The organism is Mucilaginibacter sp. SMC90 (assembly GCF_022811725.1).
In the GTDB taxonomy this organism is placed as follows: domain Bacteria; phylum Bacteroidota; class Bacteroidia; order Sphingobacteriales; family Sphingobacteriaceae; genus Mucilaginibacter.
Map to the genome: position 1 here is coordinate 3,055,232 of NZ_CP094527.1, position 461,373 is coordinate 3,516,604.

371 protein-coding genes, 3 tRNA genes, 2 other RNA genes and 1 pseudogene (2 of these 377 only partly in view) are annotated in these 461,373 nt (G+C 42.3%); 206 read left to right on the forward strand and 171 right to left on the reverse strand.

Features of this window, described 5'->3' with window-relative positions; all coding sequences use genetic code 11:
- From MTO98_RS13015 to argB, 4 genes are all read right to left on the reverse strand, one after another.
- Positions 1-2,516: the 5' portion of a prolyl oligopeptidase family serine peptidase gene (locus MTO98_RS13015; protein WP_243487088.1), read on the reverse strand. The gene continues 295 nt to the left of window position 1, outside the view; the window shows 2,516 of its 2,811 coding nt (coding positions 1-2,516); it begins with the start codon at positions 2,514-2,516; the stop codon falls past the left edge of the window.
- A gap of 215 nt (positions 2,517-2,731) precedes the next feature.
- Complete coding sequence (locus tag MTO98_RS13020; RefSeq protein ID WP_243487089.1) at positions 2,732-4,108, reverse strand: aspartate kinase; 1,377 nt, start codon at positions 4,106-4,108, stop codon at positions 2,732-2,734.
- A 218-nt stretch (positions 4,109-4,326) separates the two neighbouring features.
- Positions 4,327-5,145, reverse strand: coding sequence for a pyrroline-5-carboxylate reductase (proC, locus tag MTO98_RS13025; RefSeq protein WP_243487090.1), 819 nt, complete (start codon positions 5,143-5,145; stop codon positions 4,327-4,329).
- Positions 5,142-5,987: an acetylglutamate kinase gene (gene argB / locus MTO98_RS13030; protein ID WP_243487091.1), complete on the reverse strand. Its 846-nt coding sequence runs from the start codon at positions 5,985-5,987 to the stop codon at positions 5,142-5,144. The genes proC and argB overlap by 4 nt, the downstream gene beginning before the upstream one ends.
- Positions 5,988-6,191: 204 nt before the next feature.
- On the opposite strand from argB, the gene MTO98_RS13035 reads away from it, so the two are divergent.
- Positions 6,192-7,490: an NAD(P)/FAD-dependent oxidoreductase gene (locus tag MTO98_RS13035; protein ID WP_243487092.1), complete on the forward strand. Its 1,299-nt coding sequence runs from the start codon at positions 6,192-6,194 to the stop codon at positions 7,488-7,490.
- Between the two features lie 41 nt (positions 7,491-7,531).
- Complete coding sequence (locus MTO98_RS13040; RefSeq protein WP_243487093.1) at positions 7,532-8,779, forward strand: sodium:proton antiporter; 1,248 nt, start codon at positions 7,532-7,534, stop codon at positions 8,777-8,779.
- Positions 8,780-8,921: 142 nt separating this feature from the next.
- Here MTO98_RS13040 and MTO98_RS13045 read toward each other — a convergent pair whose 3' ends face one another.
- The 8 genes from MTO98_RS13045 to MTO98_RS13080 all read right to left on the reverse strand — a co-directional run bounded on the left by MTO98_RS13045 (position 8,922) and on the right by MTO98_RS13080 (position 15,467).
- The gene (locus MTO98_RS13045; RefSeq protein WP_243487094.1) at positions 8,922-9,530 is read right to left on the reverse strand and encodes an FMN-binding negative transcriptional regulator; all 609 of its coding nucleotides are present in this window, start codon (positions 9,528-9,530) and stop codon (positions 8,922-8,924) included.
- 9 nt (positions 9,531-9,539) lie between these two features.
- Entirely contained in the window at positions 9,540-9,923 is a 384-nt protein-coding gene (locus MTO98_RS13050) for a hypothetical protein (protein ID WP_243487095.1), read from the reverse strand.
- 29 nt (positions 9,924-9,952) lie between these two features.
- The gene (locus tag MTO98_RS13055) at positions 9,953-10,900 is read right to left on the reverse strand and encodes an N-acetylornithine carbamoyltransferase (protein ID WP_243487096.1); all 948 of its coding nucleotides are present in this window, start codon (positions 10,898-10,900) and stop codon (positions 9,953-9,955) included.
- A 20-nt stretch (positions 10,901-10,920) separates the two neighbouring features.
- A complete protein-coding gene (locus tag MTO98_RS13060) occupies positions 10,921-12,048 on the reverse strand; it encodes an aspartate aminotransferase family protein (RefSeq protein WP_243487097.1) in 1,128 nt (375 codons plus the stop codon).
- Positions 12,049-12,110: 62 nt separating this feature from the next.
- On the reverse strand, positions 12,111-13,040 hold the full coding sequence (gene argC, locus MTO98_RS13065; RefSeq protein WP_243487929.1) for an N-acetyl-gamma-glutamyl-phosphate reductase: 930 nt from the start codon (positions 13,038-13,040) through the stop codon (positions 12,111-12,113).
- 138 nt (positions 13,041-13,178) lie between these two features.
- Complete coding sequence (locus MTO98_RS13070; RefSeq protein ID WP_243487098.1) at positions 13,179-13,535, reverse strand: cupin domain-containing protein; 357 nt, start codon at positions 13,533-13,535, stop codon at positions 13,179-13,181.
- Complete coding sequence (gene argG, locus MTO98_RS13075) at positions 13,528-14,727, reverse strand: argininosuccinate synthase (RefSeq protein ID WP_243487099.1); 1,200 nt, start codon at positions 14,725-14,727, stop codon at positions 13,528-13,530. The genes MTO98_RS13070 and argG overlap by 8 nt, the downstream gene beginning before the upstream one ends.
- Positions 14,728-14,822: 95 nt before the next feature.
- Positions 14,823-15,467 carry a GNAT family N-acetyltransferase gene (locus MTO98_RS13080; protein WP_243487100.1) on the reverse strand — a complete coding sequence of 215 codons (645 nt, stop codon included), beginning with the start codon at positions 15,465-15,467 and terminating at the stop codon, positions 14,823-14,825.
- Positions 15,468-15,559: 92 nt separating this feature from the next.
- Here MTO98_RS13080 and MTO98_RS13085 point away from each other — a divergent pair, with 92 nt between their 5' ends.
- Positions 15,560-15,805: a hypothetical protein gene (locus MTO98_RS13085; RefSeq protein ID WP_243487101.1), complete on the forward strand. Its 246-nt coding sequence runs from the start codon at positions 15,560-15,562 to the stop codon at positions 15,803-15,805.
- Positions 15,806-15,901: 96 nt separating this feature from the next.
- Here MTO98_RS13085 and MTO98_RS13090 read toward each other — a convergent pair whose 3' ends face one another.
- The 4 genes from MTO98_RS13090 to MTO98_RS13105 all read right to left on the reverse strand — a co-directional run bounded on the left by MTO98_RS13090 (position 15,902) and on the right by MTO98_RS13105 (position 18,351).
- On the reverse strand, positions 15,902-16,858 hold the full coding sequence (locus MTO98_RS13090; RefSeq protein ID WP_243487102.1) for a YpdA family putative bacillithiol disulfide reductase: 957 nt from the start codon (positions 16,856-16,858) through the stop codon (positions 15,902-15,904).
- An 87-nt stretch (positions 16,859-16,945) separates the two neighbouring features.
- Positions 16,946-17,044, reverse strand: an RNA gene (gene ffs / locus MTO98_RS13095) — signal recognition particle sRNA small type.
- Positions 17,045-17,088: 44 nt separating this feature from the next.
- Positions 17,089-17,718, reverse strand: coding sequence for a 2'-5' RNA ligase family protein (locus MTO98_RS13100; protein ID WP_243487103.1), 630 nt, complete (start codon positions 17,716-17,718; stop codon positions 17,089-17,091).
- 12 nt (positions 17,719-17,730) lie between these two features.
- Entirely contained in the window at positions 17,731-18,351 is a 621-nt protein-coding gene (locus MTO98_RS13105; RefSeq protein WP_243487104.1) for a 2'-5' RNA ligase family protein, read from the reverse strand.
- A 75-nt stretch (positions 18,352-18,426) separates the two neighbouring features.
- On the opposite strand from MTO98_RS13105, the gene dinB (MTO98_RS13110) reads away from it, so the two are divergent.
- The 8 genes from dinB (MTO98_RS13110) to MTO98_RS13145 all read left to right on the forward strand — a co-directional run bounded on the left by dinB (MTO98_RS13110) (position 18,427) and on the right by MTO98_RS13145 (position 29,147).
- Positions 18,427-19,611 carry a DNA polymerase IV gene (gene dinB / locus MTO98_RS13110; RefSeq protein WP_243487105.1) on the forward strand — a complete coding sequence of 395 codons (1,185 nt, stop codon included), beginning with the start codon at positions 18,427-18,429 and terminating at the stop codon, positions 19,609-19,611.
- A gap of 324 nt (positions 19,612-19,935) precedes the next feature.
- Positions 19,936-21,150, forward strand: coding sequence for an acyltransferase family protein (locus MTO98_RS13115; RefSeq protein WP_243487106.1), 1,215 nt, complete (start codon positions 19,936-19,938; stop codon positions 21,148-21,150).
- A gap of 18 nt (positions 21,151-21,168) precedes the next feature.
- Positions 21,169-22,212: a sensor histidine kinase gene (locus MTO98_RS13120; RefSeq protein ID WP_243487107.1), complete on the forward strand. Its 1,044-nt coding sequence runs from the start codon at positions 21,169-21,171 to the stop codon at positions 22,210-22,212.
- A 3-nt stretch (positions 22,213-22,215) separates the two neighbouring features.
- Positions 22,216-22,914: a LytTR family DNA-binding domain-containing protein gene (locus MTO98_RS13125; protein ID WP_243487108.1), complete on the forward strand. Its 699-nt coding sequence runs from the start codon at positions 22,216-22,218 to the stop codon at positions 22,912-22,914.
- Positions 22,915-23,380: 466 nt separating this feature from the next.
- Positions 23,381-25,969: a hypothetical protein gene (locus tag MTO98_RS13130; RefSeq protein WP_243487109.1), complete on the forward strand. Its 2,589-nt coding sequence runs from the start codon at positions 23,381-23,383 to the stop codon at positions 25,967-25,969.
- Positions 25,970-26,188: 219 nt separating this feature from the next.
- Entirely contained in the window at positions 26,189-26,839 is a 651-nt protein-coding gene (gene rpe / locus MTO98_RS13135; RefSeq protein ID WP_243487110.1) for a ribulose-phosphate 3-epimerase, read from the forward strand.
- Between the two features lie 203 nt (positions 26,840-27,042).
- Positions 27,043-28,110 carry a 3-phosphoserine/phosphohydroxythreonine transaminase gene (gene serC, locus MTO98_RS13140; protein WP_243487111.1) on the forward strand — a complete coding sequence of 356 codons (1,068 nt, stop codon included), beginning with the start codon at positions 27,043-27,045 and terminating at the stop codon, positions 28,108-28,110.
- An 83-nt stretch (positions 28,111-28,193) separates the two neighbouring features.
- Positions 28,194-29,147 (forward strand): D-2-hydroxyacid dehydrogenase, encoded by a 954-nt coding sequence (locus tag MTO98_RS13145; RefSeq protein WP_243487112.1) that lies wholly within the window; start codon positions 28,194-28,196, stop codon positions 29,145-29,147.
- A gap of 152 nt (positions 29,148-29,299) precedes the next feature.
- On the opposite strand, the gene MTO98_RS13150 is transcribed toward MTO98_RS13145, so the two are convergent.
- The 4 genes from MTO98_RS13150 to MTO98_RS13165 form a co-directional block, all read right to left on the reverse strand.
- Positions 29,300-30,700: an MBL fold metallo-hydrolase gene (locus MTO98_RS13150; protein ID WP_243487113.1), complete on the reverse strand. Its 1,401-nt coding sequence runs from the start codon at positions 30,698-30,700 to the stop codon at positions 29,300-29,302.
- A 166-nt stretch (positions 30,701-30,866) separates the two neighbouring features.
- Entirely contained in the window at positions 30,867-32,699 is a 1,833-nt protein-coding gene (locus tag MTO98_RS13155) for an ABC transporter ATP-binding protein (RefSeq protein ID WP_243487114.1), read from the reverse strand.
- Between the two features lie 29 nt (positions 32,700-32,728).
- The gene (locus tag MTO98_RS13160) at positions 32,729-33,253 is read right to left on the reverse strand and encodes a hypothetical protein (protein ID WP_243487115.1); all 525 of its coding nucleotides are present in this window, start codon (positions 33,251-33,253) and stop codon (positions 32,729-32,731) included.
- A gap of 13 nt (positions 33,254-33,266) precedes the next feature.
- Positions 33,267-34,043 (reverse strand): S-adenosyl-l-methionine hydroxide adenosyltransferase family protein, encoded by a 777-nt coding sequence (locus MTO98_RS13165; protein ID WP_121224678.1) that lies wholly within the window; start codon positions 34,041-34,043, stop codon positions 33,267-33,269.
- Between the two features lie 102 nt (positions 34,044-34,145).
- Between MTO98_RS13165 and MTO98_RS13170 the strand changes: the two genes are divergently transcribed.
- The 4 genes from MTO98_RS13170 to MTO98_RS13185 all read left to right on the forward strand — a co-directional run bounded on the left by MTO98_RS13170 (position 34,146) and on the right by MTO98_RS13185 (position 37,578).
- Positions 34,146-35,111 (forward strand): PhoH family protein, encoded by a 966-nt coding sequence (locus tag MTO98_RS13170; RefSeq protein ID WP_243487116.1) that lies wholly within the window; start codon positions 34,146-34,148, stop codon positions 35,109-35,111.
- 157 nt (positions 35,112-35,268) lie between these two features.
- The gene (locus tag MTO98_RS13175) at positions 35,269-36,213 is read left to right on the forward strand and encodes a phosphoribosylaminoimidazolesuccinocarboxamide synthase (protein WP_243487117.1); all 945 of its coding nucleotides are present in this window, start codon (positions 35,269-35,271) and stop codon (positions 36,211-36,213) included.
- 50 nt (positions 36,214-36,263) lie between these two features.
- Positions 36,264-36,641, forward strand: a complete 378-nt coding sequence (locus tag MTO98_RS13180) for an STAS domain-containing protein (RefSeq protein ID WP_110583425.1) — start codon at positions 36,264-36,266, stop codon at positions 36,639-36,641.
- A 22-nt stretch (positions 36,642-36,663) separates the two neighbouring features.
- On the forward strand, positions 36,664-37,578 hold the full coding sequence (locus tag MTO98_RS13185) for a ribonuclease Z (protein ID WP_243487118.1): 915 nt from the start codon (positions 36,664-36,666) through the stop codon (positions 37,576-37,578).
- 43 nt (positions 37,579-37,621) lie between these two features.
- Here MTO98_RS13185 and MTO98_RS13190 read toward each other — a convergent pair whose 3' ends face one another.
- Positions 37,622-38,566: an MlaD family protein gene (locus MTO98_RS13190; RefSeq protein ID WP_243487119.1), complete on the reverse strand. Its 945-nt coding sequence runs from the start codon at positions 38,564-38,566 to the stop codon at positions 37,622-37,624.
- Positions 38,567-38,676: 110 nt separating this feature from the next.
- Positions 38,677-39,615 (reverse strand): N-acetylmuramoyl-L-alanine amidase, encoded by a 939-nt coding sequence (locus tag MTO98_RS13195; protein ID WP_243487120.1) that lies wholly within the window; start codon positions 39,613-39,615, stop codon positions 38,677-38,679.
- Between the two features lie 52 nt (positions 39,616-39,667).
- Here MTO98_RS13195 and MTO98_RS13200 point away from each other — a divergent pair, with 52 nt between their 5' ends.
- The 4 genes from MTO98_RS13200 (at position 39,668) to MTO98_RS13215 (ending at position 46,113) form a co-directional block, all read left to right on the forward strand.
- Positions 39,668-42,409, forward strand: a complete 2,742-nt coding sequence (locus MTO98_RS13200) for a putative LPS assembly protein LptD (RefSeq protein WP_243487121.1) — start codon at positions 39,668-39,670, stop codon at positions 42,407-42,409.
- A gap of 7 nt (positions 42,410-42,416) precedes the next feature.
- Positions 42,417-43,664: a competence/damage-inducible protein A gene (locus MTO98_RS13205; RefSeq protein WP_243487122.1), complete on the forward strand. Its 1,248-nt coding sequence runs from the start codon at positions 42,417-42,419 to the stop codon at positions 43,662-43,664.
- Between the two features lie 43 nt (positions 43,665-43,707).
- Positions 43,708-45,273, forward strand: a complete 1,566-nt coding sequence (locus MTO98_RS13210) for a dihydrolipoamide acetyltransferase family protein (protein WP_243487123.1) — start codon at positions 43,708-43,710, stop codon at positions 45,271-45,273.
- A 180-nt stretch (positions 45,274-45,453) separates the two neighbouring features.
- Positions 45,454-46,113, forward strand: coding sequence for a protein-L-isoaspartate(D-aspartate) O-methyltransferase (locus MTO98_RS13215; RefSeq protein WP_243487124.1), 660 nt, complete (start codon positions 45,454-45,456; stop codon positions 46,111-46,113).
- A gap of 85 nt (positions 46,114-46,198) precedes the next feature.
- On the opposite strand, the gene smpB is transcribed toward MTO98_RS13215, so the two are convergent.
- The 3 genes from smpB to MTO98_RS13230 are packed head-to-tail and all read right to left on the reverse strand — an operon-like array spanning position 46,199 to position 49,226.
- Positions 46,199-46,651 (reverse strand): SsrA-binding protein SmpB, encoded by a 453-nt coding sequence (gene smpB, locus MTO98_RS13220; RefSeq protein WP_121224698.1) that lies wholly within the window; start codon positions 46,649-46,651, stop codon positions 46,199-46,201.
- A gap of 26 nt (positions 46,652-46,677) precedes the next feature.
- Entirely contained in the window at positions 46,678-48,579 is a 1,902-nt protein-coding gene (locus MTO98_RS13225) for an Nramp family divalent metal transporter (protein ID WP_243487125.1), read from the reverse strand.
- A complete protein-coding gene (locus MTO98_RS13230) occupies positions 48,576-49,226 on the reverse strand; it encodes a metal-dependent transcriptional regulator (RefSeq protein WP_243487126.1) in 651 nt (216 codons plus the stop codon). The genes MTO98_RS13225 and MTO98_RS13230 overlap by 4 nt, the downstream gene beginning before the upstream one ends.
- 130 nt (positions 49,227-49,356) lie before the next feature.
- Here MTO98_RS13230 and MTO98_RS13235 point away from each other — a divergent pair, with 130 nt between their 5' ends.
- On the forward strand, positions 49,357-49,827 hold the full coding sequence (locus MTO98_RS13235) for an Lrp/AsnC family transcriptional regulator (protein ID WP_022832833.1): 471 nt from the start codon (positions 49,357-49,359) through the stop codon (positions 49,825-49,827).
- Positions 49,828-50,016: 189 nt separating this feature from the next.
- Here MTO98_RS13235 and ung read toward each other — a convergent pair whose 3' ends face one another.
- On the reverse strand, positions 50,017-50,694 hold the full coding sequence (gene ung / locus MTO98_RS13240) for a uracil-DNA glycosylase (RefSeq protein WP_243487127.1): 678 nt from the start codon (positions 50,692-50,694) through the stop codon (positions 50,017-50,019).
- Positions 50,695-50,766: 72 nt separating this feature from the next.
- Between ung and MTO98_RS13245 the strand changes: the two genes are divergently transcribed.
- Entirely contained in the window at positions 50,767-51,315 is a 549-nt protein-coding gene (locus MTO98_RS13245; RefSeq protein WP_243487128.1) for a DUF2892 domain-containing protein, read from the forward strand.
- 57 nt (positions 51,316-51,372) lie between these two features.
- On the opposite strand, the gene MTO98_RS13250 is transcribed toward MTO98_RS13245, so the two are convergent.
- Both MTO98_RS13250 and lysS read right to left on the reverse strand, forming a co-directional pair.
- Positions 51,373-51,591: a hypothetical protein gene (locus tag MTO98_RS13250; RefSeq protein ID WP_090527160.1), complete on the reverse strand. Its 219-nt coding sequence runs from the start codon at positions 51,589-51,591 to the stop codon at positions 51,373-51,375.
- A 244-nt stretch (positions 51,592-51,835) separates the two neighbouring features.
- On the reverse strand, positions 51,836-53,557 hold the full coding sequence (lysS, locus tag MTO98_RS13255; protein ID WP_243487129.1) for a lysine--tRNA ligase: 1,722 nt from the start codon (positions 53,555-53,557) through the stop codon (positions 51,836-51,838).
- A 211-nt stretch (positions 53,558-53,768) separates the two neighbouring features.
- On the opposite strand from lysS, the gene MTO98_RS13260 reads away from it, so the two are divergent.
- On the forward strand, positions 53,769-54,662 hold the full coding sequence (locus MTO98_RS13260) for an SMP-30/gluconolactonase/LRE family protein (protein WP_243487130.1): 894 nt from the start codon (positions 53,769-53,771) through the stop codon (positions 54,660-54,662).
- 651 nt (positions 54,663-55,313) lie between these two features.
- On the opposite strand, the gene MTO98_RS13265 is transcribed toward MTO98_RS13260, so the two are convergent.
- From MTO98_RS13265 to MTO98_RS13310, 10 genes are all read right to left on the reverse strand, one after another.
- Positions 55,314-56,759: a DNA/RNA non-specific endonuclease gene (locus tag MTO98_RS13265; protein ID WP_243487131.1), complete on the reverse strand. Its 1,446-nt coding sequence runs from the start codon at positions 56,757-56,759 to the stop codon at positions 55,314-55,316.
- Between the two features lie 134 nt (positions 56,760-56,893).
- Entirely contained in the window at positions 56,894-58,039 is a 1,146-nt protein-coding gene (locus MTO98_RS13270; RefSeq protein WP_243487132.1) for a hypothetical protein, read from the reverse strand.
- A gap of 20 nt (positions 58,040-58,059) precedes the next feature.
- Positions 58,060-61,008: a TonB-dependent receptor gene (locus MTO98_RS13275; protein ID WP_243487133.1), complete on the reverse strand. Its 2,949-nt coding sequence runs from the start codon at positions 61,006-61,008 to the stop codon at positions 58,060-58,062.
- Between the two features lie 159 nt (positions 61,009-61,167).
- On the reverse strand, positions 61,168-62,367 hold the full coding sequence (locus MTO98_RS13280) for a FecR family protein (RefSeq protein WP_243487134.1): 1,200 nt from the start codon (positions 62,365-62,367) through the stop codon (positions 61,168-61,170).
- A gap of 392 nt (positions 62,368-62,759) precedes the next feature.
- Positions 62,760-63,353 carry an RNA polymerase sigma-70 factor gene (locus MTO98_RS13285; protein WP_243487135.1) on the reverse strand — a complete coding sequence of 198 codons (594 nt, stop codon included), beginning with the start codon at positions 63,351-63,353 and terminating at the stop codon, positions 62,760-62,762.
- A gap of 273 nt (positions 63,354-63,626) precedes the next feature.
- Complete coding sequence (locus MTO98_RS13290) at positions 63,627-66,485, reverse strand: pitrilysin family protein (RefSeq protein ID WP_243487136.1); 2,859 nt, start codon at positions 66,483-66,485, stop codon at positions 63,627-63,629.
- A gap of 543 nt (positions 66,486-67,028) precedes the next feature.
- The gene (locus MTO98_RS13295; protein WP_243487137.1) at positions 67,029-68,474 is read right to left on the reverse strand and encodes a TolC family protein; all 1,446 of its coding nucleotides are present in this window, start codon (positions 68,472-68,474) and stop codon (positions 67,029-67,031) included.
- 12 nt (positions 68,475-68,486) lie between these two features.
- Positions 68,487-71,651 carry an efflux RND transporter permease subunit gene (locus tag MTO98_RS13300; RefSeq protein ID WP_243487138.1) on the reverse strand — a complete coding sequence of 1,055 codons (3,165 nt, stop codon included), beginning with the start codon at positions 71,649-71,651 and terminating at the stop codon, positions 68,487-68,489.
- A gap of 76 nt (positions 71,652-71,727) precedes the next feature.
- Positions 71,728-72,870 (reverse strand): efflux RND transporter periplasmic adaptor subunit, encoded by a 1,143-nt coding sequence (locus tag MTO98_RS13305; RefSeq protein WP_243487139.1) that lies wholly within the window; start codon positions 72,868-72,870, stop codon positions 71,728-71,730.
- A gap of 115 nt (positions 72,871-72,985) precedes the next feature.
- Complete coding sequence (locus MTO98_RS13310) at positions 72,986-73,384, reverse strand: hypothetical protein (RefSeq protein WP_243487140.1); 399 nt, start codon at positions 73,382-73,384, stop codon at positions 72,986-72,988.
- Positions 73,385-73,635: 251 nt separating this feature from the next.
- On the opposite strand from MTO98_RS13310, the gene MTO98_RS13315 reads away from it, so the two are divergent.
- From MTO98_RS13315 to MTO98_RS13365, 12 genes are all read left to right on the forward strand, one after another.
- Entirely contained in the window at positions 73,636-75,249 is a 1,614-nt protein-coding gene (locus MTO98_RS13315; RefSeq protein WP_243487141.1) for a Na+/H+ antiporter, read from the forward strand.
- 91 nt (positions 75,250-75,340) lie between these two features.
- Positions 75,341-76,498, forward strand: a complete 1,158-nt coding sequence (locus MTO98_RS13320; protein WP_243487142.1) for a peroxiredoxin — start codon at positions 75,341-75,343, stop codon at positions 76,496-76,498.
- Between the two features lie 113 nt (positions 76,499-76,611).
- The gene (locus MTO98_RS34450; RefSeq protein WP_371825415.1) at positions 76,612-77,055 is read left to right on the forward strand and encodes an HD domain-containing protein; all 444 of its coding nucleotides are present in this window, start codon (positions 76,612-76,614) and stop codon (positions 77,053-77,055) included.
- Between the two features lie 9 nt (positions 77,056-77,064).
- Entirely contained in the window at positions 77,065-77,955 is an 891-nt protein-coding gene (dgt, locus tag MTO98_RS13325) for a dGTP triphosphohydrolase (protein WP_371825427.1), read from the forward strand.
- A gap of 126 nt (positions 77,956-78,081) precedes the next feature.
- Complete coding sequence (locus MTO98_RS13330) at positions 78,082-78,321, forward strand: hypothetical protein (protein WP_243487143.1); 240 nt, start codon at positions 78,082-78,084, stop codon at positions 78,319-78,321.
- 173 nt (positions 78,322-78,494) lie between these two features.
- Positions 78,495-78,983 (forward strand): AraC family transcriptional regulator, encoded by a 489-nt coding sequence (locus tag MTO98_RS13335; protein WP_243487144.1) that lies wholly within the window; start codon positions 78,495-78,497, stop codon positions 78,981-78,983.
- A gap of 257 nt (positions 78,984-79,240) precedes the next feature.
- Positions 79,241-79,828 carry a TetR/AcrR family transcriptional regulator gene (locus tag MTO98_RS13340; RefSeq protein ID WP_243487145.1) on the forward strand — a complete coding sequence of 196 codons (588 nt, stop codon included), beginning with the start codon at positions 79,241-79,243 and terminating at the stop codon, positions 79,826-79,828.
- A 104-nt stretch (positions 79,829-79,932) separates the two neighbouring features.
- Positions 79,933-81,099 (forward strand): efflux RND transporter periplasmic adaptor subunit, encoded by a 1,167-nt coding sequence (locus MTO98_RS13345; RefSeq protein WP_243487146.1) that lies wholly within the window; start codon positions 79,933-79,935, stop codon positions 81,097-81,099.
- 54 nt (positions 81,100-81,153) lie between these two features.
- Positions 81,154-84,312, forward strand: coding sequence for an efflux RND transporter permease subunit (locus MTO98_RS13350; RefSeq protein WP_243487147.1), 3,159 nt, complete (start codon positions 81,154-81,156; stop codon positions 84,310-84,312).
- A 35-nt stretch (positions 84,313-84,347) separates the two neighbouring features.
- A complete protein-coding gene (locus tag MTO98_RS13355; protein WP_243487148.1) occupies positions 84,348-85,757 on the forward strand; it encodes an efflux transporter outer membrane subunit in 1,410 nt (469 codons plus the stop codon).
- A 240-nt stretch (positions 85,758-85,997) separates the two neighbouring features.
- A complete protein-coding gene (locus tag MTO98_RS13360; protein WP_243487149.1) occupies positions 85,998-86,597 on the forward strand; it encodes a TetR/AcrR family transcriptional regulator in 600 nt (199 codons plus the stop codon).
- A 4-nt stretch (positions 86,598-86,601) separates the two neighbouring features.
- The gene (locus MTO98_RS13365; RefSeq protein ID WP_243487150.1) at positions 86,602-87,198 is read left to right on the forward strand and encodes a TetR/AcrR family transcriptional regulator; all 597 of its coding nucleotides are present in this window, start codon (positions 86,602-86,604) and stop codon (positions 87,196-87,198) included.
- A gap of 2 nt (positions 87,199-87,200) precedes the next feature.
- On the opposite strand, the gene rpiA is transcribed toward MTO98_RS13365, so the two are convergent.
- From rpiA to MTO98_RS13400, 7 genes are all read right to left on the reverse strand, one after another.
- Positions 87,201-87,890 carry a ribose 5-phosphate isomerase A gene (rpiA, locus tag MTO98_RS13370; RefSeq protein WP_243487151.1) on the reverse strand — a complete coding sequence of 230 codons (690 nt, stop codon included), beginning with the start codon at positions 87,888-87,890 and terminating at the stop codon, positions 87,201-87,203.
- 367 nt (positions 87,891-88,257) lie between these two features.
- Positions 88,258-91,479: an error-prone DNA polymerase gene (locus MTO98_RS13375; protein WP_243487152.1), complete on the reverse strand. Its 3,222-nt coding sequence runs from the start codon at positions 91,477-91,479 to the stop codon at positions 88,258-88,260.
- Between the two features lie 6 nt (positions 91,480-91,485).
- Entirely contained in the window at positions 91,486-92,994 is a 1,509-nt protein-coding gene (locus MTO98_RS13380) for a DNA polymerase Y family protein (protein ID WP_371825416.1), read from the reverse strand.
- A gap of 6 nt (positions 92,995-93,000) precedes the next feature.
- Entirely contained in the window at positions 93,001-93,735 is a 735-nt protein-coding gene (locus MTO98_RS13385; RefSeq protein ID WP_243487153.1) for an ImuA family protein, read from the reverse strand.
- Positions 93,736-94,349: 614 nt separating this feature from the next.
- Positions 94,350-96,095: a hypothetical protein gene (locus MTO98_RS13390; protein ID WP_243487154.1), complete on the reverse strand. Its 1,746-nt coding sequence runs from the start codon at positions 96,093-96,095 to the stop codon at positions 94,350-94,352.
- A 130-nt stretch (positions 96,096-96,225) separates the two neighbouring features.
- Entirely contained in the window at positions 96,226-98,493 is a 2,268-nt protein-coding gene (locus MTO98_RS13395) for a histidine kinase dimerization/phosphoacceptor domain -containing protein (RefSeq protein WP_243487155.1), read from the reverse strand.
- A 221-nt stretch (positions 98,494-98,714) separates the two neighbouring features.
- Complete coding sequence (locus tag MTO98_RS13400; protein ID WP_243487156.1) at positions 98,715-101,063, reverse strand: PAS domain S-box protein; 2,349 nt, start codon at positions 101,061-101,063, stop codon at positions 98,715-98,717.
- Between the two features lie 234 nt (positions 101,064-101,297).
- On the opposite strand from MTO98_RS13400, the gene MTO98_RS13405 reads away from it, so the two are divergent.
- The 5 genes from MTO98_RS13405 (at position 101,298) to MTO98_RS13425 (ending at position 106,340) form a co-directional block, all read left to right on the forward strand.
- A complete protein-coding gene (locus MTO98_RS13405) occupies positions 101,298-103,616 on the forward strand; it encodes a PAS domain S-box protein (protein WP_243487157.1) in 2,319 nt (772 codons plus the stop codon).
- A gap of 231 nt (positions 103,617-103,847) precedes the next feature.
- Positions 103,848-104,873 carry a YncE family protein gene (locus tag MTO98_RS13410; RefSeq protein ID WP_243487158.1) on the forward strand — a complete coding sequence of 342 codons (1,026 nt, stop codon included), beginning with the start codon at positions 103,848-103,850 and terminating at the stop codon, positions 104,871-104,873.
- Between the two features lie 134 nt (positions 104,874-105,007).
- Positions 105,008-105,391, forward strand: coding sequence for a TraR/DksA C4-type zinc finger protein (locus tag MTO98_RS13415; RefSeq protein ID WP_243487159.1), 384 nt, complete (start codon positions 105,008-105,010; stop codon positions 105,389-105,391).
- A complete protein-coding gene (locus MTO98_RS13420; RefSeq protein WP_243487160.1) occupies positions 105,388-105,615 on the forward strand; it encodes a hypothetical protein in 228 nt (75 codons plus the stop codon). The genes MTO98_RS13415 and MTO98_RS13420 overlap by 4 nt, the downstream gene beginning before the upstream one ends.
- Entirely contained in the window at positions 105,612-106,340 is a 729-nt protein-coding gene (locus tag MTO98_RS13425; protein ID WP_243487161.1) for a DUF72 domain-containing protein, read from the forward strand. Before MTO98_RS13420 ends, MTO98_RS13425 begins: the two co-directional genes overlap by 4 nt.
- A gap of 12 nt (positions 106,341-106,352) precedes the next feature.
- Here the strand turns inward: MTO98_RS13425 and treY are convergent, their stop codons facing one another.
- The 5 genes from treY to MTO98_RS13450 all read right to left on the reverse strand — a co-directional run bounded on the left by treY (position 106,353) and on the right by MTO98_RS13450 (position 116,748).
- Positions 106,353-110,504, reverse strand: coding sequence for a malto-oligosyltrehalose synthase (gene treY / locus MTO98_RS13430; RefSeq protein ID WP_243487162.1), 4,152 nt, complete (start codon positions 110,502-110,504; stop codon positions 106,353-106,355).
- Positions 110,497-112,332: a malto-oligosyltrehalose trehalohydrolase gene (gene treZ / locus MTO98_RS13435; RefSeq protein WP_243487163.1), complete on the reverse strand. Its 1,836-nt coding sequence runs from the start codon at positions 112,330-112,332 to the stop codon at positions 110,497-110,499. Before treZ ends, treY begins: the two co-directional genes overlap by 8 nt.
- On the reverse strand, positions 112,325-114,457 hold the full coding sequence (glgX, locus tag MTO98_RS13440) for a glycogen debranching protein GlgX (protein WP_243487164.1): 2,133 nt from the start codon (positions 114,455-114,457) through the stop codon (positions 112,325-112,327). The genes treZ and glgX overlap by 8 nt, the downstream gene beginning before the upstream one ends.
- A gap of 420 nt (positions 114,458-114,877) precedes the next feature.
- Entirely contained in the window at positions 114,878-115,648 is a 771-nt protein-coding gene (locus MTO98_RS13445) for a DNA-formamidopyrimidine glycosylase family protein (RefSeq protein ID WP_243487165.1), read from the reverse strand.
- Between the two features lie 35 nt (positions 115,649-115,683).
- Complete coding sequence (locus MTO98_RS13450; RefSeq protein WP_243487166.1) at positions 115,684-116,748, reverse strand: winged helix DNA-binding domain-containing protein; 1,065 nt, start codon at positions 116,746-116,748, stop codon at positions 115,684-115,686.
- Positions 116,749-116,852: 104 nt separating this feature from the next.
- On the opposite strand from MTO98_RS13450, the gene MTO98_RS13455 reads away from it, so the two are divergent.
- Positions 116,853-116,996, forward strand: coding sequence for a hypothetical protein (locus MTO98_RS13455; protein ID WP_243487167.1), 144 nt, complete (start codon positions 116,853-116,855; stop codon positions 116,994-116,996).
- 59 nt (positions 116,997-117,055) lie between these two features.
- On the opposite strand, the gene MTO98_RS13460 is transcribed toward MTO98_RS13455, so the two are convergent.
- Positions 117,056-118,684, reverse strand: a complete 1,629-nt coding sequence (locus tag MTO98_RS13460) for a gliding motility protein RemB (RefSeq protein ID WP_243487168.1) — start codon at positions 118,682-118,684, stop codon at positions 117,056-117,058.
- 353 nt (positions 118,685-119,037) lie between these two features.
- On the opposite strand from MTO98_RS13460, the gene MTO98_RS13465 reads away from it, so the two are divergent.
- From MTO98_RS13465 to MTO98_RS13495, 7 genes are all read left to right on the forward strand, one after another.
- Positions 119,038-122,061 (forward strand): DUF2723 domain-containing protein, encoded by a 3,024-nt coding sequence (locus tag MTO98_RS13465; protein WP_243487169.1) that lies wholly within the window; start codon positions 119,038-119,040, stop codon positions 122,059-122,061.
- A 187-nt stretch (positions 122,062-122,248) separates the two neighbouring features.
- Positions 122,249-124,810 (forward strand): DUF3857 domain-containing protein, encoded by a 2,562-nt coding sequence (locus tag MTO98_RS13470; protein WP_243487170.1) that lies wholly within the window; start codon positions 122,249-122,251, stop codon positions 124,808-124,810.
- A 283-nt stretch (positions 124,811-125,093) separates the two neighbouring features.
- The gene (locus tag MTO98_RS13475; RefSeq protein WP_243487171.1) at positions 125,094-126,341 is read left to right on the forward strand and encodes a Pycsar system effector family protein; all 1,248 of its coding nucleotides are present in this window, start codon (positions 125,094-125,096) and stop codon (positions 126,339-126,341) included.
- Between the two features lie 36 nt (positions 126,342-126,377).
- Positions 126,378-128,423, forward strand: a complete 2,046-nt coding sequence (gene ppk1 / locus MTO98_RS13480; RefSeq protein ID WP_243487172.1) for a polyphosphate kinase 1 — start codon at positions 126,378-126,380, stop codon at positions 128,421-128,423.
- Positions 128,410-129,306 carry an SdiA-regulated domain-containing protein gene (locus MTO98_RS13485; protein ID WP_243487173.1) on the forward strand — a complete coding sequence of 299 codons (897 nt, stop codon included), beginning with the start codon at positions 128,410-128,412 and terminating at the stop codon, positions 129,304-129,306. The genes ppk1 and MTO98_RS13485 overlap by 14 nt, the downstream gene beginning before the upstream one ends.
- 51 nt (positions 129,307-129,357) lie before the next feature.
- Positions 129,358-132,963, forward strand: a complete 3,606-nt coding sequence (locus MTO98_RS13490; protein WP_243487174.1) for a BamA/TamA family outer membrane protein — start codon at positions 129,358-129,360, stop codon at positions 132,961-132,963.
- A gap of 25 nt (positions 132,964-132,988) precedes the next feature.
- Complete coding sequence (locus tag MTO98_RS13495) at positions 132,989-135,346, forward strand: GAF domain-containing protein (protein WP_243487175.1); 2,358 nt, start codon at positions 132,989-132,991, stop codon at positions 135,344-135,346.
- Positions 135,347-135,451: 105 nt separating this feature from the next.
- Here MTO98_RS13495 and MTO98_RS13500 read toward each other — a convergent pair whose 3' ends face one another.
- The 4 genes from MTO98_RS13500 to MTO98_RS13515 are packed head-to-tail and all read right to left on the reverse strand — an operon-like array spanning position 135,452 to position 137,604.
- A complete protein-coding gene (locus tag MTO98_RS13500) occupies positions 135,452-135,958 on the reverse strand; it encodes a GNAT family N-acetyltransferase (protein WP_243487176.1) in 507 nt (168 codons plus the stop codon).
- A gap of 2 nt (positions 135,959-135,960) precedes the next feature.
- Positions 135,961-136,551 (reverse strand): hypothetical protein, encoded by a 591-nt coding sequence (locus MTO98_RS13505; RefSeq protein WP_243487177.1) that lies wholly within the window; start codon positions 136,549-136,551, stop codon positions 135,961-135,963.
- Positions 136,538-137,035, reverse strand: coding sequence for an RNA polymerase sigma factor (locus tag MTO98_RS13510; protein ID WP_090525007.1), 498 nt, complete (start codon positions 137,033-137,035; stop codon positions 136,538-136,540). Before MTO98_RS13510 ends, MTO98_RS13505 begins: the two co-directional genes overlap by 14 nt.
- Before the next feature lie 41 nt (positions 137,036-137,076).
- Positions 137,077-137,604, reverse strand: coding sequence for a hypothetical protein (locus MTO98_RS13515; protein WP_243487178.1), 528 nt, complete (start codon positions 137,602-137,604; stop codon positions 137,077-137,079).
- Positions 137,605-137,877: 273 nt separating this feature from the next.
- On the opposite strand from MTO98_RS13515, the gene MTO98_RS13520 reads away from it, so the two are divergent.
- The 4 genes from MTO98_RS13520 (at position 137,878) to rpmA (ending at position 141,052) form a co-directional block, all read left to right on the forward strand.
- Positions 137,878-139,269, forward strand: a complete 1,392-nt coding sequence (locus tag MTO98_RS13520) for a dicarboxylate/amino acid:cation symporter (protein WP_243487179.1) — start codon at positions 137,878-137,880, stop codon at positions 139,267-139,269.
- A gap of 457 nt (positions 139,270-139,726) precedes the next feature.
- Complete coding sequence (locus MTO98_RS13525; protein WP_243487180.1) at positions 139,727-140,200, forward strand: hypothetical protein; 474 nt, start codon at positions 139,727-139,729, stop codon at positions 140,198-140,200.
- 75 nt (positions 140,201-140,275) lie between these two features.
- Positions 140,276-140,584: a 50S ribosomal protein L21 gene (gene rplU / locus MTO98_RS13530; RefSeq protein ID WP_091211724.1), complete on the forward strand. Its 309-nt coding sequence runs from the start codon at positions 140,276-140,278 to the stop codon at positions 140,582-140,584.
- Positions 140,585-140,632: 48 nt separating this feature from the next.
- The gene (gene rpmA / locus MTO98_RS13535; protein WP_243487181.1) at positions 140,633-141,052 is read left to right on the forward strand and encodes a 50S ribosomal protein L27; all 420 of its coding nucleotides are present in this window, start codon (positions 140,633-140,635) and stop codon (positions 141,050-141,052) included.
- A 266-nt stretch (positions 141,053-141,318) separates the two neighbouring features.
- Here the strand turns inward: rpmA and MTO98_RS13540 are convergent, their stop codons facing one another.
- The 9 genes from MTO98_RS13540 to pbpC all read right to left on the reverse strand — a co-directional run bounded on the left by MTO98_RS13540 (position 141,319) and on the right by pbpC (position 154,158).
- Complete coding sequence (locus tag MTO98_RS13540; protein ID WP_243487182.1) at positions 141,319-142,911, reverse strand: M1 family metallopeptidase; 1,593 nt, start codon at positions 142,909-142,911, stop codon at positions 141,319-141,321.
- Between the two features lie 50 nt (positions 142,912-142,961).
- Positions 142,962-143,936 (reverse strand): polyprenyl synthetase family protein, encoded by a 975-nt coding sequence (locus MTO98_RS13545; protein WP_243487183.1) that lies wholly within the window; start codon positions 143,934-143,936, stop codon positions 142,962-142,964.
- Between the two features lie 92 nt (positions 143,937-144,028).
- Complete coding sequence (rnr, locus tag MTO98_RS13550) at positions 144,029-146,167, reverse strand: ribonuclease R (RefSeq protein WP_243487184.1); 2,139 nt, start codon at positions 146,165-146,167, stop codon at positions 144,029-144,031.
- A gap of 81 nt (positions 146,168-146,248) precedes the next feature.
- Complete coding sequence (locus tag MTO98_RS13555) at positions 146,249-147,946, reverse strand: ABC transporter ATP-binding protein (protein WP_243487185.1); 1,698 nt, start codon at positions 147,944-147,946, stop codon at positions 146,249-146,251.
- Positions 147,946-148,653 carry a 3'-5' exonuclease gene (locus MTO98_RS13560; protein ID WP_243487186.1) on the reverse strand — a complete coding sequence of 236 codons (708 nt, stop codon included), beginning with the start codon at positions 148,651-148,653 and terminating at the stop codon, positions 147,946-147,948. The genes MTO98_RS13555 and MTO98_RS13560 overlap by 1 nt, the downstream gene beginning before the upstream one ends.
- Positions 148,654-148,745: 92 nt before the next feature.
- Positions 148,746-150,374 (reverse strand): outer membrane beta-barrel protein, encoded by a 1,629-nt coding sequence (locus tag MTO98_RS13565; RefSeq protein WP_243487187.1) that lies wholly within the window; start codon positions 150,372-150,374, stop codon positions 148,746-148,748.
- Positions 150,371-150,949, reverse strand: coding sequence for an RNA polymerase sigma factor (locus MTO98_RS13570; protein ID WP_243487188.1), 579 nt, complete (start codon positions 150,947-150,949; stop codon positions 150,371-150,373). The genes MTO98_RS13565 and MTO98_RS13570 overlap by 4 nt, the downstream gene beginning before the upstream one ends.
- A 178-nt stretch (positions 150,950-151,127) precedes the next feature.
- Entirely contained in the window at positions 151,128-151,691 is a 564-nt protein-coding gene (locus tag MTO98_RS13575; RefSeq protein ID WP_243487189.1) for a hypothetical protein, read from the reverse strand.
- Positions 151,692-151,767: 76 nt separating this feature from the next.
- Positions 151,768-154,158, reverse strand: a complete 2,391-nt coding sequence (gene pbpC, locus MTO98_RS13580) for a penicillin-binding protein 1C (protein WP_243487190.1) — start codon at positions 154,156-154,158, stop codon at positions 151,768-151,770.
- Between the two features lie 82 nt (positions 154,159-154,240).
- Here pbpC and MTO98_RS13585 point away from each other — a divergent pair, with 82 nt between their 5' ends.
- Positions 154,241-154,966, forward strand: a complete 726-nt coding sequence (locus MTO98_RS13585) for a glycosyltransferase family 2 protein (protein ID WP_243487191.1) — start codon at positions 154,241-154,243, stop codon at positions 154,964-154,966.
- On the opposite strand, the gene MTO98_RS13590 is transcribed toward MTO98_RS13585, so the two are convergent.
- The 5 genes from MTO98_RS13590 to MTO98_RS13610 form a co-directional block, all read right to left on the reverse strand.
- Complete coding sequence (locus MTO98_RS13590) at positions 154,953-155,705, reverse strand: 4'-phosphopantetheinyl transferase superfamily protein (protein WP_243487192.1); 753 nt, start codon at positions 155,703-155,705, stop codon at positions 154,953-154,955. The two genes, MTO98_RS13585 and MTO98_RS13590, sit on opposite strands and share 14 nt — an antisense overlap.
- A 3-nt stretch (positions 155,706-155,708) precedes the next feature.
- Positions 155,709-159,728: an amino acid adenylation domain-containing protein gene (locus tag MTO98_RS13595; RefSeq protein ID WP_243487193.1), complete on the reverse strand. Its 4,020-nt coding sequence runs from the start codon at positions 159,726-159,728 to the stop codon at positions 155,709-155,711.
- Position 159,729: 1 nt separating this feature from the next.
- Positions 159,730-166,428 carry a polyketide synthase gene (locus MTO98_RS13600; RefSeq protein WP_243487194.1) on the reverse strand — a complete coding sequence of 2,233 codons (6,699 nt, stop codon included), beginning with the start codon at positions 166,426-166,428 and terminating at the stop codon, positions 159,730-159,732.
- Positions 166,429-166,625: 197 nt separating this feature from the next.
- On the reverse strand, positions 166,626-167,801 hold the full coding sequence (locus tag MTO98_RS13605) for a glycosyltransferase family 2 protein (RefSeq protein ID WP_243487195.1): 1,176 nt from the start codon (positions 167,799-167,801) through the stop codon (positions 166,626-166,628).
- The gene (locus MTO98_RS13610; RefSeq protein WP_243487196.1) at positions 167,798-168,721 is read right to left on the reverse strand and encodes a glycosyltransferase family 2 protein; all 924 of its coding nucleotides are present in this window, start codon (positions 168,719-168,721) and stop codon (positions 167,798-167,800) included. The genes MTO98_RS13605 and MTO98_RS13610 overlap by 4 nt, the downstream gene beginning before the upstream one ends.
- A 76-nt stretch (positions 168,722-168,797) precedes the next feature.
- Between MTO98_RS13610 and MTO98_RS13615 the strand changes: the two genes are divergently transcribed.
- Genes MTO98_RS13615 through MTO98_RS13630 form a run of 4 tightly spaced genes read left to right on the forward strand, consistent with a single transcriptional unit; the run spans position 168,798 to position 171,349 of the window.
- Positions 168,798-169,298: a hypothetical protein gene (locus MTO98_RS13615; RefSeq protein ID WP_243487197.1), complete on the forward strand. Its 501-nt coding sequence runs from the start codon at positions 168,798-168,800 to the stop codon at positions 169,296-169,298.
- A gap of 11 nt (positions 169,299-169,309) precedes the next feature.
- Positions 169,310-170,473, forward strand: a complete 1,164-nt coding sequence (locus tag MTO98_RS13620) for a PP2C family protein-serine/threonine phosphatase (RefSeq protein ID WP_243487198.1) — start codon at positions 169,310-169,312, stop codon at positions 170,471-170,473.
- The gene (locus MTO98_RS13625; protein ID WP_243487199.1) at positions 170,448-170,783 is read left to right on the forward strand and encodes an STAS domain-containing protein; all 336 of its coding nucleotides are present in this window, start codon (positions 170,448-170,450) and stop codon (positions 170,781-170,783) included. The genes MTO98_RS13620 and MTO98_RS13625 overlap by 26 nt, the downstream gene beginning before the upstream one ends.
- A gap of 14 nt (positions 170,784-170,797) precedes the next feature.
- Complete coding sequence (locus MTO98_RS13630) at positions 170,798-171,349, forward strand: hypothetical protein (RefSeq protein ID WP_243487200.1); 552 nt, start codon at positions 170,798-170,800, stop codon at positions 171,347-171,349.
- Between the two features lie 3 nt (positions 171,350-171,352).
- Here the strand turns inward: MTO98_RS13630 and MTO98_RS13635 are convergent, their stop codons facing one another.
- From MTO98_RS13635 to MTO98_RS13710, 16 genes are all read right to left on the reverse strand, one after another.
- Positions 171,353-172,498, reverse strand: coding sequence for an acyltransferase (locus MTO98_RS13635; protein ID WP_243487201.1), 1,146 nt, complete (start codon positions 172,496-172,498; stop codon positions 171,353-171,355).
- Positions 172,499-172,577: 79 nt separating this feature from the next.
- Entirely contained in the window at positions 172,578-175,229 is a 2,652-nt protein-coding gene (locus MTO98_RS13640; RefSeq protein WP_243487202.1) for an amino acid adenylation domain-containing protein, read from the reverse strand.
- Positions 175,230-175,262: 33 nt separating this feature from the next.
- Entirely contained in the window at positions 175,263-176,501 is a 1,239-nt protein-coding gene (locus MTO98_RS13645) for a glycosyltransferase family 2 protein (RefSeq protein WP_243487203.1), read from the reverse strand.
- A 64-nt stretch (positions 176,502-176,565) separates the two neighbouring features.
- Positions 176,566-177,783: a glycosyltransferase gene (locus MTO98_RS13650; protein ID WP_243487204.1), complete on the reverse strand. Its 1,218-nt coding sequence runs from the start codon at positions 177,781-177,783 to the stop codon at positions 176,566-176,568.
- Positions 177,784-177,795: 12 nt separating this feature from the next.
- Positions 177,796-179,139 carry a lipopolysaccharide biosynthesis protein gene (locus tag MTO98_RS13655; RefSeq protein WP_243487205.1) on the reverse strand — a complete coding sequence of 448 codons (1,344 nt, stop codon included), beginning with the start codon at positions 179,137-179,139 and terminating at the stop codon, positions 177,796-177,798.
- 10 nt (positions 179,140-179,149) lie between these two features.
- Positions 179,150-179,764, reverse strand: coding sequence for a DapH/DapD/GlmU-related protein (locus tag MTO98_RS34365; RefSeq protein WP_243487206.1), 615 nt, complete (start codon positions 179,762-179,764; stop codon positions 179,150-179,152).
- Positions 179,765-179,772: 8 nt separating this feature from the next.
- Positions 179,773-181,281, reverse strand: coding sequence for an O-antigen ligase (locus MTO98_RS13665; RefSeq protein WP_243487207.1), 1,509 nt, complete (start codon positions 181,279-181,281; stop codon positions 179,773-179,775).
- Positions 181,282-181,308: 27 nt separating this feature from the next.
- Complete coding sequence (locus MTO98_RS13670) at positions 181,309-181,446, reverse strand: hypothetical protein (RefSeq protein WP_167667979.1); 138 nt, start codon at positions 181,444-181,446, stop codon at positions 181,309-181,311.
- Positions 181,447-181,490: 44 nt separating this feature from the next.
- Positions 181,491-183,656 carry an AAA family ATPase gene (locus MTO98_RS13675; RefSeq protein ID WP_243487208.1) on the reverse strand — a complete coding sequence of 722 codons (2,166 nt, stop codon included), beginning with the start codon at positions 183,654-183,656 and terminating at the stop codon, positions 181,491-181,493.
- A 3-nt stretch (positions 183,657-183,659) separates the two neighbouring features.
- On the reverse strand, positions 183,660-184,343 hold the full coding sequence (locus MTO98_RS13680; protein ID WP_243487209.1) for a TolC family protein: 684 nt from the start codon (positions 184,341-184,343) through the stop codon (positions 183,660-183,662).
- A 4-nt stretch (positions 184,344-184,347) separates the two neighbouring features.
- Complete coding sequence (locus tag MTO98_RS13685; protein WP_243487210.1) at positions 184,348-185,436, reverse strand: sugar transferase; 1,089 nt, start codon at positions 185,434-185,436, stop codon at positions 184,348-184,350.
- A complete protein-coding gene (locus MTO98_RS13690) occupies positions 185,417-185,803 on the reverse strand; it encodes a PleD family two-component system response regulator (protein WP_243487211.1) in 387 nt (128 codons plus the stop codon). Before MTO98_RS13690 ends, MTO98_RS13685 begins: the two co-directional genes overlap by 20 nt.
- Before the next feature lie 425 nt (positions 185,804-186,228).
- Positions 186,229-186,612: a VOC family protein gene (locus MTO98_RS13695; RefSeq protein WP_243487212.1), complete on the reverse strand. Its 384-nt coding sequence runs from the start codon at positions 186,610-186,612 to the stop codon at positions 186,229-186,231.
- A 65-nt stretch (positions 186,613-186,677) separates the two neighbouring features.
- Complete coding sequence (locus MTO98_RS13700; protein WP_243487213.1) at positions 186,678-186,899, reverse strand: hypothetical protein; 222 nt, start codon at positions 186,897-186,899, stop codon at positions 186,678-186,680.
- A gap of 90 nt (positions 186,900-186,989) precedes the next feature.
- Positions 186,990-187,427: a VOC family protein gene (locus MTO98_RS13705; protein WP_243487214.1), complete on the reverse strand. Its 438-nt coding sequence runs from the start codon at positions 187,425-187,427 to the stop codon at positions 186,990-186,992.
- Between the two features lie 137 nt (positions 187,428-187,564).
- The gene (locus MTO98_RS13710) at positions 187,565-188,314 is read right to left on the reverse strand and encodes an NUDIX domain-containing protein (protein WP_243487215.1); all 750 of its coding nucleotides are present in this window, start codon (positions 188,312-188,314) and stop codon (positions 187,565-187,567) included.
- Positions 188,315-188,459: 145 nt separating this feature from the next.
- Here MTO98_RS13710 and MTO98_RS13715 point away from each other — a divergent pair, with 145 nt between their 5' ends.
- The 6 genes from MTO98_RS13715 to MTO98_RS13740 all read left to right on the forward strand — a co-directional run bounded on the left by MTO98_RS13715 (position 188,460) and on the right by MTO98_RS13740 (position 196,223).
- Positions 188,460-190,091, forward strand: a complete 1,632-nt coding sequence (locus tag MTO98_RS13715; protein WP_243487216.1) for a carboxylesterase/lipase family protein — start codon at positions 188,460-188,462, stop codon at positions 190,089-190,091.
- A gap of 579 nt (positions 190,092-190,670) precedes the next feature.
- A complete protein-coding gene (locus tag MTO98_RS13720) occupies positions 190,671-190,859 on the forward strand; it encodes a hypothetical protein (protein ID WP_243487217.1) in 189 nt (62 codons plus the stop codon).
- 68 nt (positions 190,860-190,927) lie between these two features.
- Positions 190,928-191,452, forward strand: coding sequence for a Fe-S protein assembly co-chaperone HscB (hscB, locus tag MTO98_RS13725; protein WP_243487218.1), 525 nt, complete (start codon positions 190,928-190,930; stop codon positions 191,450-191,452).
- Positions 191,453-191,471: 19 nt separating this feature from the next.
- Positions 191,472-191,551 (forward strand) — tRNA-Leu (locus MTO98_RS13730).
- 297 nt (positions 191,552-191,848) lie between these two features.
- Positions 191,849-192,871, forward strand: a complete 1,023-nt coding sequence (locus tag MTO98_RS13735) for an LLM class flavin-dependent oxidoreductase (RefSeq protein WP_243487219.1) — start codon at positions 191,849-191,851, stop codon at positions 192,869-192,871.
- A gap of 391 nt (positions 192,872-193,262) precedes the next feature.
- Positions 193,263-196,223, forward strand: coding sequence for a glycosyl hydrolase (locus MTO98_RS13740; RefSeq protein ID WP_243487220.1), 2,961 nt, complete (start codon positions 193,263-193,265; stop codon positions 196,221-196,223).
- A 108-nt stretch (positions 196,224-196,331) separates the two neighbouring features.
- Here the strand turns inward: MTO98_RS13740 and MTO98_RS13745 are convergent, their stop codons facing one another.
- Both MTO98_RS13745 and MTO98_RS13750 read right to left on the reverse strand, forming a co-directional pair.
- Positions 196,332-197,168 (reverse strand): phytoene/squalene synthase family protein, encoded by an 837-nt coding sequence (locus MTO98_RS13745; RefSeq protein WP_243487221.1) that lies wholly within the window; start codon positions 197,166-197,168, stop codon positions 196,332-196,334.
- On the reverse strand, positions 197,165-198,073 hold the full coding sequence (locus tag MTO98_RS13750) for a MerR family transcriptional regulator (RefSeq protein WP_243487222.1): 909 nt from the start codon (positions 198,071-198,073) through the stop codon (positions 197,165-197,167). The genes MTO98_RS13745 and MTO98_RS13750 overlap by 4 nt, the downstream gene beginning before the upstream one ends.
- Positions 198,074-198,256: 183 nt before the next feature.
- Here MTO98_RS13750 and MTO98_RS13755 point away from each other — a divergent pair, with 183 nt between their 5' ends.
- Entirely contained in the window at positions 198,257-200,623 is a 2,367-nt protein-coding gene (locus MTO98_RS13755) for an ABC transporter permease (RefSeq protein ID WP_243487223.1), read from the forward strand.
- 311 nt (positions 200,624-200,934) lie between these two features.
- On the opposite strand, the gene MTO98_RS13760 is transcribed toward MTO98_RS13755, so the two are convergent.
- The 4 genes from MTO98_RS13760 to MTO98_RS13775 all read right to left on the reverse strand — a co-directional run bounded on the left by MTO98_RS13760 (position 200,935) and on the right by MTO98_RS13775 (position 206,690).
- On the reverse strand, positions 200,935-203,436 hold the full coding sequence (locus MTO98_RS13760) for a YfhO family protein (RefSeq protein ID WP_243487224.1): 2,502 nt from the start codon (positions 203,434-203,436) through the stop codon (positions 200,935-200,937).
- 415 nt (positions 203,437-203,851) lie between these two features.
- Positions 203,852-205,264 carry an MFS transporter gene (locus tag MTO98_RS13765; protein WP_243487225.1) on the reverse strand — a complete coding sequence of 471 codons (1,413 nt, stop codon included), beginning with the start codon at positions 205,262-205,264 and terminating at the stop codon, positions 203,852-203,854.
- A 62-nt stretch (positions 205,265-205,326) separates the two neighbouring features.
- On the reverse strand, positions 205,327-205,926 hold the full coding sequence (locus MTO98_RS13770; protein WP_243487226.1) for a TetR/AcrR family transcriptional regulator: 600 nt from the start codon (positions 205,924-205,926) through the stop codon (positions 205,327-205,329).
- 29 nt (positions 205,927-205,955) lie between these two features.
- Entirely contained in the window at positions 205,956-206,690 is a 735-nt protein-coding gene (locus MTO98_RS13775; protein WP_243487227.1) for an SDR family NAD(P)-dependent oxidoreductase, read from the reverse strand.
- A 301-nt stretch (positions 206,691-206,991) separates the two neighbouring features.
- On the opposite strand from MTO98_RS13775, the gene MTO98_RS13780 reads away from it, so the two are divergent.
- Positions 206,992-207,615 carry a Crp/Fnr family transcriptional regulator gene (locus MTO98_RS13780; protein WP_243487228.1) on the forward strand — a complete coding sequence of 208 codons (624 nt, stop codon included), beginning with the start codon at positions 206,992-206,994 and terminating at the stop codon, positions 207,613-207,615.
- Positions 207,616-207,828: 213 nt separating this feature from the next.
- Here the strand turns inward: MTO98_RS13780 and MTO98_RS13785 are convergent, their stop codons facing one another.
- Complete coding sequence (locus MTO98_RS13785; RefSeq protein WP_243487229.1) at positions 207,829-209,253, reverse strand: amidase; 1,425 nt, start codon at positions 209,251-209,253, stop codon at positions 207,829-207,831.
- 662 nt (positions 209,254-209,915) lie between these two features.
- Here MTO98_RS13785 and MTO98_RS13790 point away from each other — a divergent pair.
- From MTO98_RS13790 to MTO98_RS13820, 7 genes are all read left to right on the forward strand, one after another.
- On the forward strand, positions 209,916-213,380 hold the full coding sequence (locus MTO98_RS13790; RefSeq protein WP_243487230.1) for an ABC transporter permease: 3,465 nt from the start codon (positions 209,916-209,918) through the stop codon (positions 213,378-213,380).
- 433 nt (positions 213,381-213,813) lie between these two features.
- Positions 213,814-214,425: a hypothetical protein gene (locus tag MTO98_RS13795; RefSeq protein ID WP_243487231.1), complete on the forward strand. Its 612-nt coding sequence runs from the start codon at positions 213,814-213,816 to the stop codon at positions 214,423-214,425.
- A gap of 334 nt (positions 214,426-214,759) precedes the next feature.
- Positions 214,760-215,860, forward strand: coding sequence for a sensor histidine kinase (locus tag MTO98_RS13800; RefSeq protein WP_243487232.1), 1,101 nt, complete (start codon positions 214,760-214,762; stop codon positions 215,858-215,860).
- Positions 215,861-215,862: 2 nt separating this feature from the next.
- Positions 215,863-216,582 (forward strand): LytTR family DNA-binding domain-containing protein, encoded by a 720-nt coding sequence (locus tag MTO98_RS13805; protein ID WP_243487233.1) that lies wholly within the window; start codon positions 215,863-215,865, stop codon positions 216,580-216,582.
- A gap of 29 nt (positions 216,583-216,611) precedes the next feature.
- Entirely contained in the window at positions 216,612-217,481 is an 870-nt protein-coding gene (locus MTO98_RS13810; RefSeq protein ID WP_243487234.1) for a hypothetical protein, read from the forward strand.
- 85 nt (positions 217,482-217,566) lie between these two features.
- Positions 217,567-220,455: a TonB-dependent receptor gene (locus MTO98_RS13815; RefSeq protein WP_243487235.1), complete on the forward strand. Its 2,889-nt coding sequence runs from the start codon at positions 217,567-217,569 to the stop codon at positions 220,453-220,455.
- A 143-nt stretch (positions 220,456-220,598) separates the two neighbouring features.
- The gene (locus MTO98_RS13820) at positions 220,599-223,064 is read left to right on the forward strand and encodes a mechanosensitive ion channel family protein (protein WP_243487236.1); all 2,466 of its coding nucleotides are present in this window, start codon (positions 220,599-220,601) and stop codon (positions 223,062-223,064) included.
- A gap of 121 nt (positions 223,065-223,185) precedes the next feature.
- Here the strand turns inward: MTO98_RS13820 and MTO98_RS13825 are convergent, their stop codons facing one another.
- Positions 223,186-224,271, reverse strand: coding sequence for a ComEC/Rec2 family competence protein (locus MTO98_RS13825; protein ID WP_243487237.1), 1,086 nt, complete (start codon positions 224,269-224,271; stop codon positions 223,186-223,188).
- 403 nt (positions 224,272-224,674) lie between these two features.
- Here MTO98_RS13825 and MTO98_RS13830 point away from each other — a divergent pair, with 403 nt between their 5' ends.
- From MTO98_RS13830 to MTO98_RS13865, 8 genes are all read left to right on the forward strand, one after another.
- On the forward strand, positions 224,675-225,790 hold the full coding sequence (locus MTO98_RS13830) for a FecR family protein (protein ID WP_243487238.1): 1,116 nt from the start codon (positions 224,675-224,677) through the stop codon (positions 225,788-225,790).
- A gap of 228 nt (positions 225,791-226,018) precedes the next feature.
- A complete protein-coding gene (locus tag MTO98_RS13835; RefSeq protein ID WP_243487239.1) occupies positions 226,019-229,294 on the forward strand; it encodes a SusC/RagA family TonB-linked outer membrane protein in 3,276 nt (1,091 codons plus the stop codon).
- Between the two features lie 12 nt (positions 229,295-229,306).
- The gene (locus tag MTO98_RS13840; RefSeq protein WP_243487240.1) at positions 229,307-230,749 is read left to right on the forward strand and encodes a RagB/SusD family nutrient uptake outer membrane protein; all 1,443 of its coding nucleotides are present in this window, start codon (positions 229,307-229,309) and stop codon (positions 230,747-230,749) included.
- Positions 230,750-230,831: 82 nt separating this feature from the next.
- Positions 230,832-232,010, forward strand: a complete 1,179-nt coding sequence (locus MTO98_RS13845) for a TlpA disulfide reductase family protein (RefSeq protein WP_243487241.1) — start codon at positions 230,832-230,834, stop codon at positions 232,008-232,010.
- Between the two features lie 20 nt (positions 232,011-232,030).
- A complete protein-coding gene (locus tag MTO98_RS13850; RefSeq protein ID WP_243487242.1) occupies positions 232,031-232,543 on the forward strand; it encodes a hypothetical protein in 513 nt (170 codons plus the stop codon).
- A 35-nt stretch (positions 232,544-232,578) separates the two neighbouring features.
- Positions 232,579-233,268, forward strand: coding sequence for a hypothetical protein (locus tag MTO98_RS13855; protein ID WP_243487243.1), 690 nt, complete (start codon positions 232,579-232,581; stop codon positions 233,266-233,268).
- A 59-nt stretch (positions 233,269-233,327) separates the two neighbouring features.
- Complete coding sequence (locus MTO98_RS13860; RefSeq protein ID WP_243487931.1) at positions 233,328-233,726, forward strand: peroxiredoxin; 399 nt, start codon at positions 233,328-233,330, stop codon at positions 233,724-233,726.
- Positions 233,727-233,740: 14 nt separating this feature from the next.
- The gene (locus MTO98_RS13865; protein WP_243487244.1) at positions 233,741-236,536 is read left to right on the forward strand and encodes a pitrilysin family protein; all 2,796 of its coding nucleotides are present in this window, start codon (positions 233,741-233,743) and stop codon (positions 236,534-236,536) included.
- Positions 236,537-236,631: 95 nt separating this feature from the next.
- Here MTO98_RS13865 and MTO98_RS13870 read toward each other — a convergent pair whose 3' ends face one another.
- The 3 genes from MTO98_RS13870 to MTO98_RS13880 all read right to left on the reverse strand — a co-directional run bounded on the left by MTO98_RS13870 (position 236,632) and on the right by MTO98_RS13880 (position 239,432).
- Complete coding sequence (locus MTO98_RS13870) at positions 236,632-237,216, reverse strand: RNA polymerase sigma factor (RefSeq protein ID WP_243487245.1); 585 nt, start codon at positions 237,214-237,216, stop codon at positions 236,632-236,634.
- Positions 237,217-237,738: 522 nt separating this feature from the next.
- Positions 237,739-238,434 (reverse strand): sulfite oxidase-like oxidoreductase, encoded by a 696-nt coding sequence (locus MTO98_RS13875; protein ID WP_243487246.1) that lies wholly within the window; start codon positions 238,432-238,434, stop codon positions 237,739-237,741.
- 8 nt (positions 238,435-238,442) lie between these two features.
- A complete protein-coding gene (locus tag MTO98_RS13880) occupies positions 238,443-239,432 on the reverse strand; it encodes an LLM class flavin-dependent oxidoreductase (RefSeq protein ID WP_243487247.1) in 990 nt (329 codons plus the stop codon).
- Between the two features lie 141 nt (positions 239,433-239,573).
- On the opposite strand from MTO98_RS13880, the gene MTO98_RS13885 reads away from it, so the two are divergent.
- Together MTO98_RS13885 and purL are read left to right on the forward strand one after the other, a co-directional pair.
- Positions 239,574-239,843, forward strand: a complete 270-nt coding sequence (locus tag MTO98_RS13885) for a hypothetical protein (RefSeq protein ID WP_243487248.1) — start codon at positions 239,574-239,576, stop codon at positions 239,841-239,843.
- Positions 239,844-239,933: 90 nt separating this feature from the next.
- The gene (gene purL / locus MTO98_RS13890; RefSeq protein ID WP_243487249.1) at positions 239,934-243,590 is read left to right on the forward strand and encodes a phosphoribosylformylglycinamidine synthase; all 3,657 of its coding nucleotides are present in this window, start codon (positions 239,934-239,936) and stop codon (positions 243,588-243,590) included.
- Between the two features lie 274 nt (positions 243,591-243,864).
- Here the strand turns inward: purL and MTO98_RS13895 are convergent, their stop codons facing one another.
- From MTO98_RS13895 to MTO98_RS13910, 4 genes are read right to left on the reverse strand one after another with little or no spacing between them, the layout of a single operon-like run.
- On the reverse strand, positions 243,865-245,241 hold the full coding sequence (locus tag MTO98_RS13895; RefSeq protein WP_243487250.1) for an NAD(P)/FAD-dependent oxidoreductase: 1,377 nt from the start codon (positions 245,239-245,241) through the stop codon (positions 243,865-243,867).
- A 50-nt stretch (positions 245,242-245,291) separates the two neighbouring features.
- A complete protein-coding gene (locus tag MTO98_RS13900) occupies positions 245,292-245,888 on the reverse strand; it encodes a sugar transferase (RefSeq protein WP_243487251.1) in 597 nt (198 codons plus the stop codon).
- A 5-nt stretch (positions 245,889-245,893) separates the two neighbouring features.
- Positions 245,894-246,724 (reverse strand): XrtA system polysaccharide deacetylase, encoded by an 831-nt coding sequence (locus tag MTO98_RS13905; RefSeq protein WP_243487252.1) that lies wholly within the window; start codon positions 246,722-246,724, stop codon positions 245,894-245,896.
- On the reverse strand, positions 246,721-247,701 hold the full coding sequence (locus MTO98_RS13910) for an NAD(P)-dependent oxidoreductase (protein WP_243487253.1): 981 nt from the start codon (positions 247,699-247,701) through the stop codon (positions 246,721-246,723). Before MTO98_RS13910 ends, MTO98_RS13905 begins: the two co-directional genes overlap by 4 nt.
- 929 nt (positions 247,702-248,630) lie before the next feature.
- On the opposite strand from MTO98_RS13910, the gene MTO98_RS13915 reads away from it, so the two are divergent.
- A complete protein-coding gene (locus tag MTO98_RS13915) occupies positions 248,631-249,584 on the forward strand; it encodes a hypothetical protein (protein WP_091207758.1) in 954 nt (317 codons plus the stop codon).
- 335 nt (positions 249,585-249,919) lie between these two features.
- On the opposite strand, the gene MTO98_RS13920 is transcribed toward MTO98_RS13915, so the two are convergent.
- From MTO98_RS13920 to MTO98_RS13990, 15 genes are all read right to left on the reverse strand, one after another.
- The gene (locus MTO98_RS13920) at positions 249,920-250,774 is read right to left on the reverse strand and encodes a bestrophin family protein (protein WP_243487254.1); all 855 of its coding nucleotides are present in this window, start codon (positions 250,772-250,774) and stop codon (positions 249,920-249,922) included.
- Between the two features lie 80 nt (positions 250,775-250,854).
- Positions 250,855-251,442 carry a D-sedoheptulose 7-phosphate isomerase gene (locus MTO98_RS13925; protein WP_208864631.1) on the reverse strand — a complete coding sequence of 196 codons (588 nt, stop codon included), beginning with the start codon at positions 251,440-251,442 and terminating at the stop codon, positions 250,855-250,857.
- Between the two features lie 20 nt (positions 251,443-251,462).
- Positions 251,463-252,152 carry a DUF1345 domain-containing protein gene (locus tag MTO98_RS13930; RefSeq protein ID WP_167667796.1) on the reverse strand — a complete coding sequence of 230 codons (690 nt, stop codon included), beginning with the start codon at positions 252,150-252,152 and terminating at the stop codon, positions 251,463-251,465.
- Positions 252,152-252,817: a hypothetical protein gene (locus MTO98_RS13935; protein WP_091207752.1), complete on the reverse strand. Its 666-nt coding sequence runs from the start codon at positions 252,815-252,817 to the stop codon at positions 252,152-252,154. The genes MTO98_RS13930 and MTO98_RS13935 overlap by 1 nt, the downstream gene beginning before the upstream one ends.
- Before the next feature lie 11 nt (positions 252,818-252,828).
- Positions 252,829-253,443 carry a hypothetical protein gene (locus MTO98_RS13940; protein WP_143065076.1) on the reverse strand — a complete coding sequence of 205 codons (615 nt, stop codon included), beginning with the start codon at positions 253,441-253,443 and terminating at the stop codon, positions 252,829-252,831.
- Positions 253,424-254,053 (reverse strand): hypothetical protein, encoded by a 630-nt coding sequence (locus MTO98_RS13945; protein WP_091207746.1) that lies wholly within the window; start codon positions 254,051-254,053, stop codon positions 253,424-253,426. Before MTO98_RS13945 ends, MTO98_RS13940 begins: the two co-directional genes overlap by 20 nt.
- The gene (rseP, locus tag MTO98_RS13950; RefSeq protein WP_091207743.1) at positions 254,050-255,396 is read right to left on the reverse strand and encodes an RIP metalloprotease RseP; all 1,347 of its coding nucleotides are present in this window, start codon (positions 255,394-255,396) and stop codon (positions 254,050-254,052) included. The genes MTO98_RS13945 and rseP overlap by 4 nt, the downstream gene beginning before the upstream one ends.
- Complete coding sequence (locus MTO98_RS13955; RefSeq protein WP_143065075.1) at positions 255,393-256,028, reverse strand: hypothetical protein; 636 nt, start codon at positions 256,026-256,028, stop codon at positions 255,393-255,395. Before MTO98_RS13955 ends, rseP begins: the two co-directional genes overlap by 4 nt.
- Positions 256,004-256,183 carry a hypothetical protein gene (locus MTO98_RS13960; RefSeq protein ID WP_091207738.1) on the reverse strand — a complete coding sequence of 60 codons (180 nt, stop codon included), beginning with the start codon at positions 256,181-256,183 and terminating at the stop codon, positions 256,004-256,006. The genes MTO98_RS13955 and MTO98_RS13960 overlap by 25 nt, the downstream gene beginning before the upstream one ends.
- A 6-nt stretch (positions 256,184-256,189) precedes the next feature.
- Positions 256,190-256,921, reverse strand: coding sequence for a ZIP family metal transporter (locus MTO98_RS13965; RefSeq protein WP_091207735.1), 732 nt, complete (start codon positions 256,919-256,921; stop codon positions 256,190-256,192).
- Positions 256,918-257,598, reverse strand: a complete 681-nt coding sequence (locus MTO98_RS13970; RefSeq protein ID WP_091207733.1) for a hypothetical protein — start codon at positions 257,596-257,598, stop codon at positions 256,918-256,920. The genes MTO98_RS13965 and MTO98_RS13970 overlap by 4 nt, the downstream gene beginning before the upstream one ends.
- Positions 257,595-258,914, reverse strand: coding sequence for an Nramp family divalent metal transporter (locus tag MTO98_RS13975; protein WP_091207728.1), 1,320 nt, complete (start codon positions 258,912-258,914; stop codon positions 257,595-257,597). The genes MTO98_RS13970 and MTO98_RS13975 overlap by 4 nt, the downstream gene beginning before the upstream one ends.
- A gap of 1 nt (position 258,915) precedes the next feature.
- Entirely contained in the window at positions 258,916-261,036 is a 2,121-nt protein-coding gene (locus tag MTO98_RS13980) for a heavy metal translocating P-type ATPase (RefSeq protein WP_243487255.1), read from the reverse strand.
- A 14-nt stretch (positions 261,037-261,050) separates the two neighbouring features.
- Positions 261,051-262,253, reverse strand: a complete 1,203-nt coding sequence (locus tag MTO98_RS13985) for an efflux RND transporter periplasmic adaptor subunit (protein ID WP_091207722.1) — start codon at positions 262,251-262,253, stop codon at positions 261,051-261,053.
- A gap of 8 nt (positions 262,254-262,261) precedes the next feature.
- The gene (locus tag MTO98_RS13990; protein WP_091207720.1) at positions 262,262-266,650 is read right to left on the reverse strand and encodes a CusA/CzcA family heavy metal efflux RND transporter; all 4,389 of its coding nucleotides are present in this window, start codon (positions 266,648-266,650) and stop codon (positions 262,262-262,264) included.
- 52 nt (positions 266,651-266,702) lie between these two features.
- Between MTO98_RS13990 and MTO98_RS13995 the strand changes: the two genes are divergently transcribed.
- Positions 266,703-266,921, forward strand: coding sequence for a hypothetical protein (locus MTO98_RS13995; RefSeq protein WP_143065073.1), 219 nt, complete (start codon positions 266,703-266,705; stop codon positions 266,919-266,921).
- Positions 266,922-266,931: 10 nt separating this feature from the next.
- Here MTO98_RS13995 and MTO98_RS34455 read toward each other — a convergent pair whose 3' ends face one another.
- Positions 266,932-267,246, reverse strand: a complete 315-nt coding sequence (locus MTO98_RS34455) for a DUF6660 family protein (RefSeq protein ID WP_091207717.1) — start codon at positions 267,244-267,246, stop codon at positions 266,932-266,934.
- 154 nt (positions 267,247-267,400) lie between these two features.
- Between MTO98_RS34455 and MTO98_RS14000 the strand changes: the two genes are divergently transcribed.
- From MTO98_RS14000 to MTO98_RS14155, 32 genes are all read left to right on the forward strand, one after another.
- Positions 267,401-267,856, forward strand: a complete 456-nt coding sequence (locus MTO98_RS14000; RefSeq protein ID WP_091207715.1) for an MgtC/SapB family protein — start codon at positions 267,401-267,403, stop codon at positions 267,854-267,856.
- Positions 267,857-267,888: 32 nt separating this feature from the next.
- Positions 267,889-268,272, forward strand: a complete 384-nt coding sequence (locus MTO98_RS14005) for a YidH family protein (protein WP_091207713.1) — start codon at positions 267,889-267,891, stop codon at positions 268,270-268,272.
- Between the two features lie 116 nt (positions 268,273-268,388).
- Positions 268,389-268,784 (forward strand): hypothetical protein, encoded by a 396-nt coding sequence (locus MTO98_RS14010; protein ID WP_091207710.1) that lies wholly within the window; start codon positions 268,389-268,391, stop codon positions 268,782-268,784.
- Positions 268,785-268,960: 176 nt separating this feature from the next.
- Positions 268,961-269,374, forward strand: coding sequence for a MarR family winged helix-turn-helix transcriptional regulator (locus MTO98_RS14015; RefSeq protein ID WP_091207708.1), 414 nt, complete (start codon positions 268,961-268,963; stop codon positions 269,372-269,374).
- Positions 269,375-270,268: 894 nt separating this feature from the next.
- Positions 270,269-271,093: a hypothetical protein gene (locus MTO98_RS14020; RefSeq protein WP_091207706.1), complete on the forward strand. Its 825-nt coding sequence runs from the start codon at positions 270,269-270,271 to the stop codon at positions 271,091-271,093.
- A 175-nt stretch (positions 271,094-271,268) separates the two neighbouring features.
- Complete coding sequence (mobC, locus tag MTO98_RS14025; protein ID WP_243487256.1) at positions 271,269-271,676, forward strand: plasmid mobilization relaxosome protein MobC; 408 nt, start codon at positions 271,269-271,271, stop codon at positions 271,674-271,676.
- 318 nt (positions 271,677-271,994) lie between these two features.
- The gene (locus tag MTO98_RS14030; RefSeq protein ID WP_091207700.1) at positions 271,995-273,278 is read left to right on the forward strand and encodes a relaxase/mobilization nuclease domain-containing protein; all 1,284 of its coding nucleotides are present in this window, start codon (positions 271,995-271,997) and stop codon (positions 273,276-273,278) included.
- Between the two features lie 21 nt (positions 273,279-273,299).
- Entirely contained in the window at positions 273,300-273,935 is a 636-nt protein-coding gene (locus MTO98_RS14035; RefSeq protein WP_091207698.1) for a ParA family protein, read from the forward strand.
- Positions 273,928-274,266 carry a hypothetical protein gene (locus MTO98_RS14040; RefSeq protein ID WP_091207695.1) on the forward strand — a complete coding sequence of 113 codons (339 nt, stop codon included), beginning with the start codon at positions 273,928-273,930 and terminating at the stop codon, positions 274,264-274,266. The genes MTO98_RS14035 and MTO98_RS14040 overlap by 8 nt, the downstream gene beginning before the upstream one ends.
- Complete coding sequence (locus MTO98_RS14045; RefSeq protein ID WP_091207693.1) at positions 274,263-274,583, forward strand: hypothetical protein; 321 nt, start codon at positions 274,263-274,265, stop codon at positions 274,581-274,583. Before MTO98_RS14040 ends, MTO98_RS14045 begins: the two co-directional genes overlap by 4 nt.
- 5 nt (positions 274,584-274,588) lie before the next feature.
- Positions 274,589-274,885 carry a DUF4134 domain-containing protein gene (locus MTO98_RS14050; RefSeq protein WP_091207690.1) on the forward strand — a complete coding sequence of 99 codons (297 nt, stop codon included), beginning with the start codon at positions 274,589-274,591 and terminating at the stop codon, positions 274,883-274,885.
- Positions 274,886-274,977: 92 nt separating this feature from the next.
- Positions 274,978-275,286 (forward strand): DUF4134 domain-containing protein, encoded by a 309-nt coding sequence (locus tag MTO98_RS14055; protein ID WP_091207688.1) that lies wholly within the window; start codon positions 274,978-274,980, stop codon positions 275,284-275,286.
- Complete coding sequence (locus MTO98_RS14060) at positions 275,286-275,594, forward strand: plasmid transfer protein (protein ID WP_091207685.1); 309 nt, start codon at positions 275,286-275,288, stop codon at positions 275,592-275,594. Before MTO98_RS14055 ends, MTO98_RS14060 begins: the two co-directional genes overlap by 1 nt.
- Positions 275,572-278,025, forward strand: coding sequence for a TraG family conjugative transposon ATPase (locus MTO98_RS14065; RefSeq protein ID WP_091207682.1), 2,454 nt, complete (start codon positions 275,572-275,574; stop codon positions 278,023-278,025). The genes MTO98_RS14060 and MTO98_RS14065 overlap by 23 nt, the downstream gene beginning before the upstream one ends.
- A gap of 27 nt (positions 278,026-278,052) precedes the next feature.
- On the forward strand, positions 278,053-278,721 hold the full coding sequence (locus MTO98_RS14070; protein WP_091207680.1) for a hypothetical protein: 669 nt from the start codon (positions 278,053-278,055) through the stop codon (positions 278,719-278,721).
- Positions 278,718-279,380 (forward strand): hypothetical protein, encoded by a 663-nt coding sequence (locus MTO98_RS14075; protein ID WP_091207678.1) that lies wholly within the window; start codon positions 278,718-278,720, stop codon positions 279,378-279,380. Before MTO98_RS14070 ends, MTO98_RS14075 begins: the two co-directional genes overlap by 4 nt.
- Entirely contained in the window at positions 279,380-280,042 is a 663-nt protein-coding gene (locus tag MTO98_RS14080) for a hypothetical protein (protein WP_091207675.1), read from the forward strand. The genes MTO98_RS14075 and MTO98_RS14080 overlap by 1 nt, the downstream gene beginning before the upstream one ends.
- Positions 280,039-280,821, forward strand: a complete 783-nt coding sequence (locus MTO98_RS14085; RefSeq protein WP_091207673.1) for a hypothetical protein — start codon at positions 280,039-280,041, stop codon at positions 280,819-280,821. The genes MTO98_RS14080 and MTO98_RS14085 overlap by 4 nt, the downstream gene beginning before the upstream one ends.
- A gap of 45 nt (positions 280,822-280,866) precedes the next feature.
- Positions 280,867-281,988, forward strand: coding sequence for a plasmid transfer protein (locus tag MTO98_RS14090; RefSeq protein WP_243487257.1), 1,122 nt, complete (start codon positions 280,867-280,869; stop codon positions 281,986-281,988).
- Positions 281,989-282,003: 15 nt separating this feature from the next.
- Positions 282,004-282,618 carry a conjugative transposon protein TraK gene (gene traK, locus MTO98_RS14095; protein WP_091207667.1) on the forward strand — a complete coding sequence of 205 codons (615 nt, stop codon included), beginning with the start codon at positions 282,004-282,006 and terminating at the stop codon, positions 282,616-282,618.
- On the forward strand, positions 282,596-283,024 hold the full coding sequence (locus tag MTO98_RS14100; protein WP_243487258.1) for a hypothetical protein: 429 nt from the start codon (positions 282,596-282,598) through the stop codon (positions 283,022-283,024). Before traK ends, MTO98_RS14100 begins: the two co-directional genes overlap by 23 nt.
- On the forward strand, positions 283,021-284,181 hold the full coding sequence (traM, locus tag MTO98_RS14105) for a conjugative transposon protein TraM (protein WP_091207662.1): 1,161 nt from the start codon (positions 283,021-283,023) through the stop codon (positions 284,179-284,181). Before MTO98_RS14100 ends, traM begins: the two co-directional genes overlap by 4 nt.
- Positions 284,181-285,029, forward strand: a complete 849-nt coding sequence (locus MTO98_RS14110) for a DUF4138 domain-containing protein (RefSeq protein ID WP_091207659.1) — start codon at positions 284,181-284,183, stop codon at positions 285,027-285,029. The genes traM and MTO98_RS14110 overlap by 1 nt, the downstream gene beginning before the upstream one ends.
- 55 nt (positions 285,030-285,084) lie before the next feature.
- Positions 285,085-285,879 carry a DUF4099 domain-containing protein gene (locus MTO98_RS14115; protein ID WP_091207654.1) on the forward strand — a complete coding sequence of 265 codons (795 nt, stop codon included), beginning with the start codon at positions 285,085-285,087 and terminating at the stop codon, positions 285,877-285,879.
- Between the two features lie 161 nt (positions 285,880-286,040).
- Positions 286,041-288,062 carry a type IV secretory system conjugative DNA transfer family protein gene (locus MTO98_RS14120; RefSeq protein ID WP_091207652.1) on the forward strand — a complete coding sequence of 674 codons (2,022 nt, stop codon included), beginning with the start codon at positions 286,041-286,043 and terminating at the stop codon, positions 288,060-288,062.
- Between the two features lie 2 nt (positions 288,063-288,064).
- Positions 288,065-288,538: a M23 family metallopeptidase gene (locus MTO98_RS14125; protein ID WP_091207649.1), complete on the forward strand. Its 474-nt coding sequence runs from the start codon at positions 288,065-288,067 to the stop codon at positions 288,536-288,538.
- 4 nt (positions 288,539-288,542) lie between these two features.
- Positions 288,543-289,814, forward strand: a complete 1,272-nt coding sequence (locus MTO98_RS14130; protein WP_091207646.1) for a zincin-like metallopeptidase domain-containing protein — start codon at positions 288,543-288,545, stop codon at positions 289,812-289,814.
- A 5-nt stretch (positions 289,815-289,819) separates the two neighbouring features.
- Entirely contained in the window at positions 289,820-290,620 is an 801-nt protein-coding gene (locus MTO98_RS14135) for a DUF4099 domain-containing protein (RefSeq protein WP_091207643.1), read from the forward strand.
- A complete protein-coding gene (locus MTO98_RS14140; RefSeq protein WP_091207639.1) occupies positions 290,620-291,243 on the forward strand; it encodes a hypothetical protein in 624 nt (207 codons plus the stop codon). Before MTO98_RS14135 ends, MTO98_RS14140 begins: the two co-directional genes overlap by 1 nt.
- A gap of 10 nt (positions 291,244-291,253) precedes the next feature.
- On the forward strand, positions 291,254-291,727 hold the full coding sequence (locus MTO98_RS14145) for a PH domain-containing protein (RefSeq protein ID WP_243487259.1): 474 nt from the start codon (positions 291,254-291,256) through the stop codon (positions 291,725-291,727).
- Between the two features lie 54 nt (positions 291,728-291,781).
- Positions 291,782-292,018: a hypothetical protein gene (locus MTO98_RS14150; RefSeq protein WP_091207635.1), complete on the forward strand. Its 237-nt coding sequence runs from the start codon at positions 291,782-291,784 to the stop codon at positions 292,016-292,018.
- A gap of 321 nt (positions 292,019-292,339) precedes the next feature.
- On the forward strand, positions 292,340-293,353 hold the full coding sequence (locus tag MTO98_RS14155) for a YiiX/YebB-like N1pC/P60 family cysteine hydrolase (RefSeq protein ID WP_091207633.1): 1,014 nt from the start codon (positions 292,340-292,342) through the stop codon (positions 293,351-293,353).
- 11 nt (positions 293,354-293,364) lie between these two features.
- On the opposite strand, the gene MTO98_RS14160 is transcribed toward MTO98_RS14155, so the two are convergent.
- The 3 genes from MTO98_RS14160 to dinB (MTO98_RS14170) are packed head-to-tail and all read right to left on the reverse strand — an operon-like array spanning position 293,365 to position 297,718.
- On the reverse strand, positions 293,365-293,598 hold the full coding sequence (locus tag MTO98_RS14160; RefSeq protein ID WP_091207631.1) for a hypothetical protein: 234 nt from the start codon (positions 293,596-293,598) through the stop codon (positions 293,365-293,367).
- A gap of 13 nt (positions 293,599-293,611) precedes the next feature.
- Complete coding sequence (gene dnaE / locus MTO98_RS14165; protein ID WP_091207628.1) at positions 293,612-296,554, reverse strand: DNA polymerase III subunit alpha; 2,943 nt, start codon at positions 296,552-296,554, stop codon at positions 293,612-293,614.
- A gap of 6 nt (positions 296,555-296,560) precedes the next feature.
- The gene (gene dinB, locus MTO98_RS14170) at positions 296,561-297,718 is read right to left on the reverse strand and encodes a DNA polymerase IV (RefSeq protein WP_243487260.1); all 1,158 of its coding nucleotides are present in this window, start codon (positions 297,716-297,718) and stop codon (positions 296,561-296,563) included.
- A 156-nt stretch (positions 297,719-297,874) separates the two neighbouring features.
- Between dinB (MTO98_RS14170) and MTO98_RS14175 the strand changes: the two genes are divergently transcribed.
- The 6 genes from MTO98_RS14175 to MTO98_RS14200 all read left to right on the forward strand — a co-directional run bounded on the left by MTO98_RS14175 (position 297,875) and on the right by MTO98_RS14200 (position 302,976).
- On the forward strand, positions 297,875-298,351 hold the full coding sequence (locus tag MTO98_RS14175) for a hypothetical protein (protein WP_243487261.1): 477 nt from the start codon (positions 297,875-297,877) through the stop codon (positions 298,349-298,351).
- 6 nt (positions 298,352-298,357) lie between these two features.
- Positions 298,358-299,161, forward strand: coding sequence for an SOS response-associated peptidase (locus MTO98_RS14180; protein WP_091207620.1), 804 nt, complete (start codon positions 298,358-298,360; stop codon positions 299,159-299,161).
- A 60-nt stretch (positions 299,162-299,221) separates the two neighbouring features.
- Positions 299,222-300,112, forward strand: coding sequence for a DUF72 domain-containing protein (locus MTO98_RS14185; protein WP_091207616.1), 891 nt, complete (start codon positions 299,222-299,224; stop codon positions 300,110-300,112).
- Between the two features lie 6 nt (positions 300,113-300,118).
- A complete protein-coding gene (locus MTO98_RS14190; protein WP_091207613.1) occupies positions 300,119-300,346 on the forward strand; it encodes a hypothetical protein in 228 nt (75 codons plus the stop codon).
- A 15-nt stretch (positions 300,347-300,361) separates the two neighbouring features.
- On the forward strand, positions 300,362-301,135 hold the full coding sequence (locus MTO98_RS14195; protein ID WP_091207611.1) for a DNA-formamidopyrimidine glycosylase family protein: 774 nt from the start codon (positions 300,362-300,364) through the stop codon (positions 301,133-301,135).
- Positions 301,136-301,347: 212 nt separating this feature from the next.
- The gene (locus tag MTO98_RS14200) at positions 301,348-302,976 is read left to right on the forward strand and encodes a DUF4209 domain-containing protein (protein ID WP_167667794.1); all 1,629 of its coding nucleotides are present in this window, start codon (positions 301,348-301,350) and stop codon (positions 302,974-302,976) included.
- 98 nt (positions 302,977-303,074) lie between these two features.
- Here the strand turns inward: MTO98_RS14200 and MTO98_RS14205 are convergent, their stop codons facing one another.
- The 3 genes from MTO98_RS14205 to MTO98_RS14215 all read right to left on the reverse strand — a co-directional run bounded on the left by MTO98_RS14205 (position 303,075) and on the right by MTO98_RS14215 (position 305,212).
- Entirely contained in the window at positions 303,075-304,244 is a 1,170-nt protein-coding gene (locus tag MTO98_RS14205; RefSeq protein ID WP_143065071.1) for a hypothetical protein, read from the reverse strand.
- A 212-nt stretch (positions 304,245-304,456) separates the two neighbouring features.
- Positions 304,457-304,681, reverse strand: coding sequence for a helix-turn-helix domain-containing protein (locus tag MTO98_RS14210; protein WP_091207602.1), 225 nt, complete (start codon positions 304,679-304,681; stop codon positions 304,457-304,459).
- Between the two features lie 300 nt (positions 304,682-304,981).
- On the reverse strand, positions 304,982-305,212 hold the full coding sequence (locus tag MTO98_RS14215) for a helix-turn-helix domain-containing protein (RefSeq protein ID WP_091207600.1): 231 nt from the start codon (positions 305,210-305,212) through the stop codon (positions 304,982-304,984).
- Positions 305,213-305,519: 307 nt separating this feature from the next.
- Between MTO98_RS14215 and MTO98_RS14220 the strand changes: the two genes are divergently transcribed.
- The 6 genes from MTO98_RS14220 (at position 305,520) to MTO98_RS14245 (ending at position 314,319) form a co-directional block, all read left to right on the forward strand.
- Positions 305,520-305,801, forward strand: coding sequence for a hypothetical protein (locus MTO98_RS14220; RefSeq protein ID WP_091207597.1), 282 nt, complete (start codon positions 305,520-305,522; stop codon positions 305,799-305,801).
- 54 nt (positions 305,802-305,855) lie between these two features.
- Positions 305,856-306,455, forward strand: coding sequence for an RNA polymerase sigma factor (locus tag MTO98_RS14225; protein ID WP_091207595.1), 600 nt, complete (start codon positions 305,856-305,858; stop codon positions 306,453-306,455).
- Between the two features lie 65 nt (positions 306,456-306,520).
- Complete coding sequence (locus MTO98_RS14230; protein ID WP_243487932.1) at positions 306,521-307,561, forward strand: FecR family protein; 1,041 nt, start codon at positions 306,521-306,523, stop codon at positions 307,559-307,561.
- Positions 307,562-307,636: 75 nt separating this feature from the next.
- The gene (locus MTO98_RS14235; protein WP_091207589.1) at positions 307,637-311,350 is read left to right on the forward strand and encodes a SusC/RagA family TonB-linked outer membrane protein; all 3,714 of its coding nucleotides are present in this window, start codon (positions 307,637-307,639) and stop codon (positions 311,348-311,350) included.
- A gap of 11 nt (positions 311,351-311,361) precedes the next feature.
- The gene (locus MTO98_RS14240; protein ID WP_091207586.1) at positions 311,362-312,768 is read left to right on the forward strand and encodes a RagB/SusD family nutrient uptake outer membrane protein; all 1,407 of its coding nucleotides are present in this window, start codon (positions 311,362-311,364) and stop codon (positions 312,766-312,768) included.
- On the forward strand, positions 312,769-314,319 hold the full coding sequence (locus MTO98_RS14245; protein ID WP_091207584.1) for a TlpA disulfide reductase family protein: 1,551 nt from the start codon (positions 312,769-312,771) through the stop codon (positions 314,317-314,319).
- A gap of 42 nt (positions 314,320-314,361) precedes the next feature.
- Here MTO98_RS14245 and MTO98_RS14250 read toward each other — a convergent pair whose 3' ends face one another.
- The 5 genes from MTO98_RS14250 to MTO98_RS14270 form a co-directional block, all read right to left on the reverse strand.
- The gene (locus MTO98_RS14250) at positions 314,362-314,664 is read right to left on the reverse strand and encodes a hypothetical protein (RefSeq protein ID WP_091207578.1); all 303 of its coding nucleotides are present in this window, start codon (positions 314,662-314,664) and stop codon (positions 314,362-314,364) included.
- An 83-nt stretch (positions 314,665-314,747) separates the two neighbouring features.
- A complete protein-coding gene (locus MTO98_RS14255; protein WP_091207577.1) occupies positions 314,748-315,200 on the reverse strand; it encodes a MauE/DoxX family redox-associated membrane protein in 453 nt (150 codons plus the stop codon).
- Entirely contained in the window at positions 315,175-316,557 is a 1,383-nt protein-coding gene (locus MTO98_RS14260) for a protein kinase (RefSeq protein ID WP_091207574.1), read from the reverse strand. Before MTO98_RS14260 ends, MTO98_RS14255 begins: the two co-directional genes overlap by 26 nt.
- Positions 316,558-316,610: 53 nt before the next feature.
- Complete coding sequence (locus tag MTO98_RS14265; RefSeq protein ID WP_091207572.1) at positions 316,611-316,817, reverse strand: DeoR family transcriptional regulator; 207 nt, start codon at positions 316,815-316,817, stop codon at positions 316,611-316,613.
- Positions 316,818-316,901: 84 nt separating this feature from the next.
- A complete protein-coding gene (locus MTO98_RS14270; protein WP_091207570.1) occupies positions 316,902-317,288 on the reverse strand; it encodes a helix-turn-helix domain-containing protein in 387 nt (128 codons plus the stop codon).
- 122 nt (positions 317,289-317,410) lie between these two features.
- Here MTO98_RS14270 and MTO98_RS14275 point away from each other — a divergent pair, with 122 nt between their 5' ends.
- Positions 317,411-317,587: a hypothetical protein gene (locus MTO98_RS14275; protein ID WP_167667793.1), complete on the forward strand. Its 177-nt coding sequence runs from the start codon at positions 317,411-317,413 to the stop codon at positions 317,585-317,587.
- A 107-nt stretch (positions 317,588-317,694) separates the two neighbouring features.
- Here the strand turns inward: MTO98_RS14275 and MTO98_RS14280 are convergent, their stop codons facing one another.
- The gene (locus MTO98_RS14280) at positions 317,695-318,288 is read right to left on the reverse strand and encodes a rhomboid family intramembrane serine protease (protein ID WP_091207567.1); all 594 of its coding nucleotides are present in this window, start codon (positions 318,286-318,288) and stop codon (positions 317,695-317,697) included.
- A gap of 195 nt (positions 318,289-318,483) precedes the next feature.
- On the opposite strand from MTO98_RS14280, the gene MTO98_RS14285 reads away from it, so the two are divergent.
- The 4 genes from MTO98_RS14285 to MTO98_RS14300 all read left to right on the forward strand — a co-directional run bounded on the left by MTO98_RS14285 (position 318,484) and on the right by MTO98_RS14300 (position 325,791).
- Positions 318,484-319,059, forward strand: coding sequence for a hypothetical protein (locus MTO98_RS14285; RefSeq protein WP_143065070.1), 576 nt, complete (start codon positions 318,484-318,486; stop codon positions 319,057-319,059).
- A 91-nt stretch (positions 319,060-319,150) separates the two neighbouring features.
- Positions 319,151-320,458 (forward strand): cysteine peptidase family C39 domain-containing protein, encoded by a 1,308-nt coding sequence (locus MTO98_RS14290; RefSeq protein ID WP_243487933.1) that lies wholly within the window; start codon positions 319,151-319,153, stop codon positions 320,456-320,458.
- A gap of 99 nt (positions 320,459-320,557) precedes the next feature.
- Positions 320,558-321,388, forward strand: coding sequence for an RteC domain-containing protein (locus MTO98_RS14295; RefSeq protein ID WP_167667792.1), 831 nt, complete (start codon positions 320,558-320,560; stop codon positions 321,386-321,388).
- 176 nt (positions 321,389-321,564) lie between these two features.
- A complete protein-coding gene (locus MTO98_RS14300) occupies positions 321,565-325,791 on the forward strand; it encodes an NACHT domain-containing NTPase (RefSeq protein WP_091207554.1) in 4,227 nt (1,408 codons plus the stop codon).
- A 9-nt stretch (positions 325,792-325,800) separates the two neighbouring features.
- Here MTO98_RS14300 and MTO98_RS14305 read toward each other — a convergent pair whose 3' ends face one another.
- Positions 325,801-326,274, reverse strand: a complete 474-nt coding sequence (locus MTO98_RS14305; RefSeq protein WP_091207551.1) for a hypothetical protein — start codon at positions 326,272-326,274, stop codon at positions 325,801-325,803.
- Positions 326,275-326,291: 17 nt separating this feature from the next.
- The gene (locus MTO98_RS14310) at positions 326,292-326,579 is read right to left on the reverse strand and encodes a hypothetical protein (protein ID WP_091207548.1); all 288 of its coding nucleotides are present in this window, start codon (positions 326,577-326,579) and stop codon (positions 326,292-326,294) included.
- Between the two features lie 411 nt (positions 326,580-326,990).
- On the opposite strand from MTO98_RS14310, the gene MTO98_RS14315 reads away from it, so the two are divergent.
- The 7 genes from MTO98_RS14315 (at position 326,991) to MTO98_RS14340 (ending at position 330,696) form a co-directional block, all read left to right on the forward strand.
- Positions 326,991-327,593 carry a hypothetical protein gene (locus tag MTO98_RS14315; RefSeq protein ID WP_243487262.1) on the forward strand — a complete coding sequence of 201 codons (603 nt, stop codon included), beginning with the start codon at positions 326,991-326,993 and terminating at the stop codon, positions 327,591-327,593.
- A 66-nt stretch (positions 327,594-327,659) separates the two neighbouring features.
- Entirely contained in the window at positions 327,660-327,788 is a 129-nt protein-coding gene (locus MTO98_RS34270) for a hypothetical protein (protein ID WP_256464371.1), read from the forward strand.
- Positions 327,785-327,958 (forward strand): hypothetical protein, encoded by a 174-nt coding sequence (locus MTO98_RS14320; RefSeq protein ID WP_167667791.1) that lies wholly within the window; start codon positions 327,785-327,787, stop codon positions 327,956-327,958. Before MTO98_RS34270 ends, MTO98_RS14320 begins: the two co-directional genes overlap by 4 nt.
- 11 nt (positions 327,959-327,969) lie before the next feature.
- Complete coding sequence (locus MTO98_RS14325) at positions 327,970-329,016, forward strand: DUF932 domain-containing protein (protein WP_091207542.1); 1,047 nt, start codon at positions 327,970-327,972, stop codon at positions 329,014-329,016.
- Positions 329,017-329,058: 42 nt separating this feature from the next.
- The gene (locus tag MTO98_RS14330; RefSeq protein ID WP_243487263.1) at positions 329,059-329,841 is read left to right on the forward strand and encodes a DUF3560 domain-containing protein; all 783 of its coding nucleotides are present in this window, start codon (positions 329,059-329,061) and stop codon (positions 329,839-329,841) included.
- A gap of 3 nt (positions 329,842-329,844) precedes the next feature.
- Positions 329,845-330,222, forward strand: coding sequence for a hypothetical protein (locus MTO98_RS14335; protein WP_091207537.1), 378 nt, complete (start codon positions 329,845-329,847; stop codon positions 330,220-330,222).
- A gap of 189 nt (positions 330,223-330,411) precedes the next feature.
- Positions 330,412-330,696: a hypothetical protein gene (locus MTO98_RS14340; protein ID WP_143065069.1), complete on the forward strand. Its 285-nt coding sequence runs from the start codon at positions 330,412-330,414 to the stop codon at positions 330,694-330,696.
- Between the two features lie 12 nt (positions 330,697-330,708).
- Here the strand turns inward: MTO98_RS14340 and MTO98_RS14345 are convergent, their stop codons facing one another.
- Positions 330,709-333,459 (reverse strand): DUF4365 domain-containing protein, encoded by a 2,751-nt coding sequence (locus tag MTO98_RS14345; protein ID WP_091207530.1) that lies wholly within the window; start codon positions 333,457-333,459, stop codon positions 330,709-330,711.
- Positions 333,460-333,619: 160 nt separating this feature from the next.
- Here MTO98_RS14345 and MTO98_RS14350 point away from each other — a divergent pair, with 160 nt between their 5' ends.
- The 5 genes and pseudogenes from MTO98_RS14350 to MTO98_RS34460 all read left to right on the forward strand — a co-directional run.
- A complete protein-coding gene (locus MTO98_RS14350; RefSeq protein WP_091207527.1) occupies positions 333,620-334,672 on the forward strand; it encodes a hypothetical protein in 1,053 nt (350 codons plus the stop codon).
- Positions 334,673-334,737: 65 nt separating this feature from the next.
- Positions 334,738-335,496: a hypothetical protein gene (locus tag MTO98_RS14355; protein WP_091207524.1), complete on the forward strand. Its 759-nt coding sequence runs from the start codon at positions 334,738-334,740 to the stop codon at positions 335,494-335,496.
- Positions 335,483-335,848 (forward strand): hypothetical protein, encoded by a 366-nt coding sequence (locus tag MTO98_RS14360; RefSeq protein WP_143065068.1) that lies wholly within the window; start codon positions 335,483-335,485, stop codon positions 335,846-335,848. Before MTO98_RS14355 ends, MTO98_RS14360 begins: the two co-directional genes overlap by 14 nt.
- Positions 335,849-336,045: 197 nt before the next feature.
- Positions 336,046-336,216 carry a hypothetical protein gene (locus MTO98_RS14365; RefSeq protein ID WP_167667790.1) on the forward strand — a complete coding sequence of 57 codons (171 nt, stop codon included), beginning with the start codon at positions 336,046-336,048 and terminating at the stop codon, positions 336,214-336,216.
- Positions 336,185-336,919: pseudogene (locus tag MTO98_RS34460) on the forward strand (recombinase family protein); the annotation flags it as partial. The gene MTO98_RS14365 and the pseudogene MTO98_RS34460, both read left to right, overlap by 32 nt.
- 776 nt (positions 336,920-337,695) lie before the next feature.
- Here the strand turns inward: MTO98_RS34460 and ssrA are convergent.
- The 3 genes from ssrA to MTO98_RS14380 form a co-directional block, all read right to left on the reverse strand.
- Positions 337,696-338,064, reverse strand: a transfer-messenger RNA (tmRNA) gene (ssrA, locus tag MTO98_RS14370).
- 127 nt (positions 338,065-338,191) lie between these two features.
- Positions 338,192-339,421, reverse strand: a complete 1,230-nt coding sequence (locus MTO98_RS14375) for a pyridoxal phosphate-dependent aminotransferase (RefSeq protein ID WP_243487264.1) — start codon at positions 339,419-339,421, stop codon at positions 338,192-338,194.
- Positions 339,422-339,554: 133 nt separating this feature from the next.
- A complete protein-coding gene (locus tag MTO98_RS14380; protein WP_090525844.1) occupies positions 339,555-339,953 on the reverse strand; it encodes a DUF1573 domain-containing protein in 399 nt (132 codons plus the stop codon).
- A 136-nt stretch (positions 339,954-340,089) separates the two neighbouring features.
- On the opposite strand from MTO98_RS14380, the gene MTO98_RS14385 reads away from it, so the two are divergent.
- The 3 genes from MTO98_RS14385 to MTO98_RS14395 all read left to right on the forward strand — a co-directional run bounded on the left by MTO98_RS14385 (position 340,090) and on the right by MTO98_RS14395 (position 344,197).
- Positions 340,090-342,525, forward strand: coding sequence for a thiamine pyrophosphate-dependent enzyme (locus MTO98_RS14385; RefSeq protein WP_243487265.1), 2,436 nt, complete (start codon positions 340,090-340,092; stop codon positions 342,523-342,525).
- A gap of 78 nt (positions 342,526-342,603) precedes the next feature.
- Complete coding sequence (locus MTO98_RS14390; protein WP_243487266.1) at positions 342,604-343,182, forward strand: nitroreductase; 579 nt, start codon at positions 342,604-342,606, stop codon at positions 343,180-343,182.
- Between the two features lie 313 nt (positions 343,183-343,495).
- Positions 343,496-344,197, forward strand: coding sequence for a murein L,D-transpeptidase catalytic domain family protein (locus MTO98_RS14395; protein WP_243487267.1), 702 nt, complete (start codon positions 343,496-343,498; stop codon positions 344,195-344,197).
- A 113-nt stretch (positions 344,198-344,310) separates the two neighbouring features.
- Here the strand turns inward: MTO98_RS14395 and MTO98_RS14400 are convergent, their stop codons facing one another.
- The gene (locus tag MTO98_RS14400; protein WP_243487268.1) at positions 344,311-345,753 is read right to left on the reverse strand and encodes a L,D-transpeptidase family protein; all 1,443 of its coding nucleotides are present in this window, start codon (positions 345,751-345,753) and stop codon (positions 344,311-344,313) included.
- Between the two features lie 226 nt (positions 345,754-345,979).
- On the opposite strand from MTO98_RS14400, the gene MTO98_RS14405 reads away from it, so the two are divergent.
- Both MTO98_RS14405 and MTO98_RS14410 read left to right on the forward strand, forming a co-directional pair.
- Positions 345,980-346,990, forward strand: coding sequence for a glycosyl hydrolase (locus MTO98_RS14405; protein WP_243487269.1), 1,011 nt, complete (start codon positions 345,980-345,982; stop codon positions 346,988-346,990).
- Entirely contained in the window at positions 346,990-347,508 is a 519-nt protein-coding gene (locus MTO98_RS14410; RefSeq protein WP_243487270.1) for a DinB family protein, read from the forward strand. Before MTO98_RS14405 ends, MTO98_RS14410 begins: the two co-directional genes overlap by 1 nt.
- A 167-nt stretch (positions 347,509-347,675) precedes the next feature.
- Here the strand turns inward: MTO98_RS14410 and MTO98_RS14415 are convergent, their stop codons facing one another.
- From MTO98_RS14415 to MTO98_RS14460, 10 genes are all read right to left on the reverse strand, one after another.
- Positions 347,676-348,308 (reverse strand): HAD family hydrolase, encoded by a 633-nt coding sequence (locus tag MTO98_RS14415; protein WP_243487272.1) that lies wholly within the window; start codon positions 348,306-348,308, stop codon positions 347,676-347,678.
- 9 nt (positions 348,309-348,317) lie between these two features.
- Positions 348,318-349,550, reverse strand: coding sequence for an MFS transporter (locus MTO98_RS14420; protein WP_243487273.1), 1,233 nt, complete (start codon positions 349,548-349,550; stop codon positions 348,318-348,320).
- A gap of 104 nt (positions 349,551-349,654) precedes the next feature.
- Positions 349,655-350,749 (reverse strand): chorismate synthase, encoded by a 1,095-nt coding sequence (gene aroC, locus MTO98_RS14425; protein WP_243487274.1) that lies wholly within the window; start codon positions 350,747-350,749, stop codon positions 349,655-349,657.
- A 242-nt stretch (positions 350,750-350,991) separates the two neighbouring features.
- Positions 350,992-352,305 carry a 3-phosphoshikimate 1-carboxyvinyltransferase gene (gene aroA, locus MTO98_RS14430; RefSeq protein ID WP_243487276.1) on the reverse strand — a complete coding sequence of 438 codons (1,314 nt, stop codon included), beginning with the start codon at positions 352,303-352,305 and terminating at the stop codon, positions 350,992-350,994.
- A 7-nt stretch (positions 352,306-352,312) separates the two neighbouring features.
- A complete protein-coding gene (locus MTO98_RS14435) occupies positions 352,313-353,443 on the reverse strand; it encodes a chorismate mutase (protein ID WP_243487278.1) in 1,131 nt (376 codons plus the stop codon).
- A 96-nt stretch (positions 353,444-353,539) separates the two neighbouring features.
- Positions 353,540-354,448: a prephenate dehydratase gene (locus MTO98_RS14440; RefSeq protein ID WP_243487280.1), complete on the reverse strand. Its 909-nt coding sequence runs from the start codon at positions 354,446-354,448 to the stop codon at positions 353,540-353,542.
- Positions 354,449-354,684: 236 nt separating this feature from the next.
- Positions 354,685-355,560, reverse strand: a complete 876-nt coding sequence (locus MTO98_RS14445; protein WP_243487281.1) for a hypothetical protein — start codon at positions 355,558-355,560, stop codon at positions 354,685-354,687.
- A 42-nt stretch (positions 355,561-355,602) separates the two neighbouring features.
- Entirely contained in the window at positions 355,603-356,529 is a 927-nt protein-coding gene (locus tag MTO98_RS14450; RefSeq protein WP_243487283.1) for a sterol desaturase family protein, read from the reverse strand.
- 1 nt (position 356,530) lies between these two features.
- The gene (gene aroB, locus MTO98_RS14455; RefSeq protein WP_243487285.1) at positions 356,531-357,589 is read right to left on the reverse strand and encodes a 3-dehydroquinate synthase; all 1,059 of its coding nucleotides are present in this window, start codon (positions 357,587-357,589) and stop codon (positions 356,531-356,533) included.
- Positions 357,590-357,591: 2 nt separating this feature from the next.
- A complete protein-coding gene (locus MTO98_RS14460) occupies positions 357,592-357,798 on the reverse strand; it encodes an RNA-binding S4 domain-containing protein (protein ID WP_243487286.1) in 207 nt (68 codons plus the stop codon).
- 58 nt (positions 357,799-357,856) lie between these two features.
- Here MTO98_RS14460 and MTO98_RS14465 point away from each other — a divergent pair, with 58 nt between their 5' ends.
- Positions 357,857-359,059: a proline dehydrogenase family protein gene (locus MTO98_RS14465; RefSeq protein ID WP_243487288.1), complete on the forward strand. Its 1,203-nt coding sequence runs from the start codon at positions 357,857-357,859 to the stop codon at positions 359,057-359,059.
- Between the two features lie 29 nt (positions 359,060-359,088).
- Here MTO98_RS14465 and MTO98_RS14470 read toward each other — a convergent pair whose 3' ends face one another.
- On the reverse strand, positions 359,089-359,721 hold the full coding sequence (locus MTO98_RS14470) for an HAD family phosphatase (protein ID WP_243487290.1): 633 nt from the start codon (positions 359,719-359,721) through the stop codon (positions 359,089-359,091).
- A 65-nt stretch (positions 359,722-359,786) separates the two neighbouring features.
- Between MTO98_RS14470 and MTO98_RS14475 the strand changes: the two genes are divergently transcribed.
- Positions 359,787-359,860, forward strand: a tRNA-Ile gene (locus MTO98_RS14475).
- Here MTO98_RS14475 and MTO98_RS14480 read toward each other — a convergent pair.
- Both MTO98_RS14480 and MTO98_RS14485 read right to left on the reverse strand, forming a co-directional pair.
- Positions 359,820-361,376 (reverse strand): recombinase family protein, encoded by a 1,557-nt coding sequence (locus MTO98_RS14480; RefSeq protein ID WP_243487934.1) that lies wholly within the window; start codon positions 361,374-361,376, stop codon positions 359,820-359,822. The two genes, MTO98_RS14475 and MTO98_RS14480, sit on opposite strands and share 41 nt — an antisense overlap.
- Positions 361,373-361,525, reverse strand: a complete 153-nt coding sequence (locus tag MTO98_RS14485) for a hypothetical protein (protein WP_243487292.1) — start codon at positions 361,523-361,525, stop codon at positions 361,373-361,375. The genes MTO98_RS14480 and MTO98_RS14485 overlap by 4 nt, the downstream gene beginning before the upstream one ends.
- A gap of 250 nt (positions 361,526-361,775) precedes the next feature.
- Here MTO98_RS14485 and MTO98_RS14490 point away from each other — a divergent pair, with 250 nt between their 5' ends.
- A complete protein-coding gene (locus MTO98_RS14490; protein WP_243487298.1) occupies positions 361,776-362,528 on the forward strand; it encodes a hypothetical protein in 753 nt (250 codons plus the stop codon).
- 328 nt (positions 362,529-362,856) lie between these two features.
- On the opposite strand, the gene istB is transcribed toward MTO98_RS14490, so the two are convergent.
- The 3 genes from istB to MTO98_RS14505 form a co-directional block, all read right to left on the reverse strand.
- Positions 362,857-363,618 carry an IS21-like element helper ATPase IstB gene (gene istB / locus MTO98_RS14495; RefSeq protein WP_119407387.1) on the reverse strand — a complete coding sequence of 254 codons (762 nt, stop codon included), beginning with the start codon at positions 363,616-363,618 and terminating at the stop codon, positions 362,857-362,859.
- A 20-nt stretch (positions 363,619-363,638) separates the two neighbouring features.
- Positions 363,639-365,168, reverse strand: coding sequence for an IS21 family transposase (gene istA / locus MTO98_RS14500; RefSeq protein WP_243481480.1), 1,530 nt, complete (start codon positions 365,166-365,168; stop codon positions 363,639-363,641).
- A 102-nt stretch (positions 365,169-365,270) separates the two neighbouring features.
- Positions 365,271-365,546 carry a hypothetical protein gene (locus tag MTO98_RS14505; protein ID WP_243487299.1) on the reverse strand — a complete coding sequence of 92 codons (276 nt, stop codon included), beginning with the start codon at positions 365,544-365,546 and terminating at the stop codon, positions 365,271-365,273.
- A 763-nt stretch (positions 365,547-366,309) separates the two neighbouring features.
- Here MTO98_RS14505 and MTO98_RS14510 point away from each other — a divergent pair.
- Positions 366,310-366,840, forward strand: coding sequence for a hypothetical protein (locus tag MTO98_RS14510; protein ID WP_243487300.1), 531 nt, complete (start codon positions 366,310-366,312; stop codon positions 366,838-366,840).
- A gap of 329 nt (positions 366,841-367,169) precedes the next feature.
- Here the strand turns inward: MTO98_RS14510 and MTO98_RS14515 are convergent, their stop codons facing one another.
- On the reverse strand, positions 367,170-367,823 hold the full coding sequence (locus MTO98_RS14515; RefSeq protein WP_243487305.1) for a DUF1080 domain-containing protein: 654 nt from the start codon (positions 367,821-367,823) through the stop codon (positions 367,170-367,172).
- Positions 367,824-368,023: 200 nt separating this feature from the next.
- Between MTO98_RS14515 and MTO98_RS14520 the strand changes: the two genes are divergently transcribed.
- Genes MTO98_RS14520 through MTO98_RS14535 form a run of 4 tightly spaced genes read left to right on the forward strand, consistent with a single transcriptional unit; the run spans position 368,024 to position 369,696 of the window.
- Positions 368,024-368,404 carry a DoxX family membrane protein gene (locus tag MTO98_RS14520; protein WP_243487306.1) on the forward strand — a complete coding sequence of 127 codons (381 nt, stop codon included), beginning with the start codon at positions 368,024-368,026 and terminating at the stop codon, positions 368,402-368,404.
- Positions 368,405-368,457: 53 nt separating this feature from the next.
- The gene (locus MTO98_RS14525; protein ID WP_243487308.1) at positions 368,458-368,778 is read left to right on the forward strand and encodes a helix-turn-helix transcriptional regulator; all 321 of its coding nucleotides are present in this window, start codon (positions 368,458-368,460) and stop codon (positions 368,776-368,778) included.
- On the forward strand, positions 368,775-369,278 hold the full coding sequence (locus MTO98_RS14530; protein WP_243487310.1) for an SRPBCC domain-containing protein: 504 nt from the start codon (positions 368,775-368,777) through the stop codon (positions 369,276-369,278). The genes MTO98_RS14525 and MTO98_RS14530 overlap by 4 nt, the downstream gene beginning before the upstream one ends.
- A gap of 4 nt (positions 369,279-369,282) precedes the next feature.
- Positions 369,283-369,696 carry an SRPBCC family protein gene (locus tag MTO98_RS14535; RefSeq protein ID WP_243487312.1) on the forward strand — a complete coding sequence of 138 codons (414 nt, stop codon included), beginning with the start codon at positions 369,283-369,285 and terminating at the stop codon, positions 369,694-369,696.
- A 123-nt stretch (positions 369,697-369,819) separates the two neighbouring features.
- Here the strand turns inward: MTO98_RS14535 and MTO98_RS14540 are convergent, their stop codons facing one another.
- On the reverse strand, positions 369,820-371,331 hold the full coding sequence (locus MTO98_RS14540) for a heme peroxidase family protein (protein WP_243487313.1): 1,512 nt from the start codon (positions 371,329-371,331) through the stop codon (positions 369,820-369,822).
- A gap of 541 nt (positions 371,332-371,872) precedes the next feature.
- On the opposite strand from MTO98_RS14540, the gene MTO98_RS14545 reads away from it, so the two are divergent.
- From MTO98_RS14545 to MTO98_RS14630, 18 genes are all read left to right on the forward strand, one after another.
- Positions 371,873-372,631 carry an acetylxylan esterase gene (locus MTO98_RS14545; protein ID WP_243487317.1) on the forward strand — a complete coding sequence of 253 codons (759 nt, stop codon included), beginning with the start codon at positions 371,873-371,875 and terminating at the stop codon, positions 372,629-372,631.
- Positions 372,632-372,729: 98 nt separating this feature from the next.
- Positions 372,730-372,927 (forward strand): hypothetical protein, encoded by a 198-nt coding sequence (locus tag MTO98_RS14550; RefSeq protein ID WP_243487318.1) that lies wholly within the window; start codon positions 372,730-372,732, stop codon positions 372,925-372,927.
- A gap of 247 nt (positions 372,928-373,174) precedes the next feature.
- On the forward strand, positions 373,175-375,514 hold the full coding sequence (locus MTO98_RS14555; RefSeq protein WP_243487319.1) for a GH92 family glycosyl hydrolase: 2,340 nt from the start codon (positions 373,175-373,177) through the stop codon (positions 375,512-375,514).
- 139 nt (positions 375,515-375,653) lie between these two features.
- Positions 375,654-377,039: an SGNH/GDSL hydrolase family protein gene (locus MTO98_RS14560; RefSeq protein WP_243487320.1), complete on the forward strand. Its 1,386-nt coding sequence runs from the start codon at positions 375,654-375,656 to the stop codon at positions 377,037-377,039.
- A 15-nt stretch (positions 377,040-377,054) separates the two neighbouring features.
- Positions 377,055-377,885, forward strand: coding sequence for an alpha/beta hydrolase family protein (locus MTO98_RS14565; protein WP_243487321.1), 831 nt, complete (start codon positions 377,055-377,057; stop codon positions 377,883-377,885).
- A gap of 284 nt (positions 377,886-378,169) precedes the next feature.
- The gene (locus MTO98_RS14570) at positions 378,170-379,921 is read left to right on the forward strand and encodes a RagB/SusD family nutrient uptake outer membrane protein (RefSeq protein ID WP_243487322.1); all 1,752 of its coding nucleotides are present in this window, start codon (positions 378,170-378,172) and stop codon (positions 379,919-379,921) included.
- Positions 379,922-379,948: 27 nt separating this feature from the next.
- Positions 379,949-380,392 carry a DUF5004 domain-containing protein gene (locus MTO98_RS14575; protein ID WP_243487324.1) on the forward strand — a complete coding sequence of 148 codons (444 nt, stop codon included), beginning with the start codon at positions 379,949-379,951 and terminating at the stop codon, positions 380,390-380,392.
- A 24-nt stretch (positions 380,393-380,416) separates the two neighbouring features.
- Entirely contained in the window at positions 380,417-381,424 is a 1,008-nt protein-coding gene (locus tag MTO98_RS14580; RefSeq protein WP_243487325.1) for a DUF4961 domain-containing protein, read from the forward strand.
- Positions 381,425-381,520: 96 nt separating this feature from the next.
- Positions 381,521-384,619 carry a SusC/RagA family TonB-linked outer membrane protein gene (locus MTO98_RS14585; RefSeq protein WP_243487326.1) on the forward strand — a complete coding sequence of 1,033 codons (3,099 nt, stop codon included), beginning with the start codon at positions 381,521-381,523 and terminating at the stop codon, positions 384,617-384,619.
- A 28-nt stretch (positions 384,620-384,647) separates the two neighbouring features.
- On the forward strand, positions 384,648-386,354 hold the full coding sequence (locus tag MTO98_RS14590; protein ID WP_243487327.1) for a RagB/SusD family nutrient uptake outer membrane protein: 1,707 nt from the start codon (positions 384,648-384,650) through the stop codon (positions 386,352-386,354).
- A gap of 40 nt (positions 386,355-386,394) precedes the next feature.
- Positions 386,395-389,487 (forward strand): TonB-dependent receptor, encoded by a 3,093-nt coding sequence (locus MTO98_RS14595; protein WP_243487328.1) that lies wholly within the window; start codon positions 386,395-386,397, stop codon positions 389,485-389,487.
- An 84-nt stretch (positions 389,488-389,571) separates the two neighbouring features.
- A complete protein-coding gene (locus MTO98_RS14600; RefSeq protein ID WP_243487329.1) occupies positions 389,572-390,747 on the forward strand; it encodes a prolipoprotein diacylglyceryl transferase in 1,176 nt (391 codons plus the stop codon).
- A gap of 8 nt (positions 390,748-390,755) precedes the next feature.
- A complete protein-coding gene (locus tag MTO98_RS14605; protein ID WP_243487330.1) occupies positions 390,756-391,946 on the forward strand; it encodes a DUF4185 domain-containing protein in 1,191 nt (396 codons plus the stop codon).
- A gap of 182 nt (positions 391,947-392,128) precedes the next feature.
- Positions 392,129-394,405, forward strand: a complete 2,277-nt coding sequence (locus MTO98_RS14610) for a GH92 family glycosyl hydrolase (protein WP_243487331.1) — start codon at positions 392,129-392,131, stop codon at positions 394,403-394,405.
- A 165-nt stretch (positions 394,406-394,570) separates the two neighbouring features.
- Positions 394,571-397,537 (forward strand): discoidin domain-containing protein, encoded by a 2,967-nt coding sequence (locus tag MTO98_RS14615; RefSeq protein WP_243487336.1) that lies wholly within the window; start codon positions 394,571-394,573, stop codon positions 397,535-397,537.
- A gap of 68 nt (positions 397,538-397,605) precedes the next feature.
- A complete protein-coding gene (fucP, locus tag MTO98_RS14620) occupies positions 397,606-398,841 on the forward strand; it encodes an L-fucose:H+ symporter permease (protein ID WP_243487337.1) in 1,236 nt (411 codons plus the stop codon).
- Positions 398,842-398,950: 109 nt separating this feature from the next.
- Entirely contained in the window at positions 398,951-399,976 is a 1,026-nt protein-coding gene (locus tag MTO98_RS14625) for a LacI family DNA-binding transcriptional regulator (protein ID WP_243487339.1), read from the forward strand.
- A gap of 107 nt (positions 399,977-400,083) precedes the next feature.
- A complete protein-coding gene (locus tag MTO98_RS14630) occupies positions 400,084-400,695 on the forward strand; it encodes an MCP four helix bundle domain-containing protein (RefSeq protein WP_243487341.1) in 612 nt (203 codons plus the stop codon).
- A 122-nt stretch (positions 400,696-400,817) separates the two neighbouring features.
- On the opposite strand, the gene MTO98_RS14635 is transcribed toward MTO98_RS14630, so the two are convergent.
- Complete coding sequence (locus MTO98_RS14635; protein ID WP_243487342.1) at positions 400,818-403,181, reverse strand: alpha-L-rhamnosidase C-terminal domain-containing protein; 2,364 nt, start codon at positions 403,179-403,181, stop codon at positions 400,818-400,820.
- Positions 403,182-403,461: 280 nt separating this feature from the next.
- Between MTO98_RS14635 and MTO98_RS14640 the strand changes: the two genes are divergently transcribed.
- Positions 403,462-404,904 (forward strand): TlpA disulfide reductase family protein, encoded by a 1,443-nt coding sequence (locus MTO98_RS14640; protein WP_243487343.1) that lies wholly within the window; start codon positions 403,462-403,464, stop codon positions 404,902-404,904.
- Between the two features lie 191 nt (positions 404,905-405,095).
- Here MTO98_RS14640 and MTO98_RS14645 read toward each other — a convergent pair whose 3' ends face one another.
- The 5 genes from MTO98_RS14645 to MTO98_RS14665 are packed head-to-tail and all read right to left on the reverse strand — an operon-like array spanning position 405,096 to position 409,361.
- Entirely contained in the window at positions 405,096-406,112 is a 1,017-nt protein-coding gene (locus MTO98_RS14645; RefSeq protein WP_243487345.1) for a hemin-degrading factor, read from the reverse strand.
- A 2-nt stretch (positions 406,113-406,114) separates the two neighbouring features.
- The gene (locus tag MTO98_RS14650; RefSeq protein WP_243487346.1) at positions 406,115-406,933 is read right to left on the reverse strand and encodes a heme ABC transporter ATP-binding protein; all 819 of its coding nucleotides are present in this window, start codon (positions 406,931-406,933) and stop codon (positions 406,115-406,117) included.
- A gap of 1 nt (position 406,934) precedes the next feature.
- On the reverse strand, positions 406,935-407,975 hold the full coding sequence (locus MTO98_RS14655) for an iron ABC transporter permease (protein WP_243487348.1): 1,041 nt from the start codon (positions 407,973-407,975) through the stop codon (positions 406,935-406,937).
- Positions 407,972-408,820 (reverse strand): hemin ABC transporter substrate-binding protein, encoded by an 849-nt coding sequence (locus tag MTO98_RS14660; protein WP_243487351.1) that lies wholly within the window; start codon positions 408,818-408,820, stop codon positions 407,972-407,974. The genes MTO98_RS14655 and MTO98_RS14660 overlap by 4 nt, the downstream gene beginning before the upstream one ends.
- Before the next feature lie 25 nt (positions 408,821-408,845).
- The gene (locus MTO98_RS14665) at positions 408,846-409,361 is read right to left on the reverse strand and encodes an HmuY family protein (protein ID WP_243487352.1); all 516 of its coding nucleotides are present in this window, start codon (positions 409,359-409,361) and stop codon (positions 408,846-408,848) included.
- A gap of 381 nt (positions 409,362-409,742) precedes the next feature.
- Between MTO98_RS14665 and MTO98_RS14670 the strand changes: the two genes are divergently transcribed.
- From MTO98_RS14670 to MTO98_RS14710, 9 genes are all read left to right on the forward strand, one after another.
- A complete protein-coding gene (locus MTO98_RS14670) occupies positions 409,743-412,085 on the forward strand; it encodes a TonB-dependent receptor (protein ID WP_243487353.1) in 2,343 nt (780 codons plus the stop codon).
- A 3-nt stretch (positions 412,086-412,088) separates the two neighbouring features.
- Positions 412,089-412,763: an HmuY family protein gene (locus MTO98_RS14675; protein WP_243487354.1), complete on the forward strand. Its 675-nt coding sequence runs from the start codon at positions 412,089-412,091 to the stop codon at positions 412,761-412,763.
- Positions 412,764-412,775: 12 nt separating this feature from the next.
- Positions 412,776-413,579: an HmuY family protein gene (locus MTO98_RS14680; protein WP_243487356.1), complete on the forward strand. Its 804-nt coding sequence runs from the start codon at positions 412,776-412,778 to the stop codon at positions 413,577-413,579.
- A gap of 16 nt (positions 413,580-413,595) precedes the next feature.
- Positions 413,596-414,564 carry a hypothetical protein gene (locus tag MTO98_RS14685; protein WP_243487357.1) on the forward strand — a complete coding sequence of 323 codons (969 nt, stop codon included), beginning with the start codon at positions 413,596-413,598 and terminating at the stop codon, positions 414,562-414,564.
- A 246-nt stretch (positions 414,565-414,810) separates the two neighbouring features.
- Positions 414,811-415,437 carry a hypothetical protein gene (locus MTO98_RS14690; RefSeq protein ID WP_243487358.1) on the forward strand — a complete coding sequence of 209 codons (627 nt, stop codon included), beginning with the start codon at positions 414,811-414,813 and terminating at the stop codon, positions 415,435-415,437.
- Positions 415,438-415,537: 100 nt separating this feature from the next.
- Positions 415,538-416,551, forward strand: a complete 1,014-nt coding sequence (locus tag MTO98_RS14695; protein WP_243487359.1) for a hypothetical protein — start codon at positions 415,538-415,540, stop codon at positions 416,549-416,551.
- A 65-nt stretch (positions 416,552-416,616) separates the two neighbouring features.
- The gene (locus MTO98_RS14700) at positions 416,617-417,873 is read left to right on the forward strand and encodes a S41 family peptidase (RefSeq protein ID WP_243487360.1); all 1,257 of its coding nucleotides are present in this window, start codon (positions 416,617-416,619) and stop codon (positions 417,871-417,873) included.
- Positions 417,874-417,910: 37 nt separating this feature from the next.
- Complete coding sequence (locus tag MTO98_RS14705) at positions 417,911-418,480, forward strand: biliverdin-producing heme oxygenase (protein ID WP_243487361.1); 570 nt, start codon at positions 417,911-417,913, stop codon at positions 418,478-418,480.
- A 58-nt stretch (positions 418,481-418,538) separates the two neighbouring features.
- The gene (locus tag MTO98_RS14710; protein ID WP_243487362.1) at positions 418,539-419,531 is read left to right on the forward strand and encodes a helix-turn-helix transcriptional regulator; all 993 of its coding nucleotides are present in this window, start codon (positions 418,539-418,541) and stop codon (positions 419,529-419,531) included.
- A 64-nt stretch (positions 419,532-419,595) separates the two neighbouring features.
- On the opposite strand, the gene MTO98_RS14715 is transcribed toward MTO98_RS14710, so the two are convergent.
- The 5 genes from MTO98_RS14715 to MTO98_RS14735 form a co-directional block, all read right to left on the reverse strand.
- On the reverse strand, positions 419,596-420,999 hold the full coding sequence (locus MTO98_RS14715) for an MFS transporter (RefSeq protein WP_243487363.1): 1,404 nt from the start codon (positions 420,997-420,999) through the stop codon (positions 419,596-419,598).
- A 189-nt stretch (positions 421,000-421,188) separates the two neighbouring features.
- Positions 421,189-421,689 (reverse strand): SRPBCC family protein, encoded by a 501-nt coding sequence (locus MTO98_RS14720; RefSeq protein WP_243487364.1) that lies wholly within the window; start codon positions 421,687-421,689, stop codon positions 421,189-421,191.
- 24 nt (positions 421,690-421,713) lie between these two features.
- The gene (locus MTO98_RS14725; protein ID WP_243487366.1) at positions 421,714-422,202 is read right to left on the reverse strand and encodes a VOC family protein; all 489 of its coding nucleotides are present in this window, start codon (positions 422,200-422,202) and stop codon (positions 421,714-421,716) included.
- 121 nt (positions 422,203-422,323) lie between these two features.
- The gene (locus MTO98_RS14730) at positions 422,324-422,743 is read right to left on the reverse strand and encodes a VOC family protein (RefSeq protein WP_243487368.1); all 420 of its coding nucleotides are present in this window, start codon (positions 422,741-422,743) and stop codon (positions 422,324-422,326) included.
- A gap of 6 nt (positions 422,744-422,749) precedes the next feature.
- A complete protein-coding gene (locus MTO98_RS14735) occupies positions 422,750-423,079 on the reverse strand; it encodes a helix-turn-helix transcriptional regulator (RefSeq protein ID WP_243487370.1) in 330 nt (109 codons plus the stop codon).
- Between the two features lie 180 nt (positions 423,080-423,259).
- On the opposite strand from MTO98_RS14735, the gene kdsA reads away from it, so the two are divergent.
- The 6 genes from kdsA (at position 423,260) to MTO98_RS14765 (ending at position 429,011) form a co-directional block, all read left to right on the forward strand.
- Positions 423,260-424,036 carry a 3-deoxy-8-phosphooctulonate synthase gene (gene kdsA / locus MTO98_RS14740; protein WP_243487371.1) on the forward strand — a complete coding sequence of 259 codons (777 nt, stop codon included), beginning with the start codon at positions 423,260-423,262 and terminating at the stop codon, positions 424,034-424,036.
- Positions 424,037-424,058: 22 nt separating this feature from the next.
- Positions 424,059-424,994 carry an SIS domain-containing protein gene (locus MTO98_RS14745; protein ID WP_243487373.1) on the forward strand — a complete coding sequence of 312 codons (936 nt, stop codon included), beginning with the start codon at positions 424,059-424,061 and terminating at the stop codon, positions 424,992-424,994.
- Positions 424,995-425,102: 108 nt separating this feature from the next.
- Positions 425,103-426,434, forward strand: coding sequence for a nucleotide sugar dehydrogenase (locus tag MTO98_RS14750; RefSeq protein WP_243487377.1), 1,332 nt, complete (start codon positions 425,103-425,105; stop codon positions 426,432-426,434).
- A 208-nt stretch (positions 426,435-426,642) separates the two neighbouring features.
- Positions 426,643-428,046, forward strand: a complete 1,404-nt coding sequence (locus tag MTO98_RS14755; protein WP_243487379.1) for an undecaprenyl-phosphate glucose phosphotransferase — start codon at positions 426,643-426,645, stop codon at positions 428,044-428,046.
- Position 428,047: 1 nt separating this feature from the next.
- Positions 428,048-428,836, forward strand: coding sequence for an ABC transporter substrate-binding protein (locus MTO98_RS14760; RefSeq protein WP_243487380.1), 789 nt, complete (start codon positions 428,048-428,050; stop codon positions 428,834-428,836).
- Positions 428,837-428,929: 93 nt separating this feature from the next.
- Positions 428,930-429,011, forward strand: a tRNA-Leu gene (locus MTO98_RS14765).
- A 519-nt stretch (positions 429,012-429,530) separates the two neighbouring features.
- On the opposite strand, the gene MTO98_RS14770 is transcribed toward MTO98_RS14765, so the two are convergent.
- Both MTO98_RS14770 and MTO98_RS14775 read right to left on the reverse strand, forming a co-directional pair.
- Complete coding sequence (locus MTO98_RS14770; RefSeq protein WP_091206294.1) at positions 429,531-430,925, reverse strand: arginine decarboxylase; 1,395 nt, start codon at positions 430,923-430,925, stop codon at positions 429,531-429,533.
- 245 nt (positions 430,926-431,170) lie between these two features.
- Positions 431,171-432,151, reverse strand: a complete 981-nt coding sequence (locus tag MTO98_RS14775; RefSeq protein WP_243487381.1) for a GlxA family transcriptional regulator — start codon at positions 432,149-432,151, stop codon at positions 431,171-431,173.
- Positions 432,152-432,311: 160 nt separating this feature from the next.
- On the opposite strand from MTO98_RS14775, the gene MTO98_RS14780 reads away from it, so the two are divergent.
- The 3 genes from MTO98_RS14780 to MTO98_RS14790 all read left to right on the forward strand — a co-directional run bounded on the left by MTO98_RS14780 (position 432,312) and on the right by MTO98_RS14790 (position 434,004).
- Positions 432,312-432,734: a DoxX family protein gene (locus MTO98_RS14780; protein WP_243487383.1), complete on the forward strand. Its 423-nt coding sequence runs from the start codon at positions 432,312-432,314 to the stop codon at positions 432,732-432,734.
- Positions 432,735-433,010: 276 nt separating this feature from the next.
- Complete coding sequence (locus tag MTO98_RS14785) at positions 433,011-433,589, forward strand: dihydrofolate reductase family protein (protein WP_243487384.1); 579 nt, start codon at positions 433,011-433,013, stop codon at positions 433,587-433,589.
- Between the two features lie 91 nt (positions 433,590-433,680).
- Complete coding sequence (locus MTO98_RS14790) at positions 433,681-434,004, forward strand: HTH domain-containing protein (protein WP_243487387.1); 324 nt, start codon at positions 433,681-433,683, stop codon at positions 434,002-434,004.
- Here MTO98_RS14790 and MTO98_RS14795 read toward each other — a convergent pair.
- Positions 433,986-435,266 carry a hypothetical protein gene (locus MTO98_RS14795; RefSeq protein ID WP_243487388.1) on the reverse strand — a complete coding sequence of 427 codons (1,281 nt, stop codon included), beginning with the start codon at positions 435,264-435,266 and terminating at the stop codon, positions 433,986-433,988. The two genes, MTO98_RS14790 and MTO98_RS14795, sit on opposite strands and share 19 nt — an antisense overlap.
- Before the next feature lie 145 nt (positions 435,267-435,411).
- Here MTO98_RS14795 and MTO98_RS14800 point away from each other — a divergent pair, with 145 nt between their 5' ends.
- From MTO98_RS14800 to MTO98_RS14815, 4 genes are all read left to right on the forward strand, one after another.
- Positions 435,412-435,630, forward strand: coding sequence for a hypothetical protein (locus MTO98_RS14800; RefSeq protein WP_243487389.1), 219 nt, complete (start codon positions 435,412-435,414; stop codon positions 435,628-435,630).
- Between the two features lie 5 nt (positions 435,631-435,635).
- On the forward strand, positions 435,636-435,782 hold the full coding sequence (locus tag MTO98_RS14805) for a hypothetical protein (protein WP_243487392.1): 147 nt from the start codon (positions 435,636-435,638) through the stop codon (positions 435,780-435,782).
- 69 nt (positions 435,783-435,851) lie between these two features.
- Complete coding sequence (locus MTO98_RS14810; protein WP_243487393.1) at positions 435,852-437,243, forward strand: serine hydrolase domain-containing protein; 1,392 nt, start codon at positions 435,852-435,854, stop codon at positions 437,241-437,243.
- A 410-nt stretch (positions 437,244-437,653) separates the two neighbouring features.
- A complete protein-coding gene (locus MTO98_RS14815; protein ID WP_243487394.1) occupies positions 437,654-439,390 on the forward strand; it encodes a phospho-sugar mutase in 1,737 nt (578 codons plus the stop codon).
- A 74-nt stretch (positions 439,391-439,464) separates the two neighbouring features.
- Here the strand turns inward: MTO98_RS14815 and MTO98_RS14820 are convergent, their stop codons facing one another.
- Both MTO98_RS14820 and MTO98_RS14825 read right to left on the reverse strand, forming a co-directional pair.
- Positions 439,465-439,887 (reverse strand): RNA-binding protein, encoded by a 423-nt coding sequence (locus tag MTO98_RS14820; protein WP_243487395.1) that lies wholly within the window; start codon positions 439,885-439,887, stop codon positions 439,465-439,467.
- A 175-nt stretch (positions 439,888-440,062) separates the two neighbouring features.
- The gene (locus MTO98_RS14825; protein ID WP_243487397.1) at positions 440,063-440,659 is read right to left on the reverse strand and encodes a hypothetical protein; all 597 of its coding nucleotides are present in this window, start codon (positions 440,657-440,659) and stop codon (positions 440,063-440,065) included.
- Between the two features lie 468 nt (positions 440,660-441,127).
- On the opposite strand from MTO98_RS14825, the gene MTO98_RS14830 reads away from it, so the two are divergent.
- From MTO98_RS14830 to MTO98_RS14850, 5 genes are all read left to right on the forward strand, one after another.
- Complete coding sequence (locus MTO98_RS14830) at positions 441,128-442,738, forward strand: DUF6377 domain-containing protein (protein ID WP_243487398.1); 1,611 nt, start codon at positions 441,128-441,130, stop codon at positions 442,736-442,738.
- Between the two features lie 505 nt (positions 442,739-443,243).
- Positions 443,244-446,285: a SusC/RagA family TonB-linked outer membrane protein gene (locus tag MTO98_RS14835; protein WP_243487403.1), complete on the forward strand. Its 3,042-nt coding sequence runs from the start codon at positions 443,244-443,246 to the stop codon at positions 446,283-446,285.
- 10 nt (positions 446,286-446,295) lie between these two features.
- Complete coding sequence (locus MTO98_RS14840; RefSeq protein ID WP_243487405.1) at positions 446,296-447,834, forward strand: RagB/SusD family nutrient uptake outer membrane protein; 1,539 nt, start codon at positions 446,296-446,298, stop codon at positions 447,832-447,834.
- Between the two features lie 70 nt (positions 447,835-447,904).
- A complete protein-coding gene (locus tag MTO98_RS14845; RefSeq protein ID WP_243487406.1) occupies positions 447,905-451,207 on the forward strand; it encodes a VCBS repeat-containing protein in 3,303 nt (1,100 codons plus the stop codon).
- A 10-nt stretch (positions 451,208-451,217) separates the two neighbouring features.
- The gene (locus MTO98_RS14850) at positions 451,218-454,538 is read left to right on the forward strand and encodes a VCBS repeat-containing protein (RefSeq protein WP_243487407.1); all 3,321 of its coding nucleotides are present in this window, start codon (positions 451,218-451,220) and stop codon (positions 454,536-454,538) included.
- Positions 454,539-454,546: 8 nt separating this feature from the next.
- Here the strand turns inward: MTO98_RS14850 and MTO98_RS14855 are convergent, their stop codons facing one another.
- The gene (locus MTO98_RS14855; RefSeq protein WP_243487408.1) at positions 454,547-455,479 is read right to left on the reverse strand and encodes a hypothetical protein; all 933 of its coding nucleotides are present in this window, start codon (positions 455,477-455,479) and stop codon (positions 454,547-454,549) included.
- A 231-nt stretch (positions 455,480-455,710) separates the two neighbouring features.
- On the opposite strand from MTO98_RS14855, the gene MTO98_RS14860 reads away from it, so the two are divergent.
- Together MTO98_RS14860 and MTO98_RS14865 are read left to right on the forward strand one after the other, a co-directional pair.
- A complete protein-coding gene (locus tag MTO98_RS14860) occupies positions 455,711-457,039 on the forward strand; it encodes a vanadium-dependent haloperoxidase (RefSeq protein WP_243487409.1) in 1,329 nt (442 codons plus the stop codon).
- A 31-nt stretch (positions 457,040-457,070) separates the two neighbouring features.
- On the forward strand, positions 457,071-459,110 hold the full coding sequence (locus tag MTO98_RS14865) for a glycoside hydrolase family 65 protein (protein WP_243487410.1): 2,040 nt from the start codon (positions 457,071-457,073) through the stop codon (positions 459,108-459,110).
- A 169-nt stretch (positions 459,111-459,279) separates the two neighbouring features.
- Here MTO98_RS14865 and treA read toward each other — a convergent pair whose 3' ends face one another.
- Positions 459,280-460,872 (reverse strand): alpha,alpha-trehalase TreA, encoded by a 1,593-nt coding sequence (gene treA / locus MTO98_RS14870; RefSeq protein WP_243487411.1) that lies wholly within the window; start codon positions 460,870-460,872, stop codon positions 459,280-459,282.
- 267 nt (positions 460,873-461,139) lie between these two features.
- Between treA and MTO98_RS14875 the strand changes: the two genes are divergently transcribed.
- Positions 461,140-461,373: the 5' portion of a hypothetical protein gene (locus MTO98_RS14875; protein WP_243487412.1), read on the forward strand. It continues 84 nt past the right edge of the window; the window shows 234 of its 318 coding nt (coding positions 1-234); its start codon is at positions 461,140-461,142; its stop codon lies off the right edge, out of view.

Sequence of the window (461,373 nt, forward strand, 5' to 3'; positions counted from 1 at the left end):
GGTAACTGGAACAGTGGCGAGTTTTCGATATACAGCTCTGGTTTTTCCCAAAGCGTAGCACCTATGCGACTTTGTGATTTTTCGTACTGAAACTGCCTGTTCAATCCCGATTCCCACCTGATGCCACCATAGGCCGAAGTCATGTTGGCAACAGGTGCACCTGCCCATGCGGCAGCATACATATTGGTTTGTGTAATGAGATAAGCTACCTGATAACCGCCCCAGCTTTGGCCCTGTATGCCAATATGGGCTCCGTCAACCCAACTATTCTTCTTCAGCGCCTCAACGCCTGAGTTGATAAAGTCGACAGCAGAAGCACCCGGATGCCCGGTTTGGTAGCTGATATCAGGGGCAAAAACAACATAACCGTTGCTTACAAAAAATGAAATGGGCAGCCTGGACGGTGTAGGCGCAGGCGCTATATAATTATAAAGACCGTCAGATAGTTTTTCATAAAAATAAACTATCATCGGATATTTTTTAGCCGGGTCAAAATCTTCAGGTTTATACAGTATCCCCTGCGACTGATTGCCTTTGGGTGTTGTCCACCTTACAAGATCGGCAGTGCCCCAGTTGTACTCACTTTGTTGCGGGTTGATAGCGCTTAATTTGATCTCCTTTTTTAAATCGGATGATACATATAAATCGGGCGATTGCTTGTAGTTTGCCTTGGTATAAATATAAACGTCTGCGTTTTTAGCTTTTAAGAGATTGTCATAGCTCACCGGGGCCATGACGATCTTTTCGGGCTGGTTGTTAGCCTCAGGATATTTCCGGAAATATCCCCATTGCTTAGTTATTTCGTTTTGCGTTAAAAGCCACATTGGCTCCTTGGCCGGGATAAATTTTTGCTCGGGATCAGTTTGGGCATACCTGATAATGAGCTTATTTTTACGACCAATGCCTTTGGTGAAATTAAATGCATCACCTGTTGCCGGGTCAAAGCGCCAGATATCATACCGGTCGTAAATAAACACAGCTTTATCGCCAGCCAGCCAGCCTGCCAGGCCATAAGCCGATGCATAGCCGGGCACGTCATTCAGCTCATCGCCCATTTTGGTGCCGGTTGCTTTGCTTACGTTTATTTTTTGTCCTGTTGCAATGGTGTAGCAATACCACGCCTGATCTTTAACATCAAACCAAAGTACATAATTACCATGCGGCGAAATATAATAACGCCCCATGGATGCACTTACGAGCCGGTGGTTGCCACTTTTGGTATCAACTAAAATAGCCTGTTGCCTGGTGCTGCCTTCCCATTGGGCAGGCACACGTGCGCCGGTATCTGTAACTCCTAAAACGTAACGTGCATCTTTGTTTTCGGCATTTAATATTTCGGGGATGGCTTTGCTGCCTAACTGTAGGGTTTTACTCCCTGTTTCTTCGGGTTTTATAACTGCAAGATAGCTCCGTTTTAATTCGGTTTGCAAGTTTTTAAGTTGTTGCGGCTGCAGGTAGTCGTCTTTATAATTCCAGATATCCAGTTTGGCTACTTCAAAATCAACAAGTGTTGTGTCTGCAGGTTTTGGGATAGGGGCAGTGCCAAAAAAAAGGTTGCCGCCACTTTTGCTAAAGCTCACTTTGCCGTCCCCGCTCACTGCCCAGTTATCAGGTATTCCGGCCAAACCTGCAGCAGCAATAACATCTGCACTATCCTTTGCTGTGTTGTAATAATAAAGCTTAAAGGGTTTTACCAATGCCTTTTCAGGGTTCTTTTCGGCGGTAAATGCTACCTGCCGCCCGGCATCATCCATGCTGATGTTATGATAGTTCCCCCGCCCTGTGCTTAAGCGTTTAAGGCTGTTTTTTTCAGAATCAAACAGGTATAAGCCCGAGGCCATTTCCTTTTGCCTAACCGGGGCTGTAACGGCAAAAACAATCCATTTGCCATTTTTGCTTACCTGGTATTCGGTAACGTATTTAAAGGTTCGGAGGGTGCCTGTTTTCAATTTTCTGATTGTTAAATCGGCGCCATCAAGCGTTGGAGGGGCTACGGTTGCTGTTACGGCTTTTTTTGAGGTATCGTTTGCCGCCGGCTTTTTAAGTGTATCGGCAGTTGCCAAATAGGCAATAACAGGCGCGTTCTCGGCTACTTTAAATGAGCGGATAGCGGGCACTTTAGTAATGAATGATGATCCTAATGCAACTATTCCTAATGTGTCTTTAGGGAAATCTGCCTGCTTTTTCTTTTTTATTTTGGCCTGCCTGGTATCCTGGTAAAACGGGCGGATAAGAAATATAGCATACTTTGAATCGCTGGTTAGCTTTATAGTATCGGCGCGTGGTACTTTTACTGAGGTTATGTTTTTGGAAGTCTTAATGACGAGTTCTGCGTCTCCCTGCTGCGGTTTTATCACATAACCTATCCATTTGCCATCGTTGCTGATGTGTTGACCTGCTATGCTTTGCCAGTCATCAAAAACGTTATGGTTTAACGGTTTTTTGCTTGTTTTTTGGGCCGATACCTGAAAACCAATGGCCAATAACATGCCGGTTGAAAGTAAAAGTTTACGCATAGCAGGAAAGATGTCAAATCTAAATATGCTGAAAACTTATGGTTAAAAGAAATTAACTACGGTAAAGTTACATTGGAATGAGGCGAAAGGCGAAAGGCGAAAGGCGAAAGGCGAAAGGCGAAAGGCGAAAGGCGAAAGGCGAAAGGCGAAAGGCATTATGTTAAATAGGAATATAAAATAACCTTTAACCTTTCGCCTTTCACCTTTTACCTCAATTAACACATTGCCTTATTCAGGGCGCGGATAGCTTCATTAAAATCTTCGCGGGCTACTAAAAACTGAATGTTGACCATTCTTAATGCAAAGCCGCAACTTTTAATATTGATCCCTTTTTGGGCCAATGCTGTGGCCGACTTGGCCAGCAGACCTGGCTGATCCATATTGGAACCTATCAGGCAAACCATGGCCATTTTTTCAACAGCCACCTTTTCGTAATTGTCTTCCAGTTCACCGATCAGTTTTTTGTTGTAGTCTTTTTCCCATATCACTATCGAAATGCTATTAGCGCTGGTAGCTTTGAAACTGTAGCTGACGCCAAACTTGTAAAACAGCTGCATGATATGAAAATCAGTCCCTACATTGCCAACCATCGATGGGTCGTAAATGTCAATCATGATAACTTTTTCGGTGCCGGTGATAACCTCAACGCGTTTTTTATCGCAAATATATTCGCGGGTTATCAATGTACCCGGGTGCTCCGGCTGGAAAGTGTTTTTGATCCTGAGGTCGATATCGTTTATTTCCAGCGGCTTTGAGGCTTTGGGGTGGATAGCTTCCATGCCCACATCGGCCAGCTGATCGGCAACATCATAATTGGTATTACCAACCGGCGAACAGTTTTCGATACCAACCAGCTCAGGATCAGCAGTACAAAGGTGGTACTCTTTGTGAATGATAGCTTCCTGTGGTTGCACAGCAACGGCAATTTTACTGAAGGTAACTTCTGAATAGCCGCGGTCAAACTCACGCATAATGCCTTCGGTGCCTTTGGCATAGCCGGTAACAATGGTAATGGTTTTTGAAAAATCAATATGGGCCAGGTCCTTTTTAATACGCTGGTCAATGGTTAATGCACGGTGGTCATGAAATCCGCTTAAATCAACCAAAGTTGCATTGATCCCCATATTTTGCAGGATATTGGTAAAATTGAAAGCCGAATGACTTTCACCAATCGAGGCCAGGATCTCGCGGGCAGCCTGCAAAATTCCCTCTTTCCCTACGTAGCCTGATGCCAGGATATTGGCCAAATTTTCAAGATAGGTTTGTGCGTCCTTTATCCTTGTTTCAATGTACCTATCAGCTTCGGCTATGTTTAAACCAAGGCCTTCATAAGTTTTGTTGATTTGCTTTAAGCGTGCAATCAGTTGTTTTAAAGGCGTATGGAAATCCTTGTAGTTGGCAAGCTTATGATATACACCGGGTGCGCCTGTCTTTTTGTTTTCAAGCAGGAGGTTAGTTACTCCCGAAAATGCGGATACTACAAATATGCGGTTATAGAGTTGGTCGCCGCTGCGTTCAAACAGGATAATGTTTTTGATCACATCACCCAAAGCGGTCATGGATGTACCGCCAATTTTTTCTACTGTTAACATTTTATATTGAAAAGATCAACAGCCAGATACCATAACTGTACCAATTGTAATAACTATTTATAATTGGTTGAATGCAAATAGCTTGTATCCGAACTGCTTTTAAAAAAATAACTCATTTTGATATATACTATCAAAACGATTGAAATATAATGATTATTTACTTTCTGCTTTGAGTTTAATTAACTGACTTTGAAACACAGCTATCAAAAGCTCTCTGCTTAACTGTCCTTCTTATACAGATCGCCTGCCTTTTCGGCCGAAAGGCGGATGCCCTTGATCATAGCCGAACTGAAACCATGGTGTTCCATTTCATTTAAGCCAGCAATGGTACAGCCGCTTGGCGAGGTTACCTTGTCAATTTCCTGCTCGGGGTGTGATGCCAGTTGCAAAAGGAGGTCGGCCGCACCTTTAGCGGTTTGGGCTGCCATTTTCAATGCGTCGTGGGCATGGAAGCCAATTTCGGTTCCACCTTGTGATGCAGCGCGAATCGATCTTAAAAAGAAAGCGATACCGCAAGCGCAAAGAGCTGTGGCCGAAGTCATCAGTTCCTCGTTGATCTGTATGGTTACACCAACTGTATCAAAAAGAGATTTTGCCATGTTGATGTTTTTGTTAGTGCCATTATCTGTGGCAATACAAGTCATGGAATGGCCTATAGCAATGGCGGTATTAGGCATAGCGCGAACTATCTGAACGTTAAGATCAAGATGCTGACGGATATCGGCACAGCTAACGCCCGAGATCACGGATATCAATAATTGTTTATCCGGTTTTAATGATGGCTTAATTTCATCCAACAGTTTGTTAAGCTGTTGAGGCAGCACGGCCAGTACAATAATATCGGCTTTGCGTACGGCACGCAGGTTGTTGTCAGATACAAGGTAACCCTGTTCGGCATATTGAGACAGCGCTGCTACGTTACGGCGGGTTAATGATATTTGCTGGGGCTTACAAATACCTGATTTAACTAAACCTTTGGCTAATGACAGGCCTATATTACCAGAGCCTAATATTGAAATGTGCTGTTGTGAGTTCATGCGTTTTGAGTTAAACGTGTTCCAAATGGTTTGTTATCTTTCAATTGACCAAGATCATCTGATTTGCCAATAATTACCGCCTTTACGCCACATGCAATGGCAGTGAAGGCGTTGTCAAGTTTAGGCAGCATTCCGCTATGTATTATCTTTTCCACTTTCAGTTCCTCGTAGCGCTGCGGGTTAATCTCCCTGATCAGAGATTCTTCGTCATCGATATCTTTCAACACACCTTTTTTCTCAAAACAGTATATGAGGGTGGTTTCATATAATCCCGATAACGATACCGCCAGCGCCGAAGCGATGGTATCTGCATTGGTATTTAGTAACTGACCCTCGCCGTCGTGCGTTATGGCACAGAAAACAGGGGTGAAGCCCGCTTCCATTAACCGGCTTATATTTTCAGGATTGATAGAGTCTTTAACAATATCACCAACAAAACCGTAATCAATAGTTTTTACAGGGCGCTTAACTGCTTTAATAAAATTACCGTCGGCACCGGTAAGGCCTATGGCGTTGTTGCCAAAACGCTGCAGCTGTGCTACTATATTTTTGTTAATGAGGCCGCCATAAACCATGGTAACCACTCTTAACGTTTCAATATCGGTGATGCGCCTGCCATCAACCATTTTCGACTCGATGCCTAAATCTTCGGCCATTTGTGTGGCCACCTTTCCGCCCCCGTGTACCAGGATCTTCAGGCCGTCAAGCGCTTCAAAGTCCTTTAAAAAATGATATAGGTTTTCAGAGTTATCAATAACGTTTCCACCTATTTTGATTATATAAAGGCTCTTATTTGATGGTAATTTACCCGTTTTGATATGATCTGTATCAATTTTGTTCATTCCAAGTATCAATATAACTAATTTGGTATCAAATTTCCACCTTTTTGAGAAGAAATCTGTTAAAAATACGAAAATATAGTCTGTTTTTTCAAAAATTGATTTAAAAATGATAGACTGAATTTGCAGTTTAACTTTACAATTTGATTATGAAAGAATTAGTATTATTGGAAAACTTTAAGGCATTATCCTTGCTTATATCTATCTATGGAGCAAAAAAAGAATACCAGGCCGCGTGTGGCAATTATTGGGGGAGGATTTGGCGGGATACAATTAGCTAAAAAATTAAAAGATGCACCTGTTGATGTGCTGATGATCGATAAACATAATTATCACACCTTTCAGCCCTTATTGTACCAGGTTGCAGCAGGCTCCATAGCCGCCGATTCAATTGGGTTTCCGTTACGGCGCATTTTTACCAGGCAAAAGAATTTCCGCTTTGCGCTTGCCGAGGTGCAGAAAATCAACCCGGAGAGTAATACGCTTGATACCGATATAGGTACTATTCATTACGATTACCTGGCCATTGCAACCGGCTCCAACACAAACTTTTTTGGCAACAAGGAGATTGAGCATTTTGCCATGCCGATGAAAAATATTCCGGAAGCATTAAACTTAAGGAGCCTGATCCTCCAAAATTTGGAGATGTCCCTTATATCTAAAGATCCCGAAGAAAAAGCCGCGTTAATGACATTTGTTGTTGTAGGCGGAGGCCCAACAGGTGTGGAATTATCCGGTGCGCTTGCCGAAATGCGCGAGCTGATATTAATGAAGGATTACCAAGGCCTGCGCAAACACAGCATGAAAGTTTACCTTGTTGAAGGTAAGGCCGACTTATTGGCCGCCTTTTCGCCAGGGGCACGGGCAAAGGCCAAGAAGTTTCTGGAAGATATGAATGTAACCATTTATAACAGTGTACACGTGGAAAGTTACAATGGCTATCTCCTGAAAATTGATAACGGCACAACGATACTTACACGCAACGTACTTTGGGCCGCGGGAGTGAAAGGGGAATTTCCTGAAGGTATCTCTACCGATAATATTGCCCGCGGTAACCGGATCCTGGTTGATGAATTTAACAAAGTAAAAGGTTACGAAAACATTTATGCCATAGGTGATGTGGCTGCCATGATCACCGACGAATATCCTAACGGGCATCCCGGAGTAGCACCTGTGGCTATCCAGCAGGGGCAAAACCTTGGCGAAAACGTTTATCGTATGTTTGAACGTAAGCCTCTGATGCCCTTTAAATACAGGGATAAAGGCTCGCTGGCAACAATAGGGCGTAATAAGGCTGTGGCGGATTTAGGAAAAATTCATTTTCAGGGATTTTTTGCCTGGCTGGTATGGGGATTTGTGCACATCATGTCGTTAGCGGGTTTTACTAATAAGGGTATCATATTTTTTAGCTGGGCCATAAACTATTTCACCAAAAACAGCGACAATCGCCTCATAGTACGCTATTTTGATACCGAAACCCGAATGACCGACCCCGAATCGAGATAAATCAAACAATAGGCTGTTTAAATCCTTACTTGTAAGTATTTATGGATCTGTTTGTTGTAATTGCTTTATTGGTTATAGTCAGCGCGGTTTTCTCATATCTTAATGCGCGTTTTATTAAGTTGCCGGGTACAATTGGTATTGTATTACTGGCGACAATCACATCTATAACCATACTCATCGTTGATAAAGTTGATTCGTCGATGGCCGATTACCTGGGCACACTGGCCAAAAACATCAACTTTTCAAAAGCTGTATTAAATATTTTGCTTGGATTTTTGCTTTTTTCGAGTTCGTTTAATTTGGATGGCCGGAAGCTCAAAAAGGAAATGCGCCCCGTATTTGTACTGAGCACATTGGGGGTTATTATTTCAACAACGGTGTTCGGCTTTTTGCTATTCTACGTTGCACCGGTTTTTCATATCCATATGCCGCTGATCTATTGCCTGTTGTTTGGTGCGTTAATCTCACCTACAGATCCGGTAGCGGTTTCGGCCATTATCCGCAATTCCAAACTACCGGCCAATCTCGAAACCATTATTTCGGGCGAATCGCTGTTTAATGACGGCATAGGACTGATCATGTTTGTGATCATTTTGGAAATTGCCCGGGTGGGGGAGGAAAAGATCGAATTGGCAAAAGTTGTTGTACTTATCATAAAGGAAATAATAGGGGGAATGTTAGCCGGGGCTGTGTTAGGCTATGTAGCCCATCGGCTAATGCGCTCCGTTAAAGATTTTCAGACCATTGTGTTGATCTCGCTGGCATTGGTAATGGGCTTGTCGGTATTGGCTGTGCTGCTCGGCTTCTCGCTTCCCTTAGCAGTAGTTATTGCCGGACTGTTTGCCGGCGGGCAATCCATTAACCAGGATAACAAAGAAAAATCGCACGAGGCACTGGAGAAATTCTGGAAACTGGTTGATGAGATACTGAACACTATTTTATTTGTGATGATAGGCCTTCAGTTGGTTAACCTGCCCTTTGTAAATAATTACTGGGTTACGGGAAGTATCTCCATCGTTACCGTTTTAATAGCCCGCTGGTTAAGTATCATGCTGCCGCTTACGTTTTTAAGGCAAACACTTAAGGTAAACTACAGTAACATCAATATCATGACCTGGGCTGGCCTGCGCGGGGGAATCTCTATTGCTTTGGCATTATCGCTACCAAATACGCCATACCGGCACCTGATCCTGTCGGGAAGTTATTTTATCGTGATATTTTCGGTAATAGTACAGGGGCTAACCTTAAACAGAATGATCAACAGTGCTTCTAAAAAGGTAGCAGAATAAAACATTCTATTTAATCTGCCGCGGGTTTAGCGGAGCGTAACCCGTGGTAAAAGATTTTTGAAGTTTTCAACTTCACCGGTTAAGTTAAAACTCAACCGATATGCGCCACGGGTTACGCTACGCTAAACCCGCGGTAGTTAATTTATTTAAGGCGCGACATGTATTTGCCAATTTCAGCCTCAACCGTATCTCCGCTCTTACTTAATGATTCAACAATGTTTTCCCGTTCCACTTCAGTACGGTTTTGACTCAATTTTTGTTTGCCCTGCAAATCATTAACGATGATCTCAAAAGCCACAATGCCTTTCATCATGCGTTGCTTATACTCATCAGGTAGGTTATTCCATTGCGTTAGATAATTAGCTTCATAGTTACTGATCATTTGTGCTAACAGATTGGCAGTTTGTTCTCCTTCGGATAAAATCGTGGCTTTACCATATGCATGTACGGCGATATAATTCCAGGTAGGTACGTTGGTTTCCTTTTCGTAATGTTTTGGTGAGATATAGGCGTGGGGCTCAGTAAAGATCACCAATATTTCCTTTCCAATAATTTCAGCAGCCTGCGGATTTGCCTTAGCGAAATGTGATGACAATACAATTTTATCATCACGTTTACTTACCAAAAAGGGGATGTGCGTAGCAAAAGGAACATTATTAGTAGCGGTAACGATAGTTGCAAAACTATAGCGTTGCATAAAATCAATTGCTTCCTGCTCGTTCGTTAACTGAAAATGCTTTGGCGTGTACATTGGAGGAATTTAGTTAGTGCCTGTTTTAAAGTATGCCTTGAAATGATGGGGAAATTCCTTTTCGTAAAATGGATAGGGAATCCCTTCAATAGAAATTAGAAACTCGTCATCGTCCGTACCGGATATAGTAGCAGCCAATCCTTTGATCTCGCCGCCACTTACATCAAAAACATGCAAGTCAGGAATTTCATTGGTGGCGATGAGTTTAAGTTCGCTATCTTCCTGGAAGCTGATACCGTTATTTACACAATAGTCTCTGAAAAAAGAATAATCAAAGGTATCAGCGATAAACGATATCTTACCGAGTATAACCCCCATTGGCGGATCTGCATTTTCAAATCCGGTTGTGCCAATTTTGGTATTGCCAAGTAAGATATCGTACACTTTGTCCATATTAGGAAGTTAAGGAACAAAGTTGAAAGCTACAAACTCTCCAGCATCTGTTTCAGTACTGCCTGGGCAGCCCAAACGCGATTTCCCGCTTCATGCACAACGATTGAGTTCGGGCCATCTAATATTTCATCAGAGAGCTCCAGGTTACGGCGTACAGGCAGGCAATGCATTACTTTGGCATTGTTGGTTAGTTCCAGTTTTTTATTGGTCAGCATCCATTCTTCGTGTTTACCCAATATATTACCATAGGGCTCATAAGCCGACCAGTTTTTTACGTAGATAAAATCAGCACCGGCCAAAGCTTCATCCTGATTGTAGGTAATGTTTGCACCCTGGGTAAAATCGGTACAAAGCTCATAACCTTTAGGCTGTACAATGGTAAAGTCAACATCGGCCTTGCACATCCACTCCGAAAATGAGTTTGGAACGGCCTGCGGTAATGGTTTAATATGCGGGGCCCAGGTTAATACTACTTTAGGGCGTGCCGTTGTTTTTAACTCTTCAATGGTAATTAAATCGGCTAGACTTTGCAGCGGGTGACGGGTTGCTGATTCTAAACTAACAACCGGTACTTTGCAAAACTCAACGAATTTGTTGAAAATCATTTCGCTATAATCTTCTTCACGGTTGCGCAAGCCCGGAAATGATCGCACGCCAATGATATCGGCATATTGACCCATAACACCGGCAGCTTCGCGGATGTGCTCAACTGTGGTGCCGTCCATGATCACGCCGTCGCGCAGTTCAAGCGCCCAGCCTTCTTTGTCAATATTAAGCACCATCACATTCATACCCAGGTTAAGGGCTGCTTTTTGTGTGCTCATACGGGTACGCAAACTTGGATTCAAAAACACCAATGCAAGTGTTTTATTTTTACCAAGCTGTTGATGGGCAAACGGATCCTGCTTAAGCGCCAATGCCTCTTTTACAAGAGCATTAACATCGGCAACATCATTAACAGAAGAGAATAGTTTCATTGGTTTGATATTATAGCGAGTTATTGATTCAATACATTTACAAAAGCTTCCAGGAACCTGTCGGCATGAGCCTTAGTTAAATTAAGTGCCGGTAGTAACCTGATCACATTAGGTTTAGCTTCGCCGGTAAATATGTGGTGCTTGTTTAGCAGCTCTTTACGTGCGTGGGCCAATTCTTCAGGCAGTTCAATACCGATCATTAACCCGCGACCGCGAACCTCTTTAACCTGCTCCAGCTTTTTCAATTCTTTGATCAGGTAACCGCCAATTTCGGCAGCGTTTTGCATCAGGTTGTCCTGCTCCATAGTTTCAAGTACGGCCAACCCAGCAGCACAAGCCAAATGGTTACCACCAAAAGTGGTGCCCAGCATACCGTAAGCAGGTTGTATTTTTGGCGAAATAATGATGCCGCCAACCGGGAAGCCATTACCCATGCCTTTAGCCATGCTGTAGATATCAGCATCAACACCGGCAAAATCATGCGAAAAGAATTTACCTGTACGGCCATAACCGCACTGTACTGAATCGGCAATGAAAACTGCATTGTACTCGTCGCATAATGAACGGATCTTTTGCAGGAAGCTTTCAGATGCAACTTGAATACCGCCAACACCCTGAATGCCTTCAATAATTACTGAAGAGATCTCGTTGTTTTTGAATGCCTGTTCTAACGCAGCCTCATCTGCCCATGGCAAAAAGATCACGTTATCAGTTTCGTTAATAGGGGCAACTATCTTGGGGTTATCAGTAACTGCAACAGCCAAAGAGGTACGACCATGGAATGATTTGCTGAATGCGATAACTTTCTTCTTTCCATTATAAAAAGAAGCCAGTTTTAAAGCATTTTCATTAGCCTCGGCACCTGAATTACACAGGAACAACTGGTAATCTTCCTTACCCGAAACTTTACCAAGCTTTTGAGCCAGTTCTTTTTGGATAGGGATCTCGATAGAGTTAGAATAAAAGCCCAATTTATGTAACTGGTCTTCTAAACGTTTTACGTAGTGCGGATGGGTATGACCAATAGAGATCACAGCGTGACCACCATACATGTCTAAATACTCGGTATCCTGTGCATCGTACACAAGACTGCCCTGACCACGTGTTATGTTTATATTATTTATCGGATAGACGTCGAACAATTTCATTTTTTGTAGAGATAAAAGGGTAAACTTAATTAATAACAGAACTTCCGGATGCGGCGAACGGTTTAGAATCCGATCGCCTTAAGTCGTAAGCCTGCGCGCTCGTCCAGTCCGAACAATAAGTTCATGTTCTGTACTGCCTGGCCGGATGCGCCTTTAAGTAAGTTATCCATTATGCTTATAATGAATATTTTGTTATCGTGTTTTTTTACCTGGATAAAGCATTTGTTGGTGTTCACAATCTGCTTCAGATCGATATTACGGTTGGTTACATGCGTAAACGGATGACCATCGTAATAGCTTTGGTAAAGTGCTAAAGCTTCTTCTTCGGTTAAATCACTTTCAGTATAGATTGAAGCGATAATACCGCGGGTAAAGTCGCCACGATATGGGATAAAGTTTATAGCCTTGTCAAAATTACCTTGTAGTTGCCTTAACGATTGACCGATCTCATTTAAATGCTGATGACTAAATGCTTTATAAACCGACAGGTTATCATTACGCCATGTAAAGTGAGACGTTGGCGACAAGCTTTGGCCTGCACCGGTTGAACCTGTGGTTGCTGTAACATGCACTTCGTTATTCAACAGGCCCTTTGATGCCAGCGGAAGTAAGCCTAATTGCAAACAGGTAGCAAAGCAACCCGGGTTGGCAATGTTAGCAGCCGTTTTGATAGCCTCGCGATTTAATTCAGGCAGGCCGTAAACAAAACTTTTGCTATTTAAAGTTGAATTTTGGCTCAGCCTGAAATCCTGGCTCAGGTCAATGATCTTAACAGAATCGGGGATAGCATTTGCTTCCAAAAACTTTTTCGCGTCACCATGACCTACACAAAGGAAAAGCACATCAATATCTGTAGATAATTCAGCTGCAAATTTCAGCTCGGTATCCCCAAAAAGGTCGGTATGTACTTCGTAAACATAGTTGCCTGCATTGCTGTTGCTATGCACAAAAGCAATATCAACAGCAGGATGATTGATCAGGATCCGGAGCATTTCGCCGCCGGTGTATCCCGCTCCGCCAACTATGCCTGCACGTATCGCCCCCCGGCCCCCTGAAGGGGGAGCAAGAGTAGCGTCATTATTATCTTTAAATTCAGTCATAATTTTAAAAATTATTCCCCCTTTAGGGGGTTAGGGGGCCAAATTTATCCGATCATTATTTGTAGATGGATATGAATATAAAATAAATTCAAGATCGCTCCGGTCGTTGTTGCTGATAAAATGCTTTTGACCGGGATGGATCTCGATGCCCTGTTCTGGCTTCAATACCGTAACTTCGCCGTCTATCGAAAAGGTAGCCCGTCCTTTTAAAATAAAAAATACCTGTGTGGCTTTTTCGTGGTAATGCAATTGCTCGGCAGTATCCGGTGGCATCAGCTCCTGTTTAACAGACAGGGCTTCGGTATCAATGAAGGTCCATCCGTGGCAGTCGTCGCCCCAGTTATAATGCTTTAAGCAATCACTTTTTGAAAAAGCAGTATTAATCATTGCTTTGACCGTTAACCTTATGATAGATCATTACCTGGTTGCCAAATATTTTGGAGAACCCTTTAACGTCTTCGCCGCTCCATGCGTTATTCATCTCGCCGTAGCTGCCAAATTTGTTCGACATCAGATCATGATCAGATTCGATACCTACAACCTGGAAACGGTAAGGATGTAATTGTACAAACACTTTACCACTTACATTTAATTGGGTATCGTTCAGGAATGCCTCGATGTTGCGCATGATAGGATCATGGAACTGACCTTCATGCAGCCAGTTGCCATAGAAAGATGATAACTGATCTTTCCATGAAAGCTGCCATTTGGTCAACACATGTTTCTCTAAAGTGTGGTGAGCTTTGATGATCACCAATGGAGCCGCAGCCTCAAAACCTACACGACCTTTAATACCTATAATAGTATCACCAACGTGAATATCCCTGCCAATGCCATAAGGCTGGGCAATAGCCTGCAATGCCTGGATAGCTTTGGTTGGGTGATCATATTTTTCATCACCAATGGCCACCAATTCGCCCTTTTCAAAAGTAAGCACCAAATCTTTCACTTCGGATTCAGTAACCTGAGTAGGCCAAGCTTCTTCAGGTAAGCCAAGGTTTGAAGTTAAAGTTTCTTTACCGCCAACTGATGTACCCCAGATCCCTTTGTTGATAGAGTATTTGGCTTTTTCGAAGTTCATATCAACACCATGTTTTTTCAGGTATTCGATCTCTTCTTCGCGGCTCAGTTTCAGGTCGCGGATAGGAGTAATGATCTTTACTTCCGGAACAAGGATGTTGAAGATCATATCAAAACGCACCTGGTCGTTACCAGCACCGGTACTACCGTGGGCAACAAATTCGGCACCAATTTCTTTAGCGTAGTTAGCAATAGCAGTGGCTTGGCTTACGCGCTCGGCACTTACAGATAGCGGGTAGGTGTTGTTTTTTAATACGTTGCCGTAAATTAAAAAGCGTACGCAGGTATTGTAAAAGTTTTCGGTTTCATCAACCACATGGTGCGACGTTACGCCCATTTTATAAGCACGTTCCTCAACGCCTTTTAACTCTTCCTCGCTGAAACCGCCGGTATTTACAATAACCGAATGCACCTCGTAACCAAGGTCCTGTGTTAAATAAATACAGCAAAATGAGGTATCTAAACCTCCGCTATAAGCTAATACTACTTTTTTCTTCATTGTTTTTGGTGAGCTTAAAGCTAAAAGCATAAGGCTTAAAGCTTTACTTATCAATTATGGTGATCTGTTTCGTTTAATTAAGTAACGACCTCAAATTATGCGTCGTGTTTAATACGCTTCTTAATGGCGTTTTCTATACGTTCGAGCAAGGTTGCCTTATGCGTAATGCGTTGCATTTTTTCTTCGTATTCTTTCTGCTTTTCAGCCGGATCAAACAACATCGCTGTGCACATGCAGTTTTTGCGGCCCTTGCTGGTTAAAATGTCAAAGTTTACACAGCTTTTGCAGCCTGCCCAAAAGTTTTCATCCTGGGTAAGTTCGGAGTAGGTAACCGGTTCATAGCCAAGCTCCGAATTGATCTTCATTACAGCTAAGCCAGTTGTTAATCCGAATATTTTGGCATCGGGGTATTTGGTACGCGATAGCTGAAAAATACGGTGTTTAATAGCTTTTGCCAATCCGGCCTTACGGAACTGTGGATTAACAATGAGGCCCGAGTTGGCAACAAAGTCGCCATGGCTCCAGGTTTCTATATAGCAGAAACCGGCCCAGGTACCGTCTTTATGGAGGGCTATAACCGCTTTGCCTTCCAGCATTTTATTAGCAACATATTCGGGCGAGCGTGTAGCTATACCGGTTCCACGCGCTTTGGCCGATTCGGCCATTTCATCGCATATCATGGCAGCATAATCTACGTGCTGTGCAGTAGCAACCTGAATATCAAAATCTTGTATTGTCATTTAAATAGATAATTACCGTGAAATTAATCGGCCTTTTAAAGCCTTAAATAATTAGATGGTTTTTTTTAAAAGAAGTTTAAAAAACTCTTTTTGTGTGGGCAGGAGAGAAATTAATTCAAGCCCGTGGCATGAAGGTCCTTCGTCGGAGAGGGCAGTTTAAAAAAACAGTTGAACCCAAGGCAGCAGCAACTGGAGCAAAACTTGCTCTTGTAGCGGGCTTATTTAAGCTTGGTGTATTCATTTTTTTATTGAATTACTGTGTTTTTAATTTCGCTGCAAAGAAGACTATAAAATTTTATTTATACAAGAAAAAAATGTCATTATTTGAGGGTTGGTGAATAGTTGGTTAGGTTGATTGGGTGAATGGTTCTGTTTTTATCGTAACCTGCTGGTTTGCAAGTGTAACTGCTCGCCCAATCAACTTACTCAACCACTCACTTTTTTCTTAAAATATCATCGATGATCATATCAGCATGAACACGCGAGTTTTCAATGAACCATAAGTGGGTATCCAGCCCGCCGCAAACTACACCGGCAAGGTATAAACCGGGCATGTTTGTTTCCATGGTTTCGGGGTTATATTGAGGGATGAATTTATCTTCAGAAAGGATAATACCAAGCTTTTTCAGGAACTCAAAATTCGGTTTATAGCCCGTCATCGCCATTACAAAATCATTTGGGATAGTAATTAACCCTTCCGGTGTTTTAATATCGACCTCGTTTTCACGGATAGCTTCGAGATTTGAATTGAAATAAGCCTTGATGCTGCCTTCTTTGATGCGGTTGATGATATCCGGCCTTACCCAATATTTAACCCTGTTGCTTACCTCGCTACCGCGGATTACCAGTGTAACTTCGGCACCTTTGCGGTAAGTTTCAAGCGCTACATCAATAGCCGAGTTGCTTGAACCAACCACCACTACTTTTTGCAGGGTGTAAAAATGCGGGTCCTGGTAGTAGTGTTTTACTTTGGGCAGGTTTTCGCCGGGGATATCAAGGTTAACTGCGATATCATAAAACCCGGTTGAAAGGATCACTTTTTTTGCCTGATACGTCGCCTTTTTTGTGGTGATGGTATAATAGCCATCTTCGGGCTTCACTTCGGTAACTTCCTCAAAAAGATGAATAGGCAGGTTGTTTGACAGTGCTACCCGGCGGTAATACTCCAAAGCATCATTACGGGTAGGCTTGTTGTGTACGGTAACAAAGGGAACGCCGCCAATCTCCAGTTTCTCGGAAGTAGAGAAAAATGTCATGGTAGCGGGGTAGTTGTATAAAGAGTTTACAAGGGTGCCTTTTTCGACAATTACAAAACTTAAACCGGCTTTTTGAGCGGCAAGTCCGCAAGTTAAACCTATCGGGCCTCCACCAATAATGAATATATCGAGCATTTATATACAGTTATGAAGTTAAAGAAATCATGAACCTGTGCAGGTTCGGGGCATGTTTGCCGGTGCGGCAAAAATAAGAAAATAAAAAAAGGGTAAGCTACTTTTATCGCGCCGCTCAACTCTCTACCCTTGCTGTGTTCCCACCCTGGGGGAGTTCAAGAGGAGCTGGCCGTAAAAGACTTACCCCGGCGCAAATATAGAAAAAGGTAGCGTTTATGGTTAAGAAAATGTTAAAAAAGGCTTATCTGTTGATTTATAGAGGGATAATTTTTAATTTGCCTTGATATAGCCAGATTATCGTACTTCGTTAACACGTTTTCATCTCCTCGAAACTCAAATTCGCGGTAAGTTTTGGCATGCTGATCAATATCCAACAACAGATTTTTCAAAATAGTAAGCCGGTTAACAACGAATTTTACCTTCATTTCCCTCTTTTGAAAATGGGGCCAAAGCAAGTTAAATTGTTCGGGGGTTATAGCTCTTGCTACGGTAATATGGGGTATTGCACTGCTATCGCCAACGATATCCTTCAATAACTTTAGCCAATATCGGTTTTGCCCGGTAAGTTTAAGCTTTGCAAAAATGGTTTTGTTATAGTTGTTATCTTCGTTGAAGCAATCAAACCCATCTATTTCAAAAACGGCCGGGGGCAACAAATTTAGTTTTCTGCTCAAAAACGAAAAACCCTGAACATCTAGATCCAGTGGTTTGCGCGGGTAATTATTTATGGTGATATGCGCCCGGGCATGCATACTTGGGTAATTGCCGATAATGCGTTTTGCTTCGGTTTTTAATTTACGGACCATGACATCAACATGATCGGGTATCGGGAGGATAAAATGATAAAATGCGTAGTCCATGATTACTGAATTTTAAATGAACAAATTGATTTGATCCGGGCCGCCGGCTTTAAGCAGTTCCAGCTCATCGCGGGTATAGCCCGGGCCGGTCATGTTTTTAAATTCAAAAATTTTAAACTTATTCCATTTGGCAAAGGCATCAAGCGTATCACGTTTTAAAATGGTAAGTTCTTTAACCCAAAATGGCTCCATCAACTTTTTATGCTTAAAATGAGGCCACAGTGTGTCGAAATCTTTTTCCGGGATATCGCGCACAACGGTTATATGAGGTATGATATGCTTTTTGATGCGCAGCTTCTTTTTTAAAGTGTTGAACCAATCGTCGGTAGCGGGAGTTGCACGGATATTGGCATAAATGGTCATGCGGTTATGCAGATGGGTGAAATGATAAAACCCATCCATATGCAGTAACACGGGAGGCATAGTATTCAGCCCCTGTTCCATCAATTCCAGGTTTTTATCGGCCATAAAAGGCTTTTGCCTTTCAAGATGCTGTACAGAGATATGAGCCGGCGAATCCATACTTTTATAATTACCAATGAGTTTTGCCGATGCTTTTTTGTAACGGGCAATCTCATGCTTCACCGTTTCGGGAGGCGATAATAACATTAGATAATCTTCATATATACTCATTGGCTGTATCATTTTTGTTATTCAAATTTGCTAAAAAAATTAGCAAAATACCAAATTAATTTTCATATTTGTTGTGTGGAAGCTAAGCGGCATATTGTACATATCGACCTCGACTCGTTTTTCGTTTCGGTGGAACGAAAGTTTCATCCCGAGCTGATCGGTAAGCCGGTGATCATCGGTGGTTCGCCCGAAAGGGGAGTGGTGGCTTCTTGCAGTTATGAGGCCAGGGCGTTTGGGGTACATTCGGCTATGCCTACAAAAAAAGCTCTGCAACTTTGCCCTCATGCTATCCTTATCCGCGGTTCGCATGGGCGGTATGGGGAGGCCTCGCGTGAGGTTACACAGATCATCCACGATACGGTGCCTTTGTACCAAAAAACGTCGGTTGATGAGTTTTATATTGATTATACCGGCATGGATCGTTTTTATGATTGCTATCACGAAGCAAGCAAGCTAAGGCAGAAGATCATAAAGGAAACAGGTCTGCCTATTTCATTTGGCATGGCATCCGGCAAAACGATAGCCAAAATGGCTACCAATCAGGCCAAGCCCAACGGGCAAATGTTTGTAAAACATGGCGATGAAATGAAGTTTCTGGCTCCGCTTAACATTGGTAAAATTCCAGGCTTAGGAGAGAGCACCTGCAATAAGTTATATCAATATGGTATTGAAAAGATAGGCGACTTGCAGCGTACCAATATCCGCTTCCTCGAAACAGTTTTCGGGAAATACGGGCATTCACTTTGGGAAAAAGCCAACGGGATAGATCATAGCGAAATTGTTCCTCACTCCGACAGGAAATCCATCAGCACAGAGCATACGTTTAGTACCAATGTTGCCGATCACCGTACGCTCGAAACTATCCTGGTATCGATGACAGAGGAACTGTCTTCAAAACTCAGGAGAGAAAACAAACTTTCATCATGCCTGGCTATCAAGCTGCGCTACGGCAACTTTGAAACACATACCCAGCAGCAAAAAATAGCGCTTACCGCGGCAGAACATATCCTGATCCCCGGTGTAAAAAACTTACTTAAAATGGCCTGGGACCAGCACCGGCCGATCAGGTTGATAGGTGTTAGGTTAAGTGATCTTTGTACCGGCAGCTACCAGATCAACCTGTTTGAGGATAATGAAGAACGCATCAAACTTTACCAGGCCATGGATCAGATCAATTTTAAATTTGGCGACAAAACCGTTTGCAGGGCTGCCGGCATGGAGATCGGGACAAGGAATTTTAATCCGTTTATGCGGGGCTGACCGTTGATTTTTTTGATTACGTTGATTTCGCTGATTGCAGGAATTATCAATGTAAAGTACGTGTCATTTCGATAGAGCATGGGCTGATTGAGGGCTGGTGCGAAAGAGAAATCTTATAAGCCATGCAAGTCGCCGTGCATGGCGTATAAGATTTCTCCTCACACTGCCGCACTGCCTCCGCGGATTCGTCGAAATGACAGGGAGAATTATACATGTCAGTCGCGCCACTAATTTTCTACCAATGGTCAAAGGTTTTTTACCGTTGGTCAAAGTAATTTTATGGAGCGATGAGTTGTGACTTCTTTTGAACAAAAAGAAGAAATTATGGAAACCACACAACGTCAAACTTACCTCGATTGGTTGAGGATATTATCCATATTGGGTGTATTGTTTTTTCACTCGGCAATGCCTTATGTTGCCGAGGATGGCTGGCATATCAAAAACCATGAAACCAGCAACCTAATGATGGAATCAAATCATTTTTTGCACCTTTTTCGCATGCCGCTGCTCTTTTTTATTTCAGGTACCGTGAGTTACTACATGATGCAGCGGCGTTCTACACTCAGTTTCATAGGTTTGCGTTTCCGCCGTCTTTTTATTCCGCTTTTGGTGGGCATGTTCATCATTGTGCCGCCGCAGATCTACATGGAGCGTTTGGCCAATGGCTACAAAGGGTCATTCCTGGATTTTTATCCAAGTACATTTAGCTTTCAACCTTATCCTAAAGGCAATTTCAGCTGGCATCACCTTTGGTTTATATCCTACCTGTTTATTTACGACCTGATCTTCGCGCCTATATTCGCCTGGATGATCTCGCCCAAAAGCAATGCGTTTAAGCAAAAACTGGCGGTTTTGGCAGAAGGGAAATGGGTTTACTTGTTGATGCTGCCCGGAATCCTGTGGTTTACTTTCACCAGCTGGGATTTGCCCGAGACCAACGATCTGATCCACGACGGGAGTTACTTTATTTACTGGTTATTTTTCCTGCTGGCTGGTTTTATCTGTATTCTTCAGCCTAAACTGATGGACAGCCTGGAGCGCAATCGCCGGTTTGCTTTAACCATCGGTTTTTTAAGCCTGATGACCTGGGAAGCAATGCGATGGAACGGCGTTGAACCCTTGCATCCGCACTGGCCTTTTCAAAATATCGCGTTTTCATATGCCTTTACAGCTTTGCGACCAATCATCGCCTGGGGATGGGTGCTGGCGCTGGTTGGCTATGGCAAACATTATTTTAACCGCAGTCACAAAGTGCTGAATTACTTAAACCAGGCGGTATATCCGTTTTATATATTGCATCAAACGGTTATTGTTTTATTGGCTTATTATATTGTGCAAGCGCAAAATGAAAGCATTCTATCGAAATACATTTATACTGTTGGGATTACTCTTTTTGTAACCGTGCTTACCTATCATTTACTGATACGGCCTTATGCGCTAACCCGGTTTTTATTCGGTATGAAGCCAAAAGAGAAAACCAGTGCCGTAACAAAGCCGGAGACATTGGAGATAAATCATGAACCTGTCCTTTCTGCCTGAAATTTGTAATTTGCTGATATGAATTTTTTTCGGAAATATATTTTCCCGGCAGTATATGGCCTATTGGTATATTTTACCATCAGGTTGTTACATGATACCGACGTTGGCCAGCATTTTTGGAAAAGGGATTTTTACGTCAATGGCATTGAAATGGCCTGTTCCATATTGGTTGGTTATTTGGCCATCTATCTTTTTGAATGGCTTTTCAGGTACTATGACAAACACGGAACAGCACAGCTATCCTATCGGGACGTAGCACGGGAGTTGGCTATATTGGTAGGGGTAAACCTGGTATTGGTAAACGTAGTATTTGTTCCGATGGATATGGCCCTGCATGTAAGCCAGGGCATAGATGAACTGATGCCCTGGGCTGATGTGGCCGATATTAACATGATCCCCACGTTGTACGCTATTGTTTATTATGGCATTGCGCGTAGCAGTACCTGGCTAAAGGCCTACGTAAACAATAAGATGCAATTGGAAAAATTAACTAATGATCAACTGGAAACCGAACTGAAGTTTTTAAAAGCTCAATACCATCCGCATTTTTTGTTTAATGCGCTGAATACTATTTATTTTCAGATGGATGAAGATGTTCCCGGTGCAAAAAAGAGTACCGAGTTATTGTCGAACTTGTTGCGTTATCAGCTTTATGATCAGCAACAGCAGGTGCCTATAAAACAGGAGTTAGAGTATCTCGAAAATTATATCCGGTTGCAGCAGATCAGGGTAAGCAGCAAAATGAAGCTCAGTGTTAATTTTAACGGATGCTTAGCTGATCAGCAGATCTATCCGTTACTTTTGCTGCCCTTGGTTGAAAACGCTTTTAAATATATAGGTGGAGATTATAAAATAGTTATAGAAGGATGCATTACCGACGGTAAATTTGTTTTTAAAGTTTATAATGATGTGCCGGCAAATATGAAAGCCCCAGATAATTGCAGCGGTATTGGTTTAGAAAATTTAAGCCGCAGACTGCAATTACTTTACCCGGATAAACATCAATTAACTGCGGGTCGCGAAGGCGATCATTATACAGCAATACTTCAATTAGAAATTTAAATAATGGCCTCAATCAGTTGCATTATTACCGACGATGAACCCTTTGCCCGTAAAGGCCTGGAAGGCTACGTTACAAAAGCCGGCTTTTTTGACCTGAAAGCCCAATGTGAGGACGCTATGGAACTGGGGGCCTTGCTGGCCCAAGAGCCGGTTGATCTGCTGTTTTTGGATATCCAGATGCCGCACTTAACCGGCGTTGAATTTATCCGGTCGCTGCCCAATCCACCCAAAGTGATTTTTACTACTGCTTTTAAGGAATATGCCACCGATGGCTTTGATCTGGATGTGCTTGACTATCTGCTTAAACCTATTCCGTTTGAGCGTTTTATGAAAGCCGCTTTTAAAGCCAAAGACTATTTTGATTTAAGAAGTAACGCGGGTAGTGTCGATTACCTTTTTGTTAAGAGTAATGGCAAACTCGAAAAGATAGTTTTTGATGAGGTACTGTTTATCAAAGGCATGGAAAACTATGTAGAGATCTACATCTCGACGCGTAAGATCATAACGCATAGTACCCTGCGGGCTTTTGCCGAAAAATTGCCATCGCGCAAATTTATGCAAACACATAAATCATACATTGTTGCCAATAATAAAATTACGTCGATAGAAGGGAATATGCTGAATATTGGCACGTTTGAGGTACCGATCAGCAGGCAGCTTAAAGACCAAGTAATGCATGCGCTTATTAATCAATCAAGGTAGCAATCACTTTAAATAACTAAGATCAGAAATTTTTACACGAATTACCTTTCACACTCGACACAATTAATCGAATTACACGAATTTTTTAATGAGGTAAACTTGAAATTCGTGTAATTAGATTAATTCGGGAAAATTAGTGTGGAAATTTCTTGTTTGTTCGCTTCCTCTTACAAGCTGTTTAAGTTTGATGAATATCGCTTACAGGTAGATAAAACGTCATTGCCGTTGGTTTCAACCAACGGAATAATGAGTAGCAACAAGTGGGCTTCAGCCCAAATTCGCTTGTATAATTAGGCTAAAGCCAGGACTTTTTAGCTTTTTATTCCTTTGGTTGAAACCAACGGCAATGAAGATTCTGTATTTTTTAACGGCTTCTTATCATGCATTTTTAAAGTGATTTCCCTGTGTATAATTAAAACTATTTTGTAATATGCGGTTATACTACTATTGTATAACTAAAAAACCTATGGGGCACGGTAAAAACCTGTTCAAAGCTTTATCCACTTTTTTAACGGCAGGCTTGTGCTTAACCGTCAATATTTCATATGCCCAAACCCATAGCGACAGCGTTAAACTGGCTATCGAGCCATCCTATAATAATGTAAGCGGAACCCACCAGTTTTTTTTAGGCGATAACTATCGTAAGCTTTGGGCAGCGCCTGTTACACTGCCTGTATTTCATCTCACTACCGAAAAAGGCGGACTTAAAATATTGCAGAGGGGCGGGGGGAAGCAAACAAAATCATTACGTCTTCAGGACCCTACCGGGCAGCAATGGGTGCTGCGTACTATTCAAAAATATCCTGAAAAAGGTTTACCCGTTGATTTGCGGCCTACGGTGGCTAAAGATATCCTGCAAGACCAGGTATCGGCAGCGCATCCTTTTTCAGCACTTACTGTACCGCCTTTGGCCGAAGCGCTTGGGGTGCCTCATTCAAACCCCAAAATTGTTTATGTGCCGGATGATCCTGCTTTTGGGGAGTATCAGAAGGATTTTGCAAACCAGGTGTTTTTGTTTGAAGAGCGCGAGCCACTTGATGCCGAAAAAACTGATAACACCGAAAAGGTACAGCGCAAACTACAGGATGATAATGATAACCGGGTTGATCAAAAGACCGTACTTCGCGCCCGCCTGCTGGATATGCTTTTGGGCGATTGGGACAGGCATGAAGACCAATGGCGCTGGGAAAAGATCGACGGCAAACATGAAACCGTTTATGAACCCGTTCCCCGCGACCGTGACCAGGTGTATTACAAAACATCGGGCATATTGCCCTGGATAGTAGCTCATCAATGGCTCAAATCAAAATTTCAGGGTTACAGTGATGAGATCAGGGATATCAATGGCTGGAATTTTAACGCCCGTTATTTTGACCGGTATTTCCTCAACCAGTTGAGCGAAGATGACTGGAAAGAGCAGATAGCCTACGTACAAAGCAAATTGACCGATGATCTGATCAAAAAAGCGGTGCATTTAATGCCGGATACCATTTACCGGCTTTCGGGCCCGGAGATCATCAGCAAAATGATTGCAAGGCGTAATATCCTTCAAAAACAGGCGCTTGAGTATTATAAATTTATCTCGATATACGTAGATGTCCCTACGAGTGATAAAACGGACAAGTTCACCATAGCCCACGAAAGTAATGGCGATATCAGCCTTACGGTAAATAAGATAAAGAAAGACGGTAGCGTTGATAAAGTTACTTACCAACGTACTTTTAAGCCGGATGTTACCAAAGAGATAAGGATGTATGGTTTTGATGGTGATGATTTTTTTACGGTAAAAGGCACAACGCCGTCACCCATAATAGTTAGGATGATAGGCGGCGATGGCATGGATACTTTTGCCGTTGACAGTAGCTTGCATAATAAAGGCAAAACTTATATTTATGACCGCTCGGATCAGAAAAATGTACTTCCTTCATCGTCACTTGCCAAAAATCGTACGTCGACAGATACTGCGGTAAATAGTTATGATAAAACCAGCTTTAAGTTCGACAGGTTTGAGCCCATCATCCTGGCCAATTACAGCAATGATATTGGTATTTTACTGATAGGTGGTTTCTCGTATGAGCGGCATGGTTTCCGCAAGGAACCTTATGCTTTCAGAGAAGAGTTTCTGACTAATTATTCGCTGGAACGCAAATCATTTTTGTTTACCTACATGGCCGACTGGAAAAAAGCCATCGGCGAAAATGACCTGAAGATCAACCTGCTTTCGAGAGGGCCAAGCAACCTGAGCAATTTTTTCGGGATAGGGAATAACACCGTTTTTGAAAATGAAGGCGACAGGAAAATCTCCTACTATCGTAACCGCTATGACTATGTTACAGGTGATGTTTCCCTGCACCGCGATTTTGGGAAACTGCATGTAAGCGCCGGCATTGCAGGTCAGTTTTATAACAGCAAGGCAACCAACAATACCGAAAGGTTTTTGAATGGCTATAATGCCGCTTTTCCTAATGAGGAAGTTTTTGGCACCAAAGTTTATGGAGGTTTAACGGCCAACGCAACGGTGGATACCCGGAATAAACTGATCATCCCCACGCAAGGCATTTTATGGACAACCACGGTAAGTGGTTTTAGCGGTGGCGGTTCGGGAAGTCACAATACCTACGGGCAGGTATTATCTGAGTTTAGTTTTTATTTAAATCCCGATAGAGACTCAATATTGGTAATTGCTAACCGTACAGGTTTAGGCACTACGGTAGGTAATGCCGCGTATTTTCAGCAGATGAAGCTTGGCGGAGCGCAAAACTTTCGTGGCTTTCATACCAACAGGTTTACCGGTAAAACAATTGCTTATAATAACCTCGAGTTACGATTAAAGGTTATGGATTTTACATCGTACCTGCTGCCCGGTTCATTTGGCCTGATCGGCTTTAATGATGTAGGCAGGGTATGGGTTCCCGGCGAATCATCAGACAGGTGGCATGATGGTTATGGTGGTGGTTTATACATCATTCCTGCTCAATTGGTGCTGATAGAGGCTGTAATGGGTTTTTCAAAAGAAGGGTCGTTACCTTATATCTCTATCGGGTTTAGGTTTTAGATATAAAAATGCCCGTTCAAGCGTCCACGCGTGCGGTTAAATGTTAAGCATGGGCACTTAACATTGTTTGGATTCGAGCGGAAGACGCTTGAACCTGCGGAGTCCACAGATCTGCAGAATTGCATAACCTTATGCAACTTGAACTTCATTTTTACATTAATATCAGAAATTAATTGCCCTTTCCGGGCATGCAGGTTATCGGGATTTATATATTTGCATATGAATCACCTCATAGCACCATCTATCTTAGCGGCCGATTTTGCCAACCTGCAACGCGATATCGAAATGATCAATAACAGCGAAGCCGACTGGATCCACGTTGATATTATGGATGGTATGTTTGTTCCAAATATCTCTTTTGGCTTCCCGGTTGTAAGTGCTGTAAAAAAACACGCCACCAAGCCGCTCGACGTTCACCTAATGATTGTTGACCCCGATCGTTACCTGAAAGCGTTTAAAGATGCCGGAGCCGATAGTATTACCGTGCATCAGGAAGCATGCCCGCATTTACACCGTACTGTGCAGGTAATTAAACAATTAGGTTGTAAAGCTGCTGTTGCTATAAACCCGGCAACGCCTGTTTTTTTATTGGAGGATATTATTGCCGAACTGGATATGGTTTTGATCATGTCGGTTAATCCCGGCTTCGGCGGACAGCATTTTATTGACAACACTTATAAAAAGATCAAAGAACTCAGAACACTAAGTGCCGAGAAAAATCCCGGCCTGTTAATTGAGATTGATGGTGGGGTGGATGCTAACAATGTAGCAAAACTTATAGAAGCCGGTGCAAATGTGTTTGTTGCCGGTACTTCGGTATTCTCGTCGGCCAACCAGGTGGCCGCAATTTCAAAACTCAAACATCCCTAAAAGTTATTATTATCGCAATAATCACTACCAACCCTGTAGGGTTAGTTTAATTATTTGCAATCAAAGGCCCGTTTGTTGATTAATTGTATATTTTTTCAAAAAATGTAAATAATGTCTATATATTTTGTCAAATTAATTAACTTCGGCCCAACAAAATACAAACTTCCTAATAGTGTATTTAGAACCTACAATTCGTTAATTATATGAAACATAATTTTGGTGCCGGACCCGGCATTCTACCACACGAAGTTTTAAAGCAAGCTTCAGAAGCAGTTATTGATTTTAATGGTACTGGACTCTCTTTGCTTGAAATTTCGCACCGATCAAAAGAGTTTGAAGCCGTTTTAGACGAAGCTGTAAGCCTGGTAAAAGAATTATTCAATGTTCCGGAAGGTTATTCGGTATTGTTTCTGCAAGGCGGTGCCAGCACCCAGTTTGCTTTAGCCCCTTACAACCTGTTACCTGAAGGTGGTAAAGCAGCGTATGTTGAAACCGGCGTTTGGGCCAACAAGGCTTTAAAAGAAGCTAAATACTTTGGCGAAGTACAAGTTGTAGCTACTTCAAAAGAAGCTAACTTTACGTACATCCCTAAGGATTTTGAAATCCCGGCTGATGCTGCTTATATCCACATTACTTCTAACAATACCATTTACGGTACGCAGTTACAGGAGTTCTTTAAATCGCCAATTCCGGTGGTTTGTGATATGTCGTCAGATATTTTCAGCCGCGTTGTTAACGTTGCCGATTTCGGTTTGATCTACGCCGGTGCTCAGAAAAACATGGGCCCTGCCGGTGTTACTTTGGTTATTGTTAAGGACGATCTGCTGGGTAAAACCGGTCGTAAAATCCCTGCAATGTTCAACTACCAAACTCAAATTGAAGGTGGTTCAATGTACAACACCCCACCGGTGTTTGCTATCTACGTATCTATGCTTACCCTTAAATGGTTAAAAGCAAAAGGCGGCGTACCGGCAATTGAGCAGGAAAATATTACTAAAGCACGTGTACTTTATGAAGAAATTGACCGCAACCCATTGTTCAAAGCAGTGGCTGCCGTTGAAGACCGCTCAAAAATGAACGTTTGCTTCGTAATGGAAAACGCGGAGTTGGAGAAACCATTCCTGAAACTTGCCGAAGAACGCGGTATAGTTGGTATTAAAGGCCACAGGAGTGTAGGCGGTTTCCGCGCTTCAATTTACAATGCATTGCCAATAAGCAGCATCTATGCGCTGATTGACGTAATGCAGGAATTTGCTGAAAAGAATAAATAATTTATATCATTAAGTCATCGAGTCATTATGTCATTTTTATGGCAATGACTCAATGACCTGATGACCCAATGACGTATAAAGAGATGATCAAAATATTAGCTAACGACGGTATCGACCCGATAGGAAAAAAAATGCTGGAAGATGCCGGCTTTTTTGTTGATACCAACAATATCCCACAGGACGAGCTTCCTGAAAAATTGAAAAACTATGATGCTATTACCGTACGTAGTGCTACTAAAGTACGTAAAGCATTGATCGACGCTACGCCTAACCTGAAACTGATCGGTCGCGGTGGTGTAGGTGTTGATAATATTGATGTTGATTACGCCAAAGAAAAAGGCATTGGTGTATATAACACCCCGGCGTCTTCTTCTTTATCAGTTGCCGAACTGGTATTTGCCAGCTTATTCGGTTCTGTACGCTTTTTACCAGATAGCAACCGCAAAATGCCTGTTGATGGTGGTACTAAATTTAACGACCTGAAAAAAGCTTACGCTAAAGGTGTTGAGCTTCGTGGTAAAACTTTAGGTATTGTAGGTTTTGGCCGTATCGGCAGGGAAGTAGCTAAAATAGCTATCGGTGTTGGTATGGATGTTTTAGCTTATGACCTTTTTGATTTCAATCCCGAGCTGGATCTTGTTTTAGGCGGCGGTACCAAAGTTAAAGTATCTGTTAAAAAATCTACGCTTGATGAGATTATCACCACTGCCGATTTCATTACATTGCATACTCCATTTATCGACAAAGCTCTTTTTGGTGCCGAAGAATTGGCTAAAACTAAAAAAGGTGTTGGTCTGGTAAATATCTCACGTGGTGGTTTGATCGACGAGCTTGCTTTGGTTGATGCATTAAATAGCGGCCAGGTTTCATTTGCAGCGCTTGACGTGTTCGACAATGAACCAACCCCTCGTGCAGAGATCTTAACCCATCCAAAAATCTCCCTGACCCCGCACATTGGCGCTGCCACTAACGAGGCCCAGGAAAGGATTGGCGTTGAGCTTGCAAGCTTGATCATTGAGCATTTTAAAAAAGCATAACGCTAATTCACTCTAATTAGAGCGAATTACACGAATGCAATCTATAAAGCAAACGGCACGAATTGATAAAATTTGTGCCGTTTGCTTTATGAAAAAATATGTTACCACACTGCCGCGGGTTTAGCGTAGCGTAACCCGCGGCAGTATAGCTTTTAGATGATATAAGAAACACCCTTCTCCGGCATCGTAACTCCATAGCCTTCTTTTTCGAGGTCATTGGCTAATAGCTGCATGCTTTCACCCTCGCCGTGTACAAGGAATACGTGCTTTAATTTATCAGGCCCAATAGCCTTAATATTCCCCATCAGGTCGTTATGATCACCGTGGGCGCTTAGTACGTCGGTTTGTTTAATGGTAGCGTAAACGGCCAGCTCGCGGTCTTTAATGTGAACGATAGAATCTCCCCGCAATAAACGGTGCCCCAAAGTTCCTTTAGCGCAATAGCCAATGAAAAGGATCGTAGCGTAGTAATTTTGAATGTTGTAAAAAAGGTGGTCCTGAATACGGCCTCCTTCAAGCATTCCTGCCGATGATATAATGATGCAAGGTTCCCAGTAATTGGAGATCTGCCTGCTATCCTTCAGCGTTTCCACGTAGGTGAGGTTGTCAAACTCAAACTCGTCGCCGCGTTTCTGGTAAAATTCCTGGGCTTCCTGGTTTACATGGTTATGGTATTTTCTGAACACCTCCGTAGCCTGGGTAGCCATGGGGCTATCGACAAAAACCTTAACAGGCGGCAATAAACCGGTGCTGAAGATCTTGTTTAAAGTGTAAACCAATGATTGTGTACGCCCGATGCTGAACGCAGGGATGATCAAACGGCCCTGTTCTTTAATGCAGGCTTTTTCAATGACTTCTATCAGGGTTTGCTCTACGGTTTTGTCCTTGCTGTGATAGCGACCGCCGTATGTGGCTTCCGAAACCAGGAAATCAACAGGGGGCAGGGGCTGAGGATCATTTAAAACCGGGTAATTTTTCCTGCCGATATCACCGGTAAAGGCTATGGATTTTTCTTCGCCTTTATCATTTATTTTAAATACAGCTGCCGCCGCGCCTAACAAGTGACCGACCGGCACAAAAGTAAGCTCTATATCGCCCGTAATGCGAAACGGTTTGTTAAAACCAATGGTAACAAAGCGTTCTACCGTATCCATTACGTGTTTTTGCATGTACAGCGGCTGGGCGTGAGTATTGAATTTGCCCCGGCCCCGTTTATGGTGACCACCTTTGCTTGCGGCTTTACGCATAAAAATGTTTACAGAATCGAGCAGCAGTAATTCGGTCAGATCGGCCGTAGGAGGGGTGCACAAGATCTGTCCTTCAAATCCCAGGCGGATCAATGTAGGCAGGTTACCGGAATGGTCGATATGGGCGTGGGTAAGCACTACAACATCAATATCTTCCGGGCGAAAAGGAAAGTTTTCGTTAGATATTATACTGCGGTCTTTTTCATAATCCAGCCCGCAATCCACTAAAATTTTATATTGTCCAACCTCAAGCAAATGCATGCTCCCGGTTACCTGCCGGGCTGCCCCGTGTATAGTTAGTTTCATTTTTTATACATGACACCTGTGCTAAAGCCGGTATCGATAGTTATATTACGTTATAAGTAATCTTTAATTTGTGAATATAACGGTTTACACTCGCTTTATTGCGAGTGTAAACGTATTAATGCTTTATAAGTTTAGTTATAAACCAATAAGTTTTAAGGAGTATTTGCTAAGCCTGGCTGCTTTCAAACTGAAGCTGGCTCAGGTAGCGATAAAGGCCCTGTTCGTTGTTGATGAGCTCAAGATGGCTGCCGCTTTCAACAATATTACCTTTTTCAATCACCACAATCTTATCTGCTTCGCGAATAGTTGACAGGCGGTGTGCGATGATTATAGAGGTACGGTCTTTCATCAGTTCTTCCAATGCTTCCTGTACCAGGCGTTCCGACTCCGAATCTAATGAAGATGTGGCTTCATCAAGGATGAGGATAGCAGGGTTTTTAAGCAGGGCCCTCGCAATAGCGATCCGCTGACGTTGCCCGCCCGATAATTTAACGCCACGTTCACCCACAACGGTTTCATAACCTTCGGGGAAGGATGTTATGAACTGATGCGCGTTGGCGCGTTTAGCGGCCTGTATAATATCTTCGGAAGAAGCGTTAAGCCTGCCATAAGCGATGTTCTCCATTATCGTACCGCCAAACAGCAATACATCCTGCGGAACGATGGCTACCTGGTTGCGGATATCTGTAAGTGAGTAACTATCTGCTGGTTTGCCATCAAATAAAATACTGCCGCTTTGCGGATGATAGAACTGCAATATCAACGAAGCCATGGTCGATTTGCCGGAACCGCTTGGTCCAACAATAGCAACCCGCTGCCCGGCATCGGCATTAAACGAGATGCCTTTTAATACGGTTATTTCCTGGCGTGACGGGTAAGCGAACACTACATCGTTAAAAGCAAGATCACCCTTGATTAGTTGTTTAACTTCGTTGTCGTTTTCAACCATCGAAATGTCCTCGCCTTGTTCGGCAAGGATTTCCAGTACACGCTCACTTGCGCCTACGGCTTTCTGCAAATTGGCGTAAAGGTCAGGGAAACTACCCATAGCGGCACCTACAAATATCGAATACATGATAAAAGTGGTAAGGTCGCCAACATATATTTCATGGTTAGCTACCAATACGGAGCCATACCAGATAACGCCTACAAATGTTCCGAATAAGCAAAATACAATGAACGAAGCAAAGGTGCCTCTGAATTTCGCGCCGCGAACAGCAATGTTCACCACCTTACGCAAGATTTTGTCATAGCGGTTAGCTTCATAAGCCTCGTTAACAAACGCTTTTACGTTGGCAATGCCTTGCAGCGTTTCCTCAACTATGGTATTTGACTCGGCCAATTTATCCTGTGCCTCGCGTGATAGCTTGCGGATGAATCGCCCAAAAAATACAGCAAATGCAACAAGAAAAGGCAATATAGCCAACAGGGCAAGCGTAAGTTTTATAGATACGATAGCCAGCAGGGTAGTACTGCCCACCATGATCACCAACTGGCGGATCATTTCGGCAAAAGTGGTGGTCAATGTATCCTGGATCTGTGAAAGATCGGCAGAAATGCGGCTGTTGAGCTCACCAACACGGCGGTTGGCAAAAAAGTTCATGGGCAGGGTGATCAGCTTAAAATAAGTATCGCGCCTGATATCAGCCAGTGATTTTTCGGCTACCTGTACAAACCAAACTACCCTGAAAAACGAAACAAAGGCCTGTGCAAATAGTATAATGAAACCCATTATAGCTATGGCATTTAAGCCATGCGGCAGGTATTTGTATTTATAAATACCCTGCGCTGCATCAATCAACGCACCCAATATAGCGGGGAATGCAAGCCCAACAAGGCTCGATAAAAACAGGAAAACTAATCCGGCTATGAATTTAACCCTGTAGGGTTTAAGGTAAGTTAGCAGTTTGGCTACGTTACGCAGGCTGCTTCGGTTTATTTTTGCTTTAGGTAATTCTGCTTCGGCCTTGCTGCCACTGTTCAGTCGTCCTCTTGCCATGTATGGGTTTGAATGTTAAAGTCGCGAATTTACGCTTTAACCCGGTTGTTTTTACGCAACAGAAATAAAATTGACGCAGCCATGAAAAGTATAACTACTATAAATATGGTTTGCCTGGTGCTAAAATGCTGTTCTGAATTGTTTAACTGCTGTTTAAGGTGTGCATTTTGCTGCCTTAACCGGTTAATCACTTCCATGTAACCGGCGGCAGTAGTTTCGGCTTCTTTGCTGTGGTTTTGGATTTGCCTTTGTTGAAAATCACGGTATTGGAGCAGGATCTTGAGCTCTTTAAAAATAGCATCGTCTGTTTTCGCAATATCCATCAGGATTCCGGCCGACCGGCGGATATCGTCTTTGGTTTGAAAACCGAAAATACCTGTATGCTGGCCCAAACTTGTTTCATATTGCCCAAATTTTTGCTTGCGGGCAGCAAGCATATTGTTAATTTTCTGACGCTGCAACTGATAGGCAACCGAGTCTGAATTAACAGCACTTTGGGCAAAAGCTGATATCGTTATCGAACAAAATAAAACAAACAGAATAATTTTTTTCATCTATAAAAGCAACTTATTGAAATTCAATGATCACCTTGTCATTCAGGTTCAGCCCCAGCAGGCCGCTTGCATTGCCCTTGTTTATGGCTATTTCCAAATGGTCGCTGATGCCGAATAAACAAAGTTTTTCGCCAACGGGCACTTCATTATAATGCCAGCTTAAATGGTTGATGGTTTCGTTGCGTTTAAAATTGAGCACAAAACGCCTGCCTTGCTGTACATTGTTAAAAAACTCCTTGGTAATATTGGTGATCACATTCTGAAACGAATCGATATAGATCACCACACCTTTGATCAGGTTTTTTTCAATAACGGGCTGCAAATTCATTTTGTTTTCGATCTCGCTTACCGGCAGGCCTATCTCATCCAATTTACCGCCCTTAGCCAGATGACAAGCCGTTTTTACAAAAATATCAGCCAGCGGAAAGTGCAGGAATTTAAGGTCCTGCATGATGTTGATCTCAACGATATCTTCAGGTGCCTGGTCAAACATCAACGAAAAAATGCCGTTGTCTGCACCTACAAAGTAGTGTTTTTTGTAGCGCACTGCCAGGTATTTGGTATGATCGTTATAAACAGTATCAATACCAATAAGGTGTACGGTATCTTCCGGAAAATAGTGATAGCTGTTTTTAAGTATAAATGCAGCCTGCTGCACGTTAAAGGCCGCTACGCTGTTGGTAATATCAACAATATTTACTGTGGGCAACAATTTGTAGATACTGCCTTTTAACGCAGCCTGGTAAATATCTTTATCGCCTAAATCAGTAGTTAATGTTATAATTGCCATTAATTTTATAAATATTTATTGCTAATCTTGTAGTAGCATTTGAAGCTACAAATATTCAATTTTTAATTCATAAAAATCTGTAACTAAAAAATCAAATTAGTATTGAACGAGCTTAAGCTATCAATTGAAAACGTAAACCCTGCAGTATTGTGGGGTCCGAATAATGATCATTTTGAGATCATTAAGAAACAATACCCCAAGCTTAAAATAGTTGCCCGCGGCAGTGAAGTAAAAGTTTTGGGCGATGATAATGAATTGAATATTTTCCAGGAAAAATTTACCCACCTGATAAATCATGTTGAAAAATTTGAAAATCTCAACATAACTGATCTTGAGCGGATCCTGGGATCGAAAGCCAGCAGCAACGCAGCAAATGCAGAGCCGGCGGCGGCCGATAAATTTGCAAGCGGCGAGGTGATTGTATTTGGGCCTAACGGTGTAATGGTTAAGGCACGTACTACCAATCAGCGCCGTATGGTTGATAGTATTAACAAAAGCGATATTTTATTTGCTATTGGGCCTGCAGGCACCGGTAAAACATATACGGCTGTCGCTTTAGCTGTTAGGGCGCTAAAAAACAAGGAGATTAAACGTATTATACTAACCCGGCCGGCTGTTGAAGCAGGGGAGAACCTTGGTTTTTTACCAGGCGACCTTAAAGAAAAGATCGACCCGTACCTGAGGCCTTTGTATGATGCGCTTGACGATATGATCCCGGCCGAAAAGCTGAAGGTTTATCTCGAAAACCGCACCATTGAGATTGCACCACTGGCCTTTATGCGTGGCCGTACCCTTGATAACTGTTTTGTTATTTTGGATGAGGCGCAGAATGCTACCGATATGCAGTTGAAAATGTTCCTGACCCGTATGGGGCCATCGGCAAAATTTATAGTTACCGGCGACGTAACACAGATAGATTTGCCAAAAAAACAGCAATCCGGTTTGCATACAGCATTGAGGATCCTGACCGATATTAAAGGAATCGAAATAGTGTACCTAAGCGGCGAAGACGTAGTAAGGCACAAATTAGTACGTAAGATCTTAGAAGCTTACGGGGATATACAATAATCAGTTGATCAGAGGTTGGTGGTTAGAGATTAGTTGCAAAGCTGAATCCCAACCAGCAACCTTTGATCTTCAATATAAAGTGATTTGAGATTATTGAATGGGAATAAAAATGCAAATTCCTAACCTCTAATCTCCAATCTCCAATCACTAAAAAAGAATGAACTCAATAAAAGAAACGCATTTTAACTTTCCCGGTCAAACGGCCTTTTACAAGGGGAAAGTACGCGATGTTTATACGATAGATAATAAATTCCTGGCCATGGTTGTTACCGACCGTATTTCGGCCTTTGATGTTGTACTGCCAGAGGCTATTCCTTTTAAAGGGCAGGTGCTTAATCAGATTGCTGCACGCTTTTTAGAAGCTACTGCAGATATTGTTCCGAACTGGGTTATTTCCGTTCCGGACCCGAGCGTTACCATTGGCCGTATCTGCGAACCATTTAAGGTAGAGATGGTGATCCGTGGTTATTTGGCGGGCCATGCTGCCCGTGAATACAGCGCAGGCAGGCGGCACGTGTGCGGTGTTGCTTTACCCGAAGGTTTAAAAGAGAATGACATACTGCCGTCACCTATCATCACGCCAACCACTAAAGCATCGGTAGGCCATGATGAAGATATTTCACGCGAAGAGATCCTGGCAAGAGGCATAGTATCAGAAGATGATTATGTTAAGCTTGAAGCTTATACCCAGGCATTATTTAAACGCGGTACTGAAATTGCGGCTAAACAAGGTTTGATACTGGTAGATACCAAATACGAATTTGGTAAAGTTGATGGTCAGATCTACCTGATCGATGAGATCCACACACCTGATTCATCAAGGTATTTTTATAAGGAAGGTTACGAAGAACGCCAGCAAAAAGGCGAGGCCCAAAAACAACTTTCGAAGGAGTTTGTGCGTAAATGGCTTATCGAAAATGGTTTCCAGGGTAAAGAGGGACAGGTAGTGCCGGTTATGACCGAAGAGATCGTTAACTCGATATCTGAACGTTATATTGAGCTTTATGAGCAGATCATTGGTGAGGCATTTGTTAAACCTGCCGAAGGCAGCGTGTTAACCCGTGTTGAAACAGCAATTAATAGCGCCTTGAGTGTTATGTAATTTTTAAATATCCATAAAATATTTATCTTAGCTTATTAAATTTAATAAGAATGAAATTTACTGTAGATAAACATGAGAAGTATATATTATTGAAGCTTAATGAATCAAAATTAAATTCAATAGTAACACCTCAGCTAAAGTCAGAGTTGATATTGATCAACACCGAGGGCCAGCGCAACATTATTCTCGACTTGTCGCAGGTTAAATATGCCGATTCATCGGGCTTGAGTAGCTTATTGGTTGGTCACCGCTTGTGTAAAAATGCTACAGGTTCCTTCATTTTGGCAGGTTTAAATGATGCAGTTGCCCGTTTGGTAACCATATCACAATTGGATAATGTATTAACCATTGTTCCAACTGCCGAAGAAGGTGTCGATCTTATTTTTATGGAAGAGATTGAAAAAGAATTAAAAAAGGAAGCACGATAAACCATTTGATTGTTTACCTATTATGAAATTTGAGGTAACAATACTTGGCAGCAGCTCTGCAACCCCCATCTTTAACAGAAATCCCACTTCACAGGTGCTCAATATTAATGAGCGCCTGTATTTAATAGACTGCGGCGAAGGTACGCAGCAGCAAATGCTCCGCTTTGATATTAAAGCCAGCCGCATTGATCATATTGTCATAAGCCATCTTCACGGCGATCATTATTTAGGTTTAGTAGGTTTACTATCATCCATGCATCTCAACGGGCGTAAAAAACCGCTGAAACTGGTATGTCCCGAACCGTTAAAAGAGATAATTGAACTGCAATTAAAATACTCAGACACTGAGCTGCAATTTCCGGTAGAATATGTGTTTACCAATGCCCGGCAAAGCGAAATTGTGATCAGTAATAATGATGTCGTGGTCGAAACCATTCCCCTCGATCATCGTATTGCCTGTACCGGTTTTTTGTTTAAGGAAAAGAAACGTTTGCGTAAACTGCTCAAGGAAAAAATAGAAAGCCTTGATATCTCTGTAGCATATTATTCGATATTAAAAAAAGGTGGAGATTATACAGATGAAAAAGGCAAGGTTTATAAAAATGAAGACCTGACCATTGATTCGGCCGAACCTAAAACCTATGCGTATTGTTCAGATACGATGTATAACGAAAGTTATTTCGCCCAGATAGCTAATGCTACCTTGCTTTATCATGAGGCTACTTTTTTAAATGACATGCTTGACAGGGCTGTTATTACCCACCATACCACTGCGCTACAGGCAGGGGAGATAGCCCTTAAAACTAATGCCAAAAAATTACTCATAGGCCATTTTTCGGCCCGTTATAAAACCCTGAATGAATTATTGGATGAGGCTAAAATAAATTTCCCCTCAACTGAACTTGCAATTGAGGGGAAAACATTCTTTATAGAGTAAAGCTGAAAGCTTAAGGCAGAAAGCCCAAAGCAAGCACGATCCCTTAATCTTTTTTACCGCCGAATACCGAGAAACTTACGTAGCGTTTTGGATGCGCCTTTAGGTCAATAAACAAGTTATTGAGGTTATTTGATGCATCTGTAAGGTTTTTGTACATCTTATCATCATTAAGCAATAAACCTAAAGATCCCTGGCTGTTGTTGATCTTGGCCATTGTTGCCTGCAAATCGGCCATGGCTTTGTTTGCATTATCAAGTGTTTGTTTCAGGTTGGCGGCAGCAACGTCGTTACTAACTTTTTCAAAGTTGGCAGTCATGCCGTTGAGATGCGCGGTACTTGTTTTTAAGTTGCCTGATACAACCTCGGCATTACCGAGTATAGCATCGATATGGCCGCTTTGTGAACCTACCAGATGATCAATTTTTTTAGTAGTTCCTTCAAGTGTTTGCAATGAGTTTGCTATGCTCATAAAGCTGCGGTCGATATTTTTTTGAAAGTTGGGGTTCAAAATTTTATTAACAGCGCTTAATGAGGAGTCGAGCTTTGACATCAGCATTTCGGCCTTTTTTTGTATCGGCTGAAGGGTTTCGGCAAGGCTGCCCTGGATATCTGCCCTAAGGGTATCCTTATCTTCGGCAGGCACATTGCTGTTTCCTAATTCAAAAACAATGGCCTTGCTGCCCAAAAGGTCGGTACTTTCCAGCTTGGCAAGCGTGTTTTTAGGAATAACTACATCCGGGTCAATTTTAAATTCAACAACCGAGCGACCGTCTTGCTGAAGCTGCATTTTGGAGATGCGGCCTATTTGAAAGCCATTTACCAATACAGGCTTGGAAACAGTTAAGCCTTCAACACTATTGTAAATAGCGTAATATTTATTTGAACCCGAAAAAACATCATTACCGCGCAAATAACTGTAACCTAATATGAGTATTGTGATAGCTATTGCTGTAAGTGCACCAATTTTGGTTTCGTTGGAAATTTTCATTAAGTAGAGTTTATGCGTTAATTGTGTTTAAGGTTATAAACCTGCAATCAGGCTTATAGTTTTATTATGTACGTTTTATTTACGTATAAGGTAACAGTTTAGCTTTTATATTATTGCGAAACCTGCTCCATTTCCTTTTTATAGCTTGTTATTGCGCGTACAATGGAAGCTACGATCTCGTTTTGCCCGTCTTCTGAGTTAAGGTATTTCTCGTCATCGGGGTTATTGATGTAGCCTGTTTCAACCAATACCGATGGCATGGAGCTGTGGCAAAGCACATAAACACCTTGCTCTCTGATGCCTTCACTTCGTCTTCCGTCAGTATCTATAAATTCGCCGTTGATGAGGGTTGCAATTTTAATACTTTGCTGCCTGAATTTTCTTTTGTATTCGTTTGTTAAAATAATGGTCATTGGATCATTAGGGTCCAACGCACCACCGTCAAGTTCATTATCCTCTCCAACCTGGTTCTTTTGGATCGCATTTTCTTCTTCGTGAGTGCGGTGCAAACCGTAAACTAAAATGAGCACACCCTTGCCTGATCGGTCCGCTACTCTTACTGTACGGTATACAGCTTTATGTCGTTTGGTGCCAATTTTTTCGCGAACTGTTCTGTCTGATAGTGAATTGCAATGCAGTGAGATAAAAAGCTGTCCTTTGTTTTCGTTGGCTATTTCGGCCCTGCGTTCAAGCGAAACATCATCTTCAGTTGTACGCGTCATAACCGCTTTTACACCAGTTAATTCTTTTTCTACTGCGGCCTGCAATTTAAGGCCGATAGCCAGCGTTACATTCCTTTCTAATGAATATGAGCCGGATGCACCAGGTGAATAATGATTTCCGCTACTTGATGGTTGGGTTGCATGGCCATGCCCGGGATCGATTATGATTGTCTTGATCTTAAAACCGGTGCTGTTTATTACAGTATCTTTTTGAAGATTAACATTATCACTTACAACAGAACTGTATGATTTAAAAGGAAAAAATGAAAGGAGAACCAGCAATACCCACAAACTATAAATCAATCTTTTCAATGCCTTATTTTTCATTATTTTTGAACGCTGTTAACTATATCTGCAAAAATACTATTCATAATCAATTTTGAAATTCATAACCTTTTTTTTTCTGCTTGCAATTATATTAATAGTAAACGGACTTGCTGCTAATGCCGGCACTGTTTTAAATAACAGCCATGACAGGAGGCCTTTAACTGATACTATTATCAAACTTGATTCGCTTCGTGATAAGAAACTTCTTAAAGGTAAAAAATCCGGCTCAATTACGCCACTAAGAAATGGTAAACCGGTAAGTTCTTTACCCGCAAATGATACCACAAAAAAAAATAAAGGCGGGATACAATCAGAAATAAAGGCAACGGCCGAAGACTCCACCCACTCAGACCGGGAACACCAGATCAACTATTTTTATGGTAAGGCGCGTGTAACTTATGAGGATTTTGAACTTGATGCGGATTATATCAGGGTTGACGAAAAAAATCACGTAGTTTTTGCACGCGGAAGTATTGATCCGCGTACACATCAGTATACCCGAAGGCCTATCATGAAACAAAAAAATGATAAGCCGGTAGCTTCCGATTCGCTTTTTTTTAACTATCAAACAAAAAAGGTAAAGATCTATAACCCCGCATCCGAACAGGAAGGTAACTTTATTTCGGGCGGACAGGCTAAAAAACTTAATGATGACGAGGTAGCATACCGTAACGTAATTTTCAGTACCTGCGATCTGCCTTATCCCGATACGCACTTTGGTATAGTAATAACCCGCGGAATAGGTGAAAAGAAACGCATCATATCAGGGCCTGCTTATCTTGAAATTGAGGGCGTTCCATTACCATTGGGTATACCTTTTGGCTTTTTCCCTAAGCCGGATACCAGGACATCGGGCGTTATTTTGCCAACCTTTGGTGAGGATAATACCCTCGGTTTTTATCTGAAGGGACTGGGCTACTATATTGGCTTAAGCGATTATGTTGATTTAACTACCACTGGTTCCATCTATTCAAAAGGATCGTACGAGTTAAGCAGTACGGCACGGTATCTTAAACGATACAAATATACAGGTAACGTTACGCTTAGCTTTGGTTCACATAATTACGGTTTGGAGGGTGATCCTGCCACTAAGGATGCCCATATCTACTGGTCGCACGTGCAGGATGCCAATGCCAACCCTGGTTCAACATTCAGCGCTTCGGTTGACGCGGGTACTTCGGGCTTCTTCAGAAATACACCATCGGCAAGTAATTATAACGTTAATTCTATTGCGCAAAGTAGTTTACGTTCAAGTATCGCCTATGGCAAAACCTGGGCGGGTACACCTTTTAACTTAAGTATAGGCATTTCGCATAGCCAGGATATAGCCCGTAAAACAGTAAATATCGAATTACCTACCATCGCTTTCGGTATGTCGTCAATAAATCCCTTCGATTCTAAAAATAGGGTAGGCGAACAAAAATGGTATCAGAAAATTACTGTTAGTTACAATTTAGTAGGTACCAATAAGTTGAGCGATATTCCCGAAGATCAATTATTTAAGAGCGAAACCCTATCAAAGCGTTTGCAAAACGGGTTTCAACATACCATCCCGGTTAGTTTAGGCTTAAATGTGTTCAAATACTTTCAGTTTAATAACAGTATTAATTATACCGAACGCTGGTATTTTCAAAGCATTAATGAACGATTTGAAAGGGGGAGTATAGCCGGTTCAAACCAATTGATAGTAGATACAATACCGGGCTTTAAGCGTGCGGGGGAATACAGTATAAGTACAGGTTTATCAACCAAATTATATGCTACTATAAATTTCAAACATGGTAACCTGAAAGCCATCAGGCACGTGGCCACACCTTCAATTAGTTTTAGTTATCGTCCTGATTTTAGTGATCCGAGTTTCGGATACTATCGAACAGCAGTAAGCTCAGCTACTGTGCCTTATCCGTATACCTATCAAAAGTATTCCATCTTTCAAAACGGGGTGTACGGCGGGCCATCGGCCGGTAAGCAGGCAGGTTTAAACTTTTCGGTAGATAACACGATAGAGGCGAAGGTAAAAGCCAAAAGTACAGATACATCCGGCACAGATCGCAAAATCACCATTTTGCAGGGCCTGTCATTCTCTACCTTTTATAATTTCGCGGCCGATTCAATGAAGCTGTCGGATATCTCGTTTTCGGGGCACACAGCTATCTTTAATCAAAAACTGAGTATTAGTTTTTCGGGGGTGTTTAGCCCGTATGTAACTAAGGTGAGCGATTCTATTTCCAATAATCAGATAGTAAAAACAAGTCGTTATATTAACAGGTATGCCTGGCAGGATGGTAAGTTTCCAACTTTAACAGGCGTGAATATCTCCATGGGGGGTAGCTTAAACTCAACCAAAGCAACGCCGGGCAATGCCGCGCTGAACACCATCGCAACCATGAACCCAACCCAAACCCAAAGGCTGGCCCTGGTAAACAGCGATCCGAATGCATATGTAGACTTTAACGTTCCATGGAACATCTCACTTAATTACAGCTTTAGCTATCAAAACTATTTAAATACCAAAACAACCAGCAACACCCTCCAGGTATCTGGTGATGTGAACCTTACGCAGAAGTGGAAGATCCAGTATACTACAACATATGATATTAAAGCGGCTAAGTTTGCCAGTGCAACTTCGTTTTCAATATATCGGGATCTGCATTGCTGGGACCTGGCGTTTCAATGGATCCCGTTTGGTGTATATAAAATGTATAACGTAACTTTAAAGGTGAAGGCGTCTATTTTGCAGGATCTGAAACTGAGCAAGAAAAGCGATTACAACCCACAATCATCTTTTTATTAATATAAAAATGCTGGCAGAAATAATAACCATTGGCGACGAGATACTTATCGGACAGATTGTTGATACCAACTCGGCCTGGATGGCAATCGAACTTAATAAAATAGGTGTAAGGGTAAAACAAATCTCATCAGTAAGCGATGATAAAGAACATATCCTGAAAGCATTGGCCGAGGCTGCTAACCGGGCCAATGTTATTTTTATTACAGGTGGCCTTGGCCCCACTAAAGATGATATTACTAAAAAAACTTTGGCCGAATATTTTGGTGTAGAGCTTGTTGAAAACCAGGAAGCCCTTGCCAATGTAGAGCGTATTTTTGCCAAATATAACCGCCCTTTATTAGAGGTTAATAAACAGCAGGCCCTTGTACCGGCAAATTGTGAGGTTGTACTTAATGAAAATGGCACCGCTCCAGGGATGTGGTTTGACCATAATGGTGTTATCTATATGTCTATGCCGGGCGTTCCGTTTGAGATGATGTATATGATGGAAGAGCAGGTGCTGCCAAAATTGAAGGCTACTTTGAAGCTTCCTGTTATCATCCATAAAACATTACTAACCGTTGGTGAAGGCGAATCATTCCTGGCCGAACGAATAGCTGATATAGAAAATGACCTGCCACCGTACATTAAGCTGGCCTATCTGCCTAAATTGGGCCAGGTACGTTTACGCCTAAGCGCTTTTGGCGAAAACCAGGCCGCTTTGCAAAAAGAAGTTGACGCATTTGCCGCCCGGTTTATTGAGCGGATAGGATCGCCGTTTGTTATTGATCAGGATATCCCGCTCGAAAAAGCAATTCTTGATTTGATGGAAAATAACGGTCTTACTTTATCGGTGGCCGAAAGCTGCACCGGTGGCTATCTTTCGCATTTATTTACCCTGCATCCGGGTTCATCGCATGTGTTTTTAGGCGGTGCTGTATCTTACTCATATGAGTTAAAGGAGAGTATTTTGGGGGTAAAGAACGAAACTTTGTGGCAGCACGGTGCAGTTAGCGAAGAAACTGTAAAAGAAATGGTTGAAGGTGCACTGTTAAATTTTAAGTCGGATTTTGCCGTTGCTATTACAGGCGTAGCCGGCCCGGGCGGCGGCACAGAAGACAAACCCGTTGGTACTGTGTGGATTGCAGCTGCAGGGAAAGGGATGTCATTGATAAAGAAATACACATTTGGCAGCAAACGCCGCCAAAACATTGAACGAAGTGCAGTGATGGCCCTGTCAATGTTGAATACTTTGCTTACTGAAATTAAAAAGTAAAGATTTAAATACATAATTTTGGGGTTAAACTATATTCTACTGTATGGCCAAATACCAACTGTTATTGCCAAAAATGGGAGAGAGTGTTGCTGAGGCAACCGTTATCAAATGGGTGAAAAATCCGGGTGATAAGGTAAATGCCGATGATGCGGTGATGGAAATTGCTACCGATAAAGTCGACTCTGATGTGCCCTCGCCTGTAGCAGGTAAGTTAGTTGAACAACTGTATCAGGAAAACGATATTGTACAGGTTGGCGCGGTTATAGCTATCATTGAAACTGATGAGCCTGAAACTGCACCCGTAGCTGTTGAGCCGGAAGAAGCTCCTCAGCAACCTGTTGACGAACCGAAAGCGGCAAACACAACTTATCACGAAACGGTTGATTTTAAAGAGGTTGAAAAAACTCCTGAACCTGAACTAAATGGAGTTGTATCTGAAAACCTTGCGGGTATCCCGGGTATTGATCAGCTTGAACAAAAAAGTTCACCGGCAGTTCCTTCGTTTAAATCTGAAGGGCGCTTTTATTCACCGCTTGTAAGAAACATTGCTACTCAGGAAGGCATCAGCATTGATGAGCTTGACAGCATTCCCGGAACCGGTTCTGAAGGCCGTTTAACTAAAGATGACCTGCTGAACTATCTGCAGGCAAAAACATCATCTGTTGCTAAAAGTGCGCAACCGTCAGTTACTCCTGTCAGCACTCAATATACTGAGCCGGCAAAAACTGTTGAGCCGGTTAAACAAGCGCAGCCAGTTGCCGAGCCTGCAAAAGCGCCCGTGCAGAATCCTGAACCTGTATCTAAACCAGTGATTCCCGCTGCTGCAGAACCTGCAAAAGCAGAGGTGCCGAAAGCTGCGGCTATAGAGCAACAGCCTGTTGCGGCGGCCTCTGTATCCGGTACCGATGAAATTATAGAGATGGACAGGATGCGCCGCTTAATTGCCGACCACATGGTGATGAGCAAGCAGACATCGCCCCACGTTACCTCATTTGTTGAAGCCGATGTTACCAACCTGGTATTATGGCGCGAAAAAGTAAAGAACAGCTTCGAAAAACGCGAAGGCGAAAAAATAACCTTCACGCCTATATTTATTGAAGCCGTAGTGAAAGCCATTAAAGACTTCCCGATGATCAACGTATCAGTAAATGGTACCCAGATCATCAAGAAAGCGGCTATCAATATCAGTATGGCAACGGCATTGCCAAGCGGCAACCTCATAGTGCCGGTAATTAAAAAGGCCGATGAACTTAATCTTGTTGGGTTAACCAAGGCGGTTAATGACCTGGCAAACCGCGCACGTAATGGTAAGCTCCAACCCGATGATGTAAAAGAAGGTACGTTTACTATCACCAATGTTGGGTCGTTTGGCAACGTAATGGGCACACCTATTATTAACCAGCCACAGGTGGCTATTTTGGCTGTTGGTGCCATTAAGAAAAAACCAGCCGTTATTGAAACAAAAGAAGGCGATATGATTGCCATACGCCATATGATGTTCCTTTCATTATCATATGATCACCGCGTAGTTGATGGTGCCTTGGGTGGTTCCTTTGTAAGGCGTGTGGCCGATTATTTAGAGAAATGGGATAGCAGCAGGGAAGTATAACGCTTCGCTATATAAAACAAAGAACGCCGGGTAAATTGCCCGGCGTTCTTTGTTTTAGGGATTACCATATGAAATTTGAATTTTAATTTTTTACTAATGAAGCATATAAATATAACCATACCTTAAATCATGCCTGTAGCGAAAATTGTGTGAAAATTCGTGTTAACTTTGCTATCGAAAATGGCTTATAAGTATATTGATAATTACCGCGAACAGGGCGCCCGTAAAAGATTGGTTGATGTTTTAAGAAAAAAGGGAATTGGTGACGAACACGTTTTAGAGGCTATTAATAAGGTAAAACGCCATTACTTTTTTGATGAAACTTTTTGGAACCAGGCTTACAGGGATATTGCGTTCCCGATAGGCGAGGGGCAAACCATATCGCAGCCATATACTGTGGCCTACCAAACCGAACTACTGCACATTCGCAAAGGCGATAAAGTACTTGAAATAGGAACAGGCTCGGGCTATCAAACCTGTATCCTGCTTGAACTTGGCGCTACTGTTTATACTATTGAGCGGCAGGAAAAGCTGTATCACCGCACCAAATTTGTATTGCCTAACGAAATGGGATATAATGCTCATTTTCTGTTGGGCGATGGCTCTATTGGTAAAGCCGAATATGCACCTTATGATAAGATCATTGTGACTGCCGGAGCACCAACAGTACCGGAGGTTTTGTTAAAGCAACTCAATATAGGCGGCATCCTGGTTATCCCGGTTGGAGATGAAGAAACCCAAAAAATGGTGACTATATTAAAGGTTGGCGATAACGATTATGAAAAGATTGTGCTCGACACTTTTAGGTTTGTGCCGTTGGTAGGGGATAAAGCCTGGTAAGGAATTTGGGATTTCGAATTTTCGATTTTGGAATTAAGAATTTAAAAGCAAATCCGAAATCGAAAATCTCAATTCCCAAATCAATCTACCTTTTCATCACCCTGTCCAGTTCTATCTTGGTATCGCGTTCTTTTAATGTTTCGCGTTTATCAAATGTCTTTTTACCCTGGGCAAGGCCAATTTCTAATTTGGCAAAGCCCCGCTCGCTGATAAATAATGCCAGCGGCACAATAGTTAACCCGCGTTCTTCGCCTCTGGTTTGAAGTTTTTTGAGTTCTTTTTTATTCAACAGCAAAATACGGTCGCGTTTGGCTTCATGGTTATAGAATGAGCCAAATGAGTATTCAGAAATATGCAGGTTACGTACGTATAACTGGTTGTTAATGAAAGTACAAAAGGCGTCATTAATATTTGCCTTCCCTTGTCTTATCGACTTGATCTCGGTACCCAGCAGTTGTATGCCCGCCACGTATTTATCAAGTATATGGTACTCAAAGTAGGCTTTTTTGTTTTTTATGTAGATCTTATCCTCGCTCATAATTATCAGACCGTAAACTTACAAAATTAGTTTGACTGTGGCTTTACCACCAGCACCGGCACGTTAACCTTGTGCCTTACGGAATTTACGGTTGTTCCAAATATAAGGTCTTTCAACGCTTTGTGTCCGTGCGAACCCATTACTATAAAATCAACTTTTTGGTCTTTCACAATTTCGGCAATGGCACCGGCCGGGTTGCCGTAGCCAATTTGTCCCTGAGCATTATAACCGAGTTTTTTTAAGGTACACACGTACTTGTCGAGATTATCAAAGTCAACCTGGGTTTCATTATCCATCACCTGGCCGCCGTAATAACGGGCGCCTGCTGTTTCAACAACATGTATCAATGTATAATCAGCCTTTTTACCGCCCTGCATAATGGCATGGCGCAGGCATTCGGTGTCGTTTTTTGAAAAATCTATTGTTATGGCAATGTGACTATAAGTAATTGCGTCAAGCTCGGTTATGGCATTGGCTATGCCATGTGGTACAATAGCAGGCCGGTCATAATGTTTAAACAACAGCGGACGTATAAATACATAGATCAGTAATATCGCTATCCCAATAACAATCGGAACCACAATAGCATAGATCCATACTGGTGATGAGGTTCCTTTTACCCAATCGCCAATTTGCTCATATACCAGTTTGGCATTTAAGGCAACAATTAATAATGCGCTTGCCCAGGCCAATGCCCTTGTCTGGAAGTTGATAGCAAACTTGCCCATTCTTTTCCTGTCGGACGTAAAATGGATCAGCGGGATTACCGCAAAACCCAATTGCAGACTTAGTACAACCTGGCTTAAAATAAGCAGTTTCCCCAGGCCCTCCTCGCCGTAATATAATATGGTAAACACGGCAGGGACAATAGCCAGTATGCGGGTAAGCAAACGGCGTAACCAGGGTTCTATCCGCAGGTTAATGTGCCCTTCCATAATGATCTGCCCGGCAAGCGTACCTGTAATGGTTGAGCTTTGGCCCGATGCGATGAGCGCTATGGCAAACAAAGTAGGCGCTATGGCACCGAAAATATGCTCGAGCAGTTTAAACGCATCCTGAATTTCTGCTACTTCAAAATAGCCGTTCCTGAAAAAGGCACTTGCCGCTAATATTAAAATAGCTGCATTTACAAAAAATGCCAGGTTGAGGGCTATAACAGTATCAAAAAGGTTGAATTTAATAGCAGCCCTGAAACCTTCTTCCGTACGGGTTATTTTGCGGGTTTGTACCAGCGAGGAATGCAGGTATAAGTTATGGGGCATCACTGTTGCCCCAATGATACCAATAGCTATATAAAGCATCTGCTGGCTGATCTTGTCACCTTTAAACAGGTTGCCGGGAATGAAGCCTTTTGCTACCTCTATTACATCAGGTTTAACAATAAACATTTCAACCAAAAAGGAGAGCCCTACTATAAAAATCATTGAAATAATGAAGCCTTCAAGCTTGCGCATGCCCTTATTCATAAGATAGAGCATCAGTACTGTATCTGTAATGGTAAGCGATACCCCCCAGATCAACGGCAGGTGAAACAGCAGCTTTAAGCCAATGGCCATACCGATGATTTCGGCAAGGTCACATGCTACGATTGCTATCTGAGCCAATATATACAACCAAAAGTTTGCGAAACGTGGATAAGCATTTTTGGAGGCCTGCGCGAGGTCGAGCCCGCGCACTATCCCTAACCTGGCGGCCAGCGATTGCAGGAGCAACGCTATCATGTTAGATACGAACAACACCCAGATCAGTTTGTATCCAAAAGCACTGCCACCGGCAATATCCGTTGCCCAGTTTCCGGGATCCATATAGCCAACACTTACCAGGTAAGCCGGGCCCAGAAAAGCCATCAACTTACGCCAGCCCGTTTTGTTTTCGGTGGTTACAGATCCGTGTACGTTGCCTAAAGATTCGTTGTGTGTATTATTCATAGGGCTATAAGCAGATTATTGGCTACCTCACGGCTGATGTGTACTTCTTTATTGCCTGTTTGCACCACTACCGAATGGTCATATTCAATAATATCGGTGATCACTATTTTGCAGCCGATGGTAAGCTGTTTTTTATCGAGGTATTGTAAAAAGGATGAACTATGGTCACGTACGCCGGATATAACGCCGCCCTGATTAGCTGTCATTGTCGACACCGGTTTTAATTCGTGCGTATCAAACCGGCCATTACAATCCGGTATGGGGTCGCCATGCGGGTCATGTTTGGGATAGCCCATAAACTCGTCAAGGCGGTCAATAAGTTCCTGAGATGAGATATGTTCCATCTCTTCGGCAAGGTCGTGTACCTGGTCCCATTTAAAATTAAGTTTCTCCACTAAAAAATATTCCCATAGCCGGTGTTTACGGATAATGCCTATTGCTATTTTTTCACCGGAAGGAGTGAGGTTTACGCCCTGATACGGAATGTAGTTAATAAGCGCTTTATCGGCAAGCTTTTTCAGCATGTCGGTAACCGAAGATGCTTTGGTATTTAGCGAGGAAGCTATTTGATTTGTACTTGCATTTCCATCATTTACAGCAAGATGATAGATGGCTTTTAAGTAATTTTCCTCGGCTAAAGTATTCATTTAAACAAATCTAATAAAAAATTTAGACTAATCTAAAAAAATAAACGTTAGGAAATATGTTTTCGTTGAAGTACTTTAAAGAAAAATTAAATTTTGCGAAGCGAGGAAAATACTATATTTGCATACAACTATGGCCGCCGAATTAGATAAAATAGACCTACAGATACTCAAGATTTTACAGGAAAACGGAAGGATAACCAACCTTCAGCTGTCTAACGAGATAGGGCTTTCGCCAGCACCTACTCTTGAACGCGTGCGTAAACTTGAGAACGCCGAATACATTAAAAGCTACCACGCCCTGGTAGATGAAGAAAAGTTAGGATTAGGTATCAAAACCTTTATCCAGATCTCGCTTGATTTTCATCAGAAAAACACTATTCAAACTTTTTTGGATGAGATCAAGAATATCAAAGAAGTTACCGAGTGTCATCACGTAACTGGTCAGTGTGATTTTCTGCTGAAGGTATACGTACGCGACATTAAATCATATGAACAATTGATCATGGAAAAGATCAGCCGCATTACCGTGGTAAAAACCTTCCAGACAATGATGATCATGTCAACCAGTAAAAAAGAGCCGATAGTGCCGCTGGAATATTAGATAAGAGTCAAGACTCAGGAAGAGATTCAAGACTATAAAAAACAAGAGTCAAGAACAAGGATTAGTTATCTTTCATTTCTTGACTCTTTTTATTTTCAGACTTTTTAAATCTTGATTCTTGACTCTTGCCGTCTTGGTTCTTTCTCCTGGTTCTTGACTCTTGTTTCTTACAGTCTTGACTCTAACCGCCTAATGTATTTGCCAGTCAATCTCTATTTTACCTTCTTTTTTTAATATCTCGTTGGTTTTTGAAAAAGGTTTGCTGCCGAAAAAGCCGCGATCGGCCGAGAAAGGCGAGGGGTGGGGAGAGCGGATAATAAAATGTTTCTTTTCGTCAATCAAAACAGCTTTTGATTGAGCAAATGCACCCCATAGTATAAATACAATGCCTTCTTTTTTATCCGAGATGGTTTTGATCACCTCATCGGTAAATTCCTCCCAGCCTCTTTTTTGATGCGATCCTGCATTAGCAGCCCTTACCGTTAGGGTGGCGTTCAGTAATAATACACCCTGTTTGGCCCATTCTTCGAGGTTGCCGTGCGCAGGTGTTTTAAATCCGGGTATATCAGATTGAAGTTCTTTATATATATTACTTAATGAGCGCGGAATGGCAATTCCTTTTTGCACTGAGAATGAGAGCCCATGTGCCTGATGAGCGCCATGATAAGGGTCCTGCCCTAATATTACTACTTTTACATCATCAAATGGTGTAGTATTAAAAGCATTAAAGATCTCGCTGTTTTTAGGGTAGACAATCTGCCCTGATTGTTGCTCTTCTTTTAAAAATTGCCTGAGTTTTATCATGTAAGGTTTATCAAATTCCTGTTGTAAAACCCCGAGCCATGATGGTGGTAATGCAATCGCCATAAATATTTATATAGAAGTTGGTTAAGCGTACAAATAAACAGATATTTGCGCTAATATTAGTATCACAAAATTATGTCAAATATTGTTCGGTTAGTTATTGCTTGTGTAGTGATGGGTGCTGCGGTTGCGCTATGTGCATTCGGTTTTTGGGGATGGGGGATTTTGGTTTTGTTAATGGGCGGCATTATTCTGCTTAGCTTCTTCTTTAACGAAAACATGATCATTGCCCAGTATTTTTTACGTAAGGAAAATTCTGAAAAATCAGAAGAATGGTTATTGAAAATTACCGATTACGAAAAACAACTGCACAAAAACCAGCATGGTTATTACAATTTGTTAATCGGCTTGATTGAATCACGTAAGGCCCCGATGAAATCAGAGAAATATTTCAAGAAAGCTTTGTCGCTGGGTATGAAAATGTCGCACAATACGGCTTTGGCTAAGTTAAGCCTGGCTGGTATTTCAATGGCAAAACGCAATAAGCGCGAAGCGCAAATGTATTTATCAGAAGCATCAAAGGATGATAAGAACAAATTACTTACCGAACAAATCAAGATGATGAAAGGCCAGTTGGCACAGATGGATAAGCAGGTAGTAAGGGGCGGATATCGCCAGTTCTAAAAGAGAATAAAGAGAAAAGGAATAAAAAATAAAAGGGACGCGAAAATCGCGTCCCTTTTATTTTTCTTCAATGGCGCTGAAATAATCAGGCGTAGCCGAATGGTTTTGATAAGGCTGAACGTAGCTGTCTGTGTATGATGAATATTCAGATTCTTCAGACGGGTTGGCCACTTCAACAAGTTTCAATAAACTCCTGATGAACGACAGGTTGAAGTTGCTCCTGTTAAGTTTGATCAGGTATTCGTTTTCGGTGATCTCCAATATTGAGTTGGTCATGATATTTGTAATATGTGTTTATTACAATGATAGCTAACTCTTTTTAAATGAAAGTATTATTTTTTTTAAGCTTTTGTTAAGAAATTATAACCGCTGATTAGAGAGATTACGCTGATTGCGTTGATCTTTTTATGGAAACCCTGATTCGCTTGATTGAAGGATTTCTTGATAAGATGCAAAACTATAATGGCCTGCTTTGTGCAGGCCATTTTTAAAATATCATGGTAATCCTAAAAGTCAAGGTTTAATTAAACCAAGCCATTACCTCGTCTTTAGTTGGCATAGTAATATCCAGTTTTAATTTTTTACGCATGCCGCCAAGATCATTGAACACCTTGTTAGGGTTGCCTGCTTTTAGTTCTTCAACGGTGTTAAAGCCCATTTTATTTAATACGGGTACCCATTCGGCAGGTACGCCTATGTTTATAAAATCATCGGCAGTAGCAACTTTAGCTTTTTTCTCAGGGCGCATTTGCGGGAAGAACAATACTTCCTGGATGGTGCTCTGATTTGTCATCAGCATTACTAACCTGTCGATACCGATACCTAAACCCGATGTTGGCGGCATACCGTATTCAAGGGCGCGTAAAAAGTCGTCATCCATGGCCATAGCTTCATCATCACCGCGACCGGCTAATATCAGCTGCTCCTCCAAACGCTCGCGCTGATCGATAGGGTCGTTTAGCTCAGAGTAGGCGTTTGCAATTTCTTTACCATTTACAAATAGCTCAAAACGCTCAACCAGTCCGTCTTTAGTGCGGTGCTTTTTGGCAAGCGGCGTCATTTCGATAGGGTAGTCGGTAATATAAGTAGGCTGGATCAGGTGATGTTCAACTTTAGCGCTGAAGATCTCATCGATCAGCTTGCCTTTACCCATGCTTGGGTTGATCTCTATTTTTAATTCGTTGCAAACTTCGCGCAGACCGGCTTCGTCCATGGCAGATACGTCAATGCCTGTATATTTCAGGATCGAATCATACATCGACAGTTTTTCGTACGGGCCAGCAAAATTAATTTCATTGTTACCAACCTGCACAACCGGGATGCCGTGAACTGCCCTTGCAACGGTTTCCAGACATTCCTCAACCATGGCCATCATCCATATATAGTCTTTATAGGCTACATAGATTTCCATGGCGGTAAACTCAGGGTTGTGGGTACGGTCCATGCCCTCGTTACGGAACATTTTACCAAACTCATAAACACCATCAAAGCCGGCAACGATAAGCCTTTTCAGGTAAAGCTCATTAGCTATACGTAAAAACAGCGGCATATCAAGCGTGTTATGGTGGGTAGCAAACGGACGGGCCGCTGCACCACCATGTACAGGCTGCAGGATTGGGGTTTCAACCTCCATCCATCCCTGGCCATTAAAGTAATTGCGCATGGCGCTGATCACTTTTGAGCGGTTGATGAAAATCTGTTTGTAATCGGGATTAACAGTTAAATCCACATAACGCTGGCGATAACGCAGTTCAGGATCGGTAAAACCATCGTGAATGGTGCCATCGTCCTCACGTTTAACAACCGGTAGCGGTTTCAATGATTTTGAAAGCACTACGAGTTCGCGCACATGAACCGAAATTTCACCTGTTTGAGTGATGAACACGTAGCCTTTTACGCCAACGTAGTCGCCAATATCAAGTAGCTTTTTAAATACGGTATTATATAAAGTTTTGTCCTCATCAGGGCAAATATCATCGCGTTTAAGATAGATCTGCACACGACCCGTTGAATCCTGTAACTCGGCAAACGAAGCGCTGCCCATGATACGGCGGGTCATGATACGGCCTGCAATTACAACATCCTGGTAGGCCTCGGGTTTATCCTTAAAATTATCGGCTATATCCTGTGCCCAGGCGTTAACATTAAAAGCTTCGGCAGGGTAAGGGTTAATACCCAGTGCACGTAACTGTTGTAAGGATTCGCGGCGAATAATCTCCTGTTCGGATAATGCAATACTCATGTGATGTACGGTATTTTAATAAAGGTGCAAAAGTAGCGTTTTTATCGATCTTTTTAATCAAATATTTGATTGGTTTTGAAGGGGTAGATGGGATAGAGAAAAGTTGGACACCATACAAATCCACTACTTGTATCAAATATTTTACCCCTGTAAAATAATCAGTCTTAAAAACATATTACTTTAGCAAAACCATTATAGCACTTCATAAACCATGAAAAAACTACCTGCTCTCATCTTATTGATATCGGCATTATCGACCAGGGTATTAGCCCAAACGGAAACTAATTTGTACGATCCTAATACCAAAGCACAATTGATTGCCAAACAATTCTCTTTTACCGAGGGGCCGGCCGTAGATAAGAAAGGCAATGTGTTTTTCACCGATCAGCCTAATAACAAGATCTGGAAATATGATACCGATGGCAAGCTGTCCGTTTTCCTTGATAGTGCAGGCCGCTCAAACGGGATGTATTTTGATAAAAAAGGCAATCTCATCAGCTGTGCCGATGCTGATGATCAGCTTTGGTCTATCAGCCCGAAAGGCAAAGTAACAGTTTTATTGAAAGACTACCAGGGACATAAATTTAATGGCCCTAATGACGTTTGGGTACGCCCTGACGGAGGTATCTACATAACAGATCCCTATTATCAGCGCGATTACTGGACACGCAAAAAGACCGACCTCGACGGAGAAAAACTATACTTCCTGGCAAAAGGAAAAGCGCCGGCAGTAATAGTTGATGATAAATTTGTACGCCCTAATGGTATTGTAGGCACGCCGGATGGAAAAACTTTGTATGTTGCCGATATCGGCGATAATAAAACTTATCGTTATGATATCAATAAAGATGGCACCCTATCTAACCGTACCCTGTTCATAGCTATGGGCTGCGATGGCATGACCATAGATGAGCATGGCAATGTTTATATGTGCGGCAAAGGCGTAACCATTGTTAACCCTAAAGGCGAAAAGATAGGACACATAGATATTAACGAACCCTGGACAGCCAACATCTGCTTCGGCGGTAAAAATAAAGACATACTGTTTATGACGGCCTCGAAAGCGGTTTACATTTTAAAAATGAATGTAAAAGGAGTGGATTGATCCCATCCTCTTATACTACCAGTATCAGCAATACAAACGCAAAACAACAGGTGTTCAGCTTTTAAAAGTGTGAACACTTGTTGTTTTTGCAGGAATTTTATTTCTTGATTATCAAGTTGTTATAAAATTTAGAAAACACCTGACAGGCTAACTTGAACAATTTGTTATTGATAGTCAACAAGTTGCGATATTTGGTTTTCGAAAGCTGAACACCCGTTTTTAAAAAACTGAACACCCTCTAAGAAGGTAAAAACCAGATGTTACAAAATTTAAAACCATATGTAGTAAAATTCAAAGTATATATTCTTGAAGAAAGTTGATTTAAATTACTTGAAAGCGGGTTTTAGACCTATTACAACAATAGTATTGACCCTCCAACTGACCAGCCTAAAGTCGAAATGTGCTTTCCCGAAAAACTAAACAAAAATCACAAGTTCATAATTAACAAGAACTTATAGCTTTAAATGCTTTTAAAAAAATCAAGTAATTATTGCGATTTTCTCCATTGAAATACAAGTCGTTTTTCCAAATTTTAAATTTCAGCTATAAATAGGAGAAAAATTATTACAAGTGGATTTAACGATATTATTCCCAAAAAATGCCAACAGAAAAGCCGGGGAGTACCCCCGGCTTTTCTGTTCAAATTAGCTTTTAAGATCCTGAAGCGCCGTTATCCACTTTAACTTCAAGCGCTGTCCTAACCGAAGCTGGCAGGCTTGATAGCAAGGTATAACCTGTTGCCGTTTCAATGTCTTTAACAGTGGTAATATACTTGGTCCAATCAGAATTGATGGTGTTGATATTAGGTGTGTTTACCGCAATAACCCTTGTTGAAGCAGTGACCCTTGCCACATCACCATCACCTTTTGGTATGATCAGGGCAACTTTCCAAACGTTGCTTGGCACGTTTACATGACCATCATTAATGGTGCTGGCAGCACCGCTTGAACCTGTACCTCCTGTGCCATAGCTACCCATAATGATATAAACCTCATTGCCGGCAACTACTTGTTCGCGCAGGTAATTTTCAAGGTTAGCCCAGGTTTGCTGATTGTTTTGCGGTGCCTGCGGTATCATATTGGTCATCAGGAAGGTTGAAGCGTTAGCGCCGGTTGAACTTGTACGATCGGCCGACGGGCAATTGTGCCCCCTGTCAAATCCACTGCCCGAATAACTGTTGCTCTCCACCTGGTACCAACCGGCAGGTAGCCCGCTCCAGCCGGCAAAATCATCTAAACGGGCGGTAGCATTGGTTGTATTTGTAGCATCAAGGTGCCAGCTAACCCAGTTAGGCTCGCCTTTTGTTGAGTTGTATGATTCTACATAATACTTCTGATCTATTAAATAATTATCCTTAGAGGCCAGTGTTGAAAGTGCGTTTGATGGATTACCGAAAAGCAGGTTGCTGTTATCGCCGCTTGCAGGAGGGGCATCGGTACCGGCGGTAACGTCACGCGGGGTTGATGCACTTGAACCGCCGGCGGTATCGCCTGCACCGGTATCAGGTGTACCAACAGTTATGCCCGGATCTCCTGTTCCCTTAAAGGTGATATCATCAATATCAACGCGGTTGGTTGTGGTACTTTTAATTTGGAAACGCACTTTTGCAGTTGCTGTAACCTTAAATGAATCGGTTACAAGGGTGGTGTTATTTTCTATGATATCACTGCCCATTTGCGTAAAGGTAGCACCGCCATCGGTAGACATCAGTACCTGTATTGTTGATTGAGCATCTTTACCGTATTTGCCATGTTTAAATGAAAAAGTTGTCACACCCTTAATATCAAAATTCATGGTCACAACGCCTGTTTTCATGCGGATAGCGTGCGTGCCATCTTTTAAATCAGCATCAAGATCGCCAACAAGGGCATTGTTAAAATTCCAGCTGCCGGTGCTTGTGTTAACATCGGCTGCAGCATATTGTGTTTTAGTTGAAGCTTCCAGATCCTCAGTAATGGTATAAGGAACAGGGGCGGGAGGGGTTACAACTGTGGTATCGCCGTTTTTAGGCGGCGCAGGCGACATTTTGGTGTCTTTTGAACATCCGGCAAAGGTTAAAGCTAAACCCAGGCCAATAAGCAGGTTGTTAATTTTCATAATTGTTTTTTACGATAGATAAATACAAAGCACAGCCAATGCGTTTACACTGCGCCAATTTTTTTTAACCGGAAAGATTTAGGGGGATAGAAAACAGGCCCGGCTAATGTACCGGGGCCTGTTTCTGTAAGGTATTAAGATTGAGGAACTACGAAGTTTGTTCCGTCGAATACAAAAGTTTTGCTTGTGTTTGAGGTTTTGCCAAAGCTGTAAACAACATAGGTAACCACAAATTTTTGATTTGGAAGCGCAGTAGCTTTAAATTTCTCCGTTAATACCGCTATCATAGCAGCATTTAAGTCGGCATCACTCCAGAATGTAGCGTCGGTAGCGGCACTAATGTTAAAGTCAGGGAACTTGGCAACGTTATCCCTTGCGGCCTGTGTGCCTGCTGTGGTTTGGGTGCCAATATAAGTGTAATCGTCTTTAACCAGCGTGTAGCTAACGGTGCTGCTTACAACCCATTTACCTGTTGCGCGTTCAAATGACAGGGTTCTTGGGGTAGAACCGGCAACCCAATTGTTGCCATCAAATGCAAATGCAGTGACTTTTTGATAATCGGTGCCATCATAGTAATTATAGCTCACATATAAAATGTCGCCAACTTTGGCAGTTGTTGATGCAGTTAGGTCGGCTTTTAATAGTGCATTAATATAAGTGTTGACGCTGCCTGCATCTGTAGCTACAAATTCATTATGACTTGAACGGCCGATTGAAGCGTATTGAGCAGGCGACAATAAGTAGATTTGCTGCCATGCATTGTTCAAATACAGGTAACCATAAGTTTGTACCGATACACTGCCGGCATAATAATTAAATGTAAGTACAGCCAGTTGGTTTGCTTTAGGATTAGCCGTTTTGGGCCAGTAAGTTAGCCATGAAAGTATTTGCGCAGCGCTGAAATCGGTGAATTTATTGCCTGGCAACAGCAGGTAATCTGCATTTGTAAGTGTGTAAGCCACATTACTGTAAACGCTGTCGGCAACTTTAACCTGTGGAGTACCCACATTGAAAGTTATATCGGCAGTTGAGCCGTCATCAACACGTGGGTATTCGGTGGCAAGCAACGCCGGAATGGTTTGTTTAGCATCATCCTCTGATTGAAAAACGCCGTTTTTATAACCATATGATGAAGTATCAAGCTTTTTATAATCGGCCGCAACCATTGTTTGTGTTAGCTTGGCCTTATGCAAAGGCATTGTATTAGGAATAACCGGTTGTTTTTGGCAGGCCGATAAAGCAAGGGCTGCCAGCACCAGTATATTAGATATCTTTTTCATTTGGGATAAATAAAATCTTATTAAAATTTAATTTTTAAACTGGTTACAAACGTTCTGCCTAAGCCATAGTAAACCAATACATTGTTTACATTTCCGGTCAGATTGCCGTCATATGAATCGGCTATGTATTTGGTATTAAGCAGGTTGTTTACATTGCCTATCAACGAAGCATTTAAACCGGCAATTTTAAACCTGAATACACCATTAAGGTTCCAGATAGAGTAGTTTGGTAACTTGTAAGGGTGCATGTCTGGCTGACCAGCATTTGCAAAGTTGAACTGTGAATAATAGTTGCCGTAAAAGAAGTAGTTACTACCAATGGTAAGGTCGGGCAGTACATCAATATCTGCACCTAATGCAGCTGTAGTTTGGGCTGCATCACCAACTTTAATATCTTTCAGGTAAACTTTATTAACCGTTTTTACAGCCTGCTGTTGTGAGTTGTAAACTGTTGAAGGGCCCGCATCATTGGTGTAGTGCCAGTCGCCGTATGACAGCATTCCGTTAATGGTGATCTGTTTAATTGGTTTCAATTTCATTTCAAGTTCAAGGCCCTGGTGAAGCTCATCAACACCGGCTACGTTTACAGTATAAAGCTGGTTAGTTGCCTGGTCAAATACAGCCGTTGCAAATGATTCATCATTATAAGAGGTTCTGTACGCATTTAATTTAGCGCTGAAGCTCTTTAGTTTCAGGCCATAACCTAACTCATAACTCAGTAGTTTTTCTGATACTGAACTTGGATTAACGTTGTTGGTGAATTTTTGGAATATGTTATCAAAGTAAGGCGGTTTGGTCATGTAACCAACATTAGCAAACACGTTCATGGCATCATTGATGTTGTAGTTTGCGCCTGCTTTAGCCTGGTAGTTCAAGAAATTTACGTATTTGCTGGTTTGGTTAGGATCGGTATTGAGGTAGTTGTAATAGTCGGTCCTTCTGTTGGCTGTACCTGAGCCTGTTAAGGTAGCAAATACCGAGAAGTTATCTTTTGAATACTCGGCCTGTGCAAATGCTGCGCCCGAAAGGATCTTGTCTTTATTGTAATAGTCAATTTTATCGCCTACTACTGCGCGGTGTTCAGGGTTGTTGATATCGCCCGCTCTGCTGCCAAGGCTGTTGCTGCCGGTAAAGGCATCATAAACATAATCAGCACCTAAAAGGTCGGTAACTGTTTCGTAATGCGTACCATCGTATGACCTTAAGTCGATACCGGTTGACAGGTTTATTGATTTGCCTATTTCGGTATGGTAAGTGCTCCTGATACCATACCAGGTATGGTTGTTATGCGATGAATAAAAGTAAGTGCTTGCAGAACCGTCAGGATTGGCAAAGTTTGCTTTTTCTGCAGCTGTATAATCAAACGGCGAATACATATTGCTTACACGTGGTGCATCACCCTGAATACCGCCGCCGCCGCCGGTGCCGTAAGTAGCATATAACACGGTTGATAAGCTTGAAGTTCCATTAATATTCCATTCGTGGTTTAATGAGAATAATGGTTTGCTGAAATTGTTGTTATATGGGTTGATCTGCTTACCGTCTTTTACACCCAATTCGTAATTCCAGCGAATACCTTGTGGCGCATTTTGCCAGTCGGATATCAATTCATCCGGCCTTTGACCATGGTTTTGAGTTGCGCCCATCAGGGTTAGCGACAATGTTTGATCTGCGCCAAGACGTTTCGAAACGTTAAAGAAATAGTTATAACCTAAAAAGTTTAAACCATCTGCATTACCGTCACCTTTGGTCCTGCTGCCCTGAAACGTAGCTGCCCAGCCATTTTTATCTAAACCGGTTGAAAGTAATACCGATGTTTTTTGATAGCCATCACTACCAATGCCTTGTGAAATAAAGCCACCTGGTTCCATATCGGTGCTGCGGGTGGTGATGTTGATGGTACCGCCAAATGAAGGGACAATGATTTTATTGGCGCCTAAGCCGCGTTGTACCTGTATAGAAGTAGCAATGTCAGTCAAGCCCGAAAAATCCGACCAGAAAATTGATCCGTTTTCCATATCGTTCACCGGGATCCCGTTGATGGTTTGCGCTACGTTACCATTTTTTGAACGGCTGCTAAAACCGCGGATGTTCACGCGCGAATCGCCATAACCGCCGTCGCCCTGGGTTGCCATTACACCCGGTACCACACTTAATAATTGCGGAATATCCTGGTTACCCAGTTTTTCTTCAATAAAGCGTTGGTTTATGGTTGTTACAGCTACCGGGGTTTTACGGTCAATAGCAACGTCGCCGGTTACTACAACCTCTTTCATTGAACTTGCACTTGATTTTAGTTCGATATTGCCAAGTGCGTTAGTGCCCGAAAGTGTGATCTCTTTAGTAATGTAGCCTATGTATGAAATAACCAGTACTGTGCCGTCTCCATTATCTAAATTAAGCTTAAATGTACCGTTAAGGCCTGTTGAAGTAGCTTTGCCGCCGCCTTTAACACCAACCGATGCACCTACCAGGGGTTCTTTTGTATCGGCGTCAACAATTTTACCGGTATACAATGAAGCCGGTGCATTTGCCGCATTTGCATTTGCCTGGGTAGTTTTTTCTTTAACAACTATGGTATGCCCTACAATAGCATAAGTAACCGGCTGGCCTTTAAATACCCTGTCAAGTACTTTTGTTAAAGTTTCATTTTTTACATTTAGTGATACCTTGTTGCTGCCTGTAAGCAGCTCGGTTTGCATAAAAATGTCATAGCCGCTTTGCTGCTCAATTTTGTTCAGCACTGTTTGGAGGCTGCTGTTCTTTTCGGCTAAAGTGATGTTTTGGCTGAAACTTTTGGCGCTGAGGTGCATGCAAACTGCAAATAACAGCACGGCGATAAGTTTTATCCGCATAATAAATTTTCTTTTTGTATCCGGACCTATCCGGAAAAAACCTTTGGTAGCGTTTTTGAATTTATTTACCCGGCCATCGTTATGTACAGGCACAGGAAATGTAGAAAAATCCATATTTTTGTTTTGGGTTGATTAGTTTAAAAAGTATTTAGTCGATATGATTTGGATATGTTCGCCCGAAAAAATAGCCGGAGGTGGTTGCAACACTTTCGGTTTTTTTATGGGCCAACTTTTAGTAAACCGGCCTTGCCGTTTACTGCATATTGGATTTTGTTATGATTTTACTATAATCTTCCTCCCGTTAATTGTGAAGTTTAAGCCGCTTGTTTTAAGGATCTCAAATATTTGTGACACGGGTACATTGCGCGATATGCGCCCCATGTAATGTTTTTGTGCTGCTTTTCCATGGTATTCTACATCTACCTCATACCAGCGCGATAATTGACGCATAATAGTTTGCAGATCGGTATTGTTAAACATGAATTTTCCGTTTTTCCAGGCTATTGCCTCGTCTACATTTGCGTTCGCATTTACGTTGATGTAGCTTAAAGTATTGATTGCCTGCTCGCCCGGTATTATTTTAACCGACTGCCCCGCATTGTTGGTAACGCGTACACTACCTTCAAGCAGCGTAGTTTTAGTGGTACCCTCATCGGTATAGCTGTTGATATTAAAATGAGTTCCCAAAACCGTAACTGTTTGGCTGGCCGTTTTTACATTAAAAGGTTTTGAAGGATCTTTAGCTACTTCAAAATAAGCTTCGCCTGTGAGTTCAACGCGGCGTTCGCTGCCGGTAAATGTGGCCGGATATTTTAGTGACGACGCCGCATTTAACCAAACCTTAGTGCCATCAGGTAAAACAACCTGGTACTGGCCGCCGCGGGGGGTAGCCAGTATGTTCATGGCAATGGTTTCGGCAGGAGCGGGAGTGGCGGGGCTTTCAGAAGCTTCGGAAGCGTTTGCCGGCTCATACACCACCTTGCCATTTTCATCCTCTTTAATCACAATATTTTGCTGCCTGGCAATTTGCCCGTGTTTGGTGCTATCCAAAACAATGATTGAGCCGTCGGCAAGTGTAAGTGTGGCTTTATTTGTTCCGGGCGGGATGTCGTTATGCAGGTTGGCCATGTTTTTCGGTTGCTCTGCTGTGCGGCGTTTATTTAAAGTGATAGTTAATGCGGCCAGCAAAATGATAGCAGCAGCGTAAACAATCCAGCGTGGTTTGCCGCTTTTGCTTTTAAACCCTGTGCTTTTGCGTACTTTGTTCCAGGCTTGCGCTTTATTAGTTGCCGAAAAGGTTTCCAATTCATTGTTCAGCAATGTTTCATCGGTAAGTTTTTTGAATAATTCTTGGTTGCGTATATCAGCCTGTATCCATTCATCAAGCTGAAGTTTTTCCTGGTCGGTCAACTCGTTTCGCATATATTTTGCGATCAGCTGGCCCAGGTTAAAGTGTGAGTCGTAATTATTCATTTTTCCTTTTCGTACATAAAGACACCTTCGTTTTGAAAGTGGATAAAGCGAAGTGAATATTTTTTTAATTTTTTTGCGAGAGATGAAATAGCAAAGATTATCAGTGAGAAATTACGTTTAAAATAAAGCGCGAACAGGAGGCACCTATGGAGCCAATACATATGTCCTGTGTAGCTACAAACATGTTACTCCTACGGAGTTTTATGGCATGCTGTAAATACATAATGGGATTATCGTAAAACTGTAAACTTTTTTTATAACAAGACAGAAAAAAGCATGATTATAACTCCGTAGGAGTAACATGTTTGTAGGCGTCAAATTGAAAGGTATTGGCTCCGTAGGTGCCTCCTTTATATTTAGAGTAAGATAAACAAAGCGATATGATATAGAACTTAACGCTTAAAAAAGCTTAAACCAAGCATAATAAATGCAGTAAACATTTCGGGCGATAGTTTTACACGCATCAGCTCAAGGGCGCGTTGTTTTTGTTTTTTAACGGTATTTACAGACATGTCCAGTTCATCGGCAATTTCCTGGTTCTTTTTGCCATCAAAATAGCCCATGATGGATATAGTGCGATGACTTTCGGGTAAAGAATGTAGTGCGGCGTTGATTTCGGCCACGGCTTCTGCCGCAATTATGGCCTCAATTACCGGCGGTTCTTCGGGCTCGGTATTGCCCAGGTGGCCTATATAGGCTTCAACAACCTTATTGTGCCTGATGATGTTTAAGCTGGCATTGCGAACCGTACTGTACAGGAAATTTTTGATAGCTGTCTTATCCGGCATCACGCTTTCCCGCTGGTTCCAGTATTTGATGAAAGCATCCTGTACTATGTCTTCGGCCTGGTCTTTATCTTTAATAAGCTGGAGTGAAAAGTATACCAGCCTGTCGTAATATTCTTTGAAGAGAACATCCAGATCAACATTATCTGCTGAAGTGGTAGCGTTATTCTTTTGCCCAAAAATTCCCTTTACAATACTCATTTGTTTTTCTGGCAGAAATAAAACCTGAACCCGACGAAACAGCACCTTTTGTGCCGATAAAAACTTAATTCAAAATTGAACTTTATGTGTTCAATTTAGGTTAAATCAGTGTTAATAAATGGGTTTTTGATGGTAACTTTTCAGTTGCAGAGTATGGTCATAAATTGAATTTTCAGTGTGTGGATTTAGATTTAAAATATTGATTATCAAAATAAAAAAGTCCTTACACCGGTTAGGGTATAAGGACTTTTGTTTATCCGTTATTGTGTTAACTTATTGCTTTGGCTTACCATCGGCATCAAGTTCAACAATAGGATAACCAAGTTTTTGTAAGCCCGGATAGATCCTGGCCTTATCGCCGACAACCAAAATGATCATGTTATCGGGATTAAGATATTTTGAGGCAAGGCTGTTGATCTCGGCAGGGGTAATGGTCGATAAGATCTTGTTTTGCTCATCAACAAAAGTTGGCTTAAGGCTATATTCCTGGATCCGTGATAAAAATGCCGCCTTTTGCGCATTGGTTTCATAACGGCGGGCATCACTTTGGCCGATAGAGGTTTGTGTGAATTTCAATTCATCAGGCGTGATCCCCGTTTTTTGATAATTGGTAATCTCCTTCATAAACTCAACCACAGAGCTATCGGTTGCTGTGGCTAACACTCCGGCAGATGCTGTGAAGTCGCCGCCATATTTGCCCGAACTGAATGTAGAACGGGCCCCGTAAGTCCAGCCTCTTTTTTCGCGCAGGTTAAGGTTGATATGGCTGTTGAATGCCCCGCCTAAAATGTAGTTGGCAATACTTAGCTTGTAATAAGTACCTGTTGCATCGTAATTCAGCTTATCTAAATAACCAATACGGATCTCAGATTGGGCTGCACCCGGAATATCAACAAGGTACAATGTGGTTTTATCAAATGATTTGCCTTCAACAGGGGCCGGGATATTTACTTTTTTATCTTTCCAGGTATTGAGGAAAGCAAGCGCGCTTTTAGCTGAAGCTTCATTAAGATCGCCCACCACCACAATTTTAGTTACCGATGGTGCAAAATTACTGTCATAGTAATCCTGAACATCCTGTAAAGTGATGCCGGCCACGGTTTCTTCATTGCCGCCCGCCGCATAGGTACGAACGTTGTCTGTTCCGTAAAGTATTTTGTTATAAACAGCTGATGCTACACCGGCAGGCTGGGTTTTAGCCTGTTTAAAACCTTCAAGCGTTTGTTTCTTGATCCTGTCGAGCGCATCCTGGGTAAATTTAGGGTGATATAACCTTTCTTCAAGCAGCGACATGGTTTTGCTCAGATTTTTTGTAAGTGATGATACCTCAACCGAAATTTCATCAAAACTTGCAAAAGTGCTTATACTGCTGCCAAGCTTATCCAATTCGGAGCTAAATTGCTCGCCGGTATAGTTTTGGGTATCTTCGTTAAGCATGCGGCCTACTATACCTGCCAGGCCGGCTTTTGCAGGGTTATTAAGTGCAAATAAACCGCCGCCTTTTATCGACATGGAAATAGATACGGCAGGGATCTCACTGTTTTGAGTGCCGATGATATTGATGCCATTAGGCGTACTGGTTGACCAGATAGCAGGAACTTTGATAGCCGGGTTAGGGCCTACGCCCGGTTTTACGGCACGGTCAAAATTATCTTTAGGTTTGTGATAAGTTAAGCCATCGTAGCCGTAATCAGGTGCTTTGTACCCTGTTGTATCAACCGTGAAGTTATCTGGCGCAACAGGCTGCAGGTTGCCGCCTTTAGGTAATACACTTAATATCACAGCAGGTTTACCTTTGATATATTGGTTGTAAACCCGCATCACATCTTCTTTGGTAACTGCACGGATGGCGTCCAGTTCGCGGCCAATCTGGTTGGGGTTGCCCGTAAAGGTTTGTGCTTGTGCCAGCTCGGATACTTTACCGCTTACGCTTGATAAACTGTTGATGTAATCAGCTTCGGCAGTTGCCTTGAAACGGGCCAGGTCATCGTCACTTACGCCCTTCTTTTCAAATTCGGCTAATGACTCATCTACCAATTTTTTAGCATCGGCTAAGGTCTGTCCGGGGAAAGGCACAACCCTCATGCTGATCTCACCTGCCAGTTCAGTGTTAGATGAACTCATATTGGCCTGCGCTGCCTTGCGGGTTTTTACAAAGTTTTTATAAAATATTGAATTACGACCTTGTCCTATAATTGCCGATAAGGCATCAAGCGGCGACATGTCCTTGTCATACACCTTAACACCCGGATAGCTTATAGACAGCAGCGGAAACTTAGCATAATTGTCTGTGTATGATACATATCTATCTGCCTTAAGCACAGGGGCCGGTAACGACATGTTTTTTACTTCCGGCCCTTTGGGGATGCCGCCAAAATATTTGCTTACCCAGGCTAACGTTTGTTTTGGGTTAAGATCTCCGCCAATGGTAAGCGTGGCGTTATTAGGGCCATACCATCTCAGGAAAAAGTTTTTAAGATCATTTACACCTACTTTATTCAGCTCTTCAATGTAGCCGATGGTAAGCCATGAGTAGGGGTGTCCGTACGGGTAAAGTGCTTTTGAAGCATACTGGCCTACTAAACCATAAGGGCGGTTATCATAGTTTTGTCCGCGTTCGTTTTTTACTGTGGCGCGTTGTACTTCAAACTTTTGCTGGGTAACTGCGTCAAGCAGGAAGCCCATGCGGTCTGATTCCAGCCACAACATTTTTTCCAGCTGATTAGCGGGTACTGTTTCATAGTAATTGGTGCGGTCGCGGTTGGTTGATCCGTTCAGGGTACCGCCGGCTTCGGTGATGATCTTAAAATGATCACCGTTGGCTACGTGGTCAGATCCCTGGAACATCATGTGCTCAAAGAAGTGTGCGAAGCCCGATTTACCGATCTCCTCACGGGCCGAACCTACGTGATAAGTGATGTCAACGTGAACCAGCGGGTCGGAATGGTCTTCGGCCAAAATAACAGTAAGGCCGTTGGGTAATACATATTTTTCGTAGGGGATCACCAGCTCAGTTCCCTTTCGGGTAACTTTTTCAATAAGCTTTGGTTGCGCACCGGTTTGGGCAGCAGCATTAAGCGCCAGTACAGCAATTGATGGGGTGATCAATGCATGCTTTAAAAGTTTGATCATTTGCGTTAATTTAGTAATAAGTCAGTCAAGAGTTACTCGCCGTGCGGGAGTAGAGGATACTATATTAAGCAATTTGCACTACTGGTTAGTGTTATTGCTATATAATTTGATTTATGTAACGGATTTGTGACTGAGCGAGGTGCGTTTTTAATTCCCTCCCAGTGGTTTAAGTTTACCCACAAGCTCACCAACCTGAATTTCAACACGAGGCACCTACGGAGCCAGGAAACATTCCCACTTTAGCCCTATAAACACGTGGCCTCTCTGAGGCCGGTAATATTTATAACATAATGAATATTTGCTGACGTGCCAAGCGGCCTCAGAGAGGCCACGTGTTTATAGACAAAAATAAAGAGATATTGGACTCCAGCGGAGTCTCGTGACCGTAAAAGTGCTTTCCAATAAACGTTTAGCACACATTTAGATTTTGTGGGTAAACTTAAACCCAGGGGAGGGAATCGCACATTGCCCTTGCTTTTACAGAAAATCTAACAAAAATGGGTACCTAAACAAGTACCCATTTTTGTTAGATGAAATGATAGCTTACCTCCAGCCACCGCCTACGGCCTGGTATAAATTAACCGAGCTCAAAAATATATCGCGTTTGATGCCGGCCAGTTCAAGTTCGGCATCAAGTACGCTGCGCTGGGCAGTGATTATCTCGAGGTAATTAGCGCGCCCAACAAGGTACAGATCGTTGGCAACAGAGAGTGCGTTGTTTAGTGATTGTAATTCCTGCTGCTTAAATTCAAAGGCACGGTTAAAATTCTCTATCCCGCTCAAATTGTTCTTTACTTCCTGGAAGCCGGAAAGGATACTTTTTTGATAGTTGTAAACCGCAATCTTTTGTTCGGCAATGGTCCGCTCGTATTCGGCTTTGATTGCTTTGCGGTTGAAAATAGGAGCGGTGATCCCACCTAAAATACCATAAGTAAAGGAAGCGGGGTCAAAAAGCAGGTTTGCCCTGAAGCTGTTATAGCCAACATAAGGAGTTAAAGTTAAAGTAGGGAAAAAATTAGCTCTTGCTGCTTTAATGTCGGCGTTCATTGCCGTAAGCTCGAGTTCGGCACCGCGGATATCAGGGCGGTTCAACAACATTTGAGATGGAACACCGGTACCCACAACAACGGGAAGTTTTATTTTCATGATAGATGTATCCCGCGTAACTGCGCCCGAATAACTTCCGGTTAAAAAGCGAAGCTGGTTTTCAGTTTCGGTGATTTGCTGACGGGTAGTATACGCTAATCCTTTGGTCCGCGCTAATTGGGCCTCAAATTGCTGTACGGCCAGTTCGGTAGCCCTACCGCCAAGTTTTTGAATTTTAACGATCTCTAAGGCGTGTTCCTGAAGTTTGATGTTCTTTTTAATGATGCCCTGTTCTGTATCATAAGCCAGCAACTGGTAGTAAAGCCCCGCAATTTGAGCGGTAAGCGCTGTTGTAACCAAACGATAACCGCTTTGGCTCGCCAGGAACCGGGCAAACGCTGCCTTTTTCTGGTTGCTTAACTTACCCCACAGGTCAACCTCCCATGAGCTTTGAAAGCCCAGGAAATAATTAGGCACCGGGTTAGGAATATGCTGATCGCTGTTGATGTTATTTGAAAAATTGGTATCGTAATTACCCACACCGTTTTGCGTGTAATCGCCATATTTTTCAACCCCGGCATTTGCCGCAAGATTTATGGTAGGTAATAGCTTTGAAGCATTGAACCTTAGGTTAGCCCGTGCAGCCTCAACCCTTTGCAGGGCGCTTAACAGATCAGGGTTTGCTTTAAGGGCTGTATCAATCAGGTTAACGAGCCTTTGATCGGCAAAAAACTGGCTTACGGGTAAAGCGGCAATAGTTGCCGTATCTGTACTGTTGTTAAATGTTGACGGCAGATTAGCGGCTACTTCCTGGCCCGTGACCGGTTTATAGCTTTTACAGCCGGCCATGATCACCAGCAAAAGTGCCGTGTTAAGTATATAGAAATTTGCTTTTTTTAGCATTGCAGATCTTGATTAATTATTAACGATATCGAGCTCATGATGAGTTACTTCTGTGGTCGACTTGTTCTTTTTATTTCGCTCGGCTAAACCGGCGAAGATGACATATAAGCCGGGGATAAGGATCAAGCCGAAAATGGTGCCCATCAGCATCCCGCCGGCAGCTGCCGTACCGATAGAACGGTTACCCATGGCGCCCGCGCCGCTGGCCACACACAGCGGGATCAAACCTGCAATAAATGCCAGCGAAGTCATGAGGATTGGCCGTAAGCGGGATACAGCGCCTTCAATAGCGGCTTTCAGAACGCTTAATCCTTCTTTTTGCCTTTGGATGGCGAACTCAACTATCAAAATGGCGTTTTTACCCAACAAGCCGATAAGCATAACCAGGGCAACCTGCGCGTAGATGTTATTTTCGAGCCCGGTTATCTTCAAAAAGAAGAAAGCGCCGAAAATACCGGTAGGTAATGATAGGATAACCGGAAGCGGCAGTAAAAAGCTCTCGTACTGAGCAGCCAGTAACAGGTAAACGAATATCAAACAGATCACAAAAATGTAAATAGCCTGGTTGCCTGACAGGATCTGCTCGCGCGTCATACCCGACCATTCAAATGCATAACCTTTCGGTAGTTTTTCGGCAGCGACGCGTTCAATGGCTTTGATAGCGTCACCACTACTGAAACCTTTATCGGCATCACCGGTTACCATGGCCGATGTATACATATTATAACGGGTAAGCTGCTCAGGGCCAAATACCTTTTCCATTTTAATGAAGGTAGAGAACGGTACCATTTCGCCTTTATCATTCTTAACCTGCAGGTTTAAGACATCTTCCGGGCGCGACCTGTACTCGGGCGAGGCTTGCACCATAACCTTATACATCTGCCCGAACCGGATAAAATTGGAAGCATAAAAGCTACCCATCAGCGTTTGCAGGGTCGACATGGCTTTATCCACTGTAATCCCTTTTTGCGCGGCCGTTTGCTGATCAACAGAGATCATGTATTGCGGAAAGTTAGGGTCAAAGCTGGTAAATGCCCCGGCAATTTCCGGCGAAGCGTTAAGTGCGTTAACAAAGTTTTTAGTAACCTCTGCCGCTTTTTGCAGATCGCCCTGGCCGCTGCGGTCAAGCACGCGGATCTCGAAACCACTGGCATTACCAAAGCCCGGCACAGTGGGCGGAGGGAAAAACTGGATTGAGGCATCGCCTATGTTTTTCGTTTTTGCAGTTAGTTCGGCAATAATATCATCTAATGATTCGCTGCGCTCGTCCCATGGTTTAAGGTTGATCATGGCCATACCGTATGATGCACCGGCAATTTCGTTCACTAAACTATATCCCGACAGGGTTGAAACCGATTCGATAGATTTCATCGATTTGGTTTTGGCTTCAATCTCCTTCAGTACCTGTTCTGTACGTTCAACCGTAGCTCCTGCCGGAGTGGTTACGTTTACGTAGAGCATGCCCTGATCTTCAGTAGGGATAAAGCCTGTCGGCAAAATGGCGCTGGTACCCCAGGTAAGTAAAAAGAACCCTGCCAGTAATATTAAAGTAATCCCCTTGCGTGGCGACAGGTAGGTCATGAAGGTTGAATACTTGTTCTGTAACCCATCGTACCTTTTATTAAAACCACCAAAGAAACGCTGCATCAGGTTTTTCTTTTTAGGTGCGGGATCATGCTTAAGCATAATAGCACAAAGGGCGGGCGTGAGAGTTAAGGCGTTAACGCCTGATATTACAATGGAGATAGCCAGCGTAAGCGAAAACTGCCGGTAAAATACACCAACCGGGCCCGACATAAAGGCCACCGGCACAAACACTGCAGACATTACCAAGGTAATGGCCACAATTGCCCCGCTGATTTCGCGCATGGCGCTTACAGTGGCATCCATGGCGTTCATATGGTTTTCGGTCATTTTTACGTGTACGGCTTCCACTACCACAATCGCGTTATCCACCACAATACCTATCGCCAATACCAATGCAAAGAGCGTGAGCAAGTTGATGGAGAAGCCCAGCATCTGCATAAAAAACAGGGAGCCGATGAGGGCTACCGGTACGGCCAAAGCCGGGATCAACGTCGACCGGAAATCTTGCAGAAAAATAAATACTACTATGAAAACCAGGATGAAAGCCTCAACCAGTGTACGTAATACTTCATGTATGGATGCATCCAAAAAGCGCGATACGTCATAGTTTACGTTAAACGTCATCCCGGCAGGGAAAGAGCTTTGTTTAAGCTCGGTCATACGGGTTTTGATGTTATTGATCACCTCGCGGGCATTTGACCCGGGGCGCTGTTTTATCATGATTGATGCCGAAGGTTTGCCATCAGTATTGGATACCATACTGTAGGTTAATGAACCAAATTCAACATCAGCAATTTGTTTCAATCTTAATACCGAACCGTCTTCTTCGGCGCGGATCACAATGTTTTCATATTGTTTAGGCTCAAAAAACTTGCCGGGGTAGCGCAATACATATTGGAGCATCTGCGGGGTTTTATCTGAGCTTTGACCGGTTTTACCCGGTGCGGCTTCAACGTTTTGAGCGCGAATGGCATCTATAACCTCATCGGTTGATACTTTGTAGGCCATCATCCTGTCTGGTTTAAGCCATACACGCATAGAGTATTCTTTAGCGCCCATGATTTCGGCCCTGCCTACGCCATCAATTCGCTTAAGTTCCTGTAAAACGTTGATATCTGTGAAGTTATAAATAAACTTTTCGTCCATGCTGGTGTCCTGGCTCATGATGTTCAGGTACATCAGCATGCTGTTTACTTCTTTTTCGGTGGTAACGCCGGCCTTGATAACCTCTTCCGGCATTTCGTCAATAATGGTAGCTACGCGGTTTTGAACGTTCACCGCAGCCTGGTCGGGGTCAATACCCACGTTAAAATAGATCTGGATCACCGTCAACCCGTCATTACTGCAAACGGTAGACATGTAGGTCATGCCCGGAACGCCGTTGATAGCGCGCTCCAGCGGGGTGGCCACAGCTTTGGCGCACACCTCGGCATTGGCACCCGTGTAATTTGCGGTTACGGTTACCGATGGCGGCACGATATCAGGGAACTGGGTAACAGGCAGCGTAATAAGTGCCAGCACACCCAGCATGGTAATTATCAAGGAGATAACAAGCGACAGCACAGGTCGCTTTATAAAAGTTTCGAACATAGTTTGTTAGGGTAAGTGTACAATAAACCTGCGCCGCGTATTTACGCGGCCGGAAATGGGAAACATGGGCAATTGATTATTTCATTGCCAGCAATGAGTCTTTGGCCAGTTTCCTTGGTTTAATGATCATGCCATCGCGCACGTTCTGTGCCCCCTGAAACAAGATCCTGTCGCCTGCTTTTAAGCCGTCCTTTACAATGTAGTAGGTTGAAAAACGGGTTTGCGGCAAAAATGCCTGCATGTGCAGTTTATTGTTCTTGTCAACTATGTATACGTAACTTTTATCCTGGATATCAAATACCGACTGCTGTGGTACCATGATCACGCTATCCGCTTTAGTAGAAATGTAAAGCTTACCGGTAGCCCCATGTCTTAACAGTTTTTTAGGATTAGGAAACTTTGCCCTGAAGTTAATAGAGCCCGTTTTTTGTTCAATTTCGGCTTCTACAGTTTCTATTTCGCCCTGGTAGGGGAAGTCCAGCCCATCAGCTAATACCAGTTTAACTTTATCGCTTGTTTGTCCTGGTGCTGATTCTTTTTTGCGGATGTATTGCAGGTATTCATTTTCGGGGAAGCTGAAATAAGCATACATCGAGCTGATGTCGGACAGACTGGTAAGCAATGTGCCCTCGTCAATCAAACTACCCGATTTAAGCGGGATCCTGTCGATAATGCCATCAAACGGTGCGTGGATGTAAGTGTAAGCCAACTGGTCTTGGGCGCTTTGTACCATAGATTGCGCTTCTTCGATAGTAGCCTTATCCGCATTCATTTTTGATTCGGCAACTTCCAGTTCTGATTTGGAGATTACTTTCTTGTCAACCAGTAGTTTAACGCGTGCTACTTCAAGTTCGGTTGCCTTGGCATCGGCCACAGCGTTGCTTAGGGCGGCTTTAGCTTTTGACAGGTTTACTTTAAATTCCTGGTCGTTAAGTTTAAATAAAAGCTGGCCTTTTTTAACTTGCTTGCCCTCGTCAATGTATATTTTTTCAAGAAATCCGCGAACGCGTGAGCGGATCTCGATGTTTTTCTGAGCCTGGATATCGGCAACATATGATTTTTGCAGTACAGTGTCCTGTGTGTTTAAAGTAAGTACAGGTAACTGAAGGGTGTCAGAAGCTGCAGCTTCATTATTGGTTTTAGCTTTTGTTGAGCAGCCCGTGACAAGTATGCCGGCAGCAATGGCCAGCAGAGGGATATAAATGATGATCCTTTTCATTTTTCCGGATAGATTAATAGGCATAGCAGTGCATATCACGTACTGTTAGCCAATGTTAAAATTTGATTTTAAAAACAAGGGAGTGCCGCAAAGGGCATCTGAAACGGAAAAGAGATCAGAATGGGCTGAGCCTGAAAAGGAAATTGTAATACGCAGGCAAAAAGCCTTTGATGGATTTATTCTGGTTTTGTCGCTTTTCGACTATTGATATAACATCTGCAAGCAAAGCCTGCTGACCGGGCAATAATGCCGACGAATAGTTTACCCGGCTGGGTAAAAAGCGTATAATGTTGCGGGTATGGGTGGCTTCGTTGCCATCAGAGTCAGGTGAATCGTCTTGTACTTCCTGCTGAACCTGACCGATGATCCTTTGATGATTAAGGGAAATTAAGTCGGCAGCAGGGCCTGATTTCTTATAGTGCGTTAAAATTGATTCGGCGTTAGCAGGCGCTACAGCTATTAAAAGCTGGAAAAAAAATAATGCGAAGAATATTTTTTTTATCGACGAACACATGATTGCGAAATTACCAAAATTTTTGAAGCTATAGAAATGAGTTTGTATTTTTTTTGATATAATATGACTTTATTTTTATTTTTTGTCCCTGTTTTTTAGGATTTTATCTTTTTAACAACTTGTATTTTTATTTAGCAGTGCCTTTTGATTTTTTATAAACAGCTAAAACGATTATTTGTTCACGTTTTCTTCATATAGTTTAACTATTGCTGCCACTTGTCCTTACTCAACGAATAATTGTATTTTAGCATATGCTGCATCATGTTATTCTTCAATGTACCTGCCTGTTAGCGGTTATCCTGTTTGTGGTAATGCTGGCTCAAAAAATTAAGATAGCTTATCCCATTTTATTGGTTTTAGTTGGCCTGCCGCTTGGCTTCGTTCCTTTTTTAAAAGGTATCGAAATTCAACCCGACCTGATCTTCGTGATCTTCCTGCCGCCTTTATTATATGAATCGGCCTGGAATACGTCATGGAAAGACTTTTGGCGGTGGCGCAGGGTAATATCCAGCTTTGCATTTTTGATAGTTATATTAACATCGTGCTTAATAGCTTTTGTATCTGACAGCCTCATAGCCGGCTTCACTTTACCGCTCGGGTTTCTGCTCGGAGGGATCATTTCGCCGCCAGATGCCGTATCTGCAAGCAGTGTCCTGAAGAATATTAAGGTGCCTAAAAGGTTTATAGCAATTGTGGAGGGCGAAAGCCTCATGAATGATGCATCGAGCTTGGTGATATTCAGGTTTGCACTTGCGGCAGTTATAACCGGTAAATTTGCTTTCGGCCAGGCTGCCCTAAGCTTTGTATTGGTTATTGTGATGGGCATTGTTATCGGGCTGGCCGTTGCGCTGATATTTTACACTATACACCGGTGGCTGCCAACCACGGCCAATATTGATATTATCCTTACATTTATTACACCATATGCTATGTATATGGCAGCCGAAGAGTTTCACTTTTCGGGAGTATTAGCTGTAGTGAGCGGAGGGCTGTTCCTGTCGTCGCAAAGACAAGTGATATTAAATTACCGGAGCAGGCTGCAGGGAATTAATGTTTGGGAAACTGTTGCTTTTGTTTTAAACGGGTTTGTATTTATACTGATAGGGTTAGAGTTTCCGGTAGTTATAAAAGCACTTGGTCCGGATGGCCTTAAACCGGCAATAAATTATAGCCTGATCATAACAGGCGTATTAATAATAGCCCGTTTAGCCAGTACGTATGGAGCATCCGTATTTACGGTGTTTATCAGCCGTTACATCACCACTGCCGACCCAAGCCCAGGTTGGAAAGGCCCCCTGTTGCTGGGCTGGGCGGGCATGCGTGGCGTAGTTTCGCTTGCTGCCGCCCTGAGTATCCCTGAACTTTTACCTTCCGGTGCTGCCTTTCCTCAACGAAACCTTATCTTGTTTATCACATTTGTAGTGATCATGTTTACCCTGGTTGTGCAAGGGCTTACTTTGCCAATATTGGTTAAACTCGTAAATCTGCCCGATCGCGATTATATAGGTTCGCATGAACAGCAAAAGCAACTGGTTAGGAAGAAGTTATCGAAACTGGCTTTGCAAATACTTGAAGATAAATATGCGGATAATTTGGCCGGTAACGATATGGTAAAAGCCTTTAAGCTAAGGCTGAGCGCCGATATGGAATTGCTGAAGGATTGGGAACAGGACAATAGCGAACAGCGTGCCGATACTTTTTATCATGATTACCGCATGATCTTAAATGATGTAATGGATCAGCAGCGCGCCCTGCTGTTAACCCTTAATAAAAAGGAAAACATCAGCGATGATATTGTAAAGCAACAATTAGATCTGCTTGACCTGGAAGAGGAAAAGTTTCGGCAGCATTTTGAGGTGGTATAGCTAAAAAGATATAATAGATAAACAATTTAAACTATTAATAGAATAAGGCGGATCTGTTTACGTTACAGTAATAACTTAAAACCTGTTACAAATGATGATTCCGTCTATTAAAACATTTAAGGCATCCGTTTGCATCGCATTTGCTACTTACAGCATAAATGCAAGTGCCCAGGCTACTTTAGTTCAAAAAACTATCGATAAAATTGATCATTACAAGAACTTCAGTTATCGGCACACAAATAAAATAAAGGATTTTTTTACAACCGATACTTCAAGCGAACAAACCCGAAATTTTATTTTAAAAGCACCTGAAAACAATGCTTTGGGTTATTTATACAAAACGGAGACCCTCAGCAAAGCAGGCGACTTGATCAGAACAGAATTATACAATGGGAAAAACAGAATAGGCTTAAATCCCAGCGATAGCACTTATCGAATAGGGGAGTTTAAGACTTTCGCGGTACTTAATTTGCTTGTCGATTTAAATTGGATTAATGATTTTGTAAAGAAAAAGCCGCACGCTATAACAAGTGCTGCCGATACTACAATTGATGGTGCCATCTGTTCGCACTTAATTATTAATAGCCGCGATACCATCGTTAATAAAGAACATCTGTATACCCGTTTACATTTGTTTATTGATAAGGTTTCTGACATGCCTGTATGTATCACACGCAACGCCAAAAGCGCGGAAATAGGGAATACCATAACCAACTATTATTCAGAAGACCATTATTTTGATTATAAGTTTGATCAAGATTTCGGTGTAGCCGATCTGATCATTCCTAAAGGGTTTCATGAGGAAAATGAGCCTCAACTTGAGTTGTTGACACAGGGAACGATTGCTCCAGATTTTGTATTAGATGGGGTGGATGGAAAAAAGATCACATTATCTAAACTCAGGGGTAAGGTGGTATTGCTGGACTACTTTTTTATCGGTTGTTATTCTTGTATGCTTTCTGTTAAGCCGCTCAATAACATTCATGAGAAATATAAAAATCAAAATGTTGCTATAGCGAGCATGACAGAGCGGGATAGCAAAAGTGCTATTGTGAAATTCAGAAAAATTAACAATCTGAAATATCCGATCTATGTAAATCGGGGCGATGCTGTAAAATCATATCATGTAAGCGAATTTCCTACTTTTTATATTATTGATAAAGAGGGGAAGATAGCTAATGTATTCTCTGGTTATGATGATAATTTTGGAGAGAAGGTAACTTCAATGATTGACAAATTATTGAAATAAACCTGATATCAGCTAATTTTGTCATAATATGGTTTCCCTTAGTACAGATTAATATCCCGTATTTCTTTCGGCTATAATGGCTACTTTTGCCGCTCTATACACATCATACTAAAATGAACTGGGATCAACTATTATCGGCAAAACGCTGGGGTTACGAGGATAAATATATTGCAAACCATATCGATGCACGGTCGGAATTTCAGAAAGATTATGACCGGATAATTTTCTCGTCGCCATTCAGAAGGTTACAGAATAAAACCCAGGTTTTCCCTTTGCCGGGGAGCGTTTTTGTACACAACCGCCTTACGCATAGTTTGGAGGTGGCCAGTGTGGGTCGCTCATTGGGCCGTATGCATTTTAACAGGATGCTTAAGGAAGATTCCGAAGTAGAAAAGAAGTATCCTCTTATCAGTGAGATCGGTAATATGATAGCGGCTGCCTGCCTGGCTCATGACTTAGGTAACCCCGCTTTCGGCCATTCGGGCGAATCGGCTATTTCACACTATTTTGCTGAAGGAGACGGTAAGGGTTACAAAGATACTGTTAGCCCTCAGTAATGGGAAGATCTGACGCATTTTGAAGGTAATGCCAACGCTTTAAGATTATTAACGCATCCGTTTGCCGGTAAAGGCCGGGGGAGTTTGGCATTAACCTATTCAACCATAGCTTCAATTGCAAAATATCCATGTTCATCTGTAGCCGGACATAAAAAAGGGGTCATCTATCGTAAGAAGTACGGTTTCTTCGCTTCCGAACAACAGGATTTTGAAAAGATAGCCCAGGATTTGGGTTTGATCAGGGTAGAAGGTGATGAGCTTATTTATAAAAGGCACCCGTTGGTGTACCTGGTTGAAGCGGCAGATGACATTTGCTATAATGTTGTTGATCTGGAAGATGCTCATCGTCTTAAAATACTCTCATATGAGGAAGTGAAGGCATTGCTGATGCCTTTGTGTACTATTCCAAGAATGGAAGAGCGATTGGAGGAGTTTGATGATACCGATGCCAAAGTTGGGTATTTAAGGGCAATAGCAATAAATACCTTGGTAAATAAATGCTCGAACCTGTTTTATGACAAACAGGAAGAGATCATGAATGGCGATTTTAACTCTTCGCTGATGGACGCTATTGAAGAACCGCTCCGGTCTGCCATGAAAGCAATCGAAAGTGTATCTGTAAAAAAGATCTACAATTATAGCTCGGTTGTACAAAAAGAAGTTGCGGGTTACAAAGTAATGGGCGGTTTATTAGAAGAATTTGTTCCCGCTTATTTAAAAAACAATTCAAAATATCACAGCAAGCTGATTGAGCTGATCCCTAAACAGTTTTTAACCAAAGCTGATGACGATTATTCAAAGATTCAAACCATCCTTGATTTTGTTTCGGGCATGACCGATTTGTATGCCGTTGAACTGTTCAGGAAAATCAAAGGGATCTCGTTCCCGTCGATGAGCTGATATACACCATTACTCTTGCAAGGTGTTTACAATTGAATCGAATTACACGAATTACCTATCTGGCAGAATTCGTGTAATTCGATTCAATTCGTAATAATTAGTGTAAATATTAGTTATTATTGCTTTATGCCGAAAGAGATCCTGCCTGTACAGATGCATACCATGGAGCAATTGCTTGCTCCTCTCGGCATTACAAGTCAGCATAAGGGTTTGTATGTAACTTCATTTAACCCAAGTGATGTAGAAGTGCCAATTCTGTATCCTTTCCGGTCGGATCATTTTTCTTTTACGCTGGTTCATGAAGGGGATTTCTCCATTAATGTAGGCCTTTTGGAATACAATGTAAAAAAAATAACATACTGCTGATAGCGCCTAATACAATTCGGCAGTTTCTTAATGTTTCGCCAAACTGCAGGCTTACCTCGGTCATATTCACTTCAGCATACTTATCAGCCACCAGCATTCACACTAAAAATGTTGAAGCATTTGATTTTTTATCATCACAGGTTAGTCCGTTATTAATTACCAACGAGAGGTCAATGGCCCCGCTTACATCCATCCTTGATATCATTGAAGGTAAAATAGACATGCTTGATGAAATGGCTTTTCAGGATGAAGTTTTACTGAACCTTTTTACCGGTTTTATTTATGAAGTAAGCGCCTTATACCAAAAGCAGGAAAAAATAGGAGAGGTAAGAGGGACGCGTAAAGAGGAACTAACCTTTCGTTTTCTGAAGGTTCTCCCTCAATATTTTAAGGAAGAAAGAAGCGTGCAAGCCTACGCTGCAATGCTGAATATCACGCCTAAATATCTTTCGCAAACAGTAAAAGAGGTAACCGGTAAAACCGCAGGCGAGTTTATTGATGAAATAGTGATAATGGAAGCCAAGGTAGCACTTAACGACCCTGCGTTCACCATAGCCCAGGTAGCAGCTTATTTGAACTTTGCCGATCAGTTTATTTTTAGCAAGTTTTTCAAAAAGCAATGCGGTATCAGTCCCAGCAAATACCGGCAAATTCCCCTGTAATTTCTACCTGCACAACAGCATGTATCGGGTGGGATATCTTTCATTGTGATTTTTATTGATATATAGCCGCATCATTGCAATGGTGTAATTATTATTGCTATTCTATTACAATCTTTTTATTAAAAACGACTTTTTGACATATTGCTCCGCCCTTTAAACATTCTGGAAAAACGATAATTGAACCAATTTTGCCCCGTTATCAAATTTTTGATGCCACCGGGCGTAATACTGTGCCCGGTTAAACACCAGGTTTTTTTATGCCGATAAGGGACACAGGTGCCGAGCAATTAATTAAGGACACCGCCAAGCACATTTTTTTTGCCGAGGGCCGGCTGCATGCAAATACCCAGGATATTGCGGATGCCGCAGGAGTAAGCCGCACATTGTTAAATTACTATTTCCGCACTAAGGATGTATTAATTGAACAGGTTTTTAAGGAGGCTATGCTTGCTTTAACTACACGTCTGGATGCTGTTATGGCATCAGAACTGCCGTTTAAAAAGAAGATCGAAAACTTTATCGACCTGTTTTTAACCGAGGCCAACACTTACCCATACCAGGAAACATTCCTGATCACCGAGATCAACTCAAATGCCTGTAAGTACACAGACGAAATTAAGCCGCATCATATCAGCATGTTCCTTGAGCAAATTGGCTCAGAGATGGAAGCCGGAAATATCGCGGCCATGAACCCCGTACATTTTGTGCTGAACCTTTTTTCGCTGATGTCATACCCGCTTATCATGAGCCCCATATACCGGAAGGCTTTTAACCTGAGCAATGAAAGCTATGCCTGCCTCATCAACGAGCGAAAGAAGATGATCTGTGAAATGATTTTTCAATAAAAAATTTACCCTGTTATTAACGCTTTTGTCAAACAAAATAATTAACACACATACCTGTAATGCCTTTTATATCAGTTCAATCCAATAGCTACAAGTTTATATTTATGAAAAATACAGTTCAACTGCTAACCGGCTTTGGGGCCGCTTTAATTTTATTATCGTCATGCGGCGGTGGTCAAAACCAGGGTGGTGCAATGGCCGCGGGCGCGCCACAGCCGCCCCAGAGTTACCCGGTTTTTAAAATCAGTTTACACAATGCCACGCTGAACAGCGAGTATCCTGCTACACTTCAGGGGCAGCAAAATATCGAGATCCGCCCGAAAGTTGATGGCTATGTCGACCAGATTTATATTGATGAGGGTAGCGTGGTAAAGAAAGGCCAGCTGCTTTTTAAACTCAGTGCGCCGCAATATGCCCAGGAAGTAAATACCGCCAATGCAGCAATAGCCAGCGCCGAAGCAGATGTAAGCGCAGCCGAACTACAGGTTAACAAAACCAAACCGCTGGTAGAAAAAGACATCATCAGCCATTATGACCTCGAATCGGCCGAGTATACGCTAAAAGCCCGTAAAGCTGCGCTTGCCCAGGCAAAAGCCAGTTTAGCCAATGCCAAAACCAATTTGGGCTATACCGTAATAACCAGCCCTGTTAATGGTGTAGTAGGAGCTATTCCGTATAAATTGGGAAGCCTTATCACCGGGTCAACCGCGCAGCCTTTAACAACAGTGTCAAATATTGGCAAGGTGTATGCCTACTTCGCCCTGAACGAAAAACAACTGCTTGATTTTTCAAGAACGGTAAAAGGCAGTACTATGAACGAAAAGCTGGCCAATACGCCGCCGGTTTCATTGGTATTGCCGGATGGCAGCACTTACACCGAAAAGGGTAAGGTTGAAACCATCAGCGGGTTAATCAACACCGAAACGGGATCTGCAAGTTACCGGGCTACATTTCCTAATCCGCTTGGTCTGATCAGGAGCGGCGGCAGTGCTACTATCCGTATTCCGCAAACCGTAAAAAACGCAGTGCTTATACCACAAAAAGCCTCTTACGAATTGCAGGGCAAGCATTTTGTTTACACAGTTGACAGTAAAGGCGCAGTTAAAAATACCGAGATCCAGGTTATGAACCTGGCTGCCGGGCAGTTCTATGTGGTTACAGAAGGACTTAAAGCCGGCGATACCATTGTTACTGATGGCGCGGCAACTTTAAAAGATGGCGCGGTAATCAAACCCGAAACGCAAAACATCGCAGCTACTTACGGAGAGTAAAATAAATATTACAGTAACCGCTGTGGTGTATTGCCCGGCATCAACATAAATAATATGTTACGTACATTCATTGAAAGACCAGTACTATCTACCGTAATATCGGTGATCATAGTAATACTGGGTATTTTGGGCCTTACTACATTGCCCATTTCCCAATATCCGGATATAGCGCCGCCAACGGTGCAGGTATCAACATCATACCAGGGTGCTAACGCCGAGGTAGTTATGAAAAGCGTTATCGTTCCGCTTGAAGAGCAGATAAACGGCGTGGAAAACATGACCTATATGACCTCAACTGCCAGCAATGATGGCAGCGCCGTTATCACCGTTTATTTTAAACAAGGTACCGACCCTGATCTGGCGGCAGTTAACGTTCAAAACAGGGTGTCAAAAGCTACCAGTTTGCTTCCTGCCGAGGTTACCAAATCTGGTGTTACTACCAGTAAACGCCAAAGCAGCATGGTAATGGTATTTACACTGGCAAGCGATAACAAAAGCTACGACCAAACCTTTTTGCAGAACTATGCCAACATTAACCTGCTGCCGCAGATCAAACGTATTAACGGTGTAGGGGATGCATCAGCCTTCGGTACGCAGGATTACTCTATGCGCATTTGGCTGAAACCAGATGTAATGGCAACCTACGGCCTTGTTCCGGATGATGTGAACAACGCCCTTGCCGAGCAAAACATTGAAGCTGCGCCGGGTAAGGTGGGAGAGAACGATAATCAATCGTTTCAGTATGTATTGAAATACAAAGGCAGGCTTACCAGCGTCCCCGAGTTTGAAAACATTGTAGTTCGGTCATCAACCAAAGGCCAGTTGTTGCGGCTGAAGGATATTGCAAAGGTTGAGCTTGGTGCGCAAAGCTACTCAAGTACTTCAACCATGAATGGCAAGCCTGCAATTGGCATCGCCATTTATCAAACAGCCGGTTCAAATGCGCACGAGTTAATTAAAAACTGTGAGCAAACTATTGAGGCTGCATCCAAAACATTCCCCGCAGGCATCAGCTACAACAATATTTTTAGTGCCAACGACTTTTTGGATGCCTCGATAGAAAAAGTGGTGCATACACTTATTGAAGCTTTTGTGCTGGTTTTCATCGTAGTGTTTGTTTTTCTGCAGGATTTTCGTTCAACGCTTATCCCGGCTATTGCGGTGCCGGTGGCAATTGTGGGTACCTTTTTCTTTTTACAGTTGTTTGGGTTTACCATCAACCTGCTTACGCTGTTTGCCATGGTATTGGCCATCGGTATTGTGGTGGATGACGCCATTGTGGTTGTTGAAGCCGTACACGCCAAGCTTGATCATGGTGCCAAATCGGCAAAGGCCGCTACTATCAGTGCCATGAATGACATTAGCGGAGCTATTGTATCAATTACTTTGGTAATGGCTGCGGTGTTTATTCCGGTTTCGTTTATTACCGGCTCAACCGGTGTGTTTTATAAACAGTTTGGTTTAACGCTTGCCATCGCCATATTAATATCGGCAGTAAATGCCTTAACCTTAAGCCCGGCATTGTGCGCGCTGCTATTGAAGCCGCATCCCGAAGGCGAACATCATAAAACCGGTCTTTTGCAACGCTTTTATACGGCCTTTAACACCAGCTTTGATTCGATAACCCTTAAATATAAAAAGTCTGTAGGTTTTCTTGCGGCCAAAAAGTGGTTGTCCATTGCGGGTATTTTGGTTTTTGCAGCAATATTTTGGTTTCTGCTTAAAACAACGCCATCGGGCTTCGTGCCTAATGAAGATCAGGGTTTTATCATCGGCGATGTATCCCTGCCGCCTGCTTCATCGTTAGAGCGTACTACCGAAGTTATCGATAAGGTATCTGGCATGGTACGGTCATTACCTGAGGTTGAATCAGTGATCAGGGTTGCCGGACAAGGCATATTAAGCGGTGCGGGCGGTTCATACGGTTTGATCATGATCAAGCTGAAACCATGGGATAAACGCACCGCCAAAGGATCGGATGTGAATAGCGTTACCGGTAAACTTTTTGGTATGACGGCCGGGGTTAAGGGGGCAACTATTCTGTTTTTTGCTCCGCCAACTTTACAGGGTTTCGGTAACAGCAGCGGTTTTGAGTTTCAGGTGCAGGATAAAACAGGTGGCGATATTGTAAAATTCTCCGAAATAAATGGCAAGTTTTTGGCAGCATTAAACCAGCGCCCGGAAATTCAATACGCATCTACCTTCTTCAATACCAACTTTCCTCAATTTTTGGTGGATGTTAATGTGGCTAAATGTAAGGATGCGGGTATCACAGTAAATGCTGTATTGAGCGTGCTGCAAGGTTATTTCGGTGGGGTTTATGCTTCTAACTTTAACGAGTTTGGTAAACAATACCGTGTAATGATTCAGGCGGATGCTGCCTACAGGGGTACCACAGGTAGTCTCAACAATATGTATGTGCGTAATGCCAATAACACCATGGCACCTATTTCGGAGTTTGTTACGCTGAAAAGGGTTTATGGTCCGGAGTCTATCAATCGCTTTAACTTGTTTACTTCCATTTCGGTAACAGGTGCGCCAAAACCGGGTTTCAGTACGGGGGATGCCATCAAAGCCATACAAGAGGTGGGCGCTAAGACATTGCCTGCCGGTTATGGATTTGAGTTTTCGGGCTTAACACGCGAGGAGATTGCCAGTGGCAGCCAAACTATTTTCATTTTTATGTTGTGCCTGGTATTCGTTTACTTCTTGTTAAGCGCCCAGTACGAAAGCTATATTCTGCCGTTTGCAGTGTTATTATCGTTACCGATAGGTTTGGCCGGCGCGTTTATCTTTGCCCGCATCTTCGGGATTGAGAACAACATCTATCTACAGATCACGCTTATCATGCTCATCGGGCTGTTAGCTAAAAATGCTATCCTGATTGTTGAGTTTGCAGTAGCGCGCAGGCGTAGCGGCGAAAGTATTGTGCAAGCCGCTATTGATGGTTCGGTTGCCCGTTTAAGGCCTATTCTGATGACTTCCTTCGCGTTCATTCTTGGTTTAGTTCCGTTGATGCTTGCTGCAGGCGCAGGTGCAGAAGGTAACCGATCAATAGGTACAGGTGCCGTTGGAGGGATGCTGATCGGTACCGTATTCGGTGTGTTTGTGATACCGGTGCTATTTATCATCTTTCAATCTATCCAGGAGCGCATCAGCGGTAAGCCTTCGGTTGAAGAACAAATAGAGGTTGAAGCAGAAACGGTAGCCTAAGCGCAAATTTTTAAGAAATAATAAATAAGCAAAAAATGATCTATTCATATAAACGGCAAATACTGGCCACGTTGGCAGCAACAGCGGTATTTGCCTCATGTGTTACAAAAAAGTACCAGCAGCCGGTGGTAAATACTGATAAGCTGTATCGCGATACCACCATCAGCGATACAACATCAATGGCTAATATGCCGGTAAACCAATTGTTTTCGGATACAGTACTGGTAAACCTGATACAGGAAGGATTGCGTGAAAACCTTGACCTGAAGACTGCTGTGCAGCGCATTAACGAGGCCCAGGCAACATTTAATCAGAGCAAGGCAGCATACCTGCCAAGCCTGGATGGAAGCCTGAATGCTACAAGGGCAAAAACATCGGCAGCGAGCCTGAACTTTCCGCCTGAGTTTGCCAACTCGTTCAACCTTAAAACTACCACTTACCAGGCTGCATTAAGCACCAGCTGGGAAGCTGATATCTGGGGTAAATTAAGCAGTGCCAAGAGAGCCGCATTAGCATCCCTTTTGCAAAGTGATGCCGCTAAAAGAGCAGTTCAGACCCAGTTAGTGGCAGATATCGCGAACGCTTATTATAACCTGCTGGCCCTTGATCAGCAATTGGCTATCACCGAGCAAACACTCGTTATCCGGGTAAAAGATGTAGAAACGGTAAAGTCGCTGAAAGAAGGGGCTGTAGTAAATGGCGCAGCAGTTGTGCAAAGTGAAGCTAACCGCTACGCTGCCGAAGTTACCATTCCCGATCTTAAACAAAGTATCCGCGAAGCGGAGAACGCGTTGAGTATATTGCTCGCAAGGGCCCCGGGTACTATTAAACGTACAACACTGAACGATCAGAAACCGGTTGCCGATCTGAAAACCGGGATCCCATCACAATTGCTGAAAAATCGTCCGGATGTGCAACAGGCCGAGTTTGCATTCAGGAGTGCGTTTGAGAATACCAATCTGGCGCGTACTTACTTTTATCCGCAGCTTACTATCACCGGGCAAGGCGGTTTATCAACCCTGCAGTTGAAGAACTTTTTTGATAACTCCATCTTTTACAATTTTGTAGGTGGAATTACCCAGCCTATTTTTAACAAAGGCCAAAACAAGGCTCGTTTAAGAACTGCGCAGGCTCAGCAACAGGAGGCCTATTATGCTTACCAGAAATCACTGCTTACAGCCGGGCAGGAAGTAACCAACGCGTTGTTCTCATACCAAAATGCAATTGCAAAGCAAAGCTCAAGGGTTAAGCAGTTACAGGCACTTGAAAAATCGGTTGATTATACCAAGGAATTGCTTCGCTATAGTTCTGCTACCAATTATACCGATGTTTTAACTTCTGAACAAAGCTTGCTTGCTGCTCAGTTAAGCAGCGTTAACGACCGTTTGCAGGAGCTGCAATCAATAGTTAACCTGTACCGTGCTTTGGGCGGCGGCTGGAAATAAAGTTTTAATTCCCCTGTTAATAACGGAGCCTGGTTGCATGTGAGCAACCGGGCCTTTTTGCAGTAGTGATTTTGACATATTTTGAAGTTGTTTAAACATTTATTATCTATGCTAACTAATTGATATTTATATAAACCTGTTACAATGCAAAATTTATGGCCATAATTGTATTTATTGTGGTTAATTATTTATTAATGAGTAAATTAAATCAAATTAAGCTTGTAGCTAAGAGGTTAAACCATGGGAAGTAAAGAACGGATATTAAGGCAAAAAGACGATACCCGGCGACGAATACTGGATGCAGCGTTGGATATGATCAAGTGCGAGGGGTGCGATTCATTAAGTATGAGAAAACTTGCTGATAATATCGAATACACAGCCCCCGCTATCTATGAGTATTTTGAAAGTAAAGATGCTTTGTATGTAGAACTTGCACGTATGGGCCATTTGAAATTGGCTGCCATGGTTAAGATAGCTAAAGATGCACATACCGGAGCGGTTGAGCAAATGGAGGCTATGTGGTTGGCTTACTGGAGTTTTGCAATTACTTATAAAGAACTTTACCAGTTAATGTTTGCTGTTGGAACCGGTTGCTGCCCTGTTGAAAACCAAATTAGCGAAGCGAAGGCTTTTCCGCAAATGGTTTCGGACGTTATACGCATGCTTTATTTACCACATGAAGCAAATGACGAGGAGGTTCAAAAAAAATACTATACCTACTGGGCTATAATTCATGGATTGATAGCTATTAACATGATCCAGCTTACCCACGATGAAAAAATGAACCAGGAGATCCTGATCGATGCCATCAAAGGGATCAATGCGCTGATAACGGGATAAAGTGATGATTGATAAGGAGCGGATTTTAACTGGGAGCGAGGAGCTTTTTCTTGAGGCGGGCATAAAAAGCATTACCATGGATGACATTGCCCGGCATCTGGGCATTTCTAAAAAAACAATTTACCAGCATTTTAAGGATAAAAACGATCTTGTTACCGCCCTGGTAAGTAAGCGGCTTGCCGATGATGAGGCAAATCTTTGCTCGATCATTAGTAATGAAGGGAATATGATAGATGAAATGGTTGAGCTAACCAAATGTACGGGCGATATCTTTTCGAGGATAAACCCTGCAGTGTTGTTCGATCTGCAAAAGTATCATCATGAAGGCTGGTTATTATACCTCAGGTTTAAAACGGGCTTCCTGGTAAATATCATCGAGAAGCTTTTGAAGAAGGGGATTGAACAAGGCTACATTCGCCCGGAAATTGACGCAAGGGTAATTGCTATTATGCGTGTAAACCAAATTGAACTGGGTTTTAACGCCGCCATATACCCCCATGCCGAGTTTAATTTATGGGATGTACAACTGCAACTCTTAAACCATTTTAATTACGGTGTTTGCTCTATAAAAGGCATAACCGTTTTAAATAATGCTAATTAAGTTTATCGCTGAGGAAAAATTGCCTGGTTGCCCTTTTCACCCGCAATGATGGCCTTGCTTGCTATCTGGTAAAATAAAGAGTGCTCCACAACTCCCGGTATCATTTTTACAAGTGTATTTAAATGCGCGGGCTCTGGTAATTCAGTAAATAGCACATCTACAAGCATATTGCCGTTGTCTGATATCAGCGCACCATCTTTTTGAGTACTCATGCGTTGTGTAAGCGCAGCGGCAGGGAAAAGAGCACTTAGCTTTGCCAATACAATTTGTAGTGCCTGCGGCAGGATCTCGATAACCAGCGGATAGGTAGCATTAAGTTTAGGCGAAAATTTGCCTTCATCGCCAAGCAAGATAAATTCCTGCGCCATTGAGGCCAGTATTTTTTCGGTAGTATGGATGCCGCCGCCGCTTTTCAGTGCATTCAGTTCTCTGTCAAACTGGTCGCAGCCGTCAAAGTAGATATCCAATTTATTAAGCAAAGCCGGCGACTGGATGCGCAACCCATGCTTGCTTAACAATTGTGTTGTTTTAAATGATGATGATGTAAATGTTAATGAAGCTGCAAGCTCAGGGTTTTGAGCTAACATATTAACCAAATGAGCTATTGTGCTTCCTGCTCCCAAACCGATAGTTTGTTTGGGGCTTATTAAGGTTAAAGCGGCTTTTGCTGCTTCCAGTTTGTAATCAATCATGGCGCTAAGATACAGCACCAGCCGCTAATAACCCTGGTTAAATTATTCTTTTAGTCGTCTATGCCCTCCCATAAGTGCTGGGTATGATGGGCTGATATTGTTGATGTTTTCATGTTATATTAATCGTTATTATTTTATACTTCTGTTATTTAAACTGCCCAAATTTGATTGTTTTCTTAATTGTAGAGACGCATCACATGCGTCTCCCACATGCAATTACGGTAGCAAAATGATATGCAAGGCCGCTTGTCCTAACGGAGACGCATGTGATGCGTCTCTACGAAAAATCTTCATTCATTTTTAGACAGATTCTTAATTCATCTTATACTAATGCAGACGAATCAGGAGTAAAAACATTTTAAATTTTTTATTTAAAATTTCGTCCCTTGTGAAATACCTCTTTTTGTTTGTTTTGCTGAACCTGCCCTTTGTTTGAACCAGCCGGATAGGGGGCTGTTGTTTCATCGCTTCGGGATAATGTCATTACCGGCTGGTTATCATTACCAACGGTTGTTAATGTGCTTAACAACTTTGATAAGTTAAAACAACGCCGAATAATAACGTGGATCACCTTGCCTTCAATTTGTAAAACACCCTCAACCATTAATAGGCGTGCCTGTACAATATCCTTGCGGTACTTATCAAAGATCTTTTCCCAGGCTACCAAATTGGCAAAGCCTGTTTCATCCTCAATGGTGATAAACAAAATGCCTTTAGCAGTGCCGGGCCTTTGCCGCACAGTTACCAAACCGGCAACTTTTATTTTATCTCCATTTTTAAGATTAGGTAATTCGGCAGTTGGGGTTACCTGCAGCATATTGAGCTGCTGCCGTAAAAAACTCACGGGATGTGCCTTAACAGATAAACCGGTGGCCGCATAATCCTGTACCACATGCTCGGCCGGGGTCATAAACGGCAAGCTGATCTGGGTTTCTTTGGTGCTTTCTGATGGTTGCCCGGTGAATAAGCCTATAGGTTTATCATTAAGCGCCGGTACTTCCCACAATGCGGCACGGCGGTCAAGATTCAATGATCTGAAAGCATCGGCATCGGTAAGTTTTTCAATCTGGGTTTGGGGTACGCCCGAATCGCTTAAATGACTGATGCTGGTATATCCCGTACCCCGACCGGCTATCAGCGCCTGCATATCATTTTCGTTAAGGCCCTTTACCTGTCTGAAACCCAAGCGCAATGCCCGGTACGCACCATTCTGCTCTTCGAGGGTATTATCCCAATAGGAGTGGTTAACATCTACCGGGCGTACTACTACGCCATGCCTTTCCGCATCAATAACAATTTGAGCAGGCTGATAAAAGCCCATCGGCTGGCTGTTTAATAAGGTGGCGGCAAATACATCGGGGTAATAATATTTAAGCCAGGAGGAGATATAAACCAGGTGGGCGAAGGATGCTGCATGGCTTTCGGGGAAGCCATAACTCCCAAAACCTTCCAGTTGTTTAAAAATGCGATGGGCAAAATCTACTTCGTAACCTCTTGCAACCATACCATCCACCAGTTTTTGGCGAAACTGGCTTACCAAGCCTTTAGCTTTAAAAGTGGCCATGCTCCGGCGCAATTGATCTGCCTCGGCAGCGGTAAATTCTGCTGCTACCATGGCTATTTCCATTGCCTGTTCCTGAAACAGCGGCACACCTTTGGTACGGCCTAATATCCTGCGTAGTTCTTCTTTTGGATAGCTTTCTTCTTCCAACCCGTCACGACGCCTCAGATAGGGGTGAACCATGTCGCCCTGGATAGGACCGGGGCGCACAATAGCTACTTCTATTACCAAATCATAAAACTTTCGTGGTTTAAGCCTTGGCAGCATTGACATTTGAGCCCGGCTTTCTATCTGGAAAACTCCCAAGGTATCGGCATCACAAATCATGTCATAAACCTTTGGGTCCTCACGCGGTACGTTCTTTAAATCGTATGCTCTGCCATAATGCTGCTTAATGAGATCAAAACTTTTGCGGATACAGGTAAGCATTCCGAGGCCAAGTACATCAACCTTCAGAATGCCGAGGGCTTCAAGATCGTCCTTGTTCCATTCCAGTTGGGTGCGTTCTTCCATGCGTGCATTCATCACCGGGCATATATCAGATAGTTTGCCCTGTGTAATAACAAAGCCCCCGGTATGCTGGCCCAACTGGCGCGGAAAGCCCATTAACTGCTCGGTAAGTACTAATACTTTATGCAGGGCCGGATCATCAGGGTTAAGTCCCTGGTCAATGATTCGCTGCCTGTCAAAAGCCTCTTCCGAAAAATCCCAGATAGCGCCCGACAGGCGGTTAATGGTATCTACAGATAATCCCATAGCCTTGCCAACATCACGGATAGCACCTTTATGCCGCTCCTGCGTAACGGTAGCTACAATGGCCGATCGGTCGCGACCGTATTCACTGTAGATCCATTGGATGATCTCTTCCCGGCGCTCATGTTCAAAGTCTACATCAATATCGGGCCATTCGTCCCGCGCATCCGACATGAAACGAGAGAAAAGCAATTGCGTTTCCGTAGGATCGACAGCGGTGATAGCTAAACAATAACACACCGTAGAGTTAGCGGCCGAACCACGCCCCTGGTAAAGTATGCCCAGTTCGGCCGCTTTACGGGTATACCGGTAAACGCGTAAAAAGTAGGGGGCCAACCGTTTTCGCTCAATAAAGGCGAGCTCAAACTCAATTTGTGCCTTAATACTATCGGGTACATTATTGTTGTACCGTTGCCGGGCACCCTGCCAGGTAAATTTGGTTAGTCGCTGTTGAGGGGTAAGGCCATCGGTATTGGGTTCTTCGGGCTCAATATATTTAAGCGTGTCTAATGAAAACTGGCAGGCTTCGGCTATTTCGGCGTTACGGGCTATGGCATCAGGATATTTCCGAAAAAGACGCTCCATCTCATCTGTACTTTTTAAATACCGTTCGGCGTTGGCATTGAGTTTAAAGCCGGCATTATGAATGGTGCATTTTTCACGTACGCAGGTTACAACATCCTGCAGTTGCCTGCGTGCTGCTTCATGGTAATGTACATCGTTGGTAGCTACAATAGGTATGCCCGACTGTGCCAGCCGGTGAAGCCGTTTGGCATCATCAATATTATAAGCACGCGAGGCGGCCAGATAAAGTTCATGGCCAAAAGCCTCCCGGTATTCTTTTAAATCTGCTTTAAAAGTTTCATCAAAATCAAAGCGGCTATTGAGCGATTCGGGAGGCACGGCTATAAACTTGATACCTTTGGCATATTCATATACATCCTGTTTGTACAAATGGCACTGGCCTTTTTCGGCCCGGAGGTTTCCCCTGGTAAGCAAGCCCGAAAGGCGCGACCATGCATCCATATCTGTTGGATAAGCAAGCAGGCTTGCACCATCGAGCAGATCAAGACGGCATGCCGGGATAATTTTGATGTTAACTTCTTTCGGCCGGGTAGCTAAGTGCGCACGTACAACTCCAGCCACGCTGTTGCGGTCGGTAATGGCAATTTTGGTATGCCCGAGCGCGGCTGCCTGCATTACCAGTTCTTCGGGGTGCGATCCTCCCCGTAAAAAGCTGAAATTAGTGGTTACCTGTAATTCCGAATAGCTCATAACCTGTTATGCAAAAAATCCGTGAATAAACCATTGCCCTGCCTGGCTGCCTGCATAATGCCCCGACCTGAACAGCCAATAACGCCTGCCGTCCTGGTCTTCAACCTGATAATAGTCACGGTGTTCACCCTCATCAAGCCACCACTCGCGTTCTATCCGTTCGGGGCCATCGGCCTTTTTAATATGATGCGTTTCATTTTTGTAGATGAACAGCATTGGCGGATAATCAGGAATAGGAGAGGTCACCTCTATTTGCTGAGGATAAGGAAGCAGGATAGAGGGGCGGGGGCGGTCTTTTCGCCAGCTGGTTTGAGGTTTTTCATTAATAGAGATGGCCGGTTTAATGCTTCGCTCGGGCCAATAACGCTCCTGTGGAAGATAGCGATGAATGCTGCCCGCACCAATTTTATTGGCTAACCTGTCCAAAAGTTCTGCCAGATCGGTATCATCAAGGCCGCAGCTATCTGACTGCCACAGCACTTCCTGTTCAGGCTCTGTATCATCAACCTTGGGGGCTTCGAGCGTGAAAAGTTCAATACCCAATGCAGGTTCCAGTGTAGAGATTTTAAGTTCAAAGAGCTTAAACAAATGACCAATATGGTGTGATGCACGGTTGGTGCCGATATCCGCGCCGATCACCTGTCCATCTACCCGGTAACATTTTAAAATGGCAGTCCGTAAGCCCTTACCTTCGCCCTGTAAACGGAGGCAAAGTTTTTCGAGCAGGGTTTTAATGGCTATTTCAATTCCGGTGGCGGTACGGATAGGTTCCAGGCAAGGCAATCTTTCTGAATAGGGTTCAACAGGGTGTAATAATTGCAAAGGTTCGTCAACATTCCCCAGGGCCTGGTCAAGCCTTAATAATAATTCCTGTCCGAAACGGCGGCGCAATACTGAGCGCCCCATATCCACGAAGGTTTTAATGGTATAAAACCCAAGTTTTTGCAGCCTCTCAATAATTAATGGCTCAAGCCGGAGGGCAACAGGAGGCAAGGGAAGCAAAGCATCTACCTGCTCGCCGGGAGGGATAATTGGTTTTATTTTCCCAAAACGGGCTACTGCCCATGCTGCACCTGGCGTATCTGCTATAGCGCCCCGAACATCATATCCCTTACTTCTCAGGCGGGTAACAATCTCCTTTAAATAGGCCCGTTCTCCTCCCCATAAATGGGCACAGCCTGAAATATCAACAAGTAAACCATCGGGCAAATCAACGGCTATCAACGGTGAATAGCGAATACACCATTCGCCCAAGGCCCGGAGCAGTTTATCTGCCTGTCCCGGAATGTCATCAACAACTTCAAGGTTAACTATAATGGCCTTTGCATCGGCTGCCGTCATGCCGGTGGTTACACCCTGCGTTTCGGCCAATGCATTGGCCGCCGTAATCATAACACGGCCACGAACAGGCGAAGCAAAAACAAAAGGCACAGCTTTAAGTTCGGGCCGGCGAAGGGTGAGCCAGTCTGTCAGTAAATGACGAAACCATAAAGAAATAAAGCGCTTGTTCATCATACCTCACTATCCGGCTATCCTTTCCTGTAAATTTATTTGTACGGCTTTTTCTTCTTCCACGGGGATAAAATGCCCGTCGGCCCATTCCAGTTTCCAGCTGCCGGGATTGCCGTTACGTACCCGCAGCAGGTCAATTTGCCAGCGCGGAAAACCAAGGCCCGGCAAATCATCATGGGGCTGGCTTGGCAGGGGTGTTACTTGCCAGCGGGCCACACAGGTTGTAGCACCGGCTTTACGCGGATCATTACGCAGCAAAAAGCCGGTTACTTTGCTGTTTTCAACTGCCAGTTGCAAACGCCGCGATTGTGCAAAGCTGATCTCCTTAACTTCGGCTATTACAGCGGCGAGGCCTTCGCATTTTAAGGCTTCTTCCATGGCCCAAAGCAGGTCTTTTTCGCGTTGTACATCAATAAATATTACGCGGTGGGGTTCTACATCATAGTTGGCTAAAGCTGCCGGAAATAGTTGCCTGTGCATACTTACCCATAAGCATGCGCCTCCCTGTTTCATGAGGCGGGTAAGCAGGCCTGCTATAAGCCCGCCCGTGGCTGCTGCATGTTCAGCAGTAGGGCATAGCATTTCATGTATTGTACCGGTAGGAAAAACACCATTAGGAAAAGCAGATTCCAGCGGGCCTAAGCCAATGCCTTTAGCTTTACCCGCCAAAGGCGGTGTAAAGCCCTGCCAAAGCAAAATATCTTTTTGCAAACGGCTGATGATATCTTTTTTAGCTACCGGCATTACTTGTCTTTTTAACTATAAATCCTATTCAAAATGCTGCTGATGAAATGGAATGACAAATATAATGCTAAAAATATTAGTATTTGTTAATTGGTGAATAAATTTGTAATTAGTTGATTTTTAATAAAATGATTTGTGTTTGATTTGGTTGATATGTGTGCTGCTGGCTAAAAAACCATAGCTGTCACTTATGGATAAAAAGCGTGGGAATGTGCGGTTCCCCTCTTGAGAGCAAGGCCGTTGCATTCTATATATTGAGTTCTTAAAAACTCGCACGATTAAGCGTCTACGCTTGATCGTTAGCCTTAATTGAGCGTCCACGCTCCCGTAATACGTTATAAACGTAAGCGTGGACGCTTACGTTGGTTATAATTCAAGCGAAAGACGCTTGAACTTGCGTTATATATTATAGAATGCAACAGCCCTGCTCTTGAGAGGGGGTGGAGGGGTGTGTTATTCTATGTGCGGCTTATATAACACACCCCTGCTACCACTCGTTCCATCGCTCCCCCTCTCGAGAGGGGATTTTAAAAGGCGTACATTTTAGGACGAAGTTACGCTATCGCTAAACTTCGACCAGTAGCTGTGTTTGACTTGGTTGATACCTGCGCTATTTAAAATACTGGCTTATCAATTTCCACATCCTTTATTTTCCAGGCAGTTTTTAATTGTTGCTTTACTTTATTTAAGGCTGTGGTATTACTTGTGTTTTGATAGGCCAGCTGAAGACCGGTTAATGCCCAGCCATTGTTGGGGTTAATTACCAGGTCTTTATTTAATACAGCTATGGCCTCGTTGTACCTGCCTGCTTTTAACAAGGCATTGCCGAGGTATTGCCTTGTAGGTAGGGGCCAGTCGCGGGGTTCATTATAGATCAGGTGATCCTCAGCAGTAACGGCTTTTTGTAAGATATTAATGGCTTCGGTATGTTTTTTTTCGGCGGAGGCAATACTTCCTTGCAAAATAAGGCTGGCAACACTTGCAGATTCATAGGCACTGCTGAAGTTATCAATCGGTGCCTTTAAAGATGGGTCCTGCATTTTAATTTCCAGCAATTTGAGCTCATGCCTGGCATTGGTAACATTGCCCTTGCCGCACCATGCCATCCCTTTTGAAAAATGCAGCAATGCCGATGCATAAACAAGCGAATCAACAGGTTTTATATCTAAAATATTCGCCCATTTACCAAACCTCACTGCCGTTAACACCGGCTGCATATAAACGTACTGAAAAAAGTTACCATCAGCTCCTTTTGCGGCTAAGTAATAGGACGGCAGCGCTGCTTTTGCATCATTGGCGGCAGCAAGGGCTGTTTGATAGTTACCTGCCATTTGTGCGCAGTTTACTTTTAAATGGATGTTATGGATTTTATATAATATATCCCCGTTTGCTACAGGGCTGTACTGTTTCAGATAAGTATCATAGCCTGCCACAGCCGCTGTGTTATTTGTAATGCCCTGCTCATAATTGCCGGTACGGATATAAATATGCGAAGGCATATGTGTTATGTGCGATACCCGGGGCATCAGGGTATCCAGTATATGAGCGCTCTTTAAGGCCATTTGCGGGGTTGCGGAAGCCTCCATGGTATGGATATAAAAGTGATTAGCCCCGGGATGTTTCGGGCAAATGGCTATGGCCTGTTCTAACAGGGAGCGGATCTGGGGTGTCCATGGTTTGGGTTGAAAATCATGGGTATACAGGTCCCAGGGATGAAGTAACAATAAGGCATCGGCATAAAGGGTTAATACTTCGGCATTTTTAGGGTACTTTGAATATACCGTTTGCATAGCATCGGCATAATTGGTTCTTAACTGTTTTACTGTAAGGGTAGTGTCCTTGCTATAGCGATGCAGCATAGCGGCAATAAGTTCTTTTTCGAGCGGAGTGCAATTGGTACTAAGCTGTTTACTTTTTTCTGAAGCTTCATAGGCATCGGTTGGCGGGGCATAGCCGTTGGGATAATTAATAGTTGGCCCCAGAGCCAGCGATTTGCCATACCAGGCCATTGCACATTTGGGATCAAAACGGGTGGCTTTGATAAACGAAGCAATTGCTTCGATAGAATGAAAGCCATAGTACATACTTATGCCCTGGTTAAAATAAAATTGCGCACTATCTGATGAGGTGGTAATTTTCCATTGATAATTACCCCAGCCCTTTAATGCCGGGATTTCAAAAATGCTATCTGCTCCGTTATACACAAAACCGCATACTACAGCCTTTTTAACGGTGCCTTTATACATGAATGCCGCTGATGTTTCGGCGTTTTTTTGATAGTTGTAATAAAAGGACTGCGCGGAAAAAAAAACAACCATCAATCCCAAAAAACTTTTGATTAAAAGAAGTTGATTTTTCATTGTAGTACATTGATTAGGTATATGCAATTTAAGCTTTTTGCCAAACTAATGCACTCAATATTAGTGGTATCCGCCAAATTACTTAGGATAAAGTACTCTGGTCGATAATAGGTAAACTGATCTGGTCGGGTTATTCTAAAAAATAGTCTTTTTCTTCGTAAACCTCTACCCGGTGATGTTCAATAGGGAATGCTATCATTAAGGTAACGCCTTGTACATTTTCAACTGTAAATTTTCCTTTTAACTGTTTGCCAAGCGCTTTCATCATTTCCATGCCTAAGGAATTAGCCTCGCAAAAGTCAAAGTTAGGGGGGAGGCCACGGCCATCATCCGATACTTTCAAAACAGCACTATCATTGTTGCATGTAAACAGGCTTATCACAATTTCACCGCCATTATGATCAAAAGCATATTTTATAGCGTTTGTGATTGCTTCGTTTAATATCAAACCAATGGGTACTGCCAGGGCCGGGTCAAGGCTCAGTGGATTTAGTACCTGCCTTATTTTGATATGCCTGAAGCTTGTATCAAATGAGTCGCTCAGATAATCGACCAATTCGTTGATATAAGCGGGCATCGATACCTGGGCCGAAGTTGTACTGCTGTATAGTTTCTGATGTAAAAGTGCAATTGCGTTTACCCTATGCTGGCTGCCGCGGATTGCTTCAAGTGCAATGTCGTTTTGTAAATAAGCCGATTGCGTATTTAAAATGCTCATCACAATTTGCAGGTTGTTTTTTACGCGGTGATGTACTTCTTTCAATAGCCATTCCTTTTGTTGCAGCAGATCTTCCAGCAGCACATTTTTGGAACTAATAACCTCGTTGTTTTTTTGTTTGTGTACGTTTTGCCTGAATAATAAACCTGCTATAACAAGTAATAAAAATATGCCGCCGATGGTAAGGTTTTTAACAAGGTTTGCCTGTCGTAAATTAGCTTGTTCGAGCCTGCTTTTTTGATTTAGAAGCGTTATTTCTGCCTCCTTTTGGCGGGTTTCATAATCAATCTGTAATTGCTCTATTTGTTTACTTTTTGTACTGTTGAAGATAGAATCCTTAATGGTATTTGCTGATATGAGGTGATAAATAGCCGATTGATACTGGCGCTGGGTGGTATCCAGATGAAACCAAAGAATTTCATTAGTGCCGAGGTCATTATCATTGCCGATTTTCTTTAATAAAGTTTGGTTTAGTTTGAGATATTTTAATGCTTCATTAAAACTTGCGGTGGCAGTGTAAAACTTAATGATCAACTCATAGTAGCTGCTTCGGGCATATAAATTAAGATTAGGATTGTTGGTTTGCAGTATTAACTGATCGCAATAGCGTTTAGCTATATCATATTGTTTTAACGCCAAGTAAATTTTAAGATAGGTTTGACTTACCTCATCGCCTCCTTCATACAATTTTCCGGATGGATGTACAAATTTTTGAGTTACCTGCGTTAAAAAGGCTTTAGCTTTTTGAGGCTGTTGCATCCTTAAATAAACATCAACTATATTACCGGCAAGCAGGTATACAGTTGCATTATCTTTTTCGGATTTGGCAATTTCCAATGCGCGCGAAAAATAAGTGATGGCCTTTTGATTATCGCCAAGCTTTATAAAATCATACCCCAGATTGTTGTTGATCTGGCATATTAACCGCACATTATCAGCATTGCTTTCAGTTGCAATTTTAAGGGCCTTTAATTCATAATTGATAGCTGATTTATAATCGCCCTGGGTGTAATAGAGCCGGCCTAATAATGCGTAAAGTCCCTGTGTTTCTGTATAATTTGCCTGATTATAATATTTTAATGCCCTTTTAGCCTCTTCAAAAGCCAAAGTATAGTTATTCATCATTTGATGCAGGTCGGCGAGCAGCCGGTAGCACCGTGCAAGTTCAACCAGGTGGTTTGTGCGCTCAAAAGCCCCGATTGCCAGGTTCAAAAAATGTATCCTGGAAACCATTGTTTGCTGCAGAAAATCCTGGCTGTAATATTCGGATAATTCAAAATAGGCTTTGCCAAGCAAGGGCCAGTTATGTACCTGTTTAATTTCTTGTATTGTTTGTTCAAGTAATGCCCGCCCGCTTTTTAACTCACCTTTTGATTTGTAAAATGCAGATCGGATCAATGCAATGTGAAAGTTGTTTTCGGCCTGCGGGGAGCGGCGATTAAGTTGCTCGGCCTTATTGATAAAGTAAAGGGCACTATCCAGCTGCTCTGGCGAGGGATGCCTTAAATGAGTGAAAAACTCCGCGAGTTGCAGTACGGGGTTGATAGAACCTGAAAAGCTATTTTGAAGAAGCAAAGAATCGGCATGGCGCCTGGTAATTTCCTGGGCGTTTGCTGAAACAACGAAAAGTAAACACAGCGCAATCAGTTTGCATTTTCGTATCCTATCAGCTCGTTTCATCTTCGGTTGAGGGCAGGTACGCATCAATATTTTTTTAAATTTAAGTATATTCAAGCTCATCTGCTAATTTAAAACTATACTTATTTTTTTGTAATTTATTAGTAGTCAGTTGTTTTGATGCGGGTGTTTTACTGCGGGGTACAGGAAACCCGCAAAAAGTTCAAAGTATACGTTAATAAGGGCTATTTTGCTTTATGAGCTGATGCAAAACGTGCAGTAATTTATGCCAGTGGTAAACTGAAGTAAAAAACAGATCCTACACCGCTTTCGCTTTCTGCCCAGATCTGGCCCTCGTGCCTGCGGATGATCTCGGCACTTAAATAAAGCCCGATGCCGAAGCCCGAAATATGGCGGGTATGATTGCTTTCAACCCGGTAATAGCGGTCAAAGATCCTTGGCAGGTCCTGGGCATCGACACCCATTCCCTCATCCTTCACGCTAATTTGGGCGAAGCCATTGACCATTGCGCATTTTACTTCAATTTCCTTGCGTTTAGGCGAGTATTTAACGGCATTGCTGATCAGGTTGGAGATTACCGAACCGATTTTTTCCCTATCTGCATTAACCTGCACATGATCGCAAATGTTGATGTTGATGATGTGACTGGAAACAGTAAGCCCGTATTCTTCTACAACCTCTTTTATCAGCAGGTCAAGATCAAATAGTTCTTTATCAATGGCAATCTTGCCCGATTCCAAGCGCGAAATATTCAGGAAGCCGTTAATCATGCTGCTCATTCTTCTCGCCTGTATATCCGCTTTTTCCATAGCACCCGCCAGGAAACTGTCGGTGTTGGTTTTTAGCTTGAGGTTAGCTACCTGAATGAGCGCCATCAACGAGGTTAACGGGGTTTTAAGCTCATGGCTTACCATTCCAATAAAATCATTTTTTCGCAGCTCGTCCTGTTTTTGTTCGGAAATATCCCTGGCGATCTTAGAAATCCCTATGATATTTCCCTGGTTGTCACGTATAGGTGAAATGGTTAGTGACACATCAAGAATGCGGCCATCATTTGCAAGTCTTTTTGTTTCAAAATGCTCTATCCGTTCCCCGTTTTTCAGGCGTGTGATAATTTGTGATTCTTCATCCTGCCGGTCCTGCGGGTGCAACTTAAGAATTGATTGCCCTATCATTTCAGAAGCGGGGTACCCAAATATTCTTTCTGCCGATTTGTTCCAGCTGGTGATTGTACCATCCAGTGATTTACTAATGATGGCATCATCTGAAGATTCAACAATGGCAGCCAGTTTGGCGCTGCGTTCTTCTGCCCTTTTTTGTTCAGATATATCAAGTGCAATAACCAGGCCTGCATAAACCGCCCCCCGGTCATCTGTCAGTGGCACATAATCTACCTGCAGGTCGTCACCAGTGGTACTTTTAAGTTCAATCCTGATCTGCTCGCCTTTCAACATCCGGTCGTAGTACTGCTTAGTTGCCGTATACCGGCCGGGCGAGGTAATTTCGGCCAGGTGTAAACCTGCATAATTTTCGGCATGATAGCCTAATTTTTGCATAAGTTCACCCTCCATCGTTAGCAGGTTATGGTTCTTATCCATTACAAGGATCAGAGATCGGGGAATGTTGACAGCTATAGAACGGAATAGGTGCTCCTTTTTTTGTATTTCCCCCCTGCTTCTTTGCAATTCCTCATTGCTTGCCAGCATTTCTTCGTTTGATGCTGCAAGTTCTTCATTAATCGCTGTAAGTTCCTCATTAAGTGCTTGTGTTTCCTCCTCGCTTTCTGCCAGTGACCTGGTACGCACAGCTACCAGTTCCTCCAGTGATCCGTTCATGAGTGACAGCGCCTGCTGGGCTTCAAACAATTCCTCGTTAATTGAGGTAAGCTCCTCATTGGCTGTCGTAATTTCCTCGTTGGCCGCAGTAAGTTCCTCATTAAAAGCGGCAGTTTCTTGTTCTTTGAGCTGTAGTTCCCGCTGCAGGCGATCTTTCAGCTGCACATCGCGTATTACATTGAAGTAGGATAACAATGCAATTAAAATGGCAAGCACAACAGCGGTGAGTATCACTGCCGGAGCAATATGGGTATAACGTTCTAAAGTTGCTGCACGCTGGTCCAGTAGTTTATGTTCAATATTTTCTGCACGGTCAACAGCAAGTCGTAACGCATCCATTGCCGATTTTCCTTCTTCCAGATCAATTGCCGAAATAGCCTGCATTTGTTGTTTTTTGGCAACCAATTCTTTAATGATCGCCATTCGCCGGGTTAGTATTACACTTATGTTTTTAAGGTTTGCCTGTTGCTGGCGATTATCGGAAGTTAAGACGCTTACTTCATCAATAAGGCCTTGTGCTTTAAGGTAAGCACCGTTATAAGGGCCTAAAAAACTGGCCTTGCCTGTAAGCAAATAGCCGCGCTGCCCCGTTTCAGCATCTTTCATCAATGAAATAGCCTGCTCAAGTTTTTGAATTACCTGTGTGCTATGACCTACTGCCTTATTACTGTTTAATAAGTTATCAATTGTATTATAGGAAACAATTCCAACAATCAGCAGGATCAATATTGAAAATCCATAGCCGAGCTGTAAATTGCGGGTAAAGTTTAGTCGCATAAAGATACCGGGTATCACTGGTTTAAGTACTAATGCGCTAAAGTTATGCTTTTGTTAAAAAAATATACAGGGATAACAGGGCATGGCGGCTAATAAGTGTTTAGGGTAACATAGATGTTACAATGGTGGATATGGATTTATATATGGATTTGATTTAACTCAGGGGCTTTAATTTATTTAATTGGTAACTTACTAATTAATAAAAACGTTTAAAAAGCCTGATTGGATTTAACTATGAGGAAAAGAGGGGTATTTGTAATTGCCTTAGTTTATTTGGTAATCAGCCTGCTGTGGATCATGTTCAGCGACCGGCTGTTATTTTATTTTGAAGGGGTGCTTAGCCCCGGCCAGTACTTGTGGTTAAGTTTAGGAAAAGGATGTTTGTTTGTAACTATTACTGCTATTGCTCTTTACTTTTTGATAAGATCTGAGGACCGAAAGCTGAAACAAAGCGAGCAGCAATACCGAAGTATGTATGAATCCAACCCAAACCCGATGTGGATTTACGAGCCTGTTACGCTCAGGTTTGTTTCGGTAAACGATGCAGCCACGGCTGTGTATGGTTATAGCGCTGACGAGTTCAGGCAACGTACCATTCTTGACATCAGACCGGCAGAAGACCGGGAGCGCGCAATTTCTTCGGCCCAAAAACTGGAAAGTAAGCACAACGATAGCGGCACATGGCGGCATCTGAAAAAAGATGGGCAATTAATTTATGTAAATATTACCTCGCATAAGATCCGGTTCAATAACCAGCCCCACATTATGGTGATGGTACGGGATATGACCGACAGGGTAGAGTTTGAACAGGTACTTGAAAAAGTAAACCGGGAACTTTTAGAAGAAAAACATAAGCTAAGTGACACACAATTGTTATCGCGGGTGGCCGGATGGGAATTCTATCCCAGGGATAATAAATTGATATGGTCAGATGAAGTGTATCGTATTGTGGGCCTTAACCGGGATGACAGCCGCGAAGCGTTTGATATTTATGTTCAGCATATTTTTCCTGAAGACCGACCGGCAATGATTAACGCGTTGCAGGAGCTGATCAACAATGGTAAACAACTTGATGTAACGCACCGGATCACTGCTTTAGATGGTACGATACGTTATATCCGTCAGCTTGCGCGGATAGAAAACAACGGAGGCCAGGAATTGAAGATAGCAGGTTCCCTGCAGGATATTACAGAATTGAAGCAATTGGAACTGGAACGTAACCGGTACATGTATAGTTTTGAACATACGCTGAACAGTATCACCGATTGCTTTTTTGAGCTCGATAACCAGATGAATATCATACGGGTAAATGATACTTTCAGGGAGCTGATCAAAACCGACAGAAGCCAGATCATAGGTACCAATGTTTTTGAGCTGTTTCCCAAAAGTGAAAGCAAGTTTTACCAGGTTTATCAGAAAGCGCTTGAAGAAAGGGTAATTGTGAGGCATGAAGATTACTCGGCAATTTTGCAGCGCTGGTTAAGAATGGCCGCTTATCCTACAGACGAGGGCGTTGCAGTATATTTTTCAGACATAACAGAAGACAGGCTTAAAGACGAACGCCTGAAAGAAGCGGTTGAGCGTTACGAACTTGTTGCCCAGGCAACAAGAGACGTTGTTTATGACCTTAACATTGTTGAAAATAAGCTCATTTACAACACCAGTCTTACTCACCTGGTGCAAATTCCGCACGAAGAAATTAGCTATGAGCTGGAATGGTGGCGCTCACTGATCCATCCCGATGATATGGAAGAGGTAATAAGCAGCCAGGAAAGGATCAGCCGGGCAGGTTTGACTAACTGGGAATGCGAATACCGGCTTAATTGCGGCAAAGGCGAGTATAAGTACGTGATGGATCAGGGATATTTTGTTTATAACAGCCAGAAACAACCCATAAGATTAATTGGTGCTGTAAGGGATATCGATGCACTTAAGCGCAGTACGCAGGAAAATAAGCGATTGGCGCGTATCATCAAACAAGTGAACAATATGGTACTCATTACTGATGATCGGCGCAGGGTGCAATGGGTTAACAATGCCTTTGTGGAGCTTACCGGTTATACTATGGAGGAGGTGAGGAATAAAATGCCTGCTGATTTCTTAACAGATCCTCATGATCCTATGATCTCAACGTTTATCCGAAGGCAGCAGGCAAGGGAAGCATTTGGCATAGATACGGTTATTTATACCAAAAACGGGATACCTGTTTGGGTTTCGGCCCAGCTAACGCCTGCCTATAATGAAGAAAACGCATTTCAGGGCTATATCATAGTTTGCCAGGATATAACTTACCGAAAGGAAAAAGAAGAAGAGATTAACAGGCAGAACAGGTTATTGCGTGAGGTGGCCTGGATGAGTTCGCATGAGATCAGGCGTCCTGTAGCAACCATGCTTGGGTTGGTAAACCTGTTGGATATGACCGAAGATGAGCATGAGCAAAGAGAAATATTTTCAAAACTCCGTGAATGTGCCAGGGAGATGGATAGTATGGTACATGAAATCCACCATCGTATCGAAACAGAAAAAGCCCTGCAAATTGAGCGCGGTTTGTAGCCTTTTATATAAGAGTGCATGGTAATTAAACACATGTATCATCTGCTTAGCTAAACGCAAAACACACCTTTGCTGGTTGCTTATATTTATCGCGGTCGGCTACTTTTCCCGGATGCTTTAAAAATTGACCTCGTTTGGGTTTTAAAGTAACATGTTTATTAAAATAGCAGGGTAAAAACGAAAATAATACCGGAAACTGTTTATTTGCGAATACCATCAAACAGTTTTTGTATGAATTTACGATTAGTGCTATTAGGCTTTTGTTTATTTTCTGCTCAATTATGCCTGGGGCAAAACAATAAATACGTTTTACTTTTATCAAAAGCCGAAAAGAAAATGTGGGTGCTTGATTACAAAACACTGGGTATCGTTACCAAAATTCCGGTTGGGGAAGACCCGCATGAAATTGAACTATCTGCAGATAAAAGTACGGCTTATGTATCTAACGCGGTTATTGCCGGCACAGGGCATATCATAAACGTTATTGATCTGAAACAGCTGAAGCCGGTAAAGGATATCGATACAAAGCCCTTCTATGTTCCGCATGGCATGGCTTTTCATCAGGATACATTGTGGTTTACAGCACAGGGATCAAAATGTGTGGTAGCTTATGATCTCAAAGCCGATAAACCTGTTGAAGTTTTAGGTACAGGCCAGGGTTTTACGCATTTACTGTATCTTACGCCAAATGGTAATACTTTTTACACAACCAATGTAGAGTCGGGTACGATCAGTATTTTCGAGCGTAAAGAAATTCCTCCCTATATGCCTCCTACGGGTGTATTGCCGGCAAATGCAAAAAATCGCTTAGAATGGCGTCAAACATTGGTTGATGTTGGTGCTGGTGCCGAGGGATTTGATGTTTCGGCAGATGGAAAGGAGCTTTGGACAGCACGCCCGGACGGTTACATTGTGTTGGTTGATCTGGTAAAAAAACAAGTAAAAGCCAGGATCAATTTACATGTTTTAGGGTTACACCGTATTAAACTGACTCCCGATGGTAAAACACTTTGCATAGTAAGTGTAAAAACCGGCGATCTTTTATTTTATAACATTGCATCACGCAAACTGGAAAAACAGATAAAAATCGGTAAGGGGGCCGGTATTTTTATAGATAAGGAGATGAACCGGATGTTTGTATCCTGCACGCCTGATAATTACGTTTCGGTAGTTGACCTCGCAGCCAGGAAGGAAATTAAAAGGATCAGCACAGGCAGACCGGACGGTATAACAAGCGTTACCGTCATAAACAATTAATCCTGTAGCAAAATGTAATATAATATTATAACTACTAACCCAATAATAGGTTTAATTTAGGGTTTGGGTTCAGGATGTTATATTTCATATTACATTTATGCCAACCATTTACATAAATATTTGTTAAGCCAATCATGCAACAAGAAACTACTAAAACCCGGTACAATGATACCGAACTAAACGAATTCAGAACTTTGATCAAAGAAAAAATTGGCATGGCCCGTGAAGAACTGCAGGAACTGGTAGGAACGCTGAGTGCCTCAAACTCTAACGGAGACGATGCCGCAATTGCAGGCAAGACACTGGAAGATGGTTCGGCCACATTTGAAAAAGAGCAGATCAACCAACTGGCCGCCCGCCAAAAAAAATTCATCGAACAGCTTGAAGCTGCGCTAATGCGTATCGAAAACAGAACCTATGGTATTTGCCGCTCTACAGGCAAGCTAATACCTAAGGAACGCCTGTTTGCTGTTCCGCACACTACCCAAAGTATGGAGGCAAAGCTTAAGCAGGCATGAGTTCGGCATTTGTGAAAGAAGGGGAGGCCAGGCACCTAAAAGATGTTGCGCCGAATCTCGGCGCACTCCTTTTCTTTTTGCGAGTAGAAAATAACGGAACAATTATCAGGGAAGAAAGAATTTATTTTAGTCAAAAACATGGCCGCGATGTTTATGAGATGAGTGACGGCCTGGCTTACGCACTGGATAACGAAAATCATTGGTATATCATTCTTGATATATGAAAGGCGAAGTTTTTGGTGGCACCAGTGGTTTACAGATAGACAGGCCCAAGCGGGATTTTCCACCTGAATACAGCCATTTGTCGCGGCTGGGTTATTACGCTTTGCAGGAAAATAGCATTGAGATCAACAGCTCGTTTTATAAAATCCCGCAGGCAAAAACCATAGCCCGCTGGGCAGCAGAAGTAACCGGAGAGTTCCGTTTCACTTTCAAGCTATGGAAGGGGATCACTCATCAAAAAGGCTTATTTTTTAATAGTGAAGATGTTGGGAGTTTTATGCAGGCTATCCATTTGCCGCACAACCGGAAAGGCTGCCTGCTTGTTCAGTTTCCGCCAGGTTTGCAGGTCACCGCTCTGCCCCAATTAACACAATTACTGGCTATACTCAAATCCCATACATGGCCTGTTGCTGTCGAATTTCGTCATTCGTCATGGTACCGGGACGATGTTTTTGAACTTTTAAACCGCTATCAGGCAGCAATGGTATTGCAGGATATGCCCAAATCGGCTACACCAATGGAGCTTACCGCCGCCCATCTGGTATATCTGCGCTTTCATGGCCCTTCCGGTAATTATAAGGGAAGTTACAGCGAAAGTTTCCTTTCTGAATATGCGTTGTACATTAATGAATGGCAGCAAGAGGGTAAAACAGTTTATATATACTTTAATAATACTGCCGGGGCAGCGTTAGAAAACCTTCGGTTACTGAAACGTTTTTTGGTTTGAATGCAGCTGCACTTACCTGTTGAATTTTTTTACCAAAAGCCGTAATGACGCTGCTAATTTTTCAGTAAGTTTTTCCTTATCCACGCGCCATCCCCAGTTACCGGTTTTTGCGCCGGGCTTGTTCATCCTGAAACGTTCGTCTAACTTTAAAATGTCCTGTAGTGGGATAATAGCAATTTCTGCGGCAGAAGCATAGCAGGCCTCATTCATAAGCTGATTGATATTGCTGCGGTTCGCTTTTATCCTGAAGTAAGAAAACAGATTTTGCTTTTCAACAGGGGTAATATCTTTATTGAACCAGCCAAGTGTTGTATTATTATCGTGGGTGCCGGTGTATGTTACACTGTTGGGGATATGGTTATGAGGTGCATGCACAGAAACAGGCATATCGTTACCAAAGGCGTACTGTAACACATTCATGCCCGGTAGTTTAAACCTGTCGCGCAGGCGATAAACGCCATCGTTGATATCACCAAGATCTTCGGCAATGAAGGGCATACCGCCCAGTTCTTTTTTTAGCGAGTGGAGCATTTCTGCCCCCGGGCCAGATTGCCATAAACCCCTTATGGCATTTTTTTCTGAAGCGGGCACCTCCCAAAAATCATAAAAGCCCCTAAAGTGGTCTAACCGCACCAAATCATACATCTCTTCGTTTTTCTTCATCCGGTTAATCCACCAGGCATAGTCAGTAGCCTTGTGTTCGGGCCAGTTATAAACCGGCATATTCCATAGCTGGCCGCCTGCATTAAAATAATCGGGCGGTACACCTGCAACACGTTCAATATTTTTATCGGCATCAAGGCCAAAAAGTACGGGGTGGGCCCACACATCGGCAGAGTCATAACTGATATAAAATGGTATGTCGCCCAGCAATAGCAGCCCGTTTTGATGTACAAATGCTTTTAAAGCCTTCCACTGCCGTAAAAAGATAAATTGCAGCCACATGGATCTGTCTAACTCATGCCGGTGACTTTTTTTTAAAGCGTTGAGGGTTGTTAGCTCCCGGCATTTAAAAGGTTCGGGCCAATTGTACCAGGGTGTTCCTTTATGAAGGGCCTTTATTACTTCATAAAGTGAAAAGTCTTCGAGCCAGGACCGTTCATCAGCCTTAAAAGTTTCATAAGCATGCAGCAAATCCTTTGGCTTTTTTTGTATGAACCGATTATAAGCTATCTCGAATAATTTACTTTTTGACGATGCAACTTTAGCATAATTAACGGAGCTGTTTTGTAACCGCTTGTATTTTGAGGTTTCATCGGCAGTTAAAAGCTCATCGGTAACCAGATCATCAGGACTGATCAGCATAGTATTGCCAGCCATGCTGGAGAATGAACTGTATGGTGAGTAGTGTTCGGCAGCGTTTGTAGGGTTAACGGGGAGCAGTTGCCAATACCGTTGGTGCGAGGAGCTAAGAAAGCTGGCAAAATTACGGGCTTCAGGCCCGATGTCGCCAATACCATAAGCCGAAGGGAGTGAAGTGATATGCAGAATAATACCTGCACTCCGGCTGCTTTTTGAAGGAACTGATCGTAATACGGTTAGCGGCATACTGTTAAGTACTGAGCTTAATTCAATTTCTTTATCCAGGATAATATCCTTACCGGTTAATATATTGTGCCATTGCAGTGGGGCATCGGCAGGTAAAACGATCCGGGTATCTGCCCAATCCTGCATATGGTTTTCTGTGGCTGCAACGTGCAAGGCGGAAATAGTTATGAACCACTGCCTTTGGTGCATGCGTGCAAAGGCCGCTATCTGATCTTTGTACCTGCCTGCTACTTGCAAGGGGATATAATTGCCAGAGTTAAATAGCTCGGGGTAGTTTTTACGTTCGAGCAGAAGTTTATGGGTTAACCATAATTTTAACGAGCCATTGTGCCGCTGCTGCCAAACCTGGTCTGCCTTAAGCTCTTTAATAGTCTTCAACAGGTTTGATCTTAACCGGTAATCAACAGGGCGCCTGTTATCGGGATCTACCAGGCTAAAATCCCATAACTCACAGCCCTGATAAAGATCAGGAATACCGGGGCAGGTAAATTTAAAAAGCACCTGGTTAAGCGAATTGCAAATAAAGCCATCAGTAATATCCTGCTGCAGCTTGTTCATGCTTTTTAAAAAGCCTGCGTCATTAAGCAATTGGTTTGCAAACTGCAGTGTGGCATGTTCGTAGCTATCATCTGGTTCGGCCCATTCGGTATGTGTTTTGGCTTCGCGAAGCGCTTTGGTAAGGTATGCTGTCAATCGTTCTGCAGTTTCATCCTCAGGCTGACCGGGTAAGGTTATAAAACCTGCCAACGTTTGATAGATCAGATATTCATCATTGGCATCAGGCGCATCAGCTTTTTTGAACTTTTTGTAGCTGTTTCGCCAGGTATTAACCTGGTTGAACCATTTTTCAGGAATATCGCTCAGCACGTTTAATCTTGCCCTCACATCCTCACCGCGTTTGGTATCATGGCTGGAGGTTCCGTTCATTGACATTGGCCAATGTTCCTGCCTCGCTTTCATCCAATTGTGGAACTGATCAATATCTATCCCAAATTCGGCCGGTGAGTCGCCTACTTCGTTGTGTACAATAAACCGCTCGTAAGTATACATCAACGTGTCTTCAACGCCCTTGGCCATCAAGGGGCCTGTAAATTGCATACAGCGCTGGTAAAAATTAAGAATCTTCACCTGATCCTTTTCGTTAAAGTTGTTCCCGGTGAACAATATCTCCATGTATTTTGTGCTTTTTGCGAGATGCAGGTTAGCGGCGGCAACCTGCTGTAAAATTGCGCTTACAGCCTCGGCTTCCTGCGGCCCGAGGGGCATCTGGTTTCCGTAATAACGATACACCGGGCACAGAATAAGGAAGCCGGCAATGGTCAGCTTCCACATATCCAGTGTGATGTCCTGTAATTCGTGCCGATCTGCAGGTTTCAGCTGCAAAAGCAAGTGATAAAGATTATCCAGCTCGCCCGCCATGTGCCCATAAAGAATGTCAGCTTTTTTTTCGGTAGTTGCTTTGTTTATCGGTTTATGGCTGTTTGATAGTTGCCGGTAAAATTCAGTAAAAGCCTTTTTACTTTGTGTTTCGCTAAAAACGTTATTAACTACGCCAAGAAAATCATAGCCGGTATTTCCCTGCACCGGCCAGTGCGCCGGAAAGGCTTCGCCCTGTTCCAGTATTTTTTCAACAACAATGTAGCATTCCGGCCCCGCCAGTGCCCGTAACCTTTCAAGATAAGCTGTTGGATCAAAAAGGCCGTCAATATGGTCAACGCGTAAGCCCTGGATCAATCCTTTATCTAAAAGTGTTTTCAAAAACCGGTGATACTCCGCAAAAACAGCCTCATCCTGTATATTAAGGCAAATGAGGCCGTTCACCGTAAAAAACCTGCGATAATTAATAGCACTGTTGCTGTCTTTCCAACAGGTTAGCTGGTAATATTGCTGCTCCGCAATTAGGGTGAGCAGGTGTTTGTGGTTGTTAACATGATCTACCGCCAGACCTATATACTTGTCAATATTGCCCTTTGCCGATCCCGCCGTATCTAAAAACTCATTGAATGAGTGTATTGAAGTTTCTTTTTTTAACGCTGACAGATATTTCCTGAGCTCACCAGGCTGCGCAGCGGTATCAAAGCTGAGGATCTGTAAAATTGAGGCTGAATTTAAGGGATATCGCTGCCCGGCGTATTGAAGCGTAAATTGCCCATCCCGATACAACACGCTCAACTCATTGCCGGCTATCACTTCCGAAAGCGGCGCCCCTAAAAAAGGTACCATCAATTTGCCGTTAAAGGCGGGCGCATCCCAAATGATGTCAAAAAAATGTGCGTATGCCGATCCTTTTCCTTTTTCCAAAACATCCATCAGCCAGCTGTTACGCGGATCAAAAGCCATATGGTTTGGTACAATGTCCTGCAACCAATGCATTCCAAGATCCTTTAACCGGGTACCGATGGCTTCCAGTTCTTCCAGCGTGCCTATCTCGGGGTTAATACGGTGAGGGTTTGTAACATCGTACCCATGATTACTGCCCGGAACTGCTTCAAAAATTGGTGAGGCATAAATGGTATTTACACCCAATTGGTGAAGGTAGGGCAGGATATGCATAAAGTTTTTAAAAGTAAAACCTTTATGAAACTGTATGCGATAGGTAGAAACAGGGTTAAACATGTTGCTCAAATATTAAAATACTTTCGGGCGGAAGTGTTATAATGGAACCTGCCGGTAGGGGTTCAAAATGATTTGAAGGGCCATTCCAATCGCTTGCTGCCGAGTTAAATATGAGTTGTGCGCCAGGGTTAGAACCGGGTAGTGAAAAAGATTGTTTTTGGCCGGAGAAATTAAGGATACAATGCAATTGTAAACCACCGCCAGATCTTATGATGATAAGCGTTCCTTTATCGGTGTGGGCAACTGTCTGTATGTTTTTCCTGTCAGAAATGCGCAGGGCGGGGTGAGTTTTGCGCAGCCTGATCAATGCCTGGTAATATTTATACATCGTTTGGTGGGGAGTATGATCCAGCTTATCCCACTGTAGTTTTGAATTTAAAAATGTGGTTTCGGCCTGCGGGTCCGGCACATCGCCTTCATGATGAAAAGCAGCGAATTCGGCTTTGCGGCCTTTGCTTACGGCGGAGATCAGTTCGGGATCGGAATGGCTTACAAAGTAAAGGAAAGGGTTAGGTTCGCTATATTCTTCGCCCATGAAAAGCATGGGAATAAACGGGCTTATCATCACCGCAGCTGCCAACAGCTTTTGCATTTCAAAACTGTAAAGGGCACCCGACCGCTCGCCCAGCATCCGGTTGCCTACCTGGTCATGGTTTTGTGAAAATACAATAAATTGTTTCCCCGGGTTTTCAGACGGATCGGTACCAAAGGATTTACGGCGTTGAGCAGAATATTGACCGTGGTAAACGTAGGCATGATCATAAGTTGCTTTAAGCGAATCCAGTCCATCGAAATCACTATAATAACCCTGCTTTTTTTCTCCCGCACATACCCGCAAGGCATGATGAAACTCATCTGTCCATTGGGCATTCATCCCATATCCATTATCAGGTAATGGATCAATAAACCGGTGATCGTTAAGGTCACATTCTATTATAAGGTGATTTGTACCACCGGTTAACTGTTCCAATTCATCAACCAGCTCTTTCAGTTCTTTTAAAAAATGTTTTGGGCTAAAGTCTTTTATGGCATGTACGGCATCAAGGCGTAAAGCATCGATATGAAAATCCCGGAACCACATCAGTGCATTTTCAAGAAAATAGCGCCTCACTTCGTCACAACCGGCGTCATCAAAATTGATGGCATCACCCCAGGGTGTTTTGTATTTATCGGTAAAATAAGGGCCATATTGCCCTAAATAATTTCCTTCGGGGCCAATATGGTTAAAAACTACATCCAATATTACAGCTAACCCTTTTGCGTGACAAGCATCAACTAACTGTTGTAGCCCGCCTGCCGCACCATAACTTTGCTGAACGGAAAAAGGAAATACCCCGTCATATCCCCAGTTGCGTTCGCCTGGAAACTGGGCTACAGGCATAAGCTCAATGGCCGTAATGCCTAATGTTTTGAGATGATCAAGCTTCTGTATAATGCCGTTAAAGGTTCCTTCAGGCGTAAAAGTACCTGTATGGATTTCATATATCAGGTAATCATCAAGCGGAGGATTTGACCAGCTATTGTCTGTCCATTGATAGTCACTTAGTTTTATAGCGAGCGATATGCCATGAACACCATTTGGCTGGCACAACGAATAAATATCAGGGAATGCCTTGCCATCAATAATTACCTCATAGTTGGTTCCTGGCTGCAGCACATTTGTAGTTAGGTTCCAGTATCCTCGTTCGGCCCTCAACAAAGGGAACTCATGCTGGTTAAAGCGGACAGCAACTGTATTTGCTTCCGGTATCCAAAACAAAAGTGTTGCCGTCCCTTCTGTATTGAAGTTAACGCCCAGGGTCCGCCTGTCTGTAACCTGTTTATTCATGATTGCCTGAACCCTCATCCTGCAATAAAACTACCGACCGGCCTTCTACATGTACAGTTTCTTCTGGTTTGTAAACCTGCTCCTGCAATTCGCCGGATTTGCTGGTATCGATAATAACTTTCCATTGCCGCCCGTAAGTTTCGTGGGGGAGTTTGTAATCCAATCCCTGGTCATGCGCGTTGAACACCAGGTAAAAATTATCGTCGATAACTTCCTTACCGTTGGAGTCAACTCCGTGTATACCATGGCCATTCAGGTACATCGCCACTGATTTTGCGAAATTTTGCTGCCAATGACTTTCTTCCATTTGTGTGCCATCGGGCAGGAACCATGCAATATCTTCGATATGGGAATCTTTAACAGCAACGCCTTTAAACCATTCCTTACGTGAAAATACCGAATGGCTGTTTCGCAGCCTGATCAGTTGCCGGGTAAAAGCAAGCAACTCCTGATCGGCTTCGGCCCAGTTAAGCCATGAAATTTCATTGTCCTGGCAATAGGCGTTATTATTGCCCTGTTGTGTCCGGCTTATTTCATCGCCAGAAACCAGCATAGGAACCCCTTGCGACAGAAACAGCGTTGCCATGAAGTTTCTTTTCTGGCGTTGCCTCAAATTCAGTATCTCCTGATTATCGGTAGGACCCTCTGCTCCGCAGTTCCATGAGCGGTTGTGGCTTTCACCATCGTTGTTATTTTCGCCATTGGCCTCATTGTGCTTTTCATTGTATGAAACAAGGTCATTAAGCGTAAAGCCGTCATGTGCCGTTATAAAATTGATGCTGGCTGTTGGCCGCCTGTAATCTTTATACAAATCGGCACTTCCTGTTATCCGGTCTGCAAATTCAGGCAGCGTATTTTCCGATCCGCTCCAGTAATCACGGATACAATCGCGGTATTTACCATTCCATTCGGCCCAGCCCTGCGGAAACTTTCCTACCTGGTAACCGCCTTCACCCACATCCCAGGGTTCGGCAATAAGTTTTACCTGCGAGATAACAGGATCCTGGTGAATAATATCAAAAAATGCCCCAAGCCGGTTTACTTCGTGAAGTTCCCTGGCCAGCGTAGCCGCCAGATCAAACCTGAAACCGTCTACGTGCATTTCGGTGATCCAGTACCGTAAGCTATCCATCATCAGGCGCAGCACATTAGGAAGATAGGCATTGAGGGTATTACCTGTGCCGGTATAATCATTATAGTACCGTTTATCGTCGGTAAGACGGTAATAGGAGGCATTATCAATACCTTTAAAGGAGAGCGTTGGCCCCAGGTGGTTTCCCTCGGCTGTGTGATTGTAAACCACATCCAAAATTACCTGTATGCCGGCCTTGTGCAACTCCTTTACCATCGTTTTAAACTCGCTTACCTGCTGACCTGTTGAACCTGACGCTGAATAACGTGAATCGGGTGCAAAAAAACCTATGGTATTATATCCCCAATAGTTGCATAACCCTTTTTCTTTAAGGTACCTGTCTGAAACAAAATGATGTACGGGCATGAGCTCGATGGCGGTGATACCAAGGTCCTGCAGGTATTTTATTGTAACAGGATGGGCTATGCCGGCATAGGTGCCCCGCAATTCTTCGGGGATATCCGGATGCTGTTTGGTAAAGCCTTTAACATGAGCTTCGTAAATGATGGTATTGTAATATTGTATAGCTGGAGAACTATCATCGCCCCAATCAAAGTGCTGGTCGATAACCACCGATTTAGGTATATATGGGGCGCTGTCTGCCTCGTTAAAACTAAGGTCTTCTTCTGGCGAGCCTGGCTGGTAGCTAAACAAGGCATCGTTCCACTCTATAGCGCCGCAAATTGATTTGGCATATGGGTCGATCAATAATTTGTTGGGGTTAAAACGGTGGCCGTTTTCGGGTTCATAAGGTCCATGCACCCTAAAACCATACAACTGACCAGGTTTAAGGTCTTTCACGTAGATGTGCCAGATAAAGTTTGACCTTTCTGTAATCTTTATTCTGGCGGTTTCATGCCCGTGGTTTTCTGAGTCAAAAAGACAAAGCTCTACACCTTCGGCATTTTCTGAGTATAAAGTAAAGTTAACCCCTTTTCCGTCCCAGGTGGGGCCAAGCGGGAATGGTTTTCCAGGTAAAATATTTTCGTTCATGTAGTATAGATAAAGTTTAAACCGGCATTTTTATAAAATGCCGGTTCGATGCGTATATAATTGATTTTTGAGTAAAAGGTTTTGATTTCTGTTACCTTTTTATGTTCAAATTAAAATAATTGCATAACAGGGAATTGTTGAGGCGTACGCCCTGGTTCGGCAACATTAACGCGGATGTTTTCAGTTGCAAAAACTGAATTTAATGGAGTAGGAAATGGGGAGAAAGTAATTTTGCGGATGAGCAGGGATAGGGGGAAACAATCCCCCGATAGTAAAGTTGTGATTTTCGGAGAGCAATCTCTCTGATTGCGCCTGCAAAATAGGGAATGATTTACAGGCGGTCTGCTGGCCGATTGGACCTTAGCCGGAACCAGGATTGTAGCTGGAACGGATAGCAGCCGCCTTTAATATTGTTATATTTTACTCAAACAGTTCCTGCTCATCTGTATAGTAGGTTTTTCTTGAAGCATCATTAATTATGATTGCTGCGCCGGCAGGGCTTTGCTTTTTCTTTGAATTGTGAATCAGCATAAAATCCCGTACTTCTCCATTAATAATATCGGGGTTTGATTTAAGAATGCTTTTTTCAGCATCCTCAAGTACTGTTTTTATTGCTTCAACCAAGTCGTTCAGTTTTGCCTCAGGTATTTTATTGCTCACAGAAAAAGGTGATATGCGCGCGTGCCATAAAATCTCGTCGGCATAAGCATTGCCGATGCCCCTTAATATCTTTTGATCAAGCAAAACAGTTTTTATATTGGTTTTTGTTTTTGCCAGTCGCTTTTTCAAATACCCGGCGTCTGCTTCAAGAGCATCGGGTACGTCCTTTTTTTCGGGATTAAGGGTTGGCGTAGCTATACCCTGAAAATCGGTGAGAGCCAGCCCGCTGTTGTCATCAAAATGTAGTTCAATAATTGCGTATTTGTTTTCGTTTTTTATATCGAACAAAAACAATTTTCCATGCAGCATAAGGTGTAAGCCGAGCACATCGCCTTTACTAAATCTGATGTGAAGTTCCTTGCCTTCGCGGTAAACTTTTTCAAGCGTTTGGCCGCTTAAAATTTCGTTCAGTTCATTTGTACTGACATTCAGCTTTTTAGCATTATGTACGTCTATCTTTTTGATGGTTTTACCGGCAAGCTTTTTTTGCAGGTTATGGCTAAAAGCCTGCAGATCGGGTAGTTCGGGCATGATGTATTGCTTTTATATGTAACTTGTTGTTATAGTTAATGTTTGATATAGGGGCCGTTAAACTTTTTAAAGCGAAGTGCTGCCATTTCAACAGCCTGGTTTTGCGCCTGGCTAAGTGTATCGAATGGTTTAAGCTCAATATCAACGCTTTTTTTGCCTATGTTCCGGCTCCAGTTACCAACAACCTGGTTATTGACCATTATGGTTGGAAAAAAGGTAATAGCGCCCATTTTGTCACGAAACCTGGCCGGTACCATGGCATCACGGTTTTTGTAGGCAATGAGTATTTCATCGTAAACAGGCAGGAGATAGGCTCCGGATTTTTTTGCCGCTCCGAAATCTGCATCAGCATTCATCCAATAGGTTATTCCGTTGCTGGTTATATTATTCAACCTGTCTTTATTTATATCAATCCCAATTTTAGCATCGGCAACGGTAAGGCCACTCCAATGTACAAAATCATTTACAGTGGCAGGCCCATGACTTACAAAATATCGCAAAACCAGACTGGCTATAGCATCATCACGATCTTTGGCGGGTGTGGCCGGTGCGCGCTCATCAAGCAAAGCATAAGTAAGCTGCTTGCCCTGCCTCGGGCCGCTGCAAATCAGTTGTTCCAGCTCCGCTTTCATCAATAGTATTGTAAGTCTTAAGTCGTTGGTGGCTATACCTGCCTCATGCAGGGCTGTAACAATTTCGGCACGGATTAATTGTTTGCCGCCTTGCATTGCTTTTATAAATACATCAAAGCTTTTGTTAAAAATTGCATCGGTAACCTCTTGTTTTTTATACATGGCGGCATTGCCTGCATTAATTCTTGGAGCGGTTAAACTAAGCATCCAGCGGATATCCTGGGGTAAAACAAAATGCCAGGTTGGCCTTAGTACATGGGTTCGTAGTATGGTACCGGCTGTCATTGCTTTTTCTATAATGTCATCCGCAGGCGATAGCATTCGTAAACCGATTGCCCATTTAGCATGGGCGTATTCCTGAGCCTGCATAGCGCACATGTACCCAACAACATCTTCCGGCTTTTTAAATTTATCATGGTTAAGGCGTTGGTTGTAAACCCGCAGTTTGGCTATATCAGGCTCGGTCATGTTTTTTTGTTTTGAATACTATTCAAAATAAATATAGAGTTATGACAACAGTTTGTCAGCAGGAAAAAATGATTTAATTTGAAAGGTTTATTTTTGACGGACAAATGAACAGGATAGATCCGAATTATTTTGCAGGTGGGTTCGTAATCGGTATTGCTATCGGTTTAGCCTTGCACAGTCTTGGTGTAGGTATTGCCATAGGTGTAGCCGTAGGCTTATCGGTGGGATCAAGAAAGAAGAGAGGGTAGGAAAAGCTTTCAGGAAAATAGCCTTACAAAGTTTTAAGCTTTGTAAGGCTTAACAGTTATTAAAAATCGTGATATAAATTTCTGAACGAGCTTCTTAATCCGAAAGTGATCAGCGTGTTTTTTGAATCTTTCTGGTCATTTTTTTCCTGGCGATATAGTGCGCCAAGCTCAAGGCGTAAATTGTATTTTGGGTTCAGGATATACGCTACTGTACCCTCTCCATAATAAAGCTGTGTACTTATGCCCTGGCCAACGGTAGTGGTATTATTAGCCGATGGTATAAATGGTTTGGTAATTATTTTGCCGTTATTATCTGCCTTGTTTGCATCGAGGCCATATTTGGCATAATTAACCTGGCCCTGAAAATCAAACCGGCCAACTGAATAATTTAAAATTCCTAATAGCTCCCTGAAGTTAGCTCCGTAAGGATGGGCCAGCGGATCACCATAGAATGAGTAACTGCTTATTGGTTGCTGGTTACTATAAGTATATGGTTTAACGGTATTATATTCAAACAAGTAGTTTAATCTTTTAACCTTGAAAATATCTGCACCGCGGATACCTAATTGCCAGCCGTTAGTGTTGTCAGTACTGTTGCCCGCAAAGAAATCGCTGCCTTTGAACCTGTCAAACATGATTTGCCCATATAATGCAGCCTTATCAAAAATCTTGTATTTGGCGTTAAAGCCTAAAAATACATTATCTTTTTGATACCCACCCGGGCCTAATGAGCTTGCAAATAAAATTGGGTTTACAAAATTTGCATCAAAGCCCGATCTGTTTCCCTGGTTATCAGCTTCGGGCGTTATCAGGGCGTTAAACATTCCAAATGATGCCCGTTTGGTTATATTCCAGTCAATGTAATGGAACAACGCCCATTTGCGGCGGTTGCCTCCGAAATAATCAAATTTGCGGGCTACAGGAGCAAGGTCTTCTATATAAGCCCAGGCCGCCATATAACGTACGGGGCCAAGATCGGCTGTAAGCCTTAATAACGGCATGTTGGCTGCAAAATCAGACAAGAGTATCGAACGATAGCCATCGCCGATAAACATTTTGTCCTCACCTAAAGTAATATTTAGCTTTTTTGTTATCGAGTAAGAAAGGATCGCAGTTACATATGACCAATCCTGAGAGTTGCGTGGCTGCCCGGTATATTTCCTGGCATATGCCTGGCCCGGTATAAAGCCATTGGTATTTACGTAATCGTTATAATATGATACAAACTTGGCCGAATTTTCAAAGCCGCTGGTGTAAAATGAAAATTTATCGCCTACGGTACCGCCAATCTGGTAGCCACGTACGTTTAAATTAGTTGAGGTGCTGTTGTTGAAATCTCGTCCGGCCTGCACATCAGTAATGTAGTCGGCGTAAAAGGTGTACTCTTTGGCTTTTACATCAAAAAGGTGCTCATTAAATAATTTACGCCCTCCCCAGGTTTTACGATCTTTTACGCCAACATTCATTACCGAATCGTAGGTGTGCAGAATGGTACTGTCAATTAAAAAGGGGCGTAAAGAAGTATGAACATCGTTTTTTACAGAATAAATATCCGAATTGAATTTTTGGTACAACTGGTATGAATTGGGCAAATAAACAGATTGTGCTTTGGTTAACTGCGATGTGAATAAGACAATTACAGCTATTATAAATGTTTTTCGAAAAGCTAAGGAGTAGAGTTTTTGCATTACAACAAAATAAGTATTAATTGTTCTAAGATAAAAATTTCATTCATAAATAAGGGTATATACATAAATGGCGGGCAGGTTGTTTCTGTTGTTTGTAACTTAATATGAGTTAATTGGCAACGGCAGCAATTTAAAATTAGGTAAATTAGTTGTCAGATAAATAAGATTGCTATAATCAGGTAATTGCATTGAAGGATACTTGTTTGTAGAATTTGGTATATAAAATTTCTTTAATCCCGGTATTTCAAAAAGTTAATTAATGTTAAATTTTGTCGCGCGGAGGTGTTTTTTTTTAATAAGTTATAAAAATCATGATATTTGCCGCGCTATTAAATCAATTGATATATCATTAAATGCAGTACAAAAAAATCAATAACCTATTAGGCTGGCTTTGTTTTGTTATAGCCTCAATAACCTATATTTTAACATTAGAGCCATCTGTAAGTTTTTGGGATTGCGGCGAATTTATTTCATGCGCTTACCGTTTGCAGGTAGCTCACCAACCCGGTTATCCCGTTTTTGCTATGATAGGCAAGGTTTTGTCGCTGCTGTCATTTGGTGATAACACGAAGGTGCCTTTCTTCACCAATATGGGTTCGGCCCTGGCCAGCGGTGCAACCATTATGTTTTTATTTTGGACAATTACCGCTTTTGCCAAAAAGCTGATGGTTGAAAAACGCAATGAAGCTATTGACGGCTATAAATTGTACGTGATTATGGGGGCTGGCCTTGTTGGTGCGCTTGCTTTCACTTACACCGATACCTTTTGGTTTTCTGCCGTTGAGACCATCGTGTTTGCCTTATCGTCATTGTGTACTGCTATTGTATTTTGGGCAATTCTTAAATGGGACGAGCACGCCGACGAGCCGGGAGCCGATAAATGGATCGTTTTTATAGCTTATGTTATAGGTTTATCAATCGGTATCCACCTGTTAAACTTGTTGACAATCCCTGCTATTGCAATGGTTTACTATTTCCGCCGTACTAAAAACATTACCGTTGGTAATAGCATCCTTACTTTTTTAGCCGGTATAGTGATCCTTGGGCTGGTACAATACGGCATCAGGGGGTATACCATCAAGTTTGCTGCCTATTTTGATCTTTTCTTTGTTAATTCATTAGGAATGGGCTTTGGCAGCGGAGCTTTCTTTTTCATTTTACTGATAGTTGTTGCCCTGGTATTGGGTATCCTTTACAGTATCCGCAAAAAGAAACCGGTATTAAACCTTGCCTTACTTTGCGTTGCATTTATCTATTTTGGATATGGCTCATTTGCTTACATTCCTATCCGCGCAACAGCTAATACTAATTTAAACAACTCACACCCTGATAACGCTTTTACGCTTTACGGTTATCTTAACCGGATCCAGTACGGTGAGGTGCCTTTATTAACCGGGCCTATGTATGATTCGCAGGTTACGGATCAAAAACAAGGTAGCATTATTTACCGTAAAGGTAAAACCCAATACGAAAATGCAGGTCGTAAAACCGACTATGTATATGACCATACCACTGCCTTACCGCGTATGTACAGCACAGATGCTAATGATGTGCAGTTTTACAAACAATGGTTGCGCATTCCTGAGGGGCAATCGCCAACCATGGGCGATAATATGAAATGGATGTTTAGCTGGCAAATGTACCAGATGTACTGGCGCTACTTTTTCTGGAACTTTGTTGGCCGCTATAACGATGCCGACGGACAAACCAGCACCGAGGGTATTGATGGCAACTGGACTACCGGACTATTTGACGGAGGTAAGCACTTACCAAAATCAGTAACCGAGGCTACTACTTATACCCCGCTTTATGCCTTGCCTTTAATAATTGGCTTAATAGGTTTATTTTTCCATGTTAACCGCCGCAGTAAAGATGCTTTGATCGTAGGCTTGCTGTTTTTCTTTACAGGTTTGGCAATTGTATTATATGTAAACCAGGCATCGGTGCAGCCACGTGAGCGTGATTACTCATATGTGGGCTCATTTTATGCCTTTGCTATATGGATTGGGCTCGGCGTAATTGCCATTGCCGAGTTTGGCCGCAAATATATCGACGCAAAACTGGCAGCAATCGGCTCAACCGTGATCGGTTTGCTGGTGTGCCCGGTACTTTTAGCAGCTAAAGAATGGAAAGATCATGACCGCTCAACTAAAATGACACCGCATGATATGGCTTACAACTACCTTATTTCATGTCCGCCAAATGCCATTTTGTTTACTTATGGCGATAACGATACTTATTCGTTGTGGTATGACCAGGAGGTTGAAGGTATTCGTCCGGATGTGCGCATTGTAAACCTGAGCCTGTTTACCGGCGACTGGTATATCCGCCAGATGCAGAAAAAAATGAACAGCTCTGAGCCTCTGCCTATAACTATGCCTTTTGATAAGTATAAAGAAGGAGTAAGGGATGTTATTTATTTTAACGATCAGAAGCTGCCGGGTTATCAGGATATAAAGGAGGTATTTGATTTCATTACCTCTGATGATAAAGCTACACAAGTGCAGTATCAAAGCGGCGATTATGGTAATTACCTGCCAACAAAAAACCTGAAAGTTAATGTTAACCCCGATGAGGTAATAGCTAACGGTGTTGTAAAAGCCGACCAGAAAGATAAGCTGGCAACTGCCATGGAGTGGAAATATACTTCAAACTACGTAACCAAAGAGAACCTGGCTATGTTTGACATCCTGGCACACAATCATTGGAAACGTCCTATCTGTTTTACCACAACCATTGGTAACGAAAACCTGATAGGCTTACAGCCTTACTTATACAAAGAAGGATTTACTTATCACCTGATACCATTTAAACCTGATACGGCACTACATGATCAGCTGAGTAAAACCAATACCGATGTGATGTATGATAACGTAATGAACAAGTTTAAATTCGGCAAGTTCAAAACAGCCAAATATCTTGATCATGAATCAACCTCCATGTTTTACCCGGTAATGGTAACAACTTTCCTTGATTTGGCTCAAAACCTTGTTCAGGAGGGTAAAAATGATAAAGCACTAAAGGTTGTTCAGAAGTACGATGCAGAATTGCCTGATATTTACCCTTATGTAGATGTTGCCGGTCGTAAGTTGTATTTAACACAACTGGCATATCAGCTGCACGATGTAGTATTAGGTAACAAGCTGGCATCAAACATAGATAACTATCTTACCGATCAGCTTGATTATAATGCTTACCTGCTTAGCCAGGACGTAAACAGCATTAGCGGCCGCGACGTACAGATAGGTATGCAGGTATTGAATGGATTGGTTCAGTTTACTAAAGATAACCACCAAACAGCACTTGCAACTAAGTTTGAAAACCAGTTAAAAGGTTATGAAACAAAATTCCGCGCTGTATTAGGCGGAGGACAATAATAAGTTTTGATAATAATTATAGGCAAAGCCATCCCGGTTTCGGGGTGGCTTTGTTGGTTTAAGAGCACATATCCTTCTTCAAATGCATTATTATTACATATACACTACCACGTTAAATATTAAAATAGTTACATCAAATTAACCCGGTTTTCTTTATTTTCAAAGCCTGTATACAAAAGCTTTTAAAATGCGTTTTACGTTTTTCCTTTGTTTGGTGATGTTGTTTTGGTGCAGCGGGGCTGCTTTTGGCGATGCTCCGTCGGTACACATTTCGGCAAAACCATCCTGGCCGGGCATTTTAAAACCTTACAACCAGAAGCCATCTTCGCGCACTATCGAACGTGGATTTTATTACGAGCTTATTGAAGAGCAGGTACAGGTTGAAAAACAAGCCGATTACAATCATATCATCCGCGATATCGTTTCTGAAACAGGTATCCAGAATGCTTCGCAGATCTCCGTCAGTTTTGACCCGGCCTATGAAAGGCTTGATTTTCATGATATTACTGTTTGGCGGGATGGTAAGCCCTTAAACCGTTTAACAGCTTCGGCTTTTAAAGTGATTGCCGACGAGCAGGACCTTTCAAACTTTATATACCAGGGTAGCTTTTCTGCCTTGTGCATACTGGATGATATCCGTAAAGGTGATCGTATTGAGTATTCATATACTATTACAGGGCGTAATCCTATATTGAATGGTATGTTTTGTTCTAATATGTATGTTCAGTGGTATACGCCTATTGCCCATCATTATACAGCCATTATTGCATCGTCCGGGCGGAAACTGAATTTCAAAACTTTTAATAATGTTCCTAAACAAACCATCAGCGAAGCTAATGGCCTGAAATATTATGTTTACGAGGGGTTTCAGGTACCTCCGGCACATGATAATGATAGCCAGCCATCATGGTACAACGAGCGCGGTTTGATACAGGTAAGCGAGTTTGCCAATTGGGGCGAAGTTGCCAGCTGGGCATTGAGCATCAATCCTCCCTCGGTTAATGTTAAGGGCGAACTTGGAGAAAGGGTTGTCAAACTAAAAAAAGATGCGGGTAACGATAAGGAAAAATATTTCAGGGGAGCGGTGCGTACTGTGCAGGAGGAAGTACGGTATATGGGCATTGAAATTGGCGAATATTCGCACCGTGCCAATAATCCTGAAAAAGTATTTAAGCAACGTTATGGCGATTGCAAGGACAAATCATTGCTGTTAGTATCTATGCTGAAAGCCGGTGGCATTGATGCTTCGATGGTTTTGGTAAATGCCGATATGAACGAACATGTAGAGCAGTATATCCCTACTGCTTATGCCTTTAACCATGCCGTGGTAACGGCCAATGTAAACGGAAAGCAGGTTTGGGTTGACGCCACAATGGATAACCAGGGCGGTGAGGGAACAGATATCTACTTTCCGAATTACGGCAAGGGGTTAGTGTTGAAGGCCGGTAGCGACGCGCTTACCACTATTTCGCCATCAAAAGGCGGCCGGGTCATCGGCGAAGATATTTATGCGGTGAAGGATGCTAAATCGCCTGTAATATTCACAGTGAAAACTACTTATACCGGCGATGAGGCCGATTATATGCGGGGTAAACTGGAATCATCGGGCATGGCCGAAACAGAAAAAAATTACCTTGATTATTATGCTAAGATCTACAATAAAATTGAGGCTAAAGACTCGATCATTGTAACAGACGATTTGAAAGCAAACAAACTGATTACTACAGAAACATATAAGATAGGCGATTTCTTTAAAAAAGATTCGACCAGCAATAAGTTAACTGCCGATCTCTTTGCTAATTTTATTTATAACCAGTTCCCGTCAATAACCGGCCGTATCAAAACACCGGTAGCCCTAACATATCCTTATGATGCCAGCTATGCCATTAAAGTAGTTTTGCCGGGCGGATGGAATATTAGCGAAGATCATGATGCTATTGACAGGGACTACTATCGCTATAAATCGGATTTTACAACTGCAGGCGATACCTTGTTACTCAAGTATAGTTTGTCGTTTTTGAAGGATAACGTACCAGCAAGCAAACTCGACGAATTTAAAGCGGATATCAAAAAGCTCAACAATACCAGCTTAGGTTATAGTTTTTCTTACACACCCAGGGGAACCGAGAAGCCGGCAACAATAAACAGTGCATTGGTTTTAGTGGTATTTTTGATAACGGTTGGGCTTATAGTGATGGGCGTATGGCTTTATCAAAGGGAAACACCGGGTATAGTGTTTGCCTACGGATCAACGTTTGTGCCGATAGGGGGATGGTTGATATTAATTGCTATAGGCCTGGCTGCAACGGCATTGGTTACCGGTTCAAATATGGTAACGGGCGATTATTTTAGCCTTCACACCTGGAATATATATCATGGTAGTACTCATGAGCTTAATTTCAGGTTTTTGCTGGTGATAGAGGCAATTGGAAATATTATACTCATGTTGTACGCCGTTTTTTGCCTGGTACTGCTGTTAAATAAGCGCGACATATTGCCTAACTGTATTACCGGATATTTTGCTTTTGGTTTCATTTTTTTCCTGGCCGATTATATTTTGGCTGCAAACATTAGCAGTAAGCTTGCGGAAACGGCGCTTAGCCCGCTTTTAAGGTCAATAGTAACAGCGGCCATATGGATCCCTTATTTTAAACGGTCGTCACGCGTGCAGGAAACGTTTATTGTTCCGCATCCACCCTACAACTATAGCTATGAAGCACCCGGAGTGGCAGAAGAACCAGTATCGTAAATCACTTTAGTAATTACAGGTATTTACAACCGGCTTTTGCTTTTAACCGGCATAATTTTCGGTATTTCACGATATATCGCCAGCTGGCTCTTTTGTGTTAATATTCAAAGCGTTGATATTCAATTGTATGTTTGTGTGGTATAGGGTTTGCAGATGCAAAGCAACTATTTTTCTTATCTTTTGCATAAACAATGACCGGTAAATTGATGTTTCTCCCCGGTGTAAAGCTGCAAATAGGTATTTTTAAAATAAATTTGATTTACTTTTAACAACAAAAACTACGATGAAATTTCAACCGCTGTTAGAACAGGTAAAACAGTACGCTATATCCTATTTTGACGTACATCATGATTCCGACTTAATTTATCATAACCTGAGGCATACCAAAGATGTTGTTGCAGCGGCCACTCAGATAGCTAACCATTACCAGTTGAGTGATGAAGATTTTTTTGTAGTAATCTCGGCCGCCTGGTTTCATGACACGGGATATTTTACCGATAAAAAAGATCACGAATCAAAAAGTGTGGGTATTGCTGCTCATTTTCTTAAACAGCATAAAGTTGAGCAGCCTGTTATTGATAAGGTTTCGGGTTGTATTTTAGCAACAAAAATGCCTCAAAGCCCTGCCGACCTGCTTCAGCAGATTCTTTGTGACGCCGATCTGTTTCACTTAGGCACGGATGATTTTCGCGATAAGAACAAGCTGTTGCGTAAGGAGATGGAAGCAATTAAAAAGCATGACATTGATAAAGATGAATGGCGTGGTTACAATATCGAGTTTTTGCAGGGGCATGAGTATTATACCGACTATTGCCGGCTGCTGCTTAATGATCAAAAACAAAAAAACCTGCAAAAGCTTATCGAAAAGCAAGCCGACTTTGAAGTAAAAGAAACTCCCGCTGTCCTTACTACCAATGCCGATAGCAATACCGTTATTGCTGTTGCAAAAGAGAAGGAGAAAGATAAAGACAATGATGATGAGCACGGTTCAAAAAAACATAAGAACGACAGGCCGGACCGTGGTATTGAAACCATGTTCAGGATCAGTTCAAGTAACCATCAGCGTTTGAGCGATATGGCCGATAACAAGGCCCACATCATGATCACGGTTAATTCCATTATCCTTTCGGCTATCATTAGTTTGGTGCTACGTAAGCTCGATGAGCACTCTAACTTACTGATACCGACTTTTATGCTGCTGTCAGTTAGTTTGGCTACAATGATCTTTTCCATACTTTCAACCCGTCCGTCTATACCTCCGGGATTATTTACACCTGAGGATATCAACAATAAAAAGGTTAACCTGCTGTTTTTCGGTAATTTCTACCGCATGTCATACCAGGATTATAGTGATGGTATGGAAAAAATGATGGAAGACAGGGAGTTTCTGTATGGAAGCCTGATCCGTGATAACTACTCACAGGGCGTAGTGCTTGGAAAAAAATACAGGCTGCTCCGGGCATCGTACAACATATTTATGTTCGGTCTTATCGTATCGGTAATTGCGTTCATCATATCATCATTATTGTAAGCGGTAGGGATACTGCTAAAAACAAAATCTGCTACTATGGAATACTCATTTTTCGACAGGGACCTGAGCTGGTTACTTTTCAATGAACGCATATTGATGGAGGCCGAAAGCGAAGAACTCCCCGTAATGGAAAGAGTAAATTTTCTTGCTATATTCTCATCCAACCTCGACGAATTTTACCGCGTGCGAATGCCGGTTGTAATGGCCCTTCATAAGCTTAATATACTCAGCACAACTGAGCAAAGCGAAGATGTTTTATATAAAGCTCAGCAATTGGTTGAAAGTCAGCAAAATCGTTTTGGTAAGGTTTTCACTAAAAAGCTTATCCCTTTACTAAAGGAAAATAACGTCGATCTGCTGTTCAATGAGCCTATCCCGGTTTCAATAGCTGATAAGGTTAGCGATTACTTTTACAGCCAGGTACTTGCTTTTTTGCAGCCCATTGATCTTGTGGGCGGCAAAAAACAATTCTTTCCTGAAAATAACCGGCTTTATTTTTTGGTGAACCTTGAACTAACCGATGGAAAAGAACGCTCGGTTATTGTTAACATTCCGTCAAACCAATTACCACGTTTTTTTAGTGTTAATGGGGATGGTAAACAGTATATCATATTTCTTGATGATATTGTACGGTATAACCTCGATAAGATATTCAAAACGGAAAAAATAAAAGGCTGTTACAGCTTCAAAATAACCCGCGATGCAGAGCTTGAACTAAGTGATGATTATGACGGTGACGTTCAGGAACAGATAGAAAAACAGCTTCAAAAACGGGACCAGGGATTGGCAACACGTTTTCTGCATCAGCCAGGTATTCCGTTGAGGATATTACATTTAATAGAAGATAAACTGGGTGTACAGGGATCAAGTATTGTGGAGGGTGGCTTTTATCATAACCTTAAGGATTTGATGGGTTTACCTGTCGGTATTCCTGGTTTGAGGTATACAAAATGGCCGCCACTGGTAAACAGGCAGATCAGTGCCGATGAATCCATATTTGATTATATAGATAAGGGTGATTGTATTTTTCATGCGCCTTATCAGTCGTACAACGCTATCCTCCGTTTTTTTAACGAGGCAGCCATTGATGAAAGTGTTGAAGAAATTTCAGTAACGCTTTATCGTGTAGCCAGCGATTCGCGTATTGTGAACGCGCTTATCAACGCTGCACAAAGCGGCAAAAAGGTACGGGTACTTGTTGAGCTGAAAGCCCGTTTTGATGAGGCCAATAATATTAAATGGGCTAAAAAATTAAAAGCAGCCGGTGCCAATATCATTTACAGCGATAAAGCTATAAAGGTGCATGCCAAGGTGGGTTTAGTAAAGCGCCTTGTTGATGGCCGGGTAAAATATGCCGGGCTTTTGGCAACAGGTAACTTTAATGAAAGTACAGCTGCTTTTTATACCGATCATATCATGATGACAGCCAACCCGCAATTACTGCGTGAAATGGACTTGCTGTTTATCTATCTCGGAAAAAAAGCAAAATCGGCAGAGGGGTATGATATCGATTTTAAACACCTGCTGGTTGCCCAGTTTAATTTACAATCACGGTTTATTGAGTTGATTGACAGGGAGATTGAGCAGGCACGTAACGGAAACCCGGCAGGCATCACCATAAAGCTGAACAATCTTGAAGAGCGGGTACTTATAGGTAAACTTTATGAAGCATCGCAGGCGGGCGTAAAGATCAGGATGATAGTGCGTAGTATTTGTTGTTTAATACCAGGGGTACCAGGTATGAGCGAAAATATCACAGTAAGGCGTATTGTTGACCGCTACCTGGAGCATGGCCGCATTTTTATATTCCACAACAGCGGTAACCAGGAAGTATTCATGGGCTCGGCCGACTGGATGAACCGGAATATTTATCGTCGCATCGAGGTATGTTTCCCTGTTTATGACGAACGGATCAGGAATGAGGTAATAAACATGATTGATGTTCAGCTGGCAGATAATGTGCAGGCCGTAAAATTAAATGAACAATTGCAAAATATAAGGGTTGATAAAACTGAGCCGCAAGTACAATCGCAGCGGGCCATTTATGAACTTTTACAGCAAAAAGAATATGAAAGGGTTTAAAAAACAAGGTGTTAAACGAAAATTGGCTGTTTTTGCAATGGCTATGTTTGCCGTTGCTGCTGGTTTTTTAATTATCTCATGTAAAAATAAAGAGAAAGCTATCCCCTTAAGTCCGCCGGGGTATGATCTTAATAAACCTGTTAAATACAAGATGCCCGATGATTTGACGGAGATTTCCGGCTTTGCATTTCACAACGGCAAAAATGATTCGGTGTATGCCGAGCAGGACGAAGAAGGTTTTTTATTTAACCTGAAACTGGGCGATAAAAAAGCCAGCTACACCAAATTTGCCAAAAGCGGCGATTATGAAGATGTGGCAATTTGCCGCGAGCAGGTGATCATGCTTAAAAGCGATGGTATATTATTCACTTTTCCTTTTAGCCAGGTTAGAACCAAGGAAGTGGCTAATGTAAAGAAAACTAAAGGTGAACTTCCGGAGGGCGAATTTGAAGCCATGTGTGCCGACGATAAAACCGGTTTGGTTTACGTGCTTTGCAAGCATTGTGCCGACGAAAAAACATCAAAAAGCAGCAGCGGTTACATTTTGAAATTACAGCCGGACGGGATGCTGAAACAAGCGGGCAGTTTTGCAATTGATGTTAAGGAAATTGAACGCCTGGCCAATAAAAAACGTGTGCCCTTCCGTCCATCGGCCATGGCGAAAAATACCTTCACAAACGAGTGGTATATCCTTTCGTCAGTAAATAAAATGCTGGTAGTGACTGATGTTAACTGGAAAGTAAAAAACGTGTACCCTTTAAGTGTCACTATATTTAATCAGCCCGAAGGCATGGCATTTGATAACCAGCGCAACCTATACATTTCAAACGAGGGCGACCAATTGAGTGCCGGTAATATTTTGAAATTCAGCTTTATAAAATAGCATTTGTAAATTATTGCTATTTTAAACAACATACACCTTAACCAAACCATCATGATTAAAAAATTACTCTTACTGTTTGTTTTGTTACTGGGTTTTTGCGGTGCACAAGCTCAGGATTCGATACAATACCGCATGATCCTGATTGGTGACGCCGGCGAGATGGACATGCAGCAAAGTGCGGTTCTAAAGCATGCTGCTGCTAATGTGCTAAAAAATAAAACCTCGGTATTTTATCTTGGCGATAATATTTATCCGCGTGGTATGGGCTTACCCGGCAGCCCTGAAGAGGCCGAAACCCAAAAAATCCTGAAATCACAATATCAGCCAATGCGTGCAGCCGGAGCGCCGGTTTATTTTATTCCCGGCAATCATGACTGGGATAAGATGGGGCCGCTTGGTTTGGCTAAAATAAAAAGACAATGGGAGTTTTTAGATCAGCAGGGTGATAAGCTGCTGAAAATGGTGCCCGAAAATGGTTGTCCTGATCCGGTTGAGATCAATCTTACCAATGACCTTACGGTAATAGCCTTCGATAGTGAATGGTGGTTATACCCTTTTAGCAAAAGCAACCCCGGTGCCGAATGCGATTGCAAAAACAAAGATGATATTGCCGATAAGATCAAACTGATTTTTGAACACAATAAAAATAAAGTGATCATATTGGCATCGCATCATCCGTTTCAGAGTTATGGTACGCATGGGGGCTACTTTTCATTAAAGGATCATATCTTTCCGCTTACTGTAGTTAATAAAGATCTTTGGGTACCGCTGCCCGTTATCGGTTCTCTATATCCGTTTTTGCGCTCCACATTTTCAAACCCCGAAGATCTGGGACACCCGCTGTATAAAGATATGATCAAAAAGGTTGACGCCGTTTTTGCCGGTTTTCCCAATCTTATCCATGTAGCCGGGCATGAGCACGGCCTGCAATTTATCAAAAGCAAACAGGTGCAGGTGGTAAGTGGGGCGGGTGCCAAACAAACCTATGCCATAAAAGGTAAATATTCGCTTTTTGCCGATGCTACGCAGGGGTTTGTAACAGCCGATATGTTGATAGACAAACGGATGCGCTTTACTTACTATATAGACAGTGATCAGGGTGTTAAGCAGGTGTTTACCTATACACAGCCATACACACCGGTAAAGAACGTTCCGGATACCTTGCATACACCCATTAAGGCTGATAGCATGATAGTCAGGGTTCATCCCAAATATGATAGTGTAAGTAATTTTCACCGCCGCTGGTTTGGTGAAAACTATCGTAAGGAATGGGCCGCCGAAACAAAATTGCCGGTGATCAGGCTGTCGCAAATTCATGGTGGTTTAAAAGCCGAAAGTATTGGCGGCGGTTTCCAAACACACTCGCTTCGTTTAATTGACAAGGATGGCAAGGAGTGGGTGCTACGGAGTGTAGAAAAGCAGCCGGAAAAAATACTGCCTGATGAATTTCAGGAAACCTTTGCTAAAGATTGGGTTAATGATGCCATGAGCGCCCAGCACCCTTTTTCGGCATTGATAGTGCCGCCGCTGGCTACCGCCGCCCGTGTGCCTCATGCAAACCCCATAATCGGCGTTGTTTCGCCCGATCCGGTTTTGGGACAATATGCCAATATTTTTGCCAATAGGGTTTGTTTACTTGAAGAGCGCGAACCGGGCGGCAAATCGGATAATACGGTGAAAATGATAGGTAAAATGTTAGAGGATAACGATAATACTGTAGACGGCGAAGAATTTTTACGCGCCCGTTTGCTCGATTTACTTATTGGCGATTGGGACAGGCACGGAGATCAATGGCGCTGGCGCGATGAGGATAAAGGGAAAGGTAAATTTTACACCGCCGTTCCCCGCGACCGCGATCAGGTGTTTTATACCAACCAGGGGGTGTTGCCTACCATAGCCGCACAGCCCTGGATAGCACCAAACCTGCAGGGTTTTAGCGGAGAAATATACAATATCAAATACTCGTTATGGAAAACCATGTTTATGCAAAGGTGGCCATCTATCCAGTACAGTCATCAACAGTGGACAAAAATTGTGAACGATTTTGTTGCTGCCGAAACTGATGAGGTATTAGAGGCTGGTTTAAGACGCTTGCCGGAGTCATCGTATAAATTGAGACATGATGTATTACTGAAACAACTGAAAGAACGCCGGGCCAATATACCTGCCGAAATGGAGTACTATTATAAGTTTATCAACAAAATAGTTGATATCCATACTTCCAACAAAAATGAGCTGGTAACCGTAAAGGATGAACCAAATGGCAGTCTTAACGTTATTATTAATAAGATAAATAAGAGTGGTGAAGTTAAGGATACGCTCATGAACCAGAATTATCATCCCGATATTACCAAAGAGCTTCGCATTTATGTAAGTGGCGGCGATGATAAAGTGGTGCTTGATAATGCCACTTCGCCAATAAAACTGAGGTTTATTGATAGTACCGGCACTAAAACTTACAATATTGTAAAATCGGTTAATACGGTGCAATTGTATGACAGGGGCAAAAAGCTCAGCATTACCGGCGATGAGTCAAAAGTTAACAAGCATATAGATAAGGATAGCGCAAATACATCTTACCTGCGTGTCAATCTTATGAACGTAATAGCGCCGCTGGCCAATATTTCTTACAATCCGGATGAAGGGGTATTGCTTGGTGCCGGTTTTAAATATACACATCAGGAAGGTTTTCAAAAGCTGCCGTATAATGATGTTCAAACCGTGTTTGCCAGTCACTCGTTCAGTACCAAGGCATTCAAGGTCAGATATAGCGGCGAGTGGATCCATGCCTTTGGAAAAGCCGACTTTTTAATGGATGGCCAGCTCGATTATCCTGATAATATCAACTTTTTTGGCAGGGGGAATGAAACCCAGTTTATAAAGGTTGGCGACTATCGTAAATACCACCGTACCCGCTTCACTAATTTTACGTTCAGCCCGGCTTTCAGATGGCGTAATGAATCTGGTACTTCTGTAACGGTAGGCCCTGCCTTTCAGTACTATAAATTAGATGTTGATGACAATGAGGGCCGATTTATTACATATCCGTTACTGACAAACGCGCCAGACAGTTATACCTTTGATAAAACAAAAATGCACGCCGGTATAGTTGTTAACTTTACCAGTGATAAACGCAATGATAAGGTGCTGCCGGCCTGGGGAAGTTTTATAAATATTAAGCTTCAGGAGTTTAAAGGCTTAAATAATAACTCCACAAGTTTTGCTCAATTAATACCCCAGGTTGCATTATATAAAAGCCTAACCGCTAAAAACAGTATAGTTTTAGCTGATAGGGTAGGCGGTGGTATCACCATTGGCAAAACTGCCTTTTACCAATCATTGTTTTTAGGCGGGCAGGATAATTTGTTAGGCTACAGGTTGTACAGATTTGCCGGTCAGCATAGTTTTTATAATAACCTGGAACTGCGTATTAAGCTGAGTGATTTTGCTAGTTACATAGTTCCCGGCCAGATAGGTGTTATAGGCTTTTATGATATAGGCCGTGTTTGGGAAAACGGACAAAGCTCAGATAAATGGCATAATGGCACCGGAGCCGGTTTTTATGTTGCACCGGCAAGACTGGCAGTTATTAAAATAATTGCCGGTTACTCTGAAGAAGGATGGTACCCTTATCTTTCAACCAGTTTCAGATTTTAATGAAGGGTAAAATTGTAATTAAAAAATGCACACAGAAGTACTCAATATAAGCAAAAACGAATGTACTATTTGCCAGGTTGAAACATGCCTGACATTTAATCCGTTCGTGGCGCATTTAAAAGAACGGATTGCTACCGAAAAAACACTCAAAAGCGAGTTTTACCGCTACGTTTTAGAACGTTTTGAGCATGATATATGTATTGACCTGGATATGCGGCCAACAGACGCAGAGAAATACAGGGAAATGCTTGAGCTTATTTATTCGATACTTACGCCGCCAATTGCCAACGAAAAGGAATTTCACTGGGCGCTGAGCACACCGGTACCTGATAAGATATTTTTCAGCACCGAGGCCTTTTATGAGTTTCATTCAAGCCATCATTCAAATTTATACGCGCTGAATGTACCTAAAAATGAAATGTTTAGCGACAGGCAAAAACGTTTCATTTACAACCTCATTCTTGAGCGGATGTATGGTTTTTCATCAGCAATGAAGAATGAGTTACTTTTTTCATACGAAGATCCTGAAACAGGCCTTTCAAGATATTTTAATATCCACACTGATGCCCGTTTTGTTGAAATAGAACTTAATGGGGAGTTACCTAAACTTAGCTTTGATACTATTGAACCATATTTACATTCACATACCAGTCTTGAGGCAATTGAAAAGGTAATCCCACTTAATATTTTTAAGTTCAAAGGGTTTTCTATAATTACCTTAACGGATGTAACCCTGACGCACGCGCTTGAAAATATCCGTACCGAACTGGTTAATCATTCGGCAAATGAAGAGGAGCAGTATGCACACATCATCAGCTCGCTTAAAACCCTTGCCGAAAGTACCGGTATCGAGTTTGGGCTTATGCCTTTTTTAACCATTAACAACGAGCCTATATTTGATAATGACGAATGCTCAAGAAGTATTTTGCTTAAGGCTGCAAAAGATTTTAATCTGGCCGAAGAAACTTTTGATGCCATTATTGATGACTATAATCAAAACCCGAGGCCAATTTTCTTTAACTCCATTACGGATGAGAAAATAGGTAAGTTTCCATTTTTGCAGGTGTTAAAACAGGCAGGCATTAAATCATATGGAATTTTCCCGGTATACTACAACAAAAAAAACGTTGGTATAATGGAAGTATACTCATATAAGGAAATTGTTTTTTATGAAAAGCTGCTTTCAAAGTTACAGTCAACAATACCACTTATTGCCCAGTTACTGCAAAACAGTATCGACCAGTTTGAGGCCCGTATTGCAGGCGTTATCAAAAATAAATTTACATCGTTACAACCATCTGTTCAGTGGAAGTTTAATGAAGTAGCCTGGAAATATGTTAAAGAAAAAAGGAAGAAGAAAAAGAACCAGGAAATAGAAACGGTAGCTTTTCAAAATGTTTACCCTTTATTTGGGGCAATTGATATCCGTAACTCCACCGTTGAGCGCAACAGCGCCCTGCAGGAGGATTTGAAAAGCCTGCTCACCATCCTCATCGAAACTCTGCGGGCGTTAAATGAACATATCCATTTAAGTTTAACCGGTAAACTGGTATCTAAATGCGAGGAGTGGCTTGAACGTATAAGCGGGTATATTACTACCAATGATGAGTTGATGCTTGATACTTTCCTGCATAATGAGGTTGACCCGTTTCTGGAGCATTTCAGAAATAATTATCCGGCCGAAAAGGAAACCATTGATAGGTATTTTAATGCCATGAACGAGGAAACCGGCGCGTCATTTGAGCACAGGCGTAACCTGGAAACATCAATGCAACTGATTAATACTTCTATCAACCAGTATCTGGAGCAGGCCCAGACAGAAGTACAGGAATCATTTCCCTGTTATTTTGAAAAATTCCGCACTGATGGCGTGGAGTATGATATTTATATAGGGCAGTCAATTGCGCCGCACAGGGTATTTGATATGCTGTATCTTAAAAATATCCGTTTATGGCAGTTACGGTCGATGGCTGAGATAGCTCGGATGACAAATGAGCTTGGTGACCAGTTATCACGACCGCTGCAAACCACACATTTGATATTTATCCATTCAAATGCTATAGACATCAGTTTCAGAAACGATGAAAGGCGTTTTGATGTAGAGGGGGCCTATAATATCCGTTACGAGGTGATCAAAAAACGTATCGATAAGGTTTTGGTGGCAGGGACTTTTGAACGCCTTACTCAGCCCGGAAAAATAGCAATGGTGTATTTTAATCCGGCAGAAGCCGCAGAATACGACGAATATATCCGGTACCTGCAGGTTCAGGGATATCTGCTTGATGACCTGGAATATCTTGACCTGGAAGAGTTGCAGGGCGTTACCGGCTTAAAAGCTTTAAGGGTTAGTGTTAACTACCAGTTGCCATTATTGAATAGCTAAGAGCAAATAATCAAGCATAAAGTTTAAGGCTCAAAGCGAAAAGAAACTTTATCAGGCTCGAACCCTTTGAGCTTGATAAGATTTTACTTTACAACACTTTTTTCATCAACAAACAGTTTGCTTGTCGCTGCCTAATATAAACTCATGGCTGCTGAATACTTCGAAGCCATGTTTTTTGTAAAAGGCAAGGGCTTTTTGATTATGTTCCCAAACGCCAAGCCAAATGTATTGCAGCTTTTTTATAGCGGCCTCTTTTATAGTAAAATCAATAAACTGATGGCCGGCCTTTTTACTATGATGCTCAGCTAAAACGTAAATGCGTTCTATCTCAACGGCGTTTATATCCTGAAATTCTGTTTGGGCAGGGCCGTAGTTAAGTTTGAGATAACCGATCACTTCATCATTAAGTATTGCAAAGAAAAAGTGGGAGTTAGGATTGTTAAGTTCTGACTGTATTTTTTGCAGCGTAAAGGCGATAGTTGAATACGCCTCCATATCGTCGGCCTTATTTAAATGCGCAAAAAAATAAAAAAACGTTTTTTTACTTAAGGCCAATAATTCTTCAGCATCGGCCAATGTTAGTTTTTTAATTGTAACAGTTTCAGCAACCATCGTTAATCAAACTGTTCCTGCAGGCGCACCAGCCTGTCTATCATCAGGTTTAGTTTTTCTTCCTCGTTTTTAAACATACGTGGCTTAAGATAAAAGGTAGTGAATAAAAACCATACAGCAATTGAGCTGTAGGTCACTATCTTGAATGCTAATGAAGAGTGTTCAAGTACCTCAACAAAATACATGGCCAACCCGGCGCTTATCATAAGTATATAGATGTAATAAAACCAGCCTATTACCTTCGACCGGCTTTTTTGATACTCTTTAAGACTATGCAGGTATTCGGTTGGGTTCAGCGTTGCGTCCTGTTTGCTCAGGATATGATAATGTCTTAAAATTAAAGAAAGGTACATGAGCATGGTAACCAATACTATCAAAATACCTATTGTGGTTACAGTTGATTTGAATGCCAGGAAAAATGTAACGATAAACGCAAATGCCGCGATGGCCACCATGGCTACTATAGTCCAGTACAACTTGTTAGTTATGCTGCGGATCCCCTTCTTTACTTGCTTCAGCACCTCATCCACCGAAAGCTGATCTGGTTTTGGCTGTCCCTGCCAAACCGACATCAAATGATCAAAGTCTTTCATACTGGTTATATAACTCCGTTAATTTTTGTTTGATACGATAAATTTTCACCCTCAGGTTTCCTTCTGATATACCCGAAATTTCGGCAATTTCGGGGTACGGTACTTCATCAAGCACCATGGTTATAATAATCCTTTCTGATTCTTCCAGTTTTGAAATACATTTGTACAGCAAAGCCACCTGCTCGTTTTTATCCGATAGCTCTTCCCGTTTTGTTTCAGCTAATTGTGGAGTAAGTTCGTCTTTGGCCTGGCGTTTTTCCGAGCGCAAATAGGTTAAACAGGTATTTACAGCAATACGGTAAATCCAGGTTGATATCATGGCCTGGTTACGGAATTTCTCTAAATTTTGCCAAACCTTTAAAAAGGTTTCCTGTAACAGGTCGTTGGCGGCATCGTCATCGCCGGTATAACCATAGCACAGATGGAATATCTTTTTAGAATTAGCTTCATATATCTGCTTGAATGCTGCTTCTTTGTTGGCCACTTCAGTTAATTTTATATTTAGACGATGTTAAGCTTTATATGTTACAACAAGTGATCATTCTTTTTAAACCAGCCAAGTTTGGTTTCGGCATCGCTTATTAAATTGTTGTAACTGTCCTGGTAATCAAATTGTAAGTCTTCATGGAGCTTGTTGATCAACCCGCGGATCTTTTCAACCTGTCTTGTTAATATCAGCCTTAAAGGTTTGTATGATGTACGCCTGTCGGCATATTCAACATAATTTTCGCAAAAATTGATCAATAATTCGATCTCGGCACCTTTTGAGGCCATGAATTTAGTGTACTTGCTTAACAGTCTCAGTATTTTGCGCATGCCCTTTGCAGCGTTGTAGCTCAATGACGATAGCTGACTGAACATGAACCCTGCTTCGGCCTTTACCTTTTCAACAAAGGCGGCTTCATCATGGGCCTCAAAAAGGAGATAGGCAAGGAGCTCCTTATTTTCCTTTTTGTAGCGCGCCAAGCGGAGCATCAATTCGGCAAGCTGCTCAGTAGGCAGGTGCTGAATTTCCTTTTTTATATGTTGTAATCCGTAGGCTGTGGTGCTCATGATATAAATACGTTGCCAAAATACTAATTGTTTAAATATTCTTTCACGAATGACTTTGCAGTTCAATAAAATTAAAATGAATTACACGAATGCAGACGGGACTACCATTCGTGCAATTCGTTTTAATTCGAAATAATTAGTGGAGAAATTACAACACGACTTCTTTGAGGCGATAATTTTGTTTCTTCATTTAACTTAATCATAAAATAGAATATTCCGTTGCCTGTTTAAACCGCCCGTAAATTTTGTAGTTTTGCAGGCTTATTAAATTAAATGAAAAAAAGCAGACTGACGCTCTTCATTTTTATTGCACTGGTATTGGGTGTGGTAGCCGGTTATATTTACAATACCTACGTTTTTGCCGATTTGAATAAGCAGCTAAGTACCGCCGGTGCAGCTATTAAAACAATCGACAAAACCATTGAAGGGTTACCCGATACAACGGTGTCTGCCTATAAAGACCTTAAATTGCAAAGAATAGCCCAGGTAAAACTCCAAAGCCAGGCTACGGATGCAAGGGAAGATAAACTTGAACTTTACAATATCCTGAGCAAAATTTTCCTTAACCTCATTAAAATGATTGTTGCCCCATTGGTGTTCACCACACTGGTGGTAGGCGTAGCCAAGGTAGGGGATATCAAGGCCGTTGGCCGGATTGGCGGTAAAACAATGCTGTGGTTCATCAGCGCAACGCTGGTATCCTTATTATTAGGAATGCTGCTGGTTAACCTGTTTGAGCCGGGTAAAACAATGCACCTGCCGCTTCCGGATAGTCATTTAAGTACAGGCATCAAAAAAACGGCATTGTCATTAACCGAGTTTGTTGGTCATGTTTTTCCGAAAAGCTTTATTGAGGCGATGGCTAATAACGAGATCTTACAGATTGTTGTATTCTCTTTGTTTTTTGGGGTGGCTACTGCGGCAATAGGCGAGCAGGGTAAAATAGTGATCAAAGCAATGGATGCCTTTGCTCATGTAATCATGAAAATTACAGGCTATGTAATGAAAATGGCACCATTAGCCGTGTTTGGAGCAATTACCGCTGTTGTAGCTAAACAAGGAATAGGCGTACTTTCAACCTATGGCATTTTTATCAGCGAGTTTTATTTTTCGCTGATCGTACTTTGGTCGGTAATTATATTGGCGGGGTATATTGTATTAAGAAAGCCGGTATTCAGGCTTCTTAATAGCATTAAAGATGCCATGCTGATAGCATTCAGTACTTCAACAAGTGAAGCGGCTTATCCAAAAGTATTAGAAGAATTGGAGAAATTTGGCTGCAGTAATAAAATAGTGAGCTTTGTATTGCCATTGGGCTATTCATTTAATTTGGATGGTTCCATGATGTACATGACCTTTGCATCATTATTTCTGGCGCAGTCATATGATATTCATCTTTCGTTCGGGCACCAGTTATCCATGTTATTGGTGCTGATGCTAACCAGTAAAGGAGTGGCCGGCGTGCCAAGGGCTTCGCTGGTGGTAATTGCTGGTACGTTGGCTATGTTCAATATCCCGGAGGCAGGTTTGTTTTTGCTGATCGGTATCGATCCGTTGTTAGACATGGGGCGTTCGGCCACCAATGTGCTTGGTAATGCTATGGCGACAGCAGTAGTGAGCAAATGGGAAAGGGAAGAGGTAGGAACTCAAATAATAAGAGAATAAAACAATCGTCATTGCGGAAAGCCATGGGGGAAACCCTGAAAAAGCAGTGATGCCGTGCAAAATACATTTTAAGGATGGTGCAGGGGCCGCGTTAGGGATTGCAGTGTAAAGCCCACAGCGCGGGTTGGGTATGCGGGTAAGAAAGGCGAGGACTTGTAACGAAAAGCCCGGCCCGTTAGCTAACGGGAACGCCCATGTTTATAAATAGAATTAATAATCAATAACTTACAATTACGTTATTATAAAGAATGACGACAACCGACCAAAGAGGAGTTATAATATCTATAAATCAATTATAGCTATTAATAATCTCCGATAAGCAGAGCCGCTCTGCATAGTTCGCGATTGCTTCGTACCTCGCAATGACATAAGAAAAAATAATTTCACTAATTCACTAACGCACTAATTCACTAATTAATTAAATATGTCTCCCCGTTTAAAAAAAGTATTTCTGATTATGACTGTTGTGGTACCGTTTATACTGTACTGCGTTTATTATTATGGCATGATGATCAAAAATGCGCCATACCGTTTCGTTGATTTTGAATCAATGAGTTTTCAGTACGGTCATAAAGATAGCCTTGTAAATAAATATGATTCACATACAGGCACGTTTCAATATCTCGACAAGCGCGATTCGTTGGTTAAAGAGCATTTGCGCTTAACTAAAGACGACTTGTTATATTTGCACCGTAAGGCTGCCGATTTAGGCTTTTGGGACTTCCCGTCAAAGGAAACCGGTGATACATCGGCTGCTGCCGCAGGCAAAACCGTTAGGTACATCATTGAGTTTAAATACAAGGAAAAAACCAAGCGTGTAATTTTTGATACCGACTATTTGGGCAACCCTAAACTCATTGACGCTAACCAACGGCTGATACGAGAGATACAGGATAAACTTACCGACGTTGAAAATCGCGGTAAAAAATAAAATACGGGTGTGTTGTTTATTAAATAATCAATCCCTATATTTGCACCTCGAAATTTAAAACAATATTTAACAAACATGTACGCAATAGTAAGTATAGCAGGACAGCAATTTAAAGTTGCTAAAGACCAGCAGATCTTTGTACACAGGCTACAAGGCGATGAAGGCGCTAATATTGAATTTGACAGTGTATTGTTAGCAGAAAACGAAGGTAAATTCAAATTAGGTTCTGATTTGAAAGGCGCTAAGGTATCGGCTAAGATCGTGTCACATTTAAAAGGTGATAAAGTAATTATCTTCAAAAAGAAAAGAAGAAAAGGTTACAAAAAGAAAAACGGTCACCGTCAGCAATTTACCAAAATTGAGATCACCGGTATTACATTATAATTAAAGGTTAAACCGGAGTTGTTCTGCAATTCCATAAAAATATAAGAAATGGCACATAAAAAAGGGGCCGGTAGTTCCAGAAACGGTCGTGAGTCACATAGCAAACGTTTAGGTATCAAGATTTTCGGTGGTCAGCCAGCAATTGCAGGTAACATCATTGTACGTCAGCGTGGTACTAAACACAACCCAGGTTTAAACGTTGGTCTTGGTAAAGATCATACTTTATTTGCCCTGGCTGAAGGTATCGTAGTTTTCAAAAAGAAAGCTGATAACCGTTCATACGTTTCAGTAGTTCCATTTGAGGCTGAAGTTGAAGAAGTAGCTGCACCTGCACCAAAAGCAAAAAAAGCCGCTGTAGCTGTTGAAGCTCCTGCTGCTGAAGAAGCTCCAAAAGCAAAGAAAGCTGCTGCGCCAAAAGCTAAAAAAGAAGAAGCTGCTGATGCTGCTGAAGAAACTGTAGCTGAGTAATCAGTTAACAAATATTAGGATATAAAAAATCCCGGTCAGTTTTGATCGGGATTTTTTGTTTTGAGGTTATGTGAAAAATCTTTGGATTATTCAGGACGGCGATCTCTCATTAGAGATAAAAGAGAAGAGCGTCATTGCGAGGCACGAAGCAATCCCCGATTAGCAGAGTCCCTCTGTATAGTTTGGGATTGCTTCGTGCCTCGCAATGACGCTTTTTTATGTTATGATATCTTTGAAAATAGGACACATTCGAAATTTGCTTGTCCTTATTCGATGATCAGCTTCTTCAGATAATAAGTATCCGGATCAATAACCGGCATACTTTTGCTTGTTATAGTGATGCCCTTTTTGTCAAGTGTATAACGCTTTGTAACGCCGTCAATATTAATATCAACAGGCAAAGCCATATCTATATTTAGCAATTGAACCTGGTACCTGTCGCCGCGCTGGGCTTTTACATGTACTTCCAGTTTATTGACAGAGTAGATGTACAGATCAAACAGCGGTTTCAGATCTCTACCCGCAGCTTTGCTAAAATACTGGATTACATCATCTGTATTGACCAAATTGCTGTAAGTATAACGCGGATCGGTAACGAAGCCTTTAAGGGTAGGGAAGAAGGTGCTGTCGCCCATAATATACCTGAGGGTGTGCATAAAGAATGCACCCTTGCCATAGATATCTCCATTGTAAGCCGATTCTTCGTCGATGTCTTTTCCCATTACAATAGGAACCTTATTGCCGAATGATAATGCCGAATTTTGGAAGAATTTGATATAAGCTTTTTCACCTTCAAATTCCCGCACATACAGTGCATCGCCGTAAGTACAGATCCCTTCATGGATCCAGTAATCGGCCCAATCTTTAGCCGTTACTTTATTGCCCCACCATTCGTGACCAAACTCGTGATGCATTAAGCCGTCATAATCTTCACCGCCAACTTTGGTATATTTAAATTTAGCACCATAAGCATTCATGGTTTGGTGTTCCATACCCAGGTGAGGGGTTTCAACAATCCCGATCTTTTCTTTTACCCATGGATATTCACCAAAGTATTTTTCTTGTTCTTTAATAGTTTTTACAAAAATATCCAGGTGGTGTTCGGCTTTGGCGGCATGTTCTTTTAATACATAAAACTGGATAGGAACCTGGTGCCCATCAACGGTGGTGTACGGACGGGTTACAACAGTATAGTCACCGGCATTAAACAAGATGCTGTAATTGTTAATGCTGTATTTGGTTTGCCAATGGAATGTTGCTGTTCCCTTTTGCCTGGTAATACCTTTCAATAATCCCGGCCCGGCAACCACCAAATCTTTAGGGACTGTGATGAACATATCTACACCCTCGTTTGGTTCGTCGGATGGATGATCTTTACAAGGGAAATATAATTTGCCGCCTGTACCTTCGGCGGTAATAGCCATCCATTGGTGCCCTGTTGAATCACGGGTCCAGATAAAGCCGTCATCCCATGGCGGACGACGGGCAACATGGGGCTTGCCGCCATAAATCACTTTTATGCTTGCTTTACCGGCAGGAAGCTCTTTGCCAGTATTAATAGTAATGAGGTTGTTTTTGTAATCAAATGGCTCCTGCTTACCGTTTACCAAAACCTTGCTGATGCTCAACGAATCTAACAGATCAAATAATAAAACTTTGGTAGGTTTTGCCATGATCACATCGATGGTGGTAAAGCCATCGATAGTTTTCTGTACAGGATCCACAGCCAGCGAAATGGTATAATGGCGCACATCCATTATGGCCTGCTCTGGTTTGAGCTTACCGCCTGATGTTAGGGTTTGCGCATGGAGAGCGACTGATGCTAACAGGAGTGCTAATGCACAAAAGATCTTTTTCATTTAACTATTTGAGCTAACCGTTCGATTTTAATTTAATGTTTTAATATAAATCAATTCTCTCTCACCAGCAAGCCATCTGCAAAATCGCGGAGGTATTGTTTATGCTCTTCAGGTAAATTAATGGCATCAAGAGCTGCAAAGGCTTTATCTGCATAAGTTTGCATAGCCTCTTCGGCGTGTAGCCTGATATCAAGTTCGTTATATATACTGGTTATGGCTTTAACCTTCTCTGCACTATCAAATTCGGCAGCGTTTAGCCAGTGGTTCAATGTTTGAGCCTGGCTGCCTTTAGCCAGCTCAAGGGCGCGAATAAGCAAAAAGGTTTTTTTATTGGAGATGATATCCCCGCCAACCTGTTTGCCAAATTTTTCGGGATCGCCGTAAACATCCAGGATATCATCCTGAAGCTGGAATGCGATGCCAAGATTTACCCCAAACGAATCGATCAGATCAGCATCAGCTAATGCAGCACCACCTATGATAGAGCCTATCTTTAACGTACCACCAAGCAATACCGCTGTTTTAAGGCGAATCATATTGATGTACTCGTCAATACTTACGTCGTTTCGCTGTTCAAAGCTCATGTCAATCTGCTGGCCTTCGCATACGCCCGTTGCGGTATCATTGAAAACATCAAGCACTTTCCGTAAAATGCTGTCGTCAACTTTCATCATCATGCGGTTGGCCTCCACCATCATCGCATCACCCGAGAGGATGGCTACATTGGCGTTCCACTTTTCGTGTACAGTTACTTTACCACGGCGTAAAGGTGCCTTGTCCATGATATCATCATGCATTAGGGTAAAGTTGTGAAATACCTCAATGGCAAGTGCAGGCTCAATTGCCTTTTCAACGTCACCGCCAAAAAGGTCGCAAGCCAGCAGGAGCAGGGCTGGGCGCATGCGCTTGCCGCCAATAGATAAAATATAGCTTATAGGTTCGTACAAATCGGCTGGATAGGCAGGATAACTTAGCTTGCCGACTGCATCGTTTATTAGTAACTGTAAATCTGTAAGTTGTTTCATTTATTTAGTGAGTGGTTCATTAGGTTGATTAAGTGAGTGGTTTCAGCGTTTAACTCAATCAACTACTCACCCAATCAACCATTCACCAATTATCAATCTTGTACCAGTGAAAAATCTATCTGTTTTTTGGTTAGGTCAACGTGTTTTACTTTGATCTTTACTTCATCGCCAAGCTGGTAAATTTTCTTTTTACGCTGGCCTATGATGGCATAGTTTTTCTCATCCAAAGTATAAAAATCGTCCGAAATATCGCGCAGGCGGATCATGCCTTCACATTTGTTTTCGATTATCTCCACATACATACCCCATTCGGTAACTCCAGAAATGATGCCCATGAAGGTGTTGCCAACCTGGTCGCGAAGATACTCAGCCTGCTTGTATTTTACAGAAGAACGTTCTGCATCTGCCGCCTTTTTTTCCATTAAAGAGCTGTGCGAACATAGCTTTTCATAAAACTCGGCATTGGCCGATTGACCGCCGTTTAAATAATGGAACAATAACCTGTGTACCATCACATCTGGGTAACGGCGAATTGGCGAAGTAAAGTGGGTATAGTGGTCAAAAGCCAAACCGTAATGGCTGCTGCTTTTGGTGGTGTAAATAGCTTTAGCCATTGAACGGATAGCCAGGTGGGTTAACACGTTCTGCTCTTTTTTGCCCTCCACATCTTCCATCAGGTAATTGAGCGATTTGGCTGTTTCCTTGTCAGATTTGGTGTTGATCTTATAACCAAACCTTGCTGCAAACTGGGCAAAGTTGGCCAGCGCATCAGGCTTGGGCGAATCATGTACACGGTAAACAAAAGTGTATTTGTGTTTGCCTTTACCCATTTTGCTAACGCGCTCGGCTACCTTGCGGTTGGCCAGCAGCATGAAATCTTCAATTAGCTTATGAGCGTCTTTACGTTCTTTTACATAAACGCCAATTGGCTTGCCTGTTTCATCAAGCTTGAACTTAACCTCGGTAGTTTCAAAGCTGATGGCCCCGTTCTTAAACTTGCGGTCGCGCAGTTTATAGGCCAGTGCGTTAAGCTTAAATATTTCTTCCTTAAAATCACCTTCGCCGGTTTCTATAACGTCCTGAACTTCCTCGTAGGTAAAACGCCTGTCGGAGTAGATGATGGTTTTTCCGTACCACTCGTTAATAATATTGGCGTTCTCATCCAATTCAAATACGGCCGAGAAGCAAAGCTTTTCTTCTTTTGGCCTGAGCGAACATAAGCCGTTGGATAGCCTTTCAGGCAGCATCGGTATTACCCGGTCTACCAGGTATACAGAAGTAGCCCTGTCCAGGGCTTCCTTATCTAAAGCCGAATCGGGGATGATGTAATGCGAAACATCGGCGATGTGAACACCAACCTCGTAATTGCCATTTTCGAGTACGCGATAGGATAGGGCATCATCAAAGTCTTTTGCATCGAACGGGTCGATGGTAAAAGTGGTGATATTGCGAAAATCGCGCCGTTTGGCAATTTCATCGGCAGTAATTACGTCCGAAATTTCTTCGGCATCGTGCTCAACCTCTGCCGGAAATGATAATGGGAAACCATACTCGGCCAGGATGGCATTCATCTCTGTATCGTTCTCGCCCTGTGCCCCCAAGATATGTTTGATCCGGCCGATAGGGTTTTTTGCTTCCGTTGGCCAGTCGGTAATTTCGGCTACTGCTTTGATGCCGTTTTTAGCCCCGTTAAGCTCAGTGATAGGGATAAAAATATCATGCATCATTTTGCGGTCGTCGGGGATGAAGAAGGCGTAACGTTCAGATAGTTTAACCACACCGGTAAACTCCATTTTGGCACGGTGGATGATTTCGATTACTTCACCTTCCTTATGCTTACCTTTGCTTTTGGCGTACACGTAAACCTTAACCCGGTCGCCATTAAGGGCGGTACGCAGTTTACGCGGGGCAATGAAGATATCACTTTCAAACTCATCATCGGTAACGATAAAGGCCGAACCATCGTTGGTAAGATCAACCACGCCTTCAATAAACGTTTTCAGTTCAAGAAGCTGGAATTTGCCGGGGGCGATCTCTTTTAGTACAGATTTTTTGACCTCGTCCTTTAATATTTCATAAATGATTTCGCGCGCTTCGGAATCACGAACGTTTAGTTTAGCAGAAACCTGTTTATAGTTGAGTGGCGTATTGCCGTTTTGTTCAAATATATCAAGTACCATTTGAGTAAGTACCTGGTGTATAGAAGAGTTGTTTTTCTTGCGTTTAGACATAGAATAGAATTTGTATCAAAGATACTGAATTTTGAATACCCGATATTGCCTGGCAGGCAAGCGATATAACCAAGTTTTTAATCAACCCGGTATCGAGGCTATCAGCCGCTTAGTATACTCCTCTTTAGGCCGGTAATAAATATCGTCAGGATATCCTGTTTCCACTATTTCGCCCTTGTTCATCACCATCATCCGGTCGGAGATATGCTTGATCACAGCTAAATCATGAGATATGAAAATGTAAGTAAGCTTAAGTTCTTCCTGAAGCTCGCGTATCAGGTTTAATACCTGGGCTTGTACGGATACGTCAAGTGCAGAAACTGATTCATCGCAAATGATAAATTTAGGCTGAAGCGCCAGGGCCCGGGCTATCACTATCCGCTGCCTTTGCCCGCCCGAAAACTCGTGGGGATAACGGTTAAAGTGTGCAGGCTGCAGGTTAACCCGTTCAAGCAGTTCAATTACTTTACGTTTGCGGATAGTATCATTGCTATAAAACTGATGTACCTGCAAGGGTTCCATAAGCGATTGCCCAACCGTAAGTTTAGGGTTTAGTGACGAATAAGGATCCTGGAAAATGATCTGGATATCTTTCCGGATCTGCCTCAGCTCATTTTTATTTAGTTCGCGCAGATCAGTGCCTCCAAAAGTGATTTTGCCGGATGTAGGTTCTATCAGCCTTAAAATGCTGCGCCCCAAAGTTGTTTTGCCGCATCCTGATTCACCGACAAGCCCTAAAGTTTCGCCCGGATATACATCAAAGCTCACATTGTTCACCGCTTTTACAACGTGGTCTTTCCGCTTGAAAAAGCCTGCATCTGTGGGGAACCAGGTACTTAACTTCTCCGCTTTTAATAGCGGTTGCTGCTCATATAGTTTGCGCTTTCTTTCAGCAATCTCAACATCAGGATAGTGGTATAATTTCCTGATGCTTTCGATAGTTACGGCGGGTTTGTCCGCATCCAGAAAATCGGCAACAACAGGCAGTTTTTTTAAATGCTGCTGTGGCGAAGGCCGGCAGGCCAGTAACCCTTTAGTGTACGGATGCCGTGGGTTTGCGAAGAGATCTTTTACAGCAGCTTCTTCTACAATTTCGCCTTTATACATTACCAAAACCCGGTCTGCAATTTCTTTGATCACCCCCAGATCATGTGAGATAAAGATCAGGCTCATATGCCTTTCGGCTTTTAACTTATGCAGTAGCTCAATAATCGTTTTTTGCACGGTAACATCAAGCGCAGTGGTTGGCTCATCGGCAATGAGGATCTCCGGGTTGCAGGCTAAAGCCATGGCTATCATTACCCGCTGCTTTTGCCCGCCCGAGATTTGGTGAGGATAGCTGTTAAATATTGCTTCGGGCCGTGGCAATTGTACTTCTTTGAAAAGATCGATAGTTTTTTGTTTAGCTTCAGCGCTGTTCAAACCTAAGTGTAGCCGTATCGCCTCTGTTAGCTGAAAACCACAGGTAAGTACAGGGTTAAGTGATGTCATTGGCTCCTGAAATATCATAGCTACCTGGTTGCCCCGTACATGCTGCATTTCATCTTCGGTTAATTTGCACAGGCAAACATCATTTAAAAGTACGGATCCGTTTATTACAGCCTGGGTTTCGTTAAGCAAACGCATCAACGCGAGGGAGGTTACCGACTTGCCGGAACCTGATTCGCCTACAATACCAATTGTTTCGCCTTTATCAAGAGTAAATGAAATTCCTTTTACAGCCTTGAACTGGCTTTTACCATTCTTGAAACTAACCGACAGATCGTTTACTTTAAGCATTAGCCTACTACGGTTATAAACTCGTCCGCAATCAGTTCTTCCCCGCGGTAACGCCTCAATAATTGTGCTGTTGCAACCACATCTTTTTGACAATAGGTGCAAATACGCTCCAACTGGTTTTCATGCCAGTAAACGCGGCCTACATCGCTGCCATCAATATCATCTTTTGGGGTTGGGATATTAAAAATGCTGGTGAGCAGATTTAATGAAGTGTAGTGTTTATGGTCGCCAAATTTCCATAGCTCCATAGTATCCAAATGGGCAATTTCCCAAGGTTTTTTACCTGCTATTTGCAATTGCTGCGGAAAGGGCATCCCGTTTACCAGTAACCTTCGGCAGATATACGGAAAGTCAAATTCCTTACCGTTGTGAGCACATAAAACAAGGCTGGCGGGCTGGCTGAACAACAAGGAGGAAAACTTAGTAAGCAACTCCTTTTCATCATGCGAAGCAAACGATTTTACCCGCAAACCAATATTCTTTCCCGCCGTAAAAATTCCGGCCGAAATACATACAATTTTACCAAACTCGGCCCAGATGCCGGCACGCTCATAATGGATATCGGCAGGTTCATCCTTGCGTTGGTGCCGGGTTTTTAGTTCCCATAAAACCTGCAGTTTTTCAGGCAATAGCTCATGACTGCTGTATTGGGGTACAGTTTCAATATCAATTACCAGTATATTATGCAGGTCGTATTGTTCAAGCATCCAATTAATAATTATGGAGGCAAGATAATGATAGTTTTTATTTTAAATCCGCCGCAACTTTGTGCGCTATGTCAATTTTTAAATATGGTATTTTAATGATGCTTTGAGTTGTTTAATTTGAAACCCACGCTAATCTGTAACGAACCGGGATTACTTTTATAACTACCAAAATCAGAAATAACCCGATAGCCGCTAAGGCTTTTTTGATACCATGCTTCAAATATCAGCCGGTTGAATTGAACGCTAAGACCGCCTGATAGCCCGAAATTTATCCTTTGATCATAACGGGTAGTTTTTATTTTGTTTTGGGTGTTAGCGAAGTAAGCAGTATCAAGATTGATATCTAACCGTTGCAAACTTGTGTTCGCATTGATCTGTTTAACGGGAAGGTTAATAACAGGCCCGCCTTTTACACTGATGTTATTGTTGATCTTGTACATCAAATGGATAGGGATATTCACAAAATAAGCTTTACGTGAATCGGTTACTTTAACAAATTGTGCAGAATCAACATTGCTGAAATTTTTATTGTCATATGATCCGCTTAAGTTGAGCGGTGTTAGAAGGCGCATCTGGGCATTTATAGCCCATTTTTCGTTTAAATGATAGGTGCCAAATACTCCCGGATAGATATCAAGAGGGAAGCTGCCATATATATTATGATTTTGAGCCCCTGGCGTAAAGCTTCCTGATGAGTTTGCACCCAGTAAAATGCCCCAGTCTACATTGGCGAATATGGCTGATAATGGCCGTGCTGCTGCTGTTTTAAACTTTTTTACTTTAGCATTTTTTGCTGATGGATTTTTAGCCGCATTGTTTTTGCTGACCGAATTTTTGATTTGATTGACGCTGCCCCTTTCAGCCTGATGATACTGATCAGCTATTATAAAGTTTGATAATGGTTGATCAGCGAATATTTGAGGTTGCTTCAACGAGTTATTGTTGGTTCCTGATAATTGGGCAATATTTGCTGCGTTGACCGAAAGGTATAAGCTGGCATTACTTGCACGGCTGGTATTTTGCGTTTCATCTTCAGGTAAATTGCTTGATGGGACAGCGTTCGTGCCTGAAGTTAAGCCCTGTTGCATGGTTGGGTTGGCTGAGGGGATTTGCCTGTTACCACTTTGCTGATTTATATAATTTCTGGTGTTGTGGCCTATGTGAACGGTGGATGGTGCCAGGGCACTGTTATTGTTACCACCTTGCCTGTTGATTAATGATTTACTTTTTTTTGATGCAGTACCTGTTGCTTTAGGATTGCTGTTATCAATTGCACTGAAGCCAGGTGCTTTATTGGTGCTATCTGTTTTGTTTACAGATGCTATCAACTCTTTTGATGCCTGTTGTAAGTTATCAGCGCCCGTATCCGGCTCAGTAAAACTTCTATTGGCGCTATCCCGCTCAATGGTCTGCTTGTTTTTGTGAGGCTGGTGATGAACTACATGCTTATGCTGCCTGGTTTTAACAACATAAATGGCTGTGCCGGTAACAGTAGCTATTGTTAATGACGTTACCAATACCGATGTGGCTTTCATCGCCTTGATAGCTTTGATAACTTTTGCAACTTTTGAAACATGCGGAGCGGGTGCTAAAGGCAAAAGCGGCAAATGTTTGTCAAGTATAGATTGCATTTCCTGCCATCCGCTTTGCGGTTCGCTATCAACGGGTAGCTCGTTGCGTTTTTGCCGCCAAAGATCGGGGTCTTTAAATAAATCTTTCATCGTTTTATTTCACTCCTTTCTTTCGACCGGATGCTGCCTGGTTCAAGTAGCTCCCTTAATTTTCTTTTTGCCTCGGCCAAATGCCAGCGGGATGTGCCTTCGCTGATATCAAGTTGTTCGCCTATTTCTTTATGTGTAAACCCATCAAGTACTGATAGGTTGAAAACGGTTTGTGTAGCAAGGGGCAGCGTACGGATGCTTTGGAGGATGTCTTCGAAATAAAGTTTTTCCAGTGCAGACGGAGAAATGAAGTAATCGTCATGCTCCTGAACGTCAAAACTTACCGTGTTAAATTTTAGTTCCTTTCTGCACAGATCTATCGAGGTGTAGATCATAATTTTCCTGACCCATCCACCTAATTCGCCTCTATCGGTATCGAAGTTATTTATAGATTGAAAAACTTTCAGAAACCCGTTGTTAAAGGCCTCCTTAGCCAGCTCTTTATCAGGGACATAACTATAACAAACGCGAAGCATTTCGGCATGAAATAATTTATACAGGGCTTCCTGCGCCGTTCGGTCGTTGTTTATGCATCCTTTTACCAGCCTCTCGGTTTGCTTCTTGCTTAGGTTCATTCAAAAAAATCACGTTTAAATGATTGTAATTACATCTTCGGATACAAAGCATCAAACGTTGGGTGAAATGTAGATTTTTTTTCAAATTGTTTTTCGGTTAAATGATATTGCATGATAAACCGATCATGATAAGCCTGCTGCTGCAAACTCATCATGATCAGTTTTTTGATCAATCTGCTTATCGTGATAAGGTTTTGGGTGATATTACTACACCTGACGAGTAATTCCAGTCGAAGTTGATGGCATTTGCTGATATGATGATGTTGCCGGTATAGGTTGTACCGTTAAGCGTTACTTTTAACGGGTGACTGCCGTTTACCAGATTGCTTCTTTGAAAGCTTATAGCCGCAACCATTGGGATATCGCCGGTTCCGTGGCAAACCAATGGTTCCTGTACATTGAGGAAATCAATAAGGAAATTGTAGTTGGCATCCAGTATATTATGAAATTTTAATAAGCCGTTTGAGCAATAGCGGTTAGTTGTCACCGCATTAAATGAAATGCCCACGCTATCACCTGCTGCATTTTGATAATACCCCGGCGCTAACGTGATTTTATCGCCTGTTAGTGCAACAAGCTGTGCCGTATCGGGAGGTGTTTTAACAATAGTGTCGCCGGATGTTTTTAAGTTATTGTTGGCCGTGATTTTAGGATCACTGATAGCATCATTTTTTTTAGTACATCCGGTTACAATAAAAAAAGCCAGTAAGAAAGTTACGATAGAATAGGTTAGTTTTTTCATTTTGATTGATTTATGATTTTATTACATCATCGAATCAATCAGCGTAAACGTTGGGTGAGGCCGGGGTTTTATTAAGTTATTTTTTTAATACCTCAAAACTTATGCTTGTGGTGTTGCCATTGCCGTCAACCAAGGTGAGGAGATGCTTGCCCGGTGGCGGGTTCAAGGCCATCTGATGAAAATCTTTGGTTTCGCCAACGTACTGATCATCCAGGTGCCAGAAAATCTTCATCCCGGGCTGGCGGTGAGCTGCATTACAGATCATGCGGCCACGGGTACCATCGGCTTCAAGGGGTACATATATTTTAGCACCATTTTTAGGATAGATCACTTCCATCGCATTGCCGTTTTCGGCCTGTGTGCAATCTGTACGGAAGGGAGGGAGCACATGGTACTGGTAACTCCTGGCTTTGTAATAGTACTCCATAGATGGGGGCAGCACAAACCAGCTTTTATTAAGGATGTTACCAGGAGGCTCGCAATTTCCATTTACCTGCCATTTGGCATCGGCCGATAGATGGACTAACTGGTGGTATGGGCAAACAGGTGCTTTTAACCCGCTTTTGGGTACATATTGTTCATCAATATCCTGGCAGTATTGCCCGGCACGGTAACCGCTTTGCCTGCATACATTTATTTTTACCATTTCACCAACAGGCATCTCAAACCAGTCGCGGGATACGGGTAACAGCCTGAAGATCTCAAACAGGGCAGGGGCAGCGGTATTGATCCCGGTTAATCCCGGCCTGCCTTCACCATCGGTATTGCCAACCCAAACGCCAACTACATATTTGGGCGTAACCCCAATAGCCCAACCGTCACGAAAGCCGAAACTTGTGCCTGTTTTCCACGCCACCCGCTGGCTTGAGCTAAATTGCTGCCAAAGCATTTCCTCGCCAGGGCGCATCACTTCTTCCATAGCCTGAAAGGTGTAGTAAACAGACGCCGCATCCAACAATCCCGACTTTTGAAATGCAGGCCTGGTACTTGCTTTTTTTTCATAAACAGGATTATGAAAATCCGTCGGTGTGTACTTACCGTTATTTTGGTTGTAATGATTAAGCACACGGGCCATATCAGCGTAAGCACCACTTAGCTCCCATAGGGTATTTTCCCCGCCGCCTAAAATTAATGATAGGCCATAATGATCAGCAGGTTTGGTTAAGGTTGTGATACCTGCTTTATGCAAAAAGTCATAAAAGCGTTCATACTTATATTGCTGCAGCATTTTAACTGCGGGTACGTTCAGCGAACGGGATAATGCACGCGAAGCCGGTACTGCACCATCATAGCCCAAATCAAAGTTTTCAGGGTGGTAGCCCGCAATCATTGTTGGTACATCGGGGATCAGGCTGTTGGGCAGTATCAAACCATCGTGCAGCATAGCGGCGTAAAGTAACGGCTTTAAAGTACTTCCGGGGCTTCGCGGCGCATCTATTACATCAACATCACTTTCCATCTGCGGGTCTTCGCGGTGAGCTATATTCCCGGCATAGGCAAGGGTAGCCCCAGTTTCCACATCAAGTACAATGGCGGCAATGTTATTAATGTCATTGGCTTTCAACAAACTGTGGTGCTGTTCAAGGATATCGTTAACCTGTTGTTGAAGTGATGATTTAATACTACTCGTAATTCGGGTATCACCTTCGGGCTCAGCCTGATGATCGGCTTTAAAGCGTTGCAGCAGGTGAGGTGCAAGTTGCGGTAAAGGCATGGGGCGGTCGGGAACTGGTTCAAGCCGGGCGAGGGCCGCAGTTGTACTATCGATAATTTTAGCTTTATAAAGCCTATCCAATAGTGAATTTCGTTTGCGAAGCAATGTAGCCCTGTTCTTACCGGGGTGTACAAGTGAGGGAGAATTAGGCAGCACTGCCATAGCCGCCATTTCGCCCCAGGAAAGTTTATCAGGGCTACGGCCAAAATACCGCCAGGAGGCAGCATCCAAACCAATAACATTGGTGCCAAAAGGGGCATTGCTGGCGTATAAAGCTAATACCTCGCTTTTACTGTAAGTTACCTCAAGGCGCAGGGCCATGAAAATCTCTTTGAGTTTGTTCCAGATATTGCGTTTATGTTTAGTTGTAAGCCTGATCACCTGCATAGTGATGGTACTGCCGCCGCTGCTTACTTTTTTTGAACTCAGGTTTTGTTTGATTGCCCGGCTAAAAGCAACAATGTCAAAGCCGGGGTGATGTTCAAAACGTTTATCCTCAAAAGTGATGATACACTGTTTAAATTTTTCGGGTACATCGGCATTATAAGGAAAGCGCCATTGCCCGTCGTTTGCTATCGATGCGCCGAGCAACTGGCCCTGATCGTCATCAATTACATAAGAAGTTGGACTATTAAATAGGGGTTTGGGCAAACAAAACCAGAATATCAGGGTTAAAACAAACAAAAAGAAAAGCGAGATGATTACTTTAGGCTTTTTTAAATAACTTTTAGCTCGTTTTAGCACAAATTGCATTACTAAATATTAAAATATTACGCCAGTTCAGGTTTATACAACTATAATTGCGGCAAAAATCTATCAGGCAATAATACAATAAATGACGATACAAAAATTATCAATTATCATCCCGGCTTATAACGAAGGTAACACCATACATTTAATTTTAGATAAAATTAAGGAGGTAAACCTTATTAATGATATTAAAAAAGAAGTGATCATTGTAAATGATTGCTCAAAGGATGATACTGAAGCAGCCATTTATAAATACAAACTTGGTAATCCCGAAGTTAATATCCAATACTTTAAGCATGAGGTAAACAAAGGCAAGGGAGCAGCCTTGCATACGGGCATTTCTAAAGCTACCGGCGATTACCTGATTATTCAGGATGCCGACCTTGAATACGATCCTGCAGAATATAATGACTTGTTGAAACCTGTTGTAGCAGGTTTTGCCGATGTGGTTTATGGTTCGCGGTTTATGGGGAGTAACCCGCACCGGATCCTGTTTTTTTGGCACACCATAGGTAACAGGTGGCTTACATTTGCTTCAAACTGGTTTTCAAATCTTAATCTTACCGATATGGAAACTTGCTACAAATTGTTTAATACCAAAGTGATCCAATCAATAAAACTTACCGAAAAACGTTTCGGCTTTGAACCGGAGATCACTCAGAAAATAGCACGGATACCCCGCATCAGGATCTATGAGGTAGGTATTTCCTATTATGGCCGTACCTATGAAGAAGGAAAAAAGATAGGATGGAAGGATGGGGTGAGGGCTATTTACTGTATCCTTAAATACGGTTTGTTTAAATCAAAGTAAGATCAATATCAAGAAACAGAATAGGGATCAAATCTTCATGCTCATAAGCCAGCGTAGCTAAATTGCTGTTGTCAAGCTTGAAACTTACAAGCTTTATCGCTTGAGATGAATGGATTATTTCGTCGCTTATTTTATGATCACCGTTTAAAGATGGAATGTGCTTAATACGTTCATCCAGCCCCTGGCTTGTTAGTTTTGTTATTGATTCTTTACGTGTCCAAAGCAAAATGAATTTTTCTGCCGGGTTATTTTGGTTGATGAAACTGATTTCATCTTCACTGAAATTGTCGGTAAGGATCTCCCTATAGTCAAAAGAAGGGTCGATTTTTTCTGTGTCGATACCAACGGCGGTTTCAGAAACGGCAATGGTTACCCATTCGTCAGAGTGGGATACATTGTAATTAACAGCAATGCCGGCAGTTTCTACAAACGGTTTTTTATTAGTCCCCGTTTGGAAACGGATATCTTCAGGTTTTTGATTTAAGTACCAGCCCAAAATAACTCTTAGCGAAGCACGGCTTACTATAAAACGGTGCCTGTCTTTTTCCTGGTAATATCTGCCTGCCCGGGCTATTTCATCAGGCAGCAACAATTTTTTAAGCTTGCCGATAAGTGAAAGATGATCGTTAATTTTAACTCTCCATACATCTGCATGATCACCTATGGTAAGGTTAAGGTTGGTACTATGCCGCCATTCAACAGTATCAAGATCCAGTACTTCAACCCTTACTATTCCCATAGCCTATTTTTTAGCCGCTTCATCGAGGCAATTTTGCAAAATTTTTGCAAAGATCTTGTCGTTGGGTGCTTTAAATATAGAATTATGTTCGCCTGGGATAGGATGTACGTTAATCCCTTTTAAAGCGTAAGGACGCCAGCCGAGATATTCAAAATCATCCATGTAAAAAGTATGGGTATTGGCTCTGAACAATTCAATTGAGATGTTGTAAGGCTTCAGTTGATAGTTGCGTTCGGCTTGCTGGTTCGTCTCATCTATTTTATTTGAATAGCCGAAGAAACCTTCCTGCTGTTCATTTTTCTTAAAACGCCATAAAAGCCTTGTTGCATGGCGCTTAATGTTTTTTGTTTTGCCGGCTATGTTTTGTGATAGTCCTTCGGGGGTAAGGAGGTTGTACCTCAGTTTTCGTAAAAAGAATTTGGCACGCTTGGTTTGCATAGTGAGCCATGGATCAAAAAACGGCGACCGGTATGCGTAAGTATCAAACATGGCAAGCATTTTTACTTTTTTACCCAGGGCTTCTAATTGGACAGCCATTTCATAAGCTATTATACCGCCAAATGAATAGCCCGCAAGTGCATATGGACCATTAGGGTTTTGAGCCTGTATAGCCGATATATAATGCGCGGCTATATCTTTAATATCTGTTAGCGGTTCGTCTATGCCGTTAAGCCCTTTGGCCTGTAACCCATAAACGGGCTGGTCCGGATGCATATTTATAGCAAGGGCATTAAAGAGCAGCACGTTAAGGCCGGCACCGTGTACAATGTATAAAGGCATTTTATTGCCGGTTGGCTTTATAGGCACAAGCGAATCCCAAACGATGGATTTGCCATCCATTTCAAGCATGAGGGACAGCTTCTCTACCGTAGAGTTTTCAAAAAGCGCAGCTAAAGGCAATCGTTTTTCCGTGAGCTTTTCAATGCGGGTCATTACCTGTACCGCTATGAGTGAATGGCCCCCCAATTGGAAAAAGTTATCGTAAACGCCTATTTTCTCTATACCTAAAAATTCGCTCCAAATGTCGGCGATCATCTTCTCTACGTCTGTACGTGGCGCTACGTATAAATTGTCACTCTCGACAGGCTGTATTACATTGTTTTGAATAAGTGCCTTTTTATCAACCTTGCCATTTGGTGTAAGCGGGATGGAAGTTATAATGATAAAATCATCAGGTACCATATAATCCGGCAGGGAATTTTTTAACGAAGCCCGCCAGTTTTTTATGAGGATAAACTCATCTTCGGTAATGTAGTTGTGGTTTATAACGATATAAGCAACAAGCTTGTTAATACCATTTCTATCGGGTTGGGCAACAACTACGGCCTGTTTTACATCAGGTTTGTTGATCAAATGGTATTCTATTTCGCCGGTTTCGATACGATAACCCCGGATCTTGATCTGGGCATCCGCACGGCCGAGACATTCGATCTCTCCATTCTCCATAAACCTGCCCAAATCGCCGGTGCGGTATATTTTTGCACCTGCCTGATCAGAAAATGGATCGGCGATGAATTTTTCGGCTGTAAGTTCAGGCTGGTTTAAATAACCTGCTGACAGGCCATCACCTCCAATGAAAATTTCGCCTATAGTGCCGGTACCCAGTGGATTAAGATTTTTATCTAAAATATAGATTGAAGTATTATCAATGGGACGCCCAATGGTTATCGCTGCATCTTCTGCCCTGATTTCTTTAATGGTTGACCAAATGGTGGTTTCAGTAGGGCCGTAAACATTCCATAATGAGGTTGCTTTTCCAAGTATCCTTTCTGCCAGTTCTTTTGGCAATGCTTCGCCACCGCAAATCACCTTTACAGGTGTGGAGGCATCCCAACCCGCTTCAAGCATAATGCGCCACGTGTATGGAGTAGCCTGTATGGTTGTTATAGCTTCCGAACGGATAATATCAAGCAGTGCGCGACCATCCTTTGCGGTGGCTGTATCGGCAATAACGACCTGTGCCCCGCTCAGTAACGGTAAAAACAATTCCAAACCGGCTATATCAAAACTGATAGTGGTAACAGCTAATAGCTTATCATCAGCCGTTATACCCGGTTCCTTTTGCATGCTGTAAAGGAAGTTGACAAGGCTATACTGATTGATCTGTACGCCTTTAGGCATGCCTGTTGAACCCGATGTGTACAGGATATACGCAAGATCATTGCCCGTAACGTTAACCGCCGGTGTGTCAATGCTATAACCCGACAGGTTGGCCCATTCACGCTCTAAGATGAGTTCAGCAGCATTTGACTGGTAATTACCTTTATAGTTTTCAGAAATTAAAAGCACAACCGCTTTGGAGTCGCTGAGCATGTAATTAATACGCTCCAGCGGGAACTGCGGATCGAGCGGGACGTAAATACCGCCGGCCTTCATGATGCTTATTATAACCGTAAGCATCTCTATCGAGCGATCAACAGCAAACGCAACTTTATCTCCTTTTTTAACGCCTCTGTCAATCAATAAGGCCGCTAACTGGTTGCTGGTTTCGTTTAACTGTTTGTATGTAAACGACTGATCCTTAGATTTTACCGCTATTGAATCACTTTGCCAGTTTATGAGCTGATACAAGGCTTTATCTTTCGGATAAGCAACCTCGGTATTGTTCCAAAGCTTTAGCTTTTTGATTAAATCAGCCCGGTTTGAGGCAGGAATCGCGCCAATGAGAGAATCGGGGGCATTTACCAGTTCGTTAAGCAAAAAGCTGAATTCATCCATCATATGGCGGATAGCTTTTTCGCTAAACAACTGTGTGTTGTATGACCATTCCAATACAAATGCTTCATCGCGTCCCGAGATATTAACAAAGATCTCAAAGCTTTCGTACTCCCTTGGGTTACTGGTTAAATGATGTTTTAATCCGTAAAAATCAACATCATCATCCATACCCATGTCAATGTTAAACATCACCGGTACCAAAGGGACCCGTGATGCATCGCGTGGAATACTTAATTTTTTAAGCAACTCGCCAAATGTGTATAATTGATGATCATATGCATCAAGTATAGTTGAATTGCGTTGCTTAAGATAGCTGCGGAATGATTGGTTGCTTGCAGGATAACTCCTTAATGGAAGCAGGTTAACACAATGACCTACCAGGCGGTAATTACCCGTAGCCGACTGGCCTGCAGCAGGTAGACCTAATATGATCTCATCCTGCCCGGTTACTCTTTGTAAAAAAACTTCAAATGCGGCCAGTAATGTGGTTACAAAGCTGCTGCCATTTGCTTTACCCAATTGTTTTAAGGCCGAAGCAAGGTTTTTATCAAGATCAAAATCAAGGCGGTTGCTTTTATAGGTGCGTACTGCCTGCCGCGGTAAATCGGCAGGTAAATCAAACTGGTAATTACTGCCTTTAAACTCGTTTAACCAATATTGTTCGTTATCTTTATATTGCTGGCTATCAGCAAATAATTCCTGCTCATTTGAATAATCACTGAATAGGGCAGCTTCAGGCAATTGGATGTATTCTCCTTTTGTGTAAGCAGAATAGAGCTTACTTAAATCCTGCATCATTATCCCTATAGACCAACCATCGCAAATGATGTGATGCGCTATAAAGGTAAGCCTATGTTTTGTTTCGCCTAATTTGATCAGCTGTACTTTAAATAATGGACCTGTAACCAAATCAAAGGGCGTAAAAGCGTTTTGGTTATTTTGTTCGGTAATGAATGATTGCTGTTCTGCAACGCTTCGTTCCGACATGTCGGCAAATTTAAAATCGAGTGGTAATTCTCTGTAAATACAAATAGACTTACCATCAGCACTAAATGCCGAACGCAGGGATTCATGCCTATTAGTGATCTCCTGCAATGCTTCAAGCATGGCTTCCTGGTCAAGCTGTCCCGAAAGCTGCAGTGAAAAAGACTCGTTATATGCGCAATTAGCTTCATCGCCGCCAATAATGCAGGATGCCCAGATCTCTAATTGAGACTCGGTTGAAGGACTAATAGCCCAAAGTTCGGGCCCTTCAAAAGGATCAAATTCAACCGGGATTGTATCGTATAGGTTAGTAGTAGTCAAGTTAGTTGTTGCTGATCTTTACCTGTAAGTATTTTCCTGGATTATTTGCATCGGTTATAAACCAACCCGGATTTCCATCTTTATCGCGGCCCAGTTTTGCTCCTGGTACCGGCGGTTCGGCGGGCAGGCCATTTTTTGCCGGCTCAACCTTTGCCGGTTCGGGTTTGTGGGTTGGCATAATACCAATTTCAATCAATTCATAAACGCTTTCACTAAAAGCATTAATGATTTTATCAACCTCTTCATGTGTATGAGCGGCTGTTATAAAACAAGGGAAAAGATCCCAGATATGGATGCCTTTAAAGCGCATGAGCGTAAACAACAGCTCGCCATAAGCCAGTTCGTAATCAAACTTGATTTTCCATAACGAACCAAATGATGGGATGTGTAGTGGCAATCCTTCTTTTTCGCAAATTTCATTTAAGGAATCGGCAAGGCGTTTGGTCATGGCGTTAAGGCTTTCCTGCAGGGCAGGGCCTTTTTTCTTCATATAGGTTAATGATGCTTTTGCTGTAGCTAAAGCCAGAGGGTGGCGCACAAAGGTGCCTGCAAAATAGGTTACACCGGCCTCGGGCGATGAGTCATCACCAAATTGCCAGTTACCGCCATCAAGGGCATCCATATATTTGCTGATGCCGGCAATAGCACCAATTGGCATACCACCGCCAATTACTTTACCATAAGTGCCCAGATCGGCCTTAATGCCAAACATGGCCTGGGCACCACCCGGGTGCATCCTGAAGCCGGTGATCACCTCGTCAAAAATCAAAACAGTTTCCGACTGGCGGGTAATTTCTCTAACCCTTTTCAAAAACTCGATAGGGCGAAAATCCGGCCGGCGGCTTTGGGCCGGTTCAACCAAAACAGCTGCAAGCTCATGAGCGCGCTCGGCAATTATCTTTAATGATTCTTCGGTGCCGTAATCAAGGATCAGCATATTTTGTACTACCTCGGGCATAATGCCGGGGGCCGCAGGTACAGTTTTTAGCTTCTTGGTTCCACGAACAATAACTTCATCATTAATACCATGGTATGAACCATTAAAGGCTACGATAAGCGACCGTCCGGTTACAGTACGGGCAATACGCATTGCTCCCAAAACAGCTTCAGAACCTGTATTACATAAAGCAGCACGATCAAAATTGGTAAATTCACATATCAATTTAGCAACCTCGCCGGCAAGTTCGTGCTGGGGGCCTATCTCATATCCTTTTTCAACCTGGTCTAAAACAGCCTGTTTCAAAATGTCGGTTTGATAGCCAAGGAAATTTGATCCGAAACCATTCAGTGCATCTATGTATTCGTTGCCATCAATATCCCAAACCCTGCTACCTTTTGAGCGGTTAACTATCAACGGATAAACGATCTCCTTGGTTAGCGGGCGGAAACCGCTAACCACGCGCGGGTCGGCCATGTAAGGCCTGTCTTTTTGCGTTTGGGCCTTACTGCCTTTTGTTTTGGTGTTGTATTTCTCTGTAAAGTCTTTTAAAAATGCCTGTTGTTTATCAGTTAAGCCCTGTACCTGTTTTTCGATACGGGCGGTTGCCCCGAAAGGTTTTTTAAGTTCAACCTGCTCTTCGGGCGTAAAATCTGCGGCCAGTGATAACAAAGATTTTGCGGGGGTAACCGCCGGAGCGGGAGCACTATACGTTTGTTGAGCCGGGGCCTGCGCCGCAGGTGGATTACCTTGTATAAATGATAATTGATTGGCCAGCAACTGCAATTGCTGAGATATTAAGCTAATAGCAATATCGTTATTTCCATGGCCGGGGGCAGTGTAGGCAGGAATACCGTTATTGCCTGATGCCGAGGGAATAACCTGCGCGTGATGCTGAATAGCAGGTTGTGCAGCGGTATTGGTTTCTCCATGCTGAAATGCAGGGTTTACAGCAGGGGCAACCTGCGGTTGAAATGCATCGGCAGGCAAATTGTTATCCAGGTAAACCGCAAGCAATTCAAGGCTATTATATTCTTCAAATAGTTTTCTGAATGTAATAGGTACGTTGAAGATCTTTTTCAGATTGGTTGCTATTTGCGTAAGTGAAAGCGAGTCGAAGCCTATTTCAATGAAGCTCATGCCAGCAGCAGCCATATCTATTTCAATACCGGCGGCATCTTCAAAGATCTCTTTAAGTTTATCAATTAAAATATCCTTCCTCATCAGTACAGGTTGCGTAGTTGTCGAATTAATTTGTTGTTGTGTTAAGGTTTCCGGAACTATATTTATTGTTACGGCAGGTTCAAGCCAATACCGTTTATGATCAAAAGCATAGGTTGGGATATCAATCTTTTTACGGTTTTGGCCCCAATAGGTTGCCTCCCAATTTGGTTCGATGCCATTTAGCCATAACTGGCCTAAAGCTTTTAACGAGCTTTGATATTCTGTTAATGTATCATTTTGTTCAAAGCCCGATACTATAGCAATGTTTTTACCTGCACAATGCTGGCGTGCAAGGGTAGCCAGTATATTTCCGGGGCCGCATTCAAGCAGCAACCGGCTATCGTTGTCTGTTACAATATCTAATGCATCTGCAAAACGAACTGTGCTGCGTAAGTGCTGTGCCCAGTAACCAGGGTCAGTTGCCTGGGCCTCGCTTAGCCAATTACCTGTAACGGTTGATACAACAGGCTTGGTTGGCTTATTTAAGGTAACAGATTTTACTACTTGTTTAAAAGGCTCAACAATATCATCCATCATCAATGAATGGAACGCATGGCTGGTTAAAAGTAACCTTGCCGGAATTCCTTTTTGAGATAGTTCCGCAGTAAAATCAGTAATTGCATCTTCCGGTCCGGCTACTACGCATAGTTTTTTACTGTTTACAGCTGCGATAGAAAGCCCTGCAGGTAATATGCTTTTTAACTGATCTTCTTCAATACGTATTGAGAGCATTTGACCATTTGCCGCGCTACTTACCAAACGTGCCCGTTCGGATATCAACGTTAAGGCATCCTTTAGGCTAAATACACCAGCCAGATGTGCTGCTACAAATTCACCTATGCTATGGCCCATCAGTATAGCGGGTTGGATACCTTTGCTCATCCATAAGCGGGCCATTGCATATTCTAAAATAAACAGTGCAGGCTGGGTATACAGTGTGTTTTTTATTCGCTGTGCCGATTGCTGATCTGCGGGATCACCGAAAATTACTTCAAGCAGCCCCTCATGGATTGTGCCTTGTAACAGGCTGATACATTCATCTACCGAATCTTTAAAGGCAGGCTCGTTTTGATACAGGTCATGCCCCATATTTATAAATTGCGAGCCCTGACCGGGAAACATGAATACTACCTCTGCTGGAACGGTACTGAGTTTTTTGGTTGAGGACGGATCTGAATTTGTAGCGTTCAGTTTAACTATAAGGTCATCGGCATCAGAAGCTATTACAAAACGACGGTAGTTGAAATCGGCGCGTGTAGTTTGCAAGGTGTATGCCGCATCATTAATATCAATATTTTTATTAGTGTTTACAAATGCAGCAAGTTTAACTGCATATCTGGCTAAGCTTTCTTCGTTTTTGGCCGACCAACTAATCAATTTTGAAGGCTTATTGGTTCCGGCATCTGCTGGTTTAGCGTTTTTATATTCTTCTAAAACAACATGCACATTAGTGCCGCCTACGCCAAACGAACTGATGCCCGCGCGTTTAAGCTCAGCGTTCCATGGTTTAAGTTCGGCATTAACAAAAAATGGCGTGTTCTCAATATCGATATTAGGATTGATCTTTTTAAAGAAAAGTGACGGCGGAATTTGTGCATACTGCATTGCCAGCACTGTTTTGATCAGCCCGGCAACTCCCGAAGCAGCAGTTAAGTGGCCGAAATTACTCTTTACGGAGCCTATTGCACAAAACTGTTTTTGCTCCTGCTGCCCAAATGCAAGGGCAAGCCCTTCAATTTCTATTGGGTCGCCAAGTGGGGTGGCAGTACCATGAGCTTCCACGTAGCTTATGGTTGAAGCATCTACTCCGGCATCTGCAATGGCCATAGCTATAGCTCCGGCCTGGCCATAAGCATTTGGCCCGCCAAAACTGCCTTTTTCGGCCCCGTCGTTGTTTACGCCAACACCTTTTATAACAGCGTAAATGGTATCACCGTCGCGCTGCGCATCTTCAAGGTTCTTTAACAGCACTACACCTGCGCCATCGCTAAAAACAGTGCCGGAGGCTTCTGCATCAAAGGGGCGGCAATGTCCATCAATGCTCATGATGGAACCTTCTTCGTAAATATGACCGCTTTTTACAGGCGATGTAACAGAAGCTGCACCTGCAATTGCAACCTGGCATTGTCCGCTGCGGATACTGTTTACTGCCTGGGTTACGGCCAGTAACGAAGTTGAACATGCAGAATAAACGGCCACAGCTGGGCCTTTAAGGTTTAATTGATAAGCAGTACGGGTTGCTATGTAATCTTTTTCGTTCAAGGTACGAACCTGGAAATGCCCAACGGTTTCAACAATTTCCGGGTTGGTTAATACATTGTTATTATAGTAGGTGTTGTATCCGCAACCAGCAAATACGCCGGTAAGGCCATTGTATTTTTGAGGCAGATGGCTTGTTTTCTCCAATACTTCCCAAGCAAGCTCTAAAAAGATCCGTTGTTGCGGATCCATTAATTCTGCTGCTCGAGGGGTAAAGCCAAAAAAGCCGGCATCAAACTCGTCGGCACCGTTGATGATGCCCCTTGCTTTTACATAGGCTGCATTGTTTTTTTCGTAAAGCGGAACGTACTTATCCAACTCATCTTCGCTAAAAAAGCTTGTACCTTCACGGCCCTCTGCCAGCATTTTCCAAAATTCATCGATAGTATCAGCACCGGGGAAACGACCTGCCATACCAACGATGGCAACATCTGTGCTATCTGCTGATCTCGCTTTTTGTACCGAAAGAGGAGAAATTTGTTTATTTACTCCACCAATTAACCGGGTGATACCGCCAATAGTAGGATATTGATATAGTTTGGTGATAGGTACCTCGTAGTTAAAACGCTGTTTTAACAGGGCAACTGTTTTTAAAGCAAGTAGTGAGTTACCACCGAGTTGAAAAAAGTTGTCATCAACACCTACTTTGTCAAATTGCAGCAGTTCGATCAAGATGGCCGCTACGTTTTTTTCAATTTGATTTGATGGGGCTTTATAAAGCACATCAAGTTCAGGACGTTTAATGTCTGGCTTGGGGAGCGCTTTTCTGTCAACCTTGCCGCTGGTGGTTTTAGGCAGTTCCTTCAGCCATACATAGGCAGATGGGAGCATAAAATCAGGAAGTTGTTCTTCGAGAGCTTTGCGAACCAACTCCGTATCTTCTTTATCTCCTGATGATACAAGATAGGCTACAAGCCGTTTTTGTCCTGCTGCATCGGCAGGTGCTGTTACCACCGCCTGTTTTATATTATCAAGCTGATTGATCAGTACTTCAATTTCGCCTATTTCTACACGGTTGCCGCGTATTTTAACCTGGGTATCCCTGCGGCCAAGGTATTCGATGTTTCCATCGTCCATAAAACGGGCCAGGTCGCCGGTACGATAAATCCGGATAGTTTTGTCGCCTTCTTTCCAGTCGATGAATTTCTCGGCAGTTAGTTCGGGTTTGTTCAGGTAGCCGTTAGCCAGGCTTATACCCGAAACGCATAGTTCGCCGGTTTCATCACCGGTAACCCTTTTCAGGTTTTCATCAAGTAATATGATCTCGGTATTACTGATAGCAATGCCGATGGATGGGAGGGCAGGCCATAACGATGCATCGCCGCTTAGCTTAAGCTCAGTAACAACGTGCGTTTCGGTGGGGCCGTATTGATTAAAAAGTACGCACGCAGGCAGGGCGTTAAAAAAGCTTACTATTTGCGGAGTGATCTTTAACTGCTCGCCGGCGGTCATTACCTCTTTTAATGAACCAGGGATGTAATTGTTTGCTATGGCCGCCTCTGTAAGATACTGCAGCACTACAAACGGCAAAAAGATGCGGTTTATAGCATGCCTGTCAATAAACTGAAGCAGCTTAACCGGATCTATACGTAATTCTTCATCAACCAAAACTAAGGTACCACCGGTACCTAAAGTAGCAAAGATTTCCTGAAAGGAAACGTCGAAGGTTAACGGCGCAAATTGCAGGGTATTAATACCCGCTGCAGATATAGAATTTTCCTGCTGCCACAGCAACAGATTCACCAGCGCGGCATTACCCATAGAAACACCTTTAGGGGTACCTGTTGAGCCCGAAGTATATAATACATAAGCAATATCAGGCAAACCAGGTTGCCCGGATAATTCAGCGTCTTGGGCATGGTTGCTATCTGCAAGCAGGATCTTGACAGGCAGGCCCTCAAACAGCGGTTTGTTGTCTGAAGCGGTAATACATGTCTGGATACCTGAATCATTAATGATCGTTTCGAGCCGTTCTTTTGGGTATTCCGGGTCAAGGGGCAGGTAACCTTTGCCGGCTTTCAATATAGCCAGCACACTAATTATAGTGTAAATGTTTCGGCTTGCGCTTACACCAATAATCTCCGAACCGGGATCGATGGTAATGATAGCGTGCGCCAGTTCATCAGCTTTTTGGTAAAGTTGATGATAAGTAAGCGAATCGTTATTATGCACAACGGCGATAGCATCGGGTAATTTTATCCGCTGTTGTTCAAATAGGTCGTATACCGTAGGGGCAATAGTTTCCCCACTTTTTAAAATAATCCCCGGCTCAGTATTCATCAGGCTCAATAAGGTTTGACCGTGGTTAAGCGGTCTAAATATACTTTCAAATTAGTTGACAGGTAATTCAAAAAGCAGCTGAAGATAAATTTTTTTAATGTTATCTCCTTTATGATAAATTATTTTAATGGTGCCTTTTTATTCATTCAATGTTTTAAACTGTAGAGCAATTATCCTGTTAACTTATAATCAATGGGTTACTGTTTTCGTTGTACTTTTTCCCAAACCGCGCTTTGCTTAGTACTGAAATAACGGATTATACCCGCCAGTACAGCGTAATTCATGACACAAAAATAGTAGGGAATAAAAAGAACTTTTATGCGCAACTGACGCTTTTCCATAAGCAGACCAAGTAAAGCAAGTATGTAAAACAATACCTGTGCCAATAATAAGGCTTGCATTTCGGTTTCACTATGTTTAAGCGCCAAAACAACTGTTAAAATAAATGACAATATAAGCAGGAAGGGGGTAATTGTCCACCTCAAAACCCGGTGACTGATATACTGGAATGATAAAACAGGGTAGGGGAACGGATTGAATAATTTTTTAAGTCTTAAGATCGATTGGATCCCTCCGGCAGCTATCCTCACTTTTCTTTTCAGTTCTTCCGAAACGTTTTCAGACGCGGTTTCTGTAGCATATGCTTCAGGTTCATAAATAATCCGGTATCCTTCAGCAGCTATCAGCATCGAGATCATAAAATCATCAAGCACGGTATCCGGTTCAACCGGTTGATATAACGAACGGCGTACACTAAATAGTTCACCCGCTGCACCGACAACCGAATACAGCTCAGAGTCCCATTTTTTCAGGGCCGACTCATATTTCCAGTAAAAACCTTCGCCTGCTGCACTGGCATCTGCATTTTCATCAATGTGCACCCGCTTTTCGCCGGCAACAGCGCCCACTGTTACATCGCTGTAATGCCTGCAAATCTTTATCAGGGCATCTTTGTTTAAAAACGTATTGGCATCGGTAAACACAACGGCATCGGTATCAACATACTCCATAGCGCGGTGTACTGCTGCAATTTTGCCCGCCCGCTCAGGTTTGTGCAATAATTGGATCTGAGGATACTTCGCAATAATATCAGGTGTTTTGTCTGATGATCCGTCGGTAACGAAAAGCAGCTTTAATTTCCCTTCAGGATAATTGAGCTGGATACTGTTATGTATCTTTTGTTCAATGAAATATTCTTCGTTGTAAGCAGCAATGATCAGGGTACACGAAGGCAGTGTATCCTGATTTTCTGCGGGCAGTGCTTTTTTGCCTTTAAAAATCCTTTTGATCCTGATAATGAGGTAAAGGAAAATTCCGTAACCGGCAAATGTGTAAAAAACAATAAAAAGACTTATAACTAAAATTATTTTCATCCTATGGTATTAATGGGGTATCCTAAATTGCTGCTGTTTTTTGAATGGGTAAAGTTCCACCACACGGCTTTAAAAAGCATGGGGATAAATCCGTATTGTTTTTCTTTGATATAACTAACCACGTTGCGGGGTACAACAAGCAGTAAAAAATAAAAGTAGAAGAAGATTTTTTTGAACAACGGGGCATTCCTGCGGATAAACAGGATCCTGTTGCGGTTCATGAAATATTCTTTAAGCTTACTTTTTTTACCTACTGAAACCGATTCCTTATGGTAAATGAGTGCATCGGTACAAACCCAGGCGTTAAAGCCGGCCCTTATGATGTGTTCGCACCAGTCAACTTCTTCATAGTATAAAAAAAAGTTTTCGCACATCATCCCTGCCTTTTCAATAGCCTCTTTCCTGATCATCATAGCTGCGCCGTGGCAATAGGCCGTAGGAGCGGTTATATGATCAAACTGCCCTTCGTCTTTTTGCTTTAAACCTATGACACTGTTACGGCATGTATAATAGTTCATTGGCGTGTAGCCAGCGTATTGTATCAGATTTTTATCGCTGAAATATTTGATTTTTGGCGACAACATGCCAACATCGCTGTTATTATCCATTACCTCAACCAGTTTTTCAACCAGATTAGGGGTAAACTCGGTATCATTGTTGGCCATAAAGATATAATCGCCGGTTACAGCTGTAAGTCCGAGATTGTTTCCGCCTGCAAAACCAAGATTGATATCCGACCTCATAAATATTATTTCAGGATATTTTATTTTCCAATCGGGCACCGGATTTATTTTACTTGCGTTATCAACAACAATTATTTCCATATTGCTGTAAGTACTCGTATTTTTAATCGATAATAACATTTCTTCGGTTACCGAAGGCTGATTGAAATTTACGGTTACAACAGAAACTTTTTTCATTAAACAGGGGTTATTATCAATATTGCTTTTTACGGCGAATATCAGTAAAAGTTAACCAATATATCACTATATTCCTTTGAAGAATAACCAATCTAACAATGATCTGTCGCTGCTTAATACAAAGGCTGATGAACTCATACAATTACTCAAAAAGGGAGATATTGATAAAGAGCATATTAAAGCAATACAGCAAAAAATAAATAATGCTGTTGAAAATACTTCCGGCCTTCAAAAGTTTGATGCTTTTAGCGGTTTAAACCAGGATCAAAGCCGCCTGGATATGGTAACTAACCTTGAGCTTTTACTTACCCAACATCAGGTTGATAGCAGGGAGTCAAAAAAATACCTGTTTCACGAAAGGTTAAAACGGATTGTTTTGATAGGAATTGCGGTTACCATGATCATACTTGGTTTAGCCATGATCATTATGCCGGCACCCCCTTATTTTGAAATGTTTACCATTTTTTATTTTTCAAAGGATGACGGCATAACTTTAATGGATGTTATATCTGTATTAATAGTGCTAACAGGCGTATATTTGTTTATAAATGCCATACTCCGTAAAATCAATTCCTGATTGTACAAACTATGCCGAAACATCCGAAAATACTACTGGTTGACGATAGCCCGCTTATTTTGATGGTTATTGGTCAGGCTTTGGAAAAAGAAGGTTTTGAAAGCAGCCGGGCCGGTAATGCAGAGGAGGCTATGGCTTTGCTTAAAAATGAGATCCCTGATCTGATCCTGTCTGATTATCAAATGCCCGGTACCGATGGTTTTGCCTTCAGGCAGCGTTTAATTGCCATACCTGAATATAAAAATATCCCTTTTATGTTTTTAACATCAGTTACTGACCATGCACATATGATTGCGGGGATCAGTATGGATGCTATTGATTACATTGATAAGGATACTCCTATTGCGTTTATCATTTCAAAGATCAATAATTTTTTGAACAGCATCCGCGAAAGGCACGAGCATACCATAAGAGAGCTTAGCAGCGCTGCAATGGCTTTAAATTTGTATTCCGTTCCGCAGGAAACACCGCGTGTTAATGGTTTCGAAATAGATTTCTGGCATAAATCATTTGAGAATTATCCGGGTGGCGATTTTATCGACGCTATAACTATTAATAGCAGGTATACTTTTATAATCCTGGGCGATGTTATGGGGAAAAAATGGGGTGCATGGTTTTTTTCATTCGGTTACCTAAGTTATATAAGAGCGGCCGTAAGGTTATGCGTTTCGGAAGGAGATGTATCTACCAAAAGCATTATGCAAAAAATCAATTCGGTTATTTATCACGATCCGGTTGTGAGCGAGGTTTTATCAACGCTGTCACTTATCATGATTGATGCGGAGAATGATACATTAAGTTATACTGGCGCGGGTGATCTGCCTCTGCTGCATTTTAGCTGCGCCGAAAATAAGCTTAACAGGATTGCCTCATCCGGCTTATTACTGGGAATTAGCAAAGAGGGGCATTTTGATGAACATTTGTTTACCATGCTGCCTGGTGACCAATTAATATTGATAACCGATGGCTTAATAGATAAAGAAACCCCGGCGGGGAAAAAGACTGATCTGGATGGTTTTACTGATGAAATTGTAAAATTTCTTGGTAAATTTAATTCATTCGCAACTTTAAAATATGATGGCTTTTTAAACAAAAAAGCAAAAGAGCAAATTGACGATTGCAGTTTAATATTTATTCAAAAAACAAAAAATGATATTACAAACACATTTGCTTGATAATGCATTAATTGCGGATATACAGCTTAAAGAAGCAAATTTGGCAAACTCCGAACAGTTTAAATCAGAGCTTATTAGCCTGGTTAATAATGGAAATAAGTTTATTATAGTAAATTTTGAACAGGTTATTTATGTTGACAGTTCTTTTTTAGGCGCACTGGTATCAGCACTTAAACTGGCTATGAATAATGGCGCTGATATTGCCGTAGTGGGTTTAAATAGCGATATCAAATCCTTGTTTCAATTAGTACGGCTTGACAAAGTGTTTAAGATCTATACAAATACACAAGAGGCTTTAACCGGGGCATAAACTAATTTACTACCGTGAAAAAGTTTGTTTTTAACAATGAAACCGAAGGAATTTATCCTTTAACAGTTCAGATTATTAGCTATATACAAAATATTGCGAAAGATATAGTTGATGACCATGCAGGTTTCAGGATAAAAACCATCCTGATTGAACTGCTTACAAACTCGCTTAAGCACATGGGAGATGACGTTACCCGGATTGGGGTCGATCTGAAAAATAATAAGCTATATATCAGTAAACAAGATAGAGGAAAGCCCCTGCAAATTAACACCAGGCAGGCGTTGTTAACCTGGCCATTAACAAATAGCAAGCTTTCCCAAAATGAAATTGCCATTTATGGCGATGATTTCGGCACGTTAAAGGGGCGGGTGAAAAATAGTAACCAGCTTGAGTTTTTTACGGAAGATTTTGATATACAATACGTCAACAAAGAAACCATTATGGGATTAAATGAACATTATGGCCTGATGATCATTGCACGTGCCAGCGATGCTTTTAATTATAAACACAAACCCGGTACGGGTATAAATACCTTTACGTCGGTAATTGAACTTAAGCAGCAATAACCTTCATTGCGTAATTTTCTGAAAACGTTTCTTAATGGTAAGAAAAGGCTTTTCATATCCAAAGTAGGATAATGAGGCCAGCCCGATGGCGCATGTAATAGTAGTAACATATATGATGACATTCTGCGTCACCATATTCATGGTTGGAATGTATTTATGTACGAGGAAAAGGGTTAAAAATAACGGGTACTTATGCAGCAGGTAAATGCCATAGGAGATTTGCCCGATGAAATTAAGTATCTTGCTGTTTATGGTGTAGATACTGGTTTCGGCCTGGCAAAGGTTTACGATAAGCAACGAAGAAATAATAGCCAGCGGAACATCGCCATGACCAATATCGTGTGTGAGGTACAGGTATACGTAGCCCAAAAACACAATAGAGAGTATAACCTGCATATAAGGTTTAAAAATCAAATCAAACAGTGATTGTAGCCTGAACTTAAATGTTGGGTAATTGGTATTATGAAATACTATGGCTACCACAGCCCCGATCATCATATTATCAAAGCGCGCGTAATAAAAAAACTGACTGAATAGTTTCCAGATAAGATTGGTGTGTTTCAGGTGGTTGATGGTTAGCTGCAGCGTCCACATGAACAGAATAAAAATTATAAATGCATAAAGTATTTTCTTATAACTCTTTATCCTGAAAAAATGCGGGTGAAAAATATAAAATTGCTCCTCGGTGCCAATTGACCAGATAGGGTTGAAAATATCCGGCAGCAACCTAAGGCAAAATGCCAGGTTGGGCATAAAAAAAACAGAGAGCCACAAGGCATTTATTGAGCCCTGCCGGGGATAAACAAAAAAACCAATAATTACGAGCAGGAAATACAGAGGCCAGATCCTGAGCATCCGCCGAATATAAAATGCTTTGAAATTAACAGCCGAAAAATTCCGTTTCTCTTCAAGTAACAAATAAGTGATCAGGAAACCGCTTAACGCAAAGAAAATGGTGACCCCTGTTTTGCCAAAATTAAATATCGTAATATAAGGGATCCGGGCTACATGAAAATCAACTTTATGCAGCTCGATATGGGATATAACCACCATAAGCGCGGCAAGAGCCCTTACCCCGTTTAAGTTGGAGAAGTAAACCCTTGCTTTGCCTGTCGGTTTTAAATTTTTTTCGGTAGTAGTAGTATTCATAAGTAACACCGCCGGTTAAGCTCATTGCAATTAAGGTTTTAACACGGTTGGTTTTTATTAAATGAGTGTTAGGGGCAGCTTAATTTTTTGCCGCCCTGTCCAAACACTTCTGCAGTACTTCAGCAAACTCCTTATCGTTTGGCGGAGCAAATATGGTATTGTGCTCGCCTGGAATTTCATGTACATTCACACCTTTTTGTGCAAACGGCTTCCAGCCTAAAAACTCAAAGTCTTCCATATAAAAAGTCCGTTTTTTTGCCCTGAACAGGTCGAGGGTTATGTTTAGCGGCTTCAATATATAGTTGCGTAAAGCTTTTTCGCTTGCCTCATCAATCTCGTTGTCGTAGGCAAAAAAACCTTCGCGTTTTTGGTTAGGTTTAAATACCTTCCAGTAAAGTTTTATCATCTGACGCTTAAGCATCAGGCCTTTATATTCAATCGTGCGTTTGGGATCTTCGGCCAGTAACACAAAGCTATGTGCAAATTGCTTTGCGCGAAGCGCAGTTTTATCAACTATTTTTCTGGCTTTGCTATCATTTACGTTTGAGCGTTCTGCATAGGTATCAAACATTGCTACCATTTTTACCTCTTTGCCTGCTGCTATAAGTTGATTTGCCATTTCGTAGGCAATAATGCCACCTAATGAATAGCCTGCCAAAGCATAAGGGCCTTCAGGGTTCTTAGCTACGATTTCGGCTATGTAATTAGCCGCAATCTCTTCCATTACATCAAGCGGTTCATCTATGCCGTTTAAGCCGCGGGCCTGTAAACCATAAACCGGTTGCTCTGCATCCATGTTCATGGCAAGTGCATTGAACAGTAATACGTTTAAACCTGCGCCATGTACAATGTATAAAGGCATTTTGCTGCCATCGGGTTTAATAGGCACAAGCGATTCCCAACTGATAACTTCATCACCTTCAAGCCTTGCTGCAAGTTTCTCGATAGTAGCATGCTCAAATAAAGTAGCCAGCGGTAAACGCCTGCCGGTTTCCTGTTCAATAGCAGCCATGATTTTTACAGCAACTAATGAACGACCGCCAAGCTCAAAGAAATTATCAAGGATACTGATTTGTTCAATACCCATGTTTTGCTGCCATATCCTGGCTACTAATTTTTCGTTATCAGTACGCGGAGAAACAAATTCGCCTTCGCGATAGATGATATTATAATCAGGCTTAGGCAGTGCTTTGCGGTCTATTTTGCCGTTTGGCGTAATAGGGATCATATCCATCACCACAAAATCATCCGGCACCATGTATTCTGGCAAAACGGCAAGCAGCCCTTTTTGCCATGCATCAAACTGGTTTTTAAGGTCGATGCCTTCTTTTGACTCAGGTGAAATTACATAGGCTACCAGGCGTGGCATGCCGGGAGTGTCTTCGCGGGCTATAACTACAGCCTGTTTAATATTTTCCTGCTTTAAAAGGTTTTGCTCAATTTCTTCCAGCTCAATACGGTATCCACGTACTTTAACCTGGTGGTCAATACGACCCAGACAAACAATTTCGCCATCCTGCCTGATTTTGCCCAAATCGCCGGTACGGTACATGCGGGCACCCTCAACCGGCGAAAAAATATCCTTCACAAACCGCTCGGCAGATAATTCTGCACGGTTCAGGTAACCAACTGCCACACCATCGCCACCTATATAAATCTCACCGATGGAACCATCAGTAAGGTTATTAAGAGCTTCGTCTAAAATGTAGATCTGGGTATTGGCAACAGGTTTACCAATGGTAATATCTTCATCGCTGGTAATCTGTTTTATGGTTGAGTAAATGGTTGTTTCTGTTGGCCCATACAGGTTCCAGATCTCCTCGCATTTGGGCAATAACTGCGTAACCAGGTCTTTAGGAAATGCCTCGCCACCGCAATAAACTTTTAAAGGTAATTTGCTGTCCCAGCCAGATACCAGCATCATGCGCCAGGTAAAAGGGGTGGCCTGCATTACGGTTACGTCTTCTGCCTTAACCAGATCAACCAATGCTCGGCCATCTTTTGCAGTGGTCGAATCAGCTAATAAAAGTTCAGCACCCGTTATCAATGGTAAATACAGGTCGAGCCCGGCAATATCAAATGATATGGTGGTTACAGCTAATACTTTATCATCGGGTGTTAAGCCGGGAACCGTTTGGCAGCTCACCAAAAAGTTGATCAGGCTAAAATGACGGATCTGGACACCTTTGGGTTTTCCTGTTGATCCGGATGTATAAAGGATATAAGCAAGGTCTTCACCGCTTACAACTGTTTCAGGCTCGGTAGCTGGGTATGACGGAAATTTGTCTAACGCAGCCTCAATCAAAACTTCGGTTGAGTTTGCCGCAAAATGGTTATGATATTTTTCGGAGGTGATCAGGATCCTGGCTGATGAATCCTCCAGCATAAACTCAATACGGTCTTTTGGATATTCCGGATCAAGTGGTACATAAGCTGCACCGGTTTTCATTACGGCTAACAGCGATATCACCATTTCGGGCGAGCGGTCAAGTGCAACGCCGGCAACATCGCCTCTTTTAAGCCCCTGATCAATCAGGTAGCCAGCCAGTTTATTAGCAGCTTCATTAAGCGCTTTATAGGTTAAAGTGCGTTCATGAAACTTCAGTGCAACCTTATCCGGGTATTGATGCGCCGCCGCTGCCGTTAAATGGATAAGTGCCTTTTCTTTGGGATAATCTGCAGCAGTATTGTTTAACATGCTTATAACGTCGGTATTAAGAGGGGCATCCATAATTATTTATATGCTATATTATTCCTGTTTCAATTAATTATTAGTCTTGTTTCCGTTATTTAACAACAGTGCCTGTTCGTTTACGGGTTCGGTCGGAGCATGATCATGCGGCGTATGAATAAACTTTTTATTTGCTCCCTTTAGTTTAAACAACAGCAGGAACATGGTGAAAAATATAAGGGGCAGTTTAAGCATAGCTTCTAATAGTTTTCCGTTGTAGAACGATGTTGGTATTGCAACTATAATACCAAGGTAACAAGCCACGGTTGCGCCAAGCCATAAATGCCAGTGCGGGCCGATACCCGGAGTAAAAAAAGACACCAATAACATGAGCGGCATAAGGCCAAGCATTAGTACGCGCGGCAGTATAGCCATTTGGTAAATCTCATTAACGTAATCAAAATTGCCGCGGAAAAACTGAGCAGGAGCAGTAGCGCCATACTTTTTAAGCAAATTAAACTGGGCCGACAGCCAACGTTTGCGCTGCTTTTCAAACACCGCCGGGTTGCTTACTTTTTCATCATAGATGTATGCTTTTTCTGCATAAGCAACGTGGACCTTATCACGGGTAAGCAGCAGGCCCATCTCCTTATCAAAGCCACCTACAGCATCAATACGCGACATCACATTTACAAAAAGGTTATACTCCAAAGCCATCCCTGAACCTATTATGGCTGCCGAAAACTTAAATAATTGCTGTGATTTTCTGAAAATATGATTGTTAACTTCTTCACTTACAGCATCAAGTATCGCCACTTGTGTGTTTGAGTTTTTTGCTACCCGATGGCCCTGAACCACACGGTGGCCTGCTTGTAAATAATTATTGATCTGGTATAAGTAATCGGGGGCAGCAATATTGTCAATATCAAAAACAACAGCTGCGTCATACCCTGCGGCTGTATTTTCAATTGCTTTATTTAATGCTTTTGATTTGGTGCTGGTTTCAAAAACTACTTCAACTACCTGCAAAGGCATCTGCCTTAATTTGGCGATAGTTTCGGGTTTCATAGAGTCGGCTATCACACAAACCGTAAACTTATCCTGGGGATAATCGATGGTTAGCGCTGCTGCTGCCGAATTTAAAATAATTTCATCTTCTTTATAAGCACAGATATAAACTATGAATTTGCTGAGCTTAGTTGCTGTAGCAGGCTGCTTAATGGGAATTAATTTCCCCAACACCGAGAACACAAACAGGTACAGGCTATATACCCCAAGATATATAAACAGCAAAATGGCGATAACTGATGCAATGAATTTGATGATTTCCATGTGTTTTTGACGATAAAGCCTGTTTTGTATTAATTATAAGTAAACAGGCGTGTTGCTTTAAAAATTAACCTTTCTGCTTATTATTCAAATTTGTTGCCAGCAAGCTCTTGATCTCTGTTATACGGTGCTCCCATGTATTTTGTGCTGCTACTTTTAATCTTTTTTGCTGTAAAAAAGGAGTATCGTTTAACGATAGGTTAATAGCGGCAGTAAACTCATCAGCATTTTTGCAGATGTACACGGTATCACCGGTAAATTCTTCCAGGTCTTCGTTGAAATCAGTGATCACAACAGGGCGGCCGGAGCCCAGGTATTCGAATAATTTAAGTGGGAAAATTGAGCTGCTGACATCATCTTTTTTAAAAGGGATAATGGCAACGTCAAAGCCTTTGAGCACGGCAGGTAATAGCTCATAAGGTACTGCACCTTTTTTGGAAATATTAGGCGCGTTAAAAGCAGGATTATTTTCGTAGTCTATATCAACCGGTCCGACAAATACAAAGCTTTTATCGGGGTTTTGTACCGTTAATTGTGTTAGCAGGTCATAATCAATTCGGCGTTCAATATTACCGAAATAGCCAATGATGGGCTTTTTGGTATCCGCAAGGATCTCCGCAACAGGTAAAGCCGGGTCAAGCGCTTTTTGACTGTGGCTGATGTTGGCTGCGTTAGGTACAAAATAGGAGTTAGGGTTAAGCTTTGCTTTAATATTACTTAACTCCTTGCTGGTGCTAATCACCATATCCATATCTTTCACTAAAATATCTTCAGATATAAGGCCGTGACGGGTTTGGTACTCTTCGATTAGCGGATCAACGCAATGATAAACTTTGAGCAGCGGTTTTAACTTCAGCAACCGGTGCATGGTTGGATAGTAAAACGCGTATGAATTAATGAATATATATTCTTTAATCCCCAGGTTTTTAATTACTTTATTAAGCCTCCTTGCCACAATATTTTCGTTAACTTTCAGTGCCAGCCGGTATACGGCACCTTCGGGCAGCGAGTTGATAGACGGTACGGGAGCTGTAATAATGATCTTTAAATTGGGGATCTCTGTTTGGATAAAGCTATCTTTTGGTGAAAAGAAATGCGGTTTGCGGGCATTATAACCAGGCGTATCCTTAAACTGGATATAATCTTTCCAGGTATACGGTCTGTCAACATAGTATACGTAGTTATCTTTAGCCAAGTGTTTGGCCATAGTGTAGTTTGTTGACTCAAGACGGCTATCAAACTGCATTTGCGAGAATATAACGATATGCCGGTTTTTTAGCTCCATAAATATAGCTTGCTATTCAGTTAGTTGTTTTCCTTTGATTTTGTTGAACACTACACCGATCAATTCTTTTAGCTCGATGTAACCTAAAACAAAAATGTCGGATATTTTAAATTGCAGGTTCTTCTTCAATGCCCAATAACCAAATATGGCTCCTGTAAAAAATGTAAATATTGATGCAATTGCAACGGCATAAAGACTGTGAAATACAAGAATACCTGTAAAATCGCCAATTACGTTAACCGTTAGCATCAGGAACACCTTGATCATGTTAAGGTGCGGTTTGTTGATGATATCAAGCGTGATCCCGAAAAACCTGTCGATAGGCAAGAGCATCACGTAACACATAAAAATCCTAAAGATATTGCCGGCATCAGAGTGCTGATATTTTGCACCGAATATCAACCCAATAATAAGATCGGCAGCTGCAAAACAAACAATGGCAATAGGGGTGAGTGCCATGGTAAGCATACCCGCATATTTCTTCATAATATAAGTAACATGCTTTTTATCTCCGCGCTGTACCGCAGCCGACATAGCAGGTAATGCAGTAGAGATAAATGCCCTTAACGGAATTTCAAAAATCTCCATAAGCCTCTGCGGGATATAGTAAACAGCCAGCAAATCAGGGCTGAACATGGGCTTTACAATCAGCGTATCCGAGCTTCTGAGCAGGTATGAACTTATGGATGTACCTACGCTGAATTTACCAAAATGAGCCATTTGTTTTATAGTATCCCAGCTTTTGTAAGCTATGGTTTTTACCTTGGCCCAACCAATAATAATACAAATAATGCTACTTAGCAGGTTTGCTGCAAAGTAAGAATAGATGGTTGTTTCAAAATCTGATTTGCCCGCAATAGCTAAGCCCACTACCAGTACCAGGAAGCCTCCCTGGTTCATCAATTGCAAAATGAACATTTTATCAAAACGTTCTTCGGCCTGGAGTATCCAAAGGCTCACAGCTGATGGCAGGGTACAGAAATAAATAAGACTAAACCATTTAAGGGTAATGGCTATATCGGCATCCGGGTTTCTGTAAATCAAATAGATCAACAGGTTTACAACAGCAAATACCAGGGTGATCATAAAGCCCAGGTACCAAGTTGACCCGGAAATATTTCTCTTCCTTTCGGTGCTGGAGCCTGAATAGAATTTTATAAGTGAGGTTTGAAGAAAACCGGTGCGAAAAGTATCTGCCAGTGTAAATACAATCAGGAAAAATACATAATTACCAAAGTCGGGCTTGCTTAACCTGCGGGCCAGCAACGATAATATCACCATCCCCAAAACTGGTAATACCGCATTGGTTGCCAGCGAAAGCGTGTGTTTGTTTATTAACTTTTTAAATAAACTCATGTAGATTGTTTTACGCTTTCTCCCACGTTTGTGTTGTGAAATTATACTGTTTTATTACTTTGGCAGGGTTGCCAACCGCTACAGAATAAGGCGGGATATCCCGTGTAACTACACTGCCAGCCCCAATAACCGAATGTTTGCCAATGGTTACGCCGGCAGTTACCACACAGTTAGCGCCGATCCATACATTATCATCGATAGTGATTTGTTTAGTAGTAACTTTTTGATGGCGGGGAGGGATACTTACATCCTGATAACCATGGTTAAGGCCCGAGATAACAACATGTTGCGCCGTCATACTAAATTTGCCTATTTTAACCGGCCCTATTATGACGGTACTAATACCAATGCCCGACCCTTCACCGATAAAAACATCACCAACCCCGTTGTTGATCACCGCAAAATCCTCCACAATACTTTTTATACCGAGGGAAAATTTATTGAAAGGGAAAAGGTCCATTCGTGCATTTCGTCTTACTACGCTTCCCTTGCCGCGCTCATGAAAAAAACGGTTAAGTATCAGTCTAACCCAAAGCCTTGGCCTTGATTGACCAGGTGGGATCAGCATCCAGTGGACTAACTTTTTTAATTTCGGATTTGATTTTATGGATGATACAATTGACATCTGCTTAATTAAATTAGTACTGGCTCTGCACTGGTATTCTTTTTCAAATGCTCCTGCTCCTGATCGTCAATACGTTTGCATACCACCAGAATGGATATGGCCAGGTAAAACAGGATATTTGACGGATATTGAACGATTGCCTGCTGCGGAAAGTTACCTATGTTAAATGCAAACAGGATCAGTAACATAGCCAGGCAATAGTTTTTAAGCTCAGGATTTTTGATGCTAAAATAAAAGTTGATACCTGTTTTAAGTACCACAAAAAATAAAGTACAAAATAACAGCAGACCAACCCAGCCCATTTCTACAGATACACGTACATAACCGCTATCGGGCGGAAACTTAGCCAGCATGGAGTTTGGCGAAAACTTACGGCCCCAAACCCCTACAGAGCCCAAACCACCACCAATGGGGTGGGAAAGGATAAAAGGTTTGATCTTTTTCTGATTTTCAGCACGAACGTTATAAGACGGATCATCTGAAGGATTAAAAGCCGTTTGGAAACGCTTAATTAGCGGGTTTGAAGTGGGCATCACGATCAGGATACCAAGCAGTGCAGCTGCAACAAGTGTAAAAGTTAAAACGCGGCGGTTAAAATTTAATACAGCCAGCATTGACAGCGCTCCCGGCACCAACACATAGGCTGCCCTTGTACCTGAATAAAGCATTACATATAAAAAGAAGCCCGCAATGCAACCCAGCAGCACTTTACGTTTAACAGGGATATCACCCATAAGGAGTACTACGCAAAGCAAAGCCCCGATAACCATGTTATATGAAAATGTAACCGGGTCTGAAAATATCCCGAATTTACGCATGTGACCGTTAATGAATAACAGGCTTACCCGCAGCGGGTCGGCGTATAGATATTTATGCTCGAATGGAAAGAAGCCTATATTTTCTTGTTGAAAGGCAGAAATCCCTGCAAGTATATCCAGGAAGATCCAAAGTTTTAACAAAGTTTTAATAAACTTTACCGTGCGGATCTGGTACACAAAAACAAAGTACATGAGCATAATAAAGCCCACAGTACGTACAGTGTAAATCCAGGCTAACCTTGATTCGGCAGATGGATTTACAAACTCAAGCATATTATACCCCAGCCATACCAATATCATGTAACTGATGGGGTTTTTAAAATAAGTCCAGTTTTGTTCGGTACGTTGCTTAATGAAAAAACCAAGGATGAGCAGGTAAGTTGTCATGTCCATCAACGTGCCTATTGGTACTTCATCCGGCAAAAATTCAGAAACGTAGCTGATAAAAAAAGCGGCTATAATTAATGCACAGATCCCGAACTCGGGATAAACGGTAATGGCGAATACGATGGGCAGGCCAATGGTTAATGCCAAAACAGCCCCCACACCAATAAACTCAAGTTTATAAGTTAAAAAGCTTATAACAAGCGATGTGATCAGCAGGAAAAACAGCGCAAACGGATGCGAAAACTTTTGAACCACAAGGCTTTTCCAAAAGTTTTGCTTAATTCCATTATTGCCTGTTTGTTCATTACGCATGAGGGTAGAATAGAAATGCTTTTTAAGTTACAGGAACAGGATTTTCACGGCCCAAACAAACACACCAATAAATGCAAATACTATAGCCGCTTTACGTGTTTTTTTTTGAAGCGGACTTAAATCTTCAAACGGATCCTTTTCGGGTTTGGGAGGGTCTATTCTCATTTTAAGTAGTATTGATATTTAACGATGCTTTGCGGGCAGGCTAACTATGAGTTTTTCTCTTTTTTCTGATTGTAATCAGTTTTATTAAGCACCCAACCGGCAAACTTATTTTCCAGTCCTTTTAAATAGGTGATGTATTGCTTCTGAGGGTTAGTTATCTTTTTATTGGCTTCAAAAACCGCTATGGTTTTATTGGCAAATAATAACCACTCTTTTGATTTGTTAAGCGCCGTAAGCGGTGCTGTATCAATGATCACTACATCGTATTTTGACCTAAGCTCATCAAATTTGCTTTTCACAAATGCCTCGCTGCCAATTTCAAGTAAGGTTACATCGCCGCCGCGGTTGCCTAAAACAGTAGTGTTTGAACTGGTAAGCTCCGGCTGGCCAAATTGGCTGTTTTTAAAATAGTCTTCCAGGTAAACCTGCGGCTGGGCAGTATTACTAATAGTAGCATTGTTAAAGTTACCATCAATTAAAAGTACCCTTTTGTTAATCATGGAATAAGAATAGGCCAGGCTTATAGCAAGCAGGGTTTTACCCTCGGTGGGTTCAATGCTTGTTATGGCTAAAACTTTTTCTCCTCTTAATTCCTGATCAATTTCAAACCTTATAGAGCGTAGCAGCTCTTTAAAGGTTTTCATTTTATCCCGGTGTTCAACATCCCAAAGCTTACGCAAGTCCAGGTTTTCACCGCTTATCTTGTTTAAATAGCCCAACAATGGCAGCTGGGTTTTGTTAACCAGTTCTGTTGGGTTTTTAATGGTATCATCAATATAGAACAAAACAAACAGCCAAAAAATGCAGGCGAACAAGCTACCTATGCCGCTTAATATAATGAGCAGCATCTTTTTAGACGGCTGGGCCACATCCGGCTGGGCCATTTCAACCTGGATAAGTTTTATCGAAAAGTTTGAGCGCAGGTTGGTTTCGTTGTATTTGTTTAATACGTCAAGATATTCTTTACCTGCAATATCAATATCAAAATCGTAGGTTTTTACTTTAGCATCAAACGGAACAAGGCGCGAGAATTTGGCATTAAGATTGGCAAGCTCTCCATTGATTGATTTAACGCTGTACTTAGCCAGATCACGTGAAACTTCTAACGTAAGCTTTTGTTTGATCTGATCGTCTTTTGCAACAAGCGGATTAGTAATGTACTTGTCAGATGTTAAGTTGATTTGATTGGCAAGTTGTGTTTGTAACGAATCCAGCGATTCTTTATACTTGTTATTGAACCCGCTGCGCACATACTGATCTTCAAGGGTGTGCAGTTGTTCCTGGGTTGAAATAATAGCCTGGTTATATTTGTTGGTTACTGCTTCAACGTATTTTCTTTCATCGGGCGAAAACTTTTGATTAATGGCATCAATAGCTCCTTGGTATGATATTACGTCCTTATCGGCCTGCAACTTTTTATCATTGTAAACCATGATCTGCCCAAAAATGGCTTTTGACTGCTCGTCAAGGTTCAATACACCATTTTCAATTTTGTACTGTTGTAGCTCGCCCGTTTTTTCGCTAAGTGCTTTGCGCTTGGCATCTAACAGGTTTGATAAAAATGTTACTGCGTTTGATTCGTTTTGCTTTACGCTCTGAGTATAATAATCAATAAACTGTTTAGATAGCGTATTTACCACGAAAGCCGATAGCTGCGGGTTTTCTGAGTCAAAGCTAACAGCAATAAAGTCACTGCCCTCATCACGGGTAATTACCAGCTCCTTCATCAGGTTACGCTCATCGTATTTCATCGATCTGAGCAGTTCAATCAGGGTGTTTTCGGTTTTATCGTAAACAGACAGAGGCTGAAGAGTGGCAAATTTCTTTTTAAGAATTGCCAACGCATTGTCCTTTTCGTAAGGGTGCATTTCAAGCAATTCTTTACTTGCCTTACGAAAGGGGGCAGGGTCGCTCAGGTCATGGATCATAAGCGAATAAGAAACCTGGTCAACAAGTTTCTTTAACTTCATGATAGCAATCAGGTTGCTGAACTCGCGGTCAACCTGTTGCTCTTGTACGTTGGCAGTGGCATCCTTATCAAGCAAGTGCCTGGAGGCATCAATAATACCCGTAGCTATTTCCGCGTGCGACTGGTAATCATCGGGTAAGTTTTTTACCAGGAAAAACGAAGCTATTACCGCTACAAGCGGTATAATTATCAGCGTATTTCGGTGTTTTTTTAGTAGATTAAAAAAATTGCCTATCTCCATTTGTTACTTAACGTCTTCTAATTTGGTGCCCAATAATTCTTCAAGATTGGTCTTGGCTGTAAATGTCGCTAATTCAGCTTGTACTTTAAAGGAGTTCTGGTTGTATAAACTGTTAAGTTGTTCGTTATAAATCTGAAAAGTTGTTTCACCTTTTTGGAATGCGTATTTTAATTGCTTTACGGCGCTTTCTGCATCTATAACAGCATTCGAGCGCATCCTCAAATCGGCCTGGGCCTCAAGATAAGTAAAATAGAATCGTTTAATCTGAGCTTCAAGGCTTAACATATATTCGGCTTGTTGATACTCAGCTACCTTATAGGTTTCTTTTGCCTGGCGGATGGCCCCGGGCCTTGAAAATAACTGCCCTATGTTTAACGAAAGGGCTAACTGGTAACCTTTAAATATTGTAGGCTGCGAAATATTGATGGATGTTTGCGGGCTATAGATGTATGACGCCGTTAAACCATCAAGCCACGAAAACACAGTTGAGTTATAAAGCCCTTTAGCTGCATTTACCTGACTTTGACGTGCTTTAACTTCCGGGTAATTCCTTTTAGCAGTAGCTATCAGTTTTTCGAGATACGGGTAGTTAATATCACTTATAAATGAATTTTGCTGTGCTTGCGCACGGCTTGTAAATAAAAGAACGATTATAAAAAGATAAGTGAGCTTTAATTTCACAGGCATGATGTTATACTTTTTCTTTTTGGAACAGGGCGGGAACTGTACCCACAATAATTTTTAAATCTAACCAAACAGAATATTTCTGCGCATAAAAGTTATCTAATTTTTTCCTTTCACGTTCAGACATGTCTTCTTTACCGCGTTTACTGATCTGCCATAAGCCCGTTAAACCAGCAGGGCCAAGAAAACGCATCGACCATTCATTAGAGGTAAGCATCTCGGCCTCGTACAGCGGTAATGGCCTGTTGCCTACTACCGACATATCACCACGTAAGATGTTGAACAATTGGGGCAGCTCGTCCAAACTTGAGTTACGGAGGAAATTGCCCAATTTAGTAATACGCGGGTCGTTCTTGATCTTAACGAAGGCCACTTTGTTGTCGCCGGCTTCTGATGCGTACTGATTATTTTCTGCAGATAATTTAGCAAGTAACTGATCGGCATCTGTACGCATCGATCTGAACTTATAAAAATCAAATACCTTATAACCTGTACCTACACGTTTGCTTTTGTAAAACACCGGTCCTTTAGAATCCAGTTTGATCAAAATAGCAACAACCAACATAACAGGCGATAATGCCAGCATCATACCACCAGAAATCACCAGGTCGATAAGGCGTTTACCGGCTGGCATTTTATACGCGGTATCAACTACTTTTGATAGCTCGAGCAATTTGGGTTTTATCAGTTTAAAGCGTACCAAAAAGTTAAGCCTTTCACGTAGGTCGCTTATCGAAAAGGGCTCACCGTAAAAATCATGAACTTTAAGTTTGATAGCCTGCTGCCTTAATGATTTATCATTTTGTGATGAAAGCAACACAATGATCAAACCGTTTAACAGGAAGCTTTTTTTAACTTCATCAACAAGCTTAATCCATTTACCGGCGGCGTCTACTTCAACCAGGATAATATCCGGAACGGATAAAATAGATTGATCTCCTAAATACTCGGTAAGTTGGTCAATAGAGGTGCTGTACGCAATTTTAAACCCTTCATTTAAGCCATTAGAGATCTTTTCCTTAAATTCAGTACCGGCATAAGCTATCCTGATGTTAGAACCTGAGCTTTCGTTCCAATCAGATGTTTGATGATTCATAAACTTGTAAAACTTGGTTAATGGCTGTTTTTAATGCGGTTGGGTTAAAAGGTTTATGTATGTAAGCATCAACCTTAAAAGGCATGGCGCTTACCTGGGCGTCAAGATCATGGGCTGCAGAAAGCAGTATAACCGGGATCTCGCGATAAAAGCCGCTGATTTTTACATTTTTAACAAACGACTGTCCGTCAAAATAAGGCATTTGAAGGTCGGATATTATTAATTCTGGCATATTGCCGTCTTCAAGCCAGCTAAAGGCTTCAATGCCGTTATTTTTAACTACAATATCATATTCTTTTGAAAGAATAAAGTTTAGAAGTTTTAATATGCTCAGGTCGTCGTCTACGATAAGTAACGTTCTTTTCATGCTTAATTAATTGGGGTTAAATTATGGGAGATAAGCAGTTGTTATTATTAATATATTGGGATTTTATTATTGTTGTTATAGCGATACTTGATATCAAAAAAAATAAATTAATAAACATGTTAATAAGAAAGAAATACAACCGTAAGCTATTTTAACTGAAAGCTAAGTATGAAATAAACTATCGGATAATTTTTTTCCTTTTGTTTCTCACTGTAATTATAGGCAAAAAACATTCCTGAAATAAAAAACAACCGTAATTATAAGCTTTACGGCTGTTTATACGATATTATACGGAGAATAGTTGTGAAAAAAGCGAGAAATTAACGCAAAGTTAATAGATGTACCGAGGAATTTATTCCCACAGAAGGTAAGGGTAATTCCCCAAAATGGGATAAATTTATACCTGTTTACAGGTATACGCAGATTTACTTTTCTATAACTGATAAGAAATTTCCTGCGGGGTCTTTAAACCATGCTATTTTGGGGCCGCCACTGAGAAATACTCCTTTTTCGTTTGTCTTAAAATTTTCCTGATTGTAAATTTCAAATTTAACTCCGCGGGAGCTGAGTTCGTCAACAGTTGTTTCTACATCATCAACCGGAAAGTTTAAAATAGTGAAGGTGGCAGGCGTATGGTTATCTTTGGTGTATATCAAAATGGGGGTACTGCCTGCAATATTAAGGTTAAGCAACCCTTCCATTTCAGGAACGTCAGTTACATTCAGGCCGAGCACACCGGCGTAAAATGCCCTTGCTTTAGCTGTATCATCTACAGAAAATCCGCTGAACGCTTTGCTTTCTTCTAACATAACAATAGGTTTTGTGTTAATGATATTACCCTGCTTTTAAATGATTTGTTTTCCGAAATATGAAATTAATCGGCCAAAACTTCGGCACGGCAGCCTAATTCGTTCAAAAAAATAATCAGCGATTTTGCACATAAGGTGCCGTTATCACATTGCACCCGCAATATTCTGTCGCAATCATCCAAATCAAAATTGGCTTTATGGTTTCCGAATGCTTTGTGAATGGCATCCAAAAGCATGCTGGCCTGATGGCGTTTATTTACATTGGTTTTAAAAACTTCTACCATCATCAGTTTTAGTTAGTGGGTACTTTTAATGGAGATAAGAAAAATAATTACCCGGGATGCCATCTGATTGACACGCCGGGTAAGGTTTAATTATTATGGGCGGTTAGGATTGTAAGAGATCATCCAGCTAATACCAAATTTATCTTTAACCCAGCCAAAATAATCACCCCAAAATTCTTCACGCATAGGGCCGCCGCCTTGTTGACCGGCTGATAAGCCGGCATGAAACTTATCCGCTTCTTCTTTTGATTCGCAGCTTATCGTAAGCGAAAAGTTGGTGCCCATGGTTACCAGGCCCATGCCGCCTTCTTCAACACCTAATGCGTCTGTTCCCATAAGCATGTTGCCGGGGCCAAGCGGCAAAGCAATGTGCATAAGCTTGTCGAGGTCTTTTTCGGCAAGTTTTGATGCCTCTGGCCCGTCTTTAAAACGCATAACTACGGCAAACTCGCCGCCAAAAATTGATTTATAAAAGTTAAAAGCTTCTTCGGTATTACCGTTAAAGTTTAAATAAGGATTTACGACTAACATGTTTGATTGTTTTTGATTTATAAATTGAGTGATTTTATGAAGTAAAGTTAAGTTTTGCGCTTTTGCAAAGGAGGGGGCTATTAAGACATGTTAAGGGGTGAATTGCGACATGCAGTTTAAGTGGCGCGATAGCCGTATTACGGTGTGCCTGCTGTAGCCTTGTTTGAAATAAACCGGTACAGATATGGTGCCTTGTGTGCTCCGCCTGTCCATTTCTTGGCTATGCGTTCTAAAATACCAAGGCTCAATATCTTACGCTGAAAAGCGGCCCTAAGCAGTTTTTTATTCAGGATAGTTTCATAGAGCGATTGTAAATCGCCCATTGTAAACTCATCTGTAAGCAGGTTGAAGCCGATCAGTTTTTGGTCGAGGTTGTTTTGTAGCGTTTGCAGGGCTTTATTGATGATTTCACGATGGTCTTGCATCAAAGCAGGCAACTCGTCAAGACTGTACCAGTTACAGCTATCAGATATTTCATCGGGAGCGGGTATAGCTTTCGTAAAATCAACCAATGCATAATAGCCAATAGACACGAAACGCTTAAGGAGCCAATGATTATCAGGTGCGGTATAACCGCGAGCCTTCATTATTGCCTTAAGCGGACTGGGATCATAGCGACTGTAGTCGCCAAATACATAAAACTGCTCAAGATAAATATCGGTTAGCGCCGTACGGCTTTGTAAAACCCGGCGGGCTGCCTGGTTTACATCTTCATTATCATGAATAAAGCCGCCGGGTAAGGCATATAGAGATGAGTTTTTATAGGCCAGCAGCAATACTTTTAACTGGTTATCATGAAACCCGAATATCACGGTATCAATAGCCAGACCGGGTAGAAAACCTTCGCCGCTGATATTACTTTCCTGTCGTTCAAACTCTTTGTTCATGTATGTTAGAAAAAAAATATTGTACAAGTAACAAAAAAATTTGAAATGTGATAGTAAATAATTTATTATTGTATCATTATGTTACAATAATGATTTGTAATGTTGCTTTCTTTTTGTCCAAACGCTATAAACCAAATAACCAATAATGAAGAAACCAATTTTAGTAATGCTGTTACTCGCGCAAGTTGCCTCGGTAAGGGTGATGGCGCAGCTATCTGCAAACAAAACAACTGTTGAAAATGGCGCGGTCGAAGGAACCCGCGAAACTTCGGGTGTTGAGAGTTTTAAAGGTATCCCGTTTGCCCAGCCCCCTGTGGGTGATCTGCGTTGGAAAGAGCCTCAACCAGCCAAAAACTGGGATGGCACTTTAAAGGCCGATCATTTTGGCCATAACCCCATGCAAAAGCCAATTTTTGGTGATATGGGTTTTCGGTCGTCAGGAATGAGCGAAGACTGTTTGTATCTCAATGTGTGGACACCCGCAAAGTCATCTAAAGAAAAACTGCCTGTGCTGGTTTATTTTTATGGGGGCGGTTTAATGGCCGGCGATGGTTCTGAGTCGCGTTATGATGGTGAAAGCATGGCAAAAAAAGGTATTGTAGCCCTAACTGTTAATTACAGGCTTGGCGTATTCGGCTTCTTTTCACATCCCGAATTAACTAAGGAATCGCCTAACCATTCGTCGGGCAATTATGGATATCTTGATCAGCACCTGGCTTTGCTATGGGTACAGAAAAATATAGCTGCCTTTGGCGGCGACCCTAAACGGGTTACTATTGCAGGTGAATCGGCCGGGTCTATTTCTGTATCGGTACAAATGGCTTCTCCTTTATCGAAAGATCTGATAGCTGGCGCAATAGGCGAAAGCGGGGCAGGTATCAAACCAACGCTTTTCCCAATACCGCTGGCCGATGCGGAACAAAACGGTGTTAAGTTTGCAGCTAACGAAAAAGCAAACACGCTGGCCGATTTAAGAGCTATACCTGCCGAGCAGTTGTTAAACGATGCCTTTAAGCCGGGAACTCCGCTAATGTCGGCCACTATTGATAATTACCTGCTGCCAAAATCGCTGCCTGAGATATTTATGGCAGGTGAACAGGCTAAAGTGCCTTTGCTTGTAGGTTGGAACTCGGCCGAAGTGCCTTTTCAGTTTATGATGCATGGTGATGGCCCAACACTTGACAATTATAATAAAACCCTGAAGCAATTATATGGCGACAGGGCAGAAGAAGCACTAAAGCTATATCCGGCTGCTAACGACGACGAGGTAATTAAAGCAGCAACTGATTTATCAAGTGATCGGTTTATTGTGTACAGTACCTGGAAGTGGGCCGATTTGCAGGTGCAAACGGGAGGTAAGCCTGTTTATCGTTACCTGTTTTCGCGTGTGCGCCCGGCAATGGTTGCTTCAATGGGAAATGCCACACCAGGGCTTGCAGGTGGCGTAGTTAAAGGAGATGCTGCGAAACCTGCCCCCAAAATGCCGCCACCGGTAGGCGCAGCACATGCTTCAGAAATTGAATACGCCATGGGGAACCTTGCTGGTAACAAAACCTACGCCTGGACACCCGATGATTTCAAGGTATCCGAAACCATGGAAAACTACTTTGCCAATTTTATAAAGAAAGCCAATCCCAATGGTGCTGGTTTACCTAAATGGTCGGCAATTACAGATAACAATAGCGTAAAGTTTATGAATATTGATGTTAAGAGCGAAGAAAAGCCGGAGGTTAACCGTGCGCGTTATTTGTTTTTAGATAAAGACTATATGAAATAAGATCTTTTTTATTCAGATGTATGGGCTGGCTCCTGCGATTTTTCGCAGGGGCCTTTTTTATGGCCAGTATTATTATCTTTATTTAATGAAATTTTACCCGGTAAAAAATGTGTTATTCAAATGGTTGGCATCAGTCATTGTTTTACTTGGTGTTTTTACGTTTTCAGGGCTTAGCATTCAAATTGCTGTTCGGGCTGATAAGCCGGATACAACATTAGTTACCAGTTGTGTAAGTAAGGCTTTCAGATCAATTTCATACAAGAGGGCTTTAAAGTCGACCGGCCAGCCAATCTTTTCCAATTTAATTTACGGGTGCTGCAATGTGAATGCTTTGACTTTTTTGCATAGCCAGAAATCTGATATTGAAATTAAACAGACATCTAACCTTTTCATGCCAAATAATTCAATCCGGCATCCGTATTTCATCAGGACTTACTGTTTTGTTTCTGACGACGATCATCTTGTTATAGCATAATCCTTTCTTATTTGATTACTAAAAGGTAATCATTCTTCATTTAAATTATTCAGGGTATTAACCTTTATAAGGGTTGTGCCTGCTATTTATTTTATACTATCAAGATGAAAAAAATTAAAAAGCTCATAAGGCTTTGCGGGCTCATATTGTTTATGATCTTGGCTGTTGCCGGGATAGGTATATTAGGAGTGGCCCCCACTTTAACTAAAGACAGAAAACTATTTGTTGATAAACACCCCAGAACAGAAATTGCAGAGAAAAGTGAAACTGACCAAGAAAAGCCCCGTGAATAGCAGATAACTTACGTTAACGTGAAGTTCATAGCTGCAAGGATAACGTGCTAATAGCTATCTTTGCCGCTATGAACTATTTTGAATTTTATGGCATTCCTGAATCTTTTAAAATTGACCAGGCTTTGCTAAAGAAAAAGTTTTACGAGCTAAGCAAGCTTTATCATCCCGATTTTTATGCAAACGAAGATGAAGCCAGGCAGCAGGAGATATTGGAATTATCTACCATAAATAACAAGGCTTATCACGCACTTGGCGATCCGGCCAAGCGTTTAGAATACATTTTAAAGTTGCATGACCTGGTATCTGAAGGTGCAAAACCGCAATTGCCTGCAGATTTTTTAATGGAAATGATGGACATCAACGAACGCCTTATGGAGGTTGATGACGCAACACAACTGGCTGCTATAACTTCAGAAGCGCTTGCTATTGAAGGAGATATAAATGAAGAACTAAATAAGCTTACCGGCGACTATGAGCAACTGGATGATACAGCTAAAGAAAGCCGCCGGATAGAAATTGCAAATATTTACTATAAACAAAAATATTTGTTGCGAATTAAGGAGAGTTTATCTACATTTGCAGCCCGCTTGTAAGGGAAAGCACTTACAAAATGCCCAGATGGCGGAATTGGTAGACGCGCTGGTCTCAAACACCTGTGGGAAACCGTGCCGGTTCGACTCCGGCTCTGGGTACATCTGACGGATGTAGAAGGCTGTAAGTTAAATACTTACAGCCTTTCTTTTTTTCTTGCATATTGTTTTATATGCACCTTTTTGGATCAATCAGAATTTTTGTGGGAGAATAAAAAAGTATTTGCTTTGTGTTTACCAACACGAATCCGCTTGTTAACTGCATACGAAATCCTTGTCCTTTTAATTTTGCCGTAAAGCCATCTGATCTCTCGTCTTTCGGACGGGGCCGGGCCTTTAAACGAGCAGATTCGACATATTGGTGACTAAGGGGCATCGTGGTTTGTTTATTTTTGAAGCATGAAGAAAATAGGATTTCTATCATTCGGGCACTGGTCCAATCATCCATCTTATGCAACCCGCAGCGCAGGCGATACACTGCTTCAATCTATTGATCTTGCTGTGGCTGCTGAAGAACTGGGTTTAGATGGTGTTTATTTCCGTGTTCATCATTTTGCGCGGCAACTGGCCTCGCCATTTCCATTGCTTTCGGCAATTGGAGCAAAGACCAGCAAAATTGAGATCGGTACCGGGGTGATCGATATGCGGTATGAAAACCCGCTGTATATGGTGGAAGATGCCGGTGCTGCGGACCTGATCTCGGCCGGACGTTTACAACTGGGTATCAGTCGGGGTTCACCGGAACAGGTGACCGAAGGCTGGCGTTATTTTGGTTATGAACCGGCGGCAGGCGAAACGGATGCCGACATGGGGCGGAGCCATGCCTTGCAGTTTTTGCAGCGTTTGGATGGCATCGGCTTTGCCGAACCTAACCCCAATCCTATGTTCCCTAATCCGCCTGGCTTATTACGCCTGGAGCCACATTCAAAAGGCTTGAGGGAGCGGATCTGGTGGGGAGCTGGTTCTAATGCCACAGCAGTTTGGGCGGCTGAGAATGGGATGAACCTTCAAAGCTCCACTTTAAAATTTGACGAAAGCGGCAAACCTTTTCATATCCAGCAGGCAGAACAGATCAGGTTATATAAAGAAGCCTGGAAAAAAGCCGGCCACAAACGGGAGCCAGGGGTTTCGGTGAGCCGTTCTATCTTTGCACTGGTAAACGATCAGGATAAATATTACTTTGGCGGGCAAGGTAAATCAGCTGATAGTTTTGGTTATATCGAACCCGAAAAAAGGGCAGTCTTCGGCAAGAGCTATGCCGCCGAACCAGATCAATTGATTGAAGAGTTAGTGAGGGACGAAGCTATTCAGGAAGCAGATACGGTGCTTTTAACTATTCCCAATACACTGGGTGTGGATTATAATGTACATGTGCTATCCGCTATTTTAGAACATGTGGCACCCGCTTTGGGCTGGCGGTAATCACATTGATTTCCGGATAAAATCTGGTTAATGCCTGTATTTTCGCTAACAAGATACAGTATCATCGCTTGCTCTTTTTATATGTTTTTTTGTCGGCTTTTGCTTTGTCCGGTTAAATTTTGAGATTAAAGCTACCATGCCCCGTTTTACAACCCTTCCCGCCTGCTTATGGCCAAGGGGCTTTTAATTCAGCAGAACAGAATGCTCGCACCTACACAGCTTTGGCCTGTTTAAACCCGAAGTAAACATGGGTGATCCTGTGCGGAAATACAACCTGCATCAGGCCTAATCCTTACATGAGCAAGACAGTGTAGGATGGTTAAGATATTTTTAAATGCAATATTGGTTGTTCTTTAGCATTTTGCCAATTACCATAGCTAAGCCAATCAGTATGTTTAACTTACATTATCCGTTAACTTTTGAATGTAACGGGATAAAAGCTATTAAGATTCTTTTTATAACGCTTGCACTATTCGGAGCAAACGTAAGTTTTGGACAAACCAGGCGAAATGATCATTCGTTGGCTACCGATAAATTCTTACAGTCCTTCGTTGCTCCGCCTGATTCGGCTAAATCACGGGTTTATTGGTTTTGGATATACAACAGGGTTACAAAAGAGGGGATAGCCCGTGACTTGAAGGAGTTTAAAGCAAAAGGTATTAGTGGGGTAAACTTAATTTGTAATGGCGGCTACGCAGGGAAAGAACCGCTTTTAGGCGTAGATTTTTTAGGTGAAGAATGGCGGGCCTTATTTCGGTACGCCGTTAAGGAAGCAAACCGCTTACATATAGAGTTAGGGTTTAACCTGGCCGGAGGGTGGACATTTATGGGGCCATCCGTAACAAAAGACGACGCCATGAAAAAGGTAGTATGGGCAGAGGTAAAAGTTGACGGCGGATCGAAATTTATTGGAAAGCTTCCCTTACCTGAACAAGTTCAAGGTTACTATCACGATATCATGGTTCAGGCGTTCAGGGTACTGGACGATGGAAAAACATTTGACCAGGCATCGGTAACAGACATTACCAATAAACTGTTACCTGATGGGTCGATAGAATGGAATGTTCCCGCAGGAAAATGGGTGATATTGAGAAGCGGATACACTCTTACCGGACATCCCTGGAGCAAATGGAAAGCTTACCCCGAGGGTGACACCTTTAAGGGCGGTGAAGGCTACGAAATTGACTATCTGAGTAAAAGGGCGTTAGATAATTATTTTAATTATTTAGGAAAAACGGTTATTGCTGAAGCCAAAAAAGCTGGCGGGCACATCGATTATTTGTGGAGCGACAGCTGGGAATGTGGGAAATTAACCTGGACTCAGGATTTCCTTACGCAGTTTAAAAAATTTCGGGGATATGACCTGAAGCCCTTCATGCCTGTTTTGGCCGGCTATGTTGCTGATAGCCCGGAAATTTCCGAACGGTTTAAAGAAGATTTTGACAGGACCATCCAGGATTGTATTGCAGAAAACTGCTATGGGCACTTCGCAGAGTTATGTCATAAAAATGGTATGAAAGTTGGCAGCGAAGCAGGCGGGCCCAATGATATACCTCCAATAGACGTTTTAAAGAATTTCAGTACACAGGATATAGTTGCCGGCGAGTTTTGGGTGAACGGGCACAGAAATGCTCCGGGAGGATATAATCAAAACAGGATGTCGCGGCTAAATTTGAAACAAACAGCTTCTGCAGCGCATGTTTATGGGAAAAAACAGGCCGAGGCCGAAGCTTTTACCGAACAGGAGCACAACGCCACTCATTGGACATTAGGGCCGTCGGACCTTAAGCCATATGCTAATGATGCATTTTGCGAAGGCATTAACCGGTTGATGCTCCATTCGGCTACTTCTCAGCCGCCTTCAGACGGTAAACCTGGATACGAATATTGCGCTGGAACGCATTTTACGCCCAATGTAACCTGGTGGGAGGAATCTAAACCGTTTTTTAACTACCTGAACAGGTGCCAGTTTATGCTGCAACAGGGCCGGTTTGCTGCCGACGTATGTTATTATTTAGGCGAAAGGCCGCCGTTACTTGCGCCCCCTAAGTATAATATTCCCACACTGGGCCCGGGCTTTGACTGCGATTATGCCAATTCCGACGTATTGCTGAACAGGATGAGCGTTAAAAACGGGCTGGTCACTTTGCCCGATGGAATGAATTATAAGATGCTGGTGCTTCAAAACTGCGTGTCTCCTGTACCTGAGATAGCTAAGCAGGTCGGTTCCTATCAAAGTCTTCGGATACCGGAGCAAGCTTCAAAATCTATGTCGCTGCCGGTTATTGAGAAGATCAGGAAATTGGTTTACGATGGCGCGACGATAGTTGGCCCGCCACCCGAAAATGCAGGAGAGCTTAAAAACTATAGTGAAACAGATATTAAAGTAAAGAAAATCGCGGCGGAATTATGGGGGGATTTGGACGGCCGTACCGTAACCGAACGAAAGGTAGGGAAGGGACGCATTATTTGGGGAAAAACCGAAAGGGAGGTTTTGACAGAAGATGGCGTGACCCCTGATTTTGAATTTGCAGGTCAGCCTGACAAACCGAATGATTTTGATTATATTCACAGGTCTGCCAAAGATGCAGAGATCTTTTTTGTTATAAACCGCACCAATCAAAAGCAATCGCGTGAGTTCACATTCCGGGTAAAGGGAAAGATCCCCGAGATCTGGGACGCCGTAACCGGTAAGGCCTTTGATGCAACGGAATATGCCCTAAACAACGGAGTGGTAACAATACCTCTTGAGTTTGATAGTTTTGGCTCGCTGTTTATCGTATTCAGAAAGGCCGTAACAGCCCATAATAATACTTTAAGCCACAAAAACTTTCCGGTTATTAAACAACAACAAGAACTGGTTGGCTCGTGGAATGTGTCTTTTGATCCCAAATGGGGAGGGCCAGCAAATGGTGAGTTTGCTGAGTTAAAAAGCTGGACAGACAATACCGACGAAGGTATTAAGTATTATTCGGGCACTGCCACCTACCGGAAAACTTTTGATTTGAGCACGATAACGAAAGAGAATGCCATCAGCATCAATAAGAAGATAATCCTGGACCTTGGGGATGTGAAAAATGTTGCCAAAGTTAAACTTAACGGAAAGAATTTAGGTGTGCTGTGGTGTACGCCCTGGCAGGTTGATATCACCGGAGCTGTCAAAGACAGGGGAAATATTTTAGAAATTGAAGTGACCAACCTTTGGGCAAATCGTGTTGTCCATGATTTAAGCCTTCCGGTTGATAAGCGGCTTACTAAAACTCATGAGTCGTTTCGTTTTGATATGCTAAACGCTAAAACCCCCTTGTTGGAATCTGGTTTACTTGGCCCGGTTTGGGTTAAAACAAAGTGATGGTATTTACATCCAAGACGCCTGGTATCAAATTCATGTATGCCGTGCATTGTTAATCAAAAAATGCTTGCCTTGTGTTTAACAACATCAAGGCCGGCAATGTCTTGTTTAGATCCAGTTTAGGCGATGTTTAAGCAGGGTGCCAAATAGCAGCAATAGTTTGCGGCCATTGGAAATCCTGAAGCGTTTTGAAAAAACCGTACCGGCACCGGCCTGCCTGATCTTACCAAATAAATTCAGGTAATACCGGTAAGCCAGGAATACTCCACGCCTTGACGACTTGGGCAGGTCCCTGATCCCCTTGAGCGCTTCTTCAAAGTCTGCTTCAATGTCCTGTTCAATCCTTTTTTTATCCTGCTCCGTAAAATTAGCCAGGTCAACTCCCGGAAAGTACGACCTGTTCAACTGCTGGTAATCTGCGCCAATATCCCGCAAGAAATTAATTTTCTGAAAGGCCGCCCCCAGTTTCATAGCCCGTGGCTTTAGCTGTTCAAAAGCCTGCCGGTCGCCCCCTGTAAATACATGCAGGCACATCAGTCCTACCACTTCTGCCGAACCCAGGATATAGGCTTCATATTTGTCCTGGTCGTAAGTTTGCCTTTCAAGGTCCATTTCCATACTGTCAAGGAACTGGCAGATGAGCTGGTGATCGATTTGATAATCGCTCACCGTTTGCTGAAAAGCATTGAGGATAGGGTTCAGGCTGATCTTATTATTGATGGCCAGGAAGCAATCCTTACGAAACTCTTCCAGCAATTGCTGTTTGTTGTAATCATGAAAGCTATCCACAATCTCATCAGCCAGTCGTACAAAGCCATAAATAGCGTAGATAGGATCGTGAAGTTCCTTATCCAGGAACCGGATCCCCAGGGCAAAACTGGTGCTGTACCTGCGGGTGGTGAGTTTGCTGCACTCTACTGAAAGCAAGTCAAATTTCTTTTTCATAGCGCAGGTGCTTTAGGTGTTTTGGCGATGAGCTGTTCGAAATCCTGCAATGTGCGCATCCATGTAACGCCCTGAGGATAATCCAGGCCGCCCAGCACTTTTGCATTACCCGACAGCAGGATCTTCGCGTCTGGAAATTGTGCGGATAAGAGATCAATGTAAACCTGGGCATCGGCTGCCGGCCGGACGCGGGTCATAAAAAAAAGCAGGTTTTCAGGATTCGTAGCATTTGCAGTGTTCGCCAGGGCGAACAACGGCAATTTTGGACCCATGTAAATCACTTTTTGCCCCGCCGAGCGCAGCAGGTAACTGGCCAGCAGCAGGCCAATATCATGGTCTTCATCCTCGGGAAGAAAAAGGAGCCAGCTTGAGCCGTATGTACCGTCAGCCGGATTTAAACCGTCGATGGCGGCAAGCAGCTTTTGCCGGATGATAGCTGAGAGGAAATGTTCCTGGGAAGGACAAAGCGATTCGTTCAGCCACATCAGCCCCATGCGCACCAGGATGGGGTAAATTACCTTTTTGTAAGTCCCGGTCACTCCGTTTATTTGAAAAGAGGCCGAGATCAGTTCATTGACCCGGGCCTCATTATAGGCCATACCATGATTGACGATCTGCACGATAAAATATTCGAAGCGATGTTCTTCAGATACGGTAAGTTCAATCTGATCCTGTAAAAGAGCGGACATGTTATCCTTATCCAGCGCGCAGGCCCTTGATATTTTATGGCCGGCATGATAAAGACCCGCGATACACAACAAGCGTTTTAGCTGCTCATCGTCGTAATAGCGCGTATTGCCAACAGTACGGGAAGGCTTCAATGCTCCGTAGCGCCGCTCCCATATCCTGATATTGTGGGCGGAGATTCCGGATAGCTGTGCCAGATCGGATATGGAGTATTTCATTTTGTCTAAATAATTGATATTTAAATTTAGACAAATAATTCATTTTATGACAAATTTGTTTTATTCCGGGAAAAAATAATAAACTATGAAAGCGCACCGCTTTCTGTTGCAGCAAAAAAAAGGAGAAAGCGCTGCAACCTATTGCATCATATGGGCGTCTTATCGTTATCAAAGCCTGACCATATGCTGAAAAATTATTTAAAGATCACCTGGCGTAACCTTCTGCGTCAAAAAACATTTTCCCTGATCAATATCCTTGGACTGACCATAGGCATGGCAAGCGCCGCGCTGATTTTGCTTTGGATCAATAACGAGCTCAGCTTTGATCAATTCCATGAAAAGCGGGACCGGCTTTATTCGGTTTATAACCGCTCGAAATTCGACGGGAAACTATGGAGCTGGGAAACCACGCCTAAAATCATGGGCAGGGTGATGAAAGAAGAATTGCCGCAAATGGAAAAAGTAGCCAGGGTTACTGATGCCAATTTTTTATTTACCATCGGCGACAAACACCTGACGGCATCGGGCGATTTTACTGACCCTGACTTTCTTTCCATGTTCAGTTTTCCATTGATTAGCGGCGACCAGAAAACCGCGTTGAATGAAGTAAATAACATCGTGGTCACTGAAAAATTCGCAAAGAAGCTTTTCGGTGAGGAAAACGCGATAGGCAAAACGGTTAAAGTAGATAGCAATTCTTATTTCAAGGTAACCGGGGTGATGAAGGACCTGCCGAATAATACCCGTTTTGATTTTGAATACCTTATGCCGTGGTCATATCTGAAAAAGATCGGTCAGGATGATGGATACTGGGGTAATAACTCCATTCAAACCTTTGTACTTTTAAAGCCTGGCGTAACTGAGGCCCATGCCGATGCTGTAGTGCTGAATTTTACCAAAAATCATTCTGATACCAAAGACATTCAGCAATTTTTGCACCCTGCAGGTAAATGGCATTTATACTCGCATTTTGAGGACGGAAAAATAGTTGGAGGGAAAATCGAGCGGGTAAGGGTATTTTCCCTCATCGCCGTGTTGATCCTCGTCATCGCCTGCATCAATTTTATGAATTTAAGTACCGCCAGGAGCGAGAAACGTGCACGTGAGGTAGGGATCCGTAAAACTGTTGGCGCATTAAGGGGATCGTTGATCTGGCAATTCCTGGGTGAATCTGTCCTGATCGCTTTTATCGCAGGCGTTTTCGCTATTGTGATCGTGCAGATCAGCATGTCCGGTTTCAACCAGCTTACCCAAAAGCAGTTATTTGTACCTTACGGCAACCCATACTTTTGGCTCATAGCGCTGGGCTTTATCATCATTACAGGTGTTATTTCGGGAAGCTACCCGGCTTTGTACCTGTCATCTTTCAAACCCGTAGCTGTATTGAAAGGCACCTTTAAAGCGGCAAATGCGTTGGTTACGCCGCGTAAGCTATTGGTGGTGATCCAATTTACGTTTGCGGTAGTGCTGATCATTTGTACCATCATTATCCGCCAGCAATTACAGTACGCCCAGGATAGGGATACCGGCTACAAGAAAGACAACCTGGTTTACAGCTTTATGTCCGGCGAAATCGCGAAGCATTATCCATCCATCAGGAACGAATTACTTTCCAGCGGTGCGGCAACATCTGTGTCTAAAACAAACTCACCCATAACCCAGCGGTACAGCGATAGCTGGGGCTTCAACTGGCCAGGCTCATTGCCTAACAATAAGGTTGATTTTATTATTTACAGTTCGGACGGCAGCCTGGTTAAAACCATGGGCCTTAAGCTCGTAGCCGGCAGGGATATTGACCCTGTGAATTATCCTACGGATTCAACCGCCTTACTGGTCAACGAGGCCTCGGTTAAGATCATGAACCTGAAAGATCCTGTTGGTAAGTCGATCAGTCAGGGAGAGGGTAAAGACATGAGGACCTGGCATATTGTTGGTGTGATCAAAGACTTTATTATCAGCTCGCCTTACGAACCGGTTCAACACATGCTTATTGAGGGACCCAGTTCCTGGTTCAATATCATCCATTATAAGCTCAATAATGCCAACTCTACTAAAGAGAACCTTCGCCGCGCCGAAGCAATATTTAAGAAATACAACCCGGATTATCCGTTTGAGTATAGTTTTGTTGACCAGGAGTATGCCAAGAAGTTTGGTGACGAACAACGGATCGGTACGCTGGCCAGCCTGTTTGCGGGGCTGACGATCATTATATCCTGCCTCGGGCTTTTTGGTCTTGCCGCCTACATGGCACAAAACCGCATCAAAGAAATTGGTATCAGAAAAGTGCTGGGCGCTTCTGTGGCCAGCGTAACCACACTGCTTTCCATAGATTTTCTGAGACTGGTTGTGATCTCTTTTTGCATCGCTTCGCCCATCGCCTGGTATTTAATGTATCAATGGCTGAAGGGGTACAGCTACCGGATCTCGATCAATTTGTGGGTGTTTGTAATTGCTGCAGCGCTTACCTTGCTGATATCTGTTTTGACCGTAAGTTACCAGGCCATCAAAGCAGCATTAACTAACCCCGTGAAAAGTTTGAAAGGGGAGTAGCGCACTTGCAACCGAGGCATTGCTTGGCTTGTGCCCGTTGAGAAATACAATTTATTCGATAACGGGGCAACACAGTAAGTTGGCTTCAGACAGCCAGGTTTGCCAGTGTTGTATGATTTTGTGAGTCGGCTCTTTGTTAAAAAAGCGGTTGCGTGAGGTGTCTGCTTTACATTATGCACCTCGCTACGGATGAAAACAGTCAGGGGCCGGCAATCTCCGGCCCCCGACTGTTTTTACGCTAACAGCGTCTGCTGTTTAAGTTGTGATATGGCTTGGTGCATACTGTGCAATAGCGTAACGTTTTGGGTAAATTACTTGCTGCTATGATTTCGCTTTGTTAAAGCATATAGTTTGCTGCCGAAAGCGCTACCTGCTAACAATAAAATTAAGCAAACAGAACTGGCTAAAGATATTTTCTCACCAGTGTAATAGGAGCTTGGGTGAAATACAAATTCTACCGTATGTTTACCAGCCGGAAGTTGTGCCGCTCTCAAAAGATAATTTACTCTGAAATAAGGCTTTTCAATGCCATCGACGAGCATTGTCCATCCATTTTTATAATAGATCTCCGAAAAAACCGCGATTTGAGCGCTATTTGAGTTTGAGCTGTAAGTCAAATGGTCTGGGTTATATTTAACCAATTCTATTCTGGCCGCTGAATCACGATTTAGATTAGAACTGTTTAAGCTATTTTTAAACTCCTGATTGATTATGGCCTCGTGATTTGGCTCAAAATTCTTTAACGCGGCCATTTCTTCATCTGCATTGTTTACAAAGCGGATGTTATTGATGAACCAGGCATTTCCGCAGGTATTGGGATTTTGCTGAACCCGCAGCGCCTTATTCGATGAGTCTGGCATGATAAAATATTTTGTATTTAACATGTCCAGAACGCTCATATTAACAGACTGACCACTTAATTGGTTGTCGATCAGTTCATCAAATCGTTTCAATCTTGCTGCAGAATAACCACCGATGGATTTATGAAAAAATGGGTTAAGTACATCCATTTTTATTCCTGCGGTTGCATCGTAAACCCTAAAGTTGGGGTCGGTGTCTTTTGCAATGGTTAAATCCACCTCGCGTGGATTTACAACGGTTTGCTCTTTTTCCGTGAAATTACTTTCCTTTAGATAGCGCTTGTCTATCTGCCAAAGATCAACCAGCGTCAAGGTTAACAAAATGATTGAAGCAATTTTAAAGCTGATCTTTTGTTTCAGCAACACCCATATGGTAATAAAGGTCAATACTACAAATACAAGCGACCGGATCGCGTCAGTACGTTCAAGGCTTACCCTGTCTTTAACAATAGCGTTTGTAACATCTCTCGCAACTGCGTTATCTCCTTTAAGTGCCTGAACCAGATAATTAGTGCTGGCGCTTTGATCACTTGGGCGGAAATTCAACAACAACTCAGGTATAGCGATCAATATCAACAGCAGTCCTCCGGTTATGTAAAACCCTAATTTTAACTTTTTTAAAATGATGGCTTTGTCTTTAGTATCTATTATTTCCTGAACGGCTAAGATTGCCAGGATCGGGAAACATATGCTCGTAACGGCCAGAATTGATTCTACAGCGCGAAACTTGTTGTACAACGGGAAATATTTGAAAAATAGGTCGGAAACAAGAGGCCAATTTCCACCAAATGATAATAACATGGTTAGGATAACGGTGGCCAGCATCCACCATTTGATACGATGCTGAACGATGATCAACCCCAGAATAAACAGGAAAAATATGGTTGCACCAAAGTAATATGGGCCGGCTGTTGAAGGGCGTTTTTCACCCCAGTACAATGTCAGGCCCGGGAAATCGCCACCGGAAATTTGCTGCGCATAATTGACAGCCTGCGCTTCGGGAACGCCCTTGTTTATAAATACTTTGGCCGTTTCCGAATTCTGATCTAAAATTTCCGTTCCAGACCCACCGCCATAAGCGTTCGGAACTAAGAATGTAAGACATTCTGCAACGCCCTGGCTGTATTGATAGGCATAATTTCGATCAAGGCCATTTGTTGGCTCTTTTGCATTTTGGGTAAGATTTGATTTTCCCCGATAGCTGTCTTTACTATATTCAAAAGTGCTCCAAATCAAAGATGCGTTTACCGCCACCGCAAGTAAACAGGCCCCAGTAAAGAATAAAACAGATTTAAAATACGGAATCGTGTTTTTTGTCTTAATGGAATGATACAGTTCAATGATCAAAAAAACGGCAATAGCCAGTGACAAATAATAGGTCATTTGGATATGGTTTGCTTTTAATTCAATTGACATGAAAAGCGATGTTACCGAAACTCCGAGCAAGTGCTTACCCCGGAATGTCAATATCATTCCAGCGATGACCGGGGCAAAAAAGGCGATAGCAAAAACTTGATTTGCATGGCCCGCCACAAATAAAATTATATTGTAAGACGAAAATGCAAATGCGATAGCTCCTGCTCCTGCAAGCCAGGGTGTTACTTTCAAAACATTAAACAAAAAGTATGTGCCCAAAAGCAATATCAAAACAGTGCCAACCGGATTGGGAAAAGTACGGTTTACCGTATTTACTATAACTGTTGCAATGCTGGAGGAATAGGGAGCCCAGATCTGGTAAGCGGGCATGCCGCCAAAAATTTGATTAGTCCATAAGATAGTTGTATCCCTGCTCCGATAATCCATGATCTCTTTTTGAGTGGATTGTGCACCGATAACATCACTTTGTCCCAACGCTTTTCCCTGGAAGGCTGGTGTGAAATAAATAAAACAGATCAATGCGAATATTCCAATAATGAGCAAGTGGGCACTGTTTCGTTTGAACCATTCGTTCATAAATGTGACTTTAATTTAGGGAGTAATAGGAAAGATTAAGTATAAAGGAGACATCTTCAATAGTTCAGCCACCTGATTCAATATATTATTTTCGATGGCTTCTTTTATTCAAGCAATGATATCCTTTTTTGATGCTGTTCCACGCAGGGTATAAAGCTAAAGCCTCTTGTCGGGGGCCCGGCATTCACGGAAATGTTTCACGTTGCGGCCCTGTTGGATATTCTTTGGTATTGATAGTATTCATAAGTCAGTATGTAGAGTTTGCCTAAATTAAACAAAATAATAAAAAGACGCGCTTTAACTGATATAGATGCTGAGATGTACTATCAAGCGCTAAAGGTATACTTTTATAACGTTGATGTTAACGATAAGAAAAAGCGGAATTGACGGAAAAGTTTATTATTGAGAAACTACTTTATTCTGCAACATGTGATACGCTTGCGCCTTTTACTTTTTTAGGTAATAGCATCAATAAGATGCTCAATATAACCAAACAAGCAATTTGCATGGCTAGGCCATAATGAAAGGCTTGCTGCACATTTTTTGTATGATCAATTAAGTAATAAAAGAAGCCGCCTATAAGGCAAATACCCAATGCCGAAGATGTTTGTTGAACGGTTGAGTAAATGCCGGCTGCGGCCCCCGCAAACTGGGGCGGGAGGCTTCGGAGTGTGATATTTAACAACGAGGGTAAAACCAATCCGTTTCCTAAGCCATATAATGCCTGAAGCGTGAACAATATGGCTATACTGGCCCCTGTTTTAAAATACATGATTTGCAAGCAAAAGGTGATCACTATAATGGCAATCCCTATCTGTAACACCGGCGTACCATATTTGGGTATCCAACGGGAAGCTGCTACAGACGACATGGTGAACAGGATACCTGGAGCAACAAAATATAACCCTGATGCGAGCGGACTAACGCCAAGCCCATTCTGAAGAAAAACGGCGCTTAATAACAGGTAGGAGGTATGCATCATGAAATGAAACAAAACTGCGGCAAGGCCTATATTAAGGTCACGAAACTTAAACAAATCGGTATCAATTAACGGAGCTTTACCCGCCGTTTTCTTTCTTCGCTGATCGTAAACAAAATACCAAAGGATGATACCCGAAAAAATCAGTAAAGCGAAGCTCCACCATGGCCAGCCAGATTCACGGCCCTGGATGAGTGGATAAATGAGGCAAAATAATGCAATAGTAAGGATCATTACACCAGACATATCCATTTTGGTGCTATTGTGCCGCTCCGTCTCCGGAAGGTATAACCAGGCTGCAAGCAAGGAAATAGCACCTATAGGGAGGTTAACCAGGAAAATAAGCCGCCAGCCCGGAACAAAAAAGTGCCCGCCCGAAAAATAGCCGCCGAGCACCTGCCCGATAACGGAGGCTAAACCGAGTGTAATCCCAAACCAGCCGATTGCCTTAGAGCGCTCTTTGGAATCTGAAAACAGCACTTGTATAAAAGCAATAGACTGAGGAACCATAAAAGCTGCGCTTACACCTTGAAAAAAACGCATCAGGTTTAATTGATCCGGTGTTTGTGAAAGCCCGCATAAGCACGAAAAAATCGTAAAGCCGATCATGCCCCAAAAGAATGTGCGCTTACGTCCATAGTGGTCGCCGGAGCGCCCGCCAGTGATCAAAAAGGCGGCATAGCCTAACAGGTAAGCAGCGATCACAAGCTGAACCTGTGCGTCATTGGCGTGCACCCCGGCTTTAATTGAAGGGATAGCGACATTGATAATAAATACATCAATAACCGATAAAAGTGGCGCAGTCAGCACAATAGCCAATGCCAGCCATGGAGAAATGGTTTTACTCATAATAGGGATTTTACAGGATGGGTAACTTTAAAACAGTTACTCTTGAAAATTATCTGCTTTTCTCAAACACAAATGTTATCTACAATTCTTTTTGCAGCTTCTACTAAACTGTTTACATATTTCATATCCTGCGTTGATCGGAAAAATAAGGAGGCACCCTCTATAATGGAAATAATTTGGAGTGCTGTTGCGAGGCAGTCTGTATTTGCTTTAAACTCGTTTGCTTCTATGCCTTTTTCGACTATTTCGGTAAGATTTTTTGTCCAGGAAATTAAAGCCGCTGCCGCTTTGCTTCTTAAGTGATCATTGGTATCGTCTGCTTCAGACACCGTGTTTAAAAGAGGGCAGCCGCCGGGGGTAAACGGCGTTCTTGCCGATGGGTGATGCAATAAGACCTGAGAAAGCAACTTACTTTTATAGGATGAATGGCTGTCGGCGCCGTCAAAAAGCAACTTTCGTTTTCGCTCCCAGTTGTAATCAAAAACAGCCAGTGCTACGGCGTCCTTATTCGGGAAATTGCCATAGATACTTCCACGGGTCATGCCCGTTGCCTTTTCCAAATCACTTACCGATGTGCCTAACAGGCCTTTTTTATTAATGAGTTCGGCAGTTAATTCAACGATGCGTTGCCGGGTACTTTCTGATCTTGGTATAAATTTCATATCACAATTGTAAGTTGGGTTTGCCTGAGTTACCACGCAACGGTTTCACCATCTTTAAAAAACATTCCTGTAGGGCCATCTTTAGGGAGCGTTGCAGCAAAAACGATGCTTTTTGCGCCTTCGCTTACCGGTCGCCCGCCAAAATCAGCCAAAATATCATGGGTTGCTGTTAAACCGGGGGTGGCAGCATTCACCAGTATGCCATCCGGTTTCAGATCAAAAGCTGCTTTCAAAGTAAAAGCGTTCAACGCCGCTTTTGAAATGCTGTAAGCAGAAATGATATCTCTCCATGGGTTAACAAGACTATATCCTTCGCCACCAAAAGAACCCGAGCCCGATGAAACATTTACGATCCTTGGATGTTCGCTTTTTTTCAGTAGCGGCGCGAAGTATTTGACCGTGCACCATGAACCTATTAAGTTGCTCTCCAGCACATTCCTGATATCGGCAAGATCCGCTGTCGTGGTATGGAATTGATCCGGAAATAAGGTAGCATTATTGATCAGGACATCCAGTTTTCCGTATTGTTCCATGATTTGATCAGCAACCCCTTTAACCATTAACTCATCAGTTACATCTAAAGCCAGCGGTACAATATCAAGGCCTTCGTGATGAAGTATTCCTGCAAGCAGGTTTGCCGTTTCTTGCTTTCGCGAGGTAATGATCACCTGGTAGTTCTTTTGGGCAAGTTGCCGTGCAACTTCAAAACCGATGCCCGTCTCTTTACCGACTCCGGTGATAAGTGCTAACTGTTTTATTTCCATAGATGTATGTTTTTTTTGATTGCGTATTTTGCTGCATCTGCGAAAATCTTCATTTGTTAAGTTTTAGCTGCATGAGTTTAATAGGATTATCCATGATTATATTTATATAACGATCAGTATATTAATGTTTGCTTATGTTAATATGAAAGCAAATTTAAGCCAAAAATATCTTATATATAACGTTCGTTATATTATTTTGATAATCCGATTGTAAATTTTGAGGTTATCGATCGCTTTCGCCCGGAAACTTGTGAGGGAACCTGATAAACCACGACCGAAGCTTATTAAATTTGCAGTAACCATGTTTGAAGCTTTTGAAAAACATCTCCGGGATCATGTAGATATTTCAGATGAAAATCTGGAGCTCATTCGTGCGGGCAGTGTTAAACGGACCGTACGCAAATGGCAGCCCATTTTACAGGATGGCGAAGTTTGGAGGATAAACTGTTTCATCGCCAGCGGATGCTTTCGCTTGTACCGGTATAGTGATGATGGCGCGGACCACACGCTCAGGTTTGGTGTTGATGGTTGGTGGATCAGTGACCAGGAAAGTTATAACAATGAAAAACCTTCCGATTATAATATTGAAGCATTAGCGGCCAGTACTGTGTTTATCTGGACGAAAGAAAAGTGGCTCGAATTGATGGAGGCGATCCCCGCCTTGAAAAAGTTCAATGAGGTTTTACTTGCTAAAAGCTATGAAGCCAGCCAGCGCAGGATCTACTCCCTCATCAGCTGCTCTGCCGAAGAAAAGTATAAAGAATTTCAAAAAACATATCCCAGTGTTTTCAATCGCGTTCCATTATATATGGTTGCCTCTTATTTAGGAATATCGAGGGAAACGCTAAGCAGGATACGAAAGGAATATACCAAACATTTTAAAAAGCTCTCCGGCTTGCACGAGGGTACTGATAAGTCCTCTTAATATTGCGGGCTGAAAAAAGGGCAGTGAAAATTCAATTTGATGCCTTGAGCGTTGTTTATACGAATTGGAGTTGAGGCTTACCATTCTACAAGGAAAGGAAAAAGGGGTTGTATCATAAATCATGATACAACCCCTTTCTTTTAACCGAATTTTCGGGACTTTTCGGTACGCTGGCTTGCGCCAAAGGACTTTTAACAAAAAGAATATCAGAAATTATCCTATAGGATGGGTTCCGTATGCCGGACTTGCCAACTGTATTTTTTCACCCAACTCAAGCAATGTAGCCTCGTCAAACCATCTTGCGGCCAGTTGAACATTTATCGGCAGTTTTTCCGAACTATTTGTAACAGGTACCGAAATAGCCGGCAAGCCTGCTATATTAAATGGAGCCGTTGCGGTATTAACGTGCAAAGCAGGAACGGTTTGACCATTAACAACAACTTCATTAAGCATGTGTGGTGTTGCTGTCATCGGGTTAACTGGCAATAACAGGATGTCATACTTTGTGAAATAATTTGCGAAATGACTTCTTAACTCTTCCAGTTTGTTTTCTGCCCGGGCGTATTCTTTTTGGCTAAGCAAATCAACACCCATGGTAAATTTACCAACAAAGTGCAAGTCATTTTCCCGGCCTTTGGTAAATTGCCCCATATAAGGCACCAATTCTCCGTAAATTACAGCGAAGTACAGTTTCACCCAATCCATACCCTGACCATCCATAAAAGGAAGACTTACTTCTTCAACCTGATGTCCCATATCTTTCAATAAGGCCGCTGTTGATTTAACGGCCGCTGTTATTTCAGGATCAACGGGGGCAAATGCCGGCTCTGATGCCCAGCCTACGCGTAACGGTGAGCCGGGTAAACGGAAATTGGCCGGTTTGGCCTCATTTCCATAAATGGCATATCCATCTTTACCATCTGCACCGTTAATGATCGAATAAGCCAGGGCAACATCTTTCATAGTACGGGCCATAGGGCCAATATGCCACCACCTGCTCAATACACGCGGAAAGTGCCCTGTGTAAGGAACACGGCCGTGTGTGGCTTTTATTGAAGATATGCCGGTAAAGGCAGCGGGGCCTCTTACAGAAATGGAAATATCACTTCCCAGGCCGACCGGAGAAAGTCCGGCTGCGATAACTGCTGATTCACCGCCACTGGAACCACCAGGAGTGCGGTCGGGGTTCCATGGATTTAAACTTCTTCCGGTGATCAGGTTTTCTGATTCCCAATACACTGCAAATTCGGGGATATTTGTTTTTATTAAAGGTATAGCGCCTGCCTGTTTCATACGAGCTACAACTGTAGCGTCCTGGTCAGGAATATTACCTTCAAATATTTTTGAACCGTATTGTGTTGGCACACCGGCTGTATCAATGCTATCCTTGATTGAAAAAGGGACGCCGTGAAGCGGGCCAAGTTTTTTACCGTTCGCCACAGCTTTATCAGCATTAGCGGCATCTTTCAGTGCTTGCTCACCCATAAGGGTAACAATACCATTTATTTGGGGGTTAACGGTCTCGATACGGTCAAGGTGTGCCTGAACAACTTCAACTGAAGTTATTTCTTTGTTACGGATCATTTCGGCAAGCGTTGATGCCTCCTGATAGTAGATAGGATCATTTTGATTTTTCATTGTTCGGATTAATTATTGCTTTATTTTGTTCAGGCAATCGAACTTCCGACTGCCTGAACAAAATTGCTGATGGTTAATCACCTGCAACGAAGTCATTTGACACAATTTGAAATTGATAAATGTCACAGTTTTTGGAGATATGTTCGGTAAGGTGTCGATCTATAAATTCATGATCGATCAAATCAGATCGGGCTTTTGTATTAATCAGCATAATATGCTTATCATGATCAACATTGGCATTTGTGTAAATCAATGAGATTACTGATTAGTTTAGCCTAAGCTACGCCTTAACCAAAACGGGGCAAGCAGGCCGCAAGCAAACGTCAAAGGCTAAACTTGGATAGCCCCATGCGCAGGTTCAATTGAATAAGTTTCGGTTGAAAAGGATCAGCAGGCAGTTTAAGTGATCATTCTATGATGTTAATGCAGCTTTTTTTAAATTGACGTAGTATTCCATATGAAAATAACGTTTAGATTTGGAATAATTGAAATAGGAAATTTACTTGAGCCCTTATACATTTCAAATCAATCTTTATGATCTCGCCTCTATCGGAGCGATATTTATCGGGTTGAATTTTTCTTTGCTATTATGGTTCAGCAAAGGGAATAACCGCTCTGCTAACCGGTTTCTTGCCTTGGCTTTGGCAACCATAATTATGTGGATGGCCAGGATGTTATGTTTCGATATCCATCTTGATACTTATTTTCCGCACTTTACCTGGTTGCCGCTGCAATTTTCCCTTGCTCTTGGTCCCTTTATATATTTTTATGTGTTAAAGGTAACCAGGCCGGAACATGATTTCGGCTGGAGGGATATATTACATTTCGCTCCCGTATTGCCTGAACAACTTATATTATTATTGGAGATTAAGGAAAGCATAATTACGGGTAAAGCCACTTATGATACCTTAAGCTTTCAACAAATGATCCCGGTATTGCAATTGGCTGCATTTATTTCGGTCATCATTTATTTGTACTTATCTTTCAGGCTGATTGAAAATTACTATGCGAGGTTAAAATTCAATGATCTGGGCGATAGGAACAGGTTGGGGCTGCGCTGGCTACACCGATCATTAAGCGTTTTAGGATCTTTATGGTTATTATGGATACCTTTTACAGCAATCAATTACTTTTATTACCATAATGCATGGGGTATATATGCCTATTATCCTTTATACCTGCTCGTCACAGTGGCGATGATCCGGATTGCGGCTACCGCTTTCTTAAAACCGGAGGGCCAGGCCACTGTTGAAGAAACCGCAGCGTCAAGGCCAACAGCTTCTGCAGCCTTAAAGGAAAAAGGAAGGTGGCTGAGAAAAGCTATGGAGAATGATCGGTTTTACCTTGAACCGGATTTGAGCCTCAGTACACTGGCCGAAAAGCTGAACATCCATCCCCACGAGTTGTCCCGAATTATCAATGGTACCTTCGGGAAAAACTTCAACGATTTTATTAATGAATACCGTATCCTGGAAGTGACACAGAAAATGCAGGACACTAATTATGACCGGTTGACGGTATTGGGTATTGCTTTCGATTCGGGTTTTAATTCAAAATCTACCTTCAACCGCACTTTTCGTGAAATTACCGGGAAAAGCCCCGCAGCCTATAAAACTGACCTGAAAAAAGGCGGCCCAACTTATCATTTGAGACCATATTCCCGTTCTGCCGCGATAATTTCGTACCAGAAAGCCACTCCAAGTTGGCCTGCTGAGAAATTAAACCGGAATTTTATGTTTAAGAATTATTTGAAAATTGCGTGGAGAAACCTGGTACGTCAAAGACTTTATAGCCTGATCAATATTTCGGGCCTTGCGGTCGGATTGGCTGTATGTATGCTTATCATGCTTTATGTTGCGCACGAACATAGCTATGATCGCTTTCATAAAAATGCAGATCGTATATTCAGGCCCTTTGCCGAAACGAAAATAAACGGCAATACGATGTATTTGGATCATATGAGTTATGCATCCGGACAGATCATTAAGCAATCGCAGCCTACTGTAGAGGATTATATGCGTACACTGAATTATTTCAGGCCAGCAGTAATCACCAATCCTTCAAATCTGGGGCAAAAGTTTTCCGAAAACAAGTTAGTGTTTGCAGATGCCGGGTTCTTTAGTTTCTTTTCCTTTAAATTATTGTCAGGGCAGGCATCCCAGGTTTTATCCGCTCCTTTCTCTGTAGTTATATCTCAGGCTATGGCCAGGAAATATTTTGGCAATGAAAACCCAGTTGGGAGGCAGTTAACCATCAGGACGGACAGCGCCTATACTTACCAGGTAACCGGAGTGGCCGAAAATTGCCCTTCCAATTCTTCTATTGAGTATAATTTTGTTGCTTCCAACAGCGGTCTCATAAAGACTAAAATCCCCCAGGGGTTTATAGGCGAGCAAAGAGTAGGCAGTGGGGCTTTCAATATTTATCTTCTGCTGAAACACCGCGCTGATACAGCTGCACTGAGACGGAGCCTTCAATCTTTTGATGCAGGCAAAGAAAAGGATCCCAACATTAAATTTTCACTGTTCCCTTTTTTAGATCAGCATCTGAAAAGATCTTACGATAATTCAAATTTTAAATACCTTACCATATTTCCATTGGTAGCTTTGTTGATTCTTTTACTGGCCTTATTCAATTACATGAGCCTGTCTACCGCCAGGGCTACATTGCGGGCAAAGGAAATTGGTGTGCGTAAAGTATCCGGTGCAAGCCGTAAAGGTATTGCAATGCAGTTTTATGTTGAATCAGCTGTTTTTTCAGTAATCTCTTTCGTTTTAGGTTGTTTATTGTGCTTTTTGTTTAAGCCGGTATTCCTTAATATTCTTCAGCTGGAAATAGACACAACTTTCCTTTTTAGCCCGCTGATACTGTTTCTCCTGCTTGGGTTATTGATTTTAACAATATTATTAGCGGGCAGCTATCCGTCGTTGGTTTTGTCGGGCTTTAAACCGGCTGTTACCCTTAAAGGAAAAATGGGCAAACAAACGGGAGGCGTCATCATTAGAAAGGTATTTACTACACTGCAATTTTCAATATCTGTAGGGCTCATCATCTGCGGCATTGTGATAGACCGGCAGCTTTATTTTTTCCGCCACACAGAAACCGGTGTCGACCGGGATAATATTATTATGATACCTGCCGGCAATGCACTTAAAAGTTATCATGCATTTAAGCAAGATGTGATGCTGTTGCCCGGTATAACTAATGTGGCCACTTCCCGTTACGGAATGTTTGTTAGCTATGATATGATTGGCATAAGCGGCACTACCAAAGAGGGGAGCATGATGCTTCGGGGCCTGTCTGTCGACAAAAACTTTTTCTCTATATTAGGATTGAAATGGAAATATCCGCCAATACAAGATAGCCGGTTAGATGCAGGTTCGAAGGTGTTTATCAACGAACTGGCAATAGAAAAATTACACTTACCCACTAACCCTTTAGGAAGCTTCATAAATCCGGGCCCGGAGAAAATTGAAATAGCCGGCGTTGTTAAGAATTTTAATTTTGGCTCGCTGGAAAATGAAGTTCAGCCCCTGGGCCTCTTCGTAACCGCTGATACGTCAAAATCCTGGGAACGAGGCTTTGGCGGACGTTATTTGCTGGCGAAGGTAAAACCTCATACTAATTTGCCTACACTGATCAGTTCAATACAAGGTATTTTTAAAAAGTACGATAGCGATACCCCGTTTGATTACAGTTTTATGGACGATGCTTTTAATGCGCAATACAAAGCAGAAGATAAACTGGCTGCTATTTTTAGTGTTTTCACCGTAATAACTATTGTTTTAGCAGCAATGGGTTTGTTCGGATTAGCCGCATTTACTATAGAACAACGTACGAAGGAGATTGGGATACGTAAGGTTTTGGGTGCAAGTACATCATCAATCAACAGCCTTTTATCTATAGACTTTTTAAAACTTGTATTGTTATCAATCGTTGTGGCTTCGCCCATAGCATGGTGGGCTATGGATAACTGGCTCCAGGGATTTGCGTATCGTATTCCTATAAAATGGTGGATGTTCGGAGCGGCTGGGTTCCTGGCTATCATTGTTGCCTTGCTCACTGTTAGTTATCATGCGGTAAAAGCATCGATTGCCAACCCGGTGCAGAGCTTAAGAAGCGAATGAGCTGTTAGCAACAGGAAATTTCCTGTTACCCGGGTGTGCCGCAATAAATGAAATTTATCTCATCAATTCAATTCCTGTGATTAAAAAATCAGAACGGATTTTATATCTCTCGCTTTGCCTTATTTGTTTGATAGGCTGTAAGCAACGGAACATAGTAAAACATGACGGCGAAAAGGACCGGATATCCTTTAAACCAATATTTGGCATCAGTTACATTGAAGTGGCGCGAAGGTTGGATAACGGCCTTTCGTTTACCAAAGATGGTTATCAATTGGAACCCGACTGGCAAATAAAATTCATTTCAAACGATTCCACATGTATATATAGCCCTACAAAGAAACAATACATCAATTTTCCGCTCACCAGAGGGTATGATTCTATTTTTAACACTGCCCGAACCTGGTTTAAGGTTAGGAAAATTACACGGGACAGCATGCTATTGCAACTCATCGAAGCCTATGCGGATTCGATAGATACAAGAGGAGCAAAAGTGTTTATGACATTTTATTCCGATAGTTTTATAAAGAATGTCATCCATAAAGATATTATGGCTGTTAAAGCGCCAGGTAAACGCGACACCTTGTTTGTTAAATCCCTTATTGACTCTGCAGAAAAAGATCTTCATAAAGCTTTTTCTGCCCGTCAACCTGTAATTGTTAAGAGTAAAAGTAGCCTGGTTAAAGTAACATCGCGCCACGCGGTGGGGGATATGTTGAACAATTTTGATACTTCCGATGATTACATGTATCCAACATTCGATATTACTATTGACCGGGCATTTGACAATTTCTATTGTTCTTTTTCCGTTTTTGTTGATAGCCATGGAAATCTTTATTACGATAAACCATTGATCCCGTTTAGTGGAAAAGGGTATGAAGAAAAATACAACTCACTTTCAATAACAGTTATGGATAGATATTTAAAACATTATTTAAATATCAGGCCTGGATCTACTTTGGGAATGATACACCCAAGTAGTATAGCTATTCATGTTGAAGGAAAAAAAGACTCCCAAACGCCGGGATTGCCCAATAGATCAAGATAACGTTGGTTAAAACGCTGGTGGAAGAATACCTGTTATCGGCACTGTTTTTTGAAAATTTGTGCGCGGTATAAGGCACGTCTGAACCCCATATTTGAAGCCGGATTTATAAGTTTATTCAAATTAAAAATCGCCAGCCCCATCTGCTCGGTTTGATACAGGTTTTTATAAAGCTGGTAATTTTGCCCGAATGCCGAATAATGCGTAAATAAGACACATTCCGTAGTTTTTATAACACAATTTAATTTAATCGCAAAAAAGCGGCCCCCTGTCTATTATTACCGCGTCTTTATCTCTTATATGAAATCCGTTTATCCATTATATGTATGTTTATACTATGGCGATAAAGAGAATATATTCAAGCAAGTACCTGAAGCCGGTAATCCACATATTATTCTGGACACTGGTTATCATTTCGCCATATCTTTTTCGTAATCCTAATACCTGGAGCGGGTTCAGTAACTGGCATTACAAGCTGATGATCAATAATGCCCTCTTAGCCGGCGTTTTTTATCTTAATGCCTACTATCTGTACCCGGTAATTTACAACGAAAAAAAAGATTTGCTGCGCTACGTATTATCGCTCATAGTTACGATAGCACTGGTTATGTGGTTTTCGCGCTATATTGATAGTCAGCTTTCGTTGTTTAAACAGGCTGACCTTGCCCGTTTACGGGCCCACCGGCGAGGTTTTAGCAACGGGTTGCATGGCGGTGGCAGACCTGAAAGGAATTGGTTTGGCTGGTATTTTACCAATATGCTTACCTATCTATCCATTACAGGTATCAGTATCAGCTATCGCATCATCATTGATAACGCACAGAAAGAAAAGATCAGAAAGGAAAAGGAAAATGAGAACCTGAAAACTGAACTTAGTTTTTTACGATCGCAGGTTAGCCCGCATTTTATATTCAATATCCTGAATAATATGGCATCTATGGCGCGCAAAAAATCAGACATGCTTGAACCGTCAATCTTAGAGCTTTCAAATTTAATGCGGTACATGCTTTATGAAAGTGACGGGGCCAGGGTGCTGTTAACCCGGGAGGTAGATTATCTGAATAGTTACATGGCACTGCAGCTATTGCGCTTTGGCGATAATGTAACAATTGTGTTCAATGTTCCTGATAACATAAACCCTTACTACATTGAACCCATGATATTGGTTCCCTTTGTAGAGAATGCATTTAAACACGGCATAGGCATGCTGGCAGATCCGGTGATAACGATTGAGCTATATGTTGACAGCAATGGCTGGCTGGATTTTATGGTGACCAATAAAATTGCCCCTGTGAACGACTCAAAGGATAAAAGCTCGGGCATAGGGTTGGTAAATGTAAAAAGGAGGCTTGATTTGCTCTATGGAAATAACCATAACCTGGAAATTATGAACGATGGTGTAACGTTTACCTGCAATCTTAAAGTTAAACTTAATTGATCATGAGGTGTATTGTTGTTGATGACGAAAAACTGGCGTTGGAGCTGATGGAAGACAACGTGAAAAAGCTACCCGGTCTGCAGTTAGTAGGGATGTGTAAAAACGCAATGGAAGCAATGGCTATTTTACAGCAGGGGCAGGTTGATCTCATTTTCCTGGATATCCAAATGCCCGGTATTTCCGGCGTTCAGTTTTTGAAAAGTTTGGTTAAGCCGCCCATGGTTATCATGACAACGGCTTATGAAAATTATGCCCTTGAGGGTTTTAATCTCGATGTTGTAGATTACCTGGTGAAGCCGTTTTCCTTCGAACGTTTTTTTAAGGCGGTAAACAAAGCAACCGAACTGGGCAATGCACGCCTGCAAAAAGACTTTCCGGCAAAAGTCCAGGCTAATGAGGGATATATTTTTGTTAATGCCGATTATTCTATTATCCGCATTAACCTCCCTGATATTATTTATGTGGAAGGTTTGAAGGATTATATCAAGATTTATCTCAAAAGTGCAGACAGGCCGGTGATAACCCGGCTTAGTATGCATTTTATGGAAAGCAAATTACCAACTGAAAGGTTTGCAAGGGTACACCGGTCGTTTATTGTATCGCTGGATAAGATAACCGTTTTTAAACGTACCAGGGTCATGCTCAATGATGTTGAAATACCGGTAAGCGATAACTACCGGGAAAGAATACTGGCCTATGTTGGGTATCAGGAAAATCAATAACCAATGTTTTGTTAAATAAATTCATCAAGATGAAATATAGCGTACGGGTTTTAAATGAATGTTTTTTAGGTTTTGCGCTGATCACTGCATTCGGCTATTCGGCAAATGCGCAAAAGCTGAATAATATACAGGAGGGTTCAGTTTCGGCCCCGGCCGATGTTAAAGCAGACGGGAAATTAAAGGAGTGGGCCAATCCTTTGCAGGCTTACAATAAAACCACGCAGCTTTATTATACACTGGCAAATGACGGTCAAAATCTTTATCTCGCTGTACAATCAACAGACCAAACTAATAACAGGAAGATCATTGCCGGCGGGATCAGTTTTACTATAAATACCGAAGGAAAGAAAAAAGACAAAGGGGCTTTCCTGGTAACTTTTCCAGTAGTGAGCCAATCGGCAATGCGTGGCCAGTTCAGGCGAAGGGGCGGTGCTGGTGGCCAGCAAGACGGGTTGGATTCGGCAGCAATAGTAGCAATGCGCAAACAGATAGCAGCTTCGGCTAAAGAAATTACAATAAGCGGGTTTGAGGCTATTCCGGATAGTGTGATCTCTATTTACAATGAATATGGCATTAAGGCAGCAATTGATTATGACGCCAAAGGTAACCTGGTATATGAGTTGGCCTTGCCGCTTAAGCTGCTCAAAATTAGTGCCGACGCCCCTAAAGAGTTTGCATACAATATCAAAGTTAATGGCTTGCAGTTTGGTAACCGGGGCGGAGATGGCGGCGGGAACGATGGTGGAGGTGGTTTTGGCGGAGGGAGGCGCGGCGGTGGCGGAAACGGCGGCGGTTTTGGCGGCGGCGGAGGTAGCCGCGGCGGTCAGGGCGGAGTTGATATGCAAAGTTTGATGAGCCCAACTGATTTTTGGGGTAAATACCTTTTGATAAAAAAATAATTAAAAAATACTCCCGATGTACTTTACCGGCTAAGTGGGCCGGTAAAGCATTTTATTGCCTTAACTAAGCGTTTTAAACCTATCCATGAAACAACGATTACTTTTGATAATGCCTTTTTTATTATTGTCGGCAGGGCTGTTTGCACAACAGTTACCCGCACGCAAGCCGGCTGCGTTGCCTCCTCCGCTTTTATTGAGGCAGGTTAGCGGGATAGTAAAAGATTCAACAGATCAATCAGTTGTAGGGGCAGTAGTTAAGCTTGTATCAAAAAAAGATACGGTAAGTACAGCCACTAATGCCGATGGCATCTTTATTTTCAAAAATGTAAAACAGGCTACTTTTACACTCACCATCAGCAGCATCGGTTACCGTACCCTGGTGAAAAAAATGCTTAACAATGATGCTGTACCAAGACTTACGTTAGACCCTATTATTTTGAAGCCCGAAACCAACGCCCTAAAAGAAGTTGTAGTTAATGGCACGCCAAGCATTGTATACAAAACAGATACAGTAGAATACCGCGCCAGCGACTATAAAGTACGCGAGAATGCCACGGTTGATGAGCTGCTGAAAAAGATGGAGGGCATGGAAGTAGGAACAGACGGCACGTTAACGCACCAGGGACAGCAAATTACAAGGGCAAAGTTAAACGGTAAGGAATATGCCGGCGGCGATGTTGCCCAGGCCATCCAAAACCTGCCTGCTGATATTGTGGATAAAATACAGGTAGTTGATGACTACGGCGATTTGGCGGCGCGTTCGGGTGTTAAAGATGGCGACCCTCAAAAGGTATTGAACATTACTACCAGGGCCGACAGATCAGTAGGCAACACCGGCAGGATAACTGCCCAGGGCGGTAATAATGACCGATATAACGGGCAGATCTTTGCCCAGCGCATTAATGCCAATGAGCAATTGGGTGTTATTGGCCGTATAGCCAATACGGTTACCGGCGTGGCTTCAACAGGGATAGCCGGTGGGGCAACCAACGGCGGGGGGGGAGGCTCTGGCGTTGGCGCAGGCGCAGCAAAAGGCGGTAGCCCGGGAACTACTTTCTCAGCCTCTCCTTCATTTAATTACCGCGATCAGTGGACCAAAAAGATACAGATAGTATCCAGTTATGCCTACCGTTACAGCGATAATAACTCGGTAAATAACAGCTATGGGCAAACCAACTCAACCTTGGGTTCAACTGATTTTACATCGCAAAGCACACGGGAAAACAAAACTAAAAGTCATAACCTGAGTTTTGAGATGGATTATAGTATTGATAGCGCTAATTATTTGCAAATAACACCCACGTTCAGTTACTCCAACTCTTCAAATTTCAGCACCTCGGTTACCGATAATATTAATAATTTTACCACAGGTTTTGAACACCCGGTGGTAAACGGTGCAAACGGCAGCCTGAATAGCGCCCCCAACTATGGTGCTACTGTATTATATCAGCACATATTTAAAAAGCCGCATCGTAACGTTTCTTTCCAATTCAGCATTAACAGGTCTAACAGCCAGGCCAATGGTGATAGGGATAATGATTATCATTACTATTTTGATAACACCCGCGATTCCTTACTACGTGACTCGGCCTCGCATTTATTAACCAACCGCACAAGTAAAAATACTACTTACCGCACCAGCGTTACCTATGTTGAACCTATCAACCTGGTATCACAGTTTGAATTTAACGGCCAGGTACGCACTGCAGTTTATGATAATAAGGCTATATCCGATACGGTTCTCGCAAACGGACAAATAGTTGAACTTACCCGGCTCGACAATATCTATAACTACTCCTTTACCGAAACCCGGGCTACGTTAAACTACCGGTACAATGGTGAAAAAGTAAACCTTTCACTGGGTACTACCATAGTGCCTACGTTATTAACCGGTACCAAAATAAATAACGGCACCAGCGAGAACGTGGCCACATCACGGTCTGATTTTAAGATCATACCGGTGTTCAGGTTCTCCTATTCGTGGTCGCGTACCGAACGGATCTCTATAGCGTATTCGGGTACCAATACCGAACCTAATTTCCAACAGATCCAGCCGTTCACAGATCGGTCCGACCCAAATAACATTGTTGTGGGTAACCCTAATCTGAAGCCAACGTTCACGAACTCCCTTAATGTTATTTATAACAATTACCTGCCAAACTCCCGGTTTAATCTATCCTTCAATATCAATGGTACCACTATTGATAATCAAACAACAACCAATGTTTTACAGATCAGGCAATTCCTCTCTGCCGACCCGATGGATCCTACTAACGAAACTAAGTTCAAGTACAAAACCATTAACGAGATCCATTATATCAATATTAACGGATCGTACGCTATCGTGGGCCGTTATAATATTGCAAAACAGTTTGATGATCGCCGCTATAACTTATCACTTAACGGCAATGTAACCTATGCTTTTAACAATGCAATGAGTAATAACGTGCTTTATCATAATACTAACTGGCGTTTTGATGAACGTTTTGGACCGCGCATAAATCCAACCGATTGGTTTGAGGTAAACCCGTATGTTGGTTATGATATTTCGCGTTCCTTCACCACTTTGCACAATGCCGATCCTACCTCGCTCAGAACAACTTCATTGGGCATAGATGGTAAAGTTTATTTTCTGAAAACTTTCCAGGTAAATTATAGCGCGGCTAAAAGTTACGTTACCGGTTTAACCGGGATTAACAGTAATCCTTTTGTGATCAATGCCGGCTTTGAAAAAGAGTTTCTGGCAAAAAAGAATCTGGTACTTACCTTTAACGTGTATGATATCCTGCACCAGAATAATTTTATACAGCAAACCCTTTCGCCGCAGGGAGGGTATACCAATACCTTGTCAAGCACGCTGAGCAGGTATTTTTTAGTTGGATTGCGTTTGAACCTGCAGAAATGGAGCGGGGTGCCAAAACGTAATGGTAAAACGATGAAAAGGAGAGGAGATGGTAGTTTTATTTATGAGTAATTACAGACCGGGTAATTTTATCAAGCTTGTGCTGTGCGGGATAGCAAAATTTCCTATTGTACCATTTATGCCGGTTATTAAACAAAGCAATTATTGCTTTCGGTTCCTGATTAATTATATCTTTATAACAGGAGACCTTTTTTATGACTACACTAAGGCTTACAACTGCTGTTATAATCTTCATCTTTTGCTTTTCCGGATTTCGGGTTACTGCGCAAAACCCCGACACTATTAAGCAAAAAACGGATAGCATAAAACTTGACTATGTTACCCGTATGCAGGCTTTTGCCAAGCATGCCGCCCGGGAAAGCCAGGACGATTTTAATACCGACAAAGCAACTATCGAACAAAAAAAAGGCCTTGAAGAAATAAAAAAGAGCAATCAAAGAGCCAAAATATTTCTTAAGCATACCCTGGACACCGCCGAAGTAACCGCAGAACTAAAAATGATCGAGCTGGATTTTAAGGCGGCAGGCGATGGGGTTTTTACGCGCAAAGGCACAGCCCAAACTTTCAGGAACCTAACTGCAACAGGTAACATCATAAACGAATTGCTGAATAAAGCACTTGCGCATAAAGTAAGGCTTGACCTGTACCAATATCAATTAAATACAATTCGTTATGAGTTAGACTCCTTATTATCAGCTCCTGCACTTTTCAAATTTCCAAAAGACTCAGCCACCTTAACGAAATACATGCGGCAGCTGGTAGTTGTGGCTTATGAAGCACACCCGGTAGATAGCGTACTAAAGCAGGCTAACGGCAACGTTACCTCATTGCTTAATGATGTTAACCTTACCATTTTTAAGTTACAATCAAGTTTAGACGAAATTGTGAACGATCAGACCGAACTGGCTAACAACGCATTTAAACGTGAATTCGCCAATATTTGGGTAACGGATAGGTATTCCCGTCCTTTTAACGAAATTTTAAGGCAATCGGGCGATAAGGCAAACCTTACCTCTTCCTTTTTTTTAGCGAATAATAAAGGGAAACTGGCCGTGATGATCCTGCTCATCATTGTAGCATTTGTCTATCTCCAGTCACTCAAAAGCATTTATATAGAAAGGGATCTGATAACAGCGAGCCTTGAAGGGCAGCTGGTAATACGCTACCCGCTGCTTTCTGCTATCCTCATTGTGATTAATCTTTATCAATTTTTATTCTACTCACCACCTTTTATCGTGAATGTTGCACTCTGGCTTATTTCCGGAGTTTCATTGAGTTTGATTTTTAGAAAATTTATTACGCCCTTTTGGATGAAAGTATGGCTGGGGATGCTTTTGTTATTTATCCTGTCCTCATTTGATAACCTGATCCTTCAGGCTTCCCGTTTAGAACGATGGCTAATGCTTTTAACATCCGCAGTGGGTGTAATAGGCAGTGTGGCTGTTTTATGGAAAGGTCGCCTCCAGGAACTCCGGGAAAAATGGATCATTTATTCTATTGGCCTTGTAGCTATATTAGAGTTGGGCTCGCTCATCGCCAATGTGTTTGGCCGGTATAATCTGGGTAAATCACTGATGATAGGCGGCTATATGAACGTGGTGATCGCTATCGTATTTCTCTGGATTGTAAGGTTGATCAATGAAGGGCTTTTCCTGGCTTATAATGTGTATACCAAACAGGATAAGAAGCTTTTTTATTTAAACTTCGATAAAATTGGTAAGCGTGCCCCTGTATTATTGCATATGGTGATGGTTTTGGGCTGGCTGATTCTTTTTGGACGTAATTTTCCGGCATTTGAGTCTTTTGCCAGCCCCCTTCGTGACTTTTTCACTACCGAACGGACATTAGGCGATTACACCTTTACGATCAGTAACCTTGTATTGTTTATCGCCATTATGGGTACATCGGTATTGATATCCCGCATTGTGTCATTTTTTGCCGGAGACCATGGCCTCAGATCCGATAAACAGGGTAGCCAGGGCTCTCAGGGCATTGGCAGCTGGTTATTATTGATCCGTATATCAATTTTAAGTATAGGTCTTTTCCTTGCATTGGCGGCTTCGGGTATCCCTATCGATAAATTAACCATTGTATTAGGTGCATTAGGCGTTGGTATTGGCTTTGGCCTACAAACCCTGGTTAATAACCTGGTAAGCGGGCTGATCATTGCATTTGAAAAGCCTGTAAATGTGGGTGATGTTGTTGATATAGGCGGACAGGGAGGTACAATGAAATCTATCGGGTTCCGAAGCAGCGTTATCTCTACCTGGGATGGTGCAGATCTGATCATGCCTAATGGCGACCTGTTGAGTACCCACTTAACTAACTGGACCCTGGCCGGCGGCCGCAAACGAAGCGTAATTGTTGTAGGTGTTGCTTATGACTCTGATTTGCAGAAAGTGCGGCAGGTGGTTACCGGTATATTGGAAGCCGAAGAACGACTTGCCAAACATCCGGCTTATGTTATCCAGTTTGACCAGTTTGCTGCAAGTTCGATAGATCTGCGCGTTTATTTCTGGGTTAAAAACCTCGGGGAGGCCAATGACGTAAAAAGTGACCTGATCATGGCCTTAACTGAAGCTTTTCGTACCAGTGATATTCATATTCCGTTCCATCAACATGATATTTATATTCATGAAAAGAAGCTGCCAGGCAGCTAAGTGCAAAAGATGATTACTGCCCCGGTTTCGATATGATAATAAGCGCCGATTATTTTATTGAATGCCTTTGGTTTGATAATTTACGTTTCAAAGTCTTTTAGGTTCAGTAAATCATATTGGGCTATTGGTGTGTGTTAAATGTGTACTGGCCCTGGGCCGTTGCCGAAATTACAATAGTTCCGTCCCATGCGGTACTGTAAACCTTTTTGATCAGATACTCGGTGAATTCAGAAGGGCTGCCCTGATATGAGCCTTTTGTTCCTACGCAAGCGGTAAAATTTGTGGGGCGGGTTATTGTCAAGCTGTCTTCCAGTAATTTAACAGACTCGAGATGCGGGTGCGCATAAGTGTAGGCTGTGTAGGGCTTTGGCTTTCCGTCAGACGGCCAGCCGTCATCCCATTGTCCGCAGGATATAAAAGCATATTTAGGCTTGATGGCCGACAGCCATTCGGAAGTGATGGCGCTCCTGGAGCCGTGATGACCTACCTGCATAACATCGGCTTTCAAAGCGTCGGTTCCACTATATAACTTAAGTACCTGTTTGATCCCGCTTTCCTCAAGGTCACCCGAAAATAAAAAAGAAGCATTTCCGAAAGTAACCTTGATCACCATACTATGATTATCCGGATCTTCATACTGGTCTTTTGACCAGCCCGCAGGGCGAGCTACAAAAGACCCGCTGTAAATTACGATCTTAGGGTCGATGGTTCCGCTTACCGGGTCAATAATAATGTTCGTCAATCCGGTATGATTGGGCACACCCATGGCGTTATCAAATGTAATTGCCTCATAGCGGCAACCAAATTGGTGAAAGTGGTGCTGCATCCAAATTTGGTTCACTTCGGTGTTCGTCACCTGTCGCCGTCCATTATCAACATAGTTTAGGATCTTAAAATTTCGCGTCAAATCATCAAGCGCAATATTATGATCAATATGCTGGTGAGTGATCATGATGCCATTAAGCGTATTGTGAAGATCGGTACGGCGTTGAAAAAATGCCCTCAGGTAATTAATCAGCATAATTTCATGATCTGGGGCTGCACCTGCATCAATGAGTACGGCTCCCTGTGGAAATTCCAGGAGAACAGAAAGCCCTTGTCCTACGTCAATGACATGGGCATACATTTTATCAGCCGGTGATTGGCCGAACGTGTGGGAGCCATAAAAAAGCAGCAGCCAAAGGACAGTGGGTTTAAAGCGGTTCATGGGGGATGATTTAAACAAGTTGAATTTAATTAAATTATTTGATAATCAATGTTTTGGTTGTTTAAATGCTTTGCGGGAATTGAGCCAATGCGCTTACTTACAGCATCCCGGTTCTTAGTCTGATAAACGCCTGGTACCTTTGATCGCAAATGTTTAAATCAATAATTGTAATCACGCTTTAAAACCGGATGGATACCGAGGCAAAAGTATCTGAAGGCTAAGTTGTTAATAATAATTTGTAAGCTATTTTTCCTATATCTCGATTATAGTTTCCCGCTGGGGATTCTTCTGTTTTTTTCTTATATCACGTTAATGTTAAAAAATGTTTAATTTTTTTTATGTTGATATACCCCCGGGCGCGCACTTAACCGTAATACCTTATATAAGCATTTGATAGGCTATTATGACTAACCAGGAAAGTAAGGAACTGCTCAAAAAATATATCGACGGAAACTGTAATCAGGAGGAAATTGCTTGGATAGAAAGCTGGTATAACGACGCAGCTGATAACGGAACCGCGCCCTCGCACCAGGAAATTGAGAAAGCGTATGCTGCTGTCAGCGCGAATTTACCCAAGCCAACCCGCATTGCCGGCAGAAGGTTTCGCCTTTCAATAGCGGCTTCCATACTTTTATGTATGTCTGTTGCAGTATATTTTCTTTTGCGCCAGGCACCGCCTACCCCCAAAAACAACATTACCGTAGTTAAACAAAATGATTGGAAACCGGGCAGTAATAAAGCAATACTTACTTTAGGGAACGGTCAGCATATTACTTTAACCGGCACCTCTAATGGCAAAATAGCACAGCAAGGAAATATTGTTATCAATAAAACTGCCGAGGGGCAACTTGTTTATAGTGGGGCAGACCAGGGATCAGCTGATGTCCTGTACAACACGACTGCTACACCGCGTGGGGGCGAATATCATTTAACGCTGACTGATGGTACTAATGTTTGGTTAAACGCTGCATCTTCCATAACCTATCCAACAGCATTTACAGGCAACGACAGAACCGTGCAGATTACCGGCGAAGTTTATTTTGAGGTTGCCCATAACCAACAAAAGCCATTTAAAGTTATAACCCGGGGCCAAACCGTTGAGGTGTTAGGTACGCACTTCAATATCAACGCTTATGAAGATGAATCAGCTATAAAAACAACGCTGTATGAAGGCGCGGTAAAAGTTAGCAAGGATGCACAAACCGCTTTGTTAAAACCGGGAGAACAAGCCATTGATAACACCAGGGGATCTGCCATCAGGGTAACCAATGATTTTAACAGCGAAGAAGTTATTGCCTGGAAAAATGGAAGATTTTATTTCGACTATACGGATGTAAATATGGTTTTACGCCAAATTGGGCGCTGGTATGATGTAGACATCATATACGAAGGGAAAATACCCGATAAACGGCTTTCGGGCTCATTTTCGAGATATATCAACGCATCAAAGGCATTATCAATATTAGAGTATGCAGGTATTAACTTCAAAATTGAAGGGAGGAAAATTATCGTAAAATAATTACTATTTCCCGTATCAAAACGGCAGCCAGGCTCCCGTTTCCCGTCATGAGCTCAAAAAAAACCGGAGAGTGGTGACACACTTCCCGGCCAAAAGTTTGGGTTAACCATGAATTTAATTTGAACTAAACAAGGTACTTACAAACCCAAACCATACAAAAGTATGCAAAATTTTACTTTAAGTCCTTTCTTAAATTATAAGAAAGGACTTCACAAATTTTTCCTGGTTATGAGATTGACCACTTTAGGAATCCTGTTCTGTATCATGCAGGTAAGCGCTGCCACTTTTGCACAGCGCATTAACCTCAAAGCAAAGAACATCTCTTACGAGAGGCTCTTCAAAAATATTGAACAGCAAAGCGGCTACACTTTTGTGTATGACCCTGATGTATTGCGTGCACTCCCCAATTTTAACATTGAGATCAATGATGCCAGTCTTGCCCAGGTTATGGACAAAGCATTGGCCGATAAGCCATTGACCTACAAGGTTATTGATAATACTGTAGTTGTGCGCGTAAAAGAAACTGTACCGGCGGCAACACGCAATGAGCTTATTTTAATATCAGGCCTGGTTACGGGGCATGATAATAATCCACTCCCCGGGGCAACCGTTAAAGTGAAAGGATCAACTATTATTGGCGGCTGGGTGACCGATGCGCAAGGCCGGTTCAATGCCCTGGTTAATTCAAAAGATGTGGTGCTGGTATTTTCTTATATAGGTTATCAAACACAAGAGGTACGGATTGAAGACATTAAATCACCATTTACTATACATCTTAAAGAAGATGTTGGCAGGCTGGATGAGATTCAGGTAATTGCTTACGGGCAAACTACAAAAAGATTAAACGTGGGCGACCAGACCACCATTAGCGCTAAAGAAATTGAAAAATACCCTGTTGGTAACGTTTTAACCGCATTACAGGGTACTGTACCAGGCATGGTGATCACGCAATCTACCGGGCAGGTCGGCAGCAGTTTCAATGTAGTCATCAGAGGGCAAAATGGGTTATCCGCTGCATCGCCGCTTTACATTGTAGATGGCATTCCGTATACCGGCGGCTCATTCGCCTCTTATAAATCCAGTTATTTAGGCTCGGCAAATTCTGCTTACGACGCGCTGAGTTTAATTAATCCATTGGATATCGAAAGTATCAACGTACTGAAAGATGCTGATGCCACTTCAATCTATGGTTCAAGGGGAGCTAATGGTGTTATCCTAATAACAACCAAAAAAGGCAAAACAGGCGATACTAAAATTGATGTAAACATTTTTAGCGGCATAAGCAACGCCACCAGGGTACCGCAATTATTAAATACGCAGCAATATCTGCAAATGCGCCGGGAGGCAAAAAAGAATGATAATGCAGCTATACTGCCCACTGATTATGACATCAACGGTACCTGGGATACTACCCGTTATACTGATTGGACAAAGGAATTTTTAAAGGGCACCAGCTACACCACCAATGCCCAGGCCAGTATATCCGGAGGTGGCAACAATGTTTCTTACCTTGTAAGCGGTAACTACAGGCGGGCTACCAATGTGCAGCAGCTGGTTGGCGGAGCAGATCAGACATCCTCATTGCACTTTAACCTGAATTCAACAAGCAACAACCGGAAATTTAATCTTCAGTTTACAGGTGGCTATACTTACAACTTTAATAATATGCCGTCGGCCGATTTAACAAATAGTGCCAATCTTGCTCCTGACGCGCCTGCTCTTCGTAATGCTGACGGTTCTTTAAACTTTGAGAACAATACACTTTTTAATCCGCTGGCAGTTGCCAACTCAATTGGCAGAACGACCTTGTCAAATTTAACCAGCAGCATGGTCGCCAGTTACCAGCTTACCCGCGACCTGAAAGCACTGGCAACCATTGGTTATAACAAACAATCATTGAATGAATTTCTGGCAATCCCGCTTGCCGCAATACAGCCAAGCAATATTGCGTTAGGTTCAAAAGGATCAGCAAATTATACCTGGAACAACAATAGTTATTGGAGTATAGAGCCGCAGATTGAGTATAATCATGCCATAAGTAAAGGCACACTGGGAGTTTTAATTGGTGCAAGTTTGCAAAAGCAACTTACTGATGCTACACAGCTGCAAGCCAACGGCTACAGCAATGACCTTTTAATTAACAATATAACAGCGGCATCCAGCATTACGCCGTTTGGGTTGGGATATAACGCCTACAATTATAAATACAGCGCTCTTTATGGTCGATTAAATTATAACTGGCAAAATAAATATATCCTGGATCTCTCTGGCCGGTATGACGGGTCAAGCAAGTTTGGCCAGGACCGTCAGTATCATTTTTTTTATGCAACCGGCGCAGGATGGGTGTTTAGCTCGGAAAAATTTTTAAAAAGCAATCTTCCTTTCCTGAGCTTTGGTAAAATAAGAGTAAGCTACGGAACCAGCGGTAATGACCAGATCGGTGTTTACCAATACCTTGAAAACTTTAATACGATAGCTTCTACAAACCCTTATCAGGGCGTACCCGGCATTACTCCCACTAACCTGCCTAATCCTTATTTGAGCTGGGAAACAGTAGCTAAGGCTAATATTGGATTGGAGCTTCAATTTCTGAAAGGCAGAATTAGTTTTCAAGGAAACCTATTCAGAAACCGCACAACTAACGTGTTGTCAGGCGTACCACTTTCATCAACCACGGGCTTTACTTCTATAACCCAAAACTATGATGCCAAAGTTCAAAATAAAGGATTTGACGCTACTTTAAGCACCATCAATATTCAATCCAAAAGCTTTACGTGGTCAACAACATTTATCATTAGCAAACAACGCAATTCATTGTTGTCCTTTCCAAATGCCAGTGCACTTATTTTGCGGCAGTTGAGCCAATCGGTCAACACGATATTTGTTAACCGTTATGCGGGCGTTGATCCGCAAACTGGTCTGTACCAGTTCTATGATAAAGACGGCAAAATTGTTTCAACCTATTCAAGCTCTGGCTCTGATCAAATCAAAACGATTAACACAGATCCTGGTTATTTCGGGTCCATTTCAAATAGCGTCAGCTTTAAAAACTTTACGCTTAGTTTCCTCTTCCGCGGTATAAAGCAAACCGGTGCCAGCCCATTCGGGCAAGTGCTGAACACTGGCTTTGCGCCTGGGTTGGTGAATACCAATTACCCAACACTCATCTTAAATCACTGGCAAAAACCGGGTGATGTAGCGATGTTTGGCAAGTTTACAAGCAGCTTTACGCCAACGCTTATTAACGCGATAAACGCCAGAAACCGCTACATAGACGCCTACTACGGCGATGCTTCCTACATCAGGTTACAAAATGCATCATTCAGCTATCAATTTGATGACGAAGTAGCTAAAAAATGTCATTTACGTAATCTGAGGATTTATGTTTTGGGCGAAAATCTGGCCACAATTACCGGATACAACTTTTCAGATCCCGAGACGCAAAACTTCCAGAAAATGGCACCGCTGCGCACAATCACTTTTGGTATCCAAGCATCACTTTAAAAAAGAGGAATCATGAAACTTAGAAAAATATATTCAGTAGCAGTATATGCAAGCATGCTGGCCTTGGTGGGCGCATCCCTGGGCGGATGTAAAAAAGCGATAGAAGTTGGCCCATCGCTAACTTCTGCTAATAGCAGTAATGCGTTCTTAACAAATAACTCTGCACAATCAGTTGTAGCAGGCATTTACACCAGGATGTCGAACGGCTCATTTTACCAGGGAGCTTCAGATATCAGCTTAAATATGGGCTTAGCGGCCGACGAATTACAGAACATTTCAGGCACAAACTCATCATTTGGAATATTTTACCAAAATAGCTATGCTGCAATTACTGCTCCTGCATTTTGGTCGGATTTTTATAAACAAATATTTTATTGCAACACCGCTATTAACGGCATCTCTGCATCGTCAGGCATTACCGATGGGGTTAAAAGGCAACTGGTTGGCGAGGTGAAATTTTTGCGTGCGTACATTTACTTTTATGCAGTGAACTTATATGGCACGCCGCCGTTAACAACCACCGATGATTACACCGTTAACAATGTTTTGGCCAACAGCACCCCTGATGCCGTTTACAAACAAATTTTACAGGATTTAACTGAAGCACAAGCTGCGCTGCCGGATGGTAAATATGTAGATGCCTCGGGCGGTACTGTTACTGACAGGGTAAGGCCAAACAAACAAGTGGCGAGCGCCACGCTGGCAAGGGTTTATTTGTATCTTAAAGATTGGAAAAATGCCGAAGCCCAGGCTTCTTCTGTCATCGGTAATGCTAACTACATATTGGAGCCTAATCTCAACCAGGTTTTTTTAAAAGCCAGCAAGGAAACTTTATGGGCGTTGCAGCCGGTTTCTACATTATACCTGAATACTATCGACGCTACCTTCTTAATTGTAAATTCTAATAATATCAACACTACGCCACTGCCGCTTAATAACAACCTTGTAAAGGCATTTGAGCCTGGCGATGCGCGTTTAACCAATTGGGTTGGCAGTTATACAACAACTACTGCTCCTGTTACCACTTATTATTATGCCAATAAATATAAGGTATCGTCATTCAGCCCAAATATTGCTGTTACAGAATATCCTATTGTCATGCGCTATGCGGAGCAGTTCTTGATCCGCGCCGAAGCACGCGCACAACAAAATAACCTTTCTGGTGCTGCCGATGACATCAATGCAATCCGGGCAAGGGCAGGCCTGCCCAAAACTATTGCTGCTACGCCATCTGATATGCTGACTGCGGTTGCTCATGAGCGTCAGGTTGAGCTGTTTACTGAATGGGGCCATCGTTGGTTTGATTTAAAACGTACTAATCAGCTTGATGCGGTAATGAGCGTGGTAACCCCACAAAAAGGCGGTACCTGGGCCAGTTATAAACAGCTGATGCCAATACCATCAACTGATATTCAGGCTAATCCAAATCTGAAACAAACTCCTGGCTATAATTAATCCCCTATAATAACCCTCAGCGGGACCACTACTGGTCCTGCTGTTTTTACCGGTCTCCCATTTTTTAATAACATAACACACTATGAAAACAAAGATCATCGCGCTGTTTGCCGCGGCCTTGTGTGCTGTCAGCATGGACAGTATGGCACAAAACCAACCATTTGTAATTAATGGTAAGCTACATAATCTATCGCCCTTGCCTTCTAAAATATATTTAACAGAGCTCCTTCCCGGCACACTGGAAAAACATATCGACAGCACTTTGGTAACAAATGGTACCTACCAGTTTAAAGGCGGGCTGACTGTTGACGAAGCTGTTGCTGTTACGCTCAGTACGGCTGTTAAAGCTAATCCTGTTAAGGATCTCACACTTTACCTCGATAAAGGCGAACTGAACATTGCTTCGGAGGGAGAACTCAAGAATTTCAAACTGTCAGGATCTGCTGCTGCGGCTCAAAACCAGGTTATTGAAATAAGCAATGGTCTTGTCAAAGAGAAAGAAGAGCTCAAAAGGATTACTGCTACTGCCGAATATCAAACTAATGAAAAAATGCAGGCCGACGTATTGAAAAGGGCAAATGCCCTTCCTGCTAAGGGAATATATGATATGTACACCTTTATTAAAAACAATCCCAGTAATCGCATAAGCCCATTTACTACTTATGCGCTGGTTTCATCTGGTTTTATAGGCAGTACCTTTCAGGATACATTGGTGAACCAACTACCCAATCATGTCAAAACAGACAAATTAGGTCAGGCCATTTCACGCATCCCGGCAATGCGCGACTCGATGTTAAAAGCCGCCTTAGCTAAGCGAAAAGTTGATGCAGGGAAAATTCCAATTGGCAGCAAGGCTCCAGACTTTACCGAAAACGACCCTCATAATAAGCCAATAAGCCTGTCATCTTTTAAAGGCAAATATGTACTGGTTGATTTTTGGGCCAGCTGGTGTTTACCATGCCGCCAGGAAAATCCCAACGTTTTAAAAGCTTACAATAAATATAAGGACAAAGGCTTTACGGTGTTAGGCGTTTCTCTTGATTCGGAATCGGCCAAAGCCAATTGGCTCAAGGCTATTGCAAGCGATGCGTTGCCATGGACTCAAATATCCGATCTTAAAGGCTGGCAGAACCAGGCAGCACAACTGTACGGCGTAGCTTCCATACCGCAAAATTTCCTGATCGACCCGGATGGCGTTGTGATCGCGACAAACCTGCGCGGTGAAGATTTGCACACCAAATTAGCATCTATCCTTAAATAACAGCCTTAATGAAAATAATCATGAAATATATAAGCTCAACAGTTATAATAATGGCGGCTTTCGTTTTTTTTATCAATTATAACCTCTATGCCCAAAGCAAACCAGTAAATTTTTCAGGGCAATGGCATTTAAATGAAAGCAAAAGTGATTTTGGGCGTCTGACTGCCGCCAGTGCAAAAAACGTACAAATACTTACTATCAGTCAAACGGCCGATGAGATTGATATTAAAAGTGGCGATTCAACTGCAGCTACTATAGCCATGCTTCGTCTTAATGGTAAATCTTCGCAGTTAGTAAGTCACGCGGTGGTGAATGAAATTGCTACCGTATCCAAAAGCGAGTTGACCACTCAGTGGATTAACGACCATGCCGTAATAGTAACACTCGACCATCCTAAAGGAACTATGCCCCCGGCTATTAAAACTTATACGATTTCGCAGGATCTCCAAACTTTTATTATTGACTATAAACTAAAATATGGAGAATCAGAACTGACCGGAAAGCTGATTTACGACAAACAACCGGGTAACTAACTATATACCTGGTTTACACGAATTAAAAAACGATCATGAAAAAATTACTCTGGGTATTATTTATGGCCGCTCCCTTTATGGCGTTCGCCCAAAAACAAACCAACTTCGAGATAAGGGGCAAACTGGATAGTATAGATGTGCCAATGGTTTACATTGTACATGGACAGGGTTATACCCGTATAATAGATAGCGCGAGGGTAAACAATCATGCCTATAATTTGAAAGGCTATGTACAAGTAGGGCAGCAGACCATGCTGATGACTTACAATATGAGTACCAGCAAAGAATTTCATGCAGATGGTTTGGCGCTAATATTCTTGTCTCCTGGTAAAAGCATTGTCAGGCATGGTAAAGAATTTCGTAATGTCACTGTAACCGGCTCTGCTGGTTACAGTGACTATAAGGCTTTAATTACAATTGCAAAACCTTACGAACAAAAAAACGAGGCACTTAAAACCAGGACGTATCAGTTACTGAAACAAAACGATACACTTGAAGCCAATAATACCAGTGCGGAACAAATTGTTTTTGAGCAGCGTTTTATGGATAACGTATACGGATCGTTCATTAAACAACATCCGCAATCGCCAGCCGCGTTTTTCGCCTTGCAGAAGTTAGCCGGAACCGGTCATAATGTAGACGGCCCAAAACTAAAACCTTACTTTGATCTGCTTCCGGAGAGTGTAAAAGAAGCGAAGATGGAAAGCTGTTTGAAAAGAAGTTAAAAGATGCCATCACCTTTAGCACTAAGGGGGCAATAGGTACCTTAGCTACAGATTTTAACCTGCCGGATACTGCCGGACACACTGTAAAGCTTTCGGATTATAAAGGGAAATACCTACTGGTTGACCTTTGGGCCAGCTGGTGTACACCCTGCCGGGCAGATAACCCTCATTTGGTAGCGGCATATAAAGCCTATCATCAAAAAGGCTTTGAGATTTTGAGCGTATCCCTGGATACCAGGACACGTGAAAAAGCGTGGCGCAAAGCCATCACCCATGATCATTTAGAATCGTGGGCACATGTAGCTGATCTTGATCACGAAATTAACAGCGTAGTAACGCTATACGGCGTAAGCGGGATACCGCAAAATTTCCTTATCGGCCCTGATGGTAAGATCATTGCCCGCAGCCTGCGCGATGGCGAACTTGAAAAACAACTCAGCAAGATATTTAACAATTAAATTCCTCTATTTTCATGGATATTAAAAAACTGATATTAACCGTCGCCGCAGGCCTTGCCGGTAATGTGGCTATGGCGCAATCCATTCCACCTGATCCGGCTGTAGGTACCGGCAAGTTGGCCAATGGTTTTACCTACTATATCCGCCATAACGAAGAGCCTAAAAAGCGTGTAGAGTTATACCTGATTAACAAAGTAGGCTCCGTTCTGGAAGACGATGACCAGCAGGGGCTGGCACACTTTATGGAGCATATGAACTTTAACGGGACGAAGAACTTTCCCAAAAACGACCTGGTAGATTACCTGCAAAAAGCAGGTGTTCGATTCGGGGCCGACCTGAACGCTTATACCAGCTTTGACGAAACTGTTTACCAACTGCCCATCCCTACAGATAATCCGGCCATGTTTGGCAATGGTATTCGCATCATGCGCGACTGGGCGCAGGACGCCACTTTAGACCCTACAGAAATTGAAAAGGAGCGGGGTGTGGTATTAGAGGAGGAACGGTTAGGTAAAGGAGCGAGGGACCGCATGTCAAGACAATATTTACCTATGATGCTGAACCATGCCCGCTATGCCGACAGGCTGCCGATTGGTACAGATGCGGTATTGACAAAATTTAAACCCGAAGTGATCAAACGGTTTCATCATGACTGGTACCGCCCGGATCTGCAGGCATTGATCATCGTGGGTGATGTTGATGTGAATGAAGCTGAAAAATTGGTGAGGGAAAAATTTACTGATCTGAAGAATCCGCAAAATGAACGGGTGCGTACGCAGTATACTGTCCCGCTTACCGGCAAAAGCCAGTTCCTGATCGTAACAGATAAGGAAGAAACATCAACCGATCTGCAGATCATGATGAAGCACCAGGCTCCGGAATTGAAGACAGAGCAGGATTATATCACTTCTATTAAACAAAACCTGTTTAACCAGTTACTTGATAATCGCAGGTTGGCCGAGTTAACCAGGGAAAGCAATCCGGCTTTTACCGGTATGAGTGCGGGTATTGGCGGATTGTTAAAAAATATAGATATGCTGAGCTTTAGTGTATCGGCTAAAGAAGGCCGCCTTGAGCAAAGCTTTGCGCAAACCTGGCGGGTTATAGAACGGGTTAAACGATATGGCTTTACCCAGGCTGAGCTTGACCGGGTGAAGCAAAGCTACCTGCGCGGCATGCAAACCAGTTTAAACGAACAGGGTAAAACCCCCTCAACCAGTTACGTAAAAGAATATCAGCGTTTATTTTTGGCTGGCGAAGCATCCCCAGGCATTGCCTGGGAGTACCAATTTACCAAAGATCATATTGGTGCAATCACACTTGCAGATATCACCAACCTTATGGCCGGGTATTTATCATCAAAAGATGTGGATATACTCGTATCAGCTCCCGAAAAGGACAGGAATTCCCTGCCCAACGCTGCAACTGTTCAAAATTGGATAGCCAGGGTAAGCCAGGAAGATATCCAGCCGTTTAAGGATGATGCCGTTATTAAACCCCTGCTTGCTGTGAAGCCTCCGCCAGGTAAAGTGGTGAGCAAAGAGGTTATAGCCCAGCTTAACATCACCAAACTTACGCTTAGCAATGGTGTGAAAGTGATCCTGAAACCAACTGATTTTAAAAATGACCAGGTAATTTACGGTGCCTTTGCACCCGGTGGAACATCACTTTACGAGCATACAGACTACGATGTAGCCTCAAACGCGGGCGGTATCATGAACAGGATGGGTTTGGGCGACTTCAGCATGGTACAGCTTAATAATTTGTTTACCGGCAAAGTAGCTTCATCGGCAGCTACGATAATCGGGCGCTCGTCAACCATAAGAGGGGGGGCTGCACCCATGGACCTGGAAGCGGCTTTACAGCTTACTTATCTCCAATTTACCGCTCCCCGCAAGGACACGCTGATGTTTAAAAACACTATTAATAACGCCATTGCTGGCCTTGCCAATCGATATGCCAGTCCGGCTAACGTGTTTGCTGACACAATAAGCTACGTGATGGGTGACTATAACTATCGTTCTGCCGGGCCAACCGCAGAGCGCATCGGTAAAATTACTTTAGACCGTTCTTATGATATTTATAAAGAGCGTTTTGCGGATGCTTCCGGGTTCACTTTTGTGTTTGTCGGTAATTTTAAGCCCGAAACGATAACCCCTTTATTGGAGCAATACCTGGGCTCCCTGCCAGCTACCCATCAAGTTGTAAAACCGCGCGACCTTGGGATCCATATCCCGGCCGGGCATATTGTAAAAAAAGTATACAAAGGAACAGAGAACAAAGCCACAGTGCAACTGGTATTTAGCGGCGATTACACTTACAGTCCGGAGGCCAACCTTGAGCTGAAAGCTTTGGGGGAGGTATTACAAATCAAGGTATTGCAACAACTTCGTGAAGCCGAAGGCGAGGTATATAGTCCGCAAGTACAAACCAGTTACAATAAGTACCCGCATAATCGCTTCGCACTTACTGTAGCTTTTGGTTGTGCCCCGCAAAATGCAGATCACCTGGTTTCTATGGTAGAGCAAGAGATGAAGGCATTGAAAGAGAAGGGCCCGGATGCCGACGATGTACAAAAATTTAAAGCACAATATCAAAAAAATGTCGAGCTGGCTTTAAAGGATAACGGTTTCTGGATGAATTATTTGCTTAATCAGTACGAGAATAATGAAGATCCGCTGCAGGTGCTTGACACCGATAAACTACTGCAAAAAATTGGTCCGACTTCGTTAAAACAGGCAGCACAAGTATTTCTGTCTGGCCGTAACATGATCACGTTTCAACTATTGCCTGAAAAAGGCGCTGAATAAAGTTAGTTTTATACCCCTGTTTTATCTTTTGATAGCGCTGTGCAAACAGCGCTATCTTTTTACAGTACTATCAGATTAAAGAGATCGATCTGCTGTTATTTGCTGCCAATTAGCATGGCGATAAACAATACCAAACCTAAACGGCCGCGCAAAATTTTAAGCGCATGCTTAACCTGGGTTTTAACTGTAAGCTCAGACAGGTCAAGCTGCTGAGCTATTTGCTTATGGCTCAGGTTTGCTCTCCGGCTTAATATAAAGATCTCTCTCATGCGTGGAGGTAATGCATCAATTTCACGTTCAATGATGGAAGCTAATTGCTTTTCTCTGATAGCATGATCTGTAACGCAGCTGCCTGCTTCATAAAACGCTTTAAAGGAGTTGACATATTTGGAGTTAACTTCCTGGCGGGTAAACCAATCTATAACTTTGTTTCTCATTGCTGCATACAGGTAGCCGGCAATATTTTTGTCGGGATCAAGATATTCCCTCCGGTTCCAAAGGCTGATAAATGTTTCCTGAACTATATCCTGTGCATCCTCCCTGCTTGCCACACGTTTACACGCGTCGACAAACATTAAGCCGAAATAACGTTTATAAATTTCATTATAAGCTTCATGGTTCCCCGATTTTAATAATTCGGACAAAGAATGATCAGAAAAAACACTTATATCATCCATCATATAATCAACAAAGCTAAAAATAGCTAAATATTTCGTTAATCCTGTGTTAAATACCCATCAATGATAGTTCATCCCGCATTTTTGCACGCAGAACGGTTTAGAATGAGGGCATTCGCTTTTCAGAAGATTGAAATTCTTTGATTTTATCGCTAAGTGATAACCTGATAAGGAAGGTATAGGTTTTTAAGTTGTGTAGTTGGATCAATACTTACCCTTTCCTCTTTTGCTATCATCAGAACAAATCAGAGACTTACTTTTTTAAAGAACGCAGCTTGGAAGTAAAACTTGACACCGTTATCCTGTCGGATACTTATGCTTTCATCAGCAGATTGAGTTTCTGGGTCCGGATGCCAGGACAGAGCTGGCGGGAGGGACTTTGCAACGGGTTCGCCGGGCTCAAAGCATGTAAAAATAGGGTGTGGTGTCATTGCCCCGAGCATTAAAATGCCGGAAACAAATTTTCTCCCGCGTAGCAAATATTAGCAAAGGGCTTGATTATATTAGATTTGGAACAAATCCGGCTTAATCGCTGTAGCGGTCGTTACGCCAGGGGTAGGCCGTGTTGGAGTAGCCGCGCTCTTCCCAAAAGCCAAGCTGGTTTTCGGCCATGAACCGGATGCGCTTGATCCATTTGGTACCTTTCCAGGCATACAGTTGAGGTGTGATCATGCGGCAGGGGCCGCCGTGCTCTACTGTCAATGGCTGCCCGTCAAAAGTATGGACTAAAAGCACATCCGGCTTTAATGCTTCTTCCAGCGCTATGTTGGTGGTATAAGTATCATAACCATAACATAGTAAATGGGTGGCTTCCGGCTTGGGTTGTACCAATGCAGCCAGGTCAAGCAGGCTCACACCTTTCCAGTGCATGTTCAGCTTTGACCAGGTAGTGACGCAATGAAAGTCGGAAGTATCTTTGGTTTGCGGCAGGGCGATGAAATCCTTCCAGGTCAATACTAAGGGATGTTCCACAGCACCGTCGATGGTAAGCCGCCAACGCGCCTGTGAGATATTGGGATGATAACCGAGATCAAGTACCGGCCATTTTACAGTAGGCGTTTGTCCGATAGGAATGGTCGGTATGCCGTGCCGGTTTGGTTTACCCGAGCCTTTCGGGAGGTCATCAGCCATCGAAGGAGTAGACTTCATTTGCTGCTCAAAGCGCATTTTAAGCTTCATGCGTGCTTCCACAATGCGCTCCAATTTTTCCGGATCTTCCATATGCTAATTTAAGCATTTAAAGCTTCTGCAAGCAAGCGGTATGATTTTAGCCGGGCCTCCTGGCTGTAGATATGCGAAGTTACCATTAGTTCGTTAATCCCGGTGCGGATGATGAAGTCCGTTAATTGAGTTTGAACCGTAGCCTTACTGCCGAAAAAGGAATAAGCCAGCATCTGCATGGCTGCCTCGCGTTCAGCGGCGCTCCAAATATTATTGATATTTTCAACCGGCGGTGGGAGCAGTTGGCGCTTACCGGTAATGATGCCCCTGAACAGCTGTTGTAATGAAGTGGCCAGGTACTGTGCTTCATCATCAGTATCGGCGACTACCACATTTACACAAGCTATAACATAAGGTTCCTGTAGGTGTTTGGATGGCTTAAATGATTTTCTATACAGATCAATAGCCTGCAGGAAATAAGCCGGAGCAAAATGACTGGCAAAAGCATAGGGGAGCCCTTTAGCAGCGGCCAGGCGGGCACTGTCCAGGCTGGAGCCCAGTATCCAGATAGGTATATCCAATCCTTCCCCCGGAATGGCGCTTACCCCGTTTGGATGATCTCCGGTCAAATAATGCTGCAATGATTCCACATCTTGCGGAAAATGAAACGCAGCGTTCATATTCTCTCCGCGAATAGCGAATGCGGTGGTTTGATCGCTGCCTGGCGCTCTTCCCAACCCAAGATCGATGCGGCCGGGATACAGTGTTTCAAGGGTGCCGAACTGCTCTGCCACCACCAAAGGCGAATGGTTAGGCAGCATAATACCGCCGGAGCCAACACGGATGCTTGTGGTATGCGCAGCAACATGCCCTATGAGCAAACTGGTAGCCGAACTGGCCACATTGATCATATTATGATGCTCGGCGAACCAGTAACGTGTATAACCTAAAGCTTCTGCCTGCCGGGCATTAACAACGCTGTTTTGAAAACTGTCGGCAATGGTATGTCCTTCAATCACGGTTGCCAGGTCAAGTACGGAATAGTTGATAGATGCCATGACACAAAAGTAATACCTTAGCATTGGGCAAATGTCAGATGCGTCCCATATTCGCAACTGCATTTTAAGTGCGTTACACCTAATTATACGAAAACTATCGAAACACAGCGGTGATAGTTCATCCTGACGATTATTTATTATTTGTCCATAGAAAATTATCCGGTTTGCTTTGTAAACGCGCACGGGGGTGGCATCAGGGCTACCGTATGGACAACTGTGGTCATCGGCACATTGGATGAGGAATTGTGGGCAGATACTGCCAAGATCAATAAGTTTGGTTGCCAGCACTATGCTTTCTCTTATTCCGGAGCATCCGGCGGAACGATCGGGTTAATGTTGCTGGCAGCCTCGCGCCATGCCCACCTTCTGGACCTTGCCAGTGACCAGCTTTATCATGCAGGTTTTTTTTGAGTAATTAGTATTGTCGTAACCCGAAACGGTTCTTTTTTAATGTTGACTGTTTTTTTTAAAAAAGCTACCTTTGCACCTTGAAACAAGGATATGATTTACTTTTTCTTTAATAAAGCAAATACGGTGTTTGCCGTACAACATAATCAAACGCTCCATCCGACAGATATTTCAAAACTAAGCTGGCTTTTTGCAGGCGCGGAATTAAACCGGGATACAATTGTGACCGGTTTTTTTGTTGGTCCCCGGGCGGCGATGGTGACTCCATGGAGTACCAACGCGGTTGAAATTACACAGAACATGGGGATTGAAGGCATTATCCGCATCGAGGAATTTGCAACGGTTGATCCTGATTTTTCGGCTTTCGACCCGATGCTGTTTCAAAAATATGCAGCGCTTAACCAGGAGATCTTTACGATTAATATTAAACCGGAAGCAATCCTGGAAATTGAAGACATCGCCCAATATAACAAGCAGGAGGGGCTCTCTTTAAGTGACGAAGAGGTTCAATATTTAAACGGCCTTTCTGAAAAATTAGATCGTAAGCTGACCGACTCCGAAGTGTTTGGCTTTTCTCAGGTGAATTCGGAGCACTGCCGCCACAAAATTTTTAACGGTACTTTTGTGATTGACGGACAAGAGCAGCCTGTTTCGTTGTTCAAGCTCATCCGCAAAACGTCTGAGGCTCACCCGAACGGGATTGTTTCGGCTTATAAAGATAACGTAGCATTTGTAAAAGGTCCCGTGGTTCAGCAATTCGCTCCAAAACGTCCCGATGTGCCTGAATTCTACGAGATCAAAGATTTTGAATCGGTAATTTCCCTGAAAGCCGAAACCCATAACTTCCCGACTACGGTTGAGCCTTTTAACGGCGCAGCTACAGGGTCAGGAGGTGAGATCAGGGACAGGATGGCCGGTGGCCAGGGTTCTATTCCGTTGGCGGGTACAGCGGTATACATGACAGCGTTATCGCGCTTAGCAGCAGACCGTCCCTGGGAAAAAGGTGTCACCGAGCGTAAATGGCTTTATCAATCACCAGTTGATATTTTGATTAAGGCTTCAAACGGCGCATCTGATTTTGGTAACAAGTTCGGTCAGCCGCTGATCACAGGTTCGCTGCTTACTTTCGAGCATGAGGAAGAGTCCCGCACGCTGGGTTATGATAAGGTAATTATGCAGGCAGGCGGTATAGGCTACGGCAAGCTGTCGCAAGCTAAAAAACACAGCCCGCAGGTAAGCGATAAGGTGGTGATTTTGGGTGGCGATAATTACCGTATCGGGATGGGAGGTGCAGCCGTTTCGTCAGCAGACACCGGCGCTTTAGGTTCGGGTATCGAGCTGAATGCTATCCAGCGCTCAAACCCGGAAATGCAGAAACGTGTATCAAATGCGGTGCGCGGGATGGTGGAAAGTGATATCAACCCGATTGTTTCTATCCACGATCATGGTGCAGGTGGTCATTTAAACTGCCTTTCGGAACTGGTAGAGGAAACCGGTGGTAAGATCAACCTGGATAAACTGCCTGTTGGCGACCCAACCCTTTCAGCGAAAGAAATTATCGGAAACGAATCCCAGGAACGTATGGGCCTGGTAATTGGTCAGGAAAATATAGAGATCCTGCAAAAGATCGCCGACCGCGAACGCTCGCCAATGTATACGGTAGGCGAAGTAACCGGCGACCATCGTTTCACTTTTGAGTCAGCCACTACGGGTGCCAGGCCAATGGACCTTGATATGGGTGATATGTTTGGCAGTTCGCCAAAAGTGGTGATGCAGGATAAAACAATCCAACGGAATTATAGCCCGGTAACCTATGACGCATCTCAATTGCAGGTTTACCTCACGCAGGTACTGCAATTGGAAGCAGTAGCGTCTAAAGACTGGCTGGTCAACAAAGTGGACCGTTGTGTAGGTGGACGCGTGGCAAAGCAGCAATGTGCCGGTCCCCTGCAATTGCCGCTGAACAATTGCGGTGTTATGGCGCTGGATTATCAGGGCAAGGATGGTATTGCTACTTCAATCGGTCATGCGCCGCTTTCGGCATTGATCGACCCGGCATCGGGGAGTCGTAATGCCATTGCCGAATCGCTTTCAAATATTGTTTGGGCTCCGTTAAAGGATGGTTTGGAGAGCGTATCGCTTTCGGCCAACTGGATGTGGGCTTGTAAAAATGCGGGAGAGGATGCTCGTCTATATGCCGCTGTAAAGGCCTGCTCTGAATTTGCAATTGAACTGGGTATCAATATTCCGACTGGGAAGGATTCGCTTTCTATGAAGCAAAAGTATAAGGATGGCGAGGTGATTGCCCCTGGTACTGTGATCATTTCGGCAGCCGGGCATTGTGACGATATTACCGGGGTTATAGAGCCTGTGCTGCAAAAAGACGGAGGCGCGATCTATTATATCAACTTATCGGGCGATACTTATAAACTGGGCGGCTCATCATTTGCTCAAATCTTAAATAAAATAGGCTCCGAAACACCGGACGTAGTAGACGCCGGGGCTTTCAAAAATACCTTTAACACCCTGCAGCAACTGATCAAAGCAGGCCAAATTCATGCCGGACACGATATCGGCAGCGGTGGATTGATAACTACCCTGTTAGAACTTTGCTTCGCTGACCGCGATTTAGGGGCAACTATCGATCTTTCCGCATTAGGCGGCCAGGATATCATCGAAAAGCTCTTTGCTGAAAACATCGGAATCGTTTTCCAGGCTGATGCAGCGGCAGAAGCTATGCTGGAACGCAATGGTGTCGCTTTCCACAAGATTGGTACTGTTGAGGCAGCAGCTACGCTGACCGTGAAAAACGCTGATGGTAGCTGGTCGTTTGATATTGATCACCTGAGGGATGTGTGGACTAAGACCTCTTACCTGCTGGATCAGAAACAAAGTGGCCCGGAGAAAGCAAGGGAGCGTTTTGATAATTACAAGAACCATGTTTTAAAATATAACTTCCCGGCAGGCTTTACCGGAAAGAAGCCGGTTATAGACGCAGGCAAGCCACGACCAAAAGCAGCCATAATCCGCGAGAAAGGGAGTAACTCCGAGCGCGAATTAGCTAATGCTATGTACCTCGCCGGTTTCGACGTGAAGGATGTCCACATGACAGACCTGATCTCGGGCAGGGAAACGCTGGAAGACATCCAGTTTATTGGAGCCGTAGGCGGCTTCTCTAACTCGGACGTATTGGGATCAGCCAAAGGCTGGGCTGGTGCTTTCCTGTACAACGAAAAGGCCCGTGTAGCCCTTCAAAACTTTTTTGAACGCGAGGATACGCTGTCAGTAGGTATCTGTAACGGTTGCCAGCTGTTTATTGAGTTGGGCATGATCAACCCTGACCATACCGAAAAGCCGAAGATGCTGCACAACCAAAGTCATAAACACGAAAGCGGCTTTACTTCGCTGACCATACAACCAAATAACTCGGTGATGCTGTCTACGCTGGCCGGTTCAACGCTTGGCGTCTGGATCTCGCATGGCGAAGGGCGGTTCCAGTTACCATATGCCGAAGATCAATACAGCATCGTAGCCAAATACGGTTATGAAAGCTATCCCGCCAATCCCAATGGCTCAGACTACAACACTGCCATGATGTGCGACAAGACCGGCCGTCACCTCGTGATGATGCCCCACATTGAGCGCTCTCTCTTCCAATGGCACTGGGCCAACTATCCAACCGGCCGTAAAGATGAAGTATCGCCATGGATGGAAGCATTTGTGAACGCAAGGGTTTGGTTGGAGAAATAGGAAAAGTAACTTGTTTTTAGAGAGCCCCGACTTTTGTTGGGGCTTTTTTGTGTGATGCAAGTAGCCCGAACAGGACTAACTGAGCCCTTAACAGGTTGCCTGTTGATAACTCAGGTCGGTGATTGTCGTTGCCGGGCGCAGTAATACTTTTCTCCAAGAATATACAATAATGCCGGTTGGCGAGTAGGTGACCGGGGCGGGATATATCGGTGATAGATAGGAGCAAGGAATCCTGGCAATCTCCTACAAATAGTTGACAGAATGTCGAAGCCGTTTACAACAACTCAGGCCGATACTGTTTGGTGATCTCATCCGCCAGGATAATGCCGTCTTCGATGGCGTTTTCCATCCCATAATTAAAATGCAAAGATGCTATCCTGCCTGTAATGTAAAGGTTTCTAAACCCGACCATCTGATCAAACAGCTTGGTACGGCTATCCTCCAGATTTAAATCGGGAATTTGGAACGCGTCTGCAATTTTTCTTATGGAATGATCGATTATGTTTAAATTGATGTACAAATTGGTTTTTTTAATTTCCTGCTCTAAAAATCGAATTAAATCACCATCGCTATAATTCCATATCAAGTCAGTTTTATCGCACCATATTTCAACCAAAAGTATGCTGAAGGTATCTGGCTCATCAGGTTTAAATTCGTTAAAATTTGTTATCCTTGTAATCTTTATCAGGTCTGAATAGATATAAATACATTGGCCTTTAACGGCATTGTCAAACTGTACTTTTAAATATACCAGGATGTCACTTCTGAAGTTCATTGTTGCACTTGGCGTTATAGGAAGGCCTTCCTGCGTTTTCAACAGGTTAATTAGCGATAGGACCGGGATAGTGCAAATAATAAGGTCATATTCCTTAATAGTCCCGTTGGTTAAAACCAATTGAGTTATGCTGTCGCGAGACGCCGTGCATATCAATTTATTTATGGAAACCCCTAAATAAAATTTTCCGCATTGTAACTCAGTTTGGCATTTTAATGCATTCCACAGATTGGAAAAGCCATTGGTGGGATAAATGTAATTTGCCGGCTCTTTTTTAAGTTGAAACCGCTGAGATAACTTGCGTACAATTAAACGTACCGGCGAAGAGAAATCATTAAATCCTAAAAGCGCTTTGGCAAAAACATCTGATATCTGATCGCCGTTTAGCGACCATAACTTTATACAAAAACTTTCAAAAAAGTTTTTGTATAAAAAATCGCCAAGATATTTTTTAACAAATATGCCCGCAGTACCATTGTTAGGCGTTGAGGCAGAGAAAACTTGCTTTAACATACCGGCTGTTGCCGCTAATAATTGTTTAGTGCTAAGTTTTTTGATAAGATCTGCCGGGCCCGGAGGGTATATAAAAAGCTTATTTAGGCTAAGAATAAATGTTTGGCGCTGATACGGCTTGTATTTGCCCTCGAGTGCTGTTAATACCAATTCCTTAACAGCGGGCTTGTTACCGATATCTAAAAAATGAGGTCCTATTTCGATGTCCTTATCCCATAATCTGATTGATTTGGCAAAACCGCCAACTTCTTTAGCCGTATCGTAAACATCAACAGCAAAGCCGTTTTTTGTAAGTTGATGGGCAGTTGTCAGCCCGGCGGGTCCTGCACCCAAAACTGCAATTTTGATTGGGTTTTTACTCATTATGATTGTTAAACAATAGGATTGATTTTTGATCCAAATCGCAGATGTAATTAAGGTTTATTGACAGCATTTACTGATTGAAGTAATATAGCCAAATCTAATTTAAGTGAGATGGAGCGGATGTAAAACAGATCGTATTTTAGTTTCCTACTTTCCTCATCTAATGTGGTTGTATATCCCTGCCTAACCTGGGCAAGTCCCGTAATGCCGGGCCGTATCTGGTGCCGCTTATCATAAAGGGGGATGTTTTGCAAATAATAATCGTAAAAATTAACCGGTACAGGGCGTGGACCAATTAAACTCATATCACCCATCAATACATTATACAATTGCGGTAATTCATCTAAGCGGTACTTGCGTATAAATTTTCCGCTACGGGTAACCCGGTCATCTGATGCTAAGGTAAGGAAGGAAGAGTCGGCATCAATATACATGCTTCTGAATTTATATATCCTAAAAAGTTTGCCGTTTTTACCGGGGCGTAATTGCTTGAAAAGCACAGATCCTGCAGAATCGAATTTGATCCAGACAGATAAAAGCAAGAACAAAACAATTAAAAAGGGGGAGAATAAAAAGATCAAAAGCAACTCTGCAATTCTGCGAAAAGCAAGATATGTAGCGTTTACTTTATACAGTGAATCGTTCATCGTCCTTAACCAATTTGCTCTGCAGTAAGTATATTCTGTAGCGAAGTAAACTCAAAGTCCTGCAAAAGTCGTTCAATTTTACCAAAGGTTGAAGCAAGATTTGTATAATGTCTGATCGCCTTTAAGGCGGGCAATTTTACACGTGGCATCTCCGGGTCTATCTCCCAGGGATGGATATAAAAAATGTAGGCCCTTCCTGATTTTATTACATTGTTAACTAATTGTTTATATAAAAAATAGGGTAAAAAACGCAGGTATGCGCCACCGCTGCAAGGTATATTTTTGTTAAATAGCACAGCACAGGACAAGGGGATTTCCGTTAACCCGCTTTGCGGCGAATAAATAGTTAGGGGTGCATCGCCAATGCCATAATCCGGGTGCATGTTAGTTGGGTATACCGACGAATCGTACGCAAAACCAAGTTTTTTAAGTATGCCAAAGGCCCATTTTGTTGAATTTACAATCGTAAATGCAGGAGCACGGTAGCCTGCTGGTTTAATGCCGCAGGCTCGTTCTATTGCAAAAACCGACTTTATCAAATCCTCTTCAAAAAAACTGGGGGCTATGCCAGTTAATAGTTTATGTGAATACCCGTGTGATGCTATCTCATGCCCATCAATAGCAATTTTCTGTATCAGTTCCGGGTAACGATCTGCCACCCATCCTAAAACAAAGAACGTAGCTTTGCAATCGTACTTTTTTAATAACTCCAGCAGGCGTAGGGTAGGTGCTGTAACACGCCCTTCCAGATTATCCCAGTCTTCATATTTAATTTCGCTTATCAGGTTATGAGAGCAAAACCAATCCTCTAAATCAACAGTGAAAGCATTCTTCATATTGAATCAACAGGATGGCTTTTTGCATGCAATTCGGTTAGTATCTCGTTTACAGATGTTTGCCATGAGATGATGGGTGACCAGCCTGTTAATGCGCGGATCTTTTCTATATTGGGCTGCCGGCTGTAAATTTCAATCTTGCCGATTCTCTCCGGCGGTAACTTTGTATATAATAACTCCGATTTACTATTGCTGACTTTAATAATATAGCCGGCAAGCTCTTCAATAGTTGTAGTTATATTTTGACCAATGTTATACACATCGCCCCATGCTTTGGGCTCCTGAATTAATGCTATTACCGCGGTTAAAAAATCTTTAACGTTACAAAACCCGCGTGTTTGTAAACCATCGCCATACAATGTTAATGGATTGCCAGATAGGGCTGCATCTATAAAAGTAGGTACCACCATGCCAAATTCTTTACGCTGCCCCCGGCCAATTACGTTAAAGAGCCTGGCTATAATTACCGGGACGCCTTTTAAATTATGATAATTAAGGCAACTTACCTCATTGGCCATTTTTGATATCACGTAGGCGCTGCGCCCTTCGTTAGTGGTATAAGCACTCAAAGGATCCGTTTCAGCAAACGGGACTCCCTTAGACTGCCCATAAACTTCAGATGTGCTTGCAAAAAAAACTTTACATTTTTTTTTGTGTGCAACTTCTAACACGGCTGTCATACCATCCAGGTTGTTTGTGAAGGTATCATGCGAATTGGAAAAAACTTTTTTTACTCCTACAGTAGCTGCTAAGTGAAATATGATATCACCTTCTGCTGCTTTATCACCCCATGAGGCATGATCTTGTACGTTACAGGTTATCGTGGTTAACTTGGGGTGATCTTTAACGGGGCTTAAATTATCAGCCGAGCCAGTAGAAAAATTATCAATAGCAACTATTTCGTAATCAAGTTTTAATAATTCTTTTGTAAGGTTTGAACCGATAAATCCGGCCGCGCCCGTAATAATCATTTTCATAAATGATGGATATATAAGTCATCCAATATACACCAATTAACCCAAGTTGCGGGTTATAAAGAAAAAAGAAGAGTGAGCAAGTAAGAATAATTTTGAAGTTACCATACTTAAAACATCGCCTTTGGTTATGTGTCGGATTACCTACGTCGGATGAATTAAATGAGAAACTGAAACGAATCGGGAAACTTACCGGAAAAAATTATGTCAGGATAACTGCTTGACGGTTTCTGTTTCTTTGCCATTTAAATCAAATTTCATACATTTTTTGAAATTACTTTACTTGGACGTTATTAGAAGGGATCAAAAAAATAATTTGAATCATTTGTGTATAGTTCAATCAGGCAGTTAACTGCAAAAGACGATTGTACGGGCCGAAAAGGAGATCACTAAAAGTCTGAATATGCTTCATGATATACATTTGAAATTGGGCTTAAACGTTGAAGTAGATACGATGGTATATATGGCTTTTTTGAGTTCTCCGGTATAATCGGTGCCGCTGCATTCTGGTGAGCACTTGTTGTCAAATTAGGAGCTCACCAAAATGGCCGTTCAACGGTGAGTAATGACACCCAAATGCAACAAGAAAACCTTCAAACGTAGTGTTTGAAGGTTTTTATTGGTGTTTGATACCGTTTTCGTGGAGCCGGAGGGATTCAGGTCGAACACCTTTTACCAATTCTGTTTTTTATTAATGCATTGAAAAACAGATTGTTAAATAAAATAGCTGTATAATTTCTAATTAAATTTTAAAGGATAAAATCTGTTGATAATACGGTTTTATCCTTTTCATTTTTAAATTCCCACCTATAAAAAGTTCGACTATCGAACACATAATATATAATGATGATAATGGCCATAATACGAAATCAAGAATTAATTTTCTTGAAGGATAAGGAAGTGTTTGCATTCAAATTGGGATCTACCGTTATATGATTATCTTCGATGAACCAACCGAATTTCAAATGACGTTATTGATACAAACGCCACCACATTCCGAACCATTAATAAGTGATAATGTGCTCAAGTACCTAATACCCGCATGCGTATCCTTGTTTGTTTTTGGGCTGGGAATATTTGCGACCTGGTTCAAGCTAAACTTAGAAAGGAGGCGTCAATATCGACAATTGAAAGCCTTGTTCTATACTTGGGTACCGAACCTCTCAGCACCTGTCGAAGCCTTTGCTTTATCTTGTTCGGACTTGTCTGCAAGACTAATTGCATCCGAACGTCTTGCTGCGGAAGCCTTTGGATTTTTGTCGTTGAACACTGATAAGTTAGCAGCAATTGATATTCATCAACTTGTGAAAGCTTTTATTTATAATAGTACCGGCGAAGAGGCCAGTAATAATGAACAATTGTTTTATCTAACAAGTAATCTGGATTATCTACACAGGCTTGGCCCCGAGATTGAAGCAAAATATCAAGAGCACTATGCGAAGGCAAATAACCTTATGAATGATTGGAATACCGCATTCATGACGCTCACAAAAAATACAACTGCATTATTCAGTGAACTAACAATTAAGAGTCAACAACGTCAAACCCTGGAAAATCAACTACGTGATAATGCTGCAGCTTGGCTATTGATTTCGGCTCAAAATCCTCAAAATACTACATTAATATATAACAATCTGATCACACCGAACACGACAGCTTTGAACCAATATTTTCAAACTGCTCCCTCACAAGACACTCAGGTTAATGACCTCATGGCTGCTATCAGCGTAATTTCGGTAATCTATATGCAATGGCGAACGAGCCATGAAGGATATGCTACCGTCTTTAATAATTATGCAGGGAAACTCCGGGATACATACAAGCGGTTGCAAGCAGCTGTAGATCACTTTCAAACAAATACCGCTATCAAACCTATTTGCGATTGATATTCAGTGATTTTAACTATTATTTATTTTGTAAGTTATCCAACTTTCTAAGTTGGTCCCGAAATCTTAAAGATGCTTTTAAACTCCCATATATTTTTAAAATTAAAATAGCAGAAGGATAGTTACCAAAAAACAAACTGTTATCCTTTGCCATAATGGATCTTGGGACTTTTTCTTTTTGATCCTTCTTATGGTCAGGCCATGTTGCTCACCTAATTTTTTTGACTCATTATAAGTTTTTATTCTTTTCCTTTTCTTTTTTCTCATTAACGATAAGCCAAGGTTCTTCCAGTAGAATTCAATGGTTTCTAATTAAATTTCAGGAAATATTTATATTACATGATGTAATAAATTTCCGGCTGTGACGGTTGAACAGGAGCAGCAGGTTTTCCAATCATTTCCCGCAAATTGCCCTCAATAGTTCTGCTCAACGTTGTCATTGGGGTATCGGTCGGTTTATTTTCAAAAGGGTCCTGCATAAGGATCGCAGTACGTTCGATGGCAATGAATAATACTGGAATGGCAAAAGTGAGACAGATCTCTATAAATTTTGATTTATCCTCAAGTCCGAATGGAAGCAAAGTCATGAGCACATAAATTAGAAAATGGATCATTACGCTATAGGATCTCGGGAAAACAGTATTTTTAAGTCTTTCACATTTACCCATTCCATCACATAGTCGTGCTATGGTCGAATCAATTTGAACTTGCTTATTGGCATTAATGTTGAACTTTTCAGATGCATTAGCCAACAAATCAGCATGTTTATCCAGCAAATGATTTGGCAGGTTATTCGTTTTAACCTGGTTAACCGTTACATATTCAGCCACTGGTCCGGTAAAGGGGACTTTCCGAAGATTTTCAGTCAGTGCAAAACACCATAATATTTGTTGCTCTGCAAGTTTTGCCACCAATTCTTCACCATCTTTGGTTTTAGGAAAAAATTGTTTTGCCTGCCTGATCAGTGTGCGGCTATCATTTACTATACCTCCCCATATTATTCTCGCTTCCCACCATAACTGATATGATTGAGACGTACGGAATGCAAGTAGCAATGATAATAAGGTTCCCACAAAGGCAGAGACGGCCAGTGGAATAGAAACTTCTTTCAATAACCAGTAATGATCGAAGGTGCCAGCCAAAATCGCATAAGCGGCAACAGCAATGATGTCATATTTGATCAGGTTCAAAAAATAGGTGATCGAGATTCTTTTTTTTAATAGCATGGTAGATTAAAGTTTTAATTAAATTGAAAGTAATTTAACAATAATTATTTTTCACCCGAAGCAAATATCCGGTCAACAGCGCTGCATAAAAGATGACCGATCAATATATGCATCTCCTGTACCCTGGCAGTAATATCGCTATTTACATTTAAGGTAATATCACAAACAACGGATATCATGCCACCGTTGGCACCCGAAAGACCTATCAAGCGGCATCCCCGGTTCTTGGCTTCTAATAAACCAGAAACAACATTCTCGCTATTCCCGCTTGTTGAAATTCCTATCACTAAATCACCGGGCTGCGCCAGTGCTTCAACTTGCCTGGAGAAAACTGCCGGGAAACCATAATCATTACCTATCGCGGTTAGAGCTGATGTATCGGTAGTCAAAGCGATTGCAGGTAAACCCCGCCGCTCTTTTACATAGCGTCCCGTGAATTCAGCCGCGATATGTTGTGCATCGCTTGCGCTACCTCCATTACCAAAGAGCAGTAATTTTTTTCCGTTCTTAATGGTTTCAATAATCAATTCCGCAGCTTTTTCAAGCTTATTTAAAAACTCAGGATCTTTTAGCGTTGCAGCCGCCTCCAGGTGTTCCTGAATTTCGGCCTTCATGTGTTGGTGATTTTCCATAAGTAAGCTTTATTTGGTGGTTATTTTTGAACAATGCCTGCGATAACATTAATACTCAGCGCTACAATAATTGTGTTAAAGGAAAATGCCAGTAACCCGTGCAAAAGGGCAAGCCGGCGAATACGCCGGGAAGTTACTTGTACATCAGATACCTGGAAAGTCATACCGATCACAAAAGAGAAATAGGCAAAATCCAGATAATCAGGTTTTGGCTCATTCGGAAACTCTAAACCTCCTGGCTTAAATGCTTTGTTGTCCGAACCATCTTCTACATCACAGTAGTAAAAGTGGGCATAACGAAAAGTAAAAATGGTGTGAACTAATATCCACGAAGTAACAACGCAGGCTAATGACAAAAGCACATGAAAGGTTAGTTGTCGCAGATCGTTCTCTGTACCATTTTTTAATAATAATACAATGGCAAATAAACTCGCTACAGATGCAAATATGGCAAATAGGAAAACGAGGGTTTTACTCGAATCCTGGGCATGTGCATCATGGTGCATGGTAGACGGGTGAACTTTAAAGATCGTCAACGCAGAAAGTGTCAGTGATACCAGCGAATATGTCAGCCAGGTTAATAAGTACTGGTTCGAGATGGATACTGCCCCACGAACAGCAATCCAGCATATTGCTGCCAAAGTCAGCGCTACATATAATTTATGGTGGGCATCGAGCCGGGTAATATTTAATTTTATTGGTTTGGTCATTATTTTAATTGATGTGGTAATAATTTAATCGTCATCCCGATGGCCGCTGAAAGATTGGTAGGGTATAATAATTGGTCTCCTCGCAATTTAAGATCACTAAGGCCGGTAGAAGCATAAAGGGATAAGCGGTTGCTTAATGACAGGTTATAATTCAAACCGCCAATCAGGTAATTAGAGCTTCCTTTTAATGCTTTAGCAGGCTGATGGAATCTGAAGAAATTGACACCCAGGTATGGTGTTAAAATCAATGCATCAGGCGCTCGCTTGTTATGAATATCATAGGCTAAATGCAGACCGTACTGCCTATAATAGGTATTATTCGTCCCAAAATTCTTTGCAGCTTCTGCTTGCAAAAAACATTCCCGGTGTAACCGCACAGAAACGCCGAACTGCAAGCCGTAATTAATCCACGATAGGCGGCCGTCAGACTTCATTGTTGTTCTAACCGGAAATGCATTTAAAGCATAGGAAATACGGAAACGTTCTTCCCGTAAAGTATCTACTGATTGATGTTTTGCGGGATATTTTGTATGATCATTGGCTTGCGCCTGGGCATTTAAAGAAAAGCCAAGGAACACGAGCAAAATAAATGGGCTTACCCCGCCCCATAGCCTGGCTATGGGGTTCCGGGGATCTGCCTGAGCTCTAAACGTATGTGTTACCATTGACGGTGGTATTATCTTTCATATTTTGATTTCAACTGTACGATCATTTGCTGCTGCATCTTTAGACGCTGCCATACCTGGTCTTTTTCTTTAGTTGAGAGACCTACCTGCAAAAAACCGGCATTGATCTGATTCAAGTTTTCAAATACCTGAATCATCACCCACAGGTACAATCTTTCCCGATCCAAACCTTTGGGTTGCTGATACCTACTAAAATTTCGCATTGCAGCATCAACGGTCCGCTGAAACAAATCGGGTATTGGGGTGGCAGTTTGTTTGCAGGACGAAGGAAAAAGATCCGCCCGAAGCTGGTATTGTAATTGAACCATAGCTCGCGTAAATCCTGAATTTCCTGTACCGCTCTGTATTGCCGATTCCGTCATCGTAATCTTTAAAGCCCGGTCATAAATGGATCGGGTGATTTTAATGTAGTAGCTACGTGCGTTGTTGGGTGAAAATTTCAGCACCGAATCTGCTGTTCGCTGAATTTGTGTCAGGTAGTCCGGCAATGCTTTTTTGGACGTTAGGGGTTGCGCCAGCAAAGGATGGACTCCTAAAAACACAATGAGGAGGAACATTAATACAGTTTGGCAAACGTTGCTTGATTTAATTTGATTGATCTCCATCGGAAAAGTCGTTTTGTACCTGGTCTGTAAGCCATGATTTTAATTGACTGATATTCCTTTGTTTTACAGGTTCCCAATGCTTCTTCGCGTGAGCGGTAAAATAGGTATGATCGCTCAAGAATTGCAGATTTTGACGAACCCAATCCGAATTGCTATATTCTTTATCTAATACATTCGCCCATTCCATTCGGAGGCGTTCAGAATGAATCGCAAAATCAGGGAGTGCCAGATGACGCATGTCTGCATCACACATAATCGCCTGGAAATGGGTTTTAGGCTCTTGTGGCATCTGTGTGGCCCGTATACATTCATTAACCGGGTTAATGAACAAATCTTTTTTGCCCATACTCCGCAGAAAATCACCGGCAATTGTCATGCTAATTGCTTCATGCCCCTGATAGGTATAACAATATCCGCTATCATGAAACCAGGCCGAAACCATTAATATTTCCTGTTCCCATTCATTGAGGTGCATTTCGGTGCATAGGTCATTTACTGCAGCTACCATCAGCTGGGTATGATCGAGATTATGATAGACCATGCCGACAGCCAGCTTTTGTCCTAAAAGATTGATTATATATTCTTCAGTTTTTTTGATGAGTTCATTCATGGATGCATTGTGTTTAGTGTGCGGATGTCATTAAAAAGTACATAGCCGGATAATAAAAGGATTATCACTAATCCGCTGAGGGAGAAAAAGGCCCAAAATGTCCGGCTGACAGGTTTACGGGTAAATCCCTCGTAAATGAGTAATAACAAGATCCCGCCGTCCATCGGTGGTAGCGGAATTACATTGAACAGTGCAAGCGCAGTGGAAAGAAGTGCTACAAGCTCCCAAAACCTTTTGGGTTCAAAATTTCCGCTGAAAAGTGTGGCGATACGTACGGGTCCTACAAGTCCTTCGTTGGCTTTTACCTCACCTGATACCAGTTGGCTTAATCCGCTGGAGTTTTCAGATATGGTGTTCCAAACTTTATTAGTCCCTGCGGAGAGGGATTGACTTAATGTAATCCTTTGGGGTTTAACCAGAGGCAGTTTGTTATCCACGCTAAAGCCGATATGGCCGTCTTTCTCCTGATGGGCCAGCATAGTACTGGTTTTGCCGTCATGAATAACCGTCAGATAAAGCTGTCGCTGTTTATTCTCCTTTAATCGAATGATAAAATCATTATATGATTGTACGTAATCCCCATTAAGAGCGACGATATGCGATTTTTTAAAAGTCTGATTGTGGCGCAGATCGATGTTCGTGTAAATAGAATCTACCTGAAATCCTGCTTTTATCGAAAAAAATTGAGTTAACCCTTTATCTGCGACAAGCTGCATGATCTTTGGCGAGACGGCAACGTGCATGTGTATTTTTTCCTTGCCCTGATGACGGACAATGGATAAAACAGTATTACCCCGCATCAGGTGAGTACTCAGCAACTCGTCTTCATATAGAGAAGAGTCGGCATTGATCGATGTAACTTCATCGCCTGGCTGTAAACCGGCCTGTAACCCTAACTCACCAGGAAGTATGATTAAATCCCGGCCAATAGCAGTGACCTGGTTCCGGCCATAATAAAGAAAAATCCCGCAGTAAATAATCAGCGCCAGACAGAGGTTCATTGCGATACCGGCAGACATAACGATCAGGCGCTGCCAAACTGGTTTATCTCCATACCGCTGACCTTGTGGAACCTCCGCATCTTCATCGGCCTCATCCTCATCCACGGCTGTAAGACTTCCGGCCATCCGAACGTAGCCGCCAACAGGCAGCCAGCCTATACCAAACTCCGTTCCCTTATAATTGTATCGATACAATCGCTTATCGAAAGCATCGAAGAAAAGGTAAAACTTTTTGATCCTGATACCGAAAGCTCTGGCCGCAAGAAAATGCCCCAGCTCGTGGATGAAGACGAGCAGGCTCAGCCCAGCCAGAAATTGCGTGATCATGATCAGGATGTTCATAGGAGATCGCCAGTTTGTGTTAATTGAATTGCTCCATTAATTTGCTGGCTCACATCGGTTAACGACCGGATCAAAATTCCATCGTAATATCCTTGTGCCTTACCGCAGGTTAAATGGATGAATAATTCATTATTTTGAAGGAATCGCGGCATGAAAGGTGCCACCTCTGCCCGTAACAGGTTAGTAAGCGCTAATAAGCGTCCCGGGTGTAACAGGAAGATGGATACCTCGGAGGCATACTCACCCAAGCTATCTTCCGAAATACTACGGAGGGTCTTCAGATCTTTGAGGGCAACAAGGGCCATTTCAGGTGTGTTATTATTAACCGGTTGAAACCCTCGGTCGATACCCATTCCATTGAAATCATCTACCAATAACCGGTACCGGTAACTCACCTTGACAGATTGGGGCCATAACTCAACAATGATTGGTGAATAAGGAACCAGGGCATAGCAGTTCAGCCCCAGTGAAAGTCTGCGCGCCAGCGTCAGGTAAACCTGCAATTGCAGGTTACTATCCGTTATAGCCCGGTTATCCGGGTTGACTTTAATATGCAGGAATTGGTATGTACCCGCATCCTGGGTTACTTTAAACGGAAAATCCATATTTACCCCTCCAAATCTAAAAACCATTGTTGGGCCTGTTTAACGGCCTCCTTCTCCCTGGTACTTCCTTCCGGGATGTCGCTTTCTTTCAAATTCGCCTCAATCTCCAGTGCTTTAGATTTTACTTCAGGCTCCAGGTCTTTCAGTGGCGTTTGCATGTTTTTCGATTGATCTTGTTCCATTAGTTTTTATAATATTATGCCCAGAATTAGAAATATCAGGAAGCCTCCAAAGAACAATGCCGTATAAAAAGGCGAATCCTTTTCCTCATGTGCCTCGACTAAAAGTTCCTCGGTCACCAGGTACATCAGTGCCGCCGCTCCGAACGAAAGGATAAATTCCATTACCTTATCGGGAGCATTGTGCAACAGGAATAAGCCAGCTACCGCGCCAATCAAAAACACAATTCCAAGGCCTATCAATACCTGGTACATTTTACCCCTGCTTACTGCGGATGATTGAATGGTGGTAATGACTGCAATACCCAATGAAAAACATTCCAGCGCCAGCGCGAATGCCAGCAAAGTACCTTCCTTTTGGCCGGCAGCAAAGCCGATACCCAGTAAGATCCCATCGATGAGCAAGTCGATACCGATAGCGCTAAGTGCCGCCCATGGCAATTTGCCCGTCTTATCTTTGTTAGCCGCTTTTTCTTCCATTTTTTCAGTTACCTGCTTGACGATCAGCATTGATGCAATACCAAATACGAAACCAACCACGATCAGCAACGGGTCATGGATCTTGATCATATCCGGCAGCAACTCTACAGCTACGACCGAGAAAACTACACCTGCCGCGAAATGTAACGTCATACTTTTAAAGGCACTGCTGGCTGTGCGGAAGATGCCCAGGATTCCCCCAGCGATTAGCAGAACAACTGGGATTAAGGTAAACAGGATCTCTTTTTCTAATTGGCTCATAATTTTATATACTTATATAGTTCCGGAAACTGTTCTTCACTGGCCAGGCTGATCCGCACATAGGTAATACCCGCTGCTCCAGCGGCAATTGCTAAAGCAATTAATAATTGTAATGGGAAAAATTTCCTTTCCATTAACGCGGCCAGGTTAAGTCCGAGGCTGCATAGGGTCAGCATCACTTTTACCATCCAATGCCGTTTGCGCAAACAGAAATAGGCCAACAGGCACATACCTGTTACGACCGACCCGGTAACAAAGAGAATTTGACAACTTTCATAGGGTTTGGGATGGGCAAAGTTCAGTGACCTGCCGCATAATTCTGGCCAGAACCAACGCATAGCCTGGTTAAACAAAAGCAAAACAGCCGTAAGCAACAATCCAAACATGGAAAACCTGTTCAGCCAAAACATAAATCGCACGCGTTCTTTGTAGAGGAACATGAGAATAATTGCGCACCAATACGGAATCCAGTAGGGGACATTAATTAAATGAGGTGCCATGCTCCGAACCTGCTGCCATCTGACATACTGTACTGTTGTTTCCAACCAGCCATTTACTGCGCCAAGGTTTACATGAAAAACCGTAAAAATTACAGCGATCAGAAAACAGCTCATTGCTGCGATAGTAGCCCAGCAAACGATCTGAAATGTTTTTGAATCATATTTACTGAACTTCATTTGCTAAAAAATTCGAGGTAAATCAAAAAAAATGCTCCTGCTGTCATCACCAGCAAACAGAGTGTTCCCAAGACATTGGATAATGTTTTATTCGTGTACTCGCCCATGATTGTTTTGTTATTGGCGATGTGCAGCACAATTCCAATAATTACGGGACAAGTAACCCCATAAAGTATGGCTGTATATAGCAATGCATCTACCGGGTTGATACCGAAATAATTAATACCCAGACCCAGTAACACGGAAATAATCAGAATTACATAAAAGGCTTTTGCCTGATGAAATTTCTTATCAAGGCTGCCTTTTAAACCAAAAGTTTCCGTGACGATATAGGAAAGCGAACCACTTAACACAGGAATAGCAAGAAAACCTGTACCGATGATACCTACTGCAAACAACAGATACGACAGCCTTCCGGCAACAGGGGCTAATGCTTTTGCAGCTTGCTCGACTGTATCGATATTTCTTACACCATGCGAATAAAGCGCCGTGCCTGTTGCCAGGATGGTGAAGAACATGATCAGGTTGGACAAAAACATGCCGAGGTTAACATCAACGCTCATCTTTTGGATAAGCAAACCAAGTAATTTTCGCTCCCGTTTCTCACCATTATCTGGATGAGCCTCGCTCAGCGTTAACCTTCGTTTGTTAACGATCAATTGCCGTTTTACAGTTTTTACGTCCTCGGCTTCCATTGCCGTCTGCCAGAAAAAGAGATATGGTGAAATGGTGGTTCCCAATATCGCAACCAGCACGCCGATAAAATCTTTATCCCAACGAAAAGTCGGTATGACGGTTTGTTTAAGCACCTGCCACCAGTCCGGTTTTGTAAAAAACGGTACCGCTATGTAAAGCAGTAGGGTAAGACATAGGTATTTTAATACCGCAACGAACTTTTGGTATGGCAGATAAACAATAAAAAAAAGCAACAGACCTGTAAAAGCAATGCTGAAGTAAATGGGTGGCACTGATGGAATAAGCAAATTAGCGACAGCACCCATTGCAGCAATATCCGCTCCGATGTTCAGAATGATGGCAGGTACACTAAAAATCAACATCAGGTACAAAACAGGTTTGCCATAATGAGCCTTCAGCGTAGTCGTTAAACCCGCTGAGGTGATCAGGCCAATCCTGGCGCACATTTCCTGAATTGCCGCCATTAACGGGAAGGTGATGATAACAGTCCATAAGGTTGTTAAACCATATTTAGCTCCGGCCTGCGAATAAGTCGCTATACCCGAAGGGTCATCATCACTGGCCCCGGTCACGATACCTGGCCCCAGCGCCCCCAAAAACTTCCTGATCTTTTTGAGCATCTTATTTCTTTTTTCCTTTCGCCGAATTATTATGACCACTATCGTAAGCCAGCAAGCGAAGTGCGTTAAAAACCACCAGGAGTGTTGAGCCTTCGTGAGCGACAACCGCCGGGCCAATAGATGCAATTCCTAATATGGTCAGCGGGATCAGTACAGCGACCATTCCAAGGCTGATACACAAGTTCTGTTTAATAATGCCCCGCGATTTACGGCTAAGGCCTATGGCGAATGGCAGGCTTTCGAGTTTATCCCCCATTAATGCGATATCTGCTGTTTCCAACGCTACATCGGAACCGGCTGCACCCATAGCTATCCCCACAGTACTTTTGGCCATAGCCGGAGCGTCATTAACGCCATCACCAACCATCGCCACTTTTTTCTCTGATTTATCGAGTTTTTGAACAGCTGCAACCTTATCTTCCGGCATCAGGTTACCCCAGGCATCGGTTACGCCAACTTCTTTGGCGACGGCTTCAGCAACCTGCTGGTTATCGCCGGTTAGCATGACCATTTTTTTAATGCCCAGCTCTTTTAACTGGCTGATCACGTTTTTGGCCTCTTTTCTCGGGGTATCCATCAGGGCGATAATGCCCAGGAAGTTTTTTCCGGATTTCACTGTCATAGAGGTGTTGCCACCTTTCTCCAGTTCCTCAACCTGTTTCTTCAATTCCTCGGGCAGCGTTTTGCCAAAAAGTGCCAAATTGCCGATCAATATTTCGTGACTGCCGATCTTAGCCTCTACACCTTTGCCAACAATACCTTTTACACTGCTGGCTTCCGGGATTTTGTGGTTTTTCTTCAACCGCTCCATACCGCCCTTAACAATTGCCTCGGCAAGGGGGTGATCACTCAGGCGTTCCACAACGATAGCAGTTTCCAGGAGTTCTTCTTCTGTAATGCCTTCAAATGGAATAACCTGTGTAAGTTTGGGTTTGCCTTCGGTTAGCGTTCCTGTTTTATCGAACGCGATGGCTTGCAGTTCACCCAAATCTTCCAGCGGACGTCCGCCTTTGATCAACACCCCTCCGCGCGCGGCACGGGCTACTCCGCTTAACACGGCACTGGGCGTACTAATAGCCAAAGCGCAGGGACTTGCTGCAACAAGCACAGACATAGCCCGGTAAAAGCTTTTGCTGAAAGGTTCGTCGATGACAAGGAAAGCAAAACACAGCGCTGTTACCAGTACCAGTACAGCAGGTACAAAATATTTCTCGAACTTATCCGTGAACAACTGCGTAGGGGATTTCTGCTTTTCTGCCTCATTCACCATTTTTACCAGGCGACTGATGGTTGAATCTTTAGCCTCACGAATCACTCTAACCTCTAATGCTGAACCACCGTTGATGGTGCCGGCAAATACGCGGTGCTCAGGTTTGATTGATTTCTCTGCACTGTAATCCTTATCTGGATCAGTCACGGGCCGTTTGTCTACCGGTACACTTTCCCCGGTTATCGGGGCTTGATTCACGCTGCCTTCTCCTTTGATCACGACACCGTCCGCAGGAATTTTGCTGTTTGGTTTGATCAAAATGATCTCGCCCAATTGCAGGTCTTCTATCAGGATTTCGGTTTGTTTCCCGTCTTTGATAACAAGCGCGGTTGGCGGTGCCAAACTGGTGAGCGCTTCTATGGATTTCCGGGCTTTGCCCATGGCATAATGTTCCAATGAATGGCCCAGGCTGAATAAAAATAACAGCAATGCACCTTCCAGCCAGGAACCGAGAATTGCGGCACCAACTGCTGCCACCAGCATCAGGAAATCGATCTCAAAGCCACCTTTCAATACGGTTTCTACAGCTTCTTTGGCTGTAAAGTACCCGCCGAAGAAGTAAGCGACGATGTAACAGGAAAGACTTACCCAATCCGGCAGGCTCTTAATGAAATGCAATCCCCAGCCTGTCCCCAGCGCCACACCGCAAAGGATCGCGAAAATGAGTTCGGTATTTTTTCCAAAAACACCACCATGTTCATGATCATGGCCTTCTTCATGTTCATGGTCTTTCTCGTTATGCTTATGACCCTTTTTTTCCTCTTTATCCTCTGGCCGACTGATATCTACCCTCGGAGTTTCGTGCTTGTGGCCATTTCGCTGGGCCGCATTTTTGCTTTCCTGTTTTTTCATCGTTTTTTAGGATTTTATTCTTCTTCGCTATTTTTAAGCTTACTCAAAAGGTCATAAGCACCTTTTGTAACTATTTGGCTATTAGCAGGTACTTCGGCCGGCAATTGCACCGCGATATAACCTCCTTCATTTACGCCGGTCGTAACCGGCGTCATTTTAAATCGGTATACTTTGGTATCACCATCTTTACGTTTTTCATTGGCGGTCCCTGTACTCAAAAACACATATTGCTTCCCTTCAAAATTCACAACGGCAGTTTCCGGAAGTGCAGGGGTCGCGTTTTTCCCGGTTTCAATAAATGCCTTTACGTAAGTTCCCGGCAAGAAATTAAAGCTGCCTTTGGCAATACTGTGAATGCGTATCGTCTTGTCCGCATTGATTTCTTTACCTACAAGGGAAACGATTGCCTGGCGCTCTGTTGAGTCGTTGGTTAAAGTAAAGCGTACGGTTTGGCCGGTTTTTACTTTTTCGGCATCCCGCTCGAATACATTTAATTCCACGTGGAGGTTATTGCTGTTTACTATTTCCAGCATGATATCATTTGGATTAACAAATTTACCTACGTTGGTATTCACCTTGGTCACGTAGCCGCCTATAGGTGCATAGATATTTACCGTACTACGTATGCCTGCCGGTGTCAGCTTTTCAGGGTCGATATTGATCAGGCGCAAACGTTGGCGCAAGGCCGCTTCGCGCGCCATTGAACTCTCATAACTGGCCTTGGCCTGTTGTAAAACCTTTGTAGCCGTTACATTTTGCGAGGCCAGGGTTTGCTGACGCTTGTACTCGGCTGAATTAAGATCATGCTGGCTTTTGCTATCGAGGTAGTCTTGTTGTAATTGTACATAATCCTGGTTTTCCAGTATGGCGATCACTTGCCCTTTCTTAACTACAGAACCTTGAAGCACCGGTATCGATTTTACAATACCACCCATTTGGGTGCTGATGCTCACTAAATCCTGTGGTGGTACGTCTATAAATCCGTTAACTTTCAGAACACCACTTAGCGCTTTCTGGCTTACTGTTTCCAGTTTAACACCCAAAGTATTATACTGCGCGTCGCTGATCTCAGCGACATTACTTTCTTCTTTCTTTTTCGTGGTATCTGCCGTAGCAGCAGTTTCTTTATTGCCACCACCACTGCAGCTGCTCATCGATAAGGCCAGTGAAACGATGATCATCAGGCCCGAAAATTTTATTATTAATTGCTTTTTCATTTCTTTTATTATAAACCGGTCAGGTATTGCAAGTCGTAAACAGATTGATTGTATTGATTAAGGGCTTGTAAGTAAGCCAAACGAATGTCCGATGCCGTTTTCAGCGCCTGCACAAATTCTACATAACTGATCTCCCCGTTTCGGAAGGCGATCTGCGCCTGTTTCAGGATCAGCTCTGCATTGGGCAGGGCGCTGCTTTCATAGTAGGATACCGAACGGTCACTTTTCAGTAACTGGTGGTAAGACTGCTCATATTGGCTGGAGAGGTTTTTCTCATACAGTTGCAATTGCGTCTGCGATACCTCCTTTTGAATGCGGGCCGCTTTTACGCGTGCTGCGAAAGGTTTAAAGAACAAAGGAATTGAAATTCCCGCCTGAAAGCCCTGGAAGCGGTTGGCACCGGTGAAATTTTGATCAGTTCCGTTAACATTTTGAATACCCATGATCGACTGGTTGAAATAGCCTACGGTAAAATCCGGCCCGGATTTCGCTTTCTCCAGGCTGATCGTACGGTCTGCTAAAATTACCTGCTGGCGCTGATACGCCAGTTGGGGATTTTGGTTAATGGCACTGTCCAAATGTTTAAACTCAGCGCTCGCCCTTTTCAGCGAACCGCTTACCAGCGATACGGAATCGCTTGTATTCATTAACCGTTGCAGTTCTGCACTTGCTGCGGCAATATCTCCGCTGTTCTTGCTGCGTTGGTTACGTACCTCATTTAACTGAGTTTCCGCGGTGGTCTTTTCCAGTAAATTGCTTTCACCTGCTTTAAAACGTACCGAGGCGGCGCGGAAGAACTCGTTATAAATCGAATCCTGGCGCAAATAAAGGTCGCTCAGTGCAGTAAAATAAGCGAGTTGCCCGAAGGCCTGCCGCACCTGGTAACGCAATTGCGATTGGGTAACATTCAGTCCGATCCTGGCGTTCTGCTCCTGCGCCTCATAAACCTGGCGCTGGCTTTTAAATAAACCGGGGAAAGGGATACTTTGCGTGATATTGATCTGATTATCCCGCTTGATACTGTTGAACTGACCGTATTGGAAGTTGAAATTAGTTTTGCCCAGGTCAACGGAACTACCTTTTAGTGCCGTTTGCTGGCTGATCTCCAGTTGTGAGGCCTTAACACCAAAGTTATTGGCAGATGCAGTTGAAATAGCCTGCTCCAGCGTAAGCGGTTGTCCGGGGGCAGGACGGTTTTGTGCTTTGGCTGAAGGCAGGCAAAATCCTAATAGCAATAATAGTGAGGCTACAACCTTTGCGGCTTTGCCACCTTTACGGTTTTTTCCGAAATTCTCGAAATACGTATATAACACGGGTAATACAATTAAAGTCAATATCGTCGAAGTGATCAAACCACCGATAACTACGGTTGCCAGCGGTTTTTGCACCTCAGCCCCGGCAGCAGATGAAATTGCCATCGGCATAAAGCCTAACGAGGCAACCGTTGCTGTCATCAGTACCGGACGGAGCCGTTCAGCAGTACCTTCGAGCACGATCTTTTTAAGATCGGTAAGGCCACTTTTCTTTAACCTGTTAAACTCAGTGATCAATACGATACCGTTCAATACCGCTACACCGAATAGCGCGATGAAGCCCACGCCAGCTGATATACTGAATGGCATACCGCGTAACAGTAAGGCAAATACGCCGCCAATAGCTGCCATTGGTATTGCGGAAAAGATCAGGACGGATTGCTTGATCGAGCCAAAAGAGAAGTACAATAATAGCAAGATGAGCAACAAGGCCACCGGTACCGCAACGCTTAATCTTGCAGTCGCTTCTTTCAGGTTTTCAAACTGTCCACCATAGGTGACATAATAACCGGCAGGCATTTTTATCTGTTGATTAACCTTGGCCTGTATTTCAGTTACTACAGATTGAATATCACGGCCACGTACATTCAGGCCTACCACGATACGACGTTTGGTATCCTCGCGCTGGATCTGGTTAGGGCCAACCTGGAACTGCACACTGGCCAGTTGTTCCAGTGGTACCTGGTTACCGTTTGGCGCTGTTACATAAAGGTTCTTCACGTCATCAATATTCTGACGGTTCTGATCCGAGAGGCGCACGACCATATCATAACGGCGCTCACCCTCGTAAACAAGCCCTGCGGATTGACCGGCAAAGGCGGCATTAATGGCCTGGTTAACGGTTGACACACTCAAGCCGTATTGGGCCACTTTATCCCGGTCAATTTTCACAACGATCTGTGGAAGACCTGTTGCCTGCTCAATATATAAATCTTTGGCACCTGAAACGCTGCTCACAATTTTGCCAACCTTTTGTGATAGCTCGGCTAATGTTTGCAGGTCGTCACCAAATATTTTGATACCAATATCCTGTCTAACGCCGGAGATCAGCTCATTGGAACGAAGCTGGATGGGCTGGGAAAATCCGAAGGTTACACCTGGTACGCTCTCCAGTTCCTTGGCCATCAGATTGGCCAGTTCTTCGCGATCCTGGGTGGTTGTCCATTCTTTTTTATCTTTCAGGATCACCGTTAAATCGCATGCGTCCATTGGCATAGGGTCTGTGGGAATCTCCGCTGCACCGATCTTACCGATCACTTCTTTTACTTCAGGGAATTTTTTTACCAGTATTTGTGAGGCCTGGTTTACCTTATCAATAGTTTGGGAAAGGGAACTGCCGGTCAGCAATCTCGTTTCAACGGCGAAATCGCCTTCTTCCAGCGTTGGGATGAACTCACCGCCCATGCGGGTAAACGTGAACACTGCTGCGACCAATAGTACAACAGAAACGATGATGATCGGCATGCGGTGATTTAAGGCACCTTTGATCATCGGCTCGTAGCGTTTATGCACCGCGTCCATCATTTTGTCTGAGAAGTTCTTGCCTTTTTTTGGTTTTTTACTCAGGAACATCGATGAAATCATTGGCACATAGGTCAAAGACAAAAGGAATGCACCAATAATGGCAAACGCAACGGTTTCAGCCATCGGCCGGAACATTTTACCTTCTATACCTACCAAGGCCAATATTGGAAAATATACAATCAGGATAATTATCTGCCCAAATGCTGCAGCACTCATCATACGCACAGCCGACGTTTCTACCTGGTCATTCATCTCCTGTTGCGTATAAGCTTTTGCGCGTTCTTTTGCATAAAGCAAATGCATCGTAGCTTCCACGATAATCACAGCGCCATCCACGATCAAACCAAAATCTATCGCTCCAAGGGACATCAGGTTACCGGATACCCCAAAAAGGTTCATCATACAGATGGCGAAAAGCATCGCTAACGGGATTACCGAGGCAACTACCAAACCGGCCCGAAGATTACCCAGGAAGATAACCAACACGAAGATTACAATAAGCGCACCCTCGATCAGGTTCTTTTCTACTGTACCTATAGCTCTTCCCACCAGGGCACTACGGTCAAGGAATGATTCTACAACTACGCCCTGCGGTAATGAGGTATTGATGCGGGCGATCTTTTCTTTCACCGCTTTTACAACGTTATTAGCATTAGCGCCCTTTAACATCATCACGATACCGCCAACCGCCTCACCACTGTTCTCTTTAGAAGCGCGGGTAAGCGCACCATAACGGATAGAATTGCCAATTTTAACAACCGAGATATCTCGGATCAGAACCGGTGTACCGTCCGTATTGTTCTTCACGACGATTTTGCCGATATCATCGGTAGATCCTACCAAACCTTCGCTCCTGATAAAGTAGGCATTGGGCTTTTTATCTATATAAGCGCCACCGGTATTTTGGTTATTCTGCTCCAGGGCATCAAATACATTGGTAATGCTGAGGTTGAAGCTGCGCAGTTTATCGGGATCAAGCGCGATTTCATATTGTTTTAATAGGCCGCCAAAGCTATTTACCTCGGCAATACCAGGTGTGCCTAATAGCTGCCGACGAACGATCCAATCCTGGATGCTCCGCAGCTCACGGGCGTTAAATTTAGTTTCATATCCCGGTTTGGCGTGAATCACATATTGATAGATCTCGCCAAGACCAGTTGAAATAGGGGAAATTTCAGGGTTGCCTAAACCGGCCGGAATATTGTTTTTGGCCTCTGCAAGTTTTTCGTTAACCTGCTGGCGTGCCCAATAGATATCCACATCATCGTGGAATACAATAGTCACCACCGAGAGACCGAAACGAGAGATAGAACGCACCTGTTCAATCTCAGGAATGGTGGCCATCGTTTGTTCGACCGGATAGGAAATAAGCCTTTCAACCTCCTGGGTCGCCAGGGAGGGGCTCAATGTAATAACCTGAACCTGATTATTAGTAATATCAGGAACGGCATCTATGGGTAATTTTTTGAGTGACCAGATACCCCAGGCAATCAGCCCGAGCGTAAATAACCCAATTACCAATTTATTGTTGATGGAAAAATGAATGATCTTATTCAGCATAAAATTAATCTAATGCTTGGATAAGATATGACAGTACCTCTGTATCATCCCTATGATCGCCAGTAACAAAACAATAGTAACGATGATTAGCGATATGGTGCGGATAATGCGCATCCATAGTGGCTTACGGGATTTTTTCTTCTTTTTATTTTTGTTGGTTACAGAGGTACGCTTAGCAGGTGTTAACCTGTTTGTTGCCATACCGGTACAAGTAAAACATAAAAAAATAAACTTGCCGCAGGAATACGTCAGTTATGACGCAAGCGGCTAACTCGAAATGTTTATGCGTTTAGCTTGGGCGGTTGCCAAATATTAGCTGGTCGGGTAACCGGCTTTTCCGGGATCATGTAAACAGTAATAGGTGTATACTTGCCTGCAACTGGCCTGAAGACCATTTTACCTTGTATAACTACCTGCATATTGCAGCAGCTACAATGGCACATCGGCGGGCATTGATCCTGAGTAGTATTAGATTGATGGTGTTTTGTGAAAATAGTTGAAACGAAAGAATCAGGCGCAGCACCGACCTTATCCTTGCATGGCTCTAAGTCCAGGGCAAGAAAAAAGATCGCAAATATGAAGCACATCCATTTCATTTCGATGCAAAGATATTAAAACAGTTTTTAAAAATATAATTAATAAGTTTGACTATTGTCATAACCAGATACGTAACAACTATTTATACGGTTTGTTTATAAGACTTTACCCTATAGATCTTGTTACATTTTTAACATCTTTTAACACTTCTCCATGACCTACCAGGCGGAACTGATAATTTTAGGCAAGATTTTACTGGCGGCGATCCTTGGTGCGGTCATCGGGTACGACCGTGAAAAACATGGCCGCGATGCTGGTATCCGCACTTACGCTGCCGTTTGTGTCGGTGCCGCTATATTTACGTCGATTGCTGCCCATCTTGGCGATACTGCCGCAGCCTCCCGTATTGTTGCCAATATCGTTGTTGGAGTTGGTTTTCTTGGTGCGGGTATTATTTCCCGAGATGCGTCCGGCAAAGGTTCACAGGGATTAACAACTGCGGCGACAACCTGGTGTACCGCCGCAGTTGGTGTTACGCTTGGCCTGAATGAATTTTTGATTGCGATAGGTACGGCTGCCTTATTATACTTTCTGCTGGCTCTTCATCATCATAAATGGTACGTTAATTGGAAGAGATCATTACATGAAAATGAACGCAAGGAAGAATAATAACAGTTGTTCATTCGATCTAATTATGATGTATGACAACAGATAATCAACAAAAGATCAATGCCAGTGACCATTTGGCCAATGAGCGTACCTTTTTAGCCTGGATACGTACAAGCATTGCCCTTATGGGTTTCGGGTTTGTGGTGGTCAAATTTTCGCTTTTTTTAAAGCAACTCACCATTGTTGTAAATGACAAGATGCCAGCTCCTTCCAGAGGTTTTTCGGTAATTATCGGAATTTCTATGGTTGCAATTGGGGCGATAACCGCGTTGATCGGTTACCTGCGTTATCAAAGGATTGAACAGCAATTGTTGAATGGCAAATTTAATCCCACCTCCAGGCTTTTATTTCTGCTGACCACGCTTCTTATTGCCGCCTCCATAGTTTTGTTATATTACCTCTTGTCAAACTTGTAATGTTCGCAATTGCATTCATTTTATGAGCCTAAACCGAGTTTGCTTAATTTAACCTCCAATAAAAATTTGCTACGAATCGCAAATTTTTATGATGTTTGTTCTGCTACCGGAAGACAATGAAATATAAAAATACAATTCGTGGCAAATTCTTCTCTGTGCTTGCGCTGACATTAATCTATTCGTTAGTCGCAATCACGCATATTTTCCTGCTTCCTTTACAGCATCAGCCAGTATTCCATACCAAAACTGTAAAAGGCAATTCCATATTTAAGAGAAAGCAAGAACAGGTCAGCGGTATTTTACCATCTAATAGCCTGGTCAAGCGCCTCGATAAATCCGTATTAGAAGATCGCAAGCTGGCTCATGGCCTCCCTTTTGTCTTACTTCATAAGTTTAAGGCCTTTCTGATCGTTGCGCAATTAAAACAGTTCCTAACACAATCACCAGATTGTTTTTTTTCTGCTTTAAGGACTCGTCAATTATTTCTCTCGCTCTGTACGATCCGTATCTGATCAACCTATAAGGTTGCCAATGCATCCTTCCAAAAATCTTACCTAAAACAATCTGATGATGGGAAAAAGCACCTATTGCTTGCTATCGTTTGTTAACTGTTACTCGCATTTTTGAGTCATCTAAGTCTATAGGTAGTCAATCAATCAGGGGAAAAATTAATCAACCAATTCAAGGTATGCAATTGATGATTTCTAAACAACTGCGTAAATTAAAGAACCGCTACGCACAATCCGTTCTAAAAGAAATTCCCGGTAAACCTGGGGAGTATTTGATCGACATCATTACTATACTATCATCAGCCACTCAACCGCAAACACAAAAAATGATTGCGGAACTTCTTGAGCTGGACAAGTCTCGTATAGCCGTTATTATCGATGCACTCAACACAAAGGGTTATACCTACACGTCTTTAAACCCGGCAGACCGTCGGGAGCATTTCGTTTTCCTTACCAAAAAAGGTCAGGCAATGCAGCCATTAGTTCAGGCAGCCATAGATAAAGTAAATGAAACGCTTTATAAAGGGATGACAACTGACCAGATCCTTCAATTTGAAGGTTTGCTGGTCAGGTTAAATAATAATTTAGTATAAATGAATCAAAGGGCTGGATAAAAATTCAGCCCTTTTTGTTTTATTCAATTTAGGAAACTCAGAGATAGTTTACCGTATCATAAATCCTCTTTGCGATTTAGTCTGTCCCCTGGCGATAAAATCTTTAACCGCACATTAACTACTGATTTAGTCAGTGGAATAATCCGGTAATTACAATTCCCGTTGTATCCGGATTTTATTTAAATAAGGCTCCCGAAACTTTATATCCAGATAAAAATATTTATAGGTAGTACCTGAAAGCTCCTGATATGCACCTTCCCGTTAACCTCACTTTTGGCTCCATGGAGCTGGAAGTGAGGTTTCGTTGTTTTGGAAAGTGTTCGTTATCTGTGGTGTAGTTCATCCACTTTAACCAGTTAACCTTTCTCAAGCAACTTCCCTAAACAGTAGCCTGCAATGGCGACGGTCGAATTAATATTCGGCATCATAACCTTGTAGGGTAGCTGAAATCTCCATCGAAAATTGATTGGGCTTCGCTGAATGCCATTGTCGCATCCAGCAAACGAAGCTCCTATCTGCCAACCGCAGATAGCACTGACGGCACTGTCCGCAGTTCTTTGACGTATGGGGATGAAGCATTATCCGGCCACTAACCGGAAATCAGGCGAAGGTGCGCGTAAAGCCGCAATAATCCGAAAACGCCTGGGCAGTTTAAAGACCGTGTTGTAGAACACGACGTGAGTAATCCCGAAAAAATACCGGTAGAAATGAATTTTCGGGTTCGTTACCCGCTGCCGGTACAAATAAGGTCGTTCGACATATATCATTTAGGATCGAACCAACTTTATCGTTCGCTGTGGCTTGAGTTACTCAACAATTATTCCGATCCACAGCCTTTCTGAAATAACAATTACGCAATTAATAATCATTACCATGAATGAACTGCATGAACTCTCATCAGCAGGGCCAGGTATTTCTATATCCCAAATCCTCAAATATGCCGGATTTAGGCAGGTTGAAACCTGTGGCCGAATTGTAATCTATGAAAATTGGTCACCATTGGCTGGCGCAAGTATAAAAATAGCTTGTGATGATCAATTGGAAGTATGGTACGATCAACATTATAAAAAAGGCGGTACGCTGGTTGATCTGGTCAAGCACTGGTGGCATGTAGACGAACAGGCCGCAAATCATAAAATTGCCCTGCTACAGCAAGATGCTACAAAGGTCAAACGTCCCCGTATTCAAGTTCCCGTAAAAATCCCCAATTATGTTATTGAAGATGTTAAGGATTTAGGTACGAACGACCTGATAACCAATTTCCTTAACCAAAATGGCCTGTTTGACACAGCCAGGCAATATTTTAAGGAGCTGTATTACTATACTGTCGATTTTTATGGCAATAAAAAAGATTTTTGCGCAGCCGCATGTCAGAACTCAAAATATGGCTGGCAGGTCATCAGCAAACACTTTAACGGTTGCATCGGAAAAGTAGGAATCACCATTCTTAAAAATGACCTTCGAAGGCTTGTCGTTTTTGAAAATCAATTCCGCTACCTGATTTGGAAGAAAGAAAATAGCTCAGTAAATCACTCGGCAGTGATCCTAAACACAAATGAAGGCCTTAACGAGGCCATCAGGATGGCAGCCTCATTCCCCGAGATCGGGCTATACTTTTCAACAACTGCCGCCGGTGTTGAAGCAGCAAATAACTTCGCCAGGGCATTGCCTTATGCGAACAATCATCTTGTTTACTAATATATTGTATCTGGATACAATTTGGTTTTTATCCTTGCAAGATGTCTTCGTGTCCGACAAAAACCTCCGGTATTTTGCCAGACACTCAGAATCTTGCCCCGGCCATTCACTTCGTTCGTTCCTCTCTGCGTGAAAGACCGGGGAGTATCGGAATTTCGCAACCTCAATTCCTCTTATGAAGGCAAAGCTGAAACTCGGGGGACGGCCACCAATGACCGATGGTAAAAGATCAAAAAAAATCGATGTCCGCTTTACAGAAGAAGAATACCGTATGATTCTTCAATGGGAAGAAACCATGGGCATCACTAAAACCGATTTGATACGCGGTCGCGTTTTACAGAAAACAAAGGAAGCCATTGTGAATGCAAAAGCATTGATTGAAGAAATTGATGCTATCGGAACTGAGTTAGGCCGTTGTGGTAATAATATCAATCAACTGGCGCGTCATGCCAATACTCTCAATAAAGCCGGTCGGTTAAATCCTTCGGTTATCAATGAGTTCAACCGGCTTTTTACGGATTATCTAAAACGGATAGAAACATTGGAAACCACCTTTCGGAAACTGATCCGCATCGCGCGATAATATATCCGGGGATAAAATACTCAGGTGGATTTTACCTGGAGACAATCGCCAATGTATCCCGATACACCGGCACAATGTATCTGGCTATCCAGAGACAAAGTTTAAAGGTATCAGGCTACAATATACCGGGGTATCTTGTACCCGGCTTGAATTTACCTGGAGATAAAAACAGAGATATGATGTAGCTGGAGATCATTCACTTTGTAACCGGATATGATCAATCCCGTATCTGGAAATTTTGTATCCGGATCTTTTATCTCTGGTTCTTAATGATCCCGGTACGATATAGCCAGCTCTCCAGGGGTAAACAAGCTAACTATGATCGTTAAGATATTGTCTTCAGCCGCCTCTTTTCCCGGTGTTGATTATAACACCAGTAAAATGGATAGGAATAAAGGTGAATTGATGGCCGTTCGGAATTTCGGGGCATTGCAAGGCCTGACGAACCTGCGCCCCGAAGATTATATCAATTACCTGAAAATGGTTTCTGCTACCAATAAGGCGGTATCTAAACCACAATTTCATGTGACGATTTCAACCGAGGGGCGACTTCATAATAAACATGAATTAACCGGCATTGCCGAACAATGGTTGGATAAAATGGGGTATGCTGCCCAGCCTTATTTGATCGTCTTTCATAAAGATACCGACAATAACCATATCCATTTGGTATCGACAAGGATTGATAAAAATGGTAAAAAAATCAATAGCGGCTTTGAGAAAAATCGCGCCATTCAACAACTCAATGAGGTTGTGGGTATTGCCCCCGTGCTTAACGCGAAATCAGATATTGAAAACGCTTTAAATTATAGTTATTCGACCAAAGCACAATTTATGATGATCCTGGAAGCACAGGGTTACAAATTCAGCGAGAATGAGGGGCTTCTTAATATCATCAAATATGGGAAAGTTCAGGCGCAGGTTAACACGCAGCAGGTATTGGCCCATATGGGTACAGAGCCGGATAAAAAACGTACAGCTCAGCTTAAGGCGATATTATATAAATACACACCACAACATGATCTGTCATCACTAACCCAATACCTGAAAAGCAAACATGGCCTCATATTGCTCCTTCACGCTAAAGGGGATCAGCCGCCTTATGGATATTCAGTTATCGATCATGCGGGTAAAAATGTATTCAAGGGCAGCGAAATATTAGCCTTAAAGAACTTGTTATCAATGATCAGCAATCCTCCGGTTGATCAGCGTGTTCTGGCCGAACCCGTCAAGTACCAGTTGGCGGACGACGACCCGGGACGCCGCACCTATTATAAGGCCATGCTCAAAGTGGCTACCAATAATTACCCTGACATCAGGCAGGGGCTCCATCAGGTAGGTATCGATATCTACGAACGCGACAATCGCTATTTTCTCATAAATCATAAAGACGGGGCTTTTATCCCCCTCGATCAGCTGCTTGAACCTGCTGATTATCACCGTACCCTTGAGGCGTTTGATGCCTCCGGTGAACTTGAATCGGAACTATCTCCCGAACATCTCTTTATTCCTCCGCCAATCATCGCGGAGTCCATCGACGACGAGGCCATTAACGGCCGTAACAGACGTCGCAAAAAACACCCGCGCACCAACAGCAGGTAGGACAAAAAAATCCCACACATCATGATTATAATTATCGGCAACCAAAAAGGTGGTGCCGGCAAAAGTACGCTTACTCTTTTGCTGGCCAATTACCTCACCATGGTCAAAAAAAGAAAAGTGACCGTCATTGATATGGACTATCAGCAGTCCATCGCACAGAAGTACGAAAAAGCCAAAGTGCTTGAAAATGAAGAGCCTTATGAGGTGGTAGCGGCCTCACTCGAAGACTACCCGGATTTACTGGAACTGATAAAATCCGACCCCGAAACCCTTGTATTGATCGACCTCCCTGGAAAACTGGATGATGATGGCTTGTTGCCGGTTTTCAAATCCGCAGATCTCGTGATTTGCCCATTTGCCTATGATGAGTTCAGCTTTGAATCGACCATACTGTTTTCCGTCGTTTTCAAAAAATTGTGCCCGGACTGCGAAATGATGTTCGTTCCAAACCGCATCAAAGCCAACGTCCGCTATGACACCCAATCCGACGTGGACGAGCAATTGAAAAAATTCGGTATGGTCACCGCTGCTATACCTGATCGGATCGATTTTCAGCGGACGAGTACATTTCAAACACCTATATCTGTGTTCCCCGCCGTCCGGCCGGTTTTCGATGGCTTGTATAAACAACACCTCAAAATGGAGCCAAATGCATGAAATTAAATCACTGGCTGATCAGCTCCGCAATCGCATTAACAAACCGGATGCGCCAGCGGTGGAAAAATCACCACCTCAAAAAAAGAAGGGGAAAAAGCAGCAGGTAGCAGCGCCGGTTCTTGAGCTGCTACGGGCTTATGATCTTGCCGACCACAAAAGCATGATCCATGTGCGGTTTGAAACACCTACAGCACAACTACTGCATCATCTCAAAATGGCCTCGGGTATCGAGGTCAATAAAGTGGTCGGCTATGCGGTGAAGCAGTTTTTAGAACAGCATCCCGAATTGAAAATTATCGTCAAGCAATACCTCCAAACTATTGAATTATGAACTGGACAACTTTTTTACTCTGGTTGGGGGCGATTTATGCCCTCTATTACACCGCAATCATTCTTTTTGAATCATTAAACCATAAAGATCCGGCTGCCACAAAGACTGCCGTGCACGAGCTCACCTTTTCTGAGCCGGTTGTACCGCTAAATGCGGTCGAACTGTTTGGAGGCAATACCGCCCCGTCAAGCCCGATATCGCAAGGGCCGAAATTAAGTGCCCCGGAAATGATTGCCTCGGGTGGGGTACTGCTGAAAGACGTCTTCAGCCTGGCAAGAAAGGAGGCCATCGTTTATCTCAAAGAAGTAAGTTTTTAACCAGCATGAACAAGCGCATCATACTGGTATCAGTATTGGTCGCGTCAGCTCTATCAACCTCCGCACAGCCCGGTATCGACGAAATCAACCAGGCCAAACAGCAACTAAGCTCAACTTTTTTTTCCGCTCTCGACTGTAGTCTTGTCCTTGCCGGAATCTTCGGCATCTTAGGCGCGGTGCGTATTTACCACAACTGGCAAATGGGACATCCTCGCATAGATCAGGCTGTGGCCGGTTGGTTCTTCGCGGCCATTTTTATGATACTGGCAGGCGGCTTTTTGCAGGCCCTGTTCGGTATCTGAATCTATCATTTTTCTAATCTAAACAACCCTGAAAGCGGCTCCGGTTCACCGGGCCGCTTTCTTTTTTTCCAACCCTTAATAACCTCATTTTCATGAATAAAATGAAACGTCTATGGGCCACCTTAACAGTGCTGGCCCTTGGCTCAGCTTCCGCTTTTGCCCAAAGTGGTGTAACTGGTATAAATACAGCAACCTCAACACTTAAAACCTATGTAGATCCTGCCAGCAATATCGCGCTCGTCATCGGCGGTATTATCGGTATCGTGGGCGCTATTCGCGTTTACTCGAAATGGAATTCAGGAGATCAAGATATCAATAAAGAGATTATGGGATGGGGAGGGTCATGTGTCTTTCTCGTGGTTTCTGCGCTGATTGTCAAGGCCTTCTTCGGCCTTAACTAATGGCTAAGCGATTCGCCGTTTACAAGGGGCTTCAAAAGCCCCTTGTATTTAAAGGCTTCCAGGGCAAATTTATTTACTGGGGTATTGCCATCCTGTTAATCGGCCTCGTACTCGGTGCCTTGACCATTGCCCTGATCAATATGTGGCTCGGTACAGCCGTGCTTGCCGGAAGCGTAACCGGTGGATTATTCTACATCGCTGGCAAGCAGAAGAAAGGATTACACTCCAAAACGCAATCCAGGCAAATCCTCATTCATCCCTCAAATCTTAAAAAACTCAAAATTTATGGCAGCAAAAACAGAGTTTAAGCTACCCTATATTGGTGTGGCCCGCGAGTCCGGCATCGACCTGCTTTATGGCGCGGATGGTGATTTTTCAGCAATCCTTACCGTTTCAAATCCTGTCCTGCAATACGGTGCGCAGTCCGAGGCCTACGATGATTATCACAACCTCTTACTGAACATCGTCAAAATATTAGGTGATGGCTACCTATTGCAAAAATTAGATGTCTTTTCAAAAGCCATTTATCCAAACAAACCTGCAAAGGAGTTTTTACAGCAAAAATTTAACGAACACTTCGCCGGCCGAAGGTATATCAAACTTGAAACACACCTCGTCATTACCCGGCAGATTAAACGCGGTGCCTTTTATGTTTTCGATCAGCGTGCGCTCATCGACTTCAGCCAATCGGTAATTAAAGTGTACGATCTTTTACTCGGCGCGGGTATGCAGCCCAAGATCCTCGAAGAAAGCCAGATCAATAAACTGGTTATGCAAATCCTTAGCATGAGTTTCAGTGAGCCAACTACAGTGCTTAACAATATTGCACCGAATGATACCGAATTGCTGATGGGTGACCGTGCTGTCAGGAGTATCAGCCTAATCAATATCGACAGTATGGATTTACCATCTGAGGTTGCCACCCATGTGGAATGGAATGAAAAAGATACCATTAAAGGGTTTCCGGTGGATGCGCTCCAATTCCTTTTTAAAGCTCCCGGCTGTGATTGCCTCGTTTATAACCAGGTGATCGAAATTCCGGGGCAAACGGCTACACTCCGTAAACTGGAGCTGAAAAAGAAAAGGCATTCCGGCATCCCAGACCCGGCCAATCAAACCTGCGTGGAGGATATTGACCACCTTTTGACGGACGTCGCCCGTGAAAACCAGCTCTTGGTAAACTGCCATTTTAATATCCTGATCGCGGCCGATAAAAGCGAAATACAAAAGGCGGCAAATTATATTGAAAGCAGCCTGTTTGGGTTGGGAATTATTGCCAGCAAAAACGCCTATAACCAGCTGGAGCTTTTCAGAACGGTATTACCCGGTAATGCAGTTGAACTGAAAAACTATGACTGGTTCCTGACCACCTGCGACGCTGCTTTATGTTTCTTTTTTAAAGAATCACTGCCAAAAGATGAGCCGTCAGATTATACCGTCCGCTTCACTGACCGGCAAGGCATCCCAATCGCTATCGATCCTTCTGATCTTCCCATGCGAACAGGGCGTATCAATAACAGAAACTCCTTTACATTGGGCCCATCAGGTTCGGGTAAATCTTTTTATCAAAATTCGCTGATAGAACAAAAAATGCTCTATAACACCGATATGGTGATCGTTGATACCGGTCACTCATATTCCGGGCTATGTTCATATTATAACGGCAAATACATTACCTATACCGATAAGAAGCCGATCACGATGAACCCTTTTGCGATTTCGCCGGAGGAATATAATATCGAAAAGAAGGAGTTTCTGGTTACACTGATCTGCCTGCTTTGGAAAGGTGCTGAGGGCATTATCAGCCAGGTTGAACGTGATGTCATCGCGCATACCATTAGCGCTTATTTTAACTATTGGTTCGACGACCACGAAGATGACCGTCTTTTGAACTTCAACACTTTCTATGAATTTGCCCTTAAAAAAATACCGGAAATCAAAGCCGAGGAGCAGATCGCGTTCGATCATGACGAGTTTAAATATGTACTTAAAAAGTTTTATCGGGGTGGTGAGTTTGAAACCATACTGAACGAGCAAACGGACAAATCGCTATTTAATGAGCGGTTTATTGTTTATGAAATTGATTCCATAAAGGAGAACAAGATTTTATTTCCGATAGTCACGCTCTCCATCATGGATTTGTTCATCCAGAAAATGCGCTATCGTTCCGACCGGCGCAAATGCCTGATTGTGGAAGAGGCCTGGAAAGCCATCGCCAGTCCGCTGATGGCGGGGTATCTTTTATATCTCTATAAAACGGTAAGAAAGTTTTGGGGTGAAGTCATCGTAGTCACCCAGGAACTGGCTGACATCATTGGCAATGCGGTAGTTAAAGATAGTATCATCAGTAATTCTGATACCATTACGCTGCTTGATCAGAATAAGTTTAAGGATAACTATAATGAAATTGCCGCTTTGCTTTCCATCAACGAGGTGGAACGCAAAAAAATCTTTAGCATACATCAACTGAACAATCAGGAAGGACGCGGCCGGTTTAAGGAAGTGTACATCCGGCGTGGTTCGACCGGCGAAGTTTATGGCGTTGAAGTTTCCTTATACCAGTATCTCGCCTATACCACTGAAAAGCCGGAAAAATCTGCGGTTGAAATCTATGTCAACCATTTTGGTACTTATCCGAAAGCACTTGAAGCGTTCGTGGAAGCCCTTAAAAGCAGCGGGCTTCAGCTTCAGCAATTTGTTAGCCGGGTCAACAATACCGGTGTGCCCTTAGCTGCTTAACCATTCCATTAAATTAAAACGACGACCATGAAACTGATGATTGTACTTTTTCCGCTGCTTTTTATGCTTTTGCATAAAGTTTGGGCCCAGGAATTGGTGGTTGATCCCACAACTTCTGCCGCCGTCGCGGTAAATGCCGGGGTGATCAACGGCCAGCTCAATACCACCAACAACAACCTCAGCCTTATCTCAAAGGGTCAATTGGCACTCACCGGCCAGTTGACCGTTGCCAATGACCTGCAAAACAATATTTATAAAGGGCTTAGCCAGGTAGCTTCCGTAATCTCCAATCTCTATACCATTAAGGACATCGCCGATTGCGGTAGTGACATTGTAACCGACGTGCAACAGGCTTTAACCTACGCAAAATCAAACCCCGTATTGCTGCTTTTTGCGGAGCAGGGTGCCCGCGACTTTGAATCAAGGGCCGTTGCCTTAGCAGCAGATGTAAGCGCGTATGTCATGAAAGGAGGCAATGCCAACCTCATGGACTCCGGTGAACGCGGGCGGCTGCTTAATCACATTGCTACCAACATGCAGGTTTTGCGTGGTATTGCTTATGGTATGTCCCGCGCCATGTACTGGGCCAGAATGAACGGGATATTTAGATCACTCAACCCATGGGCGACATGGCAGAATCAGGATGTCCGCATCGCTACAGACGTAATCAATAACGCTAAATACCTGAAGCAATGAAAAATCTCATCATGATCATCTGCCTCTTTTCCCTTAGCCTGCCGGTAATGGCGCAAAAGAATGCACTCGACTTGCCAGGTATGTACCAGCTGATTAACGAATCTCAGGATGAGCATAGCAGGCAGGTGGCCGCAAAAAATCAACAGGCTTTAAATACCGCTAATGAACAAGCCAACGAAACCCTACTGGACAAACTGAAGGGGGTTTACAGAACCATCCAGAACCGCTACAATGCCTTGGGTACGCTTATCAGCGCTGCTGATGTAGGCATATATGCTGTACCCGTCATCAATCGAATAGTCAATAATCAGCAGCAGATTATTGTGCTCGCACAAAAGAACCCGGCTATCATTCCATTGAGCTATCATACGGAAGTTGAATTTGCTGAAAAAGCGGAAGCCCTGTCGGGATATGTCGCTGGCCTGATCTTGTCCTATGGTGATGTAAACCAGATGAAACAATCCGACCGCAAATTGCTGTTCGACTACATCATTCAACAGCTCAGCCGAATACAGGAATTGTCCGGCAACCTTCTCAACCTGTTGCAATATTCTAACCTGGCATCAGTACTTAAATCACTTAACCCGTTTCAAACCTGGGTAGATCAGGATAAAAACATGGTTAACAACATTCTCCAAAACGCCAAATACCTCAAATAATGAAAAGTTTCTTAGTGTTTGCCCTATGCCTTGGCCTGTTACAGGCCAGGGCGCAGGAAATCGTTTTCGATCCGCAGCATTTTGCGGCGGTCATCGAAAATGGGCTGGTGCGCAGCTCGGCAGAATCCACCCACAATCAGTATTTAGGAAAAATCAACGGCAACCTGAATACGATGAATACAAACGTCAGTTCCGTCGTTCTGGCACAGAACATTATTTACAATGGATTGGCGAATGTAAACTCCGCATTGAAGGACGGGCTTGCATTCAAAAATCTCAGTGTCATCGTTGCCGACATGGTTGGTAACCTAAATCAATGCCTGGAAATGGCAAAAGCACAGCCAGAGCTTTTGCTCTTTACCCAAAATATCCAGCAGCAGATGCAGGCCCGGGCAATTGCGCTCGTCACTGATGTGTCCGGCTATGTTTTGAAGGAAGGCAATAATGTACTTGCGGACTACAACAGCCGGGATCAGTTATTACGCAAGGTTACGCAACAATTACAAATCATCGATGCGCTTGCCTATGGTGCTTATCGCGCGATGTTCTGGGCGAAAACCCGTGGATTGATCGCTTCTGTTAATCCCTATCAGGCCTGGGTCAACAAGGATCTGAACCTCGCCAGCCAAATTATTACCAAATCCAAATACCTGCAACAATGAAACAAATATTTATACTGTCAATCCTCTGTTGCTTATTCATTTTTAAAGCAAACGCACAGGAAGAGATCAACGATAAAGCGATCATTCATCAGGAACAGCGGATGGTGTACCTGCAATGGGATCAGAACAAATTCGATCCGAAAGCTGGCTTTCTAAGTCTCAACCCTTATTACTGGCTGATATGGGGGTTCTTTTATCCCAATTATCACAAAACTGATCTCAGGCCCCTGTCAGCCACCGGGCCGCAAACACAACGCCTCGCCCTGGTAGGTACGCAAAACAGCATCGATAACAAATACAAACTGCAATCCGACACCGTACGCAACACGGCACTTTCACAAATCGCCAGTCAATCCGGCCTGCTATCAGATACTGATCCGCTTTGGTTGCTCTACTATAACCAGCAGTTTAAGCCATTACTGAACTATTCAGCAGCATCGCTGCTCGGTGCGCTTCCCACGGAAGTCAGCGCCAAGCTGGTCACCGAGGGTACTTATAACTGGTATACCAACGAGCTGTCCATGCTCCAGCAAAGGTTAAACGGTGCCAGAGCGACCGACATGGATCGCGGGTCCCGTATTATGGCTTATTACCGGATGCTGAAAGATTATGAGCGCCTTGCAGGGGTTTGGAACATTCGCATCTCGGCCGCACAGAAGGATATCCAAATGGCAAGCCAGCAGCACCGTATCAAAACAGCAGCCGTAAACCCCGGCCCATGGTCGCCGCAAACGGATGTACAGATTGCCAATAAAGTATTACAGCACGCAAAATACTAACTCATGAAAAAGAAAATCATTCTACTATCCATGCTCTTCCTGGTCATGGCCACCGGAAGTTTTGCGCAGAATACCATCGACACAGCCAATTATAAACAATCAATTCAATTCCTTCAGGGTGACGGTATCTATGAAAACGGTATGATGACCTTTTTAGGTGGCCTTAAAGATTCCATTTGGTCGCACTTCGGTTTGTTCATCGGCGACGCGCAGGCGCTTGCAGCCATATTTATGATCATCTTCTTTTCTGTAAAATCTTACGAAATGATGGTCGGCGATAAAAAAATGGAGATCATGCCGCTGTTACGACCCTTCGCATTGGCCATGGTCATCATCTGGTGGGGCGCTTTCGTAAAAATGATCGCTTTTCCTACAGACCTCGTGCAGGCGCAAACAGATCAGATGTTCGAGAGTGAACAGCAAAATGTGGAAGGTTTACGGTTTCAACGTGCCAACCTCATCTTAGCGGTAGCCAATTCGCTCATCACTTACCAGGCACAAACCGAGGTTGCTGAAAAAGAAAGTGATACATGGTACGGACAGGCTTGGGATTCTGTTACCAGCACTGTAAAACAGGGTATCTCTGATGTGGTTTCGCCATTATTGGAGTTGAAAAACCGGCTGCAAGTGGGGATGCAATTACTCGTCACGGAGCTGCTCGAACTGCTCGCGATCTGGATTCTTAGGATAGCAGTCTACATCATCTTTATGATTCAGATTATCTATTCATCGATATTGGTGATACTCGGGCCGTTCTCCGTCGCAGCCAGCATACTTCCTGCTTTCCGTGACAGTTTCAGTACCTGGATCGCCCGTTTTATATCCGTGAACCTGTACTCCGGAATTGGTTACCTCATCATGTATCTCTGCGCCCTGATGCAGGAATACGGTATGCAATCGGAAATCAGTCGCTACCAGGTATTGGTTGGCCAGAATGGTGCCAGCGCCGACCTTGAAAAGCTTGCGTGGTTTGCAGGTAACGGCATCCTGTCCTTTGGAACGGTAATTATCGTTTTCCTGATCGGTGCCATCTGCATGTTTACCGTTCCGAGTATATCCACCTGGATCATCTCTACCTCCGGTATCAGCTCGGCCACCTCCAGCGCCAGCCGTGGTGCCGCTACCGTTTTCGCTGTCGGCCGCAGGGTCTCCGGCAGTTTTATTTAACCCAACTCCAATTTTATGATCATCAAGAACATTGAAGCCAAAATAAAGTTGGCCACTTTTTTAGCGTGGGGTAGTTTCCTGACTGCCATCATTATCGCTGTCACCGCGCTGGCATTCGCCAGCCGGCAGGCGGCCGATGCCCGCAAGAGTATATACATATTGGCCGGTAACATCCCCATCATGGCGAATCAAACGGATGTCGCCGTTAACCGCCCAGTGGAATACCGGGCAGATATCGAACGCTTTCATAGCCTGTTCTTTTCCCTTACACCGGATGATAAATACATCGATTACCAGCTGAAAAAAGCAATGTACCTGGTTGACGAATCCGGCGTGCAGGAATACAATAATCTCAAGGAAAACGGGTATTTCAACTCCATACTGTCTTCCAGTTCGGTACTAACGCTCACTACGGATTCGATCAGCCTTGACCTCAACCGTAAATATTTCAGGTACTATGGTAAACTTAAAATCGACCGCCGCAGCTCCACCGTGATTCGCTCACTGATAACCGAAGGCTACCTGAAAGATATCCCCCGAAGCGACAACAACCCTCATGGGGTTCTCATCTGTGGCTGGAAAACACTTGAAAATAAAGACTTGCAGGATGTTCAAAAAAATACGCTCTGACCGTGATCCCAGGGATACGGTCTATTCCGAACTTAAAAAAGAGTTCGCACCTTATCTGGACAGGGCAAAAAGTACAGCCAGCCAGTTCGCTGCTAAAAACACGAAAGCCATCTTTTGGGTAATGGTGGCCAGTATGCTGCTTTCGGTGATCATCATTCTAACGTCTCACAGATCGCCTCATATAACCTTACGCCCACATAAAACGGTTATTGCAAAATCGCCCGTTACCGGTGGATTTCAGCAAATCATGGCTACCGGTAACGCCATTCAGGAAATGCTTGCCCTCCGCAAAATGATCGACAGCCTATCAGAAAAGAAACAGCTAACCAGCGCGGACAGTGCCAGGCTCGATACCGCCCTTGACAGTTTTCAAAAACTCAACCACAAATTCAATCAAAGAAAATGAAAATCAATCTCCGACAACCCAAGTACATTCTTCCGTTGCTGGCGCTGCCTTTCCTTTGCCTGTTTTTCTACGTCTATCATAGCAGCGCTTCGAAAAACAAAAAGCAGGTGAAACACGAAGCTGGCTTCAACAGCACGGTGGCGGACGTTTCCCCCGACATCAAAAAACGCAACCTCGAAAACAAGCTCGACGCATACCGGGACAGGTACAAGAATGCGGATGGTAATTCGGCCGTATCGCCAATACCATCTGAAGCACCAGGCAATGGCGGTATGAGCACCGCCACCCGCCAGAAAAGACAACTGGATTCCATCGACAGCGTGATGAAACAACGCTTCATCATGCCGACATCAAAAACACAAATTCCCAAAAGCACCTATAATAGTCACGACCAGCAAATGGCCGATGCTTTAAACCTGATCTCACATCAGCAAAAATCCCTGCCACCGCTTAATAGTGGCACTGCGCAGCCCGGCGAGAAAGACCCGATGGAACTGTTCAAAAAGCAAATGGCCTACATGGATAGCATCAAGAAGTTAGGCGATCCAAATTACCAGAAGGAACAGCAGGAAGCCAAATTAAAAGCAGCGCAGAAAAAGGCCGAAGACCAAACGCTAAGTGTCGTCAAATTCAGCGAATCGACCGATGAGTTTAACACCATCAAACCGCAAAAGGATCAATCTTTTATCACGGCCATGATCGATGAAAGTATAACGGGTTACGCTGGTTCACGCATCCGGCTACGGTTATTAGAACCCATTGTAGCCGGAAAGGTGACCGTACCTAAAGACAGTTACCTTTATGCGCTCATCAGTGGCTTTTCCGGTCAGCGCGTGGTGCTCACGGTGAGGTCAATTCTGTATAATGGCCAGTTGCTCCCTGTTAAGCTGGATATTTATGACCAGGATGGGTTGCCGGGCCTTTATGTGCCCGATTCTCAATTCAGGGATTTTACCAAAGATCTCGGCACTAATTCCATACAAGGGGTATCCATCGACAACGGTTCCGGTTCCGGCAGCCAGTTTTTAATGAGCACCGCCAGCAAACTCTTTCAATCGACATCGACCGCCATCGCCTCGGCCATTCGCAAAAACAAGGCGAAAATCAAATACAACAGTTACATCTACCTCATTGACACTAAAAACTTAAATCAGTAATGAAAAATTTCCTGTTTACGCTCGCTGCTATCTTCATAGCGGCCCTGCATTCCTATGCCCAAAAAATCAATTTGCCCGAGGGCACCCGTAAATCAGACTTACCCGTAGTTTATTTACCCGACAGCCTTTCGGTACACTTTATTTCCCCTGAACCTATTCAATACGTGGATATTTCCTCTAAAAGTATTGTCGGAGATCTGCCGGTAAAAAACGTGCTGCGTATCCGTTATCGTTCGGATTCGTCAAAAATTGCTGGTCGTGAAGCCATAGTAACCATCGCCGGTGAAAAGTTTTTGGCGCAATACCGTATTGAATGGTCTGCGTCGGATGGGGGGGCCATCCAATCTGAAATAGAAATTCAACCCTCGGAGACGAGGCCGCTCGATATCGGGGTTAGTCTATCTCAGCCAGAACTTAAAAGGTTAAGCACGAACCTGCTTTGTTTTCGCCCGGAAGCCAACCTACGGCACGCCAAAGCATTCGATATCAAAGCCAGGCTTAATCATGTATACACGTTCGGCGATTATATCTTTCTTGATCTGGGCTATGTCAACCGAAGCAAGCTGAGCTATGAAATTGATAATTTTCGATTTACCATCGAAGATCAGAAAGTTACCAAAGCATCAACTGTGCAGGCCCTCGAAATAAAACCGGAGTTTATTCTTTTTGAGCAGACCCAATTCGCGCGTCATTACCGGAACATTTTTGTATTCAAGAAATTCACCTTCCCTGGCAATAAGCTATTGCGGGTTGAACTTAATGAAAAGCAGTTATCAGGCAGGGTTATTTCTCTACATATCCCTTATAAAGATATACTTAACGCTGACATCATCCCATCGGTCAGATAAAGGATATGCATTGCCAATTATCTACTGAAGTCCATTACCTCCTAAACAAAACAATATGCTAAACCCTCAATCATTTAGCGAAAAGGATTTACCATTAAAGAGCCTCGCAGCCGTAGACCTTGTTCAAGGTGACCTCATCTTTCTTGAACCCACCGATAAAAATGCCTTGTTAGGCGGACGACGGACACGCCTCGTTGAACTCCGAAACCTTGAATTTGCAGAAATGAAGATCGCTTCACTCCAGGCAAAGCTATCGCTCATCAGGAATCAACAAGGGGTACCCGTTTTATTGATTAGCCCCGTGTATTTACAAAGCACCGGCCCAAATCACCTGTCAAAGGAAGAAATGAATCTGTTGGAATCGCGCCGGCAACTGGTCATCGAAAAGCAGGTGACCGCTATTGACGGTTCACCCAAACACGTACTGATAGAATATGACCGGGAAACCAATCAGTTTTTGGAAACTGACGTGAACGATCTCATTGCACCGGAAAAGGTTAACGGCTATCAGTTATCCAAAGAACAGCAGGAGGATTATAAGCGGGGCAAGATCATTGAAATACCGGATAGCACCAGGCTGCAATTTACCGCCACAGATTCCCAGGGCATGCGGGCCAATAAAATGGAGCTGATCGCTACCATAACAATCAATGGCCAGGAAATTTATAATTCCTTTTATAACCTGAAGACGCTAAGGGATTACTCGCACGACTATCAGGAACACCCGCCAACTAATGCATATTTAAATGCCCTTGCTAACCTGCAGACGATTGAAATGGAACAACCCATAGTTCCTGATATTCAACCGGACGTTGAAACACCATCCAATACCTACCATAGGTCACGATGAACCTCTAAACGGAGTTAAGCAGGCTAATACCAGAAGATCGCCCTTCATAGCGATCAAATATCCTTCAATCCAAACCCCTGTTAGGGTGCGTTCAGCAGGTTACATTTCCCGGTAACAGTGCCCCGGCATCTGCTTTTCAAATTCTCAAATACTACAATTTCATGGAAGAAACACGTGAGCAACAACGCCTGCACGGCTTTTTGCAATGCCTGATCTATGTCTCTATCGCACTGGAATTTTGTGTGTTCGTTTATCCCCAAGCCCCATTCTGGGGCATCCTTGCGCATGCGCTCGATAAGATCAGCCAAATACCGATTTACCAGCAATTGCTTTACAGTAAACTCTCAACGCTACTGCTCATCTGCCTGGTCAGCGTGGGCACTTTAGCAAAGAAACAAACAGACCTCAATCCCAAATCCCAGATCCTTTATCCATTAGCTATCGGCCTGTTGCTATTTTTTGGTAGCACGATCTGCTACAACCGGGACTCTGCCGATGCATTCGGCCATACCAGCTGGTTTAATCTCATTTATATGGCCGCCTCTCTAACGGGAGCCATCATGATTAGCCTTAGCTGCGACAACATCTCCAAATTTATTCGCACCGGCCTCGGTAAGGATAAATGGAATGTGGAAGGCGAAAGCTTTATGCAGCCGCTCAAGCCGGTGGAAACGCCTTATTCGGTCAACATCCCGATGCAGTTCTACTACAATAAGAAAGTGCATAACGGGTACATACCTATAGCAAACCCCTTTAAAGGTGTGCTTCTTATAGGCGTACCTGGATCTGGAAAATCCTTTGGCATTGTTTGCCCATACCTGCGGCAAATTATCGCTAAAGAGTTTTGCGTCTGTCTATATGATTACAAGTACCCTGATTTAGGCAAGGTTGCATACTACCATTACCTGCTCGCCAAACAGCACGGCAAATGCCTGAAGCATAGTTTCCACGTCATCAACCTGACCGATCCCGAGCGAAGCAGGCGTATTAATCCCTGGCGAAGCGATTACCTTCAATCTCTCGCCGATGCATCTGAAAGCGCCGAAGGTTTGGTAGAGGCGATGAAAAAAGGTGATAAATCAGGCGGCAGCGACCAGTTTTTTACGCAATCGGCCATCAACTTTTTGTCTGCCTGCATTTACTTTTTCAGTAAGCACCAGACCGGTAAGTTTTCGAGCTTGCCGCATGTGTTATCGTTTTTAAATCATTCCTACGAGGATATTTTCAATACCCTCTTTTCTGAACCGGAGTTAGTATCGTTACTGTCGCCATTTAAGAGCGCTTTTATGGCAAAAGCTTTCGACCAGTTGGAGGGCCAAGTCGGCACACTCAAAATCTTCATCAGCCGGTTAGCGACAAAGGAAACTTTTTGGGTATTCTCCGGGGACGATTTTAACCTCAAAATATCCGAACCGGAAACACCTGGAATGTTGGTGATCGCGAATGATCCTAATACGCAAAATATCAATTCGGCCTGTTATTCAGTAGTCATTAACCGATTGACCAAACTACTTAATAACAAAGGCAATCTCCCGTCAGCGCTGGTCATCGATGAAATTCCCACCCTGTATACTCACCGCATCGAGAATATTTTGGCAGTTGCGAGATCCAATAAGGTGGCCATTTTAATGGGGTTGCAAGAGTTGCCGCAATTTAACCAGCAGTATGGCAAAGAAACAGCGGCAACAATTACCTCCGTAGTGGGTAACGTACTGGCCGGTGCGGTACGAAATAAAGAAACATTGGATTGGCTCGAACGCCTGTTTGGTAAATCCAAACAGATCGGCGAAAGCCTTTCCATTGACCGTAACAAAACATCTACATCGCTACAGGAAAAACTGGAAGCCTTGATACCAGCAGGTAAAATGGCATCCTTAAATACCGGCGAAATGGTCGGCCTCCTGGCGGCGGACGTTCAGCAGACCTACACTGGTCAGTTTGAAACTTCGGCAATTAATTGCCGCGTTAACCTGAATGCGGAAGAAATAGCACTCGAAGAAAAGAACTATCGTGACCTTCCGGTTTATTATCATTTCGGCGATAAAAAGGATGAAATCCTCCGCCAGAACTTCAACCGCATAAACAGCGAAACAGAAGCAATTGTCAAACAGTTCCGCCAAAAAAGTGCGCCTCCGGCTACAGCGCCCGAGAAAGAAACTCAATCAGTCATTCAGAAAAAATAACCATGAAGCGAACCTGTTACCTGGTCTTAGCTGCTTGCTTAGCTATGACTGGCCCCGCTTATGCGCAAGTGAGTTTACCATTGAAACACCTCCGCGTAACCTCATCCTTCGGTAACCGCATTCATCCATTAACTGGCAAAGATTGCTTTCATGAGGGTGTAGACCTCCGTGCCCATAGCGACACCGTTTATGCAGCCATCCCAGGTCGGGTAGCTTCAGTCGGTTATCATCCTTTTATCGGCATTTTTATTAAAATACAAAATGGCCCGCTATGCGCCATCTATGGGCACCTTTCGATGTGCCTGGTTGCCACCGGTGATTCATTAGCCTGCGGCATACCCATCGCCATCAGCGGTGCCACGGGCAGGATCACCGCTGAACACCTTCATTTTTCCATCCGGTACTATAACGGGTATATCAACCCGCTGACTTTTCTATCGGCGGCATTAAAAAATCAAGAAACAATTAATCATTAATCCCATGAGCGAAAATCAAAAACCGCTATCAGAACAGGTTGCCGAAAAAATGGCTGGCCTGTTAAATGAAGACAGATCGATCTTCACTAAAGCCATCAGAGAAGATGGTACATCTCAGTTTAACACGCCGATCAATGCGCGTACAAAGCAACCTTACCGGGGTGCGGCAGCACTTGTATTGATGATGCAGAACCGTCGCGATCCCCGTTGGCTTACCTATGACCAGGCAAAATTCAATCGCACTCCGGTAAAGCGCGGTGCCTACGGAGTCGATATTGAGTTTAACTCAACGCGTGAACTACGCCAAAAGACTGAAAACGGCCAGCCCGTAGTTAAAGAAAACGGCGCACCAAAGATGGAGCGGGTCAAATTGGATGAACCGGTCGCGGTAACAGCGAGGATGTTCAACGGCAAAGACCTGATGAACCTCAAATCCGGCGAGGTGAAACCGCATGAAAAGACCCCGATGGAGCGGGCACAGGTCATTATCGATAACAGCCAGATCAAAATTGAACCGGCGGGCCTCATGACCACTTACGACCGGGAGAAGGATGCTATTCAAATTTCATCGATGGAAGATTTCGACAGACCAGAGTTATATTATGCCGCCGCTTTACGCGAAGTTGCCGCAGCAACCTCCCATGAAACCAGGCTTAACCGTCCGGAAACAGATCTGCCGCAATCAGATCAGATCGTCAGAGAATCACTCCGCACCAACATCGCCGCAGTTTTCATGAGCGCACAGCTTAACCTGCCTTACGAGCTTGGCGAACATGCCAACATGACAAAGGATTGGGCCAAACTGATTGCCGAAGAACCGGGTGAGTTATTTAACGCGGCAAACGACGCCCAGAAAATCGCCGATTACGTCATGCTCTACGAGCGTCAGCCAGCCCAAAAGCAGGAAGTTAGTCAGGATCAAAAGCAAAACCAATCCCAATCGGGTAAACTGGAAGTAGGCCTGGAAATCCCCTACAATAACACCACTTACAGAATCATCGAAAAACAATCGAAAAATGCGGTCAAGATTGAAGACTTGACCAGCCATCAGAAAATCAGGATCACTCCTTCGATGGGGCTTTATAAATCCTTGCTTAAAGAGTTAAATAGTCCTGGTAGCGCCGAAACGCTCGACCTCAAACAAGATCAGCAGCAGGGCGAAAAACGAGAGGAACAAACTAAGCAGGAAGGCAATAAAGAAGGCCAGCAACAGGAAAATGAACCTGTGGTTGCTCAGGATATCGAACACAATGCCGGAAACCGTTTTAAAAGATAAGCTAAATGAAACAACAACTTTATGAAGCGCAACAGCTTCCATACAATGAACTGGAAAAGGTAGGTCTGGCCAGGGAAGGAAAGTTAACCATTGACCAGGATAACCTGATGACTTTATTATCCGGCAGGCGCACGGAAATGCTGCGCCTTAAAAATCAGTTCGCGCCGGAACTTAACCTGCCCGAGTTTGATGCCAAACTCTCTGTTAGGCCTGCTAAGGAAGGCGGCCTGGAACTCATGGTTCATCCAATTTATAAAGAAGCGCCACAGCTGCCTTATCTGACGGATACCGAAGCCCTGAACCTCGAAGAAGGGCACGTACCCAACATTGAGAAAATGATTTTTGACGATGAAGGTGATCCGCAGGATATCCTCATTGAGTTTGATGAAGAAACCAATGAGTTTATCGTAACTGATCAGAGCCGTATCCTGGTACCTGACCGCATTAATGGCGAGGATCTGTCACTCGATCAAAAGGAACGGTACCGCAAGGGTAAAGAAGTCGAATTGCAGGACGGCACAAAGGTTCAGTTTTCAGCGAAAGAAAAGGAAGGTTTGCGCTCCAACAAAATGTTGCTGATCGCCTCGGTCATTATGGATGGCGGGTTGACGTATGCCGTCTATCATGGCCTGAAAGCACTGTTCGGGCACAAAGAACATGATGCCAAAGCTACAGAGAACAGCAAAGGCTATTACAGCGATCTTGAACAGTTTCAAAAACAAGATCGCCGGGAAACCATGGCGCAAAAGCCTGAAAGTAACAACAAGGAGTACGAACGCTCGTACTCCCGAACCGGCTCCCGATAATGCATCCTTACCTCGACTGGCTTGGAATAAACCCGCAAATTCAAGCCTGGCTGGCACCATCTTTTCAGTCTGATGCTGCCGGAAATATCCTGTTTAAATATGGTAACGAGGCCGAAACTTACGGTATCGGCTTTCACCGGGTCCCGGTGACCGATGAATTTTGGCAGGCTGGCGCTCCAAACATTGCTACCATAAAAAAAATAGTGGTAAGCACGTCGGCAATGGAAGCCATTGCCTGGCTGCACTTCCATGCACCGGCATTTAACGACCTCGACAGTCTCCTGCTATTATCTACCGGCAGTGCTTTATCACTGATTCAGCGTGCCAGGCTAAGCACACTCGGTAAACACAAATCATATGTACTTGCAACCGAAAACAGCCTTTTAGGGTCGGTAATGGATTTAAGTATCGCTGCCGCGATCCGAAGAAAGCCGATTTCTATTCGTCATGAAGCGGGGCAACTCGACATATTTTTCAGGAACCAGGCTTACCGCGTTCAGGCTGATGTATTCAGCCTGAACGCTTTCAGTAAACAGGCAGGTTTTCGCTTTCGGTGTGGCACATCGAAACCAACAGAACATCTCAACTGGCTGCAACTTTTGCTTGCCGAAAAAAATCATTAACGGCTTAATTATGGAAACATCTGATTTTACACCACCCGAAACGCTGCTGATCCGACCGGCCGCGACCTTCGCTTTTATGCGGATATTTGGTTATCTGGTAACTGCCATCGTTATCTTGCTACTGGCCTGGCGCTTTTGGCCCGGATTGACCTGGTTCAGTCTGACTGCCATTCTTATGGCTGCCTATCGGTACTGGTACATCCGTCATATCAAATACCTGATCACCGCTGAATACCTTCAGATTTGCCAGGGCCTGATTTTTAAAAGAGTGGATACGGTCGAACTATTCAGGATAAAAGATTATGTGCTTATCCAACCTGTTTGGCTCCAAATCATGCGACTGATGGATTTGAACCTAAAGACCACCGATCCCGAAAACCGAAACCTCTGGTTACGTGGTATTCCGTGCTCTGACCTGGTAGAAACACTGCGCGAACGGGTGTTAGCAACACGGCGAAACAATGGCGTTTATGAGTTAAACTAATAAAAAAAAGCTTGCAATAGACTAATAAAATTAGTATTTTTAAGTATTGAAGCTATGAAAACATTTGTCTATTTTATCTTTACCATCTGTATTTCATGCGGCCTGATGATGGCCGCAACGAATACTAAGCAGTTCTCTGCCAAAGCCATATTTTTTTTAATTGCTTTTGGAATCTGGGTGCCTTTTTTCAGAGGTTGGAACAACCGCATGAAGAGATACCAGCAGCGTAAATCCGAAGAACGCGGGTTCCAGGAATACATGCGTAATAAAATGCGAAACCAGCGTTATTAAGGATTTTATAAATTTTTATAACTTGCAAGTTCTTAAATGTCATTTGAGACATTTATTGTGATAAGGTTTAGGTTTAAAGCCCCATGCAGCGAGTGCTATGGGGCTTTATATTTTCTAACCTTAGTCATTACCCATTTCCTTACAATGGTATCGCAAGTCTGCGAAACCTCTCTCTCCAAATAAGCGATATATTTTCCCGCAAGAATTAATATGACTTTCTACAGCTTATAAATAGTCATGCAAGATTCTACCTCCGATTATTAAATCTAAATTCGGGTAACCCCAAAAAATCAGCTTAATTTTGCAAACTCAATTTATACCATGCCAGAATCAAATAATAAGTTTGTTTTAGATCTTACTAAATTAGAACCAGGAGATATTTTATTAACGATTTCAAGTCGTGAGCTAAGCGCGCTGATGAATCGTGTAACCGGATGCAAATATCATCACGCCATTTTATATGTAGGTGACTCCAGCTATATCCATTCTTACGATTTAGGAGTGCAGGCAGATAACCCAATGCGCGACCTGTATGAATTAGAAGACGATGTAATAGCGCTTCGGCTCAAAAGTAGCGACGATAAAGTTATTCAAAATGCGATGAACAGCGTGCGTAAAAAAGTCGGTACCCAATACTCATTAGCTGAAGCCAAAGCGGTACTGAAAAAACCTGATATTGATGCTACTGAAGCAAATCGGCAATTTTGCTCGCGTTTAGTTGCACAAGCATACGCTGATGCCGGTGTAGAGTTGGTTCCTAATTCTGACTATTGCTCTCTGAACGATCTGATGACATCCGATAAAGTAGAGATCATTGCGAATGTTTTAAGGGAAGGAACTGCAGCAGAGATAGCTCATGCACTTGAAGGAAGCCCTGAGCTTGAAGAGCAAAAACATATTCAGAATTCAATATTGGAAAACGCCAGAAATATAACTGGCAAGGATATCCAAACATTTGATCAGATAGAGCAAATAATCATCAGTTATCCTGAATTTGATGTACCGATAACCGATGTTATAAAGGCCTCTGGGTACTTAGATCACTGGAAAAAGGAAATGGCGAAAAATCCGCAAAACTATAGTTTCAAGGATTTTGCCAATCATTACCCGAAGCACGTATGGCCAGGAGTCATCCAAGCCTACTATAGCACTGGTTATAGGCATTATCATAGCTATAGAATACAACTTGAAGTGTTAGAAAGTGCTTATAAAAAGCAGCCATTAGAGTATAGCAAAGTCCATATCGAACTACTCAAAAATTTGATGATCATGTTTGGTAAAATGATGGAAACTATGAACGAGGCAACCATTGAGTTATTAGTGGATAACAAATAGTATTCGTTCCATTATATTACCTGCTGTCTTAAGCTATCGCCAATAACACGTAAATCATCAACGTTAAAATAAGGTACGCCTAAAGTTTGATAAGCGCCATCTTTTTTCCTGGAGATATAACCTTTGAAACAACCTCCTTCAGAAATCATGAAACATGGGCCGATTTCGCCTGGCATAGCCTTTTTATCGAATTGCAACTCTATTTCCTGACCGGCAATCAGGCATTTAATGATTATTCTATCCATTGTTATATTGCGTTTAAGAAATTACGGGATTTGGGAAGATTGGCAGTTTGGCAAATTTGAGCACTTCTAAACTGGCAAACCCAAACTCTGCAACAACTTTCCCAAGTATCAAATAACATCCGGCCCCACGAAATGGATAAGTAGGGGTATTGTTAGGAAAGTGTACCGTGTCGAATGTGTTGCCTTCTACATCGAGAAAGTTACCAAACCACATTTTTTGATTGTATTTCGTATGAACTGTTTTTTCACATACGTACAGGCCTACCATTTTTACCTGCTGGCCAACATGATTGATCAGATCATTCGCACAGATTTCACCTCTGTAATCTGTTTGCAAAAGTTCAAACATGGTCATGCTAACGGGAAAACCCAGCAACTCCAGTTCATGATACGCATTCTCTAACCGCGTATTGACCAAAACAGGAAGGGAGTAATTCTTAGTTTCAACCTTAAATAACTCCGCATTATTATTAGGCTTTGTTTTCGCACCTAATAACAGGTGTATCGCCCAAAGCAGTTCCTTTTTACTTTTTCCTGTAAATCGTAGCGCACCAACACGAATCAGCGTGATCGTTTGCTCTAAACCAATCCCCGTTCTTTTTACAAAATCTTCTAAGCTTTGATATGACCCATTTTGACGGCGTTCTGCCGGGATCATTTCAATAAGTTCCTCATTTAGGCCGTGAATACCGACAAATCCCAGATAAACATCGACTCCTGAAATATTCACCAGGCTGTCACTGTTATTCACGCATGGCAAATGAACAATGCCTCCCGACCTTTGCAACTCCTGCACGTACAACGCCCGGTCATAAAATCCCCCGTAATTATTCAGCACTGCAACCATGAACTCCCGCGGAAAATAGGTCTTCAGGTGAAGGCTTTGATAGCTTTCTACAGCAAAGCTGGCCGAATGTGCTTTGGAAAAACTGTAACCCGCAAAAGAGGCAACCTGCCGCCACACCTCTTTAACTACTGCCTCCGGACGGCCCAAATTCAACGCACCTTCATGGAAACGCTCCACCAACCGGTCAAATTCTTTGTTTGAACGGTATTTGCCGCTCATGCCGCGCCGGAGGATATCCGCATCCGTTCCGTCCATGCCTGCGAAATGAATACAAACTTTAATTACATCCTCCTGGTACACCATCACACCATAGGTCTCTTCAAGCTGTTCTTTCATCACCGGATGCAGGTATTTCACTTGGTCCGGTGCGTGATGATTTTTAATATACTCGCCCATCATTCCGGAACTGGCTACGCCTGGCCGGATAATCGAACTTGCGGCGACCAACACGAGATAACTATCACACCCCAGCTTACGGTTTAGCTGGATCATTGCCGGAGACTCGATATAAAAACAACCTTTCGTGTTTCCAACCCGCAAATTGGCGTTGACCACCGGATCTTTCATGAAATTTTTGACCTGGTGAATGTCAATCTTACGTTGTTGATTTTCCTCAACCAGTTGAACCGCCATTTTAATATGTCCGATTCCCCGCTGACTGAGGATATCATATTTGTCAAATCCAATCTTCTCCGCTTCGTACATATCCCACTGTACGGTAGCCATCCCTTTTGGAGGCAGATCAAGCGCGGTATAATAAGTAATGGGTTCTTCTGTAATCAGCACGCCACCGGCATGAATCGAGCGCTGGTTAGGCATATTGGCCATCCGCTCATAAATGGCGGTGATCTTTTTAAAGGCATCGTTATCACGATTGAAAGCCAGCCTGGTTGGATCAGTAAAACCATCAATTTCAGCTTTGGGCAGGCCCATTACTTTGCCAATTTCGCGGATAATGCTCCGATCTTTGAAAGTTGACATCGTGCCTAATAAGGCAGTATGCTGACTGCCGTAGCGCTTAAATATATAATCCTGCACATCTTCCCGTTCATCCCAGGAATAGTCGATATCAAAATCAGGCGGTGAGGTCCGTTGCGCATTCAGGAACCGTTCAAAATAAAGGTTCAGCTCAATCGGGTCCACATCAGTTATTTTCAGGCAATACGCGACAATGCTGTTAGCGCCAGAACCCCGGCCAACATGGTAATAGCCCTGAGAACTGGAATACCGGATAATATCCCAGGTGATGAGGAAGTAGGCGCAAAAGTCCAATTCATAAATAACCTTCAATTCATGCCTAACCCGGCGCAACGCCTCTTTGTCAGATTTACCATAACGGTATTCCATACCGCTCAAGGCCAGCTTCTCCAGCAACTCCCGGTCGTTTTTTTTGTTACCGGTGAATGTTCTCCGATTTAAATTGATGCGACCTTTGGGATAATCCATCACACAGCTGTTCATGAGGTTGCGTGTATTATCCAGTATAAAAGCATACCGGGCAAACTTAGCCTCTAACTGTCCTGGCGGAAGAAACATATCAGTTGGCGCACATTTATCGTCCGGTGTAACCTCGGTCAGTACGACGTTCAGATCAATACCCCGCAAATATTCATGTAAGCGATATTCGATCTTATCGTTTACGAACACCGGCTGTAGAGCCAGGAGTTTCTGTTTGATGCCTGTCAGATCAGTGTTAAACAACCGGTTAAGCTGATGGTAACGAATGCCCAGGTATTCATTTTCTTTCAGCGGTTCCTGGTGGCCGTATGGGTAAACGATATAAGCATTTGTAAACGCTGGTGCGAGGTCAGGTAGGGGCTTCTGCTCCAGGTTGTGTTCGGTCAGGTAATCATTCAACTCCTTCATTCCTTCCTTGTTCCGCGCAATGCCGAAATATAGCAGCTTTTTATCCCGCCTGAACTCCATGCCGGCAATGGGCTTAATGCCTTTCTCATCGCACTCCCGCATAAACTCCATAATACCCGTTGAATTGTTAATATCCGTGAGCACCATTTGCGTTACACCACGCGCAATAGCTTCCTCCACTAATGCCGGGATCGACATTGTGCCGTAGCGTAAGCTATATTGGGAGTGGACATTCAGATACATGGCTCACTATAAATTAAGATTGATACCTGACGCCAGCTTGATGGCATCGGGGCCAAACCGGCGACGGATTTTATCCATCGCCTGGCAAAGACTGTATTGTTCTTCTGATTCCGTGTATAAATCTATCTGTTCAAAGCCATTGACCAGATTGGATAACCGCACACCAACCAGACGTATAAGCAATCGCTTTTGATAAGCCTGTTTAAAAAGCTCTTTAACCTTTTTGATGAGCGGAGCATCCAAAGCAGTATAAGGGATAGTGGCCTGTTTCGTCACATCTTCCCGCGTCGAATAACGCACTGTCACGGTTACACAAGCGGCCTGTTTTTGCTTTTGGCGCAGCTCGAAAGCCAGATCCATCACCATAGAGGTTAGTAAATAATTAATCGATACCAGGTCGATACTATCATTTTTGAATGTGGATTGCGTACCGATGGATTTTTGCTCCTGGTAAGGAATGATCGGCGATTCATCGATACCCTGCGCTTTCTGTAACAGCCAAATACCATTCTTTCCCAGTATGCTGTTCATGTATTCGGGATGTACCTGCGCCAGTTCGTGAATCCGCTTGATACCCATATCACTCAGTTTCACAAAGGTTTTCTCGCCCAAACCGGGGATTTTCCGAATGGACAAAGGGTTTAAGAAAGGCTGTACAACAGCCTTTTCTATATTCAGTTCCCCATTTGGCTTACATTCGTTGGTGGCCATTTTGGAAACTGTTTTATTGACCGATAACCCGAATGATATGGGCAACGCCGTTTCTTTCATGACCATGGCGCGCAATTCTTTAGCATAACGCAGGGTTCCGAAATGCTTGTCCATGCCGGTCATATCGATATAATGCTCGTCAATACTGGCTTTTTCAATCAGCGGCACATTTGCTTTAAGGATATCCGTGATCTCATGGGATGCTTTGGAATACTCATCCATATTGCCTCTGATCCAGATGCCATGAGGACAAAGCATACGGGCCATCCTTGCGGGCATGGCGGAGTGAATACCAAATTTTCGTGCTTCATAGCTACACGAGGCCACTACACCGCGATCCGACAAACTACCGATGATTACCGGCTTGCCTATCAGTTCAGGATTTTTGCGAACTTCGACGGATACGAAAAATGCATCCTGGTCCATGTGAATGATTTGGCGGTCTGTGCTCATTTATGCCCTTGAATTATTATTACACGATCAGTTTTTAATCACATCATGATTGATTTTGTTCGTTTAGAAAACGGAGAACAAAACTAATACTAAAAATATTAGCAAATTGTTTATATTTGAAAATAATTTTGGAGGATAGGCTAAATGGCTGATAACTTGTTTTATAATCCATTTTTACGCATCAAGGAGGATACGATCCGGAAACTGATGGCGATGGGTAAACCGCATGTGGTCATCCAGCGTTTTCAATGGCCTGGACAGCCCTTACAGAAAACGTTTCTGCTTTCCGCTTATGAACAGGAATATGAAGCGCATTTGCATGAACGTGAATTGCGTTCTAATGAAGGTAAAGCACAAAACCTGCTCGATCTCACTCAATATCAAAATATAATCAAACTGCTCAAGCCGGCTGAAGGTATCGGCGTTTTTTTTGCCGGTACCATTGATGCGAAACATGAAGCACGTTTGCAAAAAGCCTATGCCAAAGCCGTTTCAGCGTATATCCATCATATCCGCATGAAAAAGGAAGATCACTACGATGTGCGTATATTTGTTGAATACGGGCGATTAAAAGCGGAGATCAGTTCAGGCGATCAAAGTCACACGGCGCTCTTTTATGATATGATTAAATAAATTCTCATGTGCAGGGATATTAGCTTTCATTCAGAAATACAAATAGTCACCAAGGATTTCCAAGGAATCAAACTGTCGCCCGATCTGGCGCATTATCCAAATGATATGATCCATGTGACATGCGAGAGCTTTCCCACTCATCCAATAGTAGTTAACCGGCAGATGCTGGCATTGGCTAATATGAGTTGGGGTGTTGTGCCGATATTTGTTGACGATCCCAAGCAACGGCAAATACAACGAAGAAACTACGTAAATGCACGCTCCGAGCGTGTCATTGAAGATAAAAGATCCTATTGGTATAAGTTACGCAAGAACCGCTGCCTTATTCCGGCAACCGGTATCTATGAACATCGTAAAGTTCAAGGCTTTAAAAACAAAATCCCATATCATGTCAGCCTCGTTGGTCGTGAACAGTTTTATGTTCCGGCATTGTACCAGGTAAGTCAGGAGGTCGATCATTCTACGGGCGAAATATACAGTTTTGCTTCATTCGCCATGCTCACTCGCGGGGCTAACGAGAAGATGAGCTGGATTCATAACGATGGCGACAACAAACACCGCATGCCTTTATTTCTGACTAAAGAAATGGAACAGGCATGGGTATTGGATGACTTAAGCGATGATGATATTGATGAAATCTTTCACTATAGCATTCCATCGGATCAAATTAAGCACTATCCGGTATTCTCGATTCGGGGAGGTAAAGCACAGCCGGAGGGTAAAGAGCGGGACGCGTTCTACGATTGGGGTGGAAAGTTGCCTGTTTACGACCAGGATGAACCTCCTCAAGTGCAATCCAATTTGTTCTGATCACGTGCAACCCGAAGACTAAGCCCCATATTTTTTAAAATCATTACATAACTTCGACCTATGAACTTTGGGAAAGAAAATATAGATATTTCAAGCTTCGATTATCATTTACCGGCAGATACTAACCTGACCACGGCCACATTAGCAAGCGAAGAGAATGCCAACCCGTTTGTAGCGCATGTTGGGGCACCTAAGTGGGGGTATAAAAATTGGTCAGGAGTCATCTATCCCCATTACACCAAAGACAAGGATTTCCTACAATATTACGTCAGGCACTTTAATGCCATCGAACTCAACGCCACTTTTTATCAGACGATGCCGCCGGAACGAATGGCCGCCTGGAAAGAGTTGGTCAGGGACAGGGCAGATTTTAAATTTTGCCCGAAGTTCCCGCAGAGCATTACCCATATCCGCAGGTTCAAAAATGTAGAACAGCAAACGGACGAATTTTACACGAGCATCGCGGTGTTAAGGGAAAATCTTGGTCCTGTATTTCTTCAAATGGCCGAAGGTACTTCACCAAAAACCTTTTCCGACCTCAAAGCATACTTAGTTACTTTGCCAACCGACGTTCCGCTATTTGTTGAGGTCAGAAATAAAAACTGGATTGATCCCCGGCATAGAGGTGATCTTTTTAGTTTTTTGAAAGAAACAAACATAGGCGCGGTTATCACTGATACCCTGGGTAGAAGGGATTGCCTGCACATGGAATTACCTACGCCACATGCGTTTATCCGTTTTGTCGCCTGTGGTGATGATCGTATAGATTATCTAAGATTGGAAGAGTGGGCCAAACGTCTGAAAATATGGAAGGAAAAGGGACTTCAGTCACTATACTTTTTTATTCATGCCGGTGACGCACCTTCGCTATCCTTGTATCAATTTTTTATAACAACGCTCAATAACCAACTGGGCCTAAATATCAATCTGCCAGGAAACACCCTTGATTAAATAATAATGGAAGAGCAAAACCCAGCATTTAATTTTGATTTGGTTTATGCTGGAAAAGTCGTGAACTGTAAGGTAGTCATGCAGCCACAAGGTTATGAGGTGATTTTCGATGGCCGGTTTATGGCGACGATCGCTCATACGGATGATTGGACGTGGATACAGGAATCCGGGGTTATATTGCCGGACTCAATCATCGAAGAAATCGGCTTGCACGTCGAAAGTGAATACAAATAATTAAAGCAAATTCTTATGCCTGAAATTCCAGATTTGAACGTATTTAGCGCGAACCTGACCAAACGCCTTGTTGGTAAATCGCTTACCGCTATCCATATACTTGTTTCCCGCAAAATCAAAACGACTGAAGCCGATTTTGATGCAGCCCTTACAGGCCAAGTATTAACGGCAGTGAAACGAATCGGCAAACAGCTATTCTTTGAGTTCGGGCAAAATCACCTATTGGGACTACATCTGATGCTTTATGGCTCAATGCACTGGTATGAAGGCAAGAATGAAAACAAGTTTACTATCGTGGAATTGCTGTTTTCTGATGGTACCGGGTTAGCAATAACAGACTGGCAAAAATCAGTAATGTTAACCCTTGATCCGGTTATCTCCCCAGTGCCCGATGCCATGCAAATGCCGGATGGCTATCTGCAATCTGCTTTGAAAAAAAGTGCAAAGCCGATCAAAACGGTATTGACCGATGGTAAAACAGTTCAGGGTATAGGTAACGCTTATGTGGATGAAATCCTTTACGCCGCAAAAATATCGCCTTTTTCAAAAGCCAATAAAATTCCTGAGAGCAATATTGAAATCCTTAGTCAGGCAATCAGAGGAGTATTAACAGATGCTGAAAATCACATTCTTTTTCTTTTCCCGGACACCATCACTGAAAAAGAGCGCGATTTTTTACAGGTACACCGCCCGAAACAAACACTTACGCTTAACGGTGAACCTATTCTTAAAGCAGAACTTGATAAACGTAAGACATATTATACTGGAAGTCAGCAATTATTTGAGTAAAACGCGGTCAATACGATATACCTCAAACTAAGGCTTTTTAAGCATATCAGTTTCTTAACATAATACATAGTTGACGCCATCTCTTTGAGTGGTAAACGACCGTTTTATGGTAAGGGATGAATTGTCAAAACAACCTTAGAGTTTGTTTTGATTTTACTGCGCAGATAGACTGCGCATCTATTTACGTAATTTGTTCTATAATTTCAATCACCATGGAACAAGTTCAGTTAACCGTGCCTGACGGCATTTTTAAAGGTAAATTACATGCTGCGATTTGGCAGCTTCAAAATAAAAGTGATTTCGATAAGCAATTGATCGACGATTTGCTGCTAATCCTGAAAATGGATCTCAGACAGATTAGCGAAGAAATGCTCAGGGAAAATTATAAACCCGAAACGGTAGAGCGCTTTACTAAAATCGACATCATACCAATTACTAATAATAAAGAATTACTTGCCAGAGTACTGGATATACAAATAGTACTTAATCGCACACTGATTGGCAAACATCTCAAAAATGTCGCTGGCTACTATTATGATATTTTTTCGATCAAAGAAGATTTCGAGTATTTGGTTAGATACCTGGCAGTTATCAAACAAGCAAAGGCAATATTTAGTGGGCAGTTAACCGATATTTTTGACCGCCTTAAACCTATCCTTGTGAGCAAACCTTCTCCTTATTGGCTTTCCCGGATTTGTTTTGAGTTAACAATTGTTTTTGGCAAGGAAGAAAGCCAGAATCTGCTTAAAAATCTGTTAGAGAAACGTAAAGCTGAATATTTGTCAAAAAGGGAATATCAATCTGCAATTTGGTGTGTAGATGGGTTACAGGGCATAGGCGTGTTTAATGAGCAAGAACGCCATGTTCAAGCTGCACTTGTTTTGGAGCAGGAAGCTGATCAGATTGTTGCCGAACGTCAGCCCAATACATATTATCCAACACTTTCAAATAAATTGTCTGCTGCGCTGAATTTGGTTTTCGATGTTCAGGAAGGCCAGGAAGTAAAAAAACGTTTAATCGCGAAATTGGAAGCTGCACGATTGGATGACATCAAAATGGTAGCGGTTGGTGGTGCTAAAATAAGCCCGGAAATTGATTACGACAAACTTCTTGAAACCGTTAACCAGATGAATATTAATAGTTTTCAAGATGGTTGGCGAACGTTGTTAGGCATACCTGTTTTAACAGAAAGTCTTTTTAATCCTTCTGGCGCAAAGCCGGAACCCACATTTTTCGATCAATTTTTTGATACTTATATCCGATTGTCCACTAAAGGCAAGCCAATCGGTACAACTAAGGGCGACGCTGCTAAAATGAATGAAGCACGGTTAAATGCCAGAGAAATATTGATTATCCTCTTGAAAATGATCAAAAATAAGATGGATATTTTTGGTATCCCACCGGAAGAATTTATGCTACAGAATCTGGTGGATATAAAAAGTTCCTTTATACCCAATAGCCGGCTTAGGATTTATGCACGTGGTTTGGCTGCAGGTTTTGAAAACGATTTTTTATTGTCGGCTCACTTATTAGTTCCTCAGCTTGAGAATAGCTTTCGGCATGTGGCTGAGCTAAAAAAAATATCGGTAACGAACTACAACCAAGACGAAGAGTTTGAAAACACATTTGGCGGGGTACTGCAAAAGTTAACCGGCGTATTTGGCGAGGAGGTTATAGTGGAGTTACAAAGTTTTTTCCTTGATAGCTCCAATGTTAATTTTAGAAATGAATTGATGCATGGCTTCATGGATGAACGCCGTATCGAGCATTATGCCATCTATGCGTGGTGGTTGACTTTAAAATTTGTCTATCAAACCGAAGGGTATTTTAAAGAGGAATAATCAGTGAATTGAGACAATTGTTTTTACAACTGGTCAAACCTTTGCTATCGCTTGCGCTGGAAGAAAGGTTGGCCAGTTATACAAAGACGTACTAATCATTAGCAAAATTTTACATTTACGGCTGTAGTTCGGTTGCCAATATTGAAGCCTTGTAACACGCTTTTTAAAATGATGTGCGGATTCTTTTGAATATATGCCGCCAAACGATCCAATCTATCTGCATTGGGCACCTGGTTAATTACCTCAAATTTGTTTTTTGATGAACGGGTTACGGTAATGCTGAAATCAAACGATTTTGGTTCATCCTCTCCATCATTAATGACAGTTGCTTTGATCTTTTTCCCTTTATCTACTTCAATGATAGTTGTACTTTCTACCCGTATTTCTCTACCCACAAAGCCAGCAGCATATTTTAACCGCTCCGCAATCGGCTGATGATTGAGATGTTCATCAGCCAGCCAAAATAATTCATTAAAAAATTCCCGAATCAGCTTGTAAAACGGCTGTAAGAACTCGATGTTTTTGATACGCAAAACGTAGTAACGTTTAACCTCATCAACGGTCTCTGTCCATAAAGCAGCTTCGTCAAATTCCTGCTCCCAGTCAAGCATATGATTAGAGTCTTTAACGAATTTAGACAATTCGGTACCTTCAATATCCGGAAACTCGCCATTGTTGTGCATGATCTTATTTCTCAAAAGCCTTAAAGGTTGTAGTTTTTCTATGTAAGGTTTAATAGTCGTTACGTTCAGTCCGATCACTTTTTCAAGATACTTTACGATTCCATCCAGGTAGTTCTTTTGTACCAGATCTTCTACCGTCAAAATATGATTCCCTAACAGCCTCAATAACTCCGCAAATCTCCTGAACTGCCCCTCCAGTATAGAATACAGCATAGCAGTGGCAGATTTGTTATAATGGTCGATCATTTCTCGATGATTTCTATCGACAAATTCTTCAGCTGATTGCTCTTCTCCTTCAATATAGGCGAAATTGGCTTTGTGCGCTGCCCAAGCGTTCTTTTCGCTATCATCACCCGAGATTTCTTCATATGCTTCCTTGTAAACTTCATTAGCTGCTTTCCATTGCACTCTAAAAGTATTTTTAATCTTTTCTTTCTCACTTAGATATGACTGGCCATAAAGCGTCATTGTTGCTTCCACATTCCTTTCAAACGTATCAATCATGTCTTCGAGGTGGATCAATAAAGCATCAAAATCAGATTGAGGTTTTCCGTATAGGTATCGTAATGTTAATTCAAAATCCATGAGGTGTGCGATGATAGTTTACGAAGTTCGGTAGAATTCTTAATGTAGATAACGCAAATTTTAAGATTTAGCATTACCTAAAATCTTCGCGCATGCACCTGCTTCGAATTAAGGAAGACGAGAAAAGTGTTAGAGTGAAAAATAAATAAGGAAAAATAGAGCCAAGAAAATGTAATTAATTCACAACCGACTATCGGTTTTCAACGACACAATTAAAAATCCATTAATTCTTTAAGAGGTATGCCAAGTCCCTTAGCCAACTCACTCAAGCTGATAAAAGTCATATTGAACTCGCCCTTCTCATATTTTTTGATCGTAGAAAACTCCAATTCGCACTGCTGTGCAACCTTGCGATAAGACAACTTTTTCTTTTTGCGCAGCGAAGCAACATGCTTTCCAAAGCTTGTAAGAAGTAATTTATGTGCTTCGCTCTCCACTTAAAAAATTAAGAAAAGCGAAAATTGACTTTTTACTGCTTAAAAGTGTTGTAATATATTACAACACTTTTAATAATTTTGTAGGTATATTTAGAGACCAATTGATTAAACCCGGTATTCTAAAAACAACTGAATGCCATTCATTTAGCAAGGAATGAGGACTAAGGACGACAAAAAATTGCCGCCGACAATTGCCACAAAAACTGGCAATAAAAATCGTAGACAGCTATATTTTGGTATAGCTTTATTGTTATTATGGGGGCTAATATATATGGTTATTCATTTAGGTTGGATTAAAACCTAAATAGTGAAATTGAGTAATTCCTTCGGATCTACTTCAAGAGCCTTAGCAAGAAGTATTATTCGTGACAATTGCAAATCATACAATCCTCGTTCCCATTGAGAAATTTGGGAACCGTCTGCAAAACCACATTTGATGCCAAGAGTGTCCTGAGTTAATTTCTTCTTTTTCCGGACTGAAGCAAGGTTTTTTGCAAACTCTTTTTTTATGTTTTCGATGTCTAAATCCATCACCAATAATATGATGGGAAGTTCAGAAGTTTATTTCAATTAAAATTGGAGGTATAACTCCACTTTTAATTGAAATTATTATATTTGTTTTGCAATTCTTCTCGTAATAATTGAAGCAATTGCTTTTGTCTCGGAACAGAAACCCGCGAAATTTCTACCCGCGAGACGTAAGTGATAGCCCATACCATAGGTATATGCCATAGGTGTGGGCTCGCTTATCGTGGGTGGGTCCTTCGCGGGTACCTTGTTTCGGTAAGTTGAGTCCGCCCTATGGCATTTACATTCGACAAAACATTAACTGTTTAGTATGGGAGCAATAAATTTCGATAACAGTCCTTCCTTAGAAACACCTTTTAAAGATGTATTGGCTAATTTTTTTGTAGTCAATACTCCTGAAACCATGAAGGTGTTCGCCTGGAAAATCTTTCAATGCTGGACATTAAAAGATTGCAACCAGAAAGCGGAAATCTCCGACGAAAAGCTTGCCCTGTTCTTAGATCAGTTAATTGGCCTGGTGGCTGCTGCGTACAACGTTCACCAGGCTAACAATGCAGCCGAAACTAAGGAAGGGTTAACTAATCCCACGTAAAGCACAATCCGAACCTGGACGCTAATTATATATGAGTGGATAGTCAAGGCAGTTATGGTACTCAACGATGAAGAATTAAAGGTTTTAGTCATCGCGATAAAAAATGGCGACGAAATTGCCTTTGAAAAATTTTACGATATACATAGCCGCAATCTTTACAGCAGAATTCTGCGCATCATTAAGGATGAAGAAATCGTTCAGGAGATTCTTCAAGATGTTTTCCTAAAAATCTGGACAAAACGCGATACACTCGACCCCGAGAAACCAATAAAAGCCTATCTTTTTAAAATCGCCGAAAACTTAGTATATAAACATTTTAGAAAAATTGCTCAGGATCAAAGACTTATTGAGCAGTTAATAGAGAATAATATCGACTACGTATTACCAGTAGAAGATAAAATAATCGAAAGCGAAACCAAAATACTCATCAATAAAGCGATAGAAAGCTTGCCCCCTCAACGCAAGATTGTTTTCACCTTATGTCGCTTAGAAGAAAAGAGCTACAAAGAAGTAAGTGAACTGCTCGGGATCTCCGTTTATACCATCAACGACCACCTGGTAAAAGCCAACAAATCAATAAAGCAGTATTTTCTTGCCAATCAACATTTGGCTCTCCTGGTAATAATCCCTAAAATTTTCAACCATCTAAAATAATTTTTAATTCACAGCAGTGAGAATTAATTCAATTCGGATAATAGCATTAAACGACATTGAATAAAGTGGATTTAAAAGCCCTCCTTGATAAATATTTAAACGATCAATGCACCGCAGTTGAAGCAGCATTATTATTTAGTGAAATTCAAAAGCCCGAGAACGAATTATTAATAAGAAATTTCATAGCGGATGAATTAAAGGGTGATTCGGCTGCGGCTGACCGCCTATTTGTAAATGAGAAAGCTATCGAAACTGTAAAAATGTCGCTTTTGGCCTCGGTTAAAGATGTCAGCGGGAAGAGCAATAAGAACAATGATTTCAGTACCAGGTTTATTAAAATCTTTTTATCTGCGGCGGCAGTATTTATTTTGATGGCCAGCGCTACGATTTATCTCATTTACCGCTCTGAACTCACAGTAAATAAAACGATCAGAGCAGATTTCAAAATGCTGGCGACAAATATTGGTGAGAAAAAAAGAATACAACTTTACGATGGAACTACGATATGGCTTTGTCCATCCAGCAAACTTAAATACCGGGATCAGTTAATAGGTAAATTTCGTGAGGTTAGTTTGGATGGCGAAGCTTTTTTTCAGGTTGCAAAAGATAAGGCACATCCATTTATCATACATAGCGGAAACATGAAAACGGAGGTAGTTGGCACTTCCTTCGATATTACCTCTTATAGTAATCTCAAGATATTTTCAGTTTCTGTAGTTACCGGCATAGTGAAGGTAAGTTCCAATCAACCTCAATCTGCTCTTACTAAAAATGTTATCCTAAAACCTGGGCAAAAAGTCCTCTTTAACCGAAGCGATTTAGAGCTAACTGTTAGTTCGTCTAAAGTCCAGTCTGTTTTAAATAGAAAATCAGGTATACTATCATATAATGGCACACCTATTCAAGAGGTCATAACAGATTTACGACGATATTATGACGCGTCGATCAAACTTGGCGACAATACTTCAAGTTGCCTGTGTTTCGGAGACTTCGATACATCACAACCATTATCCGTCATTCTCAAGCAAATTTCCGTTTCTATCAATGGAAATGTCATTGAAGAGAACGGGGGATTTGTCATTAATGGTGGTTGTAAAGAGCCTTAAATAAAACGAAACCATAAGCTGCAATAGCCAGCACAGTACCACTTTTCCAGTCAAGAATTTAAAAACTAAAAAGAAATGAAAATTTACTTCATGGGAAAGCTATTGCCTTTCCATCCCTATGTGAGGCGGCCTCCGGCAGCCCTAAATCAAGTTCCCTATGCAATTTTCAAAACACTATTTAAACGCAACTTTAAAATGCCTATTAGACCTTTTTTACAATTAGCTTTTAAACGAATATGTCTTATTGCTCTATGTCTATTCGTTTTAATCCCTCTGACTCAGACTAACAAAGCTTTTGGTCAGGATCTCAGTAAATTAATTTCGGTTGATGTAACCGATAAACCACTCAAGGATGTTTTAACGATAATCGGAAAGAAAGCCAAAGTGGGTATTATTTATAGTAATGTAAGTGGAAACCTAAATGCGAAGTTAAGCCTGCATGAAACAAATCAACCATTAAAAAAAGTACTTACCGACTTACTTGTTCCACTTGATTTAGACTTCGACATAATTGGAAATCGAATTGTGATTAAGTCGAAAATTATAAATACTGAAAAACGTGATCTGTCTTCACAAAATTCTTCGCCAACAGATGGCCGGAACTTAAAACTTGTTCATGGCACTATAATAAGCGCAGAAACAAAGCTCCCACTGAACGGGGCATCCATTTATCTCGACAATAAGATAATCGCTCAAACAGATCCGTCAGGTGTATTTTACTTTCGTACCAGTGATACCACCGGAACTTTTCGAATTGTATTTATTGGCTACGCTTCACAAGAAATAAGTTTTGATCAACGGAAAACAGGGCCTTTCAATATTACTTTAATTCCTGATCAAACCTCCCTTAACGAGGTGGTTATTTCAACTGGCTATCAAAATATCCCAAAAGAAAGATCATCCGGATCATACGATCTAATTGATAACAAATTATTAAATAGAAACCCTGGCGATAATATTCTCAACCGCCTCTCTGGTATTGCAAGTGGCCTGCGTTTTAATGGTGAAGCTAATACCAATATCGCCACAGGTTCGGACTCCAGGTTTCTCGGCATTAATATTCGGGGAGTTAGTACACTCTCTGGTAATGTTAGTAGAGATCCACTCATCGTAGTAGATAACTTTCCTTATGAAGGAAATTTAAGTAATATCAACCCCAACGATGTAGAAAATATAACGATCCTTAAAGATGCCGCAGCAGCAAGCATTTGGGGCGCGAGATCAGGTAATGGCGTAATTGTAATTACTACTAAAAAGGGCCGTAAAAATCAGAAGATGTCAGTTGAGGTGAATGGAACACTGACATTTCAGAATAAACCAAATTTATACTACGATAGGAATTTTCTGCCATCATCGGATTATATAGCCTTGGAAACTGATCTTTTTAAGCAAGGCTATTTTAATACCGCCATAAATGATGTTTCTTATTGGACTCCCGTTTCTCCTGTAGTTGATTTACTCGCCGCAAGCCAGGCCGGCACCATTTCACAAGCAGATGCAGCAGCAAGGATTAATTCTTTAATGAATCAGGATGTTAGAAGGGATTACGAAAAATACATCTATCGAAAATCGGTTAATCAGCAATATTCCATTGGAATGCGAGGAGGCAGTGAGCAGAATGCATATACAATGTCTTTGGGCTATGTAAATAATCAAAACCCGTTGATCAGAAATGGATTTAACAGGTTGACGGTAAATGCACAGAACGTTTATACCCCAATTACAAATTTATCGATTACGACTGGTCTAAATTATAGCAGAAATGTCACTGCTCTAAACAATGCGCTAAATTATGGTACTGGAATCTCCGTCGGAGGCAATATTGCGGGAATATATCCTTATGCTCAATTTGCCGACAACGATGGAAATCACTTGGCCATTACGAAAGATTATCGGGCAAGCTATGCAACTAAAGCAACGTCCAGCGGTTTGCTTAATTGGCTTTATAAACCCCTTGATGAGTTAGGCTTCGGTGATAACACCACGACAGTAAATGATCTGGTACTCAATATAGCTGCTACCTACCGCTTTTTGAAGCATTGGAATATCAACCTCCAGTACCAAAATGAAAATCAACAAGTTGGTGGAAGGAATTATCAAAACAAGGATACATATGCCGCACGTACCTTGATCAATCAATTTACAAAATTGAATCCCGGCGCTTCACCAACATATCAGGTACCCGTTGGCGGTATATTGAATCTCTCCAATAATCAATTAATAGCCAATAATGGGCGTGCTCAACTAAACTATGATCAAACTTTTGATAATAAACATGAAATTACTGGTTTAGCCGGTGCAGAGATAAAACAGCTCCAAAATATTGGATATAATAGAAATTTACTGGGTTACGACGACGAATTTGGTACAGCTGTTCAAAATCTCAATTATAGCGACTATGTGCTGATCAATCCATCTGGTTACGGTGTTATACCATCTCCTGGCGGGAACATTTATGGCTCAACAAATCGGTATTTGTCCTATTTTGCAAACCTCGCATATACCTATGATAGTAAATACACGCTGACCGCAAGTGGTCGTAAAGATGGCTCAAACATCTTCGGGGTTAAAACAAATGACCGGGTGACGCCCTTGTGGTCAATAGGTGCAACTTATGATATCGCAAGAGAAAAGTTCTACAAAATAGATTGGTTGCCAAGCTTGCGTTTAAGAGCGAGTTATGGTTTTAACGGCAATGTTTACAATGGCTCAGCTTATGTTACAGGTAGGTACGGGGCAAGCCAAATTACGGGTGCAACAGCGATCTTAAACCTTACAGCACCGAACCCTGAATTACGATGGGAAAAAGTGAAGAATATAAATTGGGGCATTGATTTTGGGACAATCAATAACCGCGTTACAGGAACAATTGAATATTATATCAAAGATGGCAAAGACCTGATAGAAAGAATTCCGCTTTTTAGTTCAAGTGGCTTTTTAGCTTTTAACGGCAATGCGGCGTCAACAACAACAAAAGGGTTTGATATTACGCTAAACAGTAAAAATATTACTGGCAAGTTTCAGTGGATTACCAGTCTCTTATTTAGCACCTTAAAAGATAAGGTAGTCAGCTATGACCAATCGTTAACCAATACCTCTATTCAATCTGTATCCGGCATGCCCGTTGTTGGCCGGTCTATCTATGGACTATACAGCTACAAGTGGGCCGGACTCGATCCGACAAATGGCGATCCGCAAGGCTATTTAAATGGTAAGATTAGTAAAGACTATACAACTATCATTAATAACTTCAATTCCGATAGTTTAAAATACAATGGATCATTACGCCCAACTGTATATGGCTCTATTAGAAATGAATTTTCATACGGTCCATTATCCTTATCTGCGAACATCGGTTTTGAATTTGGCTATTTCTTTCGAAGACCTTCAACAAGCATCAATGCTGCAGATATCATCTCGGCAACCGGTTCTCAAAATATTGATTATCAACAACGATGGAAAAAGCCCGGAGACGAAGCCTTAACAAACGTACCATCAGTAATATATCCGTCAAATAACAATAGAAATACATTTTATAGATACAGCAGTGTATTGGTGGATAAAGCAGATAATATTCGACTGCTGGATGTTCGGTTTGCCTATGTATTAGATAAGAATACCTTAAAAACATTACCATTTAAAAAAATAGAGGTGTTCGCTTATGCAAGCAATCTTGGAATTATTTGGCGTGCAAATAAATATGGCATAGATCCCGATATCTCTGCTTTAGGATTCAATTCAATTCCTACACCATTTACTATGGCCATAGGATTCAATGCAAATTTTTAATCTTTTTTAAAATGACAATCTTATATACCTCAAAATATAAGCGGATACTTTTCAGTATATGCGTACTATCCCTTATTATAAATGCTTGTAAAAAGCAAGATGACTGGTTAAATGTAAAAAGCATAAAGTCTGATGTAACCCCAAAAACGATGGCAGACTTCCAAGCTATACTTGATAATGCTACCCAATTTAATACTTATGGTTCTATAATTGGCCTGATGGGTACTGATAACTTATATGTGCCTGATGTGAACCTGGATGCGGAACCTCAGTTGGAAAGAAATACATATTTATGGGCCAAAGATATTTATCAGGGAGCCACAGCGTATGATTGGTATTACTTATATCAATCTGTCGAATATGCAAACGTAGTATTGGATGGGCTCTCCAAACTTAAAAACCTCGACGGCAACCAGGTACAGGCAGACAATATCAAAGGACAGGCGCTGTTTTTTAGGTCTTTTGCATTTTACCAGCTATCTCAACTTTACTGCAAACCATACAATAAAGCAACAGCCACAGTTGACGCGGGCATTCCTGTTAGATTAACATTAGACGTAAATGTCAAAGTATCTCGTGGCAATGTTCAGCAATGCTACGACCAAATGATCGGTGATCTAAAACTCGCTATATCATTGTTGGCTACCTCACCGCTATATAAAACACGGCCAGCCAAACCAGTTGCCAACGGATTATTGGCAAAAGTTTATTTATCGATGGGCGATTATCTGAACGCGTTCAATTACGCTGATGCTGCCCTGAAACTCAATGGTGATTTATTAGATTTCAACACGCTTAGCCAAACGTCAACTGCACCATTCCCAACGTTTGCTCAAGGTAATGGGGAAATAGGCTTTTATGCTTATTGCTATGGCACCTCGATGACGGTCAATGCAAGTTATGCTTTAGGTAAAATTGATCCTAACTTTTATAACACCTACGACGATTCAGACTTACGAAGAGGCTTGTTTTTTACAACTGATGGAAAAGGCTTTTACAGACCCAAAGCCGGTTTCGCTGCGAGAGCAAACAACTTCTGCGGTATCGCTAACGATGAAATTTATCTGATCAGGTCCGAATCGGCTGCACGAACTGCCAATACTGTTTCTGCACTCGCTGATTTGAACCTGTTACTTCAAAAAAGGATTACTACAGCTGCATTTAAACCATTTACAGATACTGATCCCGAGGCATTACTTTCCAAAATTCTTTCTGAACGACGAAAAGAATTACCTCTTACAGGTAATATCCGATGGGAAGACCTAAGACGGTTAAATCAAGATCCCCGTTTTGCAAAAACATTACAACGAACTTATAAAGGTGTCACCTATACTTTAGCACCGAACGATAACCGCTATGTATTACCCTTACCAGTAGATGAAATTCTGCTTCAAGGGCTTCAACAAAACCCACGCTAAATGAAAAGGATATCAAATAAATGCAGACTTACACTGTTAATCATTATAACCGTCCTTTTATTGCCATTGTCGGCATTCTCTATTGACATTTGTAATGCTAAGAAAAGACAACTGGTTGAAATATCTGTGAAGTATCCGGAGGCGGAAAACGGCAATCAATTACGCTTAAGTATTTCGACTAATACGCCTATATTCAACTTAGCCGGAACAACAGAGTTTAAGGATATTGTTGCTGATGCCGATTATAAAGGACATTATAGATTTTATATAGATCTGACTCAAAAACAAAAAGAAGCCGGGCTATACATCTCAATCGTTGACTTGAATAATGGTACCGGCAAAAAAATTAAAGGCAATCGTACCTTCGCAATATTGTCGAATTATTATGCGCAATCGAGGGACTCAATAACCATAAAAATTGCCAGGAAACCAAAATACGGAAGTGGCTCAGCTGTAGTAGATAATTACCAGATTCGGTTCAAGGGAAAAGGAGCATTAAAGTATGAGTTGCGGGCCGGTATTGATTCAATTAAACAAAGTAAAGATTTAGCAAACGATTATTTGAATGCTGACTTGACCTACAATATGCGGAATGGGTTTAATGCGATTAGAGATGAATTAAGCACTAAACTTTCTCATTTTTCCAAACAAATTGATGATCAAGCCTTGGAAGAATTAAGGTTGCACGCATTCTATTCCGTTAAATCAACGGAGTTGGCTATAATAAACAATGCAGTAAGTAGACAGTTTCGGCAAGCCTCAGTTGCATCAAGATTAAAATTTGCTGAACAATTGGATAGGTGCGATACAGTAAAATGGTCATCTTTTCGAAGGAAATCCTTATATAACAGTTACGATTTTTGGGTTGCAGAATTAGAAAAATATCGTACTGTATCCCTTTTATGCTCGGGCAAATCTACACCCGACAGTACAGCAAAATATTTTAGAAGCATATCCGATAAAATGATTAAAGAACGGATAGCGTTAATCTCTGCAAATTATTTTTCAGCTTCTATGATGGACAGAGAAGCTTATTTACGAAGTATTTCTCCGCTGATTACAACAGCAGAGGGGAAGGAACAGCTTGACAAATTATGGAAAATTTCAATCGGTCAAGTGGCGTACAACTTCTCCTTGAAAGATATGAATGGTAAAAATGTAACGCTCAATCAATTTAAAGGGAAAATCGTATTTATGGATTTTTGGTACACGGGATGCGCGAACTGTATAAATTACTTCAATAATGCTTTAGCCAATGTGGAGGAGGAATTTAAAGGTCGATCTGACGTGATTTTTGTCTCCGTGTCCATCGATAAGAATGAAATACAGTGGAAGAAAAGTGTAAGATCAAATAAGTACACTTCAGCCAATGTGGTTAATCTTTACACTAACGGTCAAGGTATGTCAAATGAGACTATCCGATATTACGATATACATAGTTTTCCTTCGATCTTTATCATCGATAAAAATCAAAAGATTTTTAAAACAGGTGATAGCTTAAGGGACAAATCTGCCTTAATTACGGCAATTAATATGGCTGCTAATCAATAATGAAAAACCGGGATCAATTTAAACAACCGATCCCGGTTTTTTTTACCTCACAAACGTACCTTCGATTTCAGTTACCTGAGTGGGGCTTTTAGGAATCATTTTGCTTGCGTTCGGCTGCAATTCTGTTTGTATCTCGCAAACAGTGCTGCCAGAATTACAATGTGAGTTAGCAGTTAGCGCCGTAACCTGATAAGAGTTGGCGGTTGTTGCAACTACACCCCAGGTAGTACCGGCCTGGTGTTTAGGCGCATTCATAGCGTAAGCACCACCAACACTCATAATGGTTACGATAGCAACCATCGCAATTCTTGCTTTTTGTAAAAAGCTTTTTTTGTTGTTTAACATAACTTAGAAATTTAGATAAATTGTAATGCCTACTCTTTTCGCAGGTTTTCAGCTTTGCCCTGATTCGTTGCGCAGTGAATATCTTATAAAGCCGCTTTACTATAGGAGGCTTGGTTGGTTTGCTCATGTTTATGATAAATCCAAATGCCGAGAATGGCGAGTAGTAAAAAGAAAAGATTGAAAACCAGGTGCGCAGTCCAACTCATTTGTTGGAACACACCTGCACAGCCGCAGGGGACTCTCTCAAAAACGTTAAAAACCGCCAGGCTAACGTATATAGTAAAACTTAACATAAGAATGGCGGAGGCATATAAACCGAATTTCCTGGATTTAATGCGTAGTAGCGATACTCCGGTTATGATTTCCACCAATGGAACCCCGACAACAAGAGAAGGGTCAACTATTTTTGGAAATGGTTGGTTTCTGATCGCCTTGGTAAAATGATGCATGTCTACTAACTTGCTGAATGCTGTATAAAGGAACATTAGCGCCAGAAAATAAATGATAATTTCATACAGCCATTGAGATCGTTTCATGGTTCAGGTTTTTAATGTTGGATATTCTGTTTAGAACAGTAGCATGTACGGTTTGAATTGAAGGCCTGTCAGTTCTGTTATAGCTCAGGCATTTTAGGATGAGCTCCGTGAGTTCTTTTTCGTCAGTTAATCGAACCAATTTTGATTTTAGCTGATGATGGTTGGTGGTGATAAAGTCCCAGGTTTTGCAACCGGTCAACACAAAACATAATAAGGCTCCGAGGGAGTAAATGTCCTCTTTAGGATCAGGAACAGCATGCTGAACTTGCTCAGGTGCCACATACCCGAATGTGCCGAGTAGAAAAGGCGGGTTAGGTTCGCCTTTTTCAAGCGAGTAACTTAGCTCAAAGTCGATCACACATAACTTTCCATCATCCAATAGTATAAAATTACTGTCAGTTACATCGCGGTGAACAAAACCCGCTTCGTGGATGCTTTTAATCAATTCAATTGCCTGAAGAAAATAACCGAGTATCTTGATTTGGGTAGGATAATTAAGTTCTGTCCACTGCTTGCCAGCTAAAAAAGACCTGATAACGTTGCCGAGAGAATCACCGTCAGCGTAATTGAATACCAGGTAATGGTAATCGTTTGAGGTAAAATAGTCAATTACGTCAGGCGTATAAACTTTGCCTTTTAAATTTGCATGAACTTCTTTTTGCCATTCCAGCCGATCTTTCATATCTCGGTCGAAATGATCGTCCAGGGCAACGGGATTACCCTGCTTGATAAGGCACCAGTCAAACTTTAGTCCTTTTAGGTTAATAGCTTTGTAAATATTGCCTTTGGCTGCACTTCTTAATAACTGTATCGGCAGATAGGCTTTGCCAATCAAGCCCAGGCGATTTTTCTTTTTTCGGTATTGTTTTTTGTATTCAAAGGGGAACTTTTTAAGATCGGGTGCTGACAACACAAGTTCCTTGTTGTCATTGCGTACAACTTTTTGAATATAAATTACTTCACCGACGCGTTGCGCTTGTATAACTTCAGGTCCTTTATGAAATGCGGTTACAGTTTTTAACTCTTCTACCAATCCTATGGCCTCATTGAGGTTGTTCGGAAAAATAGTGATCACTTTACCGACTTCTTCATCACCGTAGGCTCCGGCATTTAACCGATATTGGTCATGCTGACCTTTTATAATCCGATAAGCGGCTTTGCTTTTCTTAAGTAACTGTAGGATGGCTTGTATAAAGGTTGGGGCATCCACAGTTCTCGAACTGATATGGATGACATAACCAGAGTCAGCCAACGGTTTACCAACTAACAGGGTTTTCTCATCCTCCTTAAATTTAATACCTGCGCTTTTTAATATCGGCACATAAGAAACGAGATGTACGGTAAATGCCTTTTCCATAGTAGCGATTCGTTTATGAATTCAAAACTATTCCGGCTGCGGGACAGAGATTGTCACTCTGTATTTTTGATGAAATATTTTTTTATTTTCTTATCATATAATATATCATGGCCCTTATCACGGAGGTTCTGAAGCATACGCTTAACAGTACGTGTACTGACATCAAATCGCTTGGCGACTTTTTCAATTGATCCAAAACGGCCTTTTTCGATAAGTTCTAAAATATATTCCAGGCGTTTTTCATAGGTTCTGTAATCCATAACCAATCCCTTTTTACAGTCGGTTTAGAACCGTAAAGATGAATCGCAATGGCCTAATGCGCAATAATTCAGGTTTTTAATTTATTAGTCCAGGTTTTTTGAAATGTCCCTGTAAACAATACCCTTAGCTAATGCCGATTCATGTTTTCCTTTTAACCGCTTGTTATTAGGTTTAAGTAGTTTGAAGAGCGTGTTTACATAACGCCCCAAATTGATACCTGACCCATACTTTGAAGGAGGCATTAACACGAAAATGGAGATTTCCAGTATTTCGGCAATTTCATATAACCTGGGAACCGTCAATACTGAGGTGCCGCGTTCGATATTGGAATAGGCGGGTTGTGATATTTCCAGCATAAACGACATATAGGTCTGCGAGTAATTCTTGATTTCCCTTTGGATGCGGATTCTTTCTCCTACACTATCTTTATGATGGGGCGTATTATCCTTATTAAAGCCGGTTGGTTCCATAATATTGTTTTATCCTATAAGCAAAAGTAATAAATCATAAGTTAAGCTTTTAGCTTCCCGGCGCACATCTGTCCAATTTTAGCCCGGTTCCTAATAGGGGGAATCACTAAAATTTTCAACGTATGAAAGACTTGACAGATGAACATGCTGATGAATTAAAGGGCGGCGCTGCCTCTGGTATGAGTTGTGGATACAACATCGTTGTATCTGCTTCTTTAGGTGGCTTATTTGGTGGCGCTGGTGCTGTAGTTGGTGCAGTGGTAGCAGCTACCGGGCCTTCGTGTCTTGGTTTGTGGTAACCAGCAAGTGGTAAGTATTTAATACCCTGCCTGATCGCCGGCCAGAATATACTTTTGGCCGGCTTTATTTTTAGGATAATTTAGCAGGCCTTTTAAGATCATATAATCTACCAGTGAACTAACTGGTCATGAAATAATAGCAGGGTGAAAATTGCACCCGTGATGGCCGAATAAAAATGTAGCTCATTGTTAACCATCGGATTCTTTGTCCTGAACTGGTAAATAATAAACCCGGCGACGAACAAAAATGCACCATAAATATTTTGAATACTTCCGAACATCGGTAAGTAAAAAGCGGCAACATGGGGCTGAAGGATCATATATCCAAACATACTCCCAATGGCGCTGCCTGATGCACCGGAACTGGAATAATCGAAATCCTTATGATATCGAATAGCTATAATTACGGCTCCTCCTAACATACTGATGAGGTAAATCGATAGAAAAAGAAAGCTCCCTCGGGCATAATGGCCGTGTAAATAGGTTTCCAAAGTACCACAGGCAAAGAAGATAACCGTTTCATTGATAATCAGATGTATAGGGTCATTATGTACGAAGTCGGCTGTAATTAGCCGGTAAACTTGCTTGTGGTGAAAAATACTAAAAGGGTGAAGCATGAGGTTGAACTTGACTATCGGGTTAATAAACCCAATAACGCTCGTTACCATGATGAGGGTCATGATGGCTATTGTTATCGGCATAGGTAGTAGATAAGGTACGACTAATATTATAATAATGATTTATTTAAACCATAAGTTTAATTTATAACTTATAATTCATACAAATAGGACATTTCCCGCTGTAATCAGAATTTTACCAAAAAATGTTATAACGTGCATTGCAAAGGTAAAACGATTTTAATAGCATTCATCGCACTTTTATCAACCTCATTCGCTTTGATTGCTTTGACTAACCGCCTGATCCTCACACCGGATTTTTATAAAAGAAGCGGCGATCTCCTGGGTTATGATGACAATGCCTTAACCACCTATGTTAATGCGCAAAAATGGCTTTACTTTTTTGAGATCATCTATCTCGGAATAAAACTAAGCCTGATCTCCCTGGTGCTTTACACGACTTTATATATTGCCAGACAGCCAATCCGCTTCTCAAGTATACTCTGCGTGGTGATTATTGCTGAATTTACTTTTGTATTGTCGGCATTGGGAAAACTGTTATGGTTCCATTATTTTATACCTGATGGTTCGTTGAGCGACTGGCACAACACTTATCTGTTATCCGCACTTTCATTATTTCCTGATGCTCCCGTCGCTTGGTACTATCCGCTGCAAACCTTAAATGTATTTGAAATCGCCTATTGGTTCATTCTGGCCATGGGAATGACAAAAATTACCAGACTCAATTTTGATAATTCATTACTAATCGTCCTGAAGGGATATGTCCCGGCGCTGGTCGTCTGGATGGCCTGCGTAGTGTTTACTACAATGGTATTTTTCCCATCGCAGGCCTAATAAGAAACAACTTATGACCCCAATCGCTTTAATTAAAAGAATCTTTGTAAGGCAAACCACAGATCAGAATTGTGGCTTAGCCTGCCTCAAAATGATTTTTACTTGCTACAATCAAGTCCCCCTAATTGATTGCGATTTACCAGGGCCGAATGAAGCGCTTTCACTGGCACAAATGAAAAAAATATGTGTGCAGGCATCCTTTCCGGCAAGGGCTGTAGAAATGGATATGGATACCCTCATATCTGTCAATAAACCGCTAATACTACACACCAGGAATGAGTATGGCCTTGATCATTTTATAGTTTGTTTCAGTTGCCGGAAAATTAAGGGTAAGCTTTATTTTCTGATTGCTGATCCCGCCCAACAGGTGACCTACTTAACATTAGACGAAATCAACAGGATATGGATATCAAAAGCGGCTCTTTATTTTGAAAATGAACCGAATTTTAAATCTGATAATTATCCTTCGCCCTGGAAGCTATTGCAGGGTATTCGTGCTTTTCCACTAATTCTGATCCCTGTTTTTGGATTGCTTTCAATGATCGCTGCTGCTTTTGGTGTAGGTTTAACCTGGCTATTACAACGGGGACAGATCTACAATAATTTGATGCAGGGCACTCGCATGGTTAGTCTAATTGTATTATTGGTGATCATTTATTTCGCCCGCGCCCTGGCAAATTATCTGAAGCAATTTTTGCTTATTCGCATCAATATAGGCATGAATGCTAAAATGATGCAGGCTATCATCTCTCGCCTTTTTATTAAGCCGCAACAATATAAAGGTCAAAGCTATAATATCTCCAACACCCTTGCCGATATTCAAAGAGTTCAGGCTGCTATTTCTGCCTTTATTGCTGGTTTGTGCTGTGATGGTACCTTTATATTCGCCATGCTCGGGGCAATTTTTTATATGATGCCATACGCCGGGATGATTGATTTGGTATGCCTCATCATCTCGCTTATTTATATTTATAGGTTTTCGTCTAAATATTCTTTTGAAATGGCGAAGCTGAATGATTTCTCCAGGAAAGCAGAAAGTTCATTAAAGGATGTTTCCGGCCTGAGAACGCAAATTTCAAATCAGCAAATGAGCGATGAGATCGCTGGCCAACAACTGGATAATTTCCGGCGTACCATGGGTTATGCAGAAATCCACGGCATGAAAACGGCGCGATTAACACTTTGGCTGGAGATATTGCAAACCCTCAATATGGCCATCATTTTCTTTACCTGTTATCAAACTTTCAATAATGGAGGCACATCCTACGATACCCTAATGATCGTTGTGATCCTCAGTTACATTATGTCCTCATTATTGCCGAAGATATTGAATGCTTTGACAGTTTTAGCCGAAGGTGCTGATGCTGCCATTCAAATCAATACCGTCTACGGCAATTAACTATTTTTTATTCGATTCATTACCTCCGTGAAACACCGGAGGTGGCAACGCCATGCCCTTCACAAGCTTTTTATGTCATCTTACTTTGAACATCATCATATGAATTTAACGTTTGAAACCATCGAAGCCCAGCTGAGAGAGGAACTCCTCAGCTTGCAAAATTATCCGCCAGTGGAGCGTTACAATGCCTCCGTCATCCTGGTAAATAAGGCCATTGCAGACCTGAAAGAACACTTGAAAAAAAATGAGTTTACCAGTCCGCAAGAGGAGATCATCTTCTTCAAGGAGATAAGGCCTAAAATACTGGCTCATAAGCTGCAGGTTTCTGTCGAGTATAACATCAGTGTCAACGAACCAATAGGAACAAGTGATGTGCTGATTAATTACTTCGAGGAAGCGATAAAAGGTTTTCAGTCTCTCTTTAAGCTAAACTCCTTTTATTATCAATACTACAGAAATCATTTCAGCGAACTCGACCACCTTTACTTTATCCGGAACGCAGACCATTCGCAAATACCACTCCCCGAAATAACAGATCCTGAACACACCGATACCACACCAATGAGTGATCTGTTCGCCAAGTTTATCGCTTTTGAACAGGTAAACCAGGTAATTATTTACCGCATTGCCGCACTAATGAACAACTCACCAGTTATTCGCGCGGAAAGTGAATTTGAATTGCGGTGGACTGGCGATGTAATAAATGCAGTTGAACTGGCCTACGGTATTTGGCTGACTGGCCAGGTAAATGACGGCAACGCCAGCCTAAACCAGATAGTCCGATGGATTGAAGCAAACCTCAAAATTTCAATAGGCATTGCGCAACGGAAATTCACGGAAATATCCAGGAGGAAAAGATTGAGCATTACTAAGTTCATTGATCAAATGCGCGCTGCCATACTGGGCAAAGCCGATGAACATAATAGCTGAATTGCTAAAGGGTTGCCGGTAGCAAGGCAACCCTTTTTTTATAATCCATTGCACTCATTAAATTCTGTATGGATTGACTCCACTATAATTTATTTAGCGAATTCTTCAACTTATTATTTAGAGATACTTTATTAATTATTCAGTTTAATGATATTTGCATAAACGCCCTTATCATTATGCCTAAAGCAATACTCGAAATTCAAATATTTATATCTTGCCCAGGTGATGTAGAAGCAGAAAAAAACCGGTTAATTGAGTTTTTTGCAAGCACCGAAATTTCATTGACTAAAAAGGGCATTCCCGCCCATCTTAAGCCACTGTACTGGAAAAGTATTACACATCAATATGATGGTGTTCGCGGACAGACGATCATCAATAATGAATTTGATGGTTATGACCATTATATCGGTATACTGGCGACGCGTTTTGGAACGCCGACAACTGCTGAAGATGGTACCGTATATGGTTCAGGAACAGAGGAAGAATTTAGGGTAGCTGTAAAAGCAAAAAAAGAAAATCCCGACCTGGGCTTGTATGTGTTTTTTAAAAATGTAGAAGAGCCCACTGACCCCAAGCAGAAGGAAGAGTATGATAAAGTGGTTAAATTTAAACATGAATTATATAAAGATGGCTGGGTAAACCACTTTACGACTCCGACAAATTTAAGTGATAAGCTTAACGAAGATCTGATACCGATAATTGAAGAGACTATTCGCAGGCATAAAGTCGTAATTGTAAGTACCTTCAAAGCTGAAGCCGAAGCTAAGTTTGTGGTTACTCCAGAAGGCGTGGCAACAGCATTGGTAACGCTTACTGATGAAATCACCGTCGTTAAAATTGACCACCCTATTCCAAGGACGGTGACATTGGAGGAAGGTGACGAAATCAGCCGAATGTTCTTCAGTGATGATTATAAAAAAGAGCTGACGCAATTATTAACTGACCGAAACCATCTTGTTTTATTAGGTGACGCCGGTTCAGGTAAGTCAACTGAACTTGCAAAACTCGTCGATTTTTACAAGGCCCCAGGATCACTTTATATTCCAGTATTTAGCAAACTGAAGACTTATAAGGGAGGGCCAATAGCTGATTTGCTTCCTGAAGAATTTCAGCATGTTCCGGAGAATACTGCGCTTATAATATTGGATGGCCTCGACGAGGTGGAAACAGAATATTTTAATGATGCGCTGGAAGAGATAAAGAATTTCAGTGAAGCCTATCCATTATGCAAAATTGTCATATCCTGCCGGACAAATTTTTTCGAACTTTCCATCGGAGCAAATAAGGGCTACTTAGAAGACTTTACCATAACCCGTATAAATGAAATCACGCCGTTTGCTATCGTTCAGACAATGAATGAATATGGCATTGATGGTGAAGCATTTTATAATGAGGTAATAGATTGTGAGTATAAGGAGATTGTAACCAAACCTTTTTTCCTGAATATTCTTTCGTCAGTATACCAAAAGCAAGGCAACCTGCGCGGTGGCCGGGCTAAAGTATTTGCGGAAGCGATCAAACTTCGATTGGAGGCCGCTGCTGTAAAGGAGAATTTATCAGAGGCAGATTTAATACGTTGTGAACAATTGTTAACGCGCCTTGCATTAACAATGGAATATATGGGCAGGAATTACTTGACCAATGACGAGTTTGAACGGGTTGTTGCCGCTGAAGCTGATCGTATAATCATTACCAAGTGCTCAATTGTGGCCATTTTTAGAGGCAATTGGTCATTTGAGCATAATAATATTCAGGAGTATTATGCCGCCCGTGCCTTGAGCACGCTGCCTGTTAATTCTGTAAAATCGTTTGTCGCTTTTGCACCTGATTTTAAACTGATCAAACCAAGCTGGTTGAATACGATGTCATTTTTGATTAGTATTTCATCAGATGATCAACGTCAGCCGTTATTGGATTGGCTCATAGCAAATGAACCTGATACACTAATTAGGTTTGAACCTGATCGTATTGACGACGAAACCCGCAACCGAATTTTTTCGGCAATTTTTAAGGAATTTCAGGAAAATGGCTTAATCATCAGGTCTAATAAATTTACTGAAGCAGAATTAGGTCACTTCGCGGATACCCCTGAATCAATGGCCATTGTGAAAGAAGCAATCGGCCGAATTGGTAATAGCATATCTAATAAAATCACGGCACTTCGACTTCTGGAGTACTTTACCCTTAATAGTGAAGAAGAAAAACAGGATGTAAGGAAACTTATTTTGAATTTTATCGATCAGCATCAGGATAAGCCTGATGTAGTATATTCTGCTGTCCATATACTTGCACGATGTGAGCTGGCAGATTCAGAAACAGTTGACAATTTTGTCGCAAAACACAGAACACGTGAGGAAGATTATTACCGTGCAGCACTTTACACCATAATCACCAAAACAGGAAACGTTGACCGATATATTGACGTTTTTTTGGAAGGCATCATGATGATGGGTAAACGCGATCATCAGGCACACAAAAGCAGTTTATGGGATGAGACTGCACAATTGAAAAGAGCATTTGAGGCAATTAGAGAGCCGAGAGCAATTGACACGGCTTTAAGTTTTTTTGAAGAGCCTTATGACCAGCGTTATCGCTTCTATGGCGAAAAAAAGGACGTAATGGAAAGTTTAATAAAACAGGCTATTACGCTTTACCCGGAAGCAAATCAGTTTTACGATAGGATATTGAACATATTTATTAATTATGGCAAAACAAGCGACCGCGATATACTTCAACTTTGCAGAGAATTTTTTGAAAAAACTGGTACCCTGACAAAAGCCTACGATACTGTCTTTCATTTACAAGGTTTACACCAAATTCAAAAAAACCAATTATTGTCTTTAGCCCTTAACGCAGAAACGATTGATTTCATTATCAACGAAATTGAGTCTGGCCGGGTTAAACCTGAAGATATCGTTAGGTTTGCGGAGGAGGCCTACCACCATACCAGAAATACCAATTATGCTCCCGGAGCAAAAGAACTTAAAGAGCAACTGGAACAACGATTAAATATAACTTTTGATGATGCCCAGCTATTGGCGCGTCAGGATAAACGCCGGCAGTATGAACAGGATAGTTTCGATTTGTTGTTTGACGAACCGGCTTTTAAGGCGGAAGCCGACCGCTTTTGGAAAGCTTTAGGTAAGGATGCTGCATCCTGGTCAGATATTTGGGAATTTGCCAACAGCAAAGAATATCATCTTGACGAATATTTTCCGCGATCAGTCACAACCATTATTGGTGAACTTAGCCGGGATACAGGATATATAACAAAGGCTGACGCTGACGCCTTCATGAATAGTGGAATTTCATTTGAAATAGAACGAATCGACAGCATCTATAACCTCCTTAAAAATTCGGGATTAAAAGCAACAGACGAACAAATTGCGTATTTGGAGGATTGGGCCAACCGTACCGCAGCCAGACTTGATATTAAAAGGAGCATCGATGAACATGGCCGGTTTAATGGCTTGTCCTTGATGATCTGGTATTTTGTTAAAAATCAGCACATAAAATTACCGGATGACAAACTGCTTGATTTTACTTTGTTTTACGATTTTATTCAAGGTGATATTGAGAGTTGGTATACGCCCATGGTAGAACAGGTAGGTGAAGAGGCCTTTAATGCCCGTATCATTGAAAACCTGAAGTCAGGACTCAAAGTAGAGCATGTATGGTCGCTAAACGCTGAGTATGCTATTAAAAAAGGTTTGAAAGAATCTTTCGATGCAATAAAATCTGATTTGGTACGGATCAATGAAGTTACTTCTGTCAAGGAAAATATTGCTAAATTATACCTTGAGTCCACCAACGATCACGGGGGCCTTTTTGAAGTGTTGCAACAACTTTCTCCCCAGGACTTCCGATGGGAATTGGTAGATCTGCTATTTAACGGATTGAAGGAGAAAATACACGCTTACCTGTTAGAGATTTTACATTCGGACACCAGTAAGGAATATAAAATCGCCGCCGCCAAACGACTGACCGCTTTGGCTGATGAGGAAGGTTTTAACTATTATGCGGATCACGGTTTTAATAATCCGGATGTCGCTTATCGCGACGACCTATGGCTTAGCTATCTAACAGGTCTGAAAACATTGAACTTCCTGCCACGGTTAACCGCTTTGTTAGAACAAAGCCTGCGGCCCGAAAACATGAATGATGTGTTTAGAAGATATGACGGTAAAGTGCTGGAAGCTTTATTTAATATGGGCCTTCAATCGGAAAAAAACTTAAACGCGGTTACGGCCGCCGTCGGAAATGTAATTGCTAAACGTGCTCCGGAATTAAATTACCTGCTTAACTGGTTGAAACAACTGGACTTTCAGTATAAATTAAATCGTTCTCAGGATGTTAGCCTGGAGGCTGCAATTGTTGCGGTTAATGTTCTCGGTTACCTGTAGAACTATTTATTATTTAGGGATTTTGTCGTAATAATCATTAAGACACTGATCCCGGTAAATGTAAAACTTATGCATATGAGGCTGAAGGATAGCAAAATCTTTCAGCTTCGTTTCTGCTCTATCCCAGGCATCACTTTCCCTTTGATGTGTTAAGAGTGGATTTAGCCTGATTTCATTCGTGAGCGTTGGTTGTGATAAGTGGCCCCATTCATGAAATGAAGACCAAATGATCTCCATATAATCTTTACGATATTTTACACCAATGACCAAGTTTGCAGACCGCCCACCCAAGAGTGGAAAAGGTTCAAAGTGAGAAGATATAAGATGATCATCATATCTTACATGACCTCCACCTTTGTAGAAGGCAAAGAAGGGAAACCTTAAGACTTCCGCAAACGCTTTCAATAAAGCGTACCTTTTAAAAGTTTCTATAAAAAAATGATCGACCTTTTCGATGGCCTGCTCATCGGTCAAAATCTCCATTCCTAAAAATACAAAATCTACATATAAAAGCAATTTTCAGGCGCTGGGCATCCCCTGCGGGCCGGGTGTTCCGCTATATCTCCTCCGGAGGATGCCGCTGCCCCCCCTGATGCGGCTATCGCTGTAGCAAGTTCGCATTCCGCAATGCTCCATTGCTCACCCGCTTCGCTCGCACGGGAAATAGCCATTACAGCGACCGCTTTGCTCTGCACAATACTCGTCATTCCGCTGCCGCTATATTCCTCCCTTTGTGCAGCCGCCGTAAAGGCAATTCCCTTTTCCCTGACCGTGATATGATTTTGCAACGCTTGTTGTGTATTGCAGCGCAATATACACTGCGATGACCTGCCCGGCCTTTCGCTTACGGACGGTAACGGTAACCGTCAGGCGCTCGTGCCGTTCAGGTCGGTTTTCATGACCGCCGCAGCGCTGGTATTCTTCAGACGGCTATCGCCTCATTTGCCTTTTGTTACGCAAAGGAATCCCTCGCCGCGAGCCAAGGCCATGCGGAGTGCCGTCAAAAAAATCTTCCTGCAATTTCAAAGGCTGCGGCTGCGCCGCGATGTGTTGGCAGCGTATTTTTTAGCGTCAGCCTTGTCTCTTTTCCCCGCGCGCAAATAATGGGGTGCTTAACAAAAGGCAAATGAGGCGATAGCCGAATGAGCCAGGCGAAAAAAAAGTATCAAACAAATTTTTAACCCTTTAAAGCGCAGAAAATGAGCACAACAACCAAAAACAGCGGAACTACACAAGGTGCAGCAACCGCAAAAAACGACAGCAAAAAAATCGAAACCACCAACCGCCCGAGCATCCCCGGCAAAGACAATGAAAAAAACGATGGACTTGTTAAAAACGACCCCGCCAAAATTGAACCCGCTGCCCAGGCTGCGCAAGCTGCGCCCACACCGGCAACAGAAACTAAGGCCTCCGCTAATGAGCAACCGGCAACAGGCCATGAGCAACCTAAAACCGAAGAGGTGAAAGAACAGCCCGCAGGAGAAATTAAATTTCTTAAACCTGCCTTGAATTTGGAGCAGACCGTAAAATACGTTGAGGGCCTGCACCGCAAAAATATTCAGCGTTTAGCCTTAATCGCCCGGATCAAAACTTTAGAAGATTTTCAGATCAAACTGGCCGAAAATGCCGACCAACTGGAAAGCAATTTTTATCAGGGTTGCAAACTGATCATTGAGGATGACAAGGGTAACAAGTTTACCACAAACACACCAAACCTCATTGCGATGACTGCACAGTTTGTTTACGATGCCTGTGTGTCTAAACTTTCAGAAATCGAGGCAGAAATCGTTTTTCCTAACTAATTAACTCTTGCCTCCCGGAACTACCGGGAGACTTTTTTTTAACCAACCCATTAAATAGGAATTAAGATGTACGAGCTATTTATCGAGTTAACAAACCAGCTTTTTTGGGACGGCTACGCCGAACAGTTAGCAAAGGAAAACCCCGCAGTTTTCCAGTTTGAATTTGCCGAGTTCATAAACTCCTATCAATTATGAATAAGCATAACGACACCTTGTATTTGCTCATTAAAGTAACGGTAAACACGCCCTACAAGCACATACATAACGCCATTAGCGAACTGCAAAGGGAAACCAATTTGAGCATTACCAGCACCGAAAATGTGCAGGTGCTGAAAACCGAAATAATGGAATTGAAAACCAAATAACATTTACAATCATGCCAGATAATATAAATTTCAATCAACTAACAGGTAAACACGCTTTTATGAGCGTTAAGGAAAGAGCATGGCACGGCCTCGGGCAGGTCGTTGACCGTTACCTGACCAGTGCCGAAGCTATACAGGTAGCCGGACTGGACTATGAAGTAGAAAAATGGTCATTATACGCATACGATCAGCAGGGGCGGTATTCCGATGATCTTTTTGTGCCTGAAAAATTTGCTACCGTTCGCACAGATACAAATCAGGTTTTGGGGGTAATCGGTAGTGAATACGAAATTGTACAAAACCGGGATGCCTTTAAATTTTTTGATGCCATTGTAGGCGGTGGCGATGGCGTTTTATATGAAACAGCCGGAGCATTGGGTAACGGTGAACGTATTTTTATTACCGCCAAATTGCCGGGTTACATTCGTGTTGGTAATGACGACCTGATCGAAAAATATTTGTTCCTCACCACCTCGCACGATGGTTTTGGCAGTATCACTATTGCATTTACCCCAATTCGTATAGTATGTAACAACACGCTTAACGCAGCATTGCGAAATATGACCAATTGCCACAAAATCCGCCATACGGAAAGTGCCAAAGAACGTTTGGAAGAGGCACACAAAATTATGGGCTTCACCAACACCTTAGCCGACCAGTTGAGCGATGTATTTAACCGTTGGTCACAAATCCGCATCCGTGATAAGGAAGTGCTTAAACTGGTGCAATTGGCAATGGCACCAAGCAAAGAGGTGCTAAATAAAATATTGACAGACGAAGCACCTGACGAGTTTTCAAGCAGGTTTAAAAATACCGTTGAACGTATTTGTACCTATGCCTTCACCAATCCAACCCAACAAATGGACACCACCCGCGGAACTTTATTTGGTGCATACAATGCGATCACAGGGTATTTTCAAAATGTATTGGACTACAAAAGCGAAGAGCAAAAACTAAAGTCCGTCATGTTTGGCAATGGCCTGACAAAAACACAAACTGCATTTAATCTCTGCCATGACTTTGAAAAGTTTGGAGGCGGTGATTTTATACTCAATTAATAACAAGGCGGGGGCATTTGCCCCCGCCAAAATTCTACAATCATGAAACACGATTTTGAAGAACGTAAAGAAAACCGCATAATAAACGCTCACCGCTTAGCTAAAAAGAACACCCAGGAAGCGGAAAGCCTGTATACAACAGCCTCAGAAATGGCAAGCGTTATACCTATGGGGCAGCCTATTTTAATTGGCCATCACTCAGAAAAACGAGATCGTAATTACCGAAACCGCATCAGCAATAAATTTCAACAGGCAAATATCAAATTGGATAAAGCTGCCTATTATCAGGACAAAGCAAAAACTATTGAAAATAATGACGCCATATTTTCGGATGACCCTAAAGCCCTGGAAAAGCTGAACGCCAAATTAAATGAATTAAAAAAGGCACAGGAGTTTATGAAGTCTTCTAACAAATGTCTTAGGAAAGGCGATAAAGAATGTTTTTTAAAATTAGAGGCTGCAAGTGAATACCTTTGGGATGAATTAAATAAAACCAGCCCCGGTTATGGCAAAGGATTTGCACATTTTAGCCTCTCCAATAATAACGCCAATATACGCCGTATTCAGCAGCGTATCGACCAACTTAAAAAGCTGGAGGTTAAAACAGCAATCGACGAGACAATAAACGATATACGCATTTTTGAAAACAAAGAGGCGAACCACTTGCAAATCATATTCCCCGGTAAGCCTGATGAAATCACCCGCAAAAAACTGAAATCTGCGGGTTTCCGCTGGTCACCAAGAGAGGGTGCATGGCAACGACACATCAGCCGGAGCGCTTATTTAGATGCTCAGATTATAGTTAAGAATATAACTTCAAAATGAGACATGACAATTTGTTATGAATTTGCATTCAGGTTAGCCGTCCGTAAGAAAAACGGACGGCTATTTAAAAATCACTCCGTTAACGGTATCGGATTCACTTTTCAAAATGCGCTTTGGGATGTTTACCATACCTTGAAAAAACGGAAAGCTGAAATTGTTACTATTTTAAGTGTGAGGCCTTTGCGGGTGGCATTTGCCTTTAATAGTCAACAACAATCAATTAAAATAAATATTGCAGATCACCCACCGGACATACCAGGCGATTTAAACCGGGAATTGGAAATGCTGCCCAAAAAACGCATAGAAGAACCCGTTAAAGCCTTCATTTGGGAGGAGGAACCAACCTTCTATTTTATTTTAAAAAGGCCGTATAACGGCTAATATAGGGGCTGAGGCCCCTTTTTTGATAGGGTTAGACTTCTTTTCTTTGTGATCAAAGAAAAGAAGCAAAAGAAATTATTTTAAGGTAACCTATACGTTCTACTTATAAATTACAACTATATATTGGTATTACCAGATAAGGATTTTGAATCAATTATACCTACCTTAGAAATACTAAACAGAACCGATATGATAGATGTCAAATTTAAATTCAATGATCAAAATCGCGATTTTGGCCTGACAACATTTGTCAACTATGAAAAGGAACGATTGGTTTTTTTCGTACAGTTGGATAATAGCGGCATACTGGTAATTGAAAAACTATCAGGTACTTCCTGGAAGCAAATCTCCGGAGGTACATTTGACGATGGTTTTAGGGATGTTATTATTGAGGCTATCAACAAAATCCACTTATCTAAAATTTGGGATGATGCCCGCCCACTTGAAGAATTGCCAGCACATTATTTAAATTAATTAGTTAGCACTTTAATCTTCTACTGATTCAATATTTAGCGGATTATAAAGATCAATGTAAAGCCGCTCCATCCGGTTATCCCGTTTAGATTTTAAATAAGTTTCTAATGTTGATTTTATGACCGGATGCTTTCTAAATGCGGCAAAGTAAAATTTAGTGGCATAGAGTCCAATCCATCTGACCTTAAATTTAGAATAATCAAAATTGGCAATGTCAAGTAACCAATCGTAATAATCACCGTAACCAAAGAAATTCAAATCGGTAATTTTTTTTAGGTCTATCTCCATTTTAAAGCAGAGATTAAGTAGCATATCAAACATCGGGTATTTATTTTCAGTCTCGCTACCGAGCATGGCCTGAAAATTTGGCCGGTTAGGATCTGGAACAGCCTGAGCAATGAACTTATCCAAATATTTAAGATCTAAGGGCAGATCATAAATACTTGCATAGTAATACTGATAGGCATCAAATTTATGATCAAGTCTCTTTTCCAGTTTATTGATAATCTTCTTTTGAAGGGTTGCAGGTAATATTGGATAAACATATACGCCAATATTATTTTCTCTTCTTTCGTCGTCCTTAGCATTACTATTCATTAAAACCTTTTCCTCAGCTTTTGAAACCTGCAATTTTATACCACGGAATTTTATGGCATTGGACACTATACTAATCCTCGCTTGCGCATAAGCATCTTTTTGGAGCAGTGAAAACCAGAAAAGTCGTTCAAGTGTCGATGAAGCTAACTGAGGATGTTTTTTGACGATAAATGAGTTGACATTTACGTAACAATCAGGTGAATGTAATGGCCCATTGTTAATACAACAAATGATTTGAGATATAACCGTTTCTGCTTCCAGATCGCTCATTTCTACAATCGAAGCTATACAAAGTGTGTTAGCGAATAAGGAGGGGTATTTGTTTCTCCAAAAAAAACCATCATCCGGGCTGTAATTTTTAAAGGCTTCATCTACCAAATGATTGTTTGCGAGAAGATTTTTAATTAACAAATGAAGGTTATCATCTTTTTCCCATGGTTCGTAGGCTATAGATGTAAGCCGGTACTTATTGAAATATCGCCAGATCATTTCCTGACTTCCGTCAAAAATCATCCGATGCAGATGATAATCGTTAATTTTCTGTGGTAGATTGGGGTTTTCGTCTTTCATAGCATAAGCAGCGAAAAGCCCTTCAGTCATTGCATCAATTAGTTGCTTGTATTCACCCCATCTATCAAAAACAATATAATTGCCATTTACAAAAGAATTAAGTTGAGCAACTGAATCAATCAGTTCATTGAAATGCCTGTTTCTGCCAACATTGCCGTCAATAAAAGATTGGTAGTTGTCCCTGATCTTACCAACCGCTTCGTGAATTTCATAAGCTGGCTCATTGATGAAATTTTGATTTTTTATCCATTTTGCAAGCTTCAGATTATGCCCTTTGGTGGCAGATCTTAAAACTACCTTATCCAAATCAATATTCTGATCCGAAGCAGCAGTATTTATAATATCGATATCATAATACCCCCCCTTTATCAATCTTCCCAGTTTAATCAGGTTAAACTGTGTAATGGCATAAATAACCGGCTTTTTCGCGATTTTTGCTTCTTTAGCAATTGTTTTTTGCATTTCAGCTGCTTTAACAAAATTACCTAATTGGTAATGCATGTAGGCAACCTTCATTTTATCAAGTAACCCTTCAGTAGGTTGATTATCAATTGATTTAATTGAACCTGGAATATCTAACTTGTAATACCGGCAAGCGACACAATCACATTCCTGATCCGGGAAATACCTCAATGATACATCCGATTTCCTGGAATCATTTCCAAGCCAATAAATATGATTTTCAGTAAATTTCTTTAAAACCAGCTTTGCTTTATTTTCCGCATCAACAACACCACTGATTAGTGATGGATTTTTAAATGTAATGGAATGGTCATCATTAACCTGAAAAGAGTCGAACAATTCTATCAATTCTTTATTATCAGTGGTTGCTTTGAAAGAATTAATGTATGGAATGAAACCATCAGCCTTTTTAAAAGGTTTATTTCGGATTAACAGGTGCCTTGGGAGATACCTGATCTCGTCATATAGGTATTCAAATAAATCATAAACCTGGTCTAATAATGGTTTCTTTTCGTCTACCTCAAAATCAGCTCCATTGGAAAAAATGGGGCTATCTTTATCTGTGGTTTTATAAAACTGTGTTGATTTAGATTCCCCGATCTGATCTAAAAACTTTTCAAAATTTTGTGCATTGAGTTGATGAGCCGGATTAATATAGATTTGCACACTTTCCTGATCATCACCAGCTTGATCAACTCTATCATCGACACTATCATCGAGTTGGATGGCGTGCCAAAAAACCTTTTGGTTAGGCACGTCGCACAACATAAACATGGTAGCAAAAGGTATCTCCTGCCGGTAATAACGAACATGCCGTAAAGAAATTTGAAATGATATTAAGCCTTTATTTTCCGTTTTAATTAAAGGTTTTACCGGGTCAAGGGTACCTTTATTTTGCAACTTAAATATCTCAAGAGTTTCGTTTTTAGCTTTTCCAATAATTTCAACCTGAAAATCGATTCCTCGGTCATCCTGGTTTTCCTCACTCACAACAGAAATATGAATTCCGGAATAGATATTTCCTATTTCATCGAAAGTCTTTTGGAGCAACAAATTGCCCTTTTTTCTTCCATCTATTGCTTTAAAGTCATCCGTGTAGTCCGTTTTCTTTTTTCCTGAAGTTTTCTTGCCCATAAATTGATAAAGTTTCTGGCGATTACTAAATTAAAGATTTTCAAATATTAAAACACGCGTTGTCCATCTGCTAACACAGTTTAATTGCCTATTTAATGGAAACAACTGTTAACATTGTTTAGGATGTATTATTTTAGAATTTATATAACACCTTATTCCAATGGTAAATAAGCTCTTTGATGATTTTGAAAGAACTGACATCAACCGTGATAATTTCGTAGTTGAACATTATACATTTTTAAATACCTCAGCTATTGACGAGGCCGAAAGAGCAAGAAAAAAGATTAATTTATGGAGTGATGGATTTCCGGTTACTACTGAATTTCTGAAGCGGTTCCGGTCAAAAAATAACAAGCAGCATACCGCTGCCTTATTTGAGTTGTATATATTTCATTACTTTAGAAATAAAGGATTTCCTATTGAAGCATTGGATAGAGGTAAAGTTGCTACTCCAGATTTTAAGGTTAGTATTGATGGTAAAACCGTATATGTTGAATGTACATGTTCAAGCAACTCCGGAATAACTGATACTATAGAGGAATTACAATCAGTTATCCTGGATTCATTCAAAAAAATAGATAAACAGGAGTATTTTATCAATATAGAGTGGCTTACTTGCGCCCCAAATACTCCCTCTTTAAAAAAGATTCGTCATCATATACGGAACTATATAAACGATCAGCATCGAGCCAGGCAACTATTTATAGAAGATGGTGGCTGGAAAATCAACATCACCTTATTGTCAGCTTCGTCATCCGTTAAGCGAGGGATCGGATTTATGCAGAACCCTGCACAGGTTGTTACACCTCATTTAAATGTTCTCACAGCTTTAAACGATAAACGTCCGTCAAAATATGATTTAAATGGTCCTTACATTATTGCATTGAATAGTGAGGATATGTTTCTTGGCCATTTAGATATGGAACTGGCATTATTTGAGGGCGCAAGGTTTCAGGATAAGTTACCCTTGAAACTTTGTAGGGATTTCGGATTTTTTATCGCAAAGCAGCACTTGGTCAATTCATCGGTTTCTGCGGTTTTGCTGGTTCAAAGACTTTCACCATATAGTGATGAATCGCCTAAAATGATGTTGTATAATCATCCAGAACCAAAATACACCTTTGCAAAAGAAAAATTACCAATAAATCAACAATGGTTTGAAAAGATTGATGAAGAAAATTATCAGGTAATAAATACTCCTGAATTATTTTAATCCTTCGAGATATAAAATCGGATACTGTAATTGAATCTGATTAATTTTACCCAAAATCTTATGGTATGCCTGTTTCACCTTCACCTACCAAACATATAATTACTGAAGCAGAATGGCTCTCATGCCAGGCGTTAGGTTTTGTGTTATATGCGCCAGGAAGTAAAACATCATTAGTTGACTTTTTAAATGCCAACTTTGATGGTTTTGAATTGCTTCAATTCTTATCAGAGATTAACAATATGCTTAGTCCGATGACTTCAAAGAAACTTACCAAAGTGATTAGTTTTGACGAAAAAGATCCCCAGGAGCTAATTATTCAATATTTTTCGGAGGATCATGACGATCCCCAAAATGGCCTTGTTTTTTCCAGAACCTTTATAAAGGACAATAATGAAAAAACGGTAATGCACGATTTTTTCAGAATTCCAAAGACAGCTCGAAATCAGGGCCATGGTAAAACAATGCTGAAAATCGGTTTACAACAATATTTAAATATCGGCGTTGATTTGATTAAAGTTCACGCGGCATTAGAAGATGGTGGTTTTGTTTGGGCTAAAGCACATTTTACAGCGGTTAACAAACCTGAAATGAGCCTTATTCTGGCAAATGCAAAATTATCTTTGAAAGCAGAAGAATTTAAAAAGGTTAAAGAGGTATTTGACAATTATTACAATCAGGAACCAGACGGTAAAGCATTTCCAATTAATAAATGGAGTAGTATGCCTGAAATGGTGTCAATCCTGCGTAATAGTGACTGGCACGGTGAAATAAATTTGAATAATCAGGAACTTTTAACTAATTTTAATGATTATGTTACTGGATAGAAACAAATATACAGAGGCTGGTTACATCGGAGAAGAGTTGATTGGTGATACAAACAAACAGCTTGATCAACGTTGTTTAGCTGTTCAGCATAGTATGAAAGACAAAGACTTTTCAACTTATGAAGAGACGCTGGCTGCATATCATGTTACTGACGCTGAGTATAAATTGTTTATAGGTAAAACTGCTATTAAAAATATCTTCGTTAGCTTTTCTGGCAGCACTTCACCAATTTTTAAAAAGGATTTTCTTGAAATCTATGAAAATATGTTGTTCACATATTTTCCGAGCCCATCTAACCGGGTTATATCTATTGCAAAGGGGATCGAAGAGGAAGCGAACGAGGTAGCTTAATTAAATTTTCTAAATTTTATTACTCCACAATAAGGATTCAATAGATTATATTGAACCGTATTCTTGTATTTTCTGCTTTCTGCAATCATTTAAAATCCAAACTCATCCAATTTTCCTGATTTAGTTTTAGGTACTTCCTAAGTACTCCTGATAAAATTGTGTTCGATAACTCAATATTCGGGCTTAGAAAATTGCCTATGAAAGCTAAAAAAACAGGTACACTTTCTGTTGATGAAGCCATCATACAGAATATTGAAGAGGTTGAACAGCAAAAAGAACTAAAGCTGATCAATCTGATATCAGAAATAATTGTCAACGCAACTTTAAGAGAATTAAATGAAACGAGCGATCAGGTATCTGAGATTTAGTAATCTTGGACAAAGTAACGGATCGATAGAACGCCAGGAACTTTATACGGACCAATATATTGAATATAATAAAATCCTGCTTGTAGATAGTTTTATTGACCGTGGCCACAGCGCCAAAACTTTTGACAGGCCAGATTTTTTAAAACTTCAGCAATTTATAAAAAAGCATCAGGGCAATGTTGACTATCTCATTGTCGATCAGTTAGACCGGTTTAGCCGTGACGCCGGAGAGGCTATGACTTTGGTGAAAAAATTACAGCGCCAATATAGCATCCAAATAGTCAGCGTCACAGAAGGGATAGTTTTTGATTATGATACTCCAGGTAGCTATTTCAGAACGGGCTTGCAATTACTATTAGCAGAAGAAGACAATATCAATCGAAGCATAAAAATTCGTGGTGGGAATTATACTGCCAGAGCTAAAGAGGGGCGGTTCATGAGTAATCTTCCACCATTTGGCTACAAAAAAGAAGGCGAAGGAAAAGAACGAACCTTAATTATTGATGAGGAAAAGGCCAAAATTGTTCATTTTATCTACGAATCTTATCTAAGGGATATTCCCTTGAATGTTATTAAAGAGCAGGTCAGAAAAATGGGCTTCGACAGAGGGGGTAATATGGCCGTAGAACGAGTACTAAGTAATCCTGCATACGCTGGCATGGTTAGGGCAAAAGCGTTTAAAGAACATCCAGGCGGACTATTTCCGGCAAGGCACGAACCAATTATTGACATGACAACTTGGAACGTGGTTCAAAATAAAATGATGAAGCCTGATAGAAGCAAGAAAACCCTTGATGATGAAATACCATTAAGGGGAATCTTAAAATGTCATTGTGGTCAACCATTATCCGGTGCTCCATCGAAAGGCAAGGCTGGTACGTGGTACTATTACTATAAATGCAAACATTCGCGGCATAATAATATAAGTGCCACCAAAGCACATGAACAGCTGCTACAGGTTTGCCAGCTTATGAGTCTTAGCATACAGCAAGTTCAAGCCATCAAAAACAAGGCAGAGGCATCTTTAAACGAAAAGTTTAAAGAAAATCAAGCAATTGCTAAAGAGAAAAAAGAAGAATTATTAAAGATTCAGGAAAAGCTTTACGCAGTGGAAGAAAAATGGATTAGTAATCAGATTAACCGAGAGACATACAATCGCTGGTACGCTAACTATAATTCAGAGATTCTCACCTTAAACGCAACAATAGAAAGATATAGTAAAGATCCGAAATCTGGCTATAAACTCGTGTCGAACCATTTAACCATGCTTACAGATATGGAATACGTTTATAATCAGGCAACTACAATTGAAAAAAGAGAGTTTATTTCTATGGTGTTCGACAGCAACTTGTACTATGAAAATGGTATCTATCGAACACCAACAATGATGCCATCGCTATCTCATAACTACCTGATAATGAAAGAAAAAGGATTGCTTGAATTGACAAAAAAAAGGGATTTCCAATTGGAAATCCCTTCGGGTGGAGCCGGAGGGATTCGAACCCTCGTCCAAACATGGTATAAGGTAAGCTTTCTACATGCTTAGCTTCTGTTTAATTGTAGGGAAGGGGAAGGTCAGTCGCTTACCTGTACCGTCTTCCTTAGGTGCTTTATCTCGTTCGCTATGCACACCTTAAGCAAACCAGTTTCATCTTTCGATGCCCCGATTGCCGATCCGATGAAACGGAAAACCGGCGGGACAAAAGCTATGCTAATTCTAAATTAGGCAGCTAAGGCGTAGTTATTTTCGCCATTTGTAAGTTTGAGCGTTCAGATTTAAGCGCTAATTCACCCAACGCGCTGCATGCTTACCTACTTATCTCCATCCTGTCAATTCCGGTCGACCCCATTTTTTTGAGTTTGCATTTGCCGGTGGGCAGTTTGCAGTTAAGCGATTACAAATATACGAATTTAGTTTGCAGTTAACAGCAGGCAGTTTACATATTTGCAAAACCGCCTGCTGCAAAATATTGTGCTATGAGTTGCTCACCGACAACTGTTCACTGCTAACTGTTCTGCCCGGATAAACTTTCAATGCCTCATCTAAACAAATCATTGCTTTTTTAAGATCGTCGTTGTTTAAAACATAGGCCATACGCACTTCGTTTGATCCTGCGCCTGGTGTGCTGTAAAATCCTGTGGCGGGGGCCATCATCACAGTCTCGTTATTTAGGCTGAAGGTTTCCAGCATCCATTGGCAAAACTTGTCGGCATCATCAATAGGAAGCCTGGCTACCACATAGAACGCGCCGCCCGGATTAGGGCAATAAACGCCATCCATTTTGTTCAATGCACTTACCAGGGTGTCGCGTCTGCTGGTATACTCTTTATTTACAGCTTCAAAATAGCTGTCAGGCGTATCAACGGCTGCTTCACCGGCTATTTGTTCAACCATGCCGGCACTTAAACGGGCCTGGGCAAATTTCAACGCAGTAGTGCGTAATTCCTTGTTTTTAGTAATGAGGCAGCCTAACCGGGCACCGCAGGCGCTATAGCGTTTACTTACGGTATCCATTACTACCACGTTTTCTTCAAGCCCGTCCATATGCATTGGCGATATAAATGAGCGGCCGTCATAACAAAACTCACGGTAAGCTTCGTCCGAAAACAGGTAAAGGTCATGCTTTAAAACCAATTTCTTCAATGCCTCCATTTCCTCTTTTGAATACAAATAACCGGTGGGGTTATTTGGGTTGCAAATGATGATGGCTTTGGTTTTGTCTGTTATAAGTTTTTCAAATTCGCTGATAGGAGGAAGTGCAAAACCATTATCAATATATGATAGTATTGGTTTAACCGCAATATCGCCCTGACTGGTGAAGCCGTTGTAATTGGCATAGAAAGGCTCAGGTATGATGACCTCATCGCCAGAATCAAGGCAGGCCATTAAAGCAATGCTGATAGCTTCCGACCCGCCAGTAGTAACAATAATATCTTCGGTGGTAATATTATAATTCAGCTTATTATAGTACTGCGTAAGTTTTTTACGGTAGCTTAATGTACCCTCGCTTGGGGTATAGGCCCAAACTTTGAAATCAATATTTTTAATGGCATTCAGCATGCCGTCGGGTGTAGCAATATCGGGCTGGCCGATGTTGAGGTGGTACACCTTCTTCCCATCCTGCTTAGCTTTATCAGCATAAGGTGTTAACTTACGTATCGGTGATGCGGGCATTCGTTGCCCTTTTTCAGATATTTTTGGCATCCTGCAAATTTACTAAAAATGAAAGTTATAGTTTGTAAAACCTTTGTAAACGAAAAAAGACCCGGTTTCGGGTCTTTTAAAATATTATTTAAATATCCCGGTTGATATACGGGATATATCAAGCATGTAAAAATTACTTGCTCGCCGCGGGTTTAGCTACAACTTCACCAACAATGTTCAAATATTTTTCGGGCGTTACTGCGTTTGATTTAACAACAATTGTTTTGTTAAACGGTGCAGCAGCAGCAGCATTGTAAGTGATTTTGATAGTGCCTTTATCGCCGCTTTTTACAGGAGTTTTGGTGTAATCGGCAATGGTACAGCCACAGGTTGGCCTTACTTCTGTTAAAATAAGTGGCTCTTTACCAATATTGGTAAATTCAAACACAGTAGTAACCGGAGTGCCTTGTGGTATTTTACCGAAGTCATGCTTTTCTTCGTTAAATTTAAACTCAGCTTTTCCGCTATCTTGTGCTGATGCGGTGAAGGCAAAGCCCAATATTACCGCGCAAATCATTAATATCTTTTTCATACGTTATATTTGATTATTACAAATATAAAAGGTTTAATGTAATTACAAAACTATTACTCAAACTCCGGGTTTTATCTGTTAGTTTGCCTAATACAGAATAGAATTTTATACTTTTACCGTCTAAACAAAATTTTATATGCCTGAAACTACAACACGCGCTACCAGTAAATTTAATACTGCCGAGCTCAGTTTTGATGATTTCAAGAAGATTGTTATTGATGATTATCGTATTGGTTATGAGAGCCGTCAGGCCAGTTTGATAGGCCGCAGGGAAGTACTAACGGGCAAGGCAAAGTTCGGTATTTTTGGCGATGGCAAAGAAGTTGCACAATTGGCTATGGCCAAGGCTTTTCGTGCAGGCGACTGGCGTGCGGGATATTACCGCGATCAAACGTTTATGTTTGCCACAGGCATGAGCAACATGAAGGAGTTTTTTGCCCAGTTATATGCTAACCCCGATATTGAAAAAGACCCAGCCTCTGGCGGCAGGCAAATGAACTGTCATTATGCTACACGTTTTGTAAATACCGACGGCAGCTGGGTTAACCAGGTTGAAACCATGAACAGCTCGTCGGATATCTCGACAACTGCCGGCCAGATTCCCCGTTTATTAGGTTTAGCTTACGCATCAAAATTATATCGCCAAAATAAAGAACTGGATTACCTGAAACAGTTTTCAATTAATGGTAATGAAGTGGCTTTTGGCAGCGTTGGTAACGGTGCTACATCCGAGGGTTCATTTTTTGAAACTTTCAACGCTGCTGGCGTACTGCAGGTGCCTATGGCTATCTCTATTTGGGATGATGCCTACGCTATTTCGGTACCGGCCAGTTTGCAAACCACTAAAGAGGATATCTCTGAGGTATTAAAAGGTTTTCAGCGCGAAAACGGAAGCAATGGTTATGAAATCTTTAAAGTTCGCGGCTGGGACTATATTGCCCTTTGCGAAACTTATGAACGGGCCATCGGCATTTGCCGGGAGGAGCATGTACCTGTGCTGATCCATGTTACCGAAATGACACAGCCACAAGGACATTCAACCTCAGGCTCACATGAGCGTTATAAAAGTAAGGAGCGCCTGACCTGGGAAGATGAGCATGACTGTCTGCTTAAAATGCGTGAGTGGATGATAGCCTCGGCAATCACTACCGAAATACAACTGGAAGAACTTGAAGCCGAAGCAAAAAGATATGTACGTGAATGTCAGCGTGAGGCAGCTAATGAACTGGCCGTAGTAATAAAAGCGGAAGTTGAAGAAGCAGCAGGGTTAATAGATGCTTTTGCCGAATCACTGTCATCACAAAAAGAAGCAATAATATCTCTTTCTGCAGGTTTACGTTCAAGTATCGATGCCGGACGTCGTGAGATATTTACGGCTCTCCGTAAGGCATTGCGTTTAACGGTTCATGACGATAATGCTCAACGGAAGGCCTTGGCAGATTGGTTGAAAACAGAAGGTGTTAAGAATGTCGAGCGCTATAATTCAAAGCTGTTTACTGGCACCCCCGAATCGCCTCTTTATGTGCCTGTTGTGCCGGCTATCTATAATGATGATGCAAAGTTGATGGACGGCCGCGAAGTATTAAATGCCGCGTTTGATGCCAATTTTGCCCGCGATAAAAGTATCGTTGCCTTTGGTGAGGATTTGGGTGCTATAGGCGATGTTAACCAGGGTTTTGCCGGTTTACAAGCCAAATATGGCGAGATCCGCATTAGCGATACGGGCATTCGTGAAACAAGTATCATAGGGCAGGGTATGGGGCTGGCAATGCGTGGTTTAAGGCCAATTGCCGAGATCCAGTACCTTGATTACCTGATTTATGCAATAACCATTATCAGCGATGATATTGCGAGTTTAAGCTACCGTACAATGGGCGGGCAAAAAGCGCCGTTAATTATACGTACCCGCGGGCACCGTTTGGAAGGGATCTGGCATTCAGGTTCGCCGATGAGTGTTATTTTGGGTTCAATGCGTGGGTTTCATATTTGTGTTCCCCGTAATATGACCCAGGCTGCAGGTATGTACAACACTTTGCTAAGAGGAGATGAGCCCGCATTGGTGATCGAGTGCCTTAACGGTTATCGCTTAAAAGAGAAATTACCTGCAAACGTTGGTGAATTTACAGTGCCGCTTGGTAAGGCCGAAGTTTTAAGGGAAGGCAACGATATTACAGTTGTATCATACGGTTCAACTTTACGTATTGTTCAGGAAGCATCTGAAGAGCTGGCCGCTATGGGGATCAATATCGAAGTGATCGATCCTCAAACTTTATATCCATTTGATACAGAGAATATTTGTGGTACTTCATTAAAGAAAACCAGCAAGTTGCTGGTTGTTGATGAAGACCTGCCTGGTGCGGGTTCTGCTTATATCCTTCAAAAGATTTTAGAGAACCAAAGCGGTTATTATTCGCTTGATGCCCAGCCTAAAACACTTACTGCTAAAGAGCACAGGCCTCCATACGGCTCTGATGGCGATTACTTTAGCAAACCATCTGTTGATGATGTGGTTGAAACCGTTTACGCTATGATGAACGAGGCTAATCCTTCAAAATATCCCGCTATTTATTAATAAATCATAATTACAGGTTGGTGAAAGTAGTGATCCATAAATCATTAATTTCACCAACTGTTTTTTTTAATCTAATCTATGGATCATACTTTTTTAACCGTCGCCGAAAATATAAAAACCCGCCGTACTGTAAAGCCGGCCATGATGAACGGCCATAAAGCGCCAAACGGTCATATTGCTGCCTTGCTTGAACTTGCAGACTGGGCTCCAACCCATGGCTTCACCGAGCCCTGGCGATTCATTGTTTATGAAAACCCTGAGCAGTTTTGTGCCGAACATGCCGAAGTTTATAAAAAGAGCGTATCAGCCGAAGATTTCAATGAGGCTGCATATAACAACCTGAAAACACTTGGTAATAAGGTTTCTCATGTGATCATAACAGTAATGAAGCGTGGCGATCTGCCTAAAATACCTCCGTTTGAGGAGGTTGCTGCAGTGTCAAGTGCTATTCAGAACATTCTGTTAGGAGCAACGGCCTTAAATATGGCTTCTTTCTGGAGCACGGGTGGTGCTATTTTGAAGCCTGCTTTTAAAGAATTTTTGAACTTAAGGGAAGAAGATAACGTGATGGGGGTGCTATATCTTGGTTACGCCGATCAATATCCCGAAGGAAAACGCACCATTCCGCTTGAAGATAAAATTAAATGGGTTAAGTAAAATTAACCCACAACCTTTCTTTTTTTCGCTCCGTATAACAGTCGAAAATATTGCTTAGTTTTAAACTTATTTTCATTTAAGTAAAAAATTATTGTTTGCTGATTTGGATTTTAGGTTTTAAAGTATATTTTTGTATTGACCTGTTAATAACAGGTTAACACACCGTCCAGAACCTGTTACTATACCCTAATTATTTTAAATTAAATTAAACTCAGGCAAGCGTATGAGGAAACATTTTTTGTGGGTCACTATGGCGATTTTTTTTCTATCAGCAACAATCTTAAGCTGGAAATCGGATGGTGCAAACAGATCAGTGAGCGTAAGAAAAAAAAATGCAGCGTTTACAACAAAAGAACTATTTGAGCAATACGTTAACAGTTTATACGAATCTGCTCATCTTGGAGAAACAGGTTTAGCTTTCAATGTATTTGAAAAAGCGGTTACGGGTTACACCAATTTAAAGCTTTCGCACGTTGTGCCTCAAAGCAGCGAAGTGCTTACCGTTGTTGATTTCTCCAAGTCAAGCCGTGAAAAACGCATGTGGATCATTAATCTTTTGAGCAAACAATTGGTACTTAATACCTGGGTTGCTCACGGCTCGGGCAGTGGCGAAGAAATGGCCAGCCATTTCTCAGATGCCAACGATTCGCATGAAAGCAGTCTTGGTTTCTATATTACCGATAAAGTTTACAACGGCAAACATGGTCGTTCATTATATCTTGATGGTATGGATGAAGGCTTTAACAGCAATGCCCGCATGCGGAGTATTGTTGTACATGGGGCTAATTATGTTGGTCCGGCTGCTATTAATAAGCAGGGATATATTGGCAGAAGTTTTGGATGCCCGGCAGTATCGCCAAAAGTAATTAATAAAGTAATTAATACAATTGCCGGAAAAAATGTTATATTTATTAACGGAAACGACGAATCGTATTATTCAAAATATCTGGACGAAGCCGGACCGCTTAATTTGATGGCGAGCGCTGATACTTCGTTCAACTTTGCAAAGTTTTAAATCCAACCCCAACTATAAACCAAATCATGAAGCCCGGCTTACTTAAAAGTTTGCCGGGCTATTTTTTGTTATCATTCCTGGTTTTCGTAGTAGTCCATATAAAGGTTGCTTTGCTACTTTGCTAAAAAGTTTTGCAGGTGAGCATAAAGCACTATATCCAGGCCGTAAACATCTGGCCGGTATTGGATGGTGCCACTATCGTCGGCCCAGCAGGTTACGTAGGTGATATAAATAGGCGTTTTCTTTGGTAAGCCAATGTTAGTGGGCTCCGGTTTATCCTCAATCATATCTTTTGAAATGGTATCAAGGTCAGCACCTTCACCAAACAGGTTCTGTGCCAGACCAAGCGGATCGCCCAGGCGCACACAGCCGTGGCTTACTGCCCGCATGGTATGGCGGAAGGCTTCTTTTGCAGGTGTATCATGCAGATAAACACTGCTGCGATTTTTAAAAAGGAATTTTATCTTACCTAAAGAATTATCTTCGCCAGGACGTTGCTTAAATTCATACTCCAGGTTGTTAGGTGTAACTTGTGTCCAGTCAATGGTTTCCGGATCGGCTATCTTTTTGCCATCTTTAAATACATCTATATTTTTATTGGCAAGATAGTAACGATCGTCAGCTGCTTCAACAATGATCTCTTTTGTGGCAATGCTGCGTGGGATATTCCAAACTGGGTTTACCTCAACACTGTGGATCACGCTGTTTAATATAGGTGTTTCGCGCGGAAATGGTTTATCAGCCCTTGCAGTATCGTCAAAATGCTCAAGTGTATTTTGATTTTTCATATTGCGTCCCTGGCCTACGCAAACCTTCATGTTTAAAACCGATTTACCACTATCCATAACATCAAGCCTGAAATCGGGTATGTTCACGATAACATATTTGGGTTCGTAAGGCTTGTTTCGCCAGCGTAAACGCTCAAGGCTAACTAATAAATAACGTTTACTTTCTTCTTTTGAAAGTCCTTCTATGGTAGTGCTGTCTCTATATGCCTTTTGCAAAGCTAAATACTGCGGACTTTTAGGTTGGATACTATCAAGAAACGATTTATAATCGGCTCTGTCTAAGGTAGCAAGCATAGTTGTGCTATCAGGTCTACGAGTTGCCATAAAATATCTTGAATAGATTTTCTTAGGATTAATAACCCCATACTGCAACGCATTGGCATATTTTACCAGTGCACCTGCAGTTAAAACCTCAAGTTTGGCAACAGTTTCGTAAGCTTCATCAATAGTTGTGATCGCTGTTTTGTTTTTAAGTTTGGCAACAAGGGCTTTGATCTCTTTTGAAGGATAAACTGCCGGGTCAAGACCATGCTCGTTGATCTTTTCAAGATATTCGGGTAAAGCATCAAGGTCGCCGTTGTTTAAGTGATTTATAACTAAAATAGGTTGGTATTCGTTCTTTTTAAAAAATGATTCTATTACCAGCGGGTTCGCTGTTTTAGGCCTGTATTTAGCAAAAACTCTTTTAAAAACAGGTATATATTCTTCGGTATCGGCCTTTTTGAAAATCTCGTTTTGTGTAATCTTGAACATGTCTTCAGCAATCATCTCATGCTTTTTTTTACAGCTTTGAAAAAGCAATAGCATAATAAAACACGTGGAAAGTATAATAGGGATAAGGTGTTTTTTAATAGGGATAGGTGTCATATACACGAAAGATAGTTAAATATTGCATATGAATAGCAATAGCCATACCATAAAGGGCTTTGCTTTTTATTTATTTTTGAACATAGCCCGTCTTAAACTTTAAACCAGATAATTTGTTTTAATTAAAATGAAAAAACTACTTCCGCTTGTGTTAATCATATCATTGCCTTTCATGGCGTTAGCACAAAGTTTTAAACCCGTAAATAAAGAAGCTTCGCCCGAAGTAAATAAATTGCTTGCTTTTCTTTATAGAATCAAAGGGAAACATATTTTGTCGGGTCAACAGAATTATAACAGTGACCGTGACGTTTTTTCAGACAGTGCCAAAGCTATTACAGGACATTATCCCGCTGTATGGGGTTCAGATTTCATGCTTTGGGGAGATAAAGACCTCGGGCAGGACCTCGTTAATGAAGCTAAGCAGAAATGGCAGGATGGATACCTGGTAACACTCATGTGGCACCAGGGCCGACCGTTAGATAATCCACCGTACGATTGGAAACAAAGTATCCAGGGAAAAATGACCGACGAGCAGTGGAAAGAACTAATAACACCCAATACCGATTTGAACAAAAAATGGCTGGCCCAGATTGATGTAGTAGCCGGTTACTTAAAACAGCTCAGAGATGCACATGTACCTGTTTTGTGGCGTCCGTACCATGAAATGAATGGCGTGTGGTTTTGGTGGGGAAATAAAAAAGGTAATGATGGCATCATCAAACTTTGGAAGATGATGTACGACCGATATACCAATTATCACCATCTTAATAACCTGATTTGGGTTTGGGGGCCCAACGGTTTACGGGATTTGCCCCTGGATGAAGCTTATGACTATAAAGATTTTTATCCTGGTGCTGCCTATGTGGATATTTTGGGTGCTGATATCTATCACTTTGATTATGAACAACGGGATTATGACGATCTGCTTAAGGTTGCCAATGGCAAGATCATAGCTTTAACAGAAACAGGTGAACTGCCAAAACCCGAAATTCTGGCAGCCCAACCCGAATGGGCCTGGTTTATGGTATGGACAAGCTGGCTTTGGACTGATAATACACACGAGCGAGTAAGGACAATATATGGCCTTCCTCAAACGCTTAATCATGAACAAGTAAAAGCATCATTAAATAAAAACTAATGTCTGATACAAAATTACCTGAAGTTTGGCTTCGCGGACCACTGGCGGATGTTCCTGCTTTGGTGCAACCGGTGGCACATGCGCTTTTACAGTCGAGAGAAGAACTCAATGAGTTGATGACCGGTTTTCCTGAAACGTTATTATGGGAAAAGCTTGCCGGTATGGCATCACCGGGTTTTCATTTGCAGCATTTAACGGGCGTGCTCGATAGACTTTTTACTTATGCCAAAGGCGCGTTGTTAAGCGATGAGCAATTAGCCTATCTCGCAGCAGAGGGAAAACAGGATGAGGGAGAAAGCGTTGGGTCTCTGGTTAAGGCTTTTAACCAAAAGATCGACGCTGTACTACAGCAGCTTAAAACTACTGATGAATCTACCTTAACTGAGTGGAAAGGAGTGGGGCGAGCGCAACTGCCCTCAACGGTGATAGGTTTGTATACCCACTCAGCCGAGCATACCATGCGGCACCTGGGGCAACTTTTGGTTACGGTGAAAGTGCTTAAGCAAGGACAATTGTAGATAATCGCTTTGAGAAAGGAGGCACCTACGGAGCCTAAAAGCCTCCGGGTTTCGTTCTACAAACATGGTACTCCTCCGGAGTTTTAGTGCCAATGGCCCAACTCCGGAGGAGTACCATGTTTATAGCGAAATAAAAACAATATTACGGCTCCGTAGGTGCCTCCTAATTATTGATTTGCAATAATAACCGCCACATCCTTTAGGTTTTGCGAACGATAAGTTACCTGCGCATCTGGATGTTTATTTTCGGGATCATACAGAAATGTATCTATTCCTAATTCGCTCGCAGCCTTTATTTCTGATTCAGGGTCATCGCCGATAATCAGCACATCCTCTGGTTGATAATTGTATTTCTCCAATATTGATGCGAAAATATCCTTTTTGGTTAGAGGTGAAAGCTCCGGATCAACGATATGTATAGCTTCAAAATCGGCTTCGATATTCAGCATTCTTACCTTGCTCCATTGCAGTTTGGTAAAACCCGTAGTAACCAGGAATTTGGTAATATTTGTTTCGCGGATGTGCTGGTAATCGTCGAAGGGTTGCATTGGTAGTTTATACTCAATATTATTCAACAGTTCGAGCCCCTTGTTTTTAACGGTTTCGCTAAATTGATACTTGTCTGCTACCTTTTGATACGGGATCCGTTTCAAATCTTCTTTTGCCTTGTTGATATGATCGATACCTTCGCTGGCAATATGCTGATCAAGGAAGTTGAACAGTTCGTTAAACAAATGATCGGCTATTGAGCTAACCGGGTATATCGTGTTATCAAGATCTAATATGATTGCCTTTTTCATAACAGTAGCTTAAGGTAAAACGGGCACCCGTTTATTAATATGTATATATCGTTTCATGATAAAGTAACCAAAGGCCACAAACAGGCATACACCGCCTAACAACCACCAAAGCATTTCAAAGCCGCCATACGCAATAACCTGGCTTCCTAAAAATGGAGCAATGATCTGTGCGCCAGACCACGACATACTGTATAACGCGGCGTATTCTCCACGGTTGCGCGCATTTGACCGGCTTATCCAAAAGGTATTCATGAAAGGCATCGAAAGCATCTCGCCCAAAGTTACCATGCTTACAATTAGTATAGCCACTAAAGGCACGTGCGGCATCAGGTTAAGTAACACAAAACCGGCTCCTGTAACTAAAATACCAGCGATGATATAAGTTAATACATGCCGTTTACCTTCAAGCCAGTTGATCAGTATCATTTCAACCAAAACGATGAGTATCCCATTCAGCGCCAATAAGAAACCTATAAATCGCTCATTAAAATGCCATTGTATTTTGTAAAATACAGGCTGCATAATAAAAAACTGGAAAAAGCAAGTTGCAAACAGCGTTGCTAATAATATGAATAGCAGGTAAACCCCATCTTTATAAGCCGATGAAACTACTTCTTCAAAACCAGAAACAGCCTCTTTAATAGTTTTGGCCACTTTTGAGCGGGGCATCAAAGTAAGTAACAATATGCCGGCAGCAATATTGGTGCAGCCATCTACCCAAAAAAGTAAATGATAGTTTATTGAGGCCAATAATCCGCCCAGCCCGCCGCCCAGGGCCCAGCCTAAATTTGTTGCCAGGCGGTTAAGCGAGTACGAGCGTGTTTTGTTTTCTTCAGTACTGTAATGTGCAATGGCAGTAGAGTTTGCGGGCCTGAATGATTCGTTGCAAATGCTCAATACAAAAATGCAAAAGCTCATGCTTTTAAAGCTGTGCTGATAGCCCAGGATAAGAAAAAGGAACCCGCCGGTAAGTAATGCCCCTACCTGTAAATCATAAAAGCCAATTTTATTGATCAGCTTGCCCCCTATAAACCCTCCTAATACAGCGCCTACACCAAAAATGGCCATGATATATCCCGACTGTTCAATGGTAAAATGCAACTGCCTGATAGTATAAATGGTCATGAAAGGTACAACCATGGTGCCGCTGCGGTTAATAAGCATTACGATGCTCAGGTACCAGCTGTTTTTTGAAAGTCCGCTATAGGCTTGTTTGTATAATTGGATAATTGAGGTAAGCATGAGAATGATGTGCAAATGTGCGGATATGCAAATGTGCAAATTATGAAATGAATACAGATGTGCGAATTATTGCATAATCTGCACATCTGCATATTTGCACATCATTAAATCAGCCTGGCGTTTCTGTTCCTGAGCCAGTGATCAGCTAAAACAAGTGCTGCCATAGCCTCAACAATGAGAACCGCACGCGGAACCACGCAAGGGTCATGACGGCCTTTGCCTGAGATCTCTGCAGCGTTACCTTCGCTATCAATGGTAGCTTGACTCTTCATGATGGTGGCTACCGGTTTAAATGCAACCTTAAACTCAATAGGCATACCATTGCTGATACCACCCTGAATCCCTCCCGAAAAATTGGTAATGGTTTGCACATCGCCTAAATGCGATTTTACAAAAATGTCGTTATGTTCTGAACCGCGCATTTCACTGCCTTCAAAACCGGAGCCAAACTCAAAGCCATGAACAGCATTAATGCTCAGCATTGCTTTGCCTAAATCGGCATGCAGCTTATCAAATACAGGCTCTCCAAGGCCAACCGGGCAGTTTTTTACATAGCAGCTGATCTTGCCGCCTACGGTATCACCATCTTTACGCACACTGTCAATAAATTCTATCATTTCTTCGGCAGTTGCAGGATCTGCACAGCGTACAATGTTTTTTTCGCGCTCTTCAATAAACTCAAGCGGGTTATTAATGAATACATTGGGTGCATTGATTTTACCTACGCTGCTAACATGGGCAACAATTTCAATGCCCTGGGTTTTAAGCAGTAGTTTAGCTAAAGCACCTGCTGCAACGCGGGCAGCCGTTTCGCGGGCTGATGAGCGGCCACCACCACGGTGATCGCGGATACCGTATTTGATTTGATAGGTATAGTCGGCATGCGATGGTCTAAATACATCAACGTTATGACTGTAGTCCTTTGATCGCTGATCTTCATTAGGGATCAGCATAGCAATAGGGGTGCCGGTAGTTTTATCTTCAAACACTCCCGAAAGAATTTTAACCGTATCGCTCTCTTTACGTTGAGTGGTGATCTTTGATTGGCCGGGTTTACGCTTATCCAATTCGCCCTGGATATAGTCGAGGTCAACCTGTAAGCCGGCCGGGCATCCGTCAATAATTACGCCGATGGCTTCGCCATGTGATTCGCCAAAAGTGGTTATCCTGAATAATTGCCCGAATGAATTGCCTGCCATAGTTATTTTTAGATATGAGATGTTAGTATTTATAACCGTCATTGCGAGGTACGAAGCAATCGCGAACTATATAGGGCTGACCTGCTAATCGGGGATTGCTTCGTACCTCGCAATGACGTGGTTTATGTTTTAGAACCCAGACTTACGAAGTTTTTAAAACTTCGTAAGTCTTACCCGCATTTGAGATTACCTCGCAATGACGTGGTGGTTTGTGTTTTGCTTTAAGCCTTCGGCCTTCAGCTTTAAGCTTCATTCTCTTCCACTTCAAATCCTTGCTTTTCCAGATCGTTCCAGAAAGCGGGATATGATTTTTCAACTACCGGCCCGTTCTCAAATTCCATTTGTGGAAGGATGAGGGCAAGCGGCGCAAAAGCCATAGCCATCCGGTGGTCGTGGTAAGTATTGATGAAGATATTATCAGGAATAAACTTGCCGCTGCAATCAAGCGTGTAAACTTCATCTTTTTCAATTAGCTTAACACCCATCTTGCCCAGCTCCGTTTGCAGGGCCAGGATACGGTCGGTTTCCTTGATCTTCAAGGTCTCCAAACCGGTAAACGATGCTTCGTGGTTAAGTGCCGCGCACACAACAATTACAGTTTGTGCCAGATCGGGGCATTCCTTCAGATCAAATTCACGGCGGGAGATAGGTTTGTTCTCTTTTTTCAAATGAACACCGCCATCCCTGAATTGCGAAGTGATACCAAAGTTGGCCATAATCTCGGTTATCACGCTATCGCCCTGTAAGCTGTAAGGCGTTAGTCCTGTCAAAAACAGGTCGGCATCATCAGCAAGGGCAGCAATAGCGTACCAATAAGATGCAGCACTCCAGTCAGGCTCAACGCTTAATGTGGTTGTAGCAAAATCCTGTTTGGCTATTGAAATTATAATGCCTTCCCAATTGTATTTAATGCCGGCTGTTTCAAGCATGGCCAGGGTCATTTCAACATAGGGGCGTGATGTTAACTCACCCTCGATGTGCAGTTCCAGGCCTAAAGGCAACCTGGCAGCAATGAGTAACAACGCTGTAATGTACTGGCTGCTAATATTGCCTTTGATACTGATCTTACCGGTTTGCTGTTTAAAGCCACCTTTTAGTTTGATGGGAGGATAGCCATCATTCTCTTCATAATCAATATTGGCACCCAGCACCCGTAATGCATCAACCAATATTCCTATTGGTCTTTCTTTCATGCGCTTGCTGCCGGTTAAGATCACTTCATCTTCCTGAATGGCATAGTAAGCTGTTAAAAAACGCATAGCTGTACCCGCCGGGCCGATATCTACGATTTGAGATTTGCAACTTTCGATTTCAGAATTAGAAGAAGCATCGCCTGCTAAAACCTCTTGGTTCTTGATTCCTGACTCTTGAGTCGCTCTTAAAATGCCTGCTAACAAAACAGCATCGGCAGCATCAGATATATTTTCAACCCGCACCTTACCTTCGCTAAGTGCTTCGATGATAAGTGCTCGGTTACACTCACTTTTTGAACCGGTGAGGTTAACCGTACCATTAACAACCTTGTTATTTCTTTTAAGAATGATGTTTTGCATCATTATAAAATTAAGCGTGTGTAAGTTTTTCTGCAGCTTGACCCTGACCGGCTTCAGCATTCATTACCTCTGTTTGCCTGCGGATAGATTCGTTGTGCACAAGCTCAAGCAATTTTTCAGTAAACTCGCCGCTTAATTTTAATGCTTTACCATAAGTTGTACGTTTTTGCAGGATTTCGTCCCAACGGCCAACTTGTAAAATGGTAATGTTGTTTTCTTTTTTATACTGACCGATTTTTTCGGCAATTTGCATACGCTCAGCAATTTTCTGGATCACCAGGTCATCGATCTTATCGATCTGGTTACGCAGTTCGGTCATTTTATCGTTTACTTCAGCATTTCTAACTTCTGGTTTACGTAAAGTTAAATGATCAATGATATCGGCAAGGGCAGCAGGGGTAACCTGTTGTTTAGCATCAGTCCATGCTACGCTTGGATCAATGTGCGATTCGATCATTAAGCCCTGCATATCAAGGTCTAACGCTTTTTGTGAAACGTAGCCGATCAGGTCGCGGTTACCTGTAATGTGGCTCGGATCATTGATGATAGGCAGCTCAGGAGCTAATGTTTTTAAGCTGATAGCAACATCCCACATTGGTTCGTTACGGAAAGCAGATTTTTCGTAAGATGAGAAGCCACGGTGAATAGCAGCCAGTTTAGTGATACCCGCGTTGTTGATACGCTCTAATGCGCCAACCCATAATGAAAGATCGGGGTTTACTGGGTTCTTAACCATTACAGGTACGTCAACACCTTTTAATGCGTCGGCAATTTCCTGAACAGTGAACGGGTTTGCAGTTGAACGTGCGCCAACCCAAAGGATATCAACACCTGCTTTTAAAGCTTCTTCAACGTGTTTTGCTGTGGCAACTTCAACAGCGGTAGGTAGGCCGGTTTCTTCTTTGGCACGTTTTAACCACTCTAAGCCAATGCTGCCAATACCTTCAAATTCGCCCGGACGTGTACGTGGTTTCCAGATACCTGCACGTAGTGCTGAGATTTTACCAGTTTGGGCCAATAAATGTGCTGTTGCTACTAATTGCTCTTCCGTTTCAGCGCTGCAAGGGCCTGAAATTACCAGAGGTTCCTTACCTGTATTGATCCAGGTATTAAGCGGCTGTATGTTTAAATTTAGTTTCATCTTGTTTTTATTTATCCGGTGGTAGCCGGGAATGTTAGTTAATAATTTTATTTATGTTAATTTTTTTTGCTTGCTGTTTTACGCTTTACCTTTAGCTTATACATTACGCCTGATGTTAATATACTTGCGGATACTTCGTTCGGCGCGGTGTGGTTTTGGAGCAGTTGTTGGCTCATCATCATGCCTTTCGTATTCGCCAAGGATATTAAAGTTATGAGTATACTTGAGAATCTGCCTTATCGATACATCATATTGCTTTTGTTCGTCCCATTCAATATCGACATAGAAATTGTACTCGTTGCGTTTACCCAAAATCGGCATCGACTGAATTTTGCTCATATTTACACCTTCTTCGGCAAAAATGTTAAGTACTTTAGCTAATGCACCAACTTTGTTACTCACCTGGAAACACAGCGATGCTTTGTTAGCTGTTTTTTTCTCAACATTATCATGCTGGGTCATGATCAGGAAGCGGGTGAAATTTCTTTTGTTTGATTCGATGCGGCGTTCCAGTACGTCTAAACCATAAAGTTGAGCTGCCAGGGCATTAGCAACCGCTACGGTATCAGTCAATTGTTCATCCCTGATACGTTTTGCGCAGGCGGCAGTATCACTGCTCTCTACAATTTTAAGGTGCGGATATTCATCAAAAAAATCAACACACTGGCGCAGGGCAATGGGGTGGGAGGTTACATATTTAATGTCTTCAAACTTTACACCTGGCAAAGCCATCAGGTGCAGTTGGATAGGCAGGTAAATTTCGCCAACCACGGGAAAGCCGTAATCAAGCAGCAAAGTGTAATTTGGCAGAATGCTACCGGCAATGCTGTTTTCGATAGCCATTACTACATAATCAGCTTCGCGTTTCTTTAAGCTTTCAAATGTTTGCTTAAAAGAGTTGCACTCAATGGTTTCGATATTTTCGCCAAAATATTTGATCGCGGCCTCTTCGTGAAAAGAAGCGCGGATTCCCTGAATTGCAACTTTTGGTCTTTCTATTTTCATAAACCCTGTTAAAGCAAAAAGTCCCGGCTTATGGGCCGGGACTTTTTGTGTTTTTATATGTTTTGTTTAGTACATATTAGTCCCGGCTCTTACTGGTAAAGTAAAAGTAGTAACCAAAAAAATATGCACCTGTTAATTTCATTTGTTGTTTTTTTATTACGACGTAAATGTACGGTAAAAAAAGAGTTTGTCAATAGAAAATTTTATTTTTTATAAAAAAAGAATACCTAACCAAATTAAATTTGGTGATAATCGGTTTTTGATTCTCCAAACATGGTTTTTCGGATATAAGTTATCTTAACACCCGATTTTTCAGGGAATTTTTGAATAAGATCATAGTCTTTGATCAGCATAGTGGGTTTAATAACTTCTCCATTTTTAAACCTGATTTGGACATCACTCATGTTGCGACCTTGTGTACAAACAATTTCTTCAATGTCAGCCTTGTTGTAAGTTACGATATGCTGACTATCAATTCCATACGAGAAATGGTTATTTCCGCGTGAGATTTGTAAATACTGATTGCGGCCACCCATTGCAATAAATACCAGATAGCCTATAAATAGACCAATTAGGACTATAAATAATATGGCAATAACTGGAATTGCTTTATTGGTAGGATTAAAGCCGCCTGCTATTATATTGTAAATGATAAACAATGCATATGTAGAAAGCATGGCTACGGAAGCAATTACCCTAAGTGGACTTACCCTGTATATAAAATCGTTGCTTACAAAGTGCGGCTTGTTTCCAATATTGAACAAGTGCTTGTCAAATGGTTTAAGATCCAGCGTTTGCTCAAAAAAGCCTTTTACCAGTTCACAAGCTTCATCAACGGTTTTTGCGTGGTACTCATATAAATGATTATCTCTGTCGAGATAATAAACACAGAATTTACCATTAAAGTAAAGCCCTAATTTGAGGTAATTCAAATCGATATCCTGAATAGTTACCGACGGGCCGGTTAACTGAATGTCAGTTAATGCACGTTCAGCGTCCCAGGGGAAATCTTTGATCAGTTGGATAGTTTCATCAACGTTACGAGGCTGCTCGTCAGAGTATTCGCTTTTTTCGTATGTATTGTGCTGAAGTTTGGATATTAATTGCAACATGGTTTAGCGAGGCACAAAAGTGCCGCACCAAATATAGTATTGTTAGGCGGCAGTTTCGTGCTTTTTATGTGCCTCTTCCATTTCTCTGTATTCCCGTTGCAATACACGCGCGGTTTGGGTACTGCCGTCGTGGCTCCATCCCGGTGGATGAATAAAGTATCCTATTTTTGATTTAAGATCGGGGGCATTTTTTACATCATGAAGTAACGCTTTCCACTCATGAAATAAAACGTTTACCGGTCCCATATCTTCGGGCTGCTTGGTTATGCCATATTTAACGGGTTCCGGCAAATCTTCATCCCGAAAAGTTCCAAACAACCTATCCCATATAATGAGCACCATTCCCATGTTTTTATCAAGATAAGGAATGTTGGATGCATGATGCACCCGGTGGTGGGCGGGCGTTACAAAAAACCAGCCATACCATTTTGGCAGCGGGATTTTATATTGAGTATGTACCAGGTTACCGTAAAGCTGGGTAATTAAATAAGCGTATAAAATATCCAGGGCGTTAAAGCCCATTACCGCCAGCGGCAGGTAAAAGAATACCCTGTAAAGCGGTTCAAAAACGGTAGAGCGGAACCCCGTAGTAAAGTTAAAATGTTCTGACGAATGGTGGGTGACATGCATTGCCCAAAAAATACGGCAGTAGTGTCCCGTGTAATGCAACACCCAATATAAAAAGTCCTGAACTATGACCAGTACAAACCAATACCAAAAAGTATTCTGAATTTGAAACAGCCTGTAATGTTGGTAGGTATAATCCAGTATAAAGAAAGTAAATACCTTAACGCAAAGGTTGGTGACAACGGCAAGCGATGTAAGATATATATTGGTCAGTGTATCACGTGTTTCATAATACTTGCGATCTTCCCAATAGCTCAGGGCCATTTCAACCAGTGTTAAAACAACCAATAAGCCCATTAATACAAGGGCCGCCTGATTACGCGGATCTAAATGCTGCAGCATGTTACAGGTTAATGTAGTATCTCAAACTTTCACAAAGTTCGTCGGCTGTGCATACATTATCAATACTAAACTTGCCTATGTGTGTCAGTAAGGTGCAATTAATTTCGTCGCCCACGTTCTTTTTATCCTTTTTCATGTTCAGGAACAGCTCGTCAAAGCTTTCTTCCTTAATTGTATATTTTGGATAAAGATCGGTCAAAACCTTAACAATTTCATGAAGTTCGTCTGAAGACAGCCCCGTTTTTTTATGGGCCAGGTATGATTCGCAGATCATACCGATAGCAACTGCCTCACCGTGCGACAGGCTGTCTTTATCATGAAGTAATGAATATGTCTCGACAGCGTGACCAATGGTGTGACCAAAGTTAAGCGCCTTACGGATACCTTTCTCGTGCGGGTCCTCGATGGTAATTTCATTTTTGATCTCTACCGAACGATGAACAAGTTCAACAGATGGGTTTTTCAGGTCGCTGTTTTTAAGTTCGTTCCAATACCCTGCATCAACAATTAAACCATGTTTAAGCATTTCGGCCAAACCTGAAAGAATTTGGCGCGGTGGAAGGCTTTGTAAAAACTCGTGCGCAATAAATACGGCCTTAGGCATGGTGAATGTGCCGATAATGTTTTTAATACCATCAACATCAATCCCTGTTTTACCGCCAACAGACGCGTCAACCTGCGAAAGTAGGGTAGTAGGTACTTGTACAAAATCTATCCCTCTTTTATAGGTAGATGCTGCAAAGCCTCCCATATCTGTAATAACACCACCACCAAGATTGATCATGAGGCTTTTACGGTCGGCACCAAAATCAATCAGCATTTTCCAAACACCTATGCAGAAGTCAATGTTCTTGCTTTCTTCGCCCGATGAAATTTCGATCAGGTCGTAATTGTTAAACTCTGCAAGTTTGGATGTAAGTAACGGCAGGCAGTGCTCGCCTGTATTCTCGTCGGTTAAAATAAAAAACTTTGAGTAGTTGCCTTTTTTAACAAATTCAACTAACTCATTAAGGCTATTGTCAAAATAAACCGAGTAATTATCGCTTAAAATAGTGTTCATTATTATATTACTATAATTGTATTCCCATCAAACTCAACCATATCGCCTCTTTTTACTTTAAGACGTTTACGGTAGTCAATTGCGCCGTTGTATTTCACGAGGCCCTCTGTTACAACTATTTGCGCCTCGCCGCCGGTTTGCACTAAGTTCGCAGCTTTGAGTAGCTGGATCATTGGGATAAAGTCCCCTTCTAACTTAAATTCGATCATGGGATGGCAAAAATAAACTATTCATGCAATTATGAGTTATCATTTTATAATTTTGCAGATGACCTCTTACGAAAATAACAATAATCAAGGACGAAATACGCCCTCGTTCGAAAATACAGAAATAGCTTTTCACCACTCATCCGATACGGATCTGAACCGGGCCTATTGGCTGTTCAGGATGATCAATGTCAACTTTTTGGTAAAGATAGGTCCACCGGTTACCAATTTTGCTATGAAAATCGGTTTGCCGATAAAGAGTATCATCAAAGCTACCATATTTAAACATTTTTGCGGCGGTGAAACTATTGCCGAATGTGATTATACCATCAAAAATCTTTATAGCGGCAGGGTAGGTACCATTTTAGATTACTCTGTAGAGGGAGAAGAGGAAGAAACGGTATTTGATAACACCCGTGATGAGATCATCCGCACCATTGAGCGCGCTGCAAAAGACAAAGCCATCCCTCTTACAGTATTTAAAGTAACAGGTGTAGGCCGTTTCGGGTTACTTGAAAAACTTGATGCGCGTCTTAAACTCAACGAAACCGAAGAAGAGGAGTGGAGAAGGGTGCAAAACCGTGTACTGGCTATTTGCGATAAAGCTTATAAAAACAATGTGCCTGTAATGATAGATGCTGAGGAAAGCTGGATCCAGGATACTATTGACCTGTTGGCGCTTACCATGATGACACAGTTTAACAAGCAAAAGCCGATAGTATATAATACTTACCAAATGTACAGGCATGATAAATTGGCTTCAATGTTAAATGATCATGCTATTGCCCAAAGCGAAGGGTTTTTATTGGGTGCAAAAATTGTACGCGGTGCTTACATGGAAAAAGAGCGCAAACGTGCCGAAGAAAAAGGATATCCTTCGCCAATCCAGCCTGATAAAAAATCTGCAGACCTTGATTATGACTCGGCGCTTGATTACTGTACCAGTCATATTAATGAAATTGCTTTTATCGCCGGTACGCATAACGAAGAAAGCTGTCGTTTGCTTGCCGAATTGTTGGATAATAAAGGTATCGATCATAAACATCCACATGTTTATTTTTCGCAATTATTGGGGATGAGTGATAACCTAAGCTTTAACCTGGCCGATGCTGATTACAATGTAGCCAAATATGTGCCTTACGGGCCTGTTAAAGCAGTATTGCCATATCTGTTCCGCCGTGCACAGGAAAATACTGCCATAGCCGGGCAAATGAGCCGCGAGCTAAGTTTGATAACTAAAGAAAGAAAGCGCCGAAGCGCTTAATTTATAAAAAACAGTGAAGAGAGCATTTATTAAATTAGATGCTCTCTTTTTGCAAATAGCTGTATGCTGTCTGGGGCAGTCATCAAGAAGGTTTGAATGCCCAGTTTTTTAGCTGCTTCCAAATGTTGCGGACTATCGTCGATAAATAAAGTTTCTTCTGGTTTCAGATTATTCTCTTTTAAAACCTGCTCAAAAATTTCCGGCTCCGGTTTGCGCTTACCGGTGAGGTGCGAGTAATATGTTTTTTCGAACAGGTGGTCATTACCATCAAAACCAAAATCTGTTTTAAGGTAATTCATAATATAATCATAATGGATAGCATTGATATTGCTTAGTAGAAAAGTGCGGTATTTCTCTTTCAATTTTAACAGTAAGTCATGGTTGCCTTCGGCAATGCCGACCAAAATACTGTTCCATGCTGCATCAATTTGATCATCGGTAAGAGAAGGATTGTTGGTTTTCTCCCTTACGTACTCCCTGAATTGGGCGGCTGTAACCTCACCACGATCAAATTTATCAAAAATTTCATCCTGGGTTTTATGACCAAAAAAAGTTTCCGGGTTGCCTATACCTAACTGATTCCATGCTTGTTGTACACTGGCAAAACTCAGACTGAAGATAACGTTGCCATAATCGAAGATGATATTTTTAATATTTTCCATAAAAAGAGTTTGAGATATGGCCGCAAATATGTAAAATTGCACCCGCAAACAAAAACAAAATAACCGCGCCTATAGCTCAGTCGGTTAGAGTAGAAGACTCATAATCTTTTGGTCCCTGGTTCGAGCCCAGGTGGGCGCACCCAGCTGGGCAAGCATGAATTTTCATCGCTTGCCCTTTTGTTTTTATATTCTAATCCATTGTTAATCTGCCAGATAAGGTCGGCAATTTCGTTTACTCGAGCGGTTCGATCTATTAGTTTTTCAAATGTGAATTTTTCCGGGAACATCGAACCAATTAATTCCCGGTTTAATTTGCCATCTTCAAGGCTAACTAATCCGTTTATTGACGAAAGAGCAGATATAGCTCGGTTTAAATCGTCGTCAATACTACGTGTGGCCATAGATAGTCCACTAATTTTTGCTTCCAAAGAGTTAATTTTACTTTCACACTCGGTTTTGATTTCTCGGTATTCGACGCCATCTAAATCCCCCTTTAGCAATAGTTCTCTCGCTTTTTTTTGACGGGCTGTTAACTCATCAATTCGAGTGATTAGTTCTTTTCGGCCGTCCCCCTTCGATTCGTAATCCTGCCGGTAAACATCCAATATTATTTCTTTGCATAGTTCGCCTAAACCAGGCTTAGGCGCATAGCGTTTAATTTCAGTTAAGAAAAGGTCGTTTACCTCATCAGCTTTATAACGACAGCCGCATTGCGATGAACAGTGATAGTAATAATAATAGCTTTTGCGTCCTTTGGATGCGCTACCAGTAAGGACTCGATTACATCTCGAACATAATAGGTACCCTCTCAAGGGCAATTGATCCGTGGATACAAGTTTTATCCCTTGCTGCCTTTTTCGACCATCCATTACCTCTTGAACTTCATAGAATAAGTGTTCCGAAATTAGCGGTTCGTGCAACCCCTGAACAATTTGCATTTCCTCATCCTTGTATTTTGGTATAGTTATTTTGCCACAATAAACAGGGTTGCGCATGGCAAGTAGGAAATTGTTTTTTCCACATTTAAGCCCGTTTTCTCTCGCAGTCTTCCAAATTTGCTCTGATGAAAACTGACTTGTCGCAATCTTCTCAAATGAAAATTTAATAATAGACGCTTCCGGTTCTTTCGGAATGATCATTTTTTTCCCGTTTTCCGTTGTGAAGTTCTTATATCCAATAGGCGCTGAAGCCATCCAACGGCCTTCTTTCCTTGCGCGCCGCATACCGTTGAAAACATTTAATGCCCGACGGTCATTCTCAACCTCTGGAGTTGACAGATAAATAGCCAACATCAGTTTGTTTTCTGGAACTGATAGGTCGAGTGATTGCTCAATGGCTTGAGGTTCTATTCCATAGCTATTGAGTGTGCTGATCATTTGGTAGGCATCTCCCGCGTTGCGACTAAAGCGATCCCATTTTGTAAACAAAACTAAATCCGAAAACTTTCCCTTGGTTTTCTTCAGGTCTGTCAGCAAGGAAGACCAAGCAGGCCGGTTAAAAGTTTTTGCCGAGTGATCTTCAAATATCACCTTTCGAATTTTAATATTATGAAAGGCGCAATACTTCATTAAAACCTCTTCCTGATTGCGCTGCGAGTAGCCTTTGTCTGCCTGCTCGTCAGTACTTACACGTATATATAAATCGGCTATTTTCATCGTTTTAACACTGTTTCAAGTGTTAATTTACCGAATTTATATAAGAAATCCAATATTAATTTCGCATCTCTAATAGTAATAATTGTTCCATTTTTTTTAAGAATTTCAACTGCTTTTTCTGGCGCTATCTTTCTTTTTTCCGGTGACATATTGATTATTTTTGATCCGCAATTTTGCCCAAAATTCAATTACGAAATAGGCAAGTTGCCTAAAATTTAATTTTTATTTTGATGAATTCACTTTAGGTTATTTCACGGCAAATAATTTTCAAGGAATAAACGGAAAATGTAAAAGGACGTTGAAGCAAGGAAAAGAAAGGTTCACAAAAACACTTAATTTACGATAGAATTAATTGTCATTAAATTCTATGGTTATAGTTGATTCAGTTAAAATAAGGGTATGGGTGGAAAATTTGGTATATGTCAATTGTGTCTTCAGCACAGAAAACTGATTAAAGCACATATTTTGCCGAAATGCTTTACTAAGCCGGTCAGAAACGCGGATAACTCTCTATTCCTTTATCATGCAGACACTAACAGGTATCAAGATGCCTATGATTGTCTTTTTGATAAATTTATTCTCTGTGTGTCATGTGATAATTCTTTTTCTGAAGCAGAGAATTATACCTCCAGGTTTTTTGATAATATCCGTGCGGACATTCTTCAACCTGATAGAATATTAGAGCATGAATTAGGATCGCAATTCTATTATAACGTCGAAGTCTTTAAAATTAAAAAGGCAATCTTGTCGATTCTTTGGAGAATGAGTATCACTGGACATAAAAGGTTTAGGAATGTATCGTTAGGAATATTACAAAATGAATTGAGGAAGAGATTAGAAGAAACAAATTTCATGGAGCCGCATTTTTTTCCAATTTCCATTATTTCGTTACAAAACTTGGGGGATGTACGTGGGGACTTAATACCTACTTATCTGCCATCATTTAATCATTTGGGTTCATTGGTATATCAAATGCAACTACCTGGATTTTTGATTTTTATACATGTCACAGATGCAGCGACATTTGATGTAAATACAACTTCTATCGAAGATGATTCTACATTAGTTATCGTAGAAGAGAAAGATCAAGCGTCGATTGCACATTTAGATAGAACGTTCTTTATTCCTTTTATAAAAAAAACCAAATCGTAACCGCTTTAAAATGCATCCTGCGTTTTGAAATTTAACAGTCTATAGAAAAGTCCTTGCCGATTCGGCAAGGACCTCAAATTTGAGTTTAATATTTAAGTGTTTTTGTCAACACTCTGAGAACGCTGCCGTCATTTGGAAAAACCATATTTTTTCTCGCGCTTTTTAAATGCTTCTTCTCCTCCTTCAACTATGTCTGCAACGTGTTCTCTGATGCCCATAGTGTATAATACGGAGAAGTTGACCAGGTGATTCCGTGGCAAATTGACCACCTAAAGTGCTGGCGAACGAGCGCAGCGAACGCTGTAGAAGCGTTGTCAAAAGTAGTTATTTAAAGTGTGTTTTGCAGATAGCTTTTTTCGGGCTCTGCCGGCCTTCTTTTTCTCATCGACTCTCCTTTCAGTTCCATCCGGTGCGCATCATGCACGATACGGTCAAGGATAGCATCAGCGATCGTCTTTTCACCAATGACCTCATACCATTTACTGACCGGCAGCTGAGAGGTGATGATCAGCGATGTCTTACCGTGCCTGTCCTCAATGATCTCCATCAGTGCAGCCCTGCTCTGCGCATCAAAAGGCTGTATACCGAAGTCATCCAGGATCAGTAGTTGCTGGCGTTCCAGTTTGGCGACATCCTTCATGTAGGAACCATCTGCCTTGGCCATCTTCAGCTTAGCGAAGAGCTTGGGTGTACTGGCATAGAACACGCGGTAACCCAGTATGCAGGCCTGGTGTCCGATAGCAGAAGCAATGTAGCTTTTGCCGATACCGGTGCTGCCTGTGATCAGCAGGTTCTCATTACGGTCAATAAAGTGACAGTCTGCCAAACGCATCACCTGGTTGCGGTCGATGCTGCGATCTGCATGATAATGAATGTTCTCTACCGATGCTTTATAGCGGAACTTGGCGTACATGATGGTACGCTCTATGCGCCTGTTCTGCCGGTCGTCCCATTCGGCCTCTACCAGGTGAGCCAGCAGTTCATCAGTAGTGTATTCAGCGGTCTGGCCCGTTTCCAGGCAGCTTTTAAAGGCATGGTACATGCCAAAGAACTTCAGCTTGCGAAGTTTGTCCAAGGTGTTCGTGTTCATATCGATCTATTTATTAATGGTTATTTATAGTAGTTCTCTCCACGGATATTGTCATGGCTGGGCATAGGCAGTTCGTCAGCAAATAAGCTATCCTCGTAGCTGTCCATCTTGTTCTCCAGTATCTGCTGTATAGTCTTGTAGTTATAAACGCCATAACCGAGTGCACGCCTGCAGGCACTGGCCAGCCTTTCGTTACCTGCCTTACGCGCCAGGCTGAGGATACCGATACAGGAGCGGTAAGCTTGTTCCGGGTGTTGCTTCCGGTCCAGTATCTTCAGGATGTAAAGCCTCACATCCTCATGAATGGATGCCGCCCATTCCAGGAACTTATCGGGTGTCCATTCGGTCATAAAGCGGTGTGTCGAAGCCAGGTGGTCTTTATCCGTAGTATAGCTGTAAGGGCTTTTGATACGCCTGTGCATGGCAATGCGTTCGTAGTGGTAATAGACCTCTACGTTGGTGCGGGAATACAGCAGTTTGACCTTCCTGCCGATGAAGCGGTACGGTACGCTGTAGTAGTGTTTGTCGATACCAAGACAAACATGCCCGTTCTTCATTACGGTGGCCTGGTGCTGCCGTTTGAACTCATAACGTAATGCCGGTAATGGCGAGAGAGCCTGGCGTTCTATCTCCTCGAACTGGAGCTTTCTGCTGTAATTGCGGCCTTTCAGCGGCTGGCTGTTATGTGCTTCTAAAGCGACCTTGACCGCTGTGTTCAGTTCTGCAAGGGTATGATAGGCCTCTTTGCGAATAGGTGCGTAGATACGGCTGTAAACGATCTTAACAGCTCCTTCTACCAGTGCTTTGTCGCGAGGGCGGTACGCCCTCGCTGGTAAGATGGTCGTTCCGTAATGGTCGGCAAAGTCGGCAAAGGTCTCGTTCAGTGTTGGCTCATAGCGGTTGCTTTTGGTAACGGCAGCCTTCAGGTTGTCGGGAACGATGGCGGCAGGTACGCCGCCATAAAAGTGCAGGGCATTCTCGCAGGCTGCTATAAAGTCTTCTTTCTGCTGGCTCAGCACAGCTTCAACATAGGTCAATTGACTGGCGCCAAGGATAGCAACGAACACCTCGGCCTCAATGACCTCACCGGTATCCTTGTCCGTTATGCTTAGCTTTTCACCGGCAAAGTCCACATACAGCTTATCACCGGCTTTATGATCCAGGTGCATTGTGGGGTTCACGCGGGCTTTCCACTGGTTGTAATAAAAGCAGAATTGGGTGTATTTGAACCCGTCAGGGAACTCTTTGATATAAGCTTCCCACAGGATGCGGCGGTTCATACCGACCCGCTTTAGCTCTTTATCTATTTGCGGGAAACATCGTTGCAGGGCTACCATCCGCTTGTCCGGAGGGCGTTCACTGCTTTTGCCAAAGAAGTCCTCCAGCTCTTTATCATTAAGGGTATTGATCTCTTCGAACGTAAAGCCGCTGGCATCGAACGCAATAAGGTACTTCTTTGCGGTATTGCGTGACACGCCGGTCTGGGCCGCTATCGATAGCTTGCTGCGGCCCTGGCTGTACATCCTTAGGATCTGTCTTATCTTACTCATGCTTATCGTAGTGTTGGCCATTAGTGAAGTTGTTAAACCTCAAAAATAGGCCTGCTTCTACAGCATAAGCGGCTCGTTCGGGGTGGTCAGTTTCCTCCGAAATCAGGTGGTCACTTTCCCGCGGAATCGGTGGTCAGTTTGCGCCGAAATCAGGTGGTCAATATCAGCGAATTCTCCAAGTATATCTAACTGAAATGCTTTAGAAGCTTTGCCCATAGCATTAATTAAACGCTCTCTAATTACATCTGTTACGGAATCATCAAGAGTCAATTGTTCATCTTCAAATTCTGGCTGAGCTGTTTCGTGTGGTTCCTCTTTCTTCTTGACGGTGTGCATCACAGCGTGATGTATTTCAAGATTATTAAAATTTATGTTCATGGTCTAAGTTTAATTTATAAATATAGTAATTGAACAATTTAATTTACAAGGGATTACAAATATAACATTTTACTAAAATAATTAGTAATTTTTATGAATAGGTTTAAGAATGATTAGATTGTATTCAAAATTAAAACCTTAATTATAATCATGCGCTTGGTTGGGCTCGAACCAGGGACCATATTTTTTTATTTTTGTAAACAGCTGATTTTTAGCTATTTTTGAAAAGTCAGAGCGGTGAAACCCCAAAACGGCCACCAGGTCTTTTGTGCATTCCGTAAGTGATTGAAATTCAGCACGAAATAGAGATATAAGTAAGCCCAGGTGGGCGCACAGAGTACAAAACCCGCTTTTACATATGTAGAGCGGGTTTTTTCGTTTTACATATGAGGGTCAGTATCCCTTGCGGTATCGTGTCGCAAATCATTCATTATTGTAATTATTTCAGCGATTCTCAAACAACGTACTTATATCGGAATTTTTGCCGCCAACCCCACCAAATAAAAGGTATTCAAACCTAATGAGACTTAATTATCAGCCCTGTTCTACTTGCGTTCCCATTCAGTAGATTTTAGCTATCAACATACTATTTACGGTTTATTTACAAATTTTACATTTTTATTTACAATGCAAATTCCTTGTAATGAAGCACATCAAAGTAATTTTGTTGCACAGACTTTAGGAGAATATAAAAAATCCCCAATGCATTAAATGGCCCCTGTTATCAGGAGATAAATCGATATCAATTAAACTTATAAAAATTATGAAAAAAGTTACTTATGTGTTGATCTTACCGCTGCTTGTGGTAAGCGGCTTAGTATTTGCAAATCGTGAAATTAAAAGTGAAGTTTCTAAAAAGTTAACCTCTAAACCCATTTCTGATACTGAAAGGAAAGCTGCATTGAAAAAATGGGAGGCGAGCCCAGACGGTATAAAGTACAAAAAATGGGAAGCGTCTCCCGAAGGTAAGAAAGTGTATGCCGGCGCTGCTAAAATAAGGAATCAGGTTAAGGACTACACCAATATGGAGGCTGTTGTAACCTCTCTTTCTCTTCCCCCAGGCTCGTTATTAGGTTTCGGAGTGATGGCCAGGATTAATGGGGACGATTATATTCTCAGGTTTGATGATGGGCTTCAGCAGCTAAATAGCCTGAAGGTTAATGACAAAATAATTATAAAAAGCCATAGCGTATCGTACGCGCCTAAGTATGCATATCCAATAGTATCTGGCGAATATGCAGAACGAGATAGTAAAATAATTTATAAGCATGCCCCTCGCAAAGGTGGTTGCTAAGTACAAGTAAATAGATTATAAAATACCTCCCTCTATATGCTTTGTTCCCGATTTTTGAAAGAATTTTTTAAGGAAAGATCAATTTAAAATCTAATGTTACAGAAATAAGCATAAGCACGCACGTAACCTTCATTTCACTTGTATAAGGCAATTAATAGCTTCAAATCATCCATAAGGCGGGTCGGGAACGTACATTAGGGCGCAAAAAAAGCAAAGCCTTTTAGAGAAATCTAAGAGGCTTTGCTTGTTACTATAAATCGTAGATTTTGGCTTATAAATGCAGTTTATTAAACTGTGTTTTTTGTGGGTTGATAATTTTAATTGATTGTCTATGGCAACGCTTTGATTTGAATATGGCGGTATTCCATTTGGCCCCTGTCGCCTTCCAGTCCGATAGGGCCGGTGGCAGGTAATTTCAGCGCATCTTCCAGTACTTCGCCATTACATTCGCAATGTGCCACGTTATCCTTAACGGTAACGACAATTAAGTTCCAATCCTGCGGGCGATATTTTTTCAGATCTTTATAAGGCCCGGCAACCAGGTAGTCACGGCATTGCAATTGCGGGTTTCTCAAAAAAATACCGCTATCCGCATTTTTCGATGCCCTGAATTCGATCTTCAGTATGAAATTAGTAGGAAACTCACGCAGTGTCCATGATTGCTGGATTTTTCTTTCCACACCTTGCGGATAATTTACGGTAAGTATTCCGTCTGCTGCCGAATAACGGCCATCGGATGATTTGATCTTTCCGTCAAAGTTTTCCATCACTTTACTGTCAGCATCCCGATAGCACCATCCGTTAAGCGTTTTGCCATCAAATAAGCTCTCAAAACCGGGATCAGGTTTCCAGTTTGCTTGTGCAATAACAGCGTTACGAGCAGTTAATGTGTTGATATGTGCATTAGCCAGCGGAATAAACAGGAATGCTGTCACGGCTACCAAGCCCCATAGTATTTGTTTGGTTTTTGCTTTGCTGATCATCGGTTTGCTTTGTAAATAGGTATAAATTTATGGCATCTGTTCTATGAACTTAAAGGTATGAAATTGAATCGATTATTCATCAATAGGGGCATCCGGGAAACGCCCGATTATCCGCGAAGTTTTTTAAAATAAATTTGCGAAACCGAATAGTTGCACATATATTTGCAACCAATCAGTTTCTTATTTTAAATAAACCAGTTATGAAAAGTAAAATCCAATTTGTGTTATGCCTGCTAACGGGGCTAATGTTTATCAACGCCGGGCTGAATAAATTTCTGAATTATATGCCGATGCCTAAAGAAATGCCTGAAAAAATGGTAAAGGTAATGCAAGCATTTATGGAAATAGGCTGGCTCATGCCATTGGTTGGGGCCATGGAGATTTTTGGCGGTTTGCTATTGATCATTCCAAAAACAAGAGCCCTTGGTGCTATAGTACTGGTGCCACTTTTAACCGGCATCCTGTTAGCTAATATCAGTATGGCCCCATCGGGTTTACCTATTGTATTTGTATTGATAGCTGTTATACTATGGGTAATTATAGATAATTGGGAAAAATACCTCCCAATGATCAGGAAATAAGATTTCATATAAGCTGGCTGATCTTATTTAGCCTGTGCGTAATTAGTACTTCAATGAGAAGAGACATTTTTCAAGCCGTTGCCGATCCCACCCGCAGGGCTATCATTGCCTTAATAGCATTACAGGCGATGACCCCCAACGCCATTGCCGAGCATTTTGATACCACCCGGCAGGCAATTTCAAAACACCTGAAGGTTTTAACCGAATGCGAATTGATAAAGCAAGAGCATCAGGGAAGGGAGATTTATTATCAATTGGAGATTGACAAAATGAAAGAAATAGACAAATGGCTGGAGCAATTCCGAAAAATTTGGGAAACCCGCTTCCTGCAGCTCGATAACCTTTTATCAACCTTAAAAAAACAACAAAAATGAAAAGTAATTTGTATTTCGATTTCGTTGCCGACAAAGTGAAAAATACGCTGACTATTAAGCGTGAATTTTTAGCTGGCAGGCCACTGGTTTGGGACTGCTACACCAAAAGTGAATTGCTTGACCAATGGTTTGCACCTGCCCCGTTAACTACCAAAACAAAATCAATGGATTTTAGCGAGGGTGGTCATTGGCACTATGCCATGGTTGAACCAAGTGGTACAGAATACTGGGGTTTAACAGAATATGTTAAAATTCAACCGATTGATTATTATACAGCATTAGATGCTTTTAGTAATGCAGATGGAGAAATTAATAAAGATCTTCCACGAGCAGAGTGGTTGGTGAACTTTACGGATAGGGAAGAAAACGCTTTGGTGGAAACTATTGTTACCTATAAGTCTCTTTCAGATCTGGAAACGGTTATCCAGATGGGCATGGAGCAAGGCATGATGGCAACACTCGAAAAGCTTGATCAGCTATTACTAACCTTAAAAAAATAATAAAATGAGCAACAAGATCACGGTTACCGCAACGGTAAATGCAGCTGTTAAAAAAGCCTGGGACTACTATACCAACCCGGAGCACATTACAAAATGGAACTTTGCTGATCCTTCGTGGCAATGCCCCTCAGCATCAAATGATATGCGGGTGGGAGGCAAATATTCAGCAAGAATGGAGGCCAAAGATGGAAGTTTTGGTTTCGATTTTGAAGCTACTTATGATGAAGTTGTTGATGGCGAAAGGTTTGCCTACACCATGCCAAACGGCAGGCAGGCCGCTGTTGCGTTCAAGGCAAACGGCAATCAAACTAAGGTTGAAGTAACATTCGACCCGGAAGAGCAAAACTCTCTTGAGATGCAAAAAAATGGCTGGCAGGCGATACTCAACAACTTTAAAAAATACACTGAAGAAAATTAACACAGTGCTTTGAAATAGTTTGCGACAAAATTATTGAAGAAAGCGCTGTAATACCCGATAACGAATTATTGTTTTCGGGTATTATAGCGCTTTTGAATTTTGTTGCAAGCAATAAAAAGCTGTCTATAAAACAACAGGCACTTTACCTTCTGCTATACGTGTCAGGTCTGCAATGGTGAAATGCTTATTATTGCGATATGGCTCCCAGCATGGCAGGGTTGGTTTCCAGAATGGGTTTTGGCTGATGTACGAAGTATTATCACCTTCCAGCAAACCAATGAACACCTCGGCAACTATACGTGCGCCAACATCTCCTAACTTAACACCCATTTGTTGCACTTCTGCTTCCTTGAGGATGTAAAACCAGAGTGGGGTACTTGTTTCTAAATTGAGCTTATAGTGTTTAAGATCATTAAACACGTCTGCGCCCAATGGTTCAAACCTCATTGCCTGGGCCACGCGCTGACCCGAAGGCAAACTGAAGGTTAAGCCACGCAATAAATTTCGTGACGCCAGTGATATTACTCCTGTAGCTACCGATCCGGGTAGTTGAAATAAAGGCGAAGAAAGTTTGGTGTCTATCAATTTATTCGGCCGCATGCTGGCATCTCCTAAATTGAAAAATGTATGCCAGTCAATAAACCTGCGATTTGCGCGCTTTCCTCCACGCAAATCGTTAGGATCCGGAGCGTTCGGATCTGCAGTAAAATCAAATATATCTGCAAAAAATGGCAAAGGATTTGGCTGATTAAATATTCCGAAATTGGCCCTGTATGATGGCCGTACCTGGCTGTGCCCGAAGCGATATGCGGCAACAGAAAACTCGACAGGAATAAAGGGTTGATTATGCCATCCGTAAAACTTACGGCCATTGTTCATAATATCATCAATTACATCCTGCCCGCATAGTAACGGTAAAAATTCATGTACCAGGATCCATTGATAATGCCATCTAACAAGTTCCTGAGCTTGGCTAAATACTTCAGATGGCGATTTTGTTGGATATTTCTTTTTTACTGCATCAACAAGCACATTATGAAAGCGCAGGAATAAAACCTGCAATTGGGAGATAATAAGATTTTCATCGTCACGGGGATCTCCTATTAAGGCCACATTTTGAGAGTTTCGCGGAAGATCATACTTGTCAATGTTTTCCTTCCCTTGTATTCCAAGTGGGAATAACAACATCTTAATGCCCCAACCATCCGATTGATCATAAAGGTGGGGAGATGCACCGGGGCCGCTTCCGTACACGTTATCCAAGCCAAGGCTTGGTGTCCTGAAGTTTTCTACAAATTCGGGATCAGACTGTCGCTCAAGGCTTGATGTTGGATCAAACGTAATATCATGATCAAGAAACTGCCCAAGAAACGTCATACCTGCACCCATTACAGGCGAATTTGGGTTGTCCGTTTGCAAAGCCGGATTCGCGATAAGGTCGAGGGGGGATTGGGTAAGGTCGTCTTTGGCGTCCATGATACCGCCTTTTTTTCCGATGTCAATAAGTGCTTCTCTGACTTTTGGGGTGTCTTGAGCGAAAGCAGGAAGTGAAGGAAAAATCCGCCCAAATTTACCTTTGTCATAATAGCGGGATGTAAAAGGAACTATGTCCTGATAAAGTGCTCCATGTCTCATAATTGTAAGGGTTGGTTTATGCTTTAAAAGTATTGAATGTTTTTATCTTATACGTAATATTTTTTTATAAATAATTGATGGTCATTGTGTTGTTAGTATTGTTTGTTTCATAAAAAGAAAATTTATGCTTGCCGGAAAGATATATTATAGAGAAACTTCAGTCCTCCAGCTAAAGCTTTATAAAATCGTAAGGTGGGCAACACATATTCAGCTTCATTATTGAACCGGATGGAAGCGTCAGCCAAGTTTGTACTATTTTAACCGTTGTTTATGGTATGGATGAAGAAGCAGTCAGGGTCATAGGCAAGTCAAACAACTGTTATTCCATCACAAGAGATGATAAACCTGTGAGTACCTTTTGTAGAGTTAGCATTCAGTTTTTTGCCAACTTCAATGATAGTTCTATGTGGGTAGATGCCAAACAAATTGATTGATATAGATTATTTGGATGCAGGCCTGCATTTTCAAGGTTCTCATATTAGCATTGTTACATGCAGTAAATGGTATGTTTTATAAATTGTACCAATAAACTTATTGTGTTATGTTGGTTAAAATAAAGATGCTTTGCATAGGCGCTGTTTTATTTGGTTCACAAATTTCATTTGCTCAACAAACAGATTATCCTCCTGTTAAAACGGTTGCGACAGATTTAAAAACCCTGTTGGAAAGGCCCCGCGTTCCATTAAACCCATCTTTTACTACAACCCATACAGACTCAGTTATCATAGAGCATGGCTTTATTTACAGCGAAAAGGATGAACGGGTGCCCGTGTTGATTTATAAACCGGTTACAGGCACCAAACCATATCCGGCAGTGATTTTTTTACATGGTACAGGCGGTAAAAAAGAAGATAACAAAAAGATGCTGTACCAGTTAGTTAAAAGAGGGATCATGGGAGTAGCTATTGATGCCCGTTTTCACGGCGAACGAATTGCCGGAGGCGCGCATGGCTCAAGGGAATATGTGGCTGCCGCTACCGCCGCGTGGGAAAATAAAGATAAAGCGAACCAAACTCACCCATTTTTATTTGATACCGCTTTTGACCTTTGGCGGGTAACTGATTATTTGACAAGCAGACCTGATGTAGACGCTAAAAGAATTGGCATGGGGGGGATATCAATGGGAGGGATGGAAACATGGCTTGCTGCATCGGTAGATAAGCGGATAAAAGTAGTTGTGCTGGATATTGCAGTACAAAGTTTCAAATGGTCGTTAGATAATGATAAGTGGCAGGGACGTGCCGGTACAATTGGCGGGACACACCTGCAGGCGGCCAAAGATCTTGGCGATTCGATTTAAATAAACATAATGTACAGGCTGTATGGAATAAATTGATACCCGGTATCACCGGAGAGTTTGATTGCCCATCTGTGTTACGATTGATAGCTCCGAGGCCCATGTTGGTTTTAAGTACAGAAAATGACTCTAACTGCCCGTTGCCAGGCGCAAATATAGCTTACGCGTCGGCTGTGCAGGCATATGCTTCAAAAAATGCTCCTGATAAGCTCATGCGTGATGTTGCACCAAAACTACCTCACACCACAACACCTGAACATTTTAAAATGACGCTGGATTGGTTTAGCAAATGGTTATAGCTATATCAACATAAATTACTGTTGAGCGCTGTTTACTGCAGTTTTAAATAAAAATCAATAAAAATTTGCTAAATCGATTTTATTACATAATTTGGGTGCGTAATAACCAATTAATAAATATCGGTCGTTTTTAAAATCCGGAGCGTTTATCTGTCATTAAAAACTTACTATAGATAAAGTTTTTTCTCGATAATAAATCAGAGTTTCGGGCTGCCAGATTTTAAATCACTAAGCCGGCTTAACTATTATGAACGCAACTACGTTTCCTGTCTTAAAAAAATATTTAATAGCCGTATTTACCGCGGGCTTTTCACTTGGTTCAGTGACTGGGCTTAAGGCGCAAAATTTGGCTTCTTATGTTAACCCGTTTATTGGGGCCAGCACCAGCGCCGATGGAGCAGGCGTTTATCATGGCCTGGGCAAAACTTTCCCTGGGGCCGCCACGCCTTACGGACTGGTGCAATTAAGCCCTAATACCATAACAGGAGGTGATAATGGATCTGGATATAGTTACGAACATAAAAGCATTGAGGGATTTGCCTTTACCCAAATGAGCGGGATTGGCTGGTATGGAGATCTGGGGAACTTTTTGGTAATGCCAGCAACGGGCGTACTCAAAACCAGTGCCGGCAAAATGGGTACTACGGGCACAGGATACCGCTCGGCTTATAATAAAAGTAGCGAAAAAGCATCTGCCGGATATTATAGCGTACAATTAACAGATAATAATATCAAAGCCGAAGCTACTGCAGCACCACATAGCGGTATGCTCCGTTTTACTTTTCCTCAAAATAATCAATCCCGCATCCAGATTGATCTGGCCCGGAGGGTGGGAGGAACATCAACACTCCAATTTGTTAAGGTTGTTGACGATCATACCATTGAAGGTTTTATGAAATGCACGCCCGACGGTGGTGGTTGGGGAAATGGCGATGGCAAGGCCGATTATACAGTATATTTTTACGCGCAATTCAGCAAACCATTAAAAAACTATGGTGTTTGGAGTGCCGATATCCCCGGCGATTGGAGCCGCAAACTGGATGATGTAACCGGCGATAAATACCAGGATCGGGTAGCTCATGCTGAGGTAATTAAAGGAGTAAAGGAAAAGCAAGGCAAGCATCTTGGTTTTTATACCGAGTTTACAACTACTGCTAATGAACAGGTATTACTTAAATCAGGTATTTCGTTTGTGAGCATAGCTGGTGCCAAAGCTAATTTACAGGCCGAAATAAAAGACTGGAATTTCGATGCTGTACATCAACATGCAGTCAATCTGTGGAACAACGCCTTATCGAAAGTAAGTATCCAGGGTGGCACTGCCGAACAGAAAACGGTATTTTATACAGCGCTATATCACACCATGATCGACCCGCGGATTGTGAGTGATGTTACCGGACAATACATGGGCGGCGATGGTAAGGTTCATCATACCTCAACATTTAAAAAGCGTACTATTTTTAGCGGCTGGGACGTTTTCAGGAGCCAGATGCCTTTACAAACTATCATCAACCCATCATTGGTTAATGATCTTGTTAATTCATTGGTTACGCTTGCCAACGAAAAAAATAAAGATTACCTGGAGCGTTGGGAATTATTGAATGCTTACAGCGGCTGTATGCTTGGCAACCCCGCTGTGGCAGTAATGACCGACGCTTACGTTAAGGGGATTCGTAACTATAATATACCGGATGCTTATAAATTGGCTTTGGGCACGGTTGAGAAATTTGGTAACGGAGATAAAGGTTTTACTCCTGGTGGAGCCGGTATTAGCTACACGCTTGAGTATGCTTATAACGATTGGTGTATTGCCCAGCTTGCCAAAGCGCTTAATAAAACACAGGACGTAAAAAAATATGGCGAAAGGGGAGAAGCATTCAAAAATATCTTTGATGCAGATAAAGGCTGGTTCCGGCCTAAAGACAGCACCGGTAACTGGTTGCCATGGCCTGCAGAAGGGCGTATTAAGCAATGGTATGGCTGTGTTGAAAGCAATCCCTACCAGCAAGGTTGGTTTGTACCGCAGGATGTTGCCGGTATGGTTAAACTAATGGGCGGCCGCGAAAAAGTAATTGCTGATTTGAATAACCTTTTTGAGAAAACGCCCGATAACATGATGTGGAACGATTACTATAATCATTCTAACGAACCCGTGCATCATGTACCATTTTTATATAACAGGTTAGGCGCACCATGGCTTACACAAAAATGGACGCGCGAGATCTGCCGCAGGGCTTATAAAAATTCTGTAGAGGGATTGGTTGGCAATGAAGATGTAGGACAAATGTCGGCCTGGTATGTCTTGGCAGCAAGCGGTTTACATCCGGTTTGCCCGGGCGATACAAGGCAGGAGATCACCAGCCCCGTATTTAATAAAGTAACTTTAAAGCTCGACCCTAAATATGCTAAAGGTAAAACGTTTACTATCATCGCCAACAGCAATTCGGCAAAGAACGTTTACATACAGGGCGCAAAGCTTAACGGTAAAACCTATAACAAATGCTATATAGATTATAAAGATATAGCAGCTGGCGGCGTACTTGAATTAAGTATGGGAGCAACGCCAAATAAAAGCTGGGGAATTTAAACAGGTAGGGAAAAAGCGGATACGCTTTTTTGCGATAGAATTGCTAAATCGTTTTTATAAATATCATTTAAGAGTATAATAATTTAACAGGAAGCAAAGAGAGTTTATTTGTTACTAACACATCATAATTAAATAATTAATGAAAAAGCTGATTTTAATAGTAATGCTAATAGTGGCGCAGAGAGCTGCGTTTGCGCAAAACATCGAGCCGTTTCACGCCGGCGACAGGGTAGCTTTTGTTGGTAACAGCATTACCGACGGAGGCCATTATCATTCATACATCTGGTTATATTATATGACCCGGTTCCCAAACATGAGGATAACCTGCTATAATGCCGGTATAGGCGGCGATGTAGTAGGGCAAATCAACGATCGGTTTGAAGATGACGTATTCAGCAAGAAGCCTAATGTATTAACCCTCACCTGGGGTATGAACGACACCGGTTATTTCGAATGGTACCGTGCCGATGCACAGGAATTTATGGATAAGAGGATCCAGGGTTCGTATGATAATTATGCGCTGCTGGAAAATAAGCTTAAACAGCATCCGGAGATCCGTAAGATATTTATTCTTGGTTCACCTTATGATGAAACAAGTAAATTCACTACCAAGAATATCTACCCTAAAAAAAGCGCTGCATTTTCAAAAGTGATAGATTTCCAGCGGGATGCAGCTAAGAGAAATAACTGGGGTTATGTTGATTTTTTTCATCCTATGACAGAGATCAACCTGCGTGAGCAAGCTAAAGATTCAACTTTCAGCTTAACACCTAATGACAGGGTGCATCCGGATAACGACGGACACCTGGTAATGGCCTATCTTTTCTTAAAGGCACAGGGTTTCAGCAATAAAGTGGTGGCTGATGTAGCTGTAGATGCTAAAAGTAAGAAGGCTGTTAAAGCTGTTAATTGTAAAATAACCAATGTGGTATCTTCTGCCGATTCGGTATCGTTCAATTACCTCGCCAACTCATTGCCTTATCCCATCGACACCATTCCGCGTAGCTGGGGCAACAGAAAAAAACAAGCCGATGCACTTAAGATCATTCCTTTTACTAAAGAAATGAACCAGGAGCTGCTTGCCGTTAAGGGCTTAAAAACAGCAAACTATGATGTGCTTATTGACGGCGAAAAGATGGGCAATTGGTCGGCAGAGCAACTGGGTGCAGGTATCAACCTGGCCGAGATCACTACTACTCCGCAATATCAGCAGGCCATCCAGATCAGGGAACTGAACGAAGAGCGTTGGGATATTGAAAGGCGGATCCGCATGTACGTTTGGATGGAGTTTGACTTTTTAAAGGGCAAGGGACTTTTATTCCATGATACCAACGCCGCCATGGATACTGTCAGCAAATACGCAAAAAAAGACATTTTTGTTAACGGCAATAAAGACAATTACACCCGTGCGCGCTATAAAAGTTTACGCAATGCCTGGCAAAAGGAAATGGATGTACTTACCGACCAGATCTACGCCATAAACAAGCCTCAAAACCATCGCATTACCATAATAGCCTCAAAATAAAATCACTATATACCGATGAATATTAATAAGTTACTGTTAATTCCGTTATTTATTTGCCTTACAGCCTGTGGTTTTAAAGCCGCGGCTGCAACGGTTGATACGGTACTTACCCACAGTACCGCAATGAATAAAGACATTAAGGCTGTGGTAATTAAACCCGCCGATTATTCAAACACCAAAAGGTTCCCGGTATTATACCTGCTGCACGGTTTCAGCGGCAATTACAGCGATTGGATTAAAAAAGTTCCTGCTGTTGCAGGTTTGGCCGACACGTATCATTTTATAATAGTTTGCGCAGACGGGGATTTTGCAGGTTGGTATTTTGACAGTCCGACTGAAAAGGGATCTCAATATGAAACTTATGTAGGCACCGAGCTGGTAAATTGGGTTGACAAACATTATTCAACCATAGCCGACCGAAAGGGGAGGGCCATAACGGGTTTGAGCATGGGTGGTCACGGTGCGTTATTTTTGGCTTTTAAGCATTTAGATAAATTTGGCGCGGCCGGCAGCATGAGCGGTGCAGTTGACATCAGGCCTTTTCCGGATAGTTTCGGTATAGAGCGGGTGCTGGGTAAATACAGCGAGCACCCCGACAGGTGGGAGCAAAACAGTGTTGTTAACCTTATATACCTGTTAAAGCCAAACTCGCTGGCTATTACGTTTGATGTTGGTTGTGATGACTTTCTTTACCAGGCTAACCAGGAATTGCATGAAAAATTGCTTGAACGTAAGGTTCCGCATGATTATACTGTACGACCGGGGGCACACACCTGGGAATATTGGGGAAATTCTATTAATTATCAGGCCCTTTTTTTTAGCCGCTTTTTTAACGGCGTTAGATAGGAGAGAAGACATACCTTACAATTACAGCATTTTCAACCGATTGTTAATGTTGTAATTGTTAAAATTCGGGTATGGAAATTGCGATTTTTTAAAATATAAAAAAAACGAATAAAAAATTTGCTAAATCGTTTTTATGAATTATATTAGTAACAGATTTTAACATCTGAATTATAAACCAATTAACAAACAGTTTTTAAACTTTAGCTCCAGCGGTTAAAAATATGAGATTGCTAAAACGATTTTATATTTCTCTGCCGAAGCTTGATGTTAACTAACCCTATAGTATGAAAAAACTTTACTTTAAAGTTCTTGCTTATTCGGTTTTAGGGGGCTTTATGTTTTTTACCTCGTGTAAAAAGGATGGCTTCCTGGGGCAAACACAAACATCAAACCTAACCGAGGGTACAGTATTTACCGACAGCGCTAATACCGTATCATTTTTAGCCAACATCTACAGCAATGTTGGTTTTAGTGCGGCTGCGGGTAGGTTTACATACGGGCCGGTTCTGTCGCCTACACCCAATGGCGGCCTCGATGCCGCATCTGACGAGGCCGAAGTGTCTGCTTCTGCAGGTTCAACCGCGCTGGCTTTCGAAACAGGTACCATCAATGCAGCAGTGGTAACCGACGATGCTTACAAAAATTGTTACACCAACATCAGGTCGGTAAATCAATTGCTTAAAAATTTGCCGAAAGCGCCGATCAATAATTTTGTTAAAACACAAATGAAAGCGGAGGCCCGGTTTTTACGCGCATGGTATTATTCCATCCTGGTGAAACATTACGGTGGCGTGCATTTGCTGGGCGACAGTATTTATACTTACACTGATAAAATCCCGTCGGCGCGTAATACTTATGCCGATTGCGTGAACTACATCCTTTCTGAATGTGATGCGGCGGGTCAGGACTTGCCTAAAGTCCAATCCGGAATAAATTATGGGCGTGCGTCAAAAGGAGCTTGTCTTGCCTTAAAATCAAGAGTATTACTTTATGCGGCAAGTCCTTTATTTAACGGGCAATCTATAGGCGAAGGTAAAACGCTTGAACTGGTAGGGTACCCGTCTTATGATAAAGAACGGTGGCGGCTTGCCGAGCAAGCTGCCGCCGCTGTTATTTCCACAGGTGTATACAGCCTTAACGTTGATAATGCAACTGCCGCCGGTTTTGGTTTTCAAAAACTGTTTACCAAGCGTGTAAACACCGAGTATATTTTCCAGCTCATGCGCCCGACAGGAAATGTCGACCTTGAAACATTGTGGCAGCCACCAACCCGTACAGGTAAAAACGGTGCATTTCCGTTACAAGGTTTGGTTGATGCCTTCCCGATGAGTAATGGCAAAGTTATAACCGATCCCGCATCTAACTATAACCCCAATGATCCATATGCTAACCGCGATCCGCGTTTAAACTATAGTATTATTCACGATCAAACACCTTTACAAATCAGGCTCTCATCGGGTACTTCACCCATTAATATTTTTGTAGGCAAATACAATGGCAACACAACTGGCCCCGATGCAGTACATGTTGGCACTACTACGGGCTACTATACCAATAAAATGCTTGATCCGGCTGCAGTAGCAAACGATTTTATGCACCGTACAGATCGTTGCCTGCCGCTGATCCGCTACGCTGAGGTCCTGTTAAATTATGCTGAAGCAGCCAATGAATATGAAGGGCCTACAGGCCTGGTTTACTCGGCAGTGGAGTCAATCCGTCAGCGGGCGGGCTTAAATCCGTATCAGCTGCCCGCAGGTTTGACCCAGGCCGATATGCGTATAGCTATCCAAAATGAACGCCGTATTGAACTGGCTTTTGAAGAGCACCGTTTCTGGGACGTTCGGCGGTGGAAAATTGCCGATCAAACGGATAACATCACTACTAAAGGTATGGAGGTTGACCGCGATGGCGCTACCGTGGCGTACAAACAGTTTGATGTACGTAAACGCAATTTCCGTAAGGCAATGTATTTGTGGCCTTTCCCTCAAAGCGAGGTTGCCAAATCGCCTGAACTGATCCAAAACCCAGGCTATTAATCACCTGACAGCATAAATAGTATTGATATGAAAGATAATTACAAAGTAAAGCGGATTTACCTGGTGCTTTTGGCATTCATTATGCTAACTGTCTCATCTTGTAAAACCGAAAAGATAGTGCCCGGAAGTGAAGCACCTAAAGATATTACGGGTAACTGGAGGGTGATCAAGGCAACTCGAAACGGCACAGATCTTACTTCAATAATCGACTTCACTCAGTTCCGGATCAACTTTTCTGATAAAGGATATACCCTGGTGAACAAGCTGCCTTTTTTGGTAAGCAAGGATGGGGCTTTTACACTTGATGATCCGCAATACCCTTATAAAATAACCTTTACAGCCACAGGTGATAAGCCGGTTTCAACAGCTTTTACCTATCCAATTGTAAACGGCAAAAGACAATTAAGCATAACCTTTAGCCCCGGATGTGCCAATAATTCCTATGTATACGTGCTTGAGAAAGCCAATTAATAAACCAATAGCAACAGATAAATTATGAGATCATATTTACTACATATAAAAGGTAAAAACTTATGGAAGCTGTGCGCCTTGGTTGTGCTGGGCATAGCCCTGGCTTGCTGTGGAGAGCAGATTACCAGTGTCGATCAGCCTTCTACCGCTGCTGTTGGTTCATTAGTACCCATAACTGTTCATTGTGATATTCCTACTGCAGGCGATGGAGGTCCGGACTACCTTATTTTTGGCTTCCTGGTGCCAAAAGGCTGGAATGCAGCTCAAAATACAACAATCAACTATACCAGCAAACAGGGGAATGGTACCATGACATTAATACCAGATGGTACTTTGCCTAAAAAAGGTGATGGGCTTACATGGTCGGCGTATATGAAAAAAACATTCGGCAATGGTGGCAACCTTATTGATGATATGGAATGGGTAGCCTATCAAACAGATAAGGCTTACAGCCATACCGGCGGAGTGGAGTTTATTGTAGATCTTAATATTAAAATAAAAGTTGGTGCCGATAATAATAACATGCTGGTGAAGCTTGGTTACACTATAACGGATAGTGGCAATGGTTTTACAAGCGATGGTAACGGTACTTATTACAGTGTATTGACCGGCAGCAACTGTTTTGAAGTAACAGGCGGCACCGGCGACCTGGTTGACTTTTGTAACCCGCAGCTTACAACCATCGACCCGCCAAAGTCACTGGATAACGATTTTGTGACCCTGACTTTTGATGGTACTGTTGCCGATACGCATTTAACTGGTGAAAGTGAAGTTTACTTGTGTGCAACTGCCTACACCAATGATGGCAAAACCATAAACATTTGCGAGCAAACCACTAAAACCATGCTCAGGCAAACTACCGCCACCAGTAAAAAATATCAGCTCACATTTTGGCCCCGATCATTTTTTAACGTAGGAGACGGGCAAACCATTACCAGGATGGAGTATTTCCTTACGGACAAAACGGGTAAAACTAAGGTTGGTTATGGTAATACGGATGCCCCATTCACCTACACATTTAAATGTGGTTAACCAGTAAATAAACTTAACAGCAAGTGCATTTAATCGTTGTGTGTTTGCTAAAACGATATCTGAACTTATTGCCAACAATTTTAAACCTAAAAAAATATGGCTCATTGCTACATAAAAAGATACTTAACAGGTATTACGCTGTTATTGCTGCTGCTGGCTAAAACCGGTTATGCAGCTATGCAGCAGGATACTGCTGCCACGGCACCTGCACGCCATGGTGAGGCCAGCGGTATCGTGCTTGACGAGTACGGTAACCCGCTGCAGGGTGTTAAAGTAACTAATAAAGCTAAAAATAGTGTCCAAACCACCGGTAAAGACGGCGCTTTCGTTATTAATGCTGTAAAAGGAGATGTATTGGTATTTACTGCGGCAAATTATAACGCGCGGCAAATTGCCGTGAAAAACACTGCCGGTATCAGCGTAAGACTTTTGGATACTTATATCCAGAAACCCAAAATCATCAATGTGCTTTATGACACCATGAGTACATCAAAAAGCGTAGGGGCAGTATCAACTATATATACTAACCAACTAACTACTACCCCTGCTACTTTATACACTTATGCATTACCCGGACAACTTCCAGGCCTTTACACCCAACAGTATAGCGGTTTTGCTGCTCCTCAAACCGGTGTGCAAACTGTAAACGATTTTATTGGGGCTGTGGTGCAGCATAATAACTATTCGGCTAATGATAACAGCGAGTTTGGGCTTTTTTTACGGGGCCAGGCACCGATAACTATTATAGATGGTGTTCAGCGGGAGATAGCATCGCTTGATCCGGAAAGTATCGAGTCGGTTTCTGTTTTAAAAGATGCGCTTTCCAATATAATGTTAGGCATTAACAGCTCACGCGGAACATTACTTATTACTACCAAACGCGGACAGGTAGGCACACCGCATATTTCGTTCACCGCCCAAACAGGTATCCAGCAGCCGTTGGGTTTGCCTAACCCGCTACCGGCTTATCAGTACGCCTATTTATATAACGAAGCTTTGCAGAACGACGGTAAGCCTGCACTTTACAGTGCCGCTGATTTTAACGCCTATCGTAATCATACCGATCCTGTGAGGCATCCGGATATTAACTGGTTCAAAACCATATTGCGTGATAATTCACCCATGACCAGTTACAAACTTAATGTCAACGGAGGTACGCAGGTTGCGCGTTACAGTGTGTCATTAAACTACCTTGATCAGGCAGGGATGTTCCGTCAGGACCCGTCTGTGCCTTACAATACCAATAACGATCTTAATCGATATATCATCAATTCAGATCTGGCGGTTAACGTAACCAAAAAGTTTACTGTCGATCTGCAATTATTTGGCCGTGTTCAGCAAAGCACGCAGCCGGGAGCAGGATATGGAAACATATTAAGTACCCTTTATAGCTTGCCAAACAATGCTTACCCGTTGTATAATCCAAACAAATCATTTGGGGGCACAACAACTTATACCAATAACCTGCTTGCGCAAACCGAGTTTTCAGGGTATCAGCGTACCAACAGTAATGACGTACTGGCCAACCTCGACCTGAACTATAATCTTAACAGCATTACGCCGGGGTTATCAGCAAAGGCAAAAGGCAATCTTGCTTTTTCATCACAGAGCTTCTTAAACCGCGCGCTGCAAAACAATGCTTACTCGTTTAATGCGGATAGCTCTTATTCGGCGGTAGGATCATCGGTTGCGCAAAGCAATTCATATAGTACCGTGTCAAGCGCCCGCTATTCATTTGCTCAAGCCTCAGTTAATTATGACAGAACCTTTGGCAAAAGCAATGTAACCGGCATGGCTTTGTATGATGTGCGTTCGGTTGTGTTAAACTATGACCTTTCGCAGGTTACAACAAACCGTGCTTTAAAAGCCGGTTACAATTATGACGGTAAATACTTTGTTGAAGCTGCCGCCAACAGCAGTGGTTATAACCGTTATCCGCCGGGCAATCAGTATGGCTTGTTTTATGCAGGTGGTGTTGGCTGGCAAATGGGTAAAGAAAATTTTATCAAAGATAATTTTAGCTGGATTAACTCATGGAAATGGCGTGCCACTTACGGTAAAACAGGGAATAATAACGTTGATAATTATGGTTACTATAACTTTTTACAAACTTACAGTGCTTCAAACGGCTATTCATACAGCACAGGTTTAACCAAAAGCCCGGTACAGGGATACTTTGAAAATACGTTGGCAAACCCGTACATCCGCTGGGAAAAAGCCCGCAAACTGGATATCGGTACTGATATCTCCCTGTTTAATGACCATTTTAACATCACTGCCGACTATTACCACGACAGGTATTACGACTTGCTGCAGGTACGTGGTAACAGCATTGCATTGTTAGGTACTTCGTACCCTTATGAAAACTTAGGCATCAACCTTTATAAAGGTGGCGAGCTTACTTTAACCTATCAAAATCATATCCAAAATTTCAATTATTTTCTTTCGGGTAATGCGTCGATCCAATCATCAAAAATCATTTTCAGCGATGAAGAACCATATCCTTACCCATGGCTCAGGCATACCGGCCGCTCAACAACAGCTATTTATGGTTACACGGCTGTCGGATACTTTAAAGATGCCCAGGATGCTGCTGCAAGCGCAACAACGGTTGGTTATACCGCCCAGGCTGGCGATGTAAAATACAAAGACCTCAACGGCGATCATATTATCAACCAGTTTGATGTTTCGGCCATAGGCGGCAACCGGCCGCTGGTTTATTACGGCTTTTCGGGCGGGTTCAACTATAAAGGCTTTAGCCTGAGCTTCCTGCTGCAGGGTGTTGCCAATCGCGAGCTGATGTTCAACAATTCGCAGGTAAATGGATTTGCGGGCGTGGGTTTTCTTGGCCTTACCTATAGCGGACAGGCTTACGAAACTATTTTAGGCCGGTGGACCCCTGAAACTGCTGCAACGGCTACCGCGCCAAGGCTTTCCCTTGGTAACGCTAATAATACTGCCAACTCAACATTGTACCTGCGCAAAGGCAATTATGTGAGGCTTAAGAATGCAGAGGTTGGCTACAATTTGCCTTATGAATGGGCGCATAAGCTTAGGTTATCGGGCTTAAGGGTGTTTGTAAATGGCGAAAACCTGTATACACTGTATGGTTACAAAGATTTCGATCCTGAGGTTTATGGTGCTGCTTACCCTATTCAGAGGGTAATAAATGCCGGCGTTAACATTAAGCTTTGATTTTGGCCATCATTAAAATATTACGATCATGAAGAATTTCAACAAAATAATTTTAACGGCCGTCGGCATCTTAACCGTAATGGCAGGATGTAAAAAATATGAGCAGTTTCCGGTTGATAAAGTGACCATTAATTATGTGTTCGATAAAAAGGATTCGCTGGGAACCAATGCTCAGGCCTTTTTGTACGGTATTTATGCATCGCTTCAAAACGGTCATAACAGGATAGGGGGCGATTATCTTGATGCAGCAAGCGATGATGCTATATCATCGGCTTCGGGCGCATCAAATGAGGTTACCATACTTTCAACGGCATCCTATAACTCTTATACCATACCTGCAGATGAAAATCTTTGGGCCTATTATTATGCGGGTATTCGCAAGGCAAATGAGTTTGTAAACAATATTGATGTAGTGCCCGTGCTGGCGAAGTATAACGGCTATTCCATGAAATATGTATGGAAAGGTGAAGCCCGCTTTTTAAGGGCGTTGTATTACTTTGAACTGGTTAAGCGTTACGGCGGCGTGCCGTTATTGGGTAATAAGGTATTCACCATAACTGATGATGTATCGCTTCCCCGAAATTCTTTTGCCGACTGTATCAAATACATCGTAAGCGAATGTGATGCTATCAAAGATACCCTGATGACCGCGCCTTTGAGCAACCCTAATGCCGATTATCACCGCCCAACTAAAGGGGCTGCCATGGCTTTAAAAGCAAAGGTGCTATTGTACGCAGCAAGCCCCTTGTTTAACGGACAAAATATTGATGCCTCAAATCCGCTGACTGGCTATACAGATTTCAGTGCCGAAAGATGGGCACAAGCCGCTGCTGCCGAAAAAGCAGTGATGGACCTTAATGTTTATCAATTACTACCCAGCTTTAAAGATGTATTCCTGACCCAGAATAGTTCGGAAAATATATTTATCCGCCAAACTGATAATTCATCATCGATAGAAACCACAAATGGTCCGGTGGGCTTTACAGGTGCGGTTGGAAAGGGGCAAACCAGTCCAACACAGCAATTAGTTGACGCTTTCCCCATGCAAAATGGCCTGGCTATTACTGATCCTGCATCAGGCTACAACCCGGACAATCCTTATGTAAGCCGTGATCCGCGTTTAACCTATACTGTGCTTTATAACGGTGCAAGATGGCTCAATTCCGATCTGCAATTGTATGAAGGCGGCATCAGCAAACCAAACGGCTCACTACAGCAAACCAAAACAGGTTATTATATGCGCAAGTTCATGGGCAATTTTGAAAACACAAATGCCTATGCTGCCCACGTCATCGACTGGCAGGTTCTCCGTTATGCCGACGTGGTTTTGGGTTACGCAGAAGCACTTAATGAGTCGGCAGGGGCTACTGCCGATGTCTATAACGCTTTGATCAGCATCAGAAAGAGAGCAGGGATCGACGCCGGTTCAGGCAATTATGGGCTTAAAGCAGGCATGAGCAAGGACGAAATGCGCGCCATCATTCAAAATGAAAGGCGTTTGGAAATGGCGTTTGAAGAAAACCGGTATTTCGACATCCGCCGCTGGAAAATTGCCGGTACCGTAATGAGCCAGCCTCAAAAGGGGATTAGTATTGTAAAGATAGGCTCGAGCCTCACTTACAATGTAGTAAATGCCCTCACTACCAAATTCGAAACGCCGAAGATGTACCTGTACCCGATACCTTACGACGAGGTTTTGAAGAACCCGAATATGAAACAAAATCCAGGATGGTAACCTCAAACCTTAGCCAGTTAAATCAAAAAAATTAAGCTTTATGAGAAAAATAATACTTTTCTTCCAGATATTGATGATCCTGCTCCCGGCAGTGTCATTTGCGCAAAGCCGGACTGTGACAGGTACCGTGCGCGATATTACCGGGATATTGCCGGGGGTATCGGTTATAGAAAAAGGCGTTGCCAATAATGGCGCCATTACAGATCAGGGCGGTAAGTTCAGGCTTGTTCTTAAAGGAAAATCCAATACCATCATCGTTCGTTTCATCGGTTATATTCCGCGTGAGATTAGCGTACCGGAAACCGGCAGGATAGATATCATACTACAAACCAATACCAACGGTTTGGATGAAGTTGCTGTTGTGGCCTACGGAACAAGAAAACGTATCACCAATACAGGCGCAGTAAGTTCTATTTCGGCCAGCGAGATCCGTACTGTGCCAACTGCCAACGTGCAAAATGCGTTAACCGGTAAACTGCCGGGTTTCTTTTCGCAGCAGTCTTCGGGCCAGCCGGGTAAGGATGCGTCTGATTTTTATATCCGGGGGGTGAGTTCATTGAACCCATCAGGTAACCAGCCGCTTATTATTGTGGATGATATCGAGTACAGTTATGATCAGCTGCAACAGATCAACGTTAATGAGATAGAGAGTATCTCTATACTGAAGGACGCTTCAACTACAGCTATTTACGGTATTAAAGGTGCCAACGGCGTACTGGTAGTTACCACCCGCCGCGGTAAGGCCGGAACACCTAAAGTTAACCTGCGTGTTGAGAGCGGGATCCAACAGCCTACCAAAACTCCTCAATTTTTAGATTCATACAACACCGCGGTGCTTATTAACGAAGCCCAGCGTAATGATGGTATCCCGCAAAGCTTTACCCAGCAAGACCTCGACCTTTTTAAAAGCGGTTCTGATCCTTACGGGCACCCCAATGTTGACTGGTATAACAAGATCTTTAAAAAGTACACCTATCAAACCAATGCAAATCTTGATATTTCGGGTGGTACAACGGGAGTTAAATATTTTATCTCCGGAGGGGCCCTCAATCAAAATGGTTTGGTACGAGACTTTGCCGACCCGCAAAGTTTGGTGAATACCAATTACTATTTTAAACGTTATAACTTTCGTTCAAACCTCGATTTGAAGGCTAATAAAACGCTTGATTTACGGTTAGATATCACCACCCGCTTCTCCGACCTCAACCAGCCTTACAACCAAAACGCCGTTAGTGAGGTATATAACTTCACTAAGGAAACACCCTTTACAGCTCCATATTTAAACCCGAATGGAACTTATTCGTATGCGTATTCATCTTTCAATCCAGATCACCTGCCAACGCTTAACGCCAGGCTGGCAACAGGCGGCTACCAGCATTCACGCCGTACGGATTTTAATGTGCTTTTTGGCGCTACCCAAAGGTTGGATGATTTAACAAATGGCCTTTCGGTAACAGGCAGGGTAGCTTATTCAAGCATCGAGCAGTTTACCAAGCAAATCTTTAATGGCGGTATCCCCGCTTACCATTATGATCCTGCCACTAATCAATACGCTTTAAGGCCGGGTGCAACTTATGTGTATCAAACTTATGCGTTAACCGGCAGCACGGATATTAGCACCAACAACTATAACCTGCAGCTTTACGCTAATTACGACCGCACATTCCGTGGTTCGCACCATTTTTCGGGATTGGTATTATTCAACCAAACATCTCAAACCTATTTTACCTATCCGCTGCTTGATGGGGCACAGGTTGGCGTGCCGCAAAAATTCCGTGGTGTATCGGGCAAGGTTGGTTATGATTTTAAACAGAAATTCCTGTTTGATTTTAACGTGGCTTATAACGGTACCGACCGTTTTGCTGCCAATCACCGCTTTGGTATTTTCCCGGCAGTGAGCTTTGGTTACAATATTGCTAAAGAATCATTTTTTGAAAAAGCTTTGCCGGTTTTCAGTCTCTTAAAAATAAGAGGTAGTTACGGTTTAGTTGGCTCAGATGCTGCACCTGGTAACCGCTATGTGTACAATCAGGTTTATAACCAGGGAGCAGGCTATAATTTTGGTGAAACAGCCCAGGGGTACAATACCATATCTGAAGGATCATTAGGTAACCCGACTGTAGTATGGGAGCGCGCCAAAAAGGTCGATATTGGTTTAGATGCCAACTTATTTAACGATAAGATTTCCATCACTGCAGATTATTTCCATGATATCCGCTACAACCAATTGATTACCCCGGGCAGTGTCCCTGAGATTTTAGGTGTTGGTTTACCTGCTGTAAATATTGGTAAAACCCGCAATCAGGGTATCGACGGACAAATCAGCTACCACAGCACCGTCGGTAAAGTGCAGTACAACGTCGGCTTCGTGTTTTCATACGCCAAAAACAAGATCTTGTACGAGGATGAAGCAACACCGGCTTACCCATGGCTGGCGCAAACAGGGCACTCAATAGGCCAGCAATATGGCTACCACTTTTTGGGGTATTACACCGCTGCTGATATCGCTGCCATCGCTTCAGGAAGTAAATCGGTGCCGGTACCAGATAATGGTATTCCGCTGCAACCGGGAGATCTGAAATACCAGGATTTAAACGGCGACGGTGTTATTAACGTATTTGATAAAAGACCTATCGGCAACCCTAACTTGCCAAATACGATACTTGGCTTGTCGTTACAGGCTGTTTATAAGGGCTTTAGTGTGAGTGTGCTTTTACAGGGATCATTCAATTACAGCTTTGCAGTAATCGGTACCGGTATCGAACCATTCCAGAGCCAGTTTCAGCCTATACACCAGGAACGCTGGACACCCGAAAATCCGGTTAATGCAGCTTTCCCAAGGTTAACTACTAACCCAACCTCGGTAAACAGTCCTACGGCCTATTTCTCTGATTACTGGTTATTGAATGCACATTACGTTCGTTTAAAAACAGTAGATATCGGGTATCAGCTGCCAACCAAATTATTACCCTTTAAGATTAATAATGCCCGTATTTATATGAGTGCATACAACCTGCTCACATTTGATAATTATAAAAAATACCAGCAGGACCCGGAGATAGCCACCAATACGGCGGGCGACGCATATATTAACCAAAGAGTAATTAACCTGGGTATCCAGGCAGGTTTTTAATAACCAATACATAAACCGCAAAAGAGACCGGTGCCATGGTGCCGGTTATCTTTTTGTTTTGGCAGATAAATTTTAAATTAGGCTATGTTTCCAACCATCGGCGATCTGATATTTTACCTCTTCCACATCCGGATCGGGTTTCCTATCCAAACGCTGGGTTTTTTTATGGCGCTCGCCTTTTTATTTGCCTACATTGTTTTTACCTCCGAATTTAAACGCTATGAAGCTAACGGGAAGATCAACGCGTTTAAGCGAAAGGTGATTATTGGAAAGCCTGCTTCAGCTGCCGAAATGATCGTTAACTTTTTACCTGGTTTCTTATTGGGGTTTAAGCTTTTTGGAGCCATATTCAACTCCCGGCTTTTTTCGGCAAACCCGAGGGCTTATATCCTTTCGTTTCAGGGAAATTTAACAGCAGGTGTACTTATTGGCGGTGCGTTCGCTTTCTGGATCTATCGCGACAAAAAGAAATTTACACTGGCAAAGCCGGAAACAACTGAATACACCGTACATCCTTACCAGTTAATGGGGTTGATCGTTTTCAGCGTAGGTTTTTTCGGCTTTATCGGTGCTAAATTGTTTGATGTTGCAGAGCATTTCGAGAGATTAAGATATGATTTCCTGGGGGCTATATTTTCGGCTAATGGATTTGCTTATTATGGTGGTTTAATCTTTGGCGCACTCACTTATTTATATATCGGTTTCAGGCACAAGATGAAGTTAATACACCTTGCAGATATCGGTTCGCCGGGTATGATGCTGGCCTATGGGGTTGGCCGTATAGGTTGCCAAATGGCCGGTGACGGTGATTGGGGAAAAGTTAACATGCACTTAAAACCCGGTATCATGGGTTGGCTGCCCGATTGGATGTGGGCGTTCAATTATCCACACAATGCTATAAATTCCGGAACGTTGATACCCGGCTGCATAGGTAATTATTGTAACGAATTAGCAAATCCCGTTTATCCTACACCGTTTTATGAAGCTGCTTTATGCATTGGTATGTTTCTGCTGATGTGGGTTTTTCGTAAGCGGATACTTACAGCCGGTTTTATGTTTTTCCTGTACCTTGTACTTAATGGTGCCGAGCGTTTTTTGATAGAGCAGATCCGCGTGAACCCGGTTTATCATTTTTGGGGCTTGCCTTTTACGCAGGCTGGTTTAATTGGCCTGTTAATGTTATTAGGAGGCTTAACCGGTTTTGTAATGTTGTTTGTTAAACACAGAGCCCTCCACCATAAACATTTACCTGTATTATAAATATCAAAATGAAGAAAATTACTCTTGCTTATTTAGCTTTTTTGAGCTTGGCTTTTACTGATAAAACCTTTGCCCAGAAGGCGGATACAGTTGACGTAACCAATATTAAATTTAAGGTTGAGGCCGCGCCCGAATGGTCGGCTTTATTAAAGAGGGATTCGGGCTGGTTTGGGGGAGACGGTATTTATACCATCCCTTTAAATGGTAAGGAGACCGGCCTGGCAAAAGCTAACGATAAAGTACTTTTCATTTTTAGCGATAGCATGATTGGCGCTGTACGTGATAATACAATGGCTCCGGGAGCGGTAATGATCCATAATGCGGTGGCTGTGCTGAAAGGTAATAAGCCGTTGGACAAACAGATGAAGTTTTATTGGGACAAGAACACCAAAGGAAAGCCTGAATCGATTTTTATTCCGCATACACCCAAAACCGGGGATAAAGATTATTACTGGCTTGGCGATGGCTTTGTAAACCAGGCCTTAAACAATAATATTTACATTTTTGGGTACCGGGTTCATAATGTAAGCAATGAGGCGTTTGGTTTCAGAGAGGTTGGTAATACACTCATCAAGATCCCGGCAAACAGTAAGCCACCGTATAAAGACCTGAAACAAATGGATACGCCATTTTACCTGATGGATCAGAAAGGCGAAAGCGGTTCATTTGGTGCAGGCATTTATGTAAATACCAAAGAGGCCGGTGCACCAAAGCCTGACGGTTATATTTATGTTTATGGGGTACGTGGTATGGCTAAGCACTTGATGGTTGCCCGTGTATTACCAAAAGATTTTGAAGATTACAGCAAGTGGACCTTTTACAACGGAGCTACCTGGGTAGGTGATATGGAACAGGTTGCCAATGTAACCAGCAGCGTATCAAACGAGTTAAGTTTTAGCCCGCTGCCCGATGGTCGGTATGCGCTCATATTCCAGGTTGGGGGGATGACTACATCTGTAGGGATGAGGATAGGTGCAAGCCCGGTTGGTCCTTTTGGCCCGATCATTAAACTGTGGGATTGCCAGCCGGATTTGACAGCTAAAACTTTTGTAGTTTATAATGCCAAGGCGCATCCAAGCTTATCAAAACCCGGTGAACTGCTGATCAGTTACAACATTAACTCAGTTGACTTTTTGAACGACCTAAAGAAATATCCTAATCTGTACCGACCAAGATTTATCAGGGTGAAGTTTGAATAAACCCTAATGATCTCGAATTGAATGAGCACAAATAGGCTCGAATTAAGACGAATTACACGAATTTTAATTAACACGGATGGTTTCGAATTTTAACGAATTGCACGAATGTTTTAATCTCAGATCAGCATTCGCGTCTATTCGTTGCAATTGGAGGAATTAGTGTTTTATCAATTTATAAACCAATGAACTTACGTTCGCTTATTTGCGCCGCAGCGCTTATTTATACCGGAAACCTGTTTGCCCAGGAAAGCAATCTTGTAAAGTATGTGAACACCCGGCAGGGTACCAACACTAAATACGAGTTTTCGTATGGAAATACTTATCCTGCCACTTCACTGCCTTTCGGCATGAACACCTGGACTGCGCAAACTGGTAAAAATGGCGACGGCTGGAAGTATCAGTATTTCGAGCATACCATCCGCGGCTTTCAGCAGTCGCACCAATGTAGTTCGTGGGTAAATGATTATGCTGTGTTCTCATTAATGCCGGTAACCGGCAAACTGGTGGTTAATGAAGATGAAAGGGCAGCGTCATTTAGCCACGATAACGAGGTAGCCCAACCAAGCTACTACAAGGTAAAGCTCGATAATAATATTACCACCGAAATCTCGCCTACCGAAAGAGGGGCGCATTTACGGTTTTCGTTCCCGAAAGGAGGAAGTTCCTATCTTGTTTTGGATGGTTATACCAAAATGAGTGAAGTAAAGATCATGCCCGCCGAACGTAAAATAACGGGCTATGTAAACAATTGCCGTTGGGCACCGAAAGATTTCAGGAACTACTTTGTCATTGTTTTTGATAAACCATTTGCTGATTATGGTACCTGGGAAAATAAAAAGAACACACTTTCTGCAAAAAATCAAAGTGCAGAAGGAGAAGGCGTCGGGGCTTATATTCAATTTAAAGATGGTGAAACGGTACAAGCCAAAGTAGCTTCTTCTTATATAAGTACAGAACAGGCGGAACTTACGCTAAACACCGAGTTAGGTAAATTCAAATCTTTTGACGATACCCATAAGGCGGCTGATAAAGTGTGGAACCAACTGCTTGGCCGCATGGCCATTGAAGGCGCTACTGAAGATCAGAAGGCTACTTTTTATTCCTGTATGTATCACGCCAACCTGTTTTCACATCAATTTTTTGAATACGGAAAAGATGGCAAACCATACTATTACAGCCCATATGACGGTAAAGTTCACGACGGTTATATGTATACCGATAATGGTTTTTGGGATACCTTCCGCGCCCAGTTTCCACTAAATACAGTGTTACACCCCAAAATGGAGGGCCAATTGGTACAGGCACTGCTTGATGCGCAACAGCAATGTGGCTGGCTGCCGGCCTGGTCGTTCCCGGCGGAGACAGGAGGAATGTTGGGCAACCATTCCATTTCTTTGTTAACCGATGCCTGGGTAAAAGGCATTCGTACTTTCGATCCTAAAAAAGCCCTGGAAGCCTACTACCATGAAGCAACAAACAAAGGGCCATGGGGAAGTGCTAACGGCCGCCCGGGTTGGAAAGAATATTATGCCAACGGCTATGTACCCTTTACACCGCAAACACTTGGTTCAACCGCCTGGACACTGGAGTTTGCCTACGATGATTTTTGCGGTTATCAGCTGGCCAAACTCACCGGTAATAAATTTTATGAAGATGTTTTTGCTCGGCAGATGTATAATTATAAAAACCTGTTCGATCCTAAAACGCGTTTCATGCGCTCAAAGGATACAGAGGGTAACTGGATAGAACCCTTTGACCCTATGGATTGGGGCGGCCCCTACACCGAAGGTAATGCCTGGCACTGGACCTGGTCTGTTTTTCATGATACACAAGGCCTGATAAATTTGATGGGGGGAGAGAAGAATTTTACCGCCAAAATTGATTCGGTATTCACCGAACCAGGCACCATCAAGGTAGGAGGGTATGGACAGGTAATTCACGAAATGACCGAGATGGCAGCCTTTAAAATGGGACAATACGCGCAAGGTAACGAACCTATTCACCACTTGCTTTATATGTACAATTATGCTGGCCAGCCCTGGAAAGCTCAACAGCATTTGCGCGACGTGATGGACAAAATGTACAATGCCGGCGAAAACGGTTATCCCGGTGATGAAGACGAAGGCCAGATGTCGTCATGGTTTGTGCTGAGCGCCGCAGGTTTTTACAGCGTTTGCCCCGGCACAGATCAATATGTTATTGGCAGCCCAATGTTTAAAAAGATGACCATCGCTTTGGAGAATGGCAAAAAGTTCGTGATTGAAGCTAACAATAACAGCAAAGAGAACGTGTATATACAGTCGGCAACGCTTAATGGTAAGCCGTATACACACAACTGGATCACTCAGACTGATATCATGAACGGCGGTGTACTCCATTTTGAAATGGGCGATAAACCGGCAATGAGCCGTGGACTTGCTGCTGAAGACCGGCCGTTCTCGCTTTCAAAGCCACGATAAAAAGACGCCAGGAGGCTGTTTAAAAGTGAATCTGAAAATCGTCGTTGCGAGGTACGAAGCAATCGCAAACTGCACAGAGCGGCTCTGCAATCGGGGATTGCCGCGTACCTCCCAATGACGGCTTTTAAATATAGGAATTATGTATATATCCGCTAAAACGATTTTATGATCAATCTTTACAAGTTTAAAAAGCTATCTTTATTAATTGGCCCCATGCTGCTTATATTTAGCATGGCATCGGCACAGGAGATCTTTTATCTTAACAACACCAACAAACAAATCACCTGGAAGGTAAAAGCGCAAGCAGATCTGGGTGCCGACAGCCTTGACATTTACAAAAATGGTTATATGACTGCCGATTGGGTAAAAGCCGTTGTGCCGGGCACCGTGTTTTCATCATACGTTGCTGCCGGTTTGGAGAAAGATCCCAACTTTGGCGATAATATTTACAAGGTAGATAAAAAGAAGTACGACCGCAATTTTTGGTACCGAACGGAATTTAGCGTTCCTGCCGGATTCATCAAACAAAAAACCTGGCTCAATTTTAAGGGGATCAATCGTAAGGCAGAGATTTACCTTAACGGAAAGAAGATAGGAAGCTTGGATGGTTTTATGCAACGCGGCCTTTATGATATAACCAGGTTGGTTAATAAAACAGGCTCAAATACGTTAGCTGTATTGGTTTATTGCCCGCTAAACCCATTGGTAAACTATGCAAGCCCAACTTATATCCCAAGCGCCAGCTGGGATTGGATGCCTTATGTTCCCGGCCTCAACAGTGGCATCACAGATGATGTCTACCTGACTAATACAGGCAGTCTTACCATTAATGATCCATGGATCCGAACGGATGTGCCTACTGTCGCCCGCGCCGAAGTTTCCGTTTCTGTGGGCGTAAAGAACAGTACTGATGCTTTTCAAACCGGAACCTTAACCGGCGTTATCAACCCTGGCAATATCCAGTTTACTCAAAAGGTATTTGTAGGAGCTAACAGCAATGCAGAAATAAAAATCGATCCAAAACATTTTTCGCAGCTGGTGATTAACGGCCCAAAACTGTGGTGGCCCAATGGTTACGGCGATGCTAATTTATATACCTGTAAACTAAGCCTGAAGCTGGGCGATGAAATATCCGATAGCAAACAAATAAAATTCGGTATTAAGAAATACAGCTATGATACTACCGGTCATGTATTGCACCTGTATGTAAACGGCACCAAAGTGTTTTTAAAGGGAGGCAATTGGGGCATGGCCGAGTATATGCTCCGTTGCCGTGGTGATGAGTATGGTACTAAAGTACGCCTCCACAAGGAGATGAATTTTAACATCATCCGTAACTGGATAGGGTCAACCACCGATGAGGAGTTTTACGATGCCTGCGATAAATACGGTATCATGGTTTGGGATGATTTCTGGCTTAACTCCATCCCCAATTTGCCTAATGATGTAAATACGTTTAATGCCAATGCCATCGGAAAAATAAAACGTTTCAGGAACCACCCTTCAATTGCCATTTGGTGCGGTGACAATGAGGGCGAACCCTTACCGCCGCTTAATAATTGGTTGAGAGAAGATATCAGCGCTTATGATGGCAATGACAGGTATTATCAACCTAATTCGCATGCCGGTAACCTGACAGGAAGCGGCCCCTGGACTAACTTTGATCCACGCTGGTATTTCAGCCGTTTCCCAAATGGGTTTGGCGGTAACGAGGGATGGGGGTTGCGCAGCGAAATTGGTACAGCAGTATTTACCAATTTCGATAGCTTTAAAAAATTTATGCCGAAGGACAAATGGTGGCCCCGAAATGAAATGTGGAACCTGCATTTCTTTGGGCCATCTGCAGGTAACGCCGGGCCAGACAGGTATGATGATGGTATTAAAAACCGTTATGGCACACCTTCAGGCATCGAAGATTATTGCCGCAAAGCCCAGCTGCTGAATATCGAAACTAATAAGGCCATGTATGAGGGCTGGGAAGATAACATTTGGGAAGATGCTTCGGGTATCATGACCTGGATGAGCCAGTCGGCTTACCCATCGTTAGTGTGGCAAACTTATGATTACTACTATGACCTTACAGGCGCCTATTGGGGAGCAAAAAAAGCTTGCGAACCTTTGCATATTCAATGGAACCCGGTAAGCAACGCTATCAAAGTAATTAATACAACCCGTAACGATGAAAATGGCTTAACCGCTTATGCCGATGTTTACAACAGCGATGGGCAGATCGTGAAGCAATACAGCATGTCAAAAGCTCTTGATGCCCCATCAAATACCGCATTAAACTGCTTTACCTTAGCCTTTGCAGATAACCGCGAAAACCTGGCGCTGAATAAACCTGCATTTGCATCGTCAACTACCATGGGCGAAGCCGGTTCTGTAACGGATGGCAATTCGGGCAGCCGGTGGGCCAGTAATTCAAACGACGGCGAATGGGTCTATATTGATCTCGGCAGTGAGCAGGAAATAAATGGCGTTAAGTTAAATTGGGAAGAAGCCTACGGTAAAGCTTTCAAGATCCAGGTATCTGATGACACTAAAAGTTGGAAAGACGTTTATGAAAGCGGTGACGGGCATGTTGGGGTACAACAAATCACATTTGATGAAGTAAAAGGCCGTTACGTACGCATGTACGGGCTACGGCGTGGCTCAGGCTGGGGATATTCACTCTGGGATTTTGAAGTATACGGCGGCGCACCCAGGAGCACCGGCCTTACCGATGTTCATTTCATCAAACTAAAATTGGTTGATAAAAACGGAAAATTGATATCTGATAATTTTTACTGGAGAGGTAATAAGCGGACTGATTTTACCGCTCTTAATCAATTGCCTAAGGTTTATCTGAAAGTATCATCCACTGTAAAGCAAGCAGAAGATAAGTATTACGTTACTGTAAGGATCACCAATCCGTCATCATCAAAAGCCGCCGCCTTCGCCATTCGGGTACGGGCTACAAAAGCAGGTACTGGCGAGCAGATATTACCTGCTATCATGAATGATAATTATTTTTCGCTCATGAAAGGTGAATCAAAAGAGGTTAGGATAGAATTTGATGCATCACTATTGGGTAAGGATAAGATGAAATTATTGGTTGAGCCATATAATGACCATGCAGCTGCAGAAAAATAAACAATAACCTTTGGTACATTGAGGTTTTAACCTAATTTGCCGGTCCGATTAACTCACAAACCTGCACAATGGATATCAAACCCAAATTTACCGAACGCAAGTTCCTTGTAGTACTGATTTTTGTAACCTCGTTGTTTATGCTCTGGGGTATAGCCATGACCCTTGGTGATACCCTTAATAAACATTTTCAAAATGTTTTGCATGTTTCAAAATCCCGCTCGGCTTATGTACAGCTGTCGTTATTTGGGGCTTATGCAGTAATGGGTATTCCGGCCGGTATGTTCATGAAAAAATTTGGTTATAAAAGCGGCGTACTTTTGGGGCTGGCACTTTATGCTGCGGGAGCATTTTTGTTTGTTCCGGCGGCTGATGCTAAATCGTTTGATTTCTTTAGGGTAGCACTATTTGTACTTGCATGTGGCCTGGCTACACTCGAAACCGTAGCGCATCCTTTTGTGGCTTCTCTTGGTGACCAAAGTACCAGCGACCAGCGTATTAACTTTTCGCAGGCCTTCAATGGTGTTGGCGGCGTTATCGGTCCGCTGTTGGGCGGTTATTTTGTTTTAAAAGGTGGTCAGGAACATTCTAACGATCTGATATCAGTAAAGCATCTTTATATTGCTATAGGAACAGTAATAGCATTGGTTGGCATCGCTTTTTCATTTTTGAAAGTACCGTCATTACAGGATCCGCATGTAACGCCTACAGATTCTTATGCAGTAGCCGCAGAGGGTCACGTTCAGGAAAAGTTGTTTAAAAAAAAGCATTTTATTTTTGCAGCTATAGCCCAATTATTTAATGTAGCCGCGCAAGGTGGTACCTGGGCATTTTTTATAAACTATGGGCACGAGATAATGCATTTAACCGACGAACGCGCGAGTTATTATTTTTCGTTAAGCATGGTCATGATGATGGTTGGCCGTTTTATCGGTACTTTCCTGATGCGTTATATTGCTCCTAATAAATTATTGGCCGTATTTGCTTTGGGCAATATCCTGATGTGTATCATCGTGGCGCAGGGTTTTGGCATAGTTTCGTTTGTTGCCCTGCTGTTCATCAATTTCTTTTTCAGCATTATGTTCCCAACTATATTTAGCCTCGGATTGAAAAACCTAGGGGCACAAACGCAAAACGCATCGTCATTTATTGTAATGGGCGTTGTTGGCGGGGGGCTATTTCCACCCGTTATGGGCCTGATAGCTAACCATAATGTTGCTACGGCATATTACCTGCCAATCATTTGTTATGCTGTAATATTTTTATTTGGCATAGGTTATCCTAAACTTAATAAGCAAGCAGTTTGATAAAACAGCTTAATCGATTTATTTTTATATTTAGGCCAATAATAGCTCAATAAACTATGGTTATTGAGCTATTATATTTTATATTTGATTTTAGCCAATTTTAAGCCGAGTGAAAAAACTATCGATTGTTGATATTGCCAATGAACTAAAAGTTTCCAAAACCACTGTATCATTTATACTGAATGGACGTGCCAAGGAAAAACGGATAGGTGAGGACCTGGTTGAACGTGTTACCAAATATGTTGAGCAAGTAGGATATAAGCCTAACTCATTGGCTAAAAGTCTGCGTACCGGTAAGTCCAATACCATTGGTTTGATGGTTGAGGATATTTCAAACCCATTTTTTGCCAGCATAGCGCGGCTTATTGAAGACAGGGCTTACAAAAACGGCTATAAAATAATTTATTGCAGTACCGATAATGATACCCAAAAAACCAAGGAGCTGATCAATATGTTCCGCGACAGGCACGTGGATGGCTACATTATCGCTCCGCCCGAAGGTATTGAAGATGATGTAGAACAACTACTTAAAGACGGCTTACCTGTGGTAATGTTTGACAGGCATTTGCCCGGAGTAAATACCGATTACGTAGAAATTGATAATCTTTTCAGTACCTACAATGCCACAAGACATTTAATCCAACAAGGCTATAAAAATATAGCTTTTGTTACGTTTGCTTCTTCACAAACACAAATGATGGCCCGTGTGCAGGGCTATAAAGATGCGTTAAAAGAAAACCGGTTTTCGCCCGTGGTTAAAGAGATAGTTTTTAACCAGGATGAGGATATGATCATTAAGCCGATGACAGCATTCTTTAAAAAATATAAGGATCTTGATGCGGTAGTTTTTGGTACAAACCATGTTGGTACATGCGGGCTAAAAATATTTAATACTCTCGGTATCAAAGTGCCGGATGATATGGCTGTGATATCTTTCGATGATTATGATGTGTTTAAGCTATATTCTCCCCCGGTAACTGCCATCGCTCAGCCGGTTGATGAAATTGCAGATAACGTGATCACTGTTTTACTTAAAAAACTAAATTCAAAAGGAGGGAGCACGGCCTCTCATTCCGTAATCCTTAAAACCAATTTGCAGATCAGGGGGTCATCATCGGCTTTAAAGGTTGATTAAATCCAGAAGAACCATATATAAGCGGGCACAAGTAATACACTCGCAATGAATATATATTTCGTATATGTTCAACTTCTGTCTTATCTTTAAATAAATAAATCATTGTTATGACACGGGCTTTTATTATAAAAAATAAGGCGAGAATGGTATTGGCATTGGCCGTGCTTACCGCTATGCTTTTATTGGCCAATTGGAATGGCCGCGATAATGTAAAAGCGTTGGATAAAACGCTTACGTCTATAATGAACGACCGTTTGATGCCGGCTACGTTTGTGCATGAGATAAGCAATCGGCTTTATGAAAATAAACTGACTTCAGCAATGTCGGGTTCAGATATTCAGGCCAAAATCAACCATAATTATGCAGCCATTGAAATATTGGCAAAAAAATATGAAGCCACTCAACTAACGCGCGAAGAATCGGCAAAATGGAAAACTTTCCGGACCCAGTTGAGTAACCTGAGGAATCAGGAAACTGATAAACATAGTACTGAATATGTTTTTGCCCAGGCCCTTAAATCGCTTGATCAACTGATAGCCATACAGGTTGGCGAGAGCAACCGATTGTTGCAAAGCGGGCAAAAGAATGTTAGCTCGAGTATCCTTACAGCAAACTTTGGCGCTGTGCTTTGTGTTGTACTGGTATTGTTTATCATGGTGTTGTTAAGTGCCAGAGAACAATTGATTTTTCGGCGGGACGAACACCATTTGCTTAATTAAAAGCAGGTTAAAAAATAAATCCAGGCTCAGGGTTTTAAACTAAATCTGGATTTTATTTTTTTCGCCTTCCGGGTTCGTTTACTTTAGTCGGTCGCGATAAGATCTTCCTTTTTAAGAAGCTCTTAAATAGCCATTACATTTTCCCCGCCTTTAAGCACGTACGTTTTTGCTTTCCACACCAAAATGCCTGATGTATGCAGCGGTAGGTTTATTTTTATTTTCCATTTGTTGTTTTCAAGAGCATAATTAACTACAACCTTGCCATTTGGGTGTGGGATTTCGCCGCTCACATTGGTTAGTGCTCCCAAATGCGGTTCAATCTTTATCTTACTAAAGCCTGGTGAATAGCTATCGATACCTAAAACCGTTCTGAAAAATTCAATATTTGGGCTGCTTCCCCAGGCATGGCAGTCAGACCGGCTATATTTAAGGTCAGAGTATTCGGCCCAGGTAGTCAGGCCCATTTTGATATTTTCGCGCCAAATATCCAGCCAGTTCATGTAATCGTCACCTAATCCGCCTTTCACCAATGCCTGATGCAGGTAGTATTTAAAATAAATAGTGCATTGGGTTAGTGATGTATCTGTCAATAATCTTTTAGATAATTTTGGCAGATCTGTATCTTTTACCATTCCGGTAAGTATAGCTAATGAATTAGCGTGCTGCGAAAAATTATCTTTATCGCGGGTATCGGCATACAGCATTTTCACTGGGTCCCAATATTTGCGTTGAACGGTTTGTTTAAGTTTAGCAGCCTGTTTGTTGTACAAAGCGGCATAATCAGGTAATCCCATCTTAGTTTCCATGGCAGCAGCCCATTGGTAGGCCCACAATAACTGCATATCAATAATAGCCGAACTTCCGTCTGTGCCTTTTGGTGGCGAACCTACTTCCCAGTTTTTGCCGCTTGCCCAATCCACAAATGTCCAGTATGGCGTGTTTTTTAATGAACCATCACCTTGTTGATATTGACTAAAGAACTTTAATACCGCTCGCTCTCCGTCCAGTTTGTCTTTAATAAAAGTACTATCGCCCCTATACATCCAATAATCATACAGCATACCTATATACCATAAAGAAAAGGTTGAAATGATTTGAGTATCGTGAGTGGGATAGCGGCTTTGAGTAACCCCTTCGGCCAAACGCGAGTGATCCATCAGATTAATGGCGTTGCGCGCAAGCCGGTCATCGCCGCTGTAATAGTAAGAAATCATGGCTTGTATGCGGGTATCGCCAATATATTGCAGCTGCTCATAGTATGGGCAATCCGTATACGTTTCAAATGCGTTAAGGCGGGCCGTGCGCCAGCCGATATCAAGAATCTGTTTTATTTCGTTGTTGTTGGTATTAAAAACAGCGCGTTGTTTAAAAGGATATCCGGTAAAGGTGCCGTACAGGTCATTGATTACCAATGGCTCATTTTGGGTATGCACAATCAAACGGATGTAGCGGAATGTTCTGAAATTGAGCGTGGTATATGATTGCTCTTTGCTGCCGTTAGAGATCAAACTATCTTTTCTTCCAGAAAAATCCTTGCCCTCCACATCGTTGCGATTGCCTTTGCGCATGCCATATTTAGTCAAATTATCAAAAAGGGATTCTGCATAGCTTAAGGAAATGCCTGCATCTTTTCCGCCGCTAAAATTAATGGTAGGATAGGCGTTGGTTAGATGTGTTTGGTCAAGCAGTACGGTAACCGTTGTGTTTGCCGGGATTGTTAATGGGGTTTTGGTTGCTGGAAAAGCCGGCGGTATCTCCATTCCGCTGGTTTTGCGTACAACAGAAATCCGCTCATAAATCAACTCCTGGTGTGGAATAGATGAAGGTACCAATTGCCAGCCAAAACCGTCAGAGCGTCCCTTTAACTGACCGCCAAAAAGGTTAGCAGCTTTTGGCCAGCTGCTGTCATCAAAATCTGGCGAGTACCAGTTCATGACGCTCTTATTCATGTCTACCATCTCGCCGGTGCTGGCTGCAAAGTAGCCCCAAATTGGCTGATAACCTTTATCCTGAACGCTCTTCCAGGTATTATTGGTATTCAGAATTTCCTCGGCTGCTGTACTGCCCTGTATAATAAACGCAGTGCGTACGCTGATCTGTGCTTCCGGACGGTATTGGGCCTCATTCCACACTAAAGCAGCTACTGTATTTTTACCGGCGACGAGATAAGGTGCAAGGTCAACTGTTTCATAGTTCCAATAAAAGGTATCGCCCCTGGCAGGGCCAAGGGATACCAATTTGCCGTTTACGAATAGCTTATAGCGGTTATCGGCAGATACATTAATAACAAAGGTGGCTGGTTTGCCAGCGAGCTCAATGTTTTTTCGGAAATAGTAAATGCCATATTCATTCCCGGTGATTGCCGGTACCGAGATCCATTGCGCATTCCATGTCCTGTCGCCCGCGTTTTTTTGGACGGGGGAGGCGCTGCAGGGTTTGACTAAGAAAAAAGTTGTTGATAAAAGTAAAATTAGTAAGCTTTTCATTCAGGTTTATTGGTTAATTAATAATGGTCAGGTTGTTTTTTCCTGGTTATGTACAATAATAGAATTGGTACGACTAATATAATTAAATCGATTTAGCATTTTACTTTAATTTTTATTTTTTTATAGATATTCTTATCTCGGATGTTACTATCCGGAAGCTTAAATACGTTGATGTGTTTGCCCTAATCAGGATAGCGGAGGTTTAAAAAGTAATTCATAAACTGTTGCTTAAGTAGCCCGATGAATTTTATATTTGTTTAAACCTGCCAGTTTTATACCTATGAAAAAAATAATCCTGTTCCTGCTCTCGTTTTATTTTATCAACAAAGTAGCAGCCCAAAACGCTACCCAGCCGCTTATTATACAGGGAAAGCTCAGCAATTCGGCCGAGAAAATGTTAAAGATCTTTTTTGAAGATGCTAAGGGTAAATCGGTTATCGATACGATCAGGCTTAATGATTCAGGTGAGTTTTATTTAAAAACCTTCAAAATAACCAAGCCTCAACGTACCAGCATTCAGCAAAATACTACTCAAATTAACCGTATCTATGTAGCCCCGGGATATGATCTTCATATAATCGGTGATGCCAGCGATTATGTCACACTGTCAAAAACTAAGAAAATCACTGGCATTGGTGCCGAAAGCAATCAATACCGGGTGAAATTGGATTCGATCCTGGTAGCCCGGAACGACAAAACAGCATGGTATGAGCTCAAAACTGACGAACTAATCCTATTCCTTAAAAAAAGCAAAGCATTGGACGATTCGTTGCTAAATGCAGTGTTTAGTAAACCTGCAAAACAGGATAAATATGTCAATACGTTTAAGAAAATGATTGACCTGGATAATCAAAGTTTAAACTTTTATATGATGCTCCAACACCTTGAAATGAGCAAATACAATGCAGCTCAAATTACGGAGCTGGTAGCAAAAAGCACGCCTTCAGCTTTTTCAAAAGGTATATCACATGACGAATATTTAGTATCGGATGATTATAAATCATGGGTGCTGCCGCTTTATTACACCTATGAGCAACGCCTGGATCTGCTGCGTGATTCTGCATCGGTAAAGCAGCCCGGTTATGAACTTGAAAAAATAAAGCAGCTTTTTACCGGAAAAGTCAGGGATTACTACCTGAACCGTTATGTTGAAAAGAGAATTGGTAGTGCCAATTCTTTTGAGCAATTAAACTTTGCCCAAAAAGAAATGCAGGCATTTATTGGTGTTATTAGCAACGCAACTTTAAAAAAGAACCTCGCCGATGGTTTTATGGAAAAGAAGAAACAACTGATGCAGGTGCAAATTGGTAAACCTGCTCCTGCTTTTACTTTGACCGATGATCATGGAAAAGTTTTTAGCCTGACCGATTTTAAGGGGAAAGTTGTTTATATCGACCTTTGGGCGAGCTGGTGCGGGCCTTGCAGGCAAGAAATGCCTTCATTTAAAAAACTAAGCGACAAATTTAAAGCTAACCAGCAGATTGCTTTTATCAGCATTGCCGTGCACGATGGAGAGAAGGAGTGGAGAAACGCACTCAAAGAAGAAAAGCCGGATTGGCTGCAGCTTTACGATAAAGATGGTACTGTGGCGCAATCATACATAGCTTATGCTATACCAAAATATATACTGATTGATAAAGAAGGGAAAATGCTGAGCTTTGATGCGCCCGGTCCCGGAAATGCCCAGGCCGAACAATTAATCAAAGAGGCTATCGCGAAATAGTTATAGCGTTTTCACATTTTTTCAAGGGCGTATGACGCCATGTCGGCTTTCAGGCTTTTAATGGTGATCAATGTTGTATAAGCAGAAAGTATCGATTGAACCTGAAAATACAAAACCGATATCCTAATTGACCATTGATGACCAATTAGGATATCGGTTTTTATATTAGATGTTTTTGTTATCCGGTTAGTTTAAGAAATATTGGCCAGGATCTCGCGCCATTCTTTCAGCTCAGGTAAACCCGGTTTGCGTTTACCGAAAAGTTGTACTATCATTTCACCTTCGCTATCAAAAAGCTCAATTGAGTTAACGTCTCCATCAGCCGATGGTTTAACAACGTGCCATACCGCAGCAACGGCATCCATGCGCAAATGCAGGTTAAATTCAGGATCGATCACATTAAACCAGGTATCCATTTCAACAATGCGGGTAACGGTACCTGTGTGGATCTGGATACAGCCGTGATTGCCAACAAATACCATTATAGGCACCTGTTGTTCTGCACAATGCTGTACTACACCTTTAAAATCATCAGCATTGATCTGTTTAGCAAAACCAGCAGGGGCAAGCCTCAAAGCTTGCGTACGGTTAAGGTTAAAACGTTTGAGTAAACCAAAAAACTCATGGGTATCCTGCAGGCCTGTCCATGCTTCATGAAATGCTGCTACATCAATTTCTTCGTCGGGCAGGGCAGGTTTAGCAGCTGGCTCTGTTGGGAACAACGCCACTGCCTGCTGATCGGCTTTGCGGAAGCGGGTAACCAGTTCATGATAATTTTCAACGTTGCTTTTATCGGTAAGGTAGATCTTGTGTATGGCAACGCCGTTTCCGTCAAAAAACTGGAAGCTTTTCAGATTATTATCCTCTACGGCAAAACCCAATTTCCATTGGCTCATGAATAAACGCAGGTCGATATCCGAGCCTAAAACCAAACCGGCGTGAGGGCTGAAAGATACTTTTTCGTAAATGCCTTTGCGCTCGTGAACGCAACATTCGTTACGGGTAAGGGCCATTACATAACCCAAACCGGTGATTTCTTTCAATAGCGCGTCGAATGTATTTTCAAGAATGACCACGTTTTCGCCGAGGCTGGTCATCAGTAATTCGGCTTCGCTAACATTTAATGCAGCAGCGATATCACGGATCCTTTTCTTTGGATTTTCGGCTTTAAAGGCAAGATATTGTTCTTTTAATGAAATGGTTTCCATATTTATAGTGTGAAGGATTTTAAATTGTATTCGGGTACTTCATGTGTGATCACTTTAGGCATAATAAATTGCTTAAGCGTGTTGGGGTTAGTAAAAACATCGGCCTCCGTTTCAAAAACATCGTAAATGCTTTTGCTGTTGAGGATTTCGGCAGGGGTGCCGTGATACCATTTCCGTCCGTTTTTAAGCATCATGATATTATGGGCATATTGGGCAGCAAGGTTGATATCGTGCAATATCGCAACCACGATAAAGCCCTTTTTTGCCAGCATGGCTGCCAGCGATAAGGTTTGCTGCTGATACAGGATATCCATGCCCGACACGGGTTCGTCAAGCAGCAGCAGTGCCTCAGGCGTATCCCAGATCTGGGCCAGTACTCTTGCCAAATGGACACGCTGTTGCTCTCCTCCTGATAACGATAAAAATGAACGCTCGGCCAGGTGTGTAGTTCCGGTGATGGTCATCACCTCGCTGATAATATCCAGGTCATGAGCTGTAGGCTGGTTACGGTAATGCGGATAACGTCCCATCTGCACTATCTCTATCGCTAAAAAATCGAGATTAATGATATTTTGTTGATTAAGGATAGCGCGTTTTAATGCCAGCTCTTTTGCAGCATAGCTGTTTAAGGTTTTTCCCGATAGGGAGATTGATCCGGATGTAGGTACTTTTTCGGCGCTAAGTAAACGCATCAGCGATGATTTACCGGCCCCGTTAGCACCTAATATTACCATGACCTCGCCGGGATGAACCATAAATGATACATCTTTCACCAGGGTGTGTTTCCCGGTTTTATAAGTTACATTTTCAACTGTAAGCATCTTATCGGGTAATTTTCTTTTTATCTTTTATTAAAATATACAGAAAAACAGGTGTGCCCAGCAAAGCGGTTATTACGCCTATTGGCAACTCCACCGGTGCAACTATTTTCCGGGCTATCATATCGGCAAGGGTAAGGATCAAAGCGCCCATCAATGCAGATGCAGGCAATACCCTACGGTTATCCACCCCAAAAATGAGCCTTACCATGTGCGGTACCAGTAAGCCAACAAAGCTGATAATACCTGATACCGCCACGGATGCGCCAACCGCCATAGTAGATAGTATAACCACCCAGCGTTTTACCCGGCCCACAGGTAAGCCCAGTTGCTGAGCCTGCGTTTCGCCCAATGCAAAGGCATTGAGGGTTTTGGCCATAGTTGGTAATAACACTAACGGGATAATTACAAAGGGCACAAGGCATAAAATAATTTGCCATGTAGCACCTCCCAAACTCCCCAACAGCCAAAACGTAATATTGCGTAGTTGCTGGTCGTTAGCAATGTAGGTAACCAAACCGGTTAAAGCGCCGGCAAGCGCGTTAACGGCAATACCTGCTAAAAGCATGGTTGCCACATTGGGGCGACCGTCATTACGGGAGATCTGGTAAACAACCAATGTAGCAATACCGGCCCCTGCAAATGAGCCGAAAGCAAGTAAATAATAACCCAGTAAATTACTTAAGCCAGCCAGTAGCGCAGTTTCGGCAGCGATGATGAGCACCGCAAATAATGATGCTCCCGAGGAGATTCCGATCAAACCAGGCTCTGCAAGCGGGTTACGAAAAATGCCCTGTATGGCCGCTCCCGAAATTCCTAATGCTGCCCCCACAAGCAAGCCCATGATAACACGGGGCATCCGTACTATGGTCAGGACGGTATCAAATTGCTCATCAATAGGCGTGCTTTTAAATAGCCATACTTTCTTTGCTAATATGAGCAGCACGTCCTGAACGGGGATTTTCATAGCGCCCATGCTCAATGACAGCGCTGCTGTAAAAAAAACGGCTAAGCCTAATATTGTATAGATCAGTCCGTTTTTCATTGCAGGTTTTTATTCAGCGTGGCGATGGCCTGGTCAAGCCTTACGCTGAAGTTGATCAAAAGTTCGCCGTCCATCTGCACTATGCGTTTGTTTTTACCGGCGTTGGTTTGTGCTACTCCCGGCATTTTTAATACGGCATCTGCTCCGCCCAAACTGCTCAGTCCAAAATCAAACATCAGGATCACATCCGGGTTGGCTTCTATCAATGATTCGGTTGTATAGGGCTTAAAGTTGTCAAAGCCCTGTGCGGCATTTTTACCGCCAGCCAAGCTTATAATGGCATCTATGTTGGTGTTTTGTCCGGCAACGAGCATAACCCCGGTGCCACGGGCATAAATGAATAATACTTTCGGCGTTTTACTATTCTTTTTAACCTCGGCAAGGGCTTTGTTCACCTTCGACTGGGTTTGTTTTGCCAGCGCTTCGCCTTTTCCTTGAACCTGAAGCGCTGCCGCTACTGCTTTTATGAAAGCTATAGAACCGGCAACAGAAAACTCCTGTTTAATATTTATGAGGTTTATACCCGCAGATTGCAGCTGATATGCGATCTCTTTTGAAACGCTGCCTTCGGGAGCTAATACAAGGTCGGGTTTGAAAGAGATGAGGCCTTCGGCTGAAACCGTACGATTTTTACTCACCTTGGGCAGATTGTTCACATAGGCAGGGTAAATGCTGGTTACATCCGTAGCTACTATGTTTTTTCCAAAGCCCAGTGCATCAACAGTTTCGGTTAATGCACCACTTAAAGTAATGATGCGCTTAGGTGCCGCTGCACTTGCACTGATGCTAAAACCCAGCAGAAAAAGCAGGAGTAAGTCTTTTATAAACTTGATAGATAGTTTCATACTAAATTAATGTAGGGGTGGTGCATTAAATGGCAACTGTGCTATACCTGAATGTGTAATTGGCCGAAGCACCATCGGCGCTTCCATCTTTGTAATAACTGTCAACTACCAGCTTGTAATACTTTCCATTAGCAGTATGGATAAAGATTACTTTGCCTGCAATGGGAGCAACCACATGATTGTCCATGTTATAAGTATACCAGCCTTTACCGCTGCCCCATGGTAAAGCTGTTTTACCCTTCTGATAGCCAGTTGAAGGGGCCGAGGTGATCTTATCAAAAGATGCATCTGAAACAATCTGCCCTTCGGCGGTGCTGCGCAGCACAATAACGGTATGTTGAAATGCGAGGTCCCAGCCGGTTTTGGAGGTATCGGCTTCACTTACCTCTGTCCCTGTTTCCAGGTTAAAGTAGGTGATCTTATCAGCAGCATTAAGATTTTGAATCTTTTTTACAGCGGCAGTTTGGGAAAACCCGTACCCAACAGGCATGAATATGCAGGTTAGCAGGAGCTTATAGCTTAATTTTTGAAAGGTGTTCATGGTTGAAACTGATTTTTGTATAATGTTAACTTATGCAAAACAAGCATTTAATTAGACTGATTCAAAATAAGGAATGCATTTTTATGAATTTAGTATTTAAGTAAAAGTTAACCTGCCGTTTTTTGAATTTAAGAATAAGTTATTAATAAATATTTGACTATTAGTTGTTTGTGTGTGGTGTGCGTCCGTGATGGAGCCGTAGTTTCTTGTCTCGCTTAATAAATCCCTCCAAAAAGTGTAAAACTTTATCCTTAAACAGTAAAAAAAAATCCCGATTGCGTAAACGATTTCTCATTTCTATGAACGACTTTTGCTTCTGTTTATTTAGACTGATTAAAAATAAGTAAAAAATACTATCGTTCAATGTTCAAATTTTACCTAATGCTTTATCTTAATCTGACCTGTTTTTATTTAACATCCGTAGCTCAGTCCCCTTATAAAATAAGCGGGCAGATCAGGAACGAACAGGGGGAGCCGGTAAATGCAGTCTCCATCCTGATCAAAGAAAACCTAAGAGGCACCCAAACCGATACTATAGGGCGCTTTGTAATAGATAAGTTAAAACAGGGAGAGTACACGCTCATCATTTCGGCTGTAGGTTATGAAAAGCGTTTTCAACAGGTTGTTGTCAATAAAGCTTCTACTTATAATATAAGTATCCGGCTAAAAGCTTTGGCGCAGAACCTTAAAGAGGTAAACGTATTAGGCAAACAGGAAAGCCACGATAACCTGATCGATTTTACCCGTACCCCGATGCCTTCAACCATCATCAGCCGCAAGCAAATTGAAATGATGGGTAGCCGCAGGCTTGATGAGGTACTGAAGGAACAAACCGGACTGGCTATTGTAAACGACATTGGCTCAGGGGCCAGGGCTGTTGGCTTACAGCTGCAAGGCTTTGATAGTGGTTATACCATGATCATGATTGACGGCCAGCCAATGACGGGCCGCAATTCCGGGAATTTCGATCTGTCGCGGATCACAGTAGCCAATATTGAACGCATCGAGATCATTAAAGGCGCATCGTCATGCCTGTTCGGCAGCGAAGCTTTGGCAGGGGTGGTCAATATTGTTACCCGTCAAAATATCTCCCAAAGCCAGGGGCTTGCCAGTTTGCGCTATGGTAGCTTTAATACTGTAGATGCCACGCTTGAAGGGGAAACGCCATTTGCTGGTGGCAGGGGATCTGGTTATATATCAGGTAATTATTATCGCACAGATGGTTTTAATGCCAATCCTTACCTGAGCGAAGGTAAAACAGCACCACCCTACGATAGCTACACCATACAGGGCAGGGGCAGGTACACTTTAAGCCAGATGAATGCGCTTAACATAACCGGCAGGTATGCTATACGCAATTCGGTTAACCAAACTGCCTACAATACTGTGCCAACCCGCGATGTGCTGGTTGAGAAGGATTTGAATGCATCGGCTATTTTAAACACCAATTTTAATAGCGGCCTGCGTTTGAAAACGCAATACTATCTCACCCGTTACGCCACCGATCAAAACATCACCAATCTTACCGGCGGGGTAGTTATTCCTACTAACAACTTTGTACAATACCTGCATAGGGGCGAATTGCAGGCTTCGCAAACTTATTGGGGTACTATGGTATTTACCGGCGGCACCGGCATCCAGTACGAAACCATGAACAATAACCTATACAGCGGCACAAAAAACCAGTCGACAGCATTTATTTATGGGCAGGCCGACTGGAAACTAAGTGATCAGCTTGGCTTAACCGGCGGTGTAAGGGGCGAACGCCATAGCCGTTACGGCAGCAGCCTCAACCCTAGCTTCGGCGTAAAATATCAACCGGCAAAAGCGCTTACCCTGAAGGCAGCAATTGCTACCGGCTTTAAAACGCCCGATTTCAGACAGCTGTATTTAAACTTTACGAACCTTGCAGGCGGAGGATATACCGTTTTAGGTACCGATGTTTTCGCTGCCGAACTTCAGAAACTGCAGGATGCCGGGCAAATAGCTACCGTATTTGCCAACGCAGCCAAAGTAAGTACACTTAAACCCGAGCGGTCTGTGGCCTACAGCGCCGGCTTTACATTGCAGCTAAGTGCCAGTGTAAAGGCGGATGTAAACGGCTTTTATAATGATGTTCGCAACTTCATCAATACCGATCAGGTAGCTTCAAAAAAAGGCGGTCAGCAGGTATTCTCTTATTTTAACATTGATCGTGCTTTTCTTACCGGTGCCGATGTTGGTTTAAGCTGGAGGGTTACCCGAGGATTTAATATATCGGCAGGATACCAACTGCTTTATGCCAAGGATAAGGGAGTTATTGATTCAATTAAGGCAGGGAAAGGAAACTATGCCCAGGTACATGATACCAATACCGGCCAAACCCGCCGCTCAAAAGTTTCCGATTACTTCGGGCTTAATAACCGCTCCCGGCACATGGCCAATGTGAAGTTTACTTATGAGTATGAGCCCAAAGGTATTACCGGCACCTTTAGGGTTAACTACAGGGGTAAGTATGGTTTCCAGGAAGCAAATCTGCCGAATGGATTTCTTGACCCTTACGATACTTATGTATCGGGCTTTTTCCTGTTCAATGCATCGGTACAAAAAAAGTTAATGAACAATCACTTTTCGGTACAGCTAACTGCCGATAACATCTTCAACTACCGCGACCAGCTGATGCCGGCCCAAAGCGGTCGTACCATTATGCTGGGCCTTAACTATCGCTTTTTTAAACAACAATAAACTATGATGAAATTAACATCGACTTATAAACTTCATTATCAAATATTATTCATTGTATTTGCTGCCGTTACCACGTTTAGCTCATGTACCAAAGAGCAGGTAAAGCCGCAACTTGAGGATGGCAGCAGTACCGTAGTTAACGATTTGCCCGGCGATGTTGGGAGTACCATTAACACAGGCTTTAAAACCTTTTATTTCAGCCTTTTAACCAACGCTAAAGTTGATACTTCGGCCAAAAAAACAACCTCCTGGGACCTTTCTTTTGCGCGTGAATACAACTCATATGTGGGGATAAACAGTGGCACGAACGAAGGTAGCTATGGCTTTGGCGGGACAGGAAGAGGGGCAATTATGGCTGTAAGCCAAGCCTATGACCAGGTTAAAGAAGCACCGTCTGACGCTGATTTTGTCGGCAAAGGTGTAACCTCCGTTGGCTGGGACCCCGGCAGCGGATCGGGCTGGTATTTCTACGATCTTAAAACGCATATCGCTGTACCTATAAAAGGCAGAACATTTGTGCTCCGCACAGCTGATGGCAAATATGCCAAATTGGAGCTGGTGAGCATGTATAAAGGCGCACCTGCAGTAGTTACCGATCTCAACTGGCCATCGCCTTATTTCACTTTCCGATACTATGTTCAGCAGGATGGCAGCAGGAACTTATCTACTAAAAATTAAAAATAATTAATCATGAAAATCATAAATATATTTCAAAAACGTGCTGCCACGGGTATTTTAATACTGGCAGTGTTGGCCTCAACATTCACCGCATGTAAAAAAACTGAAGGTGTAAAACCTGATACAACAACACCCGAAACCACTACCCCAACAAGGGACGCCGATAAGGTGCCTTATTACAAATTGCAGCGCGTTGAAAACCTGGCAGCACAAACTGATGATCAAAATCCTACAACGCCTAAAACCGAGATCTTTTTCAGTCTTGATTATAAAAAGGAGCAGCCTGCAACTTACGCCAAAACCTCATTCTGGGATATTTCACTTAGCGGACTTTACAATAGCTTTTTAGGCGGCAACAATAACACCGATGCCGCAAACTCCGGTTACCAGGGACCGGGCAAAGGAGGGATCACCATTGTTCAGCAAGCTTTTGATGATGTAACCGCTATTCCAACAGATGCTGATTTTAAAACAGGTAAGGGTCTGATAGGTACGGATGATAAAGGAAGCTTTGGTACGGGGACTGGCTGGTACCTGTATGATTTTGGCGGAACTGTAGTTGGCGACGGTGGTGAAACTAAGGTGCATGTGGCTTACGCTTTGGGAAATGCGCTTAAGCTGGCCGATGGTAGCACCTTCCCTGCACGCACAGTTATTGTTAAAACCGCGTCCGGAGATTATGCTAAAATTAAAATGATAAGCTGTTATAAAGATGTTTTTACTCCCGACCAGATGTTCACCAATACCCCGCATATGTACTTCACTTTTGAATATGTGATGGTACCTGCCGGAAGCACAAAATTTGAGATAAAATAATACCCTACACTATCATATGAAAACAAAATACTTTTACTTATTGCTTGCTGGCCTTATTACGGTATTAGCTGCCTGTAAAAAAACGATCTATCCCGATCCGCTGCCCCAGAACAAGATCCTGGAGTATAAAGTGGTGAATGTTCAGGATACGGTGATTTACGGCGCAGTTGATAATATAGAAAATACCATAACTGTTTATATCCCTTACTATTATGGATTAACGGTTATCCAGCCTAAGATCACTTTAGATGCCAATGCCACACTCACAACTTCTGCCGAACCGGTGAGCATTGACAATACAGGCCAAACCTACACGGTAAAAGGTGGAGATGGCACAACACGTACCTATAAGCTGAACATTATACAGCAAAATACTGCCAACCTGACTTTAAACTGGTTTGAAAGTGATCCACGGGCGATCCCTAATGGTCAGCTTACCCTTATCAGCGGAAATTTTTTGAGCACAAGCACAGCTACATTAAATGTAACCTTGACAAATCCTGCTACTAATAAAACAGTGTTGGCTGATTTGAGCACTGCCCAGATTGTTGCCAATGGCGATAATTACGGCGATACTTATATCCTGGCTATTAAAGTACCATTAGATATTGACAGCGGCCGCTACAATGTTCAGGTAGATTACCTTGGCCATTCGGTAAAAATGGATGAACCGCTTCGTGTTTATTATAATGTCCCTGCTATAGCAACAACATTCAATACGCAAACTGTGGCCGCCGGCGATTCGATCAGCTTCCTTAATCAAAATAATGTATTTATCGATTTGAAATCGGTGAAGGCTACTATAAGAGGCCAGGCTTATGAGTTTCCGATACAAACCAGTACCCGCACAAAAATTGTCATAAAAATTCCGGAAGGTTTGCCTGTTGGCAGCTGGGGCTATACGCCGTTTAGTTTCCAGTTTGGCAACTGGCAACCGGTAGTAACCAATGTGCCGTTGGTAGTTAAAGCCAAAACCGGCGGTTAAAACATTAAGTGCTTCGCTATCGAAGCGGACAATATTCAACCCTATGTTTAACAATTAAAACCGACGCCTATGTAAATATCAAAGCCCTGAAAACACAAAAACCAGCAGGTAAATTCTCGCAAACCACCTGCCGGTTAAGATCAATGCGCTTTATAAGTCCTGCATACATTATCCTGGACGATAATGAAGGCCTTACAGCGTTCAACATGCGTATTAAATAAAATTTAATTTAAAAAAACAAATACCATGATTTCAATAATCAAAAACTTATCAAAAACAGCTGTTGCTGTTATCACTGCTTCAGTAATATTTTCATCTTGCCAAAAAAACAATAGCGACACCGTAAAACCTTTAGCTGCTGCAAACCAAAGTGCGACTGTTACCGGTATTACCACTACATTATTAACCGGTAATTACGGAAGCCCAACACCGGCACCCGGTACATACGGTACAAAATATCTGAATATTGCTACCGGCGCTCAGGACTCAATTGGCGCTATTACTTATCATTTGACTTTTACTTCAACAAATAACCTGGCTATTGCTGCAAAATCAGGCTATACACTTAAATATTTAAATACTACTAAAACACTTAGTACAGTTAACAACAGTGATTATACATCTGCAACCACTGTTTCAACCACCCTGGGGCTAAATACTGCTACCGATTCCCTAAACAACCCGGTTGGCGCAAACGGATGGTTGAATTACAACATCACTACACACGCAGTAAACTACACTCATAATGTAGTATTGTTCCTTAACAACGGGACTACCACTTATGCTTTCCAGTGCTATGCTGCTGATGGTCAGGGTTCAGCTACCCTGAACAGGGGCCGTTACTGGTTCCGCAGAGGTACTTTGATCAATTAAGTTAAAGTCCTGTTTTAAATAACATTAAAGGGAGGGCGGGGCCTTCTGATCCGGGTTCGGTACCTCTCTTTAATGATTATCATAATTACCCGTTAAAAAGATGATTAAAATCAAACAAATACTTTATTTATCCTTCATTGTTTTAGTTTTCATGCTGCTTGGTTCCTGCAAAAAAGAGTATGTAAAAACTGCGTATAATAATGTAGAAGAATTTACCATTGCAGATTCGGCCGGGAACAAACTCAAGGCCTCCATTGTGGGCGACAGCATAAGGGTTTACTGGCCTCCTTTTCAAACTGTTCCCGCTAATGTCGCGCCGCAGATCTCGGTTTCCTCCGGTGCCAGCATCACTCCCGCATCGGGCACAAGCGTTGCTTTTAAAAAGGGGATTTCCTATACGGTTATTGCGCAGGATGGCAGTAAAAAAACTTATTTCCTGGTGCCGATGATCAATCAGCCAGCACCTGTTTTTAGTATAAATGAAAGCTCCATAAACCAGGCAGGATATTTATTCCTCAAAGGGCAATATTTTATACCGGATACGTCACAAACTAAATTGTTTTTGGTGAACACTGCCGGTAAGCAGATTTCACTGAGTTTAAAAAATGCGTTAAGTTTTAATTCTCTCGCCATTACCATCAGACTTCCTAACGATCTGAGTATTGATACCGGAGACTATAAGTTAAAACTGATAAACGGATCCAATACAGTTGTTAAAGGTCCGTTTCATATAGGCCCGCCTGATTTTTCTTCATTTCTGCTCAGTGCATCCTTTAATCAGGCCGGTAAAACATTGAAAATCGGAGATGAGATCAGCATAAGCTATGTCATTTCAGAACTGGGGAAAAAATACTATGCCGGAGTATTTGGCAATCTGCAATTGATGGTCCGCCCTGTAAATGGCTCGGCCGAGGGGTACGATGATGTTTATTATGACATCCCGCTGAGTGGTCAGGATGGACAAACGCTGCTTAAATATAAACTACCGGCAGATGTGGTTCCTGGTAGTATAATTTTAATGATGCCTAACTATGAAATAGCCAGCAGCGGAGAAATCGGTTATCCATACTATTGGGATGGCACTACAGAGCCGCTTACTACCATCACCAAATAACTAATTAACGATCAGTAACTGGAGTACACTTATTGGCACTGCTAATTAAATTAAGAATCATACAAATGCGGTTATTAAGAACCTTGGGAATTATAGCATTTGCTGCTGGCTTGTCGGCTTGCAGGAAGAATGCTATTACCTCAGAGGTTCCGGTTTCGCCTACAACAGGTACACGTACCCAGTTTACCCTTGATTCTATTTACTTGTATGCCAAACAAATTTACTTGTGGAGTGATGCATTACCATCATATACCGCATTTGATCCGCGGAAATATGCTTCGGATCCGTTAGCCTTAAACGCGTTTAATTCCGAGCTTTTTGATGTTTCGCAATTAAAAGTTAACCCACAAACGGGCCTTAAGTACGAAGAGCCTGTAAACCCGGGTTCTCCAAAGTATTCGTTCCTTACGGATTTAAATGCGAATGGTGAACTGGCCGCCGTTGGCGCACCTACATTGGGTGCAGTGTTAAAAGATACGGTGATTGGCAAAAATATAGGATACGTAGCTCTTGGTTCTTTCCCTGAGCTTAGTACATGCAAAGATGCACTTGATGTCGCGTTTTCGAAACTGACTGCGGCTGGTCCACAGCAATTGGTGGTTGACCTGAGGTACAACGGCGGTGGCTTTGTTGAAACCTCGGAGTATGTGGCCAATTTAATTGCCCCACCAGCCCTAAGCGGAAAGGTGATGTTTTCAGAACAGTACAATGCTTTATTACAGGCGTCAAACGCAAGCATCCTTAAAAATCAAACTTATTATGATGCAAACGGCAAAACGGTAATTTACAAAGGCCGCACCGCTAACCTGGCTGATGTGGATTATACCGAAGCCGGGAATACACACAAATTCAGTAAAAAAGGTGGATTGGAAACAGTAAAGGATATCTATTTCATCACCGCCTCGGCTACGGCTTCAGCTGCCGAGTTGCTCATCAGCAGTATGAAACCCTATTTTAACGTGAAGCTTGTGGGCGGCACCACTTATGGTAAGCCCGTAGGTTTTTTTCCGGTGAAGATAGATGTTTACAGCGTTTATCTGTCAAGCTTCCTGATCCGTAACGCCCAGGGCTGGTCTGATTATTTTCAGGGGATCCCGGCAGATGTTCAGGTAGTGCAGGGGGATGATCCTGTATTGGGAGACCCTGACGAGGCCTGTTTGAGCGCTGTACTCGGGCTCATCAATGGTGCATCATTAAGCACCGTGCAACAAAAGGCAAATGACAAAAAGGTACAAACTGCTTCCATATTTAAATCAAACGCCGGAACTATAAGAGTTCCTGTCGGGATGGTCGAAAACAGATTGAAACTAAAGGATAATTAATATACAAAGGGGGAAATTCTCCCATAAAAACTAACACATGCTAAGTACAACCATTAAAGAGGCTACTAAAGAAGCCCACCAGCAATTAGAGAAAAAAGTAGTTCAGAAATTGAAAGCCATCCGCAGTAACCAGGATTATGCCGATCTGTTGAGGCATTTCTATGCTTACTTCAATCACCTGGAAAAAGCAATTGCGCCGTTTATCACAGCCGATCTTTTACCTGATTATGCACAACGCAGAAATTCATCCTTCCTTAAAAGTGATATAGAGGCGTTGGGCGGAAATGTCGATAATCTGCCGGAAACAACCGTTCCTGCAATCACGAACTCAATCCAGGCGCTTGGTGCTTTGTACGTAATGGAAGGCTCTATAATGGGTGGTAGTATCATTGTACAAATGCTGGCCAAAGGTGGTATTACTGAGGGGGTATCCTTCTTTTCGGGTTACGGGCCTACTACCGGCCAGATGTGGGGCGCTTTTATAGCTGTATTAAATGCCAGCGCCAAAAACGACGGCGAAGAGGCTATTGCCGTACAAACTGCAAACGACACATTTAATCATTTCGCCGCTGTATTTGCGGAAGCAGAACAACCTGTTAACGGATAATAAGCCGTTGCTGCATATTGGAGGATAAAAATAATAACTCTTTTTTAGTGAAATTGTAATGAGGATAAGATCAAAGATTGAAGGTTTTGATGAATGGTTATTTATTGAGGAATTGCCGGACGCATATTCGCCCGGCTCGCAGCTCTCTGAAAAGCATATTTCCATCAAAAGGGAGTCGGTAAAGAAGCTTTTCTATTATCAGTTAAGTTCAGGCGGATTGTTTTTGCTTCATTCCAATATGCAGTTCAATGACCCCATTCGTATCCTTTCGGAAGTTGAGGGAGAGACCATCACTTCGCAATTTATATTTTATGAAGGGGGAAATATGCCGGTAAAGATCCCTCGGAAAGGCATTTATGGAAATAATCGCCATAACATCCGTTATATACCTTCATCAAAAGGCAAATACGAAGTTATACCGGGGATGGAATACCGCTATTTCCTTATGGTACTTTCCAAAGAGTATTATTTCCATCTTATCGACAGGCATGCCTTGATCCACTCCTCGTTTGTTGCGGCCATTATGGAAGGTAAATACACATCGCTTGCGGCGCAGGATTTAGCTGTAACTCCCGAAATGAAACGGGTGATCAATGACATCTGCGAATGCAAAAAAACAGGGGAGATAAAAAAGTTTTATACCGAATCGAAAGTACTTGAGCTGCTTATGCTGCAGCTTGAACAGATGCAAAATAACAATGCCGATGATGATGGGCCGCAAATAAAAACGGAAGACCTGGAAAAGCTGTACCAGGCTAAAGAATTGCTTGATAAAGTATATGTTAACCCTCCAACAATTAAAAAACTTTCGAGGATAATAAGTTTAAATGAATTTAAACTTAAGCAGGGTTTTAAAGCCTATTACGGTACCACCGTGTATGGATATATTACAAGACTCAGAATGGAGACAGCAAAAAAAATGATCATTAATGATCATAAAAGTATAGGGGAGGTGGCCCACGCTATTGGATTTAAGCACCAGGCCCACTTAACCAGTGCTTTCAAAAAATATTACGGGATTTTACCAAGCGAGATAAAGTTAACAGTGTAATTGTTTTGGGACAATAGATTAGTAAGACTTTATATACCATTCGGCGTAACTTAAATGAACATAATTATTTATCAGCGGGGGTTATGCCCGGTACCTCTCGCTTTTTATTTTTCAGGCCTCGTGCTACTAAAAATAGCGCAAAAACGGTTAAGGCAATAGATATCACCGCACTTTTAGAAACCGCACCCAAAATAGCCAGGTTGCCTCCCGCGGCCATAGCACCGAAAACGGCAACACCTATGGCTCCGGCTGTTTGCCTTGCTGTATTTAATATTGCCGAAGCTGTTCCTGATAATGTTTTATCCACACTGGATAAAATACCATTGATCATAGCAGGTACAGCAAGGCCCATTCCCATAGGAATGATCAGAAAAGGCAGAAAAAGTTCAAGGTAGGGTGTATGCTCATGAGCTATAAATAACCCGGCAAACCCGGCTGCGAACATGATAAGGCCTGCAACAATAGGCTTATGAATACCGTAACGATTAATTACGCGACTGCTAATTACATTGGAAATTACAAATCCTATTGTTAGCGGAAGAAAGGCAAACCCGGCAGTAAGCGAAGGATAATTAAGCACCTTTTGCAGGTACAAACTCAGTATGAAAACAGTGCCATAGTAGGAACCATTTAAAACGGCACCCAATACCAAAAGTGAATTGAATTGCCCCGACTTAAACAAATGAAAGGGCAGCATCGGATGAGCTACTTTAGTCTCTATCCATAAGAAAACACCAAATAACAGCAAGCTCAATAGCAATCCGCCCCAAATCATCACGTTGCTAAACCCGAGCCTTGGCACCTCAATAATGACGCTGATCAGTATGGTTACCGATAACATCCAGATGAATTGACCTGCGAGGTCGAAGCTTTTCTTACTTGTTTTTGCAGTTTGCTCCATTTTGAAACTCAAAATATAGCCAATAACACAAATTGGGATGTTAACTATAAAAATATAACGCCAGCTGCTAAATGCTATCAGTAAACCGCCAATGGTAGGGCCGGCAGCGAGGGCGGCGCTACCTGCTGCTGTCCATAAACCTACAGCGCGTGTGCGGAGCTTCGGCGTATGAGCGAATTGGTGATTAAGCAATGCCAGCGAGCTTGGAATCATCATGGCTGCACCAATGCCCTGAGTTATCCTGAAAATGATGAGTGTAAGGGCATCTGGCGCCAATCCGCAGCCTGCTGATGCAATGCCGAAGATGATCAAGCCCATCTGAAAAATCCTTTTTGACCCTAACAAATCGCTAAGACTACCTGCTGATAGCATAAGCACTGCAAAAGCAAGGGTATAAGAATCTATCACCCATTGAAGGGTGCTGATACCGGCATGATAGGCTTTGGCTATTTCGGGTAAGGCTATATTAACGATGGAAACATCAAGCTGGGCTACTACGAAGGCGAGGCTGGTAGTTAATACGGCCCAACCAAAGCCCGGCGGATTTGTACTTGTTTTTTGACTCATATGAAGCAGCCAAAGGTAAGGATCAATTTGCACCGGGAATGGTACTATTCAACGGTTTGCTGGGGTAACCTGTTTATTGACCCCGGTGTGACTTATAGCAAGAGTTTGCCAGGGTAAAAAAGCATACTAACCAGATCGCTTGGTTTAAACAGACCTGGTTAGTATACGTGTGGTTGTTATTGGCAACAGCTATTTTATATCCCCTGCTTCAAAAAGCTCGTCCAGGCGCTGGTGCGAATCGTTAACACCGCGCTCCATGCCTGACTTTAACATGCCGTCACGGTCAGCTACGGATTGAAAAACTGACTGAACGGTTACTCTTGTTCTGTTATCAGGCAATGCCTCAAACAGAGTTGTTTCAAGCGTAACGTGGCCACTTTCAGGCATGCCCTCAAATTCAAATGTTTGTATAATACGTTCGGGTTCACTTATGTTGTGTATTACACCATGAAAACAATAGTCGTTACCGGCCTTATCTGAGTGGATGTATCGATAAGAGCCTCCGCTACGGCAGTCATATCTATCTATACTCATTTTAAGTTCGCGGGGGCCAAGCCATCTTACAATAAGATCAGGATCTGTAAAAGCTTTAAAAACAAGTTCGCGCGGTGCTTCAAATTCGCGGGTTATAAAAAGCTCCTGTTTGCCTGGTTCGGCTTTAATGCCGGTTTGATTTTTTGTGGTGATCATGGTGTTTTTTATTTAGGTGATTGGTTAATCATTATCATAAGCCTCCTGCAAAAGCTTGATATCCATTTTGGTCATCTGCATCATGGCAGCCATAACTCTTTTGGCTTTTTCAGGGTTTTCGTTGTTGTAAAGTAATTCGCTCATCACTTCCGGAACAATTTGCCAGGTAACGCCAAATTTATCATCAAGCCAGCCGCATTGGCTGGTTTTTCCGCCGCCGGCAGGTAAAGCCTCCCACAGGTAATCAATTTCTTCCTGATCTTTGCAATTGATGTAAAAGGAAGTAGCAGGCGAGAACTTGAACATCGGCCCGCCATCTAAAGCCAAAAACTGCTGGTCCTCTATCCGGAAGGTTCCAACTGTCATTTTACGACCATTACCCGGATCTGTAAGAGAACTAACTTCACTTTCTGAGTTTTTGAATACCGAAGTATAAAACTTTAATGCTTCTTCAAGGTTGCCATTAAACCATAAAAAAGGGGTTAATTTCTGGGTTGCTTTAAATGTTGCCATTGGTTTTTGTTTTAATTGATTAAAATTTGTTGCTTTTGATATCTCAAAGTTACCTGCATCGACGGGGGCTCATGGAGTGTAAAAACGACGAGTTAAGGGGGCATTAACGACAAATTGGTTTTTATCTTCCTGGCATTTTGCTCATATCCATGTGCAGTACATTCCAGCTGTGGCCATCAGGGTCTGTAAACAGGCAACCGTACATCCAGCCGTCCATTTCGCGGGGCTTATGATTGCTTTTGCCGCCTGCTGCAACGGCTTTTTGTGCCCATTGGTCAACTTCCTCCTTACTTTCCGCGTCGATGGATAGCAGTACTTCAACGCCAATAGCAGTATCAGCAAGACCGCAGTTTTCGACAAAGCCTTTAAAGGTGGCTTCATCAAAAAGCATAACCGTAACATCTTTTTCTCCAACCTGCATAGCTGCAGAGTTTGGTCCATTCCCAAATTGCGAATTAAACCTAAAGCCGAGTTTGCTGAAAAACTCCTTCGATACATTTACATCTTTTACAGGCAGATTGATCCAGAATTGCTTTGTCATAATTGATTATTTTAAAGGTTTATTATTGCTTTTTAGTTCTTCAAGGAGGGTGTCAAGGGCATCAAATTTTTCTTCCCAAACTTTGCGGTAGCGTTCTACCCATTTGGCTACTTCGTCAAGTTGTTTCAGCCGGGGCTCACAATATCGTTCCCTGCCGTGTTTCTTAATAGTTATAAGGCCGCACTCGGTGAGGATTTTTATATGCTGGGATATGGCTGGGCGACTTACATCAAAATTATCTGCTATGGCATTCAGGTTCATTGGCTTAAACGCTATGAGATTGATAATATCCCTGCGGGTTGGATCGGCGATGGCCTGAAAAACGTCTCGTCTCATCTGGGTTAAAAATTTATACGTAAGTGATTGCTTACAAAATTATATGTAAGCAATCACTTACGCAAATTTTACTAAAGTTTTTTTTACGATGGATTAAAAGTTAAGAAACCCAGACGTCCCGGTCTGTATACATTCTAAAAAAAATCATCATCTTTGTGCCTCATAATATATCCTTACAGTATGTTGTTTGAACAAATAAGCCAAAAGCCGTTCTTTATTCTTGGTCCGTGTGTAATGGAAAACCAGGAGTTATTATACACCGTTGCAGAAAAGGTTGCCGAAATGGGGCAGAAGTATAACGTACCTGTGATCTTTAAATCGTCATTTGATAAAGCTAACCGTACTTCAATCCATTCGTACCGCGGCCCGGGTTTAGAAAAAGGCATGGAAATGTTGCTGAATGTTAAGCAGCGTTTTGGCTTGCCGGTTACTACGGATATTCATGAGCCCTTCCAGGCAGCTATTGTAGCTGAGGTTGCTGATATATTACAGATTCCCGCGTTTTTATGCCGCCAAACCGATCTGTTGGTTGCAGCTGCCGAAACCGGTAAGATAGTTAACGTAAAAAAAGCGCAGTTCCTTTCAGGGCATGATATGTTTTATCCTGCTCAAAAAGTTATTGAAGTCGGTAACAACCAGGTGATATTAACCGAGCGTGGTAATATGTATGGTTATAATAACCTGGCTGTCGATTTCAGGAATATTTATGATATGAAAGCATTCGGCCATCCGGTTTGTATGGATTGTACACACTCGGTGCAACGCCCGGGCGGAGCAGGCGGCAAAACCGGAGGAGACCGCACCTTTGTACCTATGATGGCACTGGCAGCTAAGGCCTTTGGAGCAGATGGATATTTCATGGAAACCCATCCAGACCCTGATAATGCATTAAGCGATGGCCCGAATATGATTAGGCTGCACGAGCTGGAGAAAACCCTGGCTCCATTGATCGGATAATTTTTGTAGTGTGTCCGGATCTATGAAAGATATTGCAAAAAGGGTTTTTGATATTGAAATTGAATCGCTGCAGCATGTGGCCGGTTTAATTGACGATGCTTTTGCTGCTACTGTTGATGTAATTCTTCAATCAACAGGGAAGCTGGTAGTTATAGGCATTGGCAAATCTGGCCTTATCGGCAAAAAGATAGCGGCTACGCTGTCAAGCACAGGTACTCCAAGTTTCTTTTTGCACCCGGGCGAAGCTTTTCACGGCGATTTGGGTATGGTAAGTAGCAATGATATCGTTTTGCTGATTTCCTACTCGGGTGAAACTGATGAGGTGCTAAAGCTTATCCCATATTTAAAATGGAATAAAAATGTCATGATCGCCATAACTGGTAATCCGGCATCAACGGTTGCCAAAAACTGTAGTTATCATCTTAATATAAAAGTTGAACGGGAGGCATGCCCGCTTGAACTGGCACCTACATCATCAACTACTGCTGCATTGGTTATGGGCGATGCCCTTGCCATAGCGCTAATGGAATCGCGCAATTTTCAGCAGCATGATTTTGCCCGTTTCCATCCGGGAGGCAGTCTTGGGCGTAAGTTGCTTGTAAAAGTTAAAGATCTGATGCGTACTGATAAGCTGCCTTTTATCAATGAAGATGCTTCATTTATGGATCTGTTATTGCGCATGTCTGAAGGCAGGTTAGGTATGGTTATGGTAGGTGATGCATCCCGGATAAGCGGGGTTGTAACAGATGGTGATCTTCGCCGGGCTTTACTTAAGCATCCGGATACTTCAACCTTAACAATAGCTGAAATTATGACCCTTAACCCCGTTGTTATTGATGAAAATGAGTTTGTGGGGTATGCAGAGCAGCTGATGCTCGAAAAGAAAATAACTACGTTACTGGTTGGCTCGGCCGAAGAAAGATCAATAACGGGTGTTTATCAGATATATACGGCATAAATAGCTAAGGGTAGCGGTGGTTGTATACTCTTTGCCTTTGCGATAGCTCATTTTAGTAATATTTAGTTAACTTTACCGGTATCTATAATCTTCTACCGTACTAATTAAATGTCTGATCAATCAAATCCGATCACCAATAAATTTCAGGCTCCTGCAAATATCCATATTGCAATAATAGGTCTTGGTTACGTTGGGCTACCCCTTGCCGTCGAATTTGCAAAAAAATATCCTGTAAAAGGTTTTGACATTAAGCAAAGCCGGGTTAATGAACTAAGCAATGCTTTTGACCGTACTCTTGAAACCAGCACAGATGAACTGTCGGCAGTTTTAAATTTAAACGATGAAAGCAAGGGGCTTATTTTTACCTCACAGATAAAGGAGATTGCTTCGTGCAACGTATATATTGTTTCTGTTCCTACACCAACAGATCAGCATAACCGGCCAGATCTTAGCTTACTTATCAATGCAAGTAAATCAATAGCAAGTGTATTGAAAAGGGGGGATGTGGTTATTTACGAATCTACAGTTTACCCTGGTGTAACAGAAGAGGTTTGCGTGCCTGTTTTGCAAAAGGAATCAGGTTTGCAGTATAACAGTGATTTTTTTGCTGGATACTCGCCGGAACGGATCAATCCAGGAGACAAAGTCCACACGTTGACTAATATTTTAAAAGTTACTTCAGGCTCGACGCCTGAAGCGGCCGATTTTATTGATGACCTTTATCAATCAATTGTAAAAGCGGGAACGCATAAGGCCCCTGCCATTAAAGTTGCTGAAGCATGTAAGGTAATAGAAAATTCACAACGCGATATCAACATCGCTTTTGTAAATGAGTTGGCTAAAATATTCAACATTATGGATATTGATACGCACGCAGTATTAGCGGCGGCTGGCACCAAGTGGAATTTTCTGAATTTTAAGCCGGGCCTTGTTGGAGGGCATTGTACAGGTGTTGACCCTTACTATCTTGCTGCAAAGGCACAGCAAATGGGGTATCATCCGGAAATTATCCTGGCGGGACGAAGGCTTAACGATGGCATGGGTAGCTACGTTGCCCTTGAGGTTATCAAGTTGATGATAAAGAACGATATCGCGGTTAAAAACTCAAAGATACTTGTGCTCGGGTTTACTTTCAAAGAAAATTGTCCCGATGTTCGAAATACAAGGGTTATCGATATTATAAAAGGTTTTGATGGATTTGATGCCGTTTGTGAAATATATGATCCCTGGGCCGATCCGGACGAGGTAAAAAAGGAATACGGAATAGTCACATTTAAGAATTATCATGAGCTAACCGGCGCTTATGACGCCATTGTTATGGCCGTGGCCCATCGGGAGTTCTACAATATCGACTATACAAGTTTAAAACATACGCCATCATCAGTTATTTACGATATCAAAGGTGTTGTAAACAAGGAGGTTGTAAATGGACGGTTGTAAATGTTGCTTTTACAGTTATTTTTTCACATAAAATTCATAATTTTCTCACTGTTAACACAGAATTCATTTTGAATAAATTTCTTAATTTCTAATTTTGTGACTGCGGAAATAATACATTTGTAACGGTGTCTCGATTTAATTATGACATTGTTATTTATAAATAATTATAGTAATTTAACAGGATAGCATACTACATAAGCACATATACATGATTCACAGATACGCTACTTTTATTAAAGCAGTGAACCTTACCATCGATTATATTATACTTAATATGAGCATGGTGATTTCTTACTTCATCGAAGACCGGTCATACGTTTTTTGGATAAACAATAGGAAATATCTGCCGATTGTGTTAGTCTTTAATCTTATTTGGCTCCTATCTGCAAATATTACCGGTTTATATGAACATGTGCTTAATAAGGATTCAATTAAAACATATCGGGGTGTAATTAAAACTTACCTGCTGTTTGTAAGTTTTATCTGTTTTACGATAATCATATTAATCGGGACAAATGCATATTTCATAACACGCGAGTATCTTTTTTATTCGCTGGCTTTGTTCGGTTTCCTGCTCGGTTTATGGAAATTGATATTCCTTACTATACGTAAAAGCGACCGGGCCTCACTTATTGATACCCGTGCCGTTATCATCATAGGCGGCGGCCGTATTGGGGCCGACCTGTACAGTTTTTTTAAGCAAAATCCCGAGCGTGGTTATAACCTTGTTGGTTTCTTTGATGACGGGATTGATACTGTTTTGGATAAAGGTCTTTATTTAGGAGGTACTAATGATTGTATAAGCTATGTGCTTAACAATAAGGTTGATGAGATATTTTGTACGCTTCCGAACTCCGAAGCCGTGAAAATAGAGCAATTGATGCTTGACGCTGATAAAAACCTGATCCGGTTTAAATTTGTACCCGAGTATTACGATTATGCCAAAAAGCCAACTTTTATACAAAGCTTTGGTCATATCCCCATAATTTCCGTAAGGCCCGAGCCTTTAGAAAACATGCTCAACCGCTCTATCAAACGCTTGTTTGATATTTGTTTTTCGGTATTTGTTATCCTGTTTGTTTTTAGCTGGCTTTTTCCAATTTTAGCTATTATCATAAAACTTGAATCACGGGGCCCTATTTTCTTTGTACAGGAGCGCTCAGGCAGGGATAATAAACCTTTTAAATGCTACAAATTCCGTAGCATGAGGGTTAATCATGATTCAGATAAAAAGCAGGCTACACGAGGCGATTCGCGTATAACAAAATCAGGGGCTTTTATTCGCAAAACAAGTATAGATGAATTGCCGCAATTTTTCAATGTGATATTGGGCAATATGTCTATTGTAGGGCCAAGGCCGCATATGATAAGCCATACACAGCAGTATTCGCAGCTTATTGATACGTTTATGGTAAGGCACTTCCTTAAACCTGGTATCACAGGCTGGGCACAGGTATCAGGATTAAGAGGCGAAACCCAAACAACACAGGCTATGCTCGAGCGTGTTGAAGCTGATGTTTGGTACCTTGAGAATTGGTCGTTCTTATTAGATATGAAGATTATCTTCCTGACCGTTTGGAACGTGTTTAAAGGCGAGAAGAACGCATTTTAACATGCCGGTGTTCCGGGATCAGCTAAATCGCAGTGTAACCCTTTCCGGAGTTCCTAAACGGATCATATCAATTGTCCCTTCGCAAACAGAATTGCTGTTTTATCTCGGCTTAAACGCCGAGGTGATCGGCATTACCAAATTTTGTATATATCCGGCAGAAAAGTTTACCTCTGTAACAAAAGTAGGGGGGACGAAGCAGCTTGATATTGATAAAATTCGATGGCTTAAGCCTGACTTAATTATTGCTAATAAGGAAGAAAACGACCGCCAGCAGGTAGAAGAACTAATGAGTTTTTGCCCCGTTTGGATTAGCGATATTTTTGACCTTAATTCGGCTTTACAAATGATTATCGGCATTGGAGATGTCACGGATCGTATTCAGCAGGCTAAAGCGCTGTGCGCGGTTATAAATAGCCGCTTTGACGATATCAGCCTCCCTTTGGCAACATTAAATGTAGCCTATTTTATATGGCGTAAGCCTTATATGCTTGCCGGCAGGAAAACATTTATTGATCACATGCTGCAAATATGTGGTCTGAATAACATAGTTGAGACAGAACGTTACCCGGAAATTGACGTAGCTGCCTTAAATCTTATTAATCCAGACATTGTCTTTCTATCATCAGAACCATACCCATTTGCTCAAAAACATATTGAAGAGTTTGGGATGCTTTTACCAAAAGCTAAAATAGTTTTGGTTAACGGTGAAATGTTTTCATGGTATGGAAGCCGGCTTTTGTACGCACCAGAGTACTTTGAACAACTAATGAAAGAGGTAATGAAAAATTAATTCCAACTAAATGAGCACGATAGCAAAAAAATGAAAATTATGTTTTTAAGTATAATATTAAACGCTATCTTTGCAGCCTGTTAAAACAGAAACGCGGAAGTGGCGTAATTGGTAGCCGCACCAGACTTAGGATCTGGCGCTTCACGGCGTGGGGGTTCGAGTCCCTTCTTCCGCACAGTAATGGGAAACCCTCTTTAAAGTGATTTAAAGAGGGTTTTGTTTTTTGTGCAGTTTTTAATAATGTGTTTAACGCAAATATTGGATCAGCCGGAAAAGTTGTGGGGTAATGAATTCAGGCAAAGATTTTAGCGATTCTGAAAGGGAAGAAAGCAGCGTCTCTTAAGCCCCTAACTGTTGCCCCGAAAGCTTTATTTTAGCATTAAAAGATTCGGTGTTTAAGGGGGCAGGGATCAATCAGAAAGTGTTTGCTTTCTATTTATGTACAACAAAGGCAATTTAAATCTATCAACTCGGTTTTAAGTATTGTAAAATTATTTAACCGATAGGTCGTAAGGAATAGTTAGTTTACGATTAGTTTCAGTTATTGCAACATTGATTAACTTGATACTTTAAGTATCAAGTTAGGTATTATAAAGGAAAAAGGATCAAATATATTCTAAAAAGAATGAGCCCGGCATTTAACCGGGCTCATTGCTGTAAATAAGTAAATTAAGTTTTGGTGTAGCACTTATAATTAAGTTGTATAGCCCAGGATCTTTAATACCTGTTTACTATTTTGCTCCTCGCCAAATACTTCAAAGTTGAAAGTTTCGTCCCTGTTACGGCGAATGATCACATGCTTAGGTGAAGGCAATAAACAGTGGTGGATGCCACCATAACCACTTAGAACCTCCTGGTAAGCACCGGTATTAAAAAAGCCTAAATATTGCACCTTACGGGTTTTAGGCATAAATACACTGTTCATGTGCGCTTCCTGGTTATAATAATCCTGGCCGTCGCAGGTGATACCGCCAAGGTTCACACGTTCGTATTCCGAATCCCAGTTATTAACCGGTAATAGGATATATTTTTGGTTCAAAGCCCAAACATCGGGCAGGTTGGTGATGAACGAGCCATCAAGCATCAACCAGCGTTCACGATCGTTCTGTTGCTTCCGGCCTAATACCTTGTATAGGATACCTGAAGCTTCGGCTACAGTGTACTTACCAAACTCTGTAATGATATCCGGCTCCATGGTATCATGCTCGGCACAGATCTCCTTGATCCGGCTTACAATTTCGTTGATCATGTACTCATAATCAAAATCGAAAACCAGCGAGTCTTTAAATGGCATACCGCCGCCAATATCAAGCGTATCCAGGTGCGGATTAACCTTCTTGAACTTACAGTAAAGAGTTACATATTTCTCCAGCTCGTTCCAGTAGTATGGTGTATCAGAAATACCCGAGTTGATGAAGAAATGTAATAACTTAACCTGAAAGTTAGGGTTATCCTCAATTTTGTTATGATAAAAATCAATAACATCTTCCATACGCACACCTAAACGTGAAGTATAAAACTGAGAATCAGGCTGCTCTTCAGCCGCTATCCGAATCCCCAGGTTACATGGGGTATCCATTTCAATTTCATCATCGTAAAGGTTAAATTCCTCTTTATTATCCAATACCGGGATGATGTTTTTGAAACCATCATGCAGCATATCGATAATATAGGTTTTGTACTGGAAGGTTTTAAAACCGTTACATATTACAGTTATATCCTTTGTTACAGTGCCTTTTTTCTCCAGGGCGTCAATCATTGGCATGTCAAATGCCGAAGATGTTTCCAGGTGGATCTCGTTTTTCAGGGCCTCTTCAACGATGTGCCTGAAATGCGAGCTCTTGGTACAATAGCAGTATTTATAACTGCCGCGATAATTATTTTTGATGATAGCCTGTTGAAACAGCAGTTTAGCCTGCTGGATCTTTTTGGATATCAAAGGTAGATAAGTAAAGCGTAGGGGGGTGCCGTACGTTTCAATCATCTCCATCAAATTTAGGTCTTGAAAATATAGTTCATCGTCGATGATCTCAAAACCATCTTGTGGAAAACCTACACTTAAGTCAAGAAATTCCTGGTAACTCTGCATCCTTAAAAATTTTGGGGCAAAAATGTAATTTTTAAACGGAATATCCGGCTATTTGTTAGGATAATTTTTATTGACAGAATGTAATGTTTTTGTAGCGAAAATAAGGTGTTATCTTACGTGCTGTAAATCAGCTTGTTTCAATCGAAAAATGACTGGTATTTCGACATTTTTATTCACCGGAAATTGACGCGCTGATACGCACTATAATGGCGGTATAAAACTGTGCGGAATCAAGGCAGGCATAACTATGCTACCGCCGCTTCTTTATTATACTTATTACGGTAATCAATGGGGGATATCCCGGTGATTTTTTTGAAAACAGTGCGGAATGCTTTAGCATCGGTATATCCAACATCATACATCACCTCGTTAATGTTTTTTGGGGTACTTTCCAATTGCTTTTTAGCGGCTTCAATTTTTACACGCTGGATGTACTCAACCGGGGTGTTGTTGGTAGCTTTTTTAAACCGGCGTTCAAAATGCCTCCTGCCAATGGCATACTTTGATGAAAGGTCTTCAACCGAGATCTTCTCGGTAACATTATTTTCTATGTATTCCTGGGCTTGCTTTATCGGGTCGTCTTCATGCTTTTTTTGCCCGGTGAACATGGCAAAAGGTGATTGACTTTTCCGGTCTATCTCCAGGGCATAGATCTTGGCAGCCATGATGGCAACATCCCTGCCTGCATATTTTTCAATCAAAAGCAACAACAGGCTCCAGTAGGATGTAGCGCCACCGCTTGAATAAAGCCCCTGTTGTTCGGTGACAATACGCCCGTCAACCAGCGTAACTTCAGGGAACATGCTTCTGAATTTGTCGGCAGTGATCCAATGACTTGAACATTCCTTACCATTTAACAATCCGGTGGATGCCAGTATGAACGATCCTATACAAAGGCTTACTATTTCAGCACCCTTATGATATTGGTCTATTATCCAGGGCACAAAATCCTGGTTTACCTTTACCGCGTTTTCCAGATCGCCACTTATGGCCGGGATGATAACCATATCACTTTTCTGTAATTCGGTTAATAACACATCGGGATGAACGGAAAACATGCCGCCATGTACTTTAACTTCCCTGGCAAGGCCAACCATATGCACATCAAACACAGGCTGCCTGCCCATAGATTGTAAAAAATCGTTGGCACCGGTAAAAATGGTGCGGGCATCAACAATACTGGCTAAAACCGCTTCATTGGGTATCAGGATAGCAACATGTTTCATTTTATCGATGGTGTAACTGGTTATCTGTAGATAAAGGTAGCGAATACCAAAGTCGCAATCAACCCCTAAATATGTCCAATTTGCACGCTACACGATTTTAGCTTCAGGGATAACTTTGTATCGTTAACAAATCAATAATCACACACAAAACAATATCATCATGAAACCAAAAACAATTAAAGCCCTGTACTGGATATTTACCACTCTTTTTTTATTGGCAATGCTTGGGGATGCTTATGGAGGTATCACCATGCAGCAGGCAGGTAAAGATTCTTTAGCTAAACTTGGTTACCCCATGTACCTGCTGGTTATAATGGGGGCGGCAAAAATAGCCGGTGTGCTGGCCATAGCACAAACAAAATACCGGGTTATCAAAGAGTGGGCATATTCGGGCTTTACCATCAGCTTTATCGGCGCGTTTTTATCATGGTTTGCCATTGGGGCAGGTGAGGCTATGCTTGTCCCGCCGGTAGTAATGTTATTTGTTATGTTTTTTACTTACTACTTATGGAAAAAGTATGAGCAGGTAAAAGACCTGGGCTTAACCAATACCAAACTTGCCGGGAAAACCGAACTGGCTTAATCATATAAGCTTAAATATTTAATCCCGGGTTTTATGAGCTCAATACATAGAAATCGCTTTTAAAATAGCTGAGAGGAGGCACCTACGGAGCCTGAATATTAATCCGTTTTGTGGCTATAAACATGATACTCCTACGGAGTTGTTCTACAGGTTTTACTAAACTCCGTAGCAGTATCATGTTTATAGGAAGTGAAATAGAAAAACCTTAAGGCTCCGTAGGTGCCTCCTGTCAACTATTGATTTTAAGCTATTTTTTCGAGTTAAACCAATATGACCATGCGCAAACTGGTAGTATCCTTAAATGTTACGCTGGATGGCTTTGTAGCAGCAGATGATGAAAGCCTTGACTGGCACGCACCGTACTGGACTGATGAAATAGCCGAAACAACAGCAGAACTGCTTAGCCGGGCAGATACTATTTTATTGGGCAGGAATACCTACCAGGCCATGGCCGACTATTGGCCCTTCCAGGCTAAATGCATGAACTTTCCACGTACCGATATTGCTTATGCAGATATGATGAACAATTACCAAAAAGTGGTTCTTTCGTCAACCATGAATACTGTTTGGTGGAACAATTCTTTGCTCCTTAAAGGCAACTTACAGAAAGGAATAGCCCGATTAAAAAAGCAGCATGGCCGTGATATCCTTACTTATGGAAGTGTCAGCTTAGTGAAAAAGCTGATGTCAGTGAATTTAGTTGATGAGTATCAATTTTGGGTACACCCGGTGATTTTAGGTCATGGTAAACCGCTATTTAATAAGTTAAAGAATAACATGTCATTAAAATTAGTGCGACAGAGAGTTTTTTCATCAGGTGTGGTTTTGATGGTTTATCAAACAACTAATTCATAAATACAGGCGGGCTTTACAGATCACGTTTTTACTGCTGACACACTGTTGTCAATAGTGTGTTACACCTTTGTTTGAAAATATGTGATCTATTATGAACAGAGCCGACAGGTTGCTCAGGGTATTGGTGTTACTGCAAACCAGGGATGTGGTGTCCATTGAGCTGTTGAAAGCGCATTTCCATGTCAGTACCCGCACAGCCTACCAGGACCTTGAAGCCTTAAAGCAACTTAAAATTACAGTAACATTTGAAGCCGAAAAAGGCTGTTTTATTTTAGTTGCCAGCTGCCCCTCGCCGGATAATAATAACGAGATCGTTTCTCAACCGATGATGGTTATCCCTCCGGCCATAAAAAATGAGTTGTTATCCGTTATCTCACGCGAAGTAAATAATGATCCTCAAAATTCATCGTCGTAGTTTACTTTCCCGTTCGTAAGCCTCACGTAATCTACCGATCCTGTACCCTGGAAGCGAAATACAATCCCGATTATTTTAGCACGACTGATGCCTTTAATCACCGTGTAAACAAGCTTGTTGTCAATAAATATTTGTGCCTTGCCGCCGTGTGACACTATTTTAAGCGGCACATCTTTTTCAAAATCAACCCCGAAGGCAGAAAGATCATTTTTTTTGCCGGATACCTCGTAACCTGCAAAATACATGTCGATATCAGATACACAGCCTTTAGCGCTAAGCGGGATCCAAATAGCTGTACCTTTACACAAAATATAAATAGTGCTCAGGCGACAGGCGGCCGCGCCTTCATTATAATTGTTTTTGACAGAAGTTTCAAAAGTGAAATCATTGCTGTAAATCTCCCCAAAATCTGTAACGTTGGTATAAACCACATACGGTGGGGTAGGTTGCATGGCAATATTCCGCTCTTTGATCTTTTCGGGCGAGAGTGATAGTTTTCCATCTGCCATGGCGTCCTTTTTTTCATAATAGACAGGTACGGGCTGCTTTTCAACTATCGGTAGCCATCCGTTTGATTCAACCAGCAGTTCGTGCTGTTTTACAATTTTACCCCCTACAATGAGCTTGGCATAATAAAAATCAGGGAAGTAATAAATGGACGTATGCTGGCGGTCATTTTTGGAAACGTTAACCCGTAGGTGCCCGTCCCATGATTGCTGGATAGCAACAGAATCATAAGGGGACTTACTGGCATCAAAGTCAAACACAACTGAGTTGGGCAATCCCGAAGTGATCACTTTTTTACTGCTGAAAGTATAATCTTTGAGTATGATAGGTGGTTTCGGATGCTCGGTACGTGAAGCGATGATCACAACTAATAAAATACCTACCAGCGTTAAAATGCCCAAAGCATAAGGCATCGACCTGAAACTTTTCTTTACTGGCTTTGCTTTAGGCAGATCTTGCTCTCCGGGCTTGCCTACGGGAACAAATTGCATGCTGAATACCCGGAAGTTTTCATAGTCCAAAAACTGCACCAGCGTATCCATGGTGTAGGTATTGGGCAGGCTATCATATTTAACCTTACCCCAGATGCGTTTCAGCGTAACGTGGCTTATGGAGGCACCGGTTTTCTCCCTTATCTTTTCGCTCAGATTTATAAAATCCTGGTTCTTCCAGTTGCTGCTGTCGCCCCAGCCTGTGAAAGTCTCGTATTGTTTTATCAGTTCGGTAATAAGCAGTTCCTGTGCGGGCATATCCATTGGTCAAAAATAGCCGGTAAATCAGTTCAGATATTATTTGTACGGGCTTGTACCAACTTGTACAGGCTGTGAATTGCTATAGACTTGCTGGCAGGCTAATTTTATCAGCAATTAATAAACCTAATATACCATAACCTAACCAACAATGAAACAAATAATAAGCAGGATCAGCACCTACATTTATGCTACAGTAATGTTTGTATTCGGGATTCAGCATTTTATGTACGCTGATTTTGTGGCAACACTCGTGCCCGGCTGGATCCCCTTTCACCTGTTTTGGGTATACCTAACGGCCGTTGGGCTTTTAGCTGCCGCTGTAAGTATTTACGTTAATCTGTACGCCCAATGGGGGGGGGTTTATTAGGATGCATGATATGGGTATTTATTTTAACCATCCATATCCCGCTACTGATCAACAGTCATTTTGATGCCGGGAAAATAACCAATGCCCTGAAAGATACCGGCCTTGCATCATGCGCCTTTATACTTGCGGCCTTTTATGAGCGGGAGGGGTAAAATTAATATCAATATCATGTGTAACATAAATGCGTTTATTGTAGTCTCTTTACCATCAATCCGCACCTTATGAAATTGAATTTTAAACATGTTTTTTTGGTAGTAGCGCTTACTGTTTTAGTCGCAGGGGAAACCCTTGCCCAGCGAACCAAAGCGGCTAATATTGATACCCTGGTACAAAGGGCCAACAAATTAGGCTTGTTTAACGGCAATGTGCTGGTTGTAGATCACGGAAAGATAATTTATAAAGCTGCCATAGGCTATGCCGATGCTGGCAAAACAATTAAGCTTACGGATCAATATCGCTTCCATATTGGTTCGATAGCTAAAGAATTTAATGCCGTTGGCATCATGATGTTACAGGAGCAGGGCAAATTGAGCCTTGACGACAAGTTATCCAAATACCTGCCTCAACTACCTGCCTGGGCCGATAAGATCAGGATTATTAACCTGCTGCAGTACACCAGTGGCTTGCCCGATGTGAAATGGAAAACTGTTAAAAGCGATGCCGATAACATGGCTGATTTAATGAAGGTTGATTCGCTTGATTTTGAACCCGGTAAAAAATATGCTTATAATAATAACAACGTTTTTCTGCAGCGGCGCATTATAGAAAAAATAACCGGTATTAGCTTTAAACAATTTGTTGAGGATTACGAACTGAAGCCTGCGGGTATGAATACCGCTATTGTTGACCCTGTTGAGCAGGATGCACATGTGGCAAGATCATATGATAATACTGGAAAAGCGGATGGTTTGGTATACCCCATATCCGGCTGGACTGCCGTAACGCTCGATGATTTTTATGCATGGGCTAACGCGATAGACAGGTTTAAGTTAATAAGCCCGGTTGCCACACGCGAGATCATTAATGGTATAAGCCCCGGAAGGCAATCAGGCCTTGGCGGTGGCAGTATGGATAACGGAAAGATGATCAGCCATATCCATGATGGTACTTCTTTAAATTACCAGGCTTTGTTGGTAAGTAATGCGCCCAGCGGCGTTACAATTATACTGATGACCAATAATAAGCAAGGCAACCTGTACTCCATTGAAAAGTCAATTGAGGCGATTTTAGCAAATAAGCCCTATATGCAGGTCAAAAGGTCATTTTTGGATGAGTTCAGCAGCAAACTTGATTTAATGAGCGGCGACCAGATCATTAGTTTTTACAATGATCTGAAAAGCAAACGTGGGAGCGAGTTCAGTTTTGATGACGAAAATACCTTAAACGAAACGGGCTATTATCTCATGAATAAAAAACGATTGGCTGATGCTGTGACAGTTTTTGAATACAATACCAAATTGTTCCCAAAATCGGGTAATGTGTTTGACAGCCTGGGCGAGGCCTATTACAACCAAGGTAATAAGCCATTGGCTTTAATGAACTATAAAAAATCATTACAGCTTGATCCTGCAAATGATAATGCTAAGAAATTCATAACTGAATTGGATAGATAGGGGAGCCCGGAATAAAATATAAGGTGTTTATGGAAAGCTGAATTTCGCAAACATTCGTCAACTCGTATATATCCGTCTGTTAAAGCCGGTTTGTTTTGTGAAGGCGGCTAAAATCTATTAAGTACAATCCTTATTTTAATTCAAGTAGCAATGGCAACGATAAACCAGGTTGAACGCTTGAAGTCAAGTTTGTTTAGAGCTTAAAATTTATAAAACTTTTATTGTAGCATCTTGTTCAGATAACATTTGCCAGATATTGCCCCTGTTGTACATTTTAGTTTAAAACTTATTCAATTTTTGGGCTGGCATATTTAAAAAGATGATTTAACTTTAAGGCGTTCCGGTTTGGCTATTTATTGCCATATTTGAAACAAAACCGAACCAGATAAATAGAAAACATACAACCACTTATGCAGGAATTAGACCCCACCATTCTTCAAAAAGCAAACTCATGGCTTCAAGGAAATTATGATGCTGATGTAAAGCAGGAAATTCAAAAGTTAATTGATGATAAGGCATATACCGAACTTACAGATTCATTTTACCGTGATCTGGAATTTGGTACAGGAGGTCTTCGCGGTACCATGGGGCCTGGTTCAAACCGTATCAATAAATACACCATAGGCGCAGCCACTCAGGGCTTAGCCAACTACCTCAAAAAAACATATCCTGGCGAGAAGATTAAAGTAGCTATCGCTCATGATAGCCGTAATAATGCCGATTTCTTTTCAACCATTACTGCCGAGGTTTTCTCTGCTAATGATATTTATGTTTATTTTTTTAAGGCTTTACGCCCAACTCCTGAGCTATCGTTTGCAGTACGCCATTTAGGCTGTAAAAGCGGTGTAATGCTTACAGCATCGCACAATCCTAAAGAGTATAATGGTTACAAAGCTTACGGTGCCGACGGCGGGCAGTTTGTTGCACCTCACGATAAGGCTGTGATGGACGAAGTTGCTGCCATTAGCAGTGTTGATGACATCAAGTTTAACCGCGTTGATGCTAACATTGAAGAAATAGGAGAGGAAATTGATGAGCTTTATCTGAGCAAGATCACCGAACTTTCTGTTTCGCCTGATGCTATAGCGCGCCAAAAAGATCTTAAAATAGTTTATTCACCTATTCACGGTACCGGTATTACATTAACCCCTCAGGCCTTGAAAAGGTTTGGCTTTGAAAATGTGATCCTGGTTGAGGAGCAAATTACACCCGATGGTAATTTCCCGACAGTAATTTATCCAAACCCCGAAGAGAAAGAAGCATTAACACTTGCGCTTAAAAAAGCACAGGAAACTGATGCCGACCTGGTATTAGCTACAGATCCGGATGCCGACCGTGTGGGCATTGCTGTTAAAAACACCGATGGTGAGTTTGTGCTTTTAAATGGCAACCAAACAGGCGCCATGCTGATCAATTATTTGCTAAGCGCTTGGGAAGAAAAAGGCAAGCTTACCGGTAAAGAATACATTGTTAAAACCATCGTTACAACGAACCTTATCGAACGCATAGCCGAAGCCAAAAATGTTACTTATTATAACACCTTAACCGGCTTTAAATACATCGGTGAACTGATGACCCATTTTGAGGGCAAACAAACCTTTATTGGCGGCGGTGAAGAAAGCTACGGTTATTTAATAGGCGAACTGGTAAGGGACAAGGATGCTGTTGTTTCAAGTGCATTTATTGCCGAAATGACCGCTTATTACAAAGACAAAGGCAGCAGCTTGTTTGAAGCTTTAATTGATACTTATGTTCAATATGGTTTTTATAAAGAAAAGCTTATTTCTTTAACCAAAAAAGGTAAAACCGGTGCCGAAGAGATCAAGGAAATGATGGAGAAATTCCGCACCAATCCTCCTGCTACATTAGGCGGCTCAAAAGTAACTACACTTAAAGATTACGAAAAACGTATTGAAACTGACCTGGTAAGCAATACAACCAAGCCAATTGAACTGCCAACTTCTGATGTATTGCAATTTATCACCGAAGATGGAAGTATCATTTCGGCCCGTCCTTCAGGTACAGAGCCTAAAATCAAGTTCTATTGCAGCGTAAATGGCAAACTTGAAACTAAAGAAGCTTATAACGAAACAGATAAGCAACTTGATGCTAAGATTGCCTCAATTATGCAGGATCTTGGCGTTTAATTGCTGAAATAAATTCAAAAAAAATCCCGGTCAATTTATATTGACCGGGATTTTTTTTTGTTATAAGATATGGTTTACATCGTCTTTCTGGGTCTCCTTGGCCTGTCGCCAGCCGGCGATTGCTCATTATTACTCCGGTAGCCGCCCTGGTTACTGCTATTATAATTTCGGGGATTACTGTCCCTATTGCCGCTATTGCGATTATTATTGTTGCCGTATCCAAATGATTTGCGGGGTGGAGGACTTTTCTTAACAAAGTCATCGTTTATTTTCACGCTTAATACCCTATCTGCTATTTGAGTACCATCTAATGCTATCACAGCATTTTCAGCACCCGTACGGTCTTTCATTTCCAGAAATGCGTACCCTTTGCATATTCTTGTTTTTTTATCGCGTACAATTTTAATCGTTTCCACATCGCCATGCGGACCTATCATTTTAACAAGTTCCAGCTCTGTCATTTCCAGAGGAAAGCCGCCTACAAATAATTTGACCATTTATAAATTGAGATTAAAGATGATAGATAACCACCGTACACAAATTTCGTTTGATTTTTTTTAAATAAAGGATGTTTTCCTGTTAAAACCAAAGTTTATTTAATAAATTGCTCTTAACGCGTCACAAATGATATAAAAGGGGCATTTTTGTGCCTTTTGACAGGGTTGCAAGGCATCAATACAAAACAGAGAATGATTGATAAGCATCTTTGATGATCAAACCGGGTTTATCTGCCGCCAATGCGTGTTCAAGGCGTTTGCTGCTAAATATAGCTACCCCCATTTCCGTTTTTACCTGGTATCTTAGTGATAAATTTAACGCACTTGTGTCCCAGTTATAAATATCGGCATAATTATCCGGACGCCCGGTAAATGGCCCATACGTTTTCAAGAAATTATCAAGTATTTTGTACGCATCGGGCATTTTAAAAAAGAGATAAATGTTAACTATCTTATTTTTATAAGTGCGGAAGCCCACCGCATCTAACAGTAAGCTATCTCCCAGCGCTAATAAGCTACTGTCTTTATACTGATAACGCACACAACTATCGGCATCTGGCTTATCATCATTATCTAAATAAGTAAGTTTATAAGATGGTAGCTGACTGATATCTTCACCAAGGGTCAGTCCGTTAATTCCGTTACAGAATTTTAAATATTCAATCGATCCTGGTGTTTTAGATTGGGAAAAGGCCAGCGCCGGCAAAAGGCAGGCAATTGCAATGAGTAACTTTTTTAACACTGCGTTTGATGCTTCATAATATGTTTTCATAATGTGTCAGGGTTTTACGGTAGCAAAACAAGCCGGGTGCCACTGCATCATTATAAATGATTTGCATTAACTTTTATATAATTTTTAAAGTTTTGAGTTTATATAGTTGAAATTATTGCAATAAATTTAATTGAGATAACTTCTAGTGTATAGAAATCAAGCATTAATTTATACGCGTGTCCAATTTAATTAACCAAAGATTAATTATTGCAAATGATGTTTGGGCCAATTCAACTGAAAATATACCAGGTTTAAACAGCGCGACTTTTACAGATTAAAAAACAAAACTAAAACGCATTAGCAATACTTCAAATCCATATATTTGAGAAGATAAACCTGAGATAAGCATGCAATTATCTCAAATGATAGCCTGTTAGTTGACGTTTAATAACTTATTCAAGTATTTGATTTGTGCTTGATAAACATGATGTGGTCGGCTGCATATTATTAAAAACCTTTGCAACAAAAATGAGATACTTCTTCTGCCTGCTTTTTTTATTGATTTGTTTTTCGGCAAATGCGTTAACTGATACTAACACTTTACTTGAGGAATTGAAAAATGAAATAGCAAAGAAAAATGTATACGATGGTGCTAAAGATGTAAGGATCCAAAAGTTAAAAGCATACCAGTCAAAACTATCACAAGCCGATTATGATGCCCGGTTTGATACCTGGGATAAACTTTATACCGAATACAAATCATATCAGTTTGATTCGGCCTATGTTTATGTCGATAAAATGATAACGTTGAGCAAGGCAACGGGAAACAAAAAAAGAGAATATTATAGCTATGTTAAGATGGCTTTCATTCTCCTTTCGTCGGGCATGTTTAACGAAACTTTTGATTACTTACGTAAAGTTGATGTGAAAGCATTGAGCAGCGCCGATAAGGTTGATTATTATTTTTTTTTAGGCAGATGTAATTATGACCTTGCAAAGTATAGTAATGACAAGTATTTCACTCCCGATTATGTTTCTGCAGGCAACAAATATATCGATTCGGCGGTTTCGTTTTGTGGTAATGACCACATCATGCACACGTACCTGCTTGCCTTGCAGGATTACCAAAAAAAGGATTACAAAGAGGGGCGTTTAAGGTTCAGGAAATTGCTGGAACGAGACATGCCGATTTCTATGCATCTACGTGCAATGGTTTCATGCTCGTTAGGAGCAATATGTTTGGAGGATAATGAGCCGGAGGAAGGGTTGAATCTGATGATCAAATCCGCAATTGCCGACGTAAAATCGTCAACTCGCGAAACAGTAGCCCTATTTACCCTTGCCGAACTTTTATATAAACAGGATAATATCAAAGATGCCTACAGCTTTATTCAGCTTGCTAAGGCAGATGCTGATTTTTATGGCGCGCGCCAGCGTAAAATACAAATAGGGGCGATATTACCATTAATAGCGGCTGCCGAACTCAATAACACAGAACATCAAAAAAATCGTTTCCTGATGTTTTTGCTGGTTATTACTGCACTTGCCATACTGGTAGTTTTTTTCCTGGTGATGATAGTTAAACAATTAAAAAAGCTAAAGATCAAAGAGTCAATCATTGAGGGTAAAAATGTACAGCTGAACCATATCAACGGAAAACTAATAGAAGATGCAAAAATTAAGGAGGAATATATCGGGCAGTTTTTTAAAGCTATTTCGGGATATATAGTGAAGCTTGAAAACCTGAAGATTTCCATTGATGCTAAGCTCTCCATGAAAAAGTATGACGCCATTCATACGTTTGTAGATGGTATTGACATAAAAAAAGAAAGGGAAAACCTGTACTATAGCTTTGATCATATCTTTTTAAAGATCTTTCCTAATTTCATAACGGTATTTAACAGTCTCTTTGCCGAAAAGGATCAGATCTGGCCGGAAGAGGATGAAGTATTAAATACCGATCTCCGCATATTCGCACTTATAAGGATGGGTATTGCAGATAATGAAACCATTGCCAAAATATTGGAATATTCTGTCAATACAATTTACGTTTACAAAATGAGGATAAAGGCAAAGTCTTTGAACCCTGATCAGTTTGAGCAACGTATTATGGACATCAAAGCATTTGACTATGATTAGCTTTTTGGGCGAAATATAGCCTTGAAAAATCCGTTATTTTACCAATGATTGCAGTTTTATTGGCATAAAAGTATTATAAAAGCTTAAAAAAGCATTATATTTTTTTGCTGCTGATTTTAAATAAAATTCTGATTGTTAGTATTTTGAGTTTGAAAAACATCGAAAAAGTTTATAAAAATATTAAAATAAGTCATTTTCACCTTTACTAACCGTCGTAAACCTTTTTCTGAGTTTATTTATAATTAAATTGCATTAGAATTTAACCTGTAATAATTGTAAACCATTACGTTTTTAAACAACTGATTATTGTTAACCTTATCCTGTACTAACCTGCTAATCCACTTGGTACCGGATTGTTTTCATTGTATTTGTGCTTATACTTCGGATTATTATCATTGATGATATCTGAATAATACAGGCATGGGTTGTACTGATGTATAAATTCACTATTACGGGTTAAAAACTAAACCCAAACAACAACCAATTCAACTAAATCTCAAGTTTTATGCAAATTAAACATTTACTCAAAGTATGTTTCTTTGCCGTATTTGTCTTTTTGATGGAGCCAGCTATGGCCCAGAATAAGGTAATAACAGGTAAAGTGACCGACAAAAAAGATGGTTCCCCGTTAATAGGGGTATCGGTGGTAACAGCAGTAGGTGCATCAGGTGGGGCCATAAGTGCTACAGATGGCTCATACAAGATCTCTGTTCCCGCAAATGCCACAAGTCTTACGTTTACTTATGTCGGTTTTTTGAATGTAACAGTTCCAATAAACGGACGGACATCTGTTGATGTACAGATGGAAGAAGCCAACCGCGCGCTGAACGAGGTGGTGGTAATAGGTTACGGTACCCAAAAAGTTAAGGATGCAACTGGTTCGGTAGCTACTTTGGGTGCGAAAGATTTTAACAAAGGTGTTATCGCTACTCCGGAGCAATTGCTGCAAGGCCGTATAGCTGGTGTTCAGGTAACGCCATCAAGCGGTGAGCCCGGTGCTGGGGCTACCATTAACATCCGCGGTGCAAGTTCAATCAGGTCTGGTACGAGTCCGCTATACGTTGTGGATGGTGTGCCTCTTGACAATGGCGGCACTTCGGGCGGTTTTGACAGCGGTGCAGGTAGTTCATCTGCCCGTAATCCGCTGGCGTTTATCAACCCTGCCGATATAGAAAATATTTCGGTTTTGAAGGATGCATCTGCTTCGGCTATTTACGGTTCACGTGGTGCCAATGGTGTAATCCTCATCACTACCAAAAAAGGCAGAAAAGGACAAGGCATACAATTTGGCGCAAGCACCAGTATAGCAAATGCCGCCAAAAAGTACGATTTGCTTAACCGGGATGCATTTTTAAAAGGTGTAGCCAGTGTTGGTTCAAACGCTGGTCCGCTTGCCGACGGTGGTATTGACTATGGCGGTAATACCGATTGGCAAAAACAGGTTTTCCGTAGTGCCGTATCACAAAACTATAATTTAGGTTTTGGTGGTGGAAACAATACTGGTAGCTACCGTGCAACACTCGCTTATGACGATCAGCAAGGTATTGTTAAAAGAAGCGAGTTAAAGCGTTTTACAGCCCGTATTAATGCTTCGCAGTCATTTTTTAATCAACGTTTAAAATTTGACCTGCAATCTTTGTTTTCAAATGTAAAAGACAGGTTTGCGCCTATTACCAACAATGCTGGCTTTAATGGTAGTTTGATTGGTGCGATGATCCAAACTAACCCTACTATCCCTGTATTTGATTCAGAAGGCCGGTATTATAACATTAACGGTTATGAAAATGGTTTCCCTAAAGGCAACAGTTTCAGAAACCCGGTTTCAATGCTTAACCAGATAGATGATACTGATAATATCAACCGGTATCTGAACAACTTAACCATGACCTTAAAGTTAGTTGAAGGCCTATCATACAAAGGCAACTTTGGTGCAGATATATCAAGGGGACAGCGGGAAACTTATTACGATTCAAAAATTGTTGGCTATACTGATGAAGCTAATATTGGCGATTTCAAAGTGCCTTCTGCAACCGGGAACGGCCGCGGTATCCTGATTCACAACAAGCTTACCAATTTAACTACAGAGCATACCCTGAATTATGATAAAAAGTGGAGTAATAACAGCGCATTAACAGCCTTGCTGGGTTATTCATACCAAACGTTTAAAAACTTTAACAGGGGCAACCTTGCCTGGGGTACACCAACCGCCGGTGAATTTTTACATGATTTCAATCAGTTTAAAAATCATATGCCTCATGATTTTAGTAACCGTAACGGTTTGGATAGCAGTAGTTACACACTTCAATCATATTTTGTACGTGCTCAATATACTTATAAAGACAGGTACATCATCACCGGTACTGTAAGGCGCGATGGTTCGTCCCGTTTCGGTGATAATCATCACTACGCTAATTTCCCTGCTGCTGCGTTTAAATGGCGCATAAGCCAGGAAAGTTTTGGTCCTAAAGGTGTATTTGATGATTTAAGCCTTCGTTTAAACTGGGGTAAAACAGGTAACCAGGATTTCCCTTCATACGCGTCAAAAAGGCTTAGGCAAACAAATTATGCAGGTACAGCAAATTCGCAGTTGAATGCCGAAAATCCTGATTTGAAATGGGAAACACAAACAGCTTATGGAGCCGGTATCGATTTCTCCCTGTTTAGAGGACGTTTAACCGGTACATTGGATTACTATAACAAATCGCAAACTGATATCTTATTTTACCAGGATTTAGCACAACCGGCCCCTTTTCCAAGAATATGGATCAACCTGCCAGGTCAGGTAGTAAATAAAGGTATCGAGTTAGGCTTAAATTTTGCGGCCATAGATCACAAGGATTTTAGCTGGGATATATCATATAACATGACCACCATTAATAACCGCGTAAAAAACTTTGGCAGCCGTAACATTATTACTGGTAATATTGATGGTCAGGGTTTATCAGGTGCTTATGCTCAGTTTATTGGCGATGGCTACCCGCTTTACTCATTCAACGTACCTAAATATTCAGGTCTTGACGCCAACGGTTTTGGTATCTATCCGCAAGGTATTGACGTGGCCACGCCTCAGGGAAGCCCGCTGCCAACCTTTGTGGCAAGCTTAACCAACAGCTTCAGTTACAAAAATTTTAGCTTAAGCTTTTTGTTAAACGGAGCAACCGGCTTTTATATATACAATAACACAGCCAACGCATTTTTCTATAAAGGTAACCTGGTTAGCGGTCGTAACGTAACCAAGGCAGTAGCCGAAACAAACGAAAATCCGCTTAACTCTGGCGAGGTGTCAACCCGCTTCCTTGAAAAAGGCGATTTCATGCGTTTAAGCAACGCTACGTTAGGTTATACCGTACCATTAAAAGGTAAAACAATTAAAACTTTGCGGGTATCATTAACAGGTCAAAACTTATTCCTGATCACAGGCTACAGTGGTCTTGACCCTGAAGTGAATACCAACAAAGAGCGTAACGGTGTCCCTTCACGTGGTATCGATTATACACCTTATCCAAGTGCACGCACATTTACATTAGGTTTAAATGCAGGTTTTTAAAAATATTAACATGAAAAGAAGAGCATCAATAGCCGCGATAAGTGGGATAATTCTGTTAACCGCTGCAGGCTGTGCAAAATTAAAAGAAACTCCTTATGGCTCCGTATCCGTGGATAACGGAGGAGCTTCATCACCATCAGATTTGAATGGTGTATATTCTCAACTATTTGGTCAAACAGATCAGGCCAATACTTATGCCCTGCAAGAGCATCCTACCGACGAAATGATGGGCCCAACCCGCGGTACAGACTGGGGCGATTTTGGTACATGGCGTAAACTCCACACGCATACCTGGACGCCATCACACAACCAGGTAAGTGATACCTGGGACCAATTGAATATTGGCGTATACCGGGCAAGCCAGGTTATACAAAGGGCTACAGATAACAAGATCAAGGCTGAAGCCAGCTTTTTACGTGCTTATTTTATGTTCCAGGTTGTTGATTTATATGGCCAGGCACCATACCGCGATCCGGAAGCACCAAATTCAGCAACGCCGATTGTTTATAACAGGCCTGATGCTACGGCTTTTATTATCAAAGACCTTGAATTTGCTGAGGCTAACCTTACCACATCAGCCAATATTGGTATTGCAAGCAAAGCGGCGGCTCAGGCACTGCTTGCTAAAATATACCTGAACAAAGCTGTTTATACAGCTACTACCGTTGGCGGTCCGTTTACATTTGCCAAGGCCGATATGGATAAGGTTATTGAATATGCCAATAAGGTTACAGCAGCAGGGTACACCCTGGAGCCTGCCGGGAAATATTTCCAGGACTTTGCATGGGATAACAGCCAACAGTCGCATGAAAATATTTTTGGTATCTATAACACACCAACAAATGTTCCGGCATCATCAAAAAATCGCTGGAAAATGGGCTTACACTACAACCAGACACCTGATGGATGGAATGGCTTTACTACTTTGGCCGATTTCTATAAATCATTTGAGCCTACAGACGAACGCAGGGGTGTAGATTACCCGGGCTTAACTGATAAAGTTGGCTTACGTGCCGGTTTTGCAGTTGGGCAACAATATGGCCCGGGCCATGTAGCTTTGAAACAAAGAGGGGGCCAGCCACTGGTGTTTACCGAAGCTGTTAACCTGAATTATTCAACAGAAGCACAGGGTATCAGGGTATTTAAATACTTCCCTCATCCAAATGCCGATGGAACTGTGACTGACTCTGGCGAAGACAATGACTACGTGATCTTGCGCTATGCCGACGTAGTGCTTGAAAAAGCAGAGGCTATTTTACGCGGTGGTACTGATCCAATGGGGCAAACGGCTTTACAGCTTGTTAACTCTATCCGTGTACCTCGCGGCGCAACTGCTGCTACTACAGTTGATTTAACCGTTATGCTTGCCGAAAGAGGGCGTGAGCTTTATTGGGAAGGCTGGAGAAGGAATGATCAGATCCGTTTTGAGAAATTTAATGATCCGGTTGATCAGCGCCCTGCAAAAACAGATAAAACCAAAACTATTTATCCAATTCCTCAGCGCGCGGTTGATACCAATCCTAACCTTAAACAAAACCCAGGTTATTAATATTTGAGATTTATTTGATTGAAAGGAACGTAGCGGAAAACTCCGCTACGTTTGTTTTTACCTGATTTATATGCTTCCAAAACTACCCCTGATCGCTTTTTTTACCGCTATCACTATATTATTTTCATGCAATAATAGTAGCAAGCAAACCTTGTTTACCTTGCAGGATAATGAGGCTACAGGTATCAATTTTATCAATCAATTGAATGATCGGGACCGTACCAATGCGTTCACCTATCGTAATTATTATAACGGTGGCGGCGTGGCAATTGGTGACGTTAATAATGATGGCCTTAATGATGTTTACCTAACATCAAACATGGGGGGCAACCAGCTTTATATCAATAAAGGAAACTGGAAATTTGAAAATATAACAGACAGGGCAGGGGTTAAAGGCACTAAATACTGGAGCACTGGTGCCACCATGGTTGATATTAATGGCGATGGATGGCTGGATATTTATGTTTGCCATAGCGGTAATGCCCGCGGTAATGAAAAGGGCAATGAATTATTTATTAATCAGCATGATGGTACCTTTAAGGAAGAAGCTGAAAAGTATGGCCTGGTAGATAATGGTTTATCTACCCAGGCCATTTTTTTTGACTATGATAATGACGGTGATCTGGATTGCTTTGTATTAAATAACTCTTTCAGGCCGATAGAATCTTTTGATTTTAGTAAAAATTTACGTGCTGTTGTAGACGAATTGGGCGGCGCACGCTTGTATCGCAATGACGGTGGTCATTTTACTAACGTAACTAAAGAAGCGGGTATATATTCAAGTGATATCGGTTTTGGCTTAGGCGTTTCTGTGGCCGATATTAACCAGGACGGATACCCAGATCTTTATGTATCCAATGATTTTTTTGAACGCGATTATCTTTATATTAATCAAAAAAACGGAACATTTAAAGAGGATGTACAAAATGAAATGGGGCACCTGAGCCTGGCATCTATGGGGTCGGACATAGCAGATATTAACAACGACGGACAATATGATATTTTTACCACCGAGATGCTGCCCGAAGGGGATAAGCGCGTAAAACAGATAACCTCATTTGAATCATACGACGTGATTAAGGCTAAGCAGCGCGATGGCTATTATAATCAGTATATGCAAAACTGCCTTCAGGTACGTAATACCGACGGTACCTTTTCTGAAACTGCATTTTATTCGGGCATAGCCGCAACTGACTGGAGTTGGGGGGCATTGATGTTTGATATGGATAATGACGGGTGGAAGGATATTTTTGTATCAAACGGAATTTATAAAGACCTCACCGATCAGGATTATATCGAGTTTTTAGGTAACCGCGATAACATGGCCAAAATAGCCGAAGGCAGAAAGAAATTTGATTATAAGGATTTTACCGATAAGATGGCTTCAAATCCGGTGTCAAACTATGCCTACCTAAATAACCACAACCTAACATTTACTAATAAATCCATTGATTTTGGATTGGATAAGCCCGGGTTTAGCAATGGATCTGCTTATGCAGATTTAGACAATGACGGTGATAATGACCTTATTGTAAATAACGAAAATTCGCCGGTATCAATTTTTAAAAGCAATGCCGAAAAAAATGGCAATCATTATATTCAGCTAAAGTTAAAAGGTGCAGGGCAAAATACTTTTGGGGTAGGCACTACGATAAAAGTATTTACGAAAGGCAGTTCAATGATTTATTATAACCAGCCTACACGTGGTTTTCAAAGCTGTACATCGCCCAATTTACTTACCATTGGTACAGGTAAAAACAAATTGATTGATTCGGTACAGGTGATATGGCCGGGTAATGCCTATCAACTGCTTAAAAATGTAAATGCAGATAAAGTTTACGTTGTAAAGCAGGCTGATGCCAATTTGAAGTACAACTGGGCAAAGCCTGTTGTTAAAACATTATTTAAGGATATCACACAATCAGTATTTGACAGTATCCCAAAACACAGGGAGGATGATTTTATAGATTTTGATAACGAACGCCTCATGCTCCAAATGTTATCGACAGAAAACCCGTACATGGCAACTGCTGATGTTAATGGTGACGGGCTTCAGGATTTTTATTTTGGTAGTTCAAAAAATGGTTTCGCCGCTATCTATATTCAACAAAAAGACGGGCGGTTTAAACAAACCATTCCCGATGATCTTAAAAAGCAGGAATACCTCGAAAACGCGGGCGCTGTGTTTGGCGATTTTGACGGAGATGGCGATCAGGACCTGATAATAGGAGTGGGTGGTAATGCTGATGAGGCCGAAACCCCGGTTTATAACCCACGTTTTTTTGAAAATGACGGCAAAGGGAATTTTCACAGGGACGCTGATAGGACATTGCATGCCGCTGTTAACGCCTCGGTAATTGTTTCGGCCGATTATGATAATGATGGCAAGCCCGATCTATTTGTTGGGGGGCGGAGTGTTCCCGGGCTTTACGGTTGTTCGCCTCAATCATTTGTTTTTCATAACGATGGCGACGGGCATTTTACCGACGTTTCAAAAGCCGTATTAGGCTCTGATACAAAACTTGGTATGATAACCGCTGCAAAATGGGCCGATATTGATAAAAATGGCTCACCCGATTTGATAGTTGCCGGGAACTGGATGGGGATCAGGATTTTTAAAAACAATAAAGGGAAGTTTATTGAAGATAAGCAGCTGGCTAATTATAAGGGTTGGTGGAGTAGTATTGAAATTGCTGATGTGGATGGCGACGGTACCCTCGATATTGTCGGCGGCAATATTGGCCTCAATTCAAAATTCAGGGCATCATTTGAACAGCCAATGGAGGTTCATATAAAAGACTTTGATAATAATGGTACCAAAGAGTGTGTAACTTCCATGTATAAAAGCGATGGTGTAAACTATGTTTTTCATATGAAGCCCGATTTAGTTGGCCAGATGCCAATTTTGAAAAAGCGCTTTTTGCGATATGCAGATTACGCAGGCAAACCGTTTACTGAGGTATTTACCGCCGATATGCTTGAAGGCGCCGAAACTCACCAGATGAATTTTCTTGCTTCGGCCGTATTTTTGAATAAAGGCGGTAAGTTTATCTGCAAGCCGCTACCTGCCGATGCTCAGCTATCCATGATAAACACCATTTTGTGTGCCGATCTTGATAAAACAGGCGTTAAAAAGATCATTTTAGGAGGTAACTTTTATGGGTTTAAACCCGAAGTTGGCCGGCTGGATGCCAATCGCGGCTTGGTATATCAATACACGGAAAATGGGTTTACTTATTTTCCTGCTGCAAAAACGGGGCTCAATTTAAATGGGCAGGTACGCTCGTCGGTAGCTATCAAGAATGCTGCAGGTAAGGAATATTTCCTTTTTGGCATTAATGACGAACCGCTTAAAGCTTATGAACTACGTTAACACCAATTAAATGCTGTTTAACAAATATACTTTCCAATATTTCTTTATCCTGTTTTGCATTGGTGGGGCCTTGTTTTCCTGTAAGCCTAAAAGGCTTGGGGAAGGTACATTTAAACTACTTAAGGCCAGCGAAACAGGGGTTACTTTTGTAAATAAGAACATTGTTTCTGATTCGGTCAATATTTTAGATTACCTGTACTTTTACAACGGGGCAGGAGTAGCTGCAGCCGATTTTAACAATGATGGCCTGCCCGATCTTTATTTTGTATCTAACCAAGGCCCCAATAAACTTTACCTTAACAAAGGCGGGATGAAGTTTGAAGATATCACCGATAAAGCAGGCGTTGCCGGGGCTGGAAGTTGGAAAACTGGTGTAACTGTAGTTGATGTTAATGGTGATGGCTTTAAGGATATCTACGTAAGCGTAGTATCGGGTTATAAAACTTTTAAGGGAAAAAATCAGCTTTATATTAATAACGGAAATTTAACTTTTACCGAAAGTGCCGCCAAATACGGGTTGGATTTTGCGGGGCTTTCAACCCAGGCTTCTTTTTTTGATTATGATAAAGACGGCGATCTGGATATGTTCCTGCTTACTTCATCAGTTCATAGTAATGATACATACGGCGACTCAACCCAACGGTTTAAATACAGTCATGATGCAGGCGATCATCTTTTCAGAAATGACAATGGTCATTTTACAGATGTAACTGCCGGTTCCGGTATTTATTCGGCACCAATTGGTTATGGTTTGGGGGTAAGTGTAGGTGATTTAAATAACGACGGCTGGGATGATATTTATGTAAGTAACGACTTTTTTGAGCAGGATTATTATTACATCAACCAGCGTAACGGTACTTTTAAGGAACAATTGAAAAGCGCCTTCGGGCATACCAGCTTGTTTTCGATGGGTAACACAATTAGTGACATCAACAAAGATGGTCACTTAGATGTACTCAGTACAGATATGCTCCCCGAAGAAATGAAAGTGCTTCGTTCAACCATAAACGATGAACCGCTGGATATTTATAATCAGGAGGTTAGTGCGGGATACTACTATCAATACTCAAAAAATTGCCTGCAGTTAAATGTAGGTAATGGCAATAAGTTTGTCGACATCAGTTTATACAGCGGGGTTTCTGCCACAGATTGGACGTGGTCGCCCCTGGTGCAGGATTTTGATATGGACGGGAAGAAAGACATGTTTTTCTCCAACGGCATCAAACGACGCCTTAATGATATGGACTACCTGAAATACCTTGGTGACCCCATGGTAATGCAGGCTTATAAAGAAAATCGTGTTTTTGATAAGGAAAAGATCAATAAAATGCCCGAAGGCGGCGTGCATAATTATTTTTATCATGGTGATGATAAACTTAAATTCACCGACGAGTCTTTGGCCAATGATATGCAGCAACCCTCAATATCTGCTGGCTCAGTAGCGGTTGACCTGGATAATGACGGTGATCTGGATATTGTGACCAATAATATGGATGAACCGGCATACATCTACAACAATACTACGGTACAAGGCCAAAAAGAAAGCAAGCCTAACTATCTCAAGTATGCTGTGAAATATAACCTCCTGAACCGCGATGGCATCGGTACCAAATTTTTCCTCAAATCAAAAGACCATATCGATCACCAGGAAATACAAACCAGTAATGCATACGAGAGTAACTTGAACAATGAGTTGCTTTTTACTTTTGCTCCCGGCGATAAGCCAGAGTCACTGCTGGTTGTATGGCCGAATAATAGCTATCAGGTTATTGAAGATTTTAAGCCTGGGCAAAAGGTTACTTTAAAATATAACCCTCAAACAGCTGATAACCGTAAACCTGTAACCGAAGTAATAGATGCATACATCAGCAACAGAAAGCAGTTTAACTACAAGCCCATACAATCAAAACTTTTAGCTACGGTTAAAACATTTGATACTCCGGATTTTAATTACTATTCACTTTTACCGCATACCTATTTACAGCATACGCCTGCAGTAGCGGTAGCTGATATCAATAACGACGGCATTGATGATATTTATATAGGCGGTATTGCCGACGAGGAAAAGTACATACTTGCCGGCGATAAATCAGGAGGCTTTACCAAGGTAAAAGTGCCATTATTTGATCAGTATAAAAACACGGCCGATGAACAAGCAACATGGGCAGATGTAAATGGCGATGGCCGGCCAGATTTGATCGTGATAAGCGCAAATCACCCTTTCCTGGAAACAGATAAATTTGTTCAGCCCAGGTTATATCTTAATAAAGGCAATTTTCAATTTGAATATCAGGCATTACCCAATCTTAATTACCAGGCATCAAAAATTACTTTGTTTGATTTTAATGGCGATGGTTTAAATGATATTTTATTTACAAGCAACGTTTCATTCAAAGACTATACCGCTGTTGTACCATCATCGGTATTGATAAACAAAGGCAACGGGAAATTTGAAATAAGTAGCGATAGGGCTTATGACGAGATCACCAAACTTCAATACGTTACCAGCATAACAACAACAGATATTGATCATAACGGCAAGCCCGACCTGCTGATTACAGCCGAATGGCAGCCGGTTTATATATTTTTAAACGAGGGCAAAAGGCTGAAGCGGTTTTCATCACCGGTTTTGGATAACGAAAAAGGCTGGTGGCAGTCGGCCATAATTACAGATGTTAATGGTGATGGAAAAGCCGATTTGATAGCTGGCAACTGGGGACTAAATAATAAATATAACGTTAATACAGATCAGCCTCTGTTTGGTTATAATGCAGATTTAGATAAAGACGGGAAAAACGACCTTGTTTTGTCATACTTTTATAAAGGCCTGTATTATCCGTTCCGCCCTAAAAACGATCTGGAACAGGAACTTCCGTACCTGAAAAAGGAATGGCTCAGCTATCAAAAAATGGCAGACAAAACAACGTCCGAAATTTTTAAAGATAAGCTGGATGATAATAATCGTTTAAGTGCCGGCCAGTTCAGCAGTGTTTTTGTGAGTGACGTTTTACATGCTACTTCAATTACAACGCTGCCTTATCTGTACCAGCAGGCCCCGATGAAATCGATGTTAAAAGAGGATACCGGGGATATATTGCTAAATGGAAACTTTTGGGGCGTAGTTCCTTATGAAGGTAAGTATGATGCACTTGGATTAGTGAGCCTGCACTACAACAAACAACTGCAGAAATTTGATGAGCCTGCCTACCTTTTGAATAATGCCATTAACCACCAGGAAATCACCTATCTTACAGCTATTAAAACTCCCAATGATAAAAATGCTTATCTGGCGGTTACTTATGACGGCCGATTGATGTTACTAAGCCAATAAGCTCCCGGTTACAATATAGGATAGTATATTTTTGTGACCCATTTTGAAGTATCCTTTTCTGCTGATCTATCTGTTATCAATGATTCAAACGGCATAGCCGGCGACACCAGACGGTGGTCCTTCATGTAAATTTTAAGCAGCGACAACGCATCATTAATGGTATTTTGTCCGCCCTTTACATCCATTACCAGGAGGTTGGCACCCTTGGGCATTTTATTTATTATAGTATTCGCCCCGGTAGATATGGTGTTGCTAATAGGTAACGCTATGGTCACCTGGTATTCATGCTCATCTGTTTTGGTAACATTAAGCATCGGGAAACTGGTTGGTTTAACGCCCTTTTTATCTGCCTGTTGTTTTAAATCATCTACTATATGGTAAATCTCATTTATAGTTGGGTGATCTTTACGGGTTTTCGAATACGTTAGCAACACGGTGTCTTTTACATGGTTAAGATATATTTTATAACCGTAAGTGTTGCGTTCATCCTGTAAAAAGCCTTTTAAATGTGTTAAAACATCATTTATCTGTTGCTTGATAGCGGCTCTCCTAAAGTAATTTTTAAAATTGGTGAAAATGTTATTTGACCCGCTTCCCTCAGCGTTCCATTTAACGGTAACCGCACCTTCCTGGGTGGCAAAGAAAGTGATATTGCTTTTTAAGATAACGTCATCGTTCTTAAGGTTGAAATACACCGTGCTGTTAGTTGTTTTGTTTACATCGATCTCTAACGACTTAAACTTATACAAACTATCATTTGCCACAGCTCCGGGCCACCACGTTTTCCAGTTATTTTCATGAACCAAAAATTTTGCAGTAATAACGTCGGATGCGTCAATTGATATTTCTTCTTCAATATCAATTTTTGAAGGTATAAAAATGCAGACAGCTGCCAAGGCTATAACAATAAGCCCGGTCAGGATCAGAAATATTCTTTTCATTCGGTTTATAAAAGCTCCTATATCAAAGTTGTTAAATTTAACAACTTTGATCAATTACCATGTGCTTAATGCGTAAATAAACAGAATCAGAAAAGCTCTTTTTTTGCTTAAAAAACTCACCTAAATATGCGGTAGCATTATAAAAAAAGCCTATATTGGCTGTTAAGCAATTAAAAAATCAACAGATTTTACCCGTATAAATCTGCCCGGTTTTAACCTATTTTATAATTTATGAGATCCTTTTTATTTTGCCTTGCCGCGGTATTATTTTTATTTACATCCTGTAAAAAGCCCGATTATGAAAAAGTGATTCACGATCCCGAACTTTATCGCCAAACAGTAAAAAAACTCAACGATATTGTGCTGGAAAATAATTTTCCGCCGGTAACTGCTTCTCGTAATTACGTATACGCAAACATAGCCGCATATGAAGTTATTGCTTCTGGCGATTCAGGTCATTTTAAATCATTAGCCGGTCAGATCAAGCATTTACCTGTTGTACCTAAAGCATCAAAAGACACCGCTGTTGATTATCAGTTTGCTTCCCTGCTTGCCTTTTGCACAGTTGGCAACGCTGTTACTTTTCCCGAAGGTAGTATGGATCAATATGTAGACGAACTTAAAAAGAAGGCTAAAGATGCTGGTATGCCGTCGGCATTGTTTGAAGGCTCAGTAAATTACGCCAATAAGATAGCTAAGTTTATATTGAAGTGGAGCAAAGGCGACCATTATGCGCAAACCCGTTCGGCAAGTAAATATACAGTAAAACAACAGGATGGCCGTTGGATCCCCACGCCGCCGATGTATGCCCAGGCATTGGAGGCACATTGGGGCGAGATCAGGCCCATGGTGCTTGATTCAACGTCTCAATTTATCCCGCCCGATCCTCCGGCTTTTAATGTTAAAGATCATAACAGCCCCTTTTACAAACAAGCGCTTGAAGTAAAACAAATAGTTGATAGTCTCACTAAAGAAGAAAAACACCAGGCCGATTTTTGGGATGATAATGCATTTAAACTTAATGTGGTAGGCCATGCATCATTTGCAACCAAGAAGTTTTCGCCGGGAGGACATTGGATGAATATTACAGCTATAGGCACGCGAGGTAAAAGGTTTGATTTCGGGACCACTGTAAGCGTTTACACGCAAACAGCAATTGCTTTGTTTGATGGCTTCATCAATTGCTGGTACCTTAAATACCGCTCAAACTACGTAAGACCTGAAACTGTAATTACCAAATACATTGACGCCGACTGGCGTCCATATATTCAAACACCGCCGTTCCCCGAATATAGCAGCGGACATGCTGTGATTTCTTCAGCTGCGGCCGAGGTGCTCACAGATCGGATAGGTGATAATTTTGCGTACACAGATTCATCAGAAATGGAGTTTGGGATTGATCCGCTTTCATTTAAATCATTCCGCGAAGCCGCGAAATCGGCGTCCATGTCGCGGGTAATGGGAGGTATCCATTTCAAAAACGCGTGTATTATAGGCACTAAGCAAGGTGCAGAAATAGGGGATCTGGTTGTTAAAAAGTTACAACTAAAGGTTAAGTAGTATTTTAATTGTATGATTTAAATTATTGATTTTGAATAAGATATTTAAACTTAGTTTGTTTTCTGCTTTGCTGATACCTATTGTGTCGGTGGCACAGAATGTTGATCCCTGGAAAATCAAGGCCGATAAGATCGATCCGGCTAATTATTACGGAATTACCGTAGCTAACGGGATGATCGGTATAGTATCTGCGCCCGAGCCATTTAAAGTTAAAAACGTTGTACTTGCAGGTGCTTATGATCTGTACGGCCGCGGGAGGGTGAGCAATTTTTTGAATAGCTTTAACCTGCTTAACATGTACCTGGAAATTGACGGTAAACGCATTGATGCCAAAAATATCAGCAATTTTAAACAGGAACTGGATATGCAGCATGCTGCATTTACCACCACATTTGATTATGCCGATAAAGCAACCATAAAATATACCTACTATTCTTTAAGGCAATTGCCTTTTACAGTTTTGATGGATGTTTCAGTGAAAGCAAAACAAGCTATCAACATTACATCTGCCAGTGTAATGGAAGCGCCAGACGCACTGAAGGATGTACAAAACTATTATAACGAAATAGACCGGCCGCATGTAACCATAAGCTTACTTACATCAACCGCAAAAAGCCCTACAGGTAAAATGCAGTTATGCGCTTCCACGTCGTTTTTATTTAATGAGCCGCACGGTCAGGAACCGCGCATTATTCATGAGATGTGGGATAATAATATGCACCTCATGAAATTCAGCAAGGCAATTGCTGCCCAACAAACTTATAACTACGCGGTAACGGGTTCATCTATAACGTCGGCCCATCACGCAGATCCGCTCAATGAAGCCGAACGCCTCACCATTTTTGCTAAGTTGGAAGGGCGGGACAGACTGGTCAAGTTTCATAACAAAGCCTGGGATGACCTTTGGACAAGCGATATCCAAATAGAAGGTGACGATCAGTCGCAGCAGGATATCCATAGCATGTTATATCATCTGTACTCGTTCTCGAGGGCGGGCACCGCTTATTCTCCATCGCCTATGGGGCTTTCGGGGTTGGGCTATAACGGCCATGTTTTTTGGGATTGCGATGTTTGGATGTATCCCGCCATGTTGGTTTTACATCCTGAAATTGCAAAATCAATGGTTGAATACCGCTTTGAAAGATTGGATGCCGCTCGTAAAAATGCGTTTTCGCATGGATATAAAGGAGCCATGTTTCCCTGGGAAAGTGCAGACAGTGGGGTAGAGGAAACACCTGTTTGGGCGCTGAGCGGTCCGTTTGAGCACCATATAACAGCTTGCGTAGCGCTCGCCGCCTGGAATTACTATTGCGTAACACAGGATAAACAATGGCTAAAAGAAAAAGGCTGGCCGATACTTTCGGCCACTGCTGATTTTTGGGCAAGCCGGGTTGAACGTAATGGGGCCGGTCATTACGATATTAGAAACGTTGTGGCTGCCGATGAGTGGGCTGAGAATATTGATAATAATGCTTTTACAAATGCGGCGGCTAAGGCCAATTTGTTAAACGCAACGGCCGCTGCAAAGATCCTGGGTGAAAAGGCCGACGCAGACTGGGTAAACGTTGCTCAGAATATTCCGATCCTGAAGCTGGAAAACGGCGTAACCCGCGAACATGCCTCCTACAATGGCGAAGGTATTAAACAGGCCGATGTTAATTTGCTGGCTTACCCGCTCAAAACTATTACAGATCCGGCACAGATAAAAAAAGATCTGGAATATTATGAAACCCGTGTTCCTAATGAAGGTACCCCTGCGATGACCCAGGCTGTTTTTGCTTTGTTATATTCGCGATTAGGCAATGGCGATAAGGCATTGCACTTTTTTAAAGACGCTTACGAACCCAATCTCGATCCACCATTTAGGGTAATTGCTGAAACAAAGGGTGGTACTAATCCATATTTTGCAACCGGGGCCGGAGGAATTATTCAAAGCCTGCTAATGGGTTTTGGCGGTTTAGATATCACACCGGCAGGCATTACACAGGTTAAAAGTAAACTGCCTGCCAACTGGAAATTATTAAAGATTACAGGTGTAGGGATGAATAAGGCAACTTATACAATAAAGTAAATAATCATATATAAATATGCCATTGCGAGCGCAGCAATTTCGTAGCCAATGCATGTCCTATCTGTATAGCCACGAAATTGCTTCGTCGTTCCTACCCACAATAGTTAAAGGCTTACGAAGTTCTCGAAACTTCGTAAGCCTGGATTCTGCAACACGCTTTCCCAACCAATCAATTCTGAACCTCAGCCGGTGTTTTTTCCAATTGTTCGGTGTCGATATGATACCTATTAACTAAATGTAACAACACTCCATTTGTCCAACCAAAGCCATCCTGTAGCGGATATTCACCGCCGCCGGCAGTTAATTGAGTGTCAACTACATTGTACTTTTCAAGTAATTTGCCGGTTTGCTTAAATACCCTGATATTAAGCTTAAGCCATCGTGTGGCAATTTCTTTGGCCAGGGTATTGTAATTGTATTTTTCAAGACCATCTATAGCCATATATTGCAGCGGTGCCCAGCCGTTAGGGGCATCCCATTGCTGCCCGGAAAAGTTAGGCGTTGTGACCAGTCCTCCGGGTTTCAGGAAGTTGTTTTTAAGGCCATCGGCCACTAAACGGGCTTGTTCATCACTGGCAATTTTAAATTCAAGCGGAAATTCGCCGGCAAGTGTTTCTACTGCAGATTGTTTTTTCAAACGCCAATTGTAATCATCAAACCAACCTGTTTTTTGGTTCCAGCAATATTTTAGGATAGCACTTTTTCGTCTGTTTGCCCTATACCTGTACATTTTAGCCAGCTTGGCATTCTGGATCTGATTTAAACTGCGGGCTATAGTTATTTCCAGGTTATACATTAAGCAATTCAGATCAACAGGTACAATATCAATAGTTTGTATAGTTGGCAACTTACCTGATGCATCAAACCAACGCGTACTGAAATCCCAGCCCGAAGCTGCTGCGGCGCGGATATTTCTATAAAATTGCGCGGGTTGTTGTTGGCTCTCTTTAGCAGCATCAACATCTTTTATATAAGATTCTTCACGTGGTTGATCGCTGTCATCCCAATAGCGGTTTAACAGTCCGCCATCGGGCATTTTTACAACGCGGTGCGCTGCACCATCAGCACCTATTGTTTCCCATCCCTGCATCCAATATTCATATTCTTTGATTAGTTGCGGGCGAAAGTGTACCAGCACCTTTTCTCCCTCGATTTTTGCCAGCAGGTTTACCATCATAGCAAAAAAAGGCGGTTGCGAACGGGTAAGGTAATAGCTGCGGTTGCCGTTAGGGATGAAGCCGTATTTATCAATCAGGTAGGCAAAGTTTTCGACCATGTTGTGGATCACTTTGTTTTGGTGGCTTTCCATTAAACCCAGCATCGTAAAATACGAGTCCCAATAATAAACTTCCCTGAACCTGCCGCCCGGCACAATATACGGATTGGGCAAAGCTACGGCCGAAGAATAAGGTTTTGCTTCATCAGGCCGGCGCTGCAAAACCTGCCACAAAGTATCAATATGTTTGCGGATACCGGCTGATATATCAGTTTGAAAATTGTTGTGTGATACCGGGACGTCGAAATTAGCTAATACAAATGCCTGAAGATTAAATCCAGCTTTGTCTTTCTGTTCGTTATAAGCTTTCATGATAAGCGCCGGGTCTTGCCTGGGCACCGCATCAACAAAGGTTTTGTTATCAGGGAAAATAGTTGATGTTTGAACAGCCTCAAACAATCCCGGAAACTGCTGTCGTGGTGTTGGCGTTTGGGAGCTTGCCCGTAATGCAATGAATAAAAATGCGAGTAAAAAGAATTTTCTCATCAGGTTTAAATTATACCCTGTTGCAGGATGGGTGACTGGTTTATAACTGGAATAAATTTACTGTTTTTTAAAGGAATACAAGTAGTAGTATGTTCTTTTTCAATATGTTCCAAAGGGCTATATTCAACACTAATGTTTGAACCATATGGGGTACAAGGCGCACCCTTAAATGACATTTAATTTCGCTTACGGTTAAAAATAAAAATATTATTTAAACCGTTTGGTTGTATTGTTCAAAGTATTATCTTTCGGTTAAAATATTTAAATATGCTTTATATCCTTATCGCAGCTGCTGTTATTCTTTTTATTGCCCACGTGGTTTTACTGTTTACTTCATTTTCAAAAGGCAACCTGATCTCACCGCGCTACTTTTATTCGCACCTAACATTATGGCTTACAGGGTTATCTGTATTTGCTTTGGCTGCATTATACAGCGGCACAAACCAATCAGGCTTTCTCGATTACTTTGACAGCTGGACAAAAAGATCGTATATCCTGGTA

Coding starts and splice junctions, on each gene's coding strand:
- MTO98_RS13020 (WP_243487089.1), bottom strand. CDS start 4,108: ATGTTAACAGTAGAAAAAATTGGCGGTACATCCATGACCGCTTTGGGT.
- proC (WP_243487090.1), bottom strand. CDS start 5,145: ATGAACTCACAACAGCACATTTCAATATTAGGCTCTGGTAATATAGGC.
- argB (WP_243487091.1), bottom strand. CDS start 5,987: ATGAACAAAATTGATACAGATCATATCAAAACGGGTAAATTACCATCA.
- MTO98_RS13035 (WP_243487092.1), top strand. CDS start 6,192: ATGGAGCAAAAAAAGAATACCAGGCCGCGTGTGGCAATTATTGGGGGA.
- MTO98_RS13040 (WP_243487093.1), top strand. CDS start 7,532: ATGGATCTGTTTGTTGTAATTGCTTTATTGGTTATAGTCAGCGCGGTT.
- MTO98_RS13045 (WP_243487094.1), bottom strand. CDS start 9,530: ATGTACACGCCAAAGCATTTTCAGTTAACGAACGAGCAGGAAGCAATT.
- MTO98_RS13050 (WP_243487095.1), bottom strand. CDS start 9,923: ATGGACAAAGTGTACGATATCTTACTTGGCAATACCAAAATTGGCACA.
- MTO98_RS13055 (WP_243487096.1), bottom strand. CDS start 10,900: ATGAAACTATTCTCTTCTGTTAATGATGTTGCCGATGTTAATGCTCTT.
- MTO98_RS13060 (WP_243487097.1), bottom strand. CDS start 12,048: ATGAAATTGTTCGACGTCTATCCGATAAATAATATAAACATAACACGT.
- argC (WP_243487929.1), bottom strand. CDS start 13,040: ATGCTCCGGATCCTGATCAATCATCCTGCTGTTGATATTGCTTTTGTG.
- MTO98_RS13070 (WP_243487098.1), bottom strand. CDS start 13,535: ATGATTAATACTGCTTTTTCAAAAAGTGATTGCTTAAAGCATTATAAC.
- argG (WP_243487099.1), bottom strand. CDS start 14,727: ATGAAGAAAAAAGTAGTATTAGCTTATAGCGGAGGTTTAGATACCTCA.
- MTO98_RS13080 (WP_243487100.1), bottom strand. CDS start 15,467: ATGACAATACAAGATTTTGATATTCAGGTTGCTACTGCACAGCACGTA.
- MTO98_RS13090 (WP_243487102.1), bottom strand. CDS start 16,858: ATGCTCGATATATTCATTATTGGTGGAGGCCCGATAGGTTTAACTTGC.
- MTO98_RS13100 (WP_243487103.1), bottom strand. CDS start 17,718: ATGGACTACGCATTTTATCATTTTATCCTCCCGATACCCGATCATGTT.
- MTO98_RS13105 (WP_243487104.1), bottom strand. CDS start 18,351: ATGAGTATATATGAAGATTATCTAATGTTATTATCGCCTCCCGAAACG.
- MTO98_RS13115 (WP_243487106.1), top strand. CDS start 19,936: ATGGAAACCACACAACGTCAAACTTACCTCGATTGGTTGAGGATATTA.
- MTO98_RS13120 (WP_243487107.1), top strand. CDS start 21,169: ATGAATTTTTTTCGGAAATATATTTTCCCGGCAGTATATGGCCTATTG.
- MTO98_RS13125 (WP_243487108.1), top strand. CDS start 22,216: ATGGCCTCAATCAGTTGCATTATTACCGACGATGAACCCTTTGCCCGT.
- MTO98_RS13130 (WP_243487109.1), top strand. CDS start 23,381: ATGGGGCACGGTAAAAACCTGTTCAAAGCTTTATCCACTTTTTTAACG.
- rpe (WP_243487110.1), top strand. CDS start 26,189: ATGAATCACCTCATAGCACCATCTATCTTAGCGGCCGATTTTGCCAAC.
- serC (WP_243487111.1), top strand. CDS start 27,043: ATGAAACATAATTTTGGTGCCGGACCCGGCATTCTACCACACGAAGTT.
- MTO98_RS13145 (WP_243487112.1), top strand. CDS start 28,194: ATGATCAAAATATTAGCTAACGACGGTATCGACCCGATAGGAAAAAAA.
- MTO98_RS13150 (WP_243487113.1), bottom strand. CDS start 30,700: ATGAAACTAACTATACACGGGGCAGCCCGGCAGGTAACCGGGAGCATG.
- MTO98_RS13155 (WP_243487114.1), bottom strand. CDS start 32,699: ATGGCAAGAGGACGACTGAACAGTGGCAGCAAGGCCGAAGCAGAATTA.
- MTO98_RS13160 (WP_243487115.1), bottom strand. CDS start 33,253: ATGAAAAAAATTATTCTGTTTGTTTTATTTTGTTCGATAACGATATCA.
- MTO98_RS13165 (WP_121224678.1), bottom strand. CDS start 34,043: ATGGCAATTATAACATTAACTACTGATTTAGGCGATAAAGATATTTAC.
- MTO98_RS13175 (WP_243487117.1), top strand. CDS start 35,269: ATGAACTCAATAAAAGAAACGCATTTTAACTTTCCCGGTCAAACGGCC.
- MTO98_RS13180 (WP_110583425.1), top strand. CDS start 36,264: ATGAAATTTACTGTAGATAAACATGAGAAGTATATATTATTGAAGCTT.
- MTO98_RS13185 (WP_243487118.1), top strand. CDS start 36,664: ATGAAATTTGAGGTAACAATACTTGGCAGCAGCTCTGCAACCCCCATC.
- MTO98_RS13190 (WP_243487119.1), bottom strand. CDS start 38,566: ATGAAAATTTCCAACGAAACCAAAATTGGTGCACTTACAGCAATAGCT.
- MTO98_RS13195 (WP_243487120.1), bottom strand. CDS start 39,615: ATGAAAAATAAGGCATTGAAAAGATTGATTTATAGTTTGTGGGTATTG.
- MTO98_RS13205 (WP_243487122.1), top strand. CDS start 42,417: ATGCTGGCAGAAATAATAACCATTGGCGACGAGATACTTATCGGACAG.
- MTO98_RS13210 (WP_243487123.1), top strand. CDS start 43,708: ATGGCCAAATACCAACTGTTATTGCCAAAAATGGGAGAGAGTGTTGCT.
- MTO98_RS13215 (WP_243487124.1), top strand. CDS start 45,454: ATGGCTTATAAGTATATTGATAATTACCGCGAACAGGGCGCCCGTAAA.
- smpB (WP_121224698.1), bottom strand. CDS start 46,651: ATGAGCGAGGATAAGATCTACATAAAAAACAAAAAAGCCTACTTTGAG.
- MTO98_RS13225 (WP_243487125.1), bottom strand. CDS start 48,579: ATGAATAATACACACAACGAATCTTTAGGCAACGTACACGGATCTGTA.
- MTO98_RS13230 (WP_243487126.1), bottom strand. CDS start 49,226: ATGAATACTTTAGCCGAGGAAAATTACTTAAAAGCCATCTATCATCTT.
- MTO98_RS13235 (WP_022832833.1), top strand. CDS start 49,357: ATGGCCGCCGAATTAGATAAAATAGACCTACAGATACTCAAGATTTTA.
- ung (WP_243487127.1), bottom strand. CDS start 50,694: ATGGCGATTGCATTACCACCATCATGGCTCGGGGTTTTACAACAGGAA.
- MTO98_RS13245 (WP_243487128.1), top strand. CDS start 50,767: ATGTCAAATATTGTTCGGTTAGTTATTGCTTGTGTAGTGATGGGTGCT.
- MTO98_RS13250 (WP_090527160.1), bottom strand. CDS start 51,591: ATGACCAACTCAATATTGGAGATCACCGAAAACGAATACCTGATCAAA.
- lysS (WP_243487129.1), bottom strand. CDS start 53,557: ATGAGTATTGCATTATCCGAACAGGAGATTATTCGCCGCGAATCCTTA.
- MTO98_RS13260 (WP_243487130.1), top strand. CDS start 53,769: ATGAAAAAACTACCTGCTCTCATCTTATTGATATCGGCATTATCGACC.
- MTO98_RS13265 (WP_243487131.1), bottom strand. CDS start 56,759: ATGAAAATTAACAACCTGCTTATTGGCCTGGGTTTAGCTTTAACCTTT.
- MTO98_RS13270 (WP_243487132.1), bottom strand. CDS start 58,039: ATGAAAAAGATATCTAATATACTGGTGCTGGCAGCCCTTGCTTTATCG.
- MTO98_RS13275 (WP_243487133.1), bottom strand. CDS start 61,008: ATGGATTTTTCTACATTTCCTGTGCCTGTACATAACGATGGCCGGGTA.
- MTO98_RS13280 (WP_243487134.1), bottom strand. CDS start 62,367: ATGAATAATTACGACTCACACTTTAACCTGGGCCAGCTGATCGCAAAA.
- MTO98_RS13285 (WP_243487135.1), bottom strand. CDS start 63,353: ATGAGTATTGTAAAGGGAATTTTTGGGCAAAAGAATAACGCTACCACT.
- MTO98_RS13290 (WP_243487136.1), bottom strand. CDS start 66,485: ATGATCAAACTTTTAAAGCATGCATTGATCACCCCATCAATTGCTGTA.
- MTO98_RS13295 (WP_243487137.1), bottom strand. CDS start 68,474: ATGCTAAAAAAAGCAAATTTCTATATACTTAACACGGCACTTTTGCTG.
- MTO98_RS13300 (WP_243487138.1), bottom strand. CDS start 71,651: ATGTTCGAAACTTTTATAAAGCGACCTGTGCTGTCGCTTGTTATCTCC.
- MTO98_RS13305 (WP_243487139.1), bottom strand. CDS start 72,870: ATGAAAAGGATCATCATTTATATCCCTCTGCTGGCCATTGCTGCCGGC.
- MTO98_RS13310 (WP_243487140.1), bottom strand. CDS start 73,384: ATGTGTTCGTCGATAAAAAAAATATTCTTCGCATTATTTTTTTTCCAG.
- MTO98_RS13315 (WP_243487141.1), top strand. CDS start 73,636: ATGCTGCATCATGTTATTCTTCAATGTACCTGCCTGTTAGCGGTTATC.
- MTO98_RS13320 (WP_243487142.1), top strand. CDS start 75,341: ATGATGATTCCGTCTATTAAAACATTTAAGGCATCCGTTTGCATCGCA.
- MTO98_RS34450 (WP_371825415.1), top strand. CDS start 76,612: ATGAACTGGGATCAACTATTATCGGCAAAACGCTGGGGTTACGAGGAT.
- MTO98_RS13330 (WP_243487143.1), top strand. CDS start 78,082: ATGCCGAAAGAGATCCTGCCTGTACAGATGCATACCATGGAGCAATTG.
- MTO98_RS13335 (WP_243487144.1), top strand. CDS start 78,495: ATGGCCCCGCTTACATCCATCCTTGATATCATTGAAGGTAAAATAGAC.
- MTO98_RS13340 (WP_243487145.1), top strand. CDS start 79,241: ATGCCGATAAGGGACACAGGTGCCGAGCAATTAATTAAGGACACCGCC.
- MTO98_RS13345 (WP_243487146.1), top strand. CDS start 79,933: ATGAAAAATACAGTTCAACTGCTAACCGGCTTTGGGGCCGCTTTAATT.
- MTO98_RS13350 (WP_243487147.1), top strand. CDS start 81,154: ATGTTACGTACATTCATTGAAAGACCAGTACTATCTACCGTAATATCG.
- MTO98_RS13355 (WP_243487148.1), top strand. CDS start 84,348: ATGATCTATTCATATAAACGGCAAATACTGGCCACGTTGGCAGCAACA.
- MTO98_RS13360 (WP_243487149.1), top strand. CDS start 85,998: ATGGGAAGTAAAGAACGGATATTAAGGCAAAAAGACGATACCCGGCGA.
- MTO98_RS13365 (WP_243487150.1), top strand. CDS start 86,602: ATGATTGATAAGGAGCGGATTTTAACTGGGAGCGAGGAGCTTTTTCTT.
- rpiA (WP_243487151.1), bottom strand. CDS start 87,890: ATGATTGATTACAAACTGGAAGCAGCAAAAGCCGCTTTAACCTTAATA.
- MTO98_RS13375 (WP_243487152.1), bottom strand. CDS start 91,479: ATGAGCTATTCGGAATTACAGGTAACCACTAATTTCAGCTTTTTACGG.
- MTO98_RS13380 (WP_371825416.1), bottom strand. CDS start 92,994: ATGATGAACAAGCGCTTTATTTCTTTATGGTTTCGTCATTTACTGACA.
- MTO98_RS13385 (WP_243487153.1), bottom strand. CDS start 93,735: ATGCCGGTAGCTAAAAAAGATATCATCAGCCGTTTGCAAAAAGATATT.
- MTO98_RS13390 (WP_243487154.1), bottom strand. CDS start 96,095: ATGAAAAATCAACTTCTTTTAATCAAAAGTTTTTTGGGATTGATGGTT.
- MTO98_RS13395 (WP_243487155.1), bottom strand. CDS start 98,493: ATGAAACGAGCTGATAGGATACGAAAATGCAAACTGATTGCGCTGTGT.
- MTO98_RS13400 (WP_243487156.1), bottom strand. CDS start 101,063: ATGCGACTAAACTTTACCCGCAATTTACAGCTCGGCTATGGATTTTCA.
- MTO98_RS13405 (WP_243487157.1), top strand. CDS start 101,298: ATGAGGAAAAGAGGGGTATTTGTAATTGCCTTAGTTTATTTGGTAATC.
- MTO98_RS13410 (WP_243487158.1), top strand. CDS start 103,848: ATGAATTTACGATTAGTGCTATTAGGCTTTTGTTTATTTTCTGCTCAA.
- MTO98_RS13415 (WP_243487159.1), top strand. CDS start 105,008: ATGCAACAAGAAACTACTAAAACCCGGTACAATGATACCGAACTAAAC.
- MTO98_RS13420 (WP_243487160.1), top strand. CDS start 105,388: ATGAGTTCGGCATTTGTGAAAGAAGGGGAGGCCAGGCACCTAAAAGAT.
- MTO98_RS13425 (WP_243487161.1), top strand. CDS start 105,612: ATGAAAGGCGAAGTTTTTGGTGGCACCAGTGGTTTACAGATAGACAGG.
- treY (WP_243487162.1), bottom strand. CDS start 110,504: ATGTTTAACCCTGTTTCTACCTATCGCATACAGTTTCATAAAGGTTTT.
- treZ (WP_243487163.1), bottom strand. CDS start 112,332: ATGAATAAACAGGTTACAGACAGGCGGACCCTGGGCGTTAACTTCAAT.
- glgX (WP_243487164.1), bottom strand. CDS start 114,457: ATGAACGAAAATATTTTACCTGGAAAACCATTCCCGCTTGGCCCCACC.
- MTO98_RS13445 (WP_243487165.1), bottom strand. CDS start 115,648: ATGCCCGAACTACCCGATCTGCAGGCTTTTAGCCATAACCTGCAAAAA.
- MTO98_RS13450 (WP_243487166.1), bottom strand. CDS start 116,748: ATGACCGAGCCTGATATAGCCAAACTGCGGGTTTACAACCAACGCCTT.
- MTO98_RS13455 (WP_243487167.1), top strand. CDS start 116,853: ATGAACAGGATAGATCCGAATTATTTTGCAGGTGGGTTCGTAATCGGT.
- MTO98_RS13460 (WP_243487168.1), bottom strand. CDS start 118,684: ATGCAAAAACTCTACTCCTTAGCTTTTCGAAAAACATTTATAATAGCT.
- MTO98_RS13465 (WP_243487169.1), top strand. CDS start 119,038: ATGCAGTACAAAAAAATCAATAACCTATTAGGCTGGCTTTGTTTTGTT.
- MTO98_RS13470 (WP_243487170.1), top strand. CDS start 122,249: ATGCGTTTTACGTTTTTCCTTTGTTTGGTGATGTTGTTTTGGTGCAGC.
- MTO98_RS13475 (WP_243487171.1), top strand. CDS start 125,094: ATGAAATTTCAACCGCTGTTAGAACAGGTAAAACAGTACGCTATATCC.
- ppk1 (WP_243487172.1), top strand. CDS start 126,378: ATGGAATACTCATTTTTCGACAGGGACCTGAGCTGGTTACTTTTCAAT.
- MTO98_RS13485 (WP_243487173.1), top strand. CDS start 128,410: ATGAAAGGGTTTAAAAAACAAGGTGTTAAACGAAAATTGGCTGTTTTT.
- MTO98_RS13490 (WP_243487174.1), top strand. CDS start 129,358: ATGATTAAAAAATTACTCTTACTGTTTGTTTTGTTACTGGGTTTTTGC.
- MTO98_RS13495 (WP_243487175.1), top strand. CDS start 132,989: ATGCACACAGAAGTACTCAATATAAGCAAAAACGAATGTACTATTTGC.
- MTO98_RS13500 (WP_243487176.1), bottom strand. CDS start 135,958: ATGGTTGCTGAAACTGTTACAATTAAAAAACTAACATTGGCCGATGCT.
- MTO98_RS13505 (WP_243487177.1), bottom strand. CDS start 136,551: ATGAAAGACTTTGATCATTTGATGTCGGTTTGGCAGGGACAGCCAAAA.
- MTO98_RS13515 (WP_243487178.1), bottom strand. CDS start 137,604: ATGAGCACCACAGCCTACGGATTACAACATATAAAAAAGGAAATTCAG.
- MTO98_RS13520 (WP_243487179.1), top strand. CDS start 137,878: ATGAAAAAAAGCAGACTGACGCTCTTCATTTTTATTGCACTGGTATTG.
- MTO98_RS13525 (WP_243487180.1), top strand. CDS start 139,727: ATGACTGTTGTGGTACCGTTTATACTGTACTGCGTTTATTATTATGGC.
- rplU (WP_091211724.1), top strand. CDS start 140,276: ATGTACGCAATAGTAAGTATAGCAGGACAGCAATTTAAAGTTGCTAAA.
- rpmA (WP_243487181.1), top strand. CDS start 140,633: ATGGCACATAAAAAAGGGGCCGGTAGTTCCAGAAACGGTCGTGAGTCA.
- MTO98_RS13540 (WP_243487182.1), bottom strand. CDS start 142,911: ATGAAAAAGATCTTTTGTGCATTAGCACTCCTGTTAGCATCAGTCGCT.
- MTO98_RS13545 (WP_243487183.1), bottom strand. CDS start 143,936: ATGAAACAACTTACAGATTTACAGTTACTAATAAACGATGCAGTCGGC.
- rnr (WP_243487184.1), bottom strand. CDS start 146,167: ATGTCTAAACGCAAGAAAAACAACTCTTCTATACACCAGGTACTTACT.
- MTO98_RS13555 (WP_243487185.1), bottom strand. CDS start 147,946: ATGCTTAAAGTAAACGATCTGTCGGTTAGTTTCAAGAATGGTAAAAGC.
- MTO98_RS13560 (WP_243487186.1), bottom strand. CDS start 148,653: ATGCTTGAACAATACGACCTGCATAATATACTGGTAATTGATATTGAA.
- MTO98_RS13565 (WP_243487187.1), bottom strand. CDS start 150,374: ATGAAAGATTTATTTAAAGACCCCGATCTTTGGCGGCAAAAACGCAAC.
- MTO98_RS13570 (WP_243487188.1), bottom strand. CDS start 150,949: ATGAACCTAAGCAAGAAGCAAACCGAGAGGCTGGTAAAAGGATGCATA.
- MTO98_RS13575 (WP_243487189.1), bottom strand. CDS start 151,691: ATGAAAAAACTAACCTATTCTATCGTAACTTTCTTACTGGCTTTTTTT.
- pbpC (WP_243487190.1), bottom strand. CDS start 154,158: ATGCAATTTGTGCTAAAACGAGCTAAAAGTTATTTAAAAAAGCCTAAA.
- MTO98_RS13585 (WP_243487191.1), top strand. CDS start 154,241: ATGACGATACAAAAATTATCAATTATCATCCCGGCTTATAACGAAGGT.
- MTO98_RS13590 (WP_243487192.1), bottom strand. CDS start 155,705: ATGGGAATAGTAAGGGTTGAAGTACTGGATCTTGATACTGTTGAATGG.
- MTO98_RS13600 (WP_243487194.1), bottom strand. CDS start 166,428: ATGAATACTGAGCCGGGGATTATTTTAAAAAGTGGGGAAACTATTGCC.
- MTO98_RS13605 (WP_243487195.1), bottom strand. CDS start 167,801: ATGAAAATAATTTTAGTTATAAGTCTTTTTATTGTTTTTTACACATTT.
- MTO98_RS13610 (WP_243487196.1), bottom strand. CDS start 168,721: ATGAAAAAAGTTTCTGTTGTAACCGTAAATTTCAATCAGCCTTCGGTA.
- MTO98_RS13620 (WP_243487198.1), top strand. CDS start 169,310: ATGCCGAAACATCCGAAAATACTACTGGTTGACGATAGCCCGCTTATT.
- MTO98_RS13625 (WP_243487199.1), top strand. CDS start 170,448: ATGATATTACAAACACATTTGCTTGATAATGCATTAATTGCGGATATA.
- MTO98_RS13635 (WP_243487201.1), bottom strand. CDS start 172,498: ATGAATACTACTACTACCGAAAAAAATTTAAAACCGACAGGCAAAGCA.
- MTO98_RS13640 (WP_243487202.1), bottom strand. CDS start 175,229: ATGGATGCCCCTCTTAATACCGACGTTATAAGCATGTTAAACAATACT.
- MTO98_RS13645 (WP_243487203.1), bottom strand. CDS start 176,501: ATGGAAATCATCAAATTCATTGCATCAGTTATCGCCATTTTGCTGTTT.
- MTO98_RS13650 (WP_243487204.1), bottom strand. CDS start 177,783: ATGGAGCTAAAAAACCGGCATATCGTTATATTCTCGCAAATGCAGTTT.
- MTO98_RS13655 (WP_243487205.1), bottom strand. CDS start 179,139: ATGAGTTTATTTAAAAAGTTAATAAACAAACACACGCTTTCGCTGGCA.
- MTO98_RS34365 (WP_243487206.1), bottom strand. CDS start 179,764: ATGTCAATTGTATCATCCATAAAATCAAATCCGAAATTAAAAAAGTTA.
- MTO98_RS13665 (WP_243487207.1), bottom strand. CDS start 181,281: ATGCGTAATGAACAAACAGGCAATAATGGAATTAAGCAAAACTTTTGG.
- MTO98_RS13670 (WP_167667979.1), bottom strand. CDS start 181,446: ATGAGAATAGACCCTCCCAAACCCGAAAAGGATCCGTTTGAAGATTTA.
- MTO98_RS13675 (WP_243487208.1), bottom strand. CDS start 183,656: ATGGAGATAGGCAATTTTTTTAATCTACTAAAAAAACACCGAAATACG.
- MTO98_RS13680 (WP_243487209.1), bottom strand. CDS start 184,343: ATGCCTGTGAAATTAAAGCTCACTTATCTTTTTATAATCGTTCTTTTA.
- MTO98_RS13685 (WP_243487210.1), bottom strand. CDS start 185,436: ATGAATCATCAAACATCTGATTGGAACGAAAGCTCAGGTTCTAACATC.
- MTO98_RS13690 (WP_243487211.1), bottom strand. CDS start 185,803: ATGAAAAGAACGTTACTTATCGTAGACGACGACCTGAGCATATTAAAA.
- MTO98_RS13695 (WP_243487212.1), bottom strand. CDS start 186,612: ATGTTAGAAGAAAGCAAAGCGTTCAGCGGATTTTCTGTAGATGATACA.
- MTO98_RS13700 (WP_243487213.1), bottom strand. CDS start 186,899: ATGATGGTAGAAGTTTTTAAAACCAATGTAAATAAACGCCATCAGGCC.
- MTO98_RS13705 (WP_243487214.1), bottom strand. CDS start 187,427: ATGTTAGTCGTAAATCCTTATTTAAACTTTAACGGTAATACCGAAGAA.
- MTO98_RS13710 (WP_243487215.1), bottom strand. CDS start 188,314: ATGAACAAAGAGTTTGAACGACAGGAAAGTAATATCAGCGGCGAAGGT.
- MTO98_RS13715 (WP_243487216.1), top strand. CDS start 188,460: ATGAAGAAACCAATTTTAGTAATGCTGTTACTCGCGCAAGTTGCCTCG.
- MTO98_RS13720 (WP_243487217.1), top strand. CDS start 190,671: ATGAAAAAAATTAAAAAGCTCATAAGGCTTTGCGGGCTCATATTGTTT.
- hscB (WP_243487218.1), top strand. CDS start 190,928: ATGAACTATTTTGAATTTTATGGCATTCCTGAATCTTTTAAAATTGAC.
- MTO98_RS13735 (WP_243487219.1), top strand. CDS start 191,849: ATGAAGAAAATAGGATTTCTATCATTCGGGCACTGGTCCAATCATCCA.
- MTO98_RS13740 (WP_243487220.1), top strand. CDS start 193,263: ATGTTTAACTTACATTATCCGTTAACTTTTGAATGTAACGGGATAAAA.
- MTO98_RS13745 (WP_243487221.1), bottom strand. CDS start 197,168: ATGAAAAAGAAATTTGACTTGCTTTCAGTAGAGTGCAGCAAACTCACC.
- MTO98_RS13750 (WP_243487222.1), bottom strand. CDS start 198,073: ATGAAATACTCCATATCCGATCTGGCACAGCTATCCGGAATCTCCGCC.
- MTO98_RS13755 (WP_243487223.1), top strand. CDS start 198,257: ATGCTGAAAAATTATTTAAAGATCACCTGGCGTAACCTTCTGCGTCAA.
- MTO98_RS13760 (WP_243487224.1), bottom strand. CDS start 203,436: ATGAACGAATGGTTCAAACGAAACAGTGCCCACTTGCTCATTATTGGA.
- MTO98_RS13765 (WP_243487225.1), bottom strand. CDS start 205,264: ATGAGTAAAACCATTTCTCCATGGCTGGCATTGGCTATTGTGCTGACT.
- MTO98_RS13770 (WP_243487226.1), bottom strand. CDS start 205,926: ATGAAATTTATACCAAGATCAGAAAGTACCCGGCAACGCATCGTTGAA.
- MTO98_RS13775 (WP_243487227.1), bottom strand. CDS start 206,690: ATGGAAATAAAACAGTTAGCACTTATCACCGGAGTCGGTAAAGAGACG.
- MTO98_RS13780 (WP_243487228.1), top strand. CDS start 206,992: ATGTTTGAAGCTTTTGAAAAACATCTCCGGGATCATGTAGATATTTCA.
- MTO98_RS13785 (WP_243487229.1), bottom strand. CDS start 209,253: ATGAAAAATCAAAATGATCCTATCTACTATCAGGAGGCATCAACGCTT.
- MTO98_RS13790 (WP_243487230.1), top strand. CDS start 209,916: ATGGCCAGGATGTTATGTTTCGATATCCATCTTGATACTTATTTTCCG.
- MTO98_RS13795 (WP_243487231.1), top strand. CDS start 213,814: ATGCTATTGCAACTCATCGAAGCCTATGCGGATTCGATAGATACAAGA.
- MTO98_RS13800 (WP_243487232.1), top strand. CDS start 214,760: ATGGCGATAAAGAGAATATATTCAAGCAAGTACCTGAAGCCGGTAATC.
- MTO98_RS13805 (WP_243487233.1), top strand. CDS start 215,863: ATGAGGTGTATTGTTGTTGATGACGAAAAACTGGCGTTGGAGCTGATG.
- MTO98_RS13810 (WP_243487234.1), top strand. CDS start 216,612: ATGAAATATAGCGTACGGGTTTTAAATGAATGTTTTTTAGGTTTTGCG.
- MTO98_RS13815 (WP_243487235.1), top strand. CDS start 217,567: ATGAAACAACGATTACTTTTGATAATGCCTTTTTTATTATTGTCGGCA.
- MTO98_RS13820 (WP_243487236.1), top strand. CDS start 220,599: ATGACTACACTAAGGCTTACAACTGCTGTTATAATCTTCATCTTTTGC.
- MTO98_RS13825 (WP_243487237.1), bottom strand. CDS start 224,271: ATGAACCGCTTTAAACCCACTGTCCTTTGGCTGCTGCTTTTTTATGGC.
- MTO98_RS13830 (WP_243487238.1), top strand. CDS start 224,675: ATGACTAACCAGGAAAGTAAGGAACTGCTCAAAAAATATATCGACGGA.
- MTO98_RS13835 (WP_243487239.1), top strand. CDS start 226,019: ATGAGATTGACCACTTTAGGAATCCTGTTCTGTATCATGCAGGTAAGC.
- MTO98_RS13840 (WP_243487240.1), top strand. CDS start 229,307: ATGAAACTTAGAAAAATATATTCAGTAGCAGTATATGCAAGCATGCTG.
- MTO98_RS13845 (WP_243487241.1), top strand. CDS start 230,832: ATGAAAACAAAGATCATCGCGCTGTTTGCCGCGGCCTTGTGTGCTGTC.
- MTO98_RS13850 (WP_243487242.1), top strand. CDS start 232,031: ATGAAATATATAAGCTCAACAGTTATAATAATGGCGGCTTTCGTTTTT.
- MTO98_RS13855 (WP_243487243.1), top strand. CDS start 232,579: ATGAAAAAATTACTCTGGGTATTATTTATGGCCGCTCCCTTTATGGCG.
- MTO98_RS13865 (WP_243487244.1), top strand. CDS start 233,741: ATGGATATTAAAAAACTGATATTAACCGTCGCCGCAGGCCTTGCCGGT.
- MTO98_RS13870 (WP_243487245.1), bottom strand. CDS start 237,216: ATGATGGATGATATAAGTGTTTTTTCTGATCATTCTTTGTCCGAATTA.
- MTO98_RS13875 (WP_243487246.1), bottom strand. CDS start 238,434: ATGGAAGATCCGGAAAAATTGGAGCGCATTGTGGAAGCACGCATGAAG.
- MTO98_RS13880 (WP_243487247.1), bottom strand. CDS start 239,432: ATGGCATCTATCAACTATTCCGTACTTGACCTGGCAACCGTGATTGAA.
- purL (WP_243487249.1), top strand. CDS start 239,934: ATGATTTACTTTTTCTTTAATAAAGCAAATACGGTGTTTGCCGTACAA.
- MTO98_RS13895 (WP_243487250.1), bottom strand. CDS start 245,241: ATGAGTAAAAACCCAATCAAAATTGCAGTTTTGGGTGCAGGACCCGCC.
- MTO98_RS13900 (WP_243487251.1), bottom strand. CDS start 245,888: ATGAACGATTCACTGTATAAAGTAAACGCTACATATCTTGCTTTTCGC.
- MTO98_RS13905 (WP_243487252.1), bottom strand. CDS start 246,724: ATGAAGAATGCTTTCACTGTTGATTTAGAGGATTGGTTTTGCTCTCAT.
- MTO98_RS13910 (WP_243487253.1), bottom strand. CDS start 247,701: ATGAAAATGATTATTACGGGCGCGGCCGGATTTATCGGTTCAAACCTT.
- MTO98_RS13915 (WP_091207758.1), top strand. CDS start 248,631: ATGATTATCTTCGATGAACCAACCGAATTTCAAATGACGTTATTGATA.
- MTO98_RS13925 (WP_208864631.1), bottom strand. CDS start 251,442: ATGGAAAATCACCAACACATGAAGGCCGAAATTCAGGAACACCTGGAG.
- MTO98_RS13930 (WP_167667796.1), bottom strand. CDS start 252,152: ATGACCAAACCAATAAAATTAAATATTACCCGGCTCGATGCCCACCAT.
- MTO98_RS13935 (WP_091207752.1), bottom strand. CDS start 252,817: ATGGTAACACATACGTTTAGAGCTCAGGCAGATCCCCGGAACCCCATA.
- MTO98_RS13940 (WP_143065076.1), bottom strand. CDS start 253,443: ATGGAGATCAATCAAATTAAATCAAGCAACGTTTGCCAAACTGTATTA.
- MTO98_RS13945 (WP_091207746.1), bottom strand. CDS start 254,053: ATGAATGAACTCATCAAAAAAACTGAAGAATATATAATCAATCTTTTA.
- rseP (WP_091207743.1), bottom strand. CDS start 255,396: ATGAACATCCTGATCATGATCACGCAATTTCTGGCTGGGCTGAGCCTG.
- MTO98_RS13955 (WP_143065075.1), bottom strand. CDS start 256,028: ATGGTTTTTAGATTTGGAGGGGTAAATATGGATTTTCCGTTTAAAGTA.
- MTO98_RS13960 (WP_091207738.1), bottom strand. CDS start 256,183: ATGGAACAAGATCAATCGAAAAACATGCAAACGCCACTGAAAGACCTG.
- MTO98_RS13965 (WP_091207735.1), bottom strand. CDS start 256,921: ATGAGCCAATTAGAAAAAGAGATCCTGTTTACCTTAATCCCAGTTGTT.
- MTO98_RS13970 (WP_091207733.1), bottom strand. CDS start 257,598: ATGAAGTTCAGTAAATATGATTCAAAAACATTTCAGATCGTTTGCTGG.
- MTO98_RS13975 (WP_091207728.1), bottom strand. CDS start 258,914: ATGCTCAAAAAGATCAGGAAGTTTTTGGGGGCGCTGGGGCCAGGTATC.
- MTO98_RS13980 (WP_243487255.1), bottom strand. CDS start 261,036: ATGAAAAAACAGGAAAGCAAAAATGCGGCCCAGCGAAATGGCCACAAG.
- MTO98_RS13985 (WP_091207722.1), bottom strand. CDS start 262,253: ATGAAAAAGCAATTAATAATAAAATTTTCGGGCCTGATGATCATCGTT.
- MTO98_RS13990 (WP_091207720.1), bottom strand. CDS start 266,650: ATGCTGAATAAGATCATTCATTTTTCCATCAACAATAAATTGGTAATT.
- MTO98_RS13995 (WP_143065073.1), top strand. CDS start 266,703: ATGATCGCCAGTAACAAAACAATAGTAACGATGATTAGCGATATGGTG.
- MTO98_RS34455 (WP_091207717.1), bottom strand. CDS start 267,246: ATGAAATGGATGTGCTTCATATTTGCGATCTTTTTTCTTGCCCTGGAC.
- MTO98_RS14000 (WP_091207715.1), top strand. CDS start 267,401: ATGACCTACCAGGCGGAACTGATAATTTTAGGCAAGATTTTACTGGCG.
- MTO98_RS14005 (WP_091207713.1), top strand. CDS start 267,889: ATGACAACAGATAATCAACAAAAGATCAATGCCAGTGACCATTTGGCC.
- MTO98_RS14010 (WP_091207710.1), top strand. CDS start 268,389: ATGAAATATAAAAATACAATTCGTGGCAAATTCTTCTCTGTGCTTGCG.
- MTO98_RS14015 (WP_091207708.1), top strand. CDS start 268,961: ATGCAATTGATGATTTCTAAACAACTGCGTAAATTAAAGAACCGCTAC.
- MTO98_RS14020 (WP_091207706.1), top strand. CDS start 270,269: ATGAATGAACTGCATGAACTCTCATCAGCAGGGCCAGGTATTTCTATA.
- mobC (WP_243487256.1), top strand. CDS start 271,269: ATGAAGGCAAAGCTGAAACTCGGGGGACGGCCACCAATGACCGATGGT.
- MTO98_RS14030 (WP_091207700.1), top strand. CDS start 271,995: ATGATCGTTAAGATATTGTCTTCAGCCGCCTCTTTTCCCGGTGTTGAT.
- MTO98_RS14035 (WP_091207698.1), top strand. CDS start 273,300: ATGATTATAATTATCGGCAACCAAAAAGGTGGTGCCGGCAAAAGTACG.
- MTO98_RS14040 (WP_091207695.1), top strand. CDS start 273,928: ATGCATGAAATTAAATCACTGGCTGATCAGCTCCGCAATCGCATTAAC.
- MTO98_RS14045 (WP_091207693.1), top strand. CDS start 274,263: ATGAACTGGACAACTTTTTTACTCTGGTTGGGGGCGATTTATGCCCTC.
- MTO98_RS14050 (WP_091207690.1), top strand. CDS start 274,589: ATGAACAAGCGCATCATACTGGTATCAGTATTGGTCGCGTCAGCTCTA.
- MTO98_RS14055 (WP_091207688.1), top strand. CDS start 274,978: ATGAATAAAATGAAACGTCTATGGGCCACCTTAACAGTGCTGGCCCTT.
- MTO98_RS14060 (WP_091207685.1), top strand. CDS start 275,286: ATGGCTAAGCGATTCGCCGTTTACAAGGGGCTTCAAAAGCCCCTTGTA.
- MTO98_RS14065 (WP_091207682.1), top strand. CDS start 275,572: ATGGCAGCAAAAACAGAGTTTAAGCTACCCTATATTGGTGTGGCCCGC.
- MTO98_RS14070 (WP_091207680.1), top strand. CDS start 278,053: ATGAAACTGATGATTGTACTTTTTCCGCTGCTTTTTATGCTTTTGCAT.
- MTO98_RS14075 (WP_091207678.1), top strand. CDS start 278,718: ATGAAAAATCTCATCATGATCATCTGCCTCTTTTCCCTTAGCCTGCCG.
- MTO98_RS14080 (WP_091207675.1), top strand. CDS start 279,380: ATGAAAAGTTTCTTAGTGTTTGCCCTATGCCTTGGCCTGTTACAGGCC.
- MTO98_RS14085 (WP_091207673.1), top strand. CDS start 280,039: ATGAAACAAATATTTATACTGTCAATCCTCTGTTGCTTATTCATTTTT.
- MTO98_RS14090 (WP_243487257.1), top strand. CDS start 280,867: ATGGCCACCGGAAGTTTTGCGCAGAATACCATCGACACAGCCAATTAT.
- traK (WP_091207667.1), top strand. CDS start 282,004: ATGATCATCAAGAACATTGAAGCCAAAATAAAGTTGGCCACTTTTTTA.
- MTO98_RS14100 (WP_243487258.1), top strand. CDS start 282,596: ATGTTCAAAAAAATACGCTCTGACCGTGATCCCAGGGATACGGTCTAT.
- traM (WP_091207662.1), top strand. CDS start 283,021: ATGAAAATCAATCTCCGACAACCCAAGTACATTCTTCCGTTGCTGGCG.
- MTO98_RS14110 (WP_091207659.1), top strand. CDS start 284,181: ATGAAAAATTTCCTGTTTACGCTCGCTGCTATCTTCATAGCGGCCCTG.
- MTO98_RS14115 (WP_091207654.1), top strand. CDS start 285,085: ATGCTAAACCCTCAATCATTTAGCGAAAAGGATTTACCATTAAAGAGC.
- MTO98_RS14120 (WP_091207652.1), top strand. CDS start 286,041: ATGGAAGAAACACGTGAGCAACAACGCCTGCACGGCTTTTTGCAATGC.
- MTO98_RS14125 (WP_091207649.1), top strand. CDS start 288,065: ATGAAGCGAACCTGTTACCTGGTCTTAGCTGCTTGCTTAGCTATGACT.
- MTO98_RS14130 (WP_091207646.1), top strand. CDS start 288,543: ATGAGCGAAAATCAAAAACCGCTATCAGAACAGGTTGCCGAAAAAATG.
- MTO98_RS14135 (WP_091207643.1), top strand. CDS start 289,820: ATGAAACAACAACTTTATGAAGCGCAACAGCTTCCATACAATGAACTG.
- MTO98_RS14140 (WP_091207639.1), top strand. CDS start 290,620: ATGCATCCTTACCTCGACTGGCTTGGAATAAACCCGCAAATTCAAGCC.
- MTO98_RS14145 (WP_243487259.1), top strand. CDS start 291,254: ATGGAAACATCTGATTTTACACCACCCGAAACGCTGCTGATCCGACCG.
- MTO98_RS14150 (WP_091207635.1), top strand. CDS start 291,782: ATGAAAACATTTGTCTATTTTATCTTTACCATCTGTATTTCATGCGGC.
- MTO98_RS14155 (WP_091207633.1), top strand. CDS start 292,340: ATGCCAGAATCAAATAATAAGTTTGTTTTAGATCTTACTAAATTAGAA.
- MTO98_RS14160 (WP_091207631.1), bottom strand. CDS start 293,598: ATGGATAGAATAATCATTAAATGCCTGATTGCCGGTCAGGAAATAGAG.
- dnaE (WP_091207628.1), bottom strand. CDS start 296,554: ATGTATCTGAATGTCCACTCCCAATATAGCTTACGCTACGGCACAATG.
- dinB (WP_243487260.1), bottom strand. CDS start 297,718: ATGAGCACAGACCGCCAAATCATTCACATGGACCAGGATGCATTTTTC.
- MTO98_RS14180 (WP_091207620.1), top strand. CDS start 298,358: ATGTGCAGGGATATTAGCTTTCATTCAGAAATACAAATAGTCACCAAG.
- MTO98_RS14185 (WP_091207616.1), top strand. CDS start 299,222: ATGAACTTTGGGAAAGAAAATATAGATATTTCAAGCTTCGATTATCAT.
- MTO98_RS14190 (WP_091207613.1), top strand. CDS start 300,119: ATGGAAGAGCAAAACCCAGCATTTAATTTTGATTTGGTTTATGCTGGA.
- MTO98_RS14195 (WP_091207611.1), top strand. CDS start 300,362: ATGCCTGAAATTCCAGATTTGAACGTATTTAGCGCGAACCTGACCAAA.
- MTO98_RS14200 (WP_167667794.1), top strand. CDS start 301,348: ATGGAACAAGTTCAGTTAACCGTGCCTGACGGCATTTTTAAAGGTAAA.
- MTO98_RS14205 (WP_143065071.1), bottom strand. CDS start 304,244: ATGGATTTTGAATTAACATTACGATACCTATACGGAAAACCTCAATCT.
- MTO98_RS14215 (WP_091207600.1), bottom strand. CDS start 305,212: ATGGATTTAGACATCGAAAACATAAAAAAAGAGTTTGCAAAAAACCTT.
- MTO98_RS14220 (WP_091207597.1), top strand. CDS start 305,520: ATGGGAGCAATAAATTTCGATAACAGTCCTTCCTTAGAAACACCTTTT.
- MTO98_RS14225 (WP_091207595.1), top strand. CDS start 305,856: ATGGTACTCAACGATGAAGAATTAAAGGTTTTAGTCATCGCGATAAAA.
- MTO98_RS14235 (WP_091207589.1), top strand. CDS start 307,637: ATGAAAATTTACTTCATGGGAAAGCTATTGCCTTTCCATCCCTATGTG.
- MTO98_RS14240 (WP_091207586.1), top strand. CDS start 311,362: ATGACAATCTTATATACCTCAAAATATAAGCGGATACTTTTCAGTATA.
- MTO98_RS14245 (WP_091207584.1), top strand. CDS start 312,769: ATGAAAAGGATATCAAATAAATGCAGACTTACACTGTTAATCATTATA.
- MTO98_RS14250 (WP_091207578.1), bottom strand. CDS start 314,664: ATGTTAAACAACAAAAAAAGCTTTTTACAAAAAGCAAGAATTGCGATG.
- MTO98_RS14255 (WP_091207577.1), bottom strand. CDS start 315,200: ATGAAACGATCTCAATGGCTGTATGAAATTATCATTTATTTTCTGGCG.
- MTO98_RS14260 (WP_091207574.1), bottom strand. CDS start 316,557: ATGGAAAAGGCATTTACCGTACATCTCGTTTCTTATGTGCCGATATTA.
- MTO98_RS14265 (WP_091207572.1), bottom strand. CDS start 316,817: ATGGATTACAGAACCTATGAAAAACGCCTGGAATATATTTTAGAACTT.
- MTO98_RS14270 (WP_091207570.1), bottom strand. CDS start 317,288: ATGGAACCAACCGGCTTTAATAAGGATAATACGCCCCATCATAAAGAT.
- MTO98_RS14275 (WP_167667793.1), top strand. CDS start 317,411: ATGAAAGACTTGACAGATGAACATGCTGATGAATTAAAGGGCGGCGCT.
- MTO98_RS14280 (WP_091207567.1), bottom strand. CDS start 318,288: ATGCCGATAACAATAGCCATCATGACCCTCATCATGGTAACGAGCGTT.
- MTO98_RS14290 (WP_243487933.1), top strand. CDS start 319,151: ATGATTTTTACTTGCTACAATCAAGTCCCCCTAATTGATTGCGATTTA.
- MTO98_RS14295 (WP_167667792.1), top strand. CDS start 320,558: ATGAATTTAACGTTTGAAACCATCGAAGCCCAGCTGAGAGAGGAACTC.
- MTO98_RS14300 (WP_091207554.1), top strand. CDS start 321,565: ATGCCTAAAGCAATACTCGAAATTCAAATATTTATATCTTGCCCAGGT.
- MTO98_RS14305 (WP_091207551.1), bottom strand. CDS start 326,274: ATGGAGATTTTGACCGATGAGCAGGCCATCGAAAAGGTCGATCATTTT.
- MTO98_RS14315 (WP_243487262.1), top strand. CDS start 326,991: ATGAGCACAACAACCAAAAACAGCGGAACTACACAAGGTGCAGCAACC.
- MTO98_RS34270 (WP_256464371.1), top strand. CDS start 327,660: ATGTACGAGCTATTTATCGAGTTAACAAACCAGCTTTTTTGGGACGGC.
- MTO98_RS14320 (WP_167667791.1), top strand. CDS start 327,785: ATGAATAAGCATAACGACACCTTGTATTTGCTCATTAAAGTAACGGTA.
- MTO98_RS14325 (WP_091207542.1), top strand. CDS start 327,970: ATGCCAGATAATATAAATTTCAATCAACTAACAGGTAAACACGCTTTT.
- MTO98_RS14330 (WP_243487263.1), top strand. CDS start 329,059: ATGAAACACGATTTTGAAGAACGTAAAGAAAACCGCATAATAAACGCT.
- MTO98_RS14335 (WP_091207537.1), top strand. CDS start 329,845: ATGACAATTTGTTATGAATTTGCATTCAGGTTAGCCGTCCGTAAGAAA.
- MTO98_RS14340 (WP_143065069.1), top strand. CDS start 330,412: ATGATAGATGTCAAATTTAAATTCAATGATCAAAATCGCGATTTTGGC.
- MTO98_RS14345 (WP_091207530.1), bottom strand. CDS start 333,459: ATGGGCAAGAAAACTTCAGGAAAAAAGAAAACGGACTACACGGATGAC.
- MTO98_RS14350 (WP_091207527.1), top strand. CDS start 333,620: ATGGTAAATAAGCTCTTTGATGATTTTGAAAGAACTGACATCAACCGT.
- MTO98_RS14355 (WP_091207524.1), top strand. CDS start 334,738: ATGCCTGTTTCACCTTCACCTACCAAACATATAATTACTGAAGCAGAA.
- MTO98_RS14360 (WP_143065068.1), top strand. CDS start 335,483: ATGTTACTGGATAGAAACAAATATACAGAGGCTGGTTACATCGGAGAA.
- MTO98_RS14365 (WP_167667790.1), top strand. CDS start 336,046: ATGAAAGCTAAAAAAACAGGTACACTTTCTGTTGATGAAGCCATCATA.
- MTO98_RS14375 (WP_243487264.1), bottom strand. CDS start 339,421: ATGCCAAAAATATCTGAAAAAGGGCAACGAATGCCCGCATCACCGATA.
- MTO98_RS14380 (WP_090525844.1), bottom strand. CDS start 339,953: ATGAAAAAGATATTAATGATTTGCGCGGTAATATTGGGCTTTGCCTTC.
- MTO98_RS14385 (WP_243487265.1), top strand. CDS start 340,090: ATGCCTGAAACTACAACACGCGCTACCAGTAAATTTAATACTGCCGAG.
- MTO98_RS14390 (WP_243487266.1), top strand. CDS start 342,604: ATGGATCATACTTTTTTAACCGTCGCCGAAAATATAAAAACCCGCCGT.
- MTO98_RS14400 (WP_243487268.1), bottom strand. CDS start 345,753: ATGATTGCTGAAGACATGTTCAAGATTACACAAAACGAGATTTTCAAA.
- MTO98_RS14405 (WP_243487269.1), top strand. CDS start 345,980: ATGAAAAAACTACTTCCGCTTGTGTTAATCATATCATTGCCTTTCATG.
- MTO98_RS14410 (WP_243487270.1), top strand. CDS start 346,990: ATGTCTGATACAAAATTACCTGAAGTTTGGCTTCGCGGACCACTGGCG.
- MTO98_RS14415 (WP_243487272.1), bottom strand. CDS start 348,308: ATGAAAAAGGCAATCATATTAGATCTTGATAACACGATATACCCGGTT.
- MTO98_RS14420 (WP_243487273.1), bottom strand. CDS start 349,550: ATGCTTACCTCAATTATCCAATTATACAAACAAGCCTATAGCGGACTT.
- aroC (WP_243487274.1), bottom strand. CDS start 350,749: ATGGCAGGCAATTCATTCGGGCAATTATTCAGGATAACCACTTTTGGC.
- aroA (WP_243487276.1), bottom strand. CDS start 352,305: ATGATGCAAAACATCATTCTTAAAAGAAATAACAAGGTTGTTAATGGT.
- MTO98_RS14435 (WP_243487278.1), bottom strand. CDS start 353,443: ATGAAACTAAATTTAAACATACAGCCGCTTAATACCTGGATCAATACA.
- MTO98_RS14440 (WP_243487280.1), bottom strand. CDS start 354,448: ATGAAAATAGAAAGACCAAAAGTTGCAATTCAGGGAATCCGCGCTTCT.
- MTO98_RS14445 (WP_243487281.1), bottom strand. CDS start 355,560: ATGTTGCAATTAATATCCAAACTTCAGCACAATACATACGAAAAAAGC.
- MTO98_RS14450 (WP_243487283.1), bottom strand. CDS start 356,529: ATGCTGCAGCATTTAGATCCGCGTAATCAGGCGGCCCTTGTATTAATG.
- aroB (WP_243487285.1), bottom strand. CDS start 357,589: ATGAACACTATTTTAAGCGATAATTACTCGGTTTATTTTGACAATAGC.
- MTO98_RS14460 (WP_243487286.1), bottom strand. CDS start 357,798: ATGATCGAATTTAAGTTAGAAGGGGACTTTATCCCAATGATCCAGCTA.
- MTO98_RS14465 (WP_243487288.1), top strand. CDS start 357,857: ATGACCTCTTACGAAAATAACAATAATCAAGGACGAAATACGCCCTCG.
- MTO98_RS14470 (WP_243487290.1), bottom strand. CDS start 359,721: ATGGAAAATATTAAAAATATCATCTTCGATTATGGCAACGTTATCTTC.
- MTO98_RS14480 (WP_243487934.1), bottom strand. CDS start 361,376: ATGAAAATAGCCGATTTATATATACGTGTAAGTACTGACGAGCAGGCA.
- MTO98_RS14485 (WP_243487292.1), bottom strand. CDS start 361,525: ATGTCACCGGAAAAAAGAAAGATAGCGCCAGAAAAAGCAGTTGAAATT.
- MTO98_RS14490 (WP_243487298.1), top strand. CDS start 361,776: ATGGGTGGAAAATTTGGTATATGTCAATTGTGTCTTCAGCACAGAAAA.
- istB (WP_119407387.1), bottom strand. CDS start 363,618: ATGAACACGAACACCTTGGACAAACTTCGCAAGCTGAAGTTCTTTGGC.
- istA (WP_243481480.1), bottom strand. CDS start 365,168: ATGAGTAAGATAAGACAGATCCTAAGGATGTACAGCCAGGGCCGCAGC.
- MTO98_RS14505 (WP_243487299.1), bottom strand. CDS start 365,546: ATGAACATAAATTTTAATAATCTTGAAATACATCACGCTGTGATGCAC.
- MTO98_RS14510 (WP_243487300.1), top strand. CDS start 366,310: ATGAAAAAAGTTACTTATGTGTTGATCTTACCGCTGCTTGTGGTAAGC.
- MTO98_RS14515 (WP_243487305.1), bottom strand. CDS start 367,823: ATGATCAGCAAAGCAAAAACCAAACAAATACTATGGGGCTTGGTAGCC.
- MTO98_RS14520 (WP_243487306.1), top strand. CDS start 368,024: ATGAAAAGTAAAATCCAATTTGTGTTATGCCTGCTAACGGGGCTAATG.
- MTO98_RS14525 (WP_243487308.1), top strand. CDS start 368,458: ATGAGAAGAGACATTTTTCAAGCCGTTGCCGATCCCACCCGCAGGGCT.
- MTO98_RS14530 (WP_243487310.1), top strand. CDS start 368,775: ATGAAAAGTAATTTGTATTTCGATTTCGTTGCCGACAAAGTGAAAAAT.
- MTO98_RS14535 (WP_243487312.1), top strand. CDS start 369,283: ATGAGCAACAAGATCACGGTTACCGCAACGGTAAATGCAGCTGTTAAA.
- MTO98_RS14540 (WP_243487313.1), bottom strand. CDS start 371,331: ATGAGACATGGAGCACTTTATCAGGACATAGTTCCTTTTACATCCCGC.
- MTO98_RS14545 (WP_243487317.1), top strand. CDS start 371,873: ATGTTGGTTAAAATAAAGATGCTTTGCATAGGCGCTGTTTTATTTGGT.
- MTO98_RS14550 (WP_243487318.1), top strand. CDS start 372,730: ATGTTGGTTTTAAGTACAGAAAATGACTCTAACTGCCCGTTGCCAGGC.
- MTO98_RS14555 (WP_243487319.1), top strand. CDS start 373,175: ATGAACGCAACTACGTTTCCTGTCTTAAAAAAATATTTAATAGCCGTA.
- MTO98_RS14560 (WP_243487320.1), top strand. CDS start 375,654: ATGAAAAAGCTGATTTTAATAGTAATGCTAATAGTGGCGCAGAGAGCT.
- MTO98_RS14565 (WP_243487321.1), top strand. CDS start 377,055: ATGAATATTAATAAGTTACTGTTAATTCCGTTATTTATTTGCCTTACA.
- MTO98_RS14570 (WP_243487322.1), top strand. CDS start 378,170: ATGAAAAAACTTTACTTTAAAGTTCTTGCTTATTCGGTTTTAGGGGGC.
- MTO98_RS14575 (WP_243487324.1), top strand. CDS start 379,949: ATGAAAGATAATTACAAAGTAAAGCGGATTTACCTGGTGCTTTTGGCA.
- MTO98_RS14580 (WP_243487325.1), top strand. CDS start 380,417: ATGAGATCATATTTACTACATATAAAAGGTAAAAACTTATGGAAGCTG.
- MTO98_RS14585 (WP_243487326.1), top strand. CDS start 381,521: ATGGCTCATTGCTACATAAAAAGATACTTAACAGGTATTACGCTGTTA.
- MTO98_RS14590 (WP_243487327.1), top strand. CDS start 384,648: ATGAAGAATTTCAACAAAATAATTTTAACGGCCGTCGGCATCTTAACC.
- MTO98_RS14595 (WP_243487328.1), top strand. CDS start 386,395: ATGAGAAAAATAATACTTTTCTTCCAGATATTGATGATCCTGCTCCCG.
- MTO98_RS14600 (WP_243487329.1), top strand. CDS start 389,572: ATGTTTCCAACCATCGGCGATCTGATATTTTACCTCTTCCACATCCGG.
- MTO98_RS14605 (WP_243487330.1), top strand. CDS start 390,756: ATGAAGAAAATTACTCTTGCTTATTTAGCTTTTTTGAGCTTGGCTTTT.
- MTO98_RS14610 (WP_243487331.1), top strand. CDS start 392,129: ATGAACTTACGTTCGCTTATTTGCGCCGCAGCGCTTATTTATACCGGA.
- MTO98_RS14615 (WP_243487336.1), top strand. CDS start 394,571: ATGATCAATCTTTACAAGTTTAAAAAGCTATCTTTATTAATTGGCCCC.
- fucP (WP_243487337.1), top strand. CDS start 397,606: ATGGATATCAAACCCAAATTTACCGAACGCAAGTTCCTTGTAGTACTG.
- MTO98_RS14630 (WP_243487341.1), top strand. CDS start 400,084: ATGACACGGGCTTTTATTATAAAAAATAAGGCGAGAATGGTATTGGCA.
- MTO98_RS14635 (WP_243487342.1), bottom strand. CDS start 403,181: ATGAAAAGCTTACTAATTTTACTTTTATCAACAACTTTTTTCTTAGTC.
- MTO98_RS14640 (WP_243487343.1), top strand. CDS start 403,462: ATGAAAAAAATAATCCTGTTCCTGCTCTCGTTTTATTTTATCAACAAA.
- MTO98_RS14645 (WP_243487345.1), bottom strand. CDS start 406,112: ATGGAAACCATTTCATTAAAAGAACAATATCTTGCCTTTAAAGCCGAA.
- MTO98_RS14650 (WP_243487346.1), bottom strand. CDS start 406,933: ATGCTTACAGTTGAAAATGTAACTTATAAAACCGGGAAACACACCCTG.
- MTO98_RS14655 (WP_243487348.1), bottom strand. CDS start 407,975: ATGAAAAACGGACTGATCTATACAATATTAGGCTTAGCCGTTTTTTTT.
- MTO98_RS14660 (WP_243487351.1), bottom strand. CDS start 408,820: ATGAAACTATCTATCAAGTTTATAAAAGACTTACTCCTGCTTTTTCTG.
- MTO98_RS14665 (WP_243487352.1), bottom strand. CDS start 409,361: ATGAACACCTTTCAAAAATTAAGCTATAAGCTCCTGCTAACCTGCATA.
- MTO98_RS14670 (WP_243487353.1), top strand. CDS start 409,743: ATGCTTTATCTTAATCTGACCTGTTTTTATTTAACATCCGTAGCTCAG.
- MTO98_RS14675 (WP_243487354.1), top strand. CDS start 412,089: ATGATGAAATTAACATCGACTTATAAACTTCATTATCAAATATTATTC.
- MTO98_RS14680 (WP_243487356.1), top strand. CDS start 412,776: ATGAAAATCATAAATATATTTCAAAAACGTGCTGCCACGGGTATTTTA.
- MTO98_RS14685 (WP_243487357.1), top strand. CDS start 413,596: ATGAAAACAAAATACTTTTACTTATTGCTTGCTGGCCTTATTACGGTA.
- MTO98_RS14690 (WP_243487358.1), top strand. CDS start 414,811: ATGATTTCAATAATCAAAAACTTATCAAAAACAGCTGTTGCTGTTATC.
- MTO98_RS14695 (WP_243487359.1), top strand. CDS start 415,538: ATGATTAAAATCAAACAAATACTTTATTTATCCTTCATTGTTTTAGTT.
- MTO98_RS14700 (WP_243487360.1), top strand. CDS start 416,617: ATGCGGTTATTAAGAACCTTGGGAATTATAGCATTTGCTGCTGGCTTG.
- MTO98_RS14705 (WP_243487361.1), top strand. CDS start 417,911: ATGCTAAGTACAACCATTAAAGAGGCTACTAAAGAAGCCCACCAGCAA.
- MTO98_RS14710 (WP_243487362.1), top strand. CDS start 418,539: ATGAGGATAAGATCAAAGATTGAAGGTTTTGATGAATGGTTATTTATT.
- MTO98_RS14715 (WP_243487363.1), bottom strand. CDS start 420,999: ATGAGTCAAAAAACAAGTACAAATCCGCCGGGCTTTGGTTGGGCCGTA.
- MTO98_RS14720 (WP_243487364.1), bottom strand. CDS start 421,689: ATGATCACCACAAAAAATCAAACCGGCATTAAAGCCGAACCAGGCAAA.
- MTO98_RS14725 (WP_243487366.1), bottom strand. CDS start 422,202: ATGGCAACATTTAAAGCAACCCAGAAATTAACCCCTTTTTTATGGTTT.
- MTO98_RS14730 (WP_243487368.1), bottom strand. CDS start 422,743: ATGACAAAGCAATTCTGGATCAATCTGCCTGTAAAAGATGTAAATGTA.
- MTO98_RS14735 (WP_243487370.1), bottom strand. CDS start 423,079: ATGAGACGAGACGTTTTTCAGGCCATCGCCGATCCAACCCGCAGGGAT.
- kdsA (WP_243487371.1), top strand. CDS start 423,260: ATGTTGTTTGAACAAATAAGCCAAAAGCCGTTCTTTATTCTTGGTCCG.
- MTO98_RS14745 (WP_243487373.1), top strand. CDS start 424,059: ATGAAAGATATTGCAAAAAGGGTTTTTGATATTGAAATTGAATCGCTG.
- MTO98_RS14750 (WP_243487377.1), top strand. CDS start 425,103: ATGTCTGATCAATCAAATCCGATCACCAATAAATTTCAGGCTCCTGCA.
- MTO98_RS14755 (WP_243487379.1), top strand. CDS start 426,643: ATGATTCACAGATACGCTACTTTTATTAAAGCAGTGAACCTTACCATC.
- MTO98_RS14760 (WP_243487380.1), top strand. CDS start 428,048: ATGCCGGTGTTCCGGGATCAGCTAAATCGCAGTGTAACCCTTTCCGGA.
- MTO98_RS14770 (WP_091206294.1), bottom strand. CDS start 430,925: ATGCAGAGTTACCAGGAATTTCTTGACTTAAGTGTAGGTTTTCCACAA.
- MTO98_RS14775 (WP_243487381.1), bottom strand. CDS start 432,151: ATGAAACATGTTGCTATCCTGATACCCAATGAAGCGGTTTTAGCCAGT.
- MTO98_RS14780 (WP_243487383.1), top strand. CDS start 432,312: ATGAAACCAAAAACAATTAAAGCCCTGTACTGGATATTTACCACTCTT.
- MTO98_RS14785 (WP_243487384.1), top strand. CDS start 433,011: ATGCGCAAACTGGTAGTATCCTTAAATGTTACGCTGGATGGCTTTGTA.
- MTO98_RS14790 (WP_243487387.1), top strand. CDS start 433,681: ATGAACAGAGCCGACAGGTTGCTCAGGGTATTGGTGTTACTGCAAACC.
- MTO98_RS14795 (WP_243487388.1), bottom strand. CDS start 435,266: ATGGATATGCCCGCACAGGAACTGCTTATTACCGAACTGATAAAACAA.
- MTO98_RS14800 (WP_243487389.1), top strand. CDS start 435,412: ATGAAACAAATAATAAGCAGGATCAGCACCTACATTTATGCTACAGTA.
- MTO98_RS14805 (WP_243487392.1), top strand. CDS start 435,636: ATGATATGGGTATTTATTTTAACCATCCATATCCCGCTACTGATCAAC.
- MTO98_RS14810 (WP_243487393.1), top strand. CDS start 435,852: ATGAAATTGAATTTTAAACATGTTTTTTTGGTAGTAGCGCTTACTGTT.
- MTO98_RS14815 (WP_243487394.1), top strand. CDS start 437,654: ATGCAGGAATTAGACCCCACCATTCTTCAAAAAGCAAACTCATGGCTT.
- MTO98_RS14820 (WP_243487395.1), bottom strand. CDS start 439,887: ATGGTCAAATTATTTGTAGGCGGCTTTCCTCTGGAAATGACAGAGCTG.
- MTO98_RS14825 (WP_243487397.1), bottom strand. CDS start 440,659: ATGAAAACATATTATGAAGCATCAAACGCAGTGTTAAAAAAGTTACTC.
- MTO98_RS14830 (WP_243487398.1), top strand. CDS start 441,128: ATGAGATACTTCTTCTGCCTGCTTTTTTTATTGATTTGTTTTTCGGCA.
- MTO98_RS14835 (WP_243487403.1), top strand. CDS start 443,244: ATGCAAATTAAACATTTACTCAAAGTATGTTTCTTTGCCGTATTTGTC.
- MTO98_RS14840 (WP_243487405.1), top strand. CDS start 446,296: ATGAAAAGAAGAGCATCAATAGCCGCGATAAGTGGGATAATTCTGTTA.
- MTO98_RS14845 (WP_243487406.1), top strand. CDS start 447,905: ATGCTTCCAAAACTACCCCTGATCGCTTTTTTTACCGCTATCACTATA.
- MTO98_RS14850 (WP_243487407.1), top strand. CDS start 451,218: ATGCTGTTTAACAAATATACTTTCCAATATTTCTTTATCCTGTTTTGC.
- MTO98_RS14855 (WP_243487408.1), bottom strand. CDS start 455,479: ATGAAAAGAATATTTCTGATCCTGACCGGGCTTATTGTTATAGCCTTG.
- MTO98_RS14860 (WP_243487409.1), top strand. CDS start 455,711: ATGAGATCCTTTTTATTTTGCCTTGCCGCGGTATTATTTTTATTTACA.
- treA (WP_243487411.1), bottom strand. CDS start 460,872: ATGAGAAAATTCTTTTTACTCGCATTTTTATTCATTGCATTACGGGCA.